Source organism: Syntrophomonas erecta subsp. sporosyntropha (genome assembly GCF_055395365.1).
The window spans coordinates 1210595-1671967 of record NZ_AP042459.1 but is presented as its reverse complement, the minus strand read 5'-3'; the positions used below and the strand labels follow the sequence as shown (position 1 = coordinate 1671967).

The 461373-nt window shown below is 44.3% G+C and carries 447 protein-coding genes, 3 tRNA genes, 3 rRNA genes, 2 other RNA genes, 6 pseudogenes and 2 riboswitches (2 of these 463 only partly in view); of the genes and pseudogenes, 120 read left to right on the top strand and 341 right to left on the bottom strand.

The features are described from left to right. From pyk to ACZ5Q0_RS08200, 7 genes are all read right to left on the bottom strand, one after another. Nucleotides 1-1051: the 5' portion of a pyruvate kinase gene (pyk, locus tag ACZ5Q0_RS08230; RefSeq protein WP_446818529.1), read on the bottom strand. 698 nt of this gene lie to the left of the window's left edge; the window shows 1051 of its 1749 coding nt (coding positions 1-1051); the start codon lies at nucleotides 1049-1051; its stop codon lies beyond the left edge, outside the window. A gap of 12 nt (nucleotides 1052-1063) precedes the next feature. Beyond that, complete coding sequence (pfkA, locus tag ACZ5Q0_RS08225) at nucleotides 1064-2020, bottom strand: 6-phosphofructokinase (RefSeq protein ID WP_447182409.1); 957 nt, start codon at nucleotides 2018-2020, stop codon at nucleotides 1064-1066. Nucleotides 2021-2051: 31 nt separating this feature from the next. After that, nucleotides 2052-2294: a trp RNA-binding attenuation protein MtrB gene (gene mtrB, locus ACZ5Q0_RS08220; RefSeq protein ID WP_446818531.1), complete on the bottom strand. Its 243-nt coding sequence runs from the start codon at nucleotides 2292-2294 to the stop codon at nucleotides 2052-2054. Between the two features lie 63 nt (nucleotides 2295-2357). Beyond that, nucleotides 2358-5747, bottom strand: coding sequence for a DNA polymerase III subunit alpha (locus tag ACZ5Q0_RS08215; RefSeq protein ID WP_447182881.1), 3390 nt, complete (start codon nucleotides 5745-5747; stop codon nucleotides 2358-2360). Nucleotides 5748-5802: 55 nt separating this feature from the next. Beyond that, nucleotides 5803-6276: a YbaK/EbsC family protein gene (locus tag ACZ5Q0_RS08210; protein ID WP_446818532.1), complete on the bottom strand. Its 474-nt coding sequence runs from the start codon at nucleotides 6274-6276 to the stop codon at nucleotides 5803-5805. A gap of 230 nt (nucleotides 6277-6506) precedes the next feature. Then, nucleotides 6507-6701, bottom strand: coding sequence for a small, acid-soluble spore protein, alpha/beta type (locus ACZ5Q0_RS08205; protein WP_446818533.1), 195 nt, complete (start codon nucleotides 6699-6701; stop codon nucleotides 6507-6509). Nucleotides 6702-6763: 62 nt separating this feature from the next. Further along, the gene (locus ACZ5Q0_RS08200; protein ID WP_446818534.1) at nucleotides 6764-7468 is read right to left on the bottom strand and encodes an HAD family hydrolase; all 705 of its coding nucleotides are present in this window, start codon (nucleotides 7466-7468) and stop codon (nucleotides 6764-6766) included. 192 nt (nucleotides 7469-7660) lie between these two features. Here ACZ5Q0_RS08200 and ACZ5Q0_RS08195 point away from each other — a divergent pair, with 192 nt between their 5' ends. Continuing rightward, nucleotides 7661-8842, top strand: a complete 1182-nt coding sequence (locus tag ACZ5Q0_RS08195; RefSeq protein WP_447182408.1) for a hypothetical protein — start codon at nucleotides 7661-7663, stop codon at nucleotides 8840-8842. Between the two features lie 56 nt (nucleotides 8843-8898). Here ACZ5Q0_RS08195 and ACZ5Q0_RS08190 read toward each other — a convergent pair whose 3' ends face one another. The 5 genes from ACZ5Q0_RS08190 to ACZ5Q0_RS08170 form a co-directional block, all read right to left on the bottom strand. Then, nucleotides 8899-9564 (bottom strand): rhomboid family intramembrane serine protease, encoded by a 666-nt coding sequence (locus tag ACZ5Q0_RS08190; protein ID WP_446818536.1) that lies wholly within the window; start codon nucleotides 9562-9564, stop codon nucleotides 8899-8901. A 53-nt stretch (nucleotides 9565-9617) separates the two neighbouring features. Next, nucleotides 9618-11378 carry a hypothetical protein gene (locus tag ACZ5Q0_RS08185; protein ID WP_446818537.1) on the bottom strand — a complete coding sequence of 587 codons (1761 nt, stop codon included), beginning with the start codon at nucleotides 11376-11378 and terminating at the stop codon, nucleotides 9618-9620. Nucleotides 11379-11483: 105 nt separating this feature from the next. Then, complete coding sequence (locus ACZ5Q0_RS08180) at nucleotides 11484-12269, bottom strand: sulfite exporter TauE/SafE family protein (RefSeq protein WP_447182407.1); 786 nt, start codon at nucleotides 12267-12269, stop codon at nucleotides 11484-11486. Between the two features lie 211 nt (nucleotides 12270-12480). Further along, the gene (locus ACZ5Q0_RS08175) at nucleotides 12481-15096 is read right to left on the bottom strand and encodes an FAD-dependent oxidoreductase (protein WP_447182406.1); all 2616 of its coding nucleotides are present in this window, start codon (nucleotides 15094-15096) and stop codon (nucleotides 12481-12483) included. Between the two features lie 385 nt (nucleotides 15097-15481). Then, complete coding sequence (locus tag ACZ5Q0_RS08170) at nucleotides 15482-17083, bottom strand: aldehyde dehydrogenase family protein (protein ID WP_446818540.1); 1602 nt, start codon at nucleotides 17081-17083, stop codon at nucleotides 15482-15484. A 465-nt stretch (nucleotides 17084-17548) separates the two neighbouring features. On the opposite strand from ACZ5Q0_RS08170, the gene ACZ5Q0_RS08165 reads away from it, so the two are divergent. The 8 genes from ACZ5Q0_RS08165 to hydF all read left to right on the top strand — a co-directional run bounded on the left by ACZ5Q0_RS08165 (nucleotide 17549) and on the right by hydF (nucleotide 26088). Next, nucleotides 17549-17992 carry an NADH-quinone oxidoreductase subunit NuoE family protein gene (locus ACZ5Q0_RS08165; RefSeq protein WP_446818541.1) on the top strand — a complete coding sequence of 148 codons (444 nt, stop codon included), beginning with the start codon at nucleotides 17549-17551 and terminating at the stop codon, nucleotides 17990-17992. Between the two features lie 59 nt (nucleotides 17993-18051). Next, on the top strand, nucleotides 18052-19275 hold the full coding sequence (nuoF, locus tag ACZ5Q0_RS08160) for an NADH-quinone oxidoreductase subunit NuoF (protein WP_446818542.1): 1224 nt from the start codon (nucleotides 18052-18054) through the stop codon (nucleotides 19273-19275). 24 nt (nucleotides 19276-19299) lie between these two features. Further along, complete coding sequence (locus tag ACZ5Q0_RS08155) at nucleotides 19300-21024, top strand: NADH-dependent [FeFe] hydrogenase, group A6 (RefSeq protein WP_446818543.1); 1725 nt, start codon at nucleotides 19300-19302, stop codon at nucleotides 21022-21024. 158 nt (nucleotides 21025-21182) lie between these two features. Further along, nucleotides 21183-21434 carry a TM1266 family iron-only hydrogenase system putative regulator gene (locus ACZ5Q0_RS08150; RefSeq protein WP_446818544.1) on the top strand — a complete coding sequence of 84 codons (252 nt, stop codon included), beginning with the start codon at nucleotides 21183-21185 and terminating at the stop codon, nucleotides 21432-21434. Between the two features lie 318 nt (nucleotides 21435-21752). Beyond that, the gene (gene hydG, locus ACZ5Q0_RS08145; RefSeq protein WP_446818545.1) at nucleotides 21753-23216 is read left to right on the top strand and encodes a [FeFe] hydrogenase H-cluster radical SAM maturase HydG; all 1464 of its coding nucleotides are present in this window, start codon (nucleotides 21753-21755) and stop codon (nucleotides 23214-23216) included. A gap of 103 nt (nucleotides 23217-23319) precedes the next feature. After that, nucleotides 23320-23625, top strand: coding sequence for a hypothetical protein (locus tag ACZ5Q0_RS08140; RefSeq protein ID WP_464827100.1), 306 nt, complete (start codon nucleotides 23320-23322; stop codon nucleotides 23623-23625). Further along, on the top strand, nucleotides 23612-24661 hold the full coding sequence (gene hydE / locus ACZ5Q0_RS08135) for a [FeFe] hydrogenase H-cluster radical SAM maturase HydE (RefSeq protein WP_446818548.1): 1050 nt from the start codon (nucleotides 23612-23614) through the stop codon (nucleotides 24659-24661). Before ACZ5Q0_RS08140 ends, hydE begins: the two co-directional genes overlap by 14 nt. A 212-nt stretch (nucleotides 24662-24873) precedes the next feature. After that, nucleotides 24874-26088, top strand: coding sequence for a [FeFe] hydrogenase H-cluster maturation GTPase HydF (hydF, locus tag ACZ5Q0_RS08130; protein WP_446818549.1), 1215 nt, complete (start codon nucleotides 24874-24876; stop codon nucleotides 26086-26088). Nucleotides 26089-26392: 304 nt separating this feature from the next. Here the strand turns inward: hydF and ACZ5Q0_RS08125 are convergent. From ACZ5Q0_RS08125 to ACZ5Q0_RS08090, 8 genes are all read right to left on the bottom strand, one after another. Next, a tRNA-Pro gene (locus ACZ5Q0_RS08125) sits at nucleotides 26393-26469 on the bottom strand. 40 nt (nucleotides 26470-26509) lie between these two features. Then, nucleotides 26510-26938, bottom strand: a complete 429-nt coding sequence (locus tag ACZ5Q0_RS08120) for a bacteriohemerythrin (RefSeq protein ID WP_446818550.1) — start codon at nucleotides 26936-26938, stop codon at nucleotides 26510-26512. 268 nt (nucleotides 26939-27206) lie between these two features. Next, on the bottom strand, nucleotides 27207-27797 hold the full coding sequence (locus ACZ5Q0_RS08115) for a DUF4013 domain-containing protein (protein WP_446818551.1): 591 nt from the start codon (nucleotides 27795-27797) through the stop codon (nucleotides 27207-27209). 157 nt (nucleotides 27798-27954) lie between these two features. After that, entirely contained in the window at nucleotides 27955-28230 is a 276-nt protein-coding gene (locus ACZ5Q0_RS08110) for a hypothetical protein (protein ID WP_446818553.1), read from the bottom strand. 103 nt (nucleotides 28231-28333) lie between these two features. Beyond that, on the bottom strand, nucleotides 28334-28579 hold the full coding sequence (locus ACZ5Q0_RS08105; protein WP_446818555.1) for a GIY-YIG nuclease family protein: 246 nt from the start codon (nucleotides 28577-28579) through the stop codon (nucleotides 28334-28336). Between the two features lie 196 nt (nucleotides 28580-28775). Beyond that, on the bottom strand, nucleotides 28776-29603 hold the full coding sequence (locus ACZ5Q0_RS08100; protein WP_446818556.1) for a pyruvate, water dikinase regulatory protein: 828 nt from the start codon (nucleotides 29601-29603) through the stop codon (nucleotides 28776-28778). Between the two features lie 123 nt (nucleotides 29604-29726). Next, nucleotides 29727-30872 carry a S8 family peptidase gene (locus ACZ5Q0_RS08095; RefSeq protein WP_464827099.1) on the bottom strand — a complete coding sequence of 382 codons (1146 nt, stop codon included), beginning with the start codon at nucleotides 30870-30872 and terminating at the stop codon, nucleotides 29727-29729. 508 nt (nucleotides 30873-31380) lie between these two features. Beyond that, entirely contained in the window at nucleotides 31381-33423 is a 2043-nt protein-coding gene (locus ACZ5Q0_RS08090) for a transglycosylase domain-containing protein (protein ID WP_447182404.1), read from the bottom strand. Nucleotides 33424-33658: 235 nt separating this feature from the next. On the opposite strand from ACZ5Q0_RS08090, the gene ACZ5Q0_RS08085 reads away from it, so the two are divergent. From ACZ5Q0_RS08085 to ACZ5Q0_RS08065, 5 genes are all read left to right on the top strand, one after another. Further along, nucleotides 33659-34822, top strand: coding sequence for a DUF763 domain-containing protein (locus tag ACZ5Q0_RS08085; RefSeq protein ID WP_446818559.1), 1164 nt, complete (start codon nucleotides 33659-33661; stop codon nucleotides 34820-34822). 321 nt (nucleotides 34823-35143) lie between these two features. Further along, nucleotides 35144-35695: a hypothetical protein gene (locus ACZ5Q0_RS08080; protein WP_446818560.1), complete on the top strand. Its 552-nt coding sequence runs from the start codon at nucleotides 35144-35146 to the stop codon at nucleotides 35693-35695. 443 nt (nucleotides 35696-36138) lie between these two features. Then, entirely contained in the window at nucleotides 36139-36945 is an 807-nt protein-coding gene (gene minD, locus ACZ5Q0_RS08075; protein ID WP_446818561.1) for a septum site-determining protein MinD, read from the top strand. Nucleotides 36946-36959: 14 nt separating this feature from the next. Next, nucleotides 36960-37208, top strand: a complete 249-nt coding sequence (gene minE / locus ACZ5Q0_RS08070; RefSeq protein ID WP_446818562.1) for a cell division topological specificity factor MinE — start codon at nucleotides 36960-36962, stop codon at nucleotides 37206-37208. Nucleotides 37209-37210: 2 nt separating this feature from the next. Further along, entirely contained in the window at nucleotides 37211-37807 is a 597-nt protein-coding gene (locus ACZ5Q0_RS08065) for a septum site-determining protein MinC (protein ID WP_446818563.1), read from the top strand. A 176-nt stretch (nucleotides 37808-37983) separates the two neighbouring features. Here ACZ5Q0_RS08065 and ACZ5Q0_RS08060 read toward each other — a convergent pair whose 3' ends face one another. Continuing rightward, on the bottom strand, nucleotides 37984-38565 hold the full coding sequence (locus tag ACZ5Q0_RS08060; protein ID WP_446818564.1) for an NAD(P)H-dependent oxidoreductase: 582 nt from the start codon (nucleotides 38563-38565) through the stop codon (nucleotides 37984-37986). A gap of 202 nt (nucleotides 38566-38767) precedes the next feature. Between ACZ5Q0_RS08060 and ACZ5Q0_RS08055 the strand changes: the two genes are divergently transcribed. Further along, nucleotides 38768-40045 (top strand): uracil-xanthine permease family protein, encoded by a 1278-nt coding sequence (locus ACZ5Q0_RS08055; protein ID WP_447182403.1) that lies wholly within the window; start codon nucleotides 38768-38770, stop codon nucleotides 40043-40045. A gap of 53 nt (nucleotides 40046-40098) precedes the next feature. Here ACZ5Q0_RS08055 and ACZ5Q0_RS08050 read toward each other — a convergent pair whose 3' ends face one another. Then, on the bottom strand, nucleotides 40099-40524 hold the full coding sequence (locus ACZ5Q0_RS08050) for an EamA family transporter (RefSeq protein ID WP_447182402.1): 426 nt from the start codon (nucleotides 40522-40524) through the stop codon (nucleotides 40099-40101). A gap of 111 nt (nucleotides 40525-40635) precedes the next feature. Here ACZ5Q0_RS08050 and ACZ5Q0_RS08045 point away from each other — a divergent pair, with 111 nt between their 5' ends. Next, complete coding sequence (locus ACZ5Q0_RS08045; protein WP_447182401.1) at nucleotides 40636-41610, top strand: VanW family protein; 975 nt, start codon at nucleotides 40636-40638, stop codon at nucleotides 41608-41610. A gap of 280 nt (nucleotides 41611-41890) precedes the next feature. Beyond that, entirely contained in the window at nucleotides 41891-43342 is a 1452-nt protein-coding gene (locus ACZ5Q0_RS08040; protein ID WP_447182400.1) for an aminotransferase class I/II-fold pyridoxal phosphate-dependent enzyme, read from the top strand. 34 nt (nucleotides 43343-43376) lie between these two features. Here the strand turns inward: ACZ5Q0_RS08040 and ACZ5Q0_RS08035 are convergent, their stop codons facing one another. The 3 genes from ACZ5Q0_RS08035 to ACZ5Q0_RS08025 all read right to left on the bottom strand — a co-directional run bounded on the left by ACZ5Q0_RS08035 (nucleotide 43377) and on the right by ACZ5Q0_RS08025 (nucleotide 46265). Further along, on the bottom strand, nucleotides 43377-43631 hold the full coding sequence (locus ACZ5Q0_RS08035) for a hypothetical protein (RefSeq protein WP_446818568.1): 255 nt from the start codon (nucleotides 43629-43631) through the stop codon (nucleotides 43377-43379). A 77-nt stretch (nucleotides 43632-43708) separates the two neighbouring features. Beyond that, complete coding sequence (locus ACZ5Q0_RS08030; RefSeq protein WP_446818569.1) at nucleotides 43709-44839, bottom strand: HD domain-containing phosphohydrolase; 1131 nt, start codon at nucleotides 44837-44839, stop codon at nucleotides 43709-43711. Nucleotides 44840-45197: 358 nt separating this feature from the next. Further along, nucleotides 45198-46265, bottom strand: a complete 1068-nt coding sequence (locus ACZ5Q0_RS08025) for a branched-chain amino acid aminotransferase (RefSeq protein ID WP_446818570.1) — start codon at nucleotides 46263-46265, stop codon at nucleotides 45198-45200. Between the two features lie 196 nt (nucleotides 46266-46461). Here ACZ5Q0_RS08025 and ACZ5Q0_RS08020 point away from each other — a divergent pair, with 196 nt between their 5' ends. The 14 genes from ACZ5Q0_RS08020 (at nucleotide 46462) to ACZ5Q0_RS07955 (ending at nucleotide 57599) form a co-directional block, all read left to right on the top strand. Then, nucleotides 46462-46983: a macro domain-containing protein gene (locus ACZ5Q0_RS08020; protein ID WP_446818571.1), complete on the top strand. Its 522-nt coding sequence runs from the start codon at nucleotides 46462-46464 to the stop codon at nucleotides 46981-46983. Nucleotides 46984-47158: 175 nt separating this feature from the next. Further along, entirely contained in the window at nucleotides 47159-48955 is a 1797-nt protein-coding gene (locus ACZ5Q0_RS08015) for a sigma 54-interacting transcriptional regulator (RefSeq protein WP_446818572.1), read from the top strand. A gap of 224 nt (nucleotides 48956-49179) precedes the next feature. Beyond that, entirely contained in the window at nucleotides 49180-49776 is a 597-nt protein-coding gene (locus ACZ5Q0_RS08010; RefSeq protein ID WP_447182399.1) for a 4Fe-4S dicluster domain-containing protein, read from the top strand. Continuing rightward, nucleotides 49769-50713 carry a CoB--CoM heterodisulfide reductase iron-sulfur subunit B family protein gene (locus ACZ5Q0_RS08005; protein WP_446818574.1) on the top strand — a complete coding sequence of 315 codons (945 nt, stop codon included), beginning with the start codon at nucleotides 49769-49771 and terminating at the stop codon, nucleotides 50711-50713. Before ACZ5Q0_RS08010 ends, ACZ5Q0_RS08005 begins: the two co-directional genes overlap by 8 nt. A 3-nt stretch (nucleotides 50714-50716) precedes the next feature. Then, complete coding sequence (locus ACZ5Q0_RS08000; RefSeq protein WP_446818575.1) at nucleotides 50717-51757, top strand: FAD-dependent oxidoreductase; 1041 nt, start codon at nucleotides 50717-50719, stop codon at nucleotides 51755-51757. Further along, on the top strand, nucleotides 51758-52339 hold the full coding sequence (locus ACZ5Q0_RS07995) for a 4Fe-4S dicluster domain-containing protein (protein ID WP_446818576.1): 582 nt from the start codon (nucleotides 51758-51760) through the stop codon (nucleotides 52337-52339). It begins immediately after the preceding gene. Then, on the top strand, nucleotides 52336-53208 hold the full coding sequence (locus ACZ5Q0_RS07990) for a CoB--CoM heterodisulfide reductase iron-sulfur subunit B family protein (RefSeq protein ID WP_446818577.1): 873 nt from the start codon (nucleotides 52336-52338) through the stop codon (nucleotides 53206-53208). Before ACZ5Q0_RS07995 ends, ACZ5Q0_RS07990 begins: the two co-directional genes overlap by 4 nt. A 248-nt stretch (nucleotides 53209-53456) precedes the next feature. Next, nucleotides 53457-54440, top strand: coding sequence for a CoA transferase subunit A (locus ACZ5Q0_RS07985; RefSeq protein WP_447182398.1), 984 nt, complete (start codon nucleotides 53457-53459; stop codon nucleotides 54438-54440). Between the two features lie 5 nt (nucleotides 54441-54445). After that, entirely contained in the window at nucleotides 54446-55240 is a 795-nt protein-coding gene (locus tag ACZ5Q0_RS07980; protein WP_446818579.1) for a CoA-transferase subunit beta, read from the top strand. 362 nt (nucleotides 55241-55602) lie between these two features. After that, complete coding sequence (locus ACZ5Q0_RS07975; RefSeq protein WP_464827098.1) at nucleotides 55603-55911, top strand: CoA transferase; 309 nt, start codon at nucleotides 55603-55605, stop codon at nucleotides 55909-55911. 63 nt (nucleotides 55912-55974) lie between these two features. Next, nucleotides 55975-56418, top strand: coding sequence for a CoA-transferase (locus ACZ5Q0_RS07970; RefSeq protein WP_464827097.1), 444 nt, complete (start codon nucleotides 55975-55977; stop codon nucleotides 56416-56418). Between the two features lie 2 nt (nucleotides 56419-56420). Further along, nucleotides 56421-57149, top strand: coding sequence for a CoA-transferase subunit beta (locus ACZ5Q0_RS07965; protein ID WP_446818580.1), 729 nt, complete (start codon nucleotides 56421-56423; stop codon nucleotides 57147-57149). Nucleotides 57150-57369: 220 nt separating this feature from the next. Next, on the top strand, nucleotides 57370-57501 hold the full coding sequence (locus tag ACZ5Q0_RS07960; RefSeq protein ID WP_446818581.1) for a rhodanese-like domain-containing protein: 132 nt from the start codon (nucleotides 57370-57372) through the stop codon (nucleotides 57499-57501). Then, on the top strand, nucleotides 57462-57599 hold the full coding sequence (locus tag ACZ5Q0_RS07955; RefSeq protein WP_447182880.1) for a rhodanese-like domain-containing protein: 138 nt from the start codon (nucleotides 57462-57464) through the stop codon (nucleotides 57597-57599). Before ACZ5Q0_RS07960 ends, ACZ5Q0_RS07955 begins: the two co-directional genes overlap by 40 nt. 133 nt (nucleotides 57600-57732) lie before the next feature. On the opposite strand, the gene sleB is transcribed toward ACZ5Q0_RS07955, so the two are convergent. The 3 genes from sleB to ACZ5Q0_RS07940 form a co-directional block, all read right to left on the bottom strand. Then, a complete protein-coding gene (sleB, locus tag ACZ5Q0_RS07950) occupies nucleotides 57733-58449 on the bottom strand; it encodes a spore cortex-lytic enzyme (protein WP_464827096.1) in 717 nt (238 codons plus the stop codon). 238 nt (nucleotides 58450-58687) lie between these two features. Continuing rightward, the gene (locus tag ACZ5Q0_RS07945) at nucleotides 58688-58858 is read right to left on the bottom strand and encodes a small, acid-soluble spore protein, H family (protein ID WP_446818583.1); all 171 of its coding nucleotides are present in this window, start codon (nucleotides 58856-58858) and stop codon (nucleotides 58688-58690) included. A 16-nt stretch (nucleotides 58859-58874) separates the two neighbouring features. Further along, nucleotides 58875-59408, bottom strand: coding sequence for a hypothetical protein (locus ACZ5Q0_RS07940; protein WP_446818584.1), 534 nt, complete (start codon nucleotides 59406-59408; stop codon nucleotides 58875-58877). Between the two features lie 554 nt (nucleotides 59409-59962). On the opposite strand from ACZ5Q0_RS07940, the gene ACZ5Q0_RS07935 reads away from it, so the two are divergent. Further along, nucleotides 59963-60376 (top strand): Fur family transcriptional regulator, encoded by a 414-nt coding sequence (locus tag ACZ5Q0_RS07935; protein WP_446818585.1) that lies wholly within the window; start codon nucleotides 59963-59965, stop codon nucleotides 60374-60376. A gap of 40 nt (nucleotides 60377-60416) precedes the next feature. Then, complete coding sequence (locus ACZ5Q0_RS07930) at nucleotides 60417-60971, top strand: NADH peroxidase (RefSeq protein WP_446818586.1); 555 nt, start codon at nucleotides 60417-60419, stop codon at nucleotides 60969-60971. Between the two features lie 151 nt (nucleotides 60972-61122). Here the strand turns inward: ACZ5Q0_RS07930 and ACZ5Q0_RS07925 are convergent, their stop codons facing one another. The 6 genes from ACZ5Q0_RS07925 to mscL all read right to left on the bottom strand — a co-directional run bounded on the left by ACZ5Q0_RS07925 (nucleotide 61123) and on the right by mscL (nucleotide 65243). Further along, nucleotides 61123-61500, bottom strand: coding sequence for a Zn-ribbon domain-containing OB-fold protein (locus ACZ5Q0_RS07925; RefSeq protein ID WP_446818587.1), 378 nt, complete (start codon nucleotides 61498-61500; stop codon nucleotides 61123-61125). After that, nucleotides 61493-62677: a thiolase family protein gene (locus ACZ5Q0_RS07920; protein ID WP_446818588.1), complete on the bottom strand. Its 1185-nt coding sequence runs from the start codon at nucleotides 62675-62677 to the stop codon at nucleotides 61493-61495. Before ACZ5Q0_RS07920 ends, ACZ5Q0_RS07925 begins: the two co-directional genes overlap by 8 nt. 186 nt (nucleotides 62678-62863) lie before the next feature. Continuing rightward, complete coding sequence (locus ACZ5Q0_RS07915) at nucleotides 62864-63031, bottom strand: hypothetical protein (protein WP_446818589.1); 168 nt, start codon at nucleotides 63029-63031, stop codon at nucleotides 62864-62866. 108 nt (nucleotides 63032-63139) lie between these two features. Then, on the bottom strand, nucleotides 63140-63310 hold the full coding sequence (locus tag ACZ5Q0_RS07910) for a hypothetical protein (RefSeq protein WP_464827095.1): 171 nt from the start codon (nucleotides 63308-63310) through the stop codon (nucleotides 63140-63142). Nucleotides 63311-63432: 122 nt separating this feature from the next. Beyond that, nucleotides 63433-64485: a class I fructose-bisphosphate aldolase gene (locus ACZ5Q0_RS07905; RefSeq protein ID WP_446818590.1), complete on the bottom strand. Its 1053-nt coding sequence runs from the start codon at nucleotides 64483-64485 to the stop codon at nucleotides 63433-63435. Nucleotides 64486-64808: 323 nt separating this feature from the next. Continuing rightward, entirely contained in the window at nucleotides 64809-65243 is a 435-nt protein-coding gene (gene mscL / locus ACZ5Q0_RS07900; protein WP_446818591.1) for a large conductance mechanosensitive channel protein MscL, read from the bottom strand. A gap of 334 nt (nucleotides 65244-65577) precedes the next feature. On the opposite strand from mscL, the gene ACZ5Q0_RS07895 reads away from it, so the two are divergent. From ACZ5Q0_RS07895 to ACZ5Q0_RS07865, 7 genes are all read left to right on the top strand, one after another. Beyond that, complete coding sequence (locus tag ACZ5Q0_RS07895; protein ID WP_446818592.1) at nucleotides 65578-65985, top strand: DUF1540 domain-containing protein; 408 nt, start codon at nucleotides 65578-65580, stop codon at nucleotides 65983-65985. Between the two features lie 48 nt (nucleotides 65986-66033). Continuing rightward, nucleotides 66034-67443 (top strand): aminomethyl-transferring glycine dehydrogenase subunit GcvPA, encoded by a 1410-nt coding sequence (gene gcvPA / locus ACZ5Q0_RS07890; RefSeq protein WP_446818594.1) that lies wholly within the window; start codon nucleotides 66034-66036, stop codon nucleotides 67441-67443. Between the two features lie 54 nt (nucleotides 67444-67497). Continuing rightward, nucleotides 67498-69063: an aminomethyl-transferring glycine dehydrogenase subunit GcvPB gene (gcvPB, locus tag ACZ5Q0_RS07885; RefSeq protein WP_446818596.1), complete on the top strand. Its 1566-nt coding sequence runs from the start codon at nucleotides 67498-67500 to the stop codon at nucleotides 69061-69063. A gap of 63 nt (nucleotides 69064-69126) precedes the next feature. Continuing rightward, nucleotides 69127-70239 (top strand): ATP-NAD kinase family protein, encoded by a 1113-nt coding sequence (locus ACZ5Q0_RS07880; protein ID WP_446818598.1) that lies wholly within the window; start codon nucleotides 69127-69129, stop codon nucleotides 70237-70239. Between the two features lie 18 nt (nucleotides 70240-70257). Then, entirely contained in the window at nucleotides 70258-71850 is a 1593-nt protein-coding gene (locus ACZ5Q0_RS07875; protein ID WP_446818600.1) for an APC family permease, read from the top strand. Between the two features lie 23 nt (nucleotides 71851-71873). Then, on the top strand, nucleotides 71874-72809 hold the full coding sequence (locus ACZ5Q0_RS07870; RefSeq protein ID WP_446818602.1) for a metallophosphoesterase family protein: 936 nt from the start codon (nucleotides 71874-71876) through the stop codon (nucleotides 72807-72809). Between the two features lie 130 nt (nucleotides 72810-72939). Continuing rightward, complete coding sequence (locus tag ACZ5Q0_RS07865) at nucleotides 72940-73506, top strand: TIGR01440 family protein (RefSeq protein WP_446818604.1); 567 nt, start codon at nucleotides 72940-72942, stop codon at nucleotides 73504-73506. 78 nt (nucleotides 73507-73584) lie between these two features. Here ACZ5Q0_RS07865 and ACZ5Q0_RS07860 read toward each other — a convergent pair whose 3' ends face one another. The 6 genes from ACZ5Q0_RS07860 to ACZ5Q0_RS07835 all read right to left on the bottom strand — a co-directional run bounded on the left by ACZ5Q0_RS07860 (nucleotide 73585) and on the right by ACZ5Q0_RS07835 (nucleotide 78585). Then, nucleotides 73585-75003, bottom strand: coding sequence for an MATE family efflux transporter (locus tag ACZ5Q0_RS07860; protein ID WP_446818606.1), 1419 nt, complete (start codon nucleotides 75001-75003; stop codon nucleotides 73585-73587). A gap of 14 nt (nucleotides 75004-75017) precedes the next feature. Beyond that, the gene (locus ACZ5Q0_RS07855) at nucleotides 75018-75464 is read right to left on the bottom strand and encodes a MarR family winged helix-turn-helix transcriptional regulator (RefSeq protein ID WP_446818608.1); all 447 of its coding nucleotides are present in this window, start codon (nucleotides 75462-75464) and stop codon (nucleotides 75018-75020) included. A gap of 324 nt (nucleotides 75465-75788) precedes the next feature. Beyond that, entirely contained in the window at nucleotides 75789-76634 is an 846-nt protein-coding gene (locus ACZ5Q0_RS07850) for an IS3 family transposase (protein ID WP_464827298.1), read from the bottom strand. A 41-nt stretch (nucleotides 76635-76675) separates the two neighbouring features. Next, nucleotides 76676-77359, bottom strand: coding sequence for a transposase (locus ACZ5Q0_RS07845; protein WP_446818359.1), 684 nt, complete (start codon nucleotides 77357-77359; stop codon nucleotides 76676-76678). Nucleotides 77360-77493: 134 nt separating this feature from the next. Next, nucleotides 77494-77874 (bottom strand): DUF4363 family protein, encoded by a 381-nt coding sequence (locus ACZ5Q0_RS07840; protein WP_446818609.1) that lies wholly within the window; start codon nucleotides 77872-77874, stop codon nucleotides 77494-77496. A gap of 30 nt (nucleotides 77875-77904) precedes the next feature. Further along, nucleotides 77905-78585, bottom strand: coding sequence for a YetF domain-containing protein (locus ACZ5Q0_RS07835; RefSeq protein ID WP_446818611.1), 681 nt, complete (start codon nucleotides 78583-78585; stop codon nucleotides 77905-77907). 276 nt (nucleotides 78586-78861) lie between these two features. On the opposite strand from ACZ5Q0_RS07835, the gene ACZ5Q0_RS07830 reads away from it, so the two are divergent. Further along, the gene (locus tag ACZ5Q0_RS07830; RefSeq protein ID WP_446818612.1) at nucleotides 78862-79239 is read left to right on the top strand and encodes a desulfoferrodoxin; all 378 of its coding nucleotides are present in this window, start codon (nucleotides 78862-78864) and stop codon (nucleotides 79237-79239) included. A 169-nt stretch (nucleotides 79240-79408) separates the two neighbouring features. Here the strand turns inward: ACZ5Q0_RS07830 and ACZ5Q0_RS07825 are convergent, their stop codons facing one another. Both ACZ5Q0_RS07825 and ACZ5Q0_RS07820 read right to left on the bottom strand, forming a co-directional pair. Beyond that, on the bottom strand, nucleotides 79409-81451 hold the full coding sequence (locus tag ACZ5Q0_RS07825) for a sensor histidine kinase (protein WP_447182397.1): 2043 nt from the start codon (nucleotides 81449-81451) through the stop codon (nucleotides 79409-79411). After that, nucleotides 81426-82127: a response regulator transcription factor gene (locus ACZ5Q0_RS07820; RefSeq protein WP_447182396.1), complete on the bottom strand. Its 702-nt coding sequence runs from the start codon at nucleotides 82125-82127 to the stop codon at nucleotides 81426-81428. Before ACZ5Q0_RS07820 ends, ACZ5Q0_RS07825 begins: the two co-directional genes overlap by 26 nt. Before the next feature lie 203 nt (nucleotides 82128-82330). Between ACZ5Q0_RS07820 and ACZ5Q0_RS07815 the strand changes: the two genes are divergently transcribed. Next, nucleotides 82331-83092, top strand: a complete 762-nt coding sequence (locus ACZ5Q0_RS07815; protein WP_447182395.1) for a transposase — start codon at nucleotides 82331-82333, stop codon at nucleotides 83090-83092. Nucleotides 83093-83215: 123 nt separating this feature from the next. On the opposite strand, the gene ACZ5Q0_RS07810 is transcribed toward ACZ5Q0_RS07815, so the two are convergent. The 6 genes from ACZ5Q0_RS07810 to ACZ5Q0_RS07785 all read right to left on the bottom strand — a co-directional run bounded on the left by ACZ5Q0_RS07810 (nucleotide 83216) and on the right by ACZ5Q0_RS07785 (nucleotide 88851). Next, entirely contained in the window at nucleotides 83216-83983 is a 768-nt protein-coding gene (locus ACZ5Q0_RS07810) for an acyl-CoA dehydratase activase (protein ID WP_447182394.1), read from the bottom strand. Continuing rightward, the gene (locus ACZ5Q0_RS07805) at nucleotides 83980-85116 is read right to left on the bottom strand and encodes a double-cubane-cluster-containing anaerobic reductase (protein WP_447182393.1); all 1137 of its coding nucleotides are present in this window, start codon (nucleotides 85114-85116) and stop codon (nucleotides 83980-83982) included. Before ACZ5Q0_RS07805 ends, ACZ5Q0_RS07810 begins: the two co-directional genes overlap by 4 nt. Before the next feature lie 71 nt (nucleotides 85117-85187). Next, on the bottom strand, nucleotides 85188-85919 hold the full coding sequence (locus tag ACZ5Q0_RS07800; RefSeq protein ID WP_447182392.1) for a 4Fe-4S dicluster domain-containing protein: 732 nt from the start codon (nucleotides 85917-85919) through the stop codon (nucleotides 85188-85190). 95 nt (nucleotides 85920-86014) lie between these two features. After that, nucleotides 86015-87091, bottom strand: coding sequence for a sugar ABC transporter substrate-binding protein (locus ACZ5Q0_RS07795; protein ID WP_447182391.1), 1077 nt, complete (start codon nucleotides 87089-87091; stop codon nucleotides 86015-86017). A 1-nt stretch (nucleotide 87092) separates the two neighbouring features. Next, complete coding sequence (locus tag ACZ5Q0_RS07790; protein WP_446818625.1) at nucleotides 87093-88079, bottom strand: ABC transporter permease; 987 nt, start codon at nucleotides 88077-88079, stop codon at nucleotides 87093-87095. Continuing rightward, a complete protein-coding gene (locus ACZ5Q0_RS07785; RefSeq protein ID WP_446818627.1) occupies nucleotides 88066-88851 on the bottom strand; it encodes an ATP-binding cassette domain-containing protein in 786 nt (261 codons plus the stop codon). The genes ACZ5Q0_RS07790 and ACZ5Q0_RS07785 overlap by 14 nt, the downstream gene beginning before the upstream one ends. A 182-nt stretch (nucleotides 88852-89033) precedes the next feature. Between ACZ5Q0_RS07785 and ACZ5Q0_RS07780 the strand changes: the two genes are divergently transcribed. From ACZ5Q0_RS07780 to ACZ5Q0_RS07770, 3 genes are all read left to right on the top strand, one after another. Continuing rightward, nucleotides 89034-89891, top strand: a complete 858-nt coding sequence (locus ACZ5Q0_RS07780) for a pseudouridine-5'-phosphate glycosidase (protein WP_447182390.1) — start codon at nucleotides 89034-89036, stop codon at nucleotides 89889-89891. Between the two features lie 105 nt (nucleotides 89892-89996). Further along, the gene (locus tag ACZ5Q0_RS07775) at nucleotides 89997-90530 is read left to right on the top strand and encodes a transposase (protein WP_447182389.1); all 534 of its coding nucleotides are present in this window, start codon (nucleotides 89997-89999) and stop codon (nucleotides 90528-90530) included. A 168-nt stretch (nucleotides 90531-90698) separates the two neighbouring features. After that, complete coding sequence (locus ACZ5Q0_RS07770) at nucleotides 90699-91316, top strand: ATP-binding protein (RefSeq protein ID WP_464827094.1); 618 nt, start codon at nucleotides 90699-90701, stop codon at nucleotides 91314-91316. Nucleotides 91317-91752: 436 nt separating this feature from the next. Here the strand turns inward: ACZ5Q0_RS07770 and ACZ5Q0_RS07765 are convergent, their stop codons facing one another. The 3 genes and pseudogenes from ACZ5Q0_RS07765 to ACZ5Q0_RS07755 form a co-directional block, all read right to left on the bottom strand. After that, nucleotides 91753-92529, bottom strand: coding sequence for a hypothetical protein (locus ACZ5Q0_RS07765; RefSeq protein ID WP_447182388.1), 777 nt, complete (start codon nucleotides 92527-92529; stop codon nucleotides 91753-91755). A gap of 83 nt (nucleotides 92530-92612) precedes the next feature. Further along, nucleotides 92613-92888: pseudogene (locus ACZ5Q0_RS07760) on the bottom strand (flagellin); the annotation flags it as partial. Nucleotides 92889-93172: 284 nt separating this feature from the next. Next, nucleotides 93173-93520: a YdeI/OmpD-associated family protein gene (locus ACZ5Q0_RS07755; RefSeq protein ID WP_464827093.1), complete on the bottom strand. Its 348-nt coding sequence runs from the start codon at nucleotides 93518-93520 to the stop codon at nucleotides 93173-93175. Between the two features lie 36 nt (nucleotides 93521-93556). Here ACZ5Q0_RS07755 and ACZ5Q0_RS07750 point away from each other — a divergent pair, with 36 nt between their 5' ends. Next, the gene (locus ACZ5Q0_RS07750; protein WP_447182386.1) at nucleotides 93557-93850 is read left to right on the top strand and encodes a CPBP family intramembrane glutamic endopeptidase; all 294 of its coding nucleotides are present in this window, start codon (nucleotides 93557-93559) and stop codon (nucleotides 93848-93850) included. Here ACZ5Q0_RS07750 and ACZ5Q0_RS07745 read toward each other — a convergent pair. From ACZ5Q0_RS07745 to ACZ5Q0_RS07705, 9 genes are all read right to left on the bottom strand, one after another. Next, entirely contained in the window at nucleotides 93838-94236 is a 399-nt protein-coding gene (locus tag ACZ5Q0_RS07745; RefSeq protein ID WP_447182385.1) for a hypothetical protein, read from the bottom strand. The two genes, ACZ5Q0_RS07750 and ACZ5Q0_RS07745, sit on opposite strands and share 13 nt — an antisense overlap. A gap of 22 nt (nucleotides 94237-94258) precedes the next feature. After that, complete coding sequence (locus ACZ5Q0_RS07740) at nucleotides 94259-95374, bottom strand: helix-turn-helix domain-containing protein (RefSeq protein WP_447182384.1); 1116 nt, start codon at nucleotides 95372-95374, stop codon at nucleotides 94259-94261. A 492-nt stretch (nucleotides 95375-95866) separates the two neighbouring features. Continuing rightward, nucleotides 95867-96613, bottom strand: a complete 747-nt coding sequence (gene istB / locus ACZ5Q0_RS07735; RefSeq protein WP_446818298.1) for an IS21-like element helper ATPase IstB — start codon at nucleotides 96611-96613, stop codon at nucleotides 95867-95869. Between the two features lie 18 nt (nucleotides 96614-96631). Further along, nucleotides 96632-98149: an IS21 family transposase gene (gene istA, locus ACZ5Q0_RS07730; protein WP_446818299.1), complete on the bottom strand. Its 1518-nt coding sequence runs from the start codon at nucleotides 98147-98149 to the stop codon at nucleotides 96632-96634. 127 nt (nucleotides 98150-98276) lie between these two features. Continuing rightward, nucleotides 98277-98540, bottom strand: coding sequence for a transposase (locus ACZ5Q0_RS07725; protein WP_447182383.1), 264 nt, complete (start codon nucleotides 98538-98540; stop codon nucleotides 98277-98279). Between the two features lie 441 nt (nucleotides 98541-98981). Next, nucleotides 98982-99179, bottom strand: coding sequence for a ferritin family protein (locus ACZ5Q0_RS07720; RefSeq protein ID WP_464827092.1), 198 nt, complete (start codon nucleotides 99177-99179; stop codon nucleotides 98982-98984). Between the two features lie 85 nt (nucleotides 99180-99264). Beyond that, nucleotides 99265-99468, bottom strand: a complete 204-nt coding sequence (locus ACZ5Q0_RS07715) for a ferritin family protein (RefSeq protein WP_447182381.1) — start codon at nucleotides 99466-99468, stop codon at nucleotides 99265-99267. 248 nt (nucleotides 99469-99716) lie between these two features. Then, entirely contained in the window at nucleotides 99717-100289 is a 573-nt protein-coding gene (locus ACZ5Q0_RS07710; RefSeq protein ID WP_447182380.1) for a PaaI family thioesterase, read from the bottom strand. 86 nt (nucleotides 100290-100375) lie between these two features. After that, the gene (locus ACZ5Q0_RS07705) at nucleotides 100376-100978 is read right to left on the bottom strand and encodes a TetR/AcrR family transcriptional regulator (RefSeq protein ID WP_447182379.1); all 603 of its coding nucleotides are present in this window, start codon (nucleotides 100976-100978) and stop codon (nucleotides 100376-100378) included. A 310-nt stretch (nucleotides 100979-101288) separates the two neighbouring features. On the opposite strand from ACZ5Q0_RS07705, the gene ACZ5Q0_RS07700 reads away from it, so the two are divergent. Further along, nucleotides 101289-102164, top strand: a complete 876-nt coding sequence (locus tag ACZ5Q0_RS07700) for a glycoside hydrolase family 73 protein (protein ID WP_447182378.1) — start codon at nucleotides 101289-101291, stop codon at nucleotides 102162-102164. Nucleotides 102165-102434: 270 nt separating this feature from the next. On the opposite strand, the gene ACZ5Q0_RS07695 is transcribed toward ACZ5Q0_RS07700, so the two are convergent. Together ACZ5Q0_RS07695 and ACZ5Q0_RS07690 are read right to left on the bottom strand one after the other, a co-directional pair. After that, on the bottom strand, nucleotides 102435-103073 hold the full coding sequence (locus ACZ5Q0_RS07695; protein ID WP_447182377.1) for a hypothetical protein: 639 nt from the start codon (nucleotides 103071-103073) through the stop codon (nucleotides 102435-102437). Nucleotides 103074-103247: 174 nt separating this feature from the next. Then, the gene (locus ACZ5Q0_RS07690) at nucleotides 103248-103454 is read right to left on the bottom strand and encodes a LuxR C-terminal-related transcriptional regulator (RefSeq protein WP_447182376.1); all 207 of its coding nucleotides are present in this window, start codon (nucleotides 103452-103454) and stop codon (nucleotides 103248-103250) included. A 377-nt stretch (nucleotides 103455-103831) separates the two neighbouring features. Here ACZ5Q0_RS07690 and ACZ5Q0_RS07685 point away from each other — a divergent pair, with 377 nt between their 5' ends. Next, nucleotides 103832-104029, top strand: a complete 198-nt coding sequence (locus tag ACZ5Q0_RS07685; RefSeq protein WP_447182876.1) for a DUF5652 family protein — start codon at nucleotides 103832-103834, stop codon at nucleotides 104027-104029. Nucleotides 104030-104107: 78 nt separating this feature from the next. Here ACZ5Q0_RS07685 and arsB (ACZ5Q0_RS07680) read toward each other — a convergent pair whose 3' ends face one another. From arsB (ACZ5Q0_RS07680) to ACZ5Q0_RS07655, 6 genes are all read right to left on the bottom strand, one after another. Continuing rightward, complete coding sequence (arsB, locus tag ACZ5Q0_RS07680) at nucleotides 104108-105121, bottom strand: ACR3 family arsenite efflux transporter (protein ID WP_464827297.1); 1014 nt, start codon at nucleotides 105119-105121, stop codon at nucleotides 104108-104110. A gap of 84 nt (nucleotides 105122-105205) precedes the next feature. Then, nucleotides 105206-106003, bottom strand: coding sequence for an arsenite methyltransferase (gene arsM, locus ACZ5Q0_RS07675; protein ID WP_447182374.1), 798 nt, complete (start codon nucleotides 106001-106003; stop codon nucleotides 105206-105208). Between the two features lie 12 nt (nucleotides 106004-106015). Beyond that, a complete protein-coding gene (gene arsA, locus ACZ5Q0_RS07670) occupies nucleotides 106016-107767 on the bottom strand; it encodes an arsenical pump-driving ATPase (protein ID WP_447182373.1) in 1752 nt (583 codons plus the stop codon). Nucleotides 107768-107769: 2 nt separating this feature from the next. Then, nucleotides 107770-108135: an arsenite efflux transporter metallochaperone ArsD gene (gene arsD, locus ACZ5Q0_RS07665; protein ID WP_447182372.1), complete on the bottom strand. Its 366-nt coding sequence runs from the start codon at nucleotides 108133-108135 to the stop codon at nucleotides 107770-107772. Nucleotides 108136-108149: 14 nt separating this feature from the next. Continuing rightward, nucleotides 108150-108479 (bottom strand): ArsR/SmtB family transcription factor, encoded by a 330-nt coding sequence (locus ACZ5Q0_RS07660; RefSeq protein ID WP_447182371.1) that lies wholly within the window; start codon nucleotides 108477-108479, stop codon nucleotides 108150-108152. A 275-nt stretch (nucleotides 108480-108754) separates the two neighbouring features. Next, nucleotides 108755-108889 (bottom strand): hypothetical protein, encoded by a 135-nt coding sequence (locus tag ACZ5Q0_RS07655; protein WP_446818660.1) that lies wholly within the window; start codon nucleotides 108887-108889, stop codon nucleotides 108755-108757. Between the two features lie 104 nt (nucleotides 108890-108993). On the opposite strand from ACZ5Q0_RS07655, the gene ACZ5Q0_RS07650 reads away from it, so the two are divergent. Next, nucleotides 108994-109830 carry an amidohydrolase family protein gene (locus ACZ5Q0_RS07650; protein ID WP_446818662.1) on the top strand — a complete coding sequence of 279 codons (837 nt, stop codon included), beginning with the start codon at nucleotides 108994-108996 and terminating at the stop codon, nucleotides 109828-109830. Nucleotides 109831-110304: 474 nt separating this feature from the next. On the opposite strand, the gene ACZ5Q0_RS07645 is transcribed toward ACZ5Q0_RS07650, so the two are convergent. From ACZ5Q0_RS07645 to ACZ5Q0_RS07300, 70 genes and pseudogenes are all read right to left on the bottom strand, one after another. Continuing rightward, nucleotides 110305-110622 carry a transposase gene (locus ACZ5Q0_RS07645; protein WP_464827091.1) on the bottom strand — a complete coding sequence of 106 codons (318 nt, stop codon included), beginning with the start codon at nucleotides 110620-110622 and terminating at the stop codon, nucleotides 110305-110307. 538 nt (nucleotides 110623-111160) lie between these two features. Next, complete coding sequence (gene arsB, locus ACZ5Q0_RS07640) at nucleotides 111161-112237, bottom strand: ACR3 family arsenite efflux transporter (RefSeq protein ID WP_447182370.1); 1077 nt, start codon at nucleotides 112235-112237, stop codon at nucleotides 111161-111163. 58 nt (nucleotides 112238-112295) lie between these two features. After that, on the bottom strand, nucleotides 112296-113093 hold the full coding sequence (locus ACZ5Q0_RS07635; RefSeq protein ID WP_447182369.1) for an arsenite methyltransferase: 798 nt from the start codon (nucleotides 113091-113093) through the stop codon (nucleotides 112296-112298). 6 nt (nucleotides 113094-113099) lie between these two features. Continuing rightward, nucleotides 113100-114857 (bottom strand): arsenical pump-driving ATPase, encoded by a 1758-nt coding sequence (arsA, locus tag ACZ5Q0_RS07630; RefSeq protein WP_446818654.1) that lies wholly within the window; start codon nucleotides 114855-114857, stop codon nucleotides 113100-113102. A 2-nt stretch (nucleotides 114858-114859) separates the two neighbouring features. Next, nucleotides 114860-115225, bottom strand: coding sequence for an arsenite efflux transporter metallochaperone ArsD (gene arsD / locus ACZ5Q0_RS07625; protein WP_446818656.1), 366 nt, complete (start codon nucleotides 115223-115225; stop codon nucleotides 114860-114862). Nucleotides 115226-115240: 15 nt separating this feature from the next. Further along, nucleotides 115241-115570, bottom strand: coding sequence for an ArsR/SmtB family transcription factor (locus ACZ5Q0_RS07620; RefSeq protein WP_446818658.1), 330 nt, complete (start codon nucleotides 115568-115570; stop codon nucleotides 115241-115243). A gap of 163 nt (nucleotides 115571-115733) precedes the next feature. Further along, nucleotides 115734-117311, bottom strand: coding sequence for a recombinase family protein (locus ACZ5Q0_RS07615; RefSeq protein ID WP_446818665.1), 1578 nt, complete (start codon nucleotides 117309-117311; stop codon nucleotides 115734-115736). Next, nucleotides 117302-118609: a recombinase family protein gene (locus ACZ5Q0_RS07610; RefSeq protein WP_447182368.1), complete on the bottom strand. Its 1308-nt coding sequence runs from the start codon at nucleotides 118607-118609 to the stop codon at nucleotides 117302-117304. The genes ACZ5Q0_RS07615 and ACZ5Q0_RS07610 overlap by 10 nt, the downstream gene beginning before the upstream one ends. A 50-nt stretch (nucleotides 118610-118659) precedes the next feature. Then, on the bottom strand, nucleotides 118660-118821 hold the full coding sequence (locus tag ACZ5Q0_RS07605) for an SHOCT domain-containing protein (RefSeq protein WP_446820794.1): 162 nt from the start codon (nucleotides 118819-118821) through the stop codon (nucleotides 118660-118662). Beyond that, complete coding sequence (locus ACZ5Q0_RS07600; protein WP_446818669.1) at nucleotides 118821-119225, bottom strand: helix-turn-helix domain-containing protein; 405 nt, start codon at nucleotides 119223-119225, stop codon at nucleotides 118821-118823. Before ACZ5Q0_RS07600 ends, ACZ5Q0_RS07605 begins: the two co-directional genes overlap by 1 nt. 81 nt (nucleotides 119226-119306) lie before the next feature. Continuing rightward, entirely contained in the window at nucleotides 119307-120008 is a 702-nt protein-coding gene (locus ACZ5Q0_RS07595) for an N-acetylmuramoyl-L-alanine amidase (RefSeq protein WP_447182367.1), read from the bottom strand. Then, on the bottom strand, nucleotides 120005-120412 hold the full coding sequence (locus ACZ5Q0_RS07590) for a phage holin family protein (RefSeq protein WP_214083133.1): 408 nt from the start codon (nucleotides 120410-120412) through the stop codon (nucleotides 120005-120007). The genes ACZ5Q0_RS07595 and ACZ5Q0_RS07590 overlap by 4 nt, the downstream gene beginning before the upstream one ends. Before the next feature lie 81 nt (nucleotides 120413-120493). Continuing rightward, entirely contained in the window at nucleotides 120494-121555 is a 1062-nt protein-coding gene (locus ACZ5Q0_RS07585; RefSeq protein ID WP_447182366.1) for a hypothetical protein, read from the bottom strand. A gap of 13 nt (nucleotides 121556-121568) precedes the next feature. Beyond that, entirely contained in the window at nucleotides 121569-122696 is a 1128-nt protein-coding gene (locus ACZ5Q0_RS07580; RefSeq protein ID WP_447182365.1) for a hypothetical protein, read from the bottom strand. 26 nt (nucleotides 122697-122722) lie between these two features. Then, complete coding sequence (locus tag ACZ5Q0_RS07575; protein ID WP_446818675.1) at nucleotides 122723-124903, bottom strand: phage tail protein; 2181 nt, start codon at nucleotides 124901-124903, stop codon at nucleotides 122723-122725. Nucleotides 124904-125371: 468 nt separating this feature from the next. Further along, a complete protein-coding gene (locus ACZ5Q0_RS07570; protein WP_446818676.1) occupies nucleotides 125372-125518 on the bottom strand; it encodes a hypothetical protein in 147 nt (48 codons plus the stop codon). A gap of 41 nt (nucleotides 125519-125559) precedes the next feature. Beyond that, a complete protein-coding gene (locus tag ACZ5Q0_RS07565; protein WP_446818677.1) occupies nucleotides 125560-125976 on the bottom strand; it encodes a hypothetical protein in 417 nt (138 codons plus the stop codon). 326 nt (nucleotides 125977-126302) lie between these two features. Continuing rightward, a pseudogene (locus ACZ5Q0_RS07560) lies at nucleotides 126303-126878 on the bottom strand (major tail protein); the annotation flags it as partial. 4 nt (nucleotides 126879-126882) lie between these two features. Then, on the bottom strand, nucleotides 126883-127224 hold the full coding sequence (locus ACZ5Q0_RS07555; protein WP_214023576.1) for a hypothetical protein: 342 nt from the start codon (nucleotides 127222-127224) through the stop codon (nucleotides 126883-126885). Continuing rightward, a complete protein-coding gene (locus tag ACZ5Q0_RS07550) occupies nucleotides 127221-127655 on the bottom strand; it encodes an HK97 gp10 family phage protein (RefSeq protein WP_446818678.1) in 435 nt (144 codons plus the stop codon). Before ACZ5Q0_RS07550 ends, ACZ5Q0_RS07555 begins: the two co-directional genes overlap by 4 nt. Before the next feature lie 28 nt (nucleotides 127656-127683). Next, a complete protein-coding gene (locus tag ACZ5Q0_RS07545) occupies nucleotides 127684-128019 on the bottom strand; it encodes a phage head closure protein (protein WP_446818679.1) in 336 nt (111 codons plus the stop codon). A gap of 3 nt (nucleotides 128020-128022) precedes the next feature. Then, nucleotides 128023-128331 (bottom strand): head-tail connector protein, encoded by a 309-nt coding sequence (locus tag ACZ5Q0_RS07540; protein ID WP_446818680.1) that lies wholly within the window; start codon nucleotides 128329-128331, stop codon nucleotides 128023-128025. Between the two features lie 19 nt (nucleotides 128332-128350). Next, complete coding sequence (locus ACZ5Q0_RS07535) at nucleotides 128351-128998, bottom strand: hypothetical protein (protein WP_446818681.1); 648 nt, start codon at nucleotides 128996-128998, stop codon at nucleotides 128351-128353. An 11-nt stretch (nucleotides 128999-129009) separates the two neighbouring features. After that, nucleotides 129010-130209 carry a phage major capsid protein gene (locus tag ACZ5Q0_RS07530; protein ID WP_447182364.1) on the bottom strand — a complete coding sequence of 400 codons (1200 nt, stop codon included), beginning with the start codon at nucleotides 130207-130209 and terminating at the stop codon, nucleotides 129010-129012. Between the two features lie 11 nt (nucleotides 130210-130220). Further along, the gene (locus ACZ5Q0_RS07525) at nucleotides 130221-130901 is read right to left on the bottom strand and encodes a head maturation protease, ClpP-related (RefSeq protein WP_446818683.1); all 681 of its coding nucleotides are present in this window, start codon (nucleotides 130899-130901) and stop codon (nucleotides 130221-130223) included. Nucleotides 130902-130945: 44 nt separating this feature from the next. After that, nucleotides 130946-132190 carry a phage portal protein gene (locus tag ACZ5Q0_RS07520; protein ID WP_446818684.1) on the bottom strand — a complete coding sequence of 415 codons (1245 nt, stop codon included), beginning with the start codon at nucleotides 132188-132190 and terminating at the stop codon, nucleotides 130946-130948. 162 nt (nucleotides 132191-132352) lie between these two features. Beyond that, entirely contained in the window at nucleotides 132353-132823 is a 471-nt protein-coding gene (locus ACZ5Q0_RS07515; protein ID WP_446818685.1) for a hypothetical protein, read from the bottom strand. Nucleotides 132824-132931: 108 nt separating this feature from the next. Then, the gene (locus tag ACZ5Q0_RS07510) at nucleotides 132932-134533 is read right to left on the bottom strand and encodes a terminase large subunit (protein ID WP_446820795.1); all 1602 of its coding nucleotides are present in this window, start codon (nucleotides 134531-134533) and stop codon (nucleotides 132932-132934) included. A gap of 82 nt (nucleotides 134534-134615) precedes the next feature. Next, entirely contained in the window at nucleotides 134616-134795 is a 180-nt protein-coding gene (locus ACZ5Q0_RS07505) for a DUF5049 domain-containing protein (protein WP_446818686.1), read from the bottom strand. Beyond that, on the bottom strand, nucleotides 134792-135031 hold the full coding sequence (locus tag ACZ5Q0_RS07500; protein WP_446818687.1) for a DUF4314 domain-containing protein: 240 nt from the start codon (nucleotides 135029-135031) through the stop codon (nucleotides 134792-134794). The genes ACZ5Q0_RS07505 and ACZ5Q0_RS07500 overlap by 4 nt, the downstream gene beginning before the upstream one ends. A gap of 18 nt (nucleotides 135032-135049) precedes the next feature. Continuing rightward, complete coding sequence (locus tag ACZ5Q0_RS07495) at nucleotides 135050-135811, bottom strand: virulence protein (protein WP_446818688.1); 762 nt, start codon at nucleotides 135809-135811, stop codon at nucleotides 135050-135052. A 183-nt stretch (nucleotides 135812-135994) separates the two neighbouring features. Beyond that, nucleotides 135995-137221 carry a site-specific DNA-methyltransferase gene (locus tag ACZ5Q0_RS07490; protein WP_446818689.1) on the bottom strand — a complete coding sequence of 409 codons (1227 nt, stop codon included), beginning with the start codon at nucleotides 137219-137221 and terminating at the stop codon, nucleotides 135995-135997. Between the two features lie 6 nt (nucleotides 137222-137227). After that, nucleotides 137228-137806: a P27 family phage terminase small subunit gene (locus tag ACZ5Q0_RS07485; RefSeq protein ID WP_446818690.1), complete on the bottom strand. Its 579-nt coding sequence runs from the start codon at nucleotides 137804-137806 to the stop codon at nucleotides 137228-137230. Nucleotides 137807-137902: 96 nt separating this feature from the next. Next, nucleotides 137903-138271 (bottom strand): HNH endonuclease, encoded by a 369-nt coding sequence (locus ACZ5Q0_RS07480; RefSeq protein ID WP_446818691.1) that lies wholly within the window; start codon nucleotides 138269-138271, stop codon nucleotides 137903-137905. A gap of 132 nt (nucleotides 138272-138403) precedes the next feature. Next, nucleotides 138404-138811, bottom strand: a complete 408-nt coding sequence (locus ACZ5Q0_RS07475) for a hypothetical protein (protein WP_446818692.1) — start codon at nucleotides 138809-138811, stop codon at nucleotides 138404-138406. After that, entirely contained in the window at nucleotides 138808-139026 is a 219-nt protein-coding gene (locus ACZ5Q0_RS07470) for a hypothetical protein (RefSeq protein ID WP_446818693.1), read from the bottom strand. Before ACZ5Q0_RS07470 ends, ACZ5Q0_RS07475 begins: the two co-directional genes overlap by 4 nt. Beyond that, nucleotides 139023-140423 (bottom strand): SNF2-related protein, encoded by a 1401-nt coding sequence (locus tag ACZ5Q0_RS07465; RefSeq protein ID WP_464827090.1) that lies wholly within the window; start codon nucleotides 140421-140423, stop codon nucleotides 139023-139025. Before ACZ5Q0_RS07465 ends, ACZ5Q0_RS07470 begins: the two co-directional genes overlap by 4 nt. A 116-nt stretch (nucleotides 140424-140539) precedes the next feature. After that, on the bottom strand, nucleotides 140540-140824 hold the full coding sequence (locus ACZ5Q0_RS07460) for a VRR-NUC domain-containing protein (protein ID WP_446818695.1): 285 nt from the start codon (nucleotides 140822-140824) through the stop codon (nucleotides 140540-140542). 143 nt (nucleotides 140825-140967) lie between these two features. After that, nucleotides 140968-143214, bottom strand: a complete 2247-nt coding sequence (locus tag ACZ5Q0_RS07455) for a phage/plasmid primase, P4 family (RefSeq protein ID WP_446818697.1) — start codon at nucleotides 143212-143214, stop codon at nucleotides 140968-140970. A 73-nt stretch (nucleotides 143215-143287) separates the two neighbouring features. Beyond that, complete coding sequence (locus ACZ5Q0_RS07450; protein ID WP_446818698.1) at nucleotides 143288-143935, bottom strand: antA/AntB antirepressor family protein; 648 nt, start codon at nucleotides 143933-143935, stop codon at nucleotides 143288-143290. After that, a pseudogene (locus ACZ5Q0_RS07445) lies at nucleotides 143932-144250 on the bottom strand (DUF7768 domain-containing protein). Before ACZ5Q0_RS07445 ends, ACZ5Q0_RS07450 begins: the two are co-directional and overlap by 4 nt. After that, nucleotides 144247-144453: a hypothetical protein gene (locus tag ACZ5Q0_RS07440; RefSeq protein WP_446818699.1), complete on the bottom strand. Its 207-nt coding sequence runs from the start codon at nucleotides 144451-144453 to the stop codon at nucleotides 144247-144249. The pseudogene ACZ5Q0_RS07445 and the gene ACZ5Q0_RS07440 overlap by 4 nt, the downstream one beginning before the upstream one ends. A gap of 151 nt (nucleotides 144454-144604) precedes the next feature. Next, entirely contained in the window at nucleotides 144605-146545 is a 1941-nt protein-coding gene (locus tag ACZ5Q0_RS07435; protein WP_447182362.1) for a DNA polymerase, read from the bottom strand. Nucleotides 146546-146615: 70 nt separating this feature from the next. Further along, a complete protein-coding gene (locus ACZ5Q0_RS07430; protein ID WP_446818701.1) occupies nucleotides 146616-147185 on the bottom strand; it encodes a DUF2815 family protein in 570 nt (189 codons plus the stop codon). Nucleotides 147186-147198: 13 nt separating this feature from the next. Then, nucleotides 147199-148320: a DUF2800 domain-containing protein gene (locus ACZ5Q0_RS07425; RefSeq protein WP_447182361.1), complete on the bottom strand. Its 1122-nt coding sequence runs from the start codon at nucleotides 148318-148320 to the stop codon at nucleotides 147199-147201. Then, on the bottom strand, nucleotides 148313-148645 hold the full coding sequence (locus ACZ5Q0_RS07420; RefSeq protein ID WP_446818703.1) for a DNA ligase: 333 nt from the start codon (nucleotides 148643-148645) through the stop codon (nucleotides 148313-148315). The genes ACZ5Q0_RS07425 and ACZ5Q0_RS07420 overlap by 8 nt, the downstream gene beginning before the upstream one ends. Continuing rightward, entirely contained in the window at nucleotides 148629-148811 is a 183-nt protein-coding gene (locus tag ACZ5Q0_RS07415; RefSeq protein ID WP_446818704.1) for a hypothetical protein, read from the bottom strand. Before ACZ5Q0_RS07415 ends, ACZ5Q0_RS07420 begins: the two co-directional genes overlap by 17 nt. Before the next feature lie 88 nt (nucleotides 148812-148899). Further along, on the bottom strand, nucleotides 148900-149397 hold the full coding sequence (locus ACZ5Q0_RS07410) for an RNA polymerase sigma factor (protein WP_447182360.1): 498 nt from the start codon (nucleotides 149395-149397) through the stop codon (nucleotides 148900-148902). A 375-nt stretch (nucleotides 149398-149772) separates the two neighbouring features. Beyond that, complete coding sequence (locus tag ACZ5Q0_RS07405) at nucleotides 149773-149979, bottom strand: hypothetical protein (RefSeq protein WP_446818706.1); 207 nt, start codon at nucleotides 149977-149979, stop codon at nucleotides 149773-149775. A 23-nt stretch (nucleotides 149980-150002) separates the two neighbouring features. After that, complete coding sequence (locus ACZ5Q0_RS07400) at nucleotides 150003-150797, bottom strand: helix-turn-helix domain-containing protein (protein WP_446818707.1); 795 nt, start codon at nucleotides 150795-150797, stop codon at nucleotides 150003-150005. 209 nt (nucleotides 150798-151006) lie between these two features. Then, a complete protein-coding gene (locus ACZ5Q0_RS07395) occupies nucleotides 151007-152869 on the bottom strand; it encodes an ImmA/IrrE family metallo-endopeptidase (protein WP_446818708.1) in 1863 nt (620 codons plus the stop codon). A 364-nt stretch (nucleotides 152870-153233) separates the two neighbouring features. Next, nucleotides 153234-153518, bottom strand: coding sequence for a hypothetical protein (locus tag ACZ5Q0_RS07390; protein WP_446818709.1), 285 nt, complete (start codon nucleotides 153516-153518; stop codon nucleotides 153234-153236). Then, the gene (gene tnpC, locus ACZ5Q0_RS07385) at nucleotides 153518-155119 is read right to left on the bottom strand and encodes an IS66 family transposase (RefSeq protein WP_446818710.1); all 1602 of its coding nucleotides are present in this window, start codon (nucleotides 155117-155119) and stop codon (nucleotides 153518-153520) included. Before tnpC ends, ACZ5Q0_RS07390 begins: the two co-directional genes overlap by 1 nt. Before the next feature lie 74 nt (nucleotides 155120-155193). Then, nucleotides 155194-155496, bottom strand: coding sequence for an IS66 family insertion sequence element accessory protein TnpB (tnpB, locus tag ACZ5Q0_RS07380; protein ID WP_464827089.1), 303 nt, complete (start codon nucleotides 155494-155496; stop codon nucleotides 155194-155196). Nucleotides 155497-155543: 47 nt separating this feature from the next. Then, a complete protein-coding gene (tnpA, locus tag ACZ5Q0_RS07375; RefSeq protein ID WP_464827088.1) occupies nucleotides 155544-155846 on the bottom strand; it encodes an IS66 family insertion sequence element accessory protein TnpA in 303 nt (100 codons plus the stop codon). Between the two features lie 192 nt (nucleotides 155847-156038). Continuing rightward, a complete protein-coding gene (locus ACZ5Q0_RS07370; protein ID WP_446818713.1) occupies nucleotides 156039-157571 on the bottom strand; it encodes an IS3 family transposase in 1533 nt (510 codons plus the stop codon). Between the two features lie 117 nt (nucleotides 157572-157688). Continuing rightward, nucleotides 157689-163913 (bottom strand): InlB B-repeat-containing protein, encoded by a 6225-nt coding sequence (locus ACZ5Q0_RS07365; RefSeq protein WP_464827087.1) that lies wholly within the window; start codon nucleotides 163911-163913, stop codon nucleotides 157689-157691. Continuing rightward, on the bottom strand, nucleotides 163903-164412 hold the full coding sequence (locus tag ACZ5Q0_RS07360; protein ID WP_446818715.1) for a hypothetical protein: 510 nt from the start codon (nucleotides 164410-164412) through the stop codon (nucleotides 163903-163905). Before ACZ5Q0_RS07360 ends, ACZ5Q0_RS07365 begins: the two co-directional genes overlap by 11 nt. Before the next feature lie 140 nt (nucleotides 164413-164552). Further along, the gene (locus ACZ5Q0_RS07355; protein ID WP_446818716.1) at nucleotides 164553-165968 is read right to left on the bottom strand and encodes a LuxR C-terminal-related transcriptional regulator; all 1416 of its coding nucleotides are present in this window, start codon (nucleotides 165966-165968) and stop codon (nucleotides 164553-164555) included. 908 nt (nucleotides 165969-166876) lie between these two features. Then, the gene (locus tag ACZ5Q0_RS07350) at nucleotides 166877-167812 is read right to left on the bottom strand and encodes an IS3 family transposase (RefSeq protein ID WP_447182875.1); all 936 of its coding nucleotides are present in this window, start codon (nucleotides 167810-167812) and stop codon (nucleotides 166877-166879) included. Then, the gene (locus ACZ5Q0_RS07345) at nucleotides 167749-168042 is read right to left on the bottom strand and encodes a transposase (RefSeq protein ID WP_447182359.1); all 294 of its coding nucleotides are present in this window, start codon (nucleotides 168040-168042) and stop codon (nucleotides 167749-167751) included. Before ACZ5Q0_RS07345 ends, ACZ5Q0_RS07350 begins: the two co-directional genes overlap by 64 nt. Before the next feature lie 109 nt (nucleotides 168043-168151). After that, nucleotides 168152-168478: pseudogene (locus tag ACZ5Q0_RS07340) on the bottom strand (transposase); the annotation flags it as partial. A gap of 183 nt (nucleotides 168479-168661) precedes the next feature. Then, a complete protein-coding gene (locus tag ACZ5Q0_RS07335) occupies nucleotides 168662-171637 on the bottom strand; it encodes a DEAD/DEAH box helicase (protein WP_447182358.1) in 2976 nt (991 codons plus the stop codon). A gap of 28 nt (nucleotides 171638-171665) precedes the next feature. Beyond that, nucleotides 171666-175064, bottom strand: a complete 3399-nt coding sequence (locus tag ACZ5Q0_RS07330) for a DUF499 domain-containing protein (protein WP_447182357.1) — start codon at nucleotides 175062-175064, stop codon at nucleotides 171666-171668. A 15-nt stretch (nucleotides 175065-175079) separates the two neighbouring features. Continuing rightward, on the bottom strand, nucleotides 175080-177767 hold the full coding sequence (locus ACZ5Q0_RS07325) for a DUF1156 domain-containing protein (protein ID WP_447182356.1): 2688 nt from the start codon (nucleotides 177765-177767) through the stop codon (nucleotides 175080-175082). A gap of 4 nt (nucleotides 177768-177771) precedes the next feature. Beyond that, a complete protein-coding gene (locus tag ACZ5Q0_RS07320) occupies nucleotides 177772-181275 on the bottom strand; it encodes a helicase-related protein (protein WP_447182355.1) in 3504 nt (1167 codons plus the stop codon). 15 nt (nucleotides 181276-181290) lie between these two features. Next, on the bottom strand, nucleotides 181291-181530 hold the full coding sequence (locus tag ACZ5Q0_RS07315; protein ID WP_447182354.1) for a helix-turn-helix domain-containing protein: 240 nt from the start codon (nucleotides 181528-181530) through the stop codon (nucleotides 181291-181293). A 14-nt stretch (nucleotides 181531-181544) separates the two neighbouring features. After that, nucleotides 181545-183395 carry an AAA family ATPase gene (locus ACZ5Q0_RS07310; RefSeq protein WP_447182353.1) on the bottom strand — a complete coding sequence of 617 codons (1851 nt, stop codon included), beginning with the start codon at nucleotides 183393-183395 and terminating at the stop codon, nucleotides 181545-181547. A 2-nt stretch (nucleotides 183396-183397) separates the two neighbouring features. Continuing rightward, the gene (locus ACZ5Q0_RS07305; protein ID WP_447182352.1) at nucleotides 183398-183841 is read right to left on the bottom strand and encodes an ABC-three component system middle component 2; all 444 of its coding nucleotides are present in this window, start codon (nucleotides 183839-183841) and stop codon (nucleotides 183398-183400) included. Then, a complete protein-coding gene (locus tag ACZ5Q0_RS07300) occupies nucleotides 183834-184805 on the bottom strand; it encodes an ABC-three component system protein (protein WP_447182351.1) in 972 nt (323 codons plus the stop codon). The genes ACZ5Q0_RS07305 and ACZ5Q0_RS07300 overlap by 8 nt, the downstream gene beginning before the upstream one ends. A 460-nt stretch (nucleotides 184806-185265) precedes the next feature. On the opposite strand from ACZ5Q0_RS07300, the gene ACZ5Q0_RS07295 reads away from it, so the two are divergent. The 46 genes and pseudogenes from ACZ5Q0_RS07295 (at nucleotide 185266) to ACZ5Q0_RS07070 (ending at nucleotide 219347) form a co-directional block, all read left to right on the top strand. Then, on the top strand, nucleotides 185266-185727 hold the full coding sequence (locus tag ACZ5Q0_RS07295) for an RNA polymerase sigma factor (protein WP_447182350.1): 462 nt from the start codon (nucleotides 185266-185268) through the stop codon (nucleotides 185725-185727). A gap of 143 nt (nucleotides 185728-185870) precedes the next feature. Next, nucleotides 185871-186053, top strand: coding sequence for a hypothetical protein (locus tag ACZ5Q0_RS07290; RefSeq protein ID WP_061212656.1), 183 nt, complete (start codon nucleotides 185871-185873; stop codon nucleotides 186051-186053). Beyond that, on the top strand, nucleotides 186037-186369 hold the full coding sequence (locus ACZ5Q0_RS07285) for a DNA ligase (RefSeq protein ID WP_447182349.1): 333 nt from the start codon (nucleotides 186037-186039) through the stop codon (nucleotides 186367-186369). The genes ACZ5Q0_RS07290 and ACZ5Q0_RS07285 overlap by 17 nt, the downstream gene beginning before the upstream one ends. Next, nucleotides 186362-187478: pseudogene (locus tag ACZ5Q0_RS07280) on the top strand (DUF2800 domain-containing protein). The gene ACZ5Q0_RS07285 and the pseudogene ACZ5Q0_RS07280 overlap by 8 nt, the downstream one beginning before the upstream one ends. Nucleotides 187479-187491: 13 nt before the next feature. Further along, nucleotides 187492-188070 carry a DUF2815 family protein gene (locus ACZ5Q0_RS07275; RefSeq protein ID WP_447182348.1) on the top strand — a complete coding sequence of 193 codons (579 nt, stop codon included), beginning with the start codon at nucleotides 187492-187494 and terminating at the stop codon, nucleotides 188068-188070. Further along, nucleotides 188067-190007 carry a DNA polymerase gene (locus ACZ5Q0_RS07270; RefSeq protein ID WP_447182347.1) on the top strand — a complete coding sequence of 647 codons (1941 nt, stop codon included), beginning with the start codon at nucleotides 188067-188069 and terminating at the stop codon, nucleotides 190005-190007. The genes ACZ5Q0_RS07275 and ACZ5Q0_RS07270 overlap by 4 nt, the downstream gene beginning before the upstream one ends. 78 nt (nucleotides 190008-190085) lie before the next feature. Further along, a complete protein-coding gene (locus ACZ5Q0_RS07265; RefSeq protein WP_447182346.1) occupies nucleotides 190086-190295 on the top strand; it encodes a hypothetical protein in 210 nt (69 codons plus the stop codon). Beyond that, nucleotides 190288-190983 (top strand): BRO-N domain-containing protein, encoded by a 696-nt coding sequence (locus tag ACZ5Q0_RS07260; protein WP_447182345.1) that lies wholly within the window; start codon nucleotides 190288-190290, stop codon nucleotides 190981-190983. The genes ACZ5Q0_RS07265 and ACZ5Q0_RS07260 overlap by 8 nt, the downstream gene beginning before the upstream one ends. After that, nucleotides 190980-191405 (top strand): DUF7768 domain-containing protein, encoded by a 426-nt coding sequence (locus tag ACZ5Q0_RS07255; protein ID WP_447182344.1) that lies wholly within the window; start codon nucleotides 190980-190982, stop codon nucleotides 191403-191405. Before ACZ5Q0_RS07260 ends, ACZ5Q0_RS07255 begins: the two co-directional genes overlap by 4 nt. Next, on the top strand, nucleotides 191402-193789 hold the full coding sequence (locus ACZ5Q0_RS07250) for a virulence-associated E family protein (RefSeq protein WP_447182343.1): 2388 nt from the start codon (nucleotides 191402-191404) through the stop codon (nucleotides 193787-193789). Before ACZ5Q0_RS07255 ends, ACZ5Q0_RS07250 begins: the two co-directional genes overlap by 4 nt. Nucleotides 193790-193952: 163 nt before the next feature. Continuing rightward, a complete protein-coding gene (locus ACZ5Q0_RS07245; RefSeq protein WP_447182342.1) occupies nucleotides 193953-194234 on the top strand; it encodes a VRR-NUC domain-containing protein in 282 nt (93 codons plus the stop codon). Further along, a complete protein-coding gene (locus ACZ5Q0_RS07240) occupies nucleotides 194215-195570 on the top strand; it encodes an SNF2-related protein (protein WP_447182341.1) in 1356 nt (451 codons plus the stop codon). Before ACZ5Q0_RS07245 ends, ACZ5Q0_RS07240 begins: the two co-directional genes overlap by 20 nt. Continuing rightward, complete coding sequence (locus tag ACZ5Q0_RS07235) at nucleotides 195567-196016, top strand: sigma-70 family RNA polymerase sigma factor (protein ID WP_447182340.1); 450 nt, start codon at nucleotides 195567-195569, stop codon at nucleotides 196014-196016. The genes ACZ5Q0_RS07240 and ACZ5Q0_RS07235 overlap by 4 nt, the downstream gene beginning before the upstream one ends. A 129-nt stretch (nucleotides 196017-196145) precedes the next feature. Further along, a complete protein-coding gene (locus ACZ5Q0_RS07230) occupies nucleotides 196146-196502 on the top strand; it encodes an HNH endonuclease (protein WP_447182339.1) in 357 nt (118 codons plus the stop codon). A gap of 132 nt (nucleotides 196503-196634) precedes the next feature. Beyond that, entirely contained in the window at nucleotides 196635-197213 is a 579-nt protein-coding gene (locus ACZ5Q0_RS07225) for a P27 family phage terminase small subunit (protein WP_447182338.1), read from the top strand. 6 nt (nucleotides 197214-197219) lie between these two features. Next, complete coding sequence (locus tag ACZ5Q0_RS07220) at nucleotides 197220-198455, top strand: site-specific DNA-methyltransferase (RefSeq protein ID WP_447182337.1); 1236 nt, start codon at nucleotides 197220-197222, stop codon at nucleotides 198453-198455. Nucleotides 198456-198520: 65 nt separating this feature from the next. Continuing rightward, complete coding sequence (locus ACZ5Q0_RS07215) at nucleotides 198521-199180, top strand: virulence protein (protein ID WP_447182336.1); 660 nt, start codon at nucleotides 198521-198523, stop codon at nucleotides 199178-199180. Then, entirely contained in the window at nucleotides 199177-199404 is a 228-nt protein-coding gene (locus ACZ5Q0_RS07210; RefSeq protein ID WP_447182335.1) for a DUF4314 domain-containing protein, read from the top strand. The genes ACZ5Q0_RS07215 and ACZ5Q0_RS07210 overlap by 4 nt, the downstream gene beginning before the upstream one ends. 142 nt (nucleotides 199405-199546) lie before the next feature. Beyond that, nucleotides 199547-200446 carry an amidoligase family protein gene (locus ACZ5Q0_RS07205; RefSeq protein WP_447182334.1) on the top strand — a complete coding sequence of 300 codons (900 nt, stop codon included), beginning with the start codon at nucleotides 199547-199549 and terminating at the stop codon, nucleotides 200444-200446. A 38-nt stretch (nucleotides 200447-200484) separates the two neighbouring features. Continuing rightward, nucleotides 200485-200934 (top strand): gamma-glutamylcyclotransferase family protein, encoded by a 450-nt coding sequence (locus ACZ5Q0_RS07200; RefSeq protein WP_013843504.1) that lies wholly within the window; start codon nucleotides 200485-200487, stop codon nucleotides 200932-200934. 5 nt (nucleotides 200935-200939) lie between these two features. Continuing rightward, on the top strand, nucleotides 200940-201128 hold the full coding sequence (locus ACZ5Q0_RS07195; protein WP_013843503.1) for a DUF5049 domain-containing protein: 189 nt from the start codon (nucleotides 200940-200942) through the stop codon (nucleotides 201126-201128). A gap of 84 nt (nucleotides 201129-201212) precedes the next feature. Then, nucleotides 201213-202811, top strand: a complete 1599-nt coding sequence (locus ACZ5Q0_RS07190) for a terminase large subunit (RefSeq protein ID WP_447182874.1) — start codon at nucleotides 201213-201215, stop codon at nucleotides 202809-202811. Nucleotides 202812-202872: 61 nt separating this feature from the next. Further along, nucleotides 202873-203952 (top strand): FRG domain-containing protein, encoded by a 1080-nt coding sequence (locus ACZ5Q0_RS07185; protein ID WP_447182333.1) that lies wholly within the window; start codon nucleotides 202873-202875, stop codon nucleotides 203950-203952. Nucleotides 203953-204019: 67 nt separating this feature from the next. Further along, nucleotides 204020-205243, top strand: coding sequence for a phage portal protein (locus ACZ5Q0_RS07180; protein WP_464827086.1), 1224 nt, complete (start codon nucleotides 204020-204022; stop codon nucleotides 205241-205243). After that, nucleotides 205240-205947, top strand: a complete 708-nt coding sequence (locus ACZ5Q0_RS07175; protein WP_447182332.1) for a head maturation protease, ClpP-related — start codon at nucleotides 205240-205242, stop codon at nucleotides 205945-205947. Before ACZ5Q0_RS07180 ends, ACZ5Q0_RS07175 begins: the two co-directional genes overlap by 4 nt. 16 nt (nucleotides 205948-205963) lie before the next feature. Then, entirely contained in the window at nucleotides 205964-207163 is a 1200-nt protein-coding gene (locus ACZ5Q0_RS07170) for a phage major capsid protein (protein ID WP_447182331.1), read from the top strand. Nucleotides 207164-207172: 9 nt separating this feature from the next. Next, complete coding sequence (locus ACZ5Q0_RS07165) at nucleotides 207173-207502, top strand: hypothetical protein (protein ID WP_447182330.1); 330 nt, start codon at nucleotides 207173-207175, stop codon at nucleotides 207500-207502. 21 nt (nucleotides 207503-207523) lie between these two features. Then, complete coding sequence (locus ACZ5Q0_RS07160; RefSeq protein ID WP_447182872.1) at nucleotides 207524-207796, top strand: head-tail connector protein; 273 nt, start codon at nucleotides 207524-207526, stop codon at nucleotides 207794-207796. A 2-nt stretch (nucleotides 207797-207798) separates the two neighbouring features. Further along, entirely contained in the window at nucleotides 207799-208137 is a 339-nt protein-coding gene (locus ACZ5Q0_RS07155) for a phage head closure protein (RefSeq protein WP_447182329.1), read from the top strand. Continuing rightward, complete coding sequence (locus tag ACZ5Q0_RS07150) at nucleotides 208127-208510, top strand: HK97-gp10 family putative phage morphogenesis protein (protein WP_447182328.1); 384 nt, start codon at nucleotides 208127-208129, stop codon at nucleotides 208508-208510. The genes ACZ5Q0_RS07155 and ACZ5Q0_RS07150 overlap by 11 nt, the downstream gene beginning before the upstream one ends. Then, the gene (gene gp17 / locus ACZ5Q0_RS07145) at nucleotides 208507-208875 is read left to right on the top strand and encodes a tail completion protein gp17 (RefSeq protein WP_447182327.1); all 369 of its coding nucleotides are present in this window, start codon (nucleotides 208507-208509) and stop codon (nucleotides 208873-208875) included. The genes ACZ5Q0_RS07150 and gp17 overlap by 4 nt, the downstream gene beginning before the upstream one ends. A gap of 3 nt (nucleotides 208876-208878) precedes the next feature. Then, nucleotides 208879-209763, top strand: a complete 885-nt coding sequence (locus tag ACZ5Q0_RS07140; RefSeq protein WP_447182326.1) for a major tail protein — start codon at nucleotides 208879-208881, stop codon at nucleotides 209761-209763. A 48-nt stretch (nucleotides 209764-209811) separates the two neighbouring features. After that, nucleotides 209812-210108 carry a phage tail assembly chaperone G gene (gpG, locus tag ACZ5Q0_RS07135; protein WP_447182325.1) on the top strand — a complete coding sequence of 99 codons (297 nt, stop codon included), beginning with the start codon at nucleotides 209812-209814 and terminating at the stop codon, nucleotides 210106-210108. 44 nt (nucleotides 210109-210152) lie between these two features. Next, nucleotides 210153-210314 (top strand): hypothetical protein, encoded by a 162-nt coding sequence (locus ACZ5Q0_RS07130; protein WP_214082559.1) that lies wholly within the window; start codon nucleotides 210153-210155, stop codon nucleotides 210312-210314. Nucleotides 210315-210328: 14 nt separating this feature from the next. Next, complete coding sequence (locus ACZ5Q0_RS07125) at nucleotides 210329-212704, top strand: phage tail tape measure protein (RefSeq protein WP_447182324.1); 2376 nt, start codon at nucleotides 210329-210331, stop codon at nucleotides 212702-212704. Beyond that, nucleotides 212694-213470 (top strand): hypothetical protein, encoded by a 777-nt coding sequence (locus ACZ5Q0_RS07120; protein ID WP_447182323.1) that lies wholly within the window; start codon nucleotides 212694-212696, stop codon nucleotides 213468-213470. The genes ACZ5Q0_RS07125 and ACZ5Q0_RS07120 overlap by 11 nt, the downstream gene beginning before the upstream one ends. Continuing rightward, nucleotides 213463-214875, top strand: a complete 1413-nt coding sequence (locus ACZ5Q0_RS07115; protein WP_447182322.1) for a hypothetical protein — start codon at nucleotides 213463-213465, stop codon at nucleotides 214873-214875. The genes ACZ5Q0_RS07120 and ACZ5Q0_RS07115 overlap by 8 nt, the downstream gene beginning before the upstream one ends. Nucleotides 214876-214879: 4 nt before the next feature. Then, a complete protein-coding gene (locus tag ACZ5Q0_RS07110; RefSeq protein WP_447182321.1) occupies nucleotides 214880-215491 on the top strand; it encodes a hypothetical protein in 612 nt (203 codons plus the stop codon). Between the two features lie 11 nt (nucleotides 215492-215502). Next, nucleotides 215503-215844: a hypothetical protein gene (locus ACZ5Q0_RS07105; protein WP_447182320.1), complete on the top strand. Its 342-nt coding sequence runs from the start codon at nucleotides 215503-215505 to the stop codon at nucleotides 215842-215844. Nucleotide 215845: 1 nt separating this feature from the next. After that, a complete protein-coding gene (locus ACZ5Q0_RS07100; protein ID WP_447182319.1) occupies nucleotides 215846-216256 on the top strand; it encodes a hypothetical protein in 411 nt (136 codons plus the stop codon). Between the two features lie 12 nt (nucleotides 216257-216268). Beyond that, on the top strand, nucleotides 216269-217000 hold the full coding sequence (locus ACZ5Q0_RS07095; RefSeq protein WP_447182318.1) for a hypothetical protein: 732 nt from the start codon (nucleotides 216269-216271) through the stop codon (nucleotides 216998-217000). Continuing rightward, nucleotides 217000-217599, top strand: a complete 600-nt coding sequence (locus ACZ5Q0_RS07090) for a hypothetical protein (RefSeq protein ID WP_447182317.1) — start codon at nucleotides 217000-217002, stop codon at nucleotides 217597-217599. Before ACZ5Q0_RS07095 ends, ACZ5Q0_RS07090 begins: the two co-directional genes overlap by 1 nt. Nucleotides 217600-217611: 12 nt before the next feature. After that, the gene (locus ACZ5Q0_RS07085) at nucleotides 217612-217977 is read left to right on the top strand and encodes a hypothetical protein (RefSeq protein WP_447182316.1); all 366 of its coding nucleotides are present in this window, start codon (nucleotides 217612-217614) and stop codon (nucleotides 217975-217977) included. Beyond that, nucleotides 217970-218173 carry a hypothetical protein gene (locus ACZ5Q0_RS07080; RefSeq protein ID WP_447182315.1) on the top strand — a complete coding sequence of 68 codons (204 nt, stop codon included), beginning with the start codon at nucleotides 217970-217972 and terminating at the stop codon, nucleotides 218171-218173. The genes ACZ5Q0_RS07085 and ACZ5Q0_RS07080 overlap by 8 nt, the downstream gene beginning before the upstream one ends. A gap of 69 nt (nucleotides 218174-218242) precedes the next feature. Further along, nucleotides 218243-218653, top strand: coding sequence for a phage holin family protein (locus ACZ5Q0_RS07075; protein ID WP_447182314.1), 411 nt, complete (start codon nucleotides 218243-218245; stop codon nucleotides 218651-218653). Next, complete coding sequence (locus tag ACZ5Q0_RS07070) at nucleotides 218646-219347, top strand: N-acetylmuramoyl-L-alanine amidase family protein (protein WP_447182313.1); 702 nt, start codon at nucleotides 218646-218648, stop codon at nucleotides 219345-219347. The genes ACZ5Q0_RS07075 and ACZ5Q0_RS07070 overlap by 8 nt, the downstream gene beginning before the upstream one ends. Before the next feature lie 2 nt (nucleotides 219348-219349). Here the strand turns inward: ACZ5Q0_RS07070 and ACZ5Q0_RS07065 are convergent, their stop codons facing one another. Continuing rightward, nucleotides 219350-219496, bottom strand: a complete 147-nt coding sequence (locus ACZ5Q0_RS07065) for a hypothetical protein (RefSeq protein WP_447182312.1) — start codon at nucleotides 219494-219496, stop codon at nucleotides 219350-219352. Nucleotides 219497-219561: 65 nt separating this feature from the next. Between ACZ5Q0_RS07065 and ACZ5Q0_RS07060 the strand changes: the two genes are divergently transcribed. The 4 genes from ACZ5Q0_RS07060 to ACZ5Q0_RS07045 are packed head-to-tail and all read left to right on the top strand — an operon-like array spanning nucleotide 219562 to nucleotide 223061. Further along, the gene (locus ACZ5Q0_RS07060; protein WP_447182311.1) at nucleotides 219562-219969 is read left to right on the top strand and encodes a helix-turn-helix domain-containing protein; all 408 of its coding nucleotides are present in this window, start codon (nucleotides 219562-219564) and stop codon (nucleotides 219967-219969) included. Then, the gene (locus ACZ5Q0_RS07055) at nucleotides 219962-220129 is read left to right on the top strand and encodes an SHOCT domain-containing protein (protein WP_447182310.1); all 168 of its coding nucleotides are present in this window, start codon (nucleotides 219962-219964) and stop codon (nucleotides 220127-220129) included. Before ACZ5Q0_RS07060 ends, ACZ5Q0_RS07055 begins: the two co-directional genes overlap by 8 nt. A 47-nt stretch (nucleotides 220130-220176) precedes the next feature. Next, entirely contained in the window at nucleotides 220177-221487 is a 1311-nt protein-coding gene (locus tag ACZ5Q0_RS07050; protein ID WP_447182309.1) for a recombinase family protein, read from the top strand. Further along, complete coding sequence (locus ACZ5Q0_RS07045) at nucleotides 221484-223061, top strand: recombinase family protein (RefSeq protein ID WP_447182308.1); 1578 nt, start codon at nucleotides 221484-221486, stop codon at nucleotides 223059-223061. Before ACZ5Q0_RS07050 ends, ACZ5Q0_RS07045 begins: the two co-directional genes overlap by 4 nt. Nucleotides 223062-223386: 325 nt before the next feature. On the opposite strand, the gene ssrA is transcribed toward ACZ5Q0_RS07045, so the two are convergent. From ssrA to ACZ5Q0_RS06775, 54 genes are all read right to left on the bottom strand, one after another. Continuing rightward, nucleotides 223387-223740, bottom strand: a transfer-messenger RNA (tmRNA) gene (gene ssrA / locus ACZ5Q0_RS07040). Nucleotides 223741-224127: 387 nt separating this feature from the next. After that, nucleotides 224128-224598: an SsrA-binding protein SmpB gene (smpB, locus tag ACZ5Q0_RS07035; protein WP_446818717.1), complete on the bottom strand. Its 471-nt coding sequence runs from the start codon at nucleotides 224596-224598 to the stop codon at nucleotides 224128-224130. Nucleotides 224599-224880: 282 nt separating this feature from the next. Next, complete coding sequence (locus ACZ5Q0_RS07030) at nucleotides 224881-225114, bottom strand: hypothetical protein (RefSeq protein WP_446818718.1); 234 nt, start codon at nucleotides 225112-225114, stop codon at nucleotides 224881-224883. 451 nt (nucleotides 225115-225565) lie between these two features. Next, nucleotides 225566-226309 carry a hypothetical protein gene (locus ACZ5Q0_RS07025; protein WP_446818719.1) on the bottom strand — a complete coding sequence of 248 codons (744 nt, stop codon included), beginning with the start codon at nucleotides 226307-226309 and terminating at the stop codon, nucleotides 225566-225568. A gap of 334 nt (nucleotides 226310-226643) precedes the next feature. Further along, nucleotides 226644-227759, bottom strand: a complete 1116-nt coding sequence (locus ACZ5Q0_RS07020) for an ABC transporter substrate-binding protein (protein ID WP_447182307.1) — start codon at nucleotides 227757-227759, stop codon at nucleotides 226644-226646. Beyond that, on the bottom strand, nucleotides 227760-228506 hold the full coding sequence (locus ACZ5Q0_RS07015; RefSeq protein ID WP_464827296.1) for an ABC transporter ATP-binding protein: 747 nt from the start codon (nucleotides 228504-228506) through the stop codon (nucleotides 227760-227762). A 94-nt stretch (nucleotides 228507-228600) separates the two neighbouring features. Then, on the bottom strand, nucleotides 228601-229614 hold the full coding sequence (locus tag ACZ5Q0_RS07010; protein ID WP_446818722.1) for a FecCD family ABC transporter permease: 1014 nt from the start codon (nucleotides 229612-229614) through the stop codon (nucleotides 228601-228603). Continuing rightward, nucleotides 229614-230432 carry an Ig-like domain-containing domain gene (locus tag ACZ5Q0_RS07005; protein ID WP_446818724.1) on the bottom strand — a complete coding sequence of 273 codons (819 nt, stop codon included), beginning with the start codon at nucleotides 230430-230432 and terminating at the stop codon, nucleotides 229614-229616. Before ACZ5Q0_RS07005 ends, ACZ5Q0_RS07010 begins: the two co-directional genes overlap by 1 nt. A 194-nt stretch (nucleotides 230433-230626) precedes the next feature. Then, nucleotides 230627-230745: riboswitch (molybdenum cofactor riboswitch) on the bottom strand. A gap of 543 nt (nucleotides 230746-231288) precedes the next feature. After that, nucleotides 231289-233394, bottom strand: a complete 2106-nt coding sequence (rnr, locus tag ACZ5Q0_RS07000; protein WP_447182306.1) for a ribonuclease R — start codon at nucleotides 233392-233394, stop codon at nucleotides 231289-231291. A gap of 56 nt (nucleotides 233395-233450) precedes the next feature. Further along, nucleotides 233451-234008: an HD domain-containing protein gene (locus tag ACZ5Q0_RS06995; protein ID WP_446818726.1), complete on the bottom strand. Its 558-nt coding sequence runs from the start codon at nucleotides 234006-234008 to the stop codon at nucleotides 233451-233453. Nucleotides 234009-234045: 37 nt separating this feature from the next. Next, the gene (locus ACZ5Q0_RS06990) at nucleotides 234046-234822 is read right to left on the bottom strand and encodes an alpha/beta hydrolase (protein WP_464827085.1); all 777 of its coding nucleotides are present in this window, start codon (nucleotides 234820-234822) and stop codon (nucleotides 234046-234048) included. Between the two features lie 329 nt (nucleotides 234823-235151). After that, on the bottom strand, nucleotides 235152-237134 hold the full coding sequence (locus ACZ5Q0_RS06985; protein WP_447182304.1) for a sodium-translocating pyrophosphatase: 1983 nt from the start codon (nucleotides 237132-237134) through the stop codon (nucleotides 235152-235154). 71 nt (nucleotides 237135-237205) lie between these two features. Further along, on the bottom strand, nucleotides 237206-237430 hold the full coding sequence (gene secG, locus ACZ5Q0_RS06980) for a preprotein translocase subunit SecG (protein WP_446818729.1): 225 nt from the start codon (nucleotides 237428-237430) through the stop codon (nucleotides 237206-237208). An 88-nt stretch (nucleotides 237431-237518) separates the two neighbouring features. Continuing rightward, a complete protein-coding gene (gene eno, locus ACZ5Q0_RS06975; protein WP_446818730.1) occupies nucleotides 237519-238805 on the bottom strand; it encodes a phosphopyruvate hydratase in 1287 nt (428 codons plus the stop codon). Between the two features lie 51 nt (nucleotides 238806-238856). After that, on the bottom strand, nucleotides 238857-240401 hold the full coding sequence (gpmI, locus tag ACZ5Q0_RS06970) for a 2,3-bisphosphoglycerate-independent phosphoglycerate mutase (RefSeq protein WP_446818731.1): 1545 nt from the start codon (nucleotides 240399-240401) through the stop codon (nucleotides 238857-238859). Further along, entirely contained in the window at nucleotides 240391-241119 is a 729-nt protein-coding gene (gene tpiA, locus ACZ5Q0_RS06965; RefSeq protein ID WP_464827084.1) for a triose-phosphate isomerase, read from the bottom strand. The genes gpmI and tpiA overlap by 11 nt, the downstream gene beginning before the upstream one ends. Before the next feature lie 77 nt (nucleotides 241120-241196). Next, a complete protein-coding gene (locus ACZ5Q0_RS06960) occupies nucleotides 241197-242372 on the bottom strand; it encodes a phosphoglycerate kinase (RefSeq protein ID WP_447182303.1) in 1176 nt (391 codons plus the stop codon). Between the two features lie 24 nt (nucleotides 242373-242396). After that, nucleotides 242397-243401 (bottom strand): type I glyceraldehyde-3-phosphate dehydrogenase, encoded by a 1005-nt coding sequence (gene gap / locus ACZ5Q0_RS06955; RefSeq protein ID WP_447182870.1) that lies wholly within the window; start codon nucleotides 243399-243401, stop codon nucleotides 242397-242399. 4 nt (nucleotides 243402-243405) lie between these two features. Further along, nucleotides 243406-244440: a sugar-binding transcriptional regulator gene (locus tag ACZ5Q0_RS06950; RefSeq protein WP_447182302.1), complete on the bottom strand. Its 1035-nt coding sequence runs from the start codon at nucleotides 244438-244440 to the stop codon at nucleotides 243406-243408. A gap of 166 nt (nucleotides 244441-244606) precedes the next feature. Beyond that, complete coding sequence (locus ACZ5Q0_RS06945) at nucleotides 244607-244906, bottom strand: cyclic-di-AMP receptor (RefSeq protein ID WP_447182301.1); 300 nt, start codon at nucleotides 244904-244906, stop codon at nucleotides 244607-244609. Between the two features lie 2 nt (nucleotides 244907-244908). Beyond that, a complete protein-coding gene (locus ACZ5Q0_RS06940; protein WP_447182300.1) occupies nucleotides 244909-246642 on the bottom strand; it encodes a chloride channel protein in 1734 nt (577 codons plus the stop codon). Between the two features lie 129 nt (nucleotides 246643-246771). After that, on the bottom strand, nucleotides 246772-246912 hold the full coding sequence (locus ACZ5Q0_RS06935) for a hypothetical protein (protein ID WP_464827083.1): 141 nt from the start codon (nucleotides 246910-246912) through the stop codon (nucleotides 246772-246774). A gap of 253 nt (nucleotides 246913-247165) precedes the next feature. Then, nucleotides 247166-248554, bottom strand: a complete 1389-nt coding sequence (rpoN, locus tag ACZ5Q0_RS06930; protein WP_446818738.1) for an RNA polymerase factor sigma-54 — start codon at nucleotides 248552-248554, stop codon at nucleotides 247166-247168. Nucleotides 248555-248648: 94 nt separating this feature from the next. Continuing rightward, a complete protein-coding gene (gene whiA / locus ACZ5Q0_RS06925; protein ID WP_446818739.1) occupies nucleotides 248649-249596 on the bottom strand; it encodes a DNA-binding protein WhiA in 948 nt (315 codons plus the stop codon). Nucleotides 249597-249754: 158 nt separating this feature from the next. Next, nucleotides 249755-250729, bottom strand: coding sequence for a gluconeogenesis factor YvcK family protein (locus ACZ5Q0_RS06920; RefSeq protein WP_446818740.1), 975 nt, complete (start codon nucleotides 250727-250729; stop codon nucleotides 249755-249757). Continuing rightward, nucleotides 250730-251617: an RNase adapter RapZ gene (gene rapZ / locus ACZ5Q0_RS06915; RefSeq protein ID WP_446818741.1), complete on the bottom strand. Its 888-nt coding sequence runs from the start codon at nucleotides 251615-251617 to the stop codon at nucleotides 250730-250732. It abuts the gene before it with no gap. Further along, nucleotides 251581-252369 carry a PHP domain-containing protein gene (locus ACZ5Q0_RS06910; RefSeq protein WP_446818742.1) on the bottom strand — a complete coding sequence of 263 codons (789 nt, stop codon included), beginning with the start codon at nucleotides 252367-252369 and terminating at the stop codon, nucleotides 251581-251583. The genes rapZ and ACZ5Q0_RS06910 overlap by 37 nt, the downstream gene beginning before the upstream one ends. A 71-nt stretch (nucleotides 252370-252440) precedes the next feature. Next, nucleotides 252441-253478 carry a bifunctional phosphoglucose/phosphomannose isomerase gene (locus tag ACZ5Q0_RS06905; RefSeq protein ID WP_446818743.1) on the bottom strand — a complete coding sequence of 346 codons (1038 nt, stop codon included), beginning with the start codon at nucleotides 253476-253478 and terminating at the stop codon, nucleotides 252441-252443. A gap of 138 nt (nucleotides 253479-253616) precedes the next feature. Beyond that, on the bottom strand, nucleotides 253617-254576 hold the full coding sequence (locus tag ACZ5Q0_RS06900; protein WP_446818744.1) for an ROK family protein: 960 nt from the start codon (nucleotides 254574-254576) through the stop codon (nucleotides 253617-253619). Between the two features lie 48 nt (nucleotides 254577-254624). Next, nucleotides 254625-255752 carry a DUF362 domain-containing protein gene (locus ACZ5Q0_RS06895; RefSeq protein WP_446818745.1) on the bottom strand — a complete coding sequence of 376 codons (1128 nt, stop codon included), beginning with the start codon at nucleotides 255750-255752 and terminating at the stop codon, nucleotides 254625-254627. An 11-nt stretch (nucleotides 255753-255763) separates the two neighbouring features. Further along, nucleotides 255764-256576, bottom strand: a complete 813-nt coding sequence (locus ACZ5Q0_RS06890; protein ID WP_447182299.1) for a Cof-type HAD-IIB family hydrolase — start codon at nucleotides 256574-256576, stop codon at nucleotides 255764-255766. Beyond that, a complete protein-coding gene (locus tag ACZ5Q0_RS06885) occupies nucleotides 256566-257384 on the bottom strand; it encodes a Cof-type HAD-IIB family hydrolase (RefSeq protein WP_446818747.1) in 819 nt (272 codons plus the stop codon). Before ACZ5Q0_RS06885 ends, ACZ5Q0_RS06890 begins: the two co-directional genes overlap by 11 nt. A gap of 155 nt (nucleotides 257385-257539) precedes the next feature. Further along, the gene (locus ACZ5Q0_RS06880; protein WP_446818748.1) at nucleotides 257540-257896 is read right to left on the bottom strand and encodes a phage holin family protein; all 357 of its coding nucleotides are present in this window, start codon (nucleotides 257894-257896) and stop codon (nucleotides 257540-257542) included. Between the two features lie 100 nt (nucleotides 257897-257996). After that, the gene (gene uvrC, locus ACZ5Q0_RS06875) at nucleotides 257997-259808 is read right to left on the bottom strand and encodes an excinuclease ABC subunit UvrC (protein ID WP_446818749.1); all 1812 of its coding nucleotides are present in this window, start codon (nucleotides 259806-259808) and stop codon (nucleotides 257997-257999) included. 42 nt (nucleotides 259809-259850) lie between these two features. Continuing rightward, nucleotides 259851-262718 carry an excinuclease ABC subunit UvrA gene (gene uvrA, locus ACZ5Q0_RS06870; RefSeq protein ID WP_447182298.1) on the bottom strand — a complete coding sequence of 956 codons (2868 nt, stop codon included), beginning with the start codon at nucleotides 262716-262718 and terminating at the stop codon, nucleotides 259851-259853. A gap of 295 nt (nucleotides 262719-263013) precedes the next feature. After that, the gene (uvrB, locus tag ACZ5Q0_RS06865; RefSeq protein ID WP_446818751.1) at nucleotides 263014-265011 is read right to left on the bottom strand and encodes an excinuclease ABC subunit UvrB; all 1998 of its coding nucleotides are present in this window, start codon (nucleotides 265009-265011) and stop codon (nucleotides 263014-263016) included. 19 nt (nucleotides 265012-265030) lie between these two features. Further along, nucleotides 265031-266101, bottom strand: coding sequence for a hypothetical protein (locus ACZ5Q0_RS06860; protein WP_447182297.1), 1071 nt, complete (start codon nucleotides 266099-266101; stop codon nucleotides 265031-265033). Nucleotides 266102-266209: 108 nt separating this feature from the next. Beyond that, nucleotides 266210-267445, bottom strand: coding sequence for a PDZ domain-containing protein (locus ACZ5Q0_RS06855; protein WP_446818754.1), 1236 nt, complete (start codon nucleotides 267443-267445; stop codon nucleotides 266210-266212). A gap of 125 nt (nucleotides 267446-267570) precedes the next feature. Beyond that, nucleotides 267571-268716, bottom strand: coding sequence for a S41 family peptidase (locus ACZ5Q0_RS06850; protein ID WP_446818755.1), 1146 nt, complete (start codon nucleotides 268714-268716; stop codon nucleotides 267571-267573). Nucleotides 268717-269010: 294 nt separating this feature from the next. Further along, the gene (locus tag ACZ5Q0_RS06845) at nucleotides 269011-270147 is read right to left on the bottom strand and encodes a murein hydrolase activator EnvC family protein (protein ID WP_446818756.1); all 1137 of its coding nucleotides are present in this window, start codon (nucleotides 270145-270147) and stop codon (nucleotides 269011-269013) included. Nucleotides 270148-270190: 43 nt separating this feature from the next. Next, on the bottom strand, nucleotides 270191-271072 hold the full coding sequence (ftsX, locus tag ACZ5Q0_RS06840) for a permease-like cell division protein FtsX (protein WP_446818757.1): 882 nt from the start codon (nucleotides 271070-271072) through the stop codon (nucleotides 270191-270193). Further along, the gene (gene ftsE / locus ACZ5Q0_RS06835; protein ID WP_446820798.1) at nucleotides 271069-271749 is read right to left on the bottom strand and encodes a cell division ATP-binding protein FtsE; all 681 of its coding nucleotides are present in this window, start codon (nucleotides 271747-271749) and stop codon (nucleotides 271069-271071) included. The genes ftsX and ftsE overlap by 4 nt, the downstream gene beginning before the upstream one ends. Before the next feature lie 69 nt (nucleotides 271750-271818). Then, nucleotides 271819-272760 carry a transketolase family protein gene (locus ACZ5Q0_RS06830; RefSeq protein WP_446818758.1) on the bottom strand — a complete coding sequence of 314 codons (942 nt, stop codon included), beginning with the start codon at nucleotides 272758-272760 and terminating at the stop codon, nucleotides 271819-271821. A gap of 132 nt (nucleotides 272761-272892) precedes the next feature. After that, nucleotides 272893-273651: a transketolase gene (locus ACZ5Q0_RS06825; RefSeq protein WP_464827295.1), complete on the bottom strand. Its 759-nt coding sequence runs from the start codon at nucleotides 273649-273651 to the stop codon at nucleotides 272893-272895. Between the two features lie 89 nt (nucleotides 273652-273740). Further along, a protein-coding gene (gene prfB, locus ACZ5Q0_RS06820) for a peptide chain release factor 2 (protein WP_446818760.1) occupies nucleotides 273741-274857 on the bottom strand; the annotation gives its coding sequence in 2 pieces (ribosomal slippage) (nucleotides 273741-274787 and nucleotides 274789-274857; 1116 coding nt in all). 391 nt (nucleotides 274858-275248) lie between these two features. Further along, complete coding sequence (locus ACZ5Q0_RS06815) at nucleotides 275249-276085, bottom strand: OmpA/MotB family protein (protein WP_446818761.1); 837 nt, start codon at nucleotides 276083-276085, stop codon at nucleotides 275249-275251. Nucleotides 276086-276089: 4 nt separating this feature from the next. Further along, the gene (locus ACZ5Q0_RS06810; protein ID WP_447182296.1) at nucleotides 276090-276881 is read right to left on the bottom strand and encodes a flagellar motor protein; all 792 of its coding nucleotides are present in this window, start codon (nucleotides 276879-276881) and stop codon (nucleotides 276090-276092) included. After that, on the bottom strand, nucleotides 276881-279373 hold the full coding sequence (gene secA, locus ACZ5Q0_RS06805) for a preprotein translocase subunit SecA (protein ID WP_447182295.1): 2493 nt from the start codon (nucleotides 279371-279373) through the stop codon (nucleotides 276881-276883). The genes ACZ5Q0_RS06810 and secA overlap by 1 nt, the downstream gene beginning before the upstream one ends. Nucleotides 279374-279476: 103 nt before the next feature. Beyond that, entirely contained in the window at nucleotides 279477-280019 is a 543-nt protein-coding gene (hpf, locus tag ACZ5Q0_RS06800) for a ribosome hibernation-promoting factor, HPF/YfiA family (RefSeq protein WP_447182294.1), read from the bottom strand. 415 nt (nucleotides 280020-280434) lie between these two features. Next, nucleotides 280435-280722, bottom strand: coding sequence for a zinc-ribbon domain containing protein (locus tag ACZ5Q0_RS06795; RefSeq protein ID WP_446818765.1), 288 nt, complete (start codon nucleotides 280720-280722; stop codon nucleotides 280435-280437). Nucleotides 280723-280925: 203 nt separating this feature from the next. Further along, a complete protein-coding gene (locus ACZ5Q0_RS06790) occupies nucleotides 280926-281411 on the bottom strand; it encodes a hypothetical protein (protein ID WP_446818767.1) in 486 nt (161 codons plus the stop codon). A 39-nt stretch (nucleotides 281412-281450) separates the two neighbouring features. Next, the gene (gene flgN, locus ACZ5Q0_RS06785; protein ID WP_446818768.1) at nucleotides 281451-281894 is read right to left on the bottom strand and encodes a flagellar export chaperone FlgN; all 444 of its coding nucleotides are present in this window, start codon (nucleotides 281892-281894) and stop codon (nucleotides 281451-281453) included. Between the two features lie 6 nt (nucleotides 281895-281900). Next, a complete protein-coding gene (gene fliS / locus ACZ5Q0_RS06780) occupies nucleotides 281901-282320 on the bottom strand; it encodes a flagellar export chaperone FliS (RefSeq protein WP_446818769.1) in 420 nt (139 codons plus the stop codon). Between the two features lie 158 nt (nucleotides 282321-282478). Then, nucleotides 282479-282862, bottom strand: coding sequence for a flagellar protein FlaG (locus ACZ5Q0_RS06775; RefSeq protein WP_446818770.1), 384 nt, complete (start codon nucleotides 282860-282862; stop codon nucleotides 282479-282481). A 206-nt stretch (nucleotides 282863-283068) separates the two neighbouring features. Between ACZ5Q0_RS06775 and ACZ5Q0_RS06770 the strand changes: the two genes are divergently transcribed. From ACZ5Q0_RS06770 to ACZ5Q0_RS06745, 6 genes are all read left to right on the top strand, one after another. Next, nucleotides 283069-283761 (top strand): TetR/AcrR family transcriptional regulator, encoded by a 693-nt coding sequence (locus ACZ5Q0_RS06770; protein ID WP_464827082.1) that lies wholly within the window; start codon nucleotides 283069-283071, stop codon nucleotides 283759-283761. 88 nt (nucleotides 283762-283849) lie between these two features. Then, the gene (locus ACZ5Q0_RS06765) at nucleotides 283850-284926 is read left to right on the top strand and encodes an HlyD family secretion protein (RefSeq protein WP_446818774.1); all 1077 of its coding nucleotides are present in this window, start codon (nucleotides 283850-283852) and stop codon (nucleotides 284924-284926) included. Then, nucleotides 284923-285663, top strand: a complete 741-nt coding sequence (locus ACZ5Q0_RS06760; RefSeq protein WP_447182293.1) for an ATP-binding cassette domain-containing protein — start codon at nucleotides 284923-284925, stop codon at nucleotides 285661-285663. Before ACZ5Q0_RS06765 ends, ACZ5Q0_RS06760 begins: the two co-directional genes overlap by 4 nt. Continuing rightward, complete coding sequence (locus ACZ5Q0_RS06755) at nucleotides 285656-286813, top strand: ABC transporter permease (protein ID WP_447182292.1); 1158 nt, start codon at nucleotides 285656-285658, stop codon at nucleotides 286811-286813. Before ACZ5Q0_RS06760 ends, ACZ5Q0_RS06755 begins: the two co-directional genes overlap by 8 nt. Continuing rightward, nucleotides 286810-288006 carry an ABC transporter permease gene (locus ACZ5Q0_RS06750; RefSeq protein ID WP_447182291.1) on the top strand — a complete coding sequence of 399 codons (1197 nt, stop codon included), beginning with the start codon at nucleotides 286810-286812 and terminating at the stop codon, nucleotides 288004-288006. The genes ACZ5Q0_RS06755 and ACZ5Q0_RS06750 overlap by 4 nt, the downstream gene beginning before the upstream one ends. A 592-nt stretch (nucleotides 288007-288598) precedes the next feature. Continuing rightward, the gene (locus ACZ5Q0_RS06745) at nucleotides 288599-289498 is read left to right on the top strand and encodes a diaminopimelate dehydrogenase (RefSeq protein WP_447182290.1); all 900 of its coding nucleotides are present in this window, start codon (nucleotides 288599-288601) and stop codon (nucleotides 289496-289498) included. Nucleotides 289499-289616: 118 nt separating this feature from the next. Here ACZ5Q0_RS06745 and ACZ5Q0_RS06740 read toward each other — a convergent pair whose 3' ends face one another. Then, nucleotides 289617-291143 carry a M56 family metallopeptidase gene (locus ACZ5Q0_RS06740; protein WP_464827294.1) on the bottom strand — a complete coding sequence of 509 codons (1527 nt, stop codon included), beginning with the start codon at nucleotides 291141-291143 and terminating at the stop codon, nucleotides 289617-289619. 62 nt (nucleotides 291144-291205) lie between these two features. After that, complete coding sequence (locus ACZ5Q0_RS06735; protein WP_447182288.1) at nucleotides 291206-291577, bottom strand: BlaI/MecI/CopY family transcriptional regulator; 372 nt, start codon at nucleotides 291575-291577, stop codon at nucleotides 291206-291208. 373 nt (nucleotides 291578-291950) lie between these two features. On the opposite strand from ACZ5Q0_RS06735, the gene ACZ5Q0_RS06730 reads away from it, so the two are divergent. Then, nucleotides 291951-292682, top strand: a complete 732-nt coding sequence (locus ACZ5Q0_RS06730; protein WP_446818782.1) for a DUF169 domain-containing protein — start codon at nucleotides 291951-291953, stop codon at nucleotides 292680-292682. 337 nt (nucleotides 292683-293019) lie between these two features. Here ACZ5Q0_RS06730 and ACZ5Q0_RS06725 read toward each other — a convergent pair whose 3' ends face one another. The 37 genes from ACZ5Q0_RS06725 to ACZ5Q0_RS06545 all read right to left on the bottom strand — a co-directional run bounded on the left by ACZ5Q0_RS06725 (nucleotide 293020) and on the right by ACZ5Q0_RS06545 (nucleotide 338146). Then, nucleotides 293020-293616 (bottom strand): TVP38/TMEM64 family protein, encoded by a 597-nt coding sequence (locus ACZ5Q0_RS06725; protein ID WP_446818783.1) that lies wholly within the window; start codon nucleotides 293614-293616, stop codon nucleotides 293020-293022. 292 nt (nucleotides 293617-293908) lie between these two features. After that, complete coding sequence (locus ACZ5Q0_RS06720) at nucleotides 293909-294031, bottom strand: YjfB family protein (protein ID WP_446818784.1); 123 nt, start codon at nucleotides 294029-294031, stop codon at nucleotides 293909-293911. Nucleotides 294032-294917: 886 nt separating this feature from the next. After that, complete coding sequence (locus ACZ5Q0_RS06715; protein WP_447182287.1) at nucleotides 294918-296675, bottom strand: flagellin N-terminal helical domain-containing protein; 1758 nt, start codon at nucleotides 296673-296675, stop codon at nucleotides 294918-294920. 734 nt (nucleotides 296676-297409) lie between these two features. Further along, complete coding sequence (fliD, locus tag ACZ5Q0_RS06710) at nucleotides 297410-298951, bottom strand: flagellar filament capping protein FliD (protein WP_446818786.1); 1542 nt, start codon at nucleotides 298949-298951, stop codon at nucleotides 297410-297412. Beyond that, nucleotides 298939-299193, bottom strand: a complete 255-nt coding sequence (gene csrA / locus ACZ5Q0_RS06705; RefSeq protein WP_446818787.1) for a carbon storage regulator CsrA — start codon at nucleotides 299191-299193, stop codon at nucleotides 298939-298941. The genes fliD and csrA overlap by 13 nt, the downstream gene beginning before the upstream one ends. Before the next feature lies 1 nt (nucleotide 299194). Then, entirely contained in the window at nucleotides 299195-299671 is a 477-nt protein-coding gene (gene fliW, locus ACZ5Q0_RS06700; protein ID WP_464827081.1) for a flagellar assembly protein FliW, read from the bottom strand. Nucleotides 299672-299836: 165 nt separating this feature from the next. Further along, nucleotides 299837-300394, bottom strand: a complete 558-nt coding sequence (locus tag ACZ5Q0_RS06695; RefSeq protein ID WP_446818789.1) for a DUF6470 family protein — start codon at nucleotides 300392-300394, stop codon at nucleotides 299837-299839. Nucleotides 300395-300565: 171 nt separating this feature from the next. Then, nucleotides 300566-301483: a flagellar hook-associated protein FlgL gene (flgL, locus tag ACZ5Q0_RS06690; RefSeq protein WP_446818790.1), complete on the bottom strand. Its 918-nt coding sequence runs from the start codon at nucleotides 301481-301483 to the stop codon at nucleotides 300566-300568. Nucleotides 301484-301531: 48 nt separating this feature from the next. Beyond that, a complete protein-coding gene (gene flgK, locus ACZ5Q0_RS06685) occupies nucleotides 301532-303361 on the bottom strand; it encodes a flagellar hook-associated protein FlgK (protein ID WP_446818791.1) in 1830 nt (609 codons plus the stop codon). 13 nt (nucleotides 303362-303374) lie between these two features. After that, entirely contained in the window at nucleotides 303375-303884 is a 510-nt protein-coding gene (locus ACZ5Q0_RS06680; RefSeq protein ID WP_446818792.1) for a flagellar protein FlgN, read from the bottom strand. Between the two features lie 28 nt (nucleotides 303885-303912). Then, complete coding sequence (flgM, locus tag ACZ5Q0_RS06675) at nucleotides 303913-304212, bottom strand: flagellar biosynthesis anti-sigma factor FlgM (protein ID WP_446818793.1); 300 nt, start codon at nucleotides 304210-304212, stop codon at nucleotides 303913-303915. A 286-nt stretch (nucleotides 304213-304498) separates the two neighbouring features. Beyond that, entirely contained in the window at nucleotides 304499-304921 is a 423-nt protein-coding gene (locus ACZ5Q0_RS06670) for a TIGR03826 family flagellar region protein (RefSeq protein WP_446818794.1), read from the bottom strand. A gap of 21 nt (nucleotides 304922-304942) precedes the next feature. After that, nucleotides 304943-305662 (bottom strand): ComF family protein, encoded by a 720-nt coding sequence (locus ACZ5Q0_RS06665; RefSeq protein ID WP_447182286.1) that lies wholly within the window; start codon nucleotides 305660-305662, stop codon nucleotides 304943-304945. A gap of 221 nt (nucleotides 305663-305883) precedes the next feature. Then, nucleotides 305884-306066: a hypothetical protein gene (locus tag ACZ5Q0_RS06660; protein WP_446818796.1), complete on the bottom strand. Its 183-nt coding sequence runs from the start codon at nucleotides 306064-306066 to the stop codon at nucleotides 305884-305886. Between the two features lie 81 nt (nucleotides 306067-306147). Further along, entirely contained in the window at nucleotides 306148-306792 is a 645-nt protein-coding gene (locus ACZ5Q0_RS06655; RefSeq protein ID WP_446818797.1) for a response regulator, read from the bottom strand. Beyond that, entirely contained in the window at nucleotides 306758-307972 is a 1215-nt protein-coding gene (locus ACZ5Q0_RS06650) for a sensor histidine kinase (RefSeq protein WP_446818798.1), read from the bottom strand. The genes ACZ5Q0_RS06655 and ACZ5Q0_RS06650 overlap by 35 nt, the downstream gene beginning before the upstream one ends. Before the next feature lie 83 nt (nucleotides 307973-308055). After that, nucleotides 308056-309489 (bottom strand): phosphoglucomutase/phosphomannomutase family protein, encoded by a 1434-nt coding sequence (locus ACZ5Q0_RS06645; protein WP_447182285.1) that lies wholly within the window; start codon nucleotides 309487-309489, stop codon nucleotides 308056-308058. A 141-nt stretch (nucleotides 309490-309630) separates the two neighbouring features. Next, on the bottom strand, nucleotides 309631-310764 hold the full coding sequence (gene wecB, locus ACZ5Q0_RS06640) for a non-hydrolyzing UDP-N-acetylglucosamine 2-epimerase (protein ID WP_447182284.1): 1134 nt from the start codon (nucleotides 310762-310764) through the stop codon (nucleotides 309631-309633). 651 nt (nucleotides 310765-311415) lie between these two features. Continuing rightward, complete coding sequence (locus ACZ5Q0_RS06635; RefSeq protein ID WP_446818801.1) at nucleotides 311416-312069, bottom strand: TorD/DmsD family molecular chaperone; 654 nt, start codon at nucleotides 312067-312069, stop codon at nucleotides 311416-311418. A 19-nt stretch (nucleotides 312070-312088) separates the two neighbouring features. Then, on the bottom strand, nucleotides 312089-312577 hold the full coding sequence (locus tag ACZ5Q0_RS06630; protein ID WP_446818802.1) for a hypothetical protein: 489 nt from the start codon (nucleotides 312575-312577) through the stop codon (nucleotides 312089-312091). Next, on the bottom strand, nucleotides 312570-312839 hold the full coding sequence (locus tag ACZ5Q0_RS06625) for a hypothetical protein (protein ID WP_464827278.1): 270 nt from the start codon (nucleotides 312837-312839) through the stop codon (nucleotides 312570-312572). The genes ACZ5Q0_RS06630 and ACZ5Q0_RS06625 overlap by 8 nt, the downstream gene beginning before the upstream one ends. Next, the gene (locus tag ACZ5Q0_RS06620) at nucleotides 312829-313782 is read right to left on the bottom strand and encodes a 4Fe-4S dicluster domain-containing protein (RefSeq protein WP_446818804.1); all 954 of its coding nucleotides are present in this window, start codon (nucleotides 313780-313782) and stop codon (nucleotides 312829-312831) included. Before ACZ5Q0_RS06620 ends, ACZ5Q0_RS06625 begins: the two co-directional genes overlap by 11 nt. A 3-nt stretch (nucleotides 313783-313785) precedes the next feature. After that, complete coding sequence (locus ACZ5Q0_RS06615) at nucleotides 313786-316845, bottom strand: molybdopterin-dependent oxidoreductase (protein WP_447182283.1); 3060 nt, start codon at nucleotides 316843-316845, stop codon at nucleotides 313786-313788. A 152-nt stretch (nucleotides 316846-316997) separates the two neighbouring features. Continuing rightward, nucleotides 316998-318611: a methyl-accepting chemotaxis protein gene (locus tag ACZ5Q0_RS06610; RefSeq protein ID WP_446818806.1), complete on the bottom strand. Its 1614-nt coding sequence runs from the start codon at nucleotides 318609-318611 to the stop codon at nucleotides 316998-317000. 496 nt (nucleotides 318612-319107) lie between these two features. Beyond that, complete coding sequence (locus tag ACZ5Q0_RS06605; RefSeq protein WP_446818808.1) at nucleotides 319108-319803, bottom strand: response regulator transcription factor; 696 nt, start codon at nucleotides 319801-319803, stop codon at nucleotides 319108-319110. A 16-nt stretch (nucleotides 319804-319819) separates the two neighbouring features. Next, the gene (locus ACZ5Q0_RS06600; RefSeq protein WP_446818809.1) at nucleotides 319820-321472 is read right to left on the bottom strand and encodes a c-type heme family protein; all 1653 of its coding nucleotides are present in this window, start codon (nucleotides 321470-321472) and stop codon (nucleotides 319820-319822) included. Nucleotides 321473-321689: 217 nt separating this feature from the next. Further along, the gene (locus tag ACZ5Q0_RS06595; protein WP_446818810.1) at nucleotides 321690-322880 is read right to left on the bottom strand and encodes a radical SAM protein; all 1191 of its coding nucleotides are present in this window, start codon (nucleotides 322878-322880) and stop codon (nucleotides 321690-321692) included. Between the two features lie 102 nt (nucleotides 322881-322982). Beyond that, the gene (hemA, locus tag ACZ5Q0_RS06590) at nucleotides 322983-324299 is read right to left on the bottom strand and encodes a glutamyl-tRNA reductase (protein WP_446818811.1); all 1317 of its coding nucleotides are present in this window, start codon (nucleotides 324297-324299) and stop codon (nucleotides 322983-322985) included. Nucleotides 324300-324438: 139 nt separating this feature from the next. Further along, nucleotides 324439-325296 carry a c-type cytochrome biogenesis protein CcsB gene (gene ccsB, locus ACZ5Q0_RS06585; protein WP_446818812.1) on the bottom strand — a complete coding sequence of 286 codons (858 nt, stop codon included), beginning with the start codon at nucleotides 325294-325296 and terminating at the stop codon, nucleotides 324439-324441. Between the two features lie 10 nt (nucleotides 325297-325306). Beyond that, on the bottom strand, nucleotides 325307-326422 hold the full coding sequence (locus tag ACZ5Q0_RS06580; RefSeq protein ID WP_464827277.1) for a cytochrome c biogenesis ResB family protein: 1116 nt from the start codon (nucleotides 326420-326422) through the stop codon (nucleotides 325307-325309). Nucleotides 326423-326823: 401 nt separating this feature from the next. Continuing rightward, nucleotides 326824-328038 (bottom strand): ammonia-forming cytochrome c nitrite reductase subunit c552, encoded by a 1215-nt coding sequence (locus ACZ5Q0_RS06575; RefSeq protein ID WP_446818814.1) that lies wholly within the window; start codon nucleotides 328036-328038, stop codon nucleotides 326824-326826. After that, nucleotides 328028-328576, bottom strand: coding sequence for a cytochrome c3 family protein (locus ACZ5Q0_RS06570; protein WP_447182281.1), 549 nt, complete (start codon nucleotides 328574-328576; stop codon nucleotides 328028-328030). The genes ACZ5Q0_RS06575 and ACZ5Q0_RS06570 overlap by 11 nt, the downstream gene beginning before the upstream one ends. A gap of 488 nt (nucleotides 328577-329064) precedes the next feature. Then, nucleotides 329065-329664, bottom strand: coding sequence for a TetR/AcrR family transcriptional regulator (locus ACZ5Q0_RS06565; protein WP_446818817.1), 600 nt, complete (start codon nucleotides 329662-329664; stop codon nucleotides 329065-329067). Nucleotides 329665-329699: 35 nt separating this feature from the next. Then, on the bottom strand, nucleotides 329700-332834 hold the full coding sequence (locus ACZ5Q0_RS06560; RefSeq protein ID WP_447182280.1) for an efflux RND transporter permease subunit: 3135 nt from the start codon (nucleotides 332832-332834) through the stop codon (nucleotides 329700-329702). Beyond that, on the bottom strand, nucleotides 332834-333964 hold the full coding sequence (locus ACZ5Q0_RS06555) for an efflux RND transporter periplasmic adaptor subunit (protein ID WP_447182279.1): 1131 nt from the start codon (nucleotides 333962-333964) through the stop codon (nucleotides 332834-332836). Before ACZ5Q0_RS06555 ends, ACZ5Q0_RS06560 begins: the two co-directional genes overlap by 1 nt. Before the next feature lie 473 nt (nucleotides 333965-334437). Next, entirely contained in the window at nucleotides 334438-335661 is a 1224-nt protein-coding gene (locus ACZ5Q0_RS06550; RefSeq protein ID WP_447182278.1) for a TolC family protein, read from the bottom strand. Nucleotides 335662-335839: 178 nt separating this feature from the next. Next, entirely contained in the window at nucleotides 335840-338146 is a 2307-nt protein-coding gene (locus tag ACZ5Q0_RS06545) for a copper amine oxidase N-terminal domain-containing protein (protein ID WP_447182277.1), read from the bottom strand. Between the two features lie 533 nt (nucleotides 338147-338679). On the opposite strand from ACZ5Q0_RS06545, the gene ACZ5Q0_RS06540 reads away from it, so the two are divergent. Continuing rightward, on the top strand, nucleotides 338680-339267 hold the full coding sequence (locus ACZ5Q0_RS06540) for an RNA polymerase sigma factor (protein WP_446818822.1): 588 nt from the start codon (nucleotides 338680-338682) through the stop codon (nucleotides 339265-339267). Continuing rightward, nucleotides 339257-340255: a zf-HC2 domain-containing protein gene (locus ACZ5Q0_RS06535; protein ID WP_446818824.1), complete on the top strand. Its 999-nt coding sequence runs from the start codon at nucleotides 339257-339259 to the stop codon at nucleotides 340253-340255. Before ACZ5Q0_RS06540 ends, ACZ5Q0_RS06535 begins: the two co-directional genes overlap by 11 nt. Nucleotides 340256-340579: 324 nt before the next feature. On the opposite strand, the gene ACZ5Q0_RS06530 is transcribed toward ACZ5Q0_RS06535, so the two are convergent. From ACZ5Q0_RS06530 to ACZ5Q0_RS06505, 6 genes are all read right to left on the bottom strand, one after another. Further along, on the bottom strand, nucleotides 340580-344197 hold the full coding sequence (locus tag ACZ5Q0_RS06530) for a S8 family serine peptidase (protein WP_447182276.1): 3618 nt from the start codon (nucleotides 344195-344197) through the stop codon (nucleotides 340580-340582). 850 nt (nucleotides 344198-345047) lie between these two features. Continuing rightward, nucleotides 345048-346409 carry a phosphomannomutase/phosphoglucomutase gene (locus tag ACZ5Q0_RS06525; RefSeq protein WP_447182275.1) on the bottom strand — a complete coding sequence of 454 codons (1362 nt, stop codon included), beginning with the start codon at nucleotides 346407-346409 and terminating at the stop codon, nucleotides 345048-345050. Nucleotides 346410-346464: 55 nt separating this feature from the next. Beyond that, nucleotides 346465-349359, bottom strand: a complete 2895-nt coding sequence (locus ACZ5Q0_RS06520; RefSeq protein ID WP_447182274.1) for an O-antigen ligase family protein — start codon at nucleotides 349357-349359, stop codon at nucleotides 346465-346467. A gap of 457 nt (nucleotides 349360-349816) precedes the next feature. Beyond that, nucleotides 349817-352261, bottom strand: coding sequence for an N-acetylmuramoyl-L-alanine amidase (locus tag ACZ5Q0_RS06515; RefSeq protein WP_464827276.1), 2445 nt, complete (start codon nucleotides 352259-352261; stop codon nucleotides 349817-349819). A gap of 535 nt (nucleotides 352262-352796) precedes the next feature. Next, nucleotides 352797-353975 (bottom strand): LCP family protein, encoded by a 1179-nt coding sequence (locus ACZ5Q0_RS06510; RefSeq protein WP_446818829.1) that lies wholly within the window; start codon nucleotides 353973-353975, stop codon nucleotides 352797-352799. A gap of 99 nt (nucleotides 353976-354074) precedes the next feature. Then, nucleotides 354075-355145: a glycosyltransferase family 4 protein gene (locus ACZ5Q0_RS06505; RefSeq protein WP_446818830.1), complete on the bottom strand. Its 1071-nt coding sequence runs from the start codon at nucleotides 355143-355145 to the stop codon at nucleotides 354075-354077. A gap of 524 nt (nucleotides 355146-355669) precedes the next feature. Between ACZ5Q0_RS06505 and csaB the strand changes: the two genes are divergently transcribed. Further along, nucleotides 355670-356743: a polysaccharide pyruvyl transferase CsaB gene (gene csaB, locus ACZ5Q0_RS06500; RefSeq protein WP_446818831.1), complete on the top strand. Its 1074-nt coding sequence runs from the start codon at nucleotides 355670-355672 to the stop codon at nucleotides 356741-356743. A gap of 224 nt (nucleotides 356744-356967) precedes the next feature. Here the strand turns inward: csaB and ACZ5Q0_RS06495 are convergent, their stop codons facing one another. The 5 genes from ACZ5Q0_RS06495 to ACZ5Q0_RS06475 are packed head-to-tail and all read right to left on the bottom strand — an operon-like array spanning nucleotide 356968 to nucleotide 361436. After that, complete coding sequence (locus ACZ5Q0_RS06495) at nucleotides 356968-358161, bottom strand: glycosyltransferase (RefSeq protein WP_446818832.1); 1194 nt, start codon at nucleotides 358159-358161, stop codon at nucleotides 356968-356970. A 6-nt stretch (nucleotides 358162-358167) separates the two neighbouring features. After that, nucleotides 358168-359280 (bottom strand): glycosyltransferase family 4 protein, encoded by a 1113-nt coding sequence (locus ACZ5Q0_RS06490; RefSeq protein ID WP_446818833.1) that lies wholly within the window; start codon nucleotides 359278-359280, stop codon nucleotides 358168-358170. Continuing rightward, nucleotides 359273-360520 carry an O-antigen ligase family protein gene (locus tag ACZ5Q0_RS06485; protein WP_446818834.1) on the bottom strand — a complete coding sequence of 416 codons (1248 nt, stop codon included), beginning with the start codon at nucleotides 360518-360520 and terminating at the stop codon, nucleotides 359273-359275. Before ACZ5Q0_RS06485 ends, ACZ5Q0_RS06490 begins: the two co-directional genes overlap by 8 nt. A 24-nt stretch (nucleotides 360521-360544) precedes the next feature. Further along, nucleotides 360545-360955 carry a hypothetical protein gene (locus ACZ5Q0_RS06480; RefSeq protein ID WP_446818835.1) on the bottom strand — a complete coding sequence of 137 codons (411 nt, stop codon included), beginning with the start codon at nucleotides 360953-360955 and terminating at the stop codon, nucleotides 360545-360547. A 4-nt stretch (nucleotides 360956-360959) separates the two neighbouring features. Beyond that, nucleotides 360960-361436, bottom strand: a complete 477-nt coding sequence (locus ACZ5Q0_RS06475; RefSeq protein ID WP_446818836.1) for a DUF4330 domain-containing protein — start codon at nucleotides 361434-361436, stop codon at nucleotides 360960-360962. A gap of 292 nt (nucleotides 361437-361728) precedes the next feature. Here ACZ5Q0_RS06475 and ACZ5Q0_RS06470 point away from each other — a divergent pair, with 292 nt between their 5' ends. Further along, a complete protein-coding gene (locus ACZ5Q0_RS06470; RefSeq protein WP_447182272.1) occupies nucleotides 361729-363534 on the top strand; it encodes a heme NO-binding domain-containing protein in 1806 nt (601 codons plus the stop codon). 153 nt (nucleotides 363535-363687) lie between these two features. Here the strand turns inward: ACZ5Q0_RS06470 and lysS are convergent, their stop codons facing one another. The 38 genes from lysS to spoVT all read right to left on the bottom strand — a co-directional run bounded on the left by lysS (nucleotide 363688) and on the right by spoVT (nucleotide 398869). Next, on the bottom strand, nucleotides 363688-365175 hold the full coding sequence (gene lysS, locus ACZ5Q0_RS06465; RefSeq protein WP_446818838.1) for a lysine--tRNA ligase: 1488 nt from the start codon (nucleotides 365173-365175) through the stop codon (nucleotides 363688-363690). Nucleotides 365176-365253: 78 nt separating this feature from the next. Continuing rightward, complete coding sequence (greA, locus tag ACZ5Q0_RS06460; RefSeq protein ID WP_446818839.1) at nucleotides 365254-365733, bottom strand: transcription elongation factor GreA; 480 nt, start codon at nucleotides 365731-365733, stop codon at nucleotides 365254-365256. Nucleotides 365734-365834: 101 nt separating this feature from the next. Continuing rightward, on the bottom strand, nucleotides 365835-366740 hold the full coding sequence (locus tag ACZ5Q0_RS06455; protein WP_446818840.1) for a hypothetical protein: 906 nt from the start codon (nucleotides 366738-366740) through the stop codon (nucleotides 365835-365837). Beyond that, on the bottom strand, nucleotides 366733-367647 hold the full coding sequence (locus ACZ5Q0_RS06450) for a quinate 5-dehydrogenase (protein ID WP_446818841.1): 915 nt from the start codon (nucleotides 367645-367647) through the stop codon (nucleotides 366733-366735). The genes ACZ5Q0_RS06455 and ACZ5Q0_RS06450 overlap by 8 nt, the downstream gene beginning before the upstream one ends. Nucleotides 367648-367689: 42 nt before the next feature. Further along, complete coding sequence (locus tag ACZ5Q0_RS06445; RefSeq protein ID WP_446818842.1) at nucleotides 367690-368226, bottom strand: transcriptional regulator; 537 nt, start codon at nucleotides 368224-368226, stop codon at nucleotides 367690-367692. A gap of 130 nt (nucleotides 368227-368356) precedes the next feature. Beyond that, the gene (locus tag ACZ5Q0_RS06440) at nucleotides 368357-368521 is read right to left on the bottom strand and encodes a hypothetical protein (protein WP_464827275.1); all 165 of its coding nucleotides are present in this window, start codon (nucleotides 368519-368521) and stop codon (nucleotides 368357-368359) included. A 286-nt stretch (nucleotides 368522-368807) separates the two neighbouring features. Then, nucleotides 368808-369773 carry a tRNA dihydrouridine synthase DusB gene (gene dusB / locus ACZ5Q0_RS06435; RefSeq protein WP_446818843.1) on the bottom strand — a complete coding sequence of 322 codons (966 nt, stop codon included), beginning with the start codon at nucleotides 369771-369773 and terminating at the stop codon, nucleotides 368808-368810. Between the two features lie 4 nt (nucleotides 369774-369777). Then, complete coding sequence (locus ACZ5Q0_RS06430; protein ID WP_446818844.1) at nucleotides 369778-370545, bottom strand: type III pantothenate kinase; 768 nt, start codon at nucleotides 370543-370545, stop codon at nucleotides 369778-369780. A gap of 139 nt (nucleotides 370546-370684) precedes the next feature. Continuing rightward, nucleotides 370685-371644, bottom strand: coding sequence for a P1 family peptidase (locus ACZ5Q0_RS06425; protein ID WP_446818845.1), 960 nt, complete (start codon nucleotides 371642-371644; stop codon nucleotides 370685-370687). Between the two features lie 6 nt (nucleotides 371645-371650). Then, a complete protein-coding gene (locus ACZ5Q0_RS06420; RefSeq protein ID WP_446818846.1) occupies nucleotides 371651-372244 on the bottom strand; it encodes a biotin transporter BioY in 594 nt (197 codons plus the stop codon). Between the two features lie 254 nt (nucleotides 372245-372498). After that, nucleotides 372499-373542, bottom strand: a complete 1044-nt coding sequence (locus ACZ5Q0_RS06415; protein ID WP_446818847.1) for a hypothetical protein — start codon at nucleotides 373540-373542, stop codon at nucleotides 372499-372501. 23 nt (nucleotides 373543-373565) lie between these two features. Then, nucleotides 373566-375020: an MBOAT family O-acyltransferase gene (locus ACZ5Q0_RS06410; RefSeq protein WP_446818848.1), complete on the bottom strand. Its 1455-nt coding sequence runs from the start codon at nucleotides 375018-375020 to the stop codon at nucleotides 373566-373568. 690 nt (nucleotides 375021-375710) lie between these two features. Next, nucleotides 375711-376553, bottom strand: a complete 843-nt coding sequence (gene nadC / locus ACZ5Q0_RS06405; protein WP_446818849.1) for a carboxylating nicotinate-nucleotide diphosphorylase — start codon at nucleotides 376551-376553, stop codon at nucleotides 375711-375713. Between the two features lie 268 nt (nucleotides 376554-376821). After that, the gene (gene nadB / locus ACZ5Q0_RS06400) at nucleotides 376822-378396 is read right to left on the bottom strand and encodes an L-aspartate oxidase (protein WP_464827274.1); all 1575 of its coding nucleotides are present in this window, start codon (nucleotides 378394-378396) and stop codon (nucleotides 376822-376824) included. 105 nt (nucleotides 378397-378501) lie between these two features. Then, nucleotides 378502-379413: a quinolinate synthase NadA gene (gene nadA, locus ACZ5Q0_RS06395; protein ID WP_446818851.1), complete on the bottom strand. Its 912-nt coding sequence runs from the start codon at nucleotides 379411-379413 to the stop codon at nucleotides 378502-378504. Nucleotides 379414-379427: 14 nt separating this feature from the next. Beyond that, entirely contained in the window at nucleotides 379428-379799 is a 372-nt protein-coding gene (panD, locus tag ACZ5Q0_RS06390) for an aspartate 1-decarboxylase (RefSeq protein WP_464827273.1), read from the bottom strand. Between the two features lie 3 nt (nucleotides 379800-379802). Further along, nucleotides 379803-380651, bottom strand: coding sequence for a pantoate--beta-alanine ligase (panC, locus tag ACZ5Q0_RS06385; protein WP_446818852.1), 849 nt, complete (start codon nucleotides 380649-380651; stop codon nucleotides 379803-379805). 21 nt (nucleotides 380652-380672) lie between these two features. After that, the gene (gene panB, locus ACZ5Q0_RS06380; protein ID WP_446818853.1) at nucleotides 380673-381503 is read right to left on the bottom strand and encodes a 3-methyl-2-oxobutanoate hydroxymethyltransferase; all 831 of its coding nucleotides are present in this window, start codon (nucleotides 381501-381503) and stop codon (nucleotides 380673-380675) included. A 52-nt stretch (nucleotides 381504-381555) separates the two neighbouring features. Continuing rightward, nucleotides 381556-382449 carry a Rossmann-like and DUF2520 domain-containing protein gene (locus tag ACZ5Q0_RS06375; RefSeq protein ID WP_446818854.1) on the bottom strand — a complete coding sequence of 298 codons (894 nt, stop codon included), beginning with the start codon at nucleotides 382447-382449 and terminating at the stop codon, nucleotides 381556-381558. Nucleotides 382450-382562: 113 nt separating this feature from the next. Further along, on the bottom strand, nucleotides 382563-383054 hold the full coding sequence (gene folK, locus ACZ5Q0_RS06370) for a 2-amino-4-hydroxy-6-hydroxymethyldihydropteridine diphosphokinase (RefSeq protein ID WP_446818856.1): 492 nt from the start codon (nucleotides 383052-383054) through the stop codon (nucleotides 382563-382565). Nucleotides 383055-383104: 50 nt separating this feature from the next. Then, entirely contained in the window at nucleotides 383105-383464 is a 360-nt protein-coding gene (gene folB / locus ACZ5Q0_RS06365) for a dihydroneopterin aldolase (RefSeq protein WP_446818857.1), read from the bottom strand. Continuing rightward, entirely contained in the window at nucleotides 383457-384650 is a 1194-nt protein-coding gene (folP, locus tag ACZ5Q0_RS06360; protein WP_447182271.1) for a dihydropteroate synthase, read from the bottom strand. The genes folB and folP overlap by 8 nt, the downstream gene beginning before the upstream one ends. Nucleotides 384651-384670: 20 nt before the next feature. Then, on the bottom strand, nucleotides 384671-385195 hold the full coding sequence (locus ACZ5Q0_RS06355; protein ID WP_446818859.1) for an HD domain-containing protein: 525 nt from the start codon (nucleotides 385193-385195) through the stop codon (nucleotides 384671-384673). A 259-nt stretch (nucleotides 385196-385454) separates the two neighbouring features. Continuing rightward, nucleotides 385455-385904, bottom strand: coding sequence for a nucleoside-diphosphate kinase (ndk, locus tag ACZ5Q0_RS06350; protein ID WP_446818860.1), 450 nt, complete (start codon nucleotides 385902-385904; stop codon nucleotides 385455-385457). 18 nt (nucleotides 385905-385922) lie between these two features. Continuing rightward, nucleotides 385923-387797 carry an ATP-dependent zinc metalloprotease FtsH gene (gene ftsH, locus ACZ5Q0_RS06345; RefSeq protein ID WP_446818861.1) on the bottom strand — a complete coding sequence of 625 codons (1875 nt, stop codon included), beginning with the start codon at nucleotides 387795-387797 and terminating at the stop codon, nucleotides 385923-385925. A 94-nt stretch (nucleotides 387798-387891) separates the two neighbouring features. Next, nucleotides 387892-389271 (bottom strand): tRNA lysidine(34) synthetase TilS, encoded by a 1380-nt coding sequence (gene tilS, locus ACZ5Q0_RS06340; RefSeq protein ID WP_447182270.1) that lies wholly within the window; start codon nucleotides 389269-389271, stop codon nucleotides 387892-387894. 133 nt (nucleotides 389272-389404) lie between these two features. Continuing rightward, a complete protein-coding gene (gene spoIIE, locus ACZ5Q0_RS06335; RefSeq protein WP_446818863.1) occupies nucleotides 389405-391888 on the bottom strand; it encodes a stage II sporulation protein E in 2484 nt (827 codons plus the stop codon). A 152-nt stretch (nucleotides 391889-392040) separates the two neighbouring features. Beyond that, nucleotides 392041-392931 (bottom strand): Ppx/GppA phosphatase family protein, encoded by an 891-nt coding sequence (locus ACZ5Q0_RS06330; RefSeq protein ID WP_446818864.1) that lies wholly within the window; start codon nucleotides 392929-392931, stop codon nucleotides 392041-392043. 78 nt (nucleotides 392932-393009) lie between these two features. Then, complete coding sequence (locus ACZ5Q0_RS06325) at nucleotides 393010-393456, bottom strand: S1 RNA-binding domain-containing protein (protein WP_446818865.1); 447 nt, start codon at nucleotides 393454-393456, stop codon at nucleotides 393010-393012. 82 nt (nucleotides 393457-393538) lie between these two features. After that, nucleotides 393539-393820 carry an FtsB family cell division protein gene (locus ACZ5Q0_RS06320; RefSeq protein WP_446818866.1) on the bottom strand — a complete coding sequence of 94 codons (282 nt, stop codon included), beginning with the start codon at nucleotides 393818-393820 and terminating at the stop codon, nucleotides 393539-393541. Continuing rightward, complete coding sequence (locus tag ACZ5Q0_RS06315) at nucleotides 393810-394040, bottom strand: helix-turn-helix transcriptional regulator (protein WP_446818867.1); 231 nt, start codon at nucleotides 394038-394040, stop codon at nucleotides 393810-393812. Before ACZ5Q0_RS06315 ends, ACZ5Q0_RS06320 begins: the two co-directional genes overlap by 11 nt. Before the next feature lie 137 nt (nucleotides 394041-394177). Continuing rightward, a complete protein-coding gene (gene yabQ / locus ACZ5Q0_RS06310; RefSeq protein ID WP_446818868.1) occupies nucleotides 394178-394600 on the bottom strand; it encodes a spore cortex biosynthesis protein YabQ in 423 nt (140 codons plus the stop codon). A gap of 58 nt (nucleotides 394601-394658) precedes the next feature. Next, nucleotides 394659-394928 (bottom strand): sporulation protein YabP, encoded by a 270-nt coding sequence (gene yabP, locus ACZ5Q0_RS06305; RefSeq protein WP_446818869.1) that lies wholly within the window; start codon nucleotides 394926-394928, stop codon nucleotides 394659-394661. Nucleotides 394929-395068: 140 nt separating this feature from the next. After that, on the bottom strand, nucleotides 395069-395311 hold the full coding sequence (locus ACZ5Q0_RS06300) for an RNA-binding S4 domain-containing protein (RefSeq protein ID WP_446818870.1): 243 nt from the start codon (nucleotides 395309-395311) through the stop codon (nucleotides 395069-395071). 4 nt (nucleotides 395312-395315) lie between these two features. Further along, complete coding sequence (locus tag ACZ5Q0_RS06295; protein WP_446818871.1) at nucleotides 395316-395588, bottom strand: HU family DNA-binding protein; 273 nt, start codon at nucleotides 395586-395588, stop codon at nucleotides 395316-395318. A 120-nt stretch (nucleotides 395589-395708) separates the two neighbouring features. Then, the gene (mazG, locus tag ACZ5Q0_RS06290; RefSeq protein WP_446818872.1) at nucleotides 395709-396476 is read right to left on the bottom strand and encodes a nucleoside triphosphate pyrophosphohydrolase; all 768 of its coding nucleotides are present in this window, start codon (nucleotides 396474-396476) and stop codon (nucleotides 395709-395711) included. Nucleotides 396477-396651: 175 nt separating this feature from the next. Further along, nucleotides 396652-398205, bottom strand: coding sequence for a putative polysaccharide biosynthesis protein (locus ACZ5Q0_RS06285; RefSeq protein WP_446818873.1), 1554 nt, complete (start codon nucleotides 398203-398205; stop codon nucleotides 396652-396654). A gap of 100 nt (nucleotides 398206-398305) precedes the next feature. Next, nucleotides 398306-398869, bottom strand: coding sequence for a stage V sporulation protein T (gene spoVT / locus ACZ5Q0_RS06280; RefSeq protein WP_446818874.1), 564 nt, complete (start codon nucleotides 398867-398869; stop codon nucleotides 398306-398308). Between the two features lie 602 nt (nucleotides 398870-399471). Here spoVT and ACZ5Q0_RS06275 point away from each other — a divergent pair. The 7 genes from ACZ5Q0_RS06275 (at nucleotide 399472) to ACZ5Q0_RS06245 (ending at nucleotide 406282) form a co-directional block, all read left to right on the top strand. After that, complete coding sequence (locus ACZ5Q0_RS06275) at nucleotides 399472-400590, top strand: GerAB/ArcD/ProY family transporter (protein ID WP_447182269.1); 1119 nt, start codon at nucleotides 399472-399474, stop codon at nucleotides 400588-400590. Nucleotides 400591-400675: 85 nt separating this feature from the next. Further along, the gene (locus ACZ5Q0_RS06270; RefSeq protein ID WP_447182268.1) at nucleotides 400676-402244 is read left to right on the top strand and encodes a spore germination protein; all 1569 of its coding nucleotides are present in this window, start codon (nucleotides 400676-400678) and stop codon (nucleotides 402242-402244) included. After that, on the top strand, nucleotides 402241-403386 hold the full coding sequence (locus ACZ5Q0_RS06265; protein ID WP_447182267.1) for a Ger(x)C family spore germination protein: 1146 nt from the start codon (nucleotides 402241-402243) through the stop codon (nucleotides 403384-403386). The genes ACZ5Q0_RS06270 and ACZ5Q0_RS06265 overlap by 4 nt, the downstream gene beginning before the upstream one ends. A 24-nt stretch (nucleotides 403387-403410) precedes the next feature. Next, nucleotides 403411-403608 (top strand): hypothetical protein, encoded by a 198-nt coding sequence (locus ACZ5Q0_RS06260; protein WP_447182266.1) that lies wholly within the window; start codon nucleotides 403411-403413, stop codon nucleotides 403606-403608. A gap of 1 nt (nucleotide 403609) precedes the next feature. Next, complete coding sequence (locus ACZ5Q0_RS06255) at nucleotides 403610-404773, top strand: Ger(x)C family spore germination protein (RefSeq protein ID WP_447182265.1); 1164 nt, start codon at nucleotides 403610-403612, stop codon at nucleotides 404771-404773. Between the two features lie 14 nt (nucleotides 404774-404787). Continuing rightward, nucleotides 404788-405030, top strand: a complete 243-nt coding sequence (locus ACZ5Q0_RS06250; protein ID WP_446818880.1) for a hypothetical protein — start codon at nucleotides 404788-404790, stop codon at nucleotides 405028-405030. Between the two features lie 127 nt (nucleotides 405031-405157). Then, a complete protein-coding gene (locus ACZ5Q0_RS06245) occupies nucleotides 405158-406282 on the top strand; it encodes a GerAB/ArcD/ProY family transporter (RefSeq protein WP_446818881.1) in 1125 nt (374 codons plus the stop codon). On the opposite strand, the gene mfd is transcribed toward ACZ5Q0_RS06245, so the two are convergent. The 6 genes from mfd to glmU form a co-directional block, all read right to left on the bottom strand. After that, entirely contained in the window at nucleotides 406244-409450 is a 3207-nt protein-coding gene (mfd, locus tag ACZ5Q0_RS06240) for a transcription-repair coupling factor (protein ID WP_446818882.1), read from the bottom strand. The two genes, ACZ5Q0_RS06245 and mfd, sit on opposite strands and share 39 nt — an antisense overlap. 120 nt (nucleotides 409451-409570) lie before the next feature. Beyond that, nucleotides 409571-409735 (bottom strand): hypothetical protein, encoded by a 165-nt coding sequence (locus tag ACZ5Q0_RS06235; RefSeq protein ID WP_446818883.1) that lies wholly within the window; start codon nucleotides 409733-409735, stop codon nucleotides 409571-409573. Between the two features lie 98 nt (nucleotides 409736-409833). After that, complete coding sequence (gene pth / locus ACZ5Q0_RS06230) at nucleotides 409834-410385, bottom strand: aminoacyl-tRNA hydrolase (RefSeq protein ID WP_447182264.1); 552 nt, start codon at nucleotides 410383-410385, stop codon at nucleotides 409834-409836. Nucleotides 410386-410575: 190 nt separating this feature from the next. Then, a complete protein-coding gene (locus ACZ5Q0_RS06225) occupies nucleotides 410576-411220 on the bottom strand; it encodes a 50S ribosomal protein L25 (RefSeq protein ID WP_446818885.1) in 645 nt (214 codons plus the stop codon). A 95-nt stretch (nucleotides 411221-411315) separates the two neighbouring features. Beyond that, entirely contained in the window at nucleotides 411316-412272 is a 957-nt protein-coding gene (locus ACZ5Q0_RS06220; protein ID WP_446818886.1) for a ribose-phosphate diphosphokinase, read from the bottom strand. A gap of 23 nt (nucleotides 412273-412295) precedes the next feature. Continuing rightward, nucleotides 412296-413654: a bifunctional UDP-N-acetylglucosamine diphosphorylase/glucosamine-1-phosphate N-acetyltransferase GlmU gene (gene glmU / locus ACZ5Q0_RS06215; RefSeq protein WP_446818887.1), complete on the bottom strand. Its 1359-nt coding sequence runs from the start codon at nucleotides 413652-413654 to the stop codon at nucleotides 412296-412298. 352 nt (nucleotides 413655-414006) lie between these two features. Here glmU and ACZ5Q0_RS06210 point away from each other — a divergent pair, with 352 nt between their 5' ends. Beyond that, the gene (locus tag ACZ5Q0_RS06210) at nucleotides 414007-414699 is read left to right on the top strand and encodes a response regulator transcription factor (protein WP_446818888.1); all 693 of its coding nucleotides are present in this window, start codon (nucleotides 414007-414009) and stop codon (nucleotides 414697-414699) included. Beyond that, a complete protein-coding gene (locus ACZ5Q0_RS06205; protein ID WP_446818889.1) occupies nucleotides 414696-416129 on the top strand; it encodes a sensor histidine kinase in 1434 nt (477 codons plus the stop codon). The genes ACZ5Q0_RS06210 and ACZ5Q0_RS06205 overlap by 4 nt, the downstream gene beginning before the upstream one ends. Before the next feature lie 293 nt (nucleotides 416130-416422). Here ACZ5Q0_RS06205 and ACZ5Q0_RS06200 read toward each other — a convergent pair whose 3' ends face one another. The 27 genes from ACZ5Q0_RS06200 to metG form a co-directional block, all read right to left on the bottom strand. Then, nucleotides 416423-417199 (bottom strand): nucleotidyltransferase family protein, encoded by a 777-nt coding sequence (locus ACZ5Q0_RS06200; protein WP_446818891.1) that lies wholly within the window; start codon nucleotides 417197-417199, stop codon nucleotides 416423-416425. Between the two features lie 15 nt (nucleotides 417200-417214). After that, entirely contained in the window at nucleotides 417215-417910 is a 696-nt protein-coding gene (locus ACZ5Q0_RS06195; RefSeq protein ID WP_446818892.1) for a GntR family transcriptional regulator, read from the bottom strand. After that, nucleotides 417910-418776, bottom strand: a complete 867-nt coding sequence (ispE, locus tag ACZ5Q0_RS06190) for a 4-(cytidine 5'-diphospho)-2-C-methyl-D-erythritol kinase (protein WP_446818894.1) — start codon at nucleotides 418774-418776, stop codon at nucleotides 417910-417912. The genes ACZ5Q0_RS06195 and ispE overlap by 1 nt, the downstream gene beginning before the upstream one ends. Before the next feature lie 123 nt (nucleotides 418777-418899). After that, nucleotides 418900-419484 carry a stage II sporulation protein R gene (gene spoIIR / locus ACZ5Q0_RS06185; protein ID WP_446818895.1) on the bottom strand — a complete coding sequence of 195 codons (585 nt, stop codon included), beginning with the start codon at nucleotides 419482-419484 and terminating at the stop codon, nucleotides 418900-418902. 502 nt (nucleotides 419485-419986) lie between these two features. Continuing rightward, nucleotides 419987-420721, bottom strand: coding sequence for an ABC transporter ATP-binding protein (locus tag ACZ5Q0_RS06180; protein WP_446818896.1), 735 nt, complete (start codon nucleotides 420719-420721; stop codon nucleotides 419987-419989). Beyond that, on the bottom strand, nucleotides 420696-421415 hold the full coding sequence (locus ACZ5Q0_RS06175; RefSeq protein WP_446818897.1) for an ABC transporter permease: 720 nt from the start codon (nucleotides 421413-421415) through the stop codon (nucleotides 420696-420698). The genes ACZ5Q0_RS06180 and ACZ5Q0_RS06175 overlap by 26 nt, the downstream gene beginning before the upstream one ends. 214 nt (nucleotides 421416-421629) lie before the next feature. Then, the gene (locus ACZ5Q0_RS06170; RefSeq protein ID WP_446818898.1) at nucleotides 421630-422478 is read right to left on the bottom strand and encodes an ABC transporter substrate-binding protein; all 849 of its coding nucleotides are present in this window, start codon (nucleotides 422476-422478) and stop codon (nucleotides 421630-421632) included. A gap of 132 nt (nucleotides 422479-422610) precedes the next feature. Beyond that, nucleotides 422611-422730: riboswitch (molybdenum cofactor riboswitch) on the bottom strand. A 139-nt stretch (nucleotides 422731-422869) separates the two neighbouring features. Further along, entirely contained in the window at nucleotides 422870-423607 is a 738-nt protein-coding gene (locus tag ACZ5Q0_RS06165) for a hypothetical protein (RefSeq protein ID WP_446818899.1), read from the bottom strand. Beyond that, complete coding sequence (locus ACZ5Q0_RS06160) at nucleotides 423597-424292, bottom strand: ABC transporter ATP-binding protein (RefSeq protein WP_446818900.1); 696 nt, start codon at nucleotides 424290-424292, stop codon at nucleotides 423597-423599. Before ACZ5Q0_RS06160 ends, ACZ5Q0_RS06165 begins: the two co-directional genes overlap by 11 nt. Continuing rightward, a complete protein-coding gene (locus ACZ5Q0_RS06155) occupies nucleotides 424289-424654 on the bottom strand; it encodes a GntR family transcriptional regulator (protein ID WP_446818901.1) in 366 nt (121 codons plus the stop codon). The genes ACZ5Q0_RS06160 and ACZ5Q0_RS06155 overlap by 4 nt, the downstream gene beginning before the upstream one ends. A 454-nt stretch (nucleotides 424655-425108) precedes the next feature. Then, the gene (locus ACZ5Q0_RS06150) at nucleotides 425109-425270 is read right to left on the bottom strand and encodes a ribbon-helix-helix domain-containing protein (RefSeq protein WP_446818902.1); all 162 of its coding nucleotides are present in this window, start codon (nucleotides 425268-425270) and stop codon (nucleotides 425109-425111) included. Nucleotides 425271-425353: 83 nt separating this feature from the next. Continuing rightward, complete coding sequence (locus ACZ5Q0_RS06145; protein WP_446818903.1) at nucleotides 425354-426238, bottom strand: patatin-like phospholipase family protein; 885 nt, start codon at nucleotides 426236-426238, stop codon at nucleotides 425354-425356. Nucleotides 426239-426306: 68 nt separating this feature from the next. Next, entirely contained in the window at nucleotides 426307-426534 is a 228-nt protein-coding gene (locus tag ACZ5Q0_RS06140) for a hypothetical protein (protein ID WP_446818904.1), read from the bottom strand. A gap of 71 nt (nucleotides 426535-426605) precedes the next feature. Beyond that, nucleotides 426606-427172, bottom strand: a complete 567-nt coding sequence (locus tag ACZ5Q0_RS06135; RefSeq protein WP_446818905.1) for a hypothetical protein — start codon at nucleotides 427170-427172, stop codon at nucleotides 426606-426608. A gap of 284 nt (nucleotides 427173-427456) precedes the next feature. Next, nucleotides 427457-428161, bottom strand: a complete 705-nt coding sequence (locus ACZ5Q0_RS06130) for a glycosyltransferase family 2 protein (protein ID WP_446818906.1) — start codon at nucleotides 428159-428161, stop codon at nucleotides 427457-427459. Beyond that, on the bottom strand, nucleotides 428154-429710 hold the full coding sequence (locus ACZ5Q0_RS06125; RefSeq protein WP_464827272.1) for a glycosyltransferase: 1557 nt from the start codon (nucleotides 429708-429710) through the stop codon (nucleotides 428154-428156). The genes ACZ5Q0_RS06130 and ACZ5Q0_RS06125 overlap by 8 nt, the downstream gene beginning before the upstream one ends. A gap of 150 nt (nucleotides 429711-429860) precedes the next feature. Then, nucleotides 429861-430127: a hypothetical protein gene (locus tag ACZ5Q0_RS06120; protein WP_446818908.1), complete on the bottom strand. Its 267-nt coding sequence runs from the start codon at nucleotides 430125-430127 to the stop codon at nucleotides 429861-429863. Between the two features lie 114 nt (nucleotides 430128-430241). After that, nucleotides 430242-431261 (bottom strand): CgeB family protein, encoded by a 1020-nt coding sequence (locus ACZ5Q0_RS06115; protein WP_446818909.1) that lies wholly within the window; start codon nucleotides 431259-431261, stop codon nucleotides 430242-430244. 89 nt (nucleotides 431262-431350) lie between these two features. Continuing rightward, entirely contained in the window at nucleotides 431351-432151 is an 801-nt protein-coding gene (locus ACZ5Q0_RS06110) for a hypothetical protein (protein WP_447182263.1), read from the bottom strand. Nucleotides 432152-432259: 108 nt separating this feature from the next. Beyond that, complete coding sequence (locus ACZ5Q0_RS06105; RefSeq protein ID WP_446818911.1) at nucleotides 432260-432538, bottom strand: Veg family protein; 279 nt, start codon at nucleotides 432536-432538, stop codon at nucleotides 432260-432262. Between the two features lie 222 nt (nucleotides 432539-432760). Beyond that, on the bottom strand, nucleotides 432761-433234 hold the full coding sequence (locus ACZ5Q0_RS06100; protein WP_446818912.1) for a ribonuclease H-like YkuK family protein: 474 nt from the start codon (nucleotides 433232-433234) through the stop codon (nucleotides 432761-432763). Nucleotides 433235-433249: 15 nt separating this feature from the next. Next, nucleotides 433250-434113: a 16S rRNA (adenine(1518)-N(6)/adenine(1519)-N(6))-dimethyltransferase RsmA gene (gene rsmA, locus ACZ5Q0_RS06095; protein ID WP_446818913.1), complete on the bottom strand. Its 864-nt coding sequence runs from the start codon at nucleotides 434111-434113 to the stop codon at nucleotides 433250-433252. 167 nt (nucleotides 434114-434280) lie between these two features. Further along, nucleotides 434281-434886 (bottom strand): YhcN/YlaJ family sporulation lipoprotein, encoded by a 606-nt coding sequence (locus tag ACZ5Q0_RS06090; protein WP_447182262.1) that lies wholly within the window; start codon nucleotides 434884-434886, stop codon nucleotides 434281-434283. 97 nt (nucleotides 434887-434983) lie between these two features. Further along, nucleotides 434984-435550, bottom strand: coding sequence for a hypothetical protein (locus ACZ5Q0_RS06085; RefSeq protein ID WP_446818915.1), 567 nt, complete (start codon nucleotides 435548-435550; stop codon nucleotides 434984-434986). 247 nt (nucleotides 435551-435797) lie between these two features. Beyond that, nucleotides 435798-436766 carry a 3D domain-containing protein gene (locus ACZ5Q0_RS06080; protein WP_447182261.1) on the bottom strand — a complete coding sequence of 323 codons (969 nt, stop codon included), beginning with the start codon at nucleotides 436764-436766 and terminating at the stop codon, nucleotides 435798-435800. Between the two features lie 288 nt (nucleotides 436767-437054). Continuing rightward, nucleotides 437055-437825, bottom strand: a complete 771-nt coding sequence (locus ACZ5Q0_RS06075) for a TatD family hydrolase (protein ID WP_447182260.1) — start codon at nucleotides 437823-437825, stop codon at nucleotides 437055-437057. Nucleotides 437826-437873: 48 nt separating this feature from the next. After that, nucleotides 437874-439835, bottom strand: coding sequence for a methionine--tRNA ligase (gene metG / locus ACZ5Q0_RS06070; protein ID WP_447182259.1), 1962 nt, complete (start codon nucleotides 439833-439835; stop codon nucleotides 437874-437876). 1088 nt (nucleotides 439836-440923) lie between these two features. Here metG and ACZ5Q0_RS06065 point away from each other — a divergent pair. After that, nucleotides 440924-441172 (top strand): AbrB/MazE/SpoVT family DNA-binding domain-containing protein, encoded by a 249-nt coding sequence (locus ACZ5Q0_RS06065; RefSeq protein ID WP_446820800.1) that lies wholly within the window; start codon nucleotides 440924-440926, stop codon nucleotides 441170-441172. Nucleotides 441173-441182: 10 nt separating this feature from the next. Here the strand turns inward: ACZ5Q0_RS06065 and rsmI are convergent, their stop codons facing one another. From rsmI to ffs, 27 genes and pseudogenes are all read right to left on the bottom strand, one after another. Then, nucleotides 441183-442013 carry a 16S rRNA (cytidine(1402)-2'-O)-methyltransferase gene (rsmI, locus tag ACZ5Q0_RS06060; RefSeq protein WP_446818920.1) on the bottom strand — a complete coding sequence of 277 codons (831 nt, stop codon included), beginning with the start codon at nucleotides 442011-442013 and terminating at the stop codon, nucleotides 441183-441185. Between the two features lie 63 nt (nucleotides 442014-442076). Continuing rightward, on the bottom strand, nucleotides 442077-442832 hold the full coding sequence (locus tag ACZ5Q0_RS06055; RefSeq protein WP_446818921.1) for a tRNA1(Val) (adenine(37)-N6)-methyltransferase: 756 nt from the start codon (nucleotides 442830-442832) through the stop codon (nucleotides 442077-442079). Between the two features lie 3 nt (nucleotides 442833-442835). Further along, nucleotides 442836-443114 (bottom strand): initiation control protein YabA, encoded by a 279-nt coding sequence (locus tag ACZ5Q0_RS06050; RefSeq protein WP_446818922.1) that lies wholly within the window; start codon nucleotides 443112-443114, stop codon nucleotides 442836-442838. Further along, entirely contained in the window at nucleotides 443053-443781 is a 729-nt protein-coding gene (locus tag ACZ5Q0_RS06045) for a PSP1 domain-containing protein (RefSeq protein WP_446818923.1), read from the bottom strand. The genes ACZ5Q0_RS06050 and ACZ5Q0_RS06045 overlap by 62 nt, the downstream gene beginning before the upstream one ends. A gap of 29 nt (nucleotides 443782-443810) precedes the next feature. After that, nucleotides 443811-444734, bottom strand: a complete 924-nt coding sequence (locus ACZ5Q0_RS06040) for a DNA polymerase III subunit (RefSeq protein ID WP_464827271.1) — start codon at nucleotides 444732-444734, stop codon at nucleotides 443811-443813. A 201-nt stretch (nucleotides 444735-444935) separates the two neighbouring features. Further along, nucleotides 444936-445385, bottom strand: a complete 450-nt coding sequence (locus tag ACZ5Q0_RS06035) for a YaaR family protein (protein WP_446818926.1) — start codon at nucleotides 445383-445385, stop codon at nucleotides 444936-444938. After that, the gene (gene tmk, locus ACZ5Q0_RS06030; RefSeq protein ID WP_446818927.1) at nucleotides 445382-446017 is read right to left on the bottom strand and encodes a dTMP kinase; all 636 of its coding nucleotides are present in this window, start codon (nucleotides 446015-446017) and stop codon (nucleotides 445382-445384) included. The genes ACZ5Q0_RS06035 and tmk overlap by 4 nt, the downstream gene beginning before the upstream one ends. 12 nt (nucleotides 446018-446029) lie before the next feature. Beyond that, on the bottom strand, nucleotides 446030-447490 hold the full coding sequence (locus ACZ5Q0_RS06025) for an aminotransferase class I/II-fold pyridoxal phosphate-dependent enzyme (protein ID WP_464827293.1): 1461 nt from the start codon (nucleotides 447488-447490) through the stop codon (nucleotides 446030-446032). A gap of 107 nt (nucleotides 447491-447597) precedes the next feature. After that, entirely contained in the window at nucleotides 447598-447813 is a 216-nt protein-coding gene (locus ACZ5Q0_RS06020) for a sigma factor G inhibitor Gin (protein ID WP_446818929.1), read from the bottom strand. A 230-nt stretch (nucleotides 447814-448043) separates the two neighbouring features. Continuing rightward, nucleotides 448044-448277, bottom strand: a complete 234-nt coding sequence (locus tag ACZ5Q0_RS06015; protein ID WP_446818930.1) for a tryptophan synthase subunit alpha — start codon at nucleotides 448275-448277, stop codon at nucleotides 448044-448046. Nucleotides 448278-448325: 48 nt separating this feature from the next. Beyond that, a pseudogene (locus tag ACZ5Q0_RS06010) lies at nucleotides 448326-448445 on the bottom strand (tryptophan synthase subunit beta); the annotation flags it as partial. Between the two features lie 267 nt (nucleotides 448446-448712). Next, nucleotides 448713-448825: ribosomal RNA gene (rrf, locus tag ACZ5Q0_RS06005) — 5S ribosomal RNA — on the bottom strand. An 86-nt stretch (nucleotides 448826-448911) separates the two neighbouring features. Beyond that, nucleotides 448912-451904, bottom strand: a 23S ribosomal RNA gene (locus tag ACZ5Q0_RS06000). 97 nt (nucleotides 451905-452001) lie between these two features. Further along, nucleotides 452002-452077: transfer RNA gene (locus ACZ5Q0_RS05995), tRNA-Ala, on the bottom strand. Nucleotides 452078-452103: 26 nt separating this feature from the next. Continuing rightward, a tRNA-Ile gene (locus tag ACZ5Q0_RS05990) sits at nucleotides 452104-452180 on the bottom strand. A 132-nt stretch (nucleotides 452181-452312) separates the two neighbouring features. Continuing rightward, nucleotides 452313-453882, bottom strand: a 16S ribosomal RNA gene (locus ACZ5Q0_RS05985). Together the 16S, 23S and 5S rRNA genes with 2 tRNA genes alongside form the textbook arrangement of a ribosomal RNA operon. Before the next feature lie 360 nt (nucleotides 453883-454242). Beyond that, complete coding sequence (locus tag ACZ5Q0_RS05980; RefSeq protein ID WP_446818931.1) at nucleotides 454243-454509, bottom strand: 4Fe-4S dicluster domain-containing protein; 267 nt, start codon at nucleotides 454507-454509, stop codon at nucleotides 454243-454245. Then, nucleotides 454509-455093 carry a 2-oxoacid:acceptor oxidoreductase family protein gene (locus ACZ5Q0_RS05975; protein ID WP_446820801.1) on the bottom strand — a complete coding sequence of 195 codons (585 nt, stop codon included), beginning with the start codon at nucleotides 455091-455093 and terminating at the stop codon, nucleotides 454509-454511. The genes ACZ5Q0_RS05980 and ACZ5Q0_RS05975 overlap by 1 nt, the downstream gene beginning before the upstream one ends. Beyond that, a complete protein-coding gene (locus tag ACZ5Q0_RS05970; protein WP_446818932.1) occupies nucleotides 455090-455842 on the bottom strand; it encodes a thiamine pyrophosphate-dependent enzyme in 753 nt (250 codons plus the stop codon). The genes ACZ5Q0_RS05975 and ACZ5Q0_RS05970 overlap by 4 nt, the downstream gene beginning before the upstream one ends. Nucleotides 455843-455858: 16 nt before the next feature. Beyond that, nucleotides 455859-456947 (bottom strand): ferredoxin oxidoreductase, encoded by a 1089-nt coding sequence (locus tag ACZ5Q0_RS05965; RefSeq protein ID WP_446818933.1) that lies wholly within the window; start codon nucleotides 456945-456947, stop codon nucleotides 455859-455861. Between the two features lie 37 nt (nucleotides 456948-456984). Further along, nucleotides 456985-457665, bottom strand: a complete 681-nt coding sequence (locus ACZ5Q0_RS05960) for a hypothetical protein (protein WP_447182257.1) — start codon at nucleotides 457663-457665, stop codon at nucleotides 456985-456987. 236 nt (nucleotides 457666-457901) lie between these two features. Beyond that, nucleotides 457902-458168 carry a pro-sigmaK processing inhibitor BofA family protein gene (locus tag ACZ5Q0_RS05955; RefSeq protein WP_446818935.1) on the bottom strand — a complete coding sequence of 89 codons (267 nt, stop codon included), beginning with the start codon at nucleotides 458166-458168 and terminating at the stop codon, nucleotides 457902-457904. Nucleotides 458169-458181: 13 nt separating this feature from the next. Beyond that, on the bottom strand, nucleotides 458182-458436 hold the full coding sequence (locus ACZ5Q0_RS05950) for a DUF2508 family protein (RefSeq protein ID WP_446818936.1): 255 nt from the start codon (nucleotides 458434-458436) through the stop codon (nucleotides 458182-458184). Between the two features lie 71 nt (nucleotides 458437-458507). Continuing rightward, entirely contained in the window at nucleotides 458508-459101 is a 594-nt protein-coding gene (gene recR / locus ACZ5Q0_RS05945; RefSeq protein WP_446818937.1) for a recombination mediator RecR, read from the bottom strand. Nucleotides 459102-459157: 56 nt separating this feature from the next. Beyond that, entirely contained in the window at nucleotides 459158-459484 is a 327-nt protein-coding gene (locus tag ACZ5Q0_RS05940; RefSeq protein ID WP_446818938.1) for a YbaB/EbfC family nucleoid-associated protein, read from the bottom strand. Nucleotides 459485-459499: 15 nt separating this feature from the next. Continuing rightward, nucleotides 459500-461005, bottom strand: coding sequence for a DNA polymerase III subunit gamma/tau (gene dnaX / locus ACZ5Q0_RS05935; protein WP_446818939.1), 1506 nt, complete (start codon nucleotides 461003-461005; stop codon nucleotides 459500-459502). A gap of 162 nt (nucleotides 461006-461167) precedes the next feature. Continuing rightward, nucleotides 461168-461373, bottom strand: an RNA gene (gene ffs / locus ACZ5Q0_RS05930) — signal recognition particle sRNA large type; it runs 60 nt beyond the window's last position.

Below are 461373 nucleotides of genomic sequence, written 5' to 3'. Positions count from 1 at the left end.
GTTTACCCTGCAGCCGCTTTTGCCGCAATATATCCCGGTAGGGTAAAGCCTCCTCGGCTCGGGCAGCAATACGGGCCATAGTTTGTACCACTTCTACCGGATAATGCCCGGCTGCCGTTTCTCCAGATAGCATAATAGCATCTGCCCCATCAAAAATAGCATTCGCTACATCCGATACTTCTGCTCTGGTAGGACGGGGATGAACAATCATGGAATCCAGCATCTGGGTGGCAATGATAACCATTTTCCCCGCCAGGTTACAGCAATCGATAATCTTTTTTTGTACCAGGGGAACCTCCTCCACCGGAATTTCCACCCCCAGATCTCCCCGGGCTACCATTACCCCATCAGCTATCTGAATGATATCATCGAGATTATCTACCCCTTCCTGGCTTTCAATCTTAGCGATAATATCGATATCAGCATCATGTTCCTCCAGGATACGGCGAATTTCCAGTACATCGTCCGCGGTGCGCACAAAAGAGGCGGCAATAAAATCCACCTGTTGACCAATCCCAAAAAGTATATCATTGCGGTCTTTTTCACTCATAAAAGGCAACTTTATCTTCACTGCGGGGACATTAACCCCTTTCCTTTCCCCTAGTTCCCCGCCATTGATTACCCGGCAGATGATATCAGTATCGGTAGTATCTTCTACCTGCAAGTTTATTAAGCCATCCGATAGTAATATAGTAGTTCCCTTTTCCACCTCTGCCGGCAGGTGGGAATAGTTAACGAAAACCTCATATTCATCACCGGGAACCTCCCGGGTAGTAAGTATAAATCGTTGGCCCCCTTCCAGGCTTACTTTACCCTTAACCAGCTTGCCAGTACGAATTTCTGGTCCTCGGGTGTCTAGCATGATAGCCAGCGGTTTTCCGTTCTGGCTTGCTACCCGGCGCAAGCTTTCAATACGGCGCCGGTGTTCCTCATGCTCACCATGGGAAAAGTTAAGCCGGGCCACGTTCATACCAGCCTTAAGCATCTCCTGCAAAACGGCAGGGTTTTCACTGGCCGGACCAATTGTACAGATAATTTTTGTTTTTCTCATAGTACACCTCGATTATATCGAAAGTATGCGGGCAATCTCGAACATATTCAATTCTGGTGTGTGGGTACCATTAATAATCTCCTGCAGCGGAATGGACTGGATACGTCCCTCCCGGGAAGCTACCATGGTACTGTTTTCTCCCTCAGTTAGAAAATCTACAGCTGCTTTTCCCATACATGATCCTAATATCCGATCTACCGCACTAGGGGTACCACCCCTTTGGATATGACCTAATATGGTAACCCTGGTATCCTGCCCAGTGGCTTCCTCCAATTCTTTCCTTAGTTCCATAGCAGACAAGGCTCCTTCTGCTACTACAATAATGCTGTGCAGTTTGCCCCGCTTCATTCCATTTTGGATTTTAGTAACCACTTGATCAATATTCGGCTCAATCTCCGGAATCAAAATTGATTCAGCCCCACCGGCCACTCCTGCCGCCAGGGCAATTTCACCACAATCTCGTCCCATAACTTCAATTATAAATATTCGCCCATGACTAGTAGCGGTATCCCTTATGTTATTTATTGCTTCCAGGGCCGTGTTTACAGCTGTATCAAACCCAATAGAGCGGGTATAAACGATATCATTGTCAATAGTAGCCGGAATACCGATTACCTTAATGCCGGTCCGGGAAAACTCATAGGCTCCCTTAAGACTCCCATTTCCCCCAATGACCACCATGGCGTTAATTCCTAACCTGCTAAGATTTTCATAGGCTTTTTGGCGCCCGTTTTCAGTAGTGAACTCGTCGGAGCGTGAAGTATGCAGAATAGTGCCTCCCCGGTGAATGATATCTGCCACTGATCCCAGGGACATAGGCTCAATCTGGCCCTCCAGTAATCCCTGATAACCTTGATAAACTCCGTAAACTTCTATCTTGTTATATATACCGGAGCGAACCACCGCCCGGATAGCAGCATTCATTCCCGGAGCATCTCCCCCACTGGTAAGAACCGCCATACGCTGCAAACGAGCTACCTCCTTTTTAAAATCTTTCATCTTAACGATTACCCGGTTCACTGTCACTTTGCATAGTACCAAAGCGGCTTAAGATTTCAGCTTTTCCCCTGATTTTAATAGCGGAAGTATTCTCTGTAAATTGTAGTACCATCACTTCGCCTTTATCCAGTTTTTCCGTATGATGAAATTTAGTATCCCGGCCCCGGGTAAGCCCCATGATGGTTACGCCTCCCTCTAAAGCCTTTACGATAATATAGTCTTCTCCTATGTAGTCCTGGTTCATGCACCGACCTCCTTTTTTACCCCTTGTCTATTATGAATTTACACCTGGTAATAATAGTACCAATTAGTCAAACCATATATTGGATTTTCCATATAAATCTCCCAATTCCTGCTTTAGCCCCGGATCTGCTTTTACTCGAAATTGTTCATTTAATATAATAGCCCGCCGCTCTGGAAGATGCAGGCATACGTCTAGTTCTCCAGAATATTTTAGCAGGGTGGCAATCAAGTAGTTTCTGCTATCTTCTGCCTCTTGGCGAGAAGGTATGCGAACATGAAAATCAGTCACTCCCGTTGATAAGAGGTGGATTTTGCGAACCGAAATCTTCGGCTGCTCGTCACGGGTATCATAGTACCCTTCTACGATTACCGCCCGGTCAGGTTCGAGCAGGCCGCCGATAGTACGAAAAACCGAGGGAAAAACTATCATTTCCATACGCCCGGTCAAATCTTCTAGGTCAAAGCGGGCATAACTGTCACCTTTTTTACTTACCCGCCGGCTCAGATTTATAATCATCCCGGCTACCCTTACATAAGTACCATCTGACTCACCAGTTAATTCTTCTAATCCATGGGTAGTAACCAGGTTTAGAATAGGTCTAAATTCATCCAGCGGGTTAGCTGATACGTAGAAACCTAATACTTCTTTTTCCCGTTTCAAGCACTCCCGGGTAGGAAATTCTCCTTTTACCCTGGGCTGCGGCTCTTCCACCATATCAATAGTGTCACCAAAAAGGGAAAGTTGATTACTGTTCTGGTACTGTTTGACCTGTAAAGCCATATCCACACATTCCTCCATAATGGATAAGGCTTGTTTGCGGGTAATCCCCATTGAGTCAAAACATCCCGCTACGATTAAATTTTCCAAAGCCCGTTTATTAATCTGCCCCAGGTCTACTTTCTGGCAGAAGTCGAATAGTGATGTAAATCGGCCCTGTTTACGGGCATTTACTATATTTCGTACTGCATTTTGACCTACATTTTTAATAGCCCCTAATCCAAAACGAATGGATCCTCTGGTAGCGGTAAAGTTTTCATAACTCTCATTAATATCCGGTGGTAGAATCGGAATACCCAAACGGTGACATTCTCTGATATAGAAAACTACTTTATCCTGGTTATCAATAACACTGCTTAAAAAGGCACACATATATTCCACCGGATAGTGAGCCTTTAGATAAGCGGTTTGGTAAGATATGAGAGCATAAGCTGCTGAGTGGCTTTTATTAAATCCGTAGCCGGCAAAACTCTCCATGATATCAAATAACCGGCTGGCAACTTCCCCGGTAATGTTGTTTTTCTTAGCCCCGATGATAAATTTATCCCGCTGGGCCGCCAGTTCTTCGGGTTTCTTTTTACCCATGGCTCGGCGCAATACATCCGCTTCCCCCATGCTAAAGTCGGCCAGTTGACTGGCTACCAGCATAACCTGCTCTTGATAGAGAATTACTCCATAGGTATCCTCTAATATACCGGCTAATTGGGGATGGATATAATTTATCTCCTGCCGTCCATGTTTGCAGGCAATAAAGTCCTCCACCATACCACTTCCCAGGGGCCCCGGCCGGTAAAGGGCGATAACCGCAATAATGTCCTCAAAACGACTTGGTTGCAATTCCGTTAATAACCGGCGCAAGCCATCACTTTCCAATTGGAACACCCCGGTAGTATCTCCCTGGGATAACATATGGTATACCTCCGGATCATCCAGGGGTAGGTTCTCCAAATCAATCTTAATACCCTGGGTGCGAGCCACTATATCTAAAGCGCGATCAATTACCGTCAAGGTCCTTAAGCCCAGGATATCCATCTTTAAGAGGCCGATATCCTCTACGGTTTCCTTGGTAAACTGAGTAATGACATGATCATCGGTTGTCTTCTGCAGAGGCAGCAGGTTGCTTAAGGCCTCCGGGCCAATTACTACCCCAGCAGCATGTATAGAGGCATGCCGGGGCATACCTTCTATAGCCCTGGCTATGTCTAATATGCGACGGGCGTTATAGTCGTTCTGGTAGGTTTGGAATAGCTCGGCAGATATTTCCAAAGCCCTATCAATAGTTACTCCTAATTCCGCCGGGATCATCTTGGCGATTTTGTCCACCTCGCCGTAGGGAACATCCAGGGCCCGCCCTACATCCCGGATAGCAGCCCGGGCCGCCATAGTTCCAAAGGTTATAATCTGGGCTACCCGATCAGCCCCATACTTTTCAATAATATAGGAAATAACCTGGTCACGCTTTTCAAAGCAAAAGTCAATATCAATATCAGGCATACTTACCCGTTCTGGGTTAAGAAACCGTTCGAAAAGCAAATGATATTTTAAAGGATTAATGGTAGTTATTCCCAGAATATAAGAAACCAGGCTTCCAGCTGCCGACCCGCGCCCCGGTCCTACCGGTACATCATGGGCCTTGGCCCAGTTGACCAGATCCTGCACGATAAGAAAATAAGCCGCAAATCCCATCGCTTTAATAATTTTTAGCTCATATTCTAAGCGCTTAACTACTTCTGGTTCCGGCTCTGGGTAGCGGGCAGCAAACTTCTGCTTGACTATAAAATCCAAATAGCTTTCCGGGGTATAACCGGCAGGAATATCAAATTGGGGCAGGTGGAAATGGCCAAAGGTAAAATCCAGGTTACACTGTTCCGCAATCTCTACAGTATTATGCAGGGCTTCCGGATGTTCAGAAAAAAGGCTCTGCATTTCCTGTTCTGATTTTAAATAAAAGTCACTACCGGAAAAACGCATCCGGTTCTCATCCGTGATTACTGATCCGGTTTGAATACATAACAAGACATCATGAACCGGAGCATCCCCTCGCTCCACGTAGTGACAGTCATTAGTGGCTACTAACGGAATCCCGGTCTGCCGGCTGATCTGCCCCAGGGCCCGCCTAGCTATTTTCTCCTCTTCCATACCATGATCCTGTATTTCCAGGTAGAAGTTCCCAGGACCCAAAAGTTCTTTATAGTATAGGGCTACCGCGGTAGCCTGATCTAATTTCCCCTGTAATATAAGCTGGGGAATCTCTCCGGCTACACAGCCCGATAAGGCTATCAAGCCCTCATGATACTCTTCCAGAAGTTCCTTATCCACCCGGGGCTTATAATAAAAGCCTTCCATATAAGAACGGCTTACCATACGGGCCAGGTTACGGTAGCCCTGCTCATTTTTGCATAGTAATATCAGATGGTAGTAATTATCATCAATACGCGGTTCCCGGTCCAAACGGCTGCGTGGTGCCACATATACCTCACACCCTATAACAGGTTTGATACCCTGTTTTTTAGCTTCCCGATAAAAATCGATCACACCATATAATACACCATGATCAGTAATGGCAACGGCCGGCATTTCCATTTCTTTGGCCCGGCTCACCAGGCGTTTAATTCGACAGGCCCCATCCAGAAGACTATATTCGGAGTGGTTATGTAAATGCACAAAATCGACCATAGTTTTCACCAAGCCTTTTATTTAAGAATAAAGCTCTCCTACATCAAGTGTTATATTACCGGGGAGGCAAAGAAACCTGACAGGGGATCCCTCCGGTAATGCGCTGCAATTCCTGGTAGGTTATAGGTAGAGCCGTGTTGGCAGTACCAGCCGCTGCATATACGATATCATAGCGCTTCAAACTCTCATCCAGGTATATGGGTACCGGGGTGGCCAGAGCGAAAGGGCAGACTCCTCCAACGGGGAACCCGGTTATTGCTGAAACCTCCTCAGCATTAGCCATTCGTACCCGGCTCTCTACCAGCTCTTTCAATGCTTTACTATCAATACGCACATCCCCGGCCGAAACAACCAGGTAATAATCACCAGCCTTACTTTTAAAAAGTATTGATTTAGCTATTTGTCCTACTTCTTTGCCCAGAGCCTGGGCAGCCAGATAGGAGGTACTAGTATCCTGGTCGAACTCAATAATCTCCAGGTGGGGATTTCTTTCTTTAAGATAATTACGAACCCTATCGATAGCATCCATATTATAACCTCACTTACCTAATGCTGCTAAAAGAGCCATAAAAAAACCTGTGCCCCATCACAATTCCTGTGATGACATAACACCAGGTACTTTTATGGTTCAAAAACTTGATACTTATCACTTATTATACCTGCTCCACCAAAATAGGAAAATCTTTGCCCCTTATCGACTCCTTAAAAGATAAATCCCGGCGGGTAATATCCCAACCGGAATTTATTACTTTAGCTTATTTATTTCAACTCACCTTTCTCCCGCAGGCGTTTACTCATTATCCCGCCTACTCGCCCACAGGCCGCATTACTTAGGGATTCCCATCCCTCTTTTTCAATCTGCTCCCACAACCCTAGTTCCTTAGCAATTTCCATCTTCATTATATCTCTTTCCGTGATGACGGGCTTTTTCTTTTTCTTTTTGACGATGGCCAAACCACCTCCACCCTGCTTGTTATTCTAGTTTTTATACTTCCCGGGCAGGGTGAAGATTATGTTTATAAGCTATCAATAAAACGGAATAAATCCGGCAGTTTCCCCCTCCAATCCGGCGTTAGGTTATCTCCTTTATCAATTAGTATGTCTTCAACTAAAAAAGTTTTCATACCAATTTTTCCAGCCGGTAGATCCTCACCGACATCGTTACCTACCATCAGACAATCCTCAGGATCAACACCTATCAGGCGAGAAATCTCCTCATAGTATTGAACATGGGGCTTGCAAAAATGCATTACTTCATAGGAAGTAATCAGATCATAATCAAAATGCCCTACTCCCGCCCAATCAATTCTATTTTTTAAGGCACTGTAAGGAAAAACCGCATTAGTAGCAATAACCACCTTAACTCCCAGCTTAAATACCTTCTCCATCATTTCCGGTACCCCGGGAAAAGTACGGCACAGGTGACTTAGCCGGGGAAAAACCTCCTGGTAATACCGGTCAAAAAATGGGGCAAACTCCTCCTTAGGATACTTCCACCGCATGAAAAAGTCCTTCATAAATACTTCCTCATTAGTGGTTTCAGGCTCCAAATCGGCAATCATAACATCTGTAGCCTGGTAAACACTTTCCACCAGACCATCAGCAGGGTAACCTTCCTGGTGGGCCATTTCTACCATCTTACGAAAATAGTGCTTTAAGAACTCGTCCATATCTATATTAAGCAAGGTTCCATCTAAATCAAACAGTATCGCCTTAAACATCTTCGTCTCCTCTGCCAGTTATAATTTTCCTGATTATCTATTCCCTCCTATATTATAGATTAAGCATATGATGATGCAAAGGTTTTTCAATTAAGTTAATTTTCTTTTCCCATTTGGCAGGAATTTATGGTAATTTATAGAAAACAGAGTTAGGGTACCAGTGCCACTTTACCAAAAAAGGAGGAAATTTGCATGTTCTTCACATTTTTAAATAAGGAGGACCCCCATTATCTTGACCTTTCAGTACTTGTAAATCATCAACCTTCTGAGGTTCTCTTTTATTATTATCATTCTTATTTACGTATCAGCCTGGAGGCTTATAACATGGCGCGACGGGTGGCAGAAGACGGCACGGAAATGTCGGATACGGCTCACGTCTGGCTAAAACTTATTGCCGAAGAGCTTGCAGCAGATGAAGATCTGACCCTGCTTGCGGAAAATGACTTTCTTAATACTTTAGGACCTTATTATTATCCTGCTACTAACACCCGTTTTTATTTTACTAAAACAAATCCCGACCCAAGCGAAGTCCTTACTGCTAACGATGTACGGATTTTGCTGGAACTCGATTCCCCCTTGGAATTGAATAATGATCTTAAGCAATATGCAAAAAACCGCAAGGCTAGAAAAAATCCGCGCAGTCGGGATGATTTAATCCGGGATATACAGATGGGACTACTTTCCCTGCAGGAAATTGAAAAGCTAAACCGGCACTTAAATTATCTTAACAAACTTTTAGAGCAACGTTATTCTATTGTAGAACAGGAAGAAGTATCACTTATTGAACCTGATATGGTTCCGGATAAACCTGCTAAAACCCTGGATGATTTCCCTAGCAATATAATTACTTTTCCCCTGTTAAAGCCGCTGAAAAAAAAGCAGCAGGAGGCCCAGGGAAGCCGCCATAGTTTTGAAATGAAAGTTTATTTTATTCGTTACCGGGAATACGAAAAAGCCTGTGATCGGTATAAAGCCCTTTTAGAAGACTGGCCCCAACTGCAGGAAGATTTTCTAAACCGGTGTTTAGAAGATATAGATATAGCCGAAACCAAAATAAAGGCAGATAATAAGTATCTTAAGGTATATAACAGCATACTGTCCAAAGCTTATGTCCATTCGGCTTACCATGATGTTAAAAGTCTTAACATCTTTAAAGCGTTTCTGGAAACTGGACGTGCTTCCAGTGTTCAGGAGTGTATAAATCTTTTTGAGGAAGAACGCCACTGGAATGAAATTAAAGCCAGCCAGGAGCGGATCGAAAATACTATATATTTCCTGCAAAATGGCGGGGATCAGGCTAATTTTGCAGGTGAACAGTTAGAGCGACTGCTTAAGCTGGAACCCCAAAAACCGGTAACAGTTAATCAAGCGTAGGACGGTTGGTGGGCCAATGACAAATGTTTATCCACATAGGTGCGTATATTTTGTAATCAATAGTAGGACGATTTGTGGGGACGCAGAAAAAAGCGATATAAAAACATCCCGGCGGCAAAGCCGCCTACATGGGCCCAAAATGCAATCTGTCCACAGGCATCAGCAGTAAAAACATCTGCCGCCCCGCACCATAGCTGGGATACTGCCCAAAACCCCAGATATATCCAAGCGGGGATATTTATTAAGAAAAAAGGCGGGATCAGGGTCAATACCCGGGCCCGATGAAACATGAGAAAATAGGCCCCCATAACCCCAGCTACTGCCCCGGATGCCCCCACAACCGGGACAGTGGATCCCGGGTTAACATAATAGTGAGTTGCACCAGCCAGTACTCCACAGAGCAGGTAAAAAAGCAAAAAACGTCCTCGCCCCATGCGGTCTTCAACATTATCCCCAAATAACCAAAGTATCCACATGTTGCCTATAACATGCATCCAGCCTCCATGTAGAAACATAGAGGTAATAAAGGGCAGATGTCCGGCCGGAGCCCCCTGCGGGGTACTATAATAGGCAGGAACCAATCCAAAGGTATAAAACAGGTTTTCCATTTTTTCCATTCCCAGTGACAGCTGGGATACAAAGATATAAAGATTTACGATAATCAGCATAACGGTAACCAGCGGAAACCGGCTGCTGGGGACACTGTCTCGCAGGGGAATCATAGCTTATCTCCTATGCTTTTTAAAATTCTGCCGGTCTAAAGAAAGACCCGCTTCTAACGGTTTTTAAATTCAATACAGGTTATTCCTTTGTAATGGGAAGAAAGCATAATACTGATAGCTCGGTAGCAAGCCACCCGCATTAATTCCACTTCCTGCCTATCATTCACCTCTATGGGCTGGCTCTTCAAGGGCTGAATATGATGGTTGCGAATGTTATGGATGACCAGGAGTAATCCGGTTAGCAGGAAAAGATCCTGGTCTTGATCTTCACCTTCCTGATCAGCCAGCATAACAAATATATCCCAGGCGGCCTGATTAAGATTATTAGGGCGCGGTTTTAGATAGGGGTAATTACAGAAAGTCGTAAAATGGCGGGGAAATATATCCTCCAATGCAGTTAAAAGCCCTTCATTAACATCCCCGAGGGCCTCCTTTACTTTATCAAAAACCGGCTGGTATTGCCCGGTTTTTATTTTCGACCGGATATTTTTGCGTTTTCTTAAGCCCTGTTCCGTAAGACGGATAGTTTTTAAAGCCAGCATTTCCACCGGACGTACAAATTGTAACAAGCTGTACACACCATTACCGATTAAATCCGGCAGTTTCCCCCCGGCATAAACTTGATATACTAATTCTGCATCAATTAGCGATTTATAAAAGATCGCCGTATCACTTGTATCCCTGGCCAGATTAGTCAACCCGGAAATCTCCTCATCCATAAGATTTCTAATGTAATCAATTACATCTTCATTAATGTTTTCCATTACCCGGTCCCTGGTTATAAACAGCTTTTCCTGAAGATCCTGCCAGCGCTTCTCTACCAGAATATCCTGCCAGGCCATGGTAAGCATAATCTCCTCGGCCCGCTCTTCTAACTCTATCACCTGGGCTCTAAAATCTCCCAGCCGGCGCATTACCAGAGGACTTTCGCTTCGGGATTCAATCAGGCGATCTAATTGCTCATGTATATCCCGAAAAATCTGCCGCATATCAAGGGTGTTTTTTTGCATACGTCCCACCACATCAGCTGAAAAAACTTCCAGATCAGATATCACGCTATCCTGAAAAGCCGCCAGCCGGCTTTCTAAAGACTTCTCAATAACTACGGAAAATTGCTCCCCTAGTTTGTAAACATTAAAATATTCTACCAAATCCAGCTCATCTTGCTCTTTCATTTGTTCAGCCAGCAGATTGGAAACATAATTATAGAAAAGTTCTTTTTCTTTATCCATGCCCTTGCGCAGATCGGCAATTCTTTCTTCCACCCAATGGTTAACCTCTTCCTCATCATTGGTACGCCCTCGTTCCACTTGGAAAAAAACAGAGTTAAGATTAGCCAGGTTCTCATTTATTTTACTGACCAGTTTATTTTTCTCATCACTTAAAGAATCTATTAGCTGTATTATCGCCCTGCCGTTATGGGCCGCCTCTTCTGCCCGGGTAAGAAATTCTTTCATATCCTCACCTAGCCAGGATAAGCCCTGCACAAAATCATCTCTCAGGTTATTCATCAAAGGTTGTATTTTCCCATCTAGCTGTCGTTCAAATATATCATCACAAAGGGGTCTGATTTCCTGCATCAGGGCGCTGATTTCCTCATTGACAGGCTCCTCTTCCCCGCTATCCTTAATACGGTCAGCTATATGTTTTATAACTACCCCACCAGCTAGCGCCAGTAATATAAAAAATATTACTTTTATTACTGCTAAACCGGAGCTCAAGGTAACCATAGTAAAAAGATTCAGTACTAAAAGCAGCCACAGAATTATCCATAATACCGTATTCTTTTTGATGCTATCCGTAATAAAATCCATATTTCGTTCTCCTGCTATAACCTTATATTAATTATATCGGAAAAGCCTGGGACCTACTTGATAAGACCGGAAATTACACCTTATACAGCAGAATATTTAAATCTTTTAAGATATAAGATGCGATAAATAGTTAAATGACAGATAGGTAAAAAGCAGGGCAAAGATAAACTTAAAAACAAGCCGGCTGATATAACGGGTTACCAGCACCCCTAGTTGAGCTCCTATAATAGTACCTACTCCCATGAGCAGAGCTACCCGTAGATCAACATAACCCTGAAACAGTTTTATAAAAGCCCCTACAGCTGAAATAGGGAACATAGCCAGAAGGGTAGTGCCTACAGCCTGGTAAGGAGCAGCAGCAAAAAGCCATATCATAGCCGGAACCATAATAAATCCTCCCCCCAGACCCAGCATACCAGTCAAACTCCCGGTTAATAATCCTACCAAGGTAAGGGTCCACAGGGGAAGTCTTTTACCCTCCTGAATATAGTCTGTATCTAGTTTGGCCTGCCCTCTTTCTTTCCAATACTCCCGGGCCATACGTATTGCCATAAAAAGGAAGAGCATGCCTAGCAAAAACTCCAGCATTTTGATGTGGGAACTTAAGTACTGTTTAAAAACATAAGAACCTAATAATACCCCGACTAATCCCCCAGCTCCAATTAACAGGGCACTAGTTATGTGCACATTACCTTCTTTATAGTGCCCATAGGCCCCGGATATAGATGTAAACATGATAGAAAAAAGGGTAGTTCCTATAGCCAGGGTAGTAGTTAATCCTAATATATATTCAGTGGCGGGAAGCATAACTACTCCCCCGCCTACCCCCAGAATAGCTCCTAACACCCCGGCAGCAATTCCTACTGCGACCATGACTATATATGAAATCAAGGACCTATCCTCCTGATTAAAATACTACTGCTTTTATACCAGAGTATGTACAGATATGCAAAGATTTCTAAGTTTTATTTTTAAAAAACCTTCGGAAATTCTTGGGGGGGCAGCCAAATCCCCCCTTTGACAGACTTAATTCTATCTCAGGGGGGATTAACTATGAAAAGGTTATTAGGGAGCTTTTTTATGGCCCAGCTAGACTAAACTTTTATTCCACCGGATCAAACATATCTTTGGCTACTCCGCAAACCGGGCAAAAATCAGGTGGTTCAGGTCCTTCATGAATATAACCGCAAACCCGGCACTTCCAACGATTATAACGTTTTTTGCCAGAACTATCCCGGCCTAGTTTTTGCATAGATTCAGTGGCATCCACCTGGTCAGCAATGATGATTTCGCCTACCAGTACACCATCTTTTAGATAGCTTTTCTTGTAATACCCCTTCACCGGATCAATGACTTCCACTACCCGGCACTGATCAGAGGCTTGGTTTACATCACCAATGGAGAATATTTCTTTGCCAAAAGCAGCCAACATGGTAGAAATTAGGGGTTGACTATATTCTAACCAGTCACCGGCCGCACTAGCACCAGCAATTTTGCCCATTTCCATGGCCACCGGCCATAATCCGATCAACCTTTCTCCGAATTGAGCCACATCACCAGCAGCATAAACATCAGCGGCATCGGTTCTCATCCGCTCATCTACTATGATCCCTTGTTTAACATTTATACCGGCTTGCTGGGCTAATTCCACATTAGGCTTTACTCCAGTTGATAAGAGTACCAGATCAGCCGGCAGAGTCTCGCCATTATTTAATCTGACGCCATTTACCCTGCCATCACCCATAATTTCTTCGGTAGCTACACCTAAATACAGCTTAATACCCTGAGCAGTTATTAAATCCTGCAGGCGACTAGAGGCAGCTTCATCTAATTGGCGGGGCATAAGCCTCGGGCTAAACTCAACTACTGATACCTCCATACCTGATGAAGCCATTTCCCATACAGCTTCTAAGCCTAGCACTCCCCCACCTATAACCACAGCCTTTTTACCCGGCTGTATAGCCTGCTTTATTTGGAGAGCATCGTCTAGGCTGCGCAGAGCATAAACCCCTTCATTCTCCAGGCCTTTAAAGGGGGGAATATTACTTCGGGATCCCGTGGCTATGATGAGCTTGCTATAGGTAATAGTTTCACCACCAGCACTGGTAAGCCGTTTAGCTTTAGTATCAATCCCGGTTATCGGAGTTCCTAACCATACCTCAATCTGGTTTTCCTTATACCACTCCGGGCCAAATGGGTAGAGACGCTCCCCTTCCAGGTTTTCGCTCAGTAAATCAGACAAGGCCGGCCGATAATAAGGCAGGTGGTTTTCCACAGTTGTCATCAAGATCTTAGCCGTCTTATTACGCTGGCGAATAGCCCGGGCAGCAGATAATGCAGCTATACCGCTGCCGATTATTACAAACTGTTCATCAGTATTCAGGTTAAATTCATCTTCTGGAAGTAATTCTTCAAAGTTTTCCGGACCTGCTCCACAGGCCGGGCATACCTCCGGCGGTTGGGCTCCTTCATGAATATAGCCACAAATTAAGCAGCGCCACTGCTTTTGGGAACTATCCTGGGTTTTTTGCTGAATTGCTTTGGCAAAGTCCATTCCCATTTTAAATGCTTCTTCCAGCTCACCTTCAGAAGGCTTAAACTTGACTTTAAGCCCAGGCTGTACTTTCATCCGCAATGAGCTAAGCCGGGCCTCGATACTGGGAACTGCTTCCCCGCTCCATCCGTAAGCTCCAAAAGCAGCTGCTACCTTGCCGGCATGAACTATCGGTGAAAGACGGGTTAATAGCTGCCAAATAGGAGGCAGGGCATCACCATTAATAGTAGGAGAGCCAATTAGCAAACCATCAGCACTATTAATCTTCTCCATTACCTCATCCAGGTCGGCATCCACCAGATCATAGCGGTTAACTTCGAAGTCGTCTACTGTCAGGATACCGTCCACTATCATATCTGCCAACATTTCTGTGTAACCATAAGCACTTACATAAGCCATGACAATAGCCGGCTTCTCCCCTTCACCTTTTACGGGCTGCTCAGACCAGGTACGATACATCTCCAGGTAGTGTGGAATATCCCGGCGCAGGATCGGCCCATGTCCCGGGCAGATGGTACTGATTTTCAGATCTTTAATTTTCCCGAGGGCCTCCAGTACATAAGGTTTAAATGGACTTATAATGACATCGAAATAGTATTTGTAGGCCTCAGTAAAATCTTCTTCCATTAGGTCATTAAATAGACGTTCATCGGAATAATGGCAGCCAAAAGAATCACAGGTAAATAATATGCTGTCCTCTTCCAGGTAGGTATACATAGAATCAGGCCAGTGTAGGAAGGGGGCACTGATAAAGCGCAGGGTTTTTCCGCCCAGATCAATTTTATCGCCATCTCCTACCGGTTGGTCCTTAAACTTACGGTTGACAATATCCTTAAGAAATTCCAGGGCCGTTTCACTTCCTACTACCGTCAGACCAGGGATTTTCTCCAAAAGTTTCTCTACTGAGCCAACATGGTCAGGTTCAGTATGGTTTACAATCAAGTAATCTATCTTTTCCAGCGCCGTAACTTCTTGCAGGTTTGCCAAAAATTCGTCAAAAAATTTATCCTTGACTGTTTCTATTAAGACTGTTTTTTCCCCGCCCATAATCAAGTAGGAATTGTAGCTGGTTCCGTACTCGGTGGTCATGACAATATCAAAGATCCGCAGGTCAGGGTCCTGTACACCCACCCAATATAACCCTTCGTTAATCTTTTCAGCCATTATTTACCCTCCTATTATTTATTTCACGAGCTAGTACAGCTTGTGTAATCAGTGTAATTGTGTAATCGTTACACTTATGGTAATAGATATTTCAGCGCCTGTCAAGAATTTTTAGAAAATATTTAGACAGGCCAACCGGGGAGGATCCTTTTGCTTCCTTTTCTGTTTAGCTCCGGCAAACTAGGAATGTTCTCAGGTAAATAATATCTCTTGTATTATCGTAAAACTTAGCATTATTAGTTAGTGAGTAGAGGGAATTCTAATCATTGGTAGGGTGGAGTTTTTTATAAATTCAACCAAATGAGGCCGGCCTAAGTTGTAGGCCTAGATGAGCCTACCGGCATGAGAGTCTTAAGGTGAATATAGTTGTCCCGGTTTCAAAACCTTATAATTTAAGGAATCGGGAACATCCGCTTTGTAAGACATCAAAAAATAGATCCCGCCCTGCTTCATTGGCAACTGCTAATGAGCGGATAGAAAAAGCCTTTAAAGCATCACTAATGGATAGAGTCCCTTCGGCGGAATCTTTGCGTCCAGTAAAAGGAAGTGCATCCGGTCCACGCCGGCATTGAGCATTAAGATTGACACGAGAAACCTGATTGACCAGAACATCTATAAGCGGTGCCGCAGTCTGGGCACTGGAGCTAAAAATACTAGCCTGCTGCCCGTAATCTGATGCGGCCAGGTATTCTACCAGTTCCTCCGTATGTTTAAACGGACTTACCGGTATGACCGGGCCAAACTGTTCTACATTATATATTTCCATCTCCTGGTTGACCGGAAACAATATGGTGGGATAAAAAAGGGAACCGGCATATTCCCCGCCACCACCATTAACCACCCGGGCACCTTTATTACAAGCTTCATCAACCAGCCGGGCTAACCATTCCGGTTTGTTTTTCTCCGCCAGTGGGGTTATGAAAACTTCTTCTTCCCAGGGCATTCCGCACTTAAGATTATTAATCTCCCTTTCCAGGCAGGCTAAAAATTCATCCGCTATACTGGCATGAACCCAAACATGTTTAATAGCTGTGCAGCGCTGTCCATTAAATTCCAGGGCCCCCTGAACACATTCCCGGGCGGCCAGGTCTAAATCAGCATCGGGAAAAACAAAGGCCGGATTTTTTGCTTCCAGCCCCAGGATAGTCCGTAAACGGTTATTAGCCGGATGCTGCCCTATTAACAGGTTAGCTACCCGGGTAGAACCTATAAAACCAAGCACGCTTACTTGCCCGGACCGCATAATAGGGCCTATGATTTCTTCACCATCGCCATTAATTATATTGATAACCCCAGGCGGAAAACATCTGGCAAACTCCTCTAGTAAAGGCAGGGTACATAGGGCTCCATATTGTGGTGGCTTCATTACCACCGAATTTCCCATAATCAAGGCGGGAATAAGCATAGCGAAGGTTTCATTTAATGGATAGTTAAAAGGCCCCATACACAGTACTACTCCCAGAGGGCACCGCTTCACCAGCGCTAAATACTCCCCTTCGATATTTATGCTGCGGGATTCACTTTCCAGATTTTCCAAACTACTAATAGTGTCTTCAATGTATTTAATAGTACGAGCAAATTCATCCTTACAGGCGGAATAGGGTTTAGCAATTTCCCACATAGCCAGGAGATTAAAGACTTCTTCATAATGGCACATATGCTGAGAAAAAGCCCTGATCACCTCAATACGTTCTCCGGCAGTCTTAGTAGCCCACTTACCAGTCCCGGCTTGCCAGGCTTGCCGGGCGGCAGTTAATGCTTCCAGGGCCTCGGCAGAGTTTAAATCGGCATACTGCCCTATTCGCACCGGAGCAAGCTGTTCTGCCTTTCTAATTTTAATAGGTGAAATAACAGCCTGCCCATGAGCGGCCTCCCGTATTTCACCATTCACCAGATAAGTTAGTCCGGATTTAATTTCATTTAACCGGAACCGGGCCGGTACTTGTGCCGGGAATGGGTAAAGTTCCTGCAGGTGTTTATTTTCCAAAACTATCCTCCTAACTAAGATAGCTGCCTAGCATTAACTTGGCAGTCCTGGCACTTTTTTATACAGCTTACAGTTGCTGATATCATCTTTATTATTAGCCCTATGGCTATAACCAATACTTTAGGTCTCCCAGCAACTTTTTGTTTTTACCTGCTCTATTTTCCCCACCTTCGGTTTACCAGCCATAGCATCATGTAGAGAAATCCTAGCCCCAAATTTTCCGCTTTTCTTATATGTTTGCCGCCATTAACTGTTCTTATCTGGCTAATAGTATTAGTTTATGGAAAACTAAATAATTCCATAAATTTGCTAGTTTAATCATGTATTTTTGTTAAATTAAGCGCCTTTCCTATAATATGGAACTTTCATTAAACTACTATGTTGTATTATCTTTAGCTTAGGCATAGGCCGTCGTTATGGTCAGTATCATTTCTATTAATAACTTCATGGAGGGGGGAAGAAGAAGTGGATTACAGGGAAATCATCGCCCGGTATGCGGACAAACCAGGGGGTATGATCGAAGCTTTTCACGCTATACAGGCGGATCTAAGTTACCTGCCGGAAAAAGCGGTCGCAGAAGCAGCCCAGGTTTTTAAGGTATCTACTGCTGAAGCTTATGGTGTGGCTAGTTTTTATTCCATGTTTTCCGTAAAACCACGGGGTAAGAACGTTATTCGTATCTGCGAAAGCGCTCCCTGTCACGTAGCTGGGGCTACTGAGGTAGTGGCTGCTCTGGAGAGGGAATTAGGTATTAAAATGGGTGAAAGTACGGACGATGGACTTTTCGCTCTTGAATTTACCGAGTGTGTAGGACAGTGCCAGGCCACACCAGTAATCACCATTAACGGTAAACCTTATCTGGATGTGAGCCCTGCCCTAATTCCAGGTATTTTGGCTGAATTCAAATAATTTGTACGTAAAAAGAGAAAGTTCTCACAAACACATTCGTATGAAAGGAGGTCATACAAATGGCCGAAGAATTGCGCATCGTACTGCGTAATTACGGTAAGATTGATCCCCTTAAAATAGAGGATTATATCGGTCAGGGCGGCTATAAAGCTCTGGAAAAAGCGCGCAGTATGGGCCAGGAAGCACTGATCGCCGAAGTGAAGAGATCCAACCTTAGAGGTCGCGGCGGAGCAGGTTTTAACTGCGGTCAAAAGTGGTCTTTCGCTTACCAGACTAGTGCTGATAAAAAGTTTGTGGTATGTAATGCCGACGAAGGTGAGCCCGGTACTTATAAGGACCGTCTTATCATGGAAAATGACCCTCAGTCTCTTCTGGAAGGTATGGCCATTTGCGGGTATGCAATCGGAGCCCAACAAGGCTTTATATATTGTCGGGGGGAATATCCCCAGGTTGCTGATATCTTAAACCAGGCCATCGCCCAGGCAAAAGAAAAAGGTGTACTGGGTGACTTCGAGGTTGAAGTCAGAAGTGGAGCTGGAGCTTATGTATGTGGTGAAGAAACAGCTTTGATTGAATCTATTGAAGGCAAACGTGGTGAACCCCGCTTTAAACCTCCTTATCCGCCTTCGGAAGGATTATGGGGCCAACCTACTATCGTGAACAATGTCGAAACCTTTGCCAACATCCCCATTATAGTTGATAAAGGTGCTGAATGGTACGCTGCCATTGGTGCCCCTGCCTATCCAGGCACCAAGGTTTTTACCCTGACCGGAAATGTTAACAACAAGACCTTTTTCGAAGTTCCCACTAACACTACCATTCGCGAGCTAATTTACAAATTTGGCGGAGGTATTCCCGGCGATAAAAAATTTAAGGCCGTTCAGATCGGCGGAACATCAGGAGCCTTTATTCCCAGCACACTGCTGGATACTCCGCTAGCCTTCGATAATATGAGTGCCATTGGGGCTACCCTGGGATCGGGAGCTGTTTTCGTACTAGATGAAACCCGGGATATCGTGGATGTAGTTACCCGCATTGCTGGTTTCTTTGAACATGAGTCCTGTGGCAAATGTGCTCCCTGCCGTGAAGGTACTTCCCGTACAGCCGAAATTATGTCCAAAATAAATAACGGTAAAGCCAGTTTCCGGGACATTACATTACTGGAGAGATTAGGTCGGGTTATGTCCTACTCCTGTCTATGTGGATTAGGACAGGCAGCCCCTGCTCCGGTACTTACAACTATTAAGCATTTTAAAGCCGACTACGATGCTAAACTCTTGTAGGACAGAGCAAAAGGAGGGAAAGAAATGGTTAACTTAAATATAGACGGTATTAACGTATCCGTTCCCAAAGGCTCTACCATCCTGCAGGCAGCTAAAGAAGTCGGTATTAATATTCCTACACTCTGCTGGCATCCCGACCAGGCGGTAAAAGCTAACTGCCGGGTTTGCATATGTGAAGTTGAAGGAAATAGACTTCTCCAGGCAGCCTGTTCGACACCGGCTACTGAGGGAATGGTTGTAAAAACAAAAACCCCGAAAGTAATTGAAGCTAGAAAAACCATCCTGGAATTGATTCTTGCCAATCATCCCCAGGACTGTCTCAATTGTATCCGCAATGGAAACTGTGAATTACAGGATCTGGCTGCGGAATATATGATCCGTGATAATCCCTTTGAGATTAAAACCCGCGGCTATGAACTGGATCGTTCCACACCTTCCATTATCAGAGATCAGAACAAATGTATCCTGTGCCGTCGCTGTGTTGATGCTTGTAGTGTAACCCAGTCGGTCTATGCTCTGGGCCTGGAAAATCGCGGCCATAACGCCATGGTGGTTCCTACTCTAGGTAAAGCCCTGATTGATAGCCCCTGTGTCATGTGCGGACAGTGTATCCACGCCTGCCCGGTAGGTGCTATCTATGAAAACGAGCAGGTTGATGAGCTGCTGGCGGCCATTGCCGATCCTGATAAAGTAGTGGTTACTCAGATTGCCCCTGCTGTTAGGGTAGCTATTGGCGAGGAAGTCGGCATGAAGACTGGCGATATGCCTATGGAGGTTCTGGTAGCCGGGTTGCGCCAGGTAGGCTTTGACTATGTGCTGCATACCAACTTTACCGCTGACCTGACCATCCTGGAGGAAGGCAATGAACTGTTAAAACGGCTGAATGAGGGCGGTACTTTACCGATGTTTACCTCCTGTAGCCCTGGATGGATCAACTTCTGCGAGACTTTCTATCCGGATCTAGTCGATAACCTGTCCACCTGTAAATCTCCCCAGCAAATGTTTGGTGCTTTGGTGAAAACTTACTGGGCAGAAAAAATGAATATTGATCCGGCTAATATCTATTCCGTATCCATTATGCCCTGTACTGCTAAGAAGTTTGAAGCTTCCCGCCCCGAAATGCAGGATAGTGGCTACCGGGATGTTGATCTGGTCTTAACTACCCGGGAGATTGGACGACTATTTAGAATGTCGGGCCTTGATTTTAACAAACTGCCTGGAACCTCCTTCGATTCCTGGATGGGGGCTTATACTGGAGCAGCGGTTATCTTTGGAGCTACTGGAGGGGTTATGGAAGCAGCCCTGCGCACCGTCTATGAAGTAGTTACCAAACAGGAGCTAACTGATGTCAACTTTACCATGGTACGTGGTATGGAAGGCGTAAAGGAAGCCCAGGTGGATCTGAACGGAACGGTAGTCAATGTAGCAGTAGCCCATGGCTTAAGTAATGCCCGCCAGGTAATGGATCAGGTAAGAGCCGGAGAATCCCCTTATCATTTCATTGAAATTATGGCCTGCCCCGGTGGATGTATCGGCGGCGGCGGACAGCCGATTACTAAAGCTAACGCCAAACGGGCCGAACGCATCGATGCAATATATGTAGAGGACGAAAACTGTGCTCTGCGTAAGTCCCATGATAATCCGGAAGTCAAAACCCTTTATGAAGAGTTCCTGCATGAGCCCTTGGGGCACAAATCCCACGAACTCCTGCATACTCACTACCATGCTAAAAATAAAAAGTACCTATAAGTATTGTTAATCTAATAGGTCTTATATAAATTAGGGTAGTCATATTCCTGATGATGAGGCGGGTTAGCTGATTTTGAGGGTTACAGATTTTATGATGATATTGTAACCGCTTGCCTTTTACAACAGGGCAGGCGGTTTTTTGTTAAGGAGCGAATCACATGATAAATACACGCCTTGGGGTGGTTGGTATAGTTATTGAAAACCGGGAGGCAGTTCCTCGGGTTAATGAAATATTAAGTAAATATGCAGAAGTCATCATCGGCCGCATGGGACTTCCTTATAGAGCCCGTGAAGTAGCCGTGATCTCTTTGATAGTAGATGGTAATACTGATCAGTTAGGTGCTCTTACTGGAAAACTGGGTAGTCTTCCTGGGGTAACCGTAAAAAGCGCCCTAACCAAATCACCTTAATCCTTTTATTAAAATATAAGAACCCCGGACTGACTATGGTAAAGGAGTGCTAGGTCCCCATGTTCCGCAGTCGCTCAGTCAAAATAAACCTGGCCTGGCCATGGTGAAGGGATGAGAGTACCAATAAAAAACGCCAGAATGTATTAAACTGCCGGCCTCAATCTTTAACCAGCCTTAAAAGGAACCGGCGATCTTAACATATAACGTACAGTTGCCCCAGCCAACATGGCGGGATTATTAGTTATTTTGGGAATACCGCAGTTTCAGAAATTTTAGTAGTTCCGACGGTGGCAGGGAATTATTGGAGGAGGGAAAATTATGCAGGCTACGGCTGTAAAAGAGTGGATGGATCAGGTCATCAAACCAGAACAGGTAGAAAAATACCTGGATAAGGGAAATGACTTTATTAATGAAGACTACATTTTCACTACCCTGATGGCTAACCAAAAACCTGATAAACAGCGCTTAAGGGAAATTATTGCCAAATCGCTGGCTCTGGAGCGTTTAGAACCGGAAGAAACCGCTGCACTACTAAACTGCACCGATGAAGAAATGTGGGAGGAAATGTATGCTGCAGGAGGACAAATAAAGGAAAAGGTTTACGGAAGAAGGATCGTCACCTTTGCTCCCCTTTATGTAAGTAATTTATGTGTTAATAGTTGTGTTTACTGCGGATTTCGCCATGATAATAAAAAGGCTATCCGTAAACAACTAACCCTGGAGGAACTGCGTGAGGAAATTAAATCCCTGGTACAAAAGGGACATAAGCGTTTGATCATGGTTTATGGTGAACATCCTGATTCCGATGTTAATTACATTGCGGAAACCTTGAAGGTGGCTTATGATACCAAAGTTAACCATGGAGAAATCCGCCGCTCTAATGTTAATGCCGCCCCCATGTCGGTAGAAGATCTGCAGGTACTTAAAGAGGTAGGTATCGGCACCTTCCAGGTTTTCCAGGAAACCTACCACCACGAAACTTACCGCCGCCTTCATCCCCGGGGTATAAAAGCTGACTACCGCTGGCGGCTCTATTCCCTGCATCGATCTATGGAAGCCGGGGTAGATGATGTAGGTATCGGTGCCTTATTCGGCCTATACGACTGGAAGTTTGAGGTTATGGGACTGCTATTACACACCATTGACCTGGAAAAGAAATTTGGCGGAGTAGGTCCACATACTATTTCCTTCCCCCGCATGGAACCAGCCGTCAATACCCCCTTTACCCAAAAAAGTTCCCATCTGGTGGATGATAATACTTTTAAGAAACTAGTTACAGTTATCCGCCTTTCCGTACCTTATACCGGAATGATCCTTACCGCCCGTGAACCGGCTTATATCCGTGAAAAGGTGCTACCGGTAGGTATTACCCAGATTGATGCCGGTTCCAACATTGGCATAGGTACCTATAGCAGTGATACCCTGGACTATGAGCGCCAGCAATTTATTTTAGGTGATAACCGCAGCCTGGATGAAGCCGTCTGTGATCTGGCTAAAATGAGCCGTATCGCCTCATTTTGTACAGCCGGATACCGTTGTGGCCGCACCGGCAATTATTTTATGGACATTGCAAAAAAAGGCAAAGTACACACCCTTTGTATGCCCAATGCCATCTTAACTTTTAAGGAATACCTGCTCGATTATGCCAGTGAAGAAACTCGTCAAATTGGTAACCAGCTTATCGAACAGGAAATAGCCGCTCTGCCTGGTGAACTTATCCGCCAGACGGTACTAGATCTTCTGGCTCGTATTGAAGCTGGTGAAAGGGATTTGTATTTATAAACAGGGTTTACTATGATGTGATTTACTCAGACTTTTGCCATGTAAAAACATTTAGGCAAGAATGTTCCAGGCTGCTTCAAACCCTTTTAACATATGTAAAGAGGTGAATAAGTTGAACCGGCAGTTATTATCCTTAATAGAGCTTTACCAGACCGATAATAACCTGGTAAAAGCCTCACACCAGGCCTTAACTGAACTTTATCCGGTATTAAAGGTGCGCTGGTCCCGGGTCTTTGGCAACCGCTGGGCCCACTTGCTGGGCAATCACCAAGAAATAAGTTTTTCTCCCCTTAAGGTACGCTTAAGCGGTGGTTATGGCTTATTTATTGATAATCCTGATAGCCTGCCGGGCCAGGAGATTCAGGAGGTTATTATAACTTTGAAGGATGTTTTTTATGCCCGTCATTAATCTTAATCAAACAGAAGAAATCCTGGCCAGCAATGATCCGGCTCTGTTGGGTAGGCTTCTGAAAGAATCTGACCAGGTACGCCGTAAAGCTCGGGGTAATGAGGTATACCTGCGGGGACTGATTGAATTTAGCAACTACTGCTCTTGCAATTGTTTCTATTGCGGCCTGCGCAGCAAAAATACTCTGATTAACCGTTATTTTCTCTCCCGGGAGGAAATTATTAAAATTGCGGAGTACGCTTACCGCAAGGGCTACCACTCCATTTGCCTGCAGTCAGGAGAAAATCCTGTCCCCGAGCAGGTGGACTTCCTGGTGGAATTAATCAGTTGTATAAAGGAGGTAACTACCCAGAATGGCGGGCCAGGCCTGGGTATAACTTTAAGCATAGGTGAATTAAGCTACTCACAATACTTGCGGTTATACAAGGCCGGGGCCCACCGCTATCTGCTGCGTATTGAAACCTCTGATAATGAGCTTTTTAGCCGTATTCACCCTCCCGGGCAAACCCTGTCCTCCCGGTTGGAATGCTTGGCGGCATTGGGGGATATCGGCTATCAGGTAGGTACCGGGGTAATGATAGGGCTGCCCGGTCAAACTGTTTCCCATCTGGTTGGTGACCTGAAGTTCTTTCTGGACCAGGATATTGATATGCTGGGAATGGGGCCTTATATACCTCATCCTAATACTCCCCTGGCCCGTATGCAAAGGTATATTACCATAGATTCCTATACCACTTCCTTGAAAATGCTGGCCCTGGCCCGCCTACTCATGCCTGATATTAATATGGTAGCCTCCACGGCCTTACAATCCATCCACCCTGAAGGACTTAAAATGGGGCTTAAAGCTGGGGCCAATATTATTATGCCGGTACTTACTCCGCCAGATAAAAGGGATGATTACAAACTATATGCCCATAAAAAATTCACCACCCTGACAACACTGGAACAGCAGGTAGATGAAGCCGGATATAAGATGGGCTACTGGAAATGGGGAGATTCCCCCCACTGGCACCAGCGAAGAAACAGGGGAAAATAGGAGGATGGTTCCCGGGTTCCCCTTTTTAGTAGCACCAGGGCTGACAATTTGCAGTGCTGTGGAAAAACACTTGGTATAGCCTTTACTGCTTAAGCAGTAGCTTGCTGGCTAAATAGCAGTGCTGGGAAAAACACCAGGCATAATAAACGGTAGATCAAACAGGTCATCCCCACCTTTAAACCAGTGCTGCAAAATATAAAAGAGGTGACTTTATGAGTGATCTGAATGATACACCTAAAGGTATGCGTACCACGATAGCTGTCTTAGGCCGGCGTAATGCCGGTAAGTCTTCGCTGATCAATTCCCTGGTGGGGTTTGACCTGGCTATCGTCTCCCCATTAGCCGGAACTACTACTGACCCAGTCGACAAAGCGGTGGAAATTAGCCCTTTAGGGCCCTGCCTGATTGTGGATACAGCCGGTATTGATGATGACAGCCAGTTAGGTGAGCTTCGCACCCGAAAAACCCGCCAGGTTATAGCTGACGCTGATATAGGATTGATTACTATCGGTGATGGTGAGTGGACTGATTATGAAGAAGAAATATGGCAGCAATTAAAAAGAAATGCTAAACCAACTATAGTGGTGGTAAATAAATGCGATTTGGCCACCTATCCCCACTTGTTCGAAAAGCTAGAGCAAAAGCAGCTCGATTTCGTATTAATCTCAACTGTGACTGGTCAAGGTGTGGACCAGCTAAAAGATAAACTGGGCCATATTAAGCAGGTAAGTTCCCGGGAGGAACCTTCATTAATCGGGAATTTAGTCTTAGAGGGAAATCTGGTAGTTCTGGTAGTACCAATAGATCTGGGAGCTCCCAAAGGTCGTCTTATACTGCCGCAAGTGCAGACTATCCGGGACCTTTTGGATCATAATGCTACTGCCATAGTAGTCAAGGAAAATGAACTGGCTCGTACCCTTATCAAACTTAGGAAATCTCCCCGTCTGGTCATAACTGATTCCCAGGTGGTACATACCGTAAACTCAATAATTCCCCTTGATGTGCCCCTAACGACTTTTTCTATACTTTTTTCCCGTTTTAAAGGGAATTTAAACCAGATGGTAGAAGGTGCCTCGGTTATTGAACAGCTGCGGGATGGTGATAAAGTTCTGATCGCAGAAGCATGCAGCCACCATGTTCAAGCTGATGATATAGGACGAATTAAGATTCCTCACTGGATCAGGCAATACACTAATCAGAAGCCAGACTTTGAAATAGCTGCCGGACCAATTTTCCCGGAAAATATTAAGGACTACCGTTTAATAATTCAGTGTGGAGGCTGTACCATTACCCGGCGGACCTATTTAAACCGCCTGGAAACTGCTCGGGAAAACGGGGTACCCATAACTAACTACGGTATAGCTATTAGCTATATCCAAGGAATACTAGAGCGCACCATCGCCCCCTTCGCCAAAACAATCCATTAATATACCGGAACAAGGGGACAACCTAAAACTGCCCGGGGAAAATGCTGGAAAAGGCAATCTTAAGATTGCCAGTAGAAAATTATTTTTAAAAGAATTAGAGAGGAGAAATTACCCTAGAAAATAGCTTATCAAGCTATTCTGAGAGCATAAAGAGTATAAACAGAGCTTAAACGTAAATATCTTGTATCATTATTATGATTATGTCTGAAGGCTAAAGTGTTCCGAGTATAGGTGAGGGGATAGATATGCTAAAAAAAAGAAACAAAAGGATCATCCCCTTTGCTTCCGCGATGTTTAATATTAATGGTCGGGATGACAGGATTTGAACCTGCGGCCTCCTGGTCCCGAACCAGGCGCTCTACCAAGCTGAGCCACATCCCGACAACACACCTATGATAACAATTTAACTTATTTAAGTCAATCACCTGCGTGTTTTTTCTGTTTTCAGGCTATCATCGGCACTTTTGACAATTAATTTGTCCTGTCCTAAAATATGCTGATCAATCCAAGTGACTATGAAATCCAGTACTTTAAGCAGGTAATTATCTTGATTAATATCAACATTTGTAAGATCAATATCATTGGTTTGCTCAATAAAATCGGCATGACTGACCTTATGGGATAAATACCGCTTATATCCTATACTCCTCATGTATTCTTCCTCTGTTCTAAAATGGAAAACTGCATAGGATTTTAGCTCATCCATGATAGCGACAATTTGATCATATTTATCAATACATAGATCATCTTTTAATACTTGATAAGCTTTATCGGCTATGGCGAATAACTGGCGATGCTGTTCATCAATACGCTCAATACCGAGGCTGTACTCATCCTTCCATTTGATCATTCCCACACTCCTCCCCGCTCTTTGAAGTGGTTGCCTTACTTATTAATTCTCCTATAATCGCCCGTAATCCTGTCTCCCCAGCCAAAACAAATAAAATAAAGGTTTTTTAAGAGAACTTTCCGGTTTGTATTTAGATACTTTCCATGAAAAAAGATGCCTAGGTATTGCACCTTTGGGCACCTTTTTAAAGATTACCTTTATCAAATTAATCTCATCTTATATAAAAAGACCACATACCCAATGCCACGTTCCTAAAAAAAGAATAAAATTATTTGTAACGGGAATCTCTAATTAACATGCCGGTAGATCTAAATAGAATTATTCCCGTATAAAAGATAATCACTGCTCCTACCGGGCTTAAATAAGGAATTACCAAAATAATAGCCAAACCTATAGCGATGATAAAGGCCGCCGCTAAATATATCGGGATATAGTGCTCTATAATCTTAACCGCCTGCATGATAATATCCGGCAACCGAAATGCGTACTGAATATCACAGGTCATTACATACCCTCCCATGGCAATTGGTACTAACATTCCGGCCAGCAGCATAAGCATCGATAATAATAAACTTCCCGCCAGAGGTATTATCATTAAAAACGGGACCAATATTAAAGGAATTAATAAGTAAACGGCTAGTATCATCAGGCCAAATAGACTATCTCTGGCTAAATCCTGCCAATTATTCCAGTCAGGTAAGGTGAGACGGCCTCGAATACCATTGCTAAGACAGGCCATAAAATAGCCAACCACTATAATGTTAATTATCGGGACAATACAAATGACACACCCGATCAGCAGTTTTTTAACCTCCCGAGGGTCTCGAAAAGGATATAAAACAAAAACCTGCCACTCCATGTTTCCCCCTCCCGGTATATTAATATACCGGGAGGGTTTTGAATATACCAGACTTAAATTTATCCTTAAACTGCCTGATCATCTTTATAGCCCTAGATTGGTTAGATTTCCAGCCCATGCCTGGCTTCCTACTGTGGTTAGCAAATAGAATTTTAGCTTAAATTCCGGTATAGTTTTGCAGGTCCTGACCAGATTTATACTGGCGCTGAATTTCCTGTATTTGCGGTGCTAACTGGTTTACACGCTGGTGCACTTCACTATCCCGGGCATGGTCTACCAGTAATACCCGCTCTTCATCAAGTTGAACCCCAATATTATAATGACCTTTTTGGGAATCAGCACTTACAATCAGACCTTCGTATTCTTCCTTAGCATAGTCACCATTTTCCATAAAAGATTTTTTACTTATAATTTGTCCTTTTTGAAAACTCACCTGGAAAACCTCCTTTTTAACCTGCTTGGTTTAGCTTTTCCCAGGATTGTTTCTAATATGTAAAGCCATACTCCATTTTGTTTTTGCTGACAAGCCCCTTAAATCAGGACTGCCCATCGATAAGTTTTTGTTTCTGCTGGCGTTTCATTTTCTTTATTTCCGCTTCCCGGCGCAGTGCCTGACTTTTAGTAGCAGTTTGTTCCATATATACCAGCTTTACCGGCACACGGCCGCGGGTATAGCGGCTGGCTTTACCCGCATTATGCACAGCCAGCCGATTTTCAACATTCTCTGTATAACCAGTGTAATAAGTCCCATCAGCACATTCCACAATATAAACCCACGACATAAAAAATCCTTCCTCTACTACGATCTTTTAGGAAGCAACAGGACCGTCCCCGCGCTTCCTCCCTGCTTCCGGGTGCTTGATTAAAATGAGGCTACCCATAAGGGCAGCCTCATTTAATTATCAAATAGCTATTTGTTTTTTTATATATAATACACTAAAGATTTATTATTTATCTTTGCCTACACTGCTATGGTACTTAGAAACGATAATGGGTCACCCGTAAAGGCAGCTGAAATTTGTGGGTAATGGTATTACCTATTTTTTCAATATTCTCCAGAGTAACATCTATAACTAGACACTTTAATTTAGTATAAATATTATAAGCATTATCCAATTCCTCTGCTACCATTTCATCCAGACTTTCAAAATTATGGGGCATCTCAAAACTCCGCAGTCTCTCTTTCCGCAACTCCATTAGGTGTTCAACATCAATGGTAAGCCCCACCATAGGTATTTTCCCTTTTAAAACATTAATCTCTTCCGGTATCTCGGTATCCATCAGAATAGGATAGTTAGCCACCTTAATGCCCAGGTTAGCCAGGTGCATAGAAAGGGGTGTTTTAGAGGTTCGGGGAAGCCCCAAAATTATCAAATCGGCCTCATGAAAGGTATCCAAATTCTGACCATTGTCATGCTCAATGGTAAACTCAATAGCCTGCATTCGATTAAAATACTGGTCATCCATTTTATGAGTCAGTCCTGAAATATAGGCCGGCTTAAGGCCAGTCTTCTCCTCGATCACACTAAATAACGGAGCCATAACATTTACCGCCCGTACTCCTTTTTCCCGGGCCTTTGCATCCATAAAATCTGCTAACTCTGGTTTTACAATAGTGTAAACAATAATGGCGTCATCCTCTACTGCCTGGTTGATGATTTTGACTACCTGCTCTTCTTTAGTTACCCGGGAAAAGCGAGTAATGTTGCGTTCCATCTTAAACTGCAAAACCGAAGCTACTGCAATTTTTTCTGCAGTCTCCCCCACCGAATCAGACACAGCAAATAGGTGCAATTTCTCAGCCATCAAACCATCCCCCTTCGTGATACATTACAAAACAAATCACCTCCGAGTACTTACTAGATTTTATTCGACAAGCCTATATAAATTTCCTTTATTTCATAATGTTAGAAGTAAACGGTTATTATATTAGCTCCAAATTTCCACTTGTCCGGTAGGATTGTCTTCCGAACCATCTGGAGGAATAAACATGGAGCCAGTGGAAAGCAGGTCACAAATCTCACGAATAGATGCCACCGGTTCCCCTTCATGTACAAAAGGAGCTTTTTTTAGCTGTTGTTCTTTATTATTCAAATAGTATTTACGCTGATCGATTATTAGTTTTATAGCCTTGCCCCCATCAGTATTAAAGGTAAATAAACCATATCCATAAAGATTATCAAATCCCAAATCCCCCAGATCTACGGCTTGCATATGCAGATAACTGCGGATATAGTCTGGAGTAGGAATTTGATTAAATTTCATAAGGTAGCGGGACGTAATCAGCGCCACTGCTCCTGAGAGATGGGGGGCAGCCATAGAGGTGCCTGATAATTTTACATAACTTTTGTCAGGGTAAGTTGAATAAGTATCGACCCCCGGAGCAACCACATCAATACGGTCATTAGAATTACTAAAATCAGCAATTCCTGTCTGTAAATTAATAGCTCCCACTGCCAGGGTCTCCAGGTAATAAGCTGGATAGGATATCTCCGGGGTATCCGGGTTAGCATCGCCGGCGTTACCAGCCGCACATACCACGGTAATACCAGCATTTACGGCCTTAATAATCTCATTATGCAGGTCCTTATTGGGAAACGGCCCTCCCAGGCTCAAATTAATAACATTTACCCGCTGTCCCTTATCCCCTTCCCAGCGGCGTGCCCAAGCCAAACCCTGTATTATACTGGAATTAGTACCAAATCCATCTCGATTCAATACCTTGACTGCCAGCAGTCCTGCCTCTGGTGCCATACCTAATATTTTGCCATTTGCAGCTATGATACCCGCTACATGAGTACCATGGCCATTAAGATCCATATAATCCTTTTCCGCCGGAACAAAACTTTTACCCCCAACCAGGTTGTTTTTTAAGTCCGGGTGCAGGTAATCTATCCCAGTGTCTACTACGGCCACTACCATTCCTTTCCCCTGAGTAGTCGGCCACATTTTCTGAGCAGCCATCAAGGATATGCCTGGAGGTATATATGGTTCAAAACTAAAAGCTTTATTATATATGCCTAAAATCGGGGATTTTCGTAAGCGCATGCCCATCACCTCTCCTTTTTCTATCATAAGCAGAAGAGGGTAATGTGTTCCTGTTAAGGGCATAAAAAAGCCAGAATTACTTAGCTTTACTTTTTAAAAGAATTACCCAAAAAAGGTTTTTGGTGTTATTATAAATAAAGGGATTAGCTGGAGAGGTGATAGGGATGGAATCTCCCGAATCAATAGTAACCCTGATCATCATGATATGTCTCGGTGTTGGATTAGTCGCAGCTATAGTCGGAGTATTTCTTTTCAACAATTTTAACTGGTGGGATAAACTATAAATTCTCAATCGCAATCGGCCTATCCGACCACCATGCTATAGGTATGTCTCCATACTTCCTTCTACCCACAACCTTTTTAATATAGCCTACTCAAAAATACTTTTTCACTATAGAAAATTGCATAAGATTTCCAGGAAAAGCATAATTATGAAGCATAAATGCGGAAAAAAGGAAGACTCCTTTAAGAAGTAACTGAAGGGACAGGCCATTTGCTTCCCAAAAGGAAGCAAATGGACCGTCCCCCTGCTTCTTTATAAATCGATGACTTCTATGCGGGCATCACCAGGTGATGGTTCCGGTGGTGCCGGAGATACTGGTTCTTCTGGCGGTAGAGAAGGTGATGGGGTAGTGGCATCATTGTCTTTTCCAGTATCCGGTTCATTGTCACCAGGTTCAGTCCCTTCTTCGGGCTGTTCTTCTTCCAGTTCCAGGTCTTCCTCCAGCGGCTCCTCTGGTTCAGAGGGTTCTTCTACCGGCTGATACGAGGGTTTATCTTCCAGTACGTGGCTATAATACAGGGTATTCATATAATTTCGCCATACTGGTCCAGCTATCCGGCCTCCATAGGCATTATATCCTTTCACTGGCTCTCCATTACTGTTGCCCGCCCATACAGCCGTAACCAGATCATTAGTGTAACCTACAAACCATAAATCACGACTGTCGGTAGTCGTTCCGGTCTTTCCCCCGGCGGGGATAGCAATAGCGGCCACCGTTCCCGTACCACGTTTCATCACATCCCGAAGAATATTATCCATTTCCCGGATGGTTCCCCGGCTGAATACCCGTACCGACTTGGTTTTACTTTGGTAAAGCACACGTCCTTCTACTGTTTCCACTCGTTCTAACAGATAGTGTTCAGCTCTATAGCCGTTATTAGGAAAAACGGTATAGGCATTAGCCAGCTCCAACGGCGATATTCCCCGCTTCAGTCCTCCCAGGGCCAAAGCCAGGTTACGGTCGTCCTCTTCCAGGGTAGTAATACCTAAATCCTCCATAGAACGAAAAGCACGCTCTATGCCTAACTGGTTTAGAACTTCTACTGATGCTACATTATAAGATCTAACTAGTGCCTCCCGTACACTTACCTGGTCCGGTGCTGAAGATTGTTGGTTACGAGGCTGATATCCTCCGAAATCCCGGGGTCGGTTATTTAAAATGGTATCCGGGGTAATCAATCCATCATTCATCGCTGCTGCATAGTACAAGGGCTTAATCGCTGAACCAGGTTGACGTGGTAATACCGCCATATTTAGCTGATTCCTGCCAAAATCGACTCCCCCCACCAAGGCCTTTATCCCCCCGGTATGAGGATCCAGGGATACTAAGGCCATATCTCGGGCGGTAATTCCCTGGTAACCTAGGGAGCGGGCCTGTTTTACCACCGCATTTTCGGCCGCATTCTGCATGTTACGATCAATGGTAGTGTATATATTTATTCCACCCTGATAAAGGCGTTCTGCTCCTACTAAATCTTTTAGTTTCCATACCAGGTAACTTACTAAATAAGGATGGGGCCCCTGGTTAGGCTGGTAGTTACGAAAATAGACAGCCTGTTGCTTAAGGACCCGAGCTTCGTCTAAACCAATTACCCCTTGCTCGGATAAAACATTGATAACCACTTCTTGACGTTGTTTAAGACCCTCTCGGTTGGTGTCAGGTGAGTAATGTTCGGGTGCCTGTATCATTCCCACCAGCATACAGATTTCTGCCCGGTTTAAAGACCAGAGATCCTTGCCAAAGTAACTATTGGCAGCACAGGCCATACCAGAACACCCCCGACCCATATATATTTCATTAAGGTACATGTTTAAAATAGCTTGCTTGCTGAACTTTTCCTCCAGAGCTGATGCCAGGAGTACTTCCTTTATTTTACGGGTATAAGTTTTTTCCTGAGTCAGAAATAAGGTGCGGGCTGTTTGCTGGGTAATCGTACTAGCCCCCTCGGCCTTTTTCCCGGCTCTTATATTTTTATATATTGCTCTGCCAATACTACGTGTATCCAGGCCATTATGCTCATAAAAGCGCTGGTCTTCAACTGCTACAACTGCATCTTGCATAAACTGGGGAAAATCCTGGCTGTAAGTCCTCTTGTAGCCGATTTCGGTCATAGGTTTGCCATCACTGTAGTAGATGACCGACTGCTGCCGGGTTTGGTATTCCCAGTTTTTTAATCCGGTAAGTGATACCAGTAACCGGGGGGTAGTCTTGGTAACTGAGGCCCCCACCAGGAAAAACACTATAAAAACCAGCAGTCCTGCTATGACTAATCCTGTTCGCTGTAGCCACTTCATTTTAAAATCCCTTCCTGTTTAATTTAGAGCCACCGGCAATTCTTCTTAAATAAAGTATACCTTAATATTATGTAAAAGCCCGATTATAATAGAGCCCAGACTAACCTCAACTGAATTTAACGTTATTATAGATTTAATACGTGAAAAAGCAAGCCATAACTTTCTTTAGAACATATGTTCCTTGCCTGGGGATTTTGTTATACTATAAGAAACTTTTAAATAGTGGTGAAGATATATGAAAACAGGTACTGCCAACTTGCCTTTGCATGGAGGTAATTGCCCGGCCTGGCTGTTTAAACATATGAAATCCCTTAGCGCAGCTATTATTGAAATCGTCATAGAAGATTTTGGGGTGGAAGAAGTTCTAAAAAGACTGGCTGATCCCTACTGGTTTCAGGCTTTAGGCTGTGTAGTCGGTTTTGATTGGCATTCCTCCGGATTAACCACTACTCTTTGCGGAGCCCTTAAAGAAGGTTTAGCTGAAATTGGCCCCCGGGCCGGATTGTTTATGGCTGGGGGCAAAGGTAAAACCTCCCGTAAAACTCCACACGAAATCGTGACTATAGCTGATAATTACCCTTTACATTGCCGGCCGGATGATCTGGTTTATGCCAGTAAAATGGCCGCTAAGGTAGATAATGCAGCTGTACAGGATAACTACCATATTTATCACCATTTTTTTGTGTTTACTGATAAAGGTAGCTGGGCAGTTGTTCAGCAAGGTATGAATGAACCAATTTGCCAGGCCCGCCGCTATCATTGGCTAAGCACCGTTATGCCCTCTTTTACTGAGGAACCCCAGGCAGCCATTTGCTGCGACCAGATCGGGCAGACCTTAAACCTGGTATCCAAGGAAAATAGCCATTTACGGTGGTTGACACCGGAAATAGTAGGCCAGCATCCGGATAAAGTTTTGCAGGAATTAGAGCATATCACCTCAACTCATCTTAACCTGCCCCAGGCGCACCCGATCCCCCGCACCGCGTACTTAAACCGCTCCATTAGAGCCGCTTATGAGGAACACCCCCAGGATTTTGAGCAGCTCTTAGGGGTAACCGGGGTGGGTCCCGGCACTTTGCGCGCCTTATGCCTGGTAGCCGAGGTTGCTTACGGGGTACAGCCCAGTTATACCGACCCGGTACGATATGCTTTTGCCCACGGCGGTAAAGATGGCTTTCCTTTTCCCGTTAACGAAAAAGACATCGAACTATCCTACTCTACCTTAAACCGTGCTCTGCACCGGGCTCGAATGGGTAGACACGATCAATTAGAGGCCCTGAAAAAATTGGCCGCCTGGCATGCTCGGGCAGCCACAGTGGTTAGTTCCCCTTTGCCCCGGTCATTCTCTGATACTAAGCCTGTAGTACCTCCTTTGGTGCAGGGACGGTTATTCAGCTAGCAGGTTTATACATTTATCTCCCAATATTAAGGGCTAGATGAAAGGGGTATAAATATTATTTATACCCCTTTCATTAATTCCCCGCTCTTTTAGCGCCTTTTTAACCGTTCCCTTCTATTGCCGCAAGTTAATTTTTTTTATGGTCAACCATATAAAGCTATTAGAATTTCGTTTTAACCTATGAATAAATCTCCCTTATCATAGCGATAAAATACTATTGACAAGGGAAGTATTGTGCTCGCTTGTGAATGATAGTACAATCACATTAGAAGGATGCATGAGCGAACGCCTACGGTGATTCCCTAAAAGGAGGCAGATACTATGACCCAGACAGCTTTCAGAACCAACACTTACCCAACCCCTAAAATGGAGGTGCGATCTCCACTTACAGGTAGTGAAGTATATCAGATGGGTATTAAAATGGGACAGGCAGTTTTAGCCCTTTATACTAAGCTAACAGACAACTCCACTAACCCGGATATTCGGGATATGGTGGCCAAGCTCTCCCACCAGGAAGCAAAGGAAATAGAAGTATTCCGGCAGGAATACAAGTTTGCTCTAAATTGTGAATTAGACCGGTTTTATAACTCGGGTGGAACTTATTTAGAAAGTGACCATAACGCTAAAATAATCACTGATAGCCGCCCCATTATTGAGCGTAACCTGGATATTTTCCTGGATAAAATGCAGGCTTTGTACCAGGATGGCAAAGTTAATTCTGCCGAAGAGATACACTCCCTGGCTGGGCAAGCCCGTACTCATATAATTGAACTTTGCCAGAGATTGGCACAGATCTATCCTGCCGGGGATATTCAGCAGGCATTATTGGAAATAGCCAGCATAAAAGAGGAAAGTAATCTTAAAATTGATTAGTCCGCTTATGAGCATCCTGATCAGCAAAAAAGCCCGCAACCAAGTTCGGGCTTTTTTGATCAAGTCTTTCGGCACCGATATATAAATGGCGAAAAAAGTCGAAAAGAAGGCGATTTAGGCTCTCCGGGACGATGATTAGAATTTTTGATACCATTCCATAAGTTTTTAAAATGACCGTATTGTTGATAACTATACCGTTTTATGTAATACTAAACTTAACCTTCACCCCCCAAATAAAACATAAATTCCATCACATTCCCTCTCCAAATATGAGCCCTGACCGGGCTCATATTTCTTTCTGGGAAACACAATTCTTTCATTTTCCATAAATAGCAGTTTATTCAGTGACGTTTATGCTTTACAATTAAATAGGTGTCTACTTTTGTCTAATTAAAAATTAACTTATTTATAATCGATTATATATTCCATAGGGAGGGCCTCGAATGGAGAAAAATACCGCTGATCCACAAGTTATTGTTGTCACTTCTGGAAAGGGGGGCGTAGGCAAAACTACAACTGTAGCTAACGTCAGCACCGCTCTGGCCCGGGAAGGTTACCGGGTGGCGGTTATGGACCTCGATATTGGGTTAAAGAAACTAGACCTTATTTTAGGACTAGAAAACCGGGTTATTTATGATATTGTCCAGGTCATCGAAGGGGAGTGCTCCTTGAAGCAAGCCCTAGTAAAAGACAAACGTTTCCCTGAACTTTATATGCTGCCGGCTGCCCAAACCCGTAATAAGGATGAAATAACCCCCGAAGGGGTTAAAGCGCTTTGTGAGCAGTTAAAGCCTAATTTCGACTTTATCTTTATCGATTGTCCGGCTGGTATTGAGCAAGGCTTCCGCAATGCTATTGCTGCAGCTAACCAGGCAATAGTGGTTACTAATCCGGAAGTATCAGCAGTACGCGATGCTGATCGTATTATTGGGATGTTGGAATCGGCCGGGTTTAAGGATATACAACTGGTTATAAATCGTATCCGCCCTGACATGGTCAAACATGGCGATATGTTGAGTATCGACGATCTTATGGAACACTTGTGTATTGATCTTCTTGGGGTAGTACCGGAAGATAAAAACGTAGTTATCTCTACGAATAAGGGAGAACCTATTATTTTAAATGAAAAGGCTATGGCGGCAGAGGCTTTTAATAATATAGCCCGGCGCCTGTTAGGTGAACAAGTTGAAATTGCCAGCTTCGAGGATAATTCATTCCTGGGAAAACTTAAGAATTTCTTCAACAAGTAAGGAGGGTAGAACTTGTGCTCGATTTTTTAAGAAAAATCTATGCCCGAGAAAATTCCAGCCGTACCCAGGCTAATAATCGCTTGCGGCTGGTGTTAACCCATGACCGCCTGGGGGCCTCCCCTCAGCTTATGGAAGTCCTGAAAGATGAAATTATCCAGGTAATTGCCCGCCACGTGGATATTGACGGAATACCAGAAGTAAATCTTATCACCGAGGGCCGTAATGCAGCCCTGGATATTAATATTCCTTTAAAAGGTAAATAAAGATGGTTAAAATTAAAGGTCTAAATGGTAATCTGGTTTTCCTCTTTCAGTCGGGTACCTGTGAAGAATATTGTACTTTTTTAGAAAATCATTTTATCCAGAATCAAGCCTTGTTTAATGGCTCACGGGTGATTTTCCAGGGACCGGGTTTAACCGGACTAACCCATGAAGAAATAGCCCGCTTGCAAAAGTTGTGCTTAAATCACGGCATGATTCTGGCTAATTCTCAACTCCCCCAGAAGCATTCTTCCCCCAAACATGATTTATTTATCCATCGCAACCTGCGCAGTGGCCAGAAGGTCAGTTCAGAAGGATCGGTGGTAGTGTGGGGTGATGTCCACGAGAGTGCTGAGATCATCGCCGGGGGTGATATTATAGTTCTTGGTAAATTGCATGGGTTAGCCCATGCAGGGGCTTCCGGAGATACAAATAGCATTATTTTTGCTCTGAATCTGAATCCCGGTCAGATTCGGATCGGCAATCGCATATCCCGCTCTCCGAAAGACTTTTCTCCGCGCAATTATCCGGAAATTGCCTTTTGTGATGAGGATGGGATCTGTATAAAAGAATATAATTCCCGGGAAAATTTACGCGTATAAACAGCCTGGCTACCAGGCTGTTTTTTATCAAAAGATTCAGTACTATTTAATTTGCTAACAAAAGCTACCTTTAATCCTGTTTAAAACCCTTCCCGGGTCTAATAATCAACCAAAACCGGCTCAAAAGCAGCCGGAAAGAAACAGAGCGCCAGCTGTGGCGCCCTCATATTTTAGTTTTAGGCAAACCTGCTTATTAATTCCCGAGTTTCAGTAAGCATTTGCTTACGCTCGGCATCAGATACAGTTGGAACCGCAAAAAAGTTTTTATATTCATACTTATCAAAACCACAGAAACCAAAAACCCCTTGAACAAGTGCAGTATAAACGGCATCTAGCATGTGAGTGTCCTTAGCTGCCTTCTCATCAGCACCTGAAGTTGTAATGACCAGGGCTTTTTTACCGGCTAGCAGCCCCTGGGGACCAGTCGAGGTATACTTATAGGCAAATCCTATACTAAAAACCCGGTCAATATAGCCTTTAAGCAGCGCCGGTACCGAATACCACCAGACTGGTGCAATCATAACTATCAGATCAGCAGAAGCCACATCCGCTTGTTCTTTTTTAATATCTTCGGCAATATTACCAGTATGAAATCCCTCAAAATCCTGGGCACTAAGAACCGGATTCCAGTTCATGGCATAGAGATCTTTTACCTTGACCTGAAATTGTTTCTTTTCCAGTTCTTCCTGAACGACTTTGGCCACAGCAGCATTAAAGCTCATAGGGTTAGGATGAGAATAAACTACTAGCGCTTTCATAAAAACACCTCCTGCTCAGTATTATCCCATATATTATCGAATATATTTACCCCATTTTGGGGCAAGGGACAAGGGGACAGGTTTACTGTCCCCTAAGGGACAAGGGGACAGGTTTACTGTCCCCTTGTCCCGCAGCAGGACTTCCCTAATTTATAGAGAAATTATGACTTATATAGATATTGTTATTAGGAGGCATTTAGATATGCACTTTAAATATGATCTGAACCAACGTCCTCCATTAGGCGAGAACTTGCTTTATGGTTTACAGTGGCTGGCAGTTAGCATACCTTCCATTATTATAATCGGTGCCGTAGTTGCCGGTATAACCTCAACCGGAGCGATTGATGAGGTCATTTACTTACAAAAGCTGTTCCTAGCTACCGCACTGGTACTACTAGTTCAAGTATTGTGGGGCCACCGCTTACCACTGGTAATAGGTCCAGCCACGGTGCTTTTGATAGCTATTATAGCTAGTTATGGCAGTTGTGCCGATGCCATCTATTCTTCTATCATAATTGGCGGTCTACTGTTGGCAGTTCTCTCGGTTACAGGGTTGTTCGGCAGCCTGCGCCGACTTTTTACCCCCCGGGTGGTAGCCGTAATTTTATTGCTTATCGCTTTTACCCTGGCCCCTACCATTGTTAATTTGATAGGTAGTCCTTCCCCAGGGGTTTCAGCAACTAATAACTATATTTTTTCCTTGTTACTCATAGTGATCCTTTTTATAGCTCACCGCCATTTAAAAGGGATTTGGAAATCTACCCTGGTACTATGGGCTATGCTGGTCGGGAGCTTAGTTTACCTGTTTATATTTCCCCAATCTTCATCCCCGGCCGCTGAATCCCTAGCCTGGTTTGCCTTTTATAAAGGTCCCTTTACCACAACACTGACAGTTGAACCGGGAATTCTACTAGCATTCTTATTCTCATTCCTGGCATTATCCATCAATGACCTGGGATCACTACAATCAATCGGCGGTCTTCTGAAAGCTCCTGAAATGGAGAAACGGATTACCCGCGGTATTACCATCACGGGTTTGGGTAATGCCTTATCAGGTTTTCTGGGTGTTATAGGCCCGGTTAATTTCTCGCTCAGTCCCGGAGTTATTGCCTCAACCGGGTGTGCTTCCCGTTATTCTCTAGTTCCGGCAGCTCTGGGTATGGGATTACTATCCCTTTCTCCCGCACTGATTCGGGTTATTGGTCAGGTACCGGCACCAATAATCGGCACTATATTGATTTATATCATGTGTTCGCAAATATCAGCCGGTATGATGATGGCTATGGAGAACCGGGCTGTATCCAACTTTGACCATGGATTAATAATGGGGTTACCCCTAATGCTGGGCACAGTAGTAGCTTTTCTGCCTGTGGAAGTTGTCTCAGCCATGCCCGTAACCTTACGTCCCCTGCTAGCTAACGGATTTGTAGTAGGGGTTTTAGCTGTACTTATCTTAGAACACCTCATCTACCGCCCTTAAGCCTCACATCGGGACAAGGGGACAGTAAACCTGTCCCCTTGTCCCGTCCCGCTTTATGCTAATAAAATTATACCCAGGATGATAAAACTGGCTCCTACTACTCGGGTAGCGGTAATTTGTTCTCCCAAAAATATAGTGGCACATAACATGGTTACCAGAGGGGAACTAGCCATAACCACACTTACAAATGATACCTCCCCTTTTTTGATAGCTGCATAATAGGCCAGGTCACCTACCAAAGTCGCCAGTATGGCTTCTATCGCCAGCAAAATCCAGGAATTAACCGGTATGTTTTTAACCAAAGAAAAACTACCGCTTAATGCTACCCAACTGCTTACCAGGCCCGCAGCAATTAAAGTACGGATGACTAATCCCGCCAGTGGATTCACTCCTATCAACCCTACCTTGGCAAAGATGGGAGCAATTCCCCAGCATATCATGCCAAAAATGGCCAACAAAAAAACTATTATTTCTATCATCCTTCCCTACAATGGCGGAAACATTTTACCCAATTTTGTATGCTTAAACTTCTCTTAATCAAGCTAAACTAAAACAGTACTTAAACATAATAAAAAAAATGGTGATTAATTATGAAAAAAAGTTTATTGCTTCCTTCCATGGTGCTATTGGTACTTATTACAATAGTATTAGCCGACTGGGTAATACATTCAAATCAACCAAACCGAAATGCCTCCAAACCCCTTCAGGTGCAGGATTACGGCTCCCCCCGCATTACGGAATCGGAACAGTATTCTTACCTGTTTAAAAATCAGAAGATGAAGTCGGGCCCAGTTAACCAGGTTCCCTGGGAAAACAACCCGGAATTTAAGCAGATGCAACTGCAAACTGGGGCTTTTGTCAAAATGGCAGCCTATCGAACTGTACTTAATGATCCTCTGCCCGGTGAAGAATATAATGTCCACCTGACAGGTCGACTAATATCGGGAACGATCGTAGCCCCGGGAGAAATTTTTTCTCAGAATAAAACCGCCGGTCCGTATACAGAAGCCCGCGGCTTTAAAAAAGGCCCCACCTATATGGGCACCTGGTTAACTACCACTACCGGAGGTGGTGTATGTAAGATGGCTTCTACCCTTTATAATGTAGCCGTACTGGCTAATCTACCCATCGTTGAACGTCATTACCACAGTATGCCTGTGCCATATGTACCTTACGGGCAAGATGCCACCGTATCTTATGGAGTTAAGGATTTTCGTTTTCGTAATGATACACCTGACCCTTTACTTATCTGGGCTCAGGGAGTAGGTAACTCCCTTTATGTAGCCTTTTACGGACAAGCCTCATCGCCCCAGGTAGAATGGCATCATAAGGTATTGAACGTAACTCCTACCTACCGAATATACCGGGATAACCAAACTCTGCCCCAGGGAGAACAAAAAGTAGTTGTAGAGGGAATGGACGGGGCTACTCTTCAATCATGGATCAGTATTAATAATCCTCCGGGTAAAGCAATTACTCGTAAACTAGACAGCAGTTATTATTCTCCTATGCCATATATTATCGAGAAAGGTTGTGCCAGTCCGGCCCTGTCTAATTCTCCCTGAGAATAAATGGTGGACAAGGGGACAGGTGGACAAGGGGACAGGTGGACAAGGGGACAGGTGGACAAGGGGACAGGTGGACAAGGGGACAGGTGGACAAGGGGACAGGTGGACAAGGGGACAGGTTTGCTGTCCCCTTTACCTACTTGCATTGCCCCTTGTTTCTCTGTGGGGTGGGACAGTAAACCTGTCCCCCTGTCCCCTAGGCACACCTGTTTCCTCCTTGAATATTATAGATGGTAGCTATCTGGCTACCAAAAGTAAACACAAGGGGGAGCATAGGGTGAATATCCAAGACCATAATCGTACGCCCATATTTGAGGCCGTGCAAAAATATATCGATCAAGGGACCATTTCTTTTCACGTACCCGGTCATAAAGGTGGTAGAGGAATACCACAATTGCAGGATTATCTGGGTAGCCGGGTTTTACAGATGGATCTTAACGGAATGCATGACCTGGATTATATTAATAATCCCCGCGGCGTAATAGCCGAAGCCGAAAAATTATTTGCCGAGGCCTATAATGCCGATTACGCTCATTTTTTGGTCAACGGTACTACATCCGGTGTTCAAGCCATGATCATGAGCACTTTAAATCCGGGAGACAAAATTATTATCCCCCGTAATGCACATCGCTCTACCTTTGGAGGATTAATCTTAAGCGATGCTGTACCCATTTATGTTTATCCGGAAATTAACCGGAATCTGGGAATTGCTACTGGGGTTTCGCTTCAGACCATGATAGAGACTATGGTCAAGCATCCTGCTGCCCGGGCAGTATTCGTGATTAATCCCACCTATTACGGATTTACCACTGATCTGCGCTCCATTGTCGAAGAAGCCCACCAGCGTGAAATGGTGGTTCTGGTGGATGAGGCTCATGGAGCTCACCTGCCTTTCCATAAAGATTTCCCTCTTTCGGCTATGGAATCAGGTGCTGATCTTAGTGCCAGTAGTATTCATAAAACCGCCGGATCCCTGACCCAGAGTTCAGTCCTGTTAGGACGGGAAAAATTAATCTATCGCGATCAGGTTAAACAGGTTTTAAACCTTACCTATACCTCTAGCGCCTCCTACCTACTGCTTGGCTCGCTAGATGTTGCCCGCCGCCAAATGGTTCTACAAGGTAATTTTTTGCTGGAACGAATGTTAAATCTGGTCCGCCAGGTGCGCCAAGAATTAGCCGGTATCTATGAAATTTATCCTTTTGGGCCTGAGTTGGTAGGTACTCCGGGATGTTACGATTTTGATGAAAGTAAGCTGGGGATACATATAAGCGGATTAGGATATACCGGTTATCAACTAGAAATGATATTAAGGCGGGACTATAACATCCAGATAGAACTGGCTGATCTTTATAACATTTTAGCCATCGTCAGCATAGCTGACCGCGGGGAGGATTTGGAGATTTTAGTTAATGCTTTAAAAAAACTGTCCGCCCAGACTACGGCTAGAAAATCAACGGTTAATTATAATTTTCCCGACTGTCCAGAAATGATAGTTCCCCCCCGGGAAGCTTTTTACAGGCCTAAAAAAATTGTGCCACTCCACCATGCCAGTGGAGAAATAGCCGGTGAAGCAATTATGGCCTATCCACCAGGTATTCCGGTCATATGTATGGGAGAACTCATTACTTCGGAAATCGTTGAGCATATAAGGATACTTAAAATGGAAGAATGTCATCTACAGGGAACAGTTGACCCGGGCGTTAATTACATCCAGGTATTAAAATAGCTAATCCTAGCCATCGCCAATAGTAACGACGATATTATTTCTGTTTTTTAATAAAGGTTTTTATTTTTTCTGTAAGCTCTTTTTGCAGGGCAGGGGCGGCGATTTTCTTTCTAATCGGCTCAGGATCAGGAAAGATACCGGCCCGGTTTTTACGCACCCTGATTACCTGGTCAAATATCATCTTACCATTGCGCTTAACCACTACCCGGGTATCATAGTCTTTACTCCCGGCCAGCTTCTGTCCCTTTACTGGCGTAACGTTTAGCACTTCAAAAAGATATTCAACCATTAGTCATCCACCTCCAATAAACGACAAAACCAATCAACCCCTGCCATTATTTAGCCGGATGAATGAGACCTTTAAGCTCAAATAACCCTGGAAGCGGCTAACTGGTTAGACTTTAACTGAAAATAACGACTGATTTCATGTCCAGCTTCTGCGGTTTTTAACATCCGCACCACCTTAATACGCTCATAAACAGCCAAGTCGACTATTTCCCGGCAGTAAACCTGCCCATTAGCATCAAATAACAATCTCACCTTAGGACTACAAGGTTGTTCCGGGTTATCTACCACAACTATAGCCAGATCTCCGGTATTGAGCTCTACCATGGCCCCCGGTGGATATAAGCTGACATGAGCCTCTAATATATCCACAATATCTAAGGAAAGTAAATTTCCCTTTTGCCGGTTAATAATCGCCAGGGCTTCCTGGTTAGTATATCCAGAGCGATAAGGCCGATCAGAAACAAGGGCATCATAAACATCGGCAACTGCTGCTATCTGAGCATATTCATGAATGTTTTCCCCCTTTATAGCCCGGGGATAGCCGCTACCATCCAAGCGCTCGTGATGCTGTAAGGCGACATGAGCGGAAAACAGGGAAATTTGCCAGCTATTACGCATGATATTAAAACCTTCCCAGGTATGACGGTTGATAATCTTCCGCTCTTCCACCGTCAATGACCCGGGTTTATTGATAATCTCCGGAGAAACCCTGGTTTTGCCTATGTCGTGTAACAAAGCCCCCATGCCGATCTCCTGTAAACGAATACTATTATATCCCTTGGTAATTCCAATCAGAAGTGAAATAATACAGACCTGGACACTATGTTCGTAAGTATAGTCATCATAACTTTTAAGATCGGTTAAACCAATCACCAGGCCTTGATTCTGCACTAATTCACCGATAATGGCATCTACCTGGGAGCGTAAACATCCCACATTAAGACAATTAGTACGCCAGTAGTTATCGATACTATATTTAAGAGTTTGGGTAGCTTTACAAACCGTTGTAGCACTAACCAGACGGGGAGCCTCTTCTATACCCAGATCTTCTTGAATATAAACCCCGGGAATGCCGAGTTCCTGTATCCTGATTATGTATTTATAGGTTAATACTTGTCCACTAGTCAACAATACCCGATGGTTTGCATCTATAATAGATTGAGCAACCACCATACCCGGCACAAGGTCCTCTGCTGGTATTATTATCATTTATGCCACCGCCTTAAAGCTGAATTTGATAATTATAATGTGCCTTAAATGTCGAACCTTGCTTTATTTAATTTAATATTACTTAATATAAAATATTACGCGAAATATTACCTAAAATCCTGCTAGATTGAAATATTAAAAAACAGATTCGGTGATTCCATTGGACCCTTAAGAAAAGAATTATACCGTTTTTGCCTTCTAATTTAACCTATCCATAGCCTATCCATAGATTATAAAAATATATAAGCAGGATTTATAAGACAGAATAGTATACCCATGTTCACAAGCAAAGTTTATAAAAATTAGGAAAGCTCCCGTTAACGGGAGCTTTCCTAATAATTTGTCTAGTTGATATAAATTATACTTCTACCGTCCATCCAAAGGGATCCTCTAGTTCACCTTTTTGTATACCAGTTATACTATGATAAATGCGGGAAGATATCTCACCGATTTCACCCTTATTGATTTCGATAATCTTTCCATCCCAGTTTAATTCCCCAATAGGAGAAATAACTGCTGCTGTTCCGGTGCCAAAGGCCTCTTCCAGGGTACCCTGTTCATGGGCATCATAGATTTCCTGAATACTTATACGCCTTTCTGTTACTGGCACTCCCCAGTTTTTCAGCAGATCAATAGTAGAATCCCGGGTTACTCCGGCCAAGATACTGCCTTCCAAAGCCGGAGTTACCACTTCACCATTAATCTTAAAAAATACATTCATAGTTCCAACTTCTTCTACATACTTCTTTTCTACACCGTCTAACCACAATACTTGAGTATAACCTTTTTCATGAGCCTCCATCTGGGCCTTAATGCTGGCTGCATAATTTCCAGGGGTTTTTGCGAAACCGACTCCCCCTTTTACTGCACGAACATAAAAGCTTTCCACATAGATTTTCACCGGATCAATACCCTCAGGATAATAGGCACCTACTGGTGATAATATGACCATAAATTTAAATGTTTTTGAAGGTCTAACCCCTAAATAAGAATCAGTCGCTATGATAAAAGGCCTAATATAAAGAGATGTTCCTTCGGCCTGAGGAATCCAATCCTTTTCAAGATCTACCAGTTTGCGTATAGCTTGTACTGCAAATTCAGGATCGATGGGAGGAATACACAAACGGTCATTAGATATGTTAACCCTCTCCATATTTTTTTGAGGTCTAAATAGCAATACCCTACTATCCTTGGACTTATACGCCTTTAACCCTTCGAAAATAGCCTGACCATAATGAAAAATCATGCATGAAGGGTCTAATACCAGCGGCTGATAAGGGATAATGCGAGGATCATGCCACCCGCGCCCCTCGGTATAGTCCATTACAAACATGTGGTCCGTGAAAAGCTCCCCAAAGTGCAGGTTGTTGGGGTCCGGTTTCTGCTTTGGTGATGTGGTTAGTTCTACCTTGATATTGTCAGCCATTGTCCTTCCACTCCTTCTGAGGGCTACCCCTCCCTACTTTTTTACTATCATATCAGTATAATCAAATTCTATGTTTTTTTCAATTTTTTTGGTGGAATTTTGTTTTTTCCGCAGGTGTACTACAAAATCGGCAAATATTTACTTATTGCCCTATAATCTAAACTTATTATATGATTAGGGTTAGGAGGTTAATATTATGCGGGTGAAAATTTCGCAAGTATGGGTTGAAATAGTAGCAGGAGACATAACCTCTCTGAAGGACGTAGAAGCGATAGTAAATGCTGCCAACGCCCAGTTAGTCAAGGGAGGGGGAGTCGCCGGAGCTATTCACCGTGCTGCCGGTCCCGGACTGGAAGAAGAATGCCGCCCGCTGGCACCAATTCGCCCCGGGCAGGCCGTTATCACCAGGGGCCATCAACTTCCCAATAAGTATGTTATCCATTGTTTGGGGCCCGTCTATGGTAAAGACCATCCTGAAGATGTTCTGCTGGCCTCCTGTTACCGCCAGTCCCTGGAACTGGCTGAAAAACTCCAGATTAGCAGTATTGCCTTTCCTGCCATCAGTACCGGAATATTTGGTTACCCCATGCAGGAGGCGGCCCAGATTACTTGGCAAACTATCCTTCCTTTTGCGACTGAAGCCAAATCTATACATCTAATTCGTATGGTTCTTTTTGACCAACTGACACTAAAGATCTTTCTAGATACCCTGAGTTAGTAAATTATTCCGGCAAAAATTAGGAGTATATCCCAGTTAAATATTAAATCCGTTTTTGGCGAAATATCTTTAATGTTTAGATTGAGGTAGACTGTTCATAACCACCTTCCTTTTCCGCAGCAAGTGTGTACAAGTGTAATAATAGTGAGGGACCGTTCTGAAAGGAGGACTCCTTTTGAAGAATGACCTGCGTATGACAGATATTTGTGTTGCTGAAGCGATGACTCAGGATTTCGGCCAGGTAGAAGAACATACTCCTTTAAAAGATGTTTTAACCCATATGCTCGATAATCACTGGGACGAAGTGGTAGTAACAAACCACAGCCATCACCCGTTAGGCTTAATTACTAAAGAACACCTGCTCAGGGAACTTTCCGCCGGTACACCCCGGACAACTCCTGCCATCAATATTTGCCCTAAGGAAATATTTACTACAGTTACAACGGAAGAACTGACCCAGGCTAGGGATTTAATGCGTCTTAAAGGCATTGGCCGCCTACCGGTACTGGACAAGGATGGACATATAGTAGGAATTTTAACCGCTAAAGATGTTTGTAACGGTTTTTCTTCCCGGCTGGAAATGCTGGGAGAACACATGTATGCAGTGATGGAAAATATCGCTGAAGCCATCCAGGTTGTCAATTGTGATGGCTTAGTAACTTTTTGGAACCAGGGAGCCGAAAAAATTTTTAAGGTTGATGCCCGGCAAATCCTGGGGAAACCCCTCCAGGAATTCTTTCCTGAAGACCTGTTGTTAAACGTAATCCAAACCGGAAAATCCCACCGCCACATCTTCTGTGAACTATCTCCAGGTGTACATGCCATACGGAATGCCGTTCCTGTAAAACTACCCGGCGGATTAATGGTAGGGGCTGTTTGCACCACTATGAATGTAAGTCGTTCTATAACCCTTATGGAAAAATTAGATGAAGCCACCACCATGGTCAAACACCTGGAACGCAGTATAGGCTATCGAGAAGAACAAACTAACGGCCTTTTTTACACGGTTAACCTTAAAACCCAACGGATACTGGCTCAGGCCAGGAGAGTTGGTCAAACTGATGCTACCGTTCTCATTCAAGGGGAAAGCGGTACTGGTAAAGAAGTCCTGGCTTATGAAATATATCAGAACAGCCTGCGCTCCCGGCGCCCCTTTGTAGAAGTTAATTGTAGTGCTATTCCAGAAAATCTGTTTGAGAGCGAAATGTTTGGCTACGAGGGTGGCACCTTTACCGGGGCTAACCGGTCAGGACGCCAGGGTAAATTTGAGATAGCCAGCGGGGGCACCATATTCCTGGACGAAATTGGGGAACTTCCTTTGGAAATGCAGGCTAAATTGTTGCGCATCCTGCAAGAAAGGCGTTTTTACCGGGTAGGGGGAACTAATCCCATCGAAGTCGATGTTCGGGTTATAGCGGCTACTAACCGTAAGTTATCAGAACAGGTTCAGGAAGGTAAATTCCGGGAAGACCTTTTTTACCGATTAAATGTAGTCAACCTGGAAATCCCCCCATTACGCCAGCGTAAAGATGATATTCCCGGTTTGGTGGAACGCTTTATTAAGGAATTAGTCTGTATATACAAACGCCCGGTTACCGGTGTAACCCCGGAGGTTATGAAAGTTTTCCAGGCTTATGACTGGCCCGGTAATGTTCGCCAGCTGCGCAACCTTTTAGAAAGTGTTATCATCCTTATGGAAGATAACTTTATTAATCTAAAATCACTATCCGAAGCCGGAGTAATGGAAACCCTGCAAGCAGAGGAATCTAGTGAACCCTCAACCACTGCCGATTCTCTTAGTACCGGTGAAACTACTAAAGGACTGGATAATCTTATGAATCGACATGAACGGCAAGTTATACTTAAGGCCCTTAAGGAGTGCCATTATAATAAAGCGCAAGCAGCTCAATTGCTGGGTATACCACGTAGTACCCTGTATTACAAATTAAAGGTTCTAGATATTCCCCAATAGGTTTAGGTTAATTATTTTCTTTTTTATAAGACACTGTCAAACAGGTGTCAAATTGTTAGACATTATCTAATAATCTGACACCTGTTTTTTTTTCCCTTTTTTCTATAAGTTCCGGTGGTATCAAGTATAGCGGGGATTTTTACCAGGCTGGCATGTAACTTGCATTTATAAATCACCAAGAACGGAAAATAACAGTCTTGTAACTGGAAAAGGAGATGGGCCTTTTGCCGAGAGAACAATCTAGTAGCTGGGTAAATGACCTTTATCATAAGGTAGACACCTACAAACTGGTAGAAAACCTGGATAGCTGCCTGGCCTGCGGAAAGTGTGTAGGCCAGTGCCCGGTAGCTAGCCTTACCCCTTCATATAATCCTCGTCAAATAATTCAGGATATTCTAACCGGAAATAAAGAACGCTGGTTGGATAGTGAGGAAATATGGCGATGCTTCTGGTGTGCAGGTTGTTATACGGTTTGCCCCATGGATATTCATTTTCCATTGCTCATGATGCAAATCCGTTACCGGGCTATCGAGGAACACTACGGGCTCAAGTACTTCCTTCCTTTTAAGAAATTTGCCCTGCGGGCCCGGGAAGAAGGCTTAACTTTTACCCCGGGTAGTTCCAGAGGACGGGAGCGAATTATGAAAATGCGCTCTTCCATAGGAGCAGAACCTTGGCCGGAAATTTCTGAAAAGGCTAAAAATGAGTATCAAGCCCTATTTGACATAACGGGTACCACCGCCTGGCTGGATAGTTTTGATGAAGATCAGGAAAAACCAGTTAAACTAAAGTATTTGGAAGGGAGGATCGTTGATGAATAAACAGCGGGTAGTAAAGCCGGAAGAATTATTTCCAGAAATCCCCGAATCGATCTTCCTATTCCGCAGTTGTACTGGCAGCATGGAGTATCCGGGAACCGAAAATGCTATTAAAGAAGTGTTTAAGATTCTCGGGATCAACATAGTCATGGACCCAGATCAGACCTGCTGTTCCGGGTATCTACTTACCTGCTCCGGGTACACCCCGGAATTATCCTTGGCAGTTACAGCACGCAATTTAGCTATCGTAGAAAAACATCAATTGGATACGTACGCTTTTTGTAATGGCTGTTACGGCTATCTCAGCGAATTATCGCATATTATGCTTCATAATCCCGCCTATCTAAAGATGGCTAACCACTTAATCGAGTCCTTTGGATACGAGTACCAGGGGAATACCGGTATTCATCACGTCCAGGAGTTGTATTATCTCCTTAAAGACCGGATTGCTGAAAAAGTAGTACGTCCACTTACCGGATTACGGGTAGGGGTCCATTATGGTTGCCACTATCTAGCTAAGCAATATGAAATTCTGGATGATGGAGGATATCCTACTTTCCACGAAGAGATTATTGCTGCCATGGGAGGAACTCCGGTATTTTTCAAAGAACGCCAGGCCTGCTGCGGCTATTCCGTAGGGAGAGGCTTCACCCATAAAGAAGAAACGGTTCAGCCCCACCTTTATAAGAAATTTAAAAGCGCCGCCGATGAAGGGGTGGAGCTAATGACTACCGTCTGCCCGGGCTGTAATACTGCCCTGGACCGGGAACAAGCTAACCTGGCTAAACGCGGTATGGGAGTATTTAATATCCCGGTTATTGACCTGGGTCAACTCATAGCCCTGGCACTGGGAGTCCCCGTGCAAAAGCTTGGTTTTGAAGCCAATTCCGTCTCCCTGGACGGGGTGCTAAATAAACTAGGAATTGGGAAAGGAGAGTAGCCGATGAGCAAGCAAACCTCTACAGCATTAATCATAGGCGGCGGCCTGGCAGGTATGGAAGCAGCACTTAAGGTGGCCCAGGCCAATTACCGGGTGGTTCTGGTGGAGAAAGAACCAATCCTGGGAGGAACTATGAATAGCCTGTACAGCAGTTTTCCCCGCTGGGAAAACCCTCAAAAACTGGTGAACTATAAAATAAAGCAGCTTAAAAATAACCCTTTCGTCGAGATTATGACCAGTACTACTTTAGAATCCTGCCAGCGTAACGGGGAATTGTTTAATGTTAATTTAGCTTCTGCCGATGGAAAGATAAAAAGAGACCAGGTACAGGCAGTAGTTATTGCCACCGGATTTGACCTCTTCGATGCGTCCGTATATGGCGAATATGGATATGGCATATATCCTAATGTAGTTAATTCCCTGGAATACGAAGCACTCCTTAAAAAGTGGGCAGAAACTAATACCAGGCCACCTCAGGCGGTAGCCTTTTTCAAATGTGTAGGATCACGGGATAGGTCCAAAGGTAACCCTTACTGTTCAAAAATCTGCTGTATGTATACTGCCAAACAGGCCGGAGTTACCAAAGAAATTAATCCGGAAACAAAATGCTATGTTTTCTATATGGATTACCGGGCCACCGGAAAGGAATATGAGGAATTTGTTCGTAATGTCATTGAGCAACGGAAGGTACGGTATGTGCGGGGACGTCCAGCCAAAGTCATACCGGAAAATGATCGCTTATTAATAAGGGCCGAAGATACCCTTATGGGAATACCTATCGAAGTTGCGGTAGACATGGTGGTCCTGGCTGCGGCTATAGTCCCCCGTAAAGAAACAGCTTCTTTAGCTGGTATGCTAGGCGCAGCTACCGATGAGTACGGTTTTATTGAACCCCTCTATGGCGAACCAGTAATGGCTAACGACCGGGTTTTCTTTGCCGGCGGGTGTGGATTTGCCGTTGAAGCAGCCGGTGCCCAGCACCAGGGAGCAGCAGCAGCAGCTAATGTAATAGACCTGTTTAATCAAGATATGGGAGGGGATTAAATGAGTGCCGATTTTTACACACCCTTACGTCTTGATCAGGTTAATCCTGCTTTACAAGAGGAGATTTTGCAAAACTGTTCGGTGGATATCTCCACCTGCATGGAGTGTGGTAAATGCTCAGGGGGATGTTCTAATGGACACATTTTTGACTTTACTCCCCGTAAAATCATTCAGCTGATTAAGCTGGGGCAGGAAGAAAAGCTTCTCCACCTGGATGCCATATGGGTTTGTCTATCCTGCCAGTTGTGCGTGGATCGTTGTCCTTCCGGAATAGATATTCCCCGCATTATGGATTATCTCCGGGAAAAAGCCTATTACAAAGGGGTTCCTGCCACCCGGGAAGAGGTAAAGCTTTTTCATGAACTCATGCTTAAGTCTATTTCTAAAACCGGTCGGGTTGCAGAAGCGCCTTTAGCGATATCCTTCAATTTAAAAACTAAACAATATTTTAAAGATGCTGACTTGGGACGCAGGATGTTTTTTAAGGGCAAGCTAAATCCTTTGGCTCCCCGGGTCAAAAATATAGCCAAAATTCACCAGATTTTTAGTAACCGGTCTACTGGGAGGGGGGGAAGTCAGTGAATATAGCATATTTCCCAGGATGTTCTTTGCATGCTATGGCCCGTGAATTTGATATATCTACCCGTTTAACTTGTAAACACCTGGGGGTTACGCTCCAGGAGGTTACCGATTGGAACTGCTGCGGTGCCACGGCTGCCCACAGTCTTGATCATTATCTGACTACAGGTTTAAATACCCGTAATCTTGCCCTGGTTAAAAAGATGCAGCTTACTAAGGTAACCTCGCCTTGTGCCGGATGTTACAGCCGATTAAAGATGGCCTCCCACGATCTTCGCAAGAACCCTAGATTAGCAGCAGAAATGGAAAGATTGATGGAAGCTCCCCCTCCTGTAGATATACAGGTACAACACCTGTTGCAGTTGATTTTGGAAGAAGTAGGTGTTGAGGGTATCGAAAAAAATGTAATTAAACCATTACAAGGACTAAAACTGGCTGCTTACTATGGCTGTCTGATTACTCGCCCCTTCAAGATTACCGGTTTTGATGACCCGGAACAACCTATCACTCTTGACCTGCTGCTCCAGGCCTTGGGTGCAGATACAGTCAACTGGTCCCATAAAGCTGAATGTTGTGGAGGTGGTTTTGCCGCCTCCCAGACTGAAATTGTGGTGGATCTGAGTGGTGAGATACTGGAAGCAGCCCGCCAGGCAGGTGCCGAAGCCATTGTAGTCGCCTGCCCCATGTGCCAGGCTAACCTGGATACCCGCCAACCAGCTATCTCAACTGATCGCGGGGTAAATTATGATCTTCCTATCATTTACTTTACCCAATTAATGGGCCTGGCTTTTGGCTATTCACCCAGCCAGGTCGGGTTAAAACGCCTGTTGACTAGTCCCCTTCCCCTGCTTCGCAGCAAAGGACTCGTTTAAGAAATTAAGTTGCCCGCCCGGCCAGGGGTGTAGATGTTATACGAAATAGACATCAGGATTCACCGCTATCAGTCTCCCCCCGAGACACAGGTGACCTGGTATTGAGCCAGTTGTGTTGTAAAGAAGGAGGTGAAAAAAAAGGCTGTCCCATGGTAAGACAGCCCTAATACAAAATATTAGGTACTTATAGTTTAAAGCAAAATCTCCTAGTAAAAAAGCAGATACAAGGAAAAAAGGAGGGAATCCATTTGCGTAACAAGCTAATATCTATGAAAGAAGCAGTAGAAAAATACACCTGGGACGGTATGGCTTACGCCCACGGAGGAGCTCTTCCAGTTGGTAGTGACTCCATCTCATTTGGACGCGAAATGGTAAGACAGGGTCGGAAAGACATAAACATCATCTCTAACTGTAATACCCAGCAGTCTAACCTGTTGGCAGCGGCGGGATGCTTAAAGAGAATGGAAGTAGGATTCTCCGGTCTTGAAGTATATGGATTTGCCAGTGGTTTGAAAAGAGTTGTTGAACAAGGCCAGATGATTCTGGAAGACTACTCTAATGGTAGTATTCCTATGCGTTTGTTAGCCGGAGCACTGAACTGGCCCTTCGTTCCCGCCACCATTAATGTAGGCTGTGACCAGGAATGGTGCTGTGCAGATAGGCCAGATGAGTATCCTAGTACTACTAAGATTCCTAGAGTTAAGGACCCCTTTACAGGTAAAGAATGCGGCGTATTTACTGCCCTTAAACCTGATGTAGCAACTATCCATGTAACTATGGCTGATATATATGGTAATGCCATAATGCTAGGCACTGAATGGAGCCGGTACGAGCTGTCCAGAGCAGCTGAGAAGGTAGTTCTTCAGGCTGACTATATAGTGGATACTGACTGTATGAGACAATTTCCTAACCTGGTAAGAATCCCTGATGTAGTTGTTGATGCAGTTGTTTACTGGCCTTTCGGTGTCTGGCCCCAGTGCTCGGTAGGTGTTTATGATTCCGATGAGGAAGCCATGTTTGCTATGAACAAAGCACTTAAGACTGAGGAAGGAACTCAGGAATATATTGAAAAATGGGTTAAAGGCTTTAATGATGTTGACGAATGGCTGGCACTATTGGGTAAGGAAAGAATAGAAAAGATTACCGCTACCCCAACAGCATTCTTGATGGATCCATACCGTAAATGGATTAAGTCAGATGCTGATATTAAGGCCCTTATGGAGAGGAGGTAAGATTCATGGATTATACCAGACAAGAAATGATGGCTATTGCCACAGGTAGAGAGTTTTCCGATGGTGAGCTGGCTATATTCGGCGTTGGCTTAAGTATGCTGGCCGGATTCTTTGCTCAGAAGAACCATGCCCCCAATCTAATTGCCTTTACTGAAGGTGGCGTTTTTGGTTCCACTCCTGTAGGTGGACTTCCCTGGGGTATTGAATGTACCCGTATCTCGGCGAATGCCACCAGTTTTACTAATGCTATAGACGCTTTAGGCTGCCTGGTCGCCTCCGGCCGGGTTGACAATGCCGTTATCGGTGCAGCTCAGATTGACAAATTCGGTAATGTTAACACTACCGGTATCTGGGAACCAGGCAATCGGCCCTGGGAGGTAGGTAAATATACCCTGCCCCGGGTACGGCTGAATGGTAGTGGTGGTGCTAACGAAATCGCGGTAGGTGCTAAAAAGTATATCATTATGGCCAACCATCAAAGAAAACGCTTCGTAGAGAAGGTAGACTACATTTCCTCACCCGGATATATCGATGGCGGAAACGCTCGGGAAAAATATGGTTTTGTCGGTGGTGGCCCGTCTGCCATTATTACTACCCTGGGAATTTTACGGCCTGATCCGGTTACCAAGGAATTCTACCTAGACGCCTATTTCCCCTTCGCAACTATAGATGAAATTAAGGAAAACACCGGCTGGGATCTGAAGATTTCCCCTGATGTTAAAGTAGTTCCCGAACCCACTGAACAAGAGCTTAAAAATCTCCGCGAGATTGATGTCACCGGCTCACTGCGTAAAAAATAAACGCTCCTTTTACTTCAGCAGGTTACAACCATTCAGGAATACCTTCAGGAAATTTCCAGAGTAAACCTCGGCTTAGTTTCCGATCAGGGTTCCAGAAATTAGTCTATGGTAGTGGAGGAGCGGCCTCAGGCCGTATCCTCCGGTAACCTGCCTCATATGGCTGGACAAAAAAATAGGAGGGGGACTCAGTCATGTCGAAATCTAATGGTATTGCTAAGCACCATTTCGCCATATTTCATAGTAGCCCTGGCATATTTCTTTGTCCGCATTTACCGTACATTGACTGCGGTAATGACCCCGGAACTGGTTAAAGCAATTAACGTGGACTGCCGTAGTAGAATACAAAAAAGGGAGGATCAAGTATGAAAAACAAAGTCATGTCCATGGCTGACGCAGTTGGTCTTATTGAAGATAATCAACTGTTAGCTCTGGGCGGAAACGCTCTACATCGTACCCCGGCCGCCTTTGCATTTGAGCTGGCTAAAGCTAACCGCAGCGGCCTTAAGGTTTGTGGAGCAGCCCCCGGTCTGGCTAGTGATGTTTTATGTGCAGCCGGGGCTGCTGATACCGCCTATTTTGGATTCTTTGGTTTCGAAAATGAGTATGGATTGGCAGCAGGTATGAGACAGGGCTGCCAGGGTGGTACCATTAAGGCTGTCGAAGGCTCCTGAACTGCCCAGATCGCTGCTCTCCGTGCGGGAGCATACGGTGTACCTTTCTTACCGGTTGGCGGTATGTGGCGGAGTGAACTGCTGGACTTACGTCCCGATTTCTTCCAGGTGATGGAAAGCCCCTTTGACGGCCAAAAAGTAGTAGTATGTAAAGCACTGGTACCTGATTATGCTATTCTTCATGTCCAGGAAGCAGATGAATTTGGTAATGCCCGTATACTTGGATCCGATTTCCAAGATGTATTGCTGAGCCGGGCTGCCAAAAAAACTATTATCACTACGGAAAATATAGTAGATACTGACACTTTCCGTAAACAGCCCAAATTAACCTCCGTTCCCTACTTCCTGGTAGAAGCAGTAGTCCATGTACCCAATGGTGCTAAACCTGGTATCTGCTATCCCTACTACAATAAAGTTGATGATTCGCTTATGAAAGGCTATAGCAAAGCCGTTAAAGCCGGAACCCTCGATGAATATCTGGCTAGTATCACCGAAGGGAGGGCGTAATAATGGAATACGGACATGCAGAAATGATGTGTGTAGCACTGGCTCGTGAAATTAGAGAAGGAGATGTTGTATTCCACGGCCTGGCATCCCCGGTTCCCGTAACCGCCATAAAACTTGCCAAGGCACTAGGTAAAGACTTCACCTATGTGAACATTACCGGTGGAGTAGACCCTGATTGGGAAGAACCTGCCGTGATAGGCTCTACACTTTCTAAAAACCAGTATGAAGGAACCGTAGCTCACTTTGGCCTGGATGAAATTTTCGATCTTGCCTGTAGTGGACGGGTGGATATATCTTTCCTGTCCCTGGTCCAAGTTGATCCTCAGGGCCAGATCAATATGTCCTATGTAGGTGGTACCTATGATAAACCCAAGGTAAGACTCCCCGGCGGAGCCGGAAGTGCCACCCTGACTCCAGTGACTAAACGCACTACTATATGGAAGACGAAACACGATACAAGATCCTTTGTGGAAAAGGTTCAATTTGCTACTACTGCTGCTGACCCAACCAAGGAGTTTACCGTAGTTACTAACCTGTGTATCTTCCGCCTTAAAGATGGTATGCTACAGTTAGATGCTATCTTCCCCTACACCACTTTAGATGAAGTTAAAGCTAACACCGGTTGGAAAATAACTCAAACCGATGTGCCGGTCATTGATCCTCCTACTGCCGAAGAACTGGAGTTACTTGAAAAGGTAGATCCTAATAAGATTCGTATGGTGGAATTCTAGATATAATTTTTAATACTCTTCTGGTGAGTTTAAAGCCTGTATCGATATCTGGCTTAGGTTATGATCATATTTGCCTGTGTTTACTACCAACTATGCCAGTTTAGATACAGGCTTCTTATTTATTCTTACCAGGAATAGGAAAGGCAGGTGTGGAAAGCCCGGTTGGGAGAACTTCCGGACTTGACCCGGCTTATTGCCTCAGGAGCTTTCGGGAGCTTTTTTGATTGATGTTCGTACCCCTAAAGAGGTAACAGCAGGTGTGGTTAAAGGAGCCGTTAATATTCCCGTGGACAGCCTGCGCCAACAGAACATATACCTAAAGACAAAGAAGTTCTGGTTTACTGCCAGATAGGACTGCACAGTTATATAGCTATCCGTATCCTTAAACAATTAGGCTATAATGCCAAAAATATCAGTAGAGGTTATAGCCTCTACCAATATATTAAGTAGTAAAAAGGGTGTAAACGGTTTACACCCTTTTTAGGTCGGCCTTTCGGTTTAATAAAATCTTCAGGTCAACACCAATATTATGTTCATGTTTTAAATATTTAGCTTCATTCCATTTCACTCGGCTTCTGTAAACCTAAATAGCAAAAACATGTTTTCCGATACGGTTAATAATGGTACGGCTCCATACCCATTTACTAGTGGCGGTAACCGGGTTCCAATAGTAGACCGCACCTCCGGTAGGATCCCATCCTCGCAGAGCGGCTTCTACAGCCCGGTAAGCCGAAGAATTAGGTTCCAGGTAGAATTGCCCGTCACTAACTGCGGTAAAAGCTCCACGTGAATATATGACATCTTGTATACTTTTACCAAAATCACCGCAATTTAACCGGTTCAAGACTACGGCCGCCACTGCCACCTGACCAGTAAAAGATTCCCCGCGCGCCTCCCCGTGAACTACCCGGGCCAGATCATATATATCCCGGGGGGAAAAGCGGGAAAAAATTCCCCGGGAAGCTGACGAAGTAGTTGTGGCCCCACTGCTCACCTGACGGATGACCAGGCTGGCAGTAGCCGGACCTACTATTCCATCTACTTTCAACCCATTTTGGGCTTGAAAATTTACCACGGCCCGTTGGGTTTGCCCTCCAAAAATACCATCTATAGCACCTACTGAATATCCCAGATAGCCTAGATCCTTTTGCAACTGCTGCACATCATAACCCTGTGAACCCCGAACCAGGGTGCGATCACCCAGATAATAAGCCATAGCCGTTTGAACTGGTATTAGAAGCATAAATCCTATAAGTACAATAGCTACAATTATTCGTTGGTTTTTACAAATAAATATCACCCCTGTTAAAAAATCCGAAAGCCTGCACTAATTTTAGCCTTATCAGGGACAGGCATGCAAAAGGGATGAGACCGTACCTGTCAGCTCTCCCCCTAATCTCCAGAATAGACCGGAATTCTACCAGACCATCTGGAGATCAGTGAGCATTAACGACATTTGAGAGTATCATACTATTTTCTACCTAGGCATTTTTCGGTATATGAGTATAGCAGTTTCCAAAGCAGGAAAATCTAGCGGCCTAGCATTCTTCCAGTTCAGATAAGGCTACTAATTTCTTTTGCCTTGATTCCAGGTTTAGCACCAGGGCCTCTCCTTTTCTAACCTGTTCGATCCATACAGGTGTTCCCTGATAACGTACTTCGATTACTCCCAAGGATGCCATGATCTGCCGGGCTCTTTGTGATTTCACAATTAATCACCCCACTTCATTGGGAAGCGGTGCTCTCCTCAAGGCTGTGTATTTCTACTTCCTGTGCCCCCCGATTTTTTAGCAGAGAAGATACTTCTTCCAGTTTATCTTCCCCCACCTTGACCACTACCAGAAAATTACCGCTTTCCACTTTTTCAGCAAAATACTGACTACGATCCTCAGGTATACCAAGCCCGCTTAAGGCACCGACAATCCCACCCGTAGCTGCTCCGGCCAGGGACAAGGCAATAGGACCGGCTGCCAGTAATGGTCCTGCACCTGGAACCAGCAAAGCTCCGGCTCCCAGTACAGCACCAGCAACAGCACCTAATCCCGTCCCGACCAGGGTGTCAGTTCCCCCTTCCACAAAATACAGCCCATCCACCTGGTCACCCCAAAGGTTTTCTCCATCGCTAAATCCGGTTTTAGTCTCCCCTCCCGGCCCTACTACCGAAACATCCTCAGTACCAAAACCTAATAAATGCAGCTCTTTTACCATACCTCGTACCGTTTCTTCATCACTAAAATAACCTATTATTTCACTAAACACTTGATAACCCCCTTATTTACTTCTAAACAGTAATATTGCCGGGGGATGGTTAAAATATTTCAATAACTTTAAAAAATTTAAAAAACTACCCTTGATAAACTTTATCATCTCTGCGATAAATGCTTATGGTTATACTTTTTGCCCAGGATTTTTTATTATCCCGTCGAAATCCTGTATAAAGAAATGATGACTTTTAAGCACTGATTTTTACATTAGGAACCTTAGCATATAATTAGTAATAATTAAGGTAATATTATGTGAAACTTGGTTCAATGGAATGGGATTAAAAAATATGAAATATATCAAGAAATAGACATAACCCGATAATAGAATACTTAGCCAGATTGGCTGCTGACACTACAGCCATAACAAGCTATACTATTCCCTGATCCGAGTAAACCGGAATATTCACAACCAACCTGTTAGCCTTTGATATAAGGTTAAAATGACTAGATAACTTTACATTTACCTACTTGACAGGAGGAAACAGTTACATTAACATGTAATTGTAACTGTTACACTTCTGTCATTAATACTTTAAAGGGGCGCGTCCTATGAACACCAGAAAAATTGAGCAGCTTTTGAGAATGAATGGCATCAGGCCTTCTCACCACCGGATGAAAGTTTATGAGTACCTGATTGAAAACCGTAACCATCCGAATGTAGATATGATTTACCGGGAACTGATTAAGGATATCCCTACTTTATCGAAAACTACTTTATACAATACGCTCGACCTTTTTTTGCAAAAAGGAATTGTTCAATTAATTACTATCAATGAAAATGAAATGCGCTATGATGCTGATACTTCCGTCCATGGACATTTTAAATGTAATACCTGTGGGATTATTTACGATATTAGACTACGAGAACCTTTAGCTGATTTTGAAAGCCTGAACAATTTTCAAGTATCGGAAAGCCACCTGTATTTCCGGGGAATCTGTCCAGCATGTCTAGTCAAGGCCTGATTTAAAGAAATGACACTATTAATTGAGGAGGATTTAATTTATGAAAAAGTGGGTTTGCAGCATTTGTGGTTATGTACATGAAGGTAATACACCGCCAGAGAAGTGTCCCCAATGTGGAGCTAGTCAGGATAAATTTAATGAGGCTGTTGAAACCGGCAGCTTAACCTGGGCTGACGAACACCGTATCGGTGTAGCTAAAGATATTGATCCCGAAGTACTAGCTGGACTAAGAGCTAACTTTACCGGCGAATGTACTGAGGTAGGTATGTACCTGGCCATGAGCCGCCAGGCAGATCGGGAAGGCTATCCCGAGATCGCCGAAGCTTATCGCCGGATTGCTTTTGAGGAAGCCGACCATGCGGCTAAATTTGCCGAACTGCTGGGCGAGGTAGTAGTCGCCGATACTAAGACTAATCTTAAAATGAGGGTAGAAGCTGAACATGGTGCCTGCCAGGGTAAGAAAGATCTGGCTACCCGGGCTAAACAGCTTAACTATGATGCTATTCATGATACTGTTCACGAAATGTGCAAAGATGAGGCCCGCCACGGGGGTGCCTTTGCCGGCTTACTGGCCCGTTATTTTCCTGATAAATAATTAGCTTTTTAAAAAGCACCATCCACCTTACCTGGCCAGGATGGTGCTTTTTTTACTTCCTTCCCTAGGTAGACCCACTAAATCTGAGGTTAAAACAGGTATATAAGGACAATGATTAGTTAAAACACTCTTAATTCACAAAAGAGGAACACTATACACCTTTATCTGGTTGGAAAACGGGCACTAGTTCTTCAGTTTCATCCCGCCAGGTTATTTTTACCGGCATACCTATTTTAATTTCGTCAAGCGAGCAGTTAACCAGATTCGATATTAGGCGTACCCCTTCTTCTAACTCGATAATGGCATATACATAAGGAACCTGGTTAACAAATTCCTCCAGGGCACTTTTACGTACTATTGTATAACTGTATACTTTTCCCTTACCACGGCTGGTCACCCACCTGGGCCGGGCTTGCAGGCAATAGGGACAGTATCGGCGGGGAAAAAATATGTAATGACTACAGTCGGGACAATATTGAATTTTAAGCTCTCTTTCCCCATTTTGACTAAGGCCATTAATTTCAACCATTTTTATCCCTCCCCAAAACTAGACTGCTCTGGGTGCTCATAACCCCACCATTGCCGTTTACAAAAGCCAGTTGATTAGAGCTGATTTGCCGTTCTCCGGCTTCTCCCCTGAGCTGGCGCACCGCTTCAATAACATGAGACATGCCACCCGCATAAGAGGGCTGACCACAGGAAAGCTGTCCGCCATGGGTATTAAGAGGCCGGTCTCCCTGCCAGGTAAGATCGTGATTCTCAATAAATAATCCCCCTTCCCCTTTAGCACAGAACCCGGCATCTTCCAGGGTAATAATTACGGTGATGGGATAACAATCATATAAAGAAAGCAGGTCAATATCAGCAGGTTTAACCCCGGCCATAGCCAGTGCCTTTTGTGCCGAAACTTTAATCGGACTGGAGGTTATATTTTTCGCATATACAATAGAATTATGGGTACAGGATTCTCCTATTCCCAGAATGTAGACGGGCTGATGTGGTCTGTCCTTGGCCTCCTGCCCCCGGCTTACCAGCACTGCTGCCGCCCCGCCGCAAGGCCTGACAATCTCCAACCGATGAATCGGATCAACAATAAGTGAGGAGGCCAGTACATCTTCAATAGTGAGAGCCCGGTCATTAAAAAGGGCCCGGGGATTTAAAAGGGCATTCTTCCTTTGATCTACAACAATTTTAGCCATTTGTTCGGGCGTAGTATGGTATTCATACATATGGCGCATGGCTATGAGCGCATAGCCGGAGTTAAATCCCATCGGCCCGTAAGGAAGTTCATAATCAACTTCCGCTCGGGACATAACTGCCATTTTCCCAGATCGGCGGTTAAAAACCTGGCTGTCCCAGATACCCCCGCTTAAACAAAGACAATGTTTACACACCCCGGTAGCTACGGCCATAGCAGCCCGGGCTACTGCCCCACAGGCACTAGCTCCCCCCAATTCAACCATGTTTAAATAGGACGGAGTTAAACCTAGGTACTCCGCCACCTGGGCCGGCCACATAAAAGCACTATCTTCAGAAGGCGGCGTAACTAATAAGCCGTCAATATCAGCCTGGTTTATGCCCGCATCATCCAGCACCTCCACCGCAGCCTGGGCCAGGAGTTCAAGGGTACCTTTATCGCTACGATCAGTAAAGGGTTTAAGTTCGCTGATTCCGCTAATAACTGCCTGTCCGCATAACTCCATCATACTCCCCTCTTTTCCACCATAATCCTGTCGGCTATTAATAATATTTTACCCTGCCCTATTGGTAAAGTCATCCAATTACCGTCTCCGCAATGTCTTTTTCAGTACCCCGCAACCCTACCGGCAAAATCGAAAAACCTAAACTGCGGGAACAATACTGCAGCGGAGCTATTGCCCAGGTGGTCTAATTTAATCAATGGGCACATCAAGATGGTAACAGTCTAGAAGGATAGCGGCTAAAGTAATGACTGATACCATAAACCATAATATTACTGCATTTAGCAGTGGACCAGTTCCGATTTTTTTCGGGTCTCCTCTAGTTATTCCGGTTCCCACTAAAAACAGAGTTATTACCATAATTTGTTTGCCACCAGCTGCCAGGCTATTCCAAAATGTGTCCCCGCCAGGAAATAAAAAACGTAGCAAAGCAGCGAAAAGAAACCCCAATATAGAAACCAGGGAAACTTAAGCCCTACTTTCCGTTCTGTTAAACCGGGCCGCTAAAAATGATAGGGACATAATCCATAAAGCACGAGTTAACTTAATGGTTGTCCCAACTGCTAGTGCCCGGGTACCATATATAGCAGTTGCCCCCACCACGCTGCTGGTATCGTGAATAGCTAGCGCACTCCACATACCAAAATCGGTCTGATTTAATCCTATGATTTAGTTAAAAAGCCCGCACCCATGAAAAGTCATGGGTCCGGGCTTTTTGGTGCCAGAAATTTATCCAGACAGGGTTAAGGTTTTCCCATCTCTTAAGCTATAGTAATATCTTTGCTGAGGTATACGTCTTGAATGGCGTGCAGCAGTTCAACACCTTCTTGCATGGATTTCTGGAAGGCTTTACGTCCGGAGATAAGTCCCATACCCCCGGCCCGTTTGTTGATTACGGCAGTACGCACTGCCTGGGCCAGGTCGTTTTCCCCGGAGGCTCCACCTGAGTTAATTAAGCCAGCCCTGCCCATGAAGCAATTCACCACCTGGTAACGGGTTAGATCAATGGGATGGTCAGTAGCCAGATCACTATACATTTTCTTGTTAGTCCTACCAAACTGTAAAGCTTCAAAACCACCATTATTCTCCGCCTGTTTTTGCTTTATTATGTCAGCTTCAATGGTGGCGGCCAGATAGTTGGCCTGACCGGTTAGATCAGCAGCAACGTGGTAATCCTTGCCATTTACCTTAAAGTCAGAGTTGCGCAGGTAAGCCCACAATACCGTAACCATACCTAGGCTATGAGCATAATGGAAGGCTTCGGATATTTCCTGAATTTGGCGACGACATTCATCAGAACCATAGTATATGGTAGCCCCTACCGCCAGAGCCCCCATTTCAAAAGCCTGATCTACGCTCGCAAATATAGTTTGGTCATGCTTGGTTGGGTAAGTCAGCAGCTCATTATGATTTAGCTTGCAGATGAAGGGAATTTTATGAGCATATTTACGGGAAACGGCCCCTAGTACCCCCAGGGTAGATGCTACAGCATTACAGCCACCCTCTATAGCAAGTTTAACAATGTTCTCCGGGTCAAAGTAGAGAGGGTTGGGGGCGAAAGAAGCTCCTGCAGTATGTTCAACTCCCTGATCTACCGGCAAGACCGACAAATAACCACTACCAGCCAGCCTACCAGTATTAAAAAGGGTATCCATATTACGTAATACTCTGGTGGGTCGGTCAGAAATGGCCATTACCCGGTCTACGAAGTCTGGGCCAGGTACATGAAGATTCTCCCGAGGGACAGTTTTACATACGTGTCCCAATAAATCCCCAGCTTCGTCACCCAATAGGTCGATAATTTTACTTTCCATAACTGTAACCTCCTTACTCCTGTATCACACCAAGTAGCATATTAGGTGCGCAGAGGCACCTATTAACCTTATAATAAACCTCTTTTCCTCCTAATAGAATATGCTTATTCTTATATTAGCAGAACACATCTTAACATGTAATGCTGAAATTTGATACATATTTGTTGTGGAAGAAAAGAAGTAAACGTGATACCCAATTTTATACTAAAGATAACCACCTACTTACTATTGTAAACCTTATTACCAATAAAAGGGCCTTTTCTGCAAAAGTAATCATTCCGGCTCATAAATTGTCGTAACAATATTGGCTGTTCTAAGATACCTTATAGCTCCGAGGTACAGTGGGAACAACGTGTAGCTTCTAAAGCGATCTCTGATAAACAATAGGGACATTTTTTAGTGGTAGGTTCAATGGCTGCCGTTTCCTCCTTACGTTTAAAACGATTTACCTGCCGCACTACCAGAAAGATCGCAAAAGCGATAATTAAAAAGTCGATTAATGTAGTTAGAAATAGTCCGTAATTTATGGTAACGGCTCCAGCCTCCTGGGCAGCAGCTAGGGTTTGGTATTCGCCTGCCGACAGATTGATAAAAAGATTGGAAAAATCGACTTTTCCTAGTAATAGACCAATGGGGGGCATCAAGATATCATTTACAAAAGAAGTTACGATTTTCCCAAAAGCAGCCCCAATCACTATACCTATCGCCAGGTCCAATACATTGCCTCGAGCAATAAATTCCCTAAATTCTTTAATCATATGGTTGCTCCTTTCTATTTATGTTTTTATATACCTTTTCTATTAATAGCACCTATATTTCTTACCCTGCTAATCTTGCCATCACTATATCCGTTTGTCCACAGAAATATTACGCTCGCGAACTCGAAAAAACCATTTCCCTGGCTTTTCCATTATATGCTTTTAGGATTATACCGATCTTGGGTAAAGATTCTCCTGGTAAATACTGTATTTGGCAAATTTATGGATTAATTAATTAACCTAGGATAAAAATAGTTAAAACACAATAGAAGGTGATGGATTTAAGCATTCTTCTAACAGGACACCTATTAACTAAATTAAGGAGGAACGTGATGTGGCAACAACTGATACCACCTGTAAAGTAACCACCTGTTCATTTCATCATCCCCAAGACAAATGTGCCGCCGGGGAGATCTTGGTAATTCATGGAGGAAATAAGGCTATCTGTCAAACATTTGTAGCCAGGGATTCAGATACTAAACCGGTAGGAAAGGTAACTCAAACTACCCCTATCGAGGTACGTATCGGAATAAACGCCGACGATGCCCGGGCGGTTAATTTAGGCAATGTTGGGCATCTTTATGAAGGAGATGCCATTGATCTTCAGCCACTGGTAAGTTGTGATGTGCAAAACTGTAAATATAATCGCCACAAAGTGTGCTTTGCCGACAGCATGGTTATTAATGGCCTAGAGTCTTTTACATCAGGTGATACCAACTGCGATATGTACAATCCTTCCTGATAAAACAAGATCACCGATTTACAACAAGTGCTATATGGAGGAATGAAAATGCATAATAAGGAGCAAATTGTCTACCCGTATATTCCTAACTCGGTTCCGGAGACTAAGCAGGCCATGATGAAGGAAATAGGCATTTCTGACATCATGGAACTATATGAAAGGGAAATTCCTGATGAACTCAGGTTTAAAGGTGAAATGCAGCTACCTGAGCCCCTCTATGATGAGTATTCCATAAGAAGACATACTGAAGAGATACTGGCCAAAAATAAAAATTGTAAAGAGAATACCTGCTTCCTGGGAGCCGGCTGTGCCCCCCATTTTGTTCCGGCGGTCTGTGATGAAATTAATGGACGGGGGGAATTTTTAACTGCCTATGTAGGTGAATCAATTGCCGACCATGGTAAATGGCAGGCTTTGTGGGAATATTGCAGCTTAATGGCAGAGTTATGCGATTTAGATGTATTAAGTATTCCTATGTATGATGGGGCCCAGGCTGCTTCCAGTTCTATAAGAATGGCTAACCGCATTAATGGCCGGGGCAAAGTGTTGTTGCCTGAAAAAATGAACCCCGAGGTATTAATGGTAATCCGCAATTACCTGAATAGTATGCCCCAGACCGATATTCAAATCGTTACTGTAAAGTGCGATTCTACCGGCTGCCTGGATGTTGATGATCTGAAAAACAAATGTGGTAATGATGTTTGTGCGGTATACATCGAAAATCCAACTTATCTGGGTGCAGTGGAAATGCAGTGTGAAGAAATCGGTAAAGTGGCCATCGGAGCTGGGGCTGAATATATCGTTTATGTTGATCCCATCTCACTAGGAGTAATCGAGGCACCTCCCCATTATGGAGCTACCATTGTCTGTGGAGATTTCCATACTCTCGGGGTACACATGCAGGCTGGTGGAGGTCAGGGCGGTTTTATCGCTACCCCGGATGATATTAAATATATAGCCGAATTTAAAGACTTGATGTTTGGAATCACTGATACCGTCGTGGAAGGCGAATATGGATTTGGTGAAGTTTTGTATGATAGGACTTCTTATGGTTCCCGTGATAAAGCCAACGAATTTACCGGAACTAGTACTGGTCTGTGGGCTATTACTGCCGGTGTTTACCTGGCTTTGATGGGACCTAAAGGCATGGAAGAAGTAGGTACCACTATTATGCAAAGATCCCAGTATGCGGCCAAGAAAATAGCGGCTATCCCTGGAGTTGAAGTCCTGCCCACCCAGGCGTTTTTCAAAGAGTTTGTAGTCAAGTTTGATAAAACCGGAAAGACGGTAGCCGATATTAATAAAGCTCTGCTGGGATACAAAGTATTTGGTGGTAAAGACCTTTCGCGGGAATTTCCTGACCTGGGGCAAGCAGCACTTTACTGCGTAACCGAAGTCCATACCAAAGGAGACATCGATAAATTATGTTATGCACTGCAGGGCGTGGTGAGTTGCTAACTTCAACAGTCCGGTAGTTTAGCGTAATTTAACTTAGAAAGGAATGACACAGGAATGGGAAGAGATAGATATTCGAGATTCAGAAAGTTCCACCAGGCAAAGTGGGATGAAGAAATAATATTTGAGCTGAGCGTACCTGGAGAAAGGGGAGTCTTAGTCCCCCGGGCCGAACCGGAGATTGAAAATGAGGTAGGAGACGGGATTTCAGTTCTGGGTAATTTGAAAAGGAAGGCTGCACCTGCTCTTCCGGAAGTTAATCAGATGAGGGTCAACCGTCACTACCTGCGCTTATCCCAGGAAACACTAGGTACTGATGTAACTATAGATATTTCCCAGGGTACCTGTACCATGAAATACAGTCCCAAAGTTCAAGAGCATCTGGTAGCCCGTGATCCTAATCTGACTTATGTTCACCCCCTGCAGGACCCGGATACTATGCAGGGCTTACTCTATATTTATTACAAAGTCGAGGAGTTTTTAAAGGAAATATCCGGTCTGGATTACTTTTCATTACAACCAGGTGGCGGGGCTCACGGTGTTTATACCAATGCCTCTATTATCCGTGCTTATCACCAGGCCCGGGGTGATCTAAAACGGGACGAGATGATTACCACCATGTTTTCTCACCCCTGTGATGCTGCTACCCCTAATACTGCCGGTTTTAAAGTAATTACTTTAATGCCTGATGAAAACGGATTCCCCCCTATTGAATCATTTAAAGCAGCCCTTTCTGACCGCACCGCCGGGATTATGATCACTAATCCTGAAGATACGGGAATATATAATCCCCGCATAAGGGAATATGTTGATGCCGCCCATGCTGCCGGAGCACTATGCTCTTATGACCAGGCTAACGCCAATGCCTTCCTGGGTATTGCCCGGGCTAAAGAAGCCGGTTTTGATATGTGCCACTTTAACCTGCATAAAACCTTTTCCGCTCCTCACGGTTGTATGGGACCGGCTCTGGGAGCCATTGGGATTAAAAAAGAGTTAAAACAATTTCTGCCCATACCCCGGGTGGAGTTTGATGGAAGTCGTTATTATCTGGACTATAACTGCCCGGAAAGTATCGGCAGAGTGAAACAGTTTTTCGGTAATGCCCCGGTGGTAATTAGAACCTATATGTGGATTATGCAGCATGGTCCCGAAGGTTTGAAGGAAGCTGCCAAGATTTCTGTTCTTAATAATAATTACATGATGAAAAAAATGAAAGAGATTCCCGGAGTTGTTATGTATTACGACTTTGGGGTGGGGAAAAACCGGCTAGAGCAGGTGCGCTGGAGCTGGGAAAAACTTAAGGAAGATACCGGTTTTGGCACTGATGATGTTAACCAGAGGTTATCCGACTTTGGCATACAACATTACTGGACTTCCCATCATCCCTGGATTGTTCCCGAACCATTTACACCGGAACCATGCGAATCCTACAACAAAGACGATATCGATGAATGGGTAGGGGCTCTTAAAGAGATTTCCCGGGAATGTTATCAAGATCCAGAAACTATTAAAACTGCCCCCCACAATGGACCTGTCCATAGAGTTAAACACCCGGCCATTAACGAAGAACAGCTTATAGCCGTTACCTGGAAGCAGTATAAAAAAAGAAAGGGTATTCAGTAGAGTATAAATAGTTTTCCGCCCTTAACCGGGCGGAAAACTAAATTTTAATAAACGGTGAATAGCATGAAAAAACTTGGTTTAATTATTAACCCCATTGCCGGCATGGGCGGAAAAGTCGGTTTAAAGGGTAGCGATGGCATCGAAATTTTGAAAAAGGCCCGGGAATTAGGGGCTACACCTGAAGCACCCCGGCGCTCTATCGAAGCTTTAAAAATTCTAGGCGAAATAAAGGAAAATATTCAAATCATCACCTACCCTCGGGAAATGGGGGAAGATGAAGCCCGGGAAGCAGGCTTTGACCCAGTGGTAACAGGCTCGATTCATAGTGGAGAAACTAGCGCCAATGACACCATACAGGCAGCCCAGGCCATGCAAGAGCAAAATGTGGACTTGCTGCTTTTTGCCGGTGGTGATGGAACCGCCCGCAATATTTATAACGCTATTGGCAGTAGCATTCCGGTTTTAGGAATTCCGGCCGGGGTAAAAATACACTCAGCCGTTTATGCCGTAAATCCTAAAAGTGCCGGTGAAGCAGCTAAACTTTATTTACAAGATAAGGTAGTAAATATCCGCGAAGCTGAGGTTATGGATATTGATGAAGAAGCCTTCCGGGAAGGCAGAGTTAGTGCGACCCTTTATGGGTATTTAAAGGTTCCTGAATTAAAAAAGTTTGTGCAGAGTGTTAAATCCGGCACCCGGTCAGAAAAAGCAGAAGTTTTGGGTATGGCTGCTCAAATTGTTGCTGATATGGAAGATGATGTTTTTTATGTAATCGGGCCGGGCACCACCACCAGAAGCATTATGGAACAATTAGTTTTGCCTAATACCCTCTTGGGAGTGGACATTGTTCGGAATAAGCAATTAGTAGCTAATGATGTGACCGAAGAAATTCTCTATAAAACGATTAAAAACCACAAAGCCAAAATTGTGGTCACAGTCATTGGAGGTCAGGGCCATATTTTTGGCCGGGGTAACCAGCAAATAAGCCCCCGAGTTATTAGAGAAGTAGGCAAACAGAATATAATCATGGTCGCGAGTAAGGATAAACTGGTTTCCATACAGCCCATGCCATTATTGGTAGACACTGGGGATCCTGAGCTGGACCAGGAACTGAGCGGCTATATTCGCGTTGTAACCGGGTGGCAGGATAGTGTGATCTACAAGGTTAGCACATAAACTAAAGGAGGAGCGTCCATGGCTAAGGGATTAGAACTATTCCAACAGCAAGCTATCGGCTTTACCCGACAAATCAGCCCTTACGATACACTGGTCTATTCAACCGTTAACCCGGGCCTAATGTATGCCCTGGTTTATTTGATGTGGGCACCATTCCTTTATCCAGGAGCACATATGGGATGGGCAATTTTAACGGTAACGCAAATGTTTATTATCGCCGGTCTTTACTGGTTATTATCGGTCGCCATGCCCCGTCAGGGTGGAGAGTATATTTATATCAGCCGAATATTACACCCAGCCCTGGGGTTAATGTCCAGTTTTATGATTTCTTTTACCGCCATATCTTGGACAGGGGTATGTACTGACTGGGCTTTAAAGTATGCCCTGGTGGAGTTCTTTGTTTCCCTGCGCTGGGCTACTGGAAATATGGCCTGGATGGCTTATGCCGAGGCCTTAAACAGCCTGCATATCCGGGCATTAATTGGCACAGCCCTGATTTTCTTTATCTGGATAGTGTTTTATAAAGGCAGCCGGGCTATGATGAAGATGTCCTGGATGGCCCTAATCGGTACTATTATAGGGGCTCTTACCTATATATCAGCTAATATTATTACCAAACCGGGTACTTTTGCTGCTAATTTTACTTCTTTGACCGGGTTAAATTATCATGACGTAATTCCCCTGGCTGTTCAGGCCGGTCACCCGCCTACCTTTTTATTGGGGGCTACCATTATGGCTGGTTCAACCTATATTATTCTAAATACACTGGGGGCCACTTTTTCCGCCAACCTGGCCGGTGAGGTCCGTAATGTACAAAAATCACAGCTGATTGCCATGTTTGGGTCACTAGCCATACTTATGTCAGCCTGGGCAATCTTTTATGGATTTAGTTACAAGAGTTTCGGAGCTTTATGGACCAATGCCCTGATGTACCTGGGGGGTACCGGGAACCCGGCTTACCCATTCGGTGGCTATGAGCCTTTTGCCACCATTCTGATCGGCATACTGACCAAAAACCCCCTGTTTATCTTCCTGATTGCGCTGGCTTTTTTTATGGCGACTTATGGATCGGCAGCCGGCATGAGTTTTGGGCCCAGCCGTAATATATATGCCTGGGGGTTTGACCGCCTATTCCCGGCCAAAACAGCTGAAATTGATCCTAAATCAGGCTCTCCTTTGACAGCCAATACTATTGCACTAGTTGTAGCCTGGCTTTTCCTCCTGATGGATATTTACCTGCCCCAATGGACCGCCTACATCGGGTATACAATTTTCACCTGGTTTTTAGCCTGGATATTCTTAGGCATCTCCGGTATCGTTTTTCCCTGGAGAAGAAGCCTTTTATTCCAGGCAGCACCGCCCGTGGTACGAAGTAGGTTCCTGGGCTTACCGACTATTACCTGGCTGGGGATATTCACTACTATTATCAGCGTGTCCATCCTGATATATCTAATCATACCTTTCTTTGCCGGTGATATGCCCTACACCATGATCGTGATGTCGATTGTTCTGCTGGTGATACCATTGGTAGTGTACTATCTTTCCAAATCTGCTTCCGCCCGCCAGGGTATCGATATCAATATTCAATTCCAGGAAATCCCGGCTGATTAAAAATAAACAAAGGGGTGATACTTGTGAAGATTTTTTATGCAACTGATATCCACGCAGCGGAGAGCACTTTCCGTAAATTCACCAACGCAGGACCATTTTACAATGCTGACATGGTTATTTATGGCGGGGATTTCGTAGGTAAAGCCGTGGTCCCTATCATTCATAAAAAAAGCCAATGGGAAGCCACTTATTACGGTTCAACCGTAGTACTCAAAGATGAGCGGGATCTGCCGGATTTGCAAAAAACACTCCATGATGCCGGTTTTTACTGGATTATCATGAGTGAAGAAGAAATAGAAAAGATTAATAAGGAAGATGTAGAACGTATTACCCGGGAGCTGCAGGTAAAACAGCTGCAAAATTGGGTAGAACTAATGGATGAAAGGTTTAGTAAGAATAAACTCCCCTGTGTAATAATTCCGGGTAATGATGATCCCCCCTATATCGACGAATTGTTAGGCAAATTAAAGTTTGTCAAAAATGGTGATAACCAGGTCATAGCTATGAACGGTTTTGAAGTTTTGTCTTTAAGCTGTGGACATCCGACTATTTTTAAATATCCCCGTGATATCAGTGAAGAGGAATTGGGACAAAAAATTGATAAACTGGCAGCTCAGGTTAAAAACATGCAAAAATGCATATTCAACCTCCATGTTCCTCCTTATGATACGGATTTAGACCAGGATACTCTATATGATGAAGATTTGAATCCGGTTCTGGATGGGGATTCACTGGCTACTGGTCCAGTTGGAAGTAAAGCGGTGCGGGAGGCTATTGAAAAATATCAACCTCTCTTAAGCCTGCATGGACATGTGCATTCCAGTCGCGGTACCAGTGTAATCGGAAGGACGCTGTGTATTAATCCCGGCAGCAATTACGATGAAATACAGTTAAGAGGTGTCCTGCTGGATATTGATAAAAATGGTGAGATTAACAACTACACGTTAACCTCCGGTTAAGTTGCTTTACCGAGTATCATCCCGAAATCACGCTCGAAGAGAACCATCTTTTAGTTTATATCTGTTATACCCTAGGGTGATGTTATATTAACCGGGTCTAAATAACCCCCCTCGAAGGAGGCCAATAATTTTGGAACTAAACCTGGAGCACATTAAGGAAGATGTACAAAACGCTATAAAAGAACTCCTGGAAGCGGCTGCTTTAAAAAAAGGTAGATTAGTTGTAGTAGGCTGTAGTAGTAGCGAAATTAGCGGGAAAAAAATTGGTTCTGCTTCCAGCATTGAAATCGCTGAAGCAGTTCTGGCCGGCTTACTCCCCGCTTTGCAGGAACACAACCTGTTTTTAGCTGCTCAATGCTGTGAACACCTAAACCGTGCCTTGGTAGTAGAAGCAGAATGTGCCGAAAAGTACGGCCTGGAAGAAGTTACGGTCGTCCCCCACTTAAAAGCTGGTGGGGGTTTTGCCACTACCTTTTATCACCAATGTTCCCATCCGGTGGTAGTGGAACGAATTATGGCCCATGCCGGTATGGATATTGGCGATACCTTTATTGGCATGCACCTTAGAAGGGTAGTTGTACCAGTACGAGGCTCAATAAAAAGTATCGGCCAGGCTCACCTTACGATGGCCCGAACCCGTCAGCCTCTCATAGGCGGAGCACGTGCCCAATACGAATTTGGTATACTATGTGATTAAAAATAGGGGGTCAGGCTGCGAAGTCTAAAAGCCTGACCCCCGTCTTTAAATTTATTAACCAAAAGTTGGCTCATTTTCTTACTTACACTCTGCGCTACAAAGATCCCGGGAAAAATCCGCTAAATTTACTTCCTCATCTACTGCCGCACACACTGTTTCCCGGCGGCCCAGATGCTTCATCTCATAATAAATAAAGCCTGCTGTTAAGAAAAGAGATAAGATGTCGGCAATGGGAGCAGTTCTCCAGACCCCTTCTATACCCCAAAAGCGCGGTAAAATAAGCAATAAAGGTATAAACAGCAAAAACTGCCGGGACAAGCTTAGTATAGCCGATTTTAAGGCTTTGCCTACCGCCTGAAAATAAGTAGAACATATAATTTGGAAACCTGCCACCGGAATCACAGCAAAAAAGGTTAACATAGCGTGAGAAGCCATAGTAGTCAGCTCTGTTTCTCCATTGCTAAATAAGCCAATCAACTGGGTGGGCCAGGTGTTAATAACCAGGTACCCTGCCAGGGCAATGCCCGTGCCTACAATCACCGCTATTTTCAAGGTTTTCTTTACCCGCTCATATTGCCGGGCGCCATAATTAAAGCCGATAATCGGCTGGGCACCCTGGCTTAATCCAAATAAAGGCATAAAGAGCAAGGTGGCTATGCTCATGATAATGCCTACAGCAGATAAAGCCATATCCCCTCCATAGAACATAAGTGTTTTATTTAAGATAAGCTGCTGTATACTGGAGGCAATCTGGATAGCAAAAGGTGCAAAACCAATGGCAGTAATACTTGCTAAAATAGGCATCTGCGGTTTTAGATTCCTCACCCGTATCTTCACCAGACTCCTACCGGTAAAGAAATAACTTAATACCCATATAGCCGAAATCAACTGGGCGGTAATCGTGGCCAGAGCCGATCCCTTGATGCCCCAGTGGAATATAAATATGAAAGTATAGTTTAAAACCACGTTAACTACTGCACCTAGTATCTGGGTATACATAGCCATTTTAGGGTTACCTTCGGCCCGGATAAAGTTATTCATTCCCATGCTGATAGATCCAAAAACTGAACCCAGCATGATAATTTGCACAAAATCCCGGGCATAAGGCAGTACTTCTCTACTAGCTCCAAAAGCGCTTAAAATTGGTTCAGTAAAAAGCAGAAATATAACCGTAAAGAAAGCCGGCAATAAAATTAACATAGTCATGGCATTACCAGCCACCTTTTCCGCTTCTTCCGGCCGCTGCTCTCCCAAGCGAATAGATATTAAAGCAGTAGCCCCAACACCTATCAGGATGGAAACCGCCATAAGCACAATCATAATAGGAAAGGCCACTGTAGTAGCGGCAATGGCTATCGATCCGATTCCCCGGCCTACAAAGATCCTATCTATAACATTATAAAGGGAGTTTACCAGCATTCCCACAATCGCCGGTAAGGAAAAACTCCACAGCAGCCTGCCTATACTTTTATTACGTAGTTCTTCTGATCGATCCACAATAGTTACTCCTTCTATACTTTTTTCATAAACTCGACTATATACCTTAAATTGCTAGTAAACAGAGCCATTTCCTCAGCCCTGGTATCTCCGAACAAATCTACCAGACTATCCGTGTACCGGCTCATGCATCTATCCATCTGTTCCCGGCCGGCCTGGGTAAGAGATACTAATAGTTTGCGTCGATCATTGGCATCAATTTCCCGCACTATAAATCCCCTATCAGCTAACTGGTCTAATATAGTAGTAAGACTACCTTTTTCTATATCCAGCATCTTACCTAGTTCGGTAGGTGTCAGACCATCACGGTGATACAAGATATTAATTATTTTTACCCCATTTTTTTTAACCCGGGGATGAAAATGACTATGTTGGCGCAACTTAAGCAAAAATTTCTTATGGAAAATACTGATAAACGCCAAAAGCAATAAGTGTATTTCTTTGGCTTCTTCTTTATTCATAATACAAACTCCCCTGGATGAATAGTTAGAATTCTTACTATAAGATAACTGACTAATTCAACAAATTCAAGGTTTTTTAGAAATCGGCCTTTTTTAATGCCAGGTAAAATACCGGAGAATACCACCTCTAACCAGCAAAAAAGAGACGGCTCATGTTCCTCAGAAAACCTCTCCCCTGTAATGGCAGGAAAGCAAAATACCCTGTTGACAGCAATAGCTAGCCAAAAATAAAATCCCCCCTGCCATTGAACTGCTCCCTGTCAAGTAGACAGACGAAAAAAAGAAAACCTTTTACCGGGCTCCGTCAATGACGGGGCTCAGTTTTTAGGCTGCATTTTCAAGCAACTGACGGTAGGTCATCGGAGGCAGTTTGTTCAGTCTCCTTTGCCGGCGTTCGTAGTTGTAGAAATATATGTAGCTTTCAATAGCCGCTACCAAGCTATCGTAATCCGGGAACTTACCAAGGTAGTACATCTCGCACTTAAGAGTACCCCAGAAACCTTCCATTGGGCCGTTGTCAATGCAGCGGCCGACACGCGACATGCTTTGTTTCATTCCGGCATTATTCAATCTGATCTTGAAATGCTTGCTTGTATATTGAAAACCTCGGTCACTATGAAACAGCGGGTGAGCATCGGGGTATTTAGAAACGGCCAAATCAAAGGTTTCAAACACGAGCTGGTTATTGTTGCTTCGTCCCATGGCGAAAGAGATAATGCTTCTGTCTTTGAGGTCAAGGATTGCGCTCAAATACAATTTTTCATTATTTCCGTACTTGAATTCTGTGACGTCGGTCAGCCATTTCTCGTTAAGCTTTTCTGCTGTGAAATCACGGTTCAAAATATTCTCCGCTGTAACTTCAGGAGTAGACCGCTGGTATTGCGGACGCTTTCTGCGGATGACGGCGTTCAAGTTAACCAGTCGGGTAAGACGATATATACGCTTGTAATTATAACTGGTTTCGTATCTGGCGTTCAGTTCATCTGTCAGTCGCCGATATCCATATATTCCGTTGAATTCAGCGTAGAGATAACCAAGCTTGTGAAGAAGATCTTCGTTCTCATACTCGCGGGCACTCTTGCTGCGGTGGAGCCATTTGTAATAGGATGACCTGTTCAGGTCTAATATCCTGCAAATGTCCTTTACTGGGTATGCTTTATTTCCGTGCAGTTCCTTTACGGTCAGGTAAAGCTTTTCCTGCCGGACCCCGCTCAGCCCCGCCTCCTCTCGATCTCCTGGAGTTTTTTTAACACGGCAATCTCCATTTCCTTATGCTCGTTCTCGGCTTTAAGCATCCTGTTCTCTGCCCGAAGACGCTCAACTTCGGTCATTTCATCCAACGGTTTGCGCTTCCCGCGCTTGTCGATTAGGCCGTCTACGCCCTTTTTCTCATATTTGCATACCCAGCTATATATTTGCTGGTAGGATACCCCATACTTCTCGATTGCTGCACCATAGTCCTTACCATTGGCTATACAGTAGCCGACAATTTCTATCCGCTCCTCCAACGTGGTTAATCGTCCTTTGGTCATATAAATACCTCTCCCTCGGCCCCCGGTGGCCCGAATATCTTTATGACCATTATAATCCGTTATCCAATCCTGGAGTTGCCTTTTGCTACGAATGCTATACCTCTTACATATTTCCAATAAGCTTGCTTCACCCCGTAGGTACGCCTCTACCGCTGCGGTTTTCAGTTCCACGCTGTATCTGGTGTTTGTCTGCTGGGCTGCTAACCCAGACGGGCCCATGGCCTCATAATTGACTATCCATTGACGCAAAGTGGATGGATCTATCCCATATTTGCGCGCTATACTATCCTGACTTCCTTCTCCTTGCTTGTACTTCTCGACGGCTTCAACTTTCTTGCCCCAATCGATCCTACTTCTACCCATAAAAAAACTCCCCTTTGTGTAGTCCTGAATTTTTGTTTTTTCAGGTGTCTACTCAAAGGGGAGCATATCACATGACAAAAAAAGACGGATTTTTGTTAGCGACACAAAAATCCGTCCCCTACTTTCAGCCTTGGTTAAAGGATGTTTTCCAGATTCACTTCTTCCTTACGGGGAATATGTTCTATCATTAACTTAAGCTCGGAAAGCTGGCCCAAGGAAAGGGCATTATCCTGGCTGGCTACATATTCCATAACCTTGGCCAGGGAAAACTCAATATTATCCATCTCCTGATGATCTAAAATAACAGGCCAGTACTTAGCCTTTTGCTCCCATATTTTTTCCAGTTCTTCAGTTTGCTTTATAGCTGCTTCCCATCGCTCTTCTCTTATCTCCCTGCATACCTGATCAATCTGCCTGGTTAATTCGCCGGCCGAACCTTGCAGTGAGTGATTAAACCATATCCCCGAAGCAATAGTCATACTTAGTATTAGAAAAATACTTACCAGTAGCCTCATAGCCCTACCTAAAACTCCTTTAATTAATTTTTATTCAGCTAACGACTTAAGCTGGTAATAAAATTGTCCCCGGGTGTCAATAATGGCAAAAAGCACATCTTGCACGCTTTTAATCTGGTGTTTTTCCATCTGGTTTTCCAGCCAATTAACATCAATATTAACCCTTTCTAAATTTTCCTCAATAATGCGGCCATCTAATACCAGGGTAATTGGTAAACCCTCATATTCGGTTGTAATCTTTAAATCTTCCGGTTGTACCGGCCGTTTGTGCGATTTTAAAATTACACTGAGCTGACCGCTAGTTTCTAAAATCGCATACTCTACATCAGTAATATCCGGAATATCTTTTTGACGCAATTGTTCTAATAAATCATTCATGTTATAGCGCAAGCGCTTTAGTTCTTCGTCCATTACCTTGGACTTGGCAATCAGAATACTGGGTTTACCACAAATAAAACCCCGGGCTTTTTGGCTTTTTAAAGATATATAGGATAAAGCAACCTGAGCCGCTACTAAGACAAAAATAGGAATTATACCGTACAGGAGCGGAATACCGGTGTTTTGCATAGGGATAGCCGCCAGCTCCGAGATCATAATTATTACTACCAGCTCATAAGGTTGTAGCTGACCTATTTGTCTTTTTCCCATCACCCGGAGAAGTAAAACCGTAGCCATATATAGTATTAAGGTACGAATAATTACTAATAACATTGATCTACCTTCTGGTCTTAAAATCTATATTTAATATTATGGAGTTACCATGCCTTATTTATACAAGGGAATAGGAGTAGAGCAGCTGTGTTCCACCCAAACCTGTATTTAAATGCACTGCTATATATAACATGTGCCGGAAAACCGGCTTTTAGTTAATAGCAGAATAGGGGAATATGCACAGGAGTACAGGTCCTCCCCCCGTGGTGGAATGGTTTGTAAAGCCGGACTGCCTCGGGTAAAATATAGCTAACAAATTATTTAGGAGGTTTATATATGACCAAACGATTAGAAGTATACAAATGTGAAATCTGCGGGAACATAGTCGAAGTTATTCATATAGGCAAAGGGCAGCTAGTTTGCTGCGGTAAACCCATGCAGTTACAAAACGAAAACACAGTAGAAGCCTCCTTTGAAAAACACATCCCGGTTATTGAAAAAATCGACCAGGGTATACGAGTAAAAGTCGGCAGTGATGTACATCCTATGGTTGAGAAACACTATATTGACTGGATACAAGTAATAGCCGGTGATAAAGCTTATCGTCAATTCCTGAAACCAACTGAAGCTCCCGAAGCAGTATTTTCTATTGATGATATGAACGTAGAAGCACGCGCCTATTGTAACCTCCATGGACTATGGAAAGGAAAGTAAAGGTATGATCAAACAAGGGGACAGGGGGACAGGGGACAGGGGGACAGGTTTACTGTCCCCTCTTGCCCAGGGGATAGGGGACACGGGGGGACACGGGGACAGGGGGACGGGGACAGGTTTGTTGTCCCCTCCTTTGGAGCAAGCATCCTGGGGACAGTCATTCCTGTGCCTAGCTTTCTTGTATGGTTACAAAACCCAACTCAACTTTGAATAAATCCCCGTCTATTTTAACTGAAAATTGGCCATTGCAAATCTGGGTAAAGCTCTGGGCAATAGCCAGCCCTAATCCCGATCCTTCGGTAGTTCTGGATTCATCCCCTCTCACAAAGCGCTGCAATATTTCATCTTCACTAAATTTCATCTCATAATCAGCGGTGTTTTTAATAGTAGCTAATGCACCTTGGTTATCCAGGCTCATGTCTATAAATACCCGTGAACCGGTTAGAGAATATTTCAGAGCATTAGCAATCAGGTTTTCCCACACCCGGTACAGTTTTTTACCATCACTTATTATATATACCGGCTCATCAGGAATGTTGACCCGGAAGGTAAGACCGGAGGCATTGATGGATTCCTCCATATCTGCCAGGGTCTGCTTGATCAGGCGTGCCAGATCAATCTTTTCCATATCCAGGCTAATATTATCACTACTGGCTTTGGACAGGTCGAATAGATCTTGAATAAGGTTTTTCAGGCGCTCTGATTTCTGGGCTAGAATTTTTATATAATCATTTACATGCTCAGGTAAGCCTTCTTCTTTATTTAAGAGATCCACGTAACTAATAATAGAAGTTAGCGGGGTTTTTAAATCATGGGATACATTAGTAATAAGGTCAATTTTCATACGTTCTGATTTTATCTTCTCGGCCACCGCAATACTCATACCCTCCTGGATGGAGTTAAGATTTTGGGCGGCAGGGTAGATATCAGCATCTGCGGCTACCTCCAGCCTGGTTTTCATGTCACCATTCTTGATTAATTCAATATGGTCCATAAGTTGGCCCAGATCGCTTAAAGTTTCATCATACCGCTTCAGATACCGGTAAATTAAGTATATACCTGCACCAGCTATCAGCAAGGCAACCAGTAAAGCAGAACCGCTTAAACCTGCCACACCCCCCATTAAAAACATAACCGATACCAAAGCCATAACTGCCTCGACCGCTAACAGAATATAGGCACGCTTCAGCATGGATTTTTGCCAGGAATACCTTTTTTCGTATTTGCAGTACCAACTTATAAGAGAATTGACTGAGTTGTGGGTAAAAAAGTTTTTACCGTTTACTATCAGGTCAATTAGCATAAGGTAAAACCACCAGAGGCCCAGCAACAAGAAGCAACTAGTTAAGGTAATATCTAATACCCAATCAAATATACCAGATCCCCGGTAATAATTATAGGTAAATGTCGCCACTGCGCTTAAAGCCAGCAGGGAAAGCACTATCTTCACTTCCAGCCACATCCGGCCCGACCAGGAGGCTAGTTTCCGGTCAAATTCGCGCTTTTCCCGGCGCCTGATTATCGCCAAGGCCCATAGAGCTATTCCCACCGCAAAAAATGCGATATAAACCCATCCGATTACAGGCAGAAATTGCTGTTCTGCATAGTACCCGGATCGCCCGTACGGGTTTTTGACCAGGGGATCTTTGACTGCCAGCCAGATCTCGCTATTCACCAGCTCAGCAGGGTTATCTGTATATTGTCTAAGATTAGGAACTATACCACGATAACCACTATCTAGCCGCTCGATGTCAACCGGTTTACCGTGATCTATCACCCATAGCTTTTGCCCATCAAAATACCAGATGTATTTATAACCTGGCAAGTCCGGTATTTTGCCTGATTTAGGAATTGATGACAAGTCACCAGCGGAATTTTTTACCAAAAGATTACTATCTTTGTTAATGGCATAATACTTTAAATTGTCGCCTTCATCGTCTAAGACCTGTTTAGTCATTTCCATATATTCGATATCATAAGATGAAGGATCAGCTACCAGGGAAAAAAGTTTATTAAAATAGTTACCGGTCCTCTCCTTGAAGGCAATACTGCTTTTATAATCAGTAAAGGGAGCTTTTAAAACTACCCAATTTCCTTGTGCGTGTGCTAAGGCAGCAATACCAATAACAAGGAGGCCGATAATGATGCTAACGCCCAGAAAAAAACATAGCCAAGCTGTAAACGGTTTAGATTTTCTCAATTTTGTATCCAATGCCCCATACCACCTTTAAGTATTTAGGCTCTTTCGGGTTTATCTCGATTTTTTCCCGGATACGGCGAATATGCACCATAACGGTATTTTCCACCCTGTAGGCCGGCTCTTCCCAGACCCGCTCATATATTTCCTCGGCAGGAAAGATACGCCCCGGTGAATGCATTAATAGCTCCATGATCTTGGTTTCCGTAGCAGTTAATCTTACCGATTCACCATCGACATATAGGGTATGGTTTTCCAGGTCAAAACACAGCCCCCCTGATTGTAGAATATTGGGTTTGGCCTGTACATTAACATCCCCCAGACTCAGATAACGCCTTAGCTGGGACTTAACCCGGGCCATAAGTTCCATAGTATTGAAAGGCTTGGTAACGTAATCATCAGCACCCATGGAAAGCCCCAAAATTTTATCCGTATCCTCTGACTTAGCTGATAAAATAATGATCGGTATGTTTTTTTCTTCACGAATCTTCAGAGTGGTAGACAGTCCATCCAAATTGGGCATCATCACATCAAGGATAATTAACTGCACACTCTGAGTGCTGATCATATCAAGCGCCTGCAGGCCGTCATAGGCCTTCAGTGCTTCATAACCCTCATTCTGCAGGTTGATAGCAATTGCATTGACAATCTCTCGGTCATCATCAACCACCAGGACCCGTTGTTTTTCCACTTATATCACCACCCCTCGTATTATAATCTATAAACCCGTACGCCTTAACTATACCTTACACAGCAAGGCTGACAAAAAACTGAACCAATTTCTTAAGAATTTCTTACATTTCATTGCGCGGGACAAGTGGGACAAGGGGACAGGTTTACTGTCCCCTCCTCCTTTGTCCCAAATTATGTTAAACTATATAAGGGGTGGAAATAATGCCCAGAAGGGCTCGACAGAGGAGTAATACTGGTATCTACCATCTTATGCTCAGGGGAGTTAATAGGCAAAATCTATTTATGGAAGATGAGGATCGGCTAAAATTCGTGGAAACTATCAGGCGCTATAAACAGGTCAGTAATTATGAACTCTATGCCTATTGTCTAATGAACAATCATGTTCATTTACTAGTTAAAGAGAATAAGGAATCTATTTCTATTACTATAAAACGAATTAGCGGTAGTTATGTATTATGGTACAACAAGAAATATAGCCGGTGCGGTCATTTATTTCAGGAACGTTTTAGAAGCGAGGCCGTGGAAACAGATGCATATTTTCTTACTGTATTAAGGTATATCCATCAGAATCCGGTTAAGGCCGGAATAGCAAAAGAGGCAAGGTTTTACCGTTGGAGCAGTTACCATGAATACATAGAAAATGCCGGCATAATCGATATTGAATTTGGCCTGAATATGTTCTCCGAAAACAAAAAAACAGCCAAAAAACTATTTGAACAATATACGAATGAGATAAACAATGATCAATGCCTGGATGATCATGAAAAACCATTAACCGTAACTGACACAGAAGTTATAGAATGGTTAAAAAAACTGGGAATTCCTAATATTGGCGAATTGCATAGATTAGACAAACCTGAACGAGATAAACTTATCCGTGAACTAAAGAAAATGCCCGGGATTAGCATAAGACAGTTGGCAAGGATAATCGGGATATCTAAGAGTATGATAGGACGAGTTTAGTAAGACCAGGGTAGTTTTCGGTAGTCTTTTAAAGGGCGGGGGGACAACAAACCTGTCCCTCTGTCCCTAGATGTGGATGGGACACCAAACCTGTCCCCTTGTCCCCTTCCCTTTGCGGAGGGTCTACCTATAGGTTTCATAGGCCAATAAAGCTGCGCCAAGAGCACCAGTGTACTGGCAAGCTTCGGGCACAATAATTTTAGTTCCGATCTCTTCCTCCAGCGCACGCTTAACTCCTGGGTTTATCGCCACTCCACCGGTGAAAGCTACTTGTTCCTTGATCCCCATACGCCGTGCCATAGCCGCTACTCTTTTTCCCACCGATTGGTGCAGCCCTGCAATAATACCACCTTTGGAATTACCCCGAGCTAGCGCCCCGATTATTTCCGATTCAGCAAATACCGTGCACATACTGCTGATCGTTTGCATCTGGCTAGGATCCTCAGCATCCCCCAGTTCGCTGACATCCAACCCCAGAACAGTGGCCATAACCTGTAGGAATCGTCCGGTTCCCGCAGCACATTTATCGTTCATGGCAAAATCCAACACTTGGCCCTTTTCCCCGATACTGATCACCTTACTGTCCTGGCCGCCGATATCTATGATGGTGCGGACCTCAGGATAGAGTTCAGCGACCCCCCGAGCATGGCATTTAATCTCAGTGACAGTTTTATCCGCATGCTCAAAAGCTACCCGACCATAACCAGTGACATATATCCGTTCTACCTGATCTCGCTCCAATCCCGATGCATCAAGGAGTTGGTCGATTATGGCCTGCCCTGCTTCCCGGGGGCTCCACCCGGTAGGAACCATAGCTCGGTGATGGCGGCCACTGCTGATAATATAACCTTTAGCAGCCACCGAACCTATATCAATGCCTATTACTATCATTTCTCTATCATCTCCAGCATTGCTTCTATACGAACCTTGAGGCTCTCCAAATCCGAATTCGAATAGTCACTTTCAAGGTGCAGGTAAGGAAGTCCCTTGGACTTCACCAGTTTGCCTACTTCAAAGGCTTCAATATTATAGGTATGACAAGCCTGCCAGGTCAGGTCGATGACCGCATCCACCCGGAAATCATTGATCATGTTCTCTAATAGCTTCAGCCGGTAGGGATTAGGGCTCATGCAGGAGCAGGGTATAGCAATATATTTTTCTGCCAGAGCCACAATAGGATCCACGCCATTAGTATCAGTCTGCAGTTCCAGAGTCTTGTAGCCGGAGCAGTTTTCCATGGCGACGATATAGGCGCCCAGTTTTTCAGTCAGGCGGATAACTTTTTCAGTCCCCAGACCCACCGGGCAGCCAGTCAACAGCACCCGTGGTGCCTTTACTCGCCTGTTTTTAGGCTGATTGGCAACCTCCCGGACCAGTACATTCAGGTTGTCGATCATTTCCCCTTTATCGCTGCTGAAGCTGCGGGACCAAGCAGCAGTGAGCATCTCCATCCCGCTTAGAGGTGGTGGATCGGCCCGATTCAGATCGAACATGGCCTTAATTGCCCGATTTTCCTGGTTGATAATCTCTACAGCCCTCCATATATCTTGGTCACTTATGGTAACCTGAAATTCTTTTTCCAGGCGGTTTTTCAAGCACCGTAATTCTTCCACCCACAGCTCAAATGATGCCTTAGTATTATTAAGGTGGGGAAGCTGCATAACGTGCACCGGTTTCAAATCCTGCATAATTTCGAACATTTTCTTTTTACCATCGCAGGTGGTTTCGCCAACAATTAAGTCGGAAAAGTGAAAGAATGGACAGGTATCAGTGACCGCAAATCCGTAAGAGGATTTTACTAAAGGGCAAAGATTGCGCGGCAAAGTTTCCTCCGCAGCCGCAATAGGGTTCTCACTCATCCCGCAAAGCCCCACTGGAATTGCTCCTGCCGCCAAAATCAGTTCCTGGGGGCAATAAGTGCAATAAATGCCAACCACTTTGGCGCCATTGTCCTTGGCCTCTTTTATACGCATTAGATTCACTTCTCTGGCATTGGCAAATCCTTGCATAAACTCGTCTAACATAAAGAAACTTCTCCCTTCTGTGAAACACAGTCTGCGGTACTATTTAGTTATTTCAAGTTCTCTTCATATCCTCAGAGCTGTTGTCGGGAACCCAACCTTCTACCAAATGGGCATACGGCGACACAGAGCCCACAAACACATCTCTCAATCTCAATGTCCCACTCCTTTTTGCGATTCTCCATAAAATCGAAGCACTCGACCGGGTCCAGCCGCTCATAATCAGCTTCCCGTTCATTAAATTCACGCCCCTTTATTGCCCCAGCCGGACAAGCCAGCTGGCATATTTGGCAATTGTGGCAGGCTGATTCCATGGGTAGCGCAGTTTCAAGGGGAGCATCAGTAAGGATGCTGGCCAGTCTGACCCTCGGTCCCTCCCGTGGGGTAAGAAAAAGGCCATTCTTGCCTATCCACCCTAATCCGGCTGCTCTTGCCACTAACTTATGTGATATGAGGGCAGCCAAAGTTTCCTGATATACGCCATAGGAGGCCGGGACAGGATAGGCCCTCCAGCCATTGCGCTCTAGATAATTGGCTATTCTTGCAGTGCCAGTATTCTGTAAATAGTCGATTGCATAATAGTTGTAATTATGAAAAGAAAGTATTTTATCACGCTCTTGCTCCTCAATGCTATCAACAACCGCATTTGAAAGACGGATGACCAGGGAAACTGCCCGGGGAAATTGATTTATAAAGGGGCCACAAAAACTGCTCATGTAGTCGTGAAAGGGCGTTAGGTCTGCAAATCCGCAATAATCCCAACCGTAGGCAATAGCCATATCTGTTAATTGTTTTTCCAGGTGCATTTTATTCTTCCTTAAACCTAGTAATATTGCCAGACTCAACACAAGGCTATAAAGTCGGCTCTCTGCAGAAAAGCCGACTTATAGCAGGACTACTTCTAATGCCAGGTTTCGTACTCTTTTATGTTTTCTTTAGTGACTACGGCCAGGGGACTATTAACCTGCTTGGGAACTTCCATACCCTGAATTGTTTTCAAAGCTAAAAGGATTCCAGCTTTGGCATAGGCATCCATAGAATAGGCGATGCTGCCGTCGAGTTTGCCGGCCTTTATTGCTTCTTTGGCCTCATCGGTGAAATCTACTCCAAAAACAAACTTGCCGTCTCTCTTGCCGGCTGCGGCCAGTGCATCAACTGCAGCTAAGGCCATTACATCGTTACAGCAAAAAATCCCTTTTATATCTGGATTGGACTGCAGGAGGTTGGTGGTGATATTGTAGGCGGTATTCCTATCCCAATTGGCAGGTTGTACAGAAACTAATTTGATCCCCGGGGTGCTTTTAAATACCTTTTTGGCCCCGGTAGTTCTGCCTTCGCTCTGTCCGGCTCCGGGTATTCCCTGAATAATAGCGACTTTGCCGCCTTCTTTGCCAATTCTTTCAATAATATACTCGGCGGCCTTTTCGCCCTGCTCTTCGAAATTCACTGTGATGCGCCCATCCAGATGACCGCCTGCCTGTGTAAGTGAATCCACATTAATGCCAGGCCCCAGGTTCACTACTTTGATCCCCTTTTTATTGGCCGCCACTACACCAGGCACCAGATTGAATGGCTCGATAGGAGACACAATTAAACCTTTGTAGTCCTTGGCAACCATGGCTTGCAGGGTTTCTAGCTGAGACTTGGTATCATTCTCGGTAGGTGCCGCCATAACTTCAACGGTTACGCCCAATTCCTTGGCGGCCCGCTCATAAGATTCTTTGAGTGAAACCCAATAAGGATTGGCCAGCGTAATGACCAATATGCCTATTTTCTCTCCTTGCTGAAGTTTAGGCAGAGGTTGCAACTGGTCCATCAATATTTTTTCATTTTCCGCCACCTTGACATCAGAGACTGGAGCATTGGAGATGGGAGCGGGGGTTTGCGTTTCGGTATTCGTCCTACTCCCACATCCTGCTATGGACAACAAAAAGACACCCAATAAGAATAATGCGACTAACCTTTTACTACGCTTCACTTTAATCCTCCTTCGTCATATTTCCGTGTCCCGGGGCATTTCTGAGCCGCAACTCAGAAATGATAACAGCCACTAGAATAATTAAACCAATGGTGAGCTGCTGATAATAGGATGGAATGTTTAAAATTGTCAAGCCATTACGTAACATCCCTAGCAACAAACACGCCATCACCGTTCCGGTGATGCTTCCTCTCCCTCCCTTCATATCCGTACCACCCAAAACAACTGCAGCGATGGCATCCAGTTCCAGCATCCAGCCTGCCAGCGGCTCAGCTGTGTTCAAACGTGCAGTGACCACCAATCCACCTGTTGCCGCAGCAAATCCCGAAATGGTGTAGATAATAGTCTTATAGGTTTTGTGTGCTACGCCAGAACGCCGGAGGGCTTCCTCATTTCCACCTAGAGCCAGGGTATAATAACCCAATTTGGTCCTATTGAGAACTAAAGCAGCCAGCATAGCAAGCAATATAGCCATTAGAATGGGCGGATTGACCGGACCTATATGCCCGCTACCCCACCAGGTAAAGTTTTCGGGAAATCCGTATATAGGGATGCCCTTGGTGAGAATTAGGGCAATGCCCCTAGTTACTGACATAGCTGCCAGGGTGACGATGAAGGGACTGATATTCATCTTGGAAATTAACAGGCCATTAAACAGACCTACAGCAGCTCCGGCGGCTAGACCTAAGAAGATAGATACTCCGACAGATAATCCGGAATGTAAGGCCAAAGCCATGCAGACTCCGCTCAATGCTGTGATAGCTCCGACTGATAAATCAATCCCGCTTGTACAGATGACAAATGTCATTGCCACTGAAATTATTACCAGCAGCGCACTCTGGTCCAGAATGTTACGCCAATTATCCCAGGTCATAAAGAACGGTGATGCTCGATTTAGCAGGGCAGCCATAATAATTAGGATCAAACCAAGTAAAATCTGGGAAAATTGCTCGTTCCATGACAATAACAGACTTCTAATTTGCTGCATCTCTTTGCACTCCAATGCCATCTTTGGTGATATGAGTAGCCCCCATAATAAGCTCAACGATCTGATTAGGTTGATAATCCATCGTGTTGCATACTGCCGCTATCTGTCCATGGCGCAATACGCATATACGTTCCGCTATCTCAAACACATGATGGAGATTGTGACTTATAACCACAACAGCCATCCCCGCTCGGGCTAATTCTTGCATTAGTCTGATCACTTTGGCCGACTCCTGAACGCCCATAGCCGCAGTAGGTTCATCAAAAATAATGACATTTCCTCCCTGGATGATAGCCCTAGCCACTGCTACTCCCTGTCTTTGCCCTCCGGATAAAAGGCCTACCGGGGTTTTTAAGGAAGGGATACTGACCTGCAGGCTATCTAGGACTCGACGGGCCTCCTTTTCCATTTTGCTCCGATCGATAAGTATGCCAGCCTTTACTATTTCACGACCCAGAAATATGTTACTAACTACGTCCCGGCAGTCAACTAAAGCCAGGTCCTGGTATACTGCAGATATGCCCAACTGGATGGCTTTGGTCGGGGACAAGGAATGATAGGATTGTTCTCCCACTTGTATGTATCCAGAATCTGGTTTGACCGCCCCGGATAGTGTTTTAATAAGGGTGCTTTTTCCAGCGCCGTTATCGCCCACAATGGCTAATATCTCGCCTGCGTAAATATCTAAACTGACATCGAGCAGAGCAGTTATATTTCCATATGATTTATTCAGGTGCGAAACCCTTACCACAGGATTATATGTAGTAGCCATAATTCACCCTTTCCAATATAATCGAAGAAATATATAATAACTATTAGTAATACATTCTATGCATTATTATAATGCTGTAATTGTAATTTAAAATGGCGTTTTCGTCAATGCCTATCATTTCATATCTGATTCGGCGGTATTTATTAGCATTATATTTTTAGTATGGAAAGGAGATTATGTCTGTGCAGAGTTCTACAAGTTTTGTCGTTGAAACAGCCTTATTGGGTCAAGGGCTGGTTTCTGTCAGCAGCAGTCAGATAAAAGAGCTATGGCCAGATGATGCGCTCGTAACCTGGCTGCAAAGAGGACGCATTATTTTAGGATCAATAGTGGAATTTCTTCATTATAAAGATCAAACCAACTCCTGGCGAAGACTAGACGGCTTGACCCTATATGAAGGTATGAAAGAAGGGGTTGATGGGTTTCTCACCGCCTCAGCAACCATGGCAGTTGCCCGGGATTTGGGATGCCCGATAGTTGTAAGCGCAGGCATAGGGGGAATTGGAGATATTATTGAGGAACGCCTTTGCTACGACCTTCCTGCCTTGGCGAAAACCGAAATAACTCTGGTGGCGACCTCACCCAAAGATATGCTGGATATTCCCGAAACTATAGGCTGGCTCCACAAAAACGGCGTAAAAACATTTGGCGTGGGTACAAAATATTGTGATGGTTACGTGTTTGTGGGACAAAAAACGCAACTTATGCAGGCGCTAAGCCATGATGATTTAGACTTAATAGTTCAGGGGCATAATCTGATTTTGAATCCGATTCCCCCTGAAAAAAGGCTCCAAAATTTTGACTATTTGCGCGAAGCAATTAAGGCAGGCAAGCTTGCGGAACAAAATGGTGACCATTACCACCCTGCTGCTAATCAACGCCTGGATGAACTAAGTCAAGGGTGGTCTTCGATAATTCAATTGGAATCACTTATTGCTAATATAGCTGTTGCACGAAATATCATGGGACAAGGGGACAGGTTTACTGTCCCATCTTCCCTTATCACAAATTATGTTAAACCATATAAGGGGTGGAAATAACGCCCAGAAGACCTCGACAGAGGAGTAATACTGGTATCTACCATCTTATGCTCAGGGGAGTTAATAGGCAAAATCTATTTATGGAAGATGAGAATCGGCTAAAATTTGCGGAAACTATCAGGCACTATAACCAGGTCAGTAATTACGAGATCTATACCTATTATAATTAACAATCATGTTCATTTACTAGTTAAAGAGAATAAGGAATCTATTTCTATTACTATAAAACGAATTAGCGGTAGTTATGTATTATGGTACAACAAGAAATATAGCCGGTGCGGTCATTTATTTCAGGAACGTTTTAGAAGCGAGGCCGTGGAAACAGATGCATATTTTCTTACTGTATTAAGGTATATCCATCAGAATCCGGTTAAGGCCGGAATAGCAAAAGAGGCAAGGTTTTACCGTTGGAGCAGTTACCATGAATACATAGAAAATGCCGGCATAATCGATATTGAATTTGGCCTGAATATGTTCTCCGAAAACAAAAAAACAGCCAAAAAACTATTTGAACAATATACGAATGAGATAAACAATGATCAATACCTGGATGATCATGACATAGAAGTTTATAGAATGGTTAAAAAATTGGAAATTGCTAATATTGGCAAATTGCATAGATTAGACAAACCAAAATGAGATGAACTTATCCGTGAACTAAAGAAAATGCCCGGAGTGGTTGGCAAGGGTGATCGGGATATCTAAGAATATGATAGGAAGAATCTAGTAGATAGTATTTTAAGAAAGGGGACAGCAAACCTGTCCCCTTGTCCCGCTCCGAACCTTCCTTTCGATGAGCGGATTAAGATGCTGGTAGACTATATTTACCAGGAAAAATATAACGGAAAGGTGAAGCGCCTCTTAAAACAGGCACGATTCCGTATCCCGAATGCTGAATTTAATGACATATATTATCCGGATCGCGGATTAGATCGCGACCTCCTGTCGGAATTGTCGACATGCCAGTTTGTACACAATCATTCCAACATCATCTTTCAGGGATTTACCGGTGCCGGAAAAAGTTTTTTAGCTTGTTCCATTGGACGTCAAGCCTGTAAACAGAGTATTCGGACGAGATGCATTAGAATTCCTGATTTGCTGATGGAAAGGGATGAAGCTGTCGAAGGAAGCAGAGGCATCGGAAAATTGCTTAAAAAGTATAGTAATTACAGGCTTCTCCTATTGGACGAATGGCTCTTAAATGACTATTCCGATGAGGAACTTCATTTTTTGTTTGAATTAATTGAGCGGAGATATGATACCGCTTCCACAATCTTCTGCACACAGTACAAGGTAGAAGACTGGCACGGTAGACTGGGCGGTGGAGTCCTGGCCGACTCCATCATGGATCGAATCATCCATAAATCTCATCAGCTCTATTCTGGAGACATAAATATGCGCGAGTTCCTCGCCAAGCGGTCATAATACTTACACGGATACCGCTTCGTTGCTGGAGCGGTATCCAATTAAAAACTGCCGGTATCATTGGCGTGAATCAATGGTACGGATTCTGTAAATAGGTGGTACGAAGACTATGAAATAATCACCCCCTGTGCCGCTACTACATCTTTATACATTTCAACAATTCCTAAAACCTTTTAACGATGCCTATACTTTTTAACGAAAGGTAGAATTTCTTCCCTAGGGGGTGCATCTTTTAACGATAAGGTGCAAAAATCAAAAAAAGCACCACTAAAAGTGATACTGATTTTACCCTAAAACGCCGAAAATCCCTTGTATCAAGGGATTCCCATTGTATTAATTATTGAGTTCTTATTTGTTTAATTACTCAAATTTTAATACAATTTAGCAATATTCGATTAACGCTAAAAAGTATATTATCGCTAAATTGTGCACCTACCTATAAATGATTCTTTAATAGTAGCTCAACTAAATTTTCTATTTTAGGAACCATATCAATAACTTCTCTAATAGAAGCTAAATCTTCTAAATTGACATGGTGTTTATTATCTGGATGAATGCATCTATTACGTAATTTTCTAAAAGATTCCATAAATTTTTTATCCCCATAAGTTGGATCATATTGTTTACAATAATCACTTACTGCTTTATCCAGTGCCTCCCCTGTTTTATTCGGGAAAAAATATTCAATTACTTTGTATAATAATTCATATTTTTGAATGGAACCTTCTGTCCTTCTAGCCTCAGCATAAAAAGCGATTGCCTTAGAATGTTTTATATCTTCTTCAAGTCCTTCTAATTCAAATGGCTTAACTATAGTAACTGTTCCTTTCACGATATTAAATCCCTGTTTCCTGCCTTTTTCTATAATTTCCTTTTCTTTTTCGTTTTCAGGGAAAATACTTGGGGAATTGTATAATATATTTTCAGGATTGAATCCATCAATTCCCGTACCCAAAAATATCTTATTAGAGATATAGGCTGCTATCTTAAATGCTTTTTCATCTAATTCCCTATTGGTAGTCAAAATTGCTCCTGATGAATCTTTAATAATATCTACTCCTTTGAATACAATTGTTATATCCTTTATCTTTTTATTTATATCAATATCCCACACAATTTCAGCATCCTCTAGTTGGATGGGTTTAAACATTAATGGGTTTTCTACCTCAATTTTTTTGTTCATGGTGGGGTTAAATCGAAATCTCACCTGCATAGTCTTATGACCTCCTTATTAGTATATATTGCAAAAGAGCCAGAGGAAAAAATTCCCCTGACCCTTCATGATGTCTACCTTAATTATCTTAATAGTTGAAGCACTGTTTGTGGTGCTTGGTTTGCTTGAGCCAACATCGCTGTTGCTGCTTGTTGTAGTATGTTTTGTTTTGTGAATTCCATCATTTCTTTGGCCATGTCTACGTCTCTAATTCTCGATTCTGCTGCTTGTAAGTTTTCGGAAGTATTGTCAAGATTATTGATTGTATGTTCTAATCTATTTTGCATAGCACCTAATTTAGATCTTTCTGCTGAAACTGTTTCTATGGCTGTTTGAATTGTTGTTATTGCTTTACTTGCTCCATCTTGTTTCATAATTCCACCTGTTGAATCTTTTGTTACATTATCTACCTTAAGAGATCCAACACCAAGTCCTCCGCCAGAACCACTACCTAAGTCTAATCCTTCTGGAACATTTGAAGTCGATGTAGTATCTGTAGTAACTCCTATAGTACCCCAGTACCACCATTTTCAGCTACATTTTCAGGATGGGGGTGTGTATTTTCGTCAGAGGGTATGCAAAGCATCATTTTACCCTCTGTCTTTTGCATTATACTTCATACCCATGTACGCATCGCCTGATTTCAGTTCTGTATCAGACGTTTCATTCGGGTTTCCTCCCGCTTGCCGCGTGTAATCCAACCGATGTAATCATTTGGCTGATAGGGAGAGCGGTTACGATATTGCCCGCACAGGTCGTTTTCGTCCAAAGCTTTTACTAAGTAGTCCGTTCCAACGGTCCCGCTTGCTGCTGCAACCGTTTTTATATAAGAAAATTTATGGCCTGCTTTTATCAGTAGCACTACAGCTAAAACTATAAACGGCAGTCCTCCGATAAGACCGGTAATAGCCGGGCCGAGAATAGGGTTATATCCACCTTTTGCTAGAAGAATTGGGAGCCCTACGCCGGCATTTACCACTGAATGAATCATGGCGGCAGGTATTACGCTTTCCAATTTGATTGATATATGCTGCTGATTTCCATATTACAGATAATAATCATCGGTCCGATTATCAATATTATTCTGACATTGGGCGAAGAAATCGGCTGGAGAGGATATCTGCTTCCCAAATTACGCATGCTTTTAACCGACCGGGCTGCATTGGTCATCACTGGTATTATATGGGGCATGTTGCATATACCGGTTATCGTTATGGGGCATAATTATGGAACAGACTATATGGGCTATCCCTGGCTCGGGATTTTGGCCATGATTGTGTTCTGTGTTGTGTTGGGTGTTATCGAAGGCTACAAATTGTAGGCGGAAAGCCCCCTCGTACTGGCTGCTGCCCCTTTCAAAGCAGTAAGCTGCAGATCAAACGAACCGGGAAAAGTCAAGAAATACACTGCTGCGCTCAAAAACACTAAGGCTGTTGGCCCGAAGTAAACCAGCAGATAGTCTTTCATATGCCCCTTGAAATGCGGGTGCAGATACGTGTTGCCAAAACCCTCTTTCGTTATAAGTCTTGTCAATATGTTGGACAAGGTGGGGACAAACATAGCTGCTGCGAGAATAATTATGGTCGCGCCTTTTCCATAGGTCAGTCCGCGGAGAGGTATCAGCAGAAATATAATCCAGGTAATAACAAATGTCAAACCAACAAACAAGGTTAGCCGTTTTTTTACTGCCGTCTTTTCCTGTTCCATAATGATTTCACCACCACATTTGTTAATCTTCGCAACAATTGCTTTGGAGCTTTTCAGCAATATTTTGGAAACGCTGTTTATCCGAAAGCACTGAAAAATTCGGATTATTAACGATCATATCAGCCATGCTTCTTCTGATAGTTTTTTCATCCCGGGGAGGATCCGTTCCGAGATCGAGTTTAATAAGCCAACCTTCTAGCAGGTCGAAGAAGTCGTCGCCATGCAGGCTCAGGGGATAAATATCACTGGTTACTATCTCCGTATATTGCTCCAGCATATCAATCGCTTTACTGGGATTGCCCTGCACAATATAACCCTGAGCGGCAGCGATATAAAGGCTGACCAAAACGCCGGGGTGCAGATGCCTCATGTCAAACACTTCTGCGATGTTAAGCGCGCGCCGAAGCACTTCTTCAAATTTTGAAGAATCATCCGTACACATCATAAGGTAAGCGGGGAAAAAATTAAACAGGACGACGATATTCTGATAGATCCCGACCTGCAAAACAGATTTTGCCTCGTCAGTGCGCCCCATCATCTGGTAAGCAGATGCCAAAAGTGATTCGGGCGGTAACGCCGGCGCGACCGCTCCATCCAACAGCTCCAGCACGGTATTTGGATCGCAGGCGGCAAGGCTGCACATAGCTTCCACATACAAAGCCTGCCTTGTAAGCGATACATCATCGCTTTCCTCCTTGACCCGGATAAAAAGAGCCCTGGCTTCCTCAATCAAAGATATCGATTTTTGCGGGTCCTTCAGCAGTTCGGCATGGTTGATCATCAGTATACCCATTTGCATCAACAACGGAAAACATGCATAGTATTTTTTTATGATCTGATGGCAGTCATCCATCACCGTATCAAAGGGTTTTGACGCAAAATCAGATGATAGTCTCCGATACAGCTTTCGAATCTCTTCTTTTGCCATTTGTGGCTTATAATCCATCAATTCGTCAATGCTGATGTTAAAATATGCAGCCAGTTGCGGAAGAAAGGTTACGTCAGGATAACTCTGTCCTGTTTCCCATTTTGAAACAGACGCCTTTGAAACCCCGATGTAATTAGCTAACTCATCCTGGGTGATACCCTTTTCCTTGCGCTTTTTTACAAGCACTTTTGCAATATTGATTTCTTTCATATGAATCACCTCTGCTTATATTTTAGTTCGTAGGCGGAGGTAATCCAATAGATTAGAAGTTAACTTAGGTTGAATAAATCAACCTGTACGATACTTAGAAGCAAGGGGAAAGTGTGAGAGTGGTATTTACCAGGCGCACAGGGGGACGGTTCTCCCGCAGGGGGACGGTTCTCCCGTGTCATTGTAACGCCGTTACCGTTTTGCCTTTCATTATTTTCTTGGTGATTTCGCATGCTTCGCTTTCGCTGATTCGCTTGGTTTCATCGCAATCCAGGCAACGGTCTTTGTTATCCTCTTCCGTAAACTTTTTAAGTTGTTCAACCGCTTTTATCTTTTCCTTATGTAAAATACCTAAGATTAAACTGGTATCAGGAAATGTGGGAAATGTGGTAAATGTGGTAGTGTTTCGATCCGCTTTACAATAATCGGCACAACTGTGTGAACGGTCAAGTATTTTGGAGAAATTTTGGCCATTAATTTTACATAGGACCTTTACTGCAAAATGGAAATACGATGTTTAATACGGTAGCTTTCTCCGGTCAGGTTAAATATCTCACTATGATGAACAATCCTATCCAGAATTGCAGTTGTAATAACTGGATCTCCCATCAATTCGGCCCAGTCATCAAAACCCGTGTTGGACGTAATTATTAACGAGGTCTGTTCATACAGTTGAGAAATTAGCTGAAAGAACAAATTAGCTTCTTCTCTACTTATTGGCACAAAGCCAATTTCATCGATAATAACTAGGTCTGAGCTGATTATTCGTTTGATTTTCTGCCTACTGCGGCTAATGGTGGACTGAATTTTCAGGTGCCGAATTAATTCGTCCATACTTACAAAGCTTACCTTGTAACCTTTTGTTACAGCTTCTATTCCTAACGATACAGCCAAATGGGTTTTACCTAAACCAGGTGGTCCCAGAAAAATTAGATTGTAGGCCTTATCAAGCCATTGCATATCTAATAGCTGGTTAATCTGTCTTTTAGTTATACCGGGTTGATAAGCGAATTCAAAATCATCTACAGTTTTAATGAAGGGAAACTGAGCTTGGGTCATACGGCGCTCCGAAGCTCTTTGTTCCCGGGCATCAATTTCGCCATTGGTTAAGGAATAGAGAAAATCACAATAAGATATATCCTGTCGGTTTGCTTCCTCTACGAGCTTTTCTAAATTGTCTTTCATCCAGGCCAGCTTTAGCTGGCCCAGAAAGGTTTTGGTTTCCTTTAATTTATTCATTTAGCATATCCTCCCTTGCTAACTGCCTTCATAAAGTGCAGTATAGGCTTTAATATCTCTGACTTCTGTTTTAATTCGATATTCGGAAGGAATGGCATCTGCATCAATAATATCAGGCGCATCTATGTCCTGGCTGAGCTGCTCTAAATATTCCAATACATTACGAAACTCCACTGCGCTCCATAGTTCTTTTTGTACGCAGTAATCCAGGGCTTGAGCTATAATTAGCTCTGAGTATTTCTCGGCCTCTTTGATAATCAACTGAAGTTGATCTCTTATGTAACGGGGTTTTTCCTGTTTAATACGATCCAAGAAACAAGTACCTTTATCGCCTTTACCCAGCATGGCAAGGGCCTGTTTCCTTAGTTCATCTATCTTGTGGGAATAATCACGCTCAACCCGATTAGGAACTATCACTCCCTTCTTAGTTGATATTTTCCGGATAATAATTAGTTCTTTAGTTTCTATATCCAAAATTTCAAGATAGCCATCTTTGACTTTCAATTCTACTTCACGTCCGGGATAATACGTGCCTTTAGGCACTCGGTAACGATTACTAAGATAAAGGACAGTGTTGTCCTTCCTTACATTTCTTGTTAAACTATCTTCAGGTTTATTTATGATTGTGGGTATCGGTTGCAGGTATTCTTGTTCTGATTTGAATACTTCTGCCGGTACCTTCTTTGTGGTTGCATGTATACTGGCATTGCCAGTCCGATTTAACCAATCAATACATCCCTCATTCCATAAAACCAGGTTATCAAATACCCGGTGAGCAGCGTAGTTTTGTTTAGCATATTTGACTACTGATTCAATTTTCCCTTTGGATTCAGGGTCATTTCCCCTACAAAGGTAAACGGTGAACTTCATGTTCCTGCGAAAACGCTCAAACTCCTCAGTATGTATGATATCACCATAGTTTTCACTAACAGCCAATACTCGGTCTTGATCAAATACTATTTCCTTAGGTACCCCTCCTATAAACTCAAAAGCTCGATACAGAAACAATGTAAATGTTTGTGCTGTAAACGGTTTATCCAGCCACTCTACATATTTGTAGCGACTGTGTGATAACACTAAGCCAAATACAAAAAGCTTTATTCGTTTTCCTGTAGTTGTCATAACTTCCCTCTGACCCAGATCCACCTGGGCCTGTTGACCAGGGAGGAGTTCTTCTACGGCCTGGTACTGCCGATATTTATCCGGCTTTGGTATATTAGATGTTTTTCGCAAATTACTAACGTATCGTCTAACAGTCCGCTCCTTCCCATGATAGTTATCCCCATGATATTCCTTAAGCCAGTCATGAATCTGAGCACTTGATATATCCGGGAATTTCATTAGCCATTGTAAAATTTGGTCGGTGTATGGCTCTAGGATTTTCCGTCGGTTTTTGGCTTTCCTCTGCCTTTCGGTAAATTCCTCGGGTGTCATATCCCAGTAGAAGTCTACTGTTTTCCAGTTGATGGCTAACTGACGCTCCACCTGTGACTTATTAAGCCCCAACTCCTTAAGCTGCTGAATTTTTTGATACATTGGCCATCCCTTCAATTCTCCCACCTCACCTGTAAAATTAATTACCAATTCATTTTACCAGTGGTGGGTTTTTGTGGATAATATTCTCCGTTTTTATTGGCCAATTTTTCTCCCTTTTAGTTTACCGCTAACAACTGCCCCATTCATACTCTTCTGGGTTGCTAGTAATAGATGTTTTAATGAAATTTTGGTGGATGTAGCCAATGACTGCCAGTAGGTACGCGTCGTCCTCAACGCATTCACTTTTACTTTTAAAGCGATCTTGAAACACGTGTCCAGTTCTTTCGTATCTACAGTTGTACCAATAGGCGTAACTTACACCTAAACGTTTCATAAACACTGATGTGTCTTCATCGTTCTCCCGTAACAATAAATGAACGTGATTAGTCATTAAACAGTACCCGTTCTATGAAAATCATCTTTTTCATGAAAAACGTCCTGCTGGCCGATTCCCCGTACTATAACATGGTAGATTCCTGTTTCACTCTTCTTTCTTGGCTTCCTGAACATTCCTTCACACCCTTCTCCCTTTTCTCAGATTCTACCATGTCTGCATCTTGACACAATAGAACCGTCCCCCTGTGTGAATTTGACATAGAAGTTTATAGAATGGTTAAAAAATTGGAAATCGCTAATATTGGCAAATTGCATAGATTAGACAAACCAAAATGAGATGAACTTATCCGTGAACTAAAGAAAATGCCCGGAGTGGTTGGCAAGGGTGATCGGGATATCTAAGAATATGATAGGAAGAATCTAGTAGATAGTATTTTAAGAAAGGGGACAGCAAACCTGTCCCCTTGTCCCTGCTTGTCCCAAAACTTAAGTATTATTACAGATCCTTAATCATAGCAACGATTTTCTTAATATGTCCTCGTTCTTCATCGATCAGTTTTTCCAATACTTCACTGGCTGCCTTATTGCCCATATTTTTTAGCTCCTGGAAAAAGACAATGGAATCCTTTTCAAAACTAATTGCAATCCGGAGAATATCTTTATTATTCTTAATCCCTTTTATTAAATCTTCCACCTCGGTTAATTTAAAAATGTGACTATTAACAAGAGACCTCACGTAATCTTCATACTCTCCAGGGTAACTTTCATTAGGCAGGAAGCTATAATCTAATACTTTCTCCCAATTTACTGAAATCCTGAACATGTTTTGCTTCCTCTTGAGCAAGATAAGTCAATACTTCTTTTAATTTATCCCCTTCAGCAAGGGATATGGCCTTTTCGTAAAATAATTTTCCAGACTCCTCCATTTGAACAGCTATTTCGATTATTTCTTCTCCACTAAACTTGATGGTAGTCCAGCCCATTATTAATTGCCTCCTTGTACTATAATTATTGGTGACATTAGATATTGCCTATTTTGATATTATGTAATCCAATATTAGTTTACCATGAATACATAGAAAATGCCCGAGATTAGCATAAGACAAATTGGCAAGAAGAACCGGAATATCCAAGGGTATGATAGGACGAATTTGGCAAGACCGCGGTGGTATTTTTAAGGGAAGGGGACAGCAAACCTGTCCCCTTGTCCCCCTTGTCCCCTCGCTGTTACCTAGTTTCCTGTGGGGATACGATTACTGGAACCTTTTTCATGGTTAAATATTCCCCCCATGCGCTTTTGCGCCCCTTCCAAGTCATCTACATTGATATACTTAGGTGGCAGTGATTGATAGCCTAAACACAAAACTGCTTGGTTTATTGTTTGCACACCGGGAATGACCATTTGTTTAGAAGAACCATGGGCTAATAGCTTTCCGTTTGTATCCGTAATCATGGCTTCTGCCTTACAAATGCTTTTTCCCGCTTTAATACGTTTCCCTTCCACTATTAACAGGCCATCCTTAACCGCCGATAGCATATCAACCTGAATATCAAGGGATATGCATCCAGCGTTCTCTTCAACATCACAATATACAGCCCAATATGCGGCCGTGTCGATAAGCGAGGAATAAACACCTCCATGAATGCCTCCAAATGGGTTAAGATGTTTTTTCTCCAGATCAACCACTACCTTGGAGTAGCCTATACCCAACTCTTTTACTTCCATCGACAACAGTTGGAAATACGGCCCCTGGTTGATAAGATCAAGGATTGCTTTAATGTGTTCGGGATTCATCATTCGCATAATAATTCCTCCTTCATAAAACAAACCTGAACGAACGTACAGTCATCAAAAAGCAAATAATCCTCTTATTAATTACTAAGGTTAATCTAGTCGTTGACTAACAACCCAGCAGCTAATGTTTCATGGAAGGAGACGACCATCTCTGTCATTTCCTCTTTTGTTATGGCCTTGAGAACGACCCATTTGTACAACAAAAATTTTTCAATGCCTAATATGGAGTGTGCAATGGGAGAAACCGGGACATTTTTAAAGATACCATTTTTAATACCGTATTCAATATTTCTTGAGTAAAACTCTATTAGTCTATTCTCAAATTGTTGTAAGAATTGATCAATAGGTGCACTTGCCCCAGCAACTCGACTGTATATTTCGGATAAAGCTTCATTTTGAGCAAAAACTTCCATGGTCAATCGTTTTGTCTCAATAAATCTCTTATACAAATCCTTCTCCACAGCATAGTACTCGCTTATACTCGAAATGATTTGTTCGGCAAATTCCTCGAGAAGGGTTTTTAAAATGTCTTCCTTATCGATGAAATAATTATAAAAAGTGCCGGTTCCAACCCCTGACCGAGTTATAATATCGCGAATGGCCGTGTTGAAATAACCCTTCTCAATGAACAGATCTAAAGAACATTTCAATAGTCTCTGTCGTCTTTCTATATTTTGCTTTTCTATTGGTAGTGGCATCTCGCTCCCCCCCGAGTGTACGTTCGTTCATTTATTTTACGTTATTTTATGCGAAAAGTAAATAATTTGAAACTAATTTTTAGGAATGCATTTAAGGGACAAGCGGGTATCGTATATACCTGCTTCATTCTGTGAAAAGAAAAAAGCAGTTTCCATAGCCCTGTTCCTTATTGATAAATGCTATGATTTTATATAGTGGCCCCTATGCTATACAGATCGGACTACGGAAGGAAGATTAAGAATAAGAAAGAGAAAAAAAAAGACAGCTAGAAAAAAATTTAGGGTAATTATTTTAATACTAGCAGTATTAATGGCAGCAGAACTATTTCATTTAGCATCGGTTAATGATCATTTAAATGTAGAAGATTTTAATATAGCTTTTTACATAGAAGCAGCCGATGAGGCCAGCCAGAATAGAATTCAGGTTAACTGGCAGTATTTAGCCGCGATCGACTGTGTCAGATGTGATCATGACTTTTCTAGGGCAAATTACCAGAGTGTAATGGCCCTGGCTGATTTGTTTGTAGTGGAAAAACCATCCGGTGATAATAATACACCACCAGAATACCGCCTGCGAAGTTTACCAGCCGTAATGGGTAAACTGTCTTTTACTGCAGAACAAAAAGTAAAAGTATACCGTTGCCTGCAGGATTTAAAATATGTAGGCCTGGCTAATAATAAAGCCTGCTTCCTGGACAAAGAATCAGCGAAGCTACAGTTTATAGATTCATTAAAAGCAGAAGCTATTTCCGGGTATCATCAATATGGTATTTTCCCATCTATAACAATTGCTCAAGCTATCTTAGAATCAGGCTGGGGAACTTCTGTCTTAAGTGTAGAGGGCCATAATTTATTTGGAATAAAAGCCGATAGCAGTTGGAAGGGCCAATACCTAACCATGAAAACAACCGAATATTATAATAGTGAAACCTGTGCTAATTTTAGAAAATACCGAAATGTAAGTGAATGTATGCAAGACCATGGGAAGTTTCTTAATACTAACCAGCGGTATCGGCAAAACGGGGTATTTAATGCTACCTATTATATAGAACAGGCTCAAGCATTAGAACGAGCTGGCTATAGCACTAAAACAGATAGAAACGGTAATAGAATATATGCAGATTTATTGATAGAAATTATCAGACAATACAACCTGCAGCTGATTGATTATAAAGTCCGAAGCTGATTTGATTATATAGATCGTTGGAGCAGCTACCATGAATACATAGAAAATGCCCGGGGTTAGCATAAGACAGTTGGCAAGAAGAACCGGAATACCTTAGAGTATGATAGGACGAATTTAGTAAGACCACGGTATTTTTAATAGAGGGGACGAGGAACCTGTCCCCTGTCTCTCAAATGCACACCCTCGGGATTTATGGCATTATCTTAGTTAATCACCAACAGTAGTCCATATCTTCCCATGAACACCGCCGGCCATCTTACGTTACTTTTTTCATTTCTTTTTCTCTCTTTCATTGTATTTTGGCTCTATAGTGTCAATATCTTCGTGATCTTCATGTTCAAGCCACTTATCTAACCGATAAATTATCTTGAAGCCATCCCCATATCTGAAGAAGCGAATGATGAATCGTACACCGCAGGCAAATAGCGCGATTCCCAGTCCTGAATAAAAGAATGCGATGAACCAATGCGGAATAAGTTCTGATTTCCTGAGTAATGTTCCACCGCCCATCATTACGACAACAAAAAGATAAGACTTGATATCAAAAAACAACCAAAATGGCAAACGCTCCCTGTCATACATGCGGATTCTATACTCATGTTTGTAAACCAGCTTTGAAAAGATTAGGAGATAGAAAACCAGGAGAACGATCAGGCCGCCAAACAGGATCAATGGAACATTTTCCAATTGCGGGATCATTGGGAATCCTGTCCTCATTACCATGATTCCTGCCAAAGACCATACTATACCCGCGATTAATAAAAGATATTTCCTTTTGATAGTGAATAAGCTCATAAAACACCTTCCGATAATTGATACGGCAACTGACCCAGCAACAGAAAGCAAAGATTTTTTGATTTTATTTAAATCATATCCCAGTAATTCTATAACATACCTCGCTATTGCCAATAAATAATCCTTACCAGAAACATAGGGGTCGGCTGACCTTAACCAGGCTCTGTAGACACTTAGAATCCCTCAATCCGGCCCGTACGTAGAATCCCACTCACGCAGCACTGGTAGGCTTCAGCGGCGGAATGTAATCGTTAGAAGAATGCAGCCGGTATCAATTGTAATATATCTCTATTTCCCGTAACCGGGCAGCAATCCGCACTGTCGGCAAAGAATGCCGTCCTTTTGAACGTGGGGTCCTGCATTAATACTACTAAGGTTCCTGCGGCAGAATGACTTCACCGTATTTTCTGAAATACCGAGAGTTGTCGATATTCTCGAATAGCCAAAGCCGTCCCGGCACATTTTAATGATTTTCTCTTTTTGCCGTTTTGTCATAAAGATACCTCCTCCGAAAGAAATCCCAAAAAGCCTTCGGTATAAGCCACAGGAGAAGAAAGAATCGGACGGTATTAAAAAATGCGTTACCGTAATTACCTCCCAATGATATGCGAAAAATCAGCGGGAGTCGAACCCCAGATAAAAAAACGTCCGCAAAGCAGGTCGATTTGCTCCACGGGCGCTTTAGTCCGTACTGATATGCCCCTCCCTTGCATTTCGTCGCTTATTCCTTGAACTGTGACACTAAATGCGTAAGTGATAGATAATGAACCCGAGTTAACCTGAATTATCAAAATGCTTCTTGGTTAGAATATAAAAAAACTCAAAAGGGATCTGACAAATTGGCTATTTACTTGAATAATCTGCTGCATAATGTGAACCCCTGGATGTTAACTACACTTCTTGCCTGGTCTTTCGCGTGGAAGGGCTGGGCTCTTTGGAGAGCAGCTAGGCTTAAATATGCTTGGTGGTTTATAGCACTACTAGTCGTTAATACCGTTGGAATATTCGAGATAATTTTCCTCATTGTTACAAATAAAAATTATTCTAAACTAAACGGCAGCATTTATTAAATAGTTCTATAGGGGAAAAGGGGGACAAGGGGACAGGTTTGCTGTCCCCTTGTCCCCCTTTTCCCCATTCGACATAATTTACACCTCTCCTAGAGCTTTTGGTAATTCTTTTTCATCAAAGTATTTTCTCTTAAAGAATAAAGCTGCGTTTACCAAACTTATCATCACCGGCACTTCAACCAATGGACCTATAACAGCAGCAAAAGCAACATCAGAAGCTATTCCAAAGACGGCTACGGAAACCGCAATAGCTAACTCAAAATTGTTACTGGCAGCGGTAAATGCCAGTGTAACCGTCTGATCATATCTAAAGCCCCACCGATAGGCTGCAAAAAAGCTGGCAAAGAACATGACTGCAAAATAAATAAGGAGCGGAATAGCAATAAGTATGACATCAAACGGATTCTGAATAATCTGCTCACCCTTTGTTATAAACATAATCACGATCGTATACAGCAAAGCAATGAGTGCCAAAGGTGAAATCTTGGGAATGAATACTTTCTCATACCATTCTTTGGTTTTTATCCTGATTAAGCTAAATCTAGTTAGGAATCCGGCGGCGAAGGGAATACCTAAATAAATAAGCACACTCTTGGCCACGTCTATCATGGATATTTCGACAACCTGCCCTCCCCAAGAAAGTCCCAGCCATTCAGGAATAAGCGTAACGAAGATATAGATATACACCGTATACAACAGTATCTGAAAGATTGAGTTAAGCGCCACTAAGGCGGCACAATATTCGTTGTCTCCTTTGGCGAGAGTATTCCAAATAATGACCATGGCGATGCAACGGGCCGAACCAATTATGATAAGACCTATGGCAAAACCAGGTTTATCAGCAAAAAACAATATTGCCAAAATAAACATGAAAATAGGTCCTACAACCCAGTTCTGTAACAAAGAGAAGGTAAATACCTTTTTATTTTGAAATACTTTCCCGATCTCCTCGTACTTTACCTTGGCTAAAGGAGGGTACATCATAATTATCAAGCCGATGGCAATCGGCCAGGATATGGTGCCGGTACTAAATTGACTCAGTGATTGGGCTAAATTTGGAAACAGATATCCGCCTAAGACACCAATTCCCATGGCTATGAAGATCCATAATGTTAAATACTTATCAAGGAATGATAATCGTGCTTCTTTTCCCAATGTATCACCTTCTGTATCTAATTATTTTCGTGATTTATCAGCTTCGATTATATAGGATGCTACAAATTCTTCAGCGTTCTTACCAGGGACCCAGCTTTTGATTATCTCTTTACTGTTATCTTTAGGAGTCATGCGGATGTTTTCAAAACCAGCATTTTTGAGCATGTTTTCGATATTGCCCACATACTCAGCTCCGGCAATACAGCCAGCCAAATTGGCCAGGTCATTTTTCAAATAATCAGGTATTTGTGCCGTAGCTACTATATCAGATATGGATAGCCGCCCTCCTGCTTTAAGCACCCTATAAGCTTCGTTAAAAACCTGCTGCTTTTCCAAGGCCAAATTAATGACACAATTTGAAATTATGACATCAACTGATCCATCTGCTGCTGGCAAGTGTTCAATCTCTCCCAGCCTGAACTCGATATTTTTATAGCCGCCTTGCTCTGCATTTTGCCTGGCGAGTTTGACCATTTCCGGGGTCATATCTATACCGATAACATAACCACTTTCCCCTACTTGTTTTCGGGCCAGGAAGCAATCAAAGCCACCGCCGCTTCCCAGATCAAGTACAATTTCACCCTCTTTTAGTGCCGCTATGGCAATTGGATTTCCGCACCCTAAACCCATATTTGATTCAATTGGGATATCCTCCAAGTCCCTTTCCGAATAACCTATATTAATAGCTACATCTCTAATGTTTGTTTGTGGGCCACTGCAGCTACAGCCGCTACTGCAACATCCCCCCGCTGAACCTTGCAATGCTACCTCAGAATAATTTTTTCTGATAAATTCCCTGATCTCTTCTTTATCATTCATAATCATTACCACCTAATCTTTAAAGTTGCCAATACTCCTAATGGAGGGATCCTGTAACCAGGGAATAACCACGAAGTTATCGCCACTAATTTGCTGCACTTTCTTAATCCAGACTCTTTCAGCCCTAGCTCGCGCAGCAAGCATGGGATTACTTGTATCTGCCACGGAAAGAGACTGATTTACCACCCACCATTTGTTATTAATACCGGCTCTGCTTAAATCCTCGCGTAATCGCATCGCTTCAAACACAGGGGTAGCTTCCGGCAATGTAACGATGACCACCTCAGTCTGTTTTTCGTCCCGAAGTCTTGGTAATAATCTCTGCACCGATATAGGGGTTTCTCCTTTGGTCCTTTGCACCTCCCGGTGGTAACTGAGGGTTGAGTCGAGAAGTAATAGGGTATGACCGGTTGGAGCCGTATCTATAATAACAACCTCATTTTCCGCTTTATCCACAATTTCTGCAAATGCTCTGAATACGGCAATCTCCTGGGTGCAGGGCGATCTCAAGTCTTCCTCAATATATGCAACATCGTCCTCGCTCATGGTTTCCCTGGCCTTAGCCAGCACTTCATTTTGGTAGTCTCTCAGTTCCTGCTTTTCATCAATATGACTGACGGTTATATTTTCTGCCCCGGCAAAAACATAGCTTAGATGGTCGGCTGGATCAGTTGAAGTTAAATGCAGCCTAACACCCTTCTTCGCAAGAGCTAGAGCAACCGTGGCTGCTACCGAGGTCTTGCCTACGCCACCCTTGCCCATCGTGAAAATGACCTTTTTAGCTGCTGCGTATATATCATCAACCAGATCATTTATTGGATGCAAGTTCGTTAATTTGCTTTCCGCATCTGCACTTATACAATCATCACTATTCAGGAACGCCCTTATTTTATCCAGGCCTAATACATTATAGGAGCGCAGGGGGATAGTATAGGTCTTAATCCCTCTTAATCCAGGCGGCATGTTGTCCAGGGTCTGCTGCTGCTTAGATAATATTTTTTGCGACAGATCATCTGATGCTTCACCCATTACTCCGTTGATAATAAGAAGCTGATTGTTAATCCCTAAATCGCTCAATTCCCGGCTGGAACGTTCAGCTTCCAGCAGAGGTGTTTCTTCCGGCCTGGAAACCAGGATAAGTGTGGTTTTAGCTTTATCAGAGAGGTTTATAACTGCATTTTTATACATATCTTTTTTATCCTGCAGCCCGGCCAGTTGGCCTAAACATGAGGCTCCATGGGTACTTTCCGCAATGAAATTACTCCAGGCTGAAGGAAGTTGCAACATGCGCAGGGTATGCCCGGTCGGGGCAGTATCAAAGATAATATAATCAAATTCTTTTTCAGTTGTATTGTCAGTGATAAAGTGTGAAAACTGGTCAAAGGCCGCTATTTCAATCGTACAAGAGCCAGAAAGCTGTTCCTCCATATTATTAATTACGCTGTCGGGCAATTTCCCTCTATATGGAGCTATAACTGATTCCCTATATTCTCTGGCTGCATCTTCAGGGTCAAGATTGGCAACTTCCAGTCCAGGAACACCCTCAATCTGCACACCCTTGCCATTTAATTCAGTATCAAAAACATCCTGCAAATTTGAAGCTGGGTCGGTGCTTATCAACAATACTTTTTTCCCTCTGTCTGCCATATTTACTGCTACAGCGCAAGCTGCAGATGTCTTTCCCACCCCGCCTTTGCCGGTAAAAAACAAGTATTGGGTAAGGTTTATTTTATTTAAATCAAAGGATTCGAATCTGGTATTCATTGTTAACAGCACCCCTTAGGACCACAGCAGCAACTGCTTGTGATGATTGATGCTTTTGAGCCTATTTCCGTTTCCAGCCATTTTTCAATTTCATCATTAGTGGGGTATTCTTTGGTTTTTGCCACCGCACCATCAACCAGCGTTACGGGTAATATTTCTGCCCCCTCTTTCTGCAGAAGGTCGCCGATTACTTTATTGGCAATAAAGTCCTGCGGTTCATTGGACAATCCATGTCTTTTAATGATTATTCCTTTATCCTTTAAGGAATTAATGACTGTAGCAATCCTCATCAGTTCCGGATCAATTGACGGTCCGCATACCCCGGTGGGGCAACACATGGCTGGGTCAAAAATCTCCACTTTCTTCATGCTAAAATTCCTCCCTATTTATCCGCAAAGCATACTTTGCAGCTAGATTGCTTACAGATACAATCGTCCTTGTCGCCGGTTATATAGCTAATAAAACTAATCGTTTCCCCAAATCCTTCACTTCTAAGTGTATATCTCATCCAGGCTCCATCACGAACGCCATTTACCAGGCCGCTTTCAGTTAGTATTTTCATATGGTAGCTGAGTGTTGACTGGGAAATACTGAACTTTTCCAATATGTCGCATGCGCACATCTCACCACATGACAGCATATCAATTATCTTTAAACGCGTCTCATCTGATAACGCCTTAAATACCGGGACATAATCGGCATAAGAGTTCATCAAACCTCACTCCCGTTATATTTATATATTTCGATTACATTCAAACGTGTCGATATGTTATATGGTATCAAGCATATCGACATCTGTCAATGTGATGTTAATCAATTTATAAAAAAATACAGAGCCGAAGTTTTATCCAACCCTGCAGGTTAACTGTTTGGAAATATTAAGCTGAAATTACAGTACCTTCTCCGGTTTATGCCCAGGGGACAAGGGGGACAAGGGGACAGGTTTGCTGTCCCCTTGTCACATCTTTCTTATGTAATGTATAATACTTATGAACCACAAAACATATATCTTAAAGCCAGATACAGGCGTTGCAGTATAGGCCAGATCCATTCTTCTACCGCTATGTAAATAAACTGCAAAGATATTAAAACCGGATGCCTGATATATTTTTCTTTTCCCATTTTCCTATCACATCCTTTTTAGCACAAAAGGATACAAAGAAGCGAATTAGGGATAGGTAGCAACGAATTTCTTGAAATTTTAAAAGAAAAGGGGATGTCATAAGATGTTTAACGGGAATAAGGTAATTGATTTTCATGTTCACCTGGCTAAGTATGAGGTTTTTTGTGACCGTGCTCATAAGTGGTTCGCTCAAGCCTTTCCTTCTCTTGATGCTTATGATGCCTTTTGCGATACCTATAAAAATCCGGATGAGTTTATTCGTTTGATGGACGAAAATGGCGTGGACTACTCGGTGATACTAGCTGAAATCGCGCCTTTGACCACGGGGATTGCCACAAACGAAATGGTCGAATCTTTTTGTCGGGGAAATTCGAGATTGATTCCTTTTTGTACGTTTAATCACCACATTCATCCCGAGATGGGCGACTCTTTAAGAATTTTATGTACACAACATGGGTTTAAAGGAGTTAAGCTATATCCTACTTATAACCACTTTTACCCTAATGATCCGGTTTTGTACCCGCTTTACTCGGAAGCAGAAAAGCTGTCAATACCGATCTTATTTCATACAGGCTCTTCAATTTTCGAGAATTCCCGTATAAAATATGGCAACCCGATCTTTTTTGATGATCTGGCTGTCGACTTTCCAAACTTAAAAATCATCATGGCCCATGGCGGGCGAGGACCCTGGTATGACGAGGCATTGACGATGATACGGTTACATAAGAATATTTACATTGATGTAGCTGGACTGCCCCCGCAAAAGCTATTAGAATATTTTCCGGATCTAGAACGGTTTGCGCATAAGTTTGTTTTTGGTACCGATTGGCCGAATGTAGATGTAAAGAAAAACATCGAAAAATTAAATAAACTGCCTGTTTCCCGTGAGACGGTCCAAAAGATATTAGGAGAGAACGCGATAGAAATTCTAGCTTTATAAGAAGAGGTGCGCGTCAACACCTCAGGCTGGAGTGAGCATGTTACGTAAGAACTCATCTGACACTGTGGATGAGCGAAATTCTAGGCGCAAAAAGCATGGGAGAGGCAAACTAAATTCTATCAGGCAGATATCAACACATTAAAAGCAAGCTCCATGTTGTTGCGGCACTGCAAAATACTCTGAAAAAGCATCGGGAAATGATCCGATGCTTTTTCACGTTCGCACGTTCGGCACACAAGGGGACGGTTCTTCGAACAATATGCACACAGGGGGACGCACAGGGGGACGGTTCTCCCGTGTCATTGTAACGCCGTTACCGTTTTGCCTTTCATTATTTTCTTGGTGATTTCATATGCTTCGCTTTCGCTGATTCGCTTGGTTCATCGCAATCCAGGCAACGGTCTTTGTTCCTCTTCCGTAAACTTTTTAAGTTGTCAATCGCTTTTATCTTTTCCTTATGTAAAATACCTAAGATTAAACTGGTATCAGGAAATGTGGTAGTGTTTCGATCCGCTTTACAATAATCAGCACAACTGCTCCATTCATACTCTTCTGGTTTGCTAGTATGCTAGTAATAGATGTTTTAATGGAATTTTGGTGGATGTAGCCAATGACTGCCAGTAGGTACGCGTCGTCCTCAAAGCATTCACTTTTAAAGCGATCTTGAAACACGTGTCCAGTTCTTTCGTATCTACAGTTGTACCAATAGGCGTAACTTACACCTAAACGTTTCATAAACACTGATATATCGCTATCGTCTTCTCTTAACAATAAATGAACGTGATTGGTCATTAAACAGTACCCGAGTATGCTTACTCCGCTTTCTAGGGATACCTTTTTTACGGTTTCCAGTTATCTATGAAAATCATCTTTTTCATGAAAAATGTCCTGCTGGCCGATTCCCCGTACTATAACAGGGTAGATTCCTGTTTCACTCTTCTTTCTTGGCTTCCTGGACATTCCTTCACACCCTTCTCCCCTTTCTCAGATTCTACCATGTCTGCATCTTGGCACAATAGAACCGTCCCTCTGTGTCCCTCTGTGTGCCGAACCGTCTCCCTGTGTGGGCTTTCAGGGCAAAAAAAAATAAAACCACCCACCGATAAAATTCCTTTTATCAATAGATGGTAGATAATCTGGCTACCCTGCTATAAAATGATACAAATGCACACCCCTGGTCAATCTTTTAACGATTTCAAGGTGGGGGTGTGCATTCTTCGTCAGGGGGTGTGCAAAATGCTATGCAAGGCATTATAGCAGTTTTTACGATCAGCCATTTAATAAGTCTCGAGAACACAAATGAAGGCTACTTCATATCTGTCCGGCGCACTTAAGCTCCCTCGTAAAGTTTTGGTAGACCTTTCTCGTCAAAGTATTTTCTCTTAAAAAACAAAGCTGAGTTAACTAAGCTTATCATAACCGGCACTTCAACCAATGGACCTATAACAGCGGTAAATGCTACATCGGAGGCAATTCCGAAGACCGCTACAGCAATGGCAATAGCTAACTCAAAATTGTTACTTGCAGCGGTAAATGCCAATGTAACAGTCTGATCATATTTAAAGCCCCACCGATAGGATATAAAAAAGCTGGCAAAGAACATAACTGCAAAATATATTAGAAGCGGAATGGCAATACGTATTACATCTACCGGGTTTTGAATAATCTGCTCACCTTTGCTTATAAACATGATCACGATCGTATATAGTAATGCAATGAGTGCTAAAGGTGAAATCTTGGGGATAAATATTTTCTCGTACCACTCTCTGGTTTTTACTCTAATCAAGCTAAATCTAGTGAGGAATCCGGCAGCAAAGGGAATACCTAAATAAATAAGCACACTCTTGGCTACGTCTAGCATGGATACCTCAACTACATGCCCTCCCCATGAAAGTCCTAGCCATTTCGGAACGAGTGTAACAAATATATAAATATACACAGTATACAAAAGAATCTGGAAGATTGAATTAAGTGCTACTAAGGCGGCACAGTATTCATTGTCTCCTTTGGCTAGGCTGTTCCAAACAATGACCATGGCTATACAACGAGCCAGTCCAATTATTATAAGCCCCATGGCAAAGCCTGGCTTATCACCTAAAAATAATACTGCCAGAACGAACATTAAAATAGGTCCTACAATCCAGTTTTGCACTAAAGAAAATGTAAACACCTTTTTGTTTTGGGTTACTTTCCCTATTTCCTCGTACTTTACCTTGGCTAAGGGTGGATACATCATAATTATCAAACCAATGGCAATCGGCCAGGATATGGTGCCGGTGCTGAATTGACTCAGTGATTGGGCTAAATTGGGAAACAGATATCCGCCTAAGACACCAATCCCCATGGCTATGAAGATCCACAGTGTTAAATACTTATCAAGGGATGATAATCGTGCTTCTTTTTCCATTGCATTACCCCCTATATTAGATTATTTTAGTAAGTCAAGTCAATTGCAACAAACCATATTATTTTCGTGGCTTATCAGCTTCGATTATATAGGATGCTACAAATTCTTCAGCGTTCTTATCGGGGACCCAGCTTTTGATTATCTCTTTACTGTTATCTTTGGGAATCATGCGAATGTTTTCAAAGCCAGCGTTTTTGAGCATATTTTCGATATTGCCAATGTACTCAGCACCGGCAATACAGCCAGCCAAACTAGCCAGATCATTTTTCATATCTTCAGGTATTGGTGCCGTAGCTACTATATCGGATATGGATAGCCTCCCTCCGGCTTTAAGCACTCTATAAGCTTCATTAAATACCTGCTGTTTTTCCAGGGCCAGATTAATAACACAATTTGATATTATGACATCAACTGATCCATCTGCGACCGGCAAGTGTTCAATCTCTCCAAGCCTGAATTCAATATTCTTATAACCGCTTTGTTCAGCATTTTGCCTGGCCAATTTGACCATTTCCGGGGTCATATCTATACCGATAACATAGCCACTTTCCCCTACCTGTTTTCGGGCCAGAAAACAATCAAAGCCGCCGCCGCTTCCCAGGTCAAGTACAATTTCACCCTCTTTTAGCGCCGCTATAGCGATTGGATTTCCGCACCCTAAACCCATATTTGATTCAATCGGAATATCATCAAAGTCGGTTTCCGAATAACCTATATTAATAGAGGCATCTTTGATGTTTATTTGCTGGCCGCCGCAGCTGCAGCCGCTACCGCAACATCCTCCTGCAGAACCTTGCAATGCTACTTCAGAATAATTCTTTCTGATAAATTCTCTGATTTCTTCTTTATCATTCATAATGCCTTACTCCTTATCTTTAAAGTTGCCAATGTTCTTGATGGAGGGATCTTGTAGCCAGGGAATAACCACGAAGTTACCATCACTAATTTGCTGCACTTTATCTATCCAAGCAGTTTCAGCCGCAGCTCGAGCGGAAAGCATGGGGTTACTTACATCAGCCGCAGAAAGAGACTGATTGACTACCCACCATTTATTATTAATACCGGCTCGACTTAAATCCTCGCGCAGTCGCATCGCTTCGAACACAGGGGTAGCTTCCGGTAAGGTAACGATGACAACCTCAGTATGTTTTTCATCCCGCAGTCTTGGTAATAATCTCTGCACCGATATAGGGGTTTCGCCTTTGGTCCTTTGCACCTCCCGGTGGTAGCTGAGGGTTGAGTCAAGAAGCAATAAGGTATGGCCGGTTGGAGCCGTATCTATAATAACAACCTCATTTTCCGATTTATCTACTATTTCTGCAAATGCTCTGAATACGGCAATCTCCTGGGTACAAGGCGATCTCAAATCTTCCTCAATATAGGCTACATCGTCCTCGCTCATGGTTTCGCGTGCCTTAGCCAGAACTTCATTTTGGTAGTCTCTCAATTCCTGCTTTTCATCAATATGGCTAACGGTTATATTCTCTGCTCCGGTAAAAACATAGCTTAGATGGTCGGCTGGATCGGTTGAAGTTAAATGCACCTTAACACCCTTCCTGGCAAGTGCCACGGCAATAGTGGCAGCTACCGATGTCTTGCCTACGCCGCCCTTGCCCATGGTGAAAATGACCTTTTTACCGGCTGCGTATATATCATCAACCATTTCATTTATGGTTTTTAAATCCATCAATTTGCTTTCCGCTTCTCCATTTATATAATTATCACTATTCAGGAACGCCCTTATTTTATCCAAGCCTAATACGTTATAGGAGCGCAAGGGGATAGTGTAAGTCTTAAAATCTTTTAGTCCTTGTGGCATATTGGCCATAGCATGCTGCTGCTTAGATAATATTTTTTGCGAAAGATCATCAGATGCCTCACCAAGTATCCCGTTGATTACAAGAAGCTGATTGTTTATCCCTAAATCTCTCAATTCTCGGCTGGAACGCTCAGCTTCAAGCAGAGGTGTTGTTTCAGGTCTTGAAACTAGAATAAATGTGGTCTTATTTTTATCAGCGAGGTTTATAACCGCATTTTTATACATATCTTTTTTATCCTGCAATCCGGCGAGCTGGCCTAAGCATGAGGCTCCATGGGTACTCTCTGCGATAAAATTACTCCAAGCCGAAGGTAGCTGCAACATGCGCAGGGTATGTCCGGTCGGTGCAGTATCAAAGATGATATAATCAAATTCTTTTTCGGTTGTCTGGTCAGTAATAAAGTGTGAAAACTGGTCAAAAGCCGCTATTTCAACCGTACAGGAGCCAGAAAGCTGTTCCTCCATATTATTGATTACGCTGTCGGGCAACTTCCCCCTATATGGAGCTATAACTGATTCCCTATATTCTCTGGCAGCTTCTTCAGGGTCAAGATTGGCAACTACCAGCCCAGGAACGCCCTCAATCTGCACACCCTTGCCATTTAATTCAGTATCAAAAACATCCTGCAAATTTGAAGCCGGGTCTGTACTTATCAGCAGTACATTTTTACCGCTATCAGCCAAATTCACACCTACAGCACATGCTGCAGATGTCTTTCCCACCCCGCCTTTGCCGGTAAAAAACAAATATTGGGTGAGATCTATTTTATTTAAATCAAAGGATTGGAATTTGGTATTCATGATTAACAGCACCCCTTGGGACCACAGCAGCAACTGCTTGTGATGATTGATGGTTTTGAATCTATTTCCGTTTCCAGCCATTTTTCAATTTCTTCATTAGTTGGGTATGCTTTGGTTTTGGCCACCACTCCATCCACCAGCGTTACGGGCAGTATTTCTGCCCCCTCTTTTTGCAGAAGGTCGCTGATTACTTTATTCGCAATAAAATCCTGAGGTTCATTGGATAAGCCATGTCTCTTAATGATTATGCCTTTATCTTTTAAAGAGTTAATTACTGTAGCCATCCTCATCAGTTCCGGATCAATTGATGGTCCACATACCCCGGTGGCACAGCACATGGCTGGATCAAAAATTTCAATTTTCTTCATGCTAAAAATTCCTCCTTATTTATCTGCAGTGCATTCTTTGCAGCTGCCTCGCTTACAGATGCAATCGTCCTTGTCATGAGTTATATAGTTGATAAAATCAATAGCTTCCTCTGTTCTTTCACTTCTAAGGGTATATCTCATCCAGGCTCCATCACGAACACCGTTAACCAGACCGCTTTCAGTTAGTATTTTCATATGGTAGCTGAGTGTTGACTGAGAAATACTGAACTTTTCCAATATGTCACATGCGCACATCTCGCCACATGACAACATATCAATTATCTTTAAACGCGTCTCATCTGATAACGCCTTAAATACGGGAACATAATCGGCATAAGAGTTCATCAAATTCCCCCCAAGCACATTTATATATTTCGATGACATTGACAAATGTCGATATGCTTATAATACTAAAGTATATCGACATTTGTCAATGTGATTATAATTAGTTCATAACAAAATCGCAGGGCTAGAATTGTACCAGCCCTGCGGATAATTGGTTATATTATTAAACTATAATTACAGTACCGTCTCTGAAAGTAAAATGGATGTCATTAGCATCATGGATTATGACTTTATCAATGACTGCCAACCACAGCTTCTCGTCAAACTCATCGATCACAAGCGGGCGGGTCTCGATTTCCTGTATAAACCCGTCCAGTACCAATGATTTATTTTGGCGGTTTCGCCGCTGATCCTCTAATTCAGCAATCCGCTCTGTTGCAATCCGGTGCCGCTCCATGTATCCCTGGTGCCGTTCGTTAAATTCATCCTGATTAATGGCAAAGCGGGCGTTTTCATAAATGGATTTCCGCGTGAGTTCGGAAACAACCTCAATTTCGCGGTGCAGTTCCGCAAGTTCCGTTTCAATTGCCGAGCAATCACATAAGACTTCTTGGGCAAGGCGGCTGTTGCTAAGAACCTCATCCCGATCACCCATCAATATGTTAAATGCCTTCAGAAAGCGCTGCTTAATCTCATCTTCTGTAAGATGAGGCGTGGAACAAGGTTTATCGTTTTTGTACTTATCATTGCACCGCCATACCGTGCGCCGGTATTTTGTATTTGAACCCCAGACCTTGGAACCGTAAAAACCGCCGCACTCACCGCAAACGATTTTAGCCGAAAATGGGCTGTGGCAACTGACTGGCCTACCAAGTTTTTTACGCCGTTCCATTTCAAGCTGCACCGCATCAAATTCGTCCGGCTCAATAATGGCGGGATGGCTATTCTGCACATAGTATTGAGGAACTTCACCCTCGTTGACTTTGGTGGTTTTGGTGAGAAAATCCACCGTGAAGCGTTTTTGCAGCAGAGCGTCACCCTTGTATTTTTCGTTGGATAGGATACTTTTTACCGTTGCAACTTGCCATTTCTTTTTGCCGCCCGGGGATAGAATTCCTTTTGCCTTTAACAGTTTTGCAATTGCTGACGGTGTTTTACCTTCCATGAAAAGCCGGAATATCATACGGACTGTTTCCGCTTCAGATTCCACAATTTCCGGTAAGCCATCCTCACCTTTTCTATAGCCGAGAAATTGGCCATATGGCAGGCTGACCTTTCCATCTGCCATACGCTTGCGCTGCCCCCATGTGACGTTTTCGGATATGGAGCGGCTTTCCTCCTGTGCAAGGCTGGACATTATCGTGATGAGAAGCTCACCCTTACTGTCCAGCGTATAAATATTTTCCTTCTCGAAATAGACCTCCACACCTTTCTCCTTAAGCTGGCGTACCGTTACAAGGCTATCCACCGTGTTTCTGGCAAAACGGCTTACTGATTTTGTTATAATTAAATCTATCTGCCCGGCCAAAGCATCTGCTATCATCTGGTTAAATCCATCACGTTTCTTGGTATTGGTAGCACTGATACCTTCATCTGTATAGACCTTAACAAACTCCCAGTCTGCACGATCCTTAATAAATTTGGTATAGTAGTCCACCTGTGCCTCATAACTGGTCAATTGCTCCTCGCTATCGGTGGAGACCCTGGCATAAGCCGCAACCCTTCGTTTAGCAGTCAGATTATTATTTTGGGCTGAGTGTCGCTTAGGGGTTGCCGGTATTATTCTTACATTTACCGCCATTGTTCCTTTACCCCTTTCGCTTTTTCACGAGCAGCCTGCCGCATTTCATCAGTCCAGCTTTCTCTTCGTGACCTGTCCTGCCAGACCTTTTCAACTAAATGTCCATCACAAAACACAAAGACCAGCTTATTGAACTCAGGCACCAAGATTTCTGTTATCTTTTTCTTGAAGATACTTTCATCAAATTCACTAAGCCCGAGAACATCTGTAGCTGCCTCATAAAGTATGTTTTCGGGTATTTGCTTTGCATGACAGGCGGCTTTACCCTGTTCCAAGTATGTTGAGCACTGCCAGGCTGGCTTTCTATTCCCGGCTTTTCGCTTATATTTCTTACCACAGTTTTCGCATCGAATAATTCTGCTAAAGGGGTAACGGTTATGAGTATCACCCTTTGCACCGCAAAGCTTGCGCCGCTCTTTTAAGACCTTCTGTGCTCTTTCAAAAGTTTTCGTATCGATAATGGCGGGGTGTGTGCCTTCAGCAAAATACATGGGTAATTTGCCTTTATTCCAGACCAGCCTTTTTGTTAAATGGTCTGCTACATACTTTTTTTGAAGCAAGGCGTTTCCTGTATATTTTTCATTCTTAATAATTGCAATTACTCTTTCGCTGTTCCAATCCCCGTCCCGTATGGTAGGTATGTTCATTTCTTTTAACTTCACCGCAATCTTGCTGCCGCCCATGCCATTTATATAATCTTCAAATATCATGCGAACGATAGCCGATTCTTCAGGGTCAATTTCAACCTTTCCCTTTTCAATTTTATAACCAAACATGAACCGTAAATTGGCCAGTTTGCCATTTTCAAACTGCTTACGGATACGCCATTTGCAATTTTCACTTACAGACCTGCTTTCTTCCTGGGCGTAGCTGGCAAGAATGGTCAGCATAAGTTCCCCCTCGCCGCTTATTGAGTGGATATTCTGTTCTTCAAAGTATACATCCACACCAAATCCTTTCAACTCCCGCACCGTTTCCAAAAGGTCAACGGTGTTCCTGGCAAAACGGGAGATGGACTTGGTTAGCACGAGGTCAATTTTTCCACCACGACAATCTTTAATGAGTCGCCTAAACTCCGGGCGGTTGTCTTTAGTTCCGGTTAGTGCTTCATCTGCATAAACACCGGCATAGATCCAGCCCGGGTGCTTTTGAATATAATAGCTGTAATGACTAACCTGTGCAGCAAGGGAATGAAGCATTTCCTCCTTACCGGATGATACTCTTGCATATGCCGCTACCTTCGTCAGAGAGGGCATCTTCGTAGTTGTCTTTTCCATTTTCGTTACAGTTCTCTTCAATTTTAGCACCTCCTTTCCAGTTACATATATCACTTAAAAACCCACTAATATCAAGTCTTATAGCGATATATGCTGCCTAAAGGGAGGCCATATTTCTCTGCAATAGTTTCCTCAGCTTTTAACAAATCTTCTTCCGAAATGATGCCCCGATCAAACCATTCAAGAAAGATAGATATGGCAACACGATAATGTATAATTGACTGTTCTATCATCAAAACCGCACCGCCTTTGACTTGCCATAACAGGCCCGGGAGCAGTATTTGCGCTCTCGTTTGCCATAGCTTTCAAAATCTTGACCACAAGTCTGACAAGTAAATGCACGGACGGCTATACGGTTTATTTTTTCCGGATGACTATTCCACCACGCCATACGGCACTTATTTGAGCAGAACCGTTTTTGCTTCTTGCCTGCGATCTGCTTTAGCGGTGCCCCACACTGGTTACAAAGCGCATCTCCTTCTTGTTTAGTTCCTGCAGAAGCAACTCCGCCTAAATTGTTTCTGCGGCAAAATGATTTAATTGTGTTTACTGAAATCCCAAGAACATCTGCAATTTTAGAGTAACTTTCACCGTTTGCACGAAGTATAACAATTTGCTCTTTTTGTAAATTGTTCATCGGTGTTCCTCCTTCTGAGGATAAAAACACCCTCACCATCCACAGGACAGTGAGGGCGATTTGGCAACCGAAAAACACCTTTTATTCAGTTTTAATAAAAGCATCGGTAAAGCCTGCCTTCTTTGCTCTGGCAAGCTGTGCCTCAGCATTAGCCTTGATGGTATAGGCACCGATTTGAACACGATAGTATTTCTTTTTCTCCTCGGTGGCAGATTTATCGCCTTCAATCAGCAGCTTCTTCACATCCGCCCTACAGGCATCCATACTCTTACCATGCAAAGAAAACCAGTGCTTCGGATCACCATGATTACTGGCAATTCCTCTCTGGTATCCTTCATAGTGGCCGATGATGTTCTTTTCCGTCAGGTTATAAAGCCTGCAAAGATAAACACAAAGCTCTATAGCTTCCTTGTAGACCGCATTAAAATAGGAAGCATCAGTCAAATTATCCTCGCAAATTTCAAGTCCAATATGTGTATCATTAGCACTGCCGCCTGCATGCCAGCCCCGATGATTCCAAGGAAGGGTTTGGTAAGTAGCAATAGAGCCATCAGCCAGTTTCCCAATAAAAGCATGGGGGCAAACTTGCCTGCCATCGGGTCTTTCCTGATTCCAGTGATTGCTATACGGGTTTTTACCTAAGAGTTCATCATCCGGCCCAATATATCGTTTAAGATAAGGGTTGTTGGCACCTGTGCTATGGACCATGATGCCTTTTGGCACAATGGTTTTACCTGCCTTGTAGCAGGCATTTTCAGTCAGAATGAGTTTTCTTAGATTCATTTACTCTCACCACCTTCACGAAGCTGAGCCAAGACGTTCTTCAATTTTTCCGGTATGGGAAGACCAATCTTCGATGCATTTTCGACAATACTGATTCCTTCATTGGATAAATAAAAGAAGATAACCGCTGTGCGAATTACACTACCATCCCCGATAATATTGCTGTCAATAATATGGGCCACGCCCACCAGGCAAAAGATCATCACTTTTTTAAAGATTCCCCGAGCCCCTATATCACTGGACAGCCTTTTTTCCAGTAATGCCAACATCACCCCGGTAATATAGTCCAGGACCACAAAGGCTACCAGGGCATATAAGAATCCATCAAGGCCGCCTAAAAACCAGCCCAGCCAACCACCGATGGCGGTAATGGCTATTTGTATGTAGGTCCATATTTCTTTCATTTTCATTACCTCGCTTTCTACATAAAAAATACGCCCTAAGCTTTTAAGGCGTAATTATTCCCTGGAATTTTTTAATTCGCTTTAATAAGGAGCATAGAATACATAACCCGTGGCCTTTATATAAAAGCCATCTCCCGGCACATAAATAGCACCATCTAAGTTATCCGAACCGATAACACTAAGCCCCGGTTGTTCTACTCCTTCCCAGTACAGGCCATCAGCTGAAACATAGAGCATCTCTTCCGCAAAGAGGGCATATTTACCCCAATCTGCCATCCAGATGATGTTGTTGGGGTTATGGATGTTGTTATCAGCTAAGCCTCCCACATTATATAGATTTGTTTCTATCACTTCAGTAGCACTGTCATTTAACATACAAAGCTTTACATGGTATTTATCGGATATATAATTGTATTTCATAACAAAGAGCTTTCCATTAATGGAGCGGATGTTCATATAAGTTGTTTCATTTAAGTCCTCTTGAATAGTAGTGGACCAGCTGCCAGGACTGCTGGAACTGGCTCTAGCTATTTCCTTACTGTTACTTACAATCCCCACAAAATATCCTTTATGGGCAGTTAAATATCTAAAAGCCGGTACCGATACCCCATCAGCCCCGACCAGGATCCAGGCAGTCCGCTCCTCCAAAGAATCGTAGCTATAATAAAGGGGAGATTTATAGTACCACCAGGATACTACGCCGCATTCGGTTGAAGGGTCATAAGCCCCGCAGATCATATCGTTTTTGGCTCCCTCACAATAACCAGCATTGTACCAGGTTATCCCGTCAAAGGAAGCGATGATGTTCGCCATCCCCACAATGCAGGCCAAAAACACACCATCACCAGCCCAGAGGATATAAGGTTGTCCGTAGCTCCACCAGGGTACACTAACTACTGTCCACTTTTTAGTAGTTTGGTTGTAGTAGGACATATAGGGGGTTTTGGCATAATAGACTGCAATTTGGGCAACTCCGTTATCATATACATCAATCTGTTTTTCGCTGCTATACTGGGTATAGCCGAAGTCGTTATAATATTTCTTGCTCCAGTTGAGTGTTGGAATAGGGAGAACGATACTTCCCCGGCCTCCAAAAGCAGTCCAGATAGCTAAGGTATTATTAAAATTGCGATGATATGTCATACTTTCCCCCCCTTTAGACTTTTTCAATGGCAGTGATTCTGCCGCTACTGTCAGTAGTATAGGTATAATTTGCTGTACTGCCATCAGCATAGGTAACTTCGAAAGCTGCTGCATCCACTAATAACGAAGCTACTTCTTTTAATAAAAGCTCTGAGAATATATCTTCTAGGGTAATACTGGTAATCCTGCCACTGCCATCGGTAGTAAAACTATATTGAGCATGATATTGATGGCTCTCACCTTTTTCTACTTCGTAGGTGACATTGATGGTGTTATCAACTATGGATAGCTCTTTAACTATGGTGTAAGACACCTGCAGGTCCCAGACCTGGTTTTGCACATTATCAACCGAATGGCTCACCCCGGTAATAGAGCTTTCTATCCGGTAGAAGGTATCGGAGATACTGGGCCGGTAGGAGCCTACTTCCACCCGGATGTTATATCTATAGAAGGGATTATACTCTAAGGAGATAATCCTGGTTTTAACATTGATGCCCAGAGGATTAAAGACTATCTGGACATTGTCTCCAACAGATAAATCCAGCAGTTTAAAAAAGGCAATATCATAGGAAGAGCTATTTTCCCGAGAATCATAGGATACAGCCACATTGGTTACGTTTTTGGTATCCATCACCAGCTGGTATTCGGTAACGCCTCTGTGGCTTCTAATGTTGATCTGGTAACCGTCGTATTCAATCTCCCCGCCTAAAATGGCAATGTACTGCATCAGGGCTGCTCTTCTAGAGACCTTTTGGTTGATTTTCATGGTAACACTATCGGTGAAATCAACGATACCGGCAGTAAAAGGAGTACCCGCTAAAACTTGGGTTAATCCTTCCGTAGGATCTCCAGTGAAATTGAATTCAGTGATATTATACATTTCATGATTAAGCAGATAGGATACATGTTCACACAAGACTGAGCAGATAGGTAGATCCCCTTGAATGGATTTACTAATCTGCACAATCTCAAAATACTGGCCATCAAGTTTTGCTACCTGCCGGGTTTTTAAAGCCAGGGCAGACTTGGCCAGTACGGTAAAAGACAGGGTATATTCCCCGTCCAGGGTTTCCCTTAAATTGGCACTCATAACTTTTTTTATGGACCGAATCAAAGTGCTTCCTGCATATATATCAATCATGGCCAGACTGCCCTCCTTTATTTTATTTAAGCTCCGGCCACTCCCAGGTTTCTGACGGTGACGGTATTTTGGTTCCACTGCAGCTGGGCTATGACTCGGGTTAAGATGTTCCCGTCAATGGTTAATGGAATAGTAACATCAAAGATTGCACCGCTATTTCCGGTATCTACGCCGCTGACTACACTATTCATATCTAAATCAAAGTCGGTAGGAATAGCCCCAGCCATTTCTTTTTCTACATCTTTCATGGCACTCGTAAAGCCTTCTCCGATGCCTTGACCCATGTTTTCACCAATACCAGCAAAAACTTTAGAAGGTGAGCGGATCCCTAGTACACTTTTCATGCTACTTACTATACCGCTTACCATGCTGTTTACTTTACTTTGGATCCAACCCAGCATAGAGGATATTCCATTCCAAAGACCCTGTATAATATTTTTGCCAATCTCCACTATGGAGACGGCAGCTTTTCCTATACCAGTTATAATAGCGGCGACGATTTGCGGCAGGCTTGCGACTAATTGAGGCAAGGCCTGAATCAATCCGGCTGCAAGCTTAATGGTAAGTTCAACACCCAATCCAATAATTGTGGGCAGATTTTCTGTAATAAAATTAATGATGCTAGTAATGATATGAGGCAACGCCTCAATAAGCTGGGGCAGAGCATTTAAAAGCCCTTCCGCCAATCCAGTTATTATGGCAAAGGCCGCCTCGATGACTTTATCCATGTTCTCAAGCAGCCCTTGTACGATTGTTATCACCGCACTCATCGCCGCAGGAACGAGTTCCGGCAAAGCAAGGCCTAAGCCTTCCACAAGCGCGGTAATAAGTTGCACTGCGGCATCAATTAGCAACGGGAGATTATCAATGAGTGCACCGACAATCGTCATAACCGCATCCACTGTAGCCGGAATAAGTTCTGGCAATAAACTTAAAATCGTTTCCAACACCTGGCTGAACACATTCGTGACAGTATTAAGAAGTGTAGGAAGCAGGTCACCAATCGCCGATAAAATCGCGTCCATTGCTATTGGGAGAGCTGTTACGATATTCTCTAAGACAGGCACAATGTTTTTAACTACCGCCTGAAAGGCCTCCACAAGATTCTGTGTCAAATTTGTCATGTCAGCATTAGCATTGCCTAATCCAGCTGTGAAAGAGCCAAGAGCCGCTTGCATCAACCCAATCGAACCGGTTATGGTCTGGGTGGACTCCCTGGCAAAGTTTCCGGCATACTGCTCTGTATTTTCAAAGAACATCTGCATCGCAACTTCAGCTTTTTCGGCATTTGAAGCAGACGCCCAGGTGAAATTTAAGCCCTTGGCGAGGGCGTAGGCTTCAATGTTGGTGGCATTCATGGCGACACCCAAATTATCCATCATTGTGAAGTTTCCCTTGGCTGCTCCCGCCACAGATTCCAGAGCCATCTGCATATCGATGCCCATCACGGAGGCCATATCTGCCGCCCTTTGCATTGCCTTTTCCGTCAATTCAAGGCTTTTTTGCTGTTCAATGCCGGAGCCTTGGAACAAGGCACCCATCTTGTTGGCGGTAGCCAGATACTCACTTTGCGACACGCCGAGGTTTTTATATGCTTCCTCGCCCGCCTTTTGAATTGACGCAGCATATTTGCCAAACACGGCTTCCGAGCCACCAAGATTCTGCTCCAGCTCACCGAACTGTTGCACCACCTCTTTGCCTAGTTTTATCGCAGCGGCACCGGCTGCGACGGCCACTGTACCCATTGCCGCTCCTACACCTTTTAAGATACCGCCTAGTTTCTCAAACCTACTCCCAGCTCCATCTGCAGATTTACCCGTTTCCTCCAGTTCATCGCCAAGTTTATCCGCATCGGCGGCGGACTCCTCCAACTCTCGTTCCATATTATTAAGTTCTGCTTTGGCGTTATTAAGCTGGGTAGCCCAATTCTGGGTTCTGCGATCTGTTTCACCAAATGAATCAGAGGCATTTTTTAGGGCAGCTTCCAAGGTGCTAATTTTTTCCTTCTGTGCTTCAATCTCTTTATTTAGTACATTGTTTCTGGCTGTTATCGCCTGAATGGATTTATCCTGTTTATCAAACTGGGATGTAACCAGATTCATTTCCGAGCCTAGCACCTTAAAACTCTGGTTAATTTCTTTTAAGGCGTTTTTGAAGTTTTTCTCGCCCTCGATGCCAATTTTAAGGCCAAAAGAATTATCAGCCACAGTGTTTCACCTCCTCCCATGCAGACATGAAAAAAGACACCCTGGTTTTAGAGTGTCTTGGTAAAAGATAATATTGTTAAACCGCGGAATATAGATTATGTAGCATATTGTTCTACTAAGATAATGCCCATAATCTCAATCTGACTTTTGAAAATCATTTCTTAGACTTTATCCAATTAATTACCAGATATACAAGGAACGATGCAATATACCCGATAACGAAATAAAGAATGGCATGTTGCCAAACAGGTGGCCATGTGTCGTTGTGTAAATTACTGAAAAACATTCTTGGAAGAACGCATCCTCCAATTGTTACACCGATGCTCACACCAATTGCACTTTTAAGAGATTTTTTTATCATAAATTATCCTCTGCCATTGCCAAAAAATATATAAATAATCTTTGTTCGCATTTATCTAGTAATAAGGTATATTTGATTATAACATTGTTAGCCAATAAATATGCCATTTATATTCCAGTAGGAATCACATCATCAATGAAATATTGCTTTCTCATTTTTGAGATACCAATAAACTGCTTATGACATTCCCACAAATCCATCAAATAGCCAATAGGCATTAGCCAGACTTCTTCTTCCCGGCGATTCAATTGCACCGTCCCATAGTAAATGATCCGGGTAAAGAGTGCCTCCTCACTTACCCGGCCACCTCGTTTTTTGATTCTTCACTCTCCACATTTCTTTTGGTGCCCTTTAGCATACTGGCCATAATAGCGTTTTTGTACTGGGCCAGATCCAATGGCGAGGTCAAAAGCTCCATCTCTTCTTCGGTTAAGAGTTCCTGCTTATCCTCTTTGTTCCTGAGATTGTGGATCAAGATGGACTGATTGGCCAGCAAAGTAATCAGGTAAATTACCTCGTCTAAAGCCATTTCAAAGTTCTCTGTTTTCATGAGCTTTTCACCCAGGTTTTCCAAGCCTCCATAGCGCTTGGCGATGGCTTTGGTCGCTTTCGTGGTGAGAATCAGCCGGTACTCCCTATCACCAATGGTTATCACTGTACTTCTTTCTGCAGAAGCTTCATCTACTTCCACTGGTTTTATTTCATTAGCCATAAGTCATCCTCCCATCTTTATTCTGAAACCACTACTGTAGCTACAGTGGTGGACACGCTATCAGCGCCGCTTAGGCTTAAAACACAATAGTAATAGTAGGTACCGGCTACCAAATCAGTAGGAATGTCAAAGCTGGCTGAGGTTTCCCCATTGATAATTGTACCGCCAGTGGAACTATCTACCTCATTCTCATACCATTGGTAAGTGACTGGGTTACCGGTATTGCTGCTGGCTACCACCGAAAGGCTCTCGGTAATGCTGCCCTCAGTCACTTCCGTTGTAGCTGCCGGTTGAGTCGTAATGGTAATAGTGGGTGTCACCTCAGTAAAGTCGGGTTCATAAACAGATGTGAACCAATTGGTAATGATGGAAGCTGCCACTCCATCATCTCCTTCTGTCACTTCTGCTTTCCATGGGTGTTTATTCTCCCCATCAAGCTTGTTTCTCCTGAAAACAGTGCCTTCTATGGTGGGACTGCTAAAGGTAATGGAATCCCCCTTGGTGGCCAGACTGGTAGCAGGAATACTAAAGATAACCCGATAAAGCCAGAAGTGACGATATCTCCCGTTAGCCTTTTTTGCCCGAAACCCAATAGCCACCGGGCTGCCACCGTCCTCACTTCTGGAAACTACTACGTTGTTACTGTCAATCTTACAGCCGGTTAAATCCTGGATAACTGCTGACGCAAGATCATCCACCCCCAGGCTCAAAGCACCACTTTTAAACTCCTTAACAATTTCTGAGGCTGCATCATTAGCATAAAGTATCGCTTCAATAAGCTCTACACTTAGCTCGGCGGTCATAGCCTTGGCCAGTATTTGGGGAGCGCCATAAGTTTCATCACCGTTTGTATCTTCAGTGATTTTTGCATAATATAGCCGATCTAAACCTATAGTTGCCATGGTTTTATACCTCCATTTCATATTCCATCATTACATCTACGCAATAATGATGGTATTTTGTATCTTCCTCAAAACCGATATATCTGCGATCGGTAATGGAAAAACCAGCCTCAAGGAGTAATCTTGTCAGCTGGTTTCGTCTATTTATATAGTTGCTCTTTGTAAAAAGAGAAAGCCTTACTTCCTCTAGTTGTGTTAACGGTCTATTATCTGCGTAAAGGTCAAGGCTATCTGACATCGGAGTGATTACCAGATATTCATCCGGGGGAGCTTCGCTGAATATTCCCGTTTCAATAGGTATATCCAGCGTTCCCAAGAGAGTATTTAATTCGAATAGTATGCTCATATTCCTTTCTTCAACTCCTCGTCCAGCTTTGCCTTCATCACTTCAATGCAGGATTTTCTGCCGGAAGATCTGGCTGGTTTTAAAAAGGGTTTTGGTGGCTGACCGCTTTTTCCATACTCAAGGATATTTGCAATCTTGGCATTGCTGTCTCCATCACTTCTAGGCTCGGAAAATCCGACTTTGATATTATGGTTGCCTTTTTTATCAATTAGAGCTGGTGAGAGTCCTAAAGCAAGTTCTAGTTCTCCGGTGGAACGTGACGGGTATTTGGTGCCGCTTCCAATGACAGCGGTCAAGTTTGATTTAATCTTATGAAGCATGACCTCACCGCCTGCATCCAGAACTTTAGGAATAATTTCATCTGTCTTATCACCCAGTTTTGATATCTTTAAGAGAAAATTTTCCGGCATTTTAACTGAGCAGCGTCCCATAATGCCAAGTCACCTCCTCATTTCTGCTTTAGCCACTAGATTCCACTACTTTTTTGGCTAGAACCTCTATATACATCCCACGATTCTTTATGTCCATCACACTTGTAACTTTATATCGTCCGTCATTACAAACAATAACCATAGCGGTAGATACTTCAACATCTGGTATCCTTCGAAAACGAAAAAGGGCATTGGCTTCAGAAAAGGCAGCCATGTTTGCCCATTTCTCGCTGGCATACCGATCTTCCTTATATGCTCTGACTGAGGCAATGATGGTATCTTTAACGGTGCTAAAACCTTCACTGTCTTTGGTTACTTCAGTTGTTATCAGGTCAATAAAGGTGTTCATTTTTCCAATGCTCATAGGCTACACCTTCCAATCCCGATCAAGTCGCAGAAGGGAATTAATGGTATCCTGTGCTTGTCGTCCAGCTAATGCGCTATCGGCAAAGAAACCCCCGGTGCCACCGTCCCTACTTTCATAAAAATAGGAGGCAAGCATAATTACTGCCTGCTCGGTAGTAAGGGGTATTTCGTTATTGGAATAATAACCTTCCGATAGATGCTGGTAACTTTCAGCATAGGATATAGCGGCGGCGATATAGCTACTGAGAAGTTCATCATCCTTATCATGCTCTAAGATCAGATTAGCTTTAACTTTTTCAAATAGTGTCATCTCCGCCACCATCCTTTCTTTATTCTTCTGGAGCCACTATTTCCACCATAAATTCGGTTTCATCATAGCCGGAGGACCACAGCGTAAAGAGCTTAGGCGTTTCTATAATCTCATCGCATTTGAGCCACATGATGATATCTCCGTCTGTGCCGCCTACACTGGCTGCCTCTGTTACATCAGCTTGTGTTAGCTGATAACCGTTGTATTTGATTTTGGTGATATCAGAAAGTCCGGTAGATATTAAAATCCCTATCCATTTATGGATGCCCTGTGCGGGATTGGCGCTATCAAATTCCACTAGCTCCTCTACATCAACGGTAACAGTGATTATGCCATCGGCAATGGTTACATCACTGACCTGGCTTTGATTCGCGGTTATCGGCTGCCCTTCGGTAGCTATCGGTGCTTTCGCAACGGATACGTTCCAGGTGTCAAATTCCATGAAACCAGCATCCTTAAGCTTGGCCAGCAAGTCATTGAAGTTATCCTTTAGATCATTGACCTTGGCGGCGGTGCTGTTAGCCTGGTTTGAAGCTATAGGGAATCCTTTTAAAAATGCTCCTTCTTTAATCTCCAAAGAGCCACCCTCTATAACTTCCAAAATCCCGCCAATGACAGTTTTCTCGCCGCCTTGCTCGGTATAGTTTTTAGTGTTATAGCTCATCATTAGCACCCCCATTAAGCCTTCTGCTGCAAGACTTTAATTGCTTCAGGAAGAATCAGTTTCCCATCCACCCTTTGGCTGCCGAGAAAACCAACCTGACCTGTAGTTGCATAAAGCTCGTTCAGGCGTTTAAAGCTTCTTCCTTGTCTGTCGGCAATCCAGTAATACTTGAAATCACCGAAAGCGATAGTCCTGGCACCAGCTGCAATAGTAGGGGCATAAGCAGAGGTATAAACCGGCCGGTTAAGAAGAGTATCCGGAGTCCCAGCAGTTAATGAGGGCTGCCATAAATATTGCCCTTGACCATCTTTTAGTTTTCTTAAGACTTTAACGGTGGCGTCATTAAGGATGAATACCGCATTTTTCCTGTAGGGAGACTTAAGCGAATAGACTAAATCAATAACCTCATCTGCAGTAATAGCGTTATTGGCGGCAGCAGTAGCACCTATTTGCGCACCTCCGGTTGCGGCAAAGATGCCTGTAGGCTTTCCTTCACCGTCTCCTACAAGAAAGGCTTCTTCTTCCTTGGCTCCGATTCTTCTGGCAAACTCAGTTGAGATAAATTCCTCAATGTTAAACACACTGTCATTTAGGAGCTCTTCGGAAACTTTAATCATAGTACCCAGCTTATAGGCCCCAATAGAAGCCTGACCAAAAACAACATTATCTTCGTCATAATCTTCACCTTCATCAAGCCAAGATGCTGTTCCTTTGGTTACTACAATGGGAATTTTACGATCCCCACTTGAAGTTTGAATGATCTTAGCCAGCTTACGGAAGATGTTTTCTTCTTCCAGGTTTTGAATAAGGGTTCTTTCAAACTCATTCGGCACAAGGTATCCGCCTTCTGATTCTTCGCCTATGGATAAAGCGTTTAGCACATCCTGTCTGGGGTTCTTTGAACGCATCACATTCCAGAAGGCTTTTTTGTATTCATCACTGGCTCTACCGGTTTTTTCATCCATATCTGGATTTACTGGCTTTCCAGTAAGGGGCGTGTTGACAGGTTTATTAAGTTCAGCTTCGAGAGCCTCCTGCCGCTCAAGGCGGCTTATTTCCTTGCCCAGATTAACAATGTCTGCTTCCATCTTGTCGTAGATTGCAGCGTCTTCTGCGGATACTAAACCATCATTTCCTCGTTTTGAATCAAGAAATGCTTTGGCTGCTTCCCAGGCTTTAGCCCGTTTTTCACGTAATTCAAGTATTTTACTCATGTTGGTACCTCCTAATATTTTAATAAATTAAGCCGCTCATATAGTGGCTCGGTGGACTGTTTGGGTATTGGTTTTTTTAGCTTGTCGAGAAGGGAATTTGCTACCGCTCTTCGACTAAATACAAAACTGTCTTGCGGCGGGCTTTCGCCGGGCTTAAACATAATGGCATCGGCAAAGCCAAGTTCAATAGCTTTATTAGCATTTAGCCAGGTTTCCGCATCCATCAGGTGTGAGAGCCTTGTCCTCGACAGGCCGGTTTTAATCTCATAGGCATTGATGATGCTTTCTTTTACTTCATTTAGCATACCGATTGCTTTTTGCATTTCTTCACTGTCTCCAATGGCGATAGTGAAAGGATTGTGGAGCATCATCAGGGAAGTTGGGGACATTAGAACTTTTGTTCCCGCCATGGAAATCACTGATGCTGCTGATGCGGCAATTCCGTCAATCTTAACTGTGACATTGCCCTTGTAGTCCATTAGCATATTGTAAATCTGTGCTGCAGCGATGCAATCGCCTCCGGGAGAGTTGATCCAGACAATGATATCTCCTTTGCCGCTTAACAATTCTTCCTTAAAGGCAACCGGGGTCACATCATCTTCAAACCAGCTTTCCTCGGCTATCACGCCGTTTAGGTAGAGAGTTCGTGATTCTGAATCTTCATCACGTACCCAGTTCCAGAATTTCTTCATTCGGTTCCCTCCATTTCTGTAAAAATTGGTCTTTGCGTACCATATCAACCCTCGCCATACTTATTACTCCAGTATCCAGCCCGAGCTAAATCCACCATGTTGCCATTGCACAAGAATTTGTTTCCACCTAGCTCATCAGGTATCAAGTCCATATCTTCTAATGCTCTTGCATCATTAGGGCACATAAAGCCATTCTGTATTCCTATCGCATACCCGTTCATTCGGCTAGTATAGTCACCTCGAAGCAGCCCATCCACATTAAATTTGGCAAATAGAAGCTTCTTTTCATCAGTCCGTAAAAGAGAGCGGCTGATAGCCTGTTCCCAGCGGATTACCCAAGGGTCAAGGGTGTATTTTACAAACTCTAGTGACTGCTGCTCAATATTAGAAAAGCTCGACTTTTCAAGATCTCCCACCATGTGCGGAGGCACACGAAAAATGCGAGCGATTTCATTGATTTGAAACTTCCTTGTTTCTAAAAACTGCGCTTGTTCCGGTGAAATACCTATTGGCTGGTACTTCATGCCTTCTTCTAAAACGGCTACCCGGTGAGCGTTACTGCTTCCCTGATAGGCCATGTTCCAGCTCTCTTTGACCTTTTGTGGATCTTTAATGGTGCCGGGATGTTCAAGGACTCCGCCCGGTGCAGCACCGTTGGCAAAAAACTTGGCTCCGTATTCTTCAGTTGCCATTGCAAGCCCGATGGCGTTTTTAGCCATAGCAATGGGAGAGTACCCCACCAAACCGTCAAAGCCAAGTCCTGGAATATGCAGCACATCGCTGGGCCTTAGGGTGACTGTCATGCCATTTATTGCTGGTGCTTCATCTGAATACCGGGTGTAGGAGTAATAAAGTTCTCCTTTGGAATCCCGGTCAACTCTCATCCGGTTTGGCATCAAAGGGTATAGAGCAATAACCTCACCTTTACCGTTACGGATAATTTGCGCATAGGCATTTCCCCACAGCAAAAGATGCGTCATTAATGTCTCCCTAAATACGAAGGAGCTCATCTCGGGGTTAGGCTCATCGTGCAGTAAAAAATACAGCGGGTGGAAGAGGGCTTTCTCCTTACCGCCGCTTGCTGTGTATTTATATAAATGGAGGGGAAGCCCCGCTACTGCTTCAGCCAGTATCCTTACACAGGAATAAACTGCAGTCATCTGCATGGCTGTGTGTTCATTTACCGGCTTACCGCTTGTAGTTCCACCAAAGAAGAAGCTATAGCTACTGCCTGGTGTCCTGTTTTTTGGTTTATCTCTTGCTTTAAATAGATTTTTAAGTAGGCCCATTTGCATCACTCTCCTTAAAAATGGGCATGAAAAAAGCACCTCGGTTGAGATGCTTTTGGGGTATTTATCTATTAATTTAAGTCATATATTATAAATACTATGCAACTAGGAGATAAGTCTAAATATATCTTTTGGTATTTCTCCATTTAGTTGGTTGATTATTTACCTCTTTGTTTCCAAATTTAAAGAAATTTTATTGAACCTTTTCTCATTTTCGTACCAAGCAACAATTCCAGCTATAGCACCAAAAATAAAGAGAAAAAACATCAACCCCATACTTACATTTATAGGTAACTCCGATAAGATAAAACCGGGTGTACGACCATTTACAATAAATTGACTGCTGAATACGATAACTACTATAAAAATAATAGTTCGCAAGCCCTCCCTAATCATATTAGTTAAGCGCCCTTTTTCTCTCTTCGTTTTCCATTTAAAATAAAACCTCTTTTCGAAGGAATCACTTCTGATGATTCGATAAAATGCAAGCGGAATAAAGACAAAAACAACTATTATATAATACAGGCTCATATGATAAACATGACTATGAAAGGGTATAATCAATAGAATCATTAGTAATACGATTGCAATGATATTTTTCCCTTTTTTTAACTCTTGTGAAAGCAATTGCATCCCTCTTCTTCCTTCATTGTTACTGTACACTTTTGAGTCACATTATTCTACTAGTGTTCAATAAAATCTTTACTTAATTAAATCGATTATAACATGAAACCAATAGCACTAAAGTATTAAAAGCCCTCTATCATCGTAAACTGAAGACCCTGTCTCTCCGCCACAACGTATTGCTCTATCAAGAGCCATAATCGTAGAAACAGCACCATCAATTCTTTCAGTCGATTTTTCTTTATCCGGCTTGATGTTTCCAGCAGGATCGGTACGGATAAAGATGTTATCCATCATCCAACGAAGCACTGGATGCCCGCCATGGGCTAACTTTTCTTCTAAAGTAAGCTTCATCAGTTCCTTGGTGGGCGGTGACATATCCTTAAAACCCTGACCAAAAGGAACAACAGTAAAACCCATACCTTCAAGATTTTGCGTCATTTGCACAGCACCCCAACGGTCAAAGGCGATTTCACGAATGTTATAGTCCATGCCTAATTCCTCAATGAAAGATTCTATAAAGCCATAATGGACAACATTGCCTTCAGTGGTTTTAAGAAAACCTTGCTTTTCCCACAAGTCATAATTAACATGGTCCCGCCGGACACGTAAATCAATATTCTCTTCCGGTATCCAAAAGTAAGGTAAGACACTGTATTTATCATCTTCATCAATCGGAGGAAACACCAGTACAAAAGCTGTAATATCGGTGGAAGAGGAAAGGTCTAGTCCGCCATAACAAACTCGCCCTTTTAGCTTTTCTGGATCAACCTTAAACGCGCAAGCATCCCATTTATCCATCGGCATCCAGCGCACTGATTGTTTCACCCATTGATTTAATCGAAGTTGCCGGAAGCTATTCTCTTCTGCTGGGTTTTGCCTTGCTGATTCAAATGCTGCTTTAACCTTATCCATTGTCACTGTGATTCCCAAAGAAGGATTTGCCTTTTTCCATACCTTCGGATCCGTCCAGTCATCCTCCAATTCGGCTCCGTAAATAACAGGATAGAAGGTAGGGTCATTCTTTCTACCGTCAAGGATATCTACTGCCTTCTGATGTACTTCCCAGCAGATGCTGTTTTGATTATCCCCGGCGGTGGTTATTAGGAAATATAAAGGCTGCATTCTGGCATCTCCGCTGCCTTTGGTCATAACATCATATAACTTTCTATTGGGCTGAGTATGCAGCTCATCAAAGACTACACCATGGGTGTTAAAGCCATGCTTGTTTTTGATATCAGCGGAAAGCACCTGATAAACACTTCCTGTGGGCTTATAGATTAGCCTTTTCATGGAATCAAGGATTTTAACACGTTTTGCTAAAGCCGGGCACATCCGCACCATATCAGCAGCCACGTTAAAAACAATAGATGCTTGATTGCGATCAGCGGCACAGCCATAAACTTCAGCTCGTTCTTCTCCATCACCACAAGTAAGAAGGAGAGCAATAGCAGCGGCTAGCTCACTTTTACCCATCTTTTTCGGGATTTCTACATAAGCGGTGTTAAACTGTCGATATCCGTTAGGCTTTAAAATACCAAAAACATCTCTTACAATCCGTTCCTGCCAGTCTATAAGCTCAAAGGGTTTTCCCGCCCATGTACCTTTAGTGTGGTTAAGGGCCTGTATAAAAGAAACAGCATAGTCGGCGGCATCCTGGCAATAAACTGAATCCTTCGCCATAAACTTTGTGGAGGTGTATTTCTTTAGTTTCCGAATGAGTGCCGCCTCCTTTCCAAAATATAAAATGGGCAAAAGAAAAGAGCCTTCGCTTGAAAGCCCCTTGCTTTTAAAAATCTATTTACGGTGTTTCACCAGTCAGAATAAAACGACCGTATTCATCTTTATGCTCTTCCAAATATAAAACCAACTCGTAAAAGCCTAGGCAGTTAGCTTCATGCTGGACTCTATTAACATCAAACATATTTGTAACACCGCTGTTCCTAATAATTAGTATCTGCTCCTTAATCTTCTCATTCATATTCTGGCCCCCCCAATTTTCCGGCATTCATCTTCGCCAAAAGCTATCCCTAAAGAGCTACCAGAATCCCAATTTACATGGATTGTTCCAATGTCATCAACACCAGTGACAGTGCCTTTAGTGCCGGGCTGAAGCTTGGTATAGGGGTCATTCATTCTGATAAGCATTACCCTTGTGCCTGGTGGATAATAGCTTCTTAGCTGTTTTAGCATTTCCGGGTGTATTTCTTTAAGCATTCTTAATCCTCCTTGCCTTTATTTTATCTTCGCATAAGCAGCACTGCCGGTTAGTTTAGACAAAAGAATTCTGCGCTCAGCTTTGTATTCCGGGCCTATAAAGCCCAGCCTCAGGAGGAAGCAACGGAAGGCATACTTCTCATTTTCCACAGCTTTTTCTCTGGCATTAACCCTTTTCTGCGTCTTGGCCATTTCGCAAAGAGCCGCAATAAAATGGGTGTAGGCTTTGATTTCATCGGAGTTCCGCTCACCCCTAAACCAAGGAAAACTTATGATTTCTTCTTCAACGATTACCGGAACTGAGTCGGTATCCAAAGCCTTCTTAATGAGAGTTTCTTTGCTTTCTACCAGTCTTTTTAGGTTTTCAATCGCTGCATCAGTAAAATCTGCCCTTGGCATTTCGATGGTCAAGGAATCTACTTCTTCTTGTAATGCTGAATCTTTAAAAGGCAGTTCCTCATAGTCCTTATAAGGACTAATCCTGCCGCCGAGAGCAGCTTCAAAGGGGATCTGCAAATCCTCTGGAACGGGCTCTGCTTCAGGAAGCGGGGCATCATATTTTTCACAAACCGCTTTGAAATCATGTAATCCTAAAAGGTCAGCAACCAGTCCGGGGTTGTCCTTACCTGCAAGCACCCCGTTCCTGTCAACGTTATAGCTGTCCACCACATAAGTGAAGGTAGGAGCACCCAGGTATTTTACTGGGGCGTTTAGTTCCTGGCTGATAGCTTCTACCAGGGCTTTGCGTCTTGGGCCTGTCATATTGTAGTCAATTCTCATTTTCCATACCACCTTTCTTTTTTGGTAGTAACATATATCACTCTGAAAGCTGTAAATAGCAAGTGGTATGTGAGTTATATTATTTAGAATATGCGACTTAAGGTTTGGCGGCGGTCAAGCATTGAGCACCCTGATATCTATACCTGGCACCATCTCTAACCATTGGAGGTTCAATTTTGTTTATCAGGAGTCTTTAAACAGCAGCTCTGGATTTACAGGGCTGCCGTTTAGTTTTATAGCGTTTTCAGGAAAGTTCTGATAATATCGCTTCACAATAACATCGCAGAACTTTTCATCAAGCTCAATCATATGACAGATTCGGTTCGTCTGCTCGCAGGCAATAAGTGTACTTCCGGAGCCGCCGAAGGGATCAAGAACGATGCAATTAGTTAAGCTTGAGTTTAAAATAGGGTAAGCCACCAGTGTAACAGGCTTCATTGTTGGATGATCTGCATTCTTTTTCGGCTTTTCAAATTCCCAAATGGTAGTTTGCTTGCGGTCGGCATACCAGTTGTGTTTGCCAGACTTCTTCCAGCCAAAGAGCACAGGCTCATGTTGCCACTGATAGGGAGAACGTCCCAGAACCAGCGATTGCTTTTTCCAAATGCAGGTGCCGGAAAGATAAAAACCAGCATCAGAGAAAGCCTTTCTGAAATTCAACCCTTCAGTATCCGCATGGAATACATAAATAGAAGCATCCTTTGCCATTGCTGCTTCGATGTTTTTAAACGATGCAAGCAGGAAGTTATAGAATGCTTCATTAGCCATATTATCATTTTTAATTTTTCCAGCTGTTCCTTCATAATTTACATTGTAAGGCGGATCTGTAACTGTAAGGTTAGCTTGTTTTCCATCCATCAATAGTTCAAATGTTTCAGCCTTAGTGGAATCACCGCAAACAAGACGATGTTTTCCTAAAAGCCAAATATCACCCAGTTTAGTAGTAGTAGGTTTTTTTAGCTCCGTATCTACATCAAAATCATCTTCTTGGACATCATCATTATCGCTCAACAATTTATTTAACTCCGCATCGTCAAAACCAAGAAGGGAGATATCAAAATCTACACCTTGAAGATCAGAAATCTCTACCGAAAGCATCTCAGCATCCCAGCCTGCGTTTAAGGCCAGGCGATTGTCGGCAATAATGTAAGCTCGTTTTTGCGCTTCGCTAAGATGCTCTGCAAATACACAAGGGACTTCCTTGACGCTTTCTTCCTTGGCAGCCAGGATTCTGCCATGACCTGCTATGATGTTTAAATCCTTGTCCACAATGACCGGGTTGACAAATCCAAATTCCCTCAGCGATGCTCTAAGTTGGAGAATCTGTTCCTTGCTGTGTGTACGAGCATTTCTAGCATAGGGTACCAGTTTATCTATATTTACTTTTTCAAAACGTTCTGTTGAATTCACTTATTATCACCGTCCCTTCCTATTGGATAAAAGGGCCTCCATAATATCATCCTGGGGATTGCCCACAAAAGCGGTGGTGCAGTTTTGCTTTACTATGTCAAAAATCTCATACCATAAGAGATTTGCCTGTTTCTGAAATGACTGACTCATCTGCACAAAGGGGCTGGCGATTGCTCCGCCTGTGGTAGGATGTTTTCCCAAAAGCCCGTAAGTGCTAATGGCCTCTTCGCATTGAATGTATCGTGTAAAGGCTTGAGCATAAGCTTCAATTAGCCTTGGGTTAACAAATTTTTCGCAGCCTCGGTCTCTTAACCATTTCCAGGTTTCGATAAATAGTGCATCCGCCCCTAAAGGCTTTCCGTCCTTTTGCCTGGTGCTAAGGTAGTCGCTTGGCGCAGGCATATCTTCTCCGTAAAGATCAGAGTCCACATCTAAGTCCTCAACTTCCAGTATCGACTCAGGGGTTATGTCCGGCACTTCCAGTATTTTTGCGGTTTTACCTTTATTGATTTTATCTGCAAGAGGATCTGGTTTGTCTCCTGCACGAACTCGCCTGCCGCCTCTGTTTGTTCCGTCTTTTGCCATACGCCATCACCTCCTTTCCAGACACGGCTTCAATCCCCCCTTTGAACCGGTATTTTTCAACACGAAGCCCCCCGCCGCTGTCCGCTAAAAAAGGTTTTAGAGATTTGACTGCCCCCACCGGTCACCGCTCTCGACAGTGATTCGGGAGTGGCAGGATTTACAAAGAGACATGAGGTTGTTCTTCTCGTTTCCTCCGCCCTTCGATAGGGGAAGGATGTGATGGACTTCCTCAGCAGGGGTAAGCCTGCCTTGCCTTTGGCACTCTTCACAAAGGGGGTGGACCTTGATGTATCTATCGCGGATGCGTTTCCATGCACGGCCGTATCGTTTGTTGGATGCAGGGTCGCGTTGATGTTTGTTGTAATTTCTATTCATAGTTTTTTGGTGTTCAGCGCAGTATTGCCCGTCACTAACGAGCCGACCGCAGCTGGGGTAAGAACAGGGTCTTTTAGGCTTCCTTGGCATTTCCTCACCTCAATTCTGGCCATGAAAAAAGCCCCCGCAGATTTTTCCACGAAGGCCCTGGATCTTTATATTTATCTACCTTGATAGTATCACAAAAGCAATACTGACAAACAGTGACATTAGGTGACAACTTTAAGGAATTTGAATTATTCCAACCGCATCATCGTGTATTCGGTAGACATGCCGCACGTTATATCCCATATCCACAGCGATCTGTTCCCAAGTATCAAAACAAAGGTATCGTTTCTCAAGGAGAGTCTGATATTCAGGGTTATTGACTGTCTTAATGACTCCTACAATCTCCCGCTTTAAATCCACTAAACGATCAATGTCATTATTTATTTCTGCTTGCAGGTCCACGATTTTAGCCACTGCATCTGCCATTTTGGATGTTGCCCGGTTAGGATTCTTCGGCATGCCGGTAAGAGTGGATGTAGCTTTTGTAGCGAGCTCGTTAAGTGAAGCCACCTGTTCTAATTTACTATTTATCCGTTGGTCCAGGCGATAAGCCTGTCCGAGATATTCTTTCGCCGTCATCATATAACCTCCCCCTTAAGTTTTTCTATAAGCATCTCCGGGTCAACTGTAGTAAGCGATGCGTACCAGTCGGAATGGAAAAACCGCTCTACTTCACGTTTGGTATATAAAGCAGACTTATTGTTGGGGTACTTTTTCAGTTTTTTTAGTGAGTCGCGATAGTCCCTGACCGCCCGCAGGACAATGGCATTTGCCAGCATTTCATAGGGATCCTTCATGCGGTTTTTCTCCTTTCCGTTAGATTTATCTTGACTGCATTAATAAGGTCGGACTGGGTTTTTTCTTTTTTGCGAATCGCCGTCATAACCTGTTCATCAATGGTTCCTTTGGCAACGATGTGGTGGATAACCACCGTGTCCTTCTGACCTTGCCGCCATAGACGGGCATTGGTCTGCTGATATAACTCAAGAGACCAGGTAAGGCCGAACCAGATGAGGGTGGAACCGCCGCTTTGAAGGTTTAGTCCATGTCCCGCAGAAGCAGGGTGAATAACTGCAATCTGAATATCCCCATGATTCCAATCAGCGATGTCCTTTGAGGTTTTGATCTGTCTAACATCAAACCGCTTGCAGATACGCTCAAGGTCGTGGTTGTACCAGTAAGCAATAAGCACAGGCTTGCCGTTTGCACCTTCAATTAAATCCTCAAGGGCATCCAGCTTGCGGTCGTGGATATGGACCACCGCACCTTGATCATCATAGACTGCGCCATTAGCCATCTGCAGGAGTTTTCCCGATAATGCTGCGGCATTGGCTGCAGTAATTTCCTCACCCTTGATTATTGTTATTAGATCCCGCTTCATGGCATCAAGAGTTTCCTTTTCCTTTTCGGAAAGTTTTACTTGCACTTCGTTTACAATCAGCTCCGGAAGTTTGAGATAATCAGAACCCTTCATGCTGATGGTGATGTCTGAAATCAGTCGGTAGATAGCATCTTCTGCACCGGGTTTTGGTTTGTAGGAAAATATTACTTGCTGGTTACGCTTATCCGGTACGAAATAATCCTCTCGGTACCTGCCGATAAACCTCCCAAGCCTCTGGCCCATATCAAGCAATCTAAACTCGGCCCATAAATCCATTAGACCGTTACTTGCAGGTGTGCCGGTAAGACCGATGATTCTTTTGACCCGGGGACGAACTTTCATAAGAGCCCGGAAGCGTTTAGCCTGATGATTTTTAAAGGATGAGAGCTCGTCTATAATTACAGTGTCGAAGTCAAAGGGGAGGGAGCTATCCTCTACAAGCCACTTAACATTCTCGCGGTTGATAATATAGATATCTGCCGGGGTTTTGAGAGCTGCAAGACGCTCCGTTTCCGTCCCAATCGCTACGCTTAATTTCAGGTTTCTGATATGTGACCATTTTTGAACTTCGTTTTTCCATACATTGCCGACTCTTAAAGGGCAGATGACAAGTACCTTATGCATCTCAAAATAATCAAAGAGAAGTTCATTCAATGCCGTGAGTGTGATTACTGTTTTTCCCAGTCCGCAGTCAAGCAGTATGGCGGCAGTTGGGTGATCGATAATAAACCTCACGCTGTATTCCTGGTATTTATGCAGATTAGTTCGATTTAATAAACCGTCCATAAACATCCCTCTCTTTCTGTGCTGCATGAATTTTTGAGTGTTCAGACATTGTTATTAGCAGAAGATTGTCTGAACCATTATTCAGGTAGTAGTTCTTATCTTTGATTTGTGATTTTTTCCGTTTAAATTCTTGACCACACCAGTCACAATGAATTTTCAATTTCATGTAATATCCCTCCAATTTGCTCTAGGTCATCCAAAACATAAACCTTAAAACCTAACTGCCGTAACACCCCGTGTCTTTTTATCTGTAGTGGGCGGGGTTTCTTACCCGGAGCCTTTAATTCCACAAATGCCATCTTCCCATTTGGTAATAGCACCAAGCGGTCTGGCATTCCATCAAATCCGGGACATATAAGTTTAGGTGCAATCCCACTTGCTTTTTTAACTGCCTGTACTAATTTTTGTTCTATATGTTTTTCAAGCATTTTTTGCCTCCTAAGCATCAGGGGTAACCGGGGTGCAGGTCGTAGCAGGTCATATACATAACTTTTTATATAGACTTTTTTTTAACCCCTATAGAAGACTTTATAATATGACTTGCACCGACCTGCACCTTTGGGGAAATAGCCTATTCTAGGAGAAATTCAGACCTTAACCTTAATCCCTTTACAATAACCCCCATTTTGGTCTTTTGTCTTTCAAATCCTTCTGATTCTAAAGCCGTGTAAAAATCGGTTGTGCTCCTTGTATACTCACCGGTTCTCATGCAGAAGGCCCGGTACTCTCTATATACCTCGCCTGATTTTTCGGTAAGAGCTTTATCCAGATCACAGCACTCGTCGAGAAAGTGGGCCAGCCAGTCGTTATTTTCCTTATAGGCTGAAATGGCATCCCTGACTTTTTCCGGCAGATCTCTCTGGTAATCGTCCTTAATTACTTTTCTAGATCCTTCGATTATCCAGCTGAGTATCGCTCCGCCCGCATTCTCGAAAAGGTAATCGCCGTAGTTTTTAATATCCTGGCTGCCCTCAATCTTTGCGGCAAATGGGATGACGATTAACCTTCTCCAAGTACCCGTATCAATGGCTCCAACCTTTGGCAGGTGGTTGGTGTATAAAACCAAGGTGTGGCTCGGAATATAGCTAAAGGGATCCTTGTATTTCTTTTCCGCATATATCTCATCAGTGGAGCAAAGCTGTTTAACATTAGATGTATTAAGGCGCATGCCTTCTTCCATTTCCGCAGCAATCAATAGCCTTTTTCCCTTCGCTTCGGCTAGTTCCGGCTTTACGTTTCTCCTGCAGCCAACTGTCAGTATGTCTGCAGAAATGTTGCCACTATAGGTACCAAGCACCCTGGAGATTGCGTTCCAGAAGGTAGATTTACCATTGCGGCCTTCTCCATAGGCGATAATTAAAGCCTCCACATAAACCTTGCCAATGGCGGCAAGTCCCACTACCTTTTGCACATAATCAATTAAGTCCCGGTCTTTTAAGAAGAAGGTATTTAGGGCATCCATCCATTTATCCATACCTGCTGCACCAGGTTCCACCGCTGTTTCTTTAGTAATAAAATGATTAGGGTCATGCTCCACCTTGGTGCCAAGCCTTAGATCATAAGTGCCTTTTGGGGTGTTTAGTAAAAACTCATCCGTATCAAGATCACTTTGCCTGATTTCCAGCATGGGCCGAGCTTCTTTTAATGATGCGGCTATCTCCTTTGAGTCCCGACGTTTGATGGCATATTTTCTATACGTGCTTGCAGCTTCATACATATCAAAGGCATGGGATTGCTGTTCATTAAAAGCAGCCACTGCCTTTTTAGCTCCCATATTGGCCAGTATTTCGGCCGCCCCGTTTTTCACCATTTCATCCATCGCTTTTTTCATTTCAGATCTGGCCTCTTCCAATTGCCTGGTGGTGAGTTCCTGGGCTATTGCCTGTGCCTTTGGTTTCGATTCCTCCCAAAAGCTACCATTGTAAACGATGAAATCCGTGGCAGGGGAATACCTGAGTTTACTTTCATACTCCCTTGCTAAAACTACAGCCTGGCCCACATCCGAAAAATCCGATGGTTTTAATACGCTATCCGAGTTGTAGACCTCTGGTGGAATATACCCGGCCTGAGCCGCTACTTTTTTCCCAAAGCTAACCGCACTATTCCAGATAGTATTTAATTCACTTTCCTCCAGGGGTGGGTTGCATTTTTCCGCTTGTTTTAGGAACCGGGAGTGCGCTTCCTCGGTATTGCCAAAACGCTTAATAACTCTCCCGGCATAATGGGACATGGTGCTGTTGCGTTTTCCTTTGGGTATTTCTTCCTGCTCCTCATCCCAGTCGGCAAAGCTGCTATCCTCCAGGAATTCAACAATATTCAGGCTCCCTTCAAAAAACTCAACTTCACCATTATCTGAGCCAAAAATGAACCTGGCGCTGTCAAGAGCATTTGTGTCAAAGAACGGAAAGTTTAATGCGACCTCTTGTTTTAAGGTGGCGTATTCATCCTGGTCATTAATTGTTGGAGTCATAAAATACACATGAAACCTGGGCCTTGGAGATTTATCAGACTTTTGCTTCATGTGGTTTCTGCTATAAGATATGGCATAGGAAACCCCGGGGAAGGCTATAGCCACATCAACCGGAGTAACCCAGTCTTTAAGATCATCCGAGTGGTCATTATCGCAATCAAGGACAATATTATCAGCTGTAATGAAATTGGTGTTGCTTCGATAATTGTCCTTATACTCCGCACTAACATGGTCAAACTTGATTGCTTCAAGGAAAGAATCCTTATCTTTAATTACCGTCTTTTTAGGGTAAAAACAGTTTGAGAGGTTTCCCGCACAATCCGCTGTGTAGAGGGTAAATTCAATCATTATAAAGCCTCCCCCCTACCTTTATGGGTGAAGTATCTGATCGACATACCCCGCCTTTCTGGCTTGGCGATTTTTAAATCACGCACGGTGCCACCTCCAGGAAATCTTCCCAAGCAGTGATGGGATAACTGTTAACGGTTCCAAACCTTTCGTCATTTGTTTCGCACAACCTTATTTCAATAGCGTGGGAGCGGCAATATGCTGATAGACGCTTGCCAATAGACTGGCATTCAGAAAGGTTCCAGCCCATATTGAAAACCTTGTTATATTTGGCCACTGTAAAAAACTGAAGTGATGTGTTAAGGGCTATTTCGAGAGCTTCATTTTCTTCAGTCAAAGCAAATATTTGTTTTTCAGCTTCGATAGCTTTTTGCCTAGCAATTTGTAAAGCTCGTTCCATAATTTTTTCAGGGGAATTCCAAGCTTCCTCAATGGAGATAAAATATTGTCTAAATTTCCTGCCCATCTCACTACGCTGGAGCATACAAAGTTCCTTGGCCATAGCAATTGTAATAGCGTGGTCTGTTCTCGGCTTGCCCGGAAGCCCGTCAGACCTATGGCTCAAAAATGAGCAATAGTCTTTTCCTTCTTTAAACCCGTACTCACACATGCGCGGAAACCAGTCTTTGTACTGAGTAGCCACTTTAAGTGCTGCATGAAGTTCACGCCCACTAACGGTTGGTTTCTGGTTATCATAATTAATTGCAATTAAATCTTTCATCTCCCGACCTCCTCACATCTATAGTTGAAACACCTAATAGGCATATTGCGTTTCTTCGCCTTAGCAATTCCCTGTGCCATGCCACTACTAACACGCTCGCCAAACACCCACAATTCATCACATTTACCGAGAAGAATAAGGGCAAAACGAAGTCCTAATTCTCGCTCTTCCTTGTCTTCATCATCCATAAATTGCGGATAATGCAGGTGCGGCGCTAGGGGGATACAATTCTTTTTCGTCTTTGATGATGTTTGTTAAGGCTTCATAAGGGGTCGGGTCGTAGTAACCTTCAGAATTAAACTTATTTATCCTCATAAGCCAACACCCAATTTCTCTTTACTGCAGTCTGGGCAGTAAACTGCAGTTCCATGGAGGTCACTTTCTCCATCGCTGAATAGTTCCGCCAGGTCAATCTCCACCTCACACCCGCAGCCGGGGCAGGTGCAGAACACATTGTCATCGTGGAGTTCTACAGTTATATCAACTGTAGAAGTGATTTTTTCTTTTGCATAAAACATAGGGTTCGCCTCCTCGTGTTTATTAGGGTTTTAGCCCCTTAATACCCACAGGACAGTAAGAGGAGGTTTGGCAACCAAAATGTCAATTTAAAAAGCAGATACCGCCCTCATTATCTAAAGGACAGTACCTGCCAATTTCCGTAGTATTTTTTTAGTCTTTTTTATAAAATGTACAATCAAACCCGTCAGCCCGGAGCAACAGTCCTTTTGCCCAAGGCGGGGGTTGAGTCATTTGTTTACATATATCTTCAGTGGTTATGTGGTTTTCAGCTTCAATAACAATTTCATCGTGGATGTGCATTACAATAGGAAAGTGCCGTAGATTTTGCATGGCATGGCAGAGGAGGTCACGACTGAGAGCTTGTACGATATTCTCTACAAATTTAGGACCGTAGGATTGTAGCCGCTCCCATTTTTTCGTTGCTCCGACACCCTCGTAAGTCACGCAATCTGAACCAAACTGGTTAATTCCGATTCGCGGCTTTACATAAGCAAGGCGTCTGCCGGAGGGAAGGGTTATAAAGAGCATTCCACTCTGATAGGAAAAGCGAATATTGTGTGTTTCTGCTGTGGTCCGATCCCTAACTGCCTTTATTGCCGCCCGGTCAACATCCCACCAGAAGCGCACAATGTTTGAATTAGCCGAGCGCCAAGAGTTAACCAGGGGCTTAAGCTCATCTTCACTTAACCCCATCTCCAGAGCGCCCATTGCTTTTAAGGCTCCGACTGAGCCGCCGTAACCACAGGCTAAATCTGCCACCTTACCTTTTTGCCTGAGTGGACTCTTTTTATCTATCTGATTAATAGGCACATGAAACATTTGGCTTGCCGTGGCTATATATAAGTCCTTTTTTGCCTTGTAAGCATCAAGCACCCATTTTTCACTTGCAAGCCAAGCTAAAACAATTCTCTCAATTGAAGAAAAATCCGCCACGATAAATTTGCAGCCATCCTTGGGAATAAAAGAGGTGCGTATAAGCTCCGACAATACCTCCGGCACAGAATCATAGAGCATTTCCAAAGCCGCAAAGTTGCCGGAGCGTACAAGGTTTCGGGCTTCTTTTAGGTCAGTCATATGATTTTGGGGGAGGTTTTGTAATTGTATTAATCTTCCAGAGAATCTTCCCGTACGATTTGCCCCGTAAAATTGAAACATTCCCCGAGCACGACTATCTGAGCAGACAGCGTTTTCCATTGCTTGATATTTCTTTATTGATGATTTTGCCAGCCGCTGACGGAGTGACAACACCTCACTAAGGGGTTCCGGTGCAGTCTGCAATAACTCAGATACAGCCTTTTTGCCGAGAGTATCTGTTTCAAGGCCATTGTCAGCCAGCCACGCTTTTAATTGCTGTACGGAATTAGGATTATCAAGGGAAGTCAATGTTTCCATTTTCTCTAATAGTATAGAGCGGGAAAGTTCATCTGCTTGGATTGCACAACTCACAAACTCCATATCCAGAGCTACGCCCCGGTCATTAATTTCCTGATCCAGATGATATTCATCCCAAACACTCTCCGGCACGGGAAACTTTGAAAGTTTAACCTGAATGGACATTTCTGTTTCTACATCCCTTTGGTTATATGCCTTGAATGCCTCCCATTTATCAGGGGCATGTATAGGCAGATTGCGAGTTCTTTGGCCATTAGAAGCGGTAGGTTTGCAGGGAGTGCAAAAGTAGCGAATTAAATCTCTGCCCTCCGTCAGCTTTTGTTTCTCAAGACCTAATACCGCACCAGCTCCTTCAAGGGAAAGGGGCAGCCCCATATAGGCTGACCATATCATCGTGCAACGCCATGAACTGGGGTCGAGATATTCACCAGTCGGGTAGCCCAAATAGCGTGAGAGGCATATACGTTCAAATGCACTGTTGTGGGCAAATTTCGTAATGCTATCATCTGTCAGTGCTGTCAGCACATCGCCTGGTATTTTCTCTCCGCAGGCAAGATCGACCACTTGAACAGGACCACCGTCCACGCTGTAGCCGAAAAGTATAATTTCAAAATCGGATGCTTCGACATATCGGTAAACACCAGACTTAGCGAGATTTACACTGCTGAAGGTTTCAATATCAATCTCCAATGTTTTCATTAAACGCTCCTTTCCTTATATAGAAGTAGGGCAGCGAAGAAAAAATTCGCTGCCCATAAATGTAAATTAATTAGGAAAGGAAATCCTCATCAGGGTCAGTGGCGAAATCATCCTCCGCTTTGGACTTGCCGCCGAGGGGTTCACCGTCACGGATTTTTTGTAGATTATTAAGACCGCAGGCAATTCCTTTATTGCCATTGCTATTGAAAGCATATAGATTGATGCTGGCTCTGCCGTAAACCCCACTATAAACTTCAGAACGTTCAAGGATAGGTTGAAGATCAGCATCTACAATTCCCGGAGCAGTTGCAGAGTTGGCATTGATAAAATATCCATTGGCATAAGCTGGGTCATCGGGACGCTCAAGATCCCCATCACGAAGGGGCTGTTTAATAGCAGAAAGGGGAGGTACTTTTTTACCATTGCCTTTTAGCTTTGTTTCGCCCTCTTGGTAAGCGGCTTCAATGGCAGCCTTGATTTTACCCAGGGTTTGAGTGTCAGACTTAGGGATGATAAGTGATACCGAGAATTTTGGAGTGCCGCCATTAATAGATTTTGCCTCCCATACATTTGCATAAGACCAGCGCGTATTTGGACCTGTGATAACTTTCATAGGGTTCTGGTTGACTTTTTTAGACATAATTTTTTCCTCCTTAAATTTCAATAAAATCATTTATTGCAGTATTCATAGCCGGACGCTTATCACTCTCCGGCACGAGCGTTGGTTTACCTTGCGGCTTTTCGACAAACCCGCCAAGCAGTTCAGCGAATTTGGCTTTTCCGAGAGCCTTTTCCATGGCGGTGATGCCTTTTACCTTATGTTCGTAGGGATCGTAACCTGAAGCTTCTACTGTCTGGATAACTGCATTTTCATCGGTATATCTGCGATTGCTCCTGCCTTCTACTAGTTTTAGCCCTTGCCATTTCTTCCCGCCAAGAGCGGCTTGTAAGGCGTAGTCCTTGATGTCAGAAGCCCACGATACCAGAACATCAATTTTACTGAGGATGTCTTCAACATCGTCATCTTCCAAGAGTGGCGGCAGTTTAAAGTCGTAGCGGGCAAGCTCCATATTGTATTCAGCTCTGGCGCGGCATTCGTGTTTTGCTTTACAGAATCTGCACCACTCACCAGAGCGGTAGTTACCGTCCCCGGCGTAAGCAAGAAGGGCGGTAGGCTTTAAAACCTCATTAGCCCACTGGTAAAGGCTTTCTTTGGAAACAGTATGGGTGCTGATGTTATCCCTACGGGGCTGATAAATGGTCATACTGACCGTGTTGATGTCATAGATGCCATCGAACAGTTCCAGTGCCCCCAAACTGTATAATTTCATTTGCGGGTTGTCCTCTGATTCCACCAAAACGCCCTGGCCATGCTTATAATCAACAATGTGGAGCGTCCCATCAGCGATAATTAAAGCATCACCGGTACCAAAGCCGCCTTCAACGTATTTGGAGAAATCAAGACGCTGTTCAATAAGGACCATGGGGTCGGCGCATTCCTGCTTTGCCTTTTCCACAAGTTCTAAAATATAGGTGGCATAACCAGTAGCGCATTCTTCCATTTCCTCGTTATAGTAGGCAAGGCCGGCGGTGGGATCTTTAGCCTTTATGCCAAGAGCGGCTTTTAACTTGTACTCCCCCAGGGTATGAGCCTCCGTTCCTTCAGCGGCATAACTGCTGCCTTTATCCTCATATTGCTGGCTAAGTCTAGGTGCGGGAGGGCAATTTAACCAGATATGACTTGAAGATGCTGAAAGGAGTGCATGTTTACCCATCTCCCAATACCTCCGCCTCCGCAAGCAGTGCAGAATATTTGGCCGGGTCAATCTCACTAAGCTTCGCCGCACCATGCTTTTCTAAGAGAGCCTTAATCTCAGCGGTGTGACCGCTACGGGACTTCTCCGCAAGAACAGCCCTAACAGACTCTAATGTGAGAGGTTTTTCTGCTGGTGTAGAAGATTCTGTCTTTGGTTGTTCTTCTGCCTGAATACCACCGCTACCAGCTAATAAGTCAGCGAGAGAATCCGCTGCACTAATAAGTGATTGAGCAGCGTTTCGTAGTTCTGTTATCGCAAGCGATAGTTCACTCATCTTGCCCATCTGGTTTTCCTCCTTCCCCCTTAAATGCATCTTGCTGTTGAAGTGCGAGCAGCTTCTTAGCAAGTCGTCTGGACACTACGCTTATTGCGGCAAGAATACCAGCGAGTTCCTCATCAAACTCGGCATCACGCAGGACTGTATCTGTTCTGTTTGCCTTTGTTTGCATATGGTTACCTCCGTTTCCGGGGGAAATTATTCTCCCCTCGCCATCCACAGGACAGCAAGGGGAGGTTTGGCAACCAAGGCCGGAGTTTTTATTTTTTTGTTTCCATAAGTACACGTAGTTTTTCTAGGATTTTCTTCTTGCTTTTGTTCACACTTTGGTGTTTCAAGCCGATATCGGTTGCATAATCCCGCTCAGTTCGGCTCTTAAAGAAGAGGGCGTCTATAAGCGACCGCTCCTCCGGATCCAGCTCCTTTAGTGCCGCATACAGTTCTTCAAGGAGAAGTTTGTCCGCAACAAACTCAGCAATGTCAACGGGGTCGGTTATCTCGAAACCTTCTTCTTTAAATCTTTCTAGTGAGAGAGCACTGCCTGTTCGCTGCTTATCGCACTTACTGCAATCTTCAGTGCATCGTTTTGTTCTGCCTTTACCATCGCTAATGATGCATCTTTTCTCACGTTCTTTTCGCTTGTGTTCAGCCCAGATCGGACGTTTGTAGGCTCTGTACACCTCTTCACTTACTTTTACCTCTTGACCATCAATGGTGAGGTAATACTGCTTTGTTTCTTGATTGACTGTATTTTGCATTTTCGCGTCCTTTCCGTCCGAGGCATTGACGGTGGGACACAAAAAGAGCCTGTGGAGAAGATGTCCACAGGCCTCGCTTGTCCGAAAAATGGGCGCACGAAATCACGATGGGTGCATCTTCATTCCAAACACAGTCTTCATCACTGTGTTCTGAACTCTCTATGCATCCCGCCGTCCTAATGCGCATCTCGGACATTGAGATTTTATTTAGAAAGCATTGCTGCTTATCTATAAACTTAATGTAGCACGGATATTTTTTTGAAAATGGACATGTCATGTCCTGTCAAAACCTATGTAAATAAAAAAAACCGGAGTTATCTATTTCAGCCTTTTACGGCTTTCATAGATAACTCCGGCGGTTTGCTCCTCGATTGGTTACGGGGCAGATTGCGGTAGTTTCTCTTTATCAACTGCTATCGCAGCTTTTACTTGATGTACAACATCCTCCCAGGGAATGGTTATATATTTATACTTGCTAATTTTTTGTTCCAGATAAACCTTCTCGCCATCAACGATAACATCGCAGAATCGCTGGGGCGTTGGTCTGGAACTATGCAGATTTCGTATAGGTTGTTTAATCATATGCCTTCCTCCATACGCTCTAATTAAAATGGGATTGTATCATCATCTTCATCATCACTTATATCATCTTTCATAAAGGCATCAATTACATACTGAAGTTCATTTTTTAACCTTGGGTGCTTCATACGCTCGCTTACCGTTGTATACAGGTTTTCTACCAAATCTGCCAATGGAGATTTATCTTTATTACTGCACAGAAAATTTGCTCCAGTGCCTGGTGTATACATCCAAATTTCTTTTGCAAAAGCGTCTGGGTCATTTACCCTATGAACGGACTTGCTGATGCTCATAAGATAAAGGACCGATCCGTTTTTTAAACGTAAATTGAAGCAATCTCCATTAATATAGGTTTTACAATCAAAGGCGTTAGAAACAAAAACGACTCTTGAAACCTCATCAGGATAGTCGGACTCACCCTCTTCATAAAAAGTTTCGTAACTCAGAAGTGGATGATCCGAATTGCCATTTTTATCTGTTTCGGCTCGATTAAGTCGGTCTGCGGATTCTTTATTCCAATCCAATTTATCGTCTAAGGTGTCCTTATTTAATTTCTCGAGGAAAGACACCAGGTACCGTTCAGTTGGAGTCATTTCTGCAAGTTCTACATTCAACAATGTATCCATGCTGGTGTTCAAAGAATCTGCGACCTTCATAATAAACTCTATTCCCGGCTTTGTATTGCCGTCCTTGCTTATTCTGGAAATATATCCAGGACTAACACCAGCATCAGTCTCTAGTTCACCTATTTTTTTCCCGAACTCTTTCAAAAGGAAAGCTATGTTATCAAGCATCAACTGTTTATTGAATTCAGTGGTCATATCGGCATACTCCTTTCTACTATTTAATCAATATAATATCATTTCTTTACGTATCGGTCAATACTAATTATTCTCTTTACTATTTATTCAATTTAATTTTTGGTTTTGACTGAGACAAAAATCAAAAAAGCAGACCCTGTATTGCCACAAGTCTGCTTTCATATTATATGGACCGGACACGACATGTCCGTTTTTCATCGAAAATTATTTTAAATTTCTACGCCATATTGAGATAAATAATCTTGAACAGCCCATATAGGCTCTGGGTATTTAATGTGAAGTGCCTCATTAATCCATTGGTGATTTGGATTCAGCGGATTCAGCGAACACTGCAAAACAGCCATAAGTTTCTCACTGACAATAGGGGGAAGGTGGAGTCCGAAGCAGATAAGAGCCGCCGTTTCTACCCTTGGAGTCGTTTCACCCTTTACGGTTCGGCTGATGGTCTTTGGATCACGGTCGATTTCAAAACCTAGATCGGTATAATTCATTTCCCGCCACTTCAGCAACAGTTCAATACATTGTTCCGGGTCATCTGTCATCTGCTTCCGGATTTCAAGAGCCTCTTCCTGCTGCTTTTTCCTCATAGCAATCTGACGCTCCTGTGGCGCATTCTGGTAACCGTTATGATATTTGATTTCGAAGGTTATATCACTCGGCTCACGATTCAAGTAACACTCCGTATGGTATTTGTCTGCCACCTTGCTCGTAACGGTCATGTCAAAGACAAGGCAACATTCATCCATATGGGAGCGTGCATAATCGGTTAGTTCAAGCTTGCCATTTTCACCTGCCTGAACGTAAAGCGGAGCATTATATACATAGTGATTATCAATAAAGAGATAGTCACCGTTGTCAGTTAAAGCACGAAGCTCCTGGTTAAAGATACGTTCGACCGCCGCATCCTGGGCAGACAATGAGAATGTCTGGTTTACTCTTATAGACCCCTTTCGGAATCCATGGGGTTTAACATAATGACCGTCGATATATGTAAAGGTGCCGACAGCTTCTTCATACCCGGCATCTATCATACGGATTTTTGCTGAAATGCGGGATACACAGAAAAATATGGCCAAAGCATCAATGACAGGCTCCATTACATCAATAAGTTCAGATGTACCCATTTCCGCACGGAATCGCTTTATAAATTCAAAAGCCTTGGTCTTAAATGTCGAAAGTGGCATTTGAATCCTTGGTGCAAGAGCATTTGCCTGCCATTCCATCCAATCGGTCGCATCTTTACCATTGCCTTTTATGCCGCCTACCACTTGGCACTTTATCTGAGTGGCGTTTTCATTGTATAGCCGTTCCAGTTCAAAGGCTTTCCTGTGTTTATCCCAATGGACACACTCATGAATGATGGTATTATTAACAGACCCCAGATTGCGTAAAAAATATGCATCAGGGTCTACAAATATTGTGCCGCTTTTAACTTTTATCTGTTGGAAAGATGAACTGCTTTTATCGTAGTATTCCGTTTCGCAATCCCTGAAAAATACCTGGCCAAACGTAGAAAAATCGGAAGTGATATGTTTTAGCTGGACTAAAAGCCTCATGCGTTCTGCGAGAAGTGTAGGATCAATAGCCATTGGCTCGTATAAGGCTTCTTTATAATACTCCTCCAAAAAGGCTCGTGCTACAGCTTCCAATTGTTCTTTATATATAATGGGAACAAGTGAATCCGACATAGGATTATCTTGCTTACCGCGGTAGTTATATTCTTCCGTAGCAGAAATAGCGAAATCATCAAGGTCCTGAGAGAGGTCACCGGTACATGAAACTTTGAACCACTGTGTTTTTTCATCATGCCGGTCATTATGCCTGTCAGTTTCCGATATCTCAAACACAGCTTCAAGTAGAACATCAAATGCTATTTCCATACCTGGCAGATCATCTATAAAGACATGTTTGACTTCAATATCCGACAATTCAGCACTATCAATAGTACGCACCAGTTGGGAGGAGACATCAAGATCACTATAATTCTGTTCCAAATAGCCGGACACAGCATCATAAAGCTCGTTATAAAAACGACTTGCAACATAAGCTTTAAAAGAACGATCTCCTGCCATAGCCGACCCTCCCACACTTATTAATCCATCAGCTATTTTACGTTATGTGTGCTGCAATCAATCTCAAAAATAATTATCGACAGCTCGGTAAACTATTAATCATATCCAAAACATAACCTTCACTGGTTATTCATTATTACCTATCCTAAGTAAACATTCTCATTGTGCCATTCTAAATAAAACGGTTCTGGCAGCTGATCTTTTCGATCGGGCAAAATAATCAATTTACTGCCATGGTGGGCGTAATACACTTTACCATTGCCGAAATCTTCTTTTATGCGATGACTTACCTCTACAGTAAGATCCTTATCTATAGTTATATATCCTCGATCAAACGTAAGCGTCAAATACATTCTGACGTGAATTACAATAAGTCGGGCTCATCCACGCCAAGTATATCACAAAGAGCATTATTAACTGCTATCCTGAAATCATCATCCGATATGTCGTTGGCTTGAGCATATTCGACGGTATCATCAATAGTGCTGGCGAATTTCCGCGCTAAAAGTACATTCTCCCTTTCCATCATTGGAAAATGCTCAATAACATAACCTGAATAATCTAGTTCAAAATGATCCCTCGATATCTTTCCGTCAGCGAAATCAGAGACAAAGTCTATCATAAACGCTGTATGTTTCCCAACCTTCATTAATCTTCCTCCCAGGCATATTTTTCAGGTTTTGTTTCCTTGGGCTCCGGTATAATTACCTTCTGGGGTAATGCTGCACTACCGGGAAGCAAATCTTCAATTGTGGAGGCATAGCCAGGTTTTCCAAGGTTAGGGGCATTAGTGAAAATCCACGCCAAATATTCAAATGGATTCAGGCCGTTTTCCCTGGCGGTCACAACAAGACTATAATATACTGCGCTAGCTCTCGCACCGTTCGGCGTGTTGCTGAAAAGCCAGTTCCTACGCCCAATAACAAAAGGCCTGATGCTACGTTCGGCCCGGTTATTCGATATTTCCAGACGCCCATCCAGTAAATATCGTTCAAGATATTTGCGCTGGGATTGCGCATAATACGCTGCTTTGCCAAGAAGGGTTTGGGGCAGGGCATTCAAGTGTTCAATCCAATTGTAAAATTCATCTATCAGCGGCTTGGACAGCCTTTCACGCTCTTTAAGCCGATTTTCAGGGGTCAACAAAGCGAACTGTTTCTCGAAATAGAACAGTCTGTCGCAATAGCTGACTCCTCTTGCTGCATTGGAATCCGCTTGCTTGTCCTTTGGCAGGGTTTTCAGCGCATCAAAAAATTTTCGTCGCAGGTGGCTCCAGCAACCAACAACTATAATTTTTTCGGGCAGTTTGTGATACCCGCTATATCCGTCCGCGTGAAGATATCCTTTGAAATCTTTCAAAAACGTTTGCGGATGTATAGGCTTTCTATCGGGTTGATAGTCATAAAGTACGATCTGCTGTTTGGCCTCTCCACTGGTGCGGTACAGCCACATGTAACTCTTTGACTGTGCCGCTTTCCCAGGTTCTTTCAATACCTGAATAGTCGTCTCATCTGCATGAAGTACTTCGTGCTTACATAATCTACGCTTCAGCTCTTCATATATCGGTTCTAGCCAGGCCTCACTGGCTTTGATCAGCCAATTTGACATAGTCTGCCGGGAAAGCAGAATGCCATTTTGTTTCCATTCCTGCTCCTGTCGGTACAGTGGCGATGCCATCATAAATTTCTGCACTGCTATATGGGCAATTGTTTCAGGTGCGGCGAATCCACCTTTTATGACGGGTTCTGGCATATCTGCCTTAACGATAGGAACATGATCGGAAGTCTCTTCACAATTCCGGCAGGCATAAACATGCTGCACATGACGAGTAATTATTGCTTTGGCAGGAATTATCTTTAGTTCTTCGCGGGTTTCTTTTCCCATTGAATGCATATCGCTGCCGCATTCCGGGCATATACAATCTTCAGCCGACAACTGGTGTTCAATTATCTCAATAGGTAATTCCTTCGGCAATTTGTCAGTTGTTAGACGTGTCCGTTTGCGGTAATGGGCTTTTACTTCGGCAATTTTGGGTTCCGGTATGGTCATATCCGCATGTGATTCGGCTTCGTTGAATAAAGACAATTGCAAGCTATCAGTTTTTTCGCTTGATGTCCCAAATTGCTTATGCTTTGCTAGACGAATTTGTGACATTAACCACTCTAACTGTTTCTCTAATTCAGCGATCTTACGATCCTTTTCTTCAATTATACCAAGCAGTTTTTCTGCTGAAATTTCCTGTGTTTCCATAAGAAAATTATACCAGAAAAACTGCTAAAAAGCTAGATCTTATGGGCTTTTAAGCCCTTTTTATGATATCTATTTTAAGAAATTTGCCGCTCTAATACTTCGTTCCTCTTAAGCTTTTTCTCTAGTTTCGCACCTTCTATTAGGTATGATAGTTCTTTGGCATCAAGCACCATAGTAGCGGCATCTCCTTTTGCTGGCCAGCGAAAACGTCCGCGTTCCAGGCGCTTGAAATACAGCCAGAATCCATCGCCGTCCCATTCCAGGATTTTTATCCTATCCCGATTCCGGTTGCAAAAGACAAACAGCGCCTCCGAAAACGGATCAAGGGAAAAGCTTTCTTTAACCAGGGTCATTAGGCCGTTAATCGATTTCCTCATATCTGTATATCCACAACATAGGTATACAGGTTTTTCGCTCCATCTCATTACAGCACCCTTAATACGCGGCAGACTTTTTTTAATAATTCTGGATCAGTACTTTCATCTACAGTGACACGACACCCGCCGACTTCAATATCCAGTGTTGATTTTATTTTTTGACTTTGGGCAATTTGTATCCATCCTTCTGGAACATAGTTAACGGGCTTTTCTAACTTTGAAAGCTCTGCACATGCAGCTTGTCGTAACTTCCGTTGCCAGTAATAGTATGCGTGTCTACTTATTCCAGTTGACTCACAGAATTCCTTAATGTTTTGCCCGCTGTTTTGCCGTTCTTGTATCACTTTCATCCAGTGTAATAATCGGTATTCCGCAGTAACCTTTTGTGTGTCCATACAATCACTCCGTTTTCGTGTTGAATTAGTTGGCCTACTTTTTAAACTTTTTAAACTTTTTCAACCTTGTCATCATGATTGTACAACTTTTTGTACTGCTAAAGCCACGTCACGATTTATTTGACGCTTACGTTTTTTTGGACTCGGTCACGCCGCAAAACCCATACTACGTCTATAATCCACAGGACTCATCGCCCCGAGAGACATCTTGATTCGTTTTTCATTATACCATCTAAGATAGCTGTCTAGCTCATTAATGAACTGTTCTATGGAAACATCTTGCCATGAGCAATAATAAAACATCTCATTTTTGAGCCTTCCAAAGAAACCTTCACACGCAGAATTGTCTGGTGAACAGCCTTTCTTAGACATTGATCTCGTTAATCCGGAATTTTCCATTCTTAAGATCCAACCAGGCCAACGATAATGGCAACCTCTATCCGAATGCACGATTGGATGCTCTCCATATGAAAGATTGCAAATAGCTTCATCTAACATCGTGTTGACCAACTCCGCATCAGGGCTGGTCCCGATTGTCCAACTAACCACCATCCCGTCAAAGCAGTCAATTATCGGCGAAAGATAAACCTTGCCTGCAGGTATATGGAACTCAGTGAGGTCGGTCAGCCATTTGATATTTGGCGCTCCAGCATGGAAGTCACGAGCGACCACATTCTCTACAGCAGGGCTTATTTCTCCTTTATATGAACTGTATTTACGCTTTTTCCTGCATGGGACGACAAGCTTTTCCTCTCCCATTATCCTCCGAACAACCTTTTCGGAAATAATCTTCCCCTTACTCTTGATTACAGCATGCAATCGCCTGTATCCATAGCGACTTCGATTATCAGCAAAAGCCTCTATTATCTCAGTTCGCAGAGCAGAATATTTGTCCGGTCTGCTCTGGGCTTCTTTCTGATAGAAATAGCTACTTTTCGGCATATTTGTCATCCTTAGCAGTTCTTTTAACTGATACTTCATCCTTAGGGCATCAATCAGGAAAGCTTTTTCCTTGTTCGTCAACTCCCGTGGATTGATGCCTTTGCCTTTTTTTATGATTTCTGCTGCCTTGTTAAGTATATCTAGTTCCATCTGTTTCCGATATATCTCTTTTTTCAGTGATTCAACTTCTGCCAAAAGTGCATCCCTATCATCTGGAACTGGTGGTTTACAAGTTCCGTCCATAGTTCTCGTTTTCTCCTCACCGAGCAGCTCTTTTTTCCATCTATATAGGCTAACCCTACTTACACCGTGTCTATCAGCAACGGCTGCTGCTGCACTTTCCCTAGTGCACAGTTCAATTACTGCATCTTTTTTCTGCTCTTTAGAAAATTGTAGCATAGCGCCACGTCTAATACGAATCTTCCGCTCACCGGGAACCAGTTTGTCAATCCATCCCGCAAGCGTCTCTCGAGTCGGGTATCCGATCGCTCTTACTGTTCTGCTAATACAGCGCCCGTGTTCAAGATAGTAATTGACAGCCGCTTTCATTTGATCCGAAGTATATGTCGAGGACCTGGTGAATTTTTCATGTAATGCACCTGTTTCTTTAAACTCTTTATACCATCTAATCAACATCTTATAACTTGGATATCCTAATTCTTGCACAGTGGCAGCAGCACTTTTATCATATTTGATGTAAAGCTCTACTGCTTTTATTCGATCTTCATACGAGTACATGAACTACCTCCTGACTTATTAAAAGTCCAGGTTTTCGTCCGCACCCCCTTTCTGTCCATTTTAGTTTATCAGTTACATCAATCTTTCAACGATTACTGAGAGGGGGTGTGCATTGAATTAATCAGTATTTCTTTCTACAAAGTCAGTGTAATAGCGTTGCATGATGACTGCAAATTGTGCCCGGTTGGCACCGGTTTGCGGGGAGACTAGATTGTTCCCAACACCTGTTATGAGACCGTTAGCCACGGCCCATTGCATTTGTGCTATAGCCCAGTCGGAAATGTAATCCGCATCATGATATGCACCCAAATCGTCTTTTTTGCTTACATCGTATCCCATGAACTTGGAGTATTGGTGTAAAATGGCGATCATTTGCTCCCGGGTCAATATATCTTCGGGACCGAAATTCCCGTTTCCATAACCGGATACAATGTTATTTTTCGCGGCCCAGGTTATGGCTTCTGTATACCATTTATCCTCCTCCACATCGGGAAAAATATTCTCCGCCGTTTCCTCACTTTGAGAAAGCCGATAGAGCACAGCCACCAGCATGGCCCGAGTGGTATCTAAATTCCCGTCAAATCGTCTCTCGCCTGTGCCTGCCATTAAACCATGCACCACACAAAACCATGCGGCTTCATCATACCAAGTATTTTCATCCACATCATCAAAATAATCTATTTTGGTGTACTCGGTGTCTATGCTTACTCCCCCTGCGGGCATCTGGAAACTGTAAGTGCCGTCACTGTTTTGGGTAACTGTAAGGGGATTTCCGTTTTGATGGAGGACAGTGGGTACATGGTTTTCATAACCCGGGTCCGGCTCAATGGTAATATAGACAGTTTCACCGGCCTTAGCCTGCTGACTGCTGAGTGTTATTTGTCCATTGCCTTGGTGAGCGGCTTCGCTATTGGTTATTACCGAGTATTGGGTGGTAGCGTTTACTGCACTGCCGCTACTACTCCCACCACTGCTTCCGCCGCCACTAAAAGTCTCCCAGGTTGCTGTTACGGTTACATTCTTGGCGGGCATAATAAAGGTTGTGATTTGGGCATTGGCATTAGCAAAATCCACATCTGTTGAAGTCCAGCCTTTAAAGGTATAACCCGAACGATTACCGGCATTTATAGTGACAGTGTCATTTTCAGCGTATTCGCCTGCGCCGGCAGCATCGGTACCCACGCCGTTCAGGGTAAGCGTGTATTTTTCGGGTACTACAATAGACGCATCCTGTAATTCAACACTTACCGTTACAGGCTTGGCCGACATGGTGAAGGTGTATTTCTTACCTGCTGTTACCTGGGTTATTACTACATTATTGCTGTCAGCATCAGTGACGGTAATTGCCTTAAATTGCTTTCCGCTTTGAATGCCGTCTATATTTATGGTTACAGTGGCCCCTTCTTCTGCTAAAGCAGCCGGGTTGGTTGTCACCGTGGCTGTACCGCCAATTACCTCTGCTACAGTTATTGAGTATTTAGCCGGTATATCCCCGCCATATTCATTTATATCCCGGAAAGTAATACTATTCTCGGTAGCATAGTCATTTGTACTTGAGCCGGGAACACCATAAATAATTAAATCCTGTGAATATCCGGAAAATACTCCTTCTCCAAGAGCGGTGTCCCCATTGGGGATTACAACTTCGGCTAAATCTTGGTTATTGGCAAAAGCATATTCAGCAATGGTAGTAACGCTATTTGGAAAAACCACCTTGCTTAATTGATTATTGGAAAACCCATGCACTCCAATAGTAGTAACACCATTCGGAATAGTTACCTCTGTCAAAGCATTTGAACCAAATGCAAATTGGCCTATATTAATTAGCGTATTAGGGAAATTTACGCTTTTGATTCCCCTGGAATAAAAGGCCATATTATTTATACCTGTGACCGGATAGCCTGCTATCTCATTTGGTACTATAATATCCTGTAAATCCTCATCGGCAAAACCGGTAATAATAACCTCGTTGTTGTCAAGGTAATAGTTGAAAACCGCCTTTTCCTCAAAGTTAGCCACCAGTTGCCGGTCTTCGGCTGCCTTAAATGTATAAACCGGATCAGTGCTGACCACTTCACCATTTTCTGTCCAGCTAATGAATTTGTACGATGCTCCAGGTACAGCTTCCGCTATTACATATTCTCCGGGATTATAAATCCCGCTGCCATAAACCTGCCCTGCTTCAGTTGAATTTGCCTCCAGGGAAATAGTAAATAAATTCAGGTCTTCAATCTCGGTAATGTTAAACATTACTGTAGCGCTATTTTTTGAGGGGTCTGTGGCGGTTAAATAGATGGAATGGGCACCGCTGACATTGGCAGTCCATTCAATCCTGCCGGAATTCCCAGCATCCTTGATTAAATTTAATCCGTGCTCTAATAAATTACTATATAGATTTATATCTAATGAATCACCATCGGGGTCGCTCACTTGATATGGTATGGTGATGGTCTCCCCTCTGTTAACCACTCCTCGATCGTTTTCATAACTATTAGGTTCTGCAAATACAGGTGGGCCATTGGGTGCTTTTATACTAAACGCAAAATCATATCCGGTTCTATCCCTCTCGAGACCCGATACCGGGTCCTTTAAACCGATATACACATTGTAATTACCAGCGGCAAGATCCTCGGGTTCCCAATAGTAGGTGTAGGCACCTAGCTTATGGTAATTCTCATCCATCATTTCGTTCAATATTTCAGAGCCATTTTCGGCTTCTACAATAACTGTCGCCTCTAACCCACTTTGCCAGACTGTAGCATAGGCATCAAAGGTGACTTGTATAGCTGATCCACTCACTCCTCCTTTAAAGTCGGACGGAGTTGTTGCAAGAGTAGCTAAGTCAGGTTTTAAATCTTCATCCGAATATTCAACATTAATGGTAAGATTAGTTGTCGGTTGGTCGGGGTCATTGGTTTGCAAATCAATGACTTCTGCCAATGATGCTTCCGTCTCACCCGGCAGAATCAGCGGTATAGCTATCAATTGTTTCTGGCCCGGATAAATGGTATATTCTCGGATGAATAAAGGCGAAACTAATGTAGTTGCTTCATCAGCCGGTAAAAACTTCACATTTAGATCCTCTCTGCCACTGTTCTCCAATTCAAAATAGGCATTCGCTTCGGTCGTCCCCGGCTTTACCTTTACGGTTACTTCTGTTGCGGACAGATCTAGTATCGGCTTCTGCTCATAACCTGCAATTGTGTATTTGCTTGAAACAGCTTCAGTTGAACGCATTCCGTCAGTTACAAGCACTTTAAATACATAGTTTGTGCCTTTAGGGAAGTTTGCGGCATTTAATTTATAAGAATAATTGCCGCTTGCATTATTAGGAATATCTGCCGCAATGGTATCCCAGGTGTTTCCGCCATCAGAGCTTACTTGTAATTCCGATAGCAGAGCATCCCGGTCGGCATCGCTGGCCTCCCAGGCAATCATAAAATCACCGGAAAGAGAGGTGTCGCCAGGCCCGGTAATGCTTGCGACAGGAGCATTTGCGGAGTACTCATACCTTTTAAATATTTGGGTAATGCGACCATATTCTTGTTTTCCAATTTCAATAGCGTGCACACCATCGGCAGATAAATTCGCTATTAAATTAGCATAGTATTTACCTTCATATTCATAATCTGAGAAAAAGTATTGTGATAACATTTCACCATTAGAATCAAGGGTTTGAATTACATAAGGGTTATTAACAAAATCGTCATTTATATCGACATCACCAGTGTGTTTTATTATGGGGTCAAAATAAATTTTTCTATTATTTGATCTGACATCCTCAATACTCCCTGATAACAATAGAACTTCTGATTCTGCTTCCCCCGAAAATACATTCATCCTAAGAAAGCTCTTTTCTCTTGTAACCGGTTTGGTTGCGTATTCCAACAGGGCATTGTATTCCCCCTCGGTTGGCCAGGGTAAGGTAGCAGAATCATACATGATTGTTTCATAGGCTGGATCACGACCTGCAACATTATTTATGGGGCTGCCATCATGGCCGTTAGCGGATAAGGGTTTATAATCACCTGAGGGATAAACATCGGAAAAACCCAGAGTGTGGATAAATTCATGGATAGTAGTATGTGGTAATGTTTTACTAGGCTCAATCAAAATTGCACCATGTACTGCTCCAAAAAAACTCCAGTTCATGCCCAGCATACCCGAGTCTTGCAATCCTGCTGCTCCCAGAAAACCACTTGGTGTCATGCCTACATAAAGGTCATATTTATCGGAAAAAAGCTTTTGCGTTCGGTCCAACTCCCGAAATATCCTGCTTAAATACATATTATGGGTGGAAAATCGGGGTTTGGCTATAAACATAGGGCTTTTTTCTACAAATTTTATGGGAGCAGGAAATACCTTTCTTATGAATTCCTTTTGTTTACTTAGACTGCCATAAGATATAGAAGAGCTATTTTCCTCTGAGCCGACTTGAAGGGGAACAAAGGCAAAGGTAAATTCTTTTTTAGGTTCATAGAGTTGATGACTAGAAACCGGGTCCTCTATATACCCTCTAACCTGCTCTTTGTCCCGGACTCCCTCGTCCTTATTGCGAACCACGGCTCTGATACCTAAATGTTTACCTGCCAAATCCTCTGGACTGATCTTAATATAGGCACGGTGGGAGCCTCGGAGAATAATATCCCGCTGGGGATCATATTTTTCTTTAAACACCATGGGTGAAGTTTCTATTAGTGTTTTTTCAGGGTTATCAACATCATATACTTGGAGTTTTACACCTTTTATTTCTGTATATGGGTTTTTAAAGTACCCCTCAGAAACTTTAATTTCCGGAGAAAGGTAAAGGGGGGCATTATGACCTTTAACTATACGTGAAGGGTTATCTATTACCTGGGTTAAATTCCATTTAAGCTCAAATGTTGGCAGCTCGGTCATAGTTAGTTGTCTCCGGTCCTCCGATGTAGTGTTATACGGGTATCTGATTTCTGCTATACCCTCTTCATTGGTTGTTCCCCCGTTGTCGCCATCGTATTTTGCCCCGCCCCAAAACTGCACCGTCCTGCCTTCTAATGGTTCTCCCGCTGTATTGACAACTTTAACTTCAATAATACCTTCAAAATCCTTCAGATCAGGATAGGTATAGTATTGCCACAGGATATCTTGCCCTAAACCTTTTACAAGCGCTCCATATAGTGCCGGTCCGGAAACACCTATCTCACGCTCAATGAGAAAATCGCCGCTGCCTATTGTAAATGTGGCTATCCCGTCGGTATTGGTTGTTTCCCAGCGATCTGTGGGCCTAAAAATACAATAAGGCTTATTATTATTAGAACTCTGCCTCCCCCAATAATAATAGATGTTGGTAAGAACCCCTGCCACCGGCTCTCTTCCACCTTGATCGTCTGATTCGCGAGTAATCTTCACATCCACTGTTGAATTCCAGATATCCCCATCAATGTATAAGTTTCTATCATAGTCATCATGTAAGCTAATTTGCTCCTCATTATTAATTTCAACAGCAAGCAAAGGTGAATCATATACCTGTACCTCGGTCCTTAATGTGCCAATCAACTCATTAGGAACCTTTTTGGAATAGAAATCCACCTCGAAAATAATAAAATAAAACCATGGGTCATATTCTTCGTAAATGATGCGCGGTTCATCTGCTTCTACCAGATCAAGCTTTTCAATATTAATATCTTCCAGGTCAACAGTTGCTCTCTCATATATATCACTATCTCTTATGGTAAACACTGCTTCTGGTCCATATAAACCATTAGCTATATAAAAAGGACTTTCACCTTCTTCAATAATTGGAGTAAAACCTACCTCGCAATAGGTATAATATTCCTCCTCATCACCTTCCTCGGGAACACGAACTTCGAAGTATCCTGTTACCTGCGCAAACTCATATGATGTTTTTATAGCGGACACTCCATATATTGGCGGGTTTTCACTTATTGATGGGACCACACCATTGTCCTCTGCTTCCATTATTTGCATCCTATTTGCTCCTGCTGGGGTTGGAACGGGCATTGGCAGTTCATCTGAAGTGTCTGTATCATCCAAAGAATTGTCAACAATCCTATTATCCATATCATTACCCTCATTACCCTGTTCTTCATATACATCTTCAGAGTTATCCTGTTCATCCTCATAATTCCCACTATCGATATCACTATCCTCTTCTCCGTATACATCTTCAGATACGGAGATAACCTGTTCATCGCCTTCTGTCACAAAATGGTCACTTTCAGCCGCTGCGCTAAAAGGAAACATGGTCATAACAAAAACCAAACAAAGCATTACACTCAAAAGCCTCTCTCTTACCACTTTTTTTCCTCCCCTTAATTTTTCATCCACTTCATTACCAACCACTCACTCTGGCTGTTAAACCGGTTTCCCGCCATAGTCTTTCCTTTACTTCAAATACTTCCTGCTCATCCACCATACCATGGAGCAGGCGCACCCACATGGTCTTAGTGTCGTCACCGAAAGTCAACTGCATATGAGCCTTTTCAATGACAACCGAAGATAGTCTTACCCCATTTATACCATCAGTACCCCATTTATAAATTTTATTGCCTATAAGAATACCAAATACGGAAAATACCGTTTGTTCGGCAACTCTCCTTTCTATGCCGTTTTCTGTGGAAACAACCGCTAAGGGCACCATTAAGATGGGATTATCCCAGATTAATTCAGCATCTTTTAACAGCTTTTTTTGTTTAATGAGGAGTATAAGTAATACTATATTTGCACATCCAAAAACAATAACAGTTTCGATCACAAGCCTTCCTAAAAACCACACTGTAGAAAACACACTGATTATAAATAGTGCACCATAAATTTTGTAGCATTTGCGGATTGCCTCCACGGGCATCCCTCCCCTTTGTCTTTAAATTTAAGACCTGGCAGAATATTTTTCATCAACCCAAAGGATGAAAACACAAAAAAAAGGCCTCTCACTCTTTGGTATGAGAGGCCGGATTTACCAGTATCTATATGACTATAGGGTTACGACGATGCGATTTGATTTCTAAATAAAGTGCTAATAAGCTCGGCCCGGCTACCTACTTCATATTTGGAAAAAATATTTCTGACATGGGTTTTAACAGTATTTTCACTGATAGACAAAGCCCGTGCTATTTCACGATTGGATTCACCAGCTAATATGTGTTCTAGTACTTCCTGTTCCCTTACTGTCAACTCTTCAAGAGTTTTCATGCCAAGAATGATATTGGTTTGTTGGTTTTCGCTCATACGATCATAGGCGGCAAGATAGGTGTGGTTTTTAAGTAAGATAAGCAGCTGCTGGTTAAGGGGTGGTAAGATAATCAAGGTAACACAAACAACCGTAAGGGCTATGACCGCAACATTTGCGCTAGGAAGCTGAATGGAGGTTATTGTCATGCCTAAAGCACTACCAGATAAGACACCGAGTACATTTGCGGATAGCCCAATACCAAGAATTTTCGCGGGATTTTCAGTATACTCTAGCATTTCACCGATAATACTCCACCAAAAAAGGTCGAAAATCCCGCACGCCCCAAGCATTAGAGTATCTACCACAAGATAATCTGACGCGTTGCGTTCCAGTAGCATAAAGCTGATAAACGCTCCCACAATCATGGCCATCCCAACGTATAAAATTTTGGCACGATTCACTCTCGTAGGCAGGTTCCGCATAATGAATAGTGCAATAATATAAGGAACAGCCCAGTACCAGCTTGTAAGCCCGGTAAGATGTTCAAAGGCCGGATTTATTACTTGATACATAAGGCCGGAATTGATAGTTATAACAAAAACAAACAGACATAGTAGTATTAGCGGTTTATTAATGTCTCTACACCGATGGTTTTCCGATTCTAGCCGCCGATCCTTCTCCGCTTCGATGGGTAGTACCCAAATACACACCATACCTATGGCGAGGCATAAGATTGAAAGGGTAAGTCCAATAAACGGTGAAAGATTTATGGCTACTACATTGATGGCGATCATAATGATATTTGAGTAGATAAGAACATCCGCGCAGGATTTAATCCGTTGATCTTTAGGGGTAAAGGTCTTCAAAAAATATCCCCATGAAGCTACAGCACAGCCCCCTGCGTACCCACTTATAATCAATCCAACTGACCACAGAGGGGATGGAGAAAAATAAAATGGTACAGCCGCCGCCAAACATATAACCATGCTGCCAAGCATAGTGTATTTTGCAGTTCTTGGAAGCCCCACAAGAAAACCACAGGAAAATAATCCTGCAAAATGAGCAATTATAGCGACTAATATATAGGGAGAGCCAAGTACATTGTTATAGGCCAGCATGCTATAGAGCACTTGTCCTTCAAAAAGAAAAGACAGAAGATAAGCAAAAAGCAGGGAGAACCCAGCAATAGAGAAAAAACGATTATTCGTAGCTTTAAGCTGAGCCATTCCAGCATCACCCCCTACTAAGCGAAAACTCAACCATCATTTCCTGTAGTCATAAGCCTTTCCTAATACTATTTCTTTCCTAATAATTAATAACCCTTTTTTCATTGACAATACATTTGGATATTCTACAAAGTTGCTCATGTTTATACAATCACAGAGTTAATATATGAATAGTCGGATTTTATAATGCAATGCGTTCCCTTTTTCGGATGGTCTTGCCAACAAAAATCGCACCTTCTAGTTTTAAGTATATATTTTCCATACGGGCTTCGGCATGCACCGTTATTGCAGCACAGCTCAACCCGCATTCCACGCACACCCCTGCCTAATGGTCAAACGATTACCATGACGCCTCTATCCTTAAAAACATATCCAGGCTATCATTTACCCGTCAAATTACCTGTGGTCTACATTATTAATTAAAAGAAAGAAAAACCCAAAACCGCTAAAATCCCCCAATATCAGGCTTTTTAGGCAAAAATAAAACCACCTGCTGATAAAATACTTTTTATCAATAGATGGTAGATTATTTGGCTAACCTACTATAAAATGATACAAATGCACACCACTAATGTAGTAATCGTTTGACATTAGACAAATCGTTCAACATTAGGGGGAAAATCGTTGAGCATTTGACTCCCTCTCTAGTAGGACCCTGAAATGTTTCCTTATACCATCTGGAACGATAGGCTCATCTCGATGTCTGGTCTGTATTTTTCGTTTTGTCCGTTCGCGGGAACAGGACGAACATGGTTTTTATGGGTTATTTCTGTTGGCGGGAATAGGTCAACAGTTTTCAAGCGTTCGTGGGAATAAGTCGAGATAGGGTGTGTCAATAAATTTGTGCTTTTGGTCTTCAGTCAAGATATCGGACAGGTTAAAAGTAGAAACAATCCCAGTTTACTGATTTAACATGCTAAAGTATCCTCAAAATCATAAGGTGACATCATGCCACAATGTTCATGAATTCTAACGGTGTTGTAAAAAGTCTCAATATACTCAAATACTAATTCGTGAGCATGTCTAGCGTTTTTGATCACATACCGATTGAGCCATTCTCGCTTTATTAAGGCATGGAAGGCTTCTATACAGGCATTGTCCCAGGGGTTACCCTTATTTGAGTAACTGTGGATAAAATGTGCAGCCGGTGTAGCTTCAAGATAGCTTTTAGATACAAATTGGCATCCGCGGTCGCTGTGAATAACAACTGGTTGACTAACTTTTCGATTAGCTTTAGCCTTTTCAATTGCTTTTAATACATGCTCTGTGGATAAACTATCCGATACGTGCCAGCCTATGATTTTTCTGGAGAAAAGATCCATCACGCTGGTCAAATAAGCAAATCCAGATATGGTGTATATATAGGTTATATCCGTAACCCAGACAGCATTAGGTGCCTTCGGGTTGAAGTGTCTATTAAGGATGTTTTTGAGCTTGTTATCAAAATCAGGATCTATAGTTGTTTTAGTGTAGGGGCGTACCCATATGGCTTTTATTCCTTCTTCCCTCATGTAATTACCCACAGTCTTCTCTGCAATTACATGACCCCTGGATTGAAGAATTGATGTTATTTTAGGTGCCCCATATATTTGATGGGATTCATTATAAATCTCTACGATTTCAGCTTTGATATTTTGTTTCCTAATTTCCTGATTGGACGGGGCCCGTTTGACCCAGCTGTAATATCCTGATGAAGAAACGCCCAATAATTTGAGCACACTGTTAACAGAAATCTTGCGTTCCTTCGATGTTAGCCTTGTTGCTAAATAAATGGATTCTGTTAGTTGTTCAGTATGCTTATAGCCTTTTTTAAAATATCTAACGCATCCTGTGAATCTCTTAATTCTTTCTTTAAGCGGGCAATTTCTTTTTCAGCGTCTGAGCTATAATTGCCTGATCCTCTGTGATTAACTGTACCATTATTTGTATTAGCGCTTGCCACCCACTTACTTAAGGCTGACTTGCTAATTTTAAGATCTCCAGCTACTTGTTCTAGGCTTTTGCCTGATGAATTATAATGATTTACAGCATCCTGCTTGAATTCAGCACTGTATTGTTTTTTGTGTTTTCCCATTAGAAGTTCCCCCTAGTTCAGTTATTTTAATCTTATACTAAACTAGGAAATATCTCTATTTCAGTTGTCCGATTTCTATTCTAGCAGCATTTTGCTCTCTTCTGTCTGATCATCGGAGGTGAGCTTTTACTTTTTCAGGGAAGAAAATCGATAGCTGTAAAAGTATCTGCCCCCAGTTTTGTACCCGGCCTGTCCATTTACGAAGCACGTCTTGAGTAGCCAGGTATAGCATTTTAAGCAAGGCTTCATCGGTCGGGAAAATGCTCTTTCCCTTGGTTACCTTGCGCAGTTGCCGATGATAACTTTCAATCATGTTGGTGGTATATATGATCTTCCTGATTTCAGGCGGGTATTTGAAGAAAGTCGCGATCTCTGACCAGTTGTTGCGCCAGGATCTTACTATCAACGGATACTTATCACCCCAGACGGATTCAAACTGGGTGAGCTCCTCCAGAGTTCTCCATGCGGTCTCCTGCCTTTCCGTTTCATTCTATCCTTGGAAAGTGCAGAAGCACAATTTATTTTACACACTCTCGAGATATGATATAAACAAGCTGCTGCTTACACTGGAACAAAAGCGAAATTGTTATATATCTCCGATGGGCTTTTGTTTTTATGGTTAAGAGCAAATTAGCCGTAGCTCTATAGCATATGTCTCTTTAAGATATGATGAAGCACTACACAACACATCGTGCATAGGCTGTGTTATTTTTTTACTATCGACGCCTGGTTGTACAATATAAACACTAAATTCAGATCTGAAGAATTTAAGTTTCTTTTTGAGTGATTGGAGAATCTTCCCATCACCAACTTCAAAGCGTGTGCCTTGCGGTTTTGACAGTCGTCTTCTTTCTCTTTCAATTAACCTGTCTATAAGTTTATTTATGCGAGGATACCAGCTCACGCATTTTTCAGCTTGTCCGCAAACCTCATACAAATCTTTAATCCGAAAACCTGCTTCGTCCCCGCCAGAAAACTTACAATGGTAAAGCTCAAACTTGATGGCTGTTGGATCTTCAATTATAGCAACAACATCGGCGATTTCACCCTTGCCATCATCATCAAATATAATGGTATATTCATTCTTTAATTTCAGCATAGAAATCACTTTATATTGGATGCTATCATTTGCTTTAGCATCCGCGCCTTTCTGCCACTGTGATTCCTTCTTTATGTCAACACCATCCCATTTAAGTGCTATTATGTTTTCATTATTGAATTGTGTTTGATGAACTTTCGCTCGCGTTAACAGATTACCATCAAGCGAAGACTGGTCACAAAAACGTATTTCAGGCGGGTTTTCGCAGAAATACTCTGATAAATACAATTCCTTCTTCTTGTCTTTTAACATTATTAAGTCCCCGCTCTTGTGTAAAACCACAAAACCATCACTATACTTATCCGATACTTCGAGAGTGAATTCCTCACTCATTTGACCATTTGAAACCAAAAAAGTAAGTGGTGACGATTCATTTTCTACCGTTAATGTAATATCGAAGTTTAACAGGCAATCTTCCTTCACCCTCGTTTTTAAGTAATACGAGTTACTTAAATATAATTCAATTGGGAAGTCAATTCCATACGGTACCGCGTTAGGTCGATTTGTGATAACGGTTTGGATTAATACACCTTTTAGTATTTCCTCCACACTAATATTACTATCGAGAATTTTATCAGCTACCTTATTACACCATTCGATCCAGTAATCTAATGTCTCAACCCACTTTGCCCATACTGTACCTTTATATGAACAACCGATGCTGATATCTTTTCCGTCTTCATACCCTACACCAAATAGATTCGACTTGCGCACATTTGCCTTTTGTGCTTCAGTTAGTCCAGTTTCTACATCGATACCGGCATACATTTGATACCTGATATGCCCTCCGTTCTTGGGCTTCAGACCGACAGTTGCAAGTTTTAATCGGTTGACCCCTGATAAGCATCTGAATAATTCTTCATCTGCTTTTCGTTTCTTAGTTGAAAATATCGCTGAGGCAAACCGGTCAGCAAGTCCCTTGTCGGTAGTGTTGATGAAAAAAACCTTCTTCTTTTCATTCCAGTATAGAATGTGTAACTGCCAAGTAAGATCGACAATATCTTTACTAGTTGTCCAATCGACAGAGCTAATACTGCGCTCTGTAACAATAAGTATTTTGGCCTTTTGGTTGATGCAGCAATGACTATGTTCAGGATTAAAAACTGTATCCCAATTTTCCCAATTCCAGGTATCGTCGTCAGTATAATACATAAACATACTAATTTTGGGACGTATTTGTGCAATAGGGATTTCTTCTTTTCCTGTGAAATCTCTCACCAATTCTTGCAAGCGCTCTTCTTTGCTTATTTTGTCTTCAGAAATTTTCTTTAGAAGCTCACTCCAATCAGCATCTTGTGAATACAATTCCTGTAGGGCATCTTCGATATCGTCATCTGCAATATTAGCTACAACTGAAGCATTGCCAAGGTTGCCTTGCGAGCGTGCAAAACGCCCGATAAACTGAATAGTTATTGGAATTGATTTATACTTATCATGAATTGCGCAAATTTTTAATTGAGGAATATCTATGCCTTCACCGAACATATCTACGCAAATAATGATTCTTGACTTTCCGTTTTTTGCATCGGCAATCGATTGCTTATTCCCTTTTTGGCCACTGATGATAAGAACAGGATTATGTTTTGCAAAATAATAGCTGTAAAGATCATATAGTTCTTTGGCACGCTTTTTCGTTGAAGCGCGAACTAAGAGCAGGTGGGGGTAGTTATTTGACATATCAGTTTCGAGAATTTCTACAGCTTTATTAGCAATGGCTAAATCTTTTTTTTCGTAATCAAACTCTAGAATCGGGTAAAAGTTAATCGGCTTAAAATAACCCTGCTTTTGAGCAATTGATAATGGAAAGTTATATATAATCTTGCCATCAATTTTTTGCCCATCATCACGAAAGGGTGTAGCGGTGAACTGGATGCAAAGTTTATCGGCAAACTTCCTCTTTATTCTACGCCACGATTTCGCAGGAGTATGATGTGCCTCATCGACAATCAAAGTATCGCAAAGTTCAGACAAGATATCAAAATATTCGTCAGTAAAACCGCTTATAAGTGAAGCTGTCGAAATAATAATATTACTTCTCTCAACAATGCTTTTTAACTCATCTTTGTTCGTCGGAGATGAATTAAGACAAGCGATCATTGGGTTAAGGCATTTATCACTTATAGCGTTAAACTCACGCAACTTTTCTAACTTTAAGCATCTCTCTACGGTTTGTTGGCGAAGTAAATTGCTGGGGACAATGATAAATGTGCGTTTTCGGCATTCAGATACAATTATTGCAAACATAGTTTCTGTTTTCCCTGTCCCAGTCGGCATAACCACGGTTGCAGGTTTTTCAGAAATAGTCCAATGGGATTTAACTGCAAAAACAGCACCTAATTGAGCGGCTCGAAACCCTTTCGTCGATTCTGTTTCACCAACATAATTAAAGGCGTTTTGTTTCCAAGTGCAAACTACTTCGTCTGCACTTGGAAATACTTCAACTACGGGAAAATAAGCTAAGTAATTATTGCCTATGGACTCTTTCTTAAATTCCATTGAACTGTCCTCCTGTAAAGCAGTTGCTTTATTCCTCAAATCCTGAATCTCGTACCCGCAGTGTGCGGCAGTTCTCGGATATAGTCCGCACAGTTTGTTGGGTGAATCCTTCATCAGACTCTGCTTGAACTTCAAGTGATACCGTGACCTTTGCACCATCGACCGAAGTCAAATGTTGGATGATTTCCTCGACGTACTTTTGAACATCTCGATTGATGCGAGTGGTGTCAAGGTCTGCTGACATAAAGAACCTTCTATTTTTCGGCGTGGGTACGGAAGGAGTATTATCTTCACGAATTGTGCTGCCTTCGTTTGATGGCGTGTATACATATCCGCCATCACCGCTTGCATTTGTGGGAGCGGTCGAACTTCCGCCAAGACGTGCTGCCGCATCTTCTTCCGCTTGACGTTTTGCCGCTTCCTCGGCAAACTGCTTTTGAGCGACATCAACCTTCACCAGATAGCCCGATTTTTCAATGAATCCAACGTACTGGTTAAATTTCAGGTCAATGTATCTTGTACCGTCGAAGCCAGATGCGACAGCAAAATACTCCGTGGAATTCACACCGGTCTGGATAGCATCGATGAGGACATTTTCACTCGCCAATCGCGGGAGGTAACAGTAAGTACAAAGGTACTCCCATAGTTTCTTGATGGCGATGTTGTCGGATTCACGCCAGAGGATATTGTCTAGTTCCATTCGAAGGAGAGCTGGAGCCCAATGCTCGATGATGGCTTCATTTTGGCGCATTTTTTTGGTAGCTTTCTGGATAATGCTCTCGTTTCCGCCCCTAATTGTGATAGCGTCCCAAACAATAGTCTTCATATCCGCATTCTTGTCAATATATGGTACTAGGAGCCAGCAGTAAGCTTCTTTGATCCGTGCATCCACCGTTTCGTTTGCACGGAGAAGGTTATTCTGAGTTTCACGATTTTGCGCTGCGTCGAGGTTCAAGTCCTCGCTGTCATCCTTGATCGACTTCCACGCTATGTAGAGTCGTACCGCTTGTTTGAGATTTGTCATCAGATCTTGGTCGGGCGCAATAAACGCCAGCATATTGCGATAAATACGCGGTGTATTACCACGGTTGTTCAAAATGTCTGTTACCGCTGTCATTGCTGCATTGTTCTGGTTCGTCGCTTTGTATTCGTCAGACGGACGTAAGATAACAAGACGGGCGGTCTGCTCGTCCGGCACGTCAAGTGAGGACGCAGGGCAAATATGGACGCCAGCGAATGGCGCTTCTTTACGCAGGGAGCGGAGTCTCGTCTCAATTTCGTATTCCACATCAGAAGATGACACCTGCGTGGCGCGGTCATCCGCTGTTTTTCTCAACGTGGGACGACTGTCATACCAGAATCGGTCGCCCGACGGATTAGTATATAAGAACGAAAGTGAATTGCGGAGTGTGTTCAAAGCATCATTGAAAACAGCGATGTTTTCACCGGGTTGGACTACGCCAAGACGAATACGAGAACTTTCGACGCCACGAGTAGCCTGTTCACGACTTGTCGGGGCGGAACCAAGCATAATGGTTCTAGCTACACGTCTAGCTGCGAGATGCCTGCCGTATCTTGCGTTCTTATCGGTCTTATAAGGAATTGAATCCTTACCGTCTACTTCTTTGTCAACAATGCCGTTCCAATTATCTGAGAGATGACGAGTGAGTTCATCACGCACACTTGGCACATCGAGCGGGATAGAGCCGGGCATAATCATCAAACTAGCGTCATTACCCATCCAAAGTTCGTGCACAACCCCTGCCATCAGGCGTAGAACACCACGCGTGCGCTGGAAACGTTCAAGGGTAGACCAGTCCTTATACAAGCGGTCAAAGACTTCCGGATGGATGGGATAGCAAGACAGCATCCGCTCCTTATATTCCAGCTCTCGTGCTTCGATCGGAAAGTCGGTTTCATTCTCGTTATACATTGCGGAGAATGTTGCGCAGACGGCATCGCGCGCGTCCGGGTTTTTGCAGTCAAGAAACAGGCGGCGACGCACGACCTCAAAGCCCTCGTTTGCTGCAACTGGTTTCCAGATGGACTCCATACGCCCGAAGGTATGCTCGATGGTTTCAAGAGCGGTCTTACCCGCTTCGCCACCGATTTCTATATCCGATTCGGGGATGGATGCGACCACAAGGCTATTCTTGCTCGCCCTGGCTGCCTCAGTTACTTCCTGAATAAAGGAGATGAAGTTGTCAAACGTCCCCGCAGGCAGGCCGCTTGCGCCATAGATTTTTTTGGCGTAGGCGACCAACTCATCCATAAGTACAAGGCAGGGAGCGGCGGCATCAAAGAGGTTCTTTAATGTCTCCGAGCCAGGGGAAACACCCTTCTTGTCAGATTCTTTTACAAGGTCATATAAAGCAGGATTCCCTGCTGATTCCGCAAGCTGTGCAGCCATCTCACCCCATAATGTATTGATTGTAATGCCGGGCATATAGCTTGGACGCTTACTCTTAGTAGGGTCAAGCGCTGTTCCTACAAGAACCGCTACGTTTGCTTTCGGCAGAGTATTAACACCCGCTCGCTCTAATACTGGCTTTACATTTGGAATTTTATCAATAGAGACTCTGCCACGCATCATATGGTAGAGCGCAAGCATACTGTGAGTCTTGCCGCCACCGAACGCCGTTTTAAGTTGAATCACGGGCTCCCCATCCTTACCGCAGACGCGACGAAGCGCCTGTTCCAAAAGCCCTGTCATGCCTTCTGTTACATATGTACGGGCAAAGAACTCTACTGGGTCGCGGTACTCATACGCACCCTCGCCACGGGCAACTTGTGCGAGGTCGGCGGCAAACTCAGCATTCTTATAACGCCCCTGCGCTACATCGGGGTGCGGTTCTATAACGTCGCGCCAGCTGGGAAGACCACTGATAGGTGTATCTTTCAGTATACCGTCTTTTTTTACTTTAACTGCAGTGTTAGGAGCAATCACACCTTCAGTCACAGTAGTAGAGCCGTTAGCAGAACCGTAACGGGAGGTACGCAAAAGCACACGAATCTCCTCCGCGCCTTCAGGGTCTATTTGCTCACACAGCCGTGACATGGTATCCAAAGCACGCCATGTGTCATCAGCAGTAAAATCCTCGCCGCCAAGGTGCGCAAGTTTGTTTCTTACACCGACCAGTTCTTTTGCCCATGTTCTGTGGTCAATGGATAATTTCTTACGGAAAACTCTCTGCCAATGCAAATCAAACAGGAGGAGACATCTGGCAATATCAAGAGAATCTACCAACTTAGCCCATTCACCTGAAAGAGGCAAATCGCGTTTTTGGTCATCATAAAGCGTATCTATAACAGCTGTTTTCCACCAGCCATCGCCATACTCTGTCCCCAGCTCGCGAGCTATGTAAGGTGCTAGTGCCCCAAGTAAAATTCGAAAACCCTGCGAAACTTGCGTATGATTATTAGCCATGATTAATACCCCCCTCTAATCATTACCGGTATCAAATAGTGTCATTTGTGTTGCATTACGCATCTGCGCCTGCAACTCCGCCGCCTTGCTCTGAACTTCCGGCCATGCTATGACGAGTGAGTTATAGGCATAGGCTTCCTGAGCCCAGCCTTTGCGCTCTGCTATTTGGAACAGGCGATATGCCAGAGCCTTTGCCTGTTCCGGCTCGGAGGTAAAGATGCCGGAAACTATCTTCGCCACGCCAAGCACGCCGTCCTTTTCCAAGGCACGGGTAAGTTGCTGGGTCAAAAGCCATATGATGAACTCTCTGTGTTCGATTTTTTCGGGAATTTCCTCCCGCGTGAGCAAGCGCACCACGCCTTTTTGTGCATAGAGGAGGCTGCGTGCAGCGAGTTTCTCCACTGAGGTATTCTTTGCCCGCGCCAGTACGTCCGCCTCGCCAAACTTCACATCGTTGAATGCGTATTGTGTGTATAAATCAACGCAGAAGCGGCTATCACGGTCAAGTTCGCTGTCCTGCTCAGTAAAATAAAGATCAAGTTCCTGATTGATAATTTGCAACGCCGAGCGGACGCTCATCGGCGTTCCGTCCGCTTCCAGCACTTTGGAAAAGCGGGAATACACGCCCATGCCGGGTCCTATGGCGCTCTGTGCCAAGTCCACCGGCGCAATGTTGCTCGCCTGTAGTTTTTGCAATGCGGGCTTGAGCTCCCGCTTCAGCGTGTTGATAAAGTCGCGGCGGGTGCAAATCGGCGCGCCCTCAGGACGCTTGCGGCAGACGAGGACAATGGATGATGCAAGGGCATTCACTGAATTTTTCAGGCCAGTCTCGCGTTCCGTGTGTATTGGCCACGTTCCTGTGATAAGAAAGCCCGCACGGATTATGGCTGAAAGCATTGTTTCCCATCCACTTGATGACGTACTTTCATCCTCTGTCTCGCTTTGTTTGAAAGCATAGTAAACCGTTAATGGAATGCTTTCACATGCATATTTATGGATTTGACAAAACGTCTTGAACATTCCATCCTCAAAAAATGTCTTAGCTTTATCGAAACTACCACCAAACCTATACGGTACAGCAACCAGTTCTTCTGCCTTCGGCACGAGCATTGTTTTGAACAGGTCAGGATAGATTCCTTTAAGAGACTGTCTCAACCACACATAAAAGAAATCAGACAGGTCGGCATACCCTATATTGTCATAGTAAGGCGGGTCTGTTGAGATCATAATATTGCGCAGACCATTATCGGTTTGCGCATCGTGCTGCATTGCTTCGCCTATTCCTGATGAAGGGTAAATGTCAAAACAACGAACAATCCAGCCTATTGCCCCAGTCCAGTTTCCAGAAGAATTTGAAAACACATTAGTCTCAGCAAAATCCCACACCATGGGGATTCCTTGCCTACCAAAAGTTTGAGTTATAAAGCCTGCCCAAGTATTCACCATTGAAGAATAGTTTGCCTGGCGGTCAACGGCGAAAGCCAAATATACAGCTATTGCATTTGCATATGCTTCACTTCCACCATCTTTAATCACCTGGCGGCGCGCTTCGCTCACTAACGCACTCAGAGTAGATAATGCTGTTAATTGTCGATTTGTAAACAGCTTATCAAAAGTATCATAACCATATAACGGTACCCAAAGAGCGCGCCTATCATTTGAGAGCAATCCTGTCGGATATTCGTCTGGTTTTTCCACATCAGCCACTTTTTCATGATCTTCAATCGGCGAGTAATAGACCTGACCACGCTTATTTTCGGCTACTATCCCCATAAGTCTTGAACCAATACGATTTGCCATACCTTCGGCACGGATGTACTCGGAAGTGGTCGCTTCACCACAGCAAATACACTTAAACTTTGCACCACGCGCAGTTTTTGCTGGTTCTGGTGCATTTTTTCCTTCCTTAACCTCATATCGTATGGTTTTTCCTTCAATAATGGGTTGGACATACATACCCTTACCTTTGGTAGATAAAACAAAACTACTCGCCAAAGGCATCTCGCAACCGCACGCAGGATTTGGACATTTAACTGTATGTGTCCACAGCCAAGCTATAACTGTTTTGCCATCAATTTTCGGATATAGATGTCCAATGCGCTCCCACGCTTTTTGCTTCATCCACTCGCCGTAGTAGCGCACGTCCTCGGCAAGGCCCTGCGCACCTTTCCACTCACCACCAAGCTGGCGACGCGATTCAGGATTGACAGGCGGTTGCCCGGAAAACTTGGGCGGTATCTCAATCATCGCCTTATTAATCATAACGGCGACGGGGTTTAAATCACTGGCATGGGCCTCCAGACCAAGCCGCTGTGCCTCCAGTGGAATCGCACCACCGCCCGCAAAAGGATCAAGTAGTGCGGGCGGGTTGCCGTTTGTGGATTTCATAATTTCAGCTTTTGCTTCGGCGAGAACTTCCTCGTTATTTGAGTTTTCCCACTTTACCAACCTTTCGAGTATTCCAAATAAACGTTGACGTTCTTTATTTTGTGCTTCCTCCGTGGGGAATTCTTCTGGGCGACTGGACGGGTCATCAACTAAAGAAGACCAGATAACCGCCCTTGCAGCAGCAAGGGGACGCCTTGCCCACCACAAATGCAAGGTGGACGGATGTCCATGCCGTATGGATTTTTCACGACTTGATGCTGCATTTATCGCTTCAAGTGGCAATGCCACTTCTATAAGTTTCTTTCTATATTCCATTGCCTTACCTCCGCAAGACGACAGTTGCGCCGTCTATCAGTTCTTTAATATCATAGTTCACACTTGTTGCCGCAAAATCCGGGCGTTCACGGAACGGGCGTTGCAGGTAGTGGGTCTTTGTGTTTGTGCCATCCACTTCCACAATCGCCAAGATGTATTCGTCCGGCTTGTTAAATGCCGTGAGAATTTCGTTTTTGCTGACAGTCACGGTGTCCGCGCCTGCTGCTCTGCCTTTGACTTCGATGAAACGTAATGTTGCACCGTTCGGTTCCCGCAGGTTTAGCGGTATAGTGGATTCCACATCATAGCCGACTTTCGCTGCGCTTACATCACGGGGGATATATCCAAAAGACGTTTCAATCTCCATAACGGTTTTCATGGCGGTAAGCTCTATTTCACGGCGAGCCGACGCGTCGGCGACAAAAGTGTCAGGTCGTCCAAGCAGCTTGTTTAAAAGACCACATGGTATGACTATTGCTCCGCCGACTACCACGGGTGGCATCGCGGATATTAGCTTTTCGGTTTCCAGTTCAGCAAGACGTTTTTGCATACGAGCTTCCAGCTCCTCAGCACGTCGGGATGCCATTTGGGAATTCAGTTTTGCATTAGTTTTGCCTGCTGATTCTTTTGTTTTTAAATCTGCGGCACGATAATCCCAATATTGAATCTCAGCAGTCAAGCGTTCCTTGACCGCTTTAATGGTCTTGTCAATAAGTTTAATTTTACGCTCTCGCACTTCCTTGACGTGGGCAGGGATAATTTCGCTAATGGCATAACCGACAGCGATATCTTCCACGTTTGTTGAGAGCCAACTCTGGCTATTAAGAAATGGGCGGACTGCTGCAGCTTCGTCATCCTTGGCAGCGCGGTAGTCAAGGTAAGGGGCATATCCGGCGTTAACAGCAGTACCATCCTCCTTGATTTCAACAAAGTGAATGTGCTTGGAGATAACACGCTTGCTTCCGCTCGGTAGTAGCACACCGTCCTGTACGGAGTCCTCTATGTAAAAAAGTAGCCTTGCATCTGTGCTGAAGTCGTTATCATCCACAAACACTGCCCCGCGCTTCAGCACGTCCATATTGCGCTCTCTCACAAGGTCTATAGTTGCTTCCAAAAGCGGATGACCCGGCGCAATCAGTGCAGCGGGGACTTGCCCCTGTATATTACAGTAAGGTTTATCGAAGCAAACACGCTCATAGCGTGAAAGCACCGGTTCACCAAAACCAATTTGCATATCGCGATTACGGACGGCAAACGGCACCGAGGTAATCTCATAGCGTCCTTTTTCGCGAGTACGGATCTTTCCTCCTACACTCTGGAACGCTTCTATAAAGAAAGATTCAATGAAATGCGGTTGAAGTTTGTGAGCTTCCATCCGCTCCATATCCTCACGAATAGCCATTACTCGATGTACATCCATCGTGTCCTCGGTTAGAGCATTTTCGTCGAGCAGTCGTTGTAGTTCATCACGATTTAGACTATTGTCAACCACTTGATTTAGGCGGTCACGCACAGCAGGATCGTTGCCATAACGAATAGCTTCTATAAGCAAGTCGCGCAGAGGTTTATTTTCAAATGTAACTTTGCCGAGAACATCAAACACCTTGCCTTTGAGAGCCTCCCGCTCCTGCTCCAGTTTCTCAAATAGCCGCTGAAAGACCATACCCTCACGAGTTTCACGACTCACCAAGTTCCACAGATGGCAGACTTCTGTTTGTCCAATTCTGTGTATACGACCGAAACGCTGTTCAATGCGGTTAGGGTTCCATGGGAGATCATAGTTAACCATTAGATGAGCACGCTGTAAGTTGATACCCTCACCAGCAGCATCGGTGGCGATGAGTATACGCACTTCCTTATCTTGCTTAAACAATTCCTCTACCTTACGACGCTCGTCTCGGAGCATACCGCCATGGATGGTTACCACAGCTTCTTCGCTACCAAGCAAGGAGCGAATTTTATCAGTCAAGTAGCGTAGAGTATCGCGATGTTCTGTAAATATAATCAGTTTTTCGCGCATCCCGTCACGACCAAACATATTATCATTGTCCTGTAGCAATTTGGAGAGTTCGTCCCATTTTCGGTCTTCTCCGCTTTGTCGGACGTCATTTGCCATACGCTCCAATTTTTTTAACGTAGCGATTTCCGCTTCCAGTTCAGAGATGGTCTGGGCGGCAGAAGCCTGATCTACGACCTTTTCCTCTGTGTCCTCCAACTCTGCAGATGGCATATCATCATCGTCATAATCGTCACAAGCGGGCACTGTATAGTCAGCCGCGCGTTTGCCGAGCCGTTCCTCTGCGAGGCGGCTTTCCAAACGCTCGCGGCGGCGTTTTAGGGATTGGTATATCGCTTCCGGGGAGGAAGCAAGACGGCGCTGCAATATTGTGAGAGCAAAACCGACTGTGGTCTTGCGGTCACTGTTAAGCTGATCTGCGCGGTTGAATTCCTCCTGCACATAGTCTGTAACAGCGGTATAAAGTTTTGCCTCCAAAGGTGATAGATCGTAGTTAACCGTATAGGCACGACGTTCTGGGAAGAGAGGTGTGCCGTCAAACTTCAGTAAATCTTCTTTTACTAAACGGCGCATCACGTCAGACACGTCCACTGCTTGATTACCGCTTCGCGCCACTCCTTCAAAGCGGTCTTGGTCGATAAGCGACATGAAGAGTTGGAAGTCTTCCTCCTTACCATTGTGCGGCGTCGCTGTCAAGAGTAGGAAGTGTCTTGTGATGGACGAGAGCAGCCTCCCAAGTTGAAATCTTTTTGTATACTTAATTTCGCCACCCCAAACTGTAGCTGACATTTTATGTGCCTCATCGACGACAATCAAGTCCCAGTCAGTAACACGCAGTTTTTCCTTTATATCTTCGTTACGAGAGAGTTTGTCCAAACGGACGATGCAAAGGTTCGCCTCGGTGAACACATTGCCCGTGACCGCAGACTCGATGCGGTCGTTGGTAAGAATCTCAAAACGCAGGTTAAACTTGCGGTATAACTCGTCCTGCCATTGCTCTGCAAGGTTGCCAGGCGAAACTATCATACAACGTTTCAGATCGCCACGGACGAGCAGTTCTTTAAGGAACAGCCCTGTCATAATAGTTTTACCTGCACCAGGGTCGTCTGCCAAAATGTAGCGAAGTGGCAACCGCGGCAGCATCTCTTGATAAACCGCTGAAATCTGATGCGGCAGTGGCTCGATGGCAGATGTATGCACTGCAAGATACGGGTCAAATATATGGGCAAGGTTGATTCGATAGGCTTCCGAGACAAGCCTTAAAAGGTTAGCGTCTGCATCAAAAGACCACGGCAGGCTGTCAGATTTGACATCAAGCCGCTCCTCATCTTCCCTGTATAACAGTTGGCTGGCAAGCTGCCCACGAGAGTCCTTGAACGTTACCTCCAAGACAGCGTTTCCGTACCACTTGACCGCAACGACACTTACCGGCGTGCCTCCCGAGATGCCGACAACGCTTGCCCCAACGGTTATATCTTCAAGTCGAGCCATAGGCTGACTCCTCCTTTACTTAGTTATCGTAGTCCCGTTCTCCCGATTATCCTCACCAGGAACAAATTCCATGATATCGGATATATCACAATCTAACGCTTTACATATACGCAGGAGCACTTCGGTATTTACATTCTCACCTTTGCCAAGTTTGGCAATTGAAGCAGAACTAATACCTGTTATTTTTCGCAAATCCTGCTTGTTCATCTTTTTATCGATTAATAACTTCCATAAGTTATTGTAACTAAAATGCACGGTACCACCTCATATTACTCTTTTGGGGATTGTGGTATATCAAATTTGCAATCATGCAAAAAACCACACTTTTCTTCACCGGCGACGCCCGTAAAGATGATTTGTCTTACGCCGCTTTTATCATAATTAAGTTTAGGCAGCGTCCGTTCGTTTTCCACGATTATCAGCTGTCCCATTTCTCGGCTATTGATGAAGTACTGAAACAAAGCGGTTTGTACACTTTCCGATGTTTCATTCTTTGTTCCCTCATCAATTCCATGTAGCGGGGTATCGACAATGCATAGTCCGGGGTTGTAAACAGCATTTTCCAACATAAATTTGCGGAATGCCATTACCACAATTGTATTTAAAATTGAGCAGTAACCTTTACCCTGTGTTAGCGCTTTTGGTTGTCCGTTGATTTCTAAGTCGAAAGAGCTCTTTGAGAATCGCACTGAGACAAGAGGCGTGTACTTGCACTCTGTCAATATTTCAATAAGTGCAGCATCCATTCCTTCCCAGAATCGGTCATCAAACTTCTCCATTGGCTTATACTTGATTTCGGATGCATCTTCGTTCTGCATATCGCGCAGGTCGTTATGCCATCCATCAGCGAGGCGGTGTATTACCTCGAGCTCATAGTTTAACTGTATATACATGCGATAAGCATCAATAGTCTCAGTAAGAGCTCTAGCTTGTGGCTGTAGATCTTTGGCTATCAACTCTTCAATACTGCTTTTCTGTTCTGTCAGCAGTGCAATCTCTGTTTGTAATTCCTGTATTTGTTGTTCGATATCTTTTTCTGTACCATCAAGGTCGTTATATTGAGCAATTATCCTTGAAAGCTCGGAGCGGGCAGCCTCCACATAGGATTTCGTATTCTGCATCGGAATTTTCCCGTTACAAAACGGGCAGGTAGCATCATGAGCATCATGCGACACATGCTGCATAACGGTTTCACCGTCAACGATAAACGAAAGCCGTTTTATGTCTGCGCTGTACTGCGTTTTTAGTGCAGCGTAGCGTGATATAAGCATTTGGCATTCTGTCAGGCGCTCTTTCTTCGCTATCATGCTATTGAGTATGGATTGGCTGTTTGACATCGCGGCTGATATTTTTTCTTCGATATCCGATAATACCTGAACTGCACTGTCAATTTCTTTTTGGACGTCCAACCCGTCAAATGCACTAATCATATCAAGGATACTTTGTTTTCGGTCTGCAACTCCGGAAAGCTCTTTATTAATATATTTTTCGACTGCTGCTTTACGTATAGCTCGTTCTTTTTTGCTTTCGCGTTCATCAAAATTGGAAAAGTCGTTGCCGTATATCAAAAATAATAGAGATGAGAGAAAAGCTGTGCGCCCCTGTATGCTTTTTGCACCGCCTTCTGGCATAAGGATGGAACTCTCTCGTTCTATCTGACGTTCTTTTATTAGGATAACGGGTAGGAAGGTACGCCATGTCAGATGTTGAGGTCTGAAATTTTCGTTGGCAATTATGTCATGGTCATCTTCAATACCAATCAAAGCAAGCCAAACCTTGCTGATAGATTCCATGGTTTTCGTCGCGTTTCTGGCTTTATAAGTACCACTTTCAATTCTATCGTCAGAACTGACCACATCGATTTTGTTTGATTCTAGCTTGCGCGTAAATTGAATCGAGCCATTCTCTGTGGTGACAAAGAGAATAATAGTATCATAATCCGTAGTACCCGCAAACGGAAGATTATCACTGCCGAAGATATAATCTATGCAACGGATGATGGTGGTTTTCCCTGTGTTAGAAGGACCCGAAATAATCGTCAGCATTTTGTCAAATTCCGCAACAGCATCCTTTTTCCCAGCGCCTTTAACTACCAACTTTTCAATATAGAAGTCTGCCATGATCATTCCTCCTTCCCGCAAATCGCTTTTTTATTTATTTCCGAGAGGATTACAATTTCTGATTTGCCATGAAGATACTTGTAAACCGTTTGGGATAAGGCAATATACTCTTCAGTATAATCGGAAGTCAGTTCGTCGCATACCTGTGCTCCTTGTGCTGTTATTTCGTATGTAAAGCCGCTTCGGTTTTGCGTCGCCGTGACGAGTCTATTAAGGACAAGCTGCTTAAGTGCCTTGCCGACAAGAGTTCTCTTTGAAGTTGCCTCGCTAAAGCTAAAGCCGTTGTTGCCGTTTAGGTTATAGGCTGCAATTCCAAAATCACGGGCATAAATCGTAATGAAGTCAGCTGCAGCGATTTTATCTAGCGTCATATCTTCCCCAAAGACGCGAAGCGTCAGAAGAACACGGAGCGAAGTTTCAAACGGGGTGTTAAATAGTTCAGTCATTCTCAAGCACCCACTGGATTCTGCCGTCATTCACCAGCATATGGCAAATGCCTTTCTTTTCGCTGTTGTTTATAAGGTCTTTTATTTGCGTGAGAAAAGATTTTGTTAACGTTATTTGAGACACCTGATTTAAAACAGCCAATAAGCGTTTAAAACCGTCATCAAAATCATTCCAACATACATCAACAATACCATCGTAAGTATCTTCTTTTATCTTGCCGAATTCCACTTCGCCATCATTAAATATCTCACGCACTGAGCGTTCTACCCGAACAGCATTATAGTAGTTTTCACGTTGATCCGAAAAATTACGGCGATATCTAACATTAAGTGTAGGTAAATCATTTTTCGTTACAGTTGCCATACCAGTAGCTTGTGCGTAAGCAGCAAATAGCGCCTTAATGTATGGCATTTCCTCCTGAGCAATATTTTCAGGCGGCGTTATTTTTTCATGCAGGCTAAACATCTGACCGTTAATTGAAATTTTTCCGTCTTTTACATATACAGTCGCTATTGGCACTCCTATCAGTTCCTGCTTCTTATGTGAAGCAGTTTTGGCCGGGGCGCCTTTTCTTTTTGTGCGTCTTGCTGTTTCAGTCAGAATTGAAACAAAGAGCTTGGCGCATTTATCGGCGACATCAACACCTTGTATATCAATGCCAAGCTCTTCTAATTCATTTTCTAGATTTTCTACTAGGTCGTCGGAGAGGTTGTCATTTATATAAACGGAAAAACGCATAGGGTCACTAGCGTCAAGGAGATGTGCAGCTATCGCTATTGGAAACGGCTTCGAGCCATTATATATGCGATTTTTATAGTCGGCTGTTTTTTCAATAAACGGACTACCGGCGAAGTCTGCGTCATCCACAACAAAGCTACAAAGAAGGTCATCAATGAATTCCGATGGCATCTTTGCCTGTCCAATATAAGGATACATCATTCTGAAGTATTCGTCTGGCTTCACAAGCATTTCTCCTTTCTCCGCCAATAGTCCGAATCAGTCCGAACCAGTCCGTTGCGTTCCGTGTTGAAAATGGCGAGTTAAATACAATTATATCGTCAGCAGGGTGATCTTACGTGCACAAGAATGCAGCGCGAGGGTGATTACGGTATAGCGATATCACAAATTACAAATATTGTATTGCACATTTTTGCAAATGTCAACATACTGTTTGCCTTCGCAAATACATTGAGCGCAAGGTTGAACCCATATTGCTGAACAAACTCTCAAAGCCTGAGATGCGCATTAGGGCGGCGGGATACATAGGAAGTTCCAAGCATGGCAAAAGCCGTGCGGGGAGTTTCAGATGTACCCACCGTGCCTTGTTATGCCCATTTTAGGTAATTGTGGCCGGTGTACATCGAAGCACTGGCTTTTTATGTGTCCTTTCCGCCTAACCGCTCATCGGGCGGAAAGGACAATCATGGACAATCAGCGTTACATCGAAATCGCTGGACAGCAAATCCCCGTAACAGAAGAAGTCTACCGGGCGTATAAACGTCCGGCATGGGCTGAACACAAACGCAAAGATCGCGAAAAACGCTGCCGTGATGAAAACGGCAACCGCTGCAACAGGGACTGCAGCAAATGCGAAAAACAGCGGACAGGCAGTGTCCTCTCGCTGGACAAGTTTACCGAAGGGGGTTTCGATGTCGCCGACACCGTTGACATCGCCGAACTCGTAGCGGACAAGCTGCTCCTGGAAGAACTGTACATAGCCCTGGAAGAACTCGATCCGGATAACCGCAGAATTATTGAACTCTTCAGCATCGGCAAATCAGAACGGGAAATTGCCAGCGATATCGGCCTGTCTCAGAAAGCCATTAATAAAAGGAAGATAAAAATGTTCGCCCAGCTGCGGGAGCGTCTCAAAGACTTTATCTGATCATACAATCACGCCCTCTGGCGTCCTGGGGATATCAGATGCAGCGCAAAAAAGAAATTTCCTAAAAGAAGTACTCAACCCTCCTTCTTCTGTCCTGTGGATGGTGAGGGAAGAAAAGCATCCCTCGGAACGGAGGTTCAAAAATGGAAAAACAAGCACAACAAACAGACACCGAAATCCGCGACCGTGAGATGGATGAGGAATTGGCGGATGTCCTCACCGCAATCAGCGTGGTGTCAAAACGCCTTGCCCGGAAGCTAACGATGCTTTCACGGCAGGACAGAAAAAGGGCGGAAGGAGGAAACTCGGATGAGCAAGATGAGTGAACTATCCCTTGCTGTAAAGGAACTGAAGCGCTGCGGTGAAGCCCTTATCAGCATATCGGAGTCGCTTGCTGACTTGTTTAGCAGTGACGGTGATGCCCATACTGCGGATCAGCCGAAAGCGGAAGTCCCTGCGCCGGATGAAAAGCCCATCACCCTTGAGGCAGTCAGAGCCGTTCTTGCAGAAAAGAGCCGCGCCGGTCACACCGCTAAGGTTCGGGAACTGCTCGAAAAGCATGGTGCTAATAAGTTGTCGGAAATCGACCCTTCAGAATATCCGGCACTGCTCGCGGAAGCCGAGGTGCTGGGAAATGGGTAAGCACGCTCTCCTTTCCGCTTCCTCCTCTCACAGGTGGCTGCCCGCCTTCCGCAAGACTCTGCGAAAGTTATGAGGACAAGAGCAGCGAATATGCCGCTGAAGGAACGTCCGCCCATATGCTCTGCGAGTACAAGCTGAAGGTCGCACTCGGTATCCGTGCCAAAGACCCCACCGCTGACCTTTCCTTCTACAACGCGGAAATGGAGGACTGCACCAACGGCTATGCCGCCTATATCCTCGAACTGGTTGAAATGGCCAAACAAAGCTGTGCCGACCCGGTTGTTCTTATCGAACAGCGGCTCGACTTTTCCAAATACGTTGAGGGCGGCTTCGGTACCGGCGACTGTTTAGTTATCGCGGACGGTACACTCCACATCGTGGATTATAAACACGGACAAGGAGTACTGGTAGAAGTAGAGGATAACCCGCAAATGAAGCTGTATGCACTGGGAGCTTTGGAGATTTTTGATGGTATCTACGACATCGATACGGTTTCCATGACCATCTACCAACCCAGGCGCGATAACGTGTCCACCTACACGGTATTCAAGGAATCCTTGTACCAATGGGCTGAGGAAATTTTAAAGCCAACTGCCGAACTCGCTTACGCCGGGGACGGAGAATTCAACTGTGGCGAATGGTGCCAGTTCTGCAAAGTGAAGCACGAGTGCCGTGCCAGAGCCGAACGCAACCTGGAACTCGCCCGATATGACTTCAAGCTTCCTCCTCTGCTGGAGGACGATGAGGTTGAAGATATCCTTGGGAAAATCGACAGTCTAATTTCATGGGCCAACGACATCAAGAACTACGCCCTGCAGACTGCCCTCGGAGGTAAGCAGTGGAACGGGTGGAAGCTGGTCGAAGGCCGCTCCAACCGCAGATACACTGACGAGGCTGCGGTGGCTGATGCAGTCAGCGCGGCTGGATTTGACCCCTACGAACGCAAAGTCCTGGGTATCACCGCCATGACTTCTCTACTCGGCCAAAAACGTTTTGAAGAAGTTCTCGGTGGCTACATTGAAAAACCTCAAGGCAAACCAACGCTTGTGCCGGAAAGCGACAAACGCCCGGCAATCAACACTGCGCAACAAGATTTTAGTGAATTTTAAGGAGGAAAATCTCATGCCAAATAATTCAAACAGAGTCAATAGCAATCCTATGAAGGTTATCACCGGACCCGACACCCGCTGGTCTTATGCCAACGTCTGGGAGGCTAAGTCCATTAACGGAGGCACTCCGAAGTTCTCTGTATCGCTCATCATCCCCAAGTCCGACACTCGCACCATAGCAAAAATTAAAGCTGCAATTGAAGCAGCCTACCGTGAGGGTGAGGCTAAACTGAAAGGCAACGGCAAAACTGTGCCGCCCCTTTCCGCTATCAAGACACCACTGCGTGACGGCGATACCGAACGGCCGGATGATCCCGCCTATGCCAACGCCTACTTTATTAACGCTAACTCTGCAACCGCGCCCGGTATCGTAGACGCCAACCTCCAGCCCATCCTCGAACGTTCTGAGGTTTACAGCGGAGTTTACGGCAGAGCTAGTATCAACTTCTATGCTTTTAATAGCAACGGTAACAAAGGTATTGCCTGCGGACTGAACAATCTACAGAAAATCCGGGATGGTGAACCTCTTGGCGGCAAGTCCAGAGCTGAGGACGATTTCGCCACCGAGATCGATGAGGATTTCCTCTCATGAGGGCGCTCAGTATCGACATAGAAACGTACAGCACTGTAGACCTCGCCAAAAGCGGGGTCTACCGTTATACGGAATCACCGGACTTTGCAATTCTGCTCTTCGGCTATTCTGTTGATGGCGGCGAGGTTCGGGTGGTTGACCTCACGCGCGGCGAAACAATTCCACCCGAAGTGGTCGATGCGCTTATGGACGATAACGTGACAAAGTGGGCTTTCAACGCTCAGTTTGAACGCATCTGCTTGTCAAAGTGGCTGGGTATGTCCACGGGTCAGTATCTTGATCCAAATTCATGGCTCTGCACGATGGTGTGGTCGGCATACATGGGGCTACCCCTTTCCCTGGAGGGAGCCGGTGCCGTTCTGGGCTTGGAAAAGCAGAAGCTGACGGAAGGCAAGGACCTTATCCGCTACTTTTGCCAACCATGCAAATCTACCGCCGCAAACGGTGGTCGCACTCGTAATCTGCCAACCGATGCCCCGGATAAGTGGTCGTCATTCATAGCCTATAACCGTCGTGATGTGGAATCCGAGATATCCATACAAAAGAAGCTGGCAAAATTCCCCGTGCCGGAGGAAGTTTGGGAGGAATATCACCTCGACCAGGAGATCAACGACCGTGGTGTAGCGCTGGATATGGCTCTTGTGCGTCAAGCCATTGATATGGATAAAAGTTCACGCTCCGAGCTGACCCGTATGATACGGGAACTGACCAAAGTCGAGAATCCAAATTCTGTGGTTCAGATGAAGCAGTGGCTTTCCAACCACGGTCTTGAAACCGATACCCTCGGCAAGAAGGCCGTGGCGGAGCTGCTGAAAACAGCATCAGAACCGCTCGGTAAGGTGCTGGAACTCAGACAGTCACTGGCAAAGTCATCAGTTAAGAAATACACGGCTATGGAAAACGCCGTTTGCACTGACGGGCGCGCCCGTGGGATGTTCCAATTTTACGGCGCTAATCGAACCGGCAGATGGGCTGGCAGATTAATACAATTGCAAAATTTGCCCCAGAACCACATGCCCGACCTGGAACAGGCTCGAAACCTTGTGCGTTCTGGTAACCTCGCGGCTTTGGAAATACTCTACGAATCCGTACCAAATGTGTTGTCAGAACTCATCCGTACATCCTTTATCCCGAAAAGCGGCTGTAAATTCATCGTGGCTGACTTCTCGGCAATTGAAGCAAGAGTCATCGCCTGGCTTGCGGGCGAAAGATGGCGGCAGGAAGTCTTTGAATCCGGTGGTGATATCTACTGTGCTTCCGCTTCCCAGATGTTCCATGTTCCTGTAGAAAAAAACGGTATCAACGGCCACCTGCGGCAAAAAGGTAAAATCGCCGAACTCGCTCTCGGATACGGCGGATCAGTCGGCGCTCTCAAAGCTATGGGCGCAATTGAGATGGGGCTTGAAGAGGAAGAACTCCAACCACTTGTTTCCGCCTGGAGATCGTCGAACCCCAATATCGTACGACTTTGGTGGGATATCGACCGTGCCGCTATGACAGCAGTCAAGGAGCGTTCCTCCACAGCGACACATGGCATCCGCTTTTCCTATCAGAGCGGAATGCTCTTTATCATTCTTCCATCCGGCAGGCGTCTTTCATATGTGAAACCGCGTATTGGAGAAAACCGATTTAGATCAGACTGCATCACCTACGAAGGTGTCGGCGGCACAAAGAAATGGGAGCGGATTGATAGCTATGGCCCAAAGTTTGTGGAAAACATCGTCCAGGCCATAAGCCGGGATATCCTCTGCTATGCCATGCAGAATCTTCGAGACTGCGCCATCGTGATGCACGTCCACGATGAGATTGTTATCGAAGCTGATCACCGTATGTCAACTGAGGCTGTATGCAATCAAATGGGCCAAACCCCGCCCTGGGCAAAAGGCCTTTTACTGCGGGCAGACGGATATGAAACAGATTTTTATAAAAAAGACTGATATAAAGTACTCAAAACCGTGCCTCCTGTCCTGTGGATGGTAGAGGGCAATGATGCCTTCAAGATGGGAGGTAAAAACATGTTTTATGTAAGAGAAAAGATCAGCGACGCGGTTGAGGTAATTGTGGAAATCCACGATGACAATGTGTTCTGTACCTGCCCCGGCTGTGGGTGTGAGGTAGAAATTAACCTAGCAGAATTATTCAGCGATGACGAGGGTGACCTGTATGGCACAACGGTTTACTGCCAGAAGTGCAGCGGGTCAAGATTGGAGGATCGCTATGAATAACAAAATACAGATTTTCAACAACAGTGAATTCGGCTCATTAAGTGTGCTAATGATTAATGACAAGGCCTATTTCCCAGCAACGGAATGCGCCACCATTCTGGGGTATGCCAAACCACATAATGCAATAGCGATGCATTGTAGGTACTCCCTAAAACAGGGAGTACCTCATCCGCAAAATCCAAATAAAACGATTGAAAAAACTTTCATACCCGAGGGCGACCTTTACCGTCTCATTATCCGCTCTAACCTTCCCGGTGCCATCCGTTTTGAACACTGGGTGTTTGACGAGGTTCTCCCCTCTATCCGCAAGCATGGCACATATATGACGGAGACAACCATTGATAAAATACTTGCCGATCCTGACTTCGGCATTCGGCTTTTAACACAGCTTAAAGAGGAACAGATGAAAAATGCCAAACTTGCTGCCCAAAATGAGGAATTAGCCATAAGGCTCAATGAATCCGAGAAATTTTGGACAATTATGAAATTCAATCAGCACTTCAATATGGGATGGGACATGAAAACTTGCCAGCGTAACGGTCGGGCAGCATCAGCATACTCACGCCAGCACGGTTATGAAATTCAAAAGTGCCAAACGAATGATGACCGTTTTAAGTTCACCAACAGTTATGCCTATGAAGTGTTGGAAACCCTGTTCCTTCCCCAAAAGTGTGAGATGACGCTATGAGCACCGACAAATACAACTTAGAAGGCTACTATGACCCCACCGCCTATGAAGCTTTAACATCTATAGAGCAAGAGGAAAAGGCCGTTAGATCTTTTTGGCCTCTTGTATATATCTGTTCCCCCTACTCCGGGGATATCGGAAACAACATCAAGTCTGCCAGGCGATATAGCCGGTTTGCGGTTGATATGGGATATATCCCTATCACACCGCACCTGCTATATCCTCAGTTTTTAGATGACAATAACCTGGCAGAACGCAGCCTAGGATTATTCTTTGGCAATGTACTCATGGCAAAATGCGCTGAAGTCTGGGTGTTTGGCACTTATATCTCCTCCGGCATGAAGGCAGAGATTGAGAGAGCCAAGCGAAAGAAATACCCTATCAGATATTTTTCTGAGGACTGCAGGGAGGTTTCAGGATGAAGATTTCTTACGGCAATAGTCGCATGGATAAGAAGTGGAAAAACAGCGACATATCCTGGGAGGATTTCTGCATGCGAGTCAGTTCCACCGTCCGCACGACGGAAACCGTAGAGGAATACCGCAAACTGAAAAAAGGTCAGCAGGATGCTATCAAGGATGTAGGCGGTTATGTAGCCGGTCATTTGCGCGAAGGTAGGCGCAAAAAGGGCTTTGTACTCTGCCGCTCCATGATTCTTTTAGATATGGACTACGGAACGCCGGGGGTTTGGGATGAAGTCATTATGAAGTGCGGCTTTAAGTGCTGTGCCTACTCCACCCATAAGCATACTCCTGAAAAGCCTCGTATCCGCCTTGCCATCCCACTTTCCCGCGATGTTAGCGAAGCGGAATATCCTGCGGTAGCCCGGATGGTAGCAAAGGACATTGGAATTGACCTGTTCGATGATACAACTTATGAAGCCCACCGGCTCATGTACTGGCCGTCTACTTCGATGAACGGTAAATTCTGGTTTCAGAAAAAAGATGGCAGCAATCTTGACCCGGATATATATCTTGCACGCTATGACGATTGGCAGGACGAGTCCACATGGCCGCGCTCCAGCCGCCAATCCGAGGTGGCGCGAAGTGGTGTCGCCGAAGCCGGTAATCCGCTTACCAAGCCGGGTATCATCGGTGCGTTCAACCGTGCCTATACTGTTGAAGACGCAATCGACACCTTCCTCTCCGATGTATATGAGCCGTCCGCTATGAATGGAAGATACGACTATATACCAGCTGACAGCAGCGCGGGCGTGGTTATCTATGACAGCGTGTTCGCTTATAGCCATCATGCCACCGACCCCGTCTGCGGAAAACTGTTAAATGCGTTTGACCTGGTACGGCTTCATAAATTTCGAAGCCTTGACGATAAGTCCGCAGAAGATACCCCGGTAAATAAGCTGCCGTCCTATAAGGCAATGTCGGAGCTTGCTGTAAATGACGAACGTGTAAAACTGCTATTGGCAGAAGAACGCCGGACACAGGCTTCGGCTGAATTTGCCGTGGTAGATACAGACTGGGAGAAAAAACTGGAGTATGAGCCACGCTCTACCGTGCTTAAAAACTCCCTTGGCAACCTGCTGCTCATCCTAAAAAACGACCCAAAGCTGCAAGGCATCCGGTATAACCGGCTTGCCAATCAAATATATGGTGATGACGCTCTGCCGTGGGAACGTCCGTATCAGCCATGGCGGGATGCGGATATGGCGCAGCTGGTTGCTTATGTAGATAAAACCTACGGCACATTTTCTTCCCGCAACTATGAGCTTGCGCTTACCAAGGTGGCAGATGACCGCGCCTACCATCCTATTCGTGATTACCTGGACAATCTACCCGAATGGGACGGCGTCAATCGTGTGGAAACCTTGCTGGTTAAGTATTTTGGCGCGGAGGATTCGGAGTATACCAGAATGGTCACGCGTAAAACCCTCGCGGCGGCGGTGGCCCGTATCTATCAGCCGGGCATCAAGTTTGACTCCATGCTGGTCTTAAACGGACGGACCGACCTCGGTAAATCCACTTTCTTTGCCCGGCTGGCCGGAGAATGGTTTTCCGATAGCCTAAACTTTACCGATATGGGCAAAGGTAAAGATGCTGCAGAAAAGATTCAGGGTGTCTGGATTGTAGAAATTCCTGAATTAGCGGGTCTATCGAAAATGGACGTCAACAACATAAAGGGCTTTCTCTCCCGACAAGACGACCAGTACCGCCCCTCCTATGGGCGGACAGTCGAAAGCCATCCGCGCCAATGTATTATCGTCGGCTCTACGAATGCGGAAAACGCAGGATTCCTGCGTGATACCACCGGCAATCGCCGTTTCTGGGTGGTGCGTGTCTGGGGCGGCAGTAATAAAGGTTGGGATTTGCCCGAAACTGATGTGCCGCAGATCTGGGCTGAAGCAAAGCACTACTGGATGCAGGGAGAAAAACTCTATCTTGAAGGAAAAGTCGCCCAGCAAGCAAAAGCGGAACAGACGGCGGCGCTGGAGGCTGATGAGCGCGAAGGCATGGTGCGCGAATACCTCGATATGCTCCTGCCGGAAGGTTGGTATGATATGGATTTGTACAGCCGGAAACATTACTTTTCCTCGGACGACCCATTGCGGCCGGAAGGCAAGATTAAGCGCGAGTACGTCAGCAATATGGAAATCTGGTGTGAATGCTTCGGCAATGACCGGGGTAAATTCGAGCGCCAGGCTGACAGTTACAAAATCAAGCTAATCATGCAAAAGATCGGCGGCTGGGTGTACTCCGGCCAGAAAAAGAAAATTAAGGGTTATGGCGCTCAGTATGTATGGGTGCGAACCATTGATGGAACCGAAAATCTTAATCATGGAACCTCTTAGAACCTTGAAATATCAACACTTTTTCCAAGGGTTCCATGGTTCCAAAATATATAAATATTTTTGTATATAGAGAAAGGGTATCGTGTTTACCTCATATACGCGCGTATAGGTTATATGGAATTCTTGGAACTTTGGAACCTTGGAACTGGCAGAAAGGAATTGTATGAGAGAAAAAACCATAGAAATAAAACTCACAAACACAGTCAAATCGATGGGCGGCATCGCCCTGAAGCTTATCTCACCAGGTTTTGATGGTGTGCCTGACCGCTTAGTACTTCTACCCTATGGCAAGCTTGCCTTCGTAGAACTTAAAGCACCAGGGAAGCGACTTCGTCCTTTGCAGGAAAAGCGAAAAAGGCAACTGGAGGCGTTAGGGTATTTAGTATTCTGCATTGACGGTGCCGAGCAGATTGGAGAGATGATTGATGAAATATTGTCCTCATGACTACCAAACATATGCAACCAATTTCATACTGCAGCATCCTATTTCGGCGGTATTTCTGGATATGGGGCTTGGCAAGAGCGTAATTACGCTGACTGCCATTTTTGACCTTGTGCTAGACAGTTTTCTCATCCGCAAGGTACTCGTTATTGCCCCCCTCAGAGTGGCACGAGATACTTGGCCTTTTGAAATCGAAAAGTGGGATCACCTGAAAGGCATGACATACTCAGTGGCCATTGGCACTGAACAGGAACGCAAGTTTGCACTGATGCGAAACGTTGATGTGTATATTATCAACCGGGAAAACGTGGACTGGCTGGTTAATAAGAGCGGCCTTCCCTTCGATTTCGACATGGTGGTGGTTGACGAACTTTCCTCCTTCAAGGCATATAGTTCAAAGCGATTCAAGGCACTTCGCCGCGTCCGCCCGAAGGTAAAACGCATCGTTGGGCTAACAGGCACACCATCCGGTAACGGTCTCATGGATTTATGGGCGGAAATCGGCATTCTTGACATGGGTCAGCGGCTCGGTCGCTTCATCACCCATTACCGTAACAAATTCTTTACTCCGGAAAAGCGCAATCAGCTTGTGGTATTTAGCTATAAACCGCTACCCGGAGCAGAGGATGAAATTTACCGCCGTATTTCCGATATCACCATCAGCATGAAAAACACAGACTACCTCAATATGCCGGAATGCGTGGTAAACGAGATCTCCGTTCGGCTGTCGGACAAAGAGAAAAAGGTCTATGACACCATGAAACGGGATCTGGCCTTTTCACTGGAAGGACAAGAGATTGATGCCGGAAGCGCCGCCAGCCTGTCAAACAAGTTGCTACAAATGGCTAATGGTGCGGTTTATGCCGACGATGGCTCAGTAGCCAAAATCCACGATCGCAAGCTGGATGCTCTTGAGGATGTAATCGAAGCTGCCAATGGCAAACCGGTTCTCATTGCCTACTGGTACAAGCATGATCTGGAGCGGATACTTCAGCGCTTCCCCGCCGAGAAGCTGGACAGCAGCGATTCCATCAAGAGATGGAATGACGGAGAAATACAGCTGGCCGTGATCCACCCGGCATCCGCCGGGCATGGACTTAATCTGCAGGCGGGCGGTTCCACTCTGGTCTGGTTTGGGCTGACATGGTCGTTGGAACTCTACCAGCAGACCAACGCCCGGCTCTGGCGGCAAGGTCAGAAGGATACAGTTGTTATCCATCACATTATCACCAAAGGTACGATTGACGAGCAAGTAATGCAAGCCTTACGACTCAAAGACAAAACCCAGACCGCTTTGATAGATGCGGTAAAAGCAAACCTTAAGGAGGTGGCAGCATGATTGCGCTGAAATATATTAATAAGAACGCCGCTACCGTAGCCGCCATCCGCGACTATAATAATATGCGGTTTATCATCAACAACACTCCAGAGGAAATCAAAAACGTGTACGAAAAAATGATAACACCTAGAATCCCGAAGCTATCCAGGATGCCGTCTGCCAGGAACCCCCAGGCTGGAGCCGACAAACTGGCAGCGCAGATTGACAAGCTGGACATCCTGAAGGAACGCTACAGCCAGGCGATTGAGTACATGGCATGGTTCGAGCCTGCCTGGTCCAGCCTGACCGATACCGAGCAGCACATTTTATCTGAATACTACATGGGCGACAATCAGAAGTCCGGAGCAACCTACCGTCTGATGAATGAACTTAGTTACAGCGAAAGCCACGTGGAGAGATTAAGGAGCAATGCATTGAACCACCTGCGCAGTATGCTGTTCGGATAAAGATGAGGGAATTATGAGGGAGTGTTTGCCTGAGGACCAAGTATAATATTAATATCGAAAGCTGTATCAAGAGCCTTCGCGGAGTTACAACCGCGGGGGCTTTTTGTATGCCAATAACGAGGTGAACCAATGCCATACAAGCCCAAGCGGCCGTGTTCCCACCCTGGCTGTCCCAAGCTGACAGCCAGCAGATTCTGCGAGGAGCACACCAAGGACGAAGCAAAACGATACGAACGCTATCAGCGGGACCCAGCCGTGAAGAAACGTTACGGCAGGAGTTGGAAGCGTATTCGGGATAGATATATCACGGCGCACCCACTTTGCGAGCAATGTCAAAAGGACGGACGGATCACGCCTGCTGAGGAAGTACACCACATCAAGCCGCTATCCCAAGGAGGCACCAACGATGTGGACAACCTCATGAGTTTGTGTACGTCTTGTCACTCCGAGATCACTGCCCGCGAAGGCGGTCGTTGGCGGAAATGAGTTTCATGTCACCCCCAGGGGGATCTAAATCTCTACAGCCCTACCTATGGAGAACGGGCGGCCCCCTTCGCGCGTAAAAATCGCGGTTCAAACGGGGGATTAAACCCTGCCAAAGCAAGGAGGTGAAGGCTTGTGGCAAAAGACGGGACCAATAGGGGCGGCCGCAGGGTTCGCGCCGGTGACAAGCCGCAGCCCCTGGCTGACAAAATCTCGGCCGGAAAGGCCGCAAAAGTTTTAGCAGCCCCGGAACTGCATCCCGAGTCGATGCTTGAAGCGGACGACCTTAACGATGCGGCCGATTTATACGGAGAAGATATGCCAACGCCCAGCGATTACCTCAGCGCGAGACAGAGAGACGGTAAGCCGCTGGGCGCTGACGATCTGTTCAGAGAAACTTGGAAATGGCTTAAAGAGCGCGGGTGTGAGAAATTCGTTAACCCAAGATTGATTGAAGCCTATGCCCAGGCTTTCACTCGCTACATCCAGTGTGAGGAAGCCATCAGCACCTACGGGCTTTTGGGCAAACACCCGACCACGGGTGGCGCTATAGCTAGTCCCTTCGTACAGATGAGCCAATCTTTTCAGAAGCAGGCCAACCTCATCTGGTACGAGATTTTTGACATTGTAAAACAGAATTGCACTACAGCCTTCGTCGGCAACCCGCAGGATGATATTATGGAAGCCCTGCTGTCAGGCAGGAAAGGACGGTAGGTATAGATGAACACAACCGAGCGTTTTGAAAAAGTTAATATCGACCGGTTAGTACCATATGCCCGCAACGCCCGCACCCACAGCAAGGAGCAAATACTTCAGCTTCGAGCATCACTAAGGGAGTTCGGCTTCGTTAACCCGGTCATCGTAGATAAAGACCTCAATGTTATCGCGGGACACGGGCGCATCCTCGCTGCCAAGGAGGAAGGTATTACTGAAGTACCTTGTGTGTTCGCGGAACACCTGACTGAAACCCAGAAGCGGGCCTATATTATAGCCGATAACCGCCTTGCCCTGAACGCTGGCTGGGACGCGGAGATGCTCTCGGTAGAGCTTGCCGATTTGCAGGCTGCCGATTTTGACGTATCTCTTCTCGGCTTTGATGACGCGGAACTGAACAAACTACTGGGCGGTGCCGAGGACGTTAAAGAAGATGACTTTGATGTAGAAGGCGAACTGGCCAAGCCCGCTATATCTAAGGCGGGTGACCTCTGGTTGCTGGGGCATCACCGCTTGGTCTGCGGCGATAGTACCAAAGCGGAGACCTTTTCCCTGCTTATGGACGGTAAACTTGCCAACCTGGTGGTGACTGACCCTCCCTACAACGTCAACTATGAGGGTACAGCAGGCAAAATTAAAAATGACAATATGGCGGACCAAAAGTTCTATCAGTTTCTGCTTGATGCTTTCACCCTGACCGAAAAGGCGATGGCCAAGGACGCAAGTATCTATGTGTTCCACGCAGATACTGAGGGATTAAACTTTCGTAAAGCCTTTTCGGAAGCGGGATTCTATCTCTCGGGGACCTGCATCTGGAAAAAGCAGTCGCTGGTACTGGGGCGCTCGCCTTACCAGTGGCAGCACGAGCCGATCCTGTTTGGCTGGAAGAAAACGGGCAAACATGCCTGGTACTCCGACCGTAAGCAGTCTACCATCTGGGAGTTTGACAAGCCCAGGAAGAACGCTGACCACCCGACCATGAAACCCGTGCCGCTGGTGGCTCACCCGATACTCAACTCCAGTATGACAGGCTGTATTGTTCTTGATCCGTTCGGTGGTTCGGGCAGCACCCTGATCGCCTGTGAGCAGACCGGCCGGATTTGCCACACCGTGGAACTGGATGAGAAGTTCTGTGATGTTATTGTGAATAGGTACATTGAGTTTAAGGGTTCCGACATTGATGTTTTTATCATGCGCGATGATCAGAAAATACCCTTTAACAGTGTACCAAAACTGGTATAAAGGCTTGCTATTCCACAGCTTAAGAGTGATGTATATGACTACCAAAAAGAAAGGTGGTCGATCTCATGGAATTTAAGTTTAACATTACCGGCGCTAGGCGCAAAGAACTGGTTCAGGTGATCAGCGAAATCCTTAATACTGCACCGGAATACAAAGGCGCTCCCACATTTGCTTATGTCATAGGCGGATTTACCGTCAACAAAGAAGGCACTCTCAGCGCCAGTGAAAACAACAGTGAGGAAGATCTTGAGCAACTATTAAACGAGCTTGACCAACGCGGATTTCAATTTGAAGCGCCGAGCGAACTGGTTATTGAGATGCCCAGGAAAGGTTTTACCGAAGCCGCCATTGCCAATCTGGAGCGGCTGGTTAAGAGCAAGGAAACTCTTATTAAGAAAGCCCTGGACACAGACAGGTTGCCAATTGAACTGACCGAGGACAGGCTGCGTTTCCCTTGGTTCTCCAGAAGCCTTGCAGCGGAAGAAGTCAACGCCTATGCCCGCTTCATCGGTGCGCTCTGCGCCATGGCCAAGAACCAGCATCGGGTAACCGCCACCGAAAAGACTTATGATAACGAAAAATACGCTTTTCGCTGCTTCCTGCTGCGCTTAGGATTTATCGGGCCGGAATACAAAACGGAACGAAAAATTCTGCTCTCCAGGTTAACCGGCAGCGCTGCTTTCAAAAACGGCCAGCGCAATTTGGAGGAGGAGACTGAAGCATGAAGCAGATTCATCCTGAAATGTTAAAGGCTTTGAGGTCATATTATCCCCCGGGTACGCGGGTCGAATTGGTCCGTATGGAGGACCCGTACACCAGGTTAAAGCCCGGCGACCGGGGCAGCGTATCCTTTATCGACGATACCGGCACGGTGTTTGTTGACTGGGACTCGGGCAGCAGGCTGGGGGCAGTTTTCGGTGAAGATGAAATCAGAAAACTCGAAGAATAACTGGGGGTAACCGCCAAGATTAAAGCCAATATTTATGCGGGTTTCAGCCATTTATTTTGCTTAAATCCCTTGCTATATAGCCCTTTCAGAGTGATATATGTACACACCAAAGAAAAACACACCTGAAAGGAGCTTGGATAGCATGTTTAACGCCAAATTTGGGATCGAGATTGAATTCACCGGGATTACCAGAAGCCAAGCCGCTGAGGTTGCGGCGCAGTTTCTAAACGGAAGGATTGAAAACTGCCGGGACAGCTACGACACCAAAAAGGTACACACACCGGACGGGCGAGCCTGGAAGTTTATGAGCGACGGGAGCATTCGCCGGGAAGTAAAGGTGAACGGCAGAAGGATCAGCGCCGAGCACGAATACAGCGTTGAACTGGTAAGCCCAGTGCTTACCTACCGTGAAGACATTACTACCCTGCAGGAACTGGTCAGGAAACTGCGCAAAGCGGGCGCCTTAACCAACCCCTCCTGCGGGATACATATCCACTTGGATGGCTCAAACCATACACCAAGAAGCATTAAAAACTTCATCAACATCATCGCCAGCAAGAACGACCTTTTTTACAAGGCCCTGCAGATAGAGCCGGAACGGATGAGATTTTGCAAGAAGATGGATAATGCTTTGGTGGAAAAGATAAACGTCAGAAAGCCGAAAACCATGCGGGAATTTGAGGAGCTCTGGTACGAAGGCTACTTGGAAAGCCGCAGCCGTCACTACCATGAGAGCCGCTACCACTTTTTGAACCTGCACAGCTTTTTTAACGGCAACCATACGGTCGAGCTAAGGGGCTTTAACAGCGAACTGCACGCGGGCAAAATCAGGAGCTACATAGTTTTAGCCCTGGCCATAAACCACCAGGCATTGACCCAAAAAAGCGCCAGCGCCAGGAAGCCCCAGGTTGAAAACGAAAAGTTCGCCATGCGGACTTACTTGAACCGCATCGGCTTCATTGGCGACGAGTTCAAAAACTGCCGCGAGCACCTTTGCAAACACCTGGAAGGCTCAGCGGCATGGAGGTTTCGGGCGGCTTAAGCCGCCGCCGAAGCCAGTTAAAAAGGAGGATACCCTTTATGGATAAGAATAACAAACTGTACATTGCCTACGGCTCCAACCTGAATCTTGCGCAGATGGCTGGCCGATGCCCAACCGCCAGGGTAATCGGCAAAAGTAAGATGAAAGACTGGCGGCTCCTGTTTAGGGGTTCGCGTACGGGCGCGGTAGCAACGGTGGAGCCTAAAAAAGGAAGCAGCGTCCCGGTTCTGGTTTGGGAGATAACACCCGCCGACGAGGCGGCGCTCGACCGCTATGAAGGCTGGCCGTTCCTCTACTGTAAGGAAACGGTCAAGGTGAAGATAAACGGCAAGACCGTCAAGGCCATGGTGTACATCATGAACGAAGGCAGGCCGCCGGGCCAGCCCAGCTGCTACTACTATTCAACAATACTGGAGGGTTACCAGGACGCGGGCTTTAATATGGATATCCTGCGCCGGGCAGCCGCCGAATCTGTAGAAATGGAGTAAGCCAAATGAACGAGAACATACGGATGCAGATTTTAGCCATCAGGGAAAGCGGCGTCACGAATATGTTTGACATTCCCCGTGTTACTCAGGAAGCATACTCCCGAGATTTTCACGAACTGGTTAATTACCTTAATGACCACAAGACCGAGTACGCGCGCTTTATCCTGACGGGCGAGGAAGATGAGAGCAAATAACTGAAGGCCAATAAATATGCGGTTAACAGAGCTTCTTAATGAGGCTCTTTTCTTTTATTCGCTTTAAGAAAGGAGGCGGCAATCATACGCAAACTCAAGAAATATAAACCGACACAGTTTATGGCACCAGATTCAAAATACAGCAAAGATGCCGCCGACTATGCTGTGGCGTTTATCCAAGCCCTGTGCCACACCAAAGGCTCCTGGGCTGGAAAGCCCTTTGAACTCATCGACTGGCAGGAACAGATTATACGCGATATTTTTGGGATACTGAAACCCAATGGCTATAGGCAATTCAATACGGCTTATGTGGAAATTCCAAAGAAAATGGGTAAGTCTGAACTGGCGGCCGCCATTGCCTTGCTTCTCACCTGCGGGGACAACGAGGAGCGTGCCGAGGTTTACGGCTGTGCCGCCGACCGCCAGCAGGCATCCATCGTGTTTGAGGTTGCCGCCGATATGGTGCGGATGTGTCCCGCACTAAACAAACGTGTTAAGATCCTGGCCTCCACCAAGCGGCTTATTTACCTGCCGACCAATAGCTTTTATCAAGTGCTGTCGGCTGAAGCTTATTCGAAGCATGGTTTCAACATCCACGGCGTGGTATTTGATGAGCTGCATACCCAGCCTAACCGGAAATTGTTTGACGTCATGACCAAAGGCTCAGGGGATGCTAGGATGCAGCCGCTTTACTTCCTCATCACAACAGCGGGCGATAACGTCAACAGTATTTGCTATGAGGTGCATCAAAAAGCCAAAGATCTGCTGGCCGGTCGCAAGCATGATGCTACGTTTTATCCTGTAATCTATGGAGCGGAGGAAGATGACGACTGGACTGACCCTAAAGTGTGGAAAAAAGTTAATCCGTCGCTGGGTATAACCGTAAGTATCGACAAGATTAAAGCTGCCTGTGAAAGCGCAAAACAAAACCCTGCTGAAGAAAACAGCTTCCGGCAGCTTAGGCTCAACCAATGGGTCAAACAGGCAGTTCGCTGGATGCCCATGGAGAAATGGGACAAATGCGCTTTTAAGGTTGACCCGGAAGAACTAAAAGGCCGGGTGTGCTATGGCGGGTTGGACTTATCCAGTACGACGGATATAACGGCTTTTGTGCTGGTTTTTCCGCCGGTTGATGAGGACGATAAATTTCATATTCTCCCCTACTTCTGGATACCGGAAGAAAACCTCGACCTGCGTGTTCGGCGCGATCACGTAAACTACGACCTGTGGCAAAAGCAGGGGTATCTTAAAACCACCGAAGGCAATGTGGTACATTACGGATTCATCGAAAGCTTTATCGAGGAACTCGGAACCAAATACAACATTAAAGAAATTGCCTTTGACCGTTGGGGAGCGGTCCAGATGACACAGAACCTGGAAGGGCTTGGTTTTACGGTGGTGCCGTTTGGCCAGGGTTTTAAGGATATGTCCCCTCCTACCAAGGAACTAATGAAACTGACCCTGGAAGAAAAGATCGCCCATGGCGGCCATCCGGTTCTGCGCTGGATGATGGATAATATCTTTATCCGTACTGACCCGGCTGGAAATATCAAACCCGACAAAGAGAAAAGCACCGAGCGGATTGATGGTGCAGTAGCAACAATTATGGCGCTGGATAGGGCGATCCGGAACGGCGTTAGAAATGGCAGTGTATACGATGAGAGAGGTATACTGATGTTATAAAACATCAACATATCTGGTACAATTTTCTTTAGTTAAAATGATATTAATTGGAAGGCTTATTATGGTTAAAGAAGAGCATAAAACAATTGCCCAATTGGAGGAAGCCCGACGAAAACATTACCAGGGAAAGGTAGCTCCAGGGTGGAAATATCGTGGTATAGAATGTGGTTTTTTGCATAATCCCGGTGTTATACTCAACACACCTGTAGGTCGTGCAATAATGCCAAATCTAATGCACCCCTTTGTATATAGAGGACAAAATCAAGAATATGATTACTTTATACCAAGCATTTACAGGAAACCAATCCATCCCGATGGTTTTACCGATGAACTTCGTCTATTCTATCGGGAATTACAGCTTGTTGAATTTTGCTTATTTATTAACTCATTTCCAAGAGTTAAAAAATGGCGGGAATATGGATTTTATGTATGGGAAGAGTGCATAGCACAGCATTATGGGTTGTATACTTCATTGCTTGATATCACTAATAATTTTGATGTTGCCCTATTCTTTGCGTGCTGTAAATATGACCATATTAATAACTCCTATAGACCTTTAAGCACTATGGATATCAAAGGTAATCAATATGGAGTTATTTATGGGAAGTTTTTTGATTTGATTCCTCCTTTGGAACAAATACCTTATAAACCGTTAGGATTTCAACCATTTATGAGACCAAACAACCAGAGGGGTTTTACTGTGTGTTTATACAACAATAAACAGGCTACTGAAGAGTCGTTAGGCTTTGATTGGAAGATTAAATTCAAACATGATATTGGTTATTCCAAAAAAGTATTTGATGAGTTTGATGGCGGAGAAAAGATTTTTGTAAAAAAAGATGTAAATAAAATCGAAAATATTATTAACCAAATAAAAGATGCTTCAGAATATTCGCAAGCAGCTTTCGATGAAGTTTATACCCAACATTCATGGAATAAAAGTAAAGAATATTATGAGCTTGAATTGAATAAAGCAGGCATTGAGATCGGCTACAAACCGTACAAGATCACTGAAGAAGATATTAATAGTTTAGATGCAAACTGGGATTTTGGTAGTTTCTTAAGGGAGTGTGGGGTGGATCAACTTTATGAGATTAAGCAGGAGAAGGAGAAAATAATAATACTAAATTATGATTTCTGATTATTTATGACACAAGCATCTTGGCAACGAGATGTTTTTTCATGCCCATTTTCAGGAGGAACGATTTATGAAAATACCTTTTCTTTCGGGCTTGCTGAAGCCCCGAGCCAGTCCTAAAAATCGTCTGTATGGCAGCACATACAGCTTTTTCTTAGGCGGGACCGCCAGCGGCAAAACCGTCAATGAAAGAACAGCCATGCAGACCACCGCCGTATATGCCTGCGTCCGAATCCTGGCAGAAACTATAGCTAGTCTGCCATTGAATGTTTATCGATCCACGGACAATGGCAAGGAGAAAGCCACAGACCACCAGCTATATTATCTGCTCCATGATGAGCCTAATCCGGAGATGACTTCATTTGTGTTTCGGGAAACACTGATGAGTCATCTTTTATTATGGGGCAACGCCTATGCCCAGATAATTAGAGACGGTAGGGGCCGAATCTTAGCTCTTTATCCCCTCCTGCCTGACCGCATGACAGTGGATCGGACAACCGAGGGGCAGCTCTATTTCGAATACCGCAAGGACACCGGATATGTGATCTTAAGGCCGGAAGATATACTGCATATTCCCGGGCTTGGTTTTGACGGACTAGTGGGCTACTCTCCTATCGCTATGGCCAAGAATGCCATCGGCATGGCAATCGCCACCGAAGAATACGGGGGTAAATTCTTTGCCAATGGAGCCAGTCCAGGCGGAGTTTTAGAGCATCCCGGTGTAGTCAAAGACCCGGCCCGAATCCGGGAAAGCTGGAACGCGGTCTACCAGGGCAGCGGCAACGCCCATCGGATAGCGGTTCTTGAAGAAGGTATGAAGTTCCAGTCCATCGGTATACCGCCGGAACAGGCGCAGTTTCTTGAAACCAGAAAGTTTCAGACCGAGGAGATATGTCGGATCTTTCGGGTGCCGCCCCATCTGGTGGCCAACTTGGATAAAGCCACTTTCAGCAACATCGAGCATCAATCTATCAGTTTTGTAGTCCATACCATCCGGCCCTGGCTGGTAAGGCTCGAGCAAGGAATGAATAAAGCTCTGCTCAGCCCATCCGAAAAAGGCCAGTATTTTGTGGGTTTTGTAGTGGACGGACTACTGCGGGGCGACTATGCCTCGAGGATGCAAGGTTACGCCATAGGTATTCAAAACGGCTTCTTAAGCCCCAACGATGTAAGAACCTTAGAAAACATGAACACCATCGAGCATGGCGATATTTATGCCATGAACGGCAACATGCTGAAGCTTGAAGATGTGGGCGCGTATGCCAATACCAACAGAAAGGAGGTCAGCCAATGAGCAGAAAGTTTTGGAACTGGCTCAAAAACGAGCAGGAGCGAACCCTCTTTTTAGATGGGTATATCGCTGAGGACAGCTGGTTCGAGGACGATATTACCCCCAAGCAGTTTAAAAACGAGCTCTATGCTGAGGATGGGGATGTGGTGGTGATGCTCAACTCTCCAGGCGGAGATGTATTTGCCGCCAGTCAAATCTACACCATGTTAAAAGAATATCCTGGACATATCACCGTCAAAATCGAAGGGCTTGCTGCCAGTGCGGCTTCGGTAATCGCCATGGCGGCAGACGAGGTTCACATGTCTCCGGTAGCCATGATGATGATCCATAACCCCGCCACCGTCATATTCGGGGAAATATCTGACCTTAAAAGCGGTATTGCCATGCTGTCCGAGGTTAAAGAAAGCATCATCAATGCCTACGAGCAGAAAACCGGTTTATCAAGAGCCAAAATATCGCACATGATGGATGCCGAAAGCTGGTTTAATGCCTGGAAAGCAGTGGAGCTGGGCTTTGCCGACAAAGTCCTGTACACAACCGAAGAACACCTAAACGAGCCGCCCAGTGCGGCTTATCTTTTTGACAAAATGACGGTCACCAACGCGCTGGTAAAAAAGTTTCCGCTGCCCCAGGTTAATAACCCTAAACCGCCGACCGGCACCCCGCTTAGCTACCTGGAAAAGCGGCTCAGCCTATTAAAACATTAGAATGGGAGGAATAACCATGAGCAAAATCTTAGAACTGCGTGAGAAAAGAGCCAAAGCCTGGGATGCCGCTAAAGCCTTTCTGGACAGCAAGCGCGGCACTGACGGGCTCCTTTCCGCCGAGGACGTTGCCACCTATGAAAAGATGGAAGCCGATGTGGTAAATCTCGGCAAAGAAATCGATCGGCTGGAGCGTCAGCAGGCATTGGACGCGGAGCTTAACAAGCCCGTCAATACACCCATTACCGGCAAGCCCGGCCAGCCCAACCCTGAGGATAAAACCGGTCGGGCCAGTGACGAGTACAAACGAGCCTTCTGGAACGCCATGCGCAGCAAGGCAGCGGGCTACGAAGTATTAAACGCGCTGCAGGTGGGAACCGATTCCGAGGGAGGCTACCTGGTTCCGGACGAGTTCGAGCGTACCCTGGTCGAAGCTCTGCAAGAAGAAAACATCTTCCGCACCATGGCCAAGATCATCCAAACCGCCAGCGGTGATCGTAAAATACCGGTCGTAGCATCCAAAGGAACTGCTTCCTGGGTAGATGAAGAAGGCGCCATTCAGGAATCAGACGATGCCTTTGGGCAGGTTTCCATAGGGGCCTACAAACTTGCGACCATGATCAAGGTATCCGAGGAATTGTTAAATGATAGCATCTTTAATCTGGAGTCATATATCGCCCGGGAATTTGCCCGCAGAATCGGTGCCAAGGAAGAGGAATCCTTCTTCATCGGTAACGGAACCGGCAAGCCGACAGGGATTTTCAATGCTACCGGCGGAGCGGAACTGGGTGTAACTGCTGCCTCGGCAACAGCTATTACGGTGGATGAGATCATGGATCTGTTCTACAGCCTTAAGTCCCCTTACCGCAAAAACGCCGTATTCGTGATGAATGATTCCACTGTCAAAGCCATCAGAAAATTAAAGGACGGCAACGGCCAGTACCTGTGGCAGCCCTCCATTTCTGCCGGACAACCGGATACGATTTTAAATCGTCCGGTCAAGACTTCAGCCTATGTACCGACAATTGCGGCAGGGGCTAAAACTATCGCTTTCGGCGATTTCGGCTACTACTGGATTGCTGATCGGCAAGGCCGTTCCTTCCAAAGGCTGAACGAGCTTTATGCGGCAACCGGTCAGGTAGGATTTAAGGCAACCCAGCGGGTGGACGGCAAGCTGATTCTCTCTGAAGCCATCAAGGTACTTAAGATGAAAGCGTAGGTGTGAGTTATGAGCAATGTAAAAAACTACACTGAGCAAGGCGGCGAGATAACCGTTATTGGCGGATCGCTTGAGATTGCGGCCAGCGGCAAGCTGACAATTGCGGAAGGTGCAACAATTGAAGGGATCTTATCCGTCCCGGTGGTTGATGCCCTTGACTCAACCTCAGCTACCAGCGCCCTGTCGGCTAAACAGGGCAAGGTTTTAAATGATGCTATTGCTGCCAAGACCGCTGCCAATCAGGCCGACAGTATTGCATCCGAGGTGGCCGAACTGGTGACCGACTTCAATGCCCTCCTCGCTAAGCTTAAAGCCGCGGGACTTATGGCAGCCGAGTAATGAAAGGCGGTGGGCGTATTGGTGCTTTCTTTGGAGGAAGTAAAACTGTATCTAAAAGTAGACGGTGATGAAGACAATACGCTCATCACCGATCTCATAGGTGCCGCCGAGGAGCTATGCCAGGACATTCTGCGCTTTCCCCTGACCGAATTTGCCGAGGTGCCGGAAACAGTTAAACAAGCCCTACTCTATGCTATCGGCAATCTTTATGAACTACGGGAAGCAGTCGACATGAAAGCATTAATTGAGTTTATGACCAGGCTCTTATTCGCCTACCGCCGAGAAGGGTGGTAATTATGAAGAAGCGCGATTTAATGGGTCAGATGCGACAGCGTATTGCCTTGCAGGCCAAGACCATCACCAAATCAGAAGGCATCCCCCTAGAAAACTGGACTACAGTAGCCACAGTGTGGGCAGCAGTGTCGGACATATCGGGTAAAGAATACTTCCAAGCGGGGGCCTTGCAGTCGGAAGTCACCACCCGGATTAAAATTCGCTACCGAACCGGGATAACTACTTCCATGCGGGTATTATATGGCTCCCGGGTATTTCAAATTCTGTCGGTAATCGATAAGGACGAGCGGCACCGCGTAATAGAACTGATGTGCAAGGAGGTGATCCCCGGTGGCGGGTAATCTGACTCTGGAAGGTATGGACGAGATTTTAGATAGGCTAAAGGAACTGGGGCAAAGAGCCGCTCCGGCAGAGAACCAGGCCCTTTATGCCGGGGCCAAGATCGTTCAGGAAAACGCCAGCCAAAAAGCGCCGCGCAGTTTAAAGGCTAAGGAGCATCTGGCCGACAATATCGTGATTTGCGAACCAAAGCAGGATGAAAACGGCAAATACGTGGAGGTGGGGCCAACGGCTCCCTTTTTTTATGGCAAATTTCTGGAGTACGGCACCTCCAAGATGACCGCCCGCCCTTTTATGGGTCCGGCTCAAGCCGAAAGCAAAAAACAGGTGCTGGAAACCATCAGGCAGACCTTGAAAGCGGGGCTTGACCTATGATCAATGTCAAACCGGAAGTCCTGGCGGCTTTGGAAGGAAACACCGATCTGCTGGCTTTATTGGGCGGGCCTTATATCTACCAGCTGAAAGCGCCGGAGGGCTTAGACAAATACATTACTTTGTTTGAGCTAACTAATTTCGATTCCGCCTGGGCAGACAACACTGCTTTTATGGCTGAGGTGCATCTGCAAGTGGATGTGTGGGTAAAAGCAGCCAGCACCTCCCCTATTACCGCCGAGGTGGACAAAACCATGAAATCATTAGGCTTTAAAAGAACTAGCAGCGCCGATCTTTATGAAGACGATACCAAAATATTTCACAAAGCGCTCAGATATGTGACTGAGCGGGAAGTTGAAGGAGGTTAAAAAATGGCAGGAGTACAAGTAGGCTTAAACAGCCTGTATTACGCAGTTCTTACCAGCGATACGCCTTTAGCAGCGACATATAACAGCCCGGTGGCCATAGCCGGGGCTATCAACGCCAAAATAAGTCCCAAGAGCAACACAGAAACCCTGTACTGCGACGACGGGCCTGATGAAACCGTCACCTCGCTGGGGGAAATCGATGTGGAGTTTGAGACTAAAGATATTGACCTCAACACCCAGGCGGTCCTTTTGGGACACAGTGTCACCGGCGGGGTGCTGATCAAAAAGTCAACCGATACTGCGCCCTATGTAGCTCTGGGATTCAAGTCCAAAAAGAGCAACGGCAGCTACCGCTATGTATGGCTGTATAAAGGGAAATTCGCCCTGCAGGAGCAGGAGTACCAGACCGCGGAGGATAAGCCCAAATTTCAGACCCCCAAAATCAAGGGGACATTTATTAAACGCACCTTTGACAACGCCTGGCAGAAGATCGGCGATGAGGATCATCCCGATTGGACAGCTTCAACCGGCACAAATTGGTTTACAGCGGTGGACGGAGCGGCCCCCGACCCTCTGACGGTGACAATAAGTCCGGTGGATGGTTCCAGCGGAGTGGCGGCAGACGCTAACCTGACCTGGACCTTTGCCAACGCCATCCAGGCTACCGATGTAACCGCCGCCAATTTTATCTTACTGAAGGCTGATGATGGGTCTTTAGTTGCTGGAGTTCTTAGTATCAATACGGAACACAAGGTGGTGACTTTCAATCCGGCCAGCAATTTGGCCCCGGGCGCGGATTACATCATGGTATGCACGCAGGGTGTCAGGGATATTTACGGCCAAAACCTGGCTAATGCCTCAATCGGCAGCTTCACCACCGCCGTTTAAGCCAATCAGGGCGGTTTTTGTACCGCTATCACACAGGGAGGGATATCGATGGAGAACCCCAGGATTACCCTTAAAGGAAAGACATACACCGCGCCGCCGCCCAAGGTCAAACTCTGGCGCGAAGTGACCAAATTCAAGTATAAATTCGGCGATAAAGAGCAAGGCGATGAGGAAGCTCTAAGCGAGATGGAACGCTTGATCGCCGCTGCCTTTAATCACCCGGAAATAAGCGCTGAGGTTATTGAAGAGGAACTGGACCTGGATGAGTTTGTCCCCCTCTTTTACCAGATTGCCAGCTGGGTGGCCGAGGCCGTCAGCCGCAAGATGACAGAACTCCCAAAGTAAATCCCGCCGACGGACTTGACCTAAGCCATCTGTCGGCTTATCAAATGGTGGTGTATTTCTATTTGAGCTTGGCCCAAAGCTACCACTGGCTCCCGGAACAGATTGACGCCATGACGCTTGATATGTTCTGGGATCTGCTCATTGTTGGCTCTGTAGTTAACGAAGCTGAAAACAATCCTAGCGGGTACATTGATGATATTTGGTAAGGGGATGAGAACAATTGGCAGAAACCATCGGTGAACTGCTGGTCAAAGTTGGTCTGGACAACACCGGCTTTAATCAGGGCATGAAAGAATTGGATCAATCGCTTAAGCTGGCCAGGGCGGAGTTTCAGGCAGCCGCCGCTAAGATGGGAGATATGGGCAGCGCCGCCGACCAGCTTAAATTAAAAGTTGAATACTTAAACAAGCAAGCTGAGATACAAAGGCAGAAAGTTGCCGCCTTAAAAGATGCCTATGAAAAAGCGGCGGGCAGTACCGAGCAGGATGCGGTCGCGGTGGAAAAACTGCAGATCAAAATGCTGCAGGCCGAAAAGGTTCTGGCCAATATGGAACACTCCCTAAAAAATACGGTCAAAGAACTGGAACTGCAAGCTTCCGCTTGGACCAAGCTCTCTAAAAAGGCCGAAGAAGCCAGCCAGAAATTAAAAGCAGCGGGCAGCAGCATCACCAGTGCCGGTCAGGGAATGTCCCTGGCGGTTACCGCACCGCTTGCAGCCGCCGGAACCGCAGCGGTGAAACTGGCCTCAGATACCAATGAAGCTCTGAACAAGGTGGAAGTAGCTTTTCAGGATAACGCTGAAGGCGTTAAAAACTGGAGCGATACCACCCTGGAACGCTATGGCATCGCTAGGGGCACTGCCCTGGATATGGCTGCTACCTATGGGGACATGGCCACCAGCTTGGGACTCAACACCGCACAGGCGGAAGAAATGAGCAAGACTCTGGTGGGTTTGGCCGGAGATCTGTCCAGTTTTAAGAACATCAGCATCGACATAGCGGATACCGCCTTAAAGTCGGTATTTACCGGCGAGACCGAATCTTTGAAAGAATTAGGCATTGTTATGACCCAGGCCAACCTACAGGAATACGCCTACAGCCAGGGGATTAAAAAGAAGATCCAGGATATGAATCAGGCGGAGCAGACCCAACTCAGGTACAACTATGTCCTGGCCATGACCAAGAACGCCCAGGGGGATTTCGAGAGAACCGGGGCGGGAACGGCTAACCAGATGCGGGTATTCTCCGAAAGCATAAAAGAGCTGGGGGCTACCATGGGACAGCATATCCTGCCGGTTATAACCCCATTAATCCAGAGATTAAATGAACTGGTGCAAAGATTCGGTGCTTTAAGTCCCAGCGCCCAAAAAACCATTCTGGTTGTGGCGGGGGTGGCTGCCGCCATAGGCCCGGTTGTCCTCATTATCGGTCAGCTGGTCACCGCCGCCGGGGCCATCTCCGGTGTAGTCGGTACAGCTGCAGCCGCTATGGCCAGCGCCGGTGGGGTAACCGCAGCGTTGGGGGCGGCTTTTTCCGCCTTAACCGGTCCTATTAGTATCGCCGTAGCCGTTATCGCTGGTTTGGTTTTGGCTGTAAAGGAGCTTTGGCAGAACAATGAAGGATTTCGTAACACGGTCAAGGAGATCTGGGCGGATATTGGGAACATTATCGCCAAAGCCGGAACTGCCATTAAAGTGTTCTGGGACAATTGGGGTAAAGATATCACTGCAGTATTCACCAATATCTGGAACATTATCAAGGCGGTATTTCAGACTGCAGCGGAAGTGATTGTAAACGCCTTCGGCTTTTTCCTGGATGTCTTACAGGGAGACTGGCAAGGAGCCTGGAAGCATATCAAAAACATTTTCATCACCCTGTGGAATGGGATTAAGACAGTGGTGGTCAACGCTTTCGAGGGTCTAAGAACCCTGCACAACACGCTGCTGGAAATAGGTACTCATATTATTCAGGGTTTGATCGACGGGATTAAAGGCCGGATTGAGAAAGTCAGGGAAATCGCCGGGGAAGTTGCCGAGACCGTAAAGAACAGGATTAAAGAAGCCCTATCCATCCGCTCCCCCTCCAAGGTGATGCGCGAATATGGCCTTAATATCAGCGAAGGCTTGAGCACCGGCATGCAAGAAGGAATATCCTTTATAGAAGGCTCGGTATCCGACATTATTGCCACCTTGGTCGATATGAAGAACAGCCTGGAAAAAATAACGGCTGAAACCAACGCCAAGCTGCTGGAGGCGGAAAAAGAGTACGCCGACCAGTGCCGGGAAGTCAAAAGCAAACTGGCCCAGGATGAAATCGCTTTGCAGCAGGAACTGTCCGATAAATTAGCCGCTATTACGGCGGCAGGCTTAGAGAAAGAAGCCCAGGCCATAGAAGCCTACAAACAAAGCTATGCGGCCAAGGTGGAGTCCATCAAGAACCAAATTGGACTTTTTGATGAAGTGAAGCCGCAAAAAGTATCAGGCAAGTCCTTGCTTGGCAATCTGGAGGACCAGGTTAGTCAGTTTGACAGCTGGCAGGCCAACTTGAAATCATTGGCCGCCAAAGGGGTTGATGAGGGGCTGATTGATGAGCTTTAGACAGATGGGGGTCAAGGCGGCTCCTCAGGTCGCGGCGTTAAATACCTTGACAACTGATGAGCTTAATCAATATGTAAGCCTTTGGAAAACCAAAAACGCCCAGGCCCGGGCGGAAGCCAATATCGAGATGCGTCAGGCCCGAGTTGAACTAGGCCAGCGCTTAAGCGAGATCAGGCTGGAAACCCAGAATCAACTTACTCAGCAGACTATAGAAATGCAGAACAAACTCATGGAAATGAAGGCCAAGGCCGATGAGGAGCTGGCCAAGTACAAAAAGGCCTGGGAGGAAAAGAACGGTGAAATTAAAAAGAATGCCGCCGAAACCATCGCCACCATCGAAAAGAAATATGAAGAAATAGTCAAGAAATCGGCCGGGTATGGCATCCAGGCTATGAGTGAGTTAATCCGGGGGATAAGGTCCAGGATGAGCGCCTTGCAAAGTGTCATGGACGAAGTACGAAGCATAATGGGTTCCGGTATGGACCCCAATCAGCGCAGTTCCCCCTCTCTAGTAGACAAGATAAAAATCGGGGTGGCTGATATAACGGCTGCCTACAGCAGCCTAAAAAACAATTTAAGGGGTCTTGACTTGCAGAGTGCTCTGGCAGGAGTTGCCCCTTTAGCCCTGGGTACGGTTGCTGCTAATACAACCAGTAACAGCTCGACTACCATCAACCAGATCAGTATAACGGTCAATGGCACCGCTGACGCGGGCGAGCAGATTTACCGGACGCTCTTGGCCAAGGGGGTGCGTTTCAGTGGCTAAAAGCCTTAAGATTGCCGGGATGGAGCGCTGGCCCGACTATCGCCGGGGGAGCCTTACTATCAGCCAAATCCTTACCAGTCAGGTGGACAGCTGCTCGTTTGCGATTAAGGGAGCAAAACCTTTTGAGGGCAGTGAGGTCATCATCGAGGATAGCGACCTTACGGAGTCCCGGCTCTTTGCCGGAACCATCGACCGGGTGGAACTGGTGAATTATAAGGCTCCGCTGGTGTGGAAGGTGGACTGCCAGGACTATACCCTGCAGATGGATAAAAAGCTGGTGGTGGAAACTTATCTGGGCTTAAATGCCGACACCATTGTACACGACATCCTGCTTAAATATTGTCCCGGTTTTTCGGCGGCGGGGATAGCCAGCGGCGCACCGGTAATCGAGTCTACCGGCACCGAATTCAACTACAAAATGCCGTCGGAATGTATGAGATGGCTGTGCGATTATATCGGCTGGCAGTGGTATGTGGACTACTACAAGGTGGTCCACTTTTTTGATCCTGCCCAAATGGGAACTTCTGCCCCCATGACCTTGCAGCCCGGGGGTCGTTTTAGCAATTTCAAGGTAAGTATCGACCACCAGGGACTGCGCAACCGCGTATATGTTTTGGGCGGCAGCATGCTGTCCGACCCACAGACTATCGAGTGGAAAGCAGACGGTGCGGCTCGCATCTGGGTGCTCCCTTGGGTTCCTAATGAATGTAGCTTGCAGGTGGGCGGTACAGTGCAAAACGTCGGGGTTGAGGGTGTGGATGAAGAAGATGCAAAGGATTATCTGGTAAACCTCGGCGACGGCTACCTGCGCTGTTCAGCTGATACCGATACGCCCGAGAGTGGCGTGGCCATTTCGCTTACCGCCCGGCAAAGCATTGATGTCATTACCGTGGTAGATGATTTGGCCAGCCAGGATTCCATTGCCACCCTGGAAGGCGGCGACGGGGTGTATGAGCACTATATCAAAGATGATACCCTGACCACCATTGAAGCAGCTGAAGCGGCCGGAAATGCCGACCTTAGGGAATGGGCTAATCCTAAGACCAGAGGCAGTTTCATCACCGCAGTGCCGGGATGGGAACCGGGACAGTTAGTAAGCATTGAGCTTCCCGAACGCGGTGTAAACGCAGTTTTCCTGGTACAAAAGGTGACCATCTCCTTAAGTGAAGTAGGTCTTTGGATATACACCATAGAATACGGCGGACGCCCCTTAGGGATAGCCGATTTTCTTAAAGCCCTGGTCTCCGCCCAGCAGAAGAAAAAAATGAACGACACCAAACTGATCCATAAGTTCGTTTATGGAACCGAAGCCATAGCGATAAAAGATGCGTTGCTTACAGCAGGCAGAAACCGGCCCTGGCTGGTCGAAAGCTGTGCAAGCAGCGCAGTAGTGATAGGAGGTTGATGTAATGGCTGGCGGATATATTCAAGTCCCGCCCGACAGCATCGGGAAAAAGTTAAACGCGCGCTACCGGGCGATTGAAGGCACAGCGGGCTATGAGCAGTATGTGGCCCTACAAGGGCTTCCTACCTTTTATTGTTTAGCGCGTAGCATTTCTCTGGCGCAAAACAAACATTTGTTTTCCATATATAACGATGCGGGCAGCGGGTATTTAATTCGGGTCCCTAGGCTATCCATTGTCAACATGTCACTGACATCGGTTTCCGGCGTAGGGGTGGAACTGGATTTTATGCGTACCACCAGTCAGAGCGGTGGTACGGTTATAACTCCGCAAAAAGCTGACACGGCGGATGTTAACCTGACAGCGACAATTCATATTGCTACCGGAGCCACCATTGCTGAAGGTGCCTTGCTGTGGCCGGTAACTCTTAATAACGATGAGATACCTCTAACCCTTAATGCCACTCCTTTGCTGGATTTCAATATGATCCCCCGGGGAATGGATGTCAAACCTCTATGTGTACGACCGGGGGAAGGTTTCACCATCAAACAGATAACCAACACCAGTGTCGGCCTATGGTCAATACTGGCGGTGATTACAGCTGAGGATGTCGCATAGGAGGTTTGACTATGTCTATGATATGGGAAATATACAAATGGGGGCTTGAGCACATCCCGCAACCGGAAAGCCAAGCTGTACCCACTATTGGCAGCCTGGCCCGCATCTATCCCCAGACCCAAGCTATGTCATTGCCTAGGGGGCTACAGATATCGACGAGTATTGATGGCAGCCAGTGGAGCCCATGGGCGGATGTGGACTTTTCCAAAGCTGTGACAGTACCTTTCCCGGGCTTTATCAAATTCAGAGCCTATCAAAAAGCGAACGTGCAGGTCTTTAACTACAAATCGCCAGATGAAGCCGACTCGCTGGTTGGCCTGACGGTGGTATTAGGCCAGTATGGAGTGGTGTGACATGAAAGACACTATCAGCTTTAAATCAGAATGGTACTTGGATTACGGGGACGGCAAAGTTATGGGCCCCTTAAAAAACTATGTTACCAGCGCAGGCTTAAGTATAGCCGCCCAGAAGCTGGCCGGGCTATCCAGCCCCTATCTCGTTATTGGTGATGATACGACCGAAGGGGATACCATATCCGAAGTTTACCGCAAGGCAGTATCGGTGGTGACCCAATCCGGCAACATGATCCGCTTAAGGACGGTTCTCTTGGCTGGAGAAGGCAACGGGCAGCACCAAAAGACATGTATCTTTACTGACGCCAGCGATGCCCCCGGTTCAGGCATTATGTTTAACCTCTTAAAAGTACCCTGGGGCAAGGAAAACCAGATGATTTTGACAGTGGAATGCAGGCTTACTCTGCAGTAGGGGGTGATTTTTGTGTTGTTTGCAGCTGAAAGCGGCCGAACCGTAATCGATGAGAACCTGGCTAATGCCGCTATGATGATGCAGGAATTCTCGCATATTTATGAAGGCACCGCTTTTGGTGGCAAAACCGGAGCGGGTATTGCTGAATTTGACTGTGCCGGTTATGACCATGCGGTGCGGTTTAAAGCCGATACCGCCGCCGCTATCGCGAGAGTAACCTTTGAAATTATCAGGCATGGTCAGGGTGCTGATCTCTTGGTCGAACTGCGGGACGGCTTTAATCCGGATGGTTCGACAGCGGGTTCGTTGCTCAGATTCATGGTGCTGCCCAAAGAGTTTATTCCCACCAGCAAGGGATATTTCAGCATCCCTATAGATATATCTGACTTAGTGAGCGGCGCTTACTACTGGCTGATCATTAAAAAAGCCGGGGATGCCGATAACCACTTTCACCTGCATGGTGAAACCATACAAGACTCCTTATATCCTACTTACAGAAGAGCGGGAAACAGCGGAGCCTGGACAGCAGAGAACGCCATCCACTTTGAGGTATATAACGGGGAAACGGGCAACCTTTTGCATGGCATCTATGGCTACAACGCCGTTACCTGGCTTATATGGGACGGTGATCTAATCGCCAGAGCCTATCGGTACCTGCCCCCCGCTTCCGGTTTTGTAGGCGGGGTCAGGCAGATCAAAACCTATCAATGGTCAGGCGAGATATTAAAACGGGGGGTGGTGTGATGTTTGGCTCAGAAGAGATTCTGGCTTTTATCCGTCGTTCTGTCGGTGTGCGTGGGGATGCAGCCGATGCCGCTGGGAGTCTGCATTCAAAGATCAAAAAGCTAAGTGACGATGCTTTAGCAACTCTAGCAAAAGCTCCTTGGAATGGTAAATCAGTTACCGTAAACTCTGGCTATGTCTACTCCAACGTGAATGGCGACGGTCTGTATCATGATGTCCTGAGAATAACTGGTCCGAGGATTATATTAGATGGATATATCAATTTTGAGCAGAGCTCCGATTACCTCTACAGGCGGATAGTGCTAGATGGTAACACGATAGCCAACTTTAACGGTGATGATATTCAGTCTTACAATCTCTACAGCTGGAATCCAAGCAGTGATTCTCGTAAAAACACCCATAGTTACCGCTTACCCTACGGGTATGGCAAATACTATAACTCTGGTGCTGTAGATTATAGTATTGGTACTAGGGGCGTAATGATCAAATTACCAGCATTACTGCCGGTACAATCGTCATTGGTGGTTGAGTATATGGTAACCAGTGGTAATACGAGACCTATTAACACTCAATACGGTATCTGGCATGTGGCGGCTTAGGAGGGAGAATCATTGGAGATAAATGAAAATGGTCTTATCTATGAAATACAGATGGAAAACGGGGTTGAGGTGGCCAGATTCATCAAGTGTGCCTTCCTGCGGCTTGATATATGCTGCGCGGACACAGTGGTTGTTAATCAGGAACTAAATGTAACCATCGCCTACTTGGACTACGAGGGTAATCCCCAGGTTAACAGCGAGGATATTACAGTACAGGTAATTTTAGAGGGTGAGGTTGTTGCCGAAAGAACGATTACCCCTATCAACGGGACTGAGAATCTGGTCCTGGAATTTGCCGGTCCCGGAGAATATCGAATCAGCGCGATAGGGAACTGCACCTGCGAACCCGCGGAAAAGAAGGTGATCGTCAATGGCTGAGAAGCTAGTGGTGGCTAAGACGCAAAAGCACCTGGCGGCTGAAGCGGAGGCGGTCAAAATATCCGACAGAGCGGCTAAAATAAAAGCCTTAACGGGCAAGGCCAACAAGGATGTGGTGCTTACTGATATCTATGAGCAAAATAAACTTATTTTAGAGTTTCAAAACGAAATACTGGGACTATTGAGAAACAAATAGTACCTGTCAAAGATGTGTGAGCCGCAGGGCTCTTTTTTTATTGCTATAACCAAGGAGGAAAGAAAACGCATGAAAAATGCCATTAATACAATTCAAATTGCCCTTTCGGCCTTTGGCGGCTGGCTGGGCTGGGTTTTGGGAGGCTGGGACGGCTTTTTATACGCACTGATTACCTTTGTGGTTATCGATTACCTGACCGGCGTCATGTTGGCCATACTGGAAAAACGCCTTTCCAGCGAGGTCGGTGCCAGGGGCATCTTTAAGAAGGTGCTGATTTTTTCCCTGGTGGCAGTGGGACACATTATCGACGCCCAGGTAATAACAAACGGTAGTGCTGTCCGTACCGCGGTCATCTTCTTCTATTTATCTAACGAAGGGATCAGTATTCTGGAAAACGCAGCCAAGATCGGCCTGCCTATTCCGGAGAAACTCAAACTGGTTTTGGACCAGCTGAATAAGGAGGAAAAGATTAATGGCTAGATTATGTTTCGACTACGGTCATGGCGGCAATGACCCGGGTGCAGTATATAAAGGAAGAAAAGAAGCCGATGATGTGCTGAGCCTAGGTCGGGCCGTAGCAGCAGTGTTGAGACGCCATGGAGTAATCATCGATGAGACCAGGACGGCTGATGTTAGTGTAAGCCTGAAAGCTAGATGTGATTTTGAAAACAAGGGTAGCTTTGATTACTTCATATCCTTTCACCGTAATGCTTTTAAACCGGAGGCGGCTGCCGGTGTAGAAACTTACACTTATTTAAATCCGGGAGCCAAGTCAAAGGGGCTGGCCGAAAAAATTCAAAGCTCCCTGGTGGGGGTCGGTTTTGCAAACCGGGGGGTTAAAACTGCTAATTATCAAGTATTAAGAGAAACCAAGGCTCCTGCAGTACTAATTGAAATCGGCTTTATTGATAACAGCCAAGATAATGCACTGTTTGATGCCAAGAGAGATGAAATTGTCAAATCAGTTTCTGGCGCTATCCTTTCCCAACTGGGGTTAGCATACATAGAAGAAAACAAGAATGGTCTGGAAGGAGCTTTGGAGGTGTTGGTAAGAAACGGCATACTTAAAACCCCTGAATATTGGCTGCAAAATGCAAGAAAAGGCCAGAGCGTAAATGGCGAATACGCCGGGATGCTGATTGAAAGAATGGCCGAGTACATTTCATCCCTATAACCTTAACGATTATTACCTAAAAGAACTATCCTTAAAGCATTAGCTCTGGCTTTTACTTCTTTAATAAAACCTAATAACTGACTCCAAATCGCCGGGTGATTGATTTCACCCGGCATTTTTTGCTTTAACCCTAAGCTACTGGTACTCAAACCGCCCTTCGTTGTCCTGTGGATTGTGAGGGAACGATTCATGCCCTTCGAAGGGAGGAACCGATATGAACGGCTTGCAAAAAGAGCGGATTGCTCTTCTTCGCGCCGAAGGTAAGAGTTACACCAAAATAGCCGATACCTTAGGTTTATCGATAAACACGGTGAAGTCTTACTGTCGCAGAAACAATCTGGGCGGAAATGCTACTATAATGTCTGACTCTGTGGACGGTACATTTTGCTGCCAGTGCGGAGCGCCGCTTAATCAGACCATCGGGAAGAAGCAGAAAAGGTTCTGTTCGGACAAGTGCCGTATGGCGTGGTGGAATGCCCATCCAGAGGACGTTAACCACAAAACCATCCGGTCATTTACCTGTCAGACTTGTGGCCAGTCCTTTGAAGCGTATGGCAAACGAGAGCGCAAATACTGCTCCCGCGCTTGCTACGGCAGGTCGAAGGCGGTGCGGCATGAGTAGTAAGGCATTAGCAGTCATCTACTATACAGCCACTATGGCAGTTTTAAAGAGATGGCTTGCAGCAGGCATTATCCGAGAAGATGAATTGATTAAAATTGAGGCAACTATCGCTCAAAAATACGGGCTTTCCGAGCGCAGCATATATCGCCAAAACACTTGATAATATGGGCTTTTGGAGCGAATATGTCATAGCGAAAGGAGGTCATTATGGAAAAGATAGTTACGAAAATATCCCCTTCGGTGCCACCAATCCCTGCTAGATTACGGGTTGCCGCCTATGCCCGCGTATCATCCGGAAAAGATGCGATGTTACAATCTCTGGCAGCTCAAGTCAGCTACTACAGCAAACTCATTCAGCAGCGCTCGGATTGGGAATATGCTGGTGTATACGCCGATGAGGCACTGACAGGAACCAAAGACACTCGCCCGGAATTTCAGCGTCTAATTGCTGACTGCAAGGATGGCAAGATTGACCTGATCATTACAAAATCGATATCACGTTTTGCCCGCAACACGGTAACACTGCTTGAAACAGTGCGAGAGCTAAAACTGCTCGGTGTTGACGTTTATTTTGAGGAGCAGAATATTCACTCCATGAGTGGGGATGGCGAACTTTTGCTAACCATCCTCGCATCCTATGCTCAGGAGGAAAGCCGTTCGGTTAGTGAGAACTGTAAGTGGAGGATTCGCAAGCGGTTCCAGCAAGGTGAGATTGTAAACCTGCGTTTCATGTACGGGTATCGAATTAACAATGGTCAAATTGAAATCGATCAGGAACAGGCCGAAATCGTTCGAATAATCTACGCTGATTACGTAAACGGTCTGGGATGCGATCGGATTGCTGCCAGGCTGCGGGAAATGGGTGTGCGAACGTTCAGCGGCAGACAGTGGACAGCAAAGCGAGTCCTGGCCATCCTAAATAACGAGAAGTATTCTGGCAACGCGCTGCTCCAGAAAAAGTATGTAGCCGACCACTTGTCAAAGAAGCTGGTTTATAACCGGGGAATCCTGCCAAAGTACTATGCCGAAGGAACCCATCCGCCGATTATAGACCCTCTCATCTTTCAAAAGGCGCAAGAAATCATGGCCCTTCGCCGGGAGAACAGAAATGTCAGACAAAACCCGGCCAACCGTTACCCATTTTCAGGCTTAATCTTCTGCCCTCGCTGCGGCAAGAACTATCGGCGGGTAACCTACAAGGGGCATGCAGCGTGGAACTGTTCCACCTTCGTCAATTACGGCAAGGACGTCTGCCCAGCGAAGCAAATCCCGGAACCAACCCTAATTTCGCTGACCGCTGAAGTTCTAGGTCTGGCGGAATTTGATGAGGTGGTTTTCCGATCCCAGATCAAGCAGATGCTGGTGCCGCAAGCAAATAAGGTCATTTATATTTTTCAAGACGGTCATGAAGTTGAAACCACTTGGCAAGACCGGTCACGCAAATCAAGCTGGGACGACAAAAAGAAACAGCAGGCGCGGAAAAGGGCGCTTGCCTACCAAAGGGGAGATTTGAAGTGAAACCAGCTCGAGCCGTTACTGTTATACCACCAACCATAAACCGCTTTGTGCAGGAAACGACTGGTGTGGCCGCAAGGAAAAGAGTAGCTGCATATGCCCGCGTTTCAACAGATTCTGAGGAACAGCTCACCAGCTACGAAGCCCAGGTAGACTACTACACCAAGTACATCAACGAACGTGCTGATTGGATATTTGCCGGAATCTACACCGATGAAGGTATCAGCGCCACCAATACCAAAAAACGCGATGGATTTAAGCAGATGGTCGCCGATGCACTGGACGGGAAGATCGATCTGATTGTTACCAAATCAGTCAGCCGCTTTGCGAGAAACACAGTTGATTCTCTGGTTACGGTTCGCCAGCTAAAAGAAAAAGGCGTTGAGGTTTATTTCGAAAAGGAGAACATTTACACGCTGGACAGTAAGGGGGAGCTTTTAATCACCATTATGTCCAGCCTGGCGCAGGAAGAAAGCCGTTCAATTTCTGAAAATGTAACCTGGGGCCAACGCAAACGTATGGCTGATGGGAAAGTAAGCATGCCTTATCGTCATTTCCTTGGCTACGAAAAGGGTGAGGACGGTTTACCTAAAATCGTTGAAAAGGAAGCGGAAACAGTGCGGCTGATTTACAGAATGTTTCTTGAGGGTAAAACGCCTTCAGCCATCGCCAAGCATCTTGGTAATCTGGGCATCCCATCTCCAGCCGGGAAAAAAACCTGGCAAGTGGCGACAGTAATAAGCATTCTGACTAACGAGAAATACAAGGGTGATGCTCTGCTGCAAAAAAGCTTCACGGTAGATTTTCTCACCAAAACCACCAAAGTCAACGAGGGTGAGGTCCCTCAATACTATGTGCAGAATAGCCATCCCGCCATTATTGAGCCAGACGAATTTGATGCGGTGCAGCTTGAAATGGAACGGCGTAAAAAACTCGGTAGGCCAGTCAGTTGCCATAGCCCATTTTCAGCTAAAATCGTTTGCGGTGACTGCGGCGGTTTTTACGGCTCCAAGGTTTGGGGTTCTAACACCAAGTATCGGCGCACGGTATGGCGGTGCAATAACAAATATAACTGGGATAAACCATGCCAAACACCGCACGTTACTGAAGATGATATAAAGCAACGATTTCTGACGGCATTTAACATGCTGATTGGCAACCGCGATGAAATACTCGCCAACTGCCGCCTTGCCCAAGAAGTCTTATGCAACTGCACAGAGATTGATGCTGAACTAAAAGGACTCCAGCGGGAAATCGATGTGGTAGCTGAATTGTTGCGAAAGGCCGTTTATGAGAACGCCCGTATCGCCCAAAACCAGGAAGAGTTTAATGAACGCAACAACCGCTATTGGGAACGCCACCGTATAGCAACGGAACGTTTCAACCAATTAGAAGAAATGAAGCGAGAGCGGCAGGCTAAAAGCTTATCACTTGGAACCTTCATCCGCGAACTGGAAAGCAGCCCGTCCGTGGTCGAGGAGTTTGACGAGCGACTTTGGGCGGTAGCAGTCGATACAGTCACTGTCACCAAGGACGGCAAGTTGCACTTTCGCTTTAAAGATGGCACGGAAGTATGATAGGTGCTTTAAAGGAATCCTCAAAAAGCGTACATGGCTTCGGCTTTGTAGGCTTTTTCTTTTCCAATGACCGGGCTTGACTGTTTGCACACCCCTCTGGAAAATGCACACCCCCTTTGCACACACCCTGCTAAAGTTCAACGATTACCTCCTGGCGCGATGACAATAAGTGGAAGGATTTCCCCTTATCAAAAGAGAATAACCCACCAGAAATCGAGAAAGCCGCTCCGCTAAAACCACAGGAACGGCTTTAATACCAGTTTTTCAAACAATATAAAAACCACCCACCGATAAAATTCTTTTTATCAATAGATGGTAGATAATCTGGTGGAGGCGGGGGGAATCGAACCCCCGTCCGAAAGATAGACCAGCCGAGTCTCTCCGAGCGCAGTTCGTGTATTAGGTTTCGCTCAGCCGACGCCCACGAACAGGCTTCTTAGAGCTATCCCCGATTAGTTTCCCCTTAAAACCCTCGAGAAAGAAGTTTAAAGAGTACCCTCACTAAGTGACGCCCTGCACCAGGCCGCGAGGACACCTGACCGGACGAGCAGCACTAAGCTGCTAATGCAAAATTATCTTCTGCAGTTATTTTAGAAAGTTTTCACCTTTTTAACGAGCTGGCGACAACTCGGCTCGCTACTCAACCCATCTTATCCCCCGTCGAAACCAGTACGCCCCCTTATTTATTATCCACTGCATCAGCAATGATAATACCTTAATAAATGGTTGTCAACCGGTGCAATCATGGATATTCCCCAGGTATTGCTAACTAGGCTGTAATCCGATTACTGGTTGTGACACCCGGGCCTCCGCCCCGCCTGGCGGGTAGATAACAGGATAAAGTTTTTTAGGCAATAAGATAAATTCAGTTTACTATTTTTATAAAGTTTTAACAACAGAAGGAAAACTGGGAACATCAGGCTGTGTTAAAACCCAAAAACCTGTATTTAAATCCATCGCTACGCATAATATACGCCGGAAAACAGGAATAGAAAGATGATTGCACGTATTTATACAATATTCCAGCACTTTTCACAAAGGCTGATGTCCCACTGCTCCCCTCCGGTTAGAATTTTTCCTTTTCCCGCAGGGCTCGGGCTATGGAACGCTCCGCATCGCGTTTGGCAATGTCTTCCCGCTTATCATAAAGCTTTTTACCAACCGCCACGGCCAGATCCACTTTAGCCAGTCCATCCCGAAAATACACTTTTAAAGGAATCAGGGTGTAACCTTTTTCTTTTTGCAATCCCAGGAGTCGATTAATCTCCCGGCGATGCAAAAGCAGCTTTTTAGGCCTTAAGGGATCATGGTTAAAACGGTTACCTTTTTCATAGGGGCTGATGTGAAAGTTAATTACCCACACCTCGCCATTTCTTACTGTAGCATAAGCATCCTGAAGGTTTCCCTTGCCCATACGCAAAGATTTTACTTCCGTGCCGGCCAAAACCAGGCCTGCTTCAAAATTCTCTTTAATATGATATTCATGTCTGGCTTTACGGTTTACAATAACCGGTTTGATCCCCGTTTTTTTGCCCATATTGCACACCCCAATTATTGGTTAAGCAAAAATAAACCCTCACCTTAGAATAAGCTTCATCTCCAAGGCCAGGGTTTTTACTCTAATTACATATATTATTATAGCTTAACTTTTAACAGCAGTCAAGGCAGCAGATTCGGATAGTACCGGGGGGCCCTCCAGATACCACTCATTTCGACAATACAGCCCCGGGGCCGAGATGATTTTATAGCCCGATTGTGTTAAAACCTAACACCTATTTTATATGGATTACTACGCACCAGAAAACAGAATAGACAGCCTTCAGCACTTTTTGCTCAGCCTGCCATCCCCTTGTTTAACTTTTTGGCATATAAAAGAGTTGGTTGTCCAGCGCCGGTACAGGCAATTATAGCAGGATACAGGCTCTTCTGCAGTCATCTCATCTTCGTCATCGTCTGCATAATAGGAACACTGCTCCGCAACCCGGGCTGCCGCATCCCAATCTTCTTTTCCCCCTAGAAATTCATAATTTCCCCGGGTATTTAATCTCCACATATTGATTCCCCCCTGTTATCACAACTTTAGAAATAAACCGATAAATACAATTCTTGCCTGGCTCCTGGCTAAGAGATTCATAAGGTCTAAAGAGTTTTATAACCTCTATTTTTCATAACCCGACGTTTCAACTCTCGGCTAAAAATGATTATCAACTTCTGGTAATATTATGTCTGGATAACTGTAGGAGAGTATTCCTAAAATAAACATACCCGGTAGGCGGTGTGAAAACCCAAAAACCTGTATTCAAATCCATCGCTACACATAATATACGACCGGAAACAGGAATCGCGAGATGATTGTGCATATTTGTAGAATATTCCAGCACTTTTCATACACTGACATTCCCCTGATGGCGTTACAAAAGCGTAACATAGTTTATTATAACGACATTGCTCCTGGAAACTGATATCAGTTTTTCGGTTTTAAAAAACGTAATCATGTTGGCATTTTAATAATTTTTCATCTGGTTTTTAGAACAGGTTTGCCATTTTACCTCATCTTCGGGCTGGGAGTTGACCAGTAATACTGATTTACCATCCATTAAGGCTGCTTTTACTACCTCGCCAAGTCTTACCCGTTCATCTCCAGCCAGCACTATACCTTCATCCAGGCTCTTTACTATTTCCACATAGCTTTGGGAGCAGATTTCATCAACAGTAGCAATCTCATACGGCTCTTTTATTTTGATCTTGCCCCGGAAACGTCCATCATTACCACTTAACCGTAAACCAGTTCCGGCCAGAGCTCCAATGACCCCCTGCCCGGTTCCGCCATGTTCAGAAAGGTGTACATTTAACTCTTCAGCCAGGCTGTAGGCATCTTCTTTAGTTAATACCTCCTGCTTGGCCATAAAGCCAAAAGATATTAGCCAGCCCGGCTGGCTCAGACGGTCAGGAACCACCACACATAACCCTGGATCTGAACCAGGGGCACTTTCATTAACTAGATACTCCTCGCAGAACCTGATTAAGTTATCCAGATATTCTTCTTTAATTTCCGCATCAAAGCACATGCAGCTGTTATGGGAAGTATAAGGAATATCCGGATGAACCAGGAGTTGGTGACGGGTAACAGGCTGAGCCTTACCCCAGCCACGCTTTTCTAGTTCATCGGCTATTTCTGAAGCCAATTCCCCGGTTCCCCGTTTAGTTTCGAGGTTGTCAGTATCATCAATACATACTAATACTCTCACTGCCTTTACCTCCATATTTTCCTATTCCGGATGCTTTCTAAAAATGGTTGGTAAACTGGTATATACCTATTATCGGAATTTTAGGCCTTGTTATTTAAAAGTTGATTACTGCGCAGCAGCCAGATTATCCTGAAAATCATATTTAAGTAAGCCGCCAACCATGGCACAGGGGACGAAAATGCTGCCCCGTCCGGCACCAAGAATAATACAGCACTCCCCGTTACAGTTTCGCAGATAACTTGGCAGCAAACTGAATCCGAACTGAACTTCAGCTGCTTGAGAACTAGCAGCCTTGTTGTTAATAACCTTCTAAGCAAAAGCTTAGTCCCGTAAACTATTGTTTAGGAGCCCGCATTCCCTGACCGTTTAATATATTTTGTATAGTCTCGTTATCCAGATCCCAGTTAAAAAACTCTTTGTAAAAATAGCGGGTTTCCTTTTCCATATCCAGATCAGTAAACAGATGGGGATATATGGTTTTGGCAATCCACATTACGGCCAGGGGGGTTTCCAAAGATGATTGGTGGGCCCAGCGGGAAACCCCATTAGGTAAAGCTAGAACACGATTGTTTTTAACCGCCTTAAGAGGGGCCCACTGTTCATGATCCCTAATATAGCCGACCACATTGTAGTCATTGCATAATATATAATCCGGGTCCCACAACATAATCTGTTCCAGGCTGGCAAAATGTTTCCCATCCATTACTTTTAACTGCTCTTGAACTGAAACATCAATAACCCATGCTGCTTCCATAATGTCAGCCGGTAGGGTGCCCAGGCTATCAGTACGGGTGGCTTCGTTAAGGGAATGGTATATGCGAACTCGTTTCTCTGCCGGAATATCTTTTACCCTTTGCTGCACACGTTCGATACAATCGTTGTAGTATTGGTTATATCTAGCCGCTTTAGCTTCGCTGCCTACGGTTTTACCTATCATGGCCATTACCTGCTGCTGGTCCTTTATACTATTAAATTCTACTGTTAAGAAAGGTATACCCGCTTTATTTAATTTATGAATTTCGGCTTCATTATTTACGGTATCCCCTTTAACGAAAACCAGATCCGGTTTACATGTAGCCAGGGTCTCGATATTGATGACCCCACTTGATTTGGGAACTGGTACATCTTTGATATGGGGATGCATTTTAAGCAGGAGTAAATCCCTTTGCATTCCACCTACTGCAGCTACAATATTATCTCCTTTCCCATACATGACCATAGCATGTCCGTATTCCGGACATAAACAGGCAATCCGCTCTGTATTAGCCGGAACCACTACTTCGCGGCCTACGGAATCCACCACGGTTATAGTATTTTGGCTTTTATCGGCAACCGGTGCAGTATGGTCAGACTGTCCACCACAGCTTACTAATAGCAAGCTGACCACCACCGGTAGAACAAATAACATCAGCAGACGACTTAACCGCACTAAGTGTTTCCCACGGGACATTTACTTCATCCTTTCATACGTTAGATCATTATTTAAGGTACTGATAGGGATCACCTGTTTTAGTTGGTGGCTGTCGCCCAGGTCCCAGGTCATTACTTTAGTGCGGACATTGTAGAGTTGGCCTAAATTTCGTTCTGACAGCACCTCACCCGGCCTCCCCACGGCCAGGAATTTATTGTGGTTCATTAAAGCCACCCGGGTTTGAATACCGCTGTTTTCAAAATAAAAGCAATGGTTGGGAAAATGAGTAGCCATCAATACTGATAATCCAGTATGTCGAACCAGATGAACAATGGTTTCCATAATGGTCAGTTCATGTTTGAAATCCAGATGTGCAGTTGGCTCATCCATGATGACTAGAGGAGTCCTTTGCGCCAGGGCCCGGGCCACCATGACTAGCTGTCCCTCTCCACCGCTCAGGTGAGTGTAGGGCCGATCCCTAAGCCGGCTGATACCGACCAATTCCAAAGCCTGTTCGGCAACCTCAATGTCTTCCGGATTAGGCGAGCTAAACATGCTGATATAAGAAGCCCGGCCCATTAAAACGATTTGCATAACTGTGTAGGGAAAGGTTTTTTCATGACTTTGTGGTACATAGGCTACCTGCCGGGCAATTTTGGGTGCATCAAGATCTTTAATAGAAGTTCCATTCAATAGCACTTTCCCCTGCTGGGGTCTTAACAAACCCAAAACACAATCCAGTAAAGTTGTTTTCCCACAACCATTAGGTCCCAGCAGGCAAAATATCTCACCCGGGGTGATAGTAAAATTAATATGGTTTAGTACCGGATGACTGTTATACCCGAAAGTTAAATCTCGGGCTTCGAGTAAAGAACTAATACTACCACCCTCCCCCTTTAGTCTTTTTTAAAAGATATACAAAGAATGGTCCCCCCACCAGGGCCGTTAAAATCCCCAGGGGTATCTCTGATCCGGTCATAATCCGCCCCAGATCATCAACTAATACCAGGAAACAGGCTCCCAGCGAAAAACTGGCCGGGATCAAGACCCGATTATCATTACCCACCAGCATACGACCAATATGGGGAATAACTAGACCTACCCAGCCTACAATTCCACTTACACATACGGCTCCCGCAGTTGCCAGAGTAGCACAGGCAATGACCAAACCCTTATTAAGGGCTGTGTTAATGCCTAAAGCATGGGCCTCTTTATCCCCCATTGACAATACATTGATCCGCCACCGGATTGCTAAAAGACCGGCAGTACCAACCAGCATCGGTATACCAGCTATGGCTATATCCCGGAACCGGGCTGATGCCAGGCTGCCCATAAGCCAAAAAACAATAGCCGGAAGCTGGTCTACCGGGTCAGCTAAATATTTGGCTAGAGAAATGAGGGCGGAAAAAACCGATGAAACGATCACTCCTCCTAAAACCAACATAATGGTAGGAGTAGTATTATAAACCCGGCTGATCAGGTAGCTCAACACTACCGCCAGCACTCCAAAAGCAAAGGCAAATGAGTACGTAGAAACGATTGAGTTAAATAAAATAATGGCCAGAGCAGCACCAAAACCTGCTCCTGCGCTTACCCCCAGAATTCCGGAGCTAACCAGGGGATTACGGAACAGCCCCTGAAAAGCCGCTCCGCTAACTGCCAGGCATCCTCCTACCATGGAACCCAATATAACCCGGGGCAAGCGTATTTCCCAGACTACTGTCTGGTGTATATAAGGTAGATCACACACTGCTGTGGTTACCTTACACCAAAGTATTTGAGTGACCTCAGTCAGGTAAACCGGATACCTACCGATAAAAAGTGAAACAAAAGCTATAACCAGAGGAGCTACTATGAGCAGCAAATAAATCCAATGTTTCTTGGCAGTCTTCATTAGTTTTTCTTTTTATACAGAGCCCAGCCGGCTATAACTACTGCCAATGCCAACAAAGCCGCAGTTATTTTAAAATTATTATTCGGGTCGCTTTTAGGGGACTGTTCTGCTGCTCCCGTCTTTACTATTTTCGATGCGGGATCATCTTCTATATTTTTATCATCCCTGCTATCGTTATGGCCTCCACTATGGCTATCGTTTTCAGAAATACTGGCAACAGGTTGATTATTATCTTTAGACACCTGGTCATCCACTTTAGAGGAAACCGCTTCATTGGTATCGGCCCTATTCTGGCTAGTTGTCTTTTCATTTTCCCCGGTGCTATTTTTCACTTGATTCTCCCCCGTTTTTACACCGGCAGTAGTAAAACTTACCACCGCCTGCTGACCTAGATTTACGCCACTCTTAGATTCTAGCTGTGGTGATACCTTAACTGTATAAGTAATGCCAGGTTGTAGTCCCACCCGGGGTTTAACAATTACATCCCGTCTTTTTTCGAATTCTACCTGGTCATCAGCCATGATAATATCGGCTGGTACCTGCTGTCCGTCTTCCGAATATAAGGCAAAACATTGCTGGTTATTATCCCGTACCGTCATATACACAACATTCTTGTTAAAAGTAAGTTTTATCTCTACAGGAAGGCTAACATTTGATTGACCATGAGCCGGTACTGAAGTCACCAAAGCAAGCGGCTGGTTTTTACCGCCTCCTGAGCCATCTCCGGCCCAAACAGGCATAGTATAAGCTTCTCCTAATAAAAGGCAAAAGGTCAGAATAAAAACTATCAGTACACCAGGTATCCGTTTTCGTAGCAAAATTACTCCCCCTTGATTAAAGTATTAATCAACTTTCCAACCCTTCTCCCCTTTTCTCCTTTACCTCTACCCCCGCTACGGGATGAAGGGGAGCTACCGAAGCTATGATAAAAAACTAAGGTCAGCTGCGGAAAATCACAACTGACCTTTAGTAATCCAGCCACAAGTTAAACCAGTAAAGGTTTAGCCAGCGCCTAATGTCCTGTCAATTTTCTTTCCGCTCCGGGAGGCACAGCCGTTTCCCGCTATACCCTATCGGCCTTTTAACCATAGCAACCGCCTTAGGCTAAAAAACTCGAAAATTACTACAAACAAAATTATTTACTTGTTGATTCTTGAATTTCTACACCTAAAGCCAAATTCCTGCCATTTTTATTAATTTATTGGCAGGGAAATTTTAACTATACATAATAAAAACGTTTGTGACCATGCGAACCCTAAAAAGCAGAGAGGGAAGCAAGGGGGTGTAGGGGGTGTAGGGGGTGTAGGGCTACCAATTCAACGGCAGCCTGTATGAAAAATAGTGGAGTATTGTATAAATATGCGCGATCACCTCCCTATTCCCGTTTTACAACGCATATTATGCGTAGCAGTGGACTAAATAAGGTTTTTGAGGCTTTCACACATTCAGACGGTCCCTTTTCTTCCCGTAGTGTGATCTTGTTAAGAAGCCAAATCGAGCAGGATAATGCTACAGTAGCTTGCTGCAGCATCATCCCTCCCACAGGACCGTACATAGGGGCCTCGTATACGGCTCCCGGTAAACCTTGTCTTTTCATAATAGAATGGACAAAGTCCCGATTTTATAAACATGTTGGTCAACAAAAAGGAAGCAAAGGGACCCTTCCCTTGCTTCCTACACTAATTCGAAATCAATTTTGGCATCATCGACATTTACCCTGACTAACTGTACCTTGACCGGATCGCCTATGGAAAAGCGCCGGCTGGTATGGTTACCAACCAGGGTGTAGTTGCGATCATTAAACTGGTAATAATCATCGACGATACTGGATATATGCACTAAACCTTCTACCGTATTGTCCAGCTCAACAAAAAAGCCAAATGATTGAATGGAAGAAATACGTGCCTCAAAAATCGCTCCCACAAACTGGTGCATATACTGGGCCTTTTTAATATCCACTAATTCCCGTTCGGCCTCTTCCGCCTTCATCTCCTGTACAGTGGCCTGCTCCCCAAAACTGGTCATTTTTCTTTCCCAGCGGGATCTTTTACGAGCATTCATACTACCTTCCAGTATGGCACTTAACACCCGGTGTACAATTAAATCCGGGTAACGACGTATCGGACTGGTAAAATGGCAGTAAAATTTAGAAGCTAATCCGAAATGCCCTAAAGCTTGGGGCATATAACGGGCATGTTTCATGGAACGCAGCATAACCAGGGCAATCAACTGCTCCTCAGGCCGCCCTTTAATATCCATTAGTACTTTTTGAAAAACGGATGGTTCCACTTTATTTTCCCGGATGCGATGGCCAAATACTCCCAAAACCAGGTTGAGCTTGTTTAAAGATTCCTCATCAGGCTTTTCATGAACCCGGTATAGTATGGGCATCTCCTGCCAGTAAAGGTGTTCTGCTATAACTTCATTAGCCTTGATCATGAAATCCTCAATAAGCATTTCCCCGGGACCTCTTTCAAATCTCTTAATCTCAACCGGAAACCCTTTATCATCTACGATAACTTTCGATTCCGGGAAATCAAAATCCAGGGCCCCCCGGCAACTTCGGTCCTGGCGCAGGATATCAGCCAGCTCTTTCATCAATCGGAAATCTTCTACCAGTTCTTTATAACGCTCACAGGTAGCGGCATCATTTTCCACTAATATCTTATTTACTGCCGTATAAGTCATCCGTTCATCAATATTGATAACTGACTTAAAAATGTCATAGTCTAACACCCGGCCCTGCTGGTTAATCTCCATCATACAGCTTATAGCTAACCGATCCACCCTGGCATTTAGGCTGCAGACATCGTTGGAAAGTTGCGGAGGTAACATGGGCAAAACCTTGTCAACCAGATATACACTAGTTCCCCTGGCGCAGGCCTCTTTATCCAGTTTTCCTCCCTCTTTAACGTAATGGGAAACATCGGCAATGTGTACGCCCAGCAGGTAACCGCCCTCTGTTCGCTCAATTGATACCGCATCATCCAGATCTTTAGCATCCTCACCATCAATAGTCACCATTTTTATAGCCCGCAAATCCCGCCGGCAGTTTATTTCCTCCTGGGAAGGATTTATCGCTACTTCGCGGGCCTCATCTAGTACAGCCTCCGGAAAATGTACCCGCAGACCATGTTTTTTTATAACTACCTCAATATCCAGACCAGGCTGGCCTTTTTTTCCTAACACTTCTATAATCCTGCCTTCAGGTGAACGGTTTTTATCCGGCCAGGCCGTAATTTTGACTACCACCTTGTCCCCATTACTTACCTTTAATTTTTTAGTCGGTTTAACATAAATGGGGTAAATCTGGCGCGAATCATCGGGGATTACCTGGACCAGATTTTTGACCTTCTCATAGGTGCCCACCAACTCTTTATTGGCCCGGCTGATTACCCGCACCACTTCTCCCTCGGGCCGTTGATCATTATGCGCCTTTTGATGAATACGCACCATAACCCGATCACTGTGCATAGCTCCATTAAGTTTTTTCCCATATACAAAAATCTCGGGGTAACCAGGCTCATCCGGCAGTAAAATGCCATAACCCCGCTGGCTGAGGCGAATAATACCCCGGGTAAGATTCATCATTTCCGGCAGACCGTATTTGTTTTTGCGAGTCTTAACGATCTCCCCTTCCTTTTCCAGCCTGCCCAGGGTTTTGCAGAACTTGTCCTCTTCCACAGGATCTACCCCTAGGGCTGCCATCAATTCGTGATAAGCTAAGGGACGATAGCTCTCCTGGTGCATAAAATCCAGCAATTCATTTCTATTAATCATATTTTCCTCCTCACAGGCGGTCTTAACAGGTATTATTCCCCGCACAAGCCTAACTCTTACCCATTTAGACCTAACGAGGGGGCAATTTTTTTCATACTTTCCAGAGCAATGTTTAAAAACTGGTCCAATTCTAAACCTAGTTCGGAACAGGCAGCCATCTGTTCCCGGCTGGCACCACGGGCAAAGGCTTTTTCTTTGAAACGTTTTTTCAAAGACTTAAGCTGTACGTTATTTAGATCTTTATCAGGACGCACCAAAGCAGCAGCAATAATAAAGCCACTGGCCGGATCAGCTGCATAAAGGGCCTTATCCAGCAAAGATTGTCGTTTTAGCCCGTGAATTTCATTATGTACCTTTACTGCATAAACCACCCCAGCCGGCAGTCCGTGTTTTTCCAGTATCTCCGCACCCAGCAGGGAATGCCGCTGGGGATCGTCACCAGTAACATCGTAATCTATATCATGCAAAAGACCGGTAATCCCAAATTGCTCAACATCTTCTCCCAGCTCTTCAGCTAAACCACGCATTATAGCCTCCACCGCTAATGAATGGTTAACTAGATTTTCATTCTTAAGATGCTGTTTTAATAATTCAAAAGCTTCTTCTCTGGTCATTATTTTATGAATCCCCCTTTACTCCATTATTAGTAAATTAATCCCCATTAATCTTACTGATAAACTTTATTATCTCCTGGCTGATATAATCTTTTTCTTTTCCCATGGTAGCTATATGACCTGATTTAGATAGCATAACCTGTTTCACCTGATTATGCTCTACCCGGGAGGCTATAAAATTAGCACTACGGGGGTGAACGGACTCGTCTTCTAAAGCCTGCATTAACAGCAACGGTACTGTTAATTTCTGCACCTCACCCATGACCGTGCTACGCAACTCCATCATACTCCGGAAGGCTTTAACCGGATTTACCCGGTAAGCAAACCGACCCTGTTTTTCTAAATTAATAGATTTAGCTTGCCCTTTAGGGAAATATGGTTTGACCCTCCCGATAACCGGAGCTAAAAAAGTTAGTAGCGGGTAGCGATTAAATATAGGCGCATTAATACTTACTACTGCTTTTACTCCCGGAATAGTGACACCTGCATGGAGGGCCAGTAATGCTCCCAGGGAAAGACCGGCCGTAACCACCTGCTCATATTTGCTAGCCAGATTGACCAGTTCTTTTTCAACCGCACCAAACCAGTCCCCCCACCCGGTTTCGTTCAGGTGCCGGGGAGTAGATCCGTGACCAGGAAGTAATAGACCCTTTACCGTGAACCCCGCCTGCTGGTTAAGCAGCTGGGCAACCGGGTAGACCTCTGAAGGGGAAGCAGTAAAACCATGTATAAATAAAAGCGCTACCTCTTTACTCCCAGGTAAAAAAAACGGCTTAGCCTGGGGATGTACCCCACTCATTTTCTCTTCCCCCATTGGTTATTATTATAATTGTTTCTTAATGTTACATTATACCGAATATACCTATCCCAGAATCTAAAAGTAAGATTGCCAGTGTTAGAGAATATATATACTGCTGATTACGCCCTATCCATGGACACCTTAACCCACCACTTTTGCCTAGTAACTTTTTTCGCAAAAATCTTTTAATCTTCCAAAATTCTACCACAGCAAGTTTTTCTTATTCTCTTTATTATGCAAAAGGATTGATAAAACAAAAAATACTTGACGAACTTTCCACTAAACAAAACAGGTGGGATTTTTCCCACCTGTCAAAAAATTCTACGATTTATTTAATTCTAACTTTATAGCAGTGGTGCGATAAATACTAGTGATACAATCGCCATCAGCTTGAGCAGAATATTTAAGGAAGGACCAGCCGTATCCTTACAGGGGTCACCGACGGTATCTCCCACTACTCCGGCTGCATGAGCCTCACTGCCTTTACCGCCATAGTGTCCGGTTTCAATGAATTTCTTAGCATTATCCCAGGCACCTCCGGCATTAGCCAGGAGTATGGCCAGGCAGACACCAGCTGCTACCGACCCAGCCAGCATACCTGCCAGGGCATTGGCACCCAGTATAAAGCCTACCAGCACCGGTGCTACTACTGCTAATAATCCTGGTACGATCATTTCTTTGATTGCAGAACGGGTACTGATATCAACGCAACGGGCATAGTCAGCTTTAGCTTTGCCTTCCATCAGACCGGCAATTTCTTTAAACTGACGCCGTACTTCGTCTACCATTTCTCCTGCAGCTCTACCTACTGCTCCCATAGTTAAGGCGCAGAAGAAGAAGGGCAGCATAGCTCCTATGAGCAGTCCTACAATAACATAGGGATCTAACAGGTTGATATTTTTCAGCTGAGCCACTTCAGCAAAGGCAGTTAACAGGGCCAGAGCTGTCAAGGCAGCTGAGCCAATAGCAAATCCTTTACCAATAGCAGCGGTGGTATTACCAACTGAGTCTAGTTTATCAGTAGTTTCTCTTACCTCGTGAGGTAGTTCGGCCATTTCTGCTATTCCGCCTGCATTATCTGCAATTGGGCCGTAGGCATCTACTGCTACAACCATTCCGGTGGTAGCCAGCATACCTACTGCGGCCAGGGCTATCCCATATACTCCACCAGTTAGGAAGGCTATTACTATAGCTATACATATAATTATGATGGGGATCAGGGTGGAAAGCATACCTACCCCTAGTCCGGCGATGATTACAGTAGCCGGGCCAGTCAGGGCTGATTTAGCAATTCCCTGTACAGGGGCATAACTATCTGAGGTATAGTATTCGGTAACAAATCCGATTATACTTCCCGCAATAAGTCCGGCTACCAGAGCCCAGAATACATTGAACATATCGGCCGGTAGTATGTATCTTACTGCAAAAAAGGCCAATATTACTAAAAGTATAGCTGAGCTTAAAGTACCCGCATTAAGTGCTTTTAAGGGATTGGATTTTTCGTCAGTTTTTACAAAGAAGGTTCCTATAATGGAAGCTACTACCCCGCCGGCAGCTATAACCATAGGCAGCAGCACTGGTCCTAATCCTAAACCGGGAGTCGCCGCTATCATTACTGCTCCCAGGGTCATGGCAGCAATAATTGATCCTACATAAGATTCAAACAGGTCAGCTCCCATTCCTGCCACGTCACCTACGTTGTCCCCTACGTTGTCAGCAATGGTAGCCGGGTTTCTCGGGTCGTCTTCCGGAATACCTGCTTCTACTTTACCTACCAGGTCGGCTCCTACGTCAGCTGCTTTAGTGTAGATACCTCCGCCGACACGGCCAAACAGGGCGATGGAACTTCCCCCCAGGGCAAATCCATTAACAATATTAGGATCTTTAAAGATTATATAGAGAACTCCCAGTCCTAACAGGCCTAGCCCACATACGGACATACCCATTACAGCACCGCCGGAAAAAGCTATTCCCAGGGCCGCATTTTGGGAGGTACGAGCTGCATTAGCAGTTCTCACATTAGCTTTAGTAGCTACTGACATGCCTATAAAACCAGCCAGAGCGGAACAGGATGCTCCCGCTAGAAAGCATAGTGCTGTCTGCCAGTCAATAAAGACAATCAGTATTATAAATACAATAACTACAAATATGGCCAAAGCAGTGTATTGGCGGCTTAAAAAGGCCATAGCTCCTTCATGTATATGCCCGGATATTTCCTGCATTTTTTCGTTACCCGGATCAGCCTTAGATACCCGTGACGATAGAAACAGCGCAAATAATAGCGCTAATGCCCCACCTAACGGAGCAAAGGTTGCCAAATTTTCCATGGTAAACATCTCATCTCCTTGCCAGTTATCACCAGAGTTAAGCAGCCGGTCCTATACCGGTCGTTCTACTTCTAGAACAGGCTTAGTGCTAGAGTTAGAATGATAAAAATGGTGGCTATATAAGCAGTTAGCTTGGAAAATAATTCATCTAAGCCTTTTTTCTTGCCAAAAATTGCTTCGCCGCCTCCGGCTATGCTGCCTGATAGCCCCGCACTTCTACCAGACTGTAATAGCACAGTTGCAATCAATCCTAACGCACATATTATCTGTAAAATCAGCACAATGGTTTTGGCCAAAATTTCACCTCCATTCCAACACGTTCCGTCCGAGAGCCAAGGTATATTTTAGCATAGAAATATTGCAAAAAACAATAATAACCCGCTATTACCGCTTAAGATTATAGAAAACCTGTATTCCCTGATAGCGTGAACAATCATCCAGCTCTTCTTCAATACGCATCAACTGATTGTATTTAGCAATCCGGTCAGTACGGGCCGGTGCTCCACTTTTAATCTGACCAGCGTTGGTAGCTACAGCGATGTCAGCAATAGTCGAGTCTTCGGTTTCACCGGAACGATGAGAAATCACACAAGTATATCCTGCTCGTTTGGCCATTTCTATGGTATCCAAGGTTTCAGTTAAGGTACCAATCTGGTTAACTTTAATGAGAATACTGTTACAAACTTCCTTTTCAATTCCGGTAGATAATCTTTCCGTATTAGTAACAAAAAGATCATCTCCCACCAGCTGAACCTTATGCCCTAGTTTGTCGGTGAGCAGTTTCCAGCCTTCCCAGTCATCTTCACCCAGACCATCTTCTAATGAAATGATGGGGTATTTGTCAGCCAGAGAAACATAAAAGTCTACCATTTCCTGGGAAGTCAGTACCTGTTGGGTGCTGGCCAGATGATATTTATTATCCTTAAGTATTTCAGTCGCAGCTACATCCAGAGCCAGGAAAATATCTTTTCCCGGCTTATAACCAGCCGCCTGGATAGCTTCCAAAATAACTTCGATAGCAGCTTCATTAGAGGGTAGATCAGGGGCAAATCCGCCTTCATCACCTACGGCAGTAGCCAGTCCTTTACTATTTAGTACCTTTTTAAGAGAATGATATACCTCTGTACCCATACGCAATGCTTCCGCAAAGGTAGGAGCTCCTACCGGAACAATCATAAACTCTTGAATATCCACATTGTTATCGGCATGTTTTCCACCATTAAGAATGTTCATCATGGGTACAGGCAGATCACGAGCACTTACCCCGCCAATATATTGGTAAAGAGGCATCTGCAGGTAATTGGCTGCGGCCCGGGCAACTGCCAGTGAAACTCCCAGAATAGCATTAGCTCCCAGTTTACCTTTATTATCAGTTCCATCCAGTTCAATCATCAATTGATCTATTTCTACCTGGCGGGTTACTTCCATACCAATAACTTCTGGAGCGATGATATTATTTACATTCTCCACCGCTTGCAAAACACCTTTTCCATTGTAGCGAGCTTTATCCCCATCACGAAGTTCCACAGCTTCATAGGCTCCTGTAGATGCCCCCGAGGGAACAATAGCTCTTCCCATTGTACCATCTTCTAAAATGACTTCTACCTCTACCGTAGGATTTCCCCGTGAATCAAGAACTTCACGTCCATATACATCTACTATAATACTCATGATCATTCTCCCTTCTTAAGCTCTTTTCATACCTAAAGCACAGCCTTATTTTTAAAAGATTTTTAGTAGCGACTTCCCGTTCATCTCTTCCGGGATATTTATATTCATTATATCCAGCAGAGTAGGGGCGATATCCCTTAAGGATCCCCCTTTCCTCAGCTTACAGTTCCGGTACTTTTCCCCCACCAGTATAAAGGGAACCAGATCGGTTGTATGCGCGGTGTAAGGTCCACCAGTTTCAGGCGAAACCATCATTTCACAATTTCCGTGGTCGGCAGTGATTAAAACTATGCCTTGTTTATTTAAAACACGCTCCACCACCTGTCCCATACAATTATCAATCGTTTTAACTGCTTCAATAGCCGCATCTAATACCCCGGTATGTCCAACCATATCCGGGTTAGCATAATTAATGATAATTACATCATACCCATCCCGGTCGATTTCCTCCATAACCCGCTCGGTCACTTCCATAGCACTCATGGTCGGTTTCAAGTTATAGGTTTCCACCTTGGGTGAAGGTATTAAAATACGGTCTTCCCCGGGGTTAGGTGTTTCTACTCCCCCGTTAAAGAAAAAGGTTACATGGGCATATTTCTCTGTCTCAGCAATGCGCAGTTGTTGCCGTCCTTCCCGGGCCAATACCTCTCCTAAAGTATTAGATAAGTTCTGGGGGGGAAAGGCCACTGGTGCCTTTATTTCCGCATCATACTGAGTCATACATACATAATAAACCTGCGGCCATACAGTGCGCTCAAAGCCTTGAAAATCCTCATCAACAAAAGCCCTGGTAATCTGCCGGGCCCGGTCGGCCCGAAAGTTGAAAAATATCAGGCTATCACCAGTAGATACAGTTGCTACCGGTTGTCCGTCATCTTTAATAATAACCACCGGTTCTACAAACTCATCGGTAACCCGTTCTTCATAGCTTTTTTCTATGGCCGCAAAGACATTAGGGGCTTTTCGTCCCTGACCTAGAACCATCGCATCATAGGTGCGTTTTACTCTATCCCAGCGTTTATCTCGATCCATCCCGTAAAAACGTCCCGATAACGAAGCAATCTTTCCAATTCCTATTTCGTCCATGTGCTTTTGGATCTGCTTTAGGTAATCTGAAGCACTCTTAGGATTAACATCCCGCCCGTCCAGGTAGCCATGGATGAAAACCTGTTCCACATGCTGCTGCCGGCATAATTCCAGGAGTGCATAAAGATGATCTAAGTGACTATGCACCCCTCCATCGGAAAGAAGGCCCATTAAATGGACCGCTCCATTATGCTGGCGGGCATACTCGATTGCTTCTAGAAAACTGTGCTTGTCAAAAAAACTGCCATCCTCGATAGCAGTAGTAATACGGGTAATTTCCTGGTAAACAATGCGCCCGGAACCCATGTTAAGGTGGCCTACCTCAGAATTACCCATTTGTCCGGCTGGAAGGCCTACATCCTGGCCGGAGCATTTTAGTACGGTATAAGGAAAAGTTTCCTTATACCGTAGAAAATTACTAGGGTTGGCCCGGGTAATAGCATTATCCGGTGCATCCTCACGAATTCCCCATCCGTCCAATATCATCAGCACTATTGGTTTATTTGCCATTAGCCACTAACCTCGCTATTTCTGCAAAAGCTACCGGATCCAGACTAGCTCCACCGATCAGAGCTCCGTCAATATCCTTTTCCGCCATGATTTCCACCACATTACCCGCTTTAACACTTCCACCATAAAGGATACGAGTAGTTTTAGCCATCTCCTCATCATATAGGCGAGCTAGCTGGGTACGAATAAATCCGATCATTTCCTGGGCATCTTCACTGGAAGCATTAGCCCCGGTACCAATAGCCCACACCGGTTCATAGGCAACTATCAACCGGCCTGGCGATACTAATATGCTTTTCAGGCCCTCATTTAACTGTTCCTTAACGACTTCCTGGGCACGATGGTTTTCTCTCTCCTGCAGGGTTTCCCCTACACATAAAACAGGAATTAATCCGTTTTTTAAAACTGTCGCCAGCTTACGGTTAACGATCTCATTAGTTTCTCCCATTATATGCCTACGCTCAGAGTGCCCCAGTATAACATACTGACAGCCGGCATCAATTAACATAGGAGCAGAGATTTCACCAGTATAGGCCCCTTGTTCTTCCCAGAAACAATTCTGTCCTCCCAGACCCACTCCAGTCTGGGCCAGTCTTTCCTTAAATACATGTAGGCAGGTAAACGGAGGACATACTACTACATCTACTCCAGTCAAACTAGTTACCCGGGGTAAAAATTCATCTATAAAACTACGGGCTTCCTGACTGTTTTTATTCATTTTCCAATTCGCTATTGCTAATGGTGTTCTCAAATTATCACTCCCCTCCGGTTGAATAAACCGGGTGCACACCCGGTTTATTCCTCACATACTGCTACCCCGGGCAAGATTCTTCCTTCTAAAAACTCCAGGGTCGCTCCACCTCCGGTGGAAATATGGGTAATATCCTTTTCCAAACCCAGATTTTGAACCGCAGCCGCTGAATCTCCGCCTCCGATGATACTAACTGCAGGGGATTGAGCTACTGCCCTGGCCACCTGCCAGGTTCCCTGAGCAAACTGATCATGCTCATATACTCCCAGTGGACCATTCCAGACAATAGTTTTAGCCTTCTGTATAGCTTCACTGAACAACTTAACCGTTTCCGGCCCAATATCTAAAATCATCATATCAGCAGGAACCTGGTCTACACTGACCACCTGCCCGGCCGCCGTAGCCGAAATCTCACCAGCTACCACAACATCTACCGGCAGAAGAATCTGAGTATTCGTCTCCCCGGCCTGGTCCAGTAACTGGCGGGCCCGATCAATCAGATCAGCCTCCAGCATGGATCGTCCGATCTCCTTCCCCATGGCCTTAAGGAAGGTATTAGCCATACCTCCGCCGATTACGATTACATCCATTTTTTTAGAAAGATTTTCAATTAAGCCCAGCTTGTCGGCAACTTTAGCCCCTCCCAGAATAGCCATACGGGGACTATCAGGATTATCCAGAGCCTGCCTGAGCATGGAAACCTCTTTTTCCATTAAAAACCCAGCACAGGCTGGCAAGAATTCTGCTACCCCGGCAGTGGAAGCATGGGCCCGGTGAGCACTGCCAAAAGCATCATTGATGAAGATATCACCCAATGAAGCTAGGTGACGGGAAAACTCCCGGTCATTTTTTTCCTCTTCCGGATGAAAACGCACGTTTTCTAAAACTAACACCTGTCCGGCTTGTAAATCCTCAGCTAACTTTTGCACCTCGGCTCCTATACAGTCAGGAGCCATAACTACCTTAACCTGTAATAATTTTTCGAGATGTTGGGCTATGTTTTTCAGGCTGTATTGAGGGTTTGGTTTTCCCTTGGGACGCCCCAGGTGACTCATCAGAATTAAGCGCCCGCCCTGTTTTAAAATATATTCAATAGTGGGAAAAGCCGCCCGCATCTTGGTATCGTCGATAATAGCCCCCTCTTTATCCATGGGAATATTAAAATCGACTCGCAGCAACACCTTTTTATTTTTAAGCTCTATCTCTTGTAATTTTTTCATTGGGATACCCCCTTAACTATGTCTCTATAATCCCCGGGAGGTGATGAAAGTAATCATATCCACTACCCGTAGGGAGTAAGCCCATTCATTATCATACCAGGCAATTACCTTGGCCATATTGTCACCCATGGTCATAGTTAATGGTCCATCAACAATGGCTGAATGATCATCGCCCATATAATCGCTGGATACTAATGGTTCCTCAGCATATTTCAAGATCCCCGTCAAACTTCCCTCACTGGCTTTTTTAAAGGCGGCATTTATGGCTTCCACCGTCACCGGTTTTTCTGTCTCTATGGTCAGATCCAGTAATGATACGGTCGGGGTAGGAACCCTTACGGCAAACCCATCTAACTTGCCTACCAGTTCGGGTATAACTAGCCCTACAGCTTTAGCTGCACCAGTAGTGGTCGGTATTATAGACAAAGCAGCTGCCCGAGCCCGGCGAAGATCATCATGCTCCAGGTCCAGAACCCGCTGGTCATTAGTATAGGAATGAACTGTATTCATCAGCCCTTTAACGATACCGAATTCTTCTAATAATACCTTCGATACCGGAGCCAGACAATTAGTAGTACAGGAAGCATTGGAAATTATCTGGTGTTCCGGGCGGTATTCATCCTGGTTAACACCCATTACCATAGTCAGATCTACATTTTTACCTGGTGCGGTAATAATAACCTTCTGAGCTCCAGCAGTCAGGTGTTTTCCCGCCTTTTCACGGGAACGGAACCGGCCGGTACCTTCCACAACTACCTGAACACCCATCTCTTTCCAGGGCAATTTTTCCGGATCCTTTTCAGACAGGTAACGAATCCGTTTACCATTTATGACCAGGTAATCATCTTCCACATCTACCTGTCCCCGGAAGGTCCCATGAATAGAATCATACCGGAATAAATGAGCACTTCCTTTAACACTACCCAGATCATTGATGGCTACGAGATCAATATCTTCCCGCTCCATCATAGCTCTGCAAACTAGACGTCCAATACGTCCAAACCCATTAATAGCAACTTTGACTGACATGGAATCATCCTTTCCCTCTATTATTATCAATAATCTTCTCTGCTGCCGCCTCATCAGTGATGAGAACGGATACCTGCCCATTTTGTAAAACTGCCCGGATAGCCGGCCCTTTATTACCACCTCCGGCTACTGCCATTACGATAGGAATATTTTTTAGGTCTTCCAGTTCCAGCCCAATACCTGGAACTTCATATACTATATTGCCCTCTTTGTCAAAATAATATCGCAGAGCTTCACCAACTGCAGAACGTTTAACCAGGTAGTTTTTTTCCTCCCCGGTCAGCCCACGCCGGTTAGCCATTTCAATAGCCGGGCCAATCCCATGTACCAGAATATTACTAGCCTTAATAATATCTACCAGCTGGCGAACATGCATATCCTGTTTTAAAATCTCTGCAGTACCTTCCTCTAAATTATCAGGAATATGTAACAATCGGTACTGGGCACCTATCGCTTTAGCTATTTTGGCAGCAATAGCACCCGCCTGTAATTCCATCTCTTCCCCCAGGCCTCCCCGGGCTGGAACCACCATAACATCATTATGACCATCACCATTACTAATAGCACTAGCCATTTCCGCCAGAGTAGTACCCCCAGTAACCGCTAATGTATACCGGGGTTGTAAAAGTTTAACCAGATAGTGAGCTGCCGCTGCACCCAGATCTTTTTTTGCCAGTATATCCTGGTAAGAATCACCGGGAACAACGATAACCTCATCTACGCTAAACATATTTTTAATCTTCTTAGCAAGAGTTTGGGTATTAAAAAGGAAGGGTATGTATTCGTCTACCTCCCGCAGCATCTCCTGCCCTACAGATGTAAGGCATATCCCTGCCGGCGTGGTATAGATGGCCCCCCGGATCTTTAAGGTTTCTACCTCTCCGCGGATAGTCCGTTCCGGATAGCCCAGAACTTTCCCTATCTGCCGCCGGCCCACGGGTTGATTATAGAGTACCTGCCGGAGAATCTGATACCGCGTTTCCATAATTTCCAGAGCTTCTGGAGCAAACCGCTCCATAAGATGAAACAATTGATCCATGGTATACTCCTCACTTACTTATGGGGCAAAAATTATTCGGAGGGGCATATTCGTCCCACTGGACTTACGTTACACTCCAAATATCAATCACCACTAAATATTATAACACTTTTAGCAAAAATGCTACACATTTAAAAAAATAGGGGTACATCACCCTTTATTTCTACTAAATATGTAGCATTTTGTCTAAAGGTAGCACAAATAGGGTCGCCATTCCCTGATCAAGGTTAACCTGCCCATTAGGTTCATCCAGCTGCTCCAGTTTTTTCTTTTCTATATAAGCCTTAATGGTTTGAATTAACACCTGGACATCATCATCTTCCACCGCGCTCATAAGAGTAGTATTTCCCCGGCGCAGGAATCCTCCCGTACTAGGTAGACGCGTTATTCGAAACCCTTTTTGTAGCAATTTTTCGGTAAGCCCGGTGATAACCTCATCATTAACTATTACCATTACCAGCTTCATATTTACCTCTTTCTTGTCCTTTCCACGGGGTATGCTTTTATAATATCACTCCGGCTAATGATACCCAACAATTTGGATTCATCCTGCCGATGAACTACTGGTATATGTCCCACATCCGCCCGGGCCATTTTTTCCACCGCAACCCGGAGGGGATCATCTGGATAGATGGTAATTAACTTTCCGGTCAGTATCTCCTCCAAAGTTGCCGCCGTATTTCCCTGGCGGATCTCCTGTAAAACATCTTCATATATTACTATGCCCACTAAATACCCAGATTTCACAACCGGGAATCCGCTATAACTATAAGATAACATGTTATCTTTAGCTTTACTTAAGGTCATGCTCGCATCCAGAGTCACTACCCTCTGGCTCATTACATCACCAACCTTAACAGCACTAAGGAAATTAACCGGCTGGTTTTTATCTATATTAAGCCCCTGCCGCCTTAATTTCTCCGTATAAATAGTTTCCGGATAAAGACCACGGGCTACCAGAGAACTGATAACACAAACTACCATAAGGGGCAGCACCACTAAATAATTACCCGTCATTTCAAACAACATAATTATTCCGGTTATGGGTGCCTGGCACATACCGGCAAAAACTCCCCCCATTCCTACCAGAGCATAAGCACCTGCCGGAGCTGTTGCTGTCGGAAAAAGGCTGTGAACTACCCATCCGAAACTACCTCCCAACATAGCACCCAGAAACAGTCCGGGAGCAAAAACTCCTCCTGAACCTCCTGATCCAATACTAATTGAAGTAGCTATCAGTTTTATAAATAAAAGGGATAACACCAGTAAAATCGGCAGAGAATTATCTAGTACCCTTTCGATAGTTTCATATCCTATACCGAAAACATGCGGAAATTTGATGCCGATAACCCCTACCAGCAGGCCACCTAACATCGGTTTCAGATACTCGGGAACTCGTTTAAGATTATCAAAGCGCTCTTCAAACCAATACAACACTTTTATATATAAGACCGCCATTAAGCCAGCCAGAAAACCTAATACTAAATACAGCATCATTTCACTGGCTGCTACCAATTCATAAGGCGGAACTCTAAAGGCTGGATAATTACCGAGGTATATCTGGCTAATTATATTAGAGGTCACTGAACTAATTACAATCAAAATAAAGTTGCTGGTAGCAAATTCACCCAGGATAAGCTCCTGAGCAAACATAACCCCGCCAATAGGTGCATTAAAAGTCGCGGATATGCCTCCGGCAGCTCCACAGGCTACTAGTGTTTTCATTAATTCCGGCGTAAGCTTTAACAGCTGGCCTATAGTCGATCCCATACCAGCACTAATCTGTACAATAGGCCCTTCACTTCCCAGCGATCCACCTGAACCAATACTGATTGATGAAGTTAAGGTCTTAGTTAATACAATACGTGGTTTCATAACACCATCTTTATTAGCTATCGCCTCCATAACCTTGGGTATACCATGACCTTTGGCCTCCCGGGCAAAAAAGTTTACGATAATACCCACCAGCAGTCCACCAGCCGCCGGAATTAACACCACATAGAATTCTCCCATGAAACCGGTCAGTAATTTTTGTCCGCCTCCAAATAACAGATCTTTAAAGAAAAATATCATATTATGAAAAATAACGGCTATTAATCCCGTCCCCAGACCAGCTATAGCCGCCACTATAATTAAATAGGAGGAATCTATCCAGAAGTGTTTTTTTCGATATTCATGCCATGTTTTAAGTGCTTTTTTCATTTGCCATCATCCTTGGTAAATAAAACTTGCTATTTATTAATTAGTTGCGCCTAGAGAACCATTTCCATACTAGCAGCAGTGGTCATAACTTCGAACATTTGCTGGTCAGGTAAATCTTCACCCCCCCCATTAAATTACTGCCCAGTACTGGTAACCAGGTAAAGAACCGCCTACTATTGTGTTCTTCCATCGTGAAATGGGGAAATGGTATTCCTTTTTCCATTTGCAACTGCGGTCAAAACGGAACAGGAAAACCATCAACTTATTCAATTTTGACAGGAAAAAGGGGAAAATGATATTTCCCCTTTTGGTGAGCTTTTATCGATTTTTAGACCATAATTCCATACTCATTATTTAGTAAATCCCTAAGGCCGCCCACTAAAAACCGGTTCGGCAATACCTTTAACAAAATCATTACCTAATCAGCATTTTTAAGTCCTAAAACCCCAACCTATAGTATTGAAATTTTAGGCCTTGTAAGTTAGTTTTGCAAAAATAACACAAACAACGTCCTTTTTCATCCCTAATAGCGGCGCCGGGACATGGTGGAAGCTATACCCATTTCCTGGCGGTATTTGGCCACCGTCCGGCGGGAAATACGAATCCCCTCTTTCTTGAGCATCTGAGCTATGGATTCATCACTTAAAGGACGGGTAGGATCTTCGCCATTGATAATTTCTTCAATCTGGTACTTAATACTGCGGGCAGATACCTTCTCATCCCCGCCATAAGCTTGCACCCCCGAACTAAAGAAATATTTTAATTCAAACAGCCCCTGGGGGGTCTGGATATACTTGTTAGTCGTAGCCCGGCTAACCGTAGATTCATGAACATCTATTATATCGGCTACTTCTTTTAAAGTAAGGGGTTTTAAATAGGCCACACCCTTACATAAAAAATCCCTTTGAATATCAACAATACAACGAGATACCTTGTAAAGAGTCATGCGACGTTGTTCTATACTCCGCATTAGCCACAGGGCAGAGCCCATTTTTTCCTCTAAAAACTTGCGGGCATCCTGGGAAAAGGCTTCCGGCTGCCGGAGAATATTTTCATAAACCCGGTTAACGATCAGCCGGGGAAACTGGAAATCGTTAACTACTACTACAAATTCCCCATCCACATTTTCCACAAAAACATCCGGCATAATGTACTTTATCTGTTCATTATTACTATATTGCAGGCCTGGTCTCGGATCCAGGGTGCGAATAAGGTCACATATTTCTTGCACCTGCTGAATAGAAATAGCCAGGATCTGCGCTATTTTATTAAGACGGCCTTTAGCTATCTCTTCCAGGTGATCCTCAACGATTTTGCGTATTAGTGGCCCATCATTACCATAATGGTGCAGCTGGATTAATAGGCATTCCACCAGATTCCGTGCTCCTACCCCATGGGGATGAAACGACTGAAGAAGCTCTACCACTTCTTCTACCCGCTGCTCGGTTACACCCATTCGAGTTGCTATTTCCTCTATCTCGGCAGATAGGTAACCATTATGATCAATACAGCCAATTAAATATTTACCAATCTGGATGTCCAGATCATCTTTACTGGCCATTCGCAATTGAAATTCGAGGTGTTCATAAAGGCTTGGACGCTGAGCTACAAAGTTTTCAAAAGATTTTTCTTCGTCTTGTTCTTTTTGCGAGTAACCAGAATCCCGATCACTGTTGTACTCCAGCCATTGTTCCAGTTTGTGTTTTAAGTCTACTTCCTCTTTATCAGGCTCCCGTTCAACCGCTTCTTCCGGTTCCCTTTCATCCAGAAATGGATTTTCTTCCAGCTCCTTCTGGATAAATTCGCCCAACTCGAGGGTGGACATCTGCAATATGGCTATTGCCTGGCGGAGTTCCGGGGTCATCAGGAGTTTTTGTTGTTGTTCAAGGAAAACATCGTGTGTCAGCCTCATGCATGTCCCTCGCCTTCTATACTGTCCGGCACTTATGACCTTGCCATCATCTATTTAAATCTATTCTTCAATTACAGCGGAAACTCCTGCTCTGCTATTCCGGAAGGTTTTCCCGGGCATACTGCTCCAAGCGGCGCATCCGGTAAGCTACCCCCGACTTGCTCAACGGTGGGGAAAGCATTTCCCCCAATTCCTTTAAAGTTGAATCGGGATAATCTACCCTGAGACGGGCCATCTCCCTGAGATTAGAAGGAATCCCTTCCCAGCCCCGGATTTGTACCAATTCTTTAATTAAACCAATTTGTCGCACTGAAGCATCTACTGTTTTAGCCAGATTGGCTGTTTCACAATTAACCTGCCGGTTTATATCATTACGCATGGATTTCAAAATCCGGATATTTTCAAAATCCAGCAGGGCACTGCTGGCTCCCACCACTCGCAGAAAATCCACTATTTTTTCACTTTCTTTTAAATAGACTACCCAGTGATTTTTCCGTTCTACTATACGGGCCTCTAAACCAAAACAAGCCATTAGCTTTTGTATATCCCGGGCAACCGCTAGCTCATGGGCGACTATTTCCAGATGGTAGGAGCCTTCTGGACGGTTTACAAACCCCCGGCTTAAAAAAACCCCGCGCAGAAAAGCCCGCTTACAACAATTTTTCCCCACAATGTCCCAATTAACCTGATGATTTAATTGCTGTTGAAAAGATTTTTCCCCGGCCTTTAGCTGGGCATCGGTAAGTATCTGGCTTCCCTGTTTGGGAACATCGGTATATACTTCATAAACCCTGGTTTTTTTAAATCTTTTCCGGGGTTTCATGCGTACCGAAGCAGGTAATTGATAAGTTTTTTTTATTAATATAAAAACCTTGCGAGCAGTGGTAGCGTTTTCTACTATTACCTTCAGTTTCAGGTTTTCCCTGCCGGCCACAATCCTTCCATTCATCATAAGCAGGGCAGAGAGCTCTGCCCTACAGCAGCATAATTTATCTGGTATAATACGTGCCAACTCACTACGCACATCGTTCGAAAAACTCACTTCTAAACACTACCTGTCTAAAATCTTTTCCACCCGGTTCGACAATCCTATAAGTCTATTCGTTTCCTCCTTATGGTAGTAATGGTACCTGCTAACAGAACTTATTTAGTTTCCATACCAATTTTATACCTATTGTTTTTTAACAACAACGGTAAAGTTTAAGGCCGATTGATCTGCCCTTTAAGAACATTAATTACTACCCGGGCTAATTTATCACTATCATGCCAGGCCACATCATCATCAGAAACTAAATCAGCGGCAATAACATTTATCCCCATGGCCTGCAGTTCTTCAGCAGAATCCACTACCGGCACCGCCTGTTCTACCCAATAACGTTCCAAACGATTCTCGTCTATCTTACCGGAATTCACTATCACATAATCAAATATTTGCCTGTTAATATGGTCAGTAATAGCCTTAACATGATCCGCCGCCGAGAAATTATCGGTTTCCCCATTCTCGGTCATTATATTACTGATAAATAAAGTCAGGGCTGGTGAATTAATAATAGTATCTACCACTCCACTAACCAGCAGATTAGGTATGATACTAGTATACAAACTCCCCGGTCCCACAATAATAGCGTCTGCCTCCCGGATAGCCTCTAAAGTGGCTGGTACAGGCAGGCAGTGTTCCGGAATCAGGGAAAGCCTTTCGATAGGCTGGGCGTATTCACGAATGGATGTTTCCCCATAGATCAAAGCCCCATCACGCATGCGTCCTCCCAGGACGACATGATCCAGAGTAGCAGGGATTACCTTGCCCCGTACCTTTAAGACCTTACTCACTTCTTTAATGGCACTGACAAAATCACCAGTAATTTCCGTCATAGCTACTAGTAAAAGGTTGCCCAGATTATGCCCATGCAGGCTGCCATTCTGGTTAAACCTGTGTTGAAAGACCTTATCCATTAGGGTTTCAGTCTCAGCTAAAGCCACCAGACAACTGCGGATATCGCCAGGGGGTAAAACTCCTAATTCAGCACGTAATCTTCCCGAACTCCCACCATCATCTGAAACCGTAACTACGGCAGTAAGCTGCGAAGTGTAAGCCTTTAAGCCCTTGAGCAGCACGGATAAACCCGTACCCCCACCTATAACCACAATTCGAGGTTCGCTAACGTGGTCTATCATTTACTCCTCCACTTTGTACTTTGCAATATCTCTATGCCGTACCATCACATTATATCCCATCTTCCTAAGCTGCCGGCCGATATAATCAGTTAAAGCCACTGAACGGTGTTGTCCGCCGGTACAGCCGATGGATACCGTCAAACTGGTTTTTCCTTCTTTTACATAGTGAGGTATTAAAAATTTTAGCAAATTTAAAAAGCGACGGGTGAATGATTTGGTAACTGGTGAATCGAGTACATAGTTAATAACTGGCTGGTCTTCTCCGGTCATGTTGCGCATAACTGGATCATAAAAAGGATTGGTCAAAAATCGTACATCGATAACGATATCTGAATCAAGAGGAATGCCTGATTTATAACCAAAAGAAAGCAAGTGGACAATAAAACCGTCCTTTTCGTGTTGTTTAAAGTGTTGTTGGAGCTTATCTTTTAGTTCCCGGGGACTGAGGTTGGAAGTATCCACTACCACACCCGCCTGCCCGCGCAGTTCCTCCAGCATATCTCTTTCCAGTTTAATCGCATTTAAAAGATTGCGATTTTCTGATAATGGATGCCGGCGTCGAGATTCTTTAAAACGACGTACCAAAACCTCATTAGAGGCCTCCAAAAACAAAATCTCAAAAGGTATACAGCTTTCTTTTAACTCTGCCAAGGCCTGGGAGAGGTCATTAAAAAACTCCCCCCCGCGGACATCTGCTACTAGGGCTACCTTATCTACTTTTCCTTCTGATTGTATGCTTAGTTCTACAAATTTGTTTAAAAGCGCTGGAGGCATGTTATCAACACAATAGTAGCCTATATCCTCCAAGCAGTTAACCGCTTGGGACTTCCCGGCTCCAGAGAGCCCGGTGATTATAAGTACGTATAAGTCTTCATTTTTTTGCACCATTGAAAGCTGCCTCCCCTTTTCCCAGCATTGGCCACCTTCTGGGAATCGATGTTCAACCTTTCAATAACATCACTACCATAATTAAGTTGACCTACGCTTTCCGGAAAATGGCTATCACTATTAACGATAAATTCTACCCCTAAATCATCTGCTTTCATTATATCAGAAATATCCGGGTGTTCATGCCCGCAATTTATCTCGAATAAAACCTCGTTTTTAATACAGGCCCGGGCCACTTCAGCAACATTGATACGGAAAAACAAACCCGGGTGGGATAAAATATCCAGACGGGGATTATTGTAAATAGCTTCGACAATAGCTTTGGTATTGGCATTAATAGCCTTCTGGCGCTGACTTTTTCCCAGATGACGTAAAGAATTCTGCAGAAAAATGTCCAGCCCATCTTGTATAGAGGTGGGCCAGGTGTAGGGGTGTAACCCGGCAATAACTATATCCAGTTCTTCAATAACATCAGATGGAATATCTAAACTGCCCTCCATATCTCGGATATTAGCTTCTGCCCCCACCAAAACCTTAACTCGTGACTGTTTTTTATTAAGTTCCTCAATGTGCTGCTGCATTTCCAGGTAAACCCCGGCATCCTTTACGCCGATTCCTACTGCCAGGGGCCCATGATCAGTAATTGCTACCTCTTTCAGGCCCCGATCACGGGCTGCAGCCACTACCTGTTCCACATCCTGATGTCCGTCACTATTACGGGTATGAGTGTGATAATCACCGTAAAATTGCATCCCATTCCTCCCGGATAATTGGTATTTAAATATTTTGGGCATAACTATCTCGGAAATGTTCCAACCAGGTCTTATTCTTTAGCCAGTTCCGCCTTTAAAAAGTCAATAACCTGCACCGGGGTAGGATTAAGTCCATATTCCAAAGCTAAATAGGCACTGGCATAATCCCCCACATATACCAGGCTATAAAACCGAGCCAGGTAAGATGTTCCCTGACTAGGCACCTCAATAATATGTTTTACCCGGTCACGGATAATATCCGTAGTTATCTGTAAGCGTTTTTTTATTCTTTCATGATCCCCGGAATCACGCAGGATAACCAGCACCATTTGCCTTATAAGCTCTTTAGGAACTTCAAAGCCTACGATTTCATTATGGTTTAATTCAGGAAACACATTATAATATGCAGGTGCTTTGGCATTTTCATTGATCTGTGCCTTCCACCGCAGGGCAGCTACTTCAGAAACACCACTACTTCCCCATATCACCGGAATACTATCTTTAATTTTCTCTGCTATGGCCCGGGCTAGGTTCTGGGGGGCTAATATATGAGGATTAAGATCTTCCCTCAGTGCCTGCAAAACCTGGACTGTTTCCACTATTTCTTCTCTAACCCCGCTTAAAATGCCAACCTGTTCCAGAAACAGCGCCAAAGGAGCGAATAAATATCCGGTAGCTGCCCGGGGTACTAGATCACCAGGCACTTTGATTATTGAAAACCCATCTTCCGTAGCCATTTGCGCCAGTTTTCCGCCACTAGTCAAACATACTACATCAGCCCCTTTATCCCGGGCTTGCTGGTAGGAACTGAGGGTTTCTTCAGTATTCCCTGAATAGCTTACTGCTATAAAAAGAGTATTCTGGTGTACAAAAGCAGGTACATTATAATCCCGGTTAACCACCACCGGCAATGATGCCCGGGGTAAAGCATAGGTTCTGAGGATATCCCCGCCAATAGCTGAACCTCCCAGGCCAGAAACTACTATGTTTCTATAGCTTTTCTGATATTTTTCGGCAAAAGGGTAGTTTAGTTCCAGGCTCTTATGGAATTGGTCGGGCAATTCATACAGAAAGCCCATCATTTTTTCCGCTGTCAAAGTCTGACTCACATTCGTTCCCCCTACCTTAAGTTTTTTCTTATGCCCAGTTACCTATTCCCGGCTATCAGTTCAGCCTGCCCTTGCTATCACCCACCTGCCGAAATCGCCCATAAGTATAAGTTACATGTGGTGAAGGTTAGTAACTGGCTACCTGCCCTGGGCTATGGCTGCCAGGCATCCATACAGAACAATATCCTCTCCCAGTTGGGTCACTTCAATCTGTAATCCCTGCCGGTACATGGGAAAAACCAGGTCTAAAACCCTGCTTCTAACCTTTTTAAGGACTAAATCCTGCCATCCCTGGGCTACCCCTCCACCTAGTACCAGTTTACCTGGATTAAAGGCATGCACCAGATTAACCAGGGTAATTACCAGGTAATCAATAAACTTATCCACTATCTCCTGGGCCTCACGGTCACCTTTACGGGCAGCTATTCCCACTTCATAGGCTCCTACCAGCTTCTTTTCCTCGGCTGCGGCATAGGCTAAGATCCCCTGTCCCTCTCCCTGGTCTACCAGAAGCTGTACTTGACCGGCAATAGCTGTTCCTGAGATCAGGGCCTCCACACAGCCCCGACGCCCGCAGCCACAGGTCACACCATTAGAATCAATAATCATATGGCCAATCTCCCCGGCACCACCCTGCTCACCCCGGTACAACTTGCCTCCGGCAACAATACCAGCTCCCACACCGGTACTGATGGTTAAGTATAAGAGATGACCAGCCGGGCTGTCTCCATAGTAGTATTCTCCTAGTGCTGCCATCCCGGCATCACTTTCTACCTGCACCTGGTACCCGAGACGTTTTTCCAGTTCCTCACGCAGTGGAACTTTTCCCCATCCTAGATTAGGAGAATTGTAAACAACCGCCTGGGGATAAGAAATAGGTCCGGGAGACCCTACTGCTATCCCCCTTAGATGTCCCCCTTTAGCCAGGTATTTACTTAATAGGCTATCTACCTGGCCGGCAATATCGTCCAAAATAGCTGTAGCCGGACGCTTACTGCGGGTAAGAAATTTTCTTTTTTCTAGTAGTCCAGCCCGGGTTCCTGCTGCCACCAAAGTCTTAGTAGCTCCCAGATCCACGGCCATAATTATGTCCTGCATTTATAGGCCACCTTTAACCTAATGTGGGGGACTAAGCCATCAGCTGCTTTATTGCACCTCTACTAATTCATATTCCATGGAACCTAATTCTATTTCCTGCCCATGAACTAATTGAGCTTCCCAGGGAATATCCGGGTGAACTCCCCTGAATTTATCATCTCCCGGCTTAAGCCCTTCTATGACTGAACCTGGCATAGCCGCACTATTATTGACCAGATCACAGCAGGCTTTATCTAGAGCTACCGGATCTAATGAAGCCAGCATCCCTATATCACCTACAATTGGTACATCATTAAAAGCCATACAGTCACATTCCGGGCTAATATCTACCACAAAAGAGAGATAAAAAACCTTGCCTTCTTTACCACTCACAGCCCCCAGGGCATATTCGGCCATTTTCTCCTGTACTGCCTCAGGGGTAGTTCTCCAATTCGGTCTTATCGCTCCAAAAGTGCAGGTTACCATACATTCGCCGCAACCCCAACACTGCTCTGGAGTGATCATGGACTTTCTTCCCGCCTTGTTCCCTGACCAATCCACCATTGCAATGGCCTGGGCCGGGCACCACTGTACACAGCGTGAACATCCGGTACAATTCTCCTCCCGTATCTTAGGCAGCACATCAGAATGCATTTGCTGCTTACCACTACGGGAGCCTAGACCCATTCCTATGTTTTTTATGGCCCCGCCAAATCCTGCCAACTCATGACATTTGAAGTGAGACATTACCACCATAGCATCAGCATGATAAGCTGCCCCGGCAATATGCACTTCTTTAAAGTGTTGGCCTTTAATAGGTACTTTGACATAATCTTTACCAGTCAGACCATCGGCAATAACCAGGGGAGCCCCTACTACGGCATAGTCAAAACCATTCGTAATCGCTGTCTCCAGATGATCCACTGCATTGGAACGGCTGCCTACATACAAGGTGTTAGCATCAGTAAGAAAAGGCCTCCCCCCCCGTTCCTGGATGAGTTGAACCATCCTGCGTATATAAGGGGGACGAATATAGGCCAGGTTACCACTTTCACCAAAATGCAACTTTACCGCCACCAGATCCCCCTGATCTATGATGGTATCTAGACCAGCCTTTTTAGCCAGCCGCTCCATTTTGTCCAGCAAACCTGCTTTACTGCTGCTACGCAGATTGGTAAAAAACACTTTAGATGGCATAAACCACACTCCTAGTCTGTGTATTGTAATATATATTGATACAATGCCGCCCGTACCCCTTCCTCATCATTGGACAGGGTAACAAAGTCAGCCGCTAATTTTATATCCAGAGGGGCATTGCCCATAGCTACACCGATGCCAGCCCATTGCAGCATAGGCAGATCATTATAACTATCCCCGATAGCCATAACTTCCTGGCGATCTATACTGTAACTCTCCGCGATGACTTCCAGGGCATGAGCTTTGGTAGCCTGGGCATCCATGATCTCTAAATAACAGTTTTTAAAGCGGCTGATGTGTAATTGATGACCAAAATGGTGTTTTAACAAGGTTTCCACTTCCCTCATTTGCCGGGGCGATTCAATAATAGCCATGATTTCTTCCGGCGGTCGTTTACTGATGACGGGAAGCAGATCCTCAACCAAAACCGGATCCGTTTCCGTGACCTGCAAGTATTCGGTAACCGGCTCGGTGATTTCTTTTAAATAAAGCTGATCACCACTGTAGATATGATGACATATATTTTCCTTCTGTAGCAGTTTAATGATCTGAATGGCCCGTTGGGCTGGTAAGGTGCGGTTATAGAGCACTTCCCCGGAATCAGAGTATTTAACTAATGCCCCCTGATAGGTGATTAAAGGCAGATTGATCTGCAATTGGTGAGCAAAAGGCACAGTATGACGATACATTCTGCCAGTAGCCAAGGTTACCAGAACCCCCTGCCGGCGCACAGCCTGAATAGCCTCCCGGGCCGGCCGGGATATCCCCCGGCGTGAATCCAGCAGGGTATCATCCAGATCAATAGCTATCAGCTTAATTCCCATCCGGTCTCTCCAGCACAAAACGGTGCAAGCATTCGGTTACCCCTTCCTCCTCATTACTGCTGGTTACAAAATCAGCTGCATCTTTGACTACTTTCCGGGCATTCCCCATAGCTACACCGATACCAGCCCATTCAATCATAGCCAGATCGTTGTAACTGTCACCTATCGCTAAGACCTGACTACGTTTAATTCCATAATGATTGGCTACTACCTGCAAAGCATCCGCCTTGTTAGCTTCCCGGTCCATTATCTCCAGGAAAAATGGTTTGGAACGGGTAATATTAAGACTTTTGCCGTAACGGTGTTTCAGCTCCTCTTCCATCTCCACAAGCATCTTTTCATTATCAGTTACCGCCATTATTTTTATAGGATGGTTACCCTTAATCGCTTCAAAAAGATCCTTTACTATCACCGGCTCAACTCCAGCCAGATTAGAGTACATTTTCCCCTCCTCGGTAAGCCCTTCCAAATAGAGCTGATCATCCAGATAAGTATGGAAATGAACTCCGGCACGCCGGAAGTATTGCATTATTTCTACGGAAACATTATAAGCAACCGGCCGGTAATAAAGAATATCCCCGGAACGGGAATTCTTAACTAAAGCCCCCTGGTAAGTAATTAAAGGAAGGTCCATTTGCAACTGTTTGGCATAAGGCAAAGCTGAGCGGTACATCCTTCCTGTAGCCAGGGTAACCCGTACCCCCCGGGCTTGTACCTCTTGTATCGCTCTGACACAAGACTGGGAAATTTTTAAACCTGCATCCAGCAGGGTATCATCCAGATCAATAGCTACCAGTTTAATAGCCATGTTATCCTCCTTTGGTAGGTAAAGTAGCTTATATGTCATATGGGATGGAAGCGGAAATTATGCCTGTATGTTCCTGCATTACATTATAATGCAGGCGTTGATATTAAGAAGCCGAGCAAAAGCCCGGCTGAAAAGACTGGTGGTATATCGGTTGGTTATCGAAAGCGGAATATCCTGTCTTCCACTAAATAACTGATAATAAAACTAATAATACTTAAAACAATAGCACTTAATATAGCCCAGCCAAATCCGTGAATATCAAATCCTCTAATAGTGGCCGCAGTTATCCAGAGCATAAAACCATTTATAACAAACGTAAAAAGTCCTAGCGACAGGATATTCAAGGGCAGTGTAAACAAAAAGAACAGCGGGCGAATTATGGCATTAATTATCCCCAGAAAAACTGACCCTACAATAGCAGCCCATAAAGTTAGTTCAAAACCTGGTAAAATGGCGGCGGTTAATATGATAGCCAGTATGTTTAATAACCACCTGAGTATCCATCCCTGCACGATGATATCCCCCTTTCCTATTTTAAATAAATTGTTCAATTAAAATACGTCTACTTACGAAATATTCTAGCATATCTTTCCCTTTATTCGTCTTGATTTCTTACAAATCCTGTTTTCCCCCACCAGATCCCCGAAAATAATCATATACCTGCCCGGCCACCCGGCGATTCATACCTGGCACCTGATTTAATTCCTCTAAGGAAGCCTCCCGAATTTTGGCGACTGATCCGAAATAGCTCAAAAGTGCCCGGCGCCTTTGCGGCCCTACCCCCTCAATATTATCCAGTGCTGATGTAGTCATCTTTTTAGAGCGGCGCAGGCGGTTATACTCGATAGCAAAACGATGAGCTTCATCCCTTATTCTCTGCAGCAGCTTTAATCCTTCATCATTACGGGGTAAAACCAGCGGGTGGAAATTGCCAGGACGGTAAATCTCCTCATTTTTTTCAGCCAGACCAAATAAAGGAATATCCACCTGTAATTCATCAAGTATACCTTTTACAGTATTAACCTGACCCAGACCGCCATCAATAATAACCAGATCCGGTTCCGGGAGAAAGGCTGGATTAGCCTCCCGGGCCTGTTTAAAGCGTCTCTTAAGGGTTTCCCTTAAAGAAGCAAAATCATCATTCTGGTCTGTTTTTATCTTAAAGCGGCGATAAGCCTGGTAATCGGGGACTCCATCTCTAAATACCACCATCGCAGCTACCGTTTCCTTACCTCCCAGATGAGATATGTCAAAACATTCTATTCGCTCAGGCAGTACCTCTAAATCTAGTAATTGGCTTAGATGCAAAAGTATCTCCTGCTGGCGTTTATCTTTTTCGTGTTTCTCTTTCCATAACAGATCGGCGGTTTCCACCGCCATTTCCAGAAGGCGTTTTTTGTCCCCCCGGCGGGGAATTTTAATCTGTACCTTACGCCCGATAAGTTCCGTAAGCCATTCTTCTACCCATTCCAGTTCGGCCGGCAGAATATTAACCACAATTTCAGCAGGAATATCGTGATTGTCTGCATAAAACTGCTGCATAAAAAAGCCCATAACTTCGGATCCTTCCTCGTTGATGGGCCGTTTCAGCCAGAAGGTCTCCTGGGCTATCATTTTGCCGCCCCGAATTTTAAATACCTGTGCCAAATCCTCCTTTTCTTCGCCGACCATGGCAATAAGGTCAAGGTTAAAAGGGGAATTTAGTACTACCTTTTGTGTTGCACCCAGCTTCTCGATAGCCTGTATCTGGTCCCGCAGACGGGCTGCTCTTTCAAATTCCAGACGGTGGGAGGCTGCCTGCATTTCCCCCCTCTTAAGCTCCAAAACCTCCCGGAAATCCCCTTCCAGGAAACTTATAAGCTGATCTGCCACCTGCCTGTAATCCTGCTTACTTATTTTAGCCATACAAGGAGCCGGGCATTTATGCAGATCATAATTTAGACAAGGCCTTTTCCGGGCTTTAAGGGTCTTACAGGTACGTAAAGGAAATATAGTAGTTAACAAGCGTAAGGTTTCCCTTAAAGAGGTTACATCTGTATAAGGGCCAAAATACCTAGAAACACCATCTTTTTTCTCCCGGGTAATATATACCCGGGGGAAATCCTCCCCTATAGATATTTTCAAATAAGGATAAGTCTTATCATCCCGTAGATCAATGTTATAGCGGGGTTGGTAAAATTTTATGAGATTGTTCTCCAGGATCAGGGCTTCTACCTCACTACTGGTAACCACAAAATCAAAATCAGCCACCCGGTTCATCATAGCCTGCACCTTAGGATGCAGCTTTTCAGAAGATTGGAAATAAGAACGCATGCGATTGCGAAGGGCTTTAGCCTTACCAACGTAAATGACCTTACCCTCCCCATCCTTAAACAGGTATACCCCCGGTTTTAAGGGCACATTTTTCAGTCGTTCCTTCACCATCTTTTCACTCCATCTGCTGTGGTTAAAATAAATAGCCGGGCATTAACCTAAAGCCTGACCGCCTACCCGAGCTGACAGGGTAGTAGAATCTAACAGGGGAAGCAGGTATTTACCTGTATAAGAATACGAACATTCCGCTACTTCTTCCGGGGTACCCTGAACCACAATCTGCCCCCCATTATCTCCCCCTTCAGGTCCTAAATCGATAATATAGTCAGCACATTTTATTACATCCAGATTATGCTCAATAACCAGCACGGTATTTCCATTGTCCACCAACTTGTTTAGAACAATCAGTAAATGTTTAACATCATCCATATGCAGGCCGGTAGTCGGTTCATCCAGGATATATAAAGTTTGGCCGGTAGAGCGTTTTGATAGTTCGGTAGCTAATTTAACCCGCTGGGCTTCCCCACCGGATAAAGTAGGTGCCGGCTGTCCCAGTTTAATATATCCTAACCCCACATCCTGTAACACCTTTAGTTTGCGGTATACCCGGGGAATATTTTCGAAAAACTCCACCGCCTCAGTCACAGTCATCGCCAGCACATCAGCAATAGTTTTTCCTTTATATTTCACTTCCAGGGTCTCCCGGTTATATCTTTTCCCTTTACATACCTCACAGGGAATATAAACATCAGGAAGAAAATGCATCTCTATTTTAATAATCCCATCCCCGGAACAGGCCTCACATCGTCCCCCCCGGACGTTAAAACTAAAGCGCCCCGGTTTATAGCCACGCATTTTAGCTTCCGTAGTCTCGGCAAATAGTGCCCGGATACCATCAAAAGCCCCCGTATAAGTAGCGGGATTAGAACGGGGGGTCCGTCCGATAGGAGACTGGTCAATATTAATTACTTTGTCAATTTCCTCTACCCCTATCATGTCCTGGTGTTCACCAGGTCGATGCCGTCCTCCGTGTAAGCGCTTCATCAGGCCCGGGTAAATGATGTCTTCCACCAGGGTACTCTTGCCCGAACCGGATACTCCGGTAATGACTACCATCTTACCCAGGGGAATATCTATATCGATATTTTTAAGATTATGCTGGCAGGCCCCTTTTATGGTCAGGTGTTTACCATTACCAGGACGACGCTGCCGGGGCATTTCGATCTTAAGCTTCCCGGACAGGTATTGTCCGGTCAAAGACTCCTCCGCCTTAATAATATCTTTAAGGCTGCCCTGAGCTACTACCCGGCCTCCATTTATCCCGGCCCGGGGGCCAATATCAACTATATGATCAGCATTATAAATCGTATCTTCATCATGTTCCACCACAATTACGGTATTACCCAGATCCCGCAGCCGTTTTAAAGTGGCCAGCAGCCGATCATTATCCCGGGGATGCAGACCAATACTAGGCTCGTCCAAAACATAAAGGACCCCTACCAGGCTGGAACCAACCTGAGTAGCCAAGCGAATTCGCTGGGCTTCTCCACCGGACAAGCTCCCTGCCGAACGATCCAGGGTCAAATAATCTAGTCCTACATCCATCAGAAAACTGAGACGCTCTTTTATTTCCTTAATAACCTGACGCGCAATTACCATTTCCCTTTGGTCTAATTGCAGCTGTTCAAAAAAGGCTATAACCTCCTGTACTGATAAAGCAGTAACATCAGTAATAGACCGGCCCCCCAGCAGCACCCACAATATTTCCTGACGCAGCCGCTTACCCTGGCAGGTAGGACACAGAGAAGTCGTCATGTATTTTTCGATATCCTCTCGGGAAGCGTCTGACTTAGTTTCATGGTAACGACGGTTCAGGTTATTAATTATCCCTTCATAACTAGAGCGAAAACTGCCCTTCTCCCCATAAGAATTAGTATAGGAAATTTTGAAACGTTCTCCCCCGTTTCCATACAAGATAACCTGCCGCTGCTTTTCATTCAGTTCTTTGAGAGGGCGATCCATAGGAATACCATACTGTTCAGCCGCCGCCGCTAAAACCTGATTATAATAAGTGAAAAAACTGCTTGACCAGGGGATAATGGCTCCATCTTCCAAACTCTTCTCCAGGTCCAAAACCAGAGAGGGGTCAATCTCTCGCTTTTCCCCCAGACCATCACAATCCGGACAGGCTCCAAACGGGCTATTAAAAGAAAACATCCGGGGACTTAGTTCGGGCAGGCTAAATCCACAGTCCGGACAGGCAAACTCCCGGCTAAAAAGCATATCTTCTTCGCTTTTATCGTCCTTGATGAGGCGAATATTCACACTGCCTTCGCTTAGTTCAAAAGCCAATTCCAGAGATTCTGCCAACCGGCTCCGAATCCCCTCTTTAATGACCAGACGGTCTACTACCGCACTAATATCATGTTTTTTATTTTTATTAAGCTGGATCTCTTCGTCAGAAGTATACTCATAGCCGTCAACAATAACCCGCACAAACCCGTCCCGGAAAAGGTTAGCCAGAACTTTTTTATGTTCACCCTTCTGTCCTTTTAGCACCGGAGCCAGCACCTTAATCTTGCTTTTGCGAGGAAGGTTCATCAGGGTATCCACGATCTGGTCAATAGTTTGCCGACGAATAGGCTGGTGACAGTGGGGACAATGGGGCCGCCCCACCCGGGCAAAAAGCAAGCGCAAATAATCATAAATTTCTGTAACTGTTCCCACGGTAGACCGCGGGTTATTAGAGGTAGACTTTTGATCTATCGAAATAGAAGGAGACAATCCTTCTATATAATCTACATCCGGTTTATCCATCTGCCCCAGAAACTGGCGGGCATAGGTAGACAGTGATTCTACATAGCGGCGCTGTCCTTCACTATAAATAGTATCAAAGGCCAGACTGGACTTACCGGAACCAGACACACCGGTAAATACTATTAGCTTGTCCCGGGGAATGACTAGATCAATATTTTGCAGATTATGTTCCCGGGCACCTTTTATCAAAATAACATTCTTCACTGAAATTTCACCCTTTACTGTAATAACCCTCAACATTTTTCTTTGCATTCTATTTAGGACTAAAAAGTTTACAGCGGCTTAAGTTTACATCCGAAATATAAGCATATAAACCCTGAGGATTAAGCCTTTTAAAACATTATCTAAACAAATGTTGGGTATTCTAAACTAATGTTTATATGCATCTAAACACATTTTGGTTATTATCAACTAACGTTAATAGGTACCTAAACAAATGTTTATTTCCCTGCCCACATTTATGTGCATAAGTATTCCGGCTCTACTCCCTACTTTTCCATTACCGGCGGCGTTTTCTGGATTTTTTACCGGGCGGGGCCTGCAGTTCTCGGATTAGATCCCGTAACTGGGCGGCCCGCTCAAACTCCAAACTTTCAGCCGCCTGGCGCATATCCTTTTCTATTTCGGCCACCAAATGTTCCCGTTCTTCGCGGGCCATACTGTGGAAATTATGCACCTCATACTCAGAGGGTTCTTCTGCTATAGTAGCCTCTACGGCTGCAAAAACTGCTTTTTTAATCGTCTCAGGTGTAATATGGTTTACCCGGTTATATTCCATTTGCTTTTCCCGGCGACGATTAGTCTCATTAATAGCCTCCTGCATCGAGGGGGTAGTTACATCAGCATACATGATGACCCTACCTTCAACATTGCGGGCCGCCCGGCCAATAGTCTGAACTAAGGAGCGTTTAGAACGCAAAAAGCCCTCTTTGTCGGCATCCAGTATAGCCACCAGCGCCACCTCCGGCAAATCCAGGCCCTCCCGTAGTAGATTTATCCCTACCAATACATCAAAAACCCCATTACGCAGGTCGCGAAGTATTTCCAACCTTTCCAGGGCATCTATATCAGAATGCATGTAACGTACCTTTATATGGGCATCAGCCAGGTAATCACACAAATCCTCTGCCATGCGCTTAGTAAGGGTAGTAACCAAAACCCGGTAGCCTTTGCCTACCGTCTGCCTTATCTCCTCCATGAGATCATCAACCTGGTTCTGAGTGGGCCGTACTACCACCTCAGGATCAATCAGTCCGGTAGGACGGATAATCTGTTCCACCACCTGCTGACTCTGTTCCAGTTCATAATCACCGGGAGTAGCACTAACATATATTACCTGGTTTATCTTCTCCTCAAACTCCGCAAACTTAAGGGGCCGGTTATCCAGGGCCGAAGGCAGACGAAATCCGAAATTAACCAGATTTTGCTTACGGGAGCGATCCCCTTCATACATACCCCTAATCTGGGGTACACCAATGTGGGACTCGTCCATAAAAAGCATAAAGTCCCCGGGGAAAAAATCTATCAAGGTATAGGGAGGCTCTCCCGGAGCCCGTCCCGTAATATAGCGGGAATAGTTTTCTATTCCCTTGCAATAGCCTACCTCTTTAATCATCTCCAGATCATAGCGGGTGCGCTGCTCAATACGCTGTTCTTCCAAAAGTTTACCTTCTTTTTTTAATATCCGGCACTGCTCAGCCAGCTCTTTTTCTATTTCCTCTGCAGCCGCTAACATTCTCTCTTTGGTAGTCACAAAGTGGGAGGCCGGAAATATCATAACATGCAGGCGCCGGCCATATATTTCACCTGTCAGAGGATTAAACTCAATAATCCGTTCAATTTCATCACCGAAAAATTCTATTCGAATAGCATCTTCTCCCGTAGAAGCAGGGAATATTTCCACTATATCCCCCCGCACCCGGAAATTCCCCCGGGAAAAGGCATATTCATTACGCTCATACTGGTTATCCACCAGCCGTCTAAGCAATTCATCACGGGAAATTTCCATCTCCGGGCGCAGGGATATAGCCATCCCATAATAATCCTCCGGTGACCCTAAGCCATATATACAGGAAACGCTGGCTACAATAATTACATCCCGGCGCTCCAGCAGAGAGGCCGTAGCCGAGTGCCGCAATTTATCAATCTCATCATTGATAGAAGCATCCTTCTCAATATAAGTATCCGTCTGGGGTACATAAGCCTCCGGCTGGTAATAATCATAATAGCTGATAAAATATTCTACGGCATTATCCGGAAAAAACTGTTTAAATTCCGAGTAAAGCTGCCCGGCCAATGTTTTATTAGGGGCCATGACCAGGGTAGGACGCTGCATCTCCTCAATAATACTAGCCATAGTATAAGTTTTGCCCGAGCCGGTAACCCCCAAGAGGGTTTGCTCCCTTAGCCCCTGTTTAATCCCCCGGACCAACTGATCAATAGCCTGGGGCTGATCACCCCGGGGTTGATAATCAGAATGCAAAACAAACTTCTTCATAATTTATCCCACCATAAAATTAGAATATTTCCCCCATCTCCTGCCTAATTTCAAGGCATTTCTGGTCCAATTGTTTAAAATCCATAAGTGCTGTATAAACTTTTTTTAATTCTTTAATACTCCGGTGGACTTCTCCCAATTCAGATTGGGCCTTAAGCATAAAAGTTTCATAAGCGCGACGATCCTCACTCAACCTGACATCCAGTTCTTCCGGCTCATATTCATCTAGACACCCGCCGGTATCAATAACCCGATCCCATGGTTTAATAGATATTTCCATAGTGCCGGCATCAACTAAAGCCAGACCCAGATTAAGAATAACTACCATCACCAGGCTATCCGGATCAAGTCCGCAATGGTAATATTCTAAAAAATAACCCTTGTCACGAGCCTGACTGGCCAGATTACTGATAATCGTCGATTTACCGCTGCCGGCTGGTCCTTTAAGAATAATGCGCTTTTGACAACGGGAACTGATCTCATCTATATAGTTTATCATTCCCTCACTTGTGACCGCACTAGCAAAATAATGCTTCTCACCTGGAATGTAATCTAAAATCTCCCGGGCCAGTTCTTCAGTATATTGCTGTATTTTCCCTATGTTCAAATGGACTGCTGTTGTCTGCCTGATTTCGTTTTTAAGACGGCCGGCACTGCGTAAATGACTACAGGCGCTTTCCCGGTGTTTTTCCACCTGGTTAATCAACTGAATAATTTCATCCTTATGTGCGTAAAGAGCCTTCTTATCCCAAAATTCACCTAGATTAATGATTTCCCCGGTAATCCCAGGGTATTTAGGATCTATAGCCTGAGGAAGACTGCCATCAACTACCGCAGCTTCCAGGCGGGGAATGTATACCCCTTCCGGGGAAACTGAATCTAGGGCCGAAACCCAAAATTCTATTTCATAACCCTGATCGCAAAAGGCTTCCCCCAGAAAACGGATTAAGGTTGACTTCCCTGAACCGGCTGCTCCTTTTAAAATAAAAACCTTACGCATCCCTTCCAAAAGTTTTGGTATAAAGGTAAAAAAACCCTGGTTGGTATAACTGCTGGCAAAAACATAGCGGATTTTTCCTTTATTGGCCATATGCATTCTCCTTTGCCCTGGTCTTTCTACCAATATATTCGCTTTATACACAAAAGGTTAATACTCCTTAAACCCGAGGAAAAATCTTATTATATAAATAAGCCGCCCTTACTTTTTCCTAAACCTCCCCGCCAGACGCCGGCCTATATCAAACAAGGTCTCTTCCTTTACAGCCAGATAACGAGGAGTATATGGCTCAGGAGCCAGGACCAGACCGGCATTTCCTGGACTACTCTCCATCTGTATAAACATTTGTTTTTCTCCCCGTTGTACTTGCAATTGCCAGGGAAGCTGATCCCATTTGTAAAAACTCTCCCACTGGTAATTACGGTTTATCTTAATATGGTTTACTTTCAGTATAACATCCCCCGACTTAAGACCGGCCTGGGCAGCCGGGGTATGGGGCCTAACCTGAAGAATTTTAACCCCTGCCGGAGGTTTAGTATAAATAGGTTGGCGCTGGCTTTCCCTTTGCATCCCTAACCAGATGACTAACTCATGTCCCAGCGGACTAAATAAAGCTGCTACTAATAATAATTCAGTATAACGAGCTGCCAGTATTGATAAAATTAACAATATAAAACTGAAGCCAAATAAATACCGGGATGACTCCCGCACCTTATCACGGGGAGCAGCCGTAGTCCCTATTTCCCCATATCCCAGTACTGCCAGGACAGGAAGCATAGTATATATCCGTTCTCCCTGAAGCCCGCTATAATCTTTTAACAAAGGCCACCAATCCGGCATAGTGATTCCAGCTCCTGGTTCACCGAATCCTACACTTACCAGGGCAATCAACGGCAGGGGCCAAAACTTTTGCAGGTTAAATCCCCCCCGGATACTGTTATGCTTTTTCACATAAACCGGAATAGGGTTAAGATGGCCATTAAGCCTTATGAGCAGACTTTCCACCATATGCAGTACGGCAATCAGCCCCATTAATTGGGGAATATCGATAACCGGATAACCGAAAAGCAAACTGGATAGTGCCAGCAGGCCACCTGCATAAGCAAAACATAGAAAACGCGGGTTTATAAGCATTAAAAGCAGGGCAATTACCCATAAGTGCATAATACCGATATTATATAAATCGATGCCGGTAATAATTAACAGGAGGCTACCGATTACTCCGCCTAGCAAACCCAGCAGGGTAGACACCAGGGCAGAAAGCAGGTAAGACTGCGCCTCCGTATTAAGCAGTTGGGCTGACATAACTTCCATTCTCCGGTACTGCCAGCTGACAATCACAAATAAAATAGCATAAATAATTAAAAACAAAGGGGATAAAAACATTTCCTTCATTACCTGCCCCATAAGGGCCAGAACTGACCAGATAACATCCATCTTAACACCCCCCTACTCTTCTTCTAAACAATTGTTAAGCTACATAAACATTTGTTTAGAAGCTAGAAATTGAAAGGGAAAACCGTAGTTTTCCCTTTTGCATAGTCCTCTGTTTATAATTAGGATTAAAACATTTCTTTTTTAAGGACTTCAATAGCCTTTTCTAATTGTAGATCTTGTTGACCCTCCGGATCTTTTTCCACTATATAATCAGGAGCAATACCTATTTCATTTATATCAGTTCCTTTAGGAGTAAAATACTTCTGGGTAGTCAGTTTAAGAGCTCCGCCATCCCGCAGGGGAAATATGGTCTGTACCAGACCTTTACCATAAGTCTTTTGCCCCACCAGTACTGCTCTCTGATTATCTTGTAAAGCACCAGCCAGAATCTCTGAAGCACTGGCACTATCCTGATTAACCAGAACTACCAATGGTATATCAATACTACCCGGGGAAGCCCGGTGAACCGCTTTATGATTATGAGCATCAACTACACTAACTACTTCTTTGCCATCCAGGAAAATACCGGCAATAGCTATAGAAGCCTCAAAATCGCCGCCCCCATTATCCCGCAGATCCAAAATTAAGCCCTTAATTTTTCCTCCGCTGACCAGTCGGTTCATACTATCAGTCATTTCCCTGGCCGAACGAGCATGGAACTGGTTGAGGCGGATGTAGCCAATCTCCTCCGGTTCTAAAATCTTATCCTCTACGGAAGGTACCTTAATAAGCTCACGAATAATTTTAAAATCGTGTTCCTTCCCATCTGCTTCTCGATAAACCCCCAGGGTCAGTTGGGTACCCGGATCTCCCCGCATTAGCTGAACCGCATCATCCTGGCTCATACCTAGAGCACTTTCACCATTAATGCGAATAATAATGTCTCCATGTTTAACCCCTTCCTGGTAAGCCGGGGTACCTTTAATAGGAGCCACCACCTTTAACCGGCCCTGATCGTCCTGCAGCACATAAACCCCTATACCTCCGAACTGGGCATTGAGGCGAAATTTTAAATCCTCCCAGGTCTCCTGGTCCAGGTATTTGGAATAAGGGTCCTTTAAAGAATCAACCACACCGGCAGTTGCTCCCTGAATTAAGCGCGGGGCCGAAGCTTCGTATAAAGATTGTGAGTTTATTAAGCCAATTACACTCAGCAATGTCCCTAACCCAGCCGCATTAGTGATAAACATGAATAGCATTCCTGCCACCACAATTACCCCGATCAAGGAAAAAAATATATTTAGCCCCCGTAACCATCCTCTATTTTTCAAAATTTCACCACCACTAGTATTTTATTAGCTATATACAAGTATTATGTTAGCCCACTGGAAAAGGGAACACAATGTTTTTGCTGGGCATAAATAAAAAAGGATCTTTGCCGGAAAAGAGCGTATCAGGAAAAAAGTGTACTATAGAAAAGTGCTGCAAAACAGCATATTATTATACCTTTATGCCAGTCATGTCATCCCCGGGCTTATTTCGCCAGGGGGCTAACCTTACATTGTTTTTAAAAAGAAAAAACGTGCCAGAAATATGTTTCTGACACGTTGATAAACTGTTTTAGATTAACGGATATATTGCATAGGATTAGTAGGAGATCCATTAATGCGGACTTCGAAGTGAAGATGAGGACCAGTACTCCAGCCGGTACTGCCTACCTTGCCGATGACCTGTCCTTTAGTCACTGAAGTCCCTTTTCCTGCCAGGATAGTAGACTGGTGTGCATACAGGGTGGAAATGCCCTGGCCATGGTCAATGACTACTACCTGTCCATAGCCATTCATCCATCCCGAGTAGATAACTGTGCCCGCATCAGCAGCAACAATATTGGCTCCCGAGGGCGCGCCGATATCTACCCCGGTATGTAATTTGCGCTGTTTTAATATGGGATGATAGCGCATTCCATATTCAGATGTAATCCTGCTATACCCAGGGGCCGGCCAGGTATATATCCCGGTACCCAGGGGAGTAGTACTGCCCGCCTGCAGGCGGCTGATAATAGATTCCAGTTCCCGGGAAGCCTGTTCCAGTTCTTTCAGGGCCCGCTCTAACTGGGCCTTCTCCTGCTGAACCCCGCTCAGTAATTGTTTTTTCTCCTGCTGCTGTCCGGCCAGACTATCTTTAAGGTTCTCCTGGCTGGCCTGGATTTTCTCCATTTCTTTTTTCTTGACCTCAAGACTACCCTTTTTCATTTCCAGATCATGTTTCTGCTCATTAACTGCTTCGATCAGTTCTACATCCTGTTCAACTATACTGTTGACCATATCATAGCGAGTCAGAAAATCCTGGATGTCCCTAGCAGCTAAAAGAACTTCCAGATAAGATATGTCACCCTGCTCATAAACAAATACTAACCTTTCACTTAATATATCGCTTTTTTTCTGCAGTTCCTTCTCCGCTTTTTCTATTTCTTTCTCGGTCTTATTAATACCTTGCTCCAAAAGGGCAATCCGATCTGCGGTACTGTTTAATTGTGCCTGGGTAGCAGAAATATCGTTCTCCAGTGATTGAATCTGCCCCATGATAGTGCGTTCTTTTTGTTTAGCATTATTAACCTGACTGCGGGTTTTATCTATTTCCCGGCTAACATTATTCAGCCGGTTCTGATGGTCATCCAGTTCGTCAGCATATACCGGTAAAATTACCGTTATCATAAAAAACAAAACCAATGTAAATGCTAAATTCCGTCGGCCCTTATTCACCTGGCAAACTCCCCCTTTTCCCCAAACATATTAGTTTAAGTTCTTAAACATCTAGAAAACGATTTAACGATATAAAAGTACCTAAAATACCTAAAATAACTGCTGTTCCCAGCAATCCCAGGTAGATGTTTAATAATAGTGCTGAATCGGTCACCAAGGTAATAAAAACCAGGGTTCCCATCCGGTTAATTAACGAACCATAACCAGCTGCCAATAGTGCAATAGCTAACAATCCACCTAGACCGGCCAAGATAATACCCTCGATGAAAAATGGCCAGCGAATAAACCAGTTAGTGGCCCCAATAAGCTTCATCAGGTAGATCTCTTTACGGCGGGAAAATATGGCCAACCTGATAGTAGTAGCAATGAGAAACACAGCTCCAGCCGCCAGCAGCACAATGAAGCCCAGGCTAATCACTCTTACCCAGCGGGTAACATTAAAAAGCCTTTCTACTACTCCCTGTCCATAATTCACCTTGTAGACCCCATAGGTTTTGTCTACCTGACGGGCAATAGTTGGAACTTTATGAGGATCCCGGGCCTTAATATCCAAGGTATTAGGCAAGGGATTTTTCCCGATAGTATCTTTTAAATCATAGTCAGTGCCATAGCTCTTTTGAAGCTTCTTTAAAGCTTCATCCTGAGAAACAAAACGAACTGATTTTACCCCTTCCAGGGATTCAATTTCCTCCTGGATCTCACTTAATTCTGAAGAACTAAGGGATTTATCAAGAAACGCCACGATTTGCACATCGGACTCCAGACGGTTCATAAAACTACCTGCATTAATGGTCATAAGAACTGCTATACCCAGAATAAGAATAGAGATGGCTACGGTAGAAATAGTAGCTATACTTAATAGCCGGTTCCGAGCCAGCGAACGAAAGGCTTCCCGTATAAAATAAACAATCCGGCTCGGCTTCATGCTTCAACCTCCCCGGCTGGTGTATCAGAAGCGATCTGGCCTCTTTCCAGGGTAAGAACCCTTCTACGGGCCGCCCGCACCAGATCCCGGGCATGGGTAGCCATTACGACTGTAGTCCCTCGGCGATTAATATCATATAGCAGTTCCATAATTTCGTGGGAAGTATCTACATCCAGATTCCCAGTAGGCTCATCAGCAATTAAAAGTAAAGGGCGGTTAGCCAGAGCCCGGGCTATACCTACCCGTTGCTGTTCTCCTCCTGAAAGCTGTGAAGGCAGACTGGTCTCTTTGCCCTTAAGGCCTACCATGCCTATAACTTCATCTACCCGGGTGCGGATATCACGGGAAGAGGCCCCCACTACTTCCATAGCAAAAGCAATATTTTCCGCTACGGTTTTATTCTCCAGGAGTTTAAAATCCTGAAAAACTATCCCCATATTCCTTCTCAACTTGGGAACTTCGTTTTTCTTCATGCGCACCACACTGCGCGCCGCTACAAAAATCTGACCCCGGGTAGGTAATTCTTCCCGGGTTAACATTTTAATTAGAGTTGATTTACCAGCCCCGCTAGGGCCCATTAGGAAAAGAAATTCTCCCTGATCTATCTTTAAGGAAATATCATCCAGAGCTTTTACACCATTAGCATATACTTTGGAGACATTGTAAAATTGAACCAGCATTAATCTACCTCCAAAAAAAAGAACCACCATATGGTGGTTCTACAAAATGATTGTAAATTCCTTTTTTTATCCCTGCTTAATTTGTAATAACTTATAGATATTTTGTACAATATGGCCAACTGTCAGTTCATAGTGCTCTAATAGCTCATCAGGTTTACCCGATTGTCCGAACTGGTCGTCTATTCCCATACGAAGTACTGGTACGGGACAATACCGGCTGGTTACTTCACAGACTGCACTGCCTAGGCCGCCTGTAATGCTGTGTTCCTCAACGGTAAGAATAGCACCCGTGTCCTGGGCCTGCTGGATAATAAGTTCCTCATCAATAGGCTTGATGGAAAACATATCAATTACGGCCACTTCGATACCTTCAGCTGCTAAACGTTCGGCAGCTTCCAGTGCTTTAGAGACCATAATTCCACAGGCTATAATCGAAGCCTGCCGCCCTTTACGCAGGGTAATACCCCGGCCAATTTTTATATTATCAGTATTATTATGAATTACAGGTACCGCCGGTCTACCTAGCCGTACATACACCGGGCCCTGCCATTTATAAGCCTGGAATATCGCTTCCCGAGTTGCTATTCCATCAGCAGGAACCAGCACACACATATTAGGCATACTACGCATTAAAGCAATGTCTTCCACGGATTGGTGGGATCCTCCATCCTCACCCACAGTAATTCCAGCATGGGAAGCGCAGATTTTAACATTTAAACGGGGATAGGCAATGGAGTTACGCACCTGTTCAAAAGCCCGCCCGGTAGCAAAAATAGCAAATGAGCTGGCATAGACCACTTTCCCGGTAGTAGAAAGCCCGGCCGCCATCCCCATCATATTCTGTTCAGCTATCCCGGCATTGAAAAAGCGTTCCGGAAAAACTCCAGCAAAATTGGCCGTTTTAGTCGACTTGGAGAGGTCGGCATCCATCACAACAACATTATCATATTGACGGCCCAACTCCACCAGGGCCTGTCCGTAAGCATCTCTCGTAGCTTGTTTCTCCAAACCTGTATCCTCCCTTTTCACCAGTCACCATATTCAGGGACGGTCCCTTTTTACGCACTTGGAAACAGCATGGATATTCATAACATAACCCACCAACACAAAGTTCTAAACCCATCCATATCCAAAAGCGCCTTAAAAATTATTTATTTCGGCCAGAGCCCTTTTAACTTCATCGGCTTTAGGAGCAGTTCCATGCCACTCAGCCTTATTCTCCATAAATGAACAGCCTTTACCTTTAATAGTACGGGCTATGATAGCAGTAGGTTTTCCCTTCGTATTCCGTGCGTGATCTAAAGCCTGCATAATTTCGTTTAAATTATGCCCATCAATCTCTACCACTTCACACCCGAAGGCTTTGAATTTATCTGTAACAGGCCGGGGAGACAAAACATCATCAATCCGGCCGTCAATCTGCAGACCATTATTATCAACAAAAATAGCCAGGTTATCCAGCCGGTAATGGGCCGCTGCCATGACCGCCTCCCATACCATTCCTTCTTCTATTTCGCCGTCCCCTAACAAGGCATATACCCGGTAGGCTTTATTATCCATACGTCCCCCCAGAGCCATACCTACCGCCCAGGATATTCCCTGTCCTAATGAACCGGTGGAAGCTTCTACACCCGGCAGTTTACGCATATCAGGATGCCCCTGTAAAGGACTGCCTAAGCGGCGCAAGGTCATAAGCTGTTCCCTGGGGAAATAGCCTTTTTCAGCCAGAGCCGCATATAAAACTGGAGCGGCATGACCTTTGCTGAGGATAAAACGGTCCCGGTCCTCCCAATCAGGCCGCTTAGGATCAATATTCATTTCCGCAAAATAGAGACAGGCTACAATATCAGCTGCGGAAAGTGACCCCCCTGTATGCCCGGATCCGGCTTGACCCAGCATTTCAATAATGTCCCTGCGTATGCTGCGTGCTTTTTCCTGCAGGTTTTCAATTACTGTTTCATTGCTTTCTTTCACTGTCATCCTCCTGTTTACCCGGCATTTTCCATAGCCGCCTTCTTTTGATGCAGGTAAGCGTAAATAAACTCATCCAGTTCTCCGTCTAAAACGGCCTGGGCGTTGCCTATTTCTATGCCGGTACGATGATCCTTAACCAGAGTAAACGGGTTTAAAGTATAGGTACGGATCTGGCTTCCCCAGGCAATTTCCTTATATTCTCCCTTAAGCTTTTGCAGATTATCCTCCAGCTCCTGCTGTTTAAGTTCATAGAGCCTGGCTACCAGGATCTTCATGGCCGCTTCACGGTTAGCATGCTGGGAGCGCTCATTTTGGCATTGTACTACAATTCCCGTGGATATATGGGTTATGCGTACAGCCGAGTCAGTTTTGTTAACATGCTGCCCACCGGCCCCACCTGACCGGTAGGTATCAATGCGCAGGTCTTCGGGACTGATATTAATTTCCACTGCATTACTAATTTCCGGCAGTACCGCCAGTGATGCAAATGAAGTATGGCGGCGTCCGGAAGAATCAAAAGGCGAGATACGGATTAATCGGTGTACGCCTTCCTCACACTTAAGTTTCCCATAAGCAAATTTCCCTTTAACTAAAAAGGTAACACTTTTAATACCCGCTTCGTCCCCATCCAGGCAGTCCATGATTTCTACAGAATAGTCACCATTCTCAGCCCAGCGGGTGAACATACGCAGGAGTATAGAAACCCAGTCCTGGGCCTCTGTCCCGCCTGCTCCGGCATGTAAAGAAACTATAGCATCTTTATCATCATGCTCTCCAGAAAACAAAATACGGAGCTCATATTCCCTGAAATCCTTTAGCAAAACCCTGAGATCATGGAGAGTTTCTTCCCATAATTCCGGTTCATTCTCCTGTTCTGCCATTTCCAGAACATCCTGGATATAACAGGCCGTTCCCAGCAGTTCCTCATAAGAGTCGACCTCATCCTTAAGGTCACTAATGCTTTTCAGGATTTTTTGGGCTGACTGATGGTCATCCCAAAAAGTAGAATCCAGAGTCTTTTTCTCCATTTCCTCTATCTGTTTTTTTAAATTATCGATGTCAAAGAGAAGCCCTCATTTCATTCAGGCTGGTAATAATTTCGTTACAGGTTTCCCTGGGATTCTCAATCAAAATTAATGTCCCTCCTCCTTTTCAGCCTCCCGGCTGGTACATGCCCCCTGCCACTGCAAAAGGTACAATATAAAGTTAGCAGAAATCCAGGTGGCAATGCAACCGGTACTGGTATTTCTAAGCCTGATCTTCCTGCTCTTAAATGGCAGGATTACGCTGAACATTAGTTAATTATGGTGATGCGATCTGTTATATTTTCTATTTCACTAACCTTCGCCCTGTACCAGTATTATAAATAATAGCTAAAATCCTTGGCCCGGGAAAAATTACAACATTTCCCCCCTGATTATTAAAACCTTTCCCATAGTATTGCCCTATTTAGATTTATTTCCACCGGTAAAGTATTTGGGAAGGCTGTGGCTGTGGTCAAAATGAAAAGAGAGTAGCCAAGCTACTCTCCAGGATCCACATCAGTCTTAGAGGAAGGTTCAAAGTAATCATATTTCTTTTTCAATATAACAATATCCACTCGCCGGTTCATAGCCCGGTTAATACTGCTATCGTTAGGTACTAAAGGACGGTACTCCCCATACCCAATTACCGAAAGCTTCTCGGCAGGAAGCCCGGCATCTTCATTAAGCACATGAACCACATTACTAGCCCGCAGCACTGACAATTCCCAGTTAGACGGGAATTTATTAGTACGTATAGGCAGATTATCCGTATGTCCTTCTACCCGTATATAGTTTGGTAAATGACTTAAAGCTCCCCCCAACTGGCGAATCAGTTCACGGGCCTGAGGGGTCAATTCATCCGAACCACTGGCAAACAGCAGGGTATCCTTAAAACTAATCACCAGGCCTCGTTCCTGTTCGTAAACCATTATGTAATCCCCTAACCGGGTAGTACTCCCCCCCTGGGCCTCAGCCTGGACCGCCTCCATATCTTTAGTCCTGATAAACTCAGCGATAAGCTCTTTGACTTCCTGCAGCTGCCCCTGATTAGCCGGTGCAGACCCTGCTCCTTCCGGAGCCAGCTGTCCAGAGATACCTTCAACCATGGAAGGCCCCTGGGTTTCCAAAACTGACATCGACTGCCCGGTTAAAACCAGGCTTAAGGAATTTGCCACTGCGGAATATTTCTGGACATCAACCTGGCTCATAGTATACATAAGGATAAAAAAGATCATCAGCAGGGTAATTAGATCGGCATACGTTATAAGCCACCGGTCCATGCTGCCGCCTTCATCACTATTCTTTTTTTTACGCCTGCGCCGTGAGCCGGCCATATGTTCACATCCTTACTGCTTCGCCTTGTTGTTGCCCCTGGCTTTGTCTTGCCTCCGGTGGCAGGAAAGTTAACAATTTTTCCCTTATAACCCGGGGATTCTCCCCTGCCTGGATGGAAAGCACCCCTTCTAAAACCAGTTCCATCAGCAATACTTTTCGTTCTGCCTTGATTTTGTTTTTAGTTGCAAAGGGTATCCACAATACGTTAGCAGAAGCCACACCATAAAGGGTGGCCAGGAAGGCTACCGCTATAGCTCCTGCTAACTTGTCCGGATCAGCCACATTACTTAAAACATGTACTAACCCCATAACTGTACCGATAATTCCCATGGTAGGAGCAAATCCTCCCATGGTCATAAACACTTCATAACCTATTTTTTCATTGTTCTCAAAAGCTTCTATTTCCATTTCCAGCATGTTACGGGTCAGATCAGGGTCAGTCCCATCAATGACCAACTGTAACCCCCGGATTAGAAATTGATTATCGATTTCTCCTAACTGGCTTTCCAGGCTCAGCAACCCTTCTCTCCTGGCCTTATCAGCCGTTTCCACCAGGGAATCTAGTACATTAAAGTAATCCACCTTTTTTTCCACAAAAACCATCTTAAAGAAATAAGGCATTTTTTTAAGCTCATCCATGGTGTAACTGAGTATGGTGGCTCCAAATGTTCCTCCAAAAACGATCAGGGCCGCAGTTTCAACCACCAGCATGCCCAGATGTCCACCTTCCAGCAGGAAGCCACCAATCATACCCCCTAACCCCAGGAGTAATCCTATCAGAGTTGCCAGATCCATTAGCTAACCCCTCTCCCACAACATTTCTTGTATTTTTTACCGCTTCCACAGGGACAAGGGTCATTACGTCCGATCTTTTTGCCAACCCTTACCGGTTTCTTCTCGGTTTCCTCGCCCTGATTAACAATTATCTTACGTTCTTCAGGCTTTTCAACTACTTTAACCCGCAAAATATAACGTACCACGTCTTCCTTAATAGAGTAGACCATGGATTGAAAAGCATCATAAGCTTCAAATTTGTATTCAACTAAGGGATCCTTTTGCCCGTAGGCACGCAGGGAAATACCATTACGCAGTTGATCCATAGCATCAATATGATCCATCCATTTTTCATCAATAATGTGGAGCATAACAGCTCTTTCCAACTCGCGCATGGTCTCGCTACCCAGTTCCGCTTCCCGTTTCTCATAATAAGCATGAGTACGTTCGGTTAATAATTCGCTCATATCCTCGCGGGTCATTCCTTTAAGGCCTTCCTCAGTAAAATCAATGACCGGCAGGATATGCTGTCCTACATAACTTATCAGCCTGGGCAGATCCCATTCATCAGAATATTTTTCCTCACCAGCAAAGCTGGCTACTACCTGTTCAACCACATCATCAATCATGGCTGCGATAGTATCTTTCAAGTTTTCACCATACAGCACCTTACGGCGCTCGCCATACATAACTTCCCGCTGCTGGTTGATTACATCATCATATTCCAGTACATTTTTACGGATACTGAAGTTACGACCTTCTACCTTTCTCTGGGCATTTTCAATAGCCCGGGAAACCATTTTATGTTCGATAGGAATACTATCATCCATTCCCAGGCGGTCCATAAGCCCTTCGATATTGGCCGACCCAAACAGGCGCAGCAGATCATCTTCCAGAGATACATAAAACCTGGATTCGCCCGGGTCCCCCTGTCGACCGGAACGACCCCGTAACTGGTTATCAATACGCCGGGCCTCATGCCGTTCCGTACCCAAAACATATAAACCTCCCAGTTCCTGAACCCCTTCACCCAGTACAATATCAGTACCACGACCAGCCATATTAGTAGCAATGGTTACCGTACCCCTCTGCCCAGCCTGGGCGATAATCTGGGCCTCTTTTTCGTGAAACTTGGCATTCAAAACCTGATGAGGTATACCCTTTTTCTTAAGCAAATCGCTTAGTATCTCAGACTTTTCTATAGAAATGGTACCTACCAGAACTGGCTGTCCCTTACGATAGCGCTCCCCGATGTCTTCCACAACTGCATTGAATTTCCCTATTTCCGTACGGTAGATTACATCAGGAGCATCCTCACGCACCATAGGTTTATGGGTAGGTATAACTACTACATCCATACCGTATATCTTGCGAAATTCCTCTTCTTCCGTTTGAGCTGTACCCGTCATTCCAGACAGTTTATTATACATACGGAAATAATTCTGGAAGGTGATAGTAGCCAGTGTCTGGCTTTCTTTTTCAATTTTAACCCCTTCCTTAGCTTCAATAGCTTGGTGTAAACCATCACTGTAACGCCGGCCAAACATTAAACGCCCGGTAAACTCATCCACAATAATGACCTGATCATCTTTAACCACATAATCCCGGTCTCGTTTCATTAAACAGTGGGCTCTTAATCCCTGGTTAACATGGTGGGCAATCTCCATATTCTCCGACAGGTTTTCAATGGCAAAAAAACTTTCCACCTTTTTTACCCCCTCTTCAGTGAGGGTAACCAGGTGCGCTTTTTCATCAACTTTATAGTCAGTTTCATTCTCCAGCCGGGGCACAAACCGGGCTATCTGATAATACAGGTTGGTAGGTTTGTCCCCCTCTCCGGAAATAATCAAAGGAGTACGGGCTTCATCTATCAAGATGGAGTCCACCTCGTCAACGATGGCATAATTCAGCTCGCGCTGCACCATATTTTCCGGACTTACCACCATATTATCCCGCAGGTAATCAAATCCGAACTCATTATTAGTTCCATAAACAACATCACAGGCATAGGCATCTTTACGTTCCTGGTAATTTAGGCCGTGTATAATCAGGCCTACACTTAAGCCACAGTACTCATATACCGGACGCATCCAGTTGGCATCACGTGTAACCAGGTAATCATTGACCGTCACGATATGCACACCCTTGCCCTCTAAAGCATTAAGGTAGGCCGGTAAAGTTGCCACCAGGGTTTTACCTTCACCAGTCTTCATTTCCGCGATACGGCCTTCATGGAGTACCATTCCGCCAATCAATTGCACGTCAAAATGCCGCATACCCATGGTACGGCGTGAAGCCTCCCGCACTAGAGCAAAGGCCTCTGGTAATATATCGGATAAATCCTGACCATTCTTTAGCCTCTCCCGTAACTCCTCTGTCTTTGAGGGAAAAGCTTCGGCCGGTAAATCCGTAAACTGTGCTTCTAAAGAATTAACCTGATCAACAATTTTCCGCAACCTTCGTATATCTTTTTCATTATCATCTAACAAATTTTTAACAAAATTCCTGAGCATTCCCTTCGACTCCTTTTCGTTAAAAAAGAGGAACCTGAGGTTCCTCATAAAGACAATGGTTCATTTTTTAATATTATCACTAAGCCTATCTGGGTTCAACTAATCAAAAATTAGGCTCTATCAGACCATAATCGCCATCTTTACGCCGGTAAACTACATTCACCTCTTCACTTTCCGAGTTAAAAAAGACGAAGAAGTTGTGTCCCAGCAGGTTCATCTGCATAATGGCCTCCTCTTCGTCCATAGGCTTTAAAGCAAAGCGTTTGGTACGTACTATTTTGAATTTCTCAGGCCGGTGCCCGGCTTCGATTTCCTGTTTGGCTTGCTCAGCCAGGGCTTTCTTTAGTCCTACCCCACGGTTACTACGGTATAACTTGGTTTTGTATTTTTCGATCTGCTTTTCTAGTTTCTCTACAACCATATCGATAGAAGTATACATATCATCGGTGGCTTCTTCACCCCGTAGTATAACTCCATTCAGGGGAATGGTAACTTCCACTTTATGCCCCTCGCCCTCCACAGCCAGGGCTACCTGTGCCTCCTTTGCATCTTCAATGTATTTTTCTAATTTGGAAAGCCTCTTAGTGGTATAGTCTCTTAATGCATCCGTGAGGTCAATGTTTTTACCTCTAATTACCAATTTCATGTAACCACTCCTTTCCCGGTTGTATATATCTTATTCTACTTCATGCCAAGAAAAACCTCTAACCATCATTTGGCAGCAGCGGCATGACAACGCTGCTTTTCCCCCCCTAGGGGGGGGGTTTTTTGAAATATCTTTATATTTTTAGTACGTAATTTTAACCTTTTCCTTTCACCTGGCCATCCACTTCAACCTATTTTTTATAAAACAACTTTCAGAATAATTAGACGAAATATAGCTAAAGCCATCCGCTAACCCAATTATATATAAAACATACTAATTCGCTTGGAAACCATCCTGCGCTTAAACCTAGTTTTTCACAATACCCTAATAAATATTGCCCCAAAAATACAAAACCGGGCCTGTTATAACAAGCCCGGCATTATTTACATCTACATCGGCTACAATTAAAACGTTTTTACAGTGCCTCTCTCTGTGCCTGGAAGCATTCCTGGCAGTATACAGGTCTTCCATCAACAGGTCTAAAAGGAACTTGAGTATCTGCTCCACACCTGGCACATACGGCCGGGAACATCTCTCGTGGAGCTCTGTTGCCACTGCGGTTGTTGCGTCTGGCTGTCCGGCAGTCTCTGCAACGTTTGGGTTCATTTTCAAACCCTTTTTCATGATAAAATTCCTGTTCACCCGCGGTGAAAATGAACTCCTGCCCACAGTCCTGGCAAACCAATGTCTTGTCTTCGAACATACTGAAAAGATCCCTCGCTTTATTTGGATATTAGCCGGGAGGTTACCTAAAAAAGACTAAATCGTCCTACCGACCCGTAGCCTTAATTATAAACTTCACCTAATAAAATAGCAAGGAATATGCTGATTCCTTGCTAAAATTAACACTTTACTAAAATATTCTTCCCTATTAGATTATCTCACCCTTCATATTTCATAAACAATTTAAGTCAAAGGAGGCTTTTTCATGGCTTCCCTATATGCCTGACTAACCTGTTGTAAAGATTTCGAACTAGCCTCTCTGGAACTGGGAACCACCACCTGGCTAAATAATACTTGATTTTTCTGATCATCAGCAAGAATATCCGCCAGAAGATTACCCAGCTCAGCTAGTACCTTTTCTACTTCCCGGTAATCATGATCGGTAATATGAATCTTAATACCCGCCAAGGTAAATTCTTCTATATTTACCTGTTGGCACAGTTTTTCCTGCAGTTTATGATTAAAACGATTTAGTTCAGAAATCTGCTCCATCAGTTCCTGTCTTTTTAGCAAAATATTGTTTAGATCAGACCTGGAAGTCTCCTGCCCACCTGCTGCTATTTTTTCCAACCAAGCGAGCTGCTCAGTTGCCAGGGACTTCATCTCCTGGTACAAGCCTAACTGCTGATGAAAATTATTAATAATATTTTTAAACAAGCTGTCTTCCATTTTTTTATCCTTCTTTATATCATATCAACTTAGTTTGACTTATTTTTTCTTATCGAAAAACCAGGCCTCATCCTGGTGGTCAGAACCGGTATAAGCATTTACCGCCTGATGAGTTTTTCGCTGCCGGGTTAATTTTTCCCCGGTATCCTCCATCAATACCTGCAGGAGTTCCTGACAACGCTGATTTATCTTTTGAATACCGGTCATGGTATCCTGCAGGTAGTCAACCGCCTTACGCCACTCCTGATCAGCAGCTTTGCCAGGCGTAGACTCCTCTACAATCCATTCTGATGAACCACCAGTTAACTGGTTAATCTGTTTAATCAATACCTGACGCTGCTCAATTAGTTCCTGCAGTTTATAAATCTCTTCCTTATTATTTTGGGCTTTGATAATAACCTCTAACTGCTGCTCGGTAATAGCCAGCATTTTATCATAGACAGCTTGCACCTGGTTTATTAACTTTCTATCCGGCCCATTCATAATTTACTAACCTCTAACATTCAGACCGCTGGCCGGGGTGGGCTGTATTCTGCTGCGTGTCTGGTTTATAACCTGGTTCCAGGTATCCCGCAGCTCAGTTAGTAATTGATAAACTTCTTCCAAAATAACTTTATCCTTGGCTACATTTGCCTCGACTAAGCGTCGGTATATATAATCATACAGACTTAATAAGCTGTTAGAAATTTCATAATCCATATTTAGAGTAGACATTAATTCAGTAATTATATCCTGTACCCTGATAATCTGATTGTGCGCCTCACTAAAATCCTTTTCACCTATAGCTTTTTGGGCATTTTTAAGGTATTTCATAGCACCGTCATATAGCATTAGTAATAGCTTTCCTGGAGCTACTGTCTCTACACTAGTCTTTTTATACACATTATAAGCTTGTGCTTGAGCGTTCATAGGCAAATATCCTCCCCCCGTAGTATCTCTATGGGCATTATCGTTTAGTGAGCCTTTTTCCTTTAGTCTTTAATGACTAATAGCCCGGGACTACCCAGGACTATATAGCCCCTATTTATATTTTTAGCAGTAATCCTGATGGCGCCTGATGGTTATTATTAGACCACCTTATCAACTAAAATCCCCAGTGCCTTATCCAACATATCCTGGACCTTGGCGGAAAAGTCCAGTAGGTAATCGGGCGGAATTTTCCGGATCACCTCCTGAGAATCAGTATCCACTACCCTCACCTGATAGCGCCCACTCTCCTCGTGCAACTGGAATTCCAAGTGAAAGTTGGAGATCTTTACGGTACGATTAGCAATATCTACTGCCTCCTTCAGAGCCTCTACACCTATTGGAGGAGCATTTTTCAGGTCCTCTACTCCTACCCGGGGATGATCTGCCCCATTAGGAGCCGATTCTGCAGCAGGACTTCTGGTGCCGGTTTCTACTTTGCCCGACAAATAATCATAGGTCATCCCTGGTCCTTCGACCCGCACATTCATTCGCCTCCTGCCCTAGTTTAGTTTGTTAGTATAAATATCGTATTTTTGTATTCTATCCTTTAATATGTATTCCCTTTCGCAAGGATTTTACCGGGACAAACCTATACTGGTTAAAACCAGGCATTAATTTCCCTCTGCCGACTAAATCTTCCGTTTTCCCTATAAAACCGGGCTATAATAACTTTGACAAATCTTTTTTATTGGCTATACAATACATTATGGAACTGCTCAGTCACTTTTTAGACTCATCAGTAAAAGGAGTGCCTATCGTGGAACTATTAAGAGATAAGGGTAGACAGTTTAAACAAACCATAATAGCTGAAGCTGCTTATGAGCTCTTCATCACTTATCCTTTTGAATCTGTAACCGTAGATGATATAGCAGAAAAAGCTGCCTGTGGTAAAGGAACCTTATACCGCTATTTTTCCAGCAAAGATCAAATCCTGACCTTTGTAATTTCGGCTCGCCTGGAAGATGTAACCGGAGCTATAGAAGCTCAGTGTTTAAATAACAAAAATACTCTTCTGGCTATTAACAACTATTTTACCCTGCAATATTCTTTTTTTCTAAAAAACAGCCGGCTTATGTCCTCCTGGCTGCGCAGGAGCCAGGATGCTTCTTTTAGTAATGAATTACTGGAAGAGGTTAATAACCGCCTGGAAAACAAGCTTAAAATGGCATCCACTTTGTTAGAACGTGGTATGAAAGAAAACATGGTCATCACAGTAGATAGTCATGAACTAGCCCGGCTTTTGGAAAATATCATCCGCGATTCAACTATAAGTTTATTTGCAAACACTACGCGAGGGCATGATCCCGAACGGGTACTGAAGTTGATTAAGATCATAGTCAGCGATGGAATCCTGATCAATAATTCTATCGCAGACCTGTAGGGGAAGGAGGGAAAATCAGTTTCGTTAACCCGTTGACTAATTATTACCTTCTTAATTTACAGTATTAGTGGAGTATGGAGGAGATCGTATGTCGGCAGATGCAATGAAATTAAGCCAAAACAAAAAGAAATTTGTTCTAGTCACATTTATGGTGCTGATTTTTATTTCTGTTCTTATTTTCGCCGGATATTTTTATAAACAGCAGCGTACTACCGCCAGCCAGCGAGATAGCCTTACTGCAGTAGGTACGATAGAGGCTACTACTGTCATGGCCGCTTTCAAAGTTCCCGGTAAGATTGATGCTCAGTTTGTAGAGGAAGGTAGCGAAGTCGAAAAAGGTCAACAATTAGCCATATTAGACAGCCGGGAAATAGTGGCTAAATTAGCTCAGGCCCGGGGAGCTCAGCAAGCTGCCATAGGACAGAAGGATCAGGCTCAGGGTGCTATCCCCCTTACTGAACAAACCATCGAAGCTGCAGTTCAACAGGCTCAATCCATGGTAGAAAAAGCCCAGGTAGGAGTCCGCAATGCTGAACAAAATCTGCAGCGGGTGGAGGAGCTTTACGAGAAAGGAGCTGCTTCAGCCAGCCAGTATGACCAGACCAAAAACGCTTATGACGCCGCCCTTAATGATCTGCGGGCTGCCGAAGGTAAATTAAATGAAGCTTTATCCGCCCGGCATAAAGTAGCAGTAGCCCATTCTCAATATGAAGCTGCCTTAGGCCAGCTTTCCCAGGCGGAAGGAGCCGTCTTAGAAGCAGAAGCCTATATGGAAAATACCTTACTTACCTCCCCTATTGCCGGTTTTATAACCCAAAAGTTTTTAGAACCGGGCGAAATGGTTAATGCTGGGACCCCTGTTTTTGAAATATCCGACCTTAAGCATACATATGTAAAAGTCTACATCGATGAAACCAAAATAGGTCGGGTCAAGTTAAACCAAACTGCCCAGGTTAAAATAGCAGCTTTTCCGGATAAAGTTTTTACGGGCAAAGTAGTCTGGATCAGTGATGCAGGTGACTTTGCGGTTCATAAGGCCGTAAATGAACAGTATAGTCATGATATTCGTTCCTTTGAGGTTAAGATTGATATCCCTAACCCCGACCTGCTTTTAAAAACTGGCCTGACTGCTGTAGTAACCATTGAAGAGGAGAAAGGTAAATGAAACTAGATACCGAACACCCGCCCGCCATCATTACAGTTACTGATCTTATTCAGAACTATGGCAATAAAAGAATCTTAAACGGGGTAAGTTTTCAATTATATGAGGGGGAAATCCTGGGAATTTTCGGCTTAAGGGGTACGGGGAAGACTTCTTTACTTCATGTTGTTGCCGGTATGGAACGTTTTGTTTCCGGATCAGTAGAAGTCCTGGGTCATAAAGTAGGTAAAAGTCAGGGTTATAAAGATCGGCTTGGTCTGGTAACCCAAAAAAGAAGCCTGTTTCAGGATTTAAATGTTTATGAAAATTTAGACTTTATATCAGCTATAAAAGGGCGTGGCAAAAAGGCCATTCCCGACCTTATCGAGAGGTTGGAATTAGAAGCCTACCTAAAAGAACCGCTAAAACGTATTGATATAGGGATTTACCAGCGGGTGGCCCTGGCCTGTGCCCTGCTTAATGACCCTGATCTACTCATATTAGATGAAATAATCCGGGATATCGATCTGGAGTCCCGGACCATTATCCTCCGGGAAGTAACCCGCTTTTTAGACGCAGGACACTCCTGTATATGCGCTTTTGGCAGTGTAGAATATGTACCTTATATGAATAGGATTTTATGGCTGGATCAGGGTGTTGTCACTGAATATACACCTAAAGAAGCCGTTCAAACCTGGAAAAGGTTATATAACGAGCTTTTCGATCGAATGGCCCAACTAAGCGGTGAAATTAATGATTAGAAAATATTGGTACATATTCAAACGTGAGTTTACTTTTATGTGGCGGGATAAAGGTCTACGCTATGTGCTTTTAATCGGCCCCTTTCTGGGCATACTTATTTTTAGCCTGGTTTATAAAGCCCAGATATTAACTGACATTCCGGCCGCTATTGTAGACCTGGATAGATCCACCTATAGCTGCGATCTAATCCGAAATTTTGCATCTACCCAGAATATAAAAGTAATAAGCCAGCCGAATACATATCAGGAACTGCAGGAAGCTATAGAAAAAGGTCAGGTCGTTATAGGACTGGTAATTTCCGAAGACTACGGCACTAATATAAATAAAAACCAGCCGGGAAAAATCGCCATGATTATTGATGGCAGTAATATGATTTATGCGGTAAATGCTACTACTGCTGTTCTGACTGTTACCCAGACAGCCGGTGCCCAGGTTGGTGTAAAAACCCTGCTGGCCCAAGGCATAAACCCAAAAGATGCCGCAAATGCCTTCCGAATGGTGGATTTCCGGGAAGAACCCTGGTTTAACCATTCATTAAACTATGGCCATTTTCTAGTCTTAGGCCTGGTACTTAACATCTGGCAGCAATGCTGTATGCTGCTAGCCGCTATGACTGTTATTGGGGAAAGAGGGTTACCCAGCTGGGTACACTTCAAAATGTCCCGTATATCTAAACTAGGGCTTTTCGCTACTAAATCGGTAGTCCATATAATTATTTTTATGGCTCTGGTGACATTAGTCTACCTGATTAGTTTTACTATATTAAAATTACCGATTAATTGCAGTCTGCCCCTTTTGCTTTTCTTTACCCTGGGATTTGCGGTAGCACTGCATAGCATGGGCACATTTATGTCTAGTGTAGCCCGAACTGCCTCTGATTCCAGCCGTTTAGGACTGGCAATTGCAGTACCAGCCTTTGTCCTTTCCGGGTACACCTGGCCACTGGAGGCTATGCCAACCTTTTTGGCTAAAGCTGCTGCCTGCCTGCCCCAAACCGGGTTTTTCCAGGGAGTAGTCATATTAACTATGAAAGAAGGCGGCTGGGCAGCAGTATCCCACTTCTTTACCAGGTTTATAATTTTTGCTATAGTAGCCTATTTGCTCAGCATAGCCGCTACTGCCTGGTTTGAAAAGGAGGCGAACATATGAACCGCATTCTAAAAATCGCCTATTATGAAATTATACATATCTTAAAGGATCCCATCGTAACCCTGATTGTCTTTCTGGTTCCGACTATGTACGCCTTTCTTTTCGGCTGGGTTTACATGGCCGGTACCCTTAATAACATACCAGTAGCGGTAGTTGATCAGGACCGTTCCGTACTAAGCCGTGAACTGATTACCTCTTTTTCTAATACTAACCACTTTAATGTGCTTCAGAGTATGGACAGTTATGAGGAATTTGAACAGTTGATGAAAAAGGGAGAAATTAGGGGAGGTATCGTTATCCCCCCGGATTTTTCCGAAAAGATCACCGCTAAACAGGGCAGCTCCGTCTTAACCATTTATGACGCTTCTAACCTGGTATGGGGTTACAATATACGGAAAAATGCTTTACTGGGGATTACTCAATTCCGGGTAAAATACCTGGCCCAGTACTTAGCTGGTCAAGGTTATACAAAAACCGAAATAGCCAATATAGCTGATGCGGTAAGTTGTACTACCAATACCTGGTACAATCCGACCTATACTTATATCAATTTCTTATACATGGGTATTATATTCATGGTAATACACCAGATAGGATTACTGGGGGTTACCCTGACGGTAAACCGGGAAAAAGAGGCTAACACCTGGATACAATACATCAGCAGCTCCATCAGCAAATTCCACCTGGTGCTGGGAAAATGCTTGCCTTATTGGATAATGAACTTTTGCAATTTTGCCCTGCTTTTATTTATCAGTAACTATTTTATTGGGGCCAAAATTGAAGGAACTATACCCGTAATACTGCTTCTAGGGTTTCTTTATATAACCACCATTACCTTTTTAGGCTTTTTTATATCCCTGTGTACGCCTAACTCACTACAGGTTAGCCGGTACTTAATCCTGATTTCTATTCCCTTGTTCCTGATGTCAGGCTATACCTGGCCGGCCTACCTGATCCCGGACAGTATTAATTTCATAGCCCGGCTATCCCCATTTACCTGGATGGCTGAAGCCTTTAGAGCAGCTACTTTAAAAAATGTTAGTTTATCTATAATTGCTCCCCATATTATGGTACTGACCATTATGACGATTGTATCCATCATATTAGCCTTTTGCTTCCGCAAAGACATGCGGGTCAAACCTATCACCGGTCCTTATGTAAATGGGGGAACTAAATTCCCCAGCCGTATCTAACTTTTACCCCGGTATTTTTCCTGCCCCTTACCGGCTTGAAAATACCGGGGGTTCCTTTTCCTTGGTCAAGCGGAAACGGTTGGGAGTGACCCCTTCTTGGTGGACAAAATATGGACGGTTTGTGGAGTAACCCCTTTGTTGGTGGGACAAAATGTGGGATGGTTATTTTATTTGTGTTTTTAAGGTATTAAATAATAAGGTTGCCTTAAGAAAACTTGGGGGCATGCCCCCAAGTTTCTATTGAGGACGAACATTACAATAATCAAAATACTATTTAGTAATTTCCTTAACGACATCAACGTTTATCTCCTTTTTCATTAGATATATACTTTCGCATTTTAAATGACTAAAAAACTTTCGTCAGGGGCATTATCCCCGCAGTTACCTTTTCGTGACATGCTTTGATTTATTTTTAGATCTTTTAATAACTGGACATATTCTCTACCGTCAAGGGGGGGACGGTTCTTGACATTTGACCAAAGCAAAATGGCCCACTTCAGCCCTGCAAAAACATTAAGTATACAGTATCTTTACTTGAAAAAGGGGTAATTTTTGTTTTAATCTTTAGTTAGAAAAATCACTGGAGGTTCATATGAGTGAGAAAATAAGAGTAGCTGTAATCGGTTATGGCAATGTAGGAAGATTTGCCGTTCAAGCCGTAAAAAACGCTCCCGATATGGAATTAGCCGGTATAGTCCAGGTACCCAGAATAAATAAACCCGCCGAACTGCATAATATCCCCTGGGTTGATTCGATTAGTGAATTAGAAGGAATACAGGTAGCTCTCCTTTGTACCCCTACCAGGTCAGTTCCTGATGCAGCTAAAGAAATTTTAGCCCAGGGTATTAATACCGTAGATTGCTATGACATGCACGATACACTAGCCGACCTGCGCCGGGAATTAGATGACGTAGCTAAAGCCCATAATGCCGTAGCAGTGGTATCAGCTGGGTGGGATCCGGGAACAGATTCGGTTATCCGCTGTATATTTGAATTCATGGCCCCCCGCGGGTTAACCTATACAAACTTCGGACCTGGTATGAGCATGGGGCACTCCGTAGCAGTCAAATCCATCCCCGGAGTTGAGAATGCCCTTTCCATGACCATTCCTACCGGAGCAGGTGTCCACCGCCGTATGGTCTATGTACAGCTGAAACCGGGAGCAATTTTTGAAGAAGTAGAAAAAAACATAAAAAATGATCCCTACTTTACGAAAGACGAAACCCATGTGCAGCAAGTAGCTGATGTAGACCAGCTTATTGATGTGGGACATGGAGTCGTAATGGAAAGAAAAGGAGTCTCTGGCCAAACCCACAACCAGCTCCTGCAATTCTCCATGAAAATCAACAATCCTGCCCTGACTAGTCAGATTATGACTGCCTCAGCCAGAGCCAGCCTAAAACAAAAACCAGGCGCCTATACCATGATCCAAATACCAATAATCGATTTCATCTACGGCGATCCCGATGATATAATCCGCCACTTTGTCTAACACCATAAATCAATCATCCAGCAGGGAAACCGGGTAGTAGGTAGGGGAAGCTTCAGCTTCCCCCCAGGTAGTCGCGGTAGCGGAAGCTTTAGCTTCCTAAAACCATGTCAAACAGGAACTAGTCGGTATGGTTTCCTACCGGTTTAGCATATTTAAAAGCAGCCTCACCATTATATTTAGGTATCGACAGCATGTCGCTCTTTTCTATCGTTATCCCTAGACCAATCTCCCTATAAAACCCAGTTGGACCACCTTTTGCTTCTAAAGCCTTAACCATCTTTTCACTGTTACCGATAGCTTTAATGATAAAGGGGCTAGGATATGGATTATTATTTATTTGTATACTGTTACCCTTGCAAGCAATGGCACTAGTGGCAATCAAACGCTCGTCGTTTACGGATATTGCTTCTGCTTCTGCTACTATTAGCTCATCTATAATCATACGTATATCGGAATCATGGACTAAAAGGCCAGGGCTTCCATCGGAAAAGGTATTGGCATCTGAAAGGGTCACTACTATTCCTGGACCTTCAACATCAACCGTACCAGCGAGCATCTGGTTGTTTTTTAAATCGAGTAACATCTGATTATACGAACCTTTATCTATATCAACTTTTGACGGTAAGACATCAGCATTCTGGGCATTAGTACAGCCAATTAGCCCCACAACAACAACTATAACAACCGCTGCGATACTGATAGAAAGAGACCCCCTTTTATAATTCGAAATCATTCCAATCCTCCTTTTTATATGCGACTTTCCGGTTAGCATTCTGGTTGTTCCTGGAATCCATTGTGGGATAAAAGTCATTTCTAATACCCGGATAATAGTATGTCCATACGCCTTACGCTTTTCCGGATTTAATGATGATAAAACTAACGCATCACATGCCAGTTCACAATCCTGATGCATGCGATAAAATCCATACCAGATTACGGGATTGAACCAGTGCAAAATCTGTAGTATTACTGTGATCCAGTTAATTATTATGTCTTTACGTTTCCAATGAGCTAATTCATGAAGTATGATATATTTTAATTCATCATCGGTAAGGTTTTTTATGATACTGTTCGGCAGCAATAAAGTTGAATTTATTAATCCAAACAGGGCTGGGGTGCGAATTTTATTTGTAGTTACTAAAGGAATACTATGAAAAATTCCCATCTCTGACTTACAAACTTCCAGGGTGTAAATAATTGAGGAATTATTGATTTTAGGGTCATTCTTAATTTGATACCAAAGCTTTAGGTTTATAAATACCGTATATCCTGCCAGAAGAATAGTTCCTATCATCCACAATAAAATTAGAATAGTTCTCCGGTTAATCACTTCATCACTGGTTACCACTGGTGCAGATTTTAAAGCCAAAGAAGTGTTTGCATCCGTACCCAAAATGCTGGTGGCATCTCCTGCCTGGCTTAATGGATTATTGGCTGGTACAAAGCTATCAACCTGCTCACTGAGAATGGTTTCAAAAGAACCAACTTTAATCAGGTTATACATGCTAAGGGGACTTTCAGGAGTAAAAGGAATAATTAGCCTTAGGAGTAGTAGGAACCATATGTAATACTGCCAATTAGCCCCCATTTTATTTTTAAAAATAAATTTTAGGCCCAGAATGAGGAAAATTAATATACTTCCCATTAGCGATGACAGTATTACCCAATTGAAGACAGATGAAACTCCCTGCAGTGTTACCATCTCCTTTACTCCCTACCGTCGATAATACGCCTAAGTTCCTCGATTTCTTCTTCTGACAACCTTTGCTCATTTATAAAATTAGCCAGCATAAGATTGAGGGAACCGTTAAATACTTTTTTCAAAAAAGCTTCGCTTTCTACTCTTATACTTTCGTTTTCCGAAACTAGAGGATAATATAAGTAAGCTTTCCCTTCCTGATTAAAGCCCAAAGCCTTTTTCTCCACTAATCGTCTGATCAGGGTCTTAATAGTCTTAGGTTTCCAGTGAGTATTGTTCTTCAGTTTATCAACTACCTCATTGGCAGTTATAGGCGATTTATCCCAGATAACTTGCATTACTCGCCATTCGGCATCTGATATTTGAGGAACTTCTTTCAATCAACTAAACCTCCTTTCGCTTACAACTGTAATCTTTCTATAGATTACAGTTGTAAGCGCCCTTTTGTCAATAGGGTTAGTTTCGTTTTTAAATAACCTATTGATCCAAACGGTAAAACCGCTAACGAATATTAAGCATATTTTATAGCTTAATATTCTGTGGAAAATGGCCGTTTAAAACGATTTAGAACATATGAAAAATGTTGATTAGCTGTAACTAGAAACCATGTCAAGCAGGGACTAGTCGGTATGGTTTTCTACCGGCTTAGTAGGTAGGGGAAGCTTCAGCTTCCCCTATTAAGATTTAAGAGTATATAATAAGAGTATATAATAAAGTAGTAATAAAATTAATCTTTACAGGAAGGGTTGTAAAATGTATCACTTCATTAATCAAGCTAAACTTCTCAAGGAAATCCTGGGACTAAACCGTGAACCGGTGGGGGTACAGTTTTTAAAAAGTAGTGATGAACTAGGGTCTTTAGAAGGATATGATCAAACTACTAAAATGAGATATTGTCAAGCCCTTATGCTGGCCGGGCAAGGTAAAAAGATCCTTCTAAGTAAAGAAAACCTCGCCTGTGCAGCTGCAGGTAGTGCTCTAGGGCTTAGGCCGTTACATCCTAAACTAGCATCTGGAGAAGCACATTTCAATACTGGGGTTTTTGGTAGTCGCGAAAGTGCTCAAAAAATCATGCAAGAGATGCCTCGTCTGGAACAAGATGTCTATAAATTTATTAAACTTGGTCCCCTGGGGGAAATAGACTGGAAACCTGACCTAATTGTGATAGAAGCACACCCTGAAGCGGTGATGTGGCTCAGCCTGGCCACCGTATATCTCCAAGGTGAAAGACTGCAATTTAGTACTTCGGTTGTACAAGGGACCTGTGTAGATGTTACCGCTGTCCCCCTGCTAACAGGTAAACCTAATGCCAGTTTTGGTTGTACCGGTTGTCGGGAAGCGAGCGATCTAACTATTTACGAGGCCTTATTCGGTTTTCCTATAAAACATCTGGAAAGTATTACGGAAAATCTTCAACTTCTTAATCAGAAAACTATACCCGGTAACCGCAATAAACAATTCTACAAACGTTTTTCCGGGCAATAAAAACTATATGGGAAGAAACCGAGGTACCCAGGTTGCTTGAGGGCCATCACTCAGCTTACACCGAGTAGCAAAATATACCTTTACCGCCATAATTATTGCCGGTACCGGCTTTCCCAGCGCCTGATCCCCTACGGCCTCATCACCTTATAATGTAGATTACAAAAATGGCTTATCATACTCCCAGGGAACCCTATTATTTTCCCCCCGTAGGGACATTGCCAATCCTACGGTCATCTCTGGCAGGTGTAGTCAAGTCCAAACTTATCCTTGCTTAACCACTTTACTAGACTTAAAAACCAATAATTACAGAGCAATAGCTTCTCCCCAGCAGGAGAAGCTATTTTTCCCTTTTTTTAAAAATATGATGATTTATGTAGTCCATAATATTATGGGAGTACTTTTTGAGTAGATAAAAAATCAAAAAAATAGCTATTATCGGCAAAAATGTTGAATAGCTAGGGTTAACTAAAAAAGTCTCTATTCCTGAACCGAAAGCCACAAAACTAATTGATGGTATAAAAAGTCCTAGGGCTGTTGCTACTATAAATTTAGGAGTGGAGATTTTACTTAAGGCTGCAAGTATATTAGGAACTGCTATCGGTATCACCGGTATATTATGGGCAATAATTATGAAGCCAAAAATAAACTCCTCCGGTATTTGTTTGTATTTTTCAGGTATTTTCTCTACTAAATAGCTGACCTCCAAACGGCGATAAACATAAAAAGCAATCATAGAACCAATTACCACACTAATCCAGGAAACAGCAATTCCCCTAGAAAATCCGAAAATAAAACCACAGACAGCTGATATCATAGCAAAAGGGAGAATAGGTATGTGACATTGAAGAACAATTAGTATAAAAAGCAGCGGCAAGGCATATAGACCAAAGCCTTTAATATATTCGCTTACGGCAGCTATGTAAGTTAATTCCAATTATGCCCATCTCCATGTCGTTATTCATTTTATTCATCAAAATTAGGCTAAGACGTCCCCGCTTAACCGGTTATTAAAATAACTAAAATAATATGTAATTGATTTATTAAATTCCGCCTGGGCCTTCACTAACGCCTCCTTTAATCTATCCATTTGCTTTAATTATAACCGGGTTAACATAAAAATAGAATCTGAGCTACATTGAATAGTAACATATCTTTACAAAAAAAGCGGGGACTGAAAATCCTCGCTACTAACCAGTTTGTTATTAAATTAGCCGAAATCGATCCCTCTAGCCTCTAATATCCAGATTATTTCCCAGATGGGGGGTGACTGCCTGTTCCATAACCCGAGTCACGCTCTGTATCATCCCGGTAAAATCCTCCCCCTTCTGCCGGGCATTATCCATCGCCATCTTATGGCCATCTTAGGTAGGGGAGGCTTTAGCCTCCCGCAGAAACTAAAGTTTCCGCTACGAACGAATAGTACGTAGTTTCCGCAGGGGCGGTACTCCCCTAACGGAGTTTTGGTCTGGCATGTCTTATCCCCCTGTTATTTTAAATTACATCGTATAAACATTTATATTCACCGTAAAGATATGTACCAGCATTGGGGATATATACCAGTGGCGGGGATGTACCGGTAGCAGGAATATGCACCAGTAGCGGGAATATGCACCGGTGGCAGGGATATGCACCGATAGGTAGGGGAGGCTTTAGCCTCCCGCGGAAACTAAAGTTTCCGCTACGAACGAATAGTACGTAGTTTCCGCAGGGGCGGTACGTAGTTTCCGTTACGGATGGTACGTATTTTCCGCTACGGGCTGAGATGAATCCGCACGGTTCTTTCCCATCATTTAGGCGGTTTCCTTAGTCGTTGAACCTTCTCCGGGCTTTCGCCACAGGAGCTTGGCTGCTGATTGACCATTGTTACATCCCTGCTGCTTTTCGGCCTCGGGAGCGGATGTTTTTTTTAAAACATCCTTTTTTAGATCTTATTTCGCTATTTGCCCCCGTTTTACCTACCCAAGTTTTGCAGTACCACTGTCGCCGCTTGACTATATTAAATCTTATATCTTATACAGGAATGTTACAGATTTTTTATTCAGTCTAAGCTAGGTAAAGCTATTTCCCGATTAGAATAGTCCCCTTGTTACGTTCGTCCATATACGCATTAACCCAAAAGTTGCCGATGGATGCCACATACTCGTTGCTTGACTTTAGTTAGCTGGTCTCACTTGAAATAAATGTAGCGGAGGCTAAAGCCTCCGCTACGGTGAATGTCAGTAATTTTATAAAGTACTATCTTAGCAGTTGTAAAACTGACTGAGGTGCTTGGTTAGCTTGAGCCAGCATAGCGGTTGCTGCCTGCTGCAGGATGTTGTTCTTGGTGAACTCCATCATTTCTGCAGCCATATCCACATCGCGGATACGGGATTCAGCTGCAGTTAGGTTCTCAGAAGATGTACCCAGGTTATTGATAGTATGTTCTAAACGATTCTGGTAAGCACCAAGTTGTGACCGCTGAGCGGATACCGTTTCGATAGCACCTTGAATCACCTGAATAGCATTAGACGCATTAGTGTTGGTACTAACATCAAGAGCTGCCTCTACTGAAGTGTTACTGGTGCCATTAGTAACAGTATTAACACTAGTAAACCCTGCAGTTCCTTGGCCAGCAGCAATACCTAAAGCATTTGCTCTCATATCTTTAATCTCTATAGTAAAACTCTGCCCTTTGTTAGCCCCAATCTGGAGAGTCGCCCGGAAGTCAACTGCAGTTCCGCCATCTTTAATAGTAATATCATTACCGGCCGTCCCACGATCTTTTGCCTCAATTACCAAATCAGTAGTAGCAGTACCCTGCTTTAGGATAACGTTATCCAGTTTATTGCCAGCCTGGGAAATAATATCTGCAACGATATGGTCTGCTGTAGTAGCCCCATGGATATCTACTCCAATGCCATTCCCACTGTAAGCACCATTGGCTCCATCATAGAATTCAATGGTTTGGTTGCCAATAGTAAAGCCCTTACCAACCAACGATTGGGTAGCAGGATCCAATGCTGATAAGGCTATATCACCGCTGGATGCCTGCGTCCCGGCAACTACTGTACCAGCAGTAACATCACCTGCAGTTAATTTACTGCCCACATCACCTGTTCCGGTAGTTTTAATAATACTCCCGGCTGTACCATCAGCATCACTGCCAGCCACGGCACTAATAGTATATTTATTACTTCCATCGGTGGTAGCAGTAACCTTGTATTGTCCCCTTAGAGCATCATTGTTTTGAATCGCCTGATTTAATAGCTCCGCAACCTTTGTAGCTCCTTTATCACCAGTATTTACCAAATTTGTTGTTGCATCAGCGGTTCCTAAGGTTATGGTTTTACCATCGGCAGACACCGTACTATCGCCTGCATTGGTAGTCGTGTTCGCTGTTAAGGTAATAGTTTCGGTACCAATTTTAAACGTCAGGGTACCTGCTTGGGCATCAGTAATCGCTGTAAGAGTATCAGTTACAGTCGTCTGAGTTAAACTGTCCTGAGTTCCGACAACATGATTCGCTAATGCGGATGCACCTAAGCTTGATGGTAAGGTGGCAAGCGCTCCAAGGCTAGCTACAGTAGTTGCACCATCACCGCCCTTTAGTATCTTTTGGGTGTTGAATTCAGTAGTATTACCGATTCTGTTGATTTCTGAGGTTAACTGGTTAATTTCTTTCTGAATTTCATTACGATCAATACCTACATTAGTATCATTAGCAGCCTGAGTCGCTAATTCACGCATTCTTTGCAGAATGCTATGGGTTTCATTTAAGTTTCCCTCTGCAGTCTGAATCATGGAAATACCGTCCTGAGCATTTCTGGAAGCCTGGTTTAGCCCTCTGATCTGACCCCTCATTTTTTCGGATATGGCCAGACCAGCTGCATCGTCACCGGCGCGGTTGATTCTGTAACCGGATGACAGTTTTTCAATTGATTTCTGACCTGCCATGTTGTTAATTCCCAACTGTCTATGGGTGTTCATAGCCATAAGGTTGTGGTTAATAATCATTAAAAATTCCTCCTTGAATTTTATGCTCCCGCGTCCTTGCAGGGCAGTTTAATTAGCTTTTTGGTGGTTAAGTACTTGTCCGGGTATATGGAATACCTGGAGAACTGGTATATCCCTCCCTTATTTTTAAACTTAATGAGAATATCGGCAAGTGGGGGGAGAAAGTTTAAAGGTAGTAATGACTGGGATTTACTTTATTTGGCTGTATTTATTGGTTTTTCTTGTTTATTGGGCTAAATTCGCTATGATATATACTTTTTTTATTACCGATGAAATTGTAATTATTTCTTCCTCAAAGATTTTAGATAATGAAAACTTGGAATTTAGGGTTATTCGAAATTTTGTGTTCAACCATCCCCTAAGCACGATGCGGCTCATAGACCAAGTAGACCATGTAAATACTATCTTTCCGCCGTCCGTCATTATGCTTCGATACTTCAACGAAAACAATATGATAGCCAGAGCATACTGTAATATCTATAATCCAGTACAACTAACTACTACAAATAATTGGGCCTATTGGAAAAATAGAAATCCATAGAGCAAAGCCTAAAATCACTTCTATAAATTCCTTCCCCTTTAGATAATCAAAGACTACACTTGCACTAACTTTAACCCCTAAAACGTAAAAAAGCTCAGATCTCTGCATTTAGCAGTTTTCGAGCTTTTAGTTTCATAAATCCAGTTGAACCCTTTAAGAACCAGCCGGGCTGACCCTGGCCGCTAATATGGGTTTACTGCTGCATACCGCCTATTTGCGCCATTAACCAATCACTTTGGCTTTGCATCTGCTGGAGGGCTTTTTCCATGGCGGTAAACTGGTTCCAATACTTTTCTTCCAGCCGGTACATCCTGTCCTGCATATCTTCTATACTCTTTTCCAGTCCGCTTATTTGTTTACCCAGGTAACTTTGGTCTACTGCCACAGTAGGTCTTCCGGCGGTACTGGCTACCTGTTCGTAGAAACTCTTTATCTGGGTGTCCAGCTTTTGGGTTATGCCCTGTTTTTTAGGGTCATTTTCATCCGCATTATTAAATAATTTAGCTACTCCATCTAAATCTTCAGATAAGGCTTTTCTTAAGTCATCTTCATTTATGTACAGTTTGCCATTATCCTTCCAATCCGGGGAGGTTTGAATACCTAGGGAAGACAAGGTCTTATACTTTCCCTCCAGACCTGAAACTGGATCAGAAACGGTCATCCGCAGAGTGGAAGCAATCTGACTTAATAATGAATCAGCTCGGAAAATTCCACTACGGGCTTTTTCTTCCCACTTTTCTATATCTTTTTCTTTCATATCTTCTTTTTGCTCATCAGTTAGTGGCGGAAAATCCCGGTATCTCTTTTCTGATAATTTAGTACCTATATCATCGACAATCTTATTATAGGCTTCTACAAAAGCCTTAATTTCGTCTACTACCTTATCGGTATCATTATTGATTTGAACATAGACTTTTTCCCCTGGGGCAGGTTTTTTAAGATCAAAGTTCATGCCGATAAATTCAAATTTATTAGCGGCAAATTGCAAATCTATATCGTTAAAGTTTACCACTGCATTAGTTCCCTGACCCATCAAAACCGGCTGATCAATTGATCCGTCAACTGGGCCGAGAGGGTCGCCCGTAGCCGATTGGGGGTCTTTTATACCTAATACTCCCCCTAGAAAACCGCTTTTATCATCAGTTATCTCTATTTGCACATTTTCTCCGGTTTTATCTGTATAGAGGAAAAAAGCATTAATGCCTTCATCATAAAGCGCCTTAACCCCGGTACTGCTGCTAAGTGCATTTACCTTACTAACTACATCCGCCATGGTATCGGTTTTATTAACGGTTACGGTAGCAGCTTCCTCACCTGCTGCACCCCGAAAGGAAAAGCTAACTGGTTCTTCACCAGCCCCAAAGAATTCCTGGATCGACTGAGCCGGAAAGCCTTCTACCGTTACCCCGGAAGCTAATTGTTTAACCTCAAAGGTATAGTTACCAGGAGCAGCCTTGTTAGTGGCGGTCACTTTGAATACGGTATCATCAGTAGTGGTAGCTTTTTTAGCCATAAAAGTGCTCTGCAGTTTCAGGTTCCAGTTGGCCCCTTCTCTAAAGCTCCTTAACTGATTATTGAGGGAACGGTAGTCATCCCTTTTCCATTCCAACAGCTGTTTTTGCTGGCGATTGCGATCTACTTTCATGTTTTCAATACGCATGAGATCTTTGATAATGCTTTCGGTATCAAGTCCGCTGGCGATACCGCCGAAGCGGATGTTATTTATTCCGTACATTTTTCCATCCTCCCTTTGGGATACCTCTTTAACTCTTCTAATCCCCGGACATGGGGAACTGATTGGATGGCTTCCTGGTTGGCCGATTTGATTTCATCATATATTTCCTTACGGTAGATTTTCATGCTTTTAGGAGCATTAATTCCTACCTTAGCTAAATCACCTTGAACATCTATGATAGTTATTTCTATATTCTCTCCTACTATTATGGTTTCGCCTTTTTTCCTGCTCAATACCAGCATATTAACGTCCCTCCCTGGCAGCCGCGGCCTGGGGGGCTGCTTTTTCGGCGGGTGGGAAAATCAGGTGTTTAGTACGATAGCTGGTTTGCCCGGGGACATATTGCAGACCTAACCGGGTACGATGATTGATAATAAGGGGAGCCATCAGGTTGGCAGTAGTTTTTTGAAATTCTTCCGGTACGTTTAAAATTACTAGGACTACTATATCCTGCTGATCTTTGATCTCCAGCAGAACTTGCTCCTGCTCCCCCAGATCAAACTGGTAGTCCGGGAAAAACACAAAGGGATTAGCCGTGATCAAACACAGTTCCGGGCTGGTTACTGACTGCATATAAAAGAAAGTACCCTGATCATCAACTGGTAAGAATACGAATTTAGTCTGGTTTTCAAAAGCGGGGATCCCCTTAGGAAAGGTCATGACCTGCTGGTCGTCAACTTCCAGTTCTCCCAGGTAAACACTTTGCAGTTTCATCATCATTTCCTCCCTGGTAATCAAACCTCTTAATTTATAGTTAGAGTGCGTAAACTGCGCCGATTAACGCAGAATTCATAGCTTTCGGTCGCTTTTAGTTATTTATTCGCTTTCTTAACAAATGTTTAGTTACATAAACATTTGTTTACTTGCCACGTGAGCCGCCTAGTTCTATGCCTTGTAATCATGTTTACTTGGCAGCCAGTCTATCTTCACATAGTTTTTCTGCCGCAGATAAATTTCGACTTTTCCCCACTGAAACTGGTTTTCTACCTGTCCGGGTACCGCCTGGATATGGACAGTGCCAGGTATAAAGTCTACATTTACCGGGGAGGTATGGAATTCTATGTGCGGGGGTTGGGAAGGAACTGCGGCTACATTATAGTCCAGATCACTATCCATAGCCGAGGCAGCCAAGTCTTCGATAGTGATGCCCTTTTCCAGGTGCCCCAGCATATCGCCCTCTGAGGATATTTTAACAATAGCCTGGTAGCCACAGGATTGCGAGTATTCCCGGTAGTAGTCCCGGAATTGGCTCACATTGCGCCGACCTGCATCAGCAAAGCACTGGCTCTGGTCTATAGACAGCCGGGACCGCTCTGACTGCAGTTTTACCCGGGGCAGATCAGTTTGCAGCTCTACCCGGGGCAGGGTAGTTTGCAGGGCCAGAAAGGGCTTCTGGGTATTAAGGCCTATCTGGGCATATTGTTGTTCAATTCTTAGTTCCATTTCGACTAACCCCTTCATAAACCCCTTACTTTTTTCTATATAACACCAGTAAAGTTACATCAACAAAAGCCTTTGTTTATCGGGGCTTTGAGTGGTTCTAAACAATTGTTTATATATCCCAACATTTGTTTATTTATTATGAGAACCCCCTATCTATAAGGAGTTTCCCCATCAACGCAGGAAATCAACCAGGCTGGGCTGGATAATACGAGCCCCCGCCGCCAGGGAGGCCCGGTAGACATTTTCCTGCATTTTAAGCTGCATAATCACCTCGGCCATATCGGCATCTTCATTTTGCGACAGCAGTCCGGTAAAGGATATCTGGGTAGATTCCAGGCGATTTTTTTGCAGTTCCAGCCGGTTTACCTTGGCTCCAATAGTTGAACGGCAGTAGAGCAGATCATCCAATTTAGCATCGATATCCCCCAGGGCTGCACTGACTTCATCCAGATTACCGGCTCGGATATCTGTTACCAGGGAATCCAGCAAATTAAATATCCCCTGTTTAGTATCCCCACCAGTATCATGATCAGTAAAAAAGTAATTCATAGTCTCATCAGTGAGATTAATAGGTATTTTAACTCCTATGCCGATTTCCATTTCCAGTGGTTGCCCATTACCGACCCAGTTATCCGGGTTAGCCCCTTCCTGATAAGGCGGCTCAGTAACATTAGTACCGGCAAAAACATGTTTAGTGCCATAAGTAGTGTTGGCAATCATGGTCAACTGCTGGTTAAGTTCCTCTATTTCATCAGCAATAGCCGCCCGGGCACTAGAATCATTACTGCCGGTGGCCGCTTTAGTAGTCAATTCTCTCACCCGGTGTAAAATCTGATTGACGTTATCCAGAGCCGAATCGGTAGTCTCCATAAAGTTTATAGTTTCCCCGATATTGTTAATGTATTGAGCACCTTCGGTGAGATTAGTTCTCAGGCGCAGGGATTTCACCAGCCCGGCCGGGTTGTCCGAGGGCAGGTTGAGCTTTTTAGTTGTGGATAACTGCCGGTTGTAATGTTCCAACTGGCGCATATTAGTATTCAAATTGCGGCGCAGGTCATTGACCAGCATATGATTGGTAACCCGAATCATTTAATACACCACCTGTTTTGTTACCTATATTTCTAAATTATCAATATCCTACCTGCCTACTAATCCCATCCGGTTTACAATGACATCCATGGCTTCATCAATAGTGGTGATAAAGCGGGAAGCGGCATTGTAGGCATGCTGGAAACGAATCATGTTTATCATTTCTTCATCCAGGGATACCCCGGAAACTGACTGCCTTTTGGTTTCCAATTGGTTTAATAACACTTCCTGGTTGTCAACCATTCTTACCGCCTGCTGGGAATCTACTCCTACTTCAGCACAAAGGGCCCTCCAGAAGTCATCAGCAGTAGCACCAGTAATCATTACCCCGTTACGGTTGACCGGGGCCAGGTTAGCCCCGAACAGGTCCTCTACCCCGGCAAAAAGAAGGCTTGCCGATGAAATTATAATCTTGGGGCCTTCACTGCGCACTTGCAGGGGTAGTTTTTCATTATCTAACTGTTTTTGGATGGCGCCCACCACACCATTTAGATCCTGATAAAGGGGCCCGGGCGGCTCCTGGTCAGCTGGTGCTCCTATGCCAATATTTATAGACTTAGTAGTACCATCGGTTTGAAGCATTTTAACCGTAAAGTTAATCTCCCCATTATAGGGAAAAGTCAGCCCGGATAAATCAGTTTGCACCTGATAGCCGGCACTATTGTAATCATGTTTTAACCCGGCTATCCTCAGGGCTCTGGAACCATCACCATAATTAATCTTGACCCCGTTATCATCACAGGTACGGTGATCAGCCGCGGCAATATTCTTAATATCATTAACAATAGCCTCATCAACCGCCATATAGGCGGCCCAGTGAGTAATCCGGTTGATATCAGTTGGCTCCTGAAAAAAATTCAACCCGTCCGGAAAGGCGGTATGATTATTCAGGGTATACCCGCCCCGGTGGATTTCGTTAGTCCTGAGCACAACAGTTTTGGCCAGTTTATCTAAATCATCAATCATCTGAGGGATAATTTCCCGGTATTCAGAAGGTGAGGACTCCAGTTCCGTCTGACCACGGACATCCAAAAGTCCCCGCAGTTCTCCACCCTTTATCTGAGCTTTGACCCCGGTATCTTCCCAGACTACCAGATGCATACCATAAGTGTCATTTATAGTAGTCAGGTGGTTACATTCGACACCTTGAACTAGTTCCCGGCCTCCTAGTTGCACAGTAACCATGCCATTCTGGTCAAAACGGATATTTACATCTACAATTTGGCTTAACTGATCCAGCAGCAGATCCCTTTTATCCATAAGGTCATTAGGCTGTTTACCCGCTATGCTGATAGATAATATCTGCTGGTTTAAATCAGCTATTTGCCGGGCTATAGAGTTGATCTCATCTACCTTAACCTTTACCCCGGTATTAACATCCTCGCGCAGTTCTACCAACTGGCGGTAGGTGTGATTAAAGGTATCAGCCATGGTCATGCCACGTTCGGCCACTACTGCACGTACGGCTTCGCTTTCCGGATGAGCCGCCAGGTCCTGCCAGGACTCCCAGAACATATCCATAACTGAACGCAAACCATCATCAGAAGGTTCATTTAAGATCACTTCCATTTTAGCCAGGCTTTCCTGTACAGATGACCAATAACCATAAGTTTTATTTTCATTACGAATCTGCCCATCCAGAAAAGTATCCCGCATCCTGTCAATGGTGGCTATATCCACTCCGGTGCCCAGCTGTCCTACTTTAGTAGTATTAGATAGTACCGGAGTATGAAAAGGCCGGGTAGTAATGATATTAGCTGCCTGGCGGGTATAACCCGGAGTATTAACATTAGCCGCATTATGCCCGGTAACACTTAAAGCAGTCTGATGGGCCATAATCGATCTTTTCCCGATTTCCAGACTCATAAAATTAGACATATACCATACCTCACTAAACTTTTTTATCCAACAGGTTAGGCCTGGGATGATGGGCAGGCTGGTCTTCTACCTGGCCCTGCTGGGAGTAAGTACCGGAACGATCACCCTCCAGCAGAACCTGCATATAATCAATATAATCCAGGGACTGTTCGATAAGTTCATTATTATGGCTGTTTATGGCCTTAAGGCGGGTGATATTGTAATCCAGGCCTTTAATAGCTTCTTCCAGATCAGTCCCTAGGGAGGAGCCGGAGGCCGGCACCATTTCTAACAGTTCCCGGGCCGATAGAGAAGACCCGGCCTTAAGTTGGTCAGCCAATTCCTGCTGTATTTGAAAACGAACCTCTTCCTTTTTTTCCAATGCCGATAACAGAGGTCCTTCCTTTTTTAATAACCGGTCTAAATCCCGAACCTGTCCTAATACGATTAGCTGCTGTTTTTCATAACTCAGCTCAGCTAGCTGATCCAGGATATTATTCACCTGATTAATTGCTTCGATAAATTTAACCAGCAGTTTATCCATGCTGTCCCTACTCTCTTTATTAATCAGCTTAGATTAAATGGTCGACAATGGCCCGTTCAATCATTTTTTCCGCCACTTCATCAGCAGATAAAGTGTAGGTTCCTGCCGAAATTCGCTCCTGCAGATCCTTAACCTTATCCATTCTGATATCGGGGGCCTGTTTAATTGCCTGCATAGCCTTTTGTTTCATACGGCTTTCACTGGAGATAGCCAGATCATCCGGCCGGGCCTTGCCCCGGCTCTCCTGGGGCTTATCAACCCGGTGGGAAGCCGGATCCTTTCCATAAAGTTTTAATATATTGTGAACCTGAGTTCGGGAAATAATCATGATTTTGAACCACCTTAATAAAGAATTCCGTCTATTGCTTATTTTCGCAAAAAAAAGGAAGAGCCTTAACAGCTCTCCGGCGCGATTATCACTTTATTGCTGGTCTTTACAGCATTTATCTCCTTTTAAGGAGCTCTTCTATTGCCTTGTTTTTAAAGTCCGCCACTAAGAAAACTTTTGCCAAATGCCGACCTTATCCTGGCCTGCTTTTAAAAAAACCGGCTCTATTAAAGTGTTATTCCTCAGGGAAAAGGTATATGACATTAGTCTATATGGGGAAAAATTGCTATTCCCGGGAAGGTTTATCTTTTATATACATCTTCTCCCGGTTACGGGAACCTAGACTACCTTTCTTTACCTGCTCCTGATCCGCTTTTCCGGTAACCGCTCTTATTTGGGCATCTAATTCCTGCCGGCATTTCAGGCAGTACCTGCCCGAGCTAATTCTGGTACCACAGCGTTCACATTCCAGCAGTTCGGTAAATCCCTTGGACTGCAGCCGACCATCCTTTAAAAACTGGAGGATTTTTTCCTCCTCAACACCGGTCTCCTCAGACACCTCAAAAACGCTGGCTCCGGGATGATCGCGTACATATTTACGCACGATCATATAATCTTCATCTTCCTTATCCAGGCACCTGGAACAGATGTTGCGCCCCTGATAAGCAAATAACCGGCCACATTGCGGACAGTTTCTAAGGTTATTCATTCTGAAACTACCCCCTTGTTCCTAATACCCTTTTCCGGTCGCCCAGGTAATTACCGCTACCCGGGCCGCCCCGCCTTCCAGCAGGGTACGGGTACATTCCCGGCTGGTAGAACCGGTAGTATATACGTCATCAACTAATAATATATTCTTTCGATAGATTTTCTTATTATCCTTTACATTAAAGGCCTGCAAAAGATTTTTCTCCCTTTCCTCCCGGGTAAGCTCCCGCTGGGAGGGCGTTTCTTTGACACGTTCCAAAGCATCAGTGACCATTCTGAGTTTTAAACGCTTGCTGATCTGCCGGCCCAAAACCTCGATCTGGTTAAAACCCCTTTGCTGTAAACTGGCCTGGGAAGCAGGTACCGGTACAATTACATCAATAGGCCAGAAACGCGGTTCACTTTTAACCACTTCAGCCATCATATCACCCATACGCACGGCTAACTGCCTTCTGCCTAAAAACTTTAATACTTTAGTAGTTACCCGGTAAGGCTCTTCATATGGTCCCACCGCCCGGGCAATGGCAAAATCAGGTGATGATACCCGGCAATCACGGCATAAAGGCCTTTTTTCCAGCATATATTTTCCGCATTTTTGGCAAATAGGAAGACAAGTCTGTAATTCCACCAAATTTTGCTGGCAGCTTCCACACCAGGGATAGCGGGTACTAAACTTCCCAGGTACCCGACAAATACAGCACTCATGTTGAGGAAATAAAATATCCAGAAACAGGTTCAACATAGACCTCCCCCCCCTTTAGGCCTAGCCTGTTTATAATGATAATTTTAAGTCAGCTTGAATAATTAATTATATCATATCCTGTTGTTTTTTAGGGGCGGAATTATTAAAATAAGGTGCTATGGCCGGCCAGCAGCCGATTTCTATCGAAGGGTTTTTAGCTATCAGGCGGACTAATATAAGTGATTGTCCGGGATTAATATGGTTTCCATAATAATTTATAACTAACTGGTCTTTTTTTTTAAGCGGCGACAGGCACGACGAAGGGTTATTTCCAGATCATCATCTTCCTTAACGGTAACTGGTACTTTGCGCCCCGTAGTTATTACCCGGCGACTGGCGGCAATGAGAAACAACATCAGAACCAGCCATATAAGAAATGAGATAATTTTAAGAGTAACAGCCATAAAAAAACCCCCTTCTGGCCTTCTGGTATATATTTATGCCAGACGAAGGTTTTTTGATTACTGGTATAAAAATCAATCAGATCATTCATCACTAACCAGGTTGTTCTTCAGAGCATATACGGCAGCCTGGGTGCGGTCTTTTACCCCTAGCTTCCTAAAAATGCTGGTAAGATGGTTTTTCACCGTTTTCTCGCTGATAAACATAATATCAGCCATTTCTTTATTAGTATGGCCCTTTACTAACAGGATAAGCACATCTTTTTCCCGCCTGGTAAGGCGTACCATATCTTGCTTTTTATCAGCTCTGGTCAGCTCCCTCACTAACCGGTTAGCTACCCGCGGATGAATAACAACTTCCCCATCCATAACCTTATGAATGGTTTCGATAAGTTCACTGCCCGCCACATCTTTTAAGACGTAAGCCGATACACCAGCCTTGACCATAGCCACGACTTCTTCATCCTCATAAATCGTTAAAGCTATAATCTTTGTAGAAGGAAGCTCCCGCTTTATAACCCTGGTAGCGATAATTCCATCAGTACCCGGCATATTTACATCCATTAGAATAACATCCGGTCTCTCTTTACGAGCTACATTAATGGCACCTTGTCCATCTCCTACTTCGGTTATAACTTCTATATTCTCATCCAGTTCCAGCAGCTTGCGCAAACCCTCCCTGACGAGTGCATGATCATCTGCTATAATAACCCTTATCTTGTCGCTCATTATTTGCCTCCCCTTCGACCGGTACCGTTATAATTATCTGTGTCCCAGCACCGGGACTGCTTTTAATATCTAATTGGCCGCCAAATAGTTTTACCCGCTCCTTCATCCCTAAAATACCATAGCTTTCTTGGCGGTTGGCCATCCTGTTTATATCAAAACCCTGCCCTTCATCTTTAATAATCAGGGTAAGGTTTTTGCCGCTATCCTCCATTTTCACCAAAGCCTTATTAACTCCGGCATGCTTACGTACGTTAGTAATCGCTTCCTGTACCATACGATATAGACCTAGTTCTACCGCCAGATCATACTTATCCTCCTGTCCCAACTGAACAAATTCAATATCGAAATTATATTTAGCCTCGTAATCATTAAAATATTCCTTTAAAGCAGTGCTAAAACATTCGTCATTAACCAAGGCCGGTTTTAAATCAAACATGATACGACGAATATCAGTCAGACTCTCTTGACCGATTTCTTTTATGTCACTTAGTTCCTGCTGAACATTTTTTTGCTCATTGGTAATCATCCGGGCCACTAAATCCAGGCGGATTAGCATACTGGCCAGGCTCTGAGCGGGGCCATCATGAATTTCACGGGCAATTTTACGGCGTTCAGCCTCCTGGGACTCAATTATCCAGATTTCCATCTGCTGTTTACGATAAACTTCATCCAGGGTGTCACCGATTTTCCCTACATTCCCCTGTAAAAGCTTTAAAGAAGTAGCGGCACTGTTTAGGAAACGTTCCGCCTTCCGACTGATTAACTGGTACTGCTTAATCTGCCGGGCCAGCTCATCCCGCCGGCTTCTAAGATAGCGTTCCTTTTGCCGTATTTCCTGAAGCTTTAACTGTAAACCCCGGGCATTATCATAGACTTCTTTGACTTCCTGTTCCGCAAATTTGTTAAAGCGGCGGCTGACTTCCATAAGGCGAATCCGGGCCAACCGTTCCTGCTTTTCACAGGCTTCTACCTGCTCGATGATTTCCAGATTAGCCTGGTTAATAGCCTCTAGTTCTTTATTCAGCAGACTAATCTGTTTATGGCAATCATTAGCTATATCAAAAACGTCATTACGGCCCTTTTCCAGGCCGACCATAACCTGCTCTAAAACCTGTTCTAATTGCTGTAATTGGAGTGGTCCCTTATCCTGTCCGTGCATATTACCTTCGTCATTATTCATTAAAATCCTTCCTTATTCTCCAATCTTAGCAAACCCTCTTATCATATTCTTATAAAAAATGCCCGACGGCAAGTCGGGCAAACCTACTGATCTTTCCTGAGACCTAATGCTCCTAATACTTCAGTCTGTATTTCCCGGAGAGTATGCTCCTCACCGGTTTCAACATAGATGCGAAATACGGGTTCAGTCCCGGAGGCTCGAATAAGAACCCAACTCCCATCTTCCAGGACTATTTTACTACCTTCCAGGTTGTTAAAGGATGCTACCTTGATAGCAGCCAGAGATTTAGGATGGTAAATACTAAGCTGTTCTAATACTACCGCTTTTTCTTGCGGCTCTACCTGAATATCTAGGCGTTCACTCACCAGCTTACCGTATTTTCCCTGAACCTTCCTGGTGAGTTCAGTAAAAGTCTGGCTTGATCCAGCCAGCATTTCTACCGCCAGCATACAGGCTAAAATGCCATCCTTTTCAGGAATGTGTCCATAGATGCTCATTCCGCCGCTTTCTTCTCCCCCTAGTATACAGCCTTTTTCACGCAAGCATTCACTGATATACTTGAACCCCACCGGGGTCTCTATAGTAGTCAGGCCATTGTGAGCGGCAATGCGATCCAACATATGCGTAGTAGCTACTGTACGAGCTACCGGGCCGCGGAAAGTACGGGTATTTAGCAGGTGTTCTAAAAGTAGCGCCATAAAGTAGTTAGCATTGACAAAATGCCCCTCATTATCAATAATCCCGAAACGGTCTGCATCCCCATCCAGGGCCAGCCCAACATCAGCATTATAGCTTAAAACAGCCCGTTTCAAATCAGCCAGATTTTCTCCGGTAGGTTCCGGTAATGACCCCCCGAAAAGAACATCCCGGTAATTATTGATAGTTCTTATCTCACATCCCAGCGGTGCTAAAACCTTTTCTAAATAGCCAATACCCGCCCCATACATAGGATCAATTACTACTTTAACCGGCTGTTTCGAAAAAAGTGAAGGTTGAACTAGCTTTTGTAGATGTCCTATGTAATCACCGTCTATGTCGATTTCCTGGTATAAATTAAACTGCAAGGCCTCTTGCTCGCCCATTTCATAGATTTTGCCTGTTTCCTGTACCCGCTCTATTTCATTTTCAATGGCTTCGGTTATATCTGGTAAAGCAGGTCCGGCATATTCCGGTATAAATTTAATGCCATTATACTTAGCCGGGTTATGACTGGCTGTAACCATCAGGGCACCGCCTGCCTGCATAACCCTTATAGCAAAAGCAGCCACCGGAGTCGGGGCCGGCTTTCTTAAAAAGTACACCTTTACCCCGTTCCCCAGAAAAACCCGGGCACATTCCATAGCAAATTCCGCCGATAAAAACCGGTTATCGTAACCAATTACCAGCCCTTTTTTGGTGAGGTTGTGGGCATTTATATAACTGGCTATACCCTGAGCTACTAGCCGGCAGTTGGCAAAGGTAAAATCCCGGGCAATAATGGCTCGCCATCCATCAGTACCAAACTTAATTGCAGCCATGCTCATCCTCCTTTAAGGAGTATTGATCTTATACTCGTAACCTATCCAGTTTGTCCCTAATATCCAGCTACCATAGAATACTATCTTAATTACCAAAGCTGCCTGGTGGTATTTTCGTATTATACTGGCATACCCTGGTTTCTAATTGGTAGCCCCCTGGCGGGTGTATAAAAATTCTGTAATTACTTTGACGATGCGCCGGGAAGCCTTCCCATCCCCATAAGGATTAATGGCCCGGGCCATCTTTTCATATTCATCCGGTTCAGTAAGTAGCTGGCGTGCCGCCTTATAGATTTTATCCTGATTCGTACCGACTAACTTCACCGTACCAGCCTGCAGGGCTTCCGGACGCTCAGTAGTATCCCGCAGGACTAAGACCGGCTTTCCTAAGGACGGGGCTTCCTCTTGTAGACCCCCGGAATCAGTCATTACCATATAACAGTTATTCATCAGATTAGCAAATGGTTCATAATCCAGCGGTTCAATCAGGTGAAAACGCTGGTGCCCTTTAAGCATCTCCATAGCTATGTCGCGAACCACCGGATTTTTATGCACCGGAAAAACTACCTCAACATCGGAGAATTCTTCCACCAAATCAAGCAAAGCCTGATAAATGTGGCGCATACTAGTCCCCCAGTTTTCCCGACGATGGGTAGTCACCAGAATAATGCGGCGATCAAAATTTATATCCGCAAAATCGGCTTCAAAAGTATAATCCGGCTTTACCGTGGCCAGCAGGGCATCAATAACGGTATTACCAGTTACCCATATTTTAAATGGTGCGGTAGCTTCCGCCAACAGGTTCTCCCGGGCCGTATCGGTAGGAGAAAAATGAAGATCAGCAATACGACCTGCCAGCATACGGTTCATTTCTTCCGGGTAAGGTGAATACTTATTACGGGTACGCAAGCCTGCTTCTACGTGCCCGACCGGAATACGCTGGTAAAAAGCTGCCAGGGCTGATGCAAAGGTAGTAGTAGTGTCCCCATGGACCAGAACTAAATCCGGTTTTTCCTTAGCCAATATCTCCTGCATCCCATTTAATACCCCAGTAGTAATACTAAACAAACCCTGCCGCTCTTTCATCAGATTCAGGTCATAATCAGCCTTAATATTAAATAAATGCAGCACCTGATCAAGCATTTCCCGGTGCTGGGCCGTAACCGCCACTACTGTCTGGATATCATCAATTTTTTTTAACTCCTCTATTACGGGAGCCATTTTAATAGCTTCCGGCCGGGTGCCGAATACTACCATTACCTTACCCAAAAACATGCTTTATCCTCCTCAGCTACCTTTCCTGATCAACTAGTTTTTAACTGATTAATACCTCAGTTTATAATTTATGCTAAAACACGATAAATAGTCCCCCAGTAGTCCAAACCGCCTGATGGAGGACAGTACTTTAGTCAATTTTTATATCTGTGGCCATACATTAGACTCATAGTAATACATTACCATTATCAAGTCAAAACTCAAAATAGGCAGGAACTGGGATAAACTATCCTTCCTAAACTTCCTGCGGCTAACCCAACCCGGTCATTACTTTTTTTCAATACCCCTTAATTAGAGGTTAAGCCTACCAATTTTCCACTATGTTGCCGGGATGTACTATTTTTATCATTCCAAATTTTTACCGCCAGACAAGTAAGATCGGTTCCTTACCAGCTTACCGGCAGGATATATAAAAAGAGCTTGTCGATCATATTTTTGCGACAAGCTCCTAAAGCTTCCTAATACTGTGATCATTTCGTCAAGCTATTGACGCAGAATGATCTCATGCTATTTTATTGATTATTCTGCCGGAAAACTGTCCCAGTAGTTTTCCATATCTCAATCCAACTTCCCGTTGACCAGGCCGTTTTGCATTAATATCTGAGGTTTTAGCACTTTTAATCAGGGATAATAACCTTGGCTTATCCCCTTTCAAACTTTAATAGATTGATTAGTTTCTAATAAATTCATTAATAATTTAAGTGCTGTCCCCCAAAAAGAATCCGGGGCATGCTCCTCCATGCGGGTATAAAAAGAAGGAATCCAGGTTTGCAGATGCCCGTACAGCCATTCCCTTTCTGCCTTTAGCTTTTCTAAATAGGCCTGATTGTTATTCCGAAGAGCTCCGTATTCCATGGCCAGCAAAAAATGAATGAATTCTAATTCCACCGCAATATGGTCAGCAAGTTCCTCTTCCAGATCGAGTCCCCATAAAAAATACTTTGCTCCTAACTCCCCCATCAGTTCTGTACGTGGCCCGGGATAGCTTTGTCCCCCTGGTAGGTACATCCCGGCATAAGGGGGACAGGCAGGACGAGGATAAGCAAAATCAAACAAGGCCGTATAAAGGGATTGAATTTCTTTCAGTGGTTGCCCCCAGAATTCCTCTGCTTTCGTAATATATAACTGGCTGCTATGCCCGCTGGCAGTGGAGAGTAAATTTTCAATCTTAAGATCTTTTATAACCTCCGTCCAAAATCCTTCCCGCATTATCTCATAAATATGATCAGCAGGATAGCTAAAAACACTGGCCAGTAGTTTGTAAGCAGCACTTAAGGCCAGAATTTGTCCAGTATTCTGCTTCAATATCTCTCCGCTCCTTTCATTATGGAATGGCAACACCGATGAAATTCAGAATTGCCTCCATACTAGTTTCATGAATAGTGATAAATCCTCCAATAGCCCCCACAATACTTAAAAGACTTGCCCCACCAATAGCAAGAACCAGGAAATAGATAGCCAATTTCTGATTTTTCCACATAGCCGGACCTTTTTTCCAATGGATGTAGTACATCATCAGGAATATTTCAAAAATAATAAACGCTAGGCTTATCTTCATTTTAATTAAGGGCGAAGCCACCAGAGCTGACCAAGCCGGATAATCTGCCAGCGGACTGATAAAAGCAATAGCTGTACCGGCAATGCCTAAAAACAATAACGCCGGTAGGCTACCATCCAGTTTTTTTAATAGCTCAGTATCCTGTTTTCTCATATTTAATATAAAAATAGCAATTACCACGATAACTAATGCTAATAATACCCCCATACTGAGATGAACCGCCATGTTGTGATAAGCAGTGTTCAATCTAGACATCCAGATCATCCTCCTTCCGGCGATCCAGGCAGCGATAAATACCTACTAATCCCACCGCAATTCCTAACCATATCACCAGTATGGTAACTGCCCACCTTTTAAGACCTGGTACCATCATATGAAGGGCTGCCGGGTGCGCAGCCACCAAAACCCATAACATAAAGACTACTGAGAACAGTGTAAAAGGAATAAACACCAGAATAGATGGCCAGGTTAATAAAAAGTTACCTTTATTCTCCACTCTTACCACCTCACACTTCATAATTCGGGTATTCAACCAGTATATCGATTAGTGGTGAAGACTTACCCTCACGGGCCATCACAACCGCGTTTTGCAAACGGTTTTTAATCTTTTTCACCTCTGGTCCAAACAAACCGACCAGGTACTCTTCTGGAATCCGGGCCTGATCCTGGGCCATCTGATCAGTTCCTCCGATTCCGGCAGTAAGTACCGGCGGAATATAGTAAATATTGGCACCTGTGTTATACTCTTTGTGTATAGGAAGGGCTACTTTGTATTCATTGACTAATTTAGATACCTTCGAGCTTGGATTAGAAATATCTCCAAAAAAAATGGCACGTGCAACACAGGAACTTGCACATATAGGTGCTTTTCCCTGTTCGAGCAATGGATAGCACATAATGCATTTTTCAGCAACCCTCAATTGATCATTCCAAAAGATTCGTTTATAAGGACATGCCTGTATACATGCTTTAAAACCTTTACAAAGCTCCTGGTTAATGATTACTACACCATCAGCCCGTTTGTAGATAGCTTTACTGGGACAGGCCGCCACACAGGCAGGAGCCGAACAATGCATACAAGCCATGTGAACATGGAAGAACCAATTATCGGCCGGGGTATTTCCCTCGCCAATACTGTCATACCAATTAGGTCCCCACTCCTGTTTTGGATTCGGTATCAAACGTGGCATTTTACTGCCCATATTATCCTGTAGCTTTTCATAACTAAAATGAGGAACTTTTTCATAGTCGTCCGCCTCCGGCATTTGCCCCCGGGCGGTTCTTTTTTCCCAATCCTTCGGATAACCGGGACCAGGTCTAGTTTCAACAATAGACCACCACATATGTTGCGCTCCTTCGCGATTGGTCCACCACATCTTACAGATTACACTGCATTCCTGGCAGCCCAGGCACTTGTTAAGGTCTACCACTTTTGCCCATTGACGTGTTTTTTCGGCCATGTGTTATTTCACCTTCCTTATTTCAACAGATGTATCACATTCATTCCCAGTAACTCCCCATAAGTTCCAGGCAAATTTAAGATGATGATCTGGAGCATCAGGATCTTGGGGATACTTTACTGACTGGGTCGGATTAGGGCGTACTGGGGTAATAAAGTTGAAGTAGCCTTCATGATATTGATAACTTTCCCAGGCATGATCTATACGCAACTGAGAGGGACCAATTCCTGGAACTATCATGGCCCGGCAAACAAATTTGCCATAGTCATTAAAAACCTCTACTAAATCCCCATCGGCAATATTTCTGTCCTCGGCATCACCTTTGTTTATTTGAATAGTGGCCTCCCCCCGTTGTAAACGCAAAAGGATGGACAGTTCGGAAAACATGCTGTGGGTCCTAAACTTTCCGTGCGGGGTATTCATTTTTAAGGAGGCCGGCTTGCCACTAGCTAGGTCAACTTCCGGTACCTTATATCCCGGTAAAGTCTCGCCCAGGGTAATGTAGTAATCATGATCAATATAAAATTGCTGCCTCCCCGTCAAAGTCTTGTTTAACTTGGCTGGGAGCACACAGGGATACATTGAAATCACCAGTTCAGGTGCATGTTTACCCCCGGCCGGCCAGGGCAGTTTTCGCTCAATATTTTCCCTAAAAGGATTATGGGGACGATCTGGCTGTAACGCCGGAAAAGGAATAGGCCCCTTTTTAGCCAGTTTTAAAAACGCATCAGCATAAACATCGGCATCCTTAGTGGACAAGTATTCCTCAATAACAGGCTGAAGTTCAGGAGCAAATCTTTCTTTGTGTTCTGAATATTTTTTCTCATCCGGGAAAAGAATGGGGCTGTTTTTGACGATAAAATGGGCAACCTTTTCTGGATTATCCAGGGCCCCCTCTCCCTGGCCTTTATAGAAAGGATTTTCCTTTCCTTCCTTATCAATAAACAAGTCATATACCTTGGTAAAATCTCTTACCGTCTCCCCATCTTTTTCAACCCATTGGGCATCCCATGTACCAGCTGCTTTCATCTCCCGGGCTTTTTTCTGAATCCTTTGCATGATTAGGCGAAAAATCTCAAAGTCCGGCTTAGATTCAAATACAGGTTTTACACAGGCTTGCTGCAATTGAAAATAGGGATGTAATGGCGTAGTTTCAATATCAAGTTTTTCATACCAGCTGGCTGCCGGCAGTACAACATCAGAGTACAATGAAGTGGTGGACATCCGGTAATCCAGATTAAATACCAGCTCCAATTTCTTTTCATCCTTAAACCAATCTAAAAGATGATACCCACCTTTTCCGTTATTGACAAAATTTCCTCTCCATATCATCATAGCCCGGGGCTTTTTAGGTGGCTGCGGGTAAACCGGCATACTTCCTTCACTAAGTGATTTTATCAACAAATACTGACGATACCCCGGTTCGTCTTTTGAATCATTACTTACTGCACTTCCATCCGGAAGTTTTTTTAGCTGTCCGGTTTCTATATCACTGACAATATCCTGCCAGTTTTTATTTAAACGCCAGATTTGTTTGTCAAAATGAGTCCAGACAAAAAGTGTGGTATTAATAGATTTGCTTTTTGCCAGGGGTATATATTTGGCCATACCTTTTAACCATACCCGGTATTGTCCGGTATATTGGTGAAATCCCCCTCCATTGATCCCTACATTACCGGTCAAGGCCATGAGCAGGATCATGGAGCGGTTGTTTAAATCATTATGATACCAGTGGTTAGCACCGCCTCCTTCAATAATGCAGGCCGGGCTGTATTTATGTAAGTCAGTGGCGATACTCTGAATGACCTTGGCATTAACCCCGGTAATTTTCTCTACCTGACCTAATGAATAATCTTTTGCTAAAGAGCGATTGAGTTGCAGCCATACCGTTTCTGTTTCCACCGTTCCACCATCCACCAGGGTAACGGTACCCGTGTACTCTAATTCTGGATCAGCCTGAATAGTATCCCAATCCAGGGTGTCACGATCATCCCCCAGCGTACCCGGGGCTAAAATTAAGTTATTACTGTTTTTATCCCAAACATAAAGTTTGTATTTACTGCCACCTGCTACTACATCATTCTCAGTTAGAAACTTATGATTATCTTTACGAATAATAAATGGCAAATCAGTAAAGGTTTTAATATACTCTTCGTCATACCATTTGTGGTCAATCAATTCCTTGATAATACCCATAGCCAGGGCCGCATCTGTGCCAGGACGCGGACTCACAGAAACATTAGCAATCTTACTGGTAGCATTATAATCAGTTAAAATAGAAATTACCTTAGTCCCTTTATACTTGGCCTCAGTTACAAAATGAGTAGCCGGCATTCGCGATTCGGCGATATTAGCTCCCCATAATAGTATTAATTTGGCATTAGTCCAATCCCATTCCTCGCATTCTTCGGTCTGCACTCCCCAGGTCTCTGGTTCCCCCGCCGGCAGATCACAATACCAATCATAAAAAGACAGCGGCCCACTGGCGCCCATCACCGTACCTAAACGATAGCCACTGGCAGCTGAGATATAATTGTAAGAAGGTATAGGAGAGAAAAGTGCAAAAGCTTCCGGGCCATCCTCCTTGATGATCTTAAGTAACCGGTCTGCAATTAGATCCAGGGCCTCATCCCATGAGGCTCGTCTAAACTGCCCTGATCCTCGTGGACCCGTTCTGACCAAGGGGGTTTTAAGTCGTGTTGGACCATAAATATACTCCAGATAAGAAGAACCACGAATACATCCCCGGGGCAGGTAAGCCTTTTTAGCTACCGGGTCAAAACAGTCGTAATCAGAGGCCGGCTCGGTCCTGACGATTGTGTTGCCTTTTATTAAGGCTTTCCATCCGCAGGCCTGAGTACAGTTACCGGCACAGGTAGTACGAACAACCTTGTCAAAGCCAACCATGCCCCGGTAATAGTTTCCGGCTTTTTCATCCAGAGTAGGTTTCAGGTAATCATACAGATAAGCACCAGAGCCAAGTCCTTTGGCTAATCCATATCCGGACGCAGCCACTACACCACTCAATCCAAACTTCAGAAACTTGCGTCGGGTGATTTCCATTTTTCCATCTCCTTTGTTGATAAATTTGGTATAAATAATCCTATTGCCTTGGCAAACTTCCCCTTTTATCTAGCAGTCTTATCTACTATTGACCGGTGATTCATATATTAGGATGCCTCTATTTAAGTAAAATCTGCCTGATGAGCAAACCACTAGTATTTAAACTTTGCTAAACTATACTGCAAATCTGCGGCTAATTTATAGAGCGTTTTGCTGGTATCTGTCATTTCTTCCATAGCGGCATTCTGGGCTACTACCGATGCTGTAGTTTGCTCAGTTCCGGCTGCATTTTCTTCAGCTACCGCCGCCAGGTTTTGTGTAATTTGAATGATTTCTTCCTTTTTGCTCCTCATCTCATTGCCTGATTCATTGATACGGGAAATGACATGTTTCATCTTTTCAATGGCTTCTGATATACCCTGGAATTTTGTATTAGTCATTTCTACACTTTCCGTTTGTAATTGAGCCAGTTTTCCCACTTCTTCCATGGTTGTCACGGCATAACCAGTTTGATCTGTTAATTCCCGGGTAATCGTGGCTATTTCCTCGGTAAAATGATTAGATTGTTCAGCCAGCTTTCGTACCTCCTCTGCGACTACTGCAAAACCCTTGCCATGTTCACCGGCCCGGGCCGCCTCTATAGCAGCATTAAGTGCCAATAGATTGGTTTGATCAGCAATATTGCCAATCATGGTACTGGCATTTTGAATTTTTTCCGCACTGCTATTGGTATTAAGAATAATCTTATGAACTTCCTGGGATGATTCATTACTAACCCTGGTCTTACTAATTAAATCCCCCAAAAGTTTAAATCCTTCGTTTTTCAATGTATCTACTGTGTTAGCCGAGGTGTTTAGATCAGCTATATAAGCCTGATCCTTTTCGATGGAAATACCTAATTCCTCAATCTGCAGAGCTCCTTTTTCCACATCGTGGGCTTGTTCCGTAATTCCTCTAGCTATTTCTTCCGTTGTTTTCGTTATTTCGGCTGCCGATGACATGGACTGCTCACTAATGGCCGCCAACTGCTGGGATGATAATGACAACTGCTGGGATATGGTCAGGGTTTGGTTTAAATGTTCTCTAAGGCTATTGATTACTTCCTGGAATCCATTAGCCAGTAGCCCAATTTCGTCTTTTCTTCCGCAAAAGGAAGGAGGGAGATCGTCTGAAAAATCCAGAATTGACATCTTATCTGTTAAATACCGGGCAAAATAGAGAAGCGGTTTAAATATTCTATGGCTGCTCGTTATCAATACAATGGATAATATAATGGCGTTTATAATTAGCAGGATTATCTGAAGATTTTTTAGTGATTGGACTTTTATAGCGGAAAAAACCTCTGCTGCTGAGACAGCATTATTAGTTATCTCAAAATAGGCTTCACTATCATTTAGTAAAACTTCTTTTTGCCCATTTTGCCTGATTAGATATATGGTTTTCTTTAGGCTCGTCCAGCTTTGCTCAACTTCTTCCATGCTTCTGATAAAATCCTTATCCGTAGCTTTTGGTAGATTTAGCTCTTGATCACCATTGATCAAACCATTTACAATCTTATCTAGTTTAGCTATAAGTTCATCTGCTTGCTTACCGGCCATTTCCAACTTAATAAGTCTTTGGGTAGCTCCCCTTACAATGCCGGTATAGTTTACCACCCTCCCATCGTCTACCATATGGTCCAGTTGGTAGAAAACTGCTACTGTGCTAGTTACATAAAAGGCAAAAAGTACCACAACTACTAGTTTTAAAGAGGTTCTAATTTTCACTACGATTCCTCCTCTTATTTTTTAATCACCGTCCATAAAATTAATCTAGTAATAAAGCTATATGATAATCTAGGAATCGGTTCTGTAGAAAACCAGCACAATTTTCGTCCCGGTCCAGCCGCCACTATCCAGAAAACCCATTTATAGTAATACCGAAATAGCTAATATTATGGCTTAACATCTTATAACTTTTAACTAGTAGTTATAATTTTAAGTAATATCTCTTAACTAAGACTTACTTAACAATTATTAATTGATTACTAATATATTAATAATTTATGATTTTTCTGTAGATGGGACATTTAGGCTAGATTCATTGGGGGATGATCAGAAGGAAATAAAGATAAGCAAAGCCTCAACTTAAAAAGATACTGAGTTTTTTTAAAAAAGGGCTATCCAGCAGAAAGGAATAAATGTTAATTTGTAACATAAAGAATCTTGTCATCATTGGAGCTGACGTATGACACAAGGCGGGAAAAATACCAGATAAGCTGATTTACGAAGCTAAAAATTTATAACCTACCCCCCACACAGTATGGATGTACTCTGGTTTAGAGGGGTTTTCCTCTATTTTTTCTCTTATCTTCCTTATAAAAACGGTTATTGTCCCCAAGTCTCCTACATAATCTTCTCCCCACAACTGGTTAAGAAGCTGTTCACGCGTAAAAACCTGTCCGGGGTGACGGGCCATAAAACACAGCAATTCAAACTCCTTAGGGGTTAGATCAACTTTTTGCCCCCTTACATGAACATCGTAACTATCGCAGTCAATTTCTAAATTGTTTAATTTGATATGTTTATGACCATTATTAGGTACGGTATTGGAAGCCCTTCTTATCAATGCTTTAACCCTTAAAGAAAGCTCCACCGGACTAAATGGTTTGGATATATAATCATCAGCTTCTAAGTTAAAACCTACTGTCTTATCTACAATATCATTTTTAGCGGACAGAAAAATGATAGGAACCATGCTTTCCTCTCTTATAAGCCTGCACACTTCAAAACCATCAATTTCCGGAAGCATTACATCTAAAATAATTAAGGAAGGGTCTTCTTTTTTAAACAATTCCAGAGCCTGTTCACCATCAGCCGCATAGCAAAATTGGTAACCCTCTCTGCGCAAAATTTGCTCTACAACGCGTTTTATACTTTCCTCATCATCAACCAGCATTATTTTTGTTGCCTCCTGCATGATCTTCACCTCACAACTAATCAACTACTCCAGCAGGAATACCAACCATAAATGTGCTTCCCTGTCCAGGAACGCTTTCCAGTGTAATCCAACCACCATGCATTTCAACAAGCTCTTTAGCCAGAGCTAAACCAAGGCCAGTTCCACTATATTTCCTTGAAATTGAATTATCTGATTGAGTAAATTTCCCAAATATCAATTTTTGGTCTTCCCTCTTGATTCCTATACCTGTATCAGCCACTTTTATAATGACTTCATTTTTTTCCGCAGCGTAATCGACACTAATCTCCACTTTACCATCTCTTTCGGTAAACTTTATGGCATTCCCTGCTAAGTTTTGTACAACCCGCCGAATTTTCTCTGGGTCACCCTTTATAAGTGGAACTGTGGGGGCAACATAGGTAGTCAAATGTAAGCCTCTAGTTTGGACCAGCGGCATAATCATTCCTTCTACAGAATAAATAACCTCGCCCATATCCATAGTTTCCAGATTAACCTCATGACGACCTGCCTCAATTTTGGCCATATCCAGTATATTATTTATCAAATGAAGTAAAGTCTCGCTGCTAGACTCGATTTCTTTTAAATTCTGTCTTTCTAATTCAAACTCTTTAGGGATATCATCCAGGAGAAATTGGGTATAAGCGATGATGGAGGTTAAAGGGGTACGGAGTTCATGGCTCATAATGGCCAGGAAATCGGTTTTAACTTGATTAGCCTTCTCAAGCTCCAGGTTTGTCTTAGTTAACTGCTGCTCACTGAGCTTAAGAATTTGATTAGCCTTTTCTAACTCTAGCGTTCTCTCTTCTACTTTTTGTTCCAGGTTATTATAGAAATCCCGGAGTTGATCGGCCATCCTCTGAAAATGACAGGCCAGTTGTTTTATTTCACCATCGGCTTTCAGGTTACGCAGATCTATATTAAGGTTTCCGCCGCTTACATGTTTAACTGCTTTTTCTAATTCCCCCAAGGGAGCCGTTACCAGTTTTTTCATTAGGAAATAAATAGATAAAATATATATAGCTATCAGAATCAAAAAAAAAGATCCATATCTCATGGCATTTGCTTTTAAATTAACTAGGAATATATCCATAGGCATTACCAAACTGATAGCTCCCCCAATACTTCCCTCGGAATATCCTTCTTTAGGATATCCGGCCACATCATAGGATCCCACCGGTTCACCATGACAGGGAAGGCAAGACTTTTCAATCCTTAAAGGGATCATGTAACGAAACACCCGTTTTCCGTTAATAACATCTTCCGTACAGAACTCCTGCAGTTCAGGGTTTTGTTGAAATTTTTCCAATACACTAATCTCCAATAGATCAGGTGCATTTTGCGGGTGTCGGTAGTTTAATCTGGTCTGCTTAATTTGATAGTCGGTTAAACGGCTAAATATACCGGATGTCCCCATCACAACTGCTGCCGGATTTAAGTGTTTAAATTCATAGTTTCCCTGGGAGTCAAAATTGATTTTATCCTGGTTAATAGAAATAAATTCCCGGGTAGCTACCAGTTGTTTAGTTATTACCTGTGCCTTTTCCCTCATTTCTATAAGGGCCTGGCGCTTTTGCTGATTATAATCCCAAAGAAAATGTACGGTCATAACGCTGATAATTATTGCTATAGTGGCAGACATGAACTTAAAAGCTAATTTATCTTTCATAGGGGCACCTCGCAGTTGGTTCCTGCCCGTTTTTTTAGTCCCATCTTGGCCGGTAATTTGGTGCATGATTTTATTAGTACAAAAGTCATCTATACTTTAGGATAGCATAAATTAGTCGTAGATAGTTCTGGCTATTCTATAAAACCGGTATCTCCATTTTGTCAATTAGCCTCCGGTAAGTCGATTACCCGAGTGAGATTTACCGGGATGGTGATCATTATACGCCTGGACATTCCGAATTAGCGATTTCTTCCTGCTCTAAATAACAGGCCGGATCCTCCGCCCAAATATCACCTTTGATGGCCTCTGCTCTAATCCGGCAACCTGAACATAAAGCCTTATAATCACAGGCTCCGCATTTACCAGTAAGATGTTTTTCTTTCTCCCTTAATTTAACTAAAAGTGCATCATCCGAGGTCCAGATTCGGCTAAAGGGTAGGTCTCTGATATTCCCAATCGTATAGTGCTGCCAGAATTGGCAGGGATGAACATTCCCCTGGGCATCTACATTGGCAAACTTAGTACCGGCTGAACATCCACCATGCATCTGCAGCAAGCTGATCACTTCTTCAGCATGTTCCCGATTAGTCTTTTCAATAGTCTTATACAGGTAAATCCCATCCGCATGATTATCGGTAGTTAATATTTCTGTTTTAATCCCCTTTTCATGAAATTCCACTGTTTTTTTATTGATATAATCTATTATGGAACGCTTTGTATTAACCAGGGTATCTTGATTGATCATTTCAGTAGCCCGACCTGCATACACAAGATGATAAATACAAAAACGGGAAATATTTTCTCTGGCCACCATATCAAAAATAAAGGGTAGATCATTCTGATTGTATTTATTAAGAGTTACCCGAATACCAGTTTTCACACCTTGTCTCTGGCAAGCTTTAATTCCCTTTAAAGCTAGTTCGAAAGCCCCTTTTTGCCTTCTAAATTCATCATGGATAGGCGGCGATCCATCAATACTGATGCCTACATATTGGAACCCAGCTTGCTTGATTTTAATCGCCATTTCATCATCAATCAGAGTACCATTACTGGAAATAACCGGACGCAACCCCTTTTCGGCGGCTATCTCACCCAAATGAAAAATATCTTTGCGAATTAGCGGTTCCCCTCCCGAAAAGAGCAGCACCGGAACCTTCATGGCGGCTAAATCATCAATAAACGATTCTGCTTCCTCGGTACTTAGTTCATTAGCATAGTTTTGATCCTTAGCATCTATGTAACAATGTCGGCAATGAAGATTGCATCGGTTAGTCATGTTCCATACCACCAGGGGACGCTTTAGGTCGGAAAATTGTAATAATTCTGGGGGCATCGTCCCCTGCCCGCTATGTTTAATAATGTCTGAAACAGTTGCTGTTCCACAAAGGAGTTTTGTACAGCCAATCATTTTTAATCCCCCTATTTTTTTAAATGCTCATATCGTCATCGGGATCCGCCTAGCTATAATCTACCGGACCGCCCGCTAAGTCTGCCAGAAGGCAGACGGCCACTATCCCCTGAACCCAGATTTCATACTTTCACATACCTTTTGCTCCCCATCACTAGATCTTAATCCAAATAAATACTTAACCATCTCTGCATAGACCTGCCCTTTATTTCCCACTGCCATTTCTTTTAGAGAAATTACTGGATTCCTGAGTAATTGATTAACAATAGCCTTGCTCATCTCAACTATTATCTTTTGCTCCCGCTCGGAAACCTTGCCTAAACGGTTAAAGGCCCTTTTCAATTCCCTTTGCCTTACTGTTTCCCCCCATAATTTTAAGGATGACACTACCGGTACAACATCTAAAGTATTTAGCCATTGTTGGAAAACTTTCACCTCATCATCTATAATCCTGACTGCTTTTAGGGCGGCTTTTTGACGTTCCTGATAACTAATTACCAGGTTATTCTGCAACCGGTCGATATCATACAGGTAGACGCCTTCAATCTCTCCCAGCCCAGGTTCAACATCCCTGGGGACAGCAATATCAATAAACAGAATTTTACGCCCTCTTCGGGATTTTAATACCGCTCCGCAGTTATCATAACGAAGTATATAATGGTTAGCTGCAGTACAGCTTATTACAATATCCGCATTATAAAGCTCAGCAGCCACATCATCCAGGCGCACAGCTCGGCCGCCTAGCTGCACAGCAAGAGAAGTCGCTTTTTTAAAGGAACGGTTGGAGATTATAACCGACTTAATGCCGTTATCTAATAAATAACGAGTAGTTAGCTCCCCAGTCTTACCTGCTCCCACTACCAAAACCGTCTTATCTTCCAGGCCCCCTAAAAGAGTTTTGGCTAGCTCAACCGAAGCATAGCTTATTGAAACAGGATGTTGATCGATTGCTGTCTCGCTTCTCACTTTTTTCCCTACATATAAAGCCTTTTGAAAAAGATTATTTATTATCCTATCACTGTTATTACTCTCCCAGGCTTTCATATACGCATCTTTTACCTGGCCAAGAATCTGCGTTTCACCAATAATCATTGAATCCAATCCGGCTGAAACCCGAAACAGATGTTCAACCGCTTTAAAATCATGAAGCAGGTATACATACCTATTAAGACTTTCTTTTTCCAAACCTGTATAACGGCAAAGAAAATTCTCTATAGCCAACTTCCCGCTTTCACTATCCTGGGCAGTAAAATATATTTCCGTCCGATTACAGGTGGCGAGAATTACCACCCCCTCAATATGGGGATTCTTCTCTATCGACCAATAAGCTTGTTTTAGACCATATTCGGAAAACGTAAATTTTTCACGAATCTCTAGCGGAGCTGTTCGATAGTTTACACCTGCCAAGAGGATATCCACGATTTACTCCCCCCTCTGCCTTTTTTTCCGTACCTGGATTCCCACATGTTTTTGATTTTTTTAAAGCCGGCTAATACCAATATAAAGGTGGATGGCCTAACCTTAACTCCAGGCTCCTATGGAATTGAAAGGAAAACATTTAAACATAACTATGTAAACCAGGTAGTACTAAATTCACCCCGGCAAACGTGAACATAACTGCCAAAAATCCTAGCACACTTATCATTACTGACCGCTTACCCCGCCACTCCTTTAAAAACCGGGCATGTAAATAACCGGCATATATAAACCAGGTAATAAGAGACCAGGTCTCTTTAGGATCCCATGACCAATAAGTTCCCCAGGCACTTTCAGCCCAAATGGCCCCGGTTACAATTACGAGGGTTAAAAAAGACATCCCTATTACAATAAGCTTATAGGATAACTCATCTAAAAAGCCTAACTGAGGTAGAAAGGTTAAACAATCGCTCTGTATTCCGTTGTCAATGGTCTTTTCCTTTAGCAGGTACATGATACCTAAAACAAAAGCAATAGCGAAAGCACCATAAGAAACCACCGCCGTAAACACATGGAAATACAGCCAATCACTTCTTAACGCCGGCATTAAAGGAACTGATCCTTTGTCCATAGTTATCAACCAAAGTATTAAAGCTATTGCTAAAGGTAGGGCAAAAATACCAATCTGTTTTACCTGGTACTTGAATTCCACGATTAGATAAACTAAAATAATCCCCCAGACAAAAAGCAAAAGAAATTCATACATATTACCCATAGGCGGATGACCAGTGCGATAATATCTAATAATCAGAGCAGCCGAATTAAACAGAAAACCTGCTACTATACTCCATGTACCGAGCCGGCTAAGACATGGCCCTTTTTCGCCTTTCTGAGAAGGGGAACTTTTTCGAGAAAATATTGCTGCTGCCAAAAGGAAAAACACCGCTAAAACATACCACAACAAAGTTAATAAAAGTGAAATAAGTTCTATTTTCTCCATGGCGAACCTCCTAAATTAAATTTTTCAAATCCTGATAAAGTTTTTCTTGGAGAGACTTGTTCCTTCCATGTGAAAAAATGCCGATGGTATTCTTTTCGCAATCCCCCATAATCTTAACTTCCTGGTATCTCCCGAACCAAAATAAGATAAACCCCATAGATAAAAGTACAAAGCCGGTCATTACTATAGGTACTCCAGGATCAGTTTTAACATTAAGCACTGAATAAGGTTTGGATACTATATAGGTCATTTCCAAACCTTCTACCGGCATAATTTTCTGGCCAGGTACTAATTCTGTAATTTCGGTCAAATACCCATTCTCGTATTTGTTTAGAAAAGACCTGTTTCCATCCGCAGTAAAAACGATGGAGGTATTTCCCATTAATTGTATCGGTTGGTTACTTTCAAAGAACAGCTCTTTTTCCATATCTCCCATGCGAACCATTATTTTATGGGCATTGCCATAAGCACTTTGATAAAATTTCATCCCCTGGTATTTAAAAGGCTTATTCACTTCTGTAACTCCCTCGGTCACAACCGTCCCATCCTTAAGCAGCTTAAATTTTGATTGCCAGTTAGATAATTCATTCTTATCATCATATAGGGTCTTAAAACTGATTAACTCTATTGAATAACCATTTTTAATGCTTGCCGGAATCGGGGCATTGGTATCGGGATAACAATTTATATTTCGTGAGGCACCCATAGTTCCGACCATGGCACCGATTACAATGACCAGTATAGAGAAATGAATAATAGGGGGAGCAATCAAGTCCCCTTTTCCTTTAGTGGCAATCATCAGCCCTCTAGACTTATTTTGCAGATGTTGTACTGCAAAACCGGTTTCAGAAAAATACTGTATGAACCTTTTAAACGCTTCTTCCACATGGTTGGTTTTGTCTCCGTCCGATAAATTAAACTTTTCCAGTTCTTCTTCAGTGATCTTGTGGCCAAGTTTACAAAAAAGACCTGGTAACCTTTTGCCAGTACATAAAAGTAAGTTTACACTTAGCAGAACTAATAAAATTCTATATAGTATGGATGAATACATAGTAGTATCTGGTTGGAAAGTAGCCAATATTGAGCATATGGTTAAAAGGGCCAGTAATGTTAGGCCGACTTTCATTGATGCTAAGAAATTTAGCATAACGCAAAATTCATCCCCTTTTTAATCTTTATATACATGGTCGAACTTTAGTATTTGGCCCGATTATGGGTTAAAATCCGATTTTTTCATGAACAGTTAAGTTTCTATAATTATAAATAAGATATCTTAACTAAGACTTAGTCAACCATGAATAACTGCTTAACTATTTATTAACAAATTATTACGGCTATGGTACCAAGCCTTTATAGTTCGGTTTTTACTGAAAAATGCCGTAGTTAAATACCGCAATGCAACTAAAAATTGCTACCTTCGATCAGTTTATTATGGTCCACAATAACAGCTCAACCATAAGGACCCAAAAAAAAGGAGGAACGAACACGTTCCCCCCGGTATTATTGGCTAGGGCAAAAATATGCCGCCTATTTCAAACTTTCTAGTTCCCTGCCAGTTTCATTTTCATACTTAAACATAGGATATTCAACCGTTTCCAGATTTAACTGTTTTTTAATTCCGGCCTCGAGATACAGTCGTTCGGCTTCTTCTTTAATGGCAATGTATTTAGACCAGAGATCTCCTAACCCATGCCAATGTGTATAATCAGCCGAGAAATGTTGTGCACCTTTGACAGTAGTTGCATCCGCATACTTAAATAATTCAAACATAAGGCTTTCAATATGGCTGACATGGCTGTAACTGGTACCCTTAGCATTCAAAAGAGGTACCCCGTTTTCATCCAGCAAAGAACCATAACTGGGCTTCAGAACCCCATCCCTATATAAATCTCTGATGATTTCCCTAGATGCTTCCACCAGGCGTCCGCTTTCCTTTTTAATGGCCTCTACATTAGCTCTGGCGTCGGCCACATATTCTTCAGTATGGCACTGGAGACAATTGCTCCACAATTTGTCCCTACCCTCAGCAGCATTATCCCCTTTCAGCTGGATGATTAAGTGATTATTGTCGGGATCCGTATGACAGGTATTACAGGTAGGCTGTCCGGTAGATTGGGCAACCTGGTAGTGTACACTGGATTCATAGGCTTCCCGTTGAGGATGGTCAGGACCCATATGACAATTCTCGCACCCATTGGTAAAATTACCTGTAGTCATTTGTCCTTGATGGGCTTGTTTTTCCGGCTTAGGTAAATCGGTAACATGGGCCTGGTGACAACTAGTACAAGTGTTACCTACTTTAATATGGCAGTTATCACATCCTTGATTCTGCATAGGAACGAAACCGTCCAGTAATTTATTACGTACATTCTTCTGGGAGAAGGCTACCGCCTCCACGTGACGGGTATCCTTCCAGCCAGCATACTCTTTCTCATGACATTTAGCACAGGTTTCCGGGCTGACTTTTGCGAAATCTGCATACTTTAAATCTTCGGCCTCTAAAACCTTTCTTTCGTGGCAGTTAATACAGGTAACTCCATTTTTACCGTGAGCACTATCTTTCCAAAGTTGATACTTTAATGGAGTTTTTTCTTTATATTGCTCTTCAAATGCTTTGGCTTCTTCAGTTGTGGCACCTGCAGGCAGCACTAATGATTGATTAGACATGCTAAAAAGAATAATGCCACCCAACAATAAAACGCCAACTACAATCCATAGAACAGTTTTAGTGTTAAATTTCATCCGTATTTCCCTCCCCTTCGCTTTTTTGTTGATGTCCTATATAACGGTGACATGAAACACATTGGACTTGATTTACAGACGTAGCATGGGCAATCATTTGCGCCTCATTATCCGTTTGCTCTCGATCCGGATCATGGCAGGCCCGGCAATTATCATCACTTATTTGCGATCTGGCTTTAAAAGCCCGATCAGCCTGCATACTTTTAAATTCGAATTCATTAGGACGAACAATGAAATGTACATAAGGTTCGGATAACTTTTGTACCTTAGTGACCAACATACTCGCAGTTCCCCGGGGAATATGACAATCTTCACAATCAGCTATAATACCCAGCGAGTTACTGCCGTGGGGGGATTCTTCCCATGTTGCCACTGCATCGTTCATCTCATGACATGACATACAAAACTTAGTCTGTGAAGTAAAATGACTAGTTTGGAGAATGAAAAAAAAGCCGGCCATAACCAGGCATATTGGCAATACCCAGCCCAGTTTTTTTAAATTAAAACTATGTTTTTTTTTCGCATCCTCTGCTTCCATTAACAAACCCCCCTCGCACAAGAGTTACTTAGTCTTTCCAAGCGTACCATCTGCACTTATCACCTCCTTTGGTTCTACTCGAATAACCAGAGGCATAGTTTCTTAAAGATACTGTTTGAAAAAACTATTTTGACGACTAGAACCTCTCTAAATTATGTTAGCAGGCCTTTATTAACAGTTTCTTATCCAGACATAAACATTTTCTAACCTTTGACTTAATAATTTATTAATAATTTCTTCTACACATTAAGAAAAATCTTTTTATTGATAAGTCTTATTGGTATTTACTGTCTGCTGCGGAAATTGGCAAAAAAAAGCATCTTCTGCTCTATAGACTCGTCACAGAAGATGCATTATCCGTTCACCGAGGGCTCAGCCAGCCCTTATTTAATTATTTAAGAATGGTCAATCATATTTGATGGCCCTTCTCCCAAGTATATTTTACATTAATGATAAGGTTAAGGGGTTACTCGCCTGCTATCCTTTAATCACAAATGGTTTTTGCCCATTCCGGTCATGATATTGCGGCTTATTTCCCGGGCTAACTCATCCGGGTTGGAGTTATCTTCGTCCAGAACCAACTGCATAGCAAAATAGGGAATGATAGCACAGATCATCTTACTAGCCACACCACTATCTAATACTCGCAGTTCACCATTTTCTATGCCCTGTTCGATCAGTCCCTTTAAAAGCTGTTCCTTCTCCAGGCGTATCGACCAGACCCATTCCTTAAGTTCCTCATCGATAACATTGGCATCAATGAAGACTACCCGGGTTAATTTTTTATGTTCCAGGCAAAAGCGCATATGCTCAGCAATAATTAGTTCTATCTGCTCTTGAAAGGATTTCTGCATTAGATCTTCCAGATGGGTGCTCCGGCTAAAGAAGTTCCAACCAGTCTCCATGATCTCCTGAAAAAGTTTTAGCTTACTATCAAAATATTCATATATAGTTCCTTTACCAGCACCTGCTGTAGCAGCAATCTCCTCCATACGAGCATTGTAGTAGCCTTTTTCCGAAAACACCTCCACAGCTGCTTTCAGTATCGCATCTCGCTTGCTTCCCCGGTTGGATTCAGTAATATCCATGCTACCACCTCCTGGGACCAACCCTTTTTTAATAATTAGCTTAGGTTTACATCGACCCCCGCCCGTTTGGCTGAACGCCGCTGTCTAAATTTTCGGGCCCAATCATCAAAGATACTGTAAACCACCGGTACTAATACCAGGGTTACCAGGGTGGAAACGAGTAAACCACCGATAACTACTATAGCCAGTGGAGACATGGCCTCACTACCTTCTCGCAATCCTAGTGCTAATGGCATCATCGCCAGTATAGTACTAAAGGCGGTCATCAGTATGGGGCGCAGTCTAACCCGGCCTGTCTCTATTATAGCCTCATCTCTATCCATACCGGAATCAATCATCTGTTTCAGGTAATCCACAAATACTATGGCATTGGAAACTACAATTCCCACCAGCATTATCGCTCCGATAAAGGCTGGTACACTAAAACTCTTTCCGGTAAGTAAAAGTCCTAATACGATTCCCACAAAGGCAGTAGGAATAGAAAACATAATTACAAAGGGGTTAAAGAATGATTCATATTGCACCGCCATTACAGCATAGGTAAGGATGATGGCCATAATAAGGGCCAGGGCTAGGTTACTAAAGGTTTCTTCCATTTCTTTGTTTTCCCCGCCATATTCCACCTGATAACCGGCCGGCAATTCTATTTCACTTATTCCCTTTTTAATATCATCCATAACCCCTTTTAAGTCACGGTTAAGCAAGGCAGCATTTATTTCTGCCCGGCGTACCTGGTCAATACGATCTATCGAAATCGGCCCCTGGGCAATTTCAAAGGTAGCTATCTGGGAAAGCTTAATCATTGCCCCGGAGGGAGTCCGTACGGAAAGGTTGCTCAAATAATTAATATCTTGACCATTCTGAGGTTGATAGCGAACCCGTACATCCACTTCATCACCCTCTACTTTATAACGGGTAGCTACCCGGCCTTGCATAGCAGTACTAATTTCACTGGCCGTTTGCATAGGTGTAAGTCCATAGGCAGCTGCCCGCCGGCGATCAATTTTTACCTGTAATTCAGGTTTGCCATCCGTAAGGGAAGCTACCACTTCTCTGGTCCCGGGAACTTTGCGGACTACTTCAGCTACCTGATTGGAAAGATCCCGCAGTACATTCAAATCATCCCCGCGCACCTGAACATTAATAGGTTTATTGCCGCTGCCCCCCATGCCACTGGTAGCATCCATTACCTGGACTTCGATTTTAGCACCGGGAATACTCTTTACCTCTTCTCTGATGGCTTCGGCTATCTGGTCGTCACTACGATCCCGCTCCTTTTTAGGATGCAGTTTGATGTATAAGGTAGCTTTATCAGTATTACTGCCGGCGCCCATCAACATCACCGAGGAACTGCCTACACTGGAAAAAACAGTTTCTACTTCATCTATGTCTTTTAGTTTTTCCTCTATCTGGTTAGTAATTTCATCAGTATTATCCAGCCGGCTCCCCCGGTCAGTTTCAATAGTTATGGACAATTCACCTGAATCCATTTTAGGCAGGAATTCTGCCCCTACCAGGGGTACCGCCCCTAAGGATCCCACCATCAGAACAATAACCAGGATAACAACTAACCGCCGCCGCTGCAGGGACTTTTGCAGCAGGCGTTTATAGCCCTCTCCCAGATTGTCAAGCCACTGACCAAAACGATTAACAATGGATGAGATTTTACCCTGGCGCTGTGATTGACACTGCATAGCTTCATCAGTCAGCAACCGGGCCGATAGTAAAGGAATAATAGTCAGCGCCACAAAAAGGGAACAGATAATAGCAAAACAAATAGTTATAGCCAAGGGTTTAAATAAAATCGATGCTAGACCTTCCACAAACACGATGGGTAAAAACACCGCTATGATAGTTAATGTGGAAGCTATAACTGCATTACCCACCTGTGAAGCCCCGAATCGGGCTGCTTCTGCCGGTGCTAGCCCCAGACACCGATGCCGGTATACGTTCTCAAAAACCACAATCGAATCATCCACTATACGCCCTACCCCCAGGGCCAGACCACCCATAGTTATAAGGTTTATACTGTAATTAGTAAAATACATCAGTATAAAGGTGGCGATAATAGATAAGGGTATAGCGGTAAATATGATCAAGGTGCTGCGGCCGTTACGCAGGAATATAAAGAGCACCAGCATAGCCAGCAGGGCCCCTTCCAGGATCATATTCTCCGTGTTTTTTATAGAATCATTGATGTATTTGGACTGGTCCATAACCACTTTAGTACTAAGGTTAAGTCCCATCTCCTTATTAATCTGTTTAAGCTCTTTTTTAACCGCTTCGCAAGCCTTGACGGTATTAGCATCAGTCTGTTTTAAACAGTGTATACCTACCGCTGGTTGGCCGTCTACTCTGGTCATCTGGGTTACATCTTTGTACCCGTCTTCAATTTGGGCAATGTCACGTAAGTAAACGATTTGTCCACCAGCCCCCATTATGGCCACATTTTTTATATCTTCGATGGATTCAAACTCCTGCAGGTTGCGGATAAATAGCTCTCGGTCGCCCTGATCCAGCTTGCCTCCCGACATGTTGAAGTTCTCTACCTGTAATACCTGGGTTACCTGGGCCAGAGGTAAACCATAGCTCTCCAGTTTTACCGGATCGACTTCCACTTTAACTTCCCTTTCCAAACCACCGGTAATGACTACTGAGGCCACCTCCGGAATGCGGGAAAGCCGGGGTTCGATTACATCTTCAGCAATAGTTTGCAGTTGAGCCAAATTTTCCGTACCACTGATACCTATTTGAATTACCGGCATCAGGTTAGGGTCCATTTTAAAGACCATCGGTTTTTCCGAGTCCTCCGGTAAGAAAGACTCAACAAAACCTATTTTTTCACGTATATCCAGGGCGGCATTATCCATATCCGTACCCCAGTCAAAGCTGATTATGATAAGTGAGCTTCCTTCACTGGATACGGAGCTAATCTCTTTGATATTGCTCAAGTTTTTAATTGCACTTTCCAGAGGCTCGGTAATCTGGGACTCGACTTCCTCAGGACCGGCTCCTGAATAAGAAGTGATAATCGCTGCTACCGGAAACTTCATATCTGGATACAAATCCACCGCCATGCGGGAAAAAGAGAAAAAACCCAGAATAATAAGTACCGCCACGGCTACGGTAATAGTTACCGGCCGCCGAATGGCAAAATCAACAATACGCACTATTTGTCACCCCCGGCTGCTACTCTAACCAGGGTACCGTCATTAACCAGGGTATTCCCTTTGGTAATCACCGGGGTACCTGCTTTTAGACCTTCTGTTATCTGAATATAATGGTTGTTTTCTATGCCGATTTTAACCTCTATTTCCCGGGCCCGCTTCTTTTTATCAACTGTATAGACTACCTGGCGCCCGCCTTTTGGTACTACTGCATTACGGGGAACACAAATAGCATTATTTACCCCTTCAGTAGCCAGGCTTATTTCGGCAAACATGCCTGACTTTATAATATTATCAGGATTATCCAGGGTGACTTTAACCGTATAGTTCTTTTTCTGGGCATCAGCTACTGGTGACACACTGTTTACTGTGCCTTTAAAGGGCTTTTTGCTTACTGCTGCCACTAAAACATCTACCTGACTACCTGTATTTACATAGTTTATCTCTGATTCGCTGACCTGTATTTCAATCTCCAATTGGGCGGTATCACCAATTATCGCTACCGGTACCTGAGGAGAGACGGTATCACCCAGGGCAAAGTTAATCGCCCCTACTACACCACTTATAGGAGCCGTCAGGTTACAGTTATCAATCTGCTGCTGTAAGGCGGCCACGGCAGCTTCACCAGCTGCTACGCTAGCCTCAATAACTCCCGAATTCAAGGTGTCATATTGGAGCTTAGCCACTTCTAACTGGCTATCAGAGATAGCCCCCCTTTCATGGAGCTGTACCATGCGTTCATAATTAATACGAGCATTCTCTAATTGCAGTCTCTGAGCAGCCTCCTGGGCTTTAGCGCCAGCCAGACTAGCCTGGGCCTGTTTCAAGGCCGTATCTAAACTTTTGCTATCCAGGGTAACCAAAAGCTGTCCCGACTGGACCCATTCTCCCGGTTTAACGTAAATTTGCGTAACCCGGCCGGGGATCTGGGCCGTTACCTGGGCTTCATTTACCCCCCGTACCGTACCGGTATATGTAGAACTTTTAGCAATAGGTCGATTCTCAGCCTGGGCAACCTTTACGGTTAACTCGGCTTCTTCGGCCACCGGCTCTTTCTTTCCACAGCCGCCCACTATAAGGGATGAAATTAATAGTACCACCAGAATAGATAAAATCCTTTTGCTCCGTCTCAAAACCTGGTCCCCTCCCGTTTAAACACTTTATAATACCACTTAAAAAGCTGCCGACCGGCTGGTCAGTCTACTGGAATTATACCCTTATTAATAAAAGAAGGTCAACTGTTTATAAGTTTAGACATAATAAGTTGCCAATGGCTTATTTTGGTACAGGCAACCTCCATTTGCTGGCTTCTGCCACGGCTACACCATGTAGGAGGTTTTATCATACCCTATTAAAATCGCTCTATTAATTTGTACATGCCAACTAAATGACATATAGAATTTTACAAGACAATCAGTTTCAAAAAATTAAAAAGCCGCCCCTTAAGGCGCAGCTTTTTAATTTCTATCAAAGTGATGATTCTACCTGTCAAGATGAGGGCATAAGTACTACCCTGCTCCCCTTGCACCACCTCAGCAGTTTATTTAGTAAACCGGCGATGGTTTCACCGGACCCACTTACCACCCGGTTGAAAATCACCACAAAATTACATATCCTGCAACCCGGATAGATAAGCCCACGGTTTCTCAAATGCCAGCTTCATATAGGCATGCTGGGCAGCATAGGCAAACGCCCGGCTTTTAGCATCAGCCAATTGAGCCTCAGCCGCTTTTACCTCAAACTGGGTCGCCATCCCTACCTCGTATTTCAACTGGGCATCCTGCAGTTCCCTTTCCCGGGTAGTTATCTCCTCCATAGTACCAGCATAAGCTTCTTCCAAACTTTTAACTCCATAGTATATAGAACGGGTTACATTCTCAAACAACTCTTTACCACTGGCTGCCTCCAGGCGGGCCTGATCCACTTCAATTTCCCGGGCTTTATAGGGGCGGTACTCACCAGTGTAATACATCATATCCTGTAAGTATTCCTGCATTACCGCTTTTCTTTCCAGTAACCAAACGGAAGGACAGTCATTCAGCACCCGGGCCACCTCATGGTTAAGACTGGCTACCTGCAAGGGTTGGAAGGCGACCTCTTCAGTTAAAACCGGTCTATCTTCCGGCCATAACCCTATTAATTGATTAAAACTTACATAGGATTTATTTAACTCATTTTTAGCGCTGGCTAACTGTGCCTGGGCTCCCCGGTCCTGGGCTTCAGCACCCATGAGTATAACTTCATGCGCTGTCCCTGCCTGATAGCCGGCCTGGGCATCCATTAGCTGGCGGCGAGCCCGCTGGGCATTAACCTCCGCCAGTTGTAATTTATCCTGGGCTACCTGCACATCCCAATATTTTTTACAGGTATCCAAGGCTACCTTATCTTCTTCAGATGTATAACTTCTTTTACTCATGCGCCACTGCAAATCAGCCGTAAGCATCTGAGCTACCGGGATCTCGGTATATGGTGTACCCGGCATTTTAGGTATAAAATCAAGCTGGCTGGTTTTATCATCACGCAGCTCCTTAGTGCGATCAATCTCTTTTTCCGCTTTTTGTATACTTTTACTATTAGACAAGGCTAAGCCTATGGCCTGGTTCAGGTTTAATTCCGGTGTGGCCACTTCTTTACGAGCCGTATCAGGATCAATAGTACCGGTTCGCCACATCTGATCTAAAAACTTTTCCGGAGCCGGCCAATCAACGGCTGCCCCGGCTGGCAGACAGCTAACTAGGGAAAACGTAATAGTTAAAATTCCCCCCAGGACTTTCTTATGTATATTAGTACCTATTAAATGATTCCTCTGCTTACGAACATTTGTGTTCATAAATACCCCTCCACATCATACCTTAGCAAATCATTACGCCGACGTGATTTATTACCATAATCGCTTAGCCCTAATTATATAGATAACCGACCCGCCAGTCAATCACTTCGTTTAAAAAAACGGCCCTCCCGGAGTTACCGGGAAGACCGTTGTAGTTAACCATTACAGCCGGGCTGTATTAGTCAATGGTAGTAGTCTGAGTAGTTGCATCCCAACCTACCTGATGTCCAAAAGCTTCGGCTAAGAAGCGGATGGGCAGCATAGTGCGGTCATTGCTGATCTCAGGAGCTACATCCATGGTAACAGCTGCGCCGTTAATCAGCATAGCATTGCTACCAATCTTTACCTGAACAACTGTGCTACCACTCTTCAGGGTAACGGTCTGGTTGGCACCATCCCACCAGATGTTGTTGTCGTCAATGCCTAGGGCATAGCCAACATAACGAAGAGGCAGGTAAGTGCGGTCGCCCTTGATATAAGGAGCAACATCCATGGTCTTTTCTACACCATTCATGGTGTAAGTGGTGGATCCAACTACGAAGCTGGAAGCGTTCTTAATGTCGGTTGCACCCGGAGTTACCACTTTAGCCAGCACAGCAGAGGCAGCAGTGGAGGTCTTCGGGAAGATCTTGCCGTCGGTCAGCTTGAAGGCATCCTTACCGGCAACTTGCATCTTATCATTGACTGAGTTTACAGTGTAGTAATCTTCAACTTCACTCTTAACGTTAACCTCGGCTACAGCAGCACCCTTAGCCTTGATCACAATGTTGCCTTCGGGAACAGTGCGGTCGGCAATCAGTTTGATGTTGCTTACTTTAATAGTGCTGAGTTTAGTACTGGTATTATCAATAGGAATAATTACCTGGTTGTCATCAGTACCGCCATCGGCAGCCATTCTGATGGCACCTTCGTCGATATCCAGGTTACCCTCGATTACTTCTACCGTGGGGGTACCATTAAAGCGGACACCTTCAGGCAGATCCAGGATCAGATCAGCATCATCACTAATAGCTTCGTCAACTAATTCGGTGATCAGTAAGTCACCAACTTCGGTACTGGTACCGATTCTAACTTCGGCTACTTTGTCAGTTTTCATTTCGATGGTGTTAACTGCTTTGGCTACAACGATCTTTTCCCCAGCCAGACCAGCAGTTCCGCCTACTTCGATTTCAACATCGCCAGCAGCACCAGGCTCCAGGACGATTTCCATCTTATCCAATTTCAGTTCAGCAGCACCGGTAGATTCACCTACAACTTTGTACTTGATTTCCCGGCCATCATCACCGATGAAGTCAACAAACTCAAGTTTAACACCCTTGTTGTTATCGCTTTCTTTAATTTCGCCCCATTTTGCAAAAGCGGGCAGTCTCAGGGTAACGGTGCGTCCAGCAATTAAGCTTGCTTTAACATCTTCTTTAACTATGATCTTAGCAATTTCCTGTTCCAGTTTACCAGCTTGAACCTCAGGAGTTTCGCCGTCAGCCTTGATGCTGATACCATACTCACCATAAGTTCCAACGATTAAATTAGTATCACCTTTGACATCGCTCTTGCCGCCTACTTTAACCTCAACATCGCCAGCTTCAGCCTTTCTTTCGTCAGTAACGGTGATGCCAGCCTTGATTTCGAAGCAGGCTGCTTCCTGGGATTCTTTGTCAACCTTGACAACCAACTTGTCTCCATCGGCAGAAACGATTACATCGTTAGCAATACCATTGGTCCAGCTGCCCCAAATGGATTTAACTTCGGGATCTGCAGTCCATTCAAATCCGCTGGGCAGGGTGAATTTTAAGCTTTCTTTAGCTTCATCAAGAGCACCCTTGGTGGACTCTTCCACACGGATCTTAACATTGTCGGTATCATCAGTAAAGGTAGGTGCATTAGTTACGCTCAGTTTTACCTGACCGCTGCCGGCTCTACCTACTACTACGCTGCCGTTCGGGAAACCGCTGCGGCTAGGTGCACTGGCAGTCAGTTCGATGTCACCATCAAAACCGGAATCAACATAAACAGCACCCATGTACAGGTAGACATATCCGTCAAAATTGGAGTTGTTTGCGCCTACTTTGTTTACAGTTAATTGAACTTCATTGTCGTCTAAGACTTTTAATGTAATGTCAGCGCCATATAAACCGTTGTCATCACCACTGTAGCTTTGGGGTATGACAAACATGTTAGGCTGAGCACCTTCAGTAGCAGCGTAAGTCCAACTGCTAACTATCTTTGAATTGCTAGCGAGATTTTCGCGGAACTCAAAATCACTGGGTAAACTAAAAGTAACACTGTCTCCAGCTTTTACTGCTCCGGCAGTAACACTCAGGAGAACGGTACCCAGACCTTCTACTGCATCATCACTTACATCCGGTGCCTGCAGGGCTTTTAAGCTGCCGCTGGCGGCACTGGCCGGCACTATGCCGATCACAAAGGTTGCTAACAGAGTTAAGGTTAATATTAATGCCAGATGTTTACTTCTTCTCTTTAGCAAAATTTTTCCCTCCTCAATATAATATAATATGTTTGGTTAGGTGTTCAGGGGTTGCCCCCAACATTTACAGGTGATCACAAGTACTACACTTAAGTAGCAGCTGTCTTTAGTTTGCTTTTCCCTCCTTTGAAGCGGTTTTGCGGCAGTATACCCGCTCAGGTTATTAGGCCTGAAATAAACCCGGGTAATGCACTTGGTGATTAACTGCCTCGGTATAGTTAGACCCTCACCTGAGTAAAAAAGTTCCCGGAGGTAGAAAAATTTATAAAAAATTTGTCTAATTGATGGAAAGAAAACGGTCTCTCCCCGTGTTCCTTCCTATTTGTATCCTAAATATATTTTTAAAAGTAAAGGGATCCATTTCCTATATGCTATCATTATTTTAATAACACCTGTAACTTGTAAGGGATTTTTTTAGTATATTTATAGTTGCTTCCCGCAGGTTTTTATAGGCGGAGGCGGGAACTTTTTCTATAGTAGATGTGTCTAAATACATACCGGAAGTTATTTTCGGTCCGGGAGTGTACAGTAATTTGAAACCGGTTTGTGAATTGATTAAAAAAGCACAGGCAGGGGATGTGGATGCCTTTGAGGAACTGGTAGTTCTTTATCAGGATAGGGTCTACACCCACTGTTTTTACCTGAGCGGTAATAGTTTTAACGCTCAGGACTTGATGCAGGAAGTTTTTGTGCGGGCTTTTAATAGTATTAAATCTTTCCGAGGTGAGGCTGACCTGGGTACTTGGCTGCACCGCATCGCCGTTAACCTGTGGATTAACCAGCGCCGCCGGGATAAGAAACTGGTGGCATTTTCTCTGGATGATCCGCTGGAAACCGAAGATGGTGAGCTAGTACGTGAAGTAGCTGCCTGCCAGGATTCTCCTCTGGATCGCCTGGAGCGTATTGAAACCCGGGAATTGATCAATCTGGCTTTGGACCGGATTCCCCCTGATTTTAAAGTAGCTCTGGTATTAAGGGAAATAGAAGGTTACAGCTATGATGAGATCGCACAGATAATGGATTGTTCCCTGGGAACAGTTAAATCCCGGATTAGCCGGGGACGTAACGCCTTACGCAAGGAGTTACACACTATAATAGGACGTGATTACCATGAAATGTAAAGATGTCAGGCAGTGGCTGTCTTTATATTTAGATGGCGAACTGGATACACTGCATACTGATCAGGTGAAGATGCACCTGGATCACTGTTCAGATTGTTTCCGGGAATATGAAGATCTGGTTGAGATAACCGGCGCTTTACGCCAGCTAGGTAGGGATGTACTGCCGGCTCCCCCTGAAGCCAAAGATATGATCATGAATCAGATCAGGCAGCAGGCACAAGTAAATACTAACCGCTGGAAATCCCCCTCCCTATGGGCAAAATGGGGTGCAGCAGCGGCAGCAGTGGTTTTCGTACTGGTGGCTGGTCGCTTAACCTGGTTTCCCCAGGTTAATGTGGCTGATAATGAGCATAAATATAAAGAGCCTCCGGCAGTAGTTCAACCTGATAAAGAAAATCCTGCCGGTACTGCCCTACCCGGTGTATCTCAGGCAGGGGATAAGACAGTTCCTGATAAGATACCTGGTAAACCGGGAGAATCTAATGACCCTACTGGAGAAGTTAAACCGGGTAATAAAACTAGTGATCAGCAGCCCGGAGCAGTACTGCTTAATCAGGAGCAGTTAGCTATCACCAGCACATTGATTAAAATGAAAGCCTTTGAAGGTTCCTCAGGATTATCGGGAAAAACTGTGGCTATGACTAATGAACTGGGTCTGGCTGCGGAGAATTTAGGCCAGCAGGTGAATAACCAAACCCGTTACAATGTGGTAAAAGTAACTGTACCGCGCAGTTCTCTATCTATCTTCAATGACAGGCTGGCTCGTCTGGGGATAATAACTAGTGAACAGAGTGACCGGCAGGATATTTCCACCGCTTATAACGAAACCCTTAATCAGTATAGTAAGTTACTGGAGAAACGCAACCAGGCTAATAGTCCACAAGAACAGCAGCGCCTGGATAAGCAGATTGACAACCTGAACCGCCAGTTACAGACCTGGCAGGAACAAACCGAAAATGTTACCGTAATCCTGTGGTTAGAAGAATAGTAAGATAATAATCGGTTGTAAAAAGCCTGATGACATTAGTCACCAGGTTTTTTTGCGTTAGGACCGAAAGAATTTTCCGGGAAATATCGGCTCCTGGGCCGGATAAATGCTAATAAGACAGGTGATTAAAAGGGAAAAGAAAAATGAAACCCCACCAAGGGTTAAAAGTACTGCCGCCAGGTAATACTATTTTATCCGGGACAAATTTACCCCTTTCTCTCTAAAAAACACCTGCTTGAACATCAGGGAAGGTAATACCTTTAGTATAAAGTTTAACTTTATAGTGTACCCGCTAGTAGTTATGCGCTACTAACTTAATTTAGATTAATTCGGATTAAATACCGCATATACCCGGCTGAGAATCTGAGCTGCTTCCGCCCGTGATACCGGCCGGTCTGCCATTAGATCTGACCAGGGGAACAGTCCCTGTCCATAGCTGCGGCTGATGGCAGGGCCGGCCCATAAGGGCCAACTTACCTCGCTGGGTAAAAGGGGATTACCAGCCTGGTTTGCATCAGGCCAAATAAAGGTGCGGTCAAGAATTACCGCCACCTCCGCCCGGGTTATATACTGGAAGGGGCGCAATGTACCGTCTGGATAACCCTGCAGTATTCCCCTCTGTCTAAGTTTATCAATACTGTTTAGAGACCAGATCGGAATAGCAGCAGTATCCTGAAAAGGAACCGCCGGCGGCCAGATGTTCGTAGAGCCATTAGTTTCGGCCGCGATCATCTGCACAAATTCCAGACGGGTTACCGGCTGCCCAGGGCGATAAGTTCCATCATCATACCCATGTACTATTCCCCGGTTAAACAGTTGTTGAATATCAGCCTGGGCAGGATGTCCTGTTATGTCATTTAGCTCTATGTTTCCGGTTTTTTCCGGGTAGGGTTTTAAGTTTATCTCCTGACCGGCAATGCCTTTATTTGCTGATGAGATGGCTACCACCTCCAGAGAGGACTCATCTTCCAGCGGTCTGGTTAAAGTGCTGAATTGCCCGGTTTCATCTACGGGCAGAAGTTTCCGACTGCCATCCTGCCGGTACAATACCACCCGGTTAGCGGTGGTACTTCCCTGAATAATAAGCACCCCATTTAAAACATAGGCTTCGGCCTTTAGAACAGGTGGCTCCGGTTTCCAGGGAGAGTCAACCTCGGCAGCAGCCAGGTAGTTATCATAAGGTACGGGAGCAGATAACAGAGTAAGGCTTAATTTTTCTCCCGGCAGAAGGTCTTCCGGCATTAACCAGTAGCCATCTTTGGTAACCAGGGTAGACGGGAAATACCGGTATACGGAGCCGTCTGTCATATGCAGCAGTTTAGTATTAGCATCGTAGTATTCTAAACGTTTTATTGTTTTGCCATAGCTATCAGCTACGTCGATGCGCCTTACATTACCATCCAGCGGTGATCCGGTAACCCGTACCCAGCTCCCTGGTGCCAGTAAGGCTGTATCAAAGGCTACCCCGTGCCGGTAAGTCTCCGCTTCACTATTTACCTGGTACTGGACAAAATGATTATCAGTTGTCAAAAGGTGCAGGGTCTTTTCCCGGTTATTAAAATAAAGGATCCGGCCATAGTTTACTGTACTATTAACATTAACCTGTAAAAAGCTATCCGTATCTGATAGTAGAAAACCAGTCAGGACATCATTAGGCTTAATATCTTTGAGATCTGCTTTTTGCCCGTCTTTATTAATTATGGTACTATCCGGTATTATCTTATAAACTACACCAGTATCTAATTTTATAGTGTTATCTTCCTCTACGGAGTTAACTCTACCTACCACTAATTGTCTTTCCGCCTTTACATAATGGACAATTCTGGTTTTAGGGGTGATAAGTAATGATACCTTCATGCCGGGAACCAGCTTTTCCAATTCTACATTTTCCGCATATCCGTAAGCTGCTTCCTGCTGGGAACAGTCTACCATCTTGTCAACAAAGTTACCGGTAGCCCAGGGTGCCAGATGATAAGCTTTCCGGTCATTAATCAGGGTGATAGTACGCCTTTCCAGGTCAAAAGAGAGTAAACGGGCTTCTATTTCCTCATAATCGACATTAACCCGGGTAAGGGTTTGCCGAAGCGGGTCAACTACAGCTTCTACTGGTGCTCCTACCGGAAATTCTTCTATCTGGTTTAACTCGCGCTTATTAACCTTAACTATTTCCCCCGGTTCATAACCAGGATCAAGGTAAAAACCTCCGTCCCGGTACGAGGGATTCATTTCCATAACCAGGTCGCCCCCCGGGGTAGGTAACAGTTGTACTCCACCACTATTCCAGGTTCGGCCAAATAGATAAATGGATTTACTCCCTATATAAGCGATACTACCAGGTGATACCTCCGAGCCAGTCTCTTTTTTCCCGTCCCGGACATCATATAGAACCGCTTTATCAGTTGATATTTTTTGCCCATCATGGGTGTATATCTGGCTGTTCCGACCTGATGCAACCTCTTTTTCTGTTAAGGGCTGCCCCATTACCAGGGCAAACTTCTGATGGGTAAACCCTTCCTGCAGGCCGGCTCCTTTAACAGTAATGCGATAGTTTCCGGGAAGGGGGGCCGGTATATATACCTGTTCGGTGTTATTGACCTGATCAGAAGTGCCCCGGTTGTTAAAATCATTGCCCCTATATATAGTTCCATCAGGTGCTTCCACTACCAGATCAAGATCATTTACCAGGGTATCTTCTGCCCCGGATGAAGCCGCCGGATCAGTCCATACCAGAGTAGCTTTAAATGGTGAATTATTATCCATCACCTTATAGAAATAAAAATCTTCTTTATCCTGCTGAACCACAGAGTCTATCATCCCAAAGGATCCTTCCTGTAAAGCCAGTATTGTACCAGCCAGGTCGATGATCCCAAACCCAGCTCCGCTATATTCCCCTCCTGACCGGCGAGCTCCATTGATCAAAAGGGCTTTTATCAATGCTGATGAAGGGGTAGTTTCCCCCTTTTGTTCCAGGTACTGACGCAGTACTGCTGCTGCACCGCCGGAGACAGCTGCCGCCATACTGGTTCCGCCCATCCGGGTATATTTTTCATTAGGAGTAAAATTGCTTTCCGTAAGCCGGGAACAGGCTGAAATCACGGCTGAACCAGGTGCGACCAGGTCTGGCTTAATGCGCCCATCCCGGGTAGGCCCCTGGCTGGAGGTAGAAGCTAATTGATCAGCATAGCGGGATTCAAGGCTGAGGGCGGGCCGTGGTATCTGGCTGCTCCCTACTACCAGGGCATTTTTACTGTTGGCCTCATTAGATAAAGAGCCGGCGGCCGGACCACTGTTACCAGCCCCGAAAATCGCCAGAAATTCCGGGTGCTTGTAAATAAATTCATCTATTTCGGCAGTAGTGGCACTGTATTGGTTGCCATTAGTACCCCAGCCATTAACATGTACTCGTACTCCATTAGCATGAGCAGGGGCAAACAGATCAGAAATCCGGTAAGGTACGGCAAAATTACCCCGGCTGTCTAAGAGAGCCTGAAAATACAGGCTGGCTCCCGGGGCAATACCTCGGTATTCTCCGTTAGAAGCCTTGCCGCTACCAACGATAGTAGCCGCCATATGGGTACCATGTCCATGCGGATCATCGGGTAGGTCCCGATCCGTATAAGATTTAAGGCTGATTACCCGGGGTTTCCCATCCGGCTCATTTTGCAAGTCAGGATGCAGATCAGTCAGGCTGCCCCGATCCAGTCCGGTATCGGCCAGGCCCACCATTTGTCCTGCTCCGCTTAAGCCCTCCGTTAATATAAAATTCTCGGCACTTAAAGGACGGGCATTAATTATATCGGCGGCCCGGTCATTTAAAAGCTCAGTTTGACCTGCTAAAGATATATTATCCGGTAATAAATATGTAAAGTTTGCTCCCCATATGATCAGCCCAACTAATAAAACTGCCAGCGATTTTACGCACCACTTGTGCAGGGCATTCATATAAATTTGTTCTCCTCTTCATTTATATAATCTGATAGAACTGCTTGGGCTTATATTTCAGGATAATTCCCAAGGTGCTAATTTTAGTTTACTTGTACTGGAAGGCATGGGAACTTCCCCCATCCCAGCAAGGGGTTTTAAACGGCCCCATGATTTTACCTATAGTTTAACCTCGGCAGGTTTCCAGCTACTATTCCAGCCGGTTAAGATTTTTAAAACTTTTAGCCCCAATATGCGGTTAGCCTTTGTGGCTACACTTCTTTATATACTTTTAAAGCTCACCCCTACATAGGGAATCTAAGACTGTACTTCTACAAATCCAACTAATGAACGTATCATTTTTAGGCTCTTCTTAATAATTACGCTAATTTCGCCATCTGCTTACAATTATCCTGTAGGAAAATTTTCTTTTGTTTCCCAGTCCATATCTTTTACATATTCTTATCCACAAAAAAAGCCCCGGGTTCTGGACAGGGCTTTGTTAACATATAAATTTTATATTTTAATTTTACACCTGACTAAAGATGGGCTGCTGCCAGACCTGCTTTTTTAGGTGAACCTGGCTTTTACCCAGTTTATCCTCTTGCTTCCAGTCCTAATCTAGTAAAAGACGTGCTCTCTCCACTACTTCTTGTAGTATATTATCAAACATGGCCGGCCAACTGCTCTTCTTGCCTGCCCGTCAAGTCTTTTTACTTGATCTAGTTAAAACAACCCCTTGTATGGGAAGCCCCGGTGGATATACGAGGCATACCCATAATTATATTACGAGTATGCCCCGGCCGGCATCTATAAGTTTAATCTGGTTTGTAAGCAATTCTCGCCGCTTTTCAGCTTTTCGCGATCTGGCTTATACCTCTACCCCTAATGTTTGTAAGTAACCGGTAACCTCATCATAAATGGCATCCCGCTGCTGGGGGGTACTGCCTTCACAACGCAGGATTAACTCCGGGCCGGTATTGGAGGCTCTGACTAAACCCCACCCTCCCGGGAAAAGAACCCGGGCTCCATCTATATCAATAACTTCATAATGCTGTTTAAAGTAATTTTGGACCTGTTTTACTACCGCAAATTTTTCTTCGTCACTGCTGGGGACCCGTATCTCGGGAGTAGCATAATATTCAGGTACATCAGCCAGCAGTTCGTCCAGGCTCCGGTCGGAATTGGATAGTATCCGCAATAGCCGGGCAGCCGCATAGAGAGCATCATCATATCCGTAATATTCATCAGCAAAAAACATATGCCCGGACATCTCGCCGGTAAATACTGCCCCTATTTCCTGCATTTTAGCTTTTATCAAGGAATGTCCCGTTTTATATAAAGTGGGCTTACCTCCCATTTTTTTTATTTCATCAATTAAAGCCTGGGAGCATTTTACTTCTACAATGCAATCAGTCCCAGGATAATTCTTTATAATTTCCCGCCAGTACAGGATCATGAGCATATCTCCCCAGATGATCTGCCCCTGGGGGGAAACAACTCCTAACCGGTCCCCATCCCCATCAAAGCCTATACCTAGATCAGCCTTTTCCTTCTGCACTACCCGGATTAGATCCTGGCAGTTTTCCTCTTTGACCGGATCAGGGTGGTGATTAGGAAATTCCGGATCAGAATGGCAATACAATTTAATTACATCACAGCCCAGTTCCTCCAGCAAATCGGGAACAAACCCTCCCGCTGTACCATTACCACAATCTGCAACCACCTTTAACTTGCGCCCTAATTTAATTCTACTTTTTATATCCAGCAGGTAGGCTCTTTTCAGATTAACTGAGGTCAGAAAACCAGACTGACCCCGAGGCTGGTATTCATTAGCCAGGGCCATACGGGCCACTTTCTGAATCTCCTCACCATAAATAGTACTTTTCCCCAACAGCAGCTTGAAACCATTATCCTGGGCCGGGTTATGGCTGGCAGTAATCATAATGCCGGCATAAACATCCAGGTAATGACCGGCAAAATAAAATACTGGAGTAATTACCTCCCCCAGGTCGTATACATTTAGCCCCATATCCATTAAGGTATCTACTACTGCATTTCTAAGCCCCTGGGAGGATTTACGGTTATCCCGGCCAACCAGCATCTTGTTGTAGCCTTTGTCCATAGCATAGCGGGCAAAGGCAGCCGCAATCTGTTTAGCCCCTTCGACATCAAAATCGACTCCTACTTTACCCCGGATGTCATACTGTCGAAAAACCGACTTTGCTAACAAGGTATCCACTCCCCTCTTAGTGTGTCCTTTACGCCCTGATTCTTGTAATCTCCCCCTATTTAGACTCGATTAGATAGGTTAACCTGTTCCGGGCCGGTGCACTTAAATTCTGGACCACCACCTGGTATTCATCCATTTTGCCCAGCTTATTTAAAGCGGCCGCATACCAGGTTCTAAGTTCTTCCAAACTGGTACCTTCTACGACTTTCCAATCAACCGGAGTAAAGGTAATATAATCAATCCGGAATACCGTACCTGCCTTGACACTGCCTGTACCCAGGTAAAAATGCCGGTGCGTAACTCCTGAAGGTGCGGTATCAGTAGTTTTGTAAACCTGCCAGCCAGGAGAGGAAGTTTGGTCCTTACCCGTCCAAAACACCAAATCACGCGGCAGGGATTCTTCCCCAGTATGCCAGTGTGACCAAACTGCCAGGGTATTGTGAACATACTGGCCGGCCGGGTTATCTTCTGAATTAAGAACCTTGTAACGCACGGTACAGTTATAACTACTACCTTCCTTAATGGGTATTTCCTTGGCCAGGGTTAACGCACTACTAAAATCAACTTTATCCTTTTTAGCCTCAATCTGGAGGCACTTACCATTTTGTGCTTCGTCATCATCTACTACCGATACTTTCCATTCTTCATTTTCAAAGCGGGTATTCTCAAAATAAGGATCCGCAAATTCCAGAGCTAACAAGTTATGGGCAAATGGTTGTAGTCCGGTAAGGGCTTTTTGGTAATCTCCTAATATATACTGGGCTTTAGCTGTTAGCTGCTGCATCTCAGCCCCTGCTGCCAGCTTTTCTCCCTGCCAGTATTTATGTTCAGGATCTACCCGGGTCAGTTGTCCGGCTAACTGTTCATCTATCTTAATAGCCTCGGCGGCAAACTTTCGCGCTCCTTCATAGTTCTTTAATTCTACAAGCCTTTCCGCAAACTGCAGCAGCAGACTCTTACCGTTAATATATGCTTTGATATCATTAGGATTAGCTTTTATGGTAGCCTTTACATTGCGTAGGGCCCCATCTATATCCCCTGCCATAGCCAGGGTATTAGCCAAAGAGTTGCGGGTCTTTATATCGTAGGGCTTAAGCTTTTCCGCCTTTTCCACCATAGTGTTTAACTGTGACCGCATTTTCATCGCTCCGGCACGGTTACTATCACCTATGGTCAATAAGCCGGCGGCCTGCAGGTAAGCCATATCTCTCCAGTAATCGGCATTTTTAGCATCAAGTTGAGCCGCTTTTTTATAGTAATATAATGCTTCGTTATAGGCTTTCTGTTTAGCGGCCGGATCGCCGGCCGTATTAATAGCTACTCCGGCTTCAGCTCCCTTAAGGCTGCAGTTATAAGCCAGGGCACTGCTCGCTCCCGATACTACCAGAACTAATACTAATCCAGCCGCCAGGCAGACATTAACGGGAGCCATATTAAACCGCTCCTCTTTTTCCTTAAAATGAATGCGGTACTGGGAATTGACCAAGGCTAAAAAGGTCCATAATAAAAAGCACATGGCCGGCAAAGACAAGTCAAAGTCAATAGCCGCATGAGCACCTAAAGCCAGGGCCGCAGAAGTAGTTCCCCAGATTAGTACCCATGTTTCCTGATTTTGACCGGTTGAAGTTTTTCTAAAGGGCTGCAGTTTTCTAATAAACTGCCCTACCAGGAAAATAAAACTCACCCACATGGATAAGAAAGCTAATAAACCAATGGTACCAGCTTCCACCCATACCTGTACAAAATGGTTATGAGTTTCCGTAGTCCAGAAAAGGTAATGTTGGTACTGGTGGTAGAGGGCATTCCATCCCCCGGCACCTGCTCCTACCAAGGGGTAGTCTTTAACAATTGCCAGTCCCCATTTGGCAAAATCAGCCCGGGTAACATAACTCATATCACTGCGGTCAGTTATCTGGGCAAACTCAGTCCCCATTACTGTAGCTACATCCACTTTGTTTCCGGTATATACCAGACCAGCAGCCAGGATACAGATAACCAGGGCCAGTACTACTGCCGGGCTCACTTTCCACCGGGGTAGTAGCAAGCGAACTGCTCCCTCCCAGAGAACCTGTCCCACCAGTATGATGACTATCCCGGCAACTACCAGTCCTAATCCCGCCGCGGGATTATCACCCGTTATAGTAATTACAAAACGGTTGCTTATAATAAAGGCTGCCAGCAAGGATAGCCCTAAAGAATAGACTGTTTTAACCCGGTATATAGCAGGCATACCTATAACCAGCAGTAATCCGCCTATAATTAAAACCAGCCAGGCTCCTTTAGATATGGCACTTAAGGTTACCAGCATCATAATATAGGCAGCTATTCCATAGATCGATTTCATTAGGAATTGTTTTTCCCTGATCCATAGCGAAATACCGATAAGACTTAATATGCCTACATAAGCAGCAGTAGTGTTGTGATACTGAAGGGTTGACATAATATGCTGCCCGTCAAAAGCCCCCGGTATATCAGAATAACCGGTAGCTGCCAGAATACCTATAGCAGCTACACCTACACCAGCTGCTAATAATATTCTCAGTACATTTTCAAATCCATTCAGCTCTTTAACCAGGTCACTGACTATCCAAAAAACCATAAAATAGTTCAGGACTTTAAAGAATCCGTAGGCAGCCTCACCAAAATGTACGGCTCCCAATAGTGACAATAGATAAGCCCCGGCATAAGCTAAAACAGCCCAATCCAGAGGGGTTTTTATGAAGGAATATTCTTTTAAGAATATCTTGCGTGCCCAGACTAGGGCGAATACAGCCCCAGTTATAACATGAGGTATAAACATCTGATGACTGAAAAACAGTCCCCTGAAGAAAGGGGGATAGAATAATAAGAGCCCCATAAGGCTAAACGTAAGTATAAAAAGCCAGGGCGGTTCTTTACGTTCCGCCTGGGCTGATTTAGCTTTATTTTGCTTTCTTTTTTTTTGCGCCATTCAATGTACCCTCCGCCTAAGGTCGAATTTTATGTATTATACTCTATTTTACCGCTGGCCGATTTATTTTACATTATTTAAAATATCCCTACCCACAGCCGTTGGTTCGGGCTAATAGGTTTGATCTATGGTTTATTTTCCCGGTCCTTTGTTTCCTGGTCCCGGTAAAAAGCCCTTACCTTTTGCCCATAAATAAAATTCGTCATAATTATTCTTAATCCTGCATAATCAGGCAAGAACAATTGCCAATATGGTTGATTCCACCAGCTGACAAGCCTTTTTCTCCGTAGTTATGCTTTTTATTTAAACTATAAGTTGGTTAGTCTGCTACGCCACCTGCGACAAGGATATAAGGGGCGCTTTTCGTTGGTTAATCCCTATACAAACAGTACGGCAAAATTAAAAGGCAGGATTAATCCTGCCTTTTGATTTTTAATCTTAACTGGTTATATGTTTATTATTTACCCAGGTAATCTAATATGCCCTGGGCAATGGCCTCGGCAGCCCTTTGTTTGAAAGTATCCTGCTGCAACAGGGTATGTTCCTCCGGATTACTGATAAATACTACCTCAACAAGTGCCGATGGCATGGTGGTATTTCGTAATACCGAGTAGTTAGCCTGCTTAACCCCCCGGTTAGGCCTTCTCAACTTATTGATTAATTGTTCCTGCAAACAGGTAGCTAAGCTTTCCCGCTCATTCTTCTGAATAAAAAGATCCGGATTAGATACAGGAGCATAATAATAGGTCTCGGTTCCCTGCTTAGTAGGATCTGTAAAGGAGTTGTTATGAATAGAAACAAACAACCCCGCACTAAGCCGGTTGGCTATCCGGGCCCGTTCTTCCAAACCCACTGTTGTGTCAGAATCCCGGGTATATTCAACCTCTACTCCACTAGCTTTAAGAATTCTCCCTACCTTCAAGGCTATATCCAGATTAGCATCTTTTTCATACAATGATGGACCACGGGCACCTATCTCACTGCCGCCATGGCCCGGATCCAGGACGACCAGGTTATCACGACGGGCTACCACCTTGTCTTTATTAACCAGCATAATTAATAATTGGTTGGCTTTTTCTCCCTTGCCAAAAGAATATTTACCTAAATCACTGGTATTTATAGTGACGATGGTATATGGTTCAGATCCGGATGCCTCTCTTACTTTTACGGAATCGATAACTGTGCTGTTTCCAAAAGTATAAGCGTCCTGGGCCTGGCCCATTAAGACATGGTCTAATATGATATCCAGTCTATCCTGCTTTTTTTGTACCGAAACATCCGCCGGTACTGCGGTGGTAATGACCAGACGTTCACCAATACTGCCAAAAGTACCCCAATCTACTTTAGATATATAGTTAGGTATGTAAAAAACCTCTTTTTTGCCTCCCAGCTCACTGGAGGTCTGGTATTTTACATCTTTAGGGAATTCGATGCGTACTATGGTGTTGTCCCCTTCATTATCAGCCCGGACCACAAAATCCTGCCCTTCCAGGCTTTCTTTATAAGAATAAGGATGTTGGATATTACGGTCCTCTACTTTGTATATAACTAAACCAGGTTTTTCTTCAATTTTGGCTTTTATAATGAAACTAGCCCCTATTTCCACTTTGATACCTTGGTCATTTTTGGCAGCTAATACCCTCACTACATCCATCCGGGGTGGTTCTGGCTCTGGATCCGGTTCCACCGGGTCAGGATCAAGAGGCGGCTGATCATCCGGTTCGGTTTGGCCAGGCGTAGGAATTGGTTCATTAGCTTCCCAGGCAACATCTACTACCCAACCGGCTACCCAACCCGTACGTCCGCCACGACTGACCTGGTACCAGCCATCTTTTTCCGCTACAACTGCCATCTTCTCCCCGGCCCCAACCTGGCCTAACGGCTCGTAACTGGTAGCCGGACCACTGCGTAGGTTAACTGTACCCTCAGGCACGGTTACTAAGGCCGGTTTCCCCGGGGTAGGCCCGGGAGAAGAAGGAGAAGTAATCAATATGGTACGGGTGGACGGGTTCCAATCCACACTACCACCTAATGCTTCCCCAACAAAACGCAGGGGAGCCAAAGTCCGATCATGAACAATTTTGGCCGGTACATCTAATTGCCATACCTGGCCGTTTACCGTGGGACGGGTTGATCCCAGCGGCAGTATTACATTAGTAGTCCCCCGTTGTGCTACCACTGTACGGGTAGCATTATTCCAATTCACCTGGGCCCCCATAGCCTCAAATATAGCTCGCAGGGGTACCAGGGTGCGATCATTTTCTATAATAGGTGCTACTCCATCAAAAGTTAAAACACGGTTGTCCAGCCAAACTACCGGAGCAGCTGTACCGCTGGTTGATCCAGGGGTAGGTGTCGGAGCAGGTACTGGGGTAGGTGTCGGAGTTGGAGTTGAACCAGCCTCCACCTCTTTAACTAACCAGCCGGCTACCCATGCTTTGCTTCCATCCGCCAGTTGAATCTGGCACCAATCAACTTCCCGGGAAATCAAAGGATAGAGGGCTTTATCTTCTATCTGCCCTACTAAACTGTGGCTGGTCCCCGGCCCGCTGCGTACATTAATAGGCCCGGAAACAACCTGCACCTGCTTCTGAATCTCCTGAACAGGCTGTACTGGCTGCACGGGCTGCACCGGAGTAGTAGATTCCGGGGCACTGGTATTTATAAGTGAATCGGCTACCCAACCAGTTACTGAACCATACTGTATTTTACACCAGCCGTTTTTCTGTTCTTGAACAGTTACCTCAGTATCCTGGTAGATGGTACCCACAATATCAAAAGTGGTCCCCGGTCCGGAACGGATGTTTACCACACTACCACTGATAACCCCGGTAGCTGCCTGGGCCGGTGCCACTGATAGGCCGATTAAGATAACTACCAGACAGGCTATCAGCAATGGCATAAGGCAATATGATGACAAAATACGACGCTGCATAAATTAATCTTCCCTTTCCATACTTGTTTGGCTCCTATTGATTAAATAATCTTGGGCTACCCCTCCACTTTTGGAAAACCAGTCCAACCTTCATACCATAATACTACATAAAACGTGTCGAGCTTACACGAACTAGATATTTTTTTCTAGAAAAAACATCTTTATTTAGACGTTCACCAGCTACCATCTGCTCCTGGTAATCTATCCCACATGTTTTCGACCGGGCCATACTTGGCAATAGTTAAGTTGTTTGGTCATACCAGTTGCCCGGTTCACATTTAAAACCCACCCCAGATTATTAATAAACTAACTATTATCAGCTGTAATTAATAATCACTATGAAAATTCTTTAACTTTGGGATCAATTAGCCCTTGTGAATTCTTCAGAAAATACTAAAGCTGCCTCTAGGGCAGCTCAGGTATAAACTATAAAATGATCACCCACTACTGATTATATTTAGTCCTAATCTGGTGTGAAGCCAAGGGACCGTCCCCCTGCTTCCTAAATATATCCTTCTGGTCCAGTGGCATCCATTTCCGTCGCGGGGTCATCATGCCCCGGACTGGGCAGTCCGGGCTGTGGTCCATCAGAACCGGATTTATCATGGTTTGATTCATTCTGTGGTCCCGTGTGGCTATCCTGGTTCTGGTCCCTATCCTGATCAATATCATCATCAGCTTGCTCTTGATTTTCCTTATCTGCTTCATTTGCATCCTGTACTTTAGCCCGGGGAGGATTGGACGGATACGGTGAGGACTGGATAACAGCTACTGCCTTACCAGCAAACATATTATCAATAAGTTTTACCGCCTCATCCCGATCAGCGATCCAGTAACTCTGAATTAAATTCCCCTCATTATCGTGTTCATTATAGAAGTAGCCGGGTAAAGTCTGAGTAATAATAGAATCACTGTTAAAGCCAGGGGCCCAGCTAGCCATACGCAGCATATCAGTTAACTTAAGATTAGTATCTACATATTTGTTAAGCTGTTTTATGATACGGGGCAATTTGGTAATAGTTTTAGGTTGTAAAACCTCCCCGGCCAGTGCTTTGAGAAATACCTGCTGCTGCTGGGTCCGTTCTATATCGCCCATGGCATAATCACGGAAACGAACAAAGCCCAGGGCATCATGACCATTTAATTTCTGGGTACCAGGATGCAAATCAATTCCCTCGTAAGGCTTGTACATACGCTGGGGAACCGCAATACTAACTCCTCCCAGGGTGTCAATAATCTTTTCAAAGCCCTTAAAATCCATTTGTACATAGTAATCAATCTTGGTTCCGATCAGATCTTCTACCAGAGAAACAGAATACTCCGGGCCGCCTACATAATTAGCTGTACATATCTTTTCATTAGGACTGCCTTTTACCTTAACCCGAGTATCGCGGGGAATGGATACTATGGCTGCTTTATCAAGATGCGGATCCACTGAAACCAGAATCATGGTATCAGAGCGGGAATGTTTCTCTCCGGGACGGGCATCTACTCCCAGTACCAGGATATTAGTTCTTTCTCCATCCTGACGGGCCATAACTTCTTCTTCCTTTTGTTCAGGCTCTGGTACTTCGGCTGAACTACGCTGTACCAGAGCAGTCAGACCAGCCCCAGCCCCAAAACAGATGCCAAAAATCAGGCCGGCTACCAGCATGAATTTAAAATATGATATTCTTGGCATGATTACCTTCCCCTTTACCCGATCCTCTCCCCAGGATCCGGGCTGATATAGAATACTATTCCCCTGCTTACGCCATTGCTAACTACTTGTCTTCATTATCTAAAGCTCTACATTTCTGGTTTTAACTGGTTTAGCCATCTGCGGATTAACCGTATGATCACCGCTAACCATACCGATCTTCCGGGCTCCCAGTATGACTATCAACAGTAATATCGCCAGCACCAGAGTAGCTTTGGGACTAGTTATAAAAGTAAGTGCTACCGCTACCGCACTGAAGAAAGCACTGATACCGTAAATAATAAATACACTGCGGCGATGACTCATCCCCATAGCCATTAATCGATGGTGCAGGTGATCTTTATCAGGTCGGAAAATCGGGGCTTTATTGTGTATCCGGCGAATAATAGCAAAAAAAGTATCAAAAATGGGTATCCCTAATATAACAATTGGTATAAACAGGGAAATTAAAGCAGCGCTTTTGGCCGTACCTAATATCGCCAGACAGGCCAGCAAAAACCCTAACAAGTTAGAACCACTATCTCCCATAAAAGTACGGGCCGGATAAAAATTATAGGGTAAAAATCCCAAAATAGCAGCTACTAGTACGAATGCAGCTAAAGCTACTGCCGACTGCCCCTGTAACAAAGCTACTATACCTAAAGAAATGGCCGCAATTCCCGATACCCCAGCTGCCAATCCATCTAAACCATCGATTAAGTTTACCGCATTAGTAACTCCTACTATCCACAACATGGTTACCGGAATACTTAATAAACCCAGATCTATAAAACCGTCAAAGGGGTTAGTCATAAACTGTACTACTACGCCAAAATATATGGCTACTACTGCTGCTATGATCTGTCCTACCAGTTTAACCCAGGCTGATAACTGCCAAATGTCATCCAGCAAACCAACTACGAATATAATTATCGCTCCGTAAATCATTCCTAAAAACGGTCCGGAGACCCTAACAACGCAAGTCATTACTAGTATAAAGGCCAGAAAAATAGCCATTCCCCCCATCCGGGGCATAGGCTTAGCATGTACTTTTCGCTGATTGGGTCGGTCGATAGCCCCCAGGCGAAAAGCTAACTTTATCACCAACGGCATAGAAACCAGGGCTACGACAAAAGCTGACACCAGAGCTATGCCATTGATATATGCGGGCATAATTCAACAAACCCCCCCAATTTTAAATACTAGCATCATTTTATCACCGGCCCCAGGGCTTGTCTATATGGCAAACAAAGGATATCCCGGGAAAAAGGAGGCCCGAGACGGGTAAAATTACCTAAATTTTGCCCCGGGAAATCCATAAAAAAATGCGAATTAGTTCATAAAAAACGACCTTTACCGACTTAATACGCTTAAAAATTAAATCACCTTACACTAATAAATAACATGATGATCTATTGGGGCTAATGCTCTCATACCCATCAAGGGTGAGTTAGGTTAGAAAACCCTTGGGGGGGCTCCTTAGTTTAAGTAAATTCAAAGTTAACCGCTTTCATCTCCTTAGTACAAGCAGGAGGATTTAGGACTTTTAACCGAACCGGCCCGGAAATGAGCAGAGTTTTTTTAAACTAAAACTGGCTCTGCCCGGATTTATCACCGGGCTTTTAGGAGATAATATTGCCTTCCCGGTGGGTGAGAGTCTATAATTAATAAGATTAACCTGTATAGGAGTTTTTCCAATGAAGATCGCCCTTTCAGGGTACTATGGTTTTGACAATGCTGGTGATGAAGCCCTTTTGTCGGCTATCACCTCTACCATAAAGCGTCTGGAACCATCCGCCAATTTTGTGGTGTTATCAGGCTATCCTGGTAAGACCGCCCGTTTACATGGGTTGCGAGCCGTTAACCGGATTAATCCATTTTCAGTTACCCGGGAAATACGGGGATCAGATTTACTCATAAGCGGTGGAGGCAGCCTTTTTCAGGATGTTACCGGTCCTTTTTCCCTGCCCTATTATATAAGCATAGTAGCCCTGGCCAAACTCCTGCGCAAACCAGTTATCTTCTATGCCCAGGGAGTAGGTCCTATTAACCGCAGGTATAGTAAGCTGCTTATGCGCTGGATAGCTAACCAGGTAGATATAATTACATTACGGGATGATGACTCTTTACAACTATTGCAGCGTATTGGCGTTACTCGCCCGCCCACCCTGGTTACCGCCGATCCGGTATTTACCCTGCAGCCGGGAGAGCAGGATGAACACACTATGAAAAAGCTCCTGGAGCAGGTCGGGATACATTCTTCCTCCCTGGTAGGAGTATCAGTGCGACAGTGGACACCCCTGGAGGGGTACCAAACCCGGCTGGCTTCCCTACTGGATCGTTTGGTACGGACTGGCCTTCAGGTGGTTTTTATCCCTATGGAGTATCCGGCCGATATCGCCGAATCAGTCAAAGTCAGCCATTTAATGCAGGAAAAATCCCTGGTACTAGACCGGCAGTTTTCCAGTCAGGAACATTTGGCCCTGATAAGTCATCTTCATCTTATGATCGGGATGCGTTTACACTCCTTAATCTTTGCGGCCAGCCAGCAGATACCTTTTCTGGGTATTTCCTATGACCCGAAGATTGATGCTTTTCTTAAATTATTCAATCTTAAGCCTTTAGATGGGGATGTTGACCAGATGTATATGCAGGTAGAAGGTTTACTCCAGGACCGAATACAGCTGGAAAAGATGCGGGCTACCGCCGGGCAGTTCCGGGAAAAAGCCGAACAAACCGCCCGCCTGGCCTTATCCTTGATAAAGAAATAGCCGTCCTGTACCAATGCTGCATTTTTTACACCTTATCCACAGGCGTAAAAAATTAGCATCTTTAATAGGACGGCTACCGGTTCGATTAAATCCGGTTTAGCTTACCTCTTTCCCGTCTTGTCCCAGTTAACACTTTGCTTAAGTCGTTTTTACCTTCCGGAACCAAATTCTACTGATTAATGCTTTTTCGGCATTAAATATCATAACTGTTCAGCCCCCTTAACTTAACGGTTCTGACCAGAAAAATCCCGGCGCTTTTTATCCAGGTGCACCGCTATGATATGTTCCATTTCTTCCACTCGCTTTTCCCAGGAGTTTTCCTCAGACAGGGCCAAACGGTGAGCCTGCTTTTCCGGAGTATCATCCAGGGCCCGTTCGATAGCCTGGATAAATCCTTCTTGGCCTGTGCCAATTTCTACTACACCGGCAAATATATCCATCTCCGGCATAGGGGTAGATACAATGGGCTTGCCCGAAGCCAGGTATTCGTAGAATTTTAAGGGGTTTACTGCATAAGATAATGGTCCCGACCGGAAAGGGTTTAAGCATACATCAAATTTCTTCAGATAAGCTGGTAACTCTTCTTTGGAACGTCCCCCTACAAAATGCACATTGGGAAGCCCCTCAAAAGCAGATATATCTGCATCGATCTCTACCGGTCCCACCATAACTATGGACCACTCTGGCCGGGCCAGGGCCACCTGATAAATAAGGTCCAAATCAATCCATTCCTTGATACGGCCAATAAAACCAAGTACCGGCGGTGTAAGGGAGGCCACATCCTCAGCTATCTTCTGGTCACTATCTAAAGCCTGGGCAAAAAGGGCTACATCAGCAGCATTGCGCAGCATATATATCTGGTCGGTAAATTGCTTTTTATCATTATAAAGAGGCTGGGCAGTAGTAAACACCACGTCAGAACAGCGAAGCAGACCTATTTCCATTTCCCGGACTACCCGGGGATCAAATCCCTGAAAAGCCGAGTGTTCATCCACACAATCGTACACCACCATCTTTTCCCCCAGCCGGCCTACCATATCAACCGTATTAGGCAGGTAAGTCAGCAGCACAGGGTCTTTAAATCCCAGCTTTTTACATGCCCGGCGCAGCGACCAGGCCATTAATTTTTGATTAATACGGTTAAAAAAGCGGTAGCGATTAGCCAGCGGCAGCAGCAGTGGAGGAGAGAAAAGCCATAAATTAGGCTTCAAGGGTCGGATGCCCTGACGCCACCATCTCCATTTATACCACAAGGAATGGTCTTTTAAAGGAGACAGGAAGCTTAAGGGAGCCTCCACATAAAGGATTCGATTGGAGGCAGTCATACGCCAGACTAACTGCTGGGTACGGGCCCATAATGGTTCAAAATCTACCCCGGCAATACAAACTATATCCTGATTGTCAAGCCTTTGTGTCATTATTACTCACACCAATTCTGCATATATTTGTTCTACCTGCTGGGCCATATTTTTCAGGGTGAAATTTTTGATCTTCTCCTGTCCGCCGTCCTTTAACCGTTCAGCCCTCTGTTCATCCTTTAGCAAAGCTAGAATAGCCCCGGCCAGGGCAGAAGGATCACGGGGCGGCACCAGGATTCCATCTTTCCCGTCTTCGATTATTTCCAGGATACCTCCGATGGCACTGGCCACAACCGGTACCCTAAAATACATGGCTTCCAGTATAACTAAACCCAGACCCTCCATTATCGAAGGCACACACAGCAGATCAGAAACCCCATATATATCCTCGATCGGTGTATAGTAACCCGGCATTCTTACCCGCTCATTAAGCCCCAGCTCATTTACCAACCTGGTTATATTACCCCTTTCAGGTCCTTCCCCAATAATTAAAAACTGCACTCCGGGGTAACGATCCAGCACCTGACGGGCAGCCCGCAGGAAGTACTCATGTCCCTTGACCGGGTGGAGTCGGGCTACCATAGTTATGATTTTTAGATTGGGATTTAGCCCCAGTAAATCCTGCATCTGTTCTGGTGGACGCGGGGATACGAATTTGGAAGTATCCAAGCCATTATGTATAACCTCTATTCGTTCCGGAGCCACCTGCATAGACTCTATTTCCTGGCGAATGGCATCAGATATAGCTATAAACCGATCTGTATAGCGGTTGGTCAGCTTAGTAAGAAAACGGGCGAAAACCGCCTTAAACCAGGTATCATAATCATAGCGCAACACACTATGTACGGTAGTTACTACCGGAACCCCCAGACTGTGCCCGGCAATCCTGGCCACCAGGTTGGCCCGCACCCCATGAGTGTGCACGATATCAACTGTATGATCAAAGATATAATCCTGCACCGGCCCTACCGTAGTTATATCCAGTTTGTTACGCATAGGGATAAGCTGGGCCGGGAAACCTTCTTTACGGGCTACTTCAACAAAAGGACCCGGGCATAGGCAAATCAAGTGTGGTTCATATCGGCTCTTATCCAGGAGCCTCATTAAAGTAAGAACCAACTCTTCTGCACCACCTATTTCTCCCCCACCTATGACATGAAGAACTCTGGTTTTAACCATTTCCTTTCTCCTCCACCTTTTCCGGTTCCACCAGCGGTAGGGCTACCAGAACCCCCAGGAAAAACCAGAAGTAGGTTGCCATCAAGGGGAATTCAAACATGTTTTCCACAAAATTATGCCCTAAAACAGCCACTAAACCAACAAAGATACCGGTTCCCAGTATATGCAGGTACCGGTCATTGATCTGTTCCAGCGATCGTCTTCCTACCCGCAGGGCTGACAATATCAGATATAAAAATGCACTGAGACCTACTATTCCCATTTCGGTAGCTATTTTAAGATAAAAATTATCCACACTATAGGCAGATCCGGGGAAATTAGCAATAGCAACTCCCCCTCCAAAACGCCCTAATCCTAAACCGGTAGTCGGTTCTCCTTGCCAGTATTCTACCGCCTGAGTCCAGCGGGCAATCCTTCCTCCCGTTTCACTGGAAGCAACGTACTGGGGGCTTAACATATAAGCCATCCGGTTATATACCGATGGTACTGCCACCGGGGTCAACATAGCCAGAACTACCAACACCAGAATAATCCTTTTATCCAGCCATAGACCCAGCAGGATAAAAGCGAAGAAAAACACCAGCCAGGCTCCCCGGGACAAGGTAAAAACCAGGCAAAGCAATAAAATACCGCTTACCCCGAGATAAATCCGTTTTTTCAGCCAGTTCTGGGTCGCCATGAAAGAAGCAAAGGCGATACTGATTTGTAATATGAGAAAACTCCCCAGCACATTAGGACTGCCTATAAAGGAAAAAGCCCGAGTACGTATGCCGGCTTCCGCCTGGTCCACCCAGGTAGATGGAATCTCTACCCCGGTGATGTACTGGTAAATACCATATAAAGCCACGATAACTCCCACCACCAGGAATATATCACAGAGATTCTTCACCTGCTGCCGGCCACTAACCAGGTTGACAGCTACAAAAAACCAGAAGGTATATTCCAGTAAGGCCCTTAATTCCATAATAGCTATAGCAGTCTCTTGGGTTTTAATGAGATATATAAAAAATACCGTCCCATAAAATATCAACAAGGGTAATAAAAGTTTACCCCCATGAGGCTTGATCCCCTTTAGGGCTACCAATAGAATCCATAGGCCGACAATGGCTATGAATAGCAATTCATCCCATAAACTGGCCATAACAGCCGGACCGTGAGAGCGCAGCCCATAATCAATTAAAACATAAGCCGTGACTATATATAATAAAAAGCGTTGCAGGTTTTCCAGTTTTGTTTCCACAAGGCATCTCCTCTGCCATTACAATTATTCTGTACGTATCCACCATTTGAACAGCCGGTAAATTAGGGTTCCCTTCCCAATGCCGGGAGCCTTAACCAGCAGGGGTATAACTATGGCTAAAAAGGCTATAACCAGGCTGGCTGGTACATTAGCCTCCGGGTTGATAATTATATCAGTAATAAAATAGAAAAATACCAGCAGCCCGATAAACCCTACCGGGTTTTGTATCAGGTAGCTGGAAGAAGCTAACCGGTTTATAGGTTGCCCTATACGATACAGGCCCTTTACTAGTGCCTGTACTAACCAGGCACTGCCCCGGTAAAACCAGGATCCCGCAAAAACCTGGGAACGGTCTGCCGGGGGGGCAAATAACCACCCTAAAAACCAGCTTCCCGCCAGAATTTTAAATACAAAACTATGCTGAGTATATCCCATAGGCCTACTCCTTGATCTTAATTTCCAAAATTTCCCCCTGGACTTCGAATATCTCCGTTTTAACAATAAATTTATCCAGCCCTGCTCTAACCTGCTGCCCAGCCAGGTATAGCTCGGCACCAGTATTGGAAATAGGACCTTCCAGGGTTAAATAAATATCCTTGCGAAATGGGTGTTTTTGCAAGATCAACTCTCCATCCGCCCGGGTGTCAGTATCACGGGCCGTTTCGATACGTAACTCGGTAACTTTTACCGGCTGCACCTGACCGCGAGCTACCAGTTGATCGCCTACTTTAATCTGTTCTGCTACTTCTGGACGTACATAAGGGCATATTACCTTAACTTCGGCGGTGCGTGTCACAGCCGGATCTGCATTTCTATCCCGGTAAAAATACCCCAGGGCTACTACCACAATTAAAAGCAAAACCACCAGGTCGATAATATTAATTATTCCGAATAGCCTACCTTTATCATCAATCACCGGTACTCCTCCTTGGCCGATCCATTTATTCTCTAGTATCATATAGCAAATTAGCTGCCCCCGCAACCTTCAGGCGGGATTATAAGCAACCAGATAAAATTTTTTTAATCCCTGATCAGGCTAGAATTGGTACTCCCCCATTACCCTGGGGTTTGCTATACTATTGATATTAACTGGAAGCATATTCCTGATAGGCTTATTTGCCGGATAAACTCCCTTTTACCATTATATACAGTGCTTAGTGCTTATAGTGCTCTATTTTAGATTATGTAAGATTGTGGGGTGTTACTTTATGAAAGGAACCGTAGTAGGAACATGGTTGAATAGCCTGGAAGAGATTTACGGCCCAGCCATACTGGAGGAAGCTCTTATGACCCGGGGCTGGTCCCGCCAGAGAATAATTACTCCCCTGGAAGATATACCTGATAACGAACCCCGGGAGATCGTTGCCTGGGTGGCACAAAAGGTAGGAAAGACCCCCCAGCAGGTATGGAGAGAAATAGGCCGCAGCAATATAGCTAGTTTTCACCAGGCTTACCCTTCCTATTTTGACCGCAAAAGCCTTAAAGATCTTTTGGTTATGATGGACGAATTACACCTGCAGCTGACCCGGAAAATTCCCGGAGCCACCCCTCCGCGCTTACTGGCTGAGCTACACGGTCCCCGGGAAATGGAATTAACCTATCAATCCCCTCGGGGTATGTTCGATTACTTTTTGGGCCTTTTAGAGGGATGTGCTGATTTTTTCCAGGAAAAACTGGAGATAAAGGTTTTAGAACAGGGCACTCAGGATAAGGTTAAATTCATGCGGGTACACCTGGTGCTGGAAAAAGGTGAAGATTATCAAAAACATTACCGCTGGAATACCTGGTTGTCCTCTATATCAGGAGGACGATTGCCGGTCAAAATCGCTCTTTTTTCGGCACTGCTGACCCTACCCATATTCCTTATAGGTCAAGGACTTGGTTACCTGCCTTTCGTTTATACCGGAGCTGTCTTGGTCGCCACTTTGCTGCTGGCTTCCATAACCCTGAAACCCCTGCAAGGATTAGAGACACAAGTGCAGCAGCTCCAGGATTTCGACTTTGCTACTGATACTGCCCTCCATACCGGGGATCACCTGGAAGTTATCAGTCAACAGCTGGAACAGCTTAAGCTGGCTATACGCAAGGACTTTTTATATTTAAAAGGCGGTACTGATGATCTACACAGCTTTAGCCAAAAATTCAGTGATATAGCCCGGGAAATGGAAGAGGTTTCCGATGTAATTGCCGCCGTAGTCCAACAGGTATCGGAAGGAGCCGTATACCAGGCTCAGGAAACGGAAAAATCCGTCAATGTGCTTACGGGAAATATTGACAATTTAAACGGAATTGCACAGCGGGAACTGGATACCCGAACCAGTCTGGAAGAGGCCGTAAACAGTATTCATAATTCTTTTGGTGAAGTAAAACGGGTAGCTGGTTTGCTTCTGGAAACCCGGGATCAGTTTCGTGATGTAAACCGGCAAGGTACTGATCTTTCCGAACGGGTAGAAAACATTATGGAGATTGTGACTACTGTGGAAGGGATTGCTGATCAGACAAACCTGCTGGCCCTTAATGCTGCCATTGAGGCCGCCCGGGCTGGTGAACAAGGACGGGGTTTTGCTGTAGTTGCCGAGGAGATCCGCCAACTAGCTGATGATGTCAAACAGGCCGTCAAAACTATCAATGAGAACCTGCAGCATTTCGTAAACGAAGTAAATACACTGGTAATTGATATTCAAGCCCAGTTTAAACAATTAGAAAATAGTAACCGGGGATTGGAACAGGCCGTAGAAGAAAGTCTAAACTCTACTCATGCTATTGAACAGGTAGCTGCAACTATTGTAGCATTGGTGGAGGAACTGTCCGGTGAAACTAAACATATTTCGGAAGTATTCCAGAATCTGCATACCCTGGCCGCTATAGCTGAAGAAAATTCAGCCTCCAGCGAAGAAATGAGTGCCAATGTAACCGAATACTCCGACAAAATTAAAGACCTGACCAGCTATATCCACCAGTTAGAACAACTTACCGGCGGATTCCAGGAAGAAATGCGTAAATACAGCATTTAACCAGGTAAACACAGGAGGAAATATGAAGGGCCGGAGGCGGAGGAAAGGCATATGCACAATAGTGTCATGTTTTTCCCTGCTTCCAGCCCTTTTTCTGTTTTCCCCGCTTCTTAACCCTATGCCAGCCACTAACCGGCATGCTTTTAATCCTGTTTATAATTCACGTGGTCTCAAGGTAGGAAAGAGGATGACATCACGAATAGAAGGCGAACCAGTAATAAGCATCACTACCCGGTCAATGCCAATCCCTAAACCTCCCGCTGGGGGCATACCATATTCCAGGGCATTTATGTAATCCTCATCCATCATATGGGCCTCTACGTCTCCACCCGCCCTTTTTTCCATCTGCTTCACAAAACGTTCCTTTTGATCGATAGGATCATTTAATTCCGAAAAGGCGTTCGCAATCTCCCTTTGCATGATAAAAACTTCGAAACGGTCGGTAAATTGGGGATTTTGCTGATTACGTTTTGCTAATGGCGAAATCTCCACCGGATGACCATAAATAAAAGTAGGCTGAATCAGCTTATCCTCTACAAATTCCTCAAAAACCTCATTGATAATTTCCCCCCGGGTGGCTTGAGCAGAAATTTCCATATTTAAACCCCGAGCCGCCTGGCGAGCCTCTTCATCAGTAGTTATGACCGTAAAATCCAGACCCGTATGCTCTTTAATGGCATCTAGCATGGGAATCCTTCTCCAGGGAGGTGCAAAGTTAATAATTTGCCCTTCAAATTCCACCTCCATGCTGCCATTAACCTTCATGGCTACCGTAGAAATAAGATTTTCGGTTAGTTCCATCATAATCTGGTAATCAGCATAAGCCTGGTATAATTCCAACATGGTAAATTCCGGGTTATGACGGGTGGATATACCTTCATTGCGGAAATTACGGTTAATCTCATAAACCCTTTCCAGCCCGCCCACAATAAGACGTTTTAAATATAGTTCCGGAGCTATACGCAGGTACAGATCAATATCCAGGGCATTATGGTGAGTAATAAAGGGGCGAGCTGCTGCTCCGCCAGCAATAGGCTGCATCATGGGGGTTTCTACCTCTAAAAATCCCCGGCTATCCAGGTAATTACGCATCTCTTTTATGATGCGGCTACGTTTTATAAATACCTCTTTAACTTCCGGGTTAACAATAAGATCCACGTAGCGCTGCCGGTAACGCAATTCCACGTCCTTAAGACCGTGCCATTTTTCCGGCAGGGGATTTATTGACTTGGATAGATAGGTAAAATCTCTGACGTGAATACTGATTTCTCCCTTTTGAGTACGAAAAACCTCGCCTTTGATACCTAGGATATCGCCAATATCCATCTTCTTAAACAGCTCATATTTCTCTTCCCCTACATCCTGCTTGCGGAAATAGAGCTGAATACTTCCAGAGAGATCGTGCATATCAGCAAATCCGGCCTTACCATGGCGGCGTTTGGACATAATCCGGCCGGCTATGATTACTTCCTGCCCTTCGTTGGCATCGAAATTATCTATAATTTCCTGGGCGGTTGCATTACGATCAAAACGCTGGCCAAATGGATCAACGCCGGCAGCACGAAGTTCATCAAGTTTCTCTAGTCGTACTTTTTTTAGCTCATTCAAGTTTACATCTACCGGTGTATTCAAATCTGACAATGGTAACACTTCCTTAAAAGACAAAATAGGACATGATAGTATAGCACCTCTCCGGATCGACTAAGCCTAACCTCTGATTTATCTTTCGACCTTAACTATTTTATATTTTATAAGTCCTGCCGGAGCCTCAACTTCCACTATTGAATTGACCTTTTTCCCCAGAATCGCTTTACCGACTGGAGACTCGTTTGATATTTTACCATCTTTAAGTTTGGATTCTACTGAGGAAACCAGGGTGACGGCAATTTCGCGGCCCGATTTCATTTCCTGTAAGGTAACCCGGGATCCAAAGGAAACAACATCTGTACGAATTTCGGTATCTTCCATTAAGCGGGCTTTTTTCAAAATATTTTCTAAAGATATAATACGGCCTTCTATAAAGGCCTGTTCATTCTTAGCATCTTCATATTCTGAGTTTTCCGATATATCTCCAAAAGCAATAGCCTGCTTGATCCGTTCGGCTACTTCCTCCCGTCTAACCGATTTCAAATGCTCTAACTCAGACTCAAGTTTGCTTAAACCCTCTTTAGTTAATAGAACCTCTTTTTCTTCCGCCATCAAATCGCTCCCTCACTTATTAAGTTCAAAAAGCGAGCTATGCTCGCTTAACCTCCTAAAAATGTCCGGGCTGCCAAATCCTTTATGGTATTATAAAGACCTTATATAGCCTTGTCAAGGAAGAGGTCCCATAGTCCCACACGTTCCCCGGCTTCTTTAAGTACCAAGAGGGGTTGCGGATTTTGGACCTTCGCTTTAGTTTGTTCTGCATAATCAAAAGAAATTCCTGCCTGCATCAATAGACAAGTCTCTAGAATAGGCGCCAAATTATAAAGGGCAGTATCTATGGATGCACCGGTTAAGTCTGCCTCTATTTCCGGTGCCATATAGCGGCTGTTATTATCCAGCCTTATGAAAAACACCCCTGGTGATAAGATATTAAATTGGTAGGCAAGGGCATCAAGACTCATAACCAATTCACCTTGGGCCCATTCCCCCGGGTTAAGATAGCTATTACTCACCGCACAACCATGATCATATAACAGGCGGTAAGTCACCACTTCATAGTGAACCGGATCTAGGGTTTGAATACCAATAGGAATTCCATACTGGCTGGTGGCCACGATTAAATCACAGTACTCTTCCACCTCCCCAACCAGAATTACCCGCTTAATATCGTGACGAGATATAGTTCTCTCCAGCAGAACCAGAGCCAGGGCTTTAATAAAATTATCCCCAAAAATTCTGGGAAAAGCCGTGGTTAATTCATACATTTGGGGCTTAATACGCCGATCTACTGCCATAACCGGGAGTTGCAACTCTTCCATGATACCCCCAGATTTATTCATAACTACCTGACGGTTACCAGCACTTAATAACTGAAAGTTACCTGGTCCCAGAGGAATACGAATATTACAGCCGGCACCCATGCCTGGAACCTCAATAAGTTGCTTTATCCGGGGATAGAAAAAAACCGGGGTTAGCCGGTCCAGAAAATACTTCTGAAATACTAACCCCGTACGGTCACTTTCATTTAAATTTAACAAAGCAAAGTCTACATCAAACATCCATCTTCTCCAAATCCACAACACCAGGTTTAAAATCCAGTTCTTTTAACATGGCAAAATAATCATCCGGTGAAATTTGGTCAATCGGTCGGCCTATGATGGTAATCATTAAGGCCTCAATTACATTAGTACCGAAGGAACGACCTCCCATGTCAGGGGTAGTGGTGATTACCTTACTTATACCTCGCTGTTTAAGCATTTTCATATCGTCTGATGTAGTCGTATTGGTAATAATAACTTGCCCATTTAATTTTTCCGGTAAATAACGGCGAATATACAAAAAGTCTCCCGCTAATACCTCTGCATCATAATAATATTTAGAATGTTTGGGAATTATGACTTCCTGATTATCCCCAGTCGGGTAAAGTTTATCAAAAGGCATACGAACAACAAAAGGTGCTGCTATACGCCCAAAAATCCTCAGGGTATTTAGCGAATGCAGGGGTAGGGGCACACCTACCGTATAAATGAAATCCCCCAGGGTCAGCCTGGCTCTCACCTCCTCGAAAGCCTCTGCCATACCAAACCTGTCTACCGCACATACCATAAGAACCTTTTTCCCGCGCAGGTCGAGAATACCCTGTTGCTGGATATCCATAATACATTTTCTTTCCAGGGTGTTTTTTAGCCCGCTACCGTCAACCATAGGAGTTTTTTTAGCTTCGGCTACCAGGCGTTTAGCATCTTTGATAATGTAAGGCTTACCTGCTATGCGTATATAAAGGTCAATTCCACCCATACCAAAGGCATCTACTTTGCCATCCAATTGGCGTATCAGGCTAATGGCTTTATCCCAGTCGCCATCGGTTCCTATCCTCTCGATGCGAACTTTTTCACCCATAAAATCAGTTTCAAAACTGTGGTCCCTTTTGGAAGATCCCAGACTTACACTGACAACATGTTTCAAGAGAAACCCTCCTTGCGAACTAATTGGTTTATTTACCAGCCATTAAAAGGGCCGTGCCGATTTTATAGATCGCAATATTTTTTTAATTTCTTCGGGATCAACCCACTTATCCTCAGTAATAGGTGAGGACCCAATCTCAATAAAAATTACCTGAGCATCCAGAATACCTTCCAGTAGTTTTAGTCTTTCATCAGAGCCTACACAGATCACAACTTCATAAGAGCGTACCCGGCTAGTCAGGTCCATGAGTTCATTAAGTAATTCCTTGCCGCTGCGATTATTAACAAAGTCCAGGCGTTCCTTTTCGGTCATTAAAAGGATAAAGTCTACGCCTTCTCGCTCCAGAATCTCCCGGATCTCCTCCTTATTAAGGATGGGAAAACCGACAAAAGCAATCGACTGGCCTTTACGCAGCTCACCAATCCCTTCCAAACGGGAAATGAAAGTACGATCAATCTTCAGCCGGTCAGCCACTTCTTGTTGGGAAAAACCCCGTGAACGTAGTGTTAAAGCTTTTTGTAGTGTTTTTTCGATTTTCTGCCAGCTTATAATTTTATCCTGAATACGGAATATATCCATAACTGGCCTCCTTGCGCACAGTTTTGTGTACAGACTTATTTTACCATCCCGGCCAGCAGCATACAAGCTGGAATAAACTAGCGCCTACCAGAATCCTGATAGGCGCACATTATTAATATTAATTACACTACTAAAACCCTAAGTACGGTTTTATGTAAATAGCACAGGTAACCACAATACAAGTTATCTTATCCGCCAGCATCATGGCGGCCCGTAAGATCGCTAATATCACACCCCATAGCCAGGCATCAATAGTGGATAAACGCCTGGGATTATCTTGCTTGTTTGAATACATAAATATGGAGAGCAACGTTAAGCGGAGCATGGTAGGAAACACCCTGTGAAGGCCCAGCGCGAAAGGGGGCGAGCGACACGGACGTCGCAAGCGGGCCGCACCCACAGGGCACCACTGATGTTCGTTATTTCTCACCAACCAGGTCGTTGAACATGGATGTAAATCGGCCCGATGCCCCTGGAACCGCAAGACAAGCAGCTGGTGTTTCCCATGCAGAGCGTGGAGCCGTAATATTTATGTATTCAAACTACGTAATATATCTATTTAGTAAAGGAACCGTTCATGCCTATAACCTTGGATTGATGGCACTGATGATAGCGATTAATTCCTGCCGGGTTTGGGCCTGGTTAACCTCTTCCCGCAGCCGGGCTGCTCCTCTGACCCCTTTCATATACCAGGAAAAATGTTTGCGCATTTCCCTTACTGCTACCGGTTCTCCTTTAAACCGGCAGGCCAGATCCAGATGACCAATAGCAGTTTGAACCCGTTCCCCGGTAGTAGCTGGAGGCACTTGCTCTCCTTTTTCCAGCCGGGCCACCGTTTCTCGAAAAATAAAGGGGTTGCCCATAGCCGCCCGGCCGATCATAACTGCATCACAACCTGTTTGTTCGATCATACGTACGGCATCGTCAGCCGACCATATATCGCCATTGCCAATCACCGGAATAGTCACTGCTTTTTTTACCCGGGCAATAGCCCCCCAATCAGCCTGGCCGGAATAGAATTGTTCCCGGGTACGGCCATGAACTGCTACGGCACTAGCCCCTTCCTGTTCAGCGATGCCGGCTAATTCAACACAGCTCTCATTATGATCATCCCAGCCTTTGCGCATCTTAACCGTGACAGGAACCTGAACCGCCTGTACCACCTGACGGATAATATTTCTACTCCGGGGCAGATCCCTCATCAAAGCTGACCCTTCTCCATTTTTTACGATTTTGGGAGTAGGACAGCCCATGTTAATATCAATAATAGTAGCCCCCTTTTGCTCTACCAGGCGGGCTGCTTTAACCATGGCATCCGCTTCGGAGCCAAAAATTTGGACTGCTATGGGAAGCTCTTCACCAGATAAATCCACCATATGGTGGGTACGCTCCTGTCCGTAAACTAGTCCGAGATCACTAATCATTTCTGTATAAACCATGCCACAGCCAAATGACTTCATAATAATGCGATAAGCCTTGTCAGTGACACCTGCCATAGGTGCTGCCAGTACCCGGTTGGAAATAGCTACATTACCAATAGAAAACATTCATTTACCCCCGGTTTATCTCATAAATGATCCTTAGCCCATCCAGGGTGAGAAAGTCATCAACTACATCGATCACATCTGTTTCCCGGGCAATAGTCGCCGCCAACCCCCCAGTTGCCACCACCTGGGGCTGTCCTTTTATTTCTTTTTTCATACGATTTATAATACCTTCTACCTGGCCCACAAAGCCAAAAATAATACCAGATTGCATACTGGCTACCGTGTTACGACCTACTACGTTTTTAGGCCGGACCAGTTCTACACGAGGAAGTTTAGCCGCCCTGGATACCAGAGCTTCGGTAGAAATGCGTATACCAGGCGCTATAGCCCCACCCAGGTATTCAGCTTTCTCATTGACCAAGCAAAAAGTAGTAGCCGTACCGAAATCCACAATAATAAGTGGCCCACCATATTTATGATAGGCGGCTACTGCGTTAACCACCCGGTCCGCCCCTACATCACGGGGATTATCATATTTAATAGGCATACCAGTTTTGACCCCGGGCCCTACTACTAAAGGTTTGCAGGAAAAATAACGGCTGCTCATTTTCTCCAGTTCCATCATTAAACTGGGTACTACAGAAGACATAACAACTGCTTTTATACCGCGTATATTAAGGTTATGGTGTTCAAAAAGAGCCTTTAAAATCATGCCGTATTCATCACAGGTACGGATCGTATCAGTACGCAACCGCCAGTGGGTTAATAGCTTGTCTCGTGAAAACACTCCCACTACAATATTGGTATTACCCACATCAAATACTAATATCACGGCCATCCCTCCATCCCATATTTTCCTTATCTTATTCAGCCCGGCTGAGTAGCGTCATTATGATCTGATCATTTTTAATAATAAAGCAAAGATGGCGTGAATACCAGTAGGCTTAGGGGGAGGGACCATACCGCCAATTTTAATCCTGCCAATTTTTATAACCCTGAATACTCTCTGCTCCTTGTACAGCACGAATTACTGCTTGGGCCAGTACCTCTTGGGCCAGATACCCTACCAGGTTAACATCGGCAGTTATATCGCCGGTAGCCAAAGCAAATACCGTATCTCCATCATACATGGTGTGGATAGGGTTAATAACCCGGGCTAGACCATTATGGGCCATCTGGGCTACTTTGGTAGCCTGGCTTTTGTTAAACTCTGCATTACAGGCCACCACGGCAATGGTAGTATTACTACCGCCATCTACATGCGAAGGGTAATCGGCCATATACTTAAGATAGGCATCTTTAGTCCCTATAATCTTGCCATTATCATCTCTAACTCCAGCAATGATTCGGCCCAACCCCGGCGTAAACACATCCCCAAAGGCATTTACCGCTACTAAAGCCCCTACGGTTAACCCATTTTCCAGTTGTATGGACCAGGAACCTAATCCACTTTTGGTACAATTATTATAACCCCGGAGCTTGCCAACGGTAGCTCCGGTTCCTGCGCCAACATTACCTTCCTCTACTTTCCTTCCGGCTGCCTGGCAAGCTCTATATCCCATCTGTCGATCCGGCCTGATGCGATAATCTCCTACCGCCAGATCAAATATTACTGCCCCTGGTACAATGGGTACCACCGTAGGTCCCACCGAATGACCTATACCCCATTCTTCCAGGTAGTCCATCACCCCACCGGCAGCATCCAGACCAAAGGCACTCCCCCCGCTTAATAATATGGCATTAACCTTTTGCACCATATTAATAGGAGAAAGTAAATCTGTTTCACGAGTACCCGGGGCCGCCCCCCTTACATCAACACCGCCAACTGCTCCTGACGGGCCGGTTAAAACCACTGTGCAACCAGTCAGAGCATCTATATCCTGCTGAGACCCTACCTGGATACCGGGAACATCAGTAATCGAATTAGCCATAATAACTTACCTCACTTTAGGCACTTTACCTTTTTGCCATACAGTTTCGCCCCGGATATCTAATCTCCTGCTTAACTCCAGGGCTAACCAGGCCGCTACTACCACTTTCCCCAGGTCGAAGATTATAAAGGGGAAAAAGCCTAATTTTAGTATTTGCAGAATATCTACAGTATGTCCCAGATAGAAGCTAAGTATGAGATACATATAGGGCAAGCCGATTAAGTAGTAAACTATTACCGCTACCACCCCGGCACCAATAAAACTTAATAAACTAGAATGTTTAAGTACCCGGGCTTGAACCCAGCCGGCTATAGGAAAGGCTAAGATAAAGCCAAAGCTAGGTATTAATACATAAGCCGGACCCCCATAAGGAGGTACAGAAAAAACTGGCAGCCCTACTAACCCTAACAGTAAATAGGCCAGCATGCTAAGAAAAACTCCCCGTGGAGATAATAAGGAAGCCGCCAGCAGCATAACCAGAGGTTGCAGACTAAACGGTATTACTACCACCGGCTGAAATATACGTACCAAAATAGTAAGAGTGCACATCAAAGCCGTAAACAAAGCAGCCAATACTATCTCCCGTGTGGACATCTGCATCTTTTCCATCGTCCCTTTCTTGAGTTGTTAACCAGAATTGTACCACCAGGTTAACATCAAGTCCATACCCCTACCCATGTATACAAGAAGCAAGAGGAAGTCCCTTTACTTCCTGATGCGGTAATCCGAAAGGGGAATAGCGGAACCTTTTCCTTGTTTACCCTCAAAATAATACTATATAGCAACTTCCGCGATAGGCTGTCATTGTACGAACCTTCTCTATTATTTACCCTTAAAATAATACCGGCTTTTTATTACCTATTTAGAGATTTTCGAACCATTTCCAGATGTTCTTCCAGGTTTTCTGCCGTAACCCTTACTCCAAAATCTGCGGGTAGAGAGGGATCAGCCTGATCCATTAACCGGTGGGCGATCAAGGTCCCTACAGGAGGATAAAAATGACTGGCATCATAATAGTTGTCTAGATTAGTAGTTATGGAGTTAGGATACATAAAGTTGTAAACCTCTCCAAACACCTCCACTGTATCCCGCAACCATTGTTCATACCAGGGTAGTTTGCCCTGTTCCACCAACACCTGGAATAAGGGATCGGAAATGGGGGTGGTAAATACTACGAATTGGCTGTGGGGATGATCTGCCTTTAATTTTTGCAGGGTGGAACGTACGTCACCATAGCTATAACCAGGGCCGTAGACTGATTCGCTGTACCATTTTAAATTGGCCTCTACCCGCCATTTCTTTTCCGCAGCCGGGATGGGATTTAAAATCTTGACATTGTCCCGGGTATAGGCATAATTTTCCTCCCGGTTATTACGGGAGGCATCAAAATCCCGCCAAGCGTATTTCAGCACATCTGAGGAAAGCAGGGTTTTAAATCGGTACCCCAGCTGACCAGCCTGAGCAAAGTAGTAGTCAGGGGACTCGAAGCTGTTCTCTACCTCCAGATTTTTATTAGTGGCAAAGAAGTCTAGTCCCAAAATAATATAGTTAAAATCCCGGCCATTTTGATTTTGAGCATACCGGGCATAATCATAGTATTCTCCTAACAGCATATTACTCAGGGCATAATTATAAGCATTATAACCCTTAAAATCATACTGGTTAATGTAGGTGATACGACTGCTCCCCATAATCAGGCTATCATACTGCCGGTTACCAAAAGTTATCCGATTAGTTTTCTGCTGCCGTTCGTTAAAAGATAGTTGGATACGGTTATACTGGTGGGCATGGTTAAAATTCCATAGTGGATCAATTAAAAAATTAAACCCGCCTATTACCAGCAAAGGGATTAACATTAAAGTCAGGGTAGCAATTATCCATTTACGATAAGGCTCCATTTTATTACTCCTGTTTAATATTTCTAAAAATTAAAATATAAAAACTCACTCACCCTGGTTAGGCTAACTATAGAGGCAATCCCCAAAATACTAATCACCAGAGCACTTAACCAACCCGGGCGGAAACGGTCTTTCATCTGCATGGTATTGCGGAAAATTAATACCACTGCCATAAAAACTACTACCATAGGCAAAGCCTGGGGCAAGTACTCTTCCATACTAAATCCTCCAAAAGTAACTCCATAGGAGGCTAGTCCACTTAATTTATAAGCCAAAGATTCCGGAAGCTTAACTCCGCTTAATCCTAACATAGCCCTCAGGACTTTAATGGCATCCTCCCAGGTAGTAGCGCGGAAGAAAACCCAGGCCACATTTACAAAATTGAAGGTAATAAACCAAGCTAAAATATGGTTCATTTTCAAGTTTAATTTTTGCCATGCCCGGTTGATTACCAGGGCTACTCCGTGTAAGAAACCCCAGAACACAAAGGTCCAACCGGCTCCATGCCACAAGCCCCCGATGAGGAAAGTAAGCATTAGATTCCGGTAGGTACGAGCTGGTCCCTGCCGGTTACCCCCCAAGGGAATATAAATGTAGTTGCGCAAAAACCTGCCTAGGGTCATATGCCAGCGCCGCCAGAAATCCTGTATAGATAGTGCTTTGTAGGGTGAACTGAAGTTTATAGGCAGGCGGATATTAAACATTAAGGCAGCCCCGATAGCCATATCAGTATAACCACTAAAATCAAAATAGAGTTGAAAAGTATAGGACAGGGAAACGATCCATCCTTCCAGTAAGGTTAAATAAGTAGCCGTATCAAATCCATAGGTAGCCCAGATAGCAAAGGTATCTGCTATGAGTACTTTTTTAGCCAGGCCGATAAAGAAAAGAAATATCCCGGCTGCTATATTGCGGGTGTTTACAGTTTTTCTATCTGGATCGTTAAATTGGCCCATCATTTCCCGGTGATGAACAATAGGTCCGGCAATTAACTGGGGGAAAAAGGATACAAACAAGGCATAGTTCAACAGGTTATATTCTCGGGTCTCCTGCCGGTAAGCGTCTACCAGATAGGCAATCTGCTGAAAGGTAAAAAAGCTAATGGCCAGGGGCAAAAGTAATCCCAGGGGCTTTATATGGGTAGAAAATAGAAAATTTACATTATTGATGAAAAAATCCGCATATTTGAAATAGCCTAAAAGCCCTATATTAAATACTAATCCGGTTATGAGGATGTTTTTACGGGATACTGGTAAATTTTGATCTTTGCCCAGCCATGAACCAAGCCGGTAGTTGATCAGAATAGATATAACAATCAAGGGCAGGTAAGCAATGTTCCACCAGCTATAGAAAAACAGCGATCCGGCCACCAGCCATACCCGGGCAGCAGTGGTCCGACCTAACCAGTTTATAAAAAAATACCCGATCAGCATCAGGGGTAAAAATGCAAAAATGTATTCGTATGAATTAAATAGCAAGGTCCTGGCTCCTTAATCTTTGAAATAATCTGTCCCTAAAGATAATATAGATTATATTCGCTATTGGCAATCTTTTATAGCTTTTCGGGGAGTTAGCCACGGCTAAGGACTTATCTATTGTCCGCGACTACTTAAGCCCTAACCCGTTTTTTCACTTGTTTAGGCTTACTCCTGAATTATACAGGATGTAAACCATCCGGCTTCGAGTTTGCCTACATTAGCAGGCTGTCCTCTTTAAAAGCCAGCCTTAGTTCACCTATGCCAAATTCCCCTTATGGTATCCTCTAATCCTTACGATTATCCAGTGACGCCCCTGATCTTATCACTGGCCGGTGATAAGTTTTCTTTGGAACCCACCAATTTCCGCAAACATACATTCATAAACTAAAAAAGGCTTCTGATGAAGCCTTTTTAATTATAACACAGAGAAAACCTGATCCGAATAAGCGGAAACCAGTCAGTTTACCAGCCCAGATGGATTAGGTTAATGGATTGGCAAAGGTTAATCGGGCGAACAGTAAAGATAATTAGCTCATATGCCGCGGACTAATATAAATAGGTGATAAATTATTTTTATTAGTAATAATACCCCCATATTTTTTATCCCGATTGTGGCCTAAAACGCCCCCGTTGCTTAAACCCCGCCAAACACTACCTATCCCTGGCCGCCCGCCGATTAGTCGGGTCTTTTTATGAGTAAATTTCTATCAGGTCAAAACTTATATCCATACTGACTACCGAATGGGTGAGAGCCCCTACCGAAATAAAGTCTACCCCGGTTTTAGCTACCTCCACCAGATTTTCTTCTTGTATACCCCCGGATGCTTCTAAAAGGGCCCTGCCTTCAGCCATTTCTACGGCTTTTTTCATATCTTCCAGGGTCATGTTGTCCAGCAGGATAATGTCAGCCCGTGATTCCAGGGCTTCCTGCAGCTGCTTTAGATCTTCTACTTCAACCTCAATTTTTACAGTATGGGGCACTTTTTGACGTATAACACTAATCGCTTTTTGAATACCACCTGCTGCCCGAATATGGTTATCTTTAATCATAACCCCATCATATAGCCCGAAACGATGGTTACGAGCTCCCCCTACTGCTACCGCATATTTTTCCAGGTAGCGCAGTCCCGGGGTAGTTTTGCGGGTATCCACCAGCTCAGCTTTGTTGTACTTGATCATTTCCACCATTTGCCTAGTGCGGGTAGCTATCCCTGACAGGCGCTGCAGAAAATTAAGAGCGACTCTTTCCCCGGTTAAAAGTGCCCGGGTGGTCCCTCGAACCTCAGCAATAGCTTCCCCGGTTGCTACTTGCTCACCATCTGCTTTATAAATAGTAAACTTAAGATCCGCATCCAGAAAGATGAGAACTTGGCGCACTATTTCAAGACCCGCTACAATTCCCGGTGATTTAGCATAAAAGATCCCCCGGGCCTTTTGTTCAGCGGGAACCAGATTGCCAGTAGTGATATCCTGGTGGCCGATATCTTCTTCCAGTGCCCTTCGTACCAGGTCCTGCAAACCCAAAAACTCCATCATCGTCCTCCTAATATGTACAATTTATAGCAGCGTAATTCGCATTATCGTTAATTATCCCATAAAACCCTTTATGTTTTAAGCCGGGTTTAAACTAACATTAGCTAAGGTCCTTCTGACAACTGCTAATAAACTGGTTCATTTTACCGTTAAACCCCGGGCCAGTTAAAGCGGGCTTTTTCAGCTTCCCAAAACCTCCGGGAAATGTTACCTGGCCAGGAGTTTACCCATCGTTAATTACCGTTAAAATTACAGCCACGCTAACACTTTAACAATTAACGAAGGCAATATGGCGCAGCCAACGCAGATCATCCCGGACAGGATAATCCAGGCGAAAATGTCCTCCCCGGCTCTCTCTCCTATATAGAGCAGCCTGTACTATTATACGGGCCACAATCAGCATATTAATAACTTCATAATAAGCCAGCACATCATCCCCTTGCACTACCTGGGTATAAAGATCCTCGATTTGCTGATTAGCCTTCTTCAGACTGTCCTCACTTCTTATTATACCCACATTTTCCCACATTATCTCCTGTAATCGGGTACGTGCCTCCTGTGGGTGGATCCCCTGGGATGGTGATATATGTATCCAGCTAGAATCAAAGTGGTTGAATATTTCCTCCACCCTTATCTGACGACGGTATAGTATTTCTTCAATTTTATCGACAATTCTTTGTCCAAATACAATTCCTTCCAGGAGGGAATTACTGGCCAGACGATTAGCTCCATGTACCCCGGTACAAGCAGCTTCTCCACAGGCATACAGTCCATAAATACCCGTTTCTCCATAACTATCCGTCTCAACGCCGCCCATGGTATAGTGGGCCGCTGGTGATACGGGAACGAGATTACGGCTTATATCAATGTTCCGTTGTAAACAGGTGCGGTAAATATTGGGGAAACGGGTGGTTACCCCGGGTATATCAGTCATGTTCAGGTAAACATAATCACTGCCAGTAAGCACACTTTCCTGTAGAATAGCCCGTGCAACTACGTCCCGTGGTGCCAATTCTTTTAAAGAATGGTATTTATCCATGAACCTTTCACCCCGGGTGTTATAAAGAGTCCCTCCTTCACCCCTTACTGCTTCCGAGATCAGAAAACGTTGGGTATCATGGCTAAACAACACTGTGGGGTGAAACTGGATAAATTCCATATCTGTAAGCCGGCAACCCGCCCGGTAACAAGCCGCCATTCCGTCCGCTGTAGCTACTGACGGATTAGTAGTATACTTATACAACTGTCCAGCTCCTCCAGTAGCAATGACTACTGCCCGGGCTATATAGAGCAGCTGGCTGCCATCACTGGCATTGTAAACCAAGGCTCCATAGCATTCTCTATCATTATCATTCGTTAAAATATCTATTAAGAAATGATCTTCTACTATTTTAATAACACTATTTTCCAAACATTTTCTTTCCAGAGCCGAACGAATAGCTTCGCCGGTAGCATCAGCAGCGTGTAAAATACGCGCCTTACTATGAGCCCCTTCCCGGGTAAGGGAAACAGCTCCATTTTTCATATCAAAACTGGCCCCAGCTGCAATAAGCTCCCTTACGCGAGCCGGTCCTTCTCGTACCAGGATATCCACTGCTTCAATATTGCATAAGCCAGCCCCGGCTTCCAGGGTATCTTCCAGATGAAGGAAGGGGGAATCTTCTTCATGCACAGCAGCCGCGATTCCCCCTTGAGCCAGTCCCGTATTTGAATCCCGTATAGTTTTTTTAGTGAGCACAGTTACTTCGCCATAAGCGGAAGCTTTTAAAGCCGTAAAAAGCCCGGCAATCCCTCCCCCTACTATGAGGAAGTCGGTAGTAACTGTGGGAGTCTTCCTATTCAAGGTTCCAATATACCTGGTTATATTCATATCACTTCTTCTTTTCCTAAAGAATTTTTAGGGGTCCGTATCTGCGGACCCCATAGATTTCATTATTAGACCATAACCTTAAGGAGCTACTGCCAGCATATTTTCTAATGAACCTAACGCCTTACTGCGAATATCCTCCGGTACCTCTACCTGATAAGTGAGGTTAGCCAGGGAATCGGCCAGCACCGGCAGGGTAATATATTTCATATCCTGGCATTGAAAATCGGTACGGGCCAGGTAAAAGGTTTTGTCTGGGCAGTGTTTTTGAAGAGTATACAAAAAACCCTCCTCAGTTCCTATGATAAATTCCCGTTCGGGGCTAGACTGAACATATTTCAGTATCCCCGAGGTGGAGCACACTGCATCAGCCATTTGGGCTACCCCGGCCTGCACTTCCGGATGTACCACAATTTCGGCAGCGGGATGCAAGGCTTTTTTCTCTATTATTTCCTTTTGGGTCAGGCGGTCGTGAATGGGACAGCATCCTTCCCACAGGATCATCTTTCTCCCCGTCTGCCCCTCAATATAAGAGCCTAGATTGCGGTCCGGAACAAAAATGATAGGCCGATCTTCGGGAATTGACCTTACTACGTTAATAGCATTGGAGGAAGTGCAGCAAATGTCACTCTCGGCTTTTACCTCTGCCGAAGAATTAACATAACAAACTACTACTGCCTCAGGATATTCCTGTTTCTTTTTGCGCAAGGCTTCCGCGGTAACCATATCCGCCATAGGACAGCTTGCTTCCTGATAGGGAAGTAAAACCACCTTTTCTGGGCTTAAAATCTTAGCGCTTTCAGCCATAAAACTTACCCCGCAAAAAGCAATGACATCAGCGTCAGTTTCCGCCGCTCGCCGGGCTAATTGCAAAGAATCGCCTATAAAGTCAGCTACATCCTGTATCTCCGGCAACTGATAAAAATGCGCCATAATGATCCCATTCAGCTCCTGCTTTCTGCGCTGAATATACTCCTGTAAATTACCGGACATTTAAGGGCTTCCTCCTATTCATAACTCCCCAGACATACTTTTTGGATCTCGTTTTTATCATTAACATACACCAGCTTAGGTTGATGGGTCTGAGATTCCTCATCATTTAAAATAGTATAGGTGAGGATGATTACCACATCACCTTTGTGTACCTTCCGGGCTGCGGCACCATTTAAACAAATAGTTTTGGATCCCCGCTGGCCTTCTATTACATAGGTTTCAAACCGTTCACCATTGTTATTGTTAACTACGGTTACTTTTTCATTGTTAATTATATCGGCCGCTTCCATTAAATCCTTGTCAATGGTTATACTGCCAACATAATTAAGATCCGCATCGGTCACAATAGCACGGTGAATTTTGGACTTCAGCATATAACGCAGCACAGCTTACACCTCCACCAACAGGTTATCAATTAATCTGGTGTTTCCGAATCGAACTGCCAGTGCTAATAACACTGGTTCCGTAATTCTCTCCACTGTGGAAAGATCACGGGCATCGTTAATTTCGATATAATCAATCCGGGCATCAGGGCTTTGTTCAATCTTCTTTTTCATGACATCCCTGACCACCTCTATATTTCTTTCCCCTTCCTGAATCACCTGTTGCGCTGCCTGCAATGCCTGGTTTAAAACTAATGCCTGTTTACGTTGATCTGCATCGAGATATACGTTGCGGGAACTCATTGCCAAACCGTCAGGTTCCCTAACAATGGGTACCCGGATAATCTCCAGGGGAAAATTAAGTTCACGAACCATTTTGTCCACGATCATGGCCTGTTGGGCATCTTTTTGCCCAAAATATGCCCGGTCAGCAAAACAGATATGAAATAGTTTACTGACTACAGTCGTCACACCTTTAAAATGGCCGGGGCGGGAATTACCACACATTTTTTGGGTAATTTCTCCGGTCACTTCGACAAAGGTGTTGTACCCCGCCGGGTACATTTCCCGTACCGGCGGAGCAAACACTGCATTTACCTGTTCTTTTTCCAGCAAACCGGCATCGTGGCTCAGGTCCCTGGGATATTCTTCAAAGTCCTCCCCTACACCAAACTGTATAGGGTTAACAAATACACTAACCACCACTATGTCACATTCTTTGCGGGCCGCTTTGACTAAGGCCAGATGTCCGTTATGGAGGTAACCCATGGTAGGAACTAGTCCGATTGTCTTTCCGGCCTTTTTGTGACTGAGGCACCATTGTTGCATCTCTTGTACACTATTTATGATTTGCATCCGTTTTCTTCCCCTTACCCCTTAGTATAGACGCTCCAAAACATCGTCTTTGATAGTAAAACCATGCTCTTCTCCGGGGAAGGTGCCTGTTTCTACTTCTTTTTTATAATCTTTTAAGGCAGCAATGATTAGTGGCTGGAGATTAGCAAATTTCTTAACAAATTTGGGAATATGTCCGGAAAACATGCCCAGCATATCATTGATAACCAAAACCTGCCCATCACAGTAATGGCCGGCTCCGATTCCTATAGTAGGACAGGAAACCTCCTCTGTAATCCGCTTAGCCAGTAGAGTAGGTACACATTCTAATACTAGAGCAAAAACTCCCGCTTCATCCATAGCCCGGGCATCTTCAATCATCTTACGGGCTGTGTCCAGATCTTTACCCTGTACCTTGAATCCACCTAACTGGTTAACCGATTGCGGGGTAAGCCCAATATGTCCCATTACTGGAATCTGGGCATCCAGAATAGCTTTAACCGTATCAACCCGTTCAGTTCCACCCTCCAGCTTAATAGCCTGGGCACCAGCCTCTTTTAAAAAACGTCCTGCATTACGTACCGCCTCCTGGGTGGAAACGTGATAGGACAAAAAGGGCATATCTCCTACTACCAGGCAGTTGCTGGTAGCACGGGTGACCGCTTTAGTATGATGAATCATATCTTCCATAGTAACTGCCAGGGTATTTTCGTATCCCAGCACGACATTACCCAGTGAATCACCTACTAATATCATATCAATACCGGCCTGATCGACCATAACTGCTGTAGAATAATCATAAGAAGTTAGCATGGTTATCTTTTCATTTTTTGCTTTTTTATCCCTCAGGGTAGTAGTTGTTATCCGTGCCATAATGATCACTCCTCTTTTTCCGGTTTAATTTACCATGTCCCATTACTGTAACTTAACTGGCCGAAGCTGCCAGGGATAATTCCTTAACAAATACCTGCTGGAACTCTTCCATAGCCTCAGTGTCGATAGTCCCTTTTTCCAAAGCAATTTCGGCAGTATAATAGCCCAGCCAGCTATAAAGTCTCATCAATTCTGGTGCCATTTCCTCCAGGCAATCCAGATGTTTCAAAATGGTGGTAAGATCTCCCCGGGATATGGGTCCGGTTAACGCCCTGGGGATGCCAATATTCTGAATATTATTTACAGTACCATTGATTAAGGGCATCAGGGCTTTAGAAGCAGCCTCCCGTGGTATCCCCGTAGACTCCAAAAGCTTGATCCCAAAATCAATTAATGTAACCAGATAATTAGAAACTACACAAGCACCTGCATGGTAAAGGGGCTTGGCCTTACGGTCAATAAAACAATATTCCCCTTGCAGGGTTTCAACGATACAAACCGCTACCTCATAGGCTTCCTTATCGCCTTCAATGCTGAACACTGACCCAGGCAGGTTATCAATAGCCCGATCCACATTAGCAAAAGACTGCAGCGGGTGTACCGACAGAACCATAGCTCCAAACTGCTTCGCTCTATCCAGAATTTCTGACGACTGGGCACCACTCATGTGGACTATTACCTGTCCCTCATAAAAGGCCTTCCGATCAGCCAGTGTGTCCACGACATTCTGGATGGAAGCATCACTGGTAGTTATGAATAGAATGTCTGCCGAGCGAGAAACTTCCTGGGGTGATGTATGAGCGGTACATCCTATCCGTTCCACAAGCTGCAGTGTAGATTCGGATTTTATATCATGGACACCCGTAATCTCATAGCCTTTCTGGTTGAGTACCACCCCAACAGCCGTTCCTACAACTCCCGCCCCAATAATTCCGATCCTTTTCATTATGAAACCCCCCTTTTTGGGTTGAGCGAAAAAAGCTATACTTTTTTCTCTTTCCGTCTTGGTCCTTATGGGATACAAGCGGTAACTTTTAAAAAAGTACCGGCGGGAGACCCCTAGATACGTTTTATTCCTTTGTTTCCTTCTCGGGCTAAAACTCTATCCAACACCTCCTCAATTTCAGTTCCATCATCAGGGAAAATCAGATCCGCACAGATCTCCTTTAATGGAACAAGTACAAACAACCTCTCACGCATGCGGGAGTGGGGTATCACCAAATCCTCAGAATTGATGACTTCCTTCCCATACAAAAGAATATCCAGATCTATAATACGTGGGCCCCACTTTTCTACCCTTTGGCGGCCCATTTTGATTTCAATTTCGTTAAGCATACCTAATAACTTGGAAGCTGACAAGTCGGTCTCTATTTTTACCACCTGGTTTAAAAAAACATCCTGATCAGTTTTTCCCCAGGGTTCAGTCTCATAAAGAGAAGATAAACTTGCCAGGTTCACCCCGGGAATAGCAGCTATATACTTAACGGCTTGCGCCAGATTATCCTTTTTATTGCCCAGGTTAGTACCCAGACTAATAAATACTTCTGTCATAATAGGGTTCACCCTTTAAATTAGCATATTCTCAGGCTGCAGGGCAATAATTATCGCCTAGATCGTCGGATATTAACAGCAAAGTAATCGAAATCGCCGTTAACTGGAGCCTCCGGTTTATAAACAGTTACTTCTACTTCATGAATTAAATTAAACTGTAATACTACCCGGGCAATATTCTCTGCCAAAGCCTCAATCAGCTGGTAGGAATTATTTTCCACCAGGTGGCGCACTTTTTTATACACCTGGTCATAACTTACCGTTTTGTCTAAATCATCATTTTCTCCGGCTGCCTGCAGATCCAGAAACATTTGCAGATCAACCACGAAAGGCTGCGGGGTTACCTTTTCCTCAGGCAGTACCCCATGACATCCGGTAAATCGCAGACCCCGGGCTATAATACTATCCATTTTCATTTCTCACCGCATCAATCATATCCGCTATTCTGCGGCTTTGCTTAACATCATGTACCCGGATAATATCTGCTCCTCCCATTATACCCATGGCTAAGACAGCCAGGCTTCCTTCCAGACGATCATCGACTTCCAGGTTAAGGGTTTTCCCAATAAAGGATTTGCGGGAAGCCCCTAATAATACGGGAAATCCCAGGCTTCTAAAGTCTTCCATGTGCTTAATAATCAAACGGTTTTGGTAAACTTCTTTACCGAAACCTACTCCCGGATCGACGATAATTTTATCCTGACCTAAGCCGGCTTCTACAGCTTGCCTGATTGATTCGGATAACTCTGCTATAATATCGCTGATTAAATCCTGGTAGGGCTCTCCTGAGCGCATTTGCATGCGATTATGCATTAATATCACCGGAACCTGGTGGTTAACTAAAACCGGCAATAACCTGGCATCTAGCTGTAGCCTGCCAATATCGTTGATAATATTAGCCCCTGCTTCTAAACTGGCCTGAGCCACCCGGCCCCTAAAGGTGTCAATAGAGAGGGGAACCGCTTCCTTAGCCAGACGTTCTACAACCGGCGCGATCCTTTTTATTTCCTCATCCTCACTAGCCATAGCTGACTGGGGACGCGAAGAAGCTCCTCCGATATCAATAATGTCGGCTCCATCCTCAATCATCTGTAGAGCATGATCTACCGCTTTAACCGGGTCTTCAAAAAGCCCTCCATCAGAAAAAGAATCCGGGGTTACGTTTAGTATTCCCATAATTAAAGTACGTTTCCCGAATTCTAATTTTTTGTTATTGGCCAACTGCATAGTACGCTGATCAGGTTCTAACGCCTCAATAATACCCTGTATTTCCCCGGCCAGCTTCTCTAATCCGAAGGGCTGCACCTTTAGTTTCTTAATTAGCTGGCGATAATGGGTTAGAGTTCCCATCAAAAGGACATCCGTCTTACCCTCTAATGCGAACGCTTCCCTGCTTACGGCAGCTTCACCGCCCTTAGAAAGCATCTCTTGCTTTATGATATTAGCAGATCGAGAGCTAATGTCTTTAAGTTTAATACACCGGTATACCGCTTTCGGAACCATATAGGCATACCCGGCCGGGTCAACACCTATATCCCGCATGATATACCTGGCATCTTCCTGGTTTTTAATGAGTACTGCGTGATGTGCTGGCATATTTCCTCCAATAGTTTCATTTAGTATTCCAGAGTAGAAACACTGATCTCTTTGTTTTTTACCTTAGTACACTGGCTGCGGTATTCACATTCGCTGCAATTTCTGGATAGATTATCAGCCCGGTGTAGCCTCTCCCCCAGAAAACTCATATCTTTACTTATATTGCGATGTTCATAAATAGCCCGGCATATGATATCTACTTCATTAGGGTTAAAAAATGCCCGGGGCAGTATATCCCGTGCCAGTCGGGAACCATATACAGCATGATCTACTCCTGCTTTATATTCCTTCCATTTACCGATATCATGTAATAACCCGGCTGCGTAAATGACCTCTTTAGCAGCCAGCTTTCCAGTTAAACCACATTCTTTAATAAAATATTTAAGATCATTATGTTCCAAAACTAAGATATAGGCAATTCTAGACACATCCAGATGGTGGTGAAAATCATGATGACAAAACTTGGCTTCCCTTTCTTCCTCTTCAATACGCCGCATATATTCGTTGTATAGTGAATCATTGATTAGTAGCTCTACTCTTTTCAACAAAATTCACCTCAATATAATTTTTTCCTTTACGGGTATTTATATTATATTAAACGATCCCGTTAAAAATCCTTCCCTGGTTAAGGAAATTCCGCCTTTATCCACATAAATTATCTAATCATCACCTGGCCTTTATTGACCACTTTAAAAGTCTCATTTTCAGAAGTGAACGTAAATACTAGGTTTTATTTTATCTATTTATACACCCCCTCAGCCGCTTTTATCACCATAAGTAAAAAACCGGGTGTTAAGCCCGGTTTTATCCATATATCCATTTGTCTGTATCCCGCTGCCAATCAAGAATTTCCTCTTCTTTAAAAAAAAGCTTAATTTCCCGTTGGGCCGCTTCTGGAGAATCTGAACCATGAATAACATTAAAATTTATACTAGTGGCCAGATCTCCTCTAATAGTACCTGGTGCAGCCTCACCTGGATTCGTTTTACCCATCATGGTACGCATAGCCGTAATTACTTGCGGACCCTCCCATACCATAGCTACCACTGGTCCGGAAGTAATAAATGTAACCAGGTCTTTAAAAAAGGGTTTGCCCTGGTGCTCCTGATAATGTTCCTGAGCTAACTCCGGGCTGATTTGCATTAATTTCATTCCCGCCAGGTGAAATCCCTTGGACTGGATACGACGGATAATCTCCCCAGTTAATCCCCTTTGCACCCCATCAGGTTTTACCATGACAAATGTCCTTTGCAATGCAACTCCTCCTGAATATTATTCCCCGGGAGTATCCTCCTCAGATGATAAAATTCCCGGCAACGAACCTTCCTCCGGTTTATGATCAGCTACTTCCTGACCGGACATAATAGCCTCAAACTCATTAGCTTCCATGATTTCATTTTCCATCAGTTGCAGGGCTACCCGGTGAAGTTTATCTACATTCTCATTTAAAATATTTTCGGCCTTCTGGTAGCTATTTTCCATTAAGATACTGGCTTCCTTATCTATGGCATAGGCAATAGCATCCGAATAGTTACGATCACGGGATATATCCCGGCCTAAAAATACCTCCTCACTCTTATGCCCAAAAGTAAGCGGCCCCAATTCACTAGACATGCCATATTCCGTAATCATTTTTCTTACGATACTGCTGGCTCTTTCCAGGTCGTTCTGAGCCCCGGTACTGATATCATTAAGTATCAGGGCTTCAGCCACCCGCCCCCCCAAAAGGGTAGTCACCTCATCCAACAGGTACGATTTAGTGATATAATTACGATCCTCCTCAGGGAGTAAAAGGGTATAACCACCAGCTCTTCCCCGGGGGATAATAGATATCTTGTGTAATTTATCAGTATGCGGTAAAAAGTAGCTGACTATGGCATGACCGGCTTCATGATAAGCCACCAGTCGCTTTTCTTTTTCCGAAATAACCCGGGTTTTCTTTTCCGGTCCGGCAATAACCCGTTCAATGGATTCTTCCATTTCCTCCATGTTTATAATATTCTTATCCTTACGGGCAGCTAATAAAGCCGCTTCGTTGACCATATTAGCCAGATCCGCCCCGGTAAAACCCGGGGTACGCTTGGCCAGTATTTCCAGGTTAACATCATCATCCAGCGGCTTTTCTTGCACATGAACCTTTAAAATAGCCTCGCGTCCTTTGACATCCGGCTTATCAATTAGTATATGCCGGTCAAAACGCCCCGGCCTAAGCAAGGCCGGATCAAGAATATCGGGCCGGTTGGTAGAAGCCATGACAATAATGCCTTCATTAGTACTAAAACCATCCATTTCCACTAGCAGTTGGTTCAGGGTCTGCTCACGTTCGTCGTGACCGCCTCCCAGACCAGCACCACGCTGCCGGCCTACTGCATCAATTTCATCAATAAAGACGATACAGGGGGCATTCTTTTTAGCCTGTTCGAAAAGGTCCCTTACCCGAGCTGCCCCAACACCGACAAACATTTCTACGAAGTCAGATCCACTGATGGAAAAGAAAGGTACACCTGCTTCACCGGCTACCGCCTTGGCCATCAAGGTTTTACCCGTTCCTGGAGCCCCAAAAAGTAGTACGCCTTTAGGAATTTTGGCCCCGATCTGAATAAACTTATCAGGGTTTTTCAAGAATTCTACGACTTCTTCCATTTCTTCTTTGGCTTCTTCAGCTCCCGCCACATCTTTAAAGCTAATTTTAACATCCTCACCTGACATTAAGCGGGCCTTACTGCGGCCAAACTGCATAACCCGATTGCCCCCGCCCTGGGTCTGGTTCATGATAAAAATCAGGAAAGCAATTAATATAATAATAGGGAACAAAGTGGATAACAAAGACATCCACCAGGGGGGCGGAGGGGTCTTGGCAGTCTGATAATCCACCTTTTTTTCACGCAATAACTTGATTACATCACTTTCCCGCGATACAGTGGCCGTATAAGCAGTTCCATCTTTAAGTTTGCCACTGATGTTATAGACTAGTTCATCAACCTCTACCTGAGCAGTAGTTACCGACCCCTGTTCCACTTTGGTAAGAAACTGGGGTTCAGTAAGTTCAGCTGACTGCACATCTGAAGTAGAAGTCAATTTTATTGCAAAGAGTGCCAGCATAACTATGAGCACATAAATAGCAACATTTTTTAGGGCTCTGTCCAAAACCTTTCCTCCCCTTTAATTACTAGAAATTTCCGTCATATTGTAGCATACCCGCCAATTCATTTCAATCTGACTACTGTCGACTAATTGTATACTACCTAGTTTTAGCGTCAAACTCCCTTTTTATCACCAGAATGTTGCTAGTATTCCTAGTGACCTTAGCTGGGGGTGACACCTGATAGCCCAGGATAGCATAAACCTCTGACCCGGCCGCCACCAGAGGAATCTGATTACGTTCCCACCGGGGAATTTTTAAATCGATAAAGAGCTTCTTAATTTTTTTGCGCCCTTTACCGGAAGGCAGGTGTATATAATCTCCCTCCTGGCGTGATCGTATAAAAAGCGGTTTGGTAATCTTATTGGCATCTAGGCAGATTATATCCCTGCCTGGTCTTTCCTGATACCTTTCCCGCATGGATATGGTAATTCTTTGGCCGATTTCCTTAATATATACCTCTCCGGGTACTTTTAAGGCATAACAAAAGGGTGGATAATCTGGCAAACCATAGCTAAATAAAAGTTCCTGGTAGACACGGTTTACTTTTACGCCCCTTTGTAAATGAAGAACCAGGCTTGACCCTTGTACCTCTAAAATCTCTTGTACCCTTTCCACATCAGCCAACGACCAATCGGTATAGCCAGTTAAGTGATAAAAGGCCTGCCATATCAGACGTTTCTGATAAGCAGGATGGAGCCCTTTTAGTACATTGATATCAAGGCGCAGCATATCCTGACTATGCTCAAGAATCACCTGGGGCCATAGCCGGATTACGTCTTTTTCCATTATATCATTTTCCCAACGGGCAATTTGCGCCAACCCATTCAAAATTTCCACCATACGGGGATTATATTCTTCCTTAAGAAGCGGGATAAGCTGGTGGCGAATACGGTTACGCAAAAAAGAAGGGTCCATATTACTAGCATCCTGACAAAAAGGAATTTCCTGCTGTTTAACATAGGCCTCGATTTCTTGCCGGGTAATGCACAACAGCGGGCGAATGATATCTCCGGTTACCGGCAACATCCCCCGCAACCCCTTAATCCCACTACCCCGAATTAAATGAAGCAGTACCGATTCGGCCTGATCATCCTGATGATGAGCAGTGGCAATAGACTGGCATCCCTGTTCATTTTTAAGCTGCCTGAAAAATTGATAACGGCAGATTCGCCCCATATCTTCTAAAGATCTCTTTTCCTGTGCGGCTAGCTTTTCTACATCTACCCGGCGAGAATAAAAGGGAAGCTGCCATTGCTGGCAGCTTTTTTTTACCATTTCCTCTTCCTGATCTGCTTCCGGACGCAGCTGGTGATTTAGGTGAGCCACTACCAACCGCAGGTTCATTTCTTCTCTTAAGGGCAGAAGTAAGTGAAGTAGGGCCATGGAATCAGGCCCCCCAGAAACTGCTACTATTAGAGCATCATCAGGCTTAATCATATTTTCCTGCATTATAAAATCTTTAACTTTTCTAAGCATAAACCACTTTCCCGACCATGATCTTAATATAATGCTACCCAAAATACAGGTTCTGTCAAACCCTGTTTATAAAAACAATCCTGATTCATCCAGGAAAATAATCCAGCCTTAAAATCCCCGGTAATCTAGTTAATTAATGGGGATAATTCAGATCCAGTCGGGCACAAACAACAGTCATATCATCCCGGGGTTTACCATGGCATAGCCCCAGGGCTTTGTGTAGAATCATCTCCGCAATCACCTGAGGATCATTCTCATCAATGGCGGACAAAAATTCCTGAATCCACGCTTCTCCATAATTACCACGATTCAACTCCACCACCCCATCACTAACCAATACTATAATATCCCCCGGGCACAGGGAACGTTTTTCACTGATTACATCTACTTCATCCATAATACCGATGGGCAAAGAGTTGGAAATAACCATTCCTACCCTCTTGCCCCGCTTAATAAAGGAAGGAGCACCGCTTATTTTAACAAAATCTACTTGACCCGTATATAAATCAACCATCACCATGTCTAAAGTAGCAAACATATCTGAACTAGACTTGAGCAGTAAAACTGAGTTTATCGTTTTAAGAGCCAGTTCCCGCTCAAAACCACAGCTTAATAAGTTTTCCAGCAGCCTTACCGCCGCCTGGCTTTCGTTGCAAGCACTTTTCCCTACTCCCATCCCATCACTTAAGGCTATTAATTCCTTACCCTCTTTGAGAGTAGCAATGGTAAAGCTATCCCCACAAACCTCCTCTTTCCCTACCTGAGCTGCCCCGCTTACTACCCGGTAGCTAAAAGCCCGGTTTAGGGTAAACTCACACGGGACCTTGCCCCGGAAACGCGGACAATTTTTTTCGCATACTTCCATCCTTTCCCCCAGTAAGCTGGAAATAACCCCTCCCCATTCTTGCTCACACTGTTCTCCATTAGCACAAGATACTGCCCTAACGGAAAGATACAGCTGATCACCTTCCATAACCGGGGTAAAATCCTTAATCCCCTTTAGTCCCAGGCGCTGGCTTTCCTGGATAAGCTGTTCCCGCAGTTCAAAATCCACCCGAGTCCTAACATCGATCTCTTTAGCCAGGTCCTTAATAATCTGACTGGCTCCCTTCATCTGTTTAGAGACTAGCTCCCGGGACTCACCCAAGCGCTCTGACCAGTATTCATTCAGTCTTAAATGGTCAAATAAATAATTAACTGTATTCACCAACTCCCGGCCGTAAATACAACGGCGACGAAATTCTCCCGGACATTCTTCATAAATAATTTGCCCATGAGTTTCTGCCAAGGTAAATAAATCCATGATCTCCTGAGAAGTACTATAAGCCTCTCTTCCCCAACAGTTCTCATGACGTGAGCACTTTTCACAGAAACCATGGGAGATTTCGTCAAACAGGTAACTTAAATAGGCCTCATGCTGCCCACCCGGCTTTATGGCCGCCTGTACACTAAAAGTGCTGCTCAATTCTTCAAATACCCGGGCCAGGTTCTCAATGCGTTCACGAGCCGCCTCTTTTAACCTGGCATCCATCATCTGCAGATCCTGCGGGGGGATATTTTTAGCCATTGCCCCGGTACAGCGGTATGGTACCTTTTCTTTTAGCCAGCCGGACAACAGGAAGAATAGGGCACAGGCAATTATACTTTCCCACATACCCAGAATAGTAGCCTGGGTCTCGGAAATAAACAGGGTTAAACCCAGGGTACCCAGCATAAATCCCAGCATAACCCCCAGCCGTCCGAAAGTGCTAAAAAGGCCTGCTAATAGGCCAGACACCGCATACATCCCCAGACTCTGGGCAAATACCCTGGAGGTAACCGAAGGAATAATGCCAGTCATTACCCCTACCATAGTCCCTCCCCCAGCTCCCCACAGGGAAGCGGCTACCAGAATACCTAATCGGCAGATTATACTGCTGATGGAAAAGCCCGCTACCATGATCCCCTGCAGGCCCATCACCATCCCAATACCCAGAATCATAAAGGCCGCCATATCTTCAAACTTAAAATCAACCAGCGGAGTTTTTTGCCTGATAGCATCATTACATACCATAAAAACAAACACTAGTACACCGGCTATCAAGGCTTCGAAAACAATTACCATCTGGCTATAGAAGGAAAATTCACTTAATAGTAAAAAAATACTCTTGCCTAATAAAATAGATGCCACCGCCGTAAAAGGCAGGCCCCACCACAGCCTTTCCCGGGGAATTTTTATATAGCTAACTACCCCCACCAGCATAAATAAGGTTAGAGTGTTAACCCAAAAATTTAACCCATGAACAGTAGTTGCCAATCCCAATATACTGAACAAAGCTAGAAGCAGAGCTCTTTCCCGGTAACGATAACCAAAGGCGGCTACATAGGCATAAACAAAGGGCAGGAGTTCGCCTAGCACAAAAGCCCGGGCCAACAATAAGGCCCCTATTCCTAAAATCAGGTTATCTATGGTCATAATTTCCCCGGCCAGGTTTTTAGCACCTTGTACCAGAAAAGCCTGCCCCTTTCGGTACCATCCCTTCACAAATGGTAAGACCCGGTGCTTTCGGGCTGACCGGCCCGGCAAACTGCTATCAGTTATTCTCTGATATGGATAAATTTCCACTCTTTCCAGCATAGCTATCCTCCTATCTATAGGTCTTGTCCACCAATTATAGCAATAGCTATGGAAAAAAAATGTAAATTAAGAGCAGGGTCTTTTTTCTCTTTTATACAAAATTCAAGCTGGTAGGGATCTTTATCTCTTTTCCTCCCTATTTTGCTATACCTTTATACATGTTTTTCATAATCTGACCTATACATTGACCATATTAGGCCCTCTAAAATATCGCTTTCACTGGCGATGAGTTCCTGGCGCTCTAAGAAATCCATTATCTTTAACAATATCAAAGCACCCCAGGGTATAATATCAGCCCGCTCCGGTTGTAATCCCGGCACCTGCATTCTTTCCGGAAGCGTCATTCCCGCCAGTCTAGCCTGCAGGTCACTTACCTCCAGACGGGTTAAAGTCTGCCCATGGACTTTATCAGAGCAGTATTCAAGCAGACCCATTTTAATAGCTACCAGAGTAGTAACTGTTCCTCCTACAACAACCAGGGGGTGCTTTAAAACTTGCTGCCGGTTAATAGCTAAACTATATACAATTTTACCGATATCCTCAGGCGACATGTTTTTTTCGGCGGCCCTTACCGCCCCTATAGGCAAGGAAAGTGAGCATTTTGCTTCCCCCTCTAACATAAATTCAGTGCTTCCTCCCCCTAAATCTACCACTAGAGGACTATTTTTAAGGGCTAACCCCTTTTTTACCCCCAGATAACTAAAGCCGGCTTCCTCCTCCCCGGAGATCACCTCCACTTTGATCCCCAAATCTTTCCAGGCACGACTAGTGAATTGAGAGCGGTTTTCCGCCCCTCGAACTGCACTGGTAGCTACCACCTGGTAACCGTCCACCCCCCAATTCTTTATAACCTGAAAAAATTCTTTTAACCCCATCAGGGTTCTGTGGATAGCCGCTTCCTTCAATTGCCGCGAAGCACCTACCCCTTCTCCTATACGTGTAGTAATCAACTGCCGGTAGCAGGGTGTAAGCCGGTCGGTTTGGACATCAGCAATAAGTAACCGGCAAGAGTTAGTCCCCACATCAATGGCTGCATAACGCATCTTTTTCACCACCTGATATATAAATTAAGGCAGTAAAAAAGCACTTCATCAGAAGTGCTCTTAAAAGGCCATAACAAATTAAGACCGATTCCTTTTTCTGGGTTCCATTCGATTTTTCAGGGGTTGCATACGTTCATCGCTTTCTTTAAGGAATTTAGCAATCATATCATCCAAGTTGCCCTGACTGCCTTTCCCTCCGGATGCACCTACCTGATTGCGGTTATACCCGGCACTGTGGCCGCGGCTGTGCGAAGCATCCCTACGGGGCGGTTCTTTACGTTCCACCGCTTGTTTAATAGAAAGGCCTACTTTCTTACCTGCTACATTAAGTACTTTTACCTTTACGCTATCCCCCTCATGAACGAAATCCCTAACATCCTTGACATAGGTATCAGCAATTTCCGAAATATGAACCAATCCTACTACCCCACCCGGGAGTTCAATAAAGGCTCCAAACTTCGTAATTCCTTGTACCTTGCCCTCCACTATGTTACCGGGCACAATATTGGTTTGTTCGGTAGGCATAAAAATTAAGATCCCCCTCAATTGGTACTATGTTAATTGTATATAATGCCGGGATAGTAGTCAATATGCATCTAGGATCCATTTACGGATTTACTGTCGGGACCAGCACCTGCTCCCCTTTTTTAACCATTCCCAGCTTTTCACGGGCTATCCTCTCCACTTCCGCCGGAGAGTCTACCTTCTCGATTTGTTGGGTTAATTTACGGTTCTGCTGCTTTAGTTCAATTTTCTGTTTCTCTAAAGCCTGCTTACGTTCATTAAGCTCATAAATGGTCTTTGCTCGAGGAACGATGGTAAAAATCATGAAGCTGCATAACAGCCCTACTAGCACTATTTTTACCGGTGATTTTTTCTTACTCGTCACTACCGTCCTCCCCTTCAAAAATTCCTAATACATCACCAGGAAGCACAATAACTACCTCATAGCCCTTGGAACGGGCTCGGTTAAAAAGCGTAGCAATAGTACTAGCACTTATCTTAAGGATGCGAGAAATCTCTTCCGTGCTTTTCCCCATCTCCTTTAAGACTACTACCTGCCGCTCTCTAAAACTAAGTTTTTCAGCTCCCCGAATTTCAATCTTCATTCTTTTTATCCACTATCCACAACTTTTCAACAATTTGTTATCCACATTTTATCCACAATCTGTGGACAAAACTATTACTATATTTAATTTCGGGGCTAATTTAAAAAATCCTGCCTGGGGATAAGTCTATTAATAACTTAGTTTTCGTCCGGAGGCGGCTCTTTTCTCCCTTTAAACCATAGCCGGATCGATAACCGCAGGCGTTTTACCGGCCTGATGACTCCTCTAACCACAAAAGCCAATCCCTTTATAAATCGATCAGCAATAGTTTTCATACTATTATCAAAGCGATTGGCAAAATAATAATGATACATGATAATACCCGTTAGCAGGGCAATTAATACATATACCCGCATCTCACCCTGGTTAATAAACAGCATGGCAGCAAAAACCACCACGATCATCAGCAACCACAATAGGAAATCCATAAAATAAAGCGGCCCTCTCCCTATACGGGCGCGCCGGACAATGGATTGGTACAGGTGAAAGATAGTACCGGTTACTATCCCTAGTACCATAGTTAATATAAAGGACTCCACCTGATAAAAAAGTCCTGGCAAACTATCCCCCCTTAGTTTGGGAGTTCATTTTAAAAATTTAACCATAATGATATTGTTTTTACTTTAAGAGCCGGTTAATTATATTCTTGCTCTTAGCTTTTAAATCTGCTCCCTGCTCTTTATATTCGAGACTATGCACATTTCCCTCCAGGGCAACATTCCCTTCGTCCAGGTTAAGTTTGGTAATATGCAAATGTTCCCCTATAATTACCAAAAAGCCCATACCGGTTTCCAGAATAATCTCCTCTTCATCAAAGTTATTAACATTGACCACGCCGGTCAGTTCCATATGGCCGCGGTTTACCAGTCTTAATGAATGCTCTGCCATCGGATGCTCGCCCTCCTCGTTGTCAGCATGTTGCTGATAAAAGATATGCAGCTATCTCCCCGGGTATGACAAGAATGTCCAAAATAGCAGAAATACGAAAAATCGCCTTGCTTATCACAAGGCGATCACGACAGTCAAAGTTATTTAATCATACGGTATAGATTTTTAGCTTCTGCTGCTTTCACATTTTCCTGAATATCCAGTACCTCATAAACCGTAGATCGATTTCCCACCTGAATAGTAATCTGGTCCCCGGTTTTAATTTCAGTTGAGGGTTTGGCCACCCTTCCATTTACTAAAACCCTCTCATTAGCTGCAAACTCTTTGGCTAAGGTCCGCCGCTTAATGATTCTGGAAACTTTCAGGAATTTATCCAGTCGCATAATTCTATTCTAGCGCGTCTTTCAAAGCTTTCCCTGCTTTAAAGGCAGGAACTCTGGTCTCAGGAATATTAATCTCCTGTCCAGTCTGCGGGTTTCGGCCTTTACGAGCCTGTCTATAGCGAACTTCAAAGGTCCCAAAGCCTATTAATTGAATCTTTTCTCCCGCTTTTAAGGTGGCCTCAACCGTATCTAAAAATGCGTTAACTACTTTTTCTACATCTTTTTTAGTCATACCCGTGCGAGCGGCTACTTCCCCAATTAACTCCGTCTTATTCAAATAGCTATCCCTCCTTATAAGGATTAATTCAGCATATAATGCCTATTCGCTGCTTTTTGGCATTATCCTTTTTTTTAGGAAAAAGTTATCAATTAGTCTTTATTCCCTACACCAGCAGGCTTACAAGCCCCTGGATTTCGCTTCGTCCCAATAGGCATCCATTTCCTCCAGGGTTACTTGCCCCAGTTCCTGTCCATTAGCCTTTATCTGCTCCTCTATGTACCGGAAACGACGAGTAAATTTATCATTAGTAGCCTGTAAAGCATCCTCTGGATCAATTTCCTTTATACGGGCAATATTAACCAGAGCAAATAGCATGTCCCCCATTTCCTCATGAAGATCCTTTACCATATGGGCCTGCCTGAATTCATCAACTTCTTCTTTAAACTTATCTAAAGCCCCCTCTACCCCAGGCCAATCAAACCCTACCCGGGCCGCTTTAGACTGTAGTTTTTCCGCCCTCATCAGGGCCGGTAACATAGGAGGGATCCCTTCTAAAAGGTATTTTTTACCCTCTTTCTTTTTAAATCCTTCCCATTTTTCCATAACATCTTCACTGGTTGACAGGTTCATATCCGCAAATACATGCGGATGGCGATTAATCATCTTAGTTTGAACCCCTTCTACCACATCGTCGAAATCAAAATAGCCCTCCCGTTGGGCAAGGGCAGCATGAAATACAACCTGTAACAACAAATCTCCCAGTTCCTCTTTAAGCTGGCCCATATTACCTGTTTTGATAGCATCAATAACCTCATAGGATTCTTCAATTAAGTAACGGGTTAAGGACTGGTGGGTCTGTTCCCGATCCCAGGGACAACCGTCCGGGGCCAGGAGCCGGTCCATTACTTCTAAAAGCCCGTTAATAGCTGGTTCTCTTTTATTCATGACAACCACCTTTCCAATATAGAAGGAACCACACGCAAATGACTATATGAATGACGTTGATTCCTGGATAAGGCATTACTTTAAATGCTCATATTCCCACTCCCCAGCCTGAATTCAACTACTGTTCAGACCTGGGAACCATGAAAACCATTAAGAAAAATACGTTGCCAAAGGTCTATACATCCCTAAGTATGCGCTTTAACATCTTTATATCCAATTCCCGTATAACAAAAAGCAGTATACCGTAAATAATAACCCCGATAGTAATAGCCATTAGAGTGGAAATATGGGAGTGGATGTTAAAACCAACCAGGGCTTGATAAGCAAATTTAACCGCAATGGCCATCAAAACAGTTACTACCGATATCTTAAGCAAGCGTCCACCCTCATAACGCACTCCGGTGATCTTCTTCAGGTAAATAACATTGAGCATGGAACCTACTAAAAAGGCTAATACCGTACCAATAGCCGCCCCTTGAATATTCAACATGGGAACACTAGTCAGACTATAGTTAAAAATCACTTTAAGAATACCAGTGATTACCAAGTGACGCATAGCTATTTCCGGCCGGCCAATGCCTTGCAGGCCCGCACTGGAAAGTTGGAAAGCTGCTAATACAATACAGGAAAAAGCCAGCGGTTCCAGAGGAACGCCAGCTTCCGGCCGGGCATAGAGGAGATCACATATCTGAAAGGCCAGAATATAAAGGCCGGCGGCACAGGGGAAAGATATGATCATCCCGGCCCGAAAGCCATAATTAAGACGACTATTTAATAAGGACCGGTCATCCCGGGCCAGAGCCTCTGCTACCGCCGGTACCAGGCTAGTCGCAATAGATATAGTGAAAATTGTAGGCAGGCTAATGAGCACCGCCGCCATCCCGGATAACTGGCCGTACAAGGCCGTCGCCTGGGAAGTAGTATAATTAATAGCCATAAGCCGACCAGGAACTATAATCGCATCCAGCATTTGCACCAGAGGAAGTACTACTGCCCCAAAAGATACCGGTACAGCCAGACGTACTACCTCTTTGGCCAGGTCCATGGAACGGGTTCCAGTATAGAGAACCGATTGACCGGATTTTTTTTGTTTCCGGTGAAAGCGGATGTAATATACTGTTAAAACCAGCAAACCTACACAACCACCTACTACAGCTCCAAATGTAGCTCCCGCCGCGGCATATTCCAATCCCCGGGGAAATAGCATAAAAGCTAAAATTAAAACTGCGGTTACCCGGAAAAGCTGTTCGATTACCTGGGATACTGCCGTAGGAAGCATGGATTGATATCCCTGAAAATAACCTCTAAATACCGACATTAATCCAGCAAAAAATATAGCCGGGGCTACCGCTAAAATAGGATAATAGGCCCGCGGTTCCTTTAGTATGTAATTAGCAATGAAATGAGCTGACTGCATAACCAGAATGGTTAAAATAAGACCGAAAACAAACAACATAATCAGGGAGACCTTAAATATCTTACGGCTATCCCCTGTATAGCCCCGGGCTTCGTTACGAGACACCAGAACGGAAATGGCTACGGGTACCCCAGCCGTTGCCAGGGCTAATATAGTAGTATAAATAGGATATGCCATTTGATAAAGGCCCATCCCTTCATCACCGATGAGCCTGGCCAGGGGAATCCGGTAAATTGCACCTAGCAACTTACTGATGGCCCCGGCAATACTTAAGACCATCGCCCCTTTGAGGAAATTTTGCCTGCTATTCATTTCTATCCTCCCCGTTTTCGTGAGATTAATTATACCACATAGGACTTGGCATAAAAAAGCGGCCTTATAAGGCCGCTTGATATTTACTGCATAAAGTTATTTACTGCTCCATCTGTTTAGCCAGGAAACCCGCCGCAGTTTCGGCTAACTTTACTTCCATATCCCCCACCTTAACTCCCGCTTCCTTGGTCACAATGATTACCGCCCCAATAGGATCTCCCTGAGTTACAATAGGTGCAATAACCTGACCTTTAATGGTATATTCCCGGTCGTCGTTTTGGATAACATGCATATTCTCATCTTCACTACCGTCTAAATCGTTCATAACCAGCGTAGTCCGCTCCTCCAGTGCCCTTTCCACCGCTTTGCCAATTGACTTACTCATAAACTCTCTTTTGTTAGCGCCGGCTACTGCAATAATAACATCCCGGTCTGCAATTAGGGAAATATGCCCTATGGTCTCATGTAGTGAGTCCGCATATTCTTTAGCAAAATCTCCCAGTTCACCTATGGGAGAATATTTCTTTAATATAACTTCACCTTCACGGTCAACAAAGATTTCCAGAGGGTCACCCTCACGAATACGTAACGTTCTGCGTATTTCCTTGGGAATAACAACCCTTCCCAGGTCGTCTATCCTTCGAACAATGCCTGTTGCTTTCAATTTACAATTATCCCTCCTTTTTAAAAATTTTTGAAAATGTTGTTTTTTATCTCAGTGATAGTATATAACTCAAAATCCCCTTTTATTCACTTTTTACCATCACGGACTGAAAATTTCATCGGCCTACATAGATAGCTTGTTCCAGGTTAATAATATACAAGTATTAGCTTATCTGGATTTATTCGACACAATATGGGCTAACTGCTATTCAATCCGTATATATAGTCTACCCCGATTTGCCAAAGCCTATATAGTTTACCAGCAGAATTAGCTAGCAAGAGTTACCGACTATTATGGCTTTCTAGGGGTTTTTTCCCTTATTTAACCGTTTTTCATAGCCCAAATTATCACGGCTAGCTCTCTACCCCTTCAGGGGCATTAGTCTATTCAGGATGTTATGGTCAGTTTTGTTACTATAACTCCTACATATTTCGTACAAAGGTTTTTGGGAAAACCTTTGTTCCTAAATTATCACTACACTTATATACCCAAGCCTTTTGGCTACACTAAAATAAGCTAATAAATAGGCAAAAGCCCGGTTGTCCTAAAACCTGTAGCACCGATGATTCAGCTATCAGGTAAGTAATCTAGCAGGTGGATATATGTATAAAATTAGCAACTTTCAGCTTTATACCCTCATGATGAGCCTATTAGGGCCTATCGCCTTTTTGGAAATGCCGAAAAGATTAATACCCCTGGTTAGTAACACTGCCTGGTTAGCAGCAGTTACCGCTATCGGACCAGGTGCTCTAATTATGGCTATGTTCCTTTATATTATTCGTAAAAGCTCCTCCCCTTTTCCGGCTATGCTGGAGGAACATTTAGGCCGCTGGATAGGCAAGATACTAGGCTTCCTGTATTTTTTAATTTTTCTTCTGGTTTGCTCCTATACGGTACGCCTATTTGTAGACTTTGCCGAAACCAATGTTCTCCCCGGTACCCCCATTAGTGTACATGTTATGCTGTTAGTCATTTTAGGGTATACCGCTATCAAAGCAGGTTTTGAAAACTTTACCCGCGTCTGTGAAATAGTAGTGGTAGTTGGATTGGGCTTTAGTGCCCTGGTACTAGGATTAGTTTTTATTCAGCAGGTAGATTTCAGCCATCTGCTACCCCTATTTTATATTAAACCGAAACCCTTTTCTCTGGCTGTACTTTCCGCGTCCAGTGTAGTCGGACGTACCCTGCCCATACTTACCCTGGCCTTTTTTTCTAATAACCCTGCCGGGATCCGCTCAGTTTTTATTAAATCTCTTGTAACCTATATTATTCTTATCAGCATAACGACTATGGCGGCCATAGTCATGTTTGGAGGAGAAGCAGCTTCAATTTATACCTTTCCTACTTTTAGCATGATACGGATTATTAATATAGGCGAATTTGTTCAAAATATCGATATCGCTTTTATTGGTATATGGATCCTGGGTATATTTGCTGCCCTTACTATCCCCTGGTTTATGGCCTGTTTTACATTACAGCAGGTCTTTAATCTGAAGGATTACCGGTTTATAGCCGGCCCTACTGCTCTAATTATCGGTGTGCTAACTATTCAAATAGCTGATAATATTCTGGAACTGGATGTTTTAACTACTAAAATAATTCCCGTTACCTACTCTTTTTTCTTTATAATCATACCTTTTTTTGTTTTTTTACGTCTCCTGTTTAAACCAGACAGGGTCCCAAAACCTTCCCCCCACTCTACCACCAGCGAATTTGAATAGCCTTGTGGCATCTTGCATAAATACTTCCTACCTGGCCCAGAATAAAATTATGCCTGGAATTTTTGTACCTTAAAGGGAGGATTAGATGCGCTACCTGAATAAAAAACCAGATGATATAAAACAACCTGAACCAGCCGAAATTATAGACCAGTCCTTGCCCTTTAAGCTGCAGGATTACCGGGATCAGTTAACCATACTTTTAGAGGGGTGTTCGGATGCGGTTATAAGACAATTTCACTTTGGCTACCAGGACCGCACTCCGGCTTTACTAGTATACTTTGATGGGCTGGTAGACCGCCAGGAAATAGAAAATAATCTGCTTAAACCCTTGATGCTGGAACTAGAAATGGCCCGGCAATCCTCAACCCTGGAAGGAAATAATATCCTGGAGCAGGTTAAGGAGAATATCTTAACTATGGCGGATATTCTCCTGCTCAATACTTATGATGAGGTATGTCATCATATCAGCTCAGGGGATACCGTGCTTTTTATCGATGGTTACAACCAGGCCCTGGCAGTTAGCACCCGCTCCTGGCAGGGACGGTCAGTAGAAACTCCGGAAAACGAAGTGGTGGTTTTCGGTCCCAAAGAAGGGTTTACTGAAACACTGCGATTTAATACCGCCCTGATTAGACGGCGGATAAAATCTACTAACCTAAAGATTGAACATTTTGTTGTCGGCCGCATTTCTAAAACCGATGTAGTTTTGTGTTACATAAATGGCATAGTTCCTGTTAATCTAGTCAATGAAGTCCGCTCCCGGCTAAGTAAAATCGATATAGATGCGGTTCTCGATCCACAGTATCTGGAAGAATTTATAGCTGACCATAAAAGTACTATATTTACCCAGGCAGAACACACAGAAAAACCCGACCGGGTTTGCGCCCATCTCCTGGAGGGCCGCATTGGCATTATGGTGGATGGGTCACCTATGGCTTTAATTTTGCCCATATCATTCCCCCAATATTGGATTGCTGCCGAGGATTACTATACCCATTTCGTTCCCGCCAGCCTGTTTCGCATATTACGCTTTACTGCCTTTTTGCTGGCTTTAACTCTGCCTTCTCTTTATGTAGCTGTTATCTCTTATCATCAGGAAATGGTGCCTACTGCCCTTTACCTGACTGTTGCCGCTACCCGGCAGGGAGTTCCCTTTCCAGCCTTTGTGGAAGCCTTACTTTTGGAGGCTACCTTTGAATTACTCCGGGAAGCCGGCCTGCGCCTTCCCCGGGCAGTAGGCCCGGCAGTTAGTATAGTAGGGGCTCTTATTATCGGAGATGCGGCTGTGCGCGCTGGCCTGGTATCTACCCCCATGGTAGTTATAATTGCTTTTACCGGAATCGCTTCCTTTGTCTCCCCAGCTTACAATGCGGGTATTATTGTCCGCATTGCCCGGTTTGCTTTTCTTATTTCCTCAGCCGTGCTGGGATTTCTGGGAATAATGATCATGCTGATCTTAATGCTCATTCGTATGGCTTCTCTTTCTTCCCTGGGACTACCTTATCTCGCCCCGGTAGCCCCTTTAAACCGTGCCCAGCTAAGCGATATTATTATCCGCCGACCCTGGTTTAAAAGTGAAAAGCGTCCTTACCTGGAGGGTATGGAAAATCAAATCCGGCAAAAACCTTCTGACGGTCAGGAGGAAAGACCATGAAATCCTTAGTTTATGTCTTAATACCCCTGATATTAATAATAGGATGTGGTTGCCAGGCTACCGAGGTTAACGATACTGCCGTAGCCATGGGCTTAGGAATTGATTGGCAGGAAGAGCATTTTGTCTTAACTAGCCAGCTAGCCCGGCCCACTACACAGGAACAATCAGGAAGTTCTGAGGATTCCCAATTTATTGTACTTTCTGAAAAGGGTAAAACCCCTACTGAAGCAGCCCGGAGGGTAATGCTGACCCTGCCCAAGATTCCCCTCTGGTTTCATGCCAGCACCATACTTATAGGGGAAAACCTGGCCCAGGAACAGCTCCCCCTGCTGGTGGATTTTCTTTGCCGCAACCGGAATATCCGCAAGAATTCATTAGTGGTAATTACCCGAGGGTCTACCCCAGCTCAGGTATATGAATTACAATCCCCTCTGGAGCCTCATTCCGCAGTAGCTATTCGCCGCACCCTGGAAATCCAGGAAAAACAGGCCGGGATCTATATGCCGGTTACCCTGGGTGATTTCCTGTTTAAGCTGTCGACACCGGGAATAGAGCCGGTTGTTCCCCGGGTAGAAATAATACCTAACGGTAACCAGAAAATGCTGAAAATTGAAGGGACCGCTGTATTTCGCGGCCCCCAGATGGTAGGAGAACTTAATGCCCAGGAAAGCCAGGGCTACCGGTTTTTAAGTCCCAAACGGATCCGGGGCGGACTTTTTGTAATTCCGGCTCTTGACTCTCCGGAACGTTGGATCAGTATTGAGTTGATTACCTCTATAGCTGATGCCAAACCGGTAATCGAAAACAATCAACTTAAGATGCAGGTCGACATAATTGCGGACGGTAACTTTTATGAGCAAACCTCTCCAGAACAGCTGCTCAGCCTGGAGAAATTTAACCAGGTACAGAGATTAGCCCAGGACCAGATGACTAAGCAGGCAGTTCAAGCCATAAACCGGGCGCAAACACTTAAGGCGGACATTTTTGGCTGGGGCCGGTTAGTGGAAAGCTCCTATCCTGATCTATGGCAGGAAATTAAACAAGATTGGCCGGAAACTTTTTCCCAGTTAGACTATGACATAAATATCCGGTTCGAACTGCGGCGCACTTACTTAACTGATTCCTCTTTTATATTTCGTTAAATAAAAACACCAGGAGGTATTAATTTGCTGGCACTGGCTATAACTGCCTTTGTTATTATAATGGTTCTTGATCTACCTGAGCTGCTAAAAAAGGGCTTACATCGCGAAATAGCAGTTTTTGCAGTTCTGATGCTGGTGGGGATATATGGAATCATAGCCCAGCTTTATGATTGGCCCTTATATAATCCTTTTCCAGCTATTATCGAAAGGCTGGGACGTTAAAATGCTTACCAAATCAGCCCCGATTAAAAAATTATTATTAATTATATTTCTTACCATACTTAGCAGTGGATGCTGGAACATGGTACAAGTAGAAGACACTGCTACAGGTTCCGGCCTGGCAGTAGATTTAAATCCAGACGGTAAAATTCTATTTGTGGCTCAATTTAATCGTCCTGTTAATGCCCAGCAAATGGGTACTAACCAGGCACAAACCGAGGTCTTCATCGGCCATGGTCAAACCGTAACCCAGGCTGCCCGGGATATAACACTGCTCTTACCCCGCCTTCCCCTGTGGTCCCATGCTGATGTGATTCTTTTAGGCGACAATTTAGCCCGTACTGATCTATCTATCGTAGCTGATTTCCTGGCCCGTAACCGTAATATACGTATAGATGCTTACATGTTTGTAACTCATAACTGTTCTCCCTATGAGGTGTTTATAGGTGAATGTCCTTTGTCCCTGTGTACCGCCCGGGGAATAATTAAAATTACTCGTCACCAGGAGCAACAATTAGGTATGTATGTACCAGTAAAAGCAGTAGACTTTCTAGGTCGCCTGACTACTCCGGGGATTGATCCGGTATTACCCCAGGTAACAGTATTAAGACAAAAAGGCCAACTAGTTCCACATATTCAGGGAACTGCGGTATTTCGGGGCAGAAAAATGGTAGGATCACTAAACGAAACGGAAAGCCGGGGTTATCGCTGGCTTCATCCCTCCCTTAAAAGGGGTGGGATTGTAGAGGTTTATAAGCCTTTTGATCTAGTGGATTCCATATCCCTGGAAGTAATCCAGTTTAGCACTGCTACTACTCCCCGGATGGATAATGATCACATAGTGATGGACATCGATATTAAGGCAGATCTTAATTTTTATGGTGAATCAGGAACCAGTCAAGTTTTGACTTCCGCAAAGATAGCTCATATCCAGGCTTTATGTGATCAAACTATAAAAGAGCAAGTAAGCGCCTGCATTGATAAGGCCCTAATTCTTAACGCGGATATTATGGGCTGGGGACAGCTAATACACCATCATTACCCTCAAGTATGGGAACAGGTGGAAAGTAACTGGTACGATATATTACCTCAGGTGAAGTTTAAGGTTAATGTTAAAAGCAACGTTAAAAGAACTAATATGACCGATACCATTTTCCAATTCAGGTAAAAGGAGGTCAGGTATTGTTAAGTATATTGCTTATTTACGGGGCACTGTTCTTATTGGTGGAAGGACGCAGCAAAGGAAAAGGACTAAAAGAATGGGCGGTTTCCATAGGGATATTTCTAGCAGCAAGTGCCTACGGTCTGGATCTTTATTTTGATACCTGGATTCTACCGAATCCCGGTAAAATTACCGATGCCCTGCTCCCCCTGGCCCGCTCATTTAATGACTTTTTCCAAATTCCTTTTCTACAGATTCGGTAAGAAACTTTAAAGAAGAATAGCCAAAAATAATTTTCTAGCTAGTTATGCTATTAAGCGGGATATCAACCAGACAAAACAGCTAAAGATAATACCAGGTTAGTTAGAACCAGAAAGGAGCGGGGATAAAATGGGTGATACGATTTACAGTAAACAATTGGCCTTCCTGGTTTTTATGCTGCTCTTAGGCAGTGCCCTTATTTATGTACCAGAGGCCAGCACCGGCCGGAACGCCTGGCTGTCAACCATATTAGCAGCCGGAGCTGGTTTACTAGTCTTAACTATCATAATAAAACTGCAGCTTATGTTTCCCGGAACTAGTATTTTTAAAATAAGCGAGCTGGCTCTGGGGAAAATCCCCGGTAAGTTTCTCAATGCCGTATATCTCTGGATGGTCCTTTTAGTAGCTACCACTTACCTATACGATAGTATTTCCTTTTTGCGTATCATTTTTCCCTTTATGCCTTTTTTAAGTTTAAGAGCACTATTATTACTTACTGCTGCCTACTGCCTATACAAAGGGATCGGCAGCCTAGGTCACCTAGCCGAGCTCTTAATTGGGCCGGTTATATTCTTTTTTCTCCTGGGTTTATTAGCACCCCTTAATTTAATGGATTTCGGCCACTTAAAGCCGGTACTGGCTGAATGGAAACCGGCTCTGGCCGGGATCGTTTACGGGGCTAACTGGCCTTATGCCGAAGTGAGTATTTTGGCACTGCTTTTACCCTTTACCAGTGATCTCAAAGAGGAAAAACGTTTCATCTATTATTGGTTTGTTGCTGGTCTGGTGGCCCTGTTCTTGCGTACTTTAGTAGTACTGACCGTACTAGGTCCCGACCAGGTAGGCATATTAAGGTTTCCCCTCTATGAAGTTTTCCGGTTAGTTTCCGTGCAAAATTTCCAGCGTGTTGAGTTGTTCTTTTTTATTCTCTGGTTTTCTACCGGTTTTATGGCTATCTTAATTTATTACCAGGGTCTGGTACTAGGATTAAAGGAACTCTTTTCCTTATCAGGTTACCGTATTTTAATATTGCCATCTGGTTTAGGGATATTAGTTTTATCAGCCTATATGATCCGGACTGATATTGAATTCCTGTCGGTGGAATCTATGGTTCTTCCCTTTCATGATTTACCTATCCATATCCTCTATCCAGCCTTAGTATACTTGTTGGCCCGGATCAGACAAAAAAGTATTAAAGAAACTTTACAGGTGGAATCAGATCAGGCTCATAACCGTATGCAGGTCAGCCAGTGAGTTTTTCTCCATTTGTAAACGCAGTGTATAATCATTGATTCTTTTTACCCGCATTCCCTTTATACGCTCTATAAGATCAACCGGCAGATGGGTGGTAGTTTGGATTTCTACCTGTCGGCCTTTACGGCGCAAACTTTTAATCTCCTTGTCACGGGCCATAACTCTTAAAGAGGCCACTTGTAGGAAATTAGCCACCGGGTGGGGCAACTCCCCAAAACGGTCGACCAGTTCCTGACTAATTTCTTCGATTTCCTCCTGATCCGCCGCTAACAGGAGACGACGGTAAACCCTCATCTTAGTACCAGAGTCAGGTATATAACTTTCCGGGATATAGTAATCAGCATCTATATCCAGGAGGGGGTTAGCCCGGGCTGCAGGAACTTCCCCTTTTAGACGGGCGGCTTCCTGTTCTAACAGGCGGCAATACAGATCAAAACCGACTGCATGAATAAAGCCGTGTTGTTCTGAACCTAAAATATTACCGGCACCGCGAATTTCCAGATCCCGTAAAGCTATTTTCATGCCTGACCCCAGGTCACTAAACTCCCGAATAGCATTAAGCCGTTTTTGGGCAGTTTCGCTGATAATCTTATCGGGCCGGTAAGTTAGGTAGGCATAGGCTAAACGATTAGATCGTCCCACCCTTCCCCTAAGCTGGTATAGTTGGGCTAAACCCATCTTATCCGCTTCGTCGATAATCATAGTATTGACATTGGGCATATCTAACCCGGATTCAATTATAGTAGTACATAAAAATATCTGGTATTTACCCTGCATAAAATCCATCATCACCCGGGATAATTCTTCCTCTTTCATTCTTCCATGGCCTAGGCCGATATTAACTCCCGGCACCAAATTTTCCAGTTCTTCTTTTACCCGATCTATATCTTCGATTCGGTTGTGAACAAAAAACACTTGCCCCCCACGGTCCAGCTCAGTTTTAATAGCATCATGGACAATGTCGGCATTGTATTCCATAACATAGGTAGTAATAGGATAACGCTCCGGAGGAGGGGTTTCAATCACACTCATATCCCGCAGACCAGTTAAGGCCATATGCAGGCTGCGTGGTATGGGTGTTGCCGATAGACTAATTACATCAACCAGCTCTTTTAAGGCCTTAATCTTTTCCTTTTGGGCAACTCCAAAGCGGTGTTCTTCATCTATAATTAATAAGCCTAAATCCCGGAATTGTACATCCCGGGAAAGTAACCGGTGGGTGCCAATGACAATATCTATGGCTCCTTTTTTAACATCATTTAAAATACGTTTTTGCTGAGCCGCAGTGCGAAAACGGCTTAGGGCTTCTACGGTAGCCGGATAATCGGCAAATCGCTCCCGGAAGGAGAGCAGATGCTGCTCGGCTAATACCGTAGTAGGTACCAGCACCGCCACCTGTTTACTGTCCATTATAGCCTTAAAGGCTGCCCGCATAGCTACTTCGGTCTTGCCATAACCTACATCACCGCAAATCAAACGATCCATTGGTTTGCGAGATTCCATGTTTCTTTTTACCTCATGGATAGCTTTAAGCTGATCTGGTGTTTCCTGATGGGGGAATCCATCTTCGAACTGTCTTTGCCAGGGAGTATCTGGTGAAAAAGCATAGCCTTCCTTTGATTCTCGCACTGCATAAAGGCGTAATAGCTCCTCGGCCATTTCTTGAATGGATTGGGAAACCTTTTTTTTCGTTCTTTCCCACTCGTTTCCGCCTAGTTTACTAAGGCGCGGTTCTCGCTCCTGAACAGCAGTGTATTTATATAGAACATCTAGCTTATCTAAAGGAAGGTAGAGTTTATCAGTTCCCGCATATTGCAAAAGAACATACTCTCGAGTCACACCCTCTATTTCTACCTGGGTTACCCCTCTGAAAATCCCTATTCCATAATTTTCGTGAACTACATAATCACCTAGTTTAAGGTCTTCTAATAACAAACGTTCCTCACGCTTGCGAGTTTTGCCAGTAGCTCGACCAGCCGTTTTACCCCACAGGTCTTTTTCGGATACCAGGGCTAATTTTAAAGTAGGACTGATAAATCCCTTTTCCACTTCATAACCGGTTAGTTCCAGACCACTAATTCCCTGCTCCAATAATTCCTTTTGCATCTGCTGGCGAGCCGTCCGGCTTTTAATAGCCAGTATTACCCTAAAATTCCGGCTTAACCATTCCCTTATCCGGGGAAAAAAGCTGGGGTAGTTGTGATAAAAAGGCTCCATATCAATCTGGGAAACATGTTCTAACATCCCCACTTTAACCTGGGGAATATTGCCTGGAAAGAAGGAATGGTATACGGTAGGCCTATCTTTCAAGCGGTGACGCAAGTCTGCTTCATCTATTACCTTTAATTCCCGGACTATCCTATCATCTTTTTTCGCTTCCCGAATGGCTTCCCGGTAACGCCGCAGGCTGCGTCCCAATGATTGATAAAACTCCCGCGGCTCATCAAAAAATATTAAGGCGGTATCACCTAGGTAATCCATTAGTGAAGCCGATAAGTCTTCACCGGCTAACTCGTCTGCCGGCAGTACTGATATTTCCTGTTCCTGGCCAATAGATCTTTGACTATCTACATCAAAACGGCGCATAGATTCTACTAGATCATCAAAAAATTCTATCCGGCAAGGATGAGTATCACCAGCTGGAAAAATATCAAGTAAGCCTCCGCGCACCGCAAATTCCCCGGGACGAGTTACAGTATCTACCCGTTGGTAGGCGGCCTGAACCAGGGATTTAATTAGTTTTTGTAAAGGATATTCCTGGTCTTTTTTAATTTCTACCGTATTTTTCGACATATCCTCTGGAGATAAAATCGGGTACATAAAGGCTCCTGGGGTGGCAACAATGAAAGCACTACGGCCAGGATGTTGTAAACAATCCTGTAAAGTAAGCAGTCGGTTGGCTTCCACTTGGGAATAGTTTTCTTTCATGAAAACTAATTCCCGCCCTAAAAAAAGAAAAACGCGATTAGAAGGGGTTAATCCCTGTAAACCCCGATATAAATCGTAGGCTTTTTCTTCACTGGGCACCAAACATAAAGTTTTACTATTGGTGTTTTCTACCAGACGGTGTAAAACATAGCTTTTGGCAGTACCAGCCAACCCTGTTAATAAAACATTTTCACCATCTTTTAACACAGCCAGCATGGAATCAAATAGGCTGGGGTTCAATGCAATTAAACCTCCCCACGACGAAAGGTGGGCACCTTAATCGGCCCCCACTCGTATCGTTAATATTATTAAACACTATCGGGCTTATCAACATGTTTTGCCCACCGGAAACCAGACGGGTTAATGATAGTACGGACGTAGGCCGGTTATGGGTACTTCCGCAAAGCCCATTTCCACAGAGCATTCATGACATATACCCTGCATTTCTACTGTTCCTTCATAACCATCTACTTCAGAAGCATCAAAAACCTGCTGGCAAATTTCACAAATATGATATATTTTCACTGATCCTGCTCCCTTAACCCCATTTTTGTTATTTTCCCAGAGCAGGACAGTAAATATACATCCAGGCGTTTACCTCATTAAGCAGCCTAACTATTTGTCTAATTATACTCATTCATAGCCTTCTGTATGCCATGAATCAACCATATCTCTATAGCATCAGCCGCCTGTTTAATAGCATTATTGGCAATGGTTCTGTCCTCTCCTGCAAAATGCCCCAGAACCCAATTGATAGCCTGGTTAGGAGGTCGACCAATACCAATTCGCAAGCGAGGAAAATCCTTGCTCCCTAGTCGATCGATAATTGATACCATCCCCCGGTGTCCACCAGCACCTCCGGAAGCCCGCAGGCGAATTACGCCCGGCTCCAGATCCATATCATCATAAACTACTAAAAGATCAGTTAATGATACCCGGTAATAAGCAGCCAAAGGTTGGACTGCTTTGCCGCTCAGATTCATATAGGTGAGGGGCTTAACCAGCAGTACTTTTTCCTGATTAAGCTTTATATGCCCTACAATAGCATCAAAATGGCTTTCTTCTTTTAAGATGGTATTACGCTCGGCTAGTTCCTCCAGAACATCGAAGCCAATATTATGGCGGGTATTTTTGTATTTTCGGCCGGGGTTACCCAGCCCGACAACCATTTTCATAACTTTCCCCTATAGAAAATTTAGATTTTCGGTTATGATTCCCAAAAACCTGCCCCTTGCATTTAGGTCCTTGTATAGAGTTATGTCAGATGATCTTTCCCGGTTCTCTTATCATACCTGAAATCTAAGCAGATGTAACCACGAAAAAAGCCTCAGGGCCACTATATTACCCGAGGCTTTAATGTTAATCTTACTCTTCTTCACTTTGGCTAACTTCAGCCTGATCCTGGCCTTCACTCTCCAGGTTTTCTTCCTCGGGCTCGTCAGCAGTAGCCATAGTAGGTGCTAATACTGTAACGATAAGTGTTTCAGGATCACTGATAACTTCTACTTCGGCAGGTACATTGATATCTCCCACGGAGATTTTATCACCAATCTCCAAAGCAGATACATCACAGGTAAAATATTCCGGCAAGTCACCAGGCAGGCAGGAAACCTCTACCTCTTTAGCCCCCAGTTGTAGAATTCCTTCCTTTTTAACAACCTCTTCCTCACCAATTATTTGGATACCTACTGTACTGGTAATTTTTTCACTCATATTGACGGCTAGAAAATCAACATGCACCAGTTTGCCTGTAATCGGATGACGTTGTAACTCGCGTACCAATACCGTAATGGGAGAAGTCTCTTCCTCTAAATTCAGGAAGAATAGCCCGCGGGATCCGTATTGAGTAAATACTTTTTGTATTTGCCTTCCTTGAATAGCCACCGGCTTGGGGTCCTGTCCATTACCATATACTATACCGGGAACCATCTCCTGACGTTTTAATTGGTTCAAATAGCCTTTAGTCTTTAGTTCCCTTTTTACTCCGTTAAGTGTTTGCGCTAATGCCATATGATCACCTCTTATCTTTATTCGCCTTAGCCTATGTACACTCACTGGGTTAATCCGTATTATAGCAGTAAGAAGAAAGGATGTCCAAAGCTTGCTTATACTTCAAAAAGCTTGCTAACTGATAGATCTTCATGAATACGCAAAATAGCTTCACCTATAAGAGGCGCAATGGAGAGAACCTTCATATTAGGCAGCCTTTTCTCCTCAGGCAGCGGAATAGTGTTGGTGATAACAATTTCTTTAAAAGGAGCCCGGGAAAAGCGTTCGATAGCCGGCCCGGAAAAAATGGGATGGGTACAGCAGCCGTAAACTTCTTTAGCTCCTTTATCCATCATCACCTGAGCAGCAGTACACATAGTCCCGGCCGTGTCTATAATATCATCAACTATAATTACCGACTTATCTTTCACATCACCAATAACATTCATTACCTCAGAAACATTAGGCGCCGGCCGCCGCTTATCTACAATAGCCAGGGGGGCTTCCAGTTTGGTGCCCAGGTCTCTAGCCCGGGTGACCCCGCCTACATCAGGAGACAAAACTACTACTCCTTCACGGGTTAAACCTTTGCTCTTGAAATACTCGCCCAGGGTTGGAACTCCAGGTAAGTGGTCAACAGGAATATCATAAAAGCCTTGGATTTGGTTGGCATGCAAATCTACGGCCACCACTCGCTGGGCACCAGCCTGAACAATTAAATTGGATACTAATTTAGCGGTAATGGGATCACGGGCCCGGCTTTTCCTGTCCTGGCGCGCATATCCATAATAGGGTATAACTGCGTTAATCCGGGAGGCTGAAGCCCTTCTAAAAGCATCGATCATTATCAGTAATTCCATTAGATTTTCATTAACCGGGGGACAGGTGGGTTGAACCACAAAGACATCCACTCCCCGGACGCTTTCATCAATAGCACAGTTTATTTCCCCGTCAGAAAACCTCCCCACCCGGGCATCCCCTACCGGTATACCCAGGTAACTAGCAATCTCCTCCGCCAGTTCAGGATTGGCATTCCCGGTAAACAATTTCATTCTCCATCTGGATGCTTTCATGGTTGATATGACCTCCTACCCATCTATTTCTTCCTTTTCCAGTCCGCTAATATACGCTGCTGGGCTCGCTCCACTGCCAGTGCATTAGCGGGAACGTCCCGGGTAATGGTAGAACCGGCACCAGTTACTGCATTTTCCTTTACGGTGACCGGAGCTACTAGATTAGTATTACTACCAATAAAAACGCCATCCTCAAGTACCGTTTGGTACTTATTTTTGCCATCATAATTGCAAGTAATAGTACCTGCACCTATATTTACTCCCTGACCGACCAGGGCATCACCAACATAACTCAAATGGGGCACCTTGCTTTTTTCCCCAATTACTGATTTTTTAACCTCTACAAAATCCCCTATTTTGACCCCGGAGTGAAGTACGGTATCGGGCCTCAGATAAGCAAACGGTCCTATGTTACATTGATCTCCGATATGGGCTTCTTTAATACGGGAGTTTTCAATTTGTACCTGGTTACCAATCAATGCATCATTAATTCGGGTGGCTGGGCCTATTTCGCATCCTTCTCCTATGGAAGTCGATCCCTCTATAATGGTAAAGGGCCATATTATCGTATCCCGCCCCACCACTACTTCCGCATCAACAAACGTAGTAGCTGGATCAATAATAGTTACTCCTTCCCGCATCAATTGTTCATTCTTACGACGGCGCAGAATTCGATCAGCCTGAGCCAGCTGTACCCGGTCATTTACTCCATAAATGTCCTGGACAGCATTACTTAACAGGACCTCCACCCGGGCATTTTCCTTCATAAGTATTTCCACCACATCGGTAAGATAGTATTCCCCTTGGGCATTATTAGTACTTATTCTACCCAGGGCTTTAAAAACAGCTCCCGCCTGGAAACAATACATTCCCGAGTTAATTTCATTGACCTTTTTTTCTTCCCCGCGGGCATCTTTTTCTTCCACAATACGCAAAAAACTGCCCCCCGGATTGCGGATGATCCTGCCATAACCGGTGGGATCAGCTAAACGGGTAGAAAGGATGGTAGCTGCTGCCTGCGTAGAGCGATGGTGTTCAAGCAGAGCTTCGATAGTCTCTCCCCTTATTAGAGGAGTATCCCCGGCCAGTACCAGAACATCACTTTCCGGATCAACCAGCTTTTCTGCCTGCATTAAAGCATGCCCGGTACCCAGCTGCTGTTCCTGAATAGCAAACTGTACCTTACCATCTGGAAAAAGCGGTTCGATATATTCCCGTCCATGACCTATTACTAGCACTACCTGATTTATACCTGCCTCCTGTACAGCTTTTAGCACATGAGCCACCATAGGTTTGCCCGCTACCCGGTGCACCACTTTAGGTAGCTCAGATTTCATGCGCACACCCTTACCAGCCGCCAGAATTACTGCTGAAAACTTCACTAAACTCCACCTCTTAATCATTCTCTATGATAAACATCTTCGTTAATTAATAATATATGCTAAATGGCTAACTGGGGTTTATCCGTGCTCCGCCAGTGTCTTATACCAACGTACGCATATAAATAGCATTAAAGAGGTTAACAACCGTATTATAACCCTAATCATCAATAAAAGAAAAATTTTTCACTGGCTTTTCTTTTTTCTACAAAAATAGGAATAATTCCTGGTCTAAGAATACACATTTTTTTAGTTAACCCTTGTTAATTAGGCATTTAAAAAGTAGTGTATACTCTAAACAAAGCTTTTTCTTTAAAATAGAAACTTTTAAAGCCTGTTTATGGGAGGATCTATTATGGCTGAGCGTATATTACTAGTTGATGACGAAGTTAAGATACTGGACATGGTAGATAACTACCTTAGTAGTGAAGGTTACCAGATCGGCCGTGCCTCTACCGGTTTAGAAGCACTGGAAGTACTATCCGGGAACTCCTATGACCTAATGGTACTAGATCTGATGCTGCCAGAATTAAGTGGACTGGAAGTTTGTAAACGTATCCGCCAGGACAGCGATATTCCCATTATTATGCTGACAGCCCGGGGGGATGAGATAGATAAACTGCTAGGGTTGGAGCTAGGAGCTGATGACTACATTAGTAAACCCTTTAGCCTACGGGAATTAGGTGCCCGTATTAAAGCGGTTCTGCGCCGTTCCAAGCCCTCCCCCCGTAATGGCATATCGGACACCCTGCTGGTGGAAAATCTCCGCCTGGAGCTGACCCGTTATGAGCTTTATATCGATAACCAGCCGGTAAGCTTAACCCCTACTGAATTTAAACTGCTCGGTACCCTAGCCATAAATCCAGGACAGGTTTTCAGCCGCCTGCAATTACTGGAAAAGGTTTATGGAGATATATACCAGGGCTATGAACGCTCTATTGATACTCATATGAGCAATATTCGCAAAAAACTAGAGAAAAATGGGAGTCATATCGTAATAAAAACTGTTTACGGTGTAGGTTACAAACTGGAGGTTGAACCAGAGTGAAAATAAAACATCGTCTAGCCCTTTCTATGGCCGGGGTGGGAATCATTTCCATATTGATAACCGCTGCCTTTATGTATGGCTCCACCCGGGACCTTTTTTCCCAGTATCTGACCCGTACTGCCTCACTGCAGTCCCAGCAATTAGTAGATGCAGTGACTGATTACTACCTTGCCAATGGCACCTTAGAGGATATTCAGAGTTGGCTAGAGGAAAACCCTATGAGGCCCGGTCATGGGCGTTCCACCCACGGGATGCACTCCGGTTGGAATATGCGGGGACCAGGTTATACCCATATTATGAATAACAGAACCATTCTGATAATCGATCCAAACGGACAAATTGTAGGTGATTCTACCGGCCGCCGTCTGGGTGAAAGTGCTTCCCGTCAGGAGCTTAACCAGGGTTATCCTATTACAGTTGATGACCATTATGCCTGCCGGGTAGTTTTCCCGGGTGGGCAAAATATGCTGCTGGGTAACCTGGAAAAGGACTTTTTGCGTAGCATTACCGTGTATTCAGGTACTGCCGCCGTCATTAGTTTACTAATTGCCCTCTTGCTGGGATTTTCCATTAGTAATAAAATTAGCCGGCCAGTATCTTCCCTGGCCCTGGCAACTAACCGTCTGGCTAATGGTGAGCTTAATACCCGAGCGGAAGTTAATGGTGATCAGGAAATTGTTCTGCTAGCACAAAACTTCAACCTTATGGCTAAAAAGCTGGAAGAAAACCGCACCCTCCGGGAAAACCTTACTGCTGATATTATTCATGAGCTGAAAACTCCGCTGGCCATACTCCGCGGTAATCTGGAGTCCATGCAGAGCAGGATCATAAAACCCAACGAAGAAAACCTGATGTCACTTCAGGATGAAGTGATTCGCCTTTCTAAACTAGTTGATGACCTGGAACTATTAACCCGGTTGGAAAGCGGTCAACTACCCCTGGAACTAAAACCACACTCCCTGGCTGACTTGCTGGATGCTTTATTTCCCATTATCAACACCATGGAGCTGGAAGGTAAACACTTTATACCACAAATCCCTTCTGACTTGCCGGCTATATATATTGACCGGAACCGTATCCTGCAGGTATTGATTAACCTGCTTACTAATGCCATGAATTATACCCCTACCGGCGGAGAAATAAGCCTCATGGCAGAATCATTTGATCAGGAACATATCCATATAATGATCAGGGATAACGGTAAGGGTATCGAACCTGATATACTTCCCCATATATTTGACCGTTTTTACCGGGTAGAGAAGTCCCGCTCCCGCAAACTGGGAGGTATGGGGTTGGGTCTGGCTATAGCCCGAGGTTTTGTAGAGGCTCACCAGGGTAAAATCTGGGCCGAAAGCGAATTAGGGAAGGGCAGTACCTTTCATGTCCTGTTACCGGTCTGGAAAGGAAGCCAGGCCGGAAGTCCAGTTTAAGAATAACACCCGTAACTTACTCCTAACCGATAAATAACGAAGCAGTCATACCGGCTTAGTCAGAATTTTATCCGCTGTAAGAGCGTCCTCCATTCCCCTCTCTCCTTGAAGGACAGGTATTTGTATCAATAAAGAAGCCCTAGAGGGCTTATAATTGGTACCTGGAACATAGGGACCAGGTATTACTCTACCCCGGCACTACCAACCAGAATAGTAAATCTAAATTGGCGGTTAACTACCCCCACTAAAAAATCCCGGTCAATAGGATCGGGATTTTACTATACTGTTTATTTTTAAAAGGATATACCAGCCAGATACTGGTTGGCCAACTCTAAATCGCTGGGTTTATCAACATCAACCCCCACTTCTGCATAAGGGGATATAATTGCTTTTCCTTTTAAACCGGTTACTTGATAAAACTTTTTTTCTATACTGGTAATGGTGAGCTGGCGGGTAAGATACTTCCATACTAGTCCCAACCCGAAAAGTTTGGCCAAAGCCAGGGGATTTTTACGTCTTTCTACTAATTTTACAGCTACATCCAAACCCCGATTAACAATACTTTCCTTTATAATGAATAAATTGCCCCCGGTAAAAACACCCTCCCGTAAATTAACATAAGTTCGGGATACTCCTGGGAACCGGGCTTCGTTTACCTCTTTACTCGTAACCGGATAAAAAAAGTCAGCCCGATATTTCTTACACTGGCGAATAAAATCTTCAATAGCCTCAGTAGTAATAAATGGTATATCCGTAGGCATCACTAATAAATTACTACTGATCCCTTTTTCTCTTAGAACCTCTACCGCCTTAGAAAAACTCTCTACCGCATTGTCCCCTCCGCTGGCAAAGTAAATATTCTCCTCCCGGGCAAATATCGTTCGTAGTGCTTCCACCGGACCGCTGATGACTATATTACGAACTAAAGAACACTTTCGCAAAGCCTGGTAAACGTAGTAAATCATCGGGTAATTACCAATGATAATTAGAGCCTCATTATCATACGGCGCAATTTTCCTCAACTCACTGTTACTCTGGCCGCCAGCAAGGATAATGGCATCGTAGGGCATATTTGTTTACCTCCATTATTCAGATAAAGGGAATCCGTCCTTTTTGATCGCTTCTATCATAATATTTTCAGCGTTTTCTATATGCTCCTGAGCCACTTGCCGGGCCTGCTGTATATCGCGAGATTGTATGGCCTCAACAATACTGCGATGTTCCTCCAGCGAGCGTTTCATCCTGCCTGGATAAGACAGGGACTTGGTGCGGAAACGTTGTATCTGTTCACGCAGGTTATTAATTATATTAGTTAAACGTTCATTACGGCTAGCCTTATATATAGCCTCATGAAACTTAGTATCCACTTCCACTAATTTTTCCATGCTACTACTGGATATAGCCTCGGCTTTTTCTACCAGCAGCCGCTCCATCTCCTCTAACTCTTCATCAGTAATCCGCTCTGCCGCCAGTCCCGCCGCCAGGCCTTCCAATGCCGCCCGTATTTCAAATATATCCGCAATATCTTTAAAAGATATATCAGCCACATAAGCCCCTTTTCGCGGAACCATAACAATAAACCCTTCCATTTCCAGTTTACGTAAAGCCTCCCGGATAGGGGTACGAGATACCCCTAGTTCTTCAGCTAACTGGATCTCCATAAGGCGCTCCCGGGGTTTTAGAGTTCCGGTAATGATTGCCTGCCGGATAGCATCCAAAACCAACTCACGTAATGGCTTGTATGAATCAAGGTTTACCGGTAATAGCCTTCTCTCTTCCATCAATATCCACCCCCACTGGTGTAAGATGAAACCTGATATACTTCCCGGTAAGACAAATTCATCAAATCAACTGCTTTCCGGGCCAGGTCCTGCTGGTCAAAGATGGCAAAAACACTGGGGCCACTACCTGACATAAGAGCCACAAGGGCTCCCGTCTGTCTTAATCGTTGTTTTATGTAAAAAATCTCCGGGTATTGTCTAACACTTACTGACTCCAGTACATTCACCATTTCTTTGCACATTCCTATCATATCACATTTATACCATGCATCAAGAAATCGTTCGCCTGCAGGTAACACCTCAACCTTATCCCGGTTAAAAGCCTGGTAGACATCACGGGTTGATAACTCAAAATTGGGCTTTACCAATACCATATGTAAGCTCATTGTGGAAGGAAGCGGTGTAAGTACTTCACCCCGTCCTCGGACCAAAGCAGTACCCCCCAACACACAAAATGGTACATCAGAACCTATCTGGGCCCCCCACTGGCAAAGGGTCGTCATATTTATGCCCAGATTATATAGCTGGTTTATGCCCCGCAAGACAGCAGCAGCATCAGTACTTCCACCCGCCAACCCGGCTCCTACTGGAATAGTTTTATCAATATATATTTTTACCCCTGGTATATTAAAATGGTTCATCATCAACCACGCCGCCTGGTAAGCCAGATTTTCTTCTCCTTCCGGTAGCATAGGATTATTAGTTTTCACCTCTATACCGGTTGATTTTTCTAAGTAAACCTGATCTACAAGGTCGATTTGATGCATAACCGTTTCCAATTCGTGATACCCATCAGGACGCTTACCTTTAACATCTAGAAAAATATTGATCTTCGCCGGGGCTTTAATCATCAGGGAATTACTCAAATTCCTGCCTCCATTTTTTGTTTACATTATAGCTTTACCTTATGGAAAAAGGAACGGACGATTACGCCCGTTCCTTTCAGGGGAAGGTAATGGTATAACTAGATAACGATAATTTCAGTCCTTTTATTCGGCAGTCCGGTTTTGAAGCTGTCCTAATTTGGCACCCCGGGGAAGCAGTTCCAGACATTTAAAACTTATCCGTGCCTCAGCACGGGAATCCATACTAAGCCCCTTATCAGATGACGAAACCATACACAAAGGCGGGAATAAGACACACCACCAGTTTCTTCCCTGCCCTTCACCAATAATGACTTTTACAGCCTGGTAATCTCCCTGGGGCAGTACAAAATTACCGTATGATTTGGTAGGAAACTCATATTCTCCTACACTAACCTTAACCGGATACGTAAACCCCTTTTTATCAACTACCTCTTCGGCCACCTGCTTTATGTCCGGCACTTTATCTGCAGCAGTCTGCCGAGCCTGGTCCAGATCATCGATTCCACTAAAATCCTCTTTCATCATAGCAATTACAGCATCTTTAACCTCAATTTTAAGAGTCTGATCAGTAACTGTATCACTATTAGCCACTACATGTAGGCGTAAAACACTGTCTTGCAGAGGGGTTCCCCGTAGTTCCTTAACATAGATACCAGTACAACTAACTAATGTTACCATGATAATGAACATAAATATTTTTTTACCCATTTATGAGTCCTCCTCTCTGTTATTTAAGTATTTCCCTTAAGTTCATTTTTAAAACTTAACCAGGCAGCAAATTAAAATTCATTCTTTTAATAAAAGCATCATTTAGTAGGCATTCTTGTATATCAGATATGGTTAAGTTTTTGTAGAGAGGAATGGGTAACTGGGCAAACCAGTAAATTATCCCTGGTTTGCCTTTCTATAATCTAATATAATGATGGTGATAAATATCTTTTATCCTGGCAATGTCTTAATTCACTGGTCAGATCATTGACAGCCCTTGTGAAAGTGAGTACAATAACATCTAGAGGATTTGCTTGTGGCTTTCCCCACAGACAAGTTCAACCACATATAATTCCTAATTCCCCCCCCGGGAATTATAGACATCACCAGGTCATGATGGTGATGTCTAACCCTTTTCTGGACTTCTTTTATAATAGCTCTAGGTTTTAAATAAATTTTCAATAGCAAGGATAGAAAAGAAGTGTTTATCCGGTCCCCCACTCTAAAAAAAAGTTTCCCCCCGTAAAAAGGCCGCCGTCCGTGGATCACTAGCCTTCTCAAATATAGCCTGGCAGGAATTATGCTCCAAAATCTTTCCTTCCCATAAGAAAATGATTTCGTCCGCCAGGCGCCGGGCTTGAAACAAATTGTGGGTAACTAGCATAATGGTAGTGCCGTATTTCTGGTTGATAAAACGGATATGATTTTCGATTTCAACCGCACTAGCGGCATCAATGTTAGAGGTAGGTTCATCTAATAAAACAATCCGGGGCTGTACTGCCAGAGCACGGGCAATCGCCACCTTCTGACGTTCTCCACCTGACAGGGTACGGGCTTCCGCCTGGGCAAAACCCTGCATACCCACCAGTTCCAAAGATGCATATACCTTCTTTTTAATTTCTGTTTCTTTCAGGCGACGGGCTCGCAAGCCATAGGCCACATTGTAGAAAACAGAACCTTGAAACATAAACGAGGTTTGGGTCACCATGCTCATCTGGCGTCTGAGTTGTACAAGTTGCTTTTTATCCCAGCGTAACTTTTGTCCCAGTATAGACAGGTTCCCCTCATCGCTAATGGTAAGAAGAGCCAGGATTCTTAACAGGGTGGTTTTGCCTGAACCATTAGGCCCTAATATACCATATATTCCTCCTCCGGCTACCATAAGGTCTTGAATATTTAAAACCTCCCGGGTTCCGTATCTTTTAATCACATTATGTAATTTGAATACTGGTGTCATGCTTAAATGTCCTTTTCTCCAATATTAATATGGCCGAGTTAATTAAAAAGGAAATAACCAGAAGAATAAGACCAATGGCTATCGCTGAGCTAAAATTACCCATACGGGTTTCCAAAACGATAGAAGTGGTAAGCACCCTGGTTACACCTTTGATATTTCCCCCTACCAGCATTACGGCTCCTACTTCAGCAATAACCCTCCCTAAGGCAGTGGTCAAAGCCGCAATCAAGCCTACCCGGGCCTCACGAATAATAGTACGAACTGCCTGTCTACGAGTAGCACCCAAAGTAACCGCCGTGTCATAAACTTCCTGACTCAATGCCATCACTGCCCGGGCCGTCAAGCCACAGATGATGGGAGTAGCCAGTAGTACCTGGGCAACCACCATAGCTGCAGGAGTAAACAATAATTCGTATTGTCCCAGAGGTCCCCGATAGGTTAATAAAAGGTACACGATTAATCCTGCCAGTACCGGGGGAAGTCCCATTAAGGTATAAATGCAGTTTAATACTACCTGCTTACCTTTAAAGTTTTTCAAGGCAAAAGCCGCCCCAGTAGGAATACCCAGCAGGGCAGAAATTACCAGGGCACCAAGAGATACCTGTAAAGATAATACGGTCACCTGAAAAATTTGGGGGTCCAGGCTTATAATCAACTCCAGAGCTTCCTTAAAACCCGGTCCAATAATATCCAAAACAATGAACCTCCCATTACAGGAATTGCGAACTTATTTCCGCTGGCCCTCTTCAGCCACTGGGCCTTCGCAGGCGTTCTACCATGGCCCGTTAACATCGCTCTCCATACTTGTACATTTTAACAGGCTAATCCGGAAGTTTGGACAACGAAATCCAACTCATATATAAATGCCGGGAAAGCCCTCCTAGGCCCTCTCCCGGCATTTATATTAACTATTTCGCATCAGGAACAAATAAAGTCTGATCATATTTATCTTTGCCAAACTCACCAATCATCTTCTGTCCTTTTTCTGAAGTTAACCATTCCGCAAATTTAGTAGCCCCTTCATAGTCTACATTGGGGTATTTTTCCGGGTTAATAGGAATAACGCCATAAGGGTTAAAGAGCAGCTGGTCCCCTTCTACCACAGTAACCAGACGATATTTGTCTTGATTAGCCAGATAGGTAGCCCGGTCAATCAAAGTATAAGCCTGTTTTTCATCTGCCATCCGGTAGGTATCACCCATGCCCTGACCAGATTCAATATACCAATCTCCCTCAGGAGTAATTCCGGCTGCCTCCCAAATTTTCTTTTCTTTTTTATCAGTACCAGAGTCATCGCCCCGGGATACAAAGGCAGCCTGCTTGGTAGCTATAGCCGTAAAAGCTGCTTTTACATCCTTTTCCCCTTTTATGCCGGCCGGATCCTCTTCCGGACCAATGATGAGAAAGTCATTATACATAACATCGCGACGATCCACCCCAAAACCATCTGCCACAAATTTATCTTCAGCCGCCCGGGAGTGTACTAGGATTACATCAACATCGCCGGCTTCTCCCATTTGAATAGCCTGGCCTGTACCTACTGCGATTACATCTACTGTATAGCCAGTATCCTTTTTAAATTCCGGTAATAAAACATCTAGTAATCCAGAATCTTCAGTACTAGTAGTAGTGGCTAACTTTAAAACCTTCTCTGGCTGGTTTTCTGCCGGTGCCGGTGTTTTCTGGCCGCATCCCATTACCAGAACCGAAAGTACGAAAACCATTAAAATGGCAAAAATCGATGCCTTTCTTCGCATACTTAAACCCTCCCATTATTTAATTAATAACTGGCACTATTAGCATATCTGGCCGGAACATGGGCATCAAGCATAAAAAAATCGGTTCCACTCGTGCCCCAAGGATAAGTAGATCCGACCATTTCCTGGTAGGTATTGTCGGCATCATCTCCTTTCCATAGGGGAGGCATACCCGTTTCCAGATATACCCTAACGACTCTTATCCCATAACCAGGCTGTCTTAGGAATAAGGGTTCGGAGATTAATAAATGAGATAGTCTTTCCTCTCCATTATGGTCGAATTTTAGATTTTTTTCAACCATAAGCTGGAAGTACCGACTTATAATTAAAGATGTTAATATATTAAAACCGGACGGATGAACCGCCCGGTTTTATGGGTCTAACCATTAAGCTATAACTCCACCCGGCTATTATACACAAGCACCGTAATCAAAAAGATCAGCACCACTATTACCAGATATACCCCTATACCTGCTGAAACCATCCTGCTGGGAAATCCATCCGGGCTGGCTATATTACCCAACTCGGGGAATATTAGGTTAGAAAATTTTCCAGATAACCACAGGGTCACCAAAAACGTCAATGCGGTAACTAGTCCTGATAATCGGGTAACTAGTTTACCTACTACCTGGCTGAAAAAACTAATACTGATAAGATAGAGCAAAAAAACTATACTGCCCAGGTAAGCCAGCCATAGATATTCCCATAGTCCTTCTATCCCAGCTATCTCTAATAAATCCGGTAATAACTCCGGCTGTATAGCCATTATAAATGCCACGGCACAAATCCCAGCAATAACGGTACCGATTATATATTCACTGATCAAAGCCATTAGTTTGGTTCCTAAAATCAGGCCGCCTTTTACCGGCAGTGACATCATAAGATAAATGGTATTGTTGTTCCACTCTCCACCCAGCAAGCGAAATGAGGAAACAAAAGGCATCAGGCCCACCAGGCCTAATAGCAGAAATAGCGGTAATACAACGATATTAGGATTAGGCCCCAGCCGAAAATAAATAAAACTGTTTAAAACTATGGCGACTATAACCATTACTATAATTTCTGGGATTAGTTCCCGCATTTCTTTTTTATATAGGCTACCTAACATTTTTCCGCTGCTAGTTGGCATCACGAAACGCCTCCTTCATCATGCCCACCAGGGACAGGCCTTTTTCTATACGCAAGTCCTCTGCATTCCCGGCCAGTTTTATACGACCTGCACTTAAGAACACCACCTCATCTACCAGGGCTTCTACCTCAGCAATTTCATGGGTAGAAATGATAATGGTTTGCTCCCCTTCACGGTAATCGCGAATCAACGTATTTATAATTTCCTCACGGGTTAGAACATCTATTCCCGATAAGGGTTCATCCATTAACAAATAGGGGGCACGACGGGAAACAGTTAGTAATAGCTTAGCCTTAGCTCGTTGGCCCTTGGAAATCCGGCTTATTTTCATTTCCCTATCCAGGTTGAGAAAAGCCAATAAGTCCTGATATTTACCTTCATCCCAATCTGTATAAAAAGATTTGATAAAGGCAGCTGCTGCCCCAATAGTCATCCAAGGATATAAGTAATCTACTTCTGGGAGGTAGGCGATACGATCTCTAGTTTTCAGTGGAATTTCTCCATCTATTTTTAACTCTCCCTGATCAGGCCGGTTTAATCCTACCATCATCTTAAGGGCAGTTGATTTTCCAGCTCCATTAGGGCCAAACAATCCAATAATCCGGCCCCTTGGAAAGGTAAATGTCAGCCTGTCCAGGGCCTGGATTCTGCCAAAATGCTTGCTGACCTCCCTAAATTCAATCATATTTCATCCTCCTTAATCTTTTCCTGAAGCAGCTGCACCATATCTACTCCGGAATAGCCGAGAGATTTCATTTCCTCTATAAAATAACTTAGAACACCGCCCGCCATTTCATGTTTAATCTGTGCTAACCTTTCCGGGGATATGCAAATGTAGGTACCTTGTCCCCTGAGGGTTTGTACTATCTCCATATTTTCCATCCCCCGGTAAGCTCTTTGAACTGTATTAGGATTAACCCGAGCCATTTCCGCATATTCCCTCTGGGAAGGAATCCGATCCCCTTTTTGCAGCTCCCCCCTTATTAGCCTTTTCCGGAAATCATCAATAATTTGCTGATAAATAGGTTGGGTAGCATTAAAGTCCATTAATTTTTCACCTGCCTAGTGCATTAATTAACTAGTGCACTATTATATTAGCTCTCTCTTTATTTGTTGTCAAGCTTTATCTTTTTTATCCACCTATAAATCTGGGTATTTAACCTCCTTATATCTTCCCTCCCGACCGGGATAAATAAAATAGTTCTTTACTATTTATTAATCTTCCAGACTTAGCCTGCTATCTGCTCTCATTACAAAATAAGCTCGTCCATCCTAACCAACGGGAACCATAGCTGGGTTCCCGCCACTCTTCCGTTACAAGACAAGCTCGTCCACCATAACCTCGTCAGCTTCATACCAAGTCTGGAAAGAATAGCCCCTCACGTAAATTATTGATTAAATACTTTAAGAGGGCACCCCCGTAGAAGTGCCCTCCTGTGTGCTTATTTACTTTTTGTTCTCCTTGCGGGAGCAGCCATAGCAGCTGTCTTCTTGCAAACCCTTATTGCGTTTTTTGTTCCTCCTCGCGGGCCAGATATTCACGTATAATCATCCTGACCAGTGCACTTCGGGAGATTTGCTGATCCCTGGCCAGTCTTTTTATCTCTTCCACTTGTTTGCGCGTTAGATAAAAGGTGGCGTGTTCGAATTTATCGGTAGCCATTTTAACCCCCTCCCCGCCTGATGAAGCCGTTGATTTTCTTCACGATGCTTTGTGGATATTATATGTAATAGGGAGAGGTTCTGTTACTCCTCCCCAGCTAGACCACGCTTTATTTCTTCCACCTGACTCCTCATGGCCCGGCGGCCTGCCCGGATTATTTCCGGAGCTCGATGTATATCCCCTAGATCAACCGAATCCACGCCAGGATAAACTACTAGATCAGCATAAAGTTGCTCTTCATCTTTAGATGTTTCATAGGCCAGGATATCAATAGAGCGAGATACTATAGGAAGAATTCCCTGCACCTTTTCCTGATAAATTTCCCGCCCCAGATTGATCCCTACAATATATTGGGCCCCCATGATCTTTAATATATCCACCGGAACCATATTTTTTACCCCTCCGTCTACCAGTTGGCAGCCCTTAAAATAGTAAGGAACGAAAGTACCTGGAATGGATAGGCTGGCGCGTACTGCTTCACTTAGCAAAGCTCGAGTAATAATTATAGTGTTTTTATCTTTTACTTTCACCAGCCGGTTGGTAAAAACCACCTGGCGACCCGAATCTATATCACAGGCTACAATGGCTATAGGTAAACGACAATCCAAAAGACTTTTACCCTGGGTAAGTTCATAAACCAATTTTTCGATTTTATCTCCTTTAACAATCCCCTCCAAAGCCGAACGTAAAGGAGGATAATAACAGCCTAACAGGTATTTCATCAGGCCGGCTACATTATAATCAAGATAGTGGCCAGGATTAAGGCCTAAAGCCATTTTTTCTATTTGGTATAATTTCATTCCCGCTGCATACAAAGCTGCTATTAGACTACCCGCACTAGTTCCAGATAAAAAATTAACCGGTATATGGTTTTCCTCCCATACCTGAAGGATACCTAAATGAGCCAGACCCTTAAGGCCCCCTCCTCCCAAGGCTAGACCTATAGTTTTTCTTTTATTTCCAGGCATACTATCACCCGCATAGTTGTTTTATGGAACGCTAAATACCAGGCACCACCTGGTTTGGCTTCTTAAATTCAGCGGTTGCATTTCATAACCATATAGCGGGAAACTACCTGAATAGTTTCGCTATTGCGCCCTTTTAAATCACTCCATAACTTCCGGTATTCGGGTACCTCAGTTATATTTTCATATGCTTCTATCCTTTTATCTAAATCCCGGTGAATCTCTACGATTTTTTCTAATTGAGCCCGCATGATGTTTTTCTGTTTACGGGATATGCGAATATTACTTACTTCTTGCATACCATCCCTCCGGATTAAGAAAATAAAGCCCGGCAAAAGTATGCCGAGCATAAAGCCTTCTACAGCTTGCTTTAGAAGTCCACTTCAGGATCCAACTCCCCAAATACGATAACATCATGCATTTTACCCAGTTTATCAATAATGTCGACAAACACACGGAGTCCTACACAAGTACCCTTGATGGGGGTAGTAAGATTGCAAGGGTTAGAAGGATCTTCACAATTACCTTTGATTTCGAAATCAAAGGACCAGTTTTTCAGTATAATTTCTGATTGTTCGATTTCCGCACGGAATTCTTCGATTGTTAGGGGAGGATCAAACTCATCTAATTCAATAGACTGCTCATAGCGATCAGTTACCGTGATTATCTGATATTCACCCTCCACCACCACAAACAGGATTACCTCATAGTCAATAAAGATCTTTACCCGGTTAAAGCACTGCAAATCTTCAAAAGCCTGGAGCACCTTTACTTTAATATCTTCTATGCAGGTAATTTTACCTCCCACCTGCTCATCTGGAACACAAAACATGGTATCCAAGACTTTTACCTGTTTGTCAATAAACTTAGCTTTTATAACTTTAGCCCATAAATCTAACCTACAACCCTCAGGAAATTCACACTTCAGTTCAGCCATGTCTTCCTTTCCCTCCTTTTTCTCTCTAATGGCCTAACAACTACCGGCCTGTAGAAATTTGTATTTGCATTTTCTAGGATATACTATGAACTGCGGTGACAAAATGTGATTACTCCCGTCAACATTTTGCTTTCCTTTCCAGAATAGGGTTGGTATAAAAAATATCATCAATGGGCTTTTTTTACCGAAGTTCGGGACTAGGCCATCCGATAACTGCTGGATCAGGCCGACTACGCTGATCTCCTCGCAAAAAAATTTAATGATTACCCTTTACCCTGGCAAGGCTATTCATTTAACCTGATCCCGGAATAATCTTCTTCCATAATATGATTACACTTAATACCCGGATGGCAATAGATACGTATACCCTGCTCCTGAGCCAAACGACAAAAGCCGATATCCTCTGGCCCCCATTGAGCTGAATAAACCACTCCTGCTTTATCAATAACCCATCTTTTTATGAGATAAGCTGCTCCCGTACAATCTACCTCGAAAAGACGATCCCGGGGAAAATCCCGCATATGCAGGTAAGAATCCCTCTGCCGGCAGAGCACATTGTAGATACTATTGTCACCTATTGCATAACCATTACCAACCAGAGTCGAGACCACATCACAGCCGGTACTCATCAACCCGGATAAGGCATTAGCAGGAACTAAAATATCACTATCTACAGAAAATAGGTACTGACAGTCGGAGGTCTTAAATTCCGCCAGCAACCGGTTACGCAACCCGGCTAATCGGGAAAAACTGTAATTGCCTCGCTTATAGCCTGGTGGGGAGACTTGGTTATCTATTACTAAACGGGTAGACCGCCTTTGTGAAAATTCCTTTAAGATGGCCCCAGTATTATCCTGACTATCATTAACAATAAAGCAAAATTCCAGCAATTCCGAAGGGTAGTCAAGCCTTTCCAAGGCTTTAAGATAGTCAGGTAGGATCCAGGCCCGGTTTCGAACCGGGCATCCTACCATAGTTTTTTTATACATTAACCGCTTGTTGTCCCCGCAGGGTTATGTGGCGGAAAGCCGCTTTTCCAATTACCCTTATTGTGGCTGAACCTGTTTCGGCCGAGACCTTACTAGGCCCAGTTCTGCTTACCCGGTATAAACCCCCCCGCCATTTGCCGCTAGAAATCTGGAAAGCTACCCCCCGGGTTACTTTAAAACGGAGATATGAACTTAGTACATTAATATAAAGAGGAAAATCTCCCTGTAATACTGGGGGTTGTGGTTGGCGAGGTATAATATCAGTCGTCGGTACCAGGGCTGGTGCTGGTACTGCTCCGGCCTCAGGTGCTAGTCCGGGTCCGGCTGCAGGTGTTGGTCCGGGTCCGGCCGCAGGTGTTGGTCCGGGTCCGGCCGCAGGTGTTGGTCCGGGTCCGGCCGCAGGTGTTGGTCCGGGTCCGGCCGCAGGTGCTGGTCCCGCTCCGGCCTCAGGTGTTGGTCCGGGTCCGGCCGCAGGTGCTGATGCTGAGGTAGGTACAGATACCGATTCTTCATTATAGCCTTTTTCGCTCAGGTGCACTTCGATGATATTTACTATTTGTTTAGCTCTTGATAACCAAGAGTTCTCCTGGGCCAGGGCTATTCTGGCCGCACGTTTTTCCTGATCATCATGCTCTAAAGCCAGCTTAATATTATCCATAAACTGCTGATAGGTTTGTGAATATAACACCAGATCCCCGTATTTATTAGCTTCCGGCAAATCAGAGGTTACTATAGGCATACCGGAGGCCATGTATTCCCACATTTTTATAGGGTTAACCGACTCCACCATACTAGATGATCTAAATGGAATAATACCCACATCGAACATCTGAGTATAAGCTGCTAACTGCTCATACGCCTTAAAACCCAAATAATGTATATTAGGATGCCGGGGAACATCACTTACATTATAAAGAGGACCTACCATCACTATTTGACAATGCGGAAAACCTAAAGCTAGTTGTTCAATAAGCTGGAAATCTAACCAGGAAGCAATAACACCTACATATCCTATTATCGGACCAGTTAATCCCTGCATATCATCGGGCACCGGGAAGGCTTTATTACTAGCCTGAACAAAATAATTGAAATCACATCCATTAGGCACCAGATAGGTTGCTGGATTGATACTCCGGGCCATAGCATAAAGTTTTTCTGATGTAGTTATTACTATATCAGCACTGCTGACAGCCCGATGGTAATAAGGACGCCATGCCTCAAACTCGTCACTCGGTTCATCTACACTGTCGAAAACTACCAGGCCGGGATTATACTGCATTATCTGATCAACGTGAGCGGTAGCACTGTAGTATACAACCGGGCGTATATCCTTAAGGTAAGGACTGGGATCAATATTGTTAAAAAGATGAAAATAAGGATTAATCTGGTGTATCCCGGACTGCAGACCTGAATTAGGACTGGGGCGATTCAAGTAAAAAACCGGAATACCTAATTCAGAAAAATTCTTCATTAGCTGCTGGGGTCGCTGCACCAGATAGTGGTAATCAAGAGTAGGCGGGTATAAAATACAACTAATTTTTGACATCATTCTCCCCCTTATATTTGTGAATATTTCAACTCTGCTTTAATATCGTATGCCGGTAAACATTAGGGGGTGCGTTGTATTAACCAAAATAGGAAAAACAAGGGCGGGACGATTCATATAGGAACCGTTCCGCCCTATAACGGTAAGTATTTATTAGTCACTTAAAACAGATTCTTCTGATGGTTGCAAACAATCAGAACACACCTGGCAGCTACATTGAGGACAGGTTTGTAATTCATGCTTATTCATCCAGGAGCCACAGGACGCACACTGGCTCTTAGCTACTACACTACTTCTACGCCCGGTATTTACCATCAATAAGGCTTCGTCACCATCAGCTTGCAAAGGGATCGCCTTAAAACTACGACCGTTTACCTGTATCACAGTCGCCACCCTATTTTCGCTTTGTCTTTTTCTCACATCTTTCTCCTCCCCACCTCCTAGAACTTATCAAGCAAAACTTTTAAAGAATAGTAGTATTCTTAACTTATTCTATGAATGGATAGGGTTTTGTGTGCACTTTGCTACTGCTTTTTACAATTGTATGCGTAAATTCCGACGCCCTACCTTAATCTCTACGGATTGACTGAGGGGCGAGACCAAGCAGGGGGCAGTTGCTAAAGTCTGTAACCAGGGCAATATCTCCTGTACCCGGTGATGATAAGTATGCCGCTGGTATACTTCCGCCTGTCCCTGCCGGGCTATTTTTTCCCTTAAATCAGGGCGGGCCAGGTAAAAATTGACTAGATCCACAGTTTCTTGTGGACTCCTGGTCCAAACCAGATGATGATGGTTAACAAAAAAGTGTTCTATGGCCGGAGTCCATTGGGTTAAATAGAAACCACCGCTTCCCAGTATTTCAAAGGTGCGCATACTCATCATGGTTGCCGAAGTGTCCACTGAATGCAGGCCCAGCATTATGCGGGCCGTAGAACAGGCTGCCGGCAGGTCTTCATTGGCCATATACCCTGCGTAGCAATGGGCCGGTATAGTAAAAGGCATAGATGGATCCATCCACCATTCATTCCCATAAATGGCTATATCAAGACCGTTTTGGATAAGTGGTTGTAAGACGTTATCTACTCCCTGCTGCCGGGCCGGATGATAGGCATAATTATTCCCTACAAAAATAATATCCCGATTGAAGCGTAGATCGGATGGTACACTATGATGAAAAGTTGGATGGCAGCCAAACATTAGCAGGTGGGCGTTTATTCCATGTTGTTGATATAATGGAAGGTTCTCCTGACAGGGAGTAAAGGTAAGATATGATTTTAATGCGTAAGGTAAAGAAAGATCGTCAAAAGATACGGGATCCTCTATAGCCCAGTACACATGAGGTATACCCAGCTCCTCCAATATTGGAAAAAGCTTATGCATTCGGTTGATCCCACCATCATTAAAAACGAAATCCGGCCTGAAATTCTGGACGAAAGGAAGTATGGATTCTTCTTGATCAAGAAATACATACTGTACCTGGTGCCCCAGGTCAGCAAAAACCTGCCCAATACCCCGAGTAATAATCGGGGCGGTATTAGCAAATAAAATGCGCATAATTTATCCCACACTTTAGATAGTATTAGCCATAAATCCATGGATTACGGCACTATACTATATGTGAAATTTTTTTATGAGGTGACGGATTATTGGTTGCTTATAAACATGCGCTTAATACGAGTACCCAGACCTGGTTGCTCTTCTAAATCTTTTTCAGGCATATTATTATGGTAGTAAGGGTTATGATATTGGATCAACTGCCTATCCCGCTCCCGGATGGACTCCTGCAACTCCTCTGCTAGTTGTCTATAGCGACCTAATTCCCTATTTAATCCGACATTACGCCTTTCGGCCTTAGATATACCTTTCTTAAGACTCATTATATCCCGCTCATAAAGATAAATCCGGCGCCTTAGACTTTCGTTTTCCCCTTCTATACGGTTAATCTCAGCACTAAGCCGGCTTAACGCCTCCTCCATAGAGTCAGTCGACAAGGCATTTTCTCCTTCAGTAGATAGTTTTACCACCTGTTCACAGGTAGCCATTAATAGGTAGTCTATGAAAATGAATACCTGTAATTCATGACCATCCATTTCTCCCTGGCAGGTGGTTTCAACGATATCCACTACAAATTTGATCCTCTGATTAGGGTCCAAGGGCGGTTCGAAATCCAGTATCGGGATACGGTTTTTTATAGTGGCCTCCCGGGCAATAAGGCGCAATTCCCCGGCTAGATCTTCTACCAAGCAGAGAATATCCAGACTGATTTGGGCTTCTACAGCCTGCCCCTGAAAACGGGTTATGGTTTGTTTTACCTTTATTTTCAGGTCCTCCACCGATTTATATACCCGGTCCAGGGTATAAGTGCATAACTCCTTAAGCCGGTAGGGGTAAGGAAGTTGGGCCACTACTACTGGGGACCAAATGGCAAGATTAGATCCCATCATATCACCTCAGTGTAGTTTTTAGCATTATATTATTGTACCGGCAGGAGTATGTATTATTACCCAGAAAAGAAAAAAACTGCATGTGATAACACGCAGTTAAAAGACTGACTAGTTATTGGCAGCAGCTATGCGTATCTCCGCATTCTGTTTATCATAAACAAATAGCTCCACCGTCTCCGTAAGGACATCGGCATAACTATAGGAAACCCGCCGTTCGATTCTTCTTTCGTCTAATTTTATAACGAAGATGTTAGGATATGTGGATTCTAAAACCCCTTCCCTTTCAACGATACGGTTTCTTCCCCGGTTTGCCTTAAGCCTAATCTTACTACCTACAAAGGATTCCAAATCCTTTTTAATCTCCGATAATGACCTGGGAGTACTCACGCAACCACCTTCTTTAATAAATTCATCGTTATAAGTTTATACGAAAACGAAATAAATGTCAAGTTTAATTAAAATAGTATATAAGAAAACAACCTCCATGTCAACTAAAAAATCAGTTATCTGGCCGAATTAGCCCCTCCATAAAATTTACCACGGGTGGTTATTTTGTGTATTTGCTTCAAATATGCCTGTCCCTGGCTACTATACCATGCTCCCGGGTGGTTATTTAGTATATTTGTCTGCTACCGTACAAGCAGCATAGGCATCCGGTTTAATACGGGCATCAAATCCACTACCTACAATCATGCCGGTGATCTCACGTACTAATTCCTTAGTTTCCCCATGAGTACCTACATCCAAATGAATTTCTACCTTTAATTCTTCATGTCCCTGGTTTTTGAGGAGGGCGTAAAGCTGGTCACTCAGCGAAAGGCTTAAAGAGGCTTCGTAAAAGATACGTTGACGCAGGCTGTAAAACTTGGTTTCAAATCGCTTGTTGTAATAATAACGGGCTCCTTTACCAGAGCGATGGATTATTATGGCGCTAACAAAACAGGTTTCCTGCTGAAAAGGTTGGGAATCGGTTCCTACCAACAGCTTATACGGTCGGCTGGTATCTTCACTTACATAGTCCAGGATATCCTGAACAACTTCAGTTAATTCCATTCTGCCTTTGGTGGGGCTATTAAACTGCATATGGATTACCTCCTATTACTCCAAGAACACCCGGAACAACTGTGCATAATCCTCCAAATTTAGGTTCTCCGGCCTACAACAGTGTTTTATTCCAGCCTGGTTTAATTTATCCTGAGCCAGGTTTTTGTCAATTGAGAAAAAGGAGCTGCAAATATTTAAAAGCGTTTTACGCCTTTTTTGGAAAGCACTACGTAAAAAATTTTTAAACAAAATTTCATCTGGTACTTCAACCCGTTTACTGGGAAGCGGCATTAATTGAATAACTGAAGAATCCACCTCTGGCCGGGGGTAAAAACAGTTACGCGATACCTGCATTAATAAGCTTACTTCCGCGTAATAAGAAGTCATAAGGGTCAAAAGACCGTATTCTTTGTTATCTGGCCTGGCTAATATACGCCCGGCTACCTCTTTTTGCATCATAAGGATAGCTTTTTGCATATGCGAACATTCTTCCAGCAGTTTAAAAATTATCGGTGTAGTTATATTATAAGGAATATTAGCACAGACAACATAGTCGGGAATATTATCCAATCCGAAACGTTCCATTAATTCCTTCTCTATATTCACTTTTAGAATATCGGCAAAACAGATTTTAACCTGGGAATACGGGGATAGCACCTGCTCCAGAGCAGGTTTAAGACTGGTATCAATTTCTATAGCTAGTACCCCGCGACTGTTTTGCGCCAAATGTTCAGTTAATGCTCCCAGACCTGGTCCAATCTCTACTACGTACTGATCTTTACCGGTATTAGCCTGATCAGCAATTTTTGTTAAAATATTGCGATCTACCAGAAAGTTTTGCCCCCACCTCTTTTTAGGAAAGAGCCCATATTGATTTAAAATTTCCCGCAGTCCAGATATTGTTGCCGTTTGATACATTCATATTCCCTCATCGCTTTTCTTAAACCTATTATAGCCGATAAGATCCCTTTAACTACACACTTCCACAAATTACTTAAAGGTAATGGTAAAAAATCAGGCCTTAACCTTAAATCCGAGCTAAACACAAAATACCCGGGCATAATTTTTGCCCGGGCGTAGACGGTCTAAAAAGCTGGCTGTTGTTGTTTAAGGCGATTAATCAAGTTGTTCACATCATCCTGGTAACTTTGTACCGGCCGCCCCTGAATAATTCCTACCGCTACATCATTAATCCTCACAATTAGATTAGGGTCGGTGGTTACCAGCACCTGAGATATGCGTTTGTCACTAGCCTTTAGTTTGTTGGCTACAGTTCTTTTGATCTCATTAACATCATTAGCATTCTTCATCATGTTGGGTGTAAGGGTAAGACCTACCATAATTACTAATCCACTATAGTTTACAGCCGTGTCCCGGTTAAGATTGGTATTATTATTAATGGCCGTGTTAGGATTATTAATAGTATTTCTAGTGGTCTTACCATTATTAGTCATAGCAATGCTTGATACCACAACCGTGGCTTTTTGTACTCCCTGTACATTCTGAGCCAAGTTCGACAGCCGAGTTGCCAGAACTCTTCTTTCACTGGCAGTCAAATCTCCGTCAGCACTCCTGGTAACACGGGGTTTTTGCTCAGGTGTTACCGGTTTTTTAGCCGCACTCTGGCATCCAGAAAAAATAATCAGGTTTAAAAAAACCAAACAGAGTAATAAGGCAATCTTTTTTCTCAACCCGTAGTTCACCTCCTTTTTTCCCTTGCTGTACTTAGTGTTTTTCTTTCGACCGGTTTTCAAACAAGGGAAAATGTGGGCGAACTACTATTCTTTTTTATATGGTGATCACGTCTAAACGGGCCCGCATCCGACATAATTGCCATCGGTAGTCAGCTAAAGGTTTTCCTTCCGTCAGATTGCTGCTAATTTTTTGAATATGATCTACCAGATCAGGTTCATAGGTAACTAAAACAGTAGCATCATTTAAAACTAAATCATCTCTTAGACTAGTTCTAACCGCCATCTGTACCCGTTCTCTATCATTTAGGGTATTTACATAGCGATGAAGATTTAGTCCTACAAAAATAACATTCTGGTTATCAACTTTTTGCTTCTGGCCCCTAGTATTATCATGAATTAAGCTATCTAGATTCTCCTTACTTAAGGGAGAAATGCTGTTTTCCGGTACCACCAGCACATAAGCACTATGAACTCCGTCCACCTTCTCAGTAGTCTCTACTAGTCGAGCCGAAGTAAATATAGTTTGATTATCAGTGTCAAGCGATGGCTTTAAAGACATCATCCACCCACCAGCCACCGGATAACTGCCATATTTGCCCAGTCCAATCAGGAAACACCCTATCAGCATTAAAAGTACCAGCCGAACTGCCCTCTTTTCCATGGATCATCAATCCCCCCATAAAAATCCTCTCCATTTTATTTTTCTATACAGGCCCTGTTTTTATTCAGTTATATATTCCCTCTTGTATTTATTGTAAGCAAATCTATAAATAAAATTAACCCCCTGGACATTTTGGCACAGGAGGTATCTTAAGTTCTATGGATTTTTTAAGTAAAAATAAATATACCCTCCCACCTCTGATCGTGGGCTTACAAGCGTACCAGTTTTTCTTTGATACACATTATGTTTATTGAAGGATATAAACTTTAGTTTTCCGCCGCCCCCATGACAAACACTGATTGCGCTCTTCCATAAACAAGTCCAGCCGATCACCTTTTATAGATCCGCCTGTGTCAGAGGCTACTGCAAATCCGTAGCCTTCAATATAAAGCCTAGTTCCTAAGGCAATTACAGCCGGATCAACTGCCACCATGCCCACAGTAGGGTGCTTACCTGTAGCAGTGCGATAGCCAGTATAGGTGTAGGCCGAGGCTTCCATATATCTGGCTTCGCGGAAGTTAAGGTGCTGCCCACCACGGGAGACAGAGGTGATATTACCCATAGCTACTACTTTATTGTGAGGTTCTTTTATTACCTCACTGGCCACTACCTGTCGATCAACTTCCTGACCATTATGGTATATAACTTTTATAGTATTACGGGCTAGTCCATCTATTCCCTGGGAAAGGGTTCTGGTAAGACCTTTTTCCAGAGTATTATCTATGGTTGTTTCTACTCCAAAAGAAACCGGTTCTTCTACTACTTCTTCCTTTTCACTAACTCTTATCACTTCGATTTCCTGACCCGGGGTTGTTTTTTTAGCGGGGAGGGTTTTTACAACATCTTTTTCCCCTAATTCCACCCCAGCCAAATGAATAGCCTCTTTAATTGTCACGGGAGTAGAAATAACCTCCCTGGTTTCACCATCAGCGATAACTTTTACCTTAAAAGCCCTGGTAACTACTATTTTCATATCTTTTTGCACCCGGCTGTTTAACGAAGGTTGAACCCGGTCTTTATCTCCTAATTTAACACCATTCTTCTCCAATACCTCACCAACTGTACCTACAAAGAATACACTGCTTTTGATCGATTTCCCATCCACAACAATATTAACCGGTTTTTGCAAGGCAAACCACAAACTTACGCCTAGCACCAACGTAAACAGGAGAGTGGCAGTCAGGTATTTAACCTGCTTAGACCACACAATACCCATTTTTCTCCTCCTTTTCATCCTACAAAACGGATTATATGCACGCTTTGCAAGGCATCTTTGTTATTCTAGACAAAAATAGCCCTAACAGTCAACTTCTGTACCATTTTAAAGCACCTTTACCTCATATTGGAATATAACCAAAGTGTACCCTTTTTAAATTATTATCATTTAATCTTTATTTTATTCCTTATCAGGTAAAAAGTTTGCTGAAATTGCTGTTATTACCAATTACTAAAAAGGTCGAAAAACGGGTAAGGGAAAGATTTTATCCTTTCCCTTAATACATACTTAGTCTTTTATCCGGTAAACCTGCCGGGCATTACGTGAAGTAAGATAAGCTATTTCCTCTACCGGTTTATTGCGAATCTCAGCCAGCTTAGCCCCTACCAAAGTAACCAAAGCCGGTTCATTGCGTTTACCCCGGTGTGGTTCAGGGGTAAGATAAGGGCAATCAGTTTCAATGAGGACTCGATCCAATGGTATTCGTGCTGCCACTTCGTGGCTTTTCTTAGAATTCTTAAAAGTCAGCGGACCCGCAAAGGATATATAAAAATCTTCTTTCATGAAATCTATAGCCAGGGGTAAATGCCCGGAATAGCAATGCATAATACCACCGTTTTTGCCGGCTTTCTCCTGACGAACAATATCCAGAACCTCCTGATGAGCATCCCGGTCGTGTATAACCACCGGCTTGCCTAATTCATGCGCCATTTTTATCTGCTCTATAAAAGCCCGCCGTTGTTCATCTCGCGGAGACAGGTCACGGTAATAATCTAACCCAATCTCACCGATAGCTACCACCCGTGGTTTACGGGCTAATTCATATAGACTCTCCAATAATTGAGGAGTAAGGGTACTGGCATCATGGGGATGCACACCCACGGTAGCATAAATATCTTTATAACGGTCTGCCAAGGCTACTGCCTCAACTGATGATGCATAATCATAGCCTACACATACCATTAATTCTACTCCGGCTTCTCGGGCCCGGGCTATTACCTTATCCACATCCACCCGTAGTGCCTTTTCCTGAAGATGAACATGGGTATCTATAAACATAATTAGCTCCCTCCTGATAATTGTCCGGTCACCCTTGACTAGTAAATACTACTTCACCCGGTTACCCGATTCAATATCTGATTGCAACATTAAAACTTCTACATTTTTATCATCAGAAGCCGCCAGAATCATTCCCTCGGATAATACTCCCCTTAATTTAGCCGGTTTAAGGTTGGCGACAAGTACTACTTTTTTACCTACCAGATCCTCAGGTTTATAATACTGGGCTATTCCTGATACTACCGTACGCTCACTATCACCCACCTGTAACCTGAGTATTAATAGTTTATCAGCCTTTTCCATCTTTTCGCAACTTAATACCCGGGCTACCCGAAGATCCATACGAGCAAAATCGTCAATACTGATATAATTATCCTGTTTAGCTGCCTTATCGCTAGCAGGCTTCTGTTCTGATGTTTTTTCTGTTTCTTTAGTCTGATCGTTCATGTTTTTTTCCTCCCATTCCTTCAGATCTATTCTCGGGAAAAGTGCCTCTCCCTTGCTAACTTTAATACCAGAATGTACTAGTCCCCAGTGACCTGCCTCTTCCCATTTTAAATTAAGTGGATCATCAATTACTGGTATTTGTTGATTAGCCCGGGTTACCACTTGGGGCATAGCCGGACTAAATAAAATCAGAACTATGCGGATACATTCAGCCAGGTTATATAATACCGTAGCCAGACGGTCTTTTTGGCTTTCATCACGAGCTAACCGCCATGGTTCTGTTTCATCAATATACTTATTAGCCCGGGATACTAAACGTAGACTAGCCATAATATATCCGGCAAAATCTAATTTATCCAGCTTACTCGTAGCTTCATTAAATACCTGGGCGGCAGTGTTTTTTAAATCATCATCCACCGCCTGGCTTTCACCAGGAGCTGGTATTTGACCATCAAAATACCGGATAATCATAGCTACTGACCGACTGATAAGATTACCCAGGTCATTAGCCAAATCGGCATTAATTCGATTAATAAGCATCTCCTCAGAATACAGACCATCCTGCCCAAAACTCAGCTCTTTAAGCAGATAATAACGGACCGCATCAACTCCATAGCGCTCCACCAATTCTACTGGATCAACTACATTCCCCTTGGATTTAGACATCTTGCCACCCTCCAGCAAAATCCAGCCATGGCCAAATACCTTTTTGGGCAGGGGTAATCCCATAGCCATTAACATACACGGCCAGATAATCGCATGGAAACGCAGAATATCCTTACCTATAAGATGGACATCAGCAGGCCAGTAGCGGTTAAAAGATTCCTCATCAGTGCCATAGCCAATCCCGCTCAGGTAGTTAATCAAAGCATCAAACCACACATAAACAACATGCTGGTGGTTGAAAGGAACGGGAACCCCCCATTTAAAAGAAGTCCGGGATACACAAAGATCATCCAGACCCATTTTTATAAAGTTAACTACCTCATTGCGCCGGGAAAGCGGTTGGATAAAATCCGGGTTTTGTTCAATATGTTCCAGTAGCCGCCCGGCATATTTCGCCATATTAAAGAAATAACTTTCCTCTTTGACCAGCTCCACCTCACGTCCGCAGTCAGGACATTTACCATCCAGAAGTTGCCTTTCGGTAAACAGAGTTTCACACGGGGTACAATACCAGCCCTGATACTCGGACATATAAATATCACCCTGGTCATATACCTTTTGAAAAAGCTTTTTAACCACCTGCTCATGACGCGGCTCAGTGGTACGGATAAAATCATTATGGGAAATCATAAGTACATCCCAAAGACGCCTAATATTGGCCACAATCCCATCCACATATACGATGGGTTCCTGTCCATGTTCATGGGCAACTTTTTCTATTTTTTGCCCATGTTCATCAGTTCCCGTAAGATAAAATACATCTAAGCCCTGCATACGCTTAAAACGAGCCATACAATCTGCCGCCACCGTGGTGTAAGCATGTCCTATATGTAGGTTATCACTGGGATAGTAAATAGGGGTAGTAATATAAAAGGTTTTTCGATCGGACACTAACATCCCTCCTTGGGCAAGTATTACCTGTATAGATACGGTACAAACATGTTCCAGATTAAGCTCCGGGAAGTTATACCGTTTATAACCGTTAAGTCAGCCATTAATAGCTATAGTTTACCACATAATGGCCATCGTATCCTGCCTTTTCCCCAGGCCTTATTTACCTAACTATTTGCCACCTAATAGAGTCCAGCTTAGCCAAAGCCTTTCACTAACCAGAGTCCGGACTTTTCCAGAATATTCAGGTTCGCCTTAACCACGCAACCCCATACAGCGACCTACCCAGCAACCAAGCTAAGGCTAACCTTAATGTGGAGGAAAAGAGATAAAGGCGATTCCAGAACCGTAATTAAACCCGTTACTAAAGGCAATACCCTTAGAACAAAAACCTGTGCCCACCACTAACTAGAGTCCGGGCTTTTCCGGAATATTCAGGTTAGCCTTAACCACGCAACCCCATACCCATACAACCTTAATGGACAGTAAAAGAGATTATAATACTGGTCACATAGCCAGGACAACCCAACCATTAAACTTATACGACGTTAGTTTGCATACATTAATATTCCGGCTCCACGCTCCGCCTGGGAAACACCAACTGCTGGTCTGGCAGCTACAGGGGGACCGGGCCGATTCACATCCGTGCTCAACGGCCCTCTCGCCACATCCGTGTCGCTCGCCCCCTTACGCTGCTGCGCCTGCGCAGGGTGTTTCTACCAGGCTACGCTTAACGTCGCTCTCCATATTAATGTATGCAAACAAGCCGATTTATCACTTCCCCCCCGCATCCCCCCACAGCAACTTTAACCAGTAACTAAGCTAAGGCTAACCTTAATTAGTAAAAAGAGGTAAGAAGGATCTTCCCCGCAACATAAAGCAGCATTTTTAGCTGTTTTTCCCTATAATCTTTGCTATAATGAGATGGCTTTTACTTTAACTGAATTTCCTTTTATCCATAAAAATGTCTTATGCTCTATAAAATTCAATTTTTTGTCTTTATATGTAGAAAAATTCTTGACTTTTTCTACCAGCGTTGGTATAGTTTGTAGTGAAATCCAATGTGGTTTAAAAGAGGAGGGTTTGCTGCAATGATGAAATCAACGGGAGTAGTTAGAAAAGTGGACGAGCTGGGCCGAATTGTTATTCCCATCGAGTTGCGCCGTACCATGGGTATAGAGGAAAAAGATGCCCTGGAAATTTACGTTGACAATGAAAAAATAATTCTTCGTAAGTATGAACCAGCTTGTATCTTCTGTGGTAATGCAGAAGAAGTACTCAACTATAAGGGCAAAAACCTGTGCAGGTCCTGTTTAACTGAAATAAGTAAACAGGTAGGTTAATACATAAGGTTTAAAGATCATGCTCAATAAAATACTTGTAAATAGTTGATTTTGGTATATTATGTTCACGGGCCTTCATTTTGAAGGCCTGTTTTTTTTCTATCCCGGCAGCAATTAGCTGCTGGGTTTCTTCAATTATAGCTTCTAAAGAAACTTCCCCACTAGTCGCTGGCCTTCCCCCTACCAGTAAGGTAATCTCTCCCCGTGGTATATGATTAGTATAATACTCCTCTAATTCTATTAAACTACCCCGCTTAATCTCCTGGTGCACTTTGGTAAGTTCCCTGACTACTACCGCCGGACGCTCCGGTTCCATCAGCTCAATCATATCCTCCAAGGTCGGCAGTAAACGATGCGGTGCTTCATAAAAAACGATGGTGCGCATTTCAGTAGCCAGGTTGCCTATTATTTCCCTTCTTTTCCCTCTCTTAGCCGGTAAAAATCCAGCAAAAATAAAGGAGCTGGTATCCAGCCCCGAAACTGCCAAAGCCGCGATGAAGGCTGAAGGGCCGGGGATAACCTCCACCTCGATCCCTGCTTCGATTGCCCGCCGTACCAAATATTCCCCCGGATCAGATATGGCCGGCATACCGGCATCAGATACCAGCGCTATATTTTTCCCGGCCCGTATCTGGTCTATAATATGTATTTCCTTACCTTTGCTTGTATAAAGATGATAGCTGGTCAAGGGTTTTTTTATCTTGTAGTGATTTAGTAATTTTAAAGTGTGCCGGGTATCTTCACAGGCGATTAAATCTACTTCACGTAGTGTTTTAAGCAGTCTTATACTTACATCTTCCAAATTGCCAATAGGGGTCGCACAGACAAATAACTTGGCCAAAAATATTCCTCCAGCTTTGTAATCAATATCTTAAACTAAACTGCCTAGTATATCTTACTGTTATTAATCTATTTTAGGTAAGTCATAAATTAAACGCAATTCATCCCCATAGATTCCAGGAGCACTATAGATAATCAACGGCGGCATAATAATCAGTTTATTATGCCTTTGTTTCACTCCTTCTACCATTACCAGTTTAGCTTCCCGATCAATAAATGAATGAATATTGCGTAACCTTAGTGGATATAGTTGGTATTGGTGCAAAAGCTGACCGATCTCTTCCAAACGATCCGCCCGCTGAATCAGGCAAAAGCTTCCTCCCGGTTTAAGCAAATAACCGGCGGCTTTAACTATTCCCTCCAGGGTTACTTTTATCTCATGCCTGGCTACTGCCTTCTCCGGATCACTGCTTTGTTTTCCTTCTCCCACTTTGCGAAAAGGGGGATTGCTGACTACCAGATCCATACTGTCTGGAGGCAGAACTTGATTAACCTGATTTATATCCTCCTCAATTACCTCCAGGCGCTCTTGTAATCCGTTTAGCTTAATACTGCGCCGGGCCCTATCTACCATAGATTTCTGGATTTCTAATCCTATTATCCTGGCTTGCGGGGCCCGCCAGGATAATAGCAGAGCTATTACCCCACTCCCTGTACCCAGATCAACAATTCGCTGGACTCCCTCTACCCTGGCAAAATGCCCCAGGAGAATTGGGTCCAGCGAAAATCGATAGCCCTGACAGGACTGAATTATCCTAAGATCACCTAGAATCAAATCATCTAAAGTCTCATCCCGATTAACGTAGGCAGCTTTTGACAATCTCTACTCCTTCTCCATAAAGGCCAGACAAAACAAACACTCTCCGTCCCGGTGCTGTCCGTAAGCCATCACACACACATGATACCCTTCATTATATATCTTGCCCAGATTATCGTAGCCCTCCGCCGCCAGTTCAACTGCATACCTAGAAGGCATAGGGGGCTCCTCTCTTTCCTGGGTTGCCCAGTCGTTTTCCAGACGGGCTACGCGCTCCTTCAAATCACCGACTTCTAGTATTAACTCCCGGATGATCATTTTTAGCTCTTGGACAGTTTTCTCCACACTTGTTTCCCTCCTGGCATTTTCTGTGGTCATAAGCGTCTGATTCATATTTTAAGCAGCACATCAGTCTTCCACAGATGCCGGATATCTTGGCCGGGTTAAGTGACAAGTTTTGATCCTTAGCCATGCGTATAGAAACCGGCTCAAATTCACCTAAAAAATTGTTACAACACAGTATCCGTCCACAGGTCCCAATACCCCCCAGCATTTTGGCTTCATCCCGAACCCCAATCTGTCGTAGCTCGATACGAGTTTTGAAAATAGAGGCCAGGTCCTTTACCAGTTCACGAAAATCCACTCTTCCCTCGGCTGTAAAGTAAAAAATTAACTTGCCCATATCAAAGGTATATTCAACATCAATAAGGCGCATAGGTAGATTATGCTGCTTCACTTTTTGTTTACATATTTCCAGAGCCTCTATTTCTCTCTGGCGATTGTTGTCATGGATCCTGTAATCCTGATCAGTTGCTTTGCGTATCACCGGTTTTAAAGGAAGTACCAGTTCCTCTTCCGGGACTTCCCTGGTTCCAATAGCAACGTTACCATATTCGATTCCGCGAATAGTCTCAACAATTACTGCTTCACCAGCTTCGAACTCCATTCCCTCAGAATCAAAATAATATATTTTTCCGGCAGGTTTAAAACGTACCCCTGCAACTAATGCCACTAATAAAACCTCCTCGAATTGGTATGATTTTAGACAGATCTTTGTAATCCCTGGTACACTTCCCAGGCGATATTTATATTGATCAACAATGGATTGACATTACGCCGGTAAAATCTTTTCAACCGGGCCGCTTGAATAATAGCCTCTCTTAATCGGGAGGGCTCGAATCCCTTAACCTGTTGTATCAATTCTATATTTTCTGGAATTACCAGAAAACGCTCTTCCCTGGTTTCATTATAAACGCATATATCTCTTAATATTGTTTCCATTATCCGGACAACTAACTCTGGAGCCTGGTTCATTTGTTCAGCCCCTGTGAAAATCTGCCCCTTCTCCCCACTGGACAGCCCTCTTACAATGGAAGCAGCTATTTCCCAGCTGGCTTCCCACTCCGGCTCTTCCGCAGCTCTTAAAGAAGCGGCCAGGCTGCCCTGACCTAGTCGTGCCGCCGCCCGGGATTTATCAGCTTCGTAACCCCTCTGTAATAAATATTGTTCTACTAGATGTTCCGCTACCGGAGAAAAACGAATTATCTGACATCTTGATACGATAGTTTCTAACAGACTAGTTTCATTAGAGATCAAAATCAAAACCCCGTATCCAGGTGGTTCTTCCAAGGTCTTTAATAAAGCATTGGCCGCCTCCAAACTCAGCAAATGGCACTCTTCAATGATCACAACCCGGCGACGGGATCGGTATGGTTTAAGCGCCAGCCATGGTTCCATTTCCCCGCTGATTTGTTCTTTAGTAATAACTGTTTTGTTGTCCGCTTTTTTAAGCACCATTAAATCCGGATGCATACCCTGTCGTAAAAAGAAATCGGCACTTTTATCACCTTCTGCTAATAGTGAACAGGCCAGGGCCCATGCCGTTGTACTCTTGCCTACACCCTCCAGCCCAACAAAAAGATAAGCATGGCTTACTTTTCCTGATTTCAGGGCCTTTTTAAGCATTTCAACCGGCCGATCTTGTCCTATTATACTGGAGAAATAATCCACATTATCACCCGATCTTAATTACCTTAAATTTAATCCCGTCTCTCCCCTGCGGGTCTGGTTCACATATTAAAAATATTTGGTCTTTTCCCACCGGCGTCTCCACCTGCTATTATAAGGAAGCAAAAGGACCTTCCCTCTGCTTCCCCCTCCTTCCAATCAGATCATTAGGTCTATTAGCATACCGCGAATTTTGTCTAAAATACTTAGTACATCCCAGGGCTGTTTTTTCTGGCGGATAAATTCCTCAATAACCCTTTCCATTTCTTCATTAATGGTTTTTACGGTTATCAATATAGCCCTTCCCCGGCGATTACTGCCCCGTTGTTGGTTGAGGATATAAGCGCTGGAAGTAGCTTCCTGCAGAAAATTTTTAACCAACCGTTTGTAAAGCATCAAATCATCAATATTAAGGCTACGATCCAACCGATCAGTTAAATGGTTTAACTCTTCTAAAATCTGCTGCATACGTTGCCGGCTCTCGGCCTCACTATGCCGTGATAATTCCTGCCCAAACGAAGTCCGTGCTCCCCGGGGCACCCCCCTGGTATCAAGCCGGTTTATTCCGGGGTAATGATTTAATTCCTTCTTGGGGCGGTCGATCTTCATTCTGACAGTACCCCTTTGGTTTTTATCCAACCCATAATATGGTTCCGGACTTCTTCAACAACTAACTCTAATTCCTGATCTGAGTTAACCACCTTAATGCGTTGGGAATCCATAGCAGCTAACTGCATATACCCATCTCTCACCCGGGATTGAAACTCTATTCCTTCCTTCTCCAAACGGTCCGGGGTATCCTGCTTTCGCCTTAATGCACCTATCTGCGGATCAATATCTAATACAACGGTTAAATCCGGAACTATTCCTTCAGTGCACAGTTGATTTAACTCTTGCAAAAACTTAAGGTCAAGCCCCCGGCCATATCCCTGGTAGGCAAGGGTTGAATCCATAAACCGGTCAGCGATTACCATTTTCCCTGCCTCCAGGGCCGGTTTAATAACCTCCTCTGCCACCTGGGCCCGGGCTGCAGCATAAAGAAAGGCCTCGGTACGAGCTAGCATACTTTCATTCTGAGTATCCAATAATAGATCCCTTATTTTTTCTGAAATAACCGTCCCCCCGGGTTCCCGAATCACCCGGGGTTTAAAATCGTGCAGTTTTTTTAACAGTATTTCCAGCACTGATGTTTTACCGCACCCGTCTATCCCTTCCAAACTTACAAAAAGACCCCTGTTCATTTTAAAACCTCTTTACTTTGTATCTTTAATAACCTGCAGATTATCCAAACTGGAATCCTGCGGTCCCTGCACATTTACCTTGCAAGTACGTAAATATTTTAAATAATCTATTACTTCTGCAGTAATCTGTTCCCCCGGAAGTAAGCATGGTATTCCCGGAGGATAAGGTGCCACCATTTCAGCACAGACCCTATCCCGGCATTTATCTAGTGGTACCGTAATTGACGGGGCCAGGAAAGCCTCCCGGGGACTCATGGATACTGATGGAGCCGGCGGCACTTTTACTCCTAAACTCTGCCTTTTAGTACTACCATAACTTAATGAAATTTTTTTAACTGTTTGGAATAGCCGCTCCCAATCCTCCCGGTCATGAAATATAGACATCATAGCCATTACCAGGTGAGGTTCAGCCAGTTCTACCTGTACACCATAATTATCCCGCATGATTCTGGCCATCTGAAACCCGTCAATACTTAGCCCGGGCAGAGAAATAGTTATTTTTAAAGGATCTAGTCCACCTATCCCCGCCCGAGAACATAACTCTTCCCCCCAGCAATGAATTCCCTTTAAATCATTAAGTTTTTTCCTATAATAGCTGGATAACTCATAAGCCTTTTGCAAATGTGCAAAACCTTCATCCTCCATAAACTTACGGGCTAAATCAATGGAAGCCATAATGGGATAGGAAGGACTAGTCGTGGTTAACAAACTGAATGTCTTGAAAACTCTTTCCGATCCAGAAAAATGGGTTCCTAAATGCAGGACCGCTCCCTGGTTAAAAACCGGCAGGGTTTTATGAAAACCATTTACGGCTGCATCTGCTCCGGCCTGTAAAGCTGTGCCAGGATAATCAGGGTGAAACCTGAAATGAGAACCATGCGCCTCATCTACAAAAAACTGGACTCCGTACTGGTGAGCCCTGAATACACACTCTTTTACCTGGCTAGTTACCCCATAATAAACCGGGCTAGTTATAAATACTGCTGCAGCATCCGGATTCCGCTTAAGGCATAGATCAATATCATTCGCCTCTATACATAGTGCCGCACCAGTTTCCTCATCAACCCGGGGCAGCATATAATGAGGTTTAGCCCCTGATAAAACCATCCCGGCAAAAAAAGAAAGATGGGCATTGCGTGGCACTACTACTTCTGCTCCCACCGGCAGACTTAAAAAAAGACTATGTATTCCTGAACTAGCTCCGTTAACCAGGAACAAACTTTGCCCGGCTCCAAAAGCCTCCGCCATCAACTGCTGGGCCCGGCTTATAGCCTCCCGGGGTAAGTGTAAATCATCCAACCCAGGTACTTCGGTGACATCCATAGCCGCCACCTGTTGAAACTCCTTTAGCCTGAAACCGGCTCCACCTAAATGACCCGGCATGTGGCATCTCAGGTTATTTTCACTTATATAATTTTGTATGGCTTCATATATTGGTGCCGAACTTTGTGTTTGCATTTCTATTTTCACCATCACCAATACCAATTTTAATACCTTATTTTTTATAATTGCTTACTACAATATTGTATATTAAACCGGAGTGATTAATCCATGAAAAAAAGTACCCCTCCGGGTACCCTTTACTTAAATATCTCTTTCATTAGGTTTATATAGTCCTGGTAACGCGGCGATCCTACCTCCATGTTAAGAATATCAGCCTCACACTTCTCGCATATAAAAGCCCTTTTAATCCTAATCCCGCCCCGGATTCCTTTCTCCGGTACCTGACCACATAAACTACAGCGTGGTAACAGTACTCCACTCTCCGATTGGGGTATAGTATTTAAATATCCCACTTAAAAACTACTCCCTTTTTCTAGTGAGTATTCCCTTTCCCCAACTGGAAATACCCTTTAAAATACTATACCTTACCATATGCACTTTCTAACCAAAGTGTTAACTAATCTAGTAAGATCAACCAGCCCCATTTTACTAATCTATTAAAATAAGGGACAGCCAGCGGTCCCCTCAACTTTTCCGTTGCTAATTATCACGGCATCTATGCCGGCCTCCCCCCACTCTTTTTTTAATACCTCCATACCCATTTTGTAAATAGGATTATAGTAGCAAATAATATAAGTTTCAGATCATTTACATTTTTTCCCTGGCTAATAAATTCCAGGCTTTTGGTAAGGTTTAATCCCTTACTAATTCCCCCGTGATGGAACCTTTCTATTACTTCCCCGTCAGCTACAGGGTCGGAAAAAGGTACCCCTATCTCCAGGATATTACGCCCCCCTGCTCCATAGCTTTTATACAACTAAGGGCAATATCTTCTTCGAGAAGCCCGGCCATAACAAAAGGAATTATTTAGCTTCTGTCTCTCCATATCCCGAGCACCCATATATACGGTACACTTTAATCCTAAAACTGCTGCCGCTGTTGCCGTTGCCACACCATGCTGGCCTGCACCAGTCTCCGCAATTAACAACCAAACTTTCCAGCCAACAGGCAGGTGCTTCCCGGCTTAATGATGTAAAAAGTTTAGCTATATCCAATTTTTCCAGATTCAACCGGTACCTGACTCTATACCCAGATATACTTCTACTCCGGATAAAGGCAAAATAAAACCAGCACCGGTAAATGTGCTGGCATGACAAAGTTCATCCCTGCTCATCTCATCTAATTCCAGCTATATTCAATTGTCAAATGCTTTTTATGATAGTATAGTCTAACTTACCAGAAAATAAATAAATCCTGGCAATGTCCTACTCTCCCACGGAATTCCGTAGTACCATCGGCGCTGGAGGGCTTAACTGCCGTGTTCGAGATGGGAACGGGTGTATCACCTCCGCCATTATCACCAGGATATCTGATTACTATTCTTTTTTTCATTAAACCAGTTACTACCCACTGGTTCTCTCAAAACTACACACAGTATCTCTCGCATTTTTTAGGTCAAGCCCTCGATCTATTAGTACCAGTCCGCTTAGTACATTGCTGCACTTGCACTTCTGGCCTATCAACCACCTGATCTTGATGGGATCTTACCTCCTTATTGGAGTGGGAGAACTCATCTTGAGGCCGGCTTCGCGCTTAGATGCTTTCAGCGCTTATCCGATCCAGACATAGCTACCCAGCGATGCATCTGGCGATACAACTGGTACACCAGCGGTCTGTCCATCCCGGTCCTCTCGTACTAGGGACAGATCCTCTCAATTCTCCTACGCCTGCGATGGATAGGGACCGAACTGTCTCACGACGTTCTGAACCCAGCTCACGTACCACTTTAATGGGCGAACAGCCCAACCCTTGGGACCTTCTCCAGCCCCAGGATGTGATGAGCCGACATCGAGGTGCCAAACCTCCCCGTCGATGTGAACTCTTGGGGGAGATAAGCCTGTTATCCCCGGGGTAGCTTTTATCCGATGAGCGACGGCCCTTCCACTCGGTACCGCCGGATCACTAAGCCCGACTTTCGTCCCTGCTCGAGGTGTCCCTCTCGCAGTCAAGCTCCCTTCTGCCTTTACACTCTTCGCGCGATTTCCATCCGCGCTGAGGAAACCTTTGGGCGCCTCCGTTACTCTTTCGGAGGCGACCGCCCCAGTCAAACTGCCCACCTGACACTGTCCCTGTACCCGTTTAGGGCACCAGGTTAGAACTCCGGCAATTCAAGAGTGGTATCCCACCGGTGGCTCCACAAAGCCTAGCGACCTTGCTTCCAAGCCTCCCACCTATCCTGTACATGAACTACCAAAACCCAATATCAGGCTACAGTAAAGCTCCACGGGGTCTTTCTGTCCTATCGCAGGTAACCGGCATCTTCACCGGTATTACAATTTCACCGAGCCCCTCGTCGAGACAGCGCCCAGATCGTTACGCCTTTCGTGCGGGTCTGAACTTACCAGACAAGGAATTTCGCTACCTTAGGACCGTTATAGTTACGGCCGCCGTTCACCGGGGCTTCAGTTCAAACCTTCGCGTTTCCGCTAAGCTCTTCCCTTAACCTTCCGGCACCGGGCAGGCGTCAGCCTCTATACTTCATCTTCCGATTTAGCAGAGACCTGTGTTTTTGCTAAACAGTCGCCTGGGCCTGATCACTGCGGCTCTCTCACGCTCATACATGTTTATATATTCACGCTAACAGAGCACCCCTTCTCCCTAAGTTACGGGGTCATTTTGCCGAGTTCCTTAACGAGGGTTCTCTCGCGCGCCTTGGGATTCTCTCCTCGCCTACCTGTGTCGGTTTGCGGTACGGGCACCTGCTAACTTGCTAGTGGCTTTTCTTGGCAGTTTGGATTCAATGACTTCGGTACTACGCTTCCCTACCCATCACACCTCAGGCTTCTCGCTGTGCGGATTTGCCTACACAGCACCCTACGTGCTTGGACGCACTCTTCCTTCCGTGCGCTTCACCTATCCTCCTGCGTCACCACTTCACTCAATCGCTAGCTAGGTGGCACTGGATTATCAACCAGTTGTCCATCCCCTACGCCTTTCGGCCTCGGGTTAGGTCCCGGCTTACCCTGGGCGGACGAGCCTTCCCCAGGAATCCTTAGGCTTTCGGCGGGCAGGATTCTCACCTGCCTTCTCGCTTACTTATGCCAGCATTCTCTCTTCCTAATAGTCCACTACTCCTTTCGGTATAGCTTCTACCCATTAGGATTGCTCCCCTACCATCCCGTAGGATCCGTAGCTTCGGTACCATGCTTAGCCCCGTTGAATTTTCGGCGCAGAGCCACTTGACCAGTGAGCTATTACGCACTCTTTAAATGGTGGCTGCTTCTGAGCCAACATCCTGGCTGTCTATGCAGCTCTACATCCTTTCCCACTTAGCATGGATTTAGGGACCTTAGCTGACGGTCTGGGCTGTTTCCCTTTCGTCTACGGACCTTTTCACCCGCAGACTGACTGCCGGATTTTACCTTATGGTATTCGGAGTTTGGGAAGGTTCGGTAACCGGTGAAGGCCCCTAGCCTAACCAGTGCTCTACCCCCATAAGGAATACTCCGACGCTAGCCCTAAAGCTATTTCGGGGAGAACCAGCTATCTCCGAGTTCGATTGGCATTTCACCCCTATCCACAGCTCATCCACGTACTTTTCAACGTACCCTGGTTCGGGCCTCCATCCCGTGTTAACGGGACTTCACCCTGGCCATGGATAGATCACCCGGTTTCGGGTCTACAGCAGCAAACTAGTCGCCCTTTTTAGACTCGCTTTCGCTCCGGCTCCATCCTTTTTAGATTTAACCTCGCTTACTACCGTAACTCGCTGGCCCATTCTACAAAAGGTACGCAGTCACTCCGTTGCCTTAGCAACATGGAGCTCCTACTGTTTGTAGGCATACGGTTTCAGGTTCTTTTTCACTCCCCTCCCGGGGTGCTTTTCACCTTTCCCTCACGGTACTTTCCGCTATCGGTCGCTAGCTAGTATTTAGCCTTGGAAGGTGGTCCTCCCTGCTTCCCACCGGGTTCCACGTGTCCGGCGGTACTCGGGGTTAGTCCTAAGAGTTAACTGGCTTTCGGCTACGAGGCTCTCACTCTCTATGGCCTGACTTTCCAGTCAGGTTCGCCTAACCAATTATTTTTTGACTCTTTGACAGTTCTGCAATACTGTCCAGAACGCCCCACAACTCCCACAATGCAACGGTTGCAGCCTTACACATTGTAGGTTTAGGCTCTTCCTCGTTCGCTCGCCGCTACTTAAGGAATCTCGCTTGATTTCTCTTCCTCCGGTTACTAAGATGTTTCAGTTCACCGGGTCTCGCTTCTCCTGCCCTATGTGTTCAGGCAGGGATGATACCTCATTACTGGTACCGGGTTTCCCCATTCGGATATCCACGAATCGATGCTTGCTTGCAGCTCCCCGTGGCTTTTCGCAGCTTGCCGCGTCCTTCTTCGCCTGCTAGCGCCTAGGCATCCACCATACGCCCTTAGTATCTTGACCTATCTTTGCGCGAGACAAACTCTCCATCTCTCGATGAATTGTCTGCTTTTATTACTGTGTGCAGTTTTCAAAGAACTTCTTTTTTGGTTAAAATTTATGGTGGAGATGAGGAGATTCGAACTCCTGACCCCCTGCTTGCAAGGCAGGTGCTCTCCCAGCTGAGCTACACCCCCATGATTTAAACCTACAGTCATAAAAATGGTGGGCCTAGATGGAATCGAACCATCGACCTCACGCTTATCAGGCGTGCGCTCTAACCAGCTGAGCTATAGGCCCATGCCATATATTTAACCTCAGTTTAAAAACATTATAATCATTTTAATTTGGGAAAATTTATAAAACAAACAGCAAGGATCACAAAGTGATCGACCTTAGGATATGAAACAGTTACGTTTCATGTCTCCTTAGAAAGGAGGTGATCCATCCGCACCTTCCGGTACGGATACCTTGTTACGACTTCACCCCAATCACCAACCCCACCTTCGACGGTTCTCCCTGGTTGCCCAGTTAAGTCACCGGCTTCGGGTGTTGCCAGCTTTCGTGGTGTGACGGGCGGTGTGTACAAGGCCCGGGAACGCATTCACCGCGACATTCTGATTCGCGATTACTAGCGATTCCGACTTCATGTAGTCGAGTTGCAGACTACAATCCGAACTGAGAATGGCTTTCTGAGATTCGCTTCGCCTCACGGTTTCGCTGCTCTCTGTACCATCCATTGTAGCACGTGTGTAGCCCAGATCATAAAGGGCATGATGATTTGACGTCATCCCCACCTTCCTCCCGCTTGTCACGGGCAGTCCCATTAGAGTGCTCAGCTCTACCTGTTAGCAACTAATAGCAAGGGTTGCGCTCGTTGCGGGACTTAACCCAACATCTCACGACACGAGCTGACGACAACCATGCACCACCTGTCTTGGCGCTCCCAAAGGCACACCCGTGTTTCCACAGGCTTCGCCAGATGTCAAGACCTGGTAAGGTTCTTCGCGTTGCATCGAATTAAACCACATGCTCCACCGCTTGTGCGGGCCCCCGTCAATTCCTTTGAGTTTCAGCCTTGCGACCGTACTCCCCAGGCGGGATACTTATTGCGTTAGCTGCGGCACGGAAGGGGTCGATACCTCCCACACCTAGTATCCATCGTTTATAGCGTGGACTACCAGGGTATCTAATCCTGTTTGCTACCCACGCTTTCGCACCTCAGCGTCAGGGTCAGTCCAGGCAGCCGCCTTCGCCACTGGTGTTCCTCCTGATTTCTACGCATTTCACCGCTACACCAGGAATTCCACTGCCCTCTCCTGCCCTCAAGATCCTCAGTTTCAAATGCAACCCCGCAGTTAAGCTGCGGTCTTTCACACCTGACTTGAGCATCCGCCTACATGCCCTTTACGCCCAGTAATTCCGGACAACGCTCGCCCCCTACGTCTTACCGCGGCTGCTGGCACGTAGTTAGCCGGGGCTTGCTGGTACGGTACCGTCACTCACTAACCTTGTTATTGTTAGTGACGTTCGTCCCGTACAACAGAGCTTTACGACCCGAAAGTCTTCATCGCTCACGCGGCGTCGCTGCGTCAGGGTTTCCCCCATTGCGCAATATTCCCCACTGCTGCCTCCCGTAGGAGTCTGGGCCGTGTCTCAGTCCCAGTGTGGCCGTCCACCCTCTCAGGCCGGCTACTGATCGTTGCCTTGGTAGGCTCTTACCCCACCAACTAGCTAATCAGACGCGGGCCCATCCATATGCGATAGCTTTGTTAAGAGGCCATCTTTGCTTTAAGCGTCATGTGACTCCTAAAGTTTATGCGGTATTAGCACCAGTTTCCCAGTGTTATCCCCCACATATGGGTAGGTTGCCCACGCGTTACTCACCCGTTCGCCACTAAGATTATCAATTCGCGTTGCTCGTCGATAATCTCCGTTCGACTTGCATGTGTTAAGCACGCCGCCAGCGTTCGTCCTGAGCCAGGATCAAACTCTCCGTTAAAATGTCCATCCTAGCTTTACGCTTGGCTTGTTGTTAAAGTTTTACGGTGCTGGTTTTTTACCAGCTCCTCGCACTTCGGTCCTTGCTGTTCTGTTTTATCAAGAGCTTTGCCGACTGCCGTCTCCGGCGCAGCGCAAGAATTATATTATCATGCCCCTGGGTTAGTGTCAAGTTTTTTTGTTTTTTGTTTTCTGGTATTTTTTAACCCCTGGTCATAATAAAAGTACTTCGCATCGCGCAGCACTTTTTGTATTATATACCGAACTCATCTATTATGACAATAGTTTCTGGCAAAATAATTACTAATCTTACTTTGTATATGTAAAGGTCCCAGCAATATATTGCCGGGACCTCTTTAATTTACCCAACCGCTTTTTTGCTTTTGGTCTTTTCGATATATATAGCCGCATCGGGACAAACCATTTCGCAAATTTTACAGGCGATACAGCTTTCCTCATCTTTTGGTTCAACTGCAGGGGTACCGTATACACCTAGTTTTTCCGACCAGATCAGGACATCATTAGGGCATTTTTCTTTGCATAGTCCACATCCCTTGCAAAAAGCCGGGAAAATATGAAATACGGCTTTTTCCATTGGTGTTGATAGTGCTTCTAATTTTTGGGCCATTATTTTGCCACCCCTTCCTTAAGGGATTCCTCTGCCATTTTCTTGCCCAGTTCCAACGCTTTAAAGTTCAATTCGCGCAAATCCGGGTTTTTTTCAAATTTATGCCCCAGTTTATGCTCCAGTGCAGCTTTGGCACCTTCAAAACTAACCATGTTGGTTAATCCAATTACTGCCCCCATTATAATGATATTAAAAACCCGGGGGTGTAACTCATGATTAGCAGTTTCCAGGGCAGGAATCCCGATAATTTTTTTGGCTTCACCGGGAAGATCGTCTGGATTAACTGCAAAACCATTATCGTATACAAACAAAGTGTTTTCATCGGAATAAACGGCTGTTCTTGCAACAGCCCTTTCACTCATGGCAATAACTACATCGGCTTTATTAAATTTAGGGGCACCAATCCTCTGTTCACTAACCTGCAAAAAGGCTATAGATACTCCCCCTCTTTGCTCCAGACCAAAGTTGGGAATATATATGGTCTGTTTATCTTCATTATAGGCAGCTTCGGCCAGAATCTCTGCAACTGACTGTACACCCTGTCCGCCTTCGCCTGCCAAAGCAATTCTTATCAGTGCCATTATTTATCCCCTCCTTTGGTAAAGGGACTCTTCAATTCTCCTACTGGGTAGAAGGGTTCCATTTCGTCCTCCAGGAAATGCCAAGTTTGTTGTGCATTAGTCCTCCAGTTAGTCGGGCAAGTGGACAATACTTCTACAAAGGAAAATCCGTTACCTTCTATTTGATTACGTAAAGCATTACGCAGGAAACGCTTTAGCTGGTTGTATTTTGATACAGTAGCCCGGGCCACATAGGCACGATCAGAAGTTACCTGGGCTATAAACTCAGGCCCCTTAGTGGGATAACCGGTAACCTCGGGATCACGTCCATAGGGACAAGTTTCCGTCTTCTGTCCAAGTAAAGTAGTAGGGGCCATTTGTCCCCCGGTCATACCATAGTTGGTATTGTTAGCCAGAATCAAGGTAACTTTTTCATTTCTAACGGCGGCATTGAGTAAGTGCTGCGACCCGATGGAATATCCACCACCATCTCCCATATAGCCGATAGTAATTAACTCGGGACGGGACCTCTTAATGCCAACCATAACTGGTGTAGTACGCCCATGATGGGTCTGAGTGCTATCACAGGCAAAAAAGTCCCATGAAAGGAGAGAGCACCCAATATCGCATCCAAATATAGTCTTATCTTGTATCTCAAGCTCGTCTATTACTTCCCCCAACGCTTTGAGTATAATACCATGCCCACATCCCGGGCAAAACTTGTGCGGCTTGGAGGGTAGATACCATGATTTTGGTATAGCTGGTGAAATCACTTTTTAACCCCCTTCCTTATAGAACGCTCTTAACTTTGTTAATGATATCGTAGTCTATAATGCCAACTCCCGGCTTAAACAGGGTTTCAATAGGTACAGTTTCCCCGTATATCTCCTGCTTCATTAACCGATAAAGCTGACCGTAGGCCGACTCAGCCACCAGAAGCTTTTTAGTTCCGCTTTTAGCTATGACTTCTCTCAATTGTGCCTGGGGAAATGGCCTCAAGGTAATGGGGCGGAAATATCCGGCTTTGATTCCCTGAGCGCGCAGAGCTTTAACCGCATCATCAGCAGCCCTGGAAACTACTCCATGAGAAACGATAATTATATCCGCATCCTCACATTCCCTTTCCTCATACTCAATCAGTTCTGGACTAATCTTTTCATATTCAGCGGCATGCTTAAGAACCACATCATATAGTTCTTCCTCCAGACTGTATATGTTACACAAGTGTTGCGGTTCCCGGTTTTCCCCAATATGGCCTTCCACTCCGAGTAAGGGATTAGTCTCAACCATTTTTATGCCCCGTTCTTCAGGGTCATACATCTCCAAAGGTTCTCTCATCTTAGCCTGGTAACCATCTCCCAGCATAAAAGTTGGGAAACGATATTTCCAAGCTGTATTAAAGCCCTTTATAGTGTAATCATAAAGTTCTTGATGGGTAGCTGTAGAAAAAACTATCCGGTGTCCTTCCCCATTGCCTCCATAAGTTGTTAAACCTACTTCCTGCTGGGAATAAATCACCGTTCCTGAAGAAGGGCCACCCCGCTGCTGGATAATTGCAAACAACGGCAGCCGCATTGCCTCAGCCATTCCAAATGGCTCCTGCATTAAAACATTTCCCGGACCAGCAGTCGCGGTAAAAGCCTTTTTACCTGCCTGTACTGCACCACATACGGTAAAACCTGCCGATATTTCATCCTCGGTTTGCAGGAACCCCCTCCCATATTGGGGAGCCAACCTAGTCCAATAATGCATAATTTCATTCTGGGGGGTTATAGGATAGCCAAACATGATATCTGCGCCGGCAGCCAATGCGGCCCAGGCAACAGTTTCATTACCGGTTAAAAAACCTTTTTTGGATTTACCCACCACTTTTGCCATTGAATAGATGCACCTCCTGTTCTTTTAATCCAAAATTTTACCATATCGCCCCTGGCATGTAGCGATTGATGAATTTAATCGGTATATCGAATTCCTCACCCGCTATCTGGGGAGCAAATGACTGGTCTAATGCAATGAAGTCTATGGGAATACCCAACTCTTGAGCCACTTCAATTATAACCTGGTTACCATTTTTAACTACTTCAATAGTAGTTTGATCTCCCAGGTGGGTGTTAGCAATAATAGCATCAACTCTACCTAGTTCATTTAAGTATTTCTTTATCCTGTCAGGTGAACTGGTCATAGGACGACTGTAATTTACTACCGCTATTACCCGTAGTTCAGGAGACTGGTCGGCCCCTTCCACTAAATTAAGGGTACGGGCCCCGTGAACCCCATAGCCAATATCGATAATTACATCGCCTTCCCGCATTAAAGCCCAACGAGCCTGCGGGTTTAACATAGCCCCGGTTTCTCCTAACCCAAAAGCATCTTCCGGAGAAAAGCCAATGACATCTAGACCTTTTTCTTCTAAAAGTTTCTTGATAGGCCTTAACGTATAAAAAGGCTCTACTGTATCAAGGTCTACTAGGGTAACCTTACGACCCTGACTTTTAAGTTCAAGAGCCCGGTTTATAGCTATTTCACTTTTCCCGCTTGCGTATTCTCCTATATATGCTTCTACCACCCTAGTCTGATTATACTCCGTTGCGAACACCTCCTGGTATTAGAAAAAGGGCAATTTATATAAGTATAAATTGTTGTTAATTGTGCGTCAATAATTATCTTGCTTAGTGTAAATGTTACTCATATTTAACTATATGTGTTACAACTCTTCCTGGCAAGGCCGTTACTATTCTTTAGATATTTTAATACCTATTCTACTAGTTTTAGTCCGAAATTAACCAAAAAAAAAGAGCTTCCTAAAGCTCTTAAAACTGTAAAATAGGAAGTTTACATGACTAGTAACTGAAAGCATACCAGCAATAAGATCCCGGGAATGCCTAAAAACCCAGCTATTAAAATAGTTATTATATTAATGGGCAGAGAAAAATCAAAATAATTACCTATGTAGTTTACTATTAATAGTAATATTAAACCGACTGCTGAATTCAGCAATACCTTCCATAATAGTTTAATGGGTTTCATCAATACCTGAGCTACGATATATAAAATTACCAGCAGGAATAAAGCCGCCATGATTACATTGACAATCTCCATAACCCCACCCCTTTTATCCGGTATTACCCGGTTTTTTAAGCCTTTTGATCAGGTAGTCAAATCTTTTTTCCGCCGCTTTCAGATTATATACGGCGTATTCTACCATATCCGGATCTTCAACTCGTGTAAAAAGATTTCTGGCTTGTTCTAACTCCTTTTTGGCCTGTTCCACCATTTCATAATCATTATAGGATCCCTCCAGAATATCTTCCTCTTTCATTACTAGACAGTCCCATAGCTTATTAAACCAATCTGACCAAACCGCCATAACAAAAAACCTCCCGGCCGTATACAGGGACATGTATTGCTACAGTATACGCCGAAAGGTTTTATAGTATGTCAAATATCTTTTCGTCCTTCAATAGCCCTGCGCAATGTAATCTCATCAGCAAATTCTATATCTCCACCTACTGGAAGACCGTGTGCCAAACGTGTAACCCTTACCTGATAGTTTCTAGCTATTCCTGCCAGGTAACGGGACAAAACCTCCCCATCAATATCAGGATTTAATGCTAGTACTACTTCTTTTACCTTACCTCCGGCCAGTTTGGCTTTAAATGGTTCCAGATCAAGTTCTTCCAGGGCCTGTCCACCCATTAAATGGAAACCTTTATTAAGAACAAGATACCGGCCCTTAAACCTGGTTCTTTCAATAGCGATTATGTCACTGGCCTCTTCAGCTACACATAATATACTTTCATCTCGATCTTTATCCTGGCAGATAGAACAGGGATCAGTATCAGTTAAGTAACCACAAGAAGAACAGGGGAAAACCTTAACCCGGGCGTCAACAATAGCCTGCGCTATCTGGCGGGCTTCCTGCTCCGGAAGTTTAAGGATAAATAGAGCCAGTCTCTGCGCCGTCTTGGGGCCAATAGTAGGAAGTTTAAGTAACTGATCAATCAAGTTTTCCAGAGGACGGGCTAGCCTCACTCCATATTCCTCCTTGATTTATCATACCAATATAAGGGATGTAAAGAGTACAATAACTACAAACCAGGTATATTTAACCCACCGGTTATACGAGACATTTCAGTGGACACCATTTCCTGAGATTTGCGAATACCCTCGTTTACAGCAGCCATGACCATATCTTCCAACATCTCTACGTCGTCAGGATCAATAGCTTCGGGATTAATTTTAATGGATATCAGTTCCTGTTTACCACTGACTTTTACCTGAACTGCACCACCACCTGATGAAGCTTCCACAACTCTTTCCTCTAGTTCAGCCTGCATTTTCGCAATCTGCTCCTGAACCTTTTTGGCCTCCTTGATCATCTTATTCATCCCACCCATGCCCGGGTTGAATTTCATTAATCCATTCCTCCTTTAATCTTTTATTTCGACGACCTCTGCACCAAATAATTCAATAGCCTTTTTTACAATAATATCATTATACTGGTCATCATCCAGAAAAATAAACTCGACTTCAACCAGTTTACCGGCTATGTCCTGCAACACTTCCGCCAGGATTTCCCGATTGGCTTTTTCCTCCATCTTTTCCTTGTGGAATTTGTATCCTTTTTTATAACCAATATAAATGACATCATCCTTCATTCCCAGTAGTTTCCCCTGAGAAAGCAGCGCATGAGTCGGTATTTTCTTTTCCTTAACCCCACTTAATATTTTTCCCCACAGTAAATCCCGGGCCTCGTTTTTGACTTCCTTTTCTTTGTTTTCCTTTTTCTCCATGGAAGATTTAGATATGGGAGCCTTTTGGTCAGTATTGGCCCTGGCTTCAGCCGGAGAGGCGAATAAAGCGGCCATTTCCAAAAAACCGATCTCTAATAAAAAGCGCTGTCCTTCGCTAAATTTAAGCTTCTCCCCCGTATCCATAAGAATACGTAATGCCTTTAAAAGCTTGTCTCGACTTAAGTCTTTCCGTTTTTCCATAAATGGATAGCTTTCTGGTCCTGCTACCCCAAATTCGCCTTCCCGACCTACCGCTGAAAAAAGCAGCAGATCTCTTATATACAAGGCGGTCTCCCGAGCTAACTGGGAAGCTTCTTTACCTTCATTTAGTGCTGTCCCCAGCATATTAATTATCTCGGCTGTATCGCGACTGAATACCGCCTCCATTAGCCGGGCCAGATACCGATCATCTACTAATCCTAGTACATCCAGAATATCTCCCCGGGAAATATTCTCCCCTTTAAAGGAATAAACCTGATCCAACATACCCAGGGCATCACGTAATCCACCGTTAGCGCGCCGGGAGATTATTTCCAGCGCATCCTGGTCTATATTCATCCCACCGTCACGAGCTACTTCTTCCAGGCGATTAGTAATTTCCCCGGCAGTAAGCCGGCGAAACTGGTAGCTCTGGCAGCGTGATCTAATAGTAGCTGGAATTTTTTGTGGTTCAGTGGTAGCGAGAATAAATATAACTGACTCAGGCGGTTCTTCGATAGTTTTTAAAAGAGCATTAAATGCCTCCATAGTTAACATATGGACTTCATCAATGATATAAACCTTAGTTTTTCCCTGGGCTGGTAAAACCCGTATTTTCTCCCTTAGATCACGAATTTCATCAATACCGCGATTAGAGGCAGCATCTATTTCGATTACATCCATGAAATTACCATGGTTTATATCTATACAGGAAGAACACTGGTTACAAGGTTCGCCATCTTCCAGGCTCTCACAATTAACCGCCTTGGCTATAATTTTAGCTATACTTGTTTTTCCGGTACCACGTGGCCCCGAAAAAAGATAAGCATGGGAAATACGACCAGTACGGATGGCATTTCGCAACGCTATGACCGTCTGCTCCTGACCCACAACTTCTGAAAAACACCGCGGCCTCCAGGCGCGGTAAAGTGCCAGATAAGACATTTTAGCAAGCCTCCTTGCAGTTGTCAGATTGGTGGCATTCCACCAGGTACCTGGCCCCCCGACTAACTATCCCCATTATACCCGAAATCACGTCCGGGAACGAACTCCCGCCAATAAAAAATCAGGTCTGCTAAAAGACCTGATCAGTTCGCATTATAAATGCCGTGCACCTGGCTTCGAGAATACCCTCCAGGCGTTACCTAAACAGTTAACTCCATCCAGGCTACCCTGCGTCACACGGGATGGATCTCTTAGTGCTGCTTCCTTCCGGACCTGACACGGTTCAAGATGTCCCATTGCACAGGACCCAGACTTCTTAGCCACTTATTCAGGCCTGACCCCACAAGGTAAGCCCTCAGACCAGGAAT

Coding starts and splice junctions, on each gene's coding strand:
- ACZ5Q0_RS06825 (WP_464827295.1), bottom strand. CDS start 273,651: ATGCTGGGTCAAGCCGGATCCGGGCATACAGGGGGGTCACTTTCCGCA.
- ACZ5Q0_RS06810 (WP_447182296.1), bottom strand. CDS start 276,881: ATGGATCTGGCAACTCTGATAGGATTACTCCTGGGGTTAGGGGGTATG.
- ACZ5Q0_RS08045 (WP_447182401.1), top strand. CDS start 40,636: ATGAAAAAAAGTTTATTGCTTCCTTCCATGGTGCTATTGGTACTTATT.
- ACZ5Q0_RS07580 (WP_447182365.1), bottom strand. CDS start 122,696: ATGATTGATATATATGCAGGAAGCACTTTGATTCGGTCCATAAAAAAA.
- ACZ5Q0_RS06950 (WP_447182302.1), bottom strand. CDS start 244,440: ATGGATCAATTGTTTCATCTTATGGAGCGGTTTGCTCCAGAAGCTCTG.
- ACZ5Q0_RS08005 (WP_446818574.1), top strand. CDS start 49,769: ATGAATAAACAGCGGGTAGTAAAGCCGGAAGAATTATTTCCAGAAATC.
- ACZ5Q0_RS08105 (WP_446818555.1), bottom strand. CDS start 28,579: ATGTCGTGGGTTTATATTGTGGAATGTGCTGATGGGACTTATTACACT.
- ACZ5Q0_RS06715 (WP_447182287.1), bottom strand. CDS start 296,675: ATGATTATTAACCACAACCTTATGGCTATGAACACCCATAGACAGTTG.
- panC (WP_446818852.1), bottom strand. CDS start 380,651: ATGCAAATCATAAATAGTGTACAAGAGATGCAACAATGGTGCCTCAGT.
- ACZ5Q0_RS07215 (WP_447182336.1), top strand. CDS start 198,521: ATGGAATTTAAGTTTAACATTACCGGCGCTAGGCGCAAAGAACTGGTT.
- ACZ5Q0_RS07450 (WP_446818698.1), bottom strand. CDS start 143,935: ATGAAAGATTTAATTGCAATTAATTATGATAACCAGAAACCAACCGTT.
- ACZ5Q0_RS08150 (WP_446818544.1), top strand. CDS start 21,183: ATGATAAATACACGCCTTGGGGTGGTTGGTATAGTTATTGAAAACCGG.
- fliD (WP_446818786.1), bottom strand. CDS start 298,951: ATGTACGGAATAAATAACATCCGCTTCGGCGGTATCGCCAGCGGACTT.
- ACZ5Q0_RS07305 (WP_447182352.1), bottom strand. CDS start 183,841: ATGACTGAACTATTTAACACCCCGTTTGAAACTTCGCTCCGTGTTCTT.
- ACZ5Q0_RS06695 (WP_446818789.1), bottom strand. CDS start 300,394: ATGGAACTAAGAATTGAACAACAATATGCCCAGATAGGCCTTAATACC.
- ACZ5Q0_RS06100 (WP_446818912.1), bottom strand. CDS start 433,234: ATGCAGTTTAATAGCCCCACCAAAGGCAGAATGGAATTAACTGAAGTT.
- ACZ5Q0_RS07810 (WP_447182394.1), bottom strand. CDS start 83,983: ATGATAGTAATAGGCATTGATATAGGTTCGGTGGCTGCTAAAGGTTAT.
- ACZ5Q0_RS07465 (WP_464827090.1), bottom strand. CDS start 140,423: ATGCAGCACAGAAAGAGAGGGATGTTTATGGACGGTTTATTAAATCGA.
- ACZ5Q0_RS07110 (WP_447182321.1), top strand. CDS start 214,880: ATGGCTGGCGGATATATTCAAGTCCCGCCCGACAGCATCGGGAAAAAG.
- arsA (WP_446818654.1), bottom strand. CDS start 114,857: ATGAATACCAAATTCCAATCCTTTGATTTAAATAAAATAGATCTCACC.
- ACZ5Q0_RS07180 (WP_464827086.1), top strand. CDS start 204,020: ATGAAAATACCTTTTCTTTCGGGCTTGCTGAAGCCCCGAGCCAGTCCT.
- ACZ5Q0_RS06275 (WP_447182269.1), top strand. CDS start 399,472: ATGTATAAAATTAGCAACTTTCAGCTTTATACCCTCATGATGAGCCTA.
- greA (WP_446818839.1), bottom strand. CDS start 365,733: ATGGCGGAAGAAAAAGAGGTTCTATTAACTAAAGAGGGTTTAAGCAAA.
- nadA (WP_446818851.1), bottom strand. CDS start 379,413: ATGTCCGGTAATTTACAGGAGTATATTCAGCGCAGAAAGCAGGAGCTG.
- ACZ5Q0_RS07400 (WP_446818707.1), bottom strand. CDS start 150,797: ATGACCACTGAATTCAATAAACAGTTGATGCTTGATAACATAGCTTTC.
- ACZ5Q0_RS07255 (WP_447182344.1), top strand. CDS start 190,980: ATGAGCACCGACAAATACAACTTAGAAGGCTACTATGACCCCACCGCC.
- ACZ5Q0_RS06425 (WP_446818845.1), bottom strand. CDS start 371,644: ATGGCTAATTCGATTACTGATGTTCCCGGTATCCAGGTAGGGTCTCAG.
- ACZ5Q0_RS07415 (WP_446818704.1), bottom strand. CDS start 148,811: ATGCAAACAAAGGCAAACAGAACAGATACAGTCCTGCGTGATGCCGAG.
- ACZ5Q0_RS06170 (WP_446818898.1), bottom strand. CDS start 422,478: ATGCGAAGAAAGGCATCGATTTTTGCCATTTTAATGGTTTTCGTACTT.
- ACZ5Q0_RS07485 (WP_446818690.1), bottom strand. CDS start 137,806: ATGGCAAAAGACGGAACAAACAGAGGCGGCAGGCGAGTTCGTGCAGGA.
- ACZ5Q0_RS06600 (WP_446818809.1), bottom strand. CDS start 321,472: ATGAAAGATAAATTAGCTTTTAAGTTCATGTCTGCCACTATAGCAATA.
- dnaX (WP_446818939.1), bottom strand. CDS start 461,005: ATGTCTTATCTGGCACTTTACCGCGCCTGGAGGCCGCGGTGTTTTTCA.
- ACZ5Q0_RS06325 (WP_446818865.1), bottom strand. CDS start 393,456: ATGCCTACCGAACAAACCAATATTGTGCCCGGTAACATAGTGGAGGGC.
- secA (WP_447182295.1), bottom strand. CDS start 279,373: ATGCTCAGGAATTTTGTTAAAAATTTGTTAGATGATAATGAAAAAGAT.
- ACZ5Q0_RS07210 (WP_447182335.1), top strand. CDS start 199,177: ATGAAGCAGATTCATCCTGAAATGTTAAAGGCTTTGAGGTCATATTAT.
- ACZ5Q0_RS06035 (WP_446818926.1), bottom strand. CDS start 445,385: ATGAAGATCGACCGCCCCAAGAAGGAATTAAATCATTACCCCGGAATA.
- ACZ5Q0_RS07235 (WP_447182340.1), top strand. CDS start 195,567: ATGATTGCGCTGAAATATATTAATAAGAACGCCGCTACCGTAGCCGCC.
- ACZ5Q0_RS08210 (WP_446818532.1), bottom strand. CDS start 6,276: ATGGATGCTATCGATAGGGTTCGTAATTATCTTAAAGAAAGAAATCCC.
- ACZ5Q0_RS07250 (WP_447182343.1), top strand. CDS start 191,402: ATGAAGATTTCTTACGGCAATAGTCGCATGGATAAGAAGTGGAAAAAC.
- pth (WP_447182264.1), bottom strand. CDS start 410,385: ATGAAAATGGTTGTCGGGCTGGGTAACCCCGGCCGAAAATACAAAAAT.
- flgM (WP_446818793.1), bottom strand. CDS start 304,212: ATGATTATTTCCCGAACTCAGGTTCACAATATATTAAAACTTTATGGA.
- ACZ5Q0_RS06150 (WP_446818902.1), bottom strand. CDS start 425,270: ATGGCTACCGATAAATTCGAACACGCCACCTTTTATCTAACGCGCAAA.
- ACZ5Q0_RS07070 (WP_447182313.1), top strand. CDS start 218,646: ATGGCTAGATTATGTTTCGACTACGGTCATGGCGGCAATGACCCGGGT.
- ACZ5Q0_RS07470 (WP_446818693.1), bottom strand. CDS start 139,026: ATGAAGGATCCCTATGAAATGCTGGCAAATGCCATTGTCCTGCGGGCG.
- ACZ5Q0_RS06065 (WP_446820800.1), top strand. CDS start 440,924: ATGAAATCAACGGGAGTAGTTAGAAAAGTGGACGAGCTGGGCCGAATT.
- arsB (WP_447182370.1), bottom strand. CDS start 112,237: ATGGAAAAAGAAGCACGATTATCATCCCTTGATAAGTATTTAACACTG.
- ACZ5Q0_RS06570 (WP_447182281.1), bottom strand. CDS start 328,576: ATGGAAGCAGAGGATGCGAAAAAAAAACATAGTTTTAATTTAAAAAAA.
- hydF (WP_446818549.1), top strand. CDS start 24,874: ATGAGTGATCTGAATGATACACCTAAAGGTATGCGTACCACGATAGCT.
- ACZ5Q0_RS06680 (WP_446818792.1), bottom strand. CDS start 303,884: ATGGATAAACTGCTGGTTAAATTTATCGAAGCAATTAATCAGGTGAAT.
- ACZ5Q0_RS06615 (WP_447182283.1), bottom strand. CDS start 316,845: ATGGAAATCACCCGACGCAAGTTTCTGAAGTTTGGATTGAGTGGTGTA.
- ACZ5Q0_RS07395 (WP_446818708.1), bottom strand. CDS start 152,869: ATGGCAGGAGATCGTTCTTTTAAAGCTTATGTTGCAAGTCGTTTTTAT.
- ACZ5Q0_RS05955 (WP_446818935.1), bottom strand. CDS start 458,168: ATGGAGATTGTCAATGTAATCATGGCGGCTTTATTCCTGCTGGTAATT.
- ACZ5Q0_RS06165 (WP_446818899.1), bottom strand. CDS start 423,607: ATGCCAACTAGCAGCGGAAAAATGTTAGGTAGCCTATATAAAAAAGAA.
- ACZ5Q0_RS05950 (WP_446818936.1), bottom strand. CDS start 458,436: ATGGCGGTTTGGTCAGATTGGTTTAATAAGCTATGGGACTGTCTAGTA.
- ACZ5Q0_RS06075 (WP_447182260.1), bottom strand. CDS start 437,825: ATGTTTATAGATACCCATGTTCATCTTCAGGAAAAGGCACTACGGGTG.
- ACZ5Q0_RS07605 (WP_446820794.1), bottom strand. CDS start 118,821: ATGATAGAACAGTCAATTATACATTATCGTGTTGCCATATCTATCTTT.
- ACZ5Q0_RS06470 (WP_447182272.1), top strand. CDS start 361,729: ATGAAAGGAACCGTAGTAGGAACATGGTTGAATAGCCTGGAAGAGATT.
- ACZ5Q0_RS07260 (WP_447182345.1), top strand. CDS start 190,288: ATGAATAACAAAATACAGATTTTCAACAACAGTGAATTCGGCTCATTA.
- ACZ5Q0_RS07740 (WP_447182384.1), bottom strand. CDS start 95,374: ATGAAAGAAATCAATATTGCAAAAGTGCTTGTAAAAAAGCGCAAGGAA.
- ACZ5Q0_RS08025 (WP_446818570.1), bottom strand. CDS start 46,265: ATGGCTGACAATATCAAGGTAGAACTAACCACATCACCAAAGCAGAAA.
- ACZ5Q0_RS06630 (WP_446818802.1), bottom strand. CDS start 312,577: ATGTCTAGATTGAACACTGCTTATCACAACATGGCGGTTCATCTCAGT.
- ACZ5Q0_RS07370 (WP_446818713.1), bottom strand. CDS start 157,571: ATGTACTCGTATGAAGATCGAATAAAAGCAGTAGAGCTTTACATCAAA.
- metG (WP_447182259.1), bottom strand. CDS start 439,835: ATGTTAGTGTCCGATCGAAAAACCTTTTATATTACTACCCCTATTTAC.
- ACZ5Q0_RS07905 (WP_446818590.1), bottom strand. CDS start 64,485: ATGGAAAGTAAAATTATCGACCTATTGGGTGACGAAGCTGGGGATTTA.
- ACZ5Q0_RS07880 (WP_446818598.1), top strand. CDS start 69,127: ATGAAAAAACTTGGTTTAATTATTAACCCCATTGCCGGCATGGGCGGA.
- ACZ5Q0_RS05980 (WP_446818931.1), bottom strand. CDS start 454,509: ATGGCCCAAAAATTAGAAGCACTATCAACACCAATGGAAAAAGCCGTA.
- ACZ5Q0_RS06940 (WP_447182300.1), bottom strand. CDS start 246,642: ATGAAAAAAGCACTTAAAACATGGCATGAATATCGAAAAAAACACTTC.
- ACZ5Q0_RS08095 (WP_464827099.1), bottom strand. CDS start 30,872: ATGATAGAAAAAGGAGAGGTGATGGGCATGCGCTTACGAAAATCCCCG.
- ACZ5Q0_RS07460 (WP_446818695.1), bottom strand. CDS start 140,824: ATGCTTGAAAAACATATAGAACAAAAATTAGTACAGGCAGTTAAAAAA.
- ACZ5Q0_RS07265 (WP_447182346.1), top strand. CDS start 190,086: ATGTTTTATGTAAGAGAAAAGATCAGCGACGCGGTTGAGGTAATTGTG.
- ACZ5Q0_RS06755 (WP_447182292.1), top strand. CDS start 285,656: ATGATTAGAAAATATTGGTACATATTCAAACGTGAGTTTACTTTTATG.
- hydE (WP_446818548.1), top strand. CDS start 23,612: ATGCCCGTCATTAATCTTAATCAAACAGAAGAAATCCTGGCCAGCAAT.
- ACZ5Q0_RS06550 (WP_447182278.1), bottom strand. CDS start 335,661: ATGAACACAAATGTTCGTAAGCAGAGGAATCATTTAATAGGTACTAAT.
- ACZ5Q0_RS07425 (WP_447182361.1), bottom strand. CDS start 148,320: ATGGGTAAACATGCACTCCTTTCAGCATCTTCAAGTCATATCTGGTTA.
- ACZ5Q0_RS07835 (WP_446818611.1), bottom strand. CDS start 78,585: ATGTTATTAGTAATTATTCGTACCTTAATACTATATATGGCTACGGTT.
- ACZ5Q0_RS06575 (WP_446818814.1), bottom strand. CDS start 328,038: ATGAAATTTAACACTAAAACTGTTCTATGGATTGTAGTTGGCGTTTTA.
- ACZ5Q0_RS07455 (WP_446818697.1), bottom strand. CDS start 143,214: ATGATTGAATTTACCCTCTACACAGCGGATTGTGCGGGAAACCTCTCA.
- ACZ5Q0_RS08000 (WP_446818575.1), top strand. CDS start 50,717: ATGAGCAAGCAAACCTCTACAGCATTAATCATAGGCGGCGGCCTGGCA.
- ACZ5Q0_RS07815 (WP_447182395.1), top strand. CDS start 82,331: ATGCCCAGAAGGGCTCGACAGAGGAGTAATACTGGTATCTACCATCTT.
- ACZ5Q0_RS08215 (WP_447182881.1), bottom strand. CDS start 5,747: ATGGTCGATTTTGTGCATTTACATAACCACTCCGAATATAGTCTTCTG.
- ACZ5Q0_RS06490 (WP_446818833.1), bottom strand. CDS start 359,280: ATGGTTAAAACCAGAGTTCTTCATGTCATAGGTGGGGGAGAAATAGGT.
- ACZ5Q0_RS07805 (WP_447182393.1), bottom strand. CDS start 85,116: ATGTTAGACGAGTTTATGCAAGGATTTGCCAATGCCAGAGAAGTGAAT.
- gpG (WP_447182325.1), top strand. CDS start 209,812: ATGGAGAACCCCAGGATTACCCTTAAAGGAAAGACATACACCGCGCCG.
- ACZ5Q0_RS07200 (WP_013843504.1), top strand. CDS start 200,485: ATGGATAAGAATAACAAACTGTACATTGCCTACGGCTCCAACCTGAAT.
- uvrB (WP_446818751.1), bottom strand. CDS start 265,011: ATGAAGAAGTTTGTTTTGCATTCTGATTATCAACCCCGGGGTGATCAG.
- ACZ5Q0_RS07010 (WP_446818722.1), bottom strand. CDS start 229,614: ATGAAGACTGCCAAGAAACATTGGATTTATTTGCTGCTCATAGTAGCT.
- ACZ5Q0_RS06315 (WP_446818867.1), bottom strand. CDS start 394,040: ATGAAGATTGAAATTCGGGGAGCTGAAAAACTTAGTTTTAGAGAGCGG.
- ftsX (WP_446818757.1), bottom strand. CDS start 271,072: ATGAAGCCGAGCCGGATTGTTTATTTTATACGGGAAGCCTTTCGTTCG.
- ACZ5Q0_RS07500 (WP_446818687.1), bottom strand. CDS start 135,031: ATGCTTAAAGAAATACACCCGGAAATGCTAAAACAGCTAAGAAGCTAT.
- ACZ5Q0_RS06515 (WP_464827276.1), bottom strand. CDS start 352,261: ATGCCATTGCTGATAGCCTGTCTGGTAGTTATCTTAATCGGCCTATCA.
- ACZ5Q0_RS05965 (WP_446818933.1), bottom strand. CDS start 456,947: ATGGCAAAAGTGGTGGGTAAATCCAAAAAAGGTTTTTTAACCGGTAAT.
- ACZ5Q0_RS07590 (WP_214083133.1), bottom strand. CDS start 120,412: ATGAAAGAAATATGGACCTACATACAAATAGCCATTACCGCCATCGGT.
- ACZ5Q0_RS06665 (WP_447182286.1), bottom strand. CDS start 305,662: ATGTTGAACCTGTTTCTGGATATTTTATTTCCTCAACATGAGTGCTGT.
- ACZ5Q0_RS06855 (WP_446818754.1), bottom strand. CDS start 267,445: ATGGATGTTATCTGGTCAGTTCTGGCCCTTATGGGGCAGGTAATGAAG.
- ACZ5Q0_RS07790 (WP_446818625.1), bottom strand. CDS start 88,079: ATGCAGCAAATTAGAAGTCTGTTATTGTCATGGAACGAGCAATTTTCC.
- istB (WP_446818298.1), bottom strand. CDS start 96,613: ATGAATAAATTAAAGGAAACCAAAACCTTTCTGGGCCAGCTAAAGCTG.
- ACZ5Q0_RS06495 (WP_446818832.1), bottom strand. CDS start 358,161: ATGACACAAAGGCTTGACAATCAGGATATAGTTTGTATTGCCGGGGTA.
- ACZ5Q0_RS07320 (WP_447182355.1), bottom strand. CDS start 181,275: ATGGCTCGACTTGAAGATATAACCGTTGGGGCAAGCGTTGTCGGCATC.
- ACZ5Q0_RS06620 (WP_446818804.1), bottom strand. CDS start 313,782: ATGGCCGAAAAAACACGTCAATGGGCAAAAGTGGTAGACCTTAACAAG.
- tpiA (WP_464827084.1), bottom strand. CDS start 241,119: ATGAATAAAAACAGTCAGGAAGCCCGTAGTTTTATAGATGAATTTTTA.
- ACZ5Q0_RS07750 (WP_447182386.1), top strand. CDS start 93,557: ATGCTGCTGATTTCCATATTACAGATAATAATCATCGGTCCGATTATC.
- ACZ5Q0_RS07935 (WP_446818585.1), top strand. CDS start 59,963: ATGAACACCAGAAAAATTGAGCAGCTTTTGAGAATGAATGGCATCAGG.
- ACZ5Q0_RS06910 (WP_446818742.1), bottom strand. CDS start 252,369: ATGCAATTTTACGGTGATTATCACACTCATACCCGTAATAGTGACGGA.
- ACZ5Q0_RS07755 (WP_464827093.1), bottom strand. CDS start 93,520: ATGATTCATTCAGTGGTAAATGCCGGCGTAGGGCTCCCAATTCTTCTA.
- ACZ5Q0_RS07475 (WP_446818692.1), bottom strand. CDS start 138,811: ATGATGACGGCGAAAGAATATCTCGGACAGGCTTATCGCCTGGACCAA.
- ACZ5Q0_RS06655 (WP_446818797.1), bottom strand. CDS start 306,792: ATGAGCGACAAGATAAGGGTTATTATAGCAGATGATCATGCACTCGTC.
- ACZ5Q0_RS07785 (WP_446818627.1), bottom strand. CDS start 88,851: ATGGCTACTACATATAATCCTGTGGTAAGGGTTTCGCACCTGAATAAA.
- tnpB (WP_464827089.1), bottom strand. CDS start 155,496: ATGAGGAAATCGATTAACGGCCTAATGACCCTGGTTAAAGAAAGCTTT.
- ACZ5Q0_RS06160 (WP_446818900.1), bottom strand. CDS start 424,292: ATGATTGAATTTAGGGAGGTCAGCAAGCATTTTGGCAGAATCCAGGCC.
- gpmI (WP_446818731.1), bottom strand. CDS start 240,401: ATGGCAAATAAACCAATAGTGCTGATGATATTGGACGGATGGGGAATT.
- ACZ5Q0_RS06995 (WP_446818726.1), bottom strand. CDS start 234,008: ATGACCAGAGAAGAAGCTTTTGAATTATTAAAACAGCATCTTAAGAAT.
- ACZ5Q0_RS07345 (WP_447182359.1), bottom strand. CDS start 168,042: ATGGGAAAACACAAAAAACAATACAGTGCTGAATTCAAGCAGGATGCT.
- ACZ5Q0_RS06580 (WP_464827277.1), bottom strand. CDS start 326,422: ATGAAAGTCGGCCTAACATTACTGGCCCTTTTAACCATATGCTCAATA.
- ACZ5Q0_RS06375 (WP_446818854.1), bottom strand. CDS start 382,449: ATGAAAAGGATCGGAATTATTGGGGCGGGAGTTGTAGGAACGGCTGTT.
- rnr (WP_447182306.1), bottom strand. CDS start 233,394: ATGATTAATAGAAATGAATTGCTGGATTTTATGCACCAGGAGAGCTAT.
- ACZ5Q0_RS06895 (WP_446818745.1), bottom strand. CDS start 255,752: ATGCCATCTAAAGTGTTTTTTACCAATCTGCGTAGCAGCAGTAAAGCA.
- ACZ5Q0_RS07170 (WP_447182331.1), top strand. CDS start 205,964: ATGAGCAAAATCTTAGAACTGCGTGAGAAAAGAGCCAAAGCCTGGGAT.
- ACZ5Q0_RS07080 (WP_447182315.1), top strand. CDS start 217,970: ATGGCTGAGAAGCTAGTGGTGGCTAAGACGCAAAAGCACCTGGCGGCT.
- ACZ5Q0_RS07700 (WP_447182378.1), top strand. CDS start 101,289: ATGGCAGCAGAACTATTTCATTTAGCATCGGTTAATGATCATTTAAAT.
- ACZ5Q0_RS07055 (WP_447182310.1), top strand. CDS start 219,962: ATGAGTAGTAAGGCATTAGCAGTCATCTACTATACAGCCACTATGGCA.
- ACZ5Q0_RS07100 (WP_447182319.1), top strand. CDS start 215,846: ATGAAAGACACTATCAGCTTTAAATCAGAATGGTACTTGGATTACGGG.
- ACZ5Q0_RS06415 (WP_446818847.1), bottom strand. CDS start 373,542: ATGGAGCCTTATCGTAAATGGATAATTGCTACCCTGACTTTAATGTTA.
- ACZ5Q0_RS06135 (WP_446818905.1), bottom strand. CDS start 427,172: ATGGCTGAACTGAAGTGTGAATTTCCTGAGGGTTGTAGGTTAGATTTA.
- ACZ5Q0_RS08175 (WP_447182406.1), bottom strand. CDS start 15,096: ATGGCTGAAAAGATTAACGAAGGGTTATATTGGGTGGGTGTACAGGAC.
- mscL (WP_446818591.1), bottom strand. CDS start 65,243: ATGATTAAAGAATTTAGGGAATTTATTGCTCGAGGCAATGTATTGGAC.
- ACZ5Q0_RS06270 (WP_447182268.1), top strand. CDS start 400,676: ATGCGCTACCTGAATAAAAAACCAGATGATATAAAACAACCTGAACCA.
- ACZ5Q0_RS07620 (WP_446818658.1), bottom strand. CDS start 115,570: ATGAACTCTTATGCCGATTATGTTCCCGTATTTAAGGCGTTATCAGAT.
- ACZ5Q0_RS07495 (WP_446818688.1), bottom strand. CDS start 135,811: ATGAGAATTGACTACAATATGACAGGCCCAAGACGCAAAGCCCTGGTA.
- ACZ5Q0_RS06245 (WP_446818881.1), top strand. CDS start 405,158: ATGGGTGATACGATTTACAGTAAACAATTGGCCTTCCTGGTTTTTATG.
- ACZ5Q0_RS07915 (WP_446818589.1), bottom strand. CDS start 63,031: ATGGTAATAACTCTGTTTTTAGTGGGAACCGGAATAACTAGAGGAGAC.
- flgL (WP_446818790.1), bottom strand. CDS start 301,483: ATGATTCGGGTTACCAATCATATGCTGGTCAATGACCTGCGCCGCAAT.
- ACZ5Q0_RS07295 (WP_447182350.1), top strand. CDS start 185,266: ATGGACAATCAGCGTTACATCGAAATCGCTGGACAGCAAATCCCCGTA.
- ACZ5Q0_RS05940 (WP_446818938.1), bottom strand. CDS start 459,484: ATGAAATTCAACCCGGGCATGGGTGGGATGAATAAGATGATCAAGGAG.
- ACZ5Q0_RS06455 (WP_446818840.1), bottom strand. CDS start 366,740: ATGTTTGATGTAGACTTTGCTTTGTTAAATTTAAATGAAAGTGACCGT.
- ACZ5Q0_RS07185 (WP_447182333.1), top strand. CDS start 202,873: ATGGTTAAAGAAGAGCATAAAACAATTGCCCAATTGGAGGAAGCCCGA.
- ACZ5Q0_RS06750 (WP_447182291.1), top strand. CDS start 286,810: ATGAACCGCATTCTAAAAATCGCCTATTATGAAATTATACATATCTTA.
- ACZ5Q0_RS07660 (WP_447182371.1), bottom strand. CDS start 108,479: ATGAACTCTTATGCCGATTATGTCCCGGTATTTAAGGCGTTATCAGAT.
- ACZ5Q0_RS06860 (WP_447182297.1), bottom strand. CDS start 266,101: ATGGCCAATAAAGGAAAAATCCGCTATGTTTTTGCCAGCAGTTATACC.
- ACZ5Q0_RS06535 (WP_446818824.1), top strand. CDS start 339,257: ATGAAATGTAAAGATGTCAGGCAGTGGCTGTCTTTATATTTAGATGGC.
- ACZ5Q0_RS07830 (WP_446818612.1), top strand. CDS start 78,862: ATGACCAAACGATTAGAAGTATACAAATGTGAAATCTGCGGGAACATA.
- ACZ5Q0_RS07840 (WP_446818609.1), bottom strand. CDS start 77,874: ATGAGGCTACTGGTAAGTATTTTTCTAATACTAAGTATGACTATTGCT.
- ACZ5Q0_RS08155 (WP_446818543.1), top strand. CDS start 19,300: ATGGTTAACTTAAATATAGACGGTATTAACGTATCCGTTCCCAAAGGC.
- ACZ5Q0_RS07430 (WP_446818701.1), bottom strand. CDS start 147,185: ATGTCTAAAAAAGTCAACCAGAACCCTATGAAAGTTATCACAGGTCCA.
- arsD (WP_447182372.1), bottom strand. CDS start 108,135: ATGAAGAAAGTGGAGATTTTTGACCCAGCCATGTGTTGCCCCACCGGG.
- ACZ5Q0_RS07565 (WP_446818677.1), bottom strand. CDS start 125,976: ATGGCTAATGAAATAAAACCAGTGGAAGTAGATGAAGCTTCTGCAGAA.
- ACZ5Q0_RS08185 (WP_446818537.1), bottom strand. CDS start 11,378: ATGGATTTTATTACGGATAGCATCAAAAAGAATACGGTATTATGGATA.
- ACZ5Q0_RS06595 (WP_446818810.1), bottom strand. CDS start 322,880: ATGATTGGCTGTACAAAACTCCTTTGTGGAACAGCAACTGTTTCAGAC.
- ACZ5Q0_RS07635 (WP_447182369.1), bottom strand. CDS start 113,093: ATGAATGATAAAGAAGAAATCAGAGAATTTATCAGAAAGAATTATTCT.
- ACZ5Q0_RS06085 (WP_446818915.1), bottom strand. CDS start 435,550: ATGGAAAAGAGGGCAGTTCGGCTGGTACTTTTAATGCTGATAGGGTGT.
- ACZ5Q0_RS06990 (WP_464827085.1), bottom strand. CDS start 234,822: ATGGGGGAAGAGAAAATGAGTGGGGTACATCCCCAGGCTAAGCCGTTT.
- ACZ5Q0_RS07545 (WP_446818679.1), bottom strand. CDS start 128,019: ATGAGCATTGGAAAAATGAACACCTTTATTGACCTGATAACAACTGAA.
- ACZ5Q0_RS07800 (WP_447182392.1), bottom strand. CDS start 85,919: ATGCACCTGGAAAAACAATTAACAGATATGGCTATTGCCTACGGTTGG.
- ACZ5Q0_RS06130 (WP_446818906.1), bottom strand. CDS start 428,161: ATGTATAAAAAAACTATGGTAGGATGCCCGGTTCGAAACCGGGCCTGG.
- ACZ5Q0_RS06765 (WP_446818774.1), top strand. CDS start 283,850: ATGTCGGCAGATGCAATGAAATTAAGCCAAAACAAAAAGAAATTTGTT.
- ACZ5Q0_RS06480 (WP_446818835.1), bottom strand. CDS start 360,955: ATGGGATATACTCAGCATAGTTTTGTATTTAAAATTCTGGCGGGAAGC.
- ACZ5Q0_RS08030 (WP_446818569.1), bottom strand. CDS start 44,839: ATGATAATAATACCAGCAGAGGACCTTGTGCCGGGTATGGTGGTTGCT.
- ACZ5Q0_RS06300 (WP_446818870.1), bottom strand. CDS start 395,311: ATGCGACTGGATAAATTCCTGAAAGTTTCCAGAATCATTAAGCGGCGG.
- ACZ5Q0_RS06145 (WP_446818903.1), bottom strand. CDS start 426,238: ATGCCTGGAAATAAAAGAAAAACTATAGGTCTAGCCTTGGGAGGAGGG.
- ACZ5Q0_RS07535 (WP_446818681.1), bottom strand. CDS start 128,998: ATGATGAGCTATAACACTAAAAACTATACCGAGCAAGGCGGCGAGAAA.
- ACZ5Q0_RS08115 (WP_446818551.1), bottom strand. CDS start 27,797: ATGGAGTGGCAGGTTTTTGTTTTATATCCTTTTCGAGACCCTCGGGAG.
- ACZ5Q0_RS06125 (WP_464827272.1), bottom strand. CDS start 429,710: ATGATGTCAAAAATTAGTTGTATTTTATACCCGCCTACTCTTGATTAC.
- ACZ5Q0_RS06740 (WP_464827294.1), bottom strand. CDS start 291,143: ATGGGAAGTATATTAATTTTCCTCATTCTGGGCCTAAAATTTATTTTT.
- ACZ5Q0_RS06730 (WP_446818782.1), top strand. CDS start 291,951: ATGTATCACTTCATTAATCAAGCTAAACTTCTCAAGGAAATCCTGGGA.
- tnpA (WP_464827088.1), bottom strand. CDS start 155,846: ATGAAAGTGATACAAGAACGGCAAAACAGCGGGCAAAACATTAAGGAA.
- rapZ (WP_446818741.1), bottom strand. CDS start 251,617: ATGGTGCAAAAAAATGAAGACTTATACGTACTTATAATCACCGGGCTC.
- ACZ5Q0_RS07290 (WP_061212656.1), top strand. CDS start 185,871: ATGGAAAAACAAGCACAACAAACAGACACCGAAATCCGCGACCGTGAG.
- ACZ5Q0_RS06285 (WP_446818873.1), bottom strand. CDS start 398,205: ATGAATAGCAGGCAAAATTTCCTCAAAGGGGCGATGGTCTTAAGTATT.
- tnpC (WP_446818710.1), bottom strand. CDS start 155,119: ATGGAAACACAGGAAATTTCAGCAGAAAAACTGCTTGGTATAATTGAA.
- ACZ5Q0_RS08085 (WP_446818559.1), top strand. CDS start 33,659: ATGAAAACAGGTACTGCCAACTTGCCTTTGCATGGAGGTAATTGCCCG.
- ACZ5Q0_RS08100 (WP_446818556.1), bottom strand. CDS start 29,603: ATGGCTGAGAAATTGCACCTATTTGCTGTGTCTGATTCGGTGGGGGAG.
- istA (WP_446818299.1), bottom strand. CDS start 98,149: ATGTATCAAAAAATTCAGCAGCTTAAGGAGTTGGGGCTTAATAAGTCA.
- ACZ5Q0_RS07715 (WP_447182381.1), bottom strand. CDS start 99,468: ATGGGCTGGACTACCATCAAGTTTAGTGGAGAAGAAATAATCGAAATA.
- ACZ5Q0_RS07585 (WP_447182366.1), bottom strand. CDS start 121,555: ATGACATATCATCGCAATTTTAATAATACCTTAGCTATCTGGACTGCT.
- ACZ5Q0_RS07060 (WP_447182311.1), top strand. CDS start 219,562: ATGAACGGCTTGCAAAAAGAGCGGATTGCTCTTCTTCGCGCCGAAGGT.
- dusB (WP_446818843.1), bottom strand. CDS start 369,773: ATGTTTTCTATTGGTAATGTAGCTATTTCCAACCGGGTACTGGCAGCA.
- ACZ5Q0_RS07240 (WP_447182341.1), top strand. CDS start 194,215: ATGAAATATTGTCCTCATGACTACCAAACATATGCAACCAATTTCATA.
- ACZ5Q0_RS07710 (WP_447182380.1), bottom strand. CDS start 100,289: ATGCGAATGATGAATCCCGAACACATTAAAGCAATCCTTGATCTTATC.
- folP (WP_447182271.1), bottom strand. CDS start 384,650: ATGCCAGCACATCACGCAGTACTCATTAAAAACCAGGAAGATGCCAGG.
- ACZ5Q0_RS08020 (WP_446818571.1), top strand. CDS start 46,462: ATGCGGGTGAAAATTTCGCAAGTATGGGTTGAAATAGTAGCAGGAGAC.
- ACZ5Q0_RS07845 (WP_446818359.1), bottom strand. CDS start 77,359: ATGGGTAGAAGTAGGATCGATTGGGGCAAGAAAGTTGAAGCCGTCGAG.
- ACZ5Q0_RS08190 (WP_446818536.1), bottom strand. CDS start 9,564: ATGATTCCCCTGCGAGACAGTGTCCCCAGCAGCCGGTTTCCGCTGGTT.
- ACZ5Q0_RS07330 (WP_447182357.1), bottom strand. CDS start 175,064: ATGGCTAATAATCATACGCAAGTTTCGCAGGGTTTTCGAATTTTACTT.
- tmk (WP_446818927.1), bottom strand. CDS start 446,017: ATGAACAGGGGTCTTTTTGTAAGTTTGGAAGGGATAGACGGGTGCGGT.
- ACZ5Q0_RS08060 (WP_446818564.1), bottom strand. CDS start 38,565: ATGAAAGCGCTAGTAGTTTATTCTCATCCTAACCCTATGAGCTTTAAT.
- ACZ5Q0_RS06650 (WP_446818798.1), bottom strand. CDS start 307,972: ATGAATAATGACGAAGGTAATATGCACGGACAGGATAAGGGACCACTC.
- ACZ5Q0_RS07910 (WP_464827095.1), bottom strand. CDS start 63,310: ATGTGGAGTGCGCTAGCTATTCACGATACCAGCAGCGTGGTGGGGGCA.
- ACZ5Q0_RS07270 (WP_447182347.1), top strand. CDS start 188,067: ATGAGGGCGCTCAGTATCGACATAGAAACGTACAGCACTGTAGACCTC.
- ACZ5Q0_RS07875 (WP_446818600.1), top strand. CDS start 70,258: ATGGCTAAGGGATTAGAACTATTCCAACAGCAAGCTATCGGCTTTACC.
- csrA (WP_446818787.1), bottom strand. CDS start 299,193: ATGCTGGTATTGAGCAGGAAAAAAGGCGAAACCATAATAGTAGGAGAG.
- gp17 (WP_447182327.1), top strand. CDS start 208,507: ATGATCAATGTCAAACCGGAAGTCCTGGCGGCTTTGGAAGGAAACACC.
- ACZ5Q0_RS07995 (WP_446818576.1), top strand. CDS start 51,758: ATGAGTGCCGATTTTTACACACCCTTACGTCTTGATCAGGTTAATCCT.
- ACZ5Q0_RS07690 (WP_447182376.1), bottom strand. CDS start 103,454: ATGACAAAACGGCAAAAAGAGAAAATCATTAAAATGTGCCGGGACGGC.
- tilS (WP_447182270.1), bottom strand. CDS start 389,271: ATGCTTAGAAAAGTTAAAGATTTTATAATGCAGGAAAATATGATTAAG.
- ACZ5Q0_RS07310 (WP_447182353.1), bottom strand. CDS start 183,395: ATGGCAGACTTCTATATTGAAAAGTTGGTAGTTAAAGGCGCTGGGAAA.
- ACZ5Q0_RS07650 (WP_446818662.1), top strand. CDS start 108,994: ATGTTTAACGGGAATAAGGTAATTGATTTTCATGTTCACCTGGCTAAG.
- hpf (WP_447182294.1), bottom strand. CDS start 280,019: ATGAAATTGGTAATTAGAGGTAAAAACATTGACCTCACGGATGCATTA.
- ACZ5Q0_RS06115 (WP_446818909.1), bottom strand. CDS start 431,261: ATGCGCATTTTATTTGCTAATACCGCCCCGATTATTACTCGGGGTATT.
- ACZ5Q0_RS07595 (WP_447182367.1), bottom strand. CDS start 120,008: ATGAATCTAAGAAAACTCATTCTGACTGAAAATGCCTGCTACAAGGCA.
- spoIIR (WP_446818895.1), bottom strand. CDS start 419,484: ATGGGTAAAAAAATATTTATGTTCATTATCATGGTAACATTAGTTAGT.
- ACZ5Q0_RS07600 (WP_446818669.1), bottom strand. CDS start 119,225: ATGAACAATTTACAAAAAGAGCAAATTGTTATACTTCGTGCAAACGGT.
- folB (WP_446818857.1), bottom strand. CDS start 383,464: ATGGATAGTATTATAGCCCGGGGTCTGCGATTTACCGGATGTCATGGG.
- ACZ5Q0_RS07925 (WP_446818587.1), bottom strand. CDS start 61,500: ATGGTTGAAATTAATGGCCTTAGTCAAAATGGGGAAAGAGAGCTTAAA.
- ACZ5Q0_RS06645 (WP_447182285.1), bottom strand. CDS start 309,489: ATGGCTGCAATTAAGTTTGGTACTGATGGATGGCGAGCCATTATTGCC.
- ACZ5Q0_RS06210 (WP_446818888.1), top strand. CDS start 414,007: ATGGCTGAGCGTATATTACTAGTTGATGACGAAGTTAAGATACTGGAC.
- fliW (WP_464827081.1), bottom strand. CDS start 299,671: ATGATGATGAAACTGCAAAGTGTTTACCTGGGAGAACTGGAAGTTGAC.
- ACZ5Q0_RS06140 (WP_446818904.1), bottom strand. CDS start 426,534: ATGCAAGAAGTAAGTAATATTCGCATATCCCGTAAACAGAAAAACATC.
- ACZ5Q0_RS06200 (WP_446818891.1), bottom strand. CDS start 417,199: ATGCCCTACGATGCCATTATCCTTGCTGGCGGCCAGAGTAACAGTGAG.
- ACZ5Q0_RS06900 (WP_446818744.1), bottom strand. CDS start 254,576: ATGCAGGACATAATTATGGCCGTGGATCTGGGAGCTACTAAGACTTTG.
- arsB (WP_464827297.1), bottom strand. CDS start 105,121: ATGGGAATTGGTGTCTTAGGCGGATATCTGTTTCCAAATTTAGCCCAA.
- ACZ5Q0_RS08055 (WP_447182403.1), top strand. CDS start 38,768: ATGCACTTTAAATATGATCTGAACCAACGTCCTCCATTAGGCGAGAAC.
- nuoF (WP_446818542.1), top strand. CDS start 18,052: ATGGCCGAAGAATTGCGCATCGTACTGCGTAATTACGGTAAGATTGAT.
- ACZ5Q0_RS06155 (WP_446818901.1), bottom strand. CDS start 424,654: ATGGACTTTAATGCTACCCAACCTATTTATCAGCAAATTATTGATGAT.
- ACZ5Q0_RS07355 (WP_446818716.1), bottom strand. CDS start 165,968: ATGGCTCAGCTTAAAGCTACGAATAATCGTTTTTTCTCTATTGCTGGG.
- rpoN (WP_446818738.1), bottom strand. CDS start 248,554: ATGAGGCTGACACACGATGTTTTCCTTGAACAACAACAAAAACTCCTG.
- smpB (WP_446818717.1), bottom strand. CDS start 224,598: ATGGGCAAAAAAACGGGGATCAAACCGGTTATTGTAAACCGTAAAGCC.
- ACZ5Q0_RS07770 (WP_464827094.1), top strand. CDS start 90,699: ATGCTGGTAGACTATATTTACCAGGAAAAATATAACGGAAAGGTGAAG.
- ACZ5Q0_RS06920 (WP_446818740.1), bottom strand. CDS start 250,729: ATGATAGACCACGTTAGCGAACCTCGAATTGTGGTTATAGGTGGGGGT.
- ACZ5Q0_RS07505 (WP_446818686.1), bottom strand. CDS start 134,795: ATGAATGAGAAGATTAAGGAGCAGATACTAATTATTAGGAACAGCGGT.
- gap (WP_447182870.1), bottom strand. CDS start 243,401: ATGTCAGTCAAAGTTGCTATTAATGGGTTTGGACGTATTGGACGTCTA.
- ACZ5Q0_RS06180 (WP_446818896.1), bottom strand. CDS start 420,721: ATGACACCAGTATTCAAATTACATAATGTGATTAAAAGATACGGAACC.
- mtrB (WP_446818531.1), bottom strand. CDS start 2,294: ATGAACCAGGACTACATAGGAGAAGACTATATTATCGTAAAGGCTTTA.
- ACZ5Q0_RS06795 (WP_446818765.1), bottom strand. CDS start 280,722: ATGTTCGAAGACAAGACATTGGTTTGCCAGGACTGTGGGCAGGAGTTC.
- ACZ5Q0_RS08035 (WP_446818568.1), bottom strand. CDS start 43,631: ATGGTTGAATATCTTTTTGAAGTGCTAAACGTTACGCCAGTAAAGGGA.
- ACZ5Q0_RS07435 (WP_447182362.1), bottom strand. CDS start 146,545: ATGAAAACATTGGAGATTGATATTGAAACCTTCAGCAGTGTAAATCTC.
- ACZ5Q0_RS06720 (WP_446818784.1), bottom strand. CDS start 294,031: ATGGCGATGGATAATGCCCGGCAGAAGGGGGAGGATTTTACCGGGATG.
- ACZ5Q0_RS07335 (WP_447182358.1), bottom strand. CDS start 171,637: ATGGAATTTAAGAAAGAGTCCATAGGCAATAATTACTTAGCTTATTTT.
- ACZ5Q0_RS07030 (WP_446818718.1), bottom strand. CDS start 225,114: ATGTGGAGATTAAATACCCGGGGAAATTATGAATTTCTAGGGGGAAAA.
- gcvPB (WP_446818596.1), top strand. CDS start 67,498: ATGGGAAGAGATAGATATTCGAGATTCAGAAAGTTCCACCAGGCAAAG.
- ACZ5Q0_RS06440 (WP_464827275.1), bottom strand. CDS start 368,521: ATGTATTCAAACAAGCAAGATAATCCCAGGCGTTTATCCACTATTGAT.
- ACZ5Q0_RS07410 (WP_447182360.1), bottom strand. CDS start 149,397: ATGCAAAATACAGTCAATCAAGAAACAAAGCAGTATTACCTCACCATT.
- ACZ5Q0_RS07130 (WP_214082559.1), top strand. CDS start 210,153: ATGGTGGTGTATTTCTATTTGAGCTTGGCCCAAAGCTACCACTGGCTC.
- ACZ5Q0_RS08065 (WP_446818563.1), top strand. CDS start 37,211: ATGGTTAAAATTAAAGGTCTAAATGGTAATCTGGTTTTCCTCTTTCAG.
- ACZ5Q0_RS07705 (WP_447182379.1), bottom strand. CDS start 100,978: ATGCCACTACCAATAGAAAAGCAAAATATAGAAAGACGACAGAGACTA.
- ACZ5Q0_RS07325 (WP_447182356.1), bottom strand. CDS start 177,767: ATGGAATATAGAAAGAAACTTATAGAAGTGGCATTGCCACTTGAAGCG.
- ACZ5Q0_RS07120 (WP_447182323.1), top strand. CDS start 212,694: ATGAGCTTTAGACAGATGGGGGTCAAGGCGGCTCCTCAGGTCGCGGCG.
- ACZ5Q0_RS06885 (WP_446818747.1), bottom strand. CDS start 257,384: ATGGCTATTAAACTGGTAGCTATTGATCTGGATGATACCCTGCTGGAT.
- ACZ5Q0_RS07050 (WP_447182309.1), top strand. CDS start 220,177: ATGGAAAAGATAGTTACGAAAATATCCCCTTCGGTGCCACCAATCCCT.
- ACZ5Q0_RS08120 (WP_446818550.1), bottom strand. CDS start 26,938: ATGATCAAATGGAAGGATGAGTACAGCCTCGGTATTGAGCGTATTGAT.
- ACZ5Q0_RS07105 (WP_447182320.1), top strand. CDS start 215,503: ATGTCTATGATATGGGAAATATACAAATGGGGGCTTGAGCACATCCCG.
- ACZ5Q0_RS07520 (WP_446818684.1), bottom strand. CDS start 132,190: ATGGGCCTACTTAAAAATCTATTTAAAGCAAGAGATAAACCAAAAAAC.
- flgN (WP_446818768.1), bottom strand. CDS start 281,894: ATGAATGGGCCGGATAGAAAGTTAATAAACCAGGTGCAAGCTGTCTAT.
- ACZ5Q0_RS06745 (WP_447182290.1), top strand. CDS start 288,599: ATGAGTGAGAAAATAAGAGTAGCTGTAATCGGTTATGGCAATGTAGGA.
- ACZ5Q0_RS07655 (WP_446818660.1), bottom strand. CDS start 108,889: ATGGGAAAAGAAAAATATATCAGGCATCCGGTTTTAATATCTTTGCAG.
- ACZ5Q0_RS06760 (WP_447182293.1), top strand. CDS start 284,923: ATGAAACTAGATACCGAACACCCGCCCGCCATCATTACAGTTACTGAT.
- ACZ5Q0_RS07175 (WP_447182332.1), top strand. CDS start 205,240: ATGAGCAGAAAGTTTTGGAACTGGCTCAAAAACGAGCAGGAGCGAACC.
- ACZ5Q0_RS08195 (WP_447182408.1), top strand. CDS start 7,661: ATGTTCTTCACATTTTTAAATAAGGAGGACCCCCATTATCTTGACCTT.
- ACZ5Q0_RS07230 (WP_447182339.1), top strand. CDS start 196,146: ATGCCATACAAGCCCAAGCGGCCGTGTTCCCACCCTGGCTGTCCCAAG.
- ACZ5Q0_RS07205 (WP_447182334.1), top strand. CDS start 199,547: ATGTTTAACGCCAAATTTGGGATCGAGATTGAATTCACCGGGATTACC.
- spoIIE (WP_446818863.1), bottom strand. CDS start 391,888: ATGCTGGAAAGAGTGGAAATTTATCCATATCAGAGAATAACTGATAGC.
- ACZ5Q0_RS06890 (WP_447182299.1), bottom strand. CDS start 256,576: ATGGGAATTAAGCTGATAGCTATTGATCTGGATGATACCCTGCTGGAT.
- ACZ5Q0_RS07530 (WP_447182364.1), bottom strand. CDS start 130,209: ATGAGTAAAATACTTGAATTACGTGAAAAACGGGCTAAAGCCTGGGAA.
- ACZ5Q0_RS06790 (WP_446818767.1), bottom strand. CDS start 281,411: ATGGAAGACAGCTTGTTTAAAAATATTATTAATAATTTTCATCAGCAG.
- ACZ5Q0_RS07090 (WP_447182317.1), top strand. CDS start 217,000: ATGTTTGGCTCAGAAGAGATTCTGGCTTTTATCCGTCGTTCTGTCGGT.
- eno (WP_446818730.1), bottom strand. CDS start 238,805: ATGAGTATTATAGTAGATGTATATGGACGTGAAGTTCTTGATTCACGG.
- yabP (WP_446818869.1), bottom strand. CDS start 394,928: ATGGCAGAGCATTCATTAAGACTGGTAAACCGCGGCCATATGGAACTG.
- ACZ5Q0_RS06420 (WP_446818846.1), bottom strand. CDS start 372,244: ATGCAGATGTCCACACGGGAGATAGTATTGGCTGCTTTGTTTACGGCT.
- ACZ5Q0_RS06520 (WP_447182274.1), bottom strand. CDS start 349,359: ATGGCGCAAAAAAAAAGAAAGCAAAATAAAGCTAAATCAGCCCAGGCG.
- uvrC (WP_446818749.1), bottom strand. CDS start 259,808: ATGGTGAAGGAACGACTGAAAAATGTGCCCTTAAAACCGGGGGTATAC.
- ACZ5Q0_RS06960 (WP_447182303.1), bottom strand. CDS start 242,372: ATGAAAAAATTACAAGAGATAGAGCTTAAAAATAAAAAGGTGTTGCTG.
- ACZ5Q0_RS06040 (WP_464827271.1), bottom strand. CDS start 444,734: ATGCTTAAAAAGGCCCTGAAATCAGGAAAAGTAAGCCATGCTTATCTT.
- ACZ5Q0_RS06505 (WP_446818830.1), bottom strand. CDS start 355,145: ATGCCCGCATATATCAATGGCATAGCTCTGGTGTCAGCTTTTGTCGTA.
- ACZ5Q0_RS06255 (WP_447182265.1), top strand. CDS start 403,610: ATGCTTACCAAATCAGCCCCGATTAAAAAATTATTATTAATTATATTT.
- ACZ5Q0_RS07970 (WP_464827097.1), top strand. CDS start 55,975: ATGTGGCGGAGTGAACTGCTGGACTTACGTCCCGATTTCTTCCAGGTG.
- ACZ5Q0_RS07405 (WP_446818706.1), bottom strand. CDS start 149,979: ATGATTAAACAACCTATACGAAATCTGCATAGTTCCAGACCAACGCCC.
- arsA (WP_447182373.1), bottom strand. CDS start 107,767: ATGAATACCAGATTCGAATCCTTTGATTTAAATAAAATAAACCTTACC.
- wecB (WP_447182284.1), bottom strand. CDS start 310,764: ATGTTTTTGGGTAAGGTAATGGTAGTATTCGGCACCCGGCCGGAAGCT.
- ACZ5Q0_RS07480 (WP_446818691.1), bottom strand. CDS start 138,271: ATGCCAAGGAAGCCTAAAAGACCCTGTTCTTACCCCAGCTGCGGTCGG.
- ccsB (WP_446818812.1), bottom strand. CDS start 325,296: ATGGAGAAAATAGAACTTATTTCACTTTTATTAACTTTGTTGTGGTAT.
- ACZ5Q0_RS06605 (WP_446818808.1), bottom strand. CDS start 319,803: ATGCAGGAGGCAACAAAAATAATGCTGGTTGATGATGAGGAAAGTATA.
- ACZ5Q0_RS08080 (WP_446818560.1), top strand. CDS start 35,144: ATGACCCAGACAGCTTTCAGAACCAACACTTACCCAACCCCTAAAATG.
- ACZ5Q0_RS07540 (WP_446818680.1), bottom strand. CDS start 128,331: ATGACACTATTTGAAAAAGTTAAAGCTAATCTGATCTTAGAGCATGAT.
- ACZ5Q0_RS07440 (WP_446818699.1), bottom strand. CDS start 144,453: ATGTTTTATGCAAAAGAAAAAATCACTTCTACAGTTGATATAACTGTA.
- ACZ5Q0_RS08090 (WP_447182404.1), bottom strand. CDS start 33,423: ATGAAGTGGCTACAGCGAACAGGATTAGTCATAGCAGGACTGCTGGTT.
- gcvPA (WP_446818594.1), top strand. CDS start 66,034: ATGCATAATAAGGAGCAAATTGTCTACCCGTATATTCCTAACTCGGTT.
- ACZ5Q0_RS06330 (WP_446818864.1), bottom strand. CDS start 392,931: ATGCGTTATGCAGCCATTGATGTGGGGACTAACTCTTGCCGGTTACTT.
- ACZ5Q0_RS06195 (WP_446818892.1), bottom strand. CDS start 417,910: ATGGAAGAGAGAAGGCTATTACCGGTAAACCTTGATTCATACAAGCCA.
- ACZ5Q0_RS07975 (WP_464827098.1), top strand. CDS start 55,603: ATGAAAAACAAAGTCATGTCCATGGCTGACGCAGTTGGTCTTATTGAA.
- arsD (WP_446818656.1), bottom strand. CDS start 115,225: ATGAAGAAAATTGAAATTTTTGATCCAGCCATGTGCTGTGCCACCGGG.
- arsM (WP_447182374.1), bottom strand. CDS start 106,003: ATGAATGATAAAGAAGAGATCAGGGAATTTATCAGAAAAAATTATTCT.
- ACZ5Q0_RS07855 (WP_446818608.1), bottom strand. CDS start 75,464: ATGAATAAAGAAGAAGCCAAAGAAATACACTTATTGCTTTTGGCGTTT.
- ACZ5Q0_RS06625 (WP_464827278.1), bottom strand. CDS start 312,839: ATGAAGTGTGAGGTGGTAAGAGTGGAGAATAAAGGTAACTTTTTATTA.
- rsmA (WP_446818913.1), bottom strand. CDS start 434,113: ATGTATCAAACGGCAACAATATCTGGACTGCGGGAAATTTTAAATCAA.
- ACZ5Q0_RS07615 (WP_446818665.1), bottom strand. CDS start 117,311: ATGGCGGTAAATGTAAGAATAATACCGGCAACCCCTAAGCGACACTCA.
- flgK (WP_446818791.1), bottom strand. CDS start 303,361: ATGTCTAATTTTATGAGTCTGGAAATCGGGAAAAGATCGATTATGGCC.
- ACZ5Q0_RS06510 (WP_446818829.1), bottom strand. CDS start 353,975: ATGCCAAGAATATCATATTTTAAATTCATGCTGGTAGCCGGCCTGATT.
- panB (WP_446818853.1), bottom strand. CDS start 381,503: ATGGCACGGATAACAACTACTACCCTGAGGGATAAAAAAGCAAAAAAT.
- ACZ5Q0_RS07155 (WP_447182329.1), top strand. CDS start 207,799: ATGAAGAAGCGCGATTTAATGGGTCAGATGCGACAGCGTATTGCCTTG.
- ACZ5Q0_RS06660 (WP_446818796.1), bottom strand. CDS start 306,066: ATGGCTGTTACTCTTAAAATTATCTCATTTCTTATATGGCTGGTTCTG.
- ACZ5Q0_RS07745 (WP_447182385.1), bottom strand. CDS start 94,236: ATGGAACAGGAAAAGACGGCAGTAAAAAAACGGCTAACCTTGTTTGTT.
- folK (WP_446818856.1), bottom strand. CDS start 383,054: ATGACAGAAGTATTTATTAGTCTGGGTACTAACCTGGGCAATAAAAAG.
- ACZ5Q0_RS06025 (WP_464827293.1), bottom strand. CDS start 447,490: ATGGTGAAAATAGAAATGCAAACACAAAGTTCGGCACCAATATATGAA.
- ACZ5Q0_RS07965 (WP_446818580.1), top strand. CDS start 56,421: ATGGAATACGGACATGCAGAAATGATGTGTGTAGCACTGGCTCGTGAA.
- ACZ5Q0_RS07920 (WP_446818588.1), bottom strand. CDS start 62,677: ATGATGGAGTTATGCGGACAGGCAGTTATTAGCGGAATCAGCGAACTT.
- ACZ5Q0_RS06530 (WP_447182276.1), bottom strand. CDS start 344,197: ATGAATGCCCTGCACAAGTGGTGCGTAAAATCGCTGGCAGTTTTATTA.
- ACZ5Q0_RS08200 (WP_446818534.1), bottom strand. CDS start 7,468: ATGTTTAAGGCGATACTGTTTGATTTAGATGGAACCTTGCTTAATATA.
- ACZ5Q0_RS07980 (WP_446818579.1), top strand. CDS start 54,446: ATGGATTATACCAGACAAGAAATGATGGCTATTGCCACAGGTAGAGAG.
- hydG (WP_446818545.1), top strand. CDS start 21,753: ATGCAGGCTACGGCTGTAAAAGAGTGGATGGATCAGGTCATCAAACCA.
- ACZ5Q0_RS07930 (WP_446818586.1), top strand. CDS start 60,417: ATGAAAAAGTGGGTTTGCAGCATTTGTGGTTATGTACATGAAGGTAAT.
- ACZ5Q0_RS07220 (WP_447182337.1), top strand. CDS start 197,220: ATGAACACAACCGAGCGTTTTGAAAAAGTTAATATCGACCGGTTAGTA.
- ACZ5Q0_RS06945 (WP_447182301.1), bottom strand. CDS start 244,906: ATGAAGCTGGTAATGGTAATAGTTAATGATGAGGTTATCACCGGGCTT.
- ACZ5Q0_RS07515 (WP_446818685.1), bottom strand. CDS start 132,823: ATGCAATTGCTTTCACAAGAGTTAAAAAAAGGGAAAAATATCATTGCA.
- ACZ5Q0_RS06815 (WP_446818761.1), bottom strand. CDS start 276,085: ATGGCCGGCTCACGGCGCAGGCGTAAAAAAAAGAATAGTGATGAAGGC.
- ACZ5Q0_RS07725 (WP_447182383.1), bottom strand. CDS start 98,540: ATGACTAATCACGTTCATTTATTGTTACGGGAGAACGATGAAGACACA.
- ACZ5Q0_RS07245 (WP_447182342.1), top strand. CDS start 193,953: ATGAGAGAAAAAACCATAGAAATAAAACTCACAAACACAGTCAAATCG.
- ACZ5Q0_RS06080 (WP_447182261.1), bottom strand. CDS start 436,766: ATGGGTATTGTGTGGTCTAAGCAGGTTAAATACCTGACTGCCACTCTC.
- ACZ5Q0_RS07420 (WP_446818703.1), bottom strand. CDS start 148,645: ATGGGCAAGATGAGTGAACTATCGCTTGCGATAACAGAACTACGAAAC.
- ACZ5Q0_RS07285 (WP_447182349.1), top strand. CDS start 186,037: ATGAGCAAGATGAGTGAACTATCCCTTGCTGTAAAGGAACTGAAGCGC.
- ACZ5Q0_RS07555 (WP_214023576.1), bottom strand. CDS start 127,224: ATGAGCATACTATTCGAATTAAATACTCTCTTGGGAACGCTGGATATA.
- ACZ5Q0_RS07525 (WP_446818683.1), bottom strand. CDS start 130,901: ATGAAGAAATTCTGGAACTGGGTACGTGATGAAGATTCAGAATCACGA.
- ACZ5Q0_RS06225 (WP_446818885.1), bottom strand. CDS start 411,220: ATGGCATTAGCGCAAACACTTAACGGAGTAAAAAGGGAACTAAAGACT.
- ACZ5Q0_RS06220 (WP_446818886.1), bottom strand. CDS start 412,272: ATGAAAGCATCCAGATGGAGAATGAAATTGTTTACCGGGAATGCCAAT.
- fliS (WP_446818769.1), bottom strand. CDS start 282,320: ATGAACGCTCAAGCACAAGCTTATAATGTGTATAAAAAGACTAGTGTA.
- ACZ5Q0_RS06110 (WP_447182263.1), bottom strand. CDS start 432,151: ATGATGGGATCTAATCTTGCCATTTGGTCCCCAGTAGTAGTGGCCCAA.
- ACZ5Q0_RS07275 (WP_447182348.1), top strand. CDS start 187,492: ATGCCAAATAATTCAAACAGAGTCAATAGCAATCCTATGAAGGTTATC.
- minD (WP_446818561.1), top strand. CDS start 36,139: ATGGAGAAAAATACCGCTGATCCACAAGTTATTGTTGTCACTTCTGGA.
- ACZ5Q0_RS07165 (WP_447182330.1), top strand. CDS start 207,173: ATGAGCAATGTAAAAAACTACACTGAGCAAGGCGGCGAGATAACCGTT.
- csaB (WP_446818831.1), top strand. CDS start 355,670: ATGAAGATCGCCCTTTCAGGGTACTATGGTTTTGACAATGCTGGTGAT.
- ACZ5Q0_RS07550 (WP_446818678.1), bottom strand. CDS start 127,655: ATGGGACGCTGCTCAGTTAAAATGCCGGAAAATTTTCTCTTAAAGATA.
- ACZ5Q0_RS07195 (WP_013843503.1), top strand. CDS start 200,940: ATGAACGAGAACATACGGATGCAGATTTTAGCCATCAGGGAAAGCGGC.
- ACZ5Q0_RS06985 (WP_447182304.1), bottom strand. CDS start 237,134: ATGGAAAATTTGGCAACCTTTGCTCCGTTAGGTGGGGCATTAGCGCTA.
- ACZ5Q0_RS06445 (WP_446818842.1), bottom strand. CDS start 368,226: ATGGATATATTCCGTATTCAGGATAAAATTATAAGCTGGCAGAAAATC.
- ACZ5Q0_RS07140 (WP_447182326.1), top strand. CDS start 208,879: ATGGCAGGAGTACAAGTAGGCTTAAACAGCCTGTATTACGCAGTTCTT.
- nadC (WP_446818849.1), bottom strand. CDS start 376,553: ATGGAGTTTTTGGGTTTGCAGGACCTGGTACGAAGGGCACTGGAAGAA.
- mazG (WP_446818872.1), bottom strand. CDS start 396,476: ATGAATAAAAGAGAACCAGCTATTAACGGGCTTTTAGAAGTAATGGAC.
- ACZ5Q0_RS07390 (WP_446818709.1), bottom strand. CDS start 153,518: ATGAAGGTTGGGAAACATACAGCGTTTATGATAGACTTTGTCTCTGAT.
- ACZ5Q0_RS07020 (WP_447182307.1), bottom strand. CDS start 227,759: ATGTCCCGTGGGAAACACTTAGTGCGGTTAAGTCGTCTGCTGATGTTA.
- ACZ5Q0_RS08050 (WP_447182402.1), bottom strand. CDS start 40,524: ATGATAGAAATAATAGTTTTTTTGTTGGCCATTTTTGGCATGATATGC.
- ACZ5Q0_RS07645 (WP_464827091.1), bottom strand. CDS start 110,622: ATGACCAATCACGTTCATTTATTGTTAAGAGAAGACGATAGCGATATA.
- ACZ5Q0_RS06670 (WP_446818794.1), bottom strand. CDS start 304,921: ATGAATAACCTTAGAAACTGTCCGCAATGTGGCCGGTTATTTGCTTAT.
- ACZ5Q0_RS06565 (WP_446818817.1), bottom strand. CDS start 329,664: ATGGATATTACTGAATCCAACCGGGGAAGCAAGCGAGATGCGATACTG.
- ACZ5Q0_RS06265 (WP_447182267.1), top strand. CDS start 402,241: ATGAAATCCTTAGTTTATGTCTTAATACCCCTGATATTAATAATAGGA.
- ACZ5Q0_RS07075 (WP_447182314.1), top strand. CDS start 218,243: ATGAAAAATGCCATTAATACAATTCAAATTGCCCTTTCGGCCTTTGGC.
- ACZ5Q0_RS07765 (WP_447182388.1), bottom strand. CDS start 92,529: ATGCAGGTGAGATTTCGATTTAACCCCACCATGAACAAAAAAATTGAG.